Here is a 436,232-nt window from a genome sequence, read left to right as displayed (position 1 = left end):
GCGACGGGCGGGTCGGAGCAGCGATCCCCGATCCCCGGTGCGGCCGAGTATCCCCCTCGACCCTGCGACGCGACTGCGGACGCCGGGGCGATTCCCCGACCGGTCAGCCCCGGCGCCGCGATGGGATTTCACCATCGCCCCCGTTCCATCCGCTCTCGCCGCCGCAAGGTCGCAGGCCAGGCGAGCCCTCCATGCGACGAGACCGGTGCATTATGGGGGCGTTTGACCCCTTGGATGGGAGACGAGGGACATAAATCAGCAAGCGGTTGAAATCGCGGGGAATGAACCAGCGGCATTGCGATGGCTGAGCATCGTCTCCTCCCCATTCATGGGGAGGTGGCTCGAAGCGCAGCGGAGAGACGGAGGGGGCTTCGCGCATCGCGGGCGTCTGTGGGACGTCTAGAACCCCTCCACCGCTGCGCGGTCCCCCTCCCCACGCTGTGGGGAGGAGACGATTGATCTCAGCCCTTCACGCGCCAGGTAGCGCCGTCTGGGCCGTCCATGACAACGACGTTCAGGGCGTTCAGGCGGTCGCGGATGCGGTCGGCCTCGGGCCAGTCCTTTGCGGCGCGGGCGCTGGCGCGTTGGTCCAGCAGGGCCTCGACCTCGGCCTTCAGCGCGGGATCGCCGCCCTCGAACCAGGCGTCCGGCGTCAGCGACAGGACGCCGAGCAGCCCGGCCGCTTCCTTCAGGCTCCAGCGCGCCATGACGACATCGTTGATATCGGCATCAGCGTCGTTCAGCAGCTCGCGCAGGGCGGCGCCGAGCCCGAACAGCTGGGCGATGGCGCCCGGCGTGTTGAGATCGTCCTCAAGCGCGTCCAGCACCGGATCCAGGGCGTTCTCGGCCAGCTCCCGCTCAGCCTCGTCCAGCGTGGCCTCGTCGAAGTCGCCAAGGGCCGCGTCGGCGTCGCGCAGGACGCCATACAGCCGGTCCAGGTTCTTGCGGCTCTGATCCAACAGCCCCTGGTTCCAGTCCAGCGGCTGGCGGTAGTGGGCGCTGAGCAGGGCCCAGCGGACGACCTCGCCCGGCATGGCTTGGACCAGGTCGTGCAGCAGCAGGACGTTGCCGATCGACTTGGACATCTTCTCGGCGTCCACGGTCAGAAAGCCGTTGTGCATCCAGTAGCGGGCGTATTCGTCATGGGCCTGATCGCCATGGGCGTGGCCGTGGGCGCAGACACCCTGCGCGATTTCGTTCTCATGGTGGGGAAAGACCAGGTCGATGCCGCCGCCGTGAATGTCGATGGGCAGGCCCAGGGTCTTTTCGATCATGGCCGAGCATTCGATGTGCCAGCCGGGACGCCCCTCGCCCCACGGCGACGGCCAGGACGGCTCGTCTGCCTTCGACGGCTTCCACAGAACGAAATCGTGGGGGTTCTTCTTGTAGGGCGCGACCTCGACGCGGGCGCCGGCGATCATGTCGTCCAGGTTCCGGCCCGACAGGGCGCCGTAGGCCTTGTAGGACGAGACGTCGAACAGCACGTGCCCCTCGGCCGCATAGGCGCAGCCCGCATCGACGATGGCCTGGATCTGATCGACGATGGCCGGAATATAGTCAGTGACGTGGGGGGCCAGGTCGGGCGGCGACACGTTCAGCAAACCCATGTCGGCCAGATAGGCCGCCTCATAGCGGGCCGTGACCTCGCCGATCGGCACGCCCTCGCGCGCAGCCTTCTGATTGATCTTGTCGTCTACATCGGTGACGTTGCGAGCGTAGATCACCTGGTCCGCGCCATAGGTCCGGCGCAGCAGCCGCACCAGGACGTCGAACACCACCGGCGGGCGCGCATTGCCGATGTGGGCGTAGTCATAGACCGTGGGGCCGCAGACATAGAGGGTCACACGATCCTTGTTCCGGGGCTCGAACAGGCGCTTTTCACGGCGCAGGGTGTCGTGGATGTGCAGCGGCATGGATCAGTCTTCAGCGGGTTTTCTTGCGGGACGGACGGTCTGTCCCATATAGCGGCCTGATATACAGTCCCGACGGATTGTAGAAGGTAAACCGGGCGACCCGCCCGCCCCGGCCGGAAATCGAGTTCATGAGCGTCACCCCCGCCAAGCCCGTCCTCGTCAGCGACGAAACCGTGCAACGTCCGTCGCGCGAACAGGCGCTGGAGGCCGTGCGCACCCTGATCGCCTGGGCCGGCGACAATCCGAACCGTCCTGGCCTGATCGACACGCCCAAGCGGGTGGTGGACGCTTACGGCGAATGGTTCGACGGCTATGAGGCCGACGCGGGCAAGGAGCTGAGCCGCACCTTCGAGGATGTGACCGGCTACGACGACATGGTCATCCTGCGCGACATCGAGGTGGAGAGCCACTGCGAGCACCATCTGGCCCCCTTCCTGGGCAAGGCCTATGTCGCCTATCTGCCCGGCGAGAAGGTGGTCGGCATCTCCAAGCTGGCGCGGGTGGTCGAGATCTATGCGCGACGCCTGCAGAACCAGGAAACCCTGACCAACGACATCATCGACGCCATCGAATCGCACCTGCAACCGCGCGGCGTGGCGGTGCTGGTCGACGCAGAGCATCAGTGCATGACCACGCGCGGCGTGCATCATCGGCACGTTTCGACCATTACGACCCGCTTCACCGGCGCCTTCAAGGACGATCCTGCCCTGGCGGACCGTTTTTTGAAGCTGGCCAAGGCCTGAAGGCCGAACCGTCGTCCCTCTGTCGTGTATAATTGACGTTCGCGAACGGCAGATCGTTTAGAACCGCTTTACAAGCCCGCATCGGGACGCCAAGAACCGATCAAGCCTTCGGGCGATCCATAGGGAAATGTCGGCGCGGAACGCAGCCGGCGAGTAACGGAGACGAGCATGGCTGCGAAGATCGGCGGTTCCGGTGGGGACAAGCACACGATCGAACAGACGGCGGATATCAACATCACGCCGTTCATCGACATTCTGCTGGTGCTCATGATCATCTTCATGGTCGCCGCGCCGATGGCGACCGTGTCGATCCGTCTGGACCTGCCGCCCGCACAGCCGCCCACCAATCCGACCGAAGAGAAGGAGCCGGTGTACATCACCATCCAGGAAAACGGTCAGCTGTTCCTGTCGGATAAGCAAACCTCGATCGACAACCTGGCTACCGACGTCTGCACCGCCCTGGGCGGCGGCGCCTGCCAGGAAGAGCGCGTCTTCGTCCGCGCCCAGCCCGAAGTGAAATATTCGCAGTTCATGGAAGTCATGAACAAGATGCAAGAGAACGGCTTCTTCAAGGTCGGCCTGCTGAACGAAGATATCGAATAGGACCTACGTCCTTTCCAAGGATTTGGGCCGCGTTCCGAAAGGGACGCGGCCTTTTTCTTTGTCGCAAGGCTTGCCGGATCGATCGACTGCACCCTTGATGCCGCATCGGTTGTTCGAGGAGTCCGCCCATGCGTCGTCGCACCTTCCTGTCCGCCCTGCCCGCCGGCGCGCTGGCGGCGACCGCAGCCCAGGCCCGGCAGGCTTCTCCCGCCGCCAAACCAACCGAGGCGGCCCCTGCGCCGGCTCGCCCGGCCGACCCCTATGCCGGCGTCGGCATCGGCGACCGGATTTCGGGACCGAAGTTCATGGGGCGCTCGACCGTCTGGGGCGCGAACGGGGCGGCGGCGACGGCGCATCCCGCGGCCAGTCTGATCGGCATCGACACCTTAAGGCGCGGCGGATCGGCCATCGATGCGGCCATCGCCATCAATGCGGCCCTGGGCTTTCTGGAGCCTGTGGCCAACGGCATCGGCGGCGACGCCTATTGCATGCTGTGGGACCCCAAACAGAAGAAGGTCGTCGGGCTGAACGGATCGGGCGCCAGTCCGCGGGGCCTCAGCCTAGAGATCGCGCGATCCAAGGCCATCGACGGCTATCTGCCGCGTTATGGCGCGGTGACGGTGAACGTGCCGGGCACGGTGGACGCCTGGTGGAGCGCGCATCAGCGGTACGGCAAGCTGCCATGGAAAGAGGTGCTGCTGGCCGTCGCCGAACTGTGCGAACAGGGCGTGCCCGTGCCCCAGGTCATCGCCTACTATCTGGAACGCAACATGGCTTCGTTTGATCGGGGCCAAATCCCGATCGAGGAAAACGAGAACCGCAAGCGCATCTGGGCCGCCGGCGGCGCGACGCCGAAGGTGGGCGAGGTCTTCGCCAATCCCTATCTGGGCAAGACCCTGCGGATGATCGCGGAGGGCGGGCGCGACGCCTTCTACAACGGTCCCATCGCCGATCAGATCGAGGCCTATTTCAAGCGGATCGGCGGCTGGATGACCCGCGCCGACCTGGCCGCCCACCACACCGAATGGGTGGAGCCGATCCGGACCAACTATCGTGGGGTCGATGTTTTCGGCCTGGGTCCCAACACGCAGGGGCTAAGCACCAACCAGATCCTGAACATCTGCGAACAATTCGACCTGAAATCGATGGGCTTCCAGTCCGCCGCCTCGCTGCACGTTCAGGCTGAGGCCAAGCGGCTGGCGTTCGAGGACCGGGCGCGCTGGTTCGCCGACGACCGATTCTCCAAGACCCCGGTCGAATGGCTGAACTCCAAGGCCTATGCTGCCGAGCGGGCCAAGCTGATCCGGCCCGATCGGGTGATGGACCGCGTCATGCCGGGCGACGCCCCGCACCACGGCGACACCACCTATTTCAGCGTCGCCGACAGCGACGGGATGATGGTCAGCTGGATTCAGTCCAACTATCGCGGCATGGGTTCGGGCCTGGCGCCCGACAACGGCTCCGAACCGCTGGGCTTCATGTTCCAGGACCGTGGCGAGCTGTTCGCCCTGACCGACGGCCATCCCAACATCTATGCGCCGGGCAAGCGCCCTTTCCAGACGATCATCCCCGGCTTTGCGGTCAAGGACGGCGAGCCCTGGATGGCGTTCGGCGTCATGGGCGGCGCCATGCAGCCGCAGGGCCAGGCCCAGATCATCATCAATATGGTCGATTACGGGCTGGAGCCCCAGGCGGCGGGCGACGCCCCGCGCTGGCAACACTATGGCTCGTCCGAACCGACGGGCCAGCCCCAGGAAGGGACCGGCGTGCTGCATCTGGAAAGCGGCGTGCCCGAGGCGACCAAGGCCCAGCTGCGCGCGATGGGCTGGACGCTGGGCGAACCCGACGGCGGCTTCGGCGGCTATCAGAACGTCATGAAACAGATGAACCCCAGCGGACGCTGGACCTATGGCGCGGCGACCGAGATGCGCAAGGACGGGATCGCGCTGGCTTATTGAAGTTGGCCTACTGATGTTGAGCGACCGATGACCCACGACGAGGTCCGCGCCCTTCTGCTCTCGTTTCCCGGCGTGGAGGATGGCGTGTCCTATGGCGAGCCGTCGTTCAAGGTCGCGGGCAAGTTCTTCACCTGGATGCGCCCGGCGCTGGACGACAGCATCGTGGTGCATCTGGACAATTTGGATGAGCGCGAAGTGCTGATCGAGATGGACCCGGCGACCTTTCACTTCACCGACCACTATCGCGATCATCCCATAGTCCTGGCGCGCGTCGCCAGCGTCGATCCCGTCTGGCTGAGGGCGGCGCTTGAGAAGCGATGGCGTCGGATCGCGCCGAAAAAGCTGTCCAAGGCGCATCCAGACCTTATCGGAGCGGGGTCGGGCGCCTAACTACGCCCCTCAAGCGGACCCAGCCCAAGGAGCGCCCCATGGCCTATGGCGACCAACCCACGATCACCGTCGACGGTATCGAAATCCCCCTGCTCGGTTTCGGCACCTGGCAGCTGGAGCCGGACGATGCGCGGCGCATGGTCGCTGAGGCGCTGCGGATCGGATATCGCCACATCGATACGGCCTGGATCTACAAGAACGAGAAGGCGGTCGGCGAAGGCATTCGCGACTCCGGCGTGGCACGAAAGGACATCTTCCTGACCACCAAGATCTGGGTTGAGCATTTCACTCACGACGCCCTGCTGAAACAGGCCAGGGAATCGGCCGACAGCCTGGGCACGACGCCCGACCTGTTGCTGCTGCATTGGCCCAAGACGACGCCGACGTTCGAAGAGACGCTGGGCGCCCTGAACGAGGCCAAGGACCAGGGCCTGACCAAGTCGATCGGCCTGTCCAACTTCCCCTCCAAGGAATTCCGCCAGGCGCAAGGCCTGTCCAAGGCGCGTCTGCTGACCGATCAGGTCGAGCACCACCCCTATCTGGGGGTCGATCAGCTGGTGGCGACGGCGGCCGAGTTGGGGTCGTCGATCACCGCCTGGTCGCCGCTGGCGCAAGGCAAGATCGCTGACGACGCCACGATCAGCGAACTGGCCAAGGCGCATGGCAAGACCAACGGCCAGATCACCCTGCGCTGGCTGATCCAGCACGGGATCATCGCCATCCCGCGCACGACCAAGGAGAGCCGCGCGCGCGAGAACTTCGACATCTTCGACTTCGCCCTGACGGACGAGGAGATGCAGCGGATGGACGCGCTGGATCGCGGCGAACGCCTGGGCGACTGGCTGGACCCGGCGTTTGAATGGGACAAGACTGCCGCCTGACCGACAAGGGAGGCGCCGGTGTTTCGCAAGCGGGACCAGCCCAGGCTGTGGCGTGCGACGTTCGCCGTCGTGGGCTGGACCGCGCTGGCGCTTCAATATCTGCTGATGATCGCGCCGGCCCAGGGCTGGAACGTGCTGGAACGGACGATCAACTACTTCAGCTTCTTCACCATCCTGACCAACATCTTGGTCGCCCTGGCCTTTACCGGGCCGCTGCTGGGTGAAGGATCCCGACTGGCCCGCTGGTCCGCCAGCGAAGGCGTCAGGGCCGCCGTCGCCATGTACATCGTTGTGGTCGGGGTGGTGTACCACTTCCTGCTGCATCCCTACTGGAACCCGACAGGCTGGTCATTGGTGGTCAATCTGGTGCTGCACTACGTCATGCCCGCCGCCTTCGTGCTGGACTGGGTGTGGTTCACGCCAAAGGGCCGTTTGCGCTGGATCGACCCGGCGAAATGGCTGGCCTTTCCCTTGATCTATGGCGGGTGGACGCTGATCCACGGCCTGGCGACGCGCTGGTGGCCCTATGGGTTCGTCAATGTGGATCAGCTGGGACTGGTCCGGGTCGTGGTGATCTTCGGCGTGCTGCTGGTGTTTTTCCTGATCGTCGGGCTCGGCCTCGTCGGGCTGGATCGGCTGTTCGGTCGCGCGGCGCGTGACAGAGGGGCCACTCCCGCCTAAGCGTCGCGGCATGGCCTACAAATCCCTGCGTGACTTCATCGACCAGCTGGAAGCTCAGGGCGAGCTGGTGCGGGTGTCCGAACCCGTCTCCACCGTGCTGGAGATGACCGAGATTCAGACCCGGCTGCTGAGGAACGGCGGACCGGCGGTGCTGTTCGAAAAACCGGTGATGCCGGACGGCACGATCAGTCCCATCCCCTGCCTGGCCAATCTGTTCGGCACGGTGAAACGGGTCGCCATGGGGGTGACGCTGGAGGGCAAGGACCGAACCACGGCGGGCGAACTGCGCGAGGTCGGCGAACTGCTGGCCTTCCTGCGCAATCCGACGCCGCCGCGCGGTCTGGGCGACGCGATGGAGATGCTGCCGCTGATGCAGACCGTCCTGTCGATGCGGCCCAAGACGGTGAAGAAGGCGCCGGTGCAGGAGGTGGTGCTGAAAGGCGATCAGATCGACCTGACCGCCCTGCCCGTCCAGTCGTGCTGGCCCGGCGAACCGGCGCCCCTGATCACCTGGGGCCTGGTCGTGACCAAGGGGCCGTCGGACGACCGCGAGGACGACTTCAACCTGGGCATCTACCGGATGCAGGTGTTGGGCAAGGACAAGGCCATCATGCGTTGGCTCGCCCACCGCGGCGGGGCGCAACACTATGCCCGGCACAAGAAGGCGCGGCCCAAGGAGCCGCTGCCCTGCGCCGTCGTGTTGGGCGCCGATCCCGGCACGATCCTGGCGGCGGTGACGCCGGTGCCGGACACCCTGTCGGAATATCAGTTCGCGGGCCTGATGCGGGGCGCCAAGGCCGAGCTGGTCCCATGCAAGACCGTGCCGCTGATGGTGCCGGCCCAGGCCGAGATCGTGCTGGAGGGCCATGTCCTGCTGGACGAGTTCGAGGACGAGGGCCCGTACGGCGACCACACCGGCTATTACAACTCGGTCGAGAAGTTCCCGGTCTTCAAGGTCAGCGCCATCACCATGCGCCGCGACCCCATCTATCTGACCACCTTCACCGGCCGGCCGCCGGACGAGCCGAGCGTGCTGGGCGAGGCGCTGAACGAGGTGTTCATTCCCCTGCTGCGCCAGCAGTTTCCCGAGATCACGGACTTCTGGCTGCCGCCCGAGGGCTGCAGCTACCGGATCGCGGTGGTGTCGATGAAGAAGGCCTATCCGGGCCACGCCAAGCGCGTGATGCTGGGGGTCTGGAGCTATCTGCGCCAGTTCATGTACACCAAATGGGTCATCGTCGTGGACGACCACATCGACGCCCGCGACTGGAAGGACGTCATGTGGGCCATCTCGACCAAGATGGACCCGGCGCGCGACATCACCGTGATCGAGTCGACGCCCATCGACTATCTGGACTTCGCCAGCCCCGAGAGCGGCCTGGGCTCCAAGATCGGCCTGGACGCCACCGACAAATGGCCGCCCGAGACCAAGCGCGAATGGGGCGAGGGAATTCGCATGGACGAGGCGGTCGTCGAACGGGTCAACGACCTGTGGGATCGTCTCGGCCTGCCGGGTGACGGAACGCCGATCTGGAAATAAGCTTGGCTTTTGGTCACGCCGGGGGGCGATGTGAGCGCATTCGAGTTCTTCTTCAGCTTTTACGGCCTGCTGCTGGGCCTGTCGGTGGCCGAGCTGGTCGGCGGGTTCGCGCGGGTGCTGCATGAGAAGCAGCGGATCCGGTTCGGCTGGCTGACGCCGATGCTGGCCCTGTTCGTGGCGATCGACATCGCCACCTTCTGGAACCAGGCCTGGGTCATCTTCCGCGGCGCGCCGTTCAACACCTTCGTGCTGCTGGTTTCGCTGGCCATCGCCGCGACCTTCTACGTCGCCGCCAGCGTGACCTTCCCCCGCGTTTCGGCCGAGGGCGGCGATCAAAAGATCGATCTGGACGCGCATTTCTGGTCGCATCGGCGACTGGTGTTCGGCTGCATCCTGGCGGCCAATCTGATCGTGGCGGTGATCGTGATCATCCTGGCACAGCTCAATCCCGGCTTCGCCAAGATCGCCGGCTCGGTGCGTTTATGGGTCGGAGTCGCCATCTTCGTGATTGGCACGGCGACGGCGGCGTTTGCGCCATCGCGCCGGGTTGCGGTCGGCGCCCTGGTCGTCGTGCTGCTGTACAGTCTCTGGCAGATGGGCAACGCGGCGACGCTGTTGCTCAAGGCCGGCGGCTGGGCGCCCGTCCTGGGCGGCGGCGGTTGAAACCTTGTCAGGGCGGCGCAATCGGCTCACGAAAGGCCATGCAGTCCCCTCTTCTGGTTTCGGCGCTGGTCGCCGCCCTTGCCTGTAGCGTGAGCCCCGCCATGTCCCAGACGCTTCCCAACACCGCATCTTGGGATCAGGCCTTCTTGCCGCCCGCCCCCGCCTGGGACGGTGCGTCCAAGGCGCTGCTGCGCGATGCGTCTGATCCTTGGGTCACGGCGTTCGAGGCCGATCCGGGTCATGACTTCAGCCCCAACTATGTCGACACCCGCGCCTGGTTCGATCGCCTGGACGCCGCAAGCGACCTGATCCGCATCGAGCAGTTCGGCGTCTCGCCCGAGGGCCGGCCCATCTATGCGGTGATCGCGTCCAAGGATGGCGCGACGTTCGATCCAGCCAAGCCGGTGTTGATGATCCAGGCCGGCATCCACCCCGGCGAGATCGACGGCAAGGACGCGGGCATGATGCTGCTGCGCGACATCGCCTTCTATGGGAAGGACGCCCTGCTGGACCGGGTCAATCTGATCCTGATCCCCATCCTGAGCGTGGACGGCCACGAGCGTTCCGGCCCCTATTCCCGGCCTAACCAGCGGGGGCCGCGCATCCAGGGCTGGCGCAATACGGCGACCAACCAGAACCTGAACCGCGACTATCTGAAGCTGGACCAGCCCGAGATGCGGGCCGTGCGCGGCCTGATCCTGAAATACCGGCCGGACCTGTATGTGGACGTCCACGTCACCGACGGCATGGATTACCAGTACGACGTCACCTACGGCTTCAACGGCGAGGACGGGAGCTTCAGCCGTTCGCCGAACGGCTCGGCCTGGCTGGATTCGGTGTTCAAGCCGGCGATGAACGCCGCGCTGGAACGCGAAGGCCATATCCCCGGCGAACTGGTGTTCGGCATCGACGACGACGAGCCGAAGAAGGGCCTGTCGGACGGCGGCCTGGGCGAGCGGTTCTCCAACGGCTGGGGCGCGGCGGCGCATGTGCCGACGATCCTGATCGAGAACCACAGCCTGAAACCGCACGAACAGCGGGTCTTGGGCGCCTACGTCTTCATCGAGGAGGCGATGCGTCTGCTGGCCGATCAGGGCGCCGGTCTTCGCGCCGCGACCGATCAGGACAAGGCCCTGCGTCCAGCGCAGATCCCCGCCAACTTCGAGGCCGACGAGACGGCGTCGTCCACCCGCCCGTTCAAGGGCATGCTGTACGAGATGTATGACAGTCCCGCCTCGGGTCGGAAGGAAATCCGCTGGCTGGGCCAACCTGATCCCGACCTGTGGCAGATGCCCTTCTATGGCTCCAAGCCGACGCTGACACTGACGCGGCCGACGGCCTACTGGGTGCCGGGCTATCGCACCGACATCATCGAGCGGCTGAAGACGCACGGGATCGAAATGGAGACGGTCGAGGCTGCGCGCATCGTAAACCTTTCGATGCTGCGCCTGGTCGAGCCCAAGCTGGCCACCCGCGCCAACGAAGGTCACGTGCAGGCTTCGGTGAAGACGGTGGAGGTCGAGAAGCGCGACTGGACGTATCCGACCGGCTCGGTGCGGGTGCCGACGGATCAGCCGCTGGGCGACATCGTCGTGCTGCTGCTGGAGCCGCAATCCAGCGAGAGCTTCTTCGCCTGGGGCATGTTCCCCGAGGTGATGAGCCGCGTCGAATATATCGAGGCCTACGCCATCGCGCCGCTGGCGGACAAGATGATGGCGGCGGACCCGGCGTTGAAGGCCGAGTTCGAGGCCAAGGTGGCGGCCGACGCCACGTTCGCCGCCGATCCGCAGGCGCGTCTGGCCTGGTTCTATGAACGCACACCCTTCTATGACGACCACTATCTGCTGTACCCCGTCGGGCGTGAGGACTGATCGATGACCACGCCGCTGATGTACGCCGTCCAGGCCGCCGCCCTGTGGAGCGGCCTGCTGATCCTGATGATGCTGGTCTTGTCGGGCATCGTGGTCAGCGGGCGGCGCAAACACATGGTGTCGTTCGGCGACGGCGGAAACGCGGATCTGATGGCCGCCAGCCGCGCCTTCGGAAATCTGGTGGAATATGCGACGCCGGGCATGATCGCCATGCTGCTGCTGGCCGCCGTCGGCGCGCCGGCCTGGATGATCCACGGGGTCGGCGCGACGCTGTTCGTCGGCCGGGTCGCCCATGCCCTCGGCCTTTTGCTGCAGACCGGGCCGTCGCTGGGTCGTGTCGTCGGCATGCTGCTGACCTGGGTGGCGCTGCTGACGGCGGCTGTGGGGCTGATCGCCTTCGCCGTCGTCTGACGCGGTTGCGGTGCAGCGGGGCGTCCGCCATATCGGGGCATGACTGAAACCCTGGCTGCGCCCGTTTCCACCGATCTTCTCAACGACATCGTCAAGGCCGCGCTGAAGGCCGGCGCCGACGCCGCAGAGGCGGTCAGCGCCGATCGCCGATCCCTGTCGGTCGGGGTGCGGAACGGCAAGCTGGAAGACGTCGAACGCGAGGAATCGCGCGACCTGGGCCTGCGCGTGTTCGTGGGCCAAAGGCAGGCGTCGGTCTCGGCCTCGGACCTTTCGCCGGCGACCCAGCAGCGCTTGGTCGAGCGGGCGGTGGCCATGGCGCGGCTGGCGCCGGAAGACCCCTACGCCGGTTTCGCGCCCGAAGATCGGCTGGCGCGCGGCCCGTTCATCGATCTGGACCTGTTCGATCCCAGCGAACGCAGCGCCCAAACTCTGGAACAGGTCTCGGCTGAGGCCGAGGCGGCGGCCCTGGCGGTCCCCGGCGTGGCGCGATCCGAAGGCGGACACGCGGGCTGGTCATCCAGCCGCTGGCGGCTGGTGACCTCTCACGGGTTCGACGGCGCCTATCAAGGGTCGGCCTTCTCGCTGGGCGTAGGCGTCATCGCCGAAAAGGACGGCGCGATGGAGCGCGGCGGCGAGAGCCGTTCGACCCGACACCTGTCCGACCTGCCGAGCGCCGACCTGATCGGCCGCACCGCCGGCGAGCGCGCCGTGTCGCGCGTGGGGCCGCGCAAGATCGCCTCGACCACCGCGCCCGTGATCTTCGACAACCGGATGGCGGGCCAGATCGTGTCGCCAGCCATCGGCGCCATTTCCGGCCCCTCGATCGCGCGCGGCACCTCGTTCCTGAAGGACCGCATGGGTCAGCGCGTGTTCGCCGAGGGCGTCACCCTGATCGACGATCCGTTCCGCCCGCGCGGCATGGGATCGACCCCGTTCGACGACGAAGGCGTAATGGTCCACAAGCGCGCCCTGTTCGACGACGGCGTCCTCACCACCTGGTTGCTGAACAGCGCCTCGGCCCGGCAACTGGGTCTGGAAACCACCGGCCATGCTTCGCGGGGGCTGGCCGGGCCATCCGGGGTCTCGACTCACAATCTGCATATGGAACCGGGCGAGCGGGATCTGGCGGGCCTGATGGCCGACGCCGGGACCGGCCTATTGGTGACGTCGATGTTCGGCCCGTCGCTGAACGGCAACACCGGCGACTGGTCCGCCGGGGTGTCGGGCTTCTGGTTCGAGAACGGCGTGATCGCCTATCCGGTCAGCGAGGTCACGGTCGCGGGCAAGCTGACCGACCTCTATCTGCGCATCGAGCGCGGGTCGGACCTGGAGTTCCGGGGCGGGTTCAACGTGCCCAGCCTGATGTTCGACGCGGTGGCCATCGCGGGCAAATGATGGACCTGAACGCTGACCTCGACTTGATCCGCCAGGCCGCCATCGATGCGGGTTCGCTGGCCATCGCCGAGCGCGAAGCGGGGCTGAAGATCGAGTCCAAGGTCGGCGGCTCGCCCGTCACCAGCGGCGACCTGAAGGTCGACGCCATGCTGAAGGACAGGCTGCTGTCGGCGCGGCCTGATTATGGATGGCTGTCGGAAGAGACGGCGGATACGGCCGAGCGTCTGTCGAAACGACGCATCTTCGTGGTCGATCCCATCGACGGCACCGTCGCCTACATGAAGCGGACGCCGTGGTGGTGCGTGCCCATCGCTGTGGTCGAGGACGGCGAGGTCGTCGCCGCCGTTATCCATGCGCCCGAGGTGGACGAGACCTATGTGGCGACGCGCGGCGGCGGGGCGCGACGTAACGGCAAACCCATCCACGCCTCGGATGTCGATACGTTGGAGGACGCCTCGATCTTGGGCGATGCGAGACTGATCGAAGCGCCCTATTTCGACGACGAGCCGTGGCCGGCGATGCGTTTCGAGAAACGCAACGCCCTGGCCTATCGGATGGCGCTGGTCGCCGCCGGTGCCTTTGACGCCGCCCTGGCCCTGACGCCGAAATGGGACTGGGACGTCGCTGCGGGCTGGCTGATCGCGACCGAAGCCGGCGCGAGGGTCAGCGATCACCACGGGCGGCCGTGGGCCTTCAACCGGCCGGATCCGCGTCAGGCCAGCCTGGTCTGCGCGGCGCCGGTCATCCAGCCGATGATCGTGCGGCGCTGTAAAAACGTGCCGCTTTCGACCTGAAGGCGGGGACGGAAAAACCCCCGCCAACATTGATCCGAGGGCGTTCTCGGCCTATGCCGCGCGCAAACCTCCTCCCCCCAAGCCTTCCGGCCCAGCCTTCAGGATTTCCGATGACCGATCAGAATGCCGTCCCGCCGCAGCTGCTGCACATCGTGATCGGCGGCGAGCTTCGTCACCTGGGCGAGCCGACCTTCCGCGACCTGTCGCAGGTCGAGTTCGTCGGCGCCTTCGGCAGCTATGACGAAGCCAAGAAGGCCTGGAAGGCGCGCGCCCAGGCGACCGTGGACAACGCCCACATGCGCTATTTCATCCTGCACGCCCACAAGCTGATCGATCCTCGCGGCGACGCGGCCTGAGCCGAGGACTGAGTGCGACATCGAGGGGCCGAACCGGCTCCTCGATCCGACGTTTCGATCTGTAGGCGAGGACGACGATGAACCTGGAACCGCAACAGATCTTTCAACTGGTCAGCCTGCTGGCCGTGCTGGCGCTGTTCAGCTTTTCGCTGCGCGGCCACATCAACTACGCCCGCTGGTTCAAGCGGTGGGAGGCCGATCGCAAGGCCCGTCGCGACGCTGAACTGGCCGCCGTGGCCCGCGCAAACGGCGAGGCCGGCGACGAGCCGAAAACCGGCCCCTGGGGCTGAAGCCCCCTACTCCCGCTGCAGCAGCTTGTCGGTCAGCAGCGTGCCCCACCAGCCGGCCTTGAACTCGGCGCGGATGGCCTTGGGGTCGTAGTCGGGGCTGTCGACCCAATCGATGAAGCTGACGCCCTTCGGCTCGATTTCGTTGACGTATTTTTCCAGCGTATAGTCCAGCACGCCGGTCAGCCCCTCGCGCGAGTGCAGATATTTCTTCGAGAGCTGCTTCATGGCGACCGAGATCGGCTCGCCGAGGTGAAAGTGGCGATAGAAGACCGCCATCATCCCCGCCCGATCCGCGCCGGACTTGCAGTGGATCAGCACCGGATACTGGATCGTCCTGAACAGCTCGCGCGCGCGGTGGATGCGCACCGTCTCGGGCGGATCGCGCGAGTCCAGCGGCGCGTCGATCAGTGTCAGGCCCAGCCGCTCGCAAGCGTCCTTCTCCAGCCAGTAATAGCCCTCATCCCGCTCGCCGCGCAGATTGATGACCGTCTTGACGCCCTTAGACTTCCAATAAGCTAGCTGGCGCGGCGACGGCTGATTGGTGCGCACCAGATCCGGGCCCAGCCAGTGGGCGTTGGAAAACGCCACGCGCAGAAACGCGTGGTCGGCCCAGAAATAATGCCAATGCGCCCGAAAACGGCCCATCGCGGTCGAGAGGTCGAAGCGCGCCATGCCCGCCAGATAGCGATCCGACGCCGCCGCGTCATCCGATCTCGATCCTGATGCGTTGGAATGTTTGTCGAGAACAGGAGGTCCAGATGAAAACCCTCGCCATCGCAGCCGCCGTCGTGGCCAGCCTTTGGGCGGGTGCGGCCGTCGCCCAGACGCCGCCGCCCGAGGATCAGGCCCTGATCGCCTATCTGCGCGAACGGGCGAAAGAGGCGCTGGACACCACCCGATACACCGCCGCGATCACCCCCGACGGCGGCACGACCCTGGTCTATCTGACGGGTCCGAACTGGTGCGGGTCGGGCGGATGTCGGCTGCTGGTGCTGGACCGCACCGGCGCGACCTATCGCTCGGTCGGCGAGATCAGCGTCGCGCGCGCGCCGATCCGGCTGCTGGAGCGACAGACCCATGGCCGACGGGATCTGGGCGTCTATGTCGCGGGCGGCGGAATCACCGAAGGCTATGAGGTCGCCGTGCCGTTCGACGGGCGTCGATACGCGTCCAATCCGACGGTTCCGCCCGCCGTAAGGATCCAGGAAGCGCCCGGCGAAACCCTGATCCGCGCCGACGAGCCGGGCCGTGCGCTGGAACCTTCGCCGGACAAGCCTTGACTTGAACGGCGGCTCGGACGACCGAGAGCCGATGACCGTCGCCGCCTCCGAAACCATGCCGCTGCGCGCCCTGTTGGCGCGGATTTGGCGCGACTATCTGTCCAAGCACAAGGGATCGCTGATCCTGTCGGTCTTGTGCGCGGCGACGACGGGCCTGCTGACGGCGGCGCTGCTGAAGCTGCTGGAGCCGGCCGTCAACGGTCTGTTCCTTGGCGGGACCAGGCCGATCAGCCTGTTCGGCCTGGTGACCTTTCCGGCGGACAAAGCCGTCGTCTGGATCCCGGTCGCCATCCTGACCGTCGCCATTGCGCGGACCCTGGCGGCGCTGGGTCAGGCGGCTCTGGTCAACCGGCTGGGCCACACCATCGTCGGCGACATCCAGATTCGCCTGTTCGGGGCCATGATCCGCGCCGATCTGGCGCGCTTACGCAGCCAGCACTCGGGCGGCTTCGTCTCGTCGGTGCTGTTCGACGCCAATATGGTGCGCGAGGCCTTCACCTCGGGCGTGGTCAACTACACCCAGAACCTGCTGACCCTGATCGCGGTCCTGATCTACATGGGGTTCATCGACTGGCAGCTGACGATCGTCGTGCTGCTGGGTGTGCCGCTGGTGGCGCTGGTGCTGCGCCGGTTCGGGCGCAAGACGCGCAAGGCCGCCGTCGGCGCCATGGCCGAGACCGAGAACCTGTCCACCGCCCTGATGGAGAATCTGGACGGGGTTCGCCTGATCAAGATCGAGAACCGCGAGGCCGCCGAACAAGACCGCGTCGCCGAGGTGGTCGCCCGACGCCAGCGCCACGTCATCAAGGGCGCCAACGCCCGCGCCTTCGCCGGCCCGTCCAGCGATCTGGTCGCCTATATCGTCGTCGCCGCCGTCATGGCCTACGCCGGATGGCGGGCGCAGTCGGGCGACATGACCGTGGGCGGTTTCGCCGCCTTCATCGGCATGCTGCTGGCCGCCGGGCAGGCCCTGCGTCAGGTGACCAACCTGGCCACGGTGATGAGCGAGGGGTTCACCGCCGCGCGCCGCCTGTTCGGCGCCCTGGACATCCAGCCCGAAATTCGCGAGGCGGCGGACGCCGCGCCCCTGGCCGCCGGGCCGGTGGAGGTCGTGCTGAACAATGTCTCCTTCGCCTACGCGGGGACCGATGCGCCGACGCTGGACGGGGTGTCTCTGCGGGTCGCGCCGGGTGAGACGGTGGCCCTGGTCGGGCCGTCGGGCGGCGGCAAGAGCACGATCCTGAGCCTGTTGCCGCGCTTCTATGATGTGACCGGCGGGGCGGTGACGATCAACGGCGCAGACGTGCGCGCGCTTCGCATCCATGACCTGCGCGACCACATCGCCCTGGTGACGCAGGAGCCCTTCCTGTTCGACGACACCATCGCCGCCAACATCGCCTATGGACGGCCGGGCGCGACGCAGGCGCAGATCGAAAACGCCGCAAGGTCCGCCGCCGCCCATGACTTCATCACCGCCTTGCCGCAAGGTTACGACACCCGCGCGGGCGAGGCGGGCCTGCGTCTGTCCGGCGGTCAGCGCCAGCGCATCGCCATCGCCCGCGCCTTCGTCAAGGATGCGCCCATCCTGCTGCTGGACGAGGCCACCAGCGCCCTGGACACCGAGAGCGAGGCCCTGGTCCAGGCGGCGCTGGAGCGGCTGATGCAGGGGCGCGCCACCCTGATGATCGCCCACCGCCTGTCCACCGTCCGGAACGCCGACCGCATCTATGTGATCGAGGCTGGCCGCGTGGTCGAGGAAGGCGCGCACGACGCCCTGGTCGGCAGAGGAGGCCTCTATTCTCGCCTGGCGCGCCAGCAGTCGCTGGACGGCGCCGCGCCCACGGTCGAGACGGTCGCGTGAGGCCGCTGCGCATTCCGGCCGTCCAGGCCAGCCTGTCCTTCATCCTGGCGCACTGGATGCAGTTTTGCTTCGCCACCATGCGCTGGACCCATGAAAACCAGGCGGTGGCCGAGGGGGTTTGGGCCCGAGGCGGCGGGGTTTTGTGCGCCTTCTGGCATTCGCGCATCGGCCTGTCGCCGGCGTGCTGGCCGCTGAACCGCGCGCAGCCGGCCAAGGCGTTGATTTCGCTGTCGGCGGACGGTCAGTTCATCGCAAAGGCCGTGGCTCGCCAGGGCTTTCCCGCCATTCGCGGTTCGTCGTCGAACAAGGACAAGGCCGACCGGGACAAGGGCGGATCGCAGGCGCTACGGGCTGGCCTGCGTCAGTTGAAGATCGGCGCCCTGGCCATTACGCCGGACGGTCCGCGCGGACCGGCGCGGCAGATGGCCGAGGGTCTGCCGATGATGGCCAAGATCTCAAAGGCGCCGACGCTGTTCATCGGCATGTCGTGCAATCCGGCCATCCGGCTGAACAGCTGGGACCGCGCGATCCTGCCCCTGCCCTTCGCCAAAGGCGCCATCGTGTGGGACATCGCCGATTATCCGACCGGCGACGACTTGGATCACGTCCGCCAGGACTGGGCCGCGCGGCTGAACGCCGTCGAGGCGCGAGCCGATGCGATCACGGGCCTGAAACCGTGAGGATGCAGCCGTGACGCCGCTGCCGCTGATCGCCTATCGGCTGGCGACGCGCGCGCTGGAGCCGCTGGCCCCGCGCCTGCTGGATGCGCGCGCCAGGCGGGGCAAGGAAGACCCGGTGCGGGTGGACGAGCGGATGGGCTTCACCCGCACCGCGCGCCCCGAAGGTGATCTGGTCTGGCTGCACGGCGTCAGCGTGGGCGAAAGCCTGTCGCTGCTGCCCGTGGTCGAGCGGTTCGTGAAGGCGCGACCGGACCTGACCGTGCTGGTCACCTCCACCACCGTGACCTCGGCGCGCATCCTGGCCGAGCGGCTGCCTGAAGGCGTCATCCATCAGTTTGCGCCGGTCGATGCGCCGGGCGTGGTCGAGCGGTTCCTGGATCACTGGCGACCGGGCCTGGCGGTGTTCGTCGAGAGCGAGTTGTGGCCCAATCTGTTGCTAGAGGCGCAGCGGCGCGGCGTGAAACTGGGCTTGGTTAGCGCGCGGATCACCGAGAAGACCGTCGAAGGCTGGGCGCGGTTTCCCGCCTCGGCGCGGGCGCTGACCGGCGCCTTCGACCTTGTCCTGCCCCAAGATCCGGTCTCGGCCCAGCGGCTTGAGGGCATGGGGGCGCGGATCGACGGCCTGGTGAACCTGAAGCTGTCGGGCGAGCCTTTGCCGCACGACCCGGCGGCCTTTAGCCGCGTGTCCGCCGCGATCGGCGACCGGCCGGTGATCGTCGCCGCCAGCACCCATGAGGGCGAAGAGGTCGCCATCGTACGGGCGCTGGACCATTTGAACGAGCGCGTCTGCCTGATCCTGGCGCCGCGCCATCCCGAGCGGGGGCCGCACATCGCCCAGGCTCTGCAGCGCGACGGTTATGCCTTCGCCATGCGCTCGCGCGGCGAGACGATCGGGCCGGACACCGACATCTATCTGGCCGATACGCTGAACGAGATGGGCCTGTTCCTGCGGCTCGCGGACGTGGTGGTGATGGGCGGCTCGTTCGCGCCCGCCATCGGCCTGCCGCCCGTCGGCGGGCACAATCCGCTGGAGCCCGCGCGCTTGGGCAAGCCGACGATCACGGGGCCGGACGCGTCCAACTGGGCGCCGGTGACTGCGGCCCTGGTCGAGGCGGGGGGCCTGGCCCTGGTTCAGGCGCCGTCCGACCTGCCCGGCGTGATCGAGCCCCTGCTGGAAGACCTGAACGCGGCCGGGGCCATGGGCGAACGGGGGCGGCGCGCGGCTGTCGAAGCTGGAGGCGGGCTGGAGCGACTGTGGGCGCTGCTGTCGCCGCTGATGCCGCAGAGGCAGGGCCGGCGATGAAGCTGAACACGCCGCGCTGGTGGTATGTGCGCGACAGCAACCACGCCCGGATGACGCGCACGGCGTTGAAGCCGCTGGGCTGGATCTGGGCCGCCGTGACCGCGCGTCGGATGGCCAAAACGGTCCCGGCAGACCCCGGCTGCGCGGTCATCTCGGTCGGCAATCTAACGGTCGGCGGATCGGGCAAGACGCCGGTCGCGCGCGAAACCTTGCGGCTGCTGCGGGCGGCGGGGGTGGAGGCGCAAGGTCTGTCGCGCGGCTATGGCGGGCGGCTGGAAGGGCCGGTGCGCGTCGATCCTCAAATCCATACGGCCGACGATGTCGGGGACGAACCCCTGATGCTGGCGCAGGGATCGCCGGTCTGGATCGCGCGCGATCGCGCGGCGGGCGCCAAGGCCGCCGTCGCGGAGGGGGCGCAGGCTTTGGTGCTGGACGACGGCCATCAGAATCCGGCGCTGAAGAAGACCATCAGCCTGATCGTCGTGGACGGCGAGACGCGCGGCGACGAATGGCCGTTCGGAGACGGTTCGGTCTTTCCCTCGGGTCCGATGCGCGAGCCGCTGAAGGCCGGGCTGGCGCGCGCCGACGCCGTGGTGGTCATGCTGCCGACCGATGTCGAAGACGCCGATCCCGAACTGCTGGCGGTCTTCGGCGCCCTGCCCGTCTTCGTCGCGCGCCTGACGTCCGAGGGGCCCCCGCCGTCGGGGCCCCAGGTCGGCTTCGCTGGCATCGCCAAGCCCTGGAAGGTCGAGCGCTCGCTAAAGGCGGCGGGCTGCGACTTGGTCGACTTCGTCCCCTTCCCCGACCACGCGGCCTATAGCGACGCTGACATGACGTTCCTGACCGACCGGGCGGCGGTGTTCGACGCCCGCCTGGTCACGACGGAAAAGGACTGGGTCCGGCTGACGCCCGAGCAGCGCAAGGACGTCGTCGCCTGGCCGGTCGTCGCCCGGTTCGAGGACGAGGCGGCTTTCGCCGCCTTCCTGAACGACCGGATTTAGTCGGCGCGATAGACGACGCCGGACTTCATCACGAACTTCATCCGCTCCAGCTCGGTCACATCCGTCAGCGGATCGCCCGAGACGGCGACGATGTCGGCGGGCATGCCTACGGCGATCTTCCCGGCCTCATTGGCGATACGCAGGTGTTCGGCGGCGCTGACGGTGGCGGCCTGGATGGCCTCGAGCGGGCTCAGGCCGGCGCGGACCAGAAGCGCGAACTCCTGGGCGTTGTCGCCGTGGGCCGAAACGCCCGAGTCGGTGCCGAAGGCGATCTTGACCCCGCCCTCGTGCGCGCGGCGCGCCATGTTCAGCATCTTGGGACCGGCCTCCAGCGCCTTGGCCGTCTGGGCGGAGGTGAAGAAATTGTCCGGACCGGACGCGATCCGGGCCACAAAATCCCCAGCCAGCAGGGTCGGGATCAGCCAGGCGCCGTTCGACTTGAACAGGCGGATCGATTGATCGTCCAGATAGGTGCCGTGTTCGATGGAATCGCCGCCGGCCCGCAGGAAGGCGTTGATGCCGTCCACCCCGTGGGCATGCGCCGTCACCTGGCGGCCCATGCGGTGGGCGCTGCCGACGATGGCGGACAGTTCGTCGTCGCTGAACTGCTGGTTCAGGCCGGCGGCGGTGTTGGACAGAACGCCGCCCGTCGCGGTGATCTTGATGATGTCGGCGCCGGCGCGAACCTGGGTGCGGACGGCGCGCATGCAGTCCTCAGGCCCCGAGCAGATGCTCTCGGACGACAGCAGGTGCATGACGTCCTCGCGATAGCCGTTGATGTCGCCATGCCCACCGTGGATCGACACTGACGACCCCGCCGCAATGATGCGCGGTCCCGGCACGTCGCCGTTCCTGACGGCGTTCCGCAGGGCGAAGATGGCCTGGTTCGAGGCGCCCAGATCCGCCACCGTCGTAAAGCCGGCCATCAGGGTGCGACGCGCATAGCGGGCGCCGGCCATCGCCTGATCCGCGTCCGAAAGCGTCACCTCTTCAAGGCGTGCGTTCGGATTTTGCTGGCTCGTCAAATGGACGTGGCTGTCGATCAGGCCGGGCAGGACAAAGGCCTGGCGCAGGTCCACGACCTTGCCTTGAGAGGCGTCGCCGACGAAGCCGTCGCGCACTTCAACGACCTGGTTCCCTCTGATCACGAGAGTTTTATCGCGTTGCACAACGCCGTTCGACGGATCCGCAAGCAACCTTCCGGCTTCAACGAACGTTGTGTTGGGTTGCGTTGAAACGCCTGTGGCCACGGGGGTTTGCTGCGCGTGAGCGCTTACCGCCGACGCCATCAGCGCCGCCAGCGCGATTCCAAAACGTTTCATCGAACCCTCCCCGCGACGCGTCGGCCGCAAAAATGCCCCACAAGGCTCAGGTTGCCTCGCCCGTAACCAACTGAAACAAACACGCCTCAAGACCAACCGCAACGAGGGCGTCGCATGCGGCTATCGAGACGAGGACTTATTCTGGGCGGATCGGCCATGTTGGCGGGATGCGCCAGCGCGAGCGCTACGGCGCCGCTGACGACGGCTCAGAACGGAACTCCGATCGCCATGCCCCAGGTCGGTCTGCCCACGGTCCAGACCTCCGCCCTGACGCCTCCGCCGCTGGATCCGCGCGGTCACGTTCGCAAGGAACTGATGGAGCGCGCCATGACCGCGCTGGACACCCATCATCACCGCCTGCCGCTGCGTGACCGGATGTATCTGGTCGATTTCCAGAAGTTCTCGGGCGAGGAGCGGCTGTACGAAGTCGACCTGATCGCGGGTGAAGTGAAGGTGCTGCGCACCTGCCACGGTCGGGGATCGGACCCCAGCCACACCGGCTATGCCCAGCGCTTTTCCAACACGCCGGATTCCAACATGTCCTCGATCGGCGCCTATGCGACGGCCGGCGCCAACTGGGGCGCGCAGCAGGGGCCGAACGTGCTGCTCGACGGGCTGGAATACACCAACGACAAGGCGCGCGAGCGGGCCATCATCATCCACGGCGCCGACTACGCCGATCCCGACTTCCTGGCGCGCGAAGGCAAGCTGGGCCGCAGCTACGGCTGTTTCTCGGTCGCACATACCGACCTGCCGGCCTTGCGCGAGCGCATGGGCGAAGGCCGACTGCTGTTCGCGGCGGCCTAAACTGCAACGTCGCCCGCTCGCTCAAGTGGTTTGACGGCCTCGTGAAAGGTGCATAGGGTTTGCTCCTCACAGGAGCACCCCGATGTCTCTCGTCGCCGCTTTGGCCGCTCTGATGCTCATTCAAGAGCCATCAGCGGGTGCGGTCGATCAGCCCACGCGGCTGGAAGACATCGACGTGGTCGGAAGAAGCCTAAGATCGATGATCGATGACTTCGTCGGCGAAGTCGCTGCTCCGAACTCGGGTCGCGGCATCGCACGATGGGATAATGCGGTCTGCGTAGGCGTTGCCAATCTTGAACGAGAGACGGCGCAATACATCGCCGACAGGGTGTCGACAGTAGCGGAAGACATTGGTCTTTCGCCTGGCGCGCCGGGATGTAAACCGAATATATTGGTGATCGCCACTGACCAGCCGTCAGCCTTGGCGACCGAGCTTGTGCAGCGGCGCTCGAGAGCTTTTCGAATGGGTGGGTCCGGTATGGACCGAGGCGGCGCTGCTCTTCGTGCCTTTCAGTCGTCTGACAAACCTGTTCGATGGTGGCAACAGGCAATGCCCGTAGACTCTGAAACGGGGCAGCGCGCGGTACGTATTCCGGGCGAGTGTCGCAACTCTTGTACAAGCGTGAAAGACTTTGCCCCTACAATCAGCGTTTTTTCCGCATCGCGCATTTCGTCTCAAATCGTGGACAATATTTTCCGAACGATTGTAGTAGTCGATGTCAATCAAACAATGAATGTCTCCGGTCAGCAGTTGGCTGACTACATAGCCATGATTTCGTTTGCTCAGATTGACCCTGACGCTAATACGCGACCTTACGTGTCTGTGCTCAATGTCTTCGACACGCCAGACATAGCTGAAGGCCTGACCGATTGGGACGTGGCTTATCTAAAAGGCTTGTATGACGCCGAAAGAACGCGCCAAAACGGTAGAGCGGGAAAGACAGAAATCGCGGCATCAATAGAGCTCACCCACGAGAGATTGCGTTCAGCAAGCGATGCGGACGAAGCGCCTCCTCCCTGATTTTGGCTTCAACCCCGGTCCAGCGCGCGCCAGCCGATGTCGGAGCGGTTGAAGCCACCGGGCCAGTCGATCTTGCGGATGGCGGCATAGGCGCGTTCGCGGGCCTGAGCGATGTCGTTGCCCTCGGCGCAGACGTTCAGGACGCGCCCGCCCGAGGCGGCCAGCAAGCCGTCGTCGCGGCGCTTGGTTCCGGCGTGGAAGACCTGGACATGAGGGCCGAAGTCCTGATCGGCGCCACGGATGATCGAGCCTTCCAGCGGGCTGTCGGGATAGCCCTTGGCGGCCATGACCACACAGATCACCGTCTGCGGCTTGAAGGCGGGCGAAGCCAGGCCCGAAACGTCGCCGCGCGCGCAGCCCAGCAGATAGGGCACGATGTCACCCGCCATCCGCATCATCAGCACCTGGCATTCCGGGTCGCCGAAGCGAGCGTTGAACTCGACCACCTTGGGGCCGTCTTCGGTCGCCATCAGACCGGCGTAGAGGACGCCGCGATAGGGCGCGCCTTCCTCCGCCATCTTGCGGATCGTCGGCTGGACGATCAGCGCATCGGCCTGCTGCACCAGCTCGGGCGTGAAGACGGGCGCGGGCGAGTAGGCGCCCATGCCGCCGGTGTTGGGACCAAGGTCGCCGTCGAAGGCGCGCTTGTGGTCCTGGGCGCCGCCGAACAGCAGGGCGCGTTGACCGTCGCACAGGGCGAACAGCGAGCCTTCCTCGCCGTCCATGAACTCCTCGATCACGACACGGGCGCCGGCCGCGCCGAACCGACCGCCCAGCATGCGCTCGATCTCGGCCTCGGCGTCGGGGCGATCCGGGCTGATCGCCACGCCCTTGCCGGCGGCCAGGCCGTCAGCCTTGATGACATAGGGCGGCCGGAACACGTCCAGCGCCGCCTTGGCGTCCTTGACCGTGTCGTAGACGCCGTAGCCGGCGGTGGGGATTTCGTGCCGTTCAAGGAAGCCCTTCGAAAAGGCCTTCGAGGTTTCCAGCTGCGCCGCCTTGGCGGTCGGCCCGAAGCAGGGAATGCCGGCCGAAGCCAGACGGTCGGCGAGACCAGCGGCCAGCGCTACCTCTGGGCCCACAACGACCAGATCGGCCTTGATCTCTCTGGCCAGGGCGGCCAAGCCGTCGGCGTCGTCCGCCTTGACGGCGCGCAGCTCGCACAGCTTCTCGATGCCAGGGTTGCCGGGCGCCGCGACCAGGCGCGTGACCAGCGGCGACTGGGCGATCTTCCAGGCCAGGGCGTGTTCGCGGCCGCCCGATCCGACGAGAAGAATGTTCATGAGATCGGGCAATGACCGGCCGGCGCCGGCCGGTCAAGCGCCCGTCAGACTTAACGCCGCATTCAGCCTCCAATCAGCGCGCTGGCGAGGTCCAGGCCGGCAGGGCCTGAAGCTGACCGGGCGTCATATCGGTGACCAGATCCCGGTCGCCGTTGCGGTCGATCGGAGACACGTCCGCGACCGGAACCAACACCTTCATGTCGCCAGGCCCTTCCAGCTCGATCACCAGATGGGTCAGGGCGCCCGAAGCGTCCAGCACCAGGGTTTCGACATCGCCCAGATCGACGTTGGCGCGCGAATACAGGTCTGCATCCTCCAGCTGATCGCGGGTCATGTTGAAGGCCAAGGCGGCGTTCGAGGCGGCGGCATCCGCCTGTTGATCCGGCAAGGCCACGGGCGCCGCGCCCGGCGCTGGGGCCTGGACCACATCGTCGTCGCGATCCGAGCAGGCGACGACGCCGCCAGTCAGGCAAAGAATGGCGGCGAGCGGGACGAAGCGGTTCATACGGCCTCCTTGGGTGTTAGAGCAGGGCCGAGACGACATAGACGCCCAGGCCCAGCAGAATGATGCAGCCGATGATCAGCCACGGGCTCATGGCGCCGCCGCCCCCGGCGCGGCGCGACAGATCGCGCTCGTGCGGGTCACGGTCAGAAGGATCGGTTCCGGGCGGGTCGGCGGCCATGAAAGTCGAACGACAGGGCGCGCGCGGCGTTCCCGGGCGGATCGACGCAGGCTAGGATGCTTCCATGAGCGACGACTCCTACGTATTCGAAGGTCCGGCCGAGGTCCCTGCCCCGCGCGACAACAATCCGCCCCTGTCGATCTCGGAGCTGTCGTTCGCACTGAAGCGTACGCTGGAAGACCGGTTCGGCCACGTGCGGCTGCGCGGCGAGGTCTCCAAGGTCAATCGCCACGCCTCGGGCCACATCTATCTGACACTGAAGGACGACAAGTCGGCCATCGACGGCGTGGTGTGGAAGGGGTCGGTGCGCGGCCTCGGCGTCCAGCCCGAGGCGGGGCTGGAGGTCATCGTCACCGGCAAGATCACCTCCTATCCGGCGCGGTCGTCCTATCAGATCGTAATCGAGAGCATGGAAGCGGCCGGGGCGGGCGCCCTGCTGGCCCAGTTGGAACGGCTGAAGGTCCGCTTGCGTGAGGAAGGGCTGTTCGAGCCGGGGCGCAAGAAGCCCCTGCCCGCCTTTCCCGCGACCATCGGCGTGATCACCAGCCCGACCGGCGCGGTGATTCGCGACGTGCTGCACCGGATTGCCGAACGCTGGCCCTGTCGTGTCATCGTCTGGCCCGTGGTCGTTCAGGGCGAATCGGCCTGCGGTCAGGTGTCGAACGCCATTCGCGGCTTTGATGCGATGACCGCCGACGGGCCGATCCCCCGCCCCGACCTGCTGATCGTCGCGCGCGGCGGCGGGTCGGTCGAGGACCTGTGGTGCTTCAACGACGAAGGTCTGGCGCGGACCGTGGCGGCGGCGCGCATTCCCATCATCTCGGCCGTGGGGCACGAGACGGATACGACCCTGATCGACTTCGTGTCGGATCGCCGGGCGCCGACCCCGACGGGCGCGGCCGAAATGGCGACGCCGGTGCTGGCGGACCTGCGCTATACCGTCGCCGACATGGACCGGCGCATGGTGCAGGCGGGCGGACGGCTGATCGAGGATCGACGCACGCGCCTGCGGGCCGTGGCGCGCGGCCTGCCGGCGCGGCCGGAGGATCTGCTGGCCCTGGCGCAGCAACGGCTGGACCATGTGTCGAGCCGGCTGGGATCGGGCCTGCAACGCAATGTCGCCCTGCACGAGCGGCATCTGGCGGTGACGGGCGGCAAGCTGAGCCCGGGCCTGCTGCGCACCCGGATCGAGCGAGGTCAGGACCGGCTGCGCGGCGCGAGCGATCGGCTGGGCGCGGCGCTTCAGGCCGGAGTGGCGCGCGGCGAGCGGCGGCTGTTGCAGGTCTCTGGGCGGCTGTCGCCCGAACCGCTGCATCGACGGCTGGACCAGCGTCAGGCGCGGCTTGAAGCCGTCGGCGCGCGACTGGACGGGGTCATGCCCCGTCGGCTGGAGCGCGAAGCCGATCGCCTGGCGGCGCTGTCTCGCGCGCTGACGACCCTGGACCCCGGACGGCCCAAGCCCGGCTTCGCCCGCGTTGAAGATTCAGACGGCGCCTGGATCACCTCGGCCAAGGCGCTGGAGGCGGGTCAATCGGTCCGACTGGTGTTCGGCGACGGCGTTCAGCCCGCGACGATCGACGGCGGCGAATCCCGTCCGTCCCCGCTGCGGCCGGCGGCCAAGCCGAAGCCGACCGCCGCCGATCAGGGCAGCCTGTTCTGACGCCGGCGGATATGATCCGCGTTTTCCGCTTCGCCCCGGCGCCGCTTCCTGCTAACGGCGCCGCATGAAGATCACGCGCCTCGCCGTCACCGCCTATGTGTTCGCCCTCCTGATCATCGTCCTGGATCAGCTGACCAAGGCCTGGATCATCAGCGGCCTGTCGCTGCAGGAGGTCGGCCGCATCCCCGTCTTCCCGCCGATCCTGAACTTCAGCTGGGTCGAGAACACCGGCGTCAGCTTCGGCCTGTTCGGCGGCGGCGAAGCGCGCTGGGGCTTGGCCATCTTCTCCATCGTCGTCTCGGCAGGCCTGGCCTGGTGGGCGACCCAATCGAACCGTCGCCTGCTGATCACCGCCATCGGCTTCGTTATGGGCGGCGCCCTGGGCAATGTGATCGACCGGATCCGCTTCGGCTATGTGGTCGACTTCATCGACTTCTCGGGCACCGGCGTCTTTCCCTGGGTGTTCAACATCGCCGACAGCGCCATCACCATCGGCGTCGTGCTGCTGATCATCGACAGTCTGGTGTCCGACAAGCCTGTGAAGGTTGGCGCGGCCCCCGAAAAGTCGTAATCACCCCGTCTTCACTATGCCGACTGCGCCATCGCGGCGCTTCCTGCATCAGCCGACCAGAGCCTGAAACCATGCGTATCCGCAGTGTCGCCGTCCTGACCCTCGTCGCCTCCTCCGCGCTCGCCGTCTCGGCCTGCGGAAGCATCAAACAGGGCATCGGCCTGACCAAGGTCGTGCCGGACGAGTTCGTCACCGTCTCCACCGCCCCGCTCAGCATTCCGCCCGAGTACGGCCTGCGTCCGCCCGCACCGGGCCAGCCTCGCCCGCAGGAACTGGCCCCCGAAAGCGCCGCGCGTCAGATCCTGCTGGGTCAGCGCCAGGCCGTCACCCGCACGCCGGGCGAGCAGGTTCTGGTGGCCCAGGCCGGCGGCGAACAGGCCGATCCCCTGGCCCGCTACGTCGTCGACGACGAGTTCGGCGACCTGGCGCACAAGGACGAAAGCTTCGCCAACCGCCTGATGTTCTGGCGCAAGGACGACGCCTCGACCCAGGCCCCGACGGTTCGCCAGACCGCCGAAGGCCAGAAGACCATCGACGCCACGACCGAGGCGGCCCGCCTTCAGGCCCTGACCGGCGGCCAGCAGGCCATCACGATCCAGCCGCGTCGCAGCAGCGGCTTCAAACTGCCGGGCCTGTAAGGACCGATACGACGGGCGCTTGCCACGGCAGCGTCCGTCCTTATTGTAAACGGACCTGATAAGGAGCCGTTTGCATGAGCCAAAACGTGGATATCGCCGCCCTGTCCGGGATCGACCAACTGCGTCTGGGCATGACGGGCGGCTTCATCGCGCCCATCGCTCGCACAGTCGGCTTCGAACTGACCGAAGTGGAAGAAGGCCGGGTGGTGTTCGAGGCCATCCCCACCACCGCCGTCTATAATCCGCTGGGCACCGTCCATGGCGGTTGGATCGCGACGGTGCTCGACTCGGCCTGCGGCTGCGTTGTCCATTCGACGCTTCGGCCGGGCCAGACTTATACGACGCTGGAACTGAAAACGGTTTTCCATAAGGCGCTGACGGCCGGCACGCCGGTTCGGGCCGAGGGCCGGATCGTTCAGGCCGGTCGCCGGGCGGCCTTCTCGGAGGCCGATCTGCGCGGCCTGGACGGCAAGCTTTATGCAACCGCGACCTCGACTTGCCTGGTGATGGAGCGCTGAGGGCAGCAAGCGTTTGCCGCGCCTCGCTTTAGCCGCTATCAGCGGCGAGCGTTGATGATCGGCCGCCGATCGTCGTGCGCCCTCTCTCGCTGTCGGAAAAATAAGCTGATGCGTCGCGTGTTCACCGCCCTGGCCGCCCTCTCCATCGCGGCCTCCGTCCTGCCCGTCGCCGCCGAGGCCCAGACCTCCCAGCGTCAACGCGAGCGCGACGGGCAACAGCAGCAGGCCTCGGGTGAAGACGCCGCGCCTGCCCGTGCGCCGCGCATCGCCCCCTTGCGTCGCCGCGCCAACGCCGGCCCCTGCCCCTATGTGAAGATTCTCTACGACGCCGCCCGCTACGTCGAACTGGAAGGCGGTCGCGCCGCCGTGGCCAACGTCGGCTATACCGGCGAGATCGAAGGCGTCGCTTCGGACTGCGAATATCGCGAAGCCGATCCGATTCGCGTCGACATGGACGTGCTGTTCAACCTGGGGCGCGGCCCGCAGGCGACGGGCGAGCAGCGCACCTACCGCTATTGGATCGCGGTGACCGAGCGGAACAACGCCATCCTGTCCAAGGAATATTTCGATCTGCCGGTGAACTTCGAGGGCCAGCGCACCGCCTCGGTCACTGAAAAGCGCACCATCGTCATTCCGCGCGCCGGTATCGAAACCAGCGGCAGCAACTTCGAAATTCTGGTCGGTTTCGACGTGACGCCGGAAATGGCCGAATTCAACCGCTCGGGCAGCCGCTTCCGCGTCAACGCCGGCACGACACCGGCCGCCCCCACGCCTGCCTCCGCGCCGAGCCAATAATGTCTGATCTGAAGACCGTCCTCAGCGAAGCGGTCGCCGCCGCCTTCGCCGCCGAAGGCGTGGATGCGGCCCTGGCCCGCGTCACCACGTCGGACCGCCCCGACCTGGCCGATTTCCAGTCCAATGGCGCGCTCGCCGCCGCCAAGGCGTTGAAGGCCAATCCGCGCGAACTGGCCGGCAAGATCGCCGAGCGCCTGAGCGCGGATGCCCGCTTCGCCTCGGTCGAAGTCGCGGGACCGGGCTTCATCAATCTGAAGCTCTCCGACGCGCTATTGGCCGAACGCGCGACCGAGGTGGCGAACGACGCCGCCCACGCGGGCGCCGCGACCGTGGCCGAACCGCGCCAGGTAGTCATCGACTACGGCGGTCCCAACGTCGCCAAGCCGATGCACGTCGGCCATTTGCGCAGCGCCATCATCGGCGAGAGCCTGAAGCGGTTGTTCCGCTTCCGCGGCGACCACGTCACCGGCGACGCCCACTTCGGCGACTGGGGCTTCCAGATGGGCCTGCTGATCGTCGCGTGCGGCCACGAGGGCCTGGCGAATGACTTCATGGCCGAAGGCGACGGCCCCTTCCCGGCCGAAAGCCCGGTCACCCTGGCCGACCTGGACCGCCTTTATCCCCAAGCCGCCGGCAAGGCCAAGGAAGAGCCGGCGTTCCGCGATCGCGCCCGCAAGGCGACGGCTGAACTCCAGAACGGACGTCCCGGCTATCGCGCGCTCTGGCAGCATTTCGTGGCGGTCAGCCGCGAGGCGCTGAAGCGCGAATACGGCGACCTGTCGGTCGATTTCGACCTGTGGAACGGCGAAAGCGACGCCGATCCGCAAATGCCGGAAATGCTGGCGCACCTGAAAGAGACCGGCCTGCTGGTCGAGGACGACGGCGCCCAGGTGGTTCACGTCGCCAAGCCCGGCGAGACGCGCAAGAAGAAGCTGGCCGACGGCTCGGTGATTGAGGCACCCTCGCCCCCGCCCCTGCTGGTCATCAGCTCGGAAGGCTCGGCCATGTACGGCACGACCGACCTGGCCACCATCCTCGACCGCAAGAAGGCTCTGTCGCCCGACCTGGCCCTCTACGTCGTCGACGAACGCCAGGCCGAGCATTTCGAACAGGTCTTCCGCGCCGCCTATTTAGCCGGTTACGCCGAAGAGGGCGCGCTGGAGCATCTCGGCTTCGGGACCATGAACGGACAGGACGGCAAGCCTTTCAAGACCCGCGCGGGCGGCGTGCTGAAACTGCGCGACCTGATCGATCAGGCGACCGAAAAGGCGCGCGAGCGTCTTCACGAGGCCAAGCTGGGCGACGACCTGTCGCCGGAAGAGTTCGAGGCCATCGCGCACAAGGTGGCCATCGCGGCCCTGAAGTTCGCCGACCTGTCGAACGCGCGCACCACCAGCTACGTCTTCGACCTGGACCGGTTCATGAGCTTCGAAGGCAAGACCGGCCCCTATCTGCTGTACCAGTCCGTCCGCATCAAATCCCTGCTGCGCAAGGGCGCCGAACAGGGACTGACGCCCGGCGCCATCGTCATCGCCGAACCGGCGGAGCGCGATCTGGCCCTGACGCTGGACGCCTTCTCGACCGCCGTGTCGGACGCCTACGACAAGCGGATGCCGCATCTGGTGGCAGAACACGCCTATCGCGTAGCCCAGTCCTTCTCGAAGTTCTACGCCGCCTGCCCCGTGCTGATCGCGCCGGACGAAGCGACCAAGCGCTCGCGCCTGGCCCTGTCCGCCGCAGCTTTGCGCCAGCTGGAAATCGCGTTGAATCTACTGGGCATCGACACGCCGGAGCGGATGTAGGGTATAGACGGGGCGACATCCTCCCGGAGATCGCCCATGTCGCTCGACGCCTATATCGCCGGCCTGCCCAAGGCCGAACTGCACCTGCATATCGAGGGCTCGCTGGAGCCCGAGCTGATGTTTGAGCTGGCGCAGCGGAACGGCGTGTCCATACCTTACGACAGCGTCGAGGCGGTGCGGGCGGCCTATGATTTCTCGAACCTGCAGGACTTTCTGGACATCTATTATGCGGGGGCCGCCGTCCTGCTGACGCGGCAGGATTTCGAGGATCTGGCCTTCGCCTATTTCCAGCGCGCGGCGGCGGACAATGTGCGCCACGCCGAAATCTTCTTCGATCCCCAGACCCATACCGACCGGGGCGTGCCGTTCGGCGTGGTGGTCGAGGGGCTAATTTCGGGCATGGACCGGGCCAGGGCGGCGTTGGGCGTCTCCAGCGGCCTGATCCTCAGCTTCCTGCGCCACCTGACCGAGGAGGAAGCGTTCGCGACGCTGGAGGCGGCCAAACCCTATCTGCACCATTTCATCGGCGTGGGGCTGGATTCGTCGGAGGTCGGCCATCCGCCGTCCAAGTTCCAGCGCGTCTTCGCCGCCGCGCGTGAGCTGGGCCTGAAACTGTGCGCCCACGCGGGCGAGGAGGGCCCGCCCGCCTATGTGCACGAGGCGCTGGACCTGCTGAACATCGACCGGATGGACCACGGCAATCGCTCGATGGAGGACGAGGCCCTGGTCCGGCGGCTGGTCGCCGAGCAGATGACCCTGACCGTCTGCCCTCTGTCGAACCTGAAACTGTGCGTGGTCGATGACCTGAAGGACCATCCCGTCCCCGAGATGCTGCGGCGGGGCCTGCACGTCACCCTGAACTCGGACGACCCGTCCTATTTCGGGGGATATGTGAACGACAACTACAGCCGTTTGGCTGAGGCCGTCGGCCTGACACGCGATCAGGTGACGCAACTGGCGAAGAACAGCTTCGAAGGGTCATTCCTGGGCGAGCCGGAGAAGGCGGCCTACCTGGCTGAGGTTGATGCCTACGCGAAGCGATGAATACCGCTCAAGCCGTTCTGGCCATCGCTGGCTGGTTCAGTTTGGCGACAGGCATGGTCAGCAGCATGGGCGCGCATTTCGCGGCCGACCACAGAAGGCGAAACGGGCTCGTTCCCCGGAAGACCCCGGATTTCTACGACTTCTCGAAAAATGTCTTTTACTTCGGCATAGGGCCGTCGTTCAGGACGATCTTTTCCGACGCACACCGTCACTATAAGAGCCGCTTCATAACGCTTTGCGTCAAAGTCGCGCGGGTGGCTTTTGTTCTGGCCGCCGCCCTCCTCGCTGCATTCGTCATAAGCCTGGTCATCTGGTGATCGACGCCCTTTAGCTCACTTCGTGTTCCTGATATGTTCCGCCGATGGCGCGGACAGGATCACCGGTGGAAGACGAGGCGAACCTCCGTTGGTTGTTCGTTGATCTGAACGCCTTCTTCGCCAGCGTCGAACAGCAGATGAACCCGGACTGGCGGGGCAAGCCGGTCATCGTGCGGCCGGCTGAGAGCGAATACACCGGCGCCATCGCCGCCAGCTATGAGAGCAAGGCCTGGGGCGTTCATACCGGGATGCGGGTGTCCGAGGCGCGCAAACTGTGCCCCGAGCTTATCGTCGCCGAGGCGCGCCCCGACCTCTACGTTAAAATCCATCAGCAGATCATGGCCGAGATCGATCGCCATGTTCCGGTGTGGAAGGTCGGTTCGATCGACGAATGCTCGTGCGAACTGCTCGGTCCAGAACGGCTAGAGGCGAACGCCGTCGCCCTGGCCCGACGCATTCAGGCGGGCATCCTGCAAAACGTCGGCGACTGTCTGCGGTCGTCCGTCGGGCTGGCGCCGTCGCGGTTCCTGGCCAAGACCGCCTGCGGCATGCAGAAGCCCGCCGGGCTGACGGTGCTGCGCGCCAACGAGCTGCCCGGTCCCTTGCTGGACCTGCCGCTGTCGAAATATCCAGGCATCGGCTCGCGTATGCAGATCCGGTTGCAGGCGGCGGGCGTCACCGACACGGCCGGCCTTTGGAACATGAGCGCGAAACAGGCTCGGGCAGTCTGGAACAGCATCGAGGGCGAACGCATCTGGCGCGGCCTGCACGGTCTGGACAGCGAGCCGACCCCGGAAAGACCGCCCGCCTCGATCAGCCACAGCCACGTCCTGGCCCAGGCCATGCGGACCCCGGACAAGGCGCGGGCCGTTGCGCGGCGGCTGGTGGTCAAGTGCGGGGCGCGTCTGCGGCGCATGGGCCTGACCGGCGCCAGCCTGACCCTGCATCTGGACATGGGGCCGAAGGCGACGCCCCGAAGCGGCCGACGTGGCTGGGAAACGGCGGCGATGAGTTGTCCCATCGCGCCGACGCAGGACACCTTCGCCCTTCTGGCCGCGCTCGATAGTCTGTGGCGCAAGGTCGAGCCGGAGCTGGAGGCGGGACGCCTGAGCTATGTCGGGGTCGGGGTGGACGGCCTGAAATCCCGCGACGCTTTTGAGACCGACCTATTCGCCGCCGGCCCGGATCAGGATGGCGAGGCTCCGTCTCTTCGCCTGTCCCAGGCGCTGGATGCGCTGAACCGCCGCTATGGCAAGGACACCGTCAGCATCGGCCCCAAGGCCGGCCTGCCCGACTATATCGGCGCCAAGATAGCCTTCACCCGCATCCCCGAGGCCGAGGATTTTTGGGAGTGAACCAGGCTAGCTCAGCAGGGACGCCGCCGCGATCTCCGCGACGCCCAAGGCCCGGAAACTGTCTTGGGCCGCCACCTCGGTCTGCGGCGCGATGGCCCGGCTGGCGTCAGTGATCACCACGGCTTCAAACCCCTCGCGAATCGCGTCCTCGGCCGTGAAACGGACGCAGTAGTCGAAGGCCAGACCGCATAGGAAAACGCGCTTCACGCCCAGTTCGCGAAGCAGGCCGCCTAGGCCCGTCGGGGTGCGGTGATCGTTCTCGAAGAAGCCGGAATAGCTGTCGACCGCCGGATTGTAACCCTTGCGGATCACGGCCATGGCCTTGTCCACCGTCGGCGCTGCATCGGGATGAAAGTCGGCGCCAGGCGTGCCCTGAAGACAATGATCCGGCCAAAGCATCTGGCGACCGTAGGCGACCTCGATCTCGGTGAAGGGCGCCGCGCCGGGGTGGTTGGAGGCGAAAGAAATCTGGTCCGGCGTATGCCAGTCCTGGGTCACGATCACCCGGTCGAACCGAGCCGCCAGCCGGTTTATCAGCGGCATGATCCCCGCGCCGCCCGCCACCGCCAGACGGCCGCCTTCGCAGAAGTCGTTCTGCGGATCGATGACCAGAAGGGCGGCGCTCATCAGACGCCTGCGTAGGCGTCGATCTCGTTGGCCGAGCCGAGCGCGACGGGGATGCGCTGGTGCAGATGCTCGGGCTGCACGTCCAGAATGGCCTGACGACCATCCGTCGTCGCCTTGCCGCCCGCTTGCTCGACCAGGAACGCCATCGGATTGCCTTCGTACATCAGCCGCAATTTGCCCGGCTTGTTCGGCTCGCGCCGATCCCAAGGATAGAGGAAGACCCCGCCGCGCATCAGGATGCGGTGAACATCCGCCACCATGGCCGCGACCCAGCGCATGTTGAAGTTCTTGGCCCGAGGCCCCTCCTCGCCCTTCAGCAGATCGCCGACATAGGTCTGCACCGGCTCGGCCCAGTGGCGCAGGTTCGACATGTTGATGGCGAACTCCTTGGTGTCTGGAGAAATGGCGATGTCGTCGTGGGTCAGGATCCAGTCGCCGTCGTTCGACAGGGTGAACCCCTTCACGCCCGCGCCGGTCGTCAGCACCAGCATGGTTTGCGGTCCATAGACGGCGTAGAGGGCGGCGACCTGATGGCGGCCGGGCTGCATGAAATCGGCCTCGGTCGGCGTCGCGGTGGTGGACTTCAGCACCGAGACGATGGTGCCGACGGGCGCGTTGATGTCGATGTTGGACGAGCCGTCCAGTGGGTCGAACAGAACCAGATAGTCGCCGGCCGGATTGGAGGCCGGCTGGACCTCGTCCATCTCTTCCGACGCGACGCCGGCGACGGCCGGGCTGGCCAGCAGGGCCTCGGTCAGCATGTCGTTGGTCATGACGTCGAGCTTCTTCTGCTCCTCGTCCTGCACGTTGATCTGACCCGATGCGCCCAACGCTCCGGCCAGGGCGCCGCCCGCGACCACCTTGCTGATGTCCGCGCAGGTGGCGGCGACCACGGTCAGAACCGTCTTCAGCCCCTCAGGCGCATCCAGGGCGGCGATATGGGCGTCAAGGCGTGTGCGGGTCATGCGGTCGGTCCGGTTCTGGGCGTTGCGCCGTTTTGGCGGGGGACTAGCCCCAGGGCAAGGCGGCAGGGCGATGCGACAACGAAAACGCCCCGGCGAAACCGGGGCGCTTCCGTATTCATCGGCGTTGTCGATCAGATCGGCAGGATCGCCGTACCGAACGCCCGCTTCAGTTCGTGCGCGGCGAAGGTCTGGGCCGCCGTGGCATCCGGCACGACCGCCGCCATGCCGAAGAACTCGTGTGTCGAGCCGTGGAAGGTCTTGTGACGCACGTCGACGCCCGCCTGCTCCAGCTTCTCGGCCAGCAGCTCGCCCTCGGTGCGCAGCGGATCGATCTCGGCGCAGATCACCGTCGTCGAGGGCAGGCCCGACAGGTTCGCCTTCTCGACGATATTGATGCGCGGGTCCTGAGCATCGGCCTCGTTGGCGAAGATGTGCTTCACGAACCACTTCATCATCGGTTTGTTCAGCGGCTTGGCGTCGGCGTTCTCGACGTAGGACTCATTGTCCATGTCCACGCCGGAGACCGGATAGACCAGCACCTGATGTTTGGGGGCCGGTAGGCCGGCGTCGCGCGCCATCATCGACACGCCGATGGCCAGGTTGCCGCCTGCGCTTTCGCCCATGACCGCCACCTTCTGCGGGTCGCCGCGGAAGGTCTGCGCATTCTCCAGAACCCAGCGGTAAGCCGCCAGTGCGTCGTCGTGGGCGGCAGGGAAATGATGTTCCGGGGCCTGGCGATAATGGACCGAGACTACGATCACATCGGCCATCTTGGACACGCCGCGCGGGCCGCCGTCATAGACGTCCAGATCCGCGATCACGAAGCCGCCGCCGTGGAAATAGACGACGACCGGGTGCAGCTTGTCTTCGGAATGGTCGTGCGGCTTGTAGATGCGCGCCTGGATGGGGCCGGCGGCGCCGGGGATGGTGATGTCGCTGGTCTTGACGCCCATGTCGTCGGTGGGGTCCTTGCCGTCCTTGCGCAACAACGATTTCACCGCATCGGTCGGCGTCGGTTGCTGGCGGGCCTCCTCTGGCGACAGGGTCTCGATGGGCTTGCCGCCGAGGGACGCGAGTTCGTCCAGCACCTTCTGCATTGGGCCATCGGCCTTGGCGGGCGTATCGCGCGGCTTGTCGTTGTCGCCGAACAGCTTGTCTATAATGGACATTTTCGCATTCCTGGGTTTGGTTTCGGGGTTCGGAACGACAACCCGCCGCACGCATCCTTGTTCCCGGCCCGCTTGACTTGGCGCTTGAGTCGATGCCTTAGGTCGCAGGCTCTCGCGGGAGAGATCGGGCGCTGGAAACAGGGTTCGACGCCGAAGGCGCAACCGCCCCGGAAACGCTCAGGCAAACGGACCGCGAAGCACACGGACGCTGGAAAGTCGCCCATTCGGGCGCGCCGACGGAGCAAGGCGACATGATTTGGTCGCCGGAATCTCTCAGGCTTCAGGACAGCGGGGGCGCGAGGACGGCGGAGCTCCGCCACAACACGCGACCGTGAAAGCCTGAACCATGACCGATCAGACCCTGAAGACCACGCCCCTGAACGCCGCGCACCGCGCGCTGGGGGCCCGTATGGTGGGCTTCGGCGGCTATGACATGCCGGTCCAGTATGAAGGCGTTCTGGCCGAGCATCGCTGGACGCGGGAACACGCCGGTCTGTTCGACGTCTCCCACATGGGCCAGTGCAAGATCACCGGCGAGGACGCGACCGCTCAGTTCGAGCGTTTCGTGCCCGGCGACTACGCGATCCTGAAGGCCGGCAAACAGAAATATTCGCTGCTGCTCAACAAGGACGGCGGGATCATCGACGACCTGATGGCCGGCCGCCCGGATCACGACGGCCTGTTCGTCGTCGTCAACGCCGGCAACAAGGACGAGGACTTCGCCTTCTGGGAAGCGAACCTCGAAGGCGACGCCAAGTTGACGGTGCTTGACCGCGCGCTGATCGCCATCCAGGGGCCGGAAGCCGCCGAGGTCATGGCCGCGCACGAGCCGATCGTGGCCGAAATGGGCTTCATGGAATGCGCCCGCCTGATGCTGTTCGGCGCTGATTGCTATGTGTCTCGCTCGGGCTACACCGGCGAAGACGGCTATGAGATTTCGGTCCCGGCGGACCAGGCCGAGCGCATCTGGAACACGATCCTGGAAGACGCTCGCGTCAAGCCGATCGGCCTGGGCGCCCGCGACAGCTTGCGGCTGGAAGCCGGTCTGCCGCTGCACGGCCACGACATCGACCCGACCACCTCGCCGGTCGAAGGCGCCCTGACCTTCGCCCTGTCCAAGTCGCGCAAGGAACGCGGGGACTTCGCCGGCGCCGACAGAATCCTGAAGGAACTGTCCGACGGCCCCGCCCGCGTTCGCGTCGGTCTGATCATCAAGGAAGGCGCCCCGGCCCGTGAGGGCGCCGAGATCGCCGACGCCGACGGCGCCGTGATCGGCAAGGTCACCTCTGGCGGCCCCTCCCCCACCTTGGGCAAGAATATCGCCATGGGCTACGTCCCGCCGGCCCATGCCGCCCTGGGCACGGCGCTGAAGGTCATCGTGCGGGGCAAGACCGCCGCCGCCGAAGTCGTCGCCATGCCCTTCGTGGCTCAACGCTATTACCGCAAACCCAAAGCCTGAGAGATCAGACCATGAAGTTCACCAAGGATCACGAGTGGGTCAGCCTGGACGGCGACATCGCCACCGTCGGCATCTCCAAACACGCCGCCGACGCCCTGGGCGACGTGGTGTTCGTCGAAGTGCCTGAAGTCGGCAAGATCGTCTCCAAGGGCGACAGTTTCGCCGTGGTCGAGAGCGTGAAGGCGGCGTCGGACGTCTACGCCCCCGTCTCGGGCGAGGTGGTCGAGGCGAACGACGCCCTGTCGACCGCCCCGGAAACCGTCAACTCGGGCGCCGAGGCCGACGGTTGGTTCGCCAAGATCAAGGTTTCGGACGCCTCGCAGCTGGACGCCCTGATGGACCAGGCCGCCTACGACGCCTTCCTCGCCACCCTCTAAGCCCCATCGGACCCGCTGATTAGTCAGCGGGTCTTCGGCCTTTCCTGGCCCAGGACACGACCATGCGTTACCTCCCCCTGACGCCCGACGACCGCACGGCGATGCTCGCCGCCATCGGCGCGAAATCCATCGATGATCTGTTCGTGGACGTGCCCCAGGCCGCCCGTCTGGACGGCCCGGTCGATCTGCCGCGCGTCGCAGGCGAGCTGGAGGTGGAGCGCGCCCTGTCCGCCATGGCGGCCAAGAACGCCACGGCCGGCGCCGTGCCCTTCTTCTGCGGCGCAGGCGCCTACAAGCACCACGTCCCGGCGACGGTGGATCACGTGATCCAGCGCTCGGAGTTCCTGACCAGCTACACCCCCTACCAGCCGGAAATCGCGCAAGGCACGCTGCAGTATCTGTACGAGTTCCAGACCCAGGTCGCGAACCTGACCGGCATGCCGGTGGCTAACGCCAGCCTCTATGACGGCTCGACCGCCATGGCCGAAGGCGTGCTGATGGCGACCCGCGTGACCCGCCGCAACGAGGCGGTGATCTCGGGCGGCGTCCACCCCCACTACGTCAAGGCGACCGAGACCGTGGTCCACGCCGTGGGCGTCGAGACCCAGGTTCTGGCCCCAGCGTTCGACGCCGAGGCCGCCGTGATCGACCAGATCGGTCCCGACACGGCCTGCGTCGTCGTCCAGACCCCGAACGTCTTCGGCACGGCGACGGATGTGACCAAGATCGCCGAGGCCGCACACGCCGCCGGCGCCCTGCTGATCGTCGTGGTCACCGAGGCCGTTTCCATGGGCCTGCTCAAGTCGCCCGGCGAGATGGGCGCCGACATCGTCGCGGCCGAGGGCCAGTCGATCGGCAACGCCCTGAACTTCGGCGGTCCTTACGTCGGCCTGTTCGCCACGCGCGATAAGCTGATCCGCCAGATGCCCGGCCGCCTGACCGGCGAGACCGTGGACGCCGACGGCGAACGCGGCTTCGTCCTGACCCTGTCGACGCGCGAACAGCATATTCGCCGCGACAAGGCGACGTCGAACATCTGCACCAACTCGGGTCTGTGCACCCTGGCCTTCACCATCCACATGAGCCTGCTGGGCGAGACGGGGCTGCGCAAACTGGCCCTGCTGAACCACGAAAAGGCCGTCGCCACGCGCGACGCCCTGGCCGCTATCCCCGGCGTCGAAATCCTGACGGACCGCTTCTTCAACGAGTTCGCGGTGCGCCTGCCCAGGAACGCGGCCGAGGTCGTGGACGCCCTGGCCGGCCACCACATCCTGGCGGGCGTGCCCTACAGCCGCCTAGCCCCCGACGCCGGCATGGACGACGTCCTGCTGGTCGCCGCGACCGAGACGACACTGGATGCCGACATCCAGATCCTCGCCAAGTCGCTCTCCAAAGTCCTCGGCGCGTAAGGGATAACGACCATGAGCACCATGAACACCGTCGGCCGTCCGACCACCCCGAACGCAGTCCAGTCCAAGCCCGCCACCCTGACCGGCGGCCGTGGCCTGTTGCAGAACGAAGCCCTGATCTTCGAGGGCGACGGCTGGGGCAAGACCGGCGTCGATCTGCCGGAACCCAAGACGGACGGCTCCGACCTGGGCGATCTGGTCCGCAAGGATCCGATCGGCCTGCCCGGCCTGTCGGAGCCGGAAACCATGCGTCACTATGTGCGCCTGAGCCAAAAGAACCACGCCATCGACCTGGCCATCTATCCGTTGGGTTCGTGCACGATGAAGCACAACCCGCGCCTGAACGAGAAGATGGCGCGCCTGCCCGGCTTCTCGGACATCCACCCGCTGCAGCCGATCTCGACGGTCCAGGGCGCGCTGGAGCTGATGGATGCGCTGGCCCACTGGCTGAAGACCCTGACCGGCATGCCCGCCGTCGCTTTGTCGCCCAAGGCGGGCGCGCACGGCGAACTGTGCGGCCTGATGGCCATCCGCGCCGCCCACGAGGCCTCGGGCCAGCATGAGAAGCGTCGCAAGGTTCTGGTGCCCACCAGCGCCCACGGCACCAACCCGGCCACCGCCGCCTTCGTCGGCTATTCGGTGGTTGAAGTGGCCCAGACCGAGGACGGCCGCGTGGACGTCGCCGACCTGGCTTCGAAGCTGGGTGACGACGTCGCCGCCATCATGGTGACCAACCCAAACACCTGCGGCCTGTTCGAGCGCGACATCCTGGAGATCAGCCGCCTGACGCATGAGGCCGGCGCCTACTTCTATTGCGACGGGGCCAACTTCAACGCCATCGTCGGCCGGGTTCGTCCGGGCGACCTGGGCGTCGATGCGATGCACATCAACCTGCACAAGACCTTCTCGACGCCCCATGGCGGCGGCGGTCCGGGCGCGGGTCCGGTCGTCCTGTCCGAAGCCCTGGCGCCCTTCGCGCCCGCCCCCTGGGTCGTGCATGACGACGGTGGCTATCGCCTGATCGAGCGCGAGGAGGACGAGGCCGAGCAAGCCTTCGGCCGTCTGTGCGCCTTCCAGGGCCAGATGGGCATGTACACCCGCGCCCTGTCCTACATGATGTCGCACGGCGCCGACGGCCTGCGTCAGGTCGCCGAGGACGCCGTCCTGAACGCCAACTACATCAAGGCCCGGCTCGGTGATTTGATGTCGGCCGCCTTCCCCGACGGCCCCTGCATGCACGAGGCCTTGTTCGACGACGAATGGCTGAAGGGCACGGACATCACCACGCTCGACTTCGCCAAGGCGATGATCGACGAGGGTTTCCACCCGATGACCATGTATTTCCCGCTGGTCGTCCACGGCGCCATGCTGATCGAGCCGACGGAAACCGAGTCCAAGGCCGAACTGGACCGCTTCATCGAGGCGATGCGCGCCTTGGCCGGGGCAGCCAAGGCCGGCGACGTCGACCGCTTCAAGGGCGCGCCCTTCCACGCGCCGCTGAAACGTCTGGATGAAACCCGCGCCGCCCGTTCGCCGGTTCTGCGCTGGACCGCGCCGGAAGGCTCCAACAAGGCGGCCTGACCCCTTAGTCGCCCCTTCCTGCGGGAAGGGGCTGACGCGGGGCTGATCCATCGCTAGGTCATGGCCATGACCTGGACGACGAACGACATCCCCGACCTTTCCGGCCGACTGGCCATCATCACCGGAGCGACCGGCGGGCTGGGGCTGGAAACCGCCCTGGTGCTGGCCGGCAAAGGCGCCGAGGTCGTGCTGGCGGCCCGCAATCCCGCCAAGGGGGCCGAGGCCGAACGGCTGATCCGGTCTCGTCATCCGGATGCGGCCGTCCGGTTCGATCTGCTGGACCTGGCCAGCCTGGCCTCCGTCCGGGCCTTCGCCGAGCGCCATCTGGCGACGGGACGCCCCATCGACATCCTGATCGACAATGCGGGCGTCATGGCCCTGCCGACGCGCCAGACGACCGTCGACGGGTTCGAGATGCAGTTCGGGACCAACTACCTCTCCCACTTCGCCCTGGTCGGCCGTCTGCTGCCCCTGCTGACGGCTGCCCATTCCAACAGAGGAGGGGCCCGCGTGATCCAGCTGTCCAGCGTCGCCCACCGCAGCGGCCATATCCGCCTGGACGACCTGAACTATCAGACCCACTACCGTCCCTGGCCGGTCTATCAGCAGTCCAAGCTGGCCATGCTGATGTTCGCCCAGGAGCTTCAGCGCCGCAGCGACGCCAACGGCTGGGGCCTGATCAGCGTGGCGGCCCACCCCGGCTTCGCCCGCACCGACCTGATCGCCAACGGCCATGCCGGCAAGCCAGGCCTGTTCGCGCGCGGCGCCCGGCTGCTGGAGGCCGTGCTCAGCCATTCGGCCGCGGACGGCGCCCTGCCGATCCTGATGGCCGCGACCCTGCCGGACCCGACGCCCGGCGGCTATTACGGCCCCACCGGCTTTCAGGAGATGAAAGGCCCGCCCGGCGTTGCGGCGATCAAGCGCCAGGCCAAGGACGCTGATGTGGCCAGGGGTCTCTGGGCGGAATCAGAGCGTCTGACGGGCGTGACCTACGGCTGACGGCGCGGAGCGTGTCCGTCGCGACACGACGCGGAGAGATCGTCTCTTCATGACCAAAGCTTCACCCCCCGGACATCCATCCGCCATGGACGCAGGGCGTTAAGGGGTCTTGTGGCAAGGTCGTCACGGTCGCCTTTTTCCTTTCCCGACGAGGGATCGCGCGTCCGTGGCGACCGTTGTCATGACGATCCTCCTCCCCATCCGGCGTATTCGTGACCTCACTCCCCGTTCCCTTCGTCCGCCCAGACAAGCCGCGAGCCTCGACGCTGCGGGTCGTCAAGCGCTGGGCGCTGATGATCGGCGGTCTGTTCGTCGTGCTGCTGGGCATTCTGATCGCCCCCCTGCCCGGGCCCGGCGGCATTCCCGTCATCGCCGTCGGCCTGATGCTGATCCTGAAAAGCTCGTTCTGGGCCAAGCGCCAGTTCATTCGTGCCCAATATGCGCGGCCGAAATGGGTCTATCCCTTCCGTCGCCTGATGCGGAAGAAGCCGGAGTTCGCGCCCGTCTTCTGGCAGCAGGCGCTGCGGGCGGAAAAGATCGTGACCAAGCGGTCCAGCCGTCGCCTCTCGCGCGGCCGCAAGAGCGTTCGGCGCTATTTCCGCAAACTCTTCCGCTAGTTTGCGCCTGATTTCGCGGTTGCGTTGCTGCAACCGCTAACCACAGGATCGTGAACACCGCTCTCTCAAGTCAGGCGTATCCTGTCTGCGCGTTATCAGAGAACCACTTAGGCGTTGGGAGGCGCTAAGGTCATGATGTCACGCGTACAAAAAGGTCTGATCGCCGGCGTTGCGGCGACCGTGGCCGTCTCACTGCTCGAAATACCCAATATGTTCCTGAACTGGTTTGATCCCTTCCAGGGGGTCATCGCCAGCATGATCGGAATGCCCGGCAATCTGGCCGTCGGCTGGGTGGTCCATGTCATCAGCGGCGTCTTCATCCTGGGGCCGCTGTTCGCCGTCCTGTGTCCCCGCCTGCCGACGGACACGCCCGAGACCAAGGGCATCGTCTTCGCCGTCGGCGCATGGATCCTGATGATGGCCGCCATCGTGATGTTCGGCAACTACCGCACCTTCACGGCCGGCGCAGGCTTCGGCACCTTCGCTTGGCTGCTGATCACCCATGCGGTCTTCGGCATCGTGCTGGGCAACGTCTATGCCCGTCTGGTGGCGCGCGATAAACGGATGGGCGCGACCATCATCGGCGGCGCCCACGCTCACTGATCACGGCTTGCTGTCCAAAGAAAAAGGCCCCCGACGGCGACGTCGGGGGCCTTGTTTCATTCAGGATCAACCCTGATTAGTTCAGGCGATCGCCGATCTGGGCGATGGCGCTGTCGAGCAGCGGATCCTTGGCGCCGCTGGCGAGGCGCGCGGCCAGAACCTGTTCCGCCGACTTGGCGGCCAGATCGGCGGCGGCGGCCTTCACCTCGGCCGAGGCCTGGGCTTCGGCTTGGGCGATGCGGGTTTCGGCCATCTTCTGACGACGGGCCAGCGTCTCTTCCAGCTTGGCCTTGGTCTCGACTTCCAGACGACGGGCGTCGGCTTCGGCCTGAGCCATCATCTCGGCGGCTTGAGCTTCAGCCTCGGCCTTCTCCTTGCGGATCTGGGCCAGCAGGGCTTCGGCCTCGGCGCGCAGGCGAGCGGCCTCGTCCAGGTCGGCCTGGATTTTGACTGCCTTGGCGTCCAGCGCCTTGCCGGCCATCTTGGGCACGCCGGCGGCGATCAGGATGCCGAAGAAGATGATCAGGCCGATGCCGACCCAGATCTCCGCATTGGCGAAGCTCCAGATGCCGTGTTCGAAGATCAGGTTCATCAGGCGGCTCCCTTGACGGCGGCCAGCTCGGCGGCGGTCGCGGCCTTGCCGGTCAGACGTTCGACCATGGCGGCGGTCGTGTCGGAGGCGATGGTGGAGACATTGGCCATGGCGGCGTCGCGCGTCTTGCCGATCGAGGCTTCCGCCTCGGCGATGCGGGCGTTGACCACGGCTTCTTCGGCGGCCTGACGGGCGTTCGCTTCTTCGGTCACGCGCGCCTTGGCGGCGGCGGCCGTGGCGCGGGCGTCAGCGCGAGCCTTGGCGACTTCCGCCTGAGCTTGGGCGGCCTGGTCGGCGGCTTCAGCCTGAACCTGACGCGCGGTGGCGACGGCGGTGGAAATAGTGTCGGCCCGTTCGTCCATCACCTTGCGAAGGCGTGGCGCGAAGACCTTGGAAACCAGAACATACAGGATGACGAACAGGATCAGCAGATAGCCGATCTGGCCCGCCCAGTGTTCGAACTGGAATTGCGGCAGGCCGCCCGAGCCGTGCTCGGCGGTGGTCGCCGTCTCGGCGTGCAGGTCCGCTTCGACCGAAGGCGGGACCGCGTCGATGGTGTGGGTGCTGGCCATGAACCGTCTACTGCAGGATCAGATGAAGCGGCGCGCGGGCGAACCCCGCGCGCCGTAATCGACTGATATCAGCCGAAGATCATCAGGATGCCGAGCACGAAGGCCAGGATGCCCAGGGCTTCGGCAAGAGCGGCGCCGACGAACAGGTTGCCGACTTGGCCGGCGGCGGCCGACGGGTTGCGCAGGGCGCCGGCAAGGAAGTTGCCGAAGATGTTGCCCACGCCCAGGGCCGAACCGATCATGCCCAGGGTGGCGAGACCAGCGCCGATGTACTTCGCGGCTTCAGCGTCCATGATTGTATTCCTAGATTAAAGTCGTTGGTGGTTGGGGTGAAGAGACTGGTCCGGCCCTTTAGTGGGCGTGGTCCAGGTTGACCACATCGTTCAGATAGATGCAGGCCAGAACGGCGAAGACGAAGGCCTGGAGGAAGGCCACCAGGAACTCCAGAGCGGTCAGGGCGACGACCATGCCCAGCGACAGGGCCGCGACCGGGAAGGCCAGCAGACCGATGCCGCCGCCCAGGCCCAGAAGGCCCAGCGACACGACGAAGCCGGCGAAGATCTTCAGCGCGACGTGGCCGCCCAGCATGTTGCCGAACAGACGCAGCGCCAGGGTGACCGGGCGAAGCAGGAAGGACACGAACTCGATCAGGCCGACCACCGGGCGCAGCGCCAGCGGCGCACCCATCGGCCAGAACAGCTTGAAGAAGCCCAAACCGTTCTTGGCGAAGCCAACGACCAGCACCAGGCCGAAGGTGATCAGGGCGAAGGTGGCGGTGATGGCCAGTTGCGAGGTCGCCGTGAAGGTCAGGAACAGACCCAGAATGTTCATGCCCAGAATCAGGATGAACAGGGTGAAGATGAACGGGAAATACTTGCGGCCTTCGTGACCGATGATGGAATCGGCCAGATTGTCGATCAGGCCGAACAGGCCCTCTCCAGCGGCTTGCAGCCGGCCGGGCACGACCTGGGCGTTCGCGGTCACGGCGGCCAGGAAGCCGACGATCAGCACGAAGGCGACAGTCATGGCGATGTGCGAGTTGGTGATCGCCAGATCGACCGTCCCCAGCACAGGCAGGGTGACGTCGCCAAGGTCGACGACCTTCTGAATCGCAAACTGATGAATCGGATCGGCCATGAAGCCCTATCGTTCCCCGTCTTCGTCGGCCTCGACGTAGGGCTCGGCCGGAGCCGTCGTCCCTTGCGCCTTGGCCTGCGCCATCAGCCGGTTGGCTGTGCGACGCGCCATGTAAATCGACAAGGCGAAGCCCAGAAGGACTCCGCCGATCAAACCCCACGGACGGGTCCCGAGGGCCCAGTCTGCGATCGCTCCGAACGCCAGCCCCACGAAGACGCCGCCGAGAAGCTCGGCGATAATCTTGTAGGCCTGACCCGACACTTGATGGCCGGTCAGTTCGGCGGATTTCTCCGCCGTGGTCCGCGCCTCCAATGCGGATGCGCTTTCTTGGAGGCGTTTGATCGCCTCTTCGCGCGATTCCGACATGGGGGATAGGACCTGTGCGTTCGGCGTCCAGACAGTGCGTCCGGACGGGTCTGAATTCGGCGCGGAAACTAATCGTGAGCGGCCTACAGGTCAAGGCGTCGTGATCATGCGCTAACGCATTGTAGAATATCGACTTTCCATTCGTGCCCGCCCGCCGTGACGATGCGCCGCTGCTGCGGGCGCCAGAATCCGTCGCATCCGCCCTTCGGCTCCGATGGCGGTCAGCGCCGCAAACGACTAGGTTCGCCGCCATGAATGCGCATGCTCCTGTCCCCAACGCTATGCTTCGCCCGCTTTCGGTGAGGTTGGCCACCCCGCGGGGCTTTTGCGCCGGGGTCGACCGGGCGATCCAGATCGTCGAGCGCGCGATCGAAAAGTTCGGCGCCCCCGTCTACGTGCGCCACGAGATCGTCCACAACAAACATGTGGTCGAGCGACTGAAGGCCATGGGCGCCGTCTTCGTCAAGGAACTGGACGAATGCCCCGACGACCGGCCGGTCGTCTTCTCGGCCCACGGGGTGCCCAAGTCCGTGCCGGCGACGGCGCGGGCGCGCGAACTGGTCTTCCTGGACGCGACCTGCCCCCTGGTGTCCAAGGTCCACGTCGAGGCCGAACGTCATCATGCGGCCGGCCGGCACATCATCCTGATCGGCCACGCAGGCCATCCCGAGGTCGTCGGCACCCTGGGCCAGCTGCCGCCCGGCGCCATTACCCTGGTCGAGACCGAAGCCGACGCCGAATCGTTCGAACGCCCTGGCGACGCCCCCCTCGCCTATGCGACCCAGACCACCCTGTCGGTGGACGATACGGCAGGCATCCTGAAAGTGCTGAAGCGCCGCTTTCCCGAACTGCCCGATCCGCACAAGGAAGACATCTGTTACGCCACGACCAATCGCCAGGACGCCGTCAAGGCGTTGGGCGAGGGCTGCGACCTCGTGCTGGTCGTGGGGTCCAAGAACTCGTCCAATTCGGTGCGCCTGGTCGAGGTCGCGATGCGCGCCGGCGCTCCGGCCGCCTATCTGGTGGACGATGCGTCCCAGGTGGACTGGTCCTGGTTCGACGGCGTTAACACCGTCGGCGTCACCGCCGGCGCCTCGGCGCCCGAGCCGCTGATCGAGGCCCTGGTCGACGCCATCCGGGCGCGCTTCGACGCCACGGTGACCGAAGACGACGGCGCGCGCGAAACCGTCACCTTCAAACTGCCGCGCCTGCTGACGGCCTAGGCGACCGCCTTCAACGGCAAGACGACGCGGAAGGTGCTGCCGGCGCCGGGCGCTGTGACGATTTCGATCTTGCCGCCCATCAGAGCCGCCAGACCGTGCGCCGCCGTCAATCCCAGTCCCAGCCCTTCGGCCGTGCGGGTCGCGCTTTCATCGCCCTGGGTGAAGGCCTCGAAGAGACGCGCCGCCTCCGCCGGCTCCATGCCCGGCCCGGTGTCCTCGACCTCCAAGGCCAGGCCCGCGCCCACGCCCGGGCGCGCGACAGCGCGCAGCATCACGCCGCCGATGCGCGTGAACCGCACCGCATTGTCCGTCAGCGTCGCCATCAGCTTTTCGACATGAACCGGGTCGCCCAGCCACTCGCCTTCGGCCGCCTCGACCGAAATCTTCAGCCCCTTGGCCTCGGCCGCGCCCCGGAAGTCGTTGGCGACCCGCTGCAGCAGGTTGTCGGGCCGGAACGGCCGCGTCTCCAGCGCCACGGCCCCGTCGCGCAGCCGCACCACGTCAAGCAACTCCTCGACCAGCCTCAGTTGCTGACGTCCCGACGCCTTCAGGATTTCCAGCCGCTCGCGCTGCTGCGGCGTCACCAGATCGGCCCCGATGATCTCGGCCATGCCCAGAACCCCGTTCAGGGGCGTGCGCAGTTCGTGACTGACGTTGGACAAGAACCGCGTCTTGGCCCGGTTCGCCGCCTCGGCCCGCTCCAGCGCCGCGGACAGGGCGACCTCCGAGGCTCTGAGGCGCCGCACGTCGGCCGTCGTGTTCCACAGTAGCGACCCCGTGCCGATCAGCAGCACGATGAAAAGCAGCAGCAGCAGCGGCCCGGCCTTAGTCAGGATCTGATAGCCGGGCTGCTCCGGCGCCCAGACGACACGCCCCAACAGGGCACCGCCGACATCGCGAACATCGACGCCGATCATGCCCTTGGGCGGCTCTGCATCGCCGGGCTGGAAGTGAATCCGGTCCAGCGCCAGCCGCGTTCGCAAGAGATTGAGCTCGCCGGCGAACGGTTTGAACGACGCGACGACCGGATCGGATGCCGGCGTCGATCCGCCCGCCGTATGCCGCACGACCGTGGAGGCCCCCAACACATAGACGTCGTCGCCGACGCGGACGAACGCCGCCTTCAGACGCACCCCGGCATCCGCGGTGACCGATCGGTCGCGCCCGGCGGCCTCGGCCCGGAGCGCGTCGATCAGCGGCCGGGCCGCCTGGCCGAATGGTTCGCCGACCTGCGTCTCGGCCGGTCGGCCCAGCGTGCTGATGCGAAACAGCCGCCCATTCTCGTCATAACCCAGTGTAAACTGATGCTTATGCTGCGCGGCGTAGAACGCGCCGAAGTTCCGGTCGTACCAGGCTACATCGCCCGCCGTCATCCTATCGACGGCCTCGTCCCAGACCGAGGCGGTAGTCAGGTTTTCGCCGATGGTTTCCAGCGCGCGCGTCAGACGCAGCCGCACCAGACCTTCTTCCTTGCGCGCCTGGTGGGCGTCAATGCCGCGACTGACGATGGCCAGAACCCCGGCCATGCCGATGATGGACGACAGCATCAGGATCAACGCGATCCTGAACGTGCTCCACGCCCGCCAACCCGTCTTCGATGTCACGCCACTCATACGGTCTGGCTTAAGGTGCGCAGACTAAGACGTCGTGAACATCATCCAGGTCCGCCGCGTTCGCCGACGAAATCCTGGGCGAACTCGGGCGCCTCGTCGTCCAACGGCAGAGTGCCGTCCTCGTCGTTCGCCTCGGAGGCGCGGCTGGGATCCGGCACCTCGAACCCGACCGGCAGCGACAGATCCAGCAGGCCCGCCGCCTTCATTTCCTGCACGCCCGGCAGATCGTACAGGGTCGCCAGGCCGAAATGCTCCAGGAACCTGTCCGTGGTGGCATAGGTCACGGGCCGTCCCGGCGTCCGCCTGCGTCCTCGCAACCGCACGAACCCCATCTCCAGCAACAGGTCCAGCGTGCCCTTGGAGATGGTCACGCCGCGCACGCTCTCGATCTCGGCGCGGGTGACGGGCTGGTGGTAGGCGATGATGGCCAAGGTCTCCAGCGCGGCCTTGGACAGGCGGCGCGGCTCTTCGCGCTCCTGCGTCATCATGAAGGCCAGGTCCGGCGCGGTGCGGAACCGCCAGCGGTCGGCGACGCACTCCAGCTCGACCCCCCGCCCCTCATAGCGGGCGCGCAGACCCGATATGGCGCGGGCGACGTTGCAATTCTCGGGTAGGCGCGCGGCGATCTCGGCCGCCGTCAGCGGCCCGGCGGCGGCGAACAGCAGGGCCTCGACCCGCCGTTCGATTTCGGCCTCGTCGGGCTGGAACGACAGGTCGCTCACGGCGTCAGCTCCAGCGGCTGGCCCTGTCCGCGCCGCTTCAGATACAGGTCCGCGAACGCCTGCGTCTGTCGAATGTCCATCGCCCCCTCCTTCACCAGCTCCAGACTGGCCGACAGGGTCGAGGCCGTAAAGCTGGCCTGGCTGGGCCCCTCCTCGTCCTCACGATGGGGCGCCACCTGTTCCAGCGGCGTCCACTCCGCCAGCTTCGGCATGATCTCGCGCAGCCAGTCGCGGGCGGCTTCCAATGGAAAGGCCTCGACCCGCTGGCCGGGGGCGTAGCGCCGGGCCTCCTCACGCCGGCGCTGCACCACATAGGCGCTCATCAGTTCGTACAGGCTGGCGTCGATGCGATCCGACGGCACGATCACCGTCGCCTCGGGATCGCCGCGCGTGAAGACGTCGCGCTTCAACTGGGGCCGAGCCATCAACTGTTCGACCGAACGACGCATGGCCTCCAGCTTTTGCAGCCTGAACGCCAGGGCGGCGGCCATTTCCTCAGCCGGCGGTTCTTCGGCCTTGCCCTTGTCGGTGCGCGGCAGCAACAGCCGCGACTTCAGATAGGCCAGCCACGACGCCATCACCAGATAGTCCGCCGCCAGGGCGAAGTTGCGCCTGCGCGCCTCGTGCACGAAGGCCAGATACTGTTCCGCCAGCTGGGTGATCGACAGCTTCAGCAGATCGACCTTCTGGTTTCGCGCCAGGGCCAGCAGGACGTGCAGCGGTCCCTCATAGCCCTCCAGATCGACGACGAAGGCCTCGCGCTCCTCGACCTCCTCGGCGTTGAAATCCAGATTCGGCTGGAAAGACTCCGTCATAGGTCTTTAGGCCTGCGCCTCACCCACATCCGGCCCCTTGGCGGTGTCCATCCGACCGCCCATGGCCTTGAAGAAACGATCGTGCCCCGCGACGGGATCGAGCGGCTCGGGCGTCCGCACGATCCGGGCCAGAGCGGCTTCCGCCCGGCGGCGCGCCCCGCCCTTCAGCTTGCCGGTCGCCTCGGCCACGTCTTTCATTTCGGCCATGTCGCCATTGCAGTGGAGGACCACGTCGCACCCGGCCTTCAGCGACTGATGCGCCCGCTCGCTCAGAGATCCGCTCAGCGCCTGCATCGACAGGTCGTCGGTCATGATCAGGCCGGAGAAGCCCAAATGTTCACGCATCGTTTTTACGGCCTTCTTCGACTGGGTCGCCGGCCGCTTCTTGTCCAAGGCAGTGAAGACGATGTGCGCCGTCATCGCCAATGGCATATCCGAAATCGCCTTGAACGGCGCGAAGTCCCAGCTGTCCAGGGTCTCGAAATCGGCATGGACCGTCGGCAGGTCTTTGTGGCTATCGGCGAAGGCCCGGCCATGGCCCGGCATATGCTTGATGCAGGGCAGAACCCCGCCCGCAAGCAGCCCCTCGGCTGCCGCCCGGCCCAGCACGGCGACGGTCTGGGGATCGACGCCATAGGCCCGGTCGCCGATGATGTCGTGGGCGCCGGGCGCCGGCACGTCCAGCACCGGCAGCAGATCGACGGTCACCCCGACCTCGCGCAGATCGTGCGCCATCAGACGTGCGCCCAGGCGCGTCAGCTCACGCGCCTGAGCCAGCTCGTTCGTCGCCTTCAGATAGGCGTTACCCGGCGGATATTTGGGCCAGTGGGGCGGCCCCATCCGCTGGACGCGACCGCCTTCCTGGTCGATCAGGATCGGCGCCTCGGGATCGCCGATGGACGCCCGCAGTTCGTCGGTCAGGGCCCGCACCTGTTCCGGCGTGCCGATATTGCGCCGGAACAGGATGAAGCCCCAGGGTCGGACCTCGGCGAAGAAGGCCTTTTCGTCCTCCGTCAGCCGATGTCCCAGGCAGCCATAGATGGCGGCGGACGTCACCGAACGATGCAGTCCCGGCCCGCCGCCTTCAGCGCGTTGCAGAAGGCCACCGCCCGTTCGCGCGACAGGCCCGAGAAGGCCGTGCGGTACAGGGTCGATCCGCTGGACGAGGTCACTTCGGTCACCCGCTTTTCAGCACCCGAGGCGAACGAGCCGAAACGGCCGGCGACGGCGGCGTATTCACGGTCCGCGATCTCGGTCGAGGAGAAGGCGCCGATCTGGACCGAGGCCGATCCGCCGGTCGCGGCCGGAGCCTTGGTCGCCGGCGTGGCGGCGGGCGCGGGGGTCGTCGGACGCGGCGCAGGCACGGCCGGCGTGGCCGTATTGGCGGGCGGCAGGCCCTGCCCAGTCGGTGCGGCGGTCGGCGGCGCGGCCGGACGCGGCTGGGGCGCCTCGGGCGGCGGGGTGAAGGTCACGGGCGCATCGGTCGTCTCGGTCTCGTCGCGATAGACGCGCACGCCCTCGGCCGGATCAATCGGCTGGGCGTCGATGGGCGCGGCGGTCTTCATCTCGCCGACGGGCTGACCCACGGCCGGCGGCGCGTCGGTCGAGGCGCGCATGCCCGAGCGATAGAAGAAGATCACCGCCACGATCAGCAGCAGCAGGACCACCGCGCTGATGATCAGCGTCACTGGCGGCGCCTTGCCCCCGCCCGAGCCGACATTGCGGCCGCTGCGCGGATCGTAGCTGTTGCGGCGGAACGGCAGGTCGTCGTCGGTCGGCGGCGTATAGGCGCCCCGGCCGGGTTTGTTGTCGTCGTCAAAGGACATGGTCGCGCTCCGCCGTCTGTCGGCGCGAATCGGCGCGCCGAACGATCACTCTACGCCCCCGCGTGCATCTTTCGAATCACAGATCGAGGGCGAGGTCGAGGCTGAACAGCTTCTGGTGCACTTCTATGGCGTAACGGTCGGTCATGCCGGCGATATAGTCGCACACGGCGCGCGCCCGCTGCGTCTTGTCCGGGGTCATCGCCGGCTCGCCCCACTCCGGCGGCATGACCTCCGGCTCGGCCATGAACAGTTCGAACAGCTGCGACAGCACGCGCCGCGCCTGACTGCGGGTGCGGTTGACGCGGTAGTGGCGATACATCCGTTCGAACAGGAACTTCCTCAGCACCGCCAGATCGACGTGCATGGCGTGCGAGAAATCCACCATCGTGCGCCTGGCCATCCGCACGTCCTCGGTCGTGACGATCCGGTCTTCCTCCAGCCGCCGCGCCGTCTCGGCCAGCACGTCCTCGACCATGACGCCGATCATCCGCCGCACGGCCTCGATCCGCAGCATCCGGTCGTCGATCGTGGGCCAGTCGCGGCGCACCTCGGCCAACATCGGTCCAATCAGCGGCACCTGATCGAGATCGCGCAGGGTGATCAAACCCGCCTGCACCCCGTCATCCACGTCGTGGTTGTTGTAGGCGATGTCGTCGGCGATGGCCGCGCACTGGGCCTCCAGCGACGCGAACGTCCCCAGCCGCAGGTCCCACCCCGCCTCGCCACCTGACGCATAGGGGCGCACCACCGACCAGGCCGGCTCGTCCAGCCGGTGCGATACCGGGCCGTTGTGCTTGATGACGCCCTCGACCGTCTCCCAGCTGAGGTTCAGCCCGTCGAACTGCGGATAGCGGTTCTCCAGCTCGGTCACGACGCGGAAGCTCTGGACGTTGTGATCGAACCCGCCGTGATCGCGCATCTGCACCACCAGCTCGTCCTCACCGGCATGGGCGAAGGGCGGATGGCCCAGGTCGTGGGCCAGGGCGATGGTCTCGGCCAGGTCGTCGTCCAGCCTCAGCGCATGGGCCAGCGACCGTGCGATCTGCGCCACCTCCAGCGAATGGGTCAGGCGGGTTCGGTAGTGATCGCCCTCATGCGCCACGAAGACCTGGGTCTTCTCCTTTAGCCGCCGAAACGCCGTCGCATGGATGATGCGGTCACGGTCGCGGGCGAAGGCGGTGCGCGTGCGGCTGGCGGGCTCGAAAACGCGGCGCCCCTGGGTCAGGTCGGCCCGTTCGGCGTAGGAAGCGAGGTCTGGGTGGCTCAAGTCATCAACTTTGAGGCTGCTTTGATGCGGGGGGCCTTTGCGAACGGCCCTGCCCGCCTCATATAGACAGCCGTGAGCACCGTCCAATCCACAGAACCGTCCACACCCGTCTTCAGCGTCGCCTCGCGCGCGCCGGAGGGCATCGTCCTGGCCGCCAGCGCCGCCAAGCGCCTGGCCAAGCTGGGCGCGGCCGAGGGCAAGGCCCTGATGCTGCGCGTGGCGGTGGACGGCGGCGGCTGCTCGGGCTTCCAGTACCGGTTCGAGCTGGTCGAGGCGGCCGAGGACGACGATCTGCGCATCCAGGCCGACGGCCAGACCGCCTTGATCGATCCCGTCTCGGTTCCCTTCCTGAAAAACTCTGAGATCGCCTATGTCGACGAACTGGCCGGCGCCCAGTTCGTGGTCAGGAACCCCAACGCCGCCTCCAGCTGCGGCTGCGGCGTCAGCTTCTCGATCGGATAAGCGCCCAGGCCGTCACGACGACGGTCGAGGCCAGCAGGGCCGAAAACACCGCGTCCCAAATCCCCTCCTGCAACAAGGCCCCGATCAGTCCGGTCAGGCTGAAGCCGAACAGCACGATGGGAACGCGGAAGATCGCCCACAGGCTCAGGTCCTTGCGATTGTGATGACGCCGGCTCACGCCTTGCGCCTCCCCTTGCCCAGCCAGAGGTAGAGGCCGGATCCCAGGATCACGATGGTGGCGAGATCCAGCAGCGCCCAAAGGATCTTCAGCCCCAGCCCGCCGTAATCCCCGAAATGCAGCGGCTGGGACAGCGACAGGGCCTTCACATACCAGGGCATCGGCGCCACCGCCGCCAGCTCGCCCGTCCGCGCATCGATCAGGGCCGGCGTGGTCAGATGCGTCGTCAACGGCGTGTCGCCGTGGAAGAAGACGGCATAGTGGTGATCGGTCGAATAGTCGGTCCCCGGAAACGCCACGAACTGCAGCGTCTTGCCCGGCAGCGCCTCTTTCGCCCGCGCCACCGCCGCATCCAGCGACGCCCGCTGACCCGCCGGCGCAGGCGCGTCATAGGCCTGCGTCAGCTCCTTCAGCGCTGTATCCTTCCAATAGGCCAGGATCGGCGTCGCCAGGGTGTTGACCACCCCCGTCACGCCGACCACCAGCACCCAGGCCGCCGTCACCACGCCCAGCAGATTGTGATAGTCCAGCCACCGCGTCCGCGCTGCCTTCTTGACCCGCACCGTGCCGAACGGCAGTCGGCGCATGAAGGGCGCATACAGCACCACGCCCGACACCACCGCCGCGACCAGCAACAGTCCCATCGCCCCCAGGAACAACATCCCAGGCAGGCCCAGGAACATGTCGGTGTGAAGCTGCAGCAGGAACTCCATCACCGGATGGCCGGCGACCGGCGGCGCGACTTCGCCGCTGGTTCGGTCGATGGGTTCGAAACTGTATTTCCCCGCCGGGGCGTCAGGAGCGCGGCTGGTGACGTTCACCACCGGCCGTTCCTCGTCGAAGCTCATGAAGGCCGGAACCTCGCCCGGATGCAGGGCCAGCCCGGCCGCCAGCACCTGATCCAGGCTCAGTAGCGGCCCGTCCGGATTAGCGGGCTCCCACGCCTGCGGCAGCAAGACTTCCTCGATCTCGTGCGTGAACACCAGCGGCAGGCCCGTGACGCACAGCATCAGCAGGAAGACGGTCGAGATCAGGCTCGACCATTTGTGCGTCCAGGACCAGGCGCGGATGGTTCGGGCGTGCATCAGCCGGCGCGGATCAGAACTCGGCCGAGACCGACAGGCGGAACGTACGCGGCGCGCCCAGCGTCAGATAGCTGGACGTCGGGGCGTAACCGCCCACCGCCACCCACTGATCCTCGTCGGCGAGGTTCTCGATCCGTGCGCGAACCGTCAGCGGCTTGCCGCCCGCCTCGAAGGCGTAGCGCACGCCCGCATCGAAACGGGTCCAGGCGTCCAGCTCCACCGTATTGGCGGCGTTGACCGGTTGTTCGCCCGTATAGACCGCGCGGCCTTCCAACGTCAGGCCGGCGACCATCGGCACATCCCATTCCGCATTCAGATTGGCCTGGAACTCGGGCGATCCCGTGGGCCGTTTTCCGACCAGAGTGGCGTCCAGCGAACGGGTGACCTCGGCATCCAACCAGGTCGCGCCGCCGATCAGACGCACGCCCGCGACCGGTTCGCCATAGACGCCCAGTTCGACGCCGGTGTTCTGCTGCTCGCCGTCGGCGGTGTAGTTCTGGCCGTCGAAATAGGCCTGCGGGCGGTTCGCCTGGAAGACGCTCAGCGTGCCTCCGAACGTTCCGGCGTCATATTTGACGCCGACCTCATATTGCTCGGACTGGAACGGGGCCAGCACTTCGCCAGCGTTGCCGACCGGCGCGCCGCCGACCTGGGCCGGCGCCGTCGCGCCCGGCTGCAGCGCCTCGGCATAGTTGGCGTAGAGCGAAATGCGATCATTGGGCTTGAAAACAACCGCAAAGGCCGGCGTCCAGGCATCGCCCTCATAGGCCCCGTTTTCGACGCCGGTGTTGTAATCGAACGACCGCGTCTCGATCTCCTGATACCGCACCCCGACCGTGGCCAGCAGGCGACCGTCCAGCAAGGACATCATGTCGGCGAAGGCGACCGAGCGATTGTTCACACGCTCCGTCACCAGCGGATCGGACAGGTCGCCGCCGACGAAGAAGTCGGGCGTCGGCGCCGTCACGTCGACCGGGTCATACAGATTGCTGGCGAAACCGGCGAAGTTCGAAAAGGCGTAGGCGTTCCTGGACTTGGACCGCACCTGCGACGCCGAGACGACCAGCCGATGCCCGACCGGGCCCGTCGTCACGTCCGCGCGCAGGCCGACATCGCCGGCCCACACCGTGTCCTCGCGCACATTGTCGAAGCGATAGGCGCTCAGCGTCCCGTCGGCCGCGGCGTTCGGATTGGCCAGCACATTGTCCTCCTCCCCACGACGCCCGCCCACGGCCGCCCAGGCGGTGACGCGGTCGGTCAGGTCGAACTCGCCGCGCGCGGCGCCGAACAGCTGTTGGTCGTCGGTATAGGTCCAGGGCTGGGCGAAGTTGGCGTCGGCCGAGGGCGTCTCGGGCACCGCGCCGTTCGGCGTCACCTGCGGACGCGGCGCGTCGATACGGTGGTCCTGCCAGCCCAGGTCGGCCGAGAAGCGGGCGCGTTCCCCGCGACGATCAACTCCCAGGCCCAGCACGCGCAGTTCGCTGTGCTGATCCTCGACCGCGCCCTCGCCCGCACGGCTGACCAGGTTCAGGCGCGCGCCCCAGGCGTCGTCGGGACCGAACCGCCGCGCCAGATCGGCGGCGGCGTAGATCTCGTCGCCGCCTTCCCATCCGGCCGTCAGGCGGTTCAGGTCCGCGCCCGTCGCGCGCTTGGGCACCAGGTTGAAGGCGCCGCCGACCCCGCTGCCGCCCGGCGCCGCACCGTTCAGGAAGGCCGTCGCGCCGTGGAAGACCTCGACCCGCTCCAGCAGTTCCGGCGCCACATACTGGCGCGGCAGCACGCCGTACAGGCCGTTATAGGTCATGTCGTCCGAGTAAACCGGGAAGCCCCGGATCAGATAGACTTCCTGGAAATTGCCGAACCCCTTGGTCACCCGCACGGCTGGATCGTTCTGCAACACGTCGCCCACGCTGCGCGCCTGCTGATCGCGGATCAGGGTCTCGGTATAGCTGGTCACATTGAACGGCGTATCCATCGCATCCAGCGCGCCGAACAGACCGACGCGGCCGCCTGTGGCGACCTGTCCGCCGGCATAGGCGCCGGGCAAGCCGACCTGAGACCCGCCGGTGACCACGATCTCGCCCAGCTCCACGGGCTCCGACGTCGTCGACTGCGCCAAGGCGGGCGCGGCGGCGGCCAGGGCCAGGCTGCTGACGGCACAGGCGAGACTGGACGAACGGATCATGAAGTGCAACGCATTCTCAGGAACAAAGACGGCGCTCTTACTCTTCGTTGCGACTGCTTTGCAATGGCGAGTTCGCGCCTGCGACATAATGCAGTCCATCCATCCCGAGCTTGCATTTAGCCAATTTCCTAATTAGGGATATCCCTATGAACACCCTGTTCAAGGCTCTGTCGCACCCCGTGCGTCGTCGCATCATCGCCATGTTGCGCGCCGGTCCGCTGGCGTCCGGCGACATCGCCGCCGCCTTCGACATGAGCTGGCCCACCATCACCGGCCATCTCAACGCCCTGAAGGAGGCCGGCCTGGTCAGCCCGGAGCGCGAGGGCCAGACCATCCGCTATCGGCTAGAAATCTCGGCGGTCGAGGAGGCGATGGCCTTCCTGATGGACATCGTCGGAACCGGCGAAGCGACCGAAGCCCTGCCTGACGCCCACAAGGAGCCCCGTCGATGAAGGACCGCCTGTCGCTGCTGGACTATCTGACCGTCGCCGTCTTCGGCATGCAGGCGGCCTTCGCCCTGTATATCGGCGTCAACGGCCCGACGACGCCCATGCCGATGCACTGGACCGCGGACTGGCAGGTCGATCGCTGGGGCGACCGGGTGGAGTTCGCGACCTTCACGGGCGGCATGGCGGTGATCGGCTTCATCGCCGCCTCCGGCCTGGGTCTGGCCGCCTTGCGCGCCGAGGCCCAAGGCGACGCCTCGCGTCGTCGCTCGATGCGGATCGGTCAGGGACTGACCCTGTTCATCGTCGCCGCCATCGGCCTGATGATCGCCTGGGCCAGCCTGGGACATGCGACCGTCGACAGTGGCCCCGCCGTCATGACGGGCGCCCTGTCGCTGATCCTGCTGGTCGTCGGTGCCTTCCTCGGCCGGGTCGCGCCCAATCCCCTGATCGGCGTGCGCACGCCCTGGAACTACAAGAGCCGCCTGGCATGGGACCGCTCGAACCGTCTGGCCGGCCGGCTGTTCTGCCTGGTCGGTCTGGCCGGCCTGATCGCCGCGCCGATTGCGCCCTCGCCCTACGGCGTCACGGCCCTGACCGCCGCCGTCATCATCGTCGCGGGCCTTTCGATCTTCGAAAGCTGGCGCGTCTGGCGCGCCGATCCCGACCGCCAACCTTTCTGATCTCGCCGCCAAGGAGACTGCAATGCTGACGCTGACCCACGCCCTTCTCGCCGCCAGCCTGCTTGCCGGACCGGTCTCGACCGACATCGCCCTGCCCGCCCAGCCCGCGCCCCTGCATGGCACGCTGCTGACGCCCGAGGCGCCGACGGCCGTCGCCGTCATCCTGCCCGGCTCCGGCCCGACGGATCGAGACGGCAACAGCCCGATGGGCGTCGCCGCCTCCACCTATCGCCTGCTGGCCGAAGGCCTGGCGGAACAGGGCGTCGCCACCGTCCGCATCGACAAGCGCGGCATCGCGGCCAGCGCCGCCGCCGGGCTCGAGGAGACCAAGCTGCGTTTCGACGACTACGCCGCCGACGCCCGCGCCTGGGCCGCCGAGGCCGCCTCGCGCACGGATCAGCCCTGCGCCTGGTTGATCGGCCACAGCGAAGGCGCCCTGGTCGCGCTGAAGGCGGTCGAGGGCGGAGACGACAAGATTTGCGGCCTGATCCTGCTGTCCGGCGCCGGCCGTCCAGCGGGCGTAGTGATCCGCGAACAACTTCAGGCCGCCCTGCCCGAACCCCTGAAGACCCAGGCCTTCGCCGTCCTGACCGAGCTTGAGGCCGGCCGCACCGTCGCCGACACGCCGCCTGCCTTGGCAGCCCTGTTCCGCCCGTCGGTCCAGCCCTATCTGATCTCGTGGCTGCCGCTGGACCCCGCCGTCCTGCTCGCCGCCTACGACGGCCCGGTCTTCATCGGCCAGGGGACCACCGACCTGCAGATCGCCGTCACGGACGCCCAGGCTCTCGCCGCCGCCGACTCTAAGGCCACGCTGAAACTCTGGGACGGCGTCAACCACCTCCTCAAGACCGCCCCCGCCGACCGCGCCGCCAATCTGGCCACCTACGCCGACCCGGCCCTGCCGCTCGCGCCGGGCGTGGCGGAGGATGTGGGGGCGTTCATTCGGGCGCATTAATCGTCATCAACATCTGACCGGCTTGAAAAAATTATTCAGGCGACCGAGGCTCGCCTGAGCATGCGCAGGGTGATTAACGAACTTCGGGTGGTATGGACCTTTCATAATGTCGCTCTAGGTGGAGCGCTCATTGTGGCCGTATTCGCCGTCGTGATGGCGATCGTGGTAGCCTTTGTTAGCGCACCGCAATTCACCAAAGGCAAGGTGATATCGTTCGATGTCGCCGGAAGCGAACGGCGCAATGCTCCTGCGGCTATCGTTCATGTGGAAGGCCGCTTGGCCCGGATCAAAGTGTACAGACGCATCTCGTGCTTGGTCGGCGAAGAGATGGAGCTCATGCGCTATGACACGCCACTCGGATCGTTTTACGCTCTCGCTTCTGGTCCTCGCCCCTGCCATTCGCCGGAGGGCTGAATGGCGATTATGAGAACTTCGCCGTAAAGTTAGTCCACCCCTCCCCGCGCCTCATCCGCCAAAGCGAAAAACCGCTCCCTGACCTCGGCCGCGAACGGGTTGTCGCGTTCGATGGCGCGGAAGACGGCGGGGCTGTCGTGGCGGACCATGTCGACGGCCTGCATCAGCCGGTCGAAACTGGCGGTGGTCATGCGCATCGGCAGGGGCTCCATGGCCATCAGGACGCGGGCGATCAGATGGGTCAGGCCCTGCACCGTCGCGGCCTCGCGGTCGTGGTCCTCGGGGCTGACCTGAAACACCTTCAGGCGCAGCGCGCGGCGGCAGAAGGTGGCGACGCGGCGCGCGTCTTTCGCCCCCCTCACCTCGCACACGGCGATCCGCAGGCCCGCGATGCCGTCCTTGCCGCTCTGCGGTCCAAACAGGGGGTGCGTCCCGACGATCCGCACGTCGGGCGGCAGCAGGGCGTCCATCGCCTGCGCCGGCTTCACCTTCACCGACCCCACGTCGATCACCAGGGCATCGGGCGCCAGATGTGGACGGATAGCGATCAGCGTCGCCTCCAACGCCTCGACCGGCACGGCCAGCACCACCGTGGGACAGGCGGCGGCGGTCGCCAGATCGGTCAGGGTCGCGAGGCCTTCGCCATCGCTCGCCGCCGGATCATGCGCCAGGATATCGAACTCGGCCGACAGATGCCGCGCCGTCAGCCGCCCGAAGGCGCCGAAGCCGATCAGGCCGAGCGTTTCCTTCACAGCGTCTCCATGAACCGCACCGGCCGCCCGTGCGCCGATCCGATCAGTTCGCCGTCCTGCATCACCACCCGGCCGCGCACGATGGTCGCCATCGGCCAGCCGGTCGCCTCGACGCCGTCGAACGGGGTCCAGCCGCAGCGCGTCGCCTGCTGGTCATGCGTGATCGTCCGCTTCGCCTTCAGATCGACGATGGTCAGGTCGGCGTCATAGCTGACGGCCATCCGCCCCTTGTTGGCCGTGCCGAACACCCGCTGCGCCCCCGCCGAGGTCAGATCGATGAAGCGCTCCAGGCTCAACCGTCCATTGGCGACATGGGTCAGCATCAGCGGCACCAGCGTCTGCACCCCCGGCATGCCGGACGGAGAGGCCGGATAGGGTTTGGCCTTTTCTTCCTTGGTGTGCGGCGCATGGTCGGAGCCCAGCACGTCGGCCACGCCCTGCTGCATCCCCCACAACCACAGAGCGTCCACATGCGCCTGCGACCGGATCGGCGGGTTCATCTGGGCGTAGCTGCCCAGCCGCTCATAGGCCTCGGGCGCGACCAGCGTCAGATGCTGGGGCGTGATCTCGACGGTGGCGACATCCTTGTGGAAGCGCAGATATTCCATCTCGTCTTTCGTCGTGACGTGCAGCACGTGGATGCGCGCGCCCGTCTCCTTGGCCAGGCCGACAAGGCGCCGGGTCGAGCGGATCGCGCTCTCGGCGTCGCGCACCTCAGGGTGACTGGTCCAGTCGCCGGTGCGGGCCAGACCGCGACGCTCGACCAGGCGATATTCGTCCTCGGAGTGGAAGGTGGCGCGGCGGCGCACATTGGACAGGACCTTACGCACCCCCTCGTCGTCGGCGATCAGCAGGTCCCCGGTCGAGGCCCCCATGAAGACCTTGACCCCGCAGCAGCCGGGCAACCGCTCCAGCTCGCCCAGATAGTCCGCATTCTCGTGCGTGCCGCCGACGTAGAAGGCGTGGTCCGTCCACATCCGATCCTTCGCCCGCGCCAGCTTGTCGGCCATGGTGTCGGGGTCGGTGGTGTTGGGGTTGGTGTTCGGCATCTCGAACACGGCGACGACGCCGCCCAGGGCCGCGGCGCGCGAGCCCGTCTCCAGGTCTTCCTTCCACTCCAGCCCCGGCTCGCGAAAATGGACCTGGGTGTCGATGACGCCGGGCAGGACCGTGAGGCCCGTCGCGTCGAAGACTTCGCCCGCCGAGGCCTGGGTCAGGTCGCCGATGAAGGCGATCTTGCCGTCGATCACCCCGACATCCGCCAGCCCCCGCCCCGCATGGTTCGCCACCTCGCCGCCACGGACGATCAGGTCATAGGTCTGGGTCATCATCATCACCGTCACCCTCGGGCTTGTCCAGAGGGCCCATGGCGGCCGTCGCACGATCAACGAAATCGCACGCCGCGACCGACGCTTCAGGTTCGCTTATGCGGAAAAGTGGGCCCTCGGGACAAGCCCGAGGATGACGGAGTTTTGTTCAGCCCCGCCCCTTCAACGCCCGCATCGACGCCTTCAGCACACGCTCCCACGGCAGATCCATCATATGCTGGATCGCCTGGTTCAGGCGCGGATCCAGCTTCCTGAACTCGTCATAGGTGCGCGGCCCGCGCACGGCCTCGCCCTTCCAGGGTCCGCGCACGGTCTCGTCCGACGGTCCAAACACCGCCACCACCGGCGCGCCCGAGGCCACGGCCAGCTGGGTCCAGATCGAGTCCGCCCCGATGTACAGCACCGACGTTGACAGGGCCGCGACCGTCTGCAGCCGCGTCAGCCTGCCCTGGAGCTCGATCACCCGCGCGCGCGGCACGGCGTAGCGGATCGTGTGCGCCGCCTCGCGGTCGATCTCCTCGCCCACGATCATCAGCCGGCCGCCCGCCAGCGGCCCGTCGTCGGCCAGCAGCTTAGCCGCGACCTTGGCATAGCGTTCGGCGGGCCAGCGCTTGCCCATCCATTCCACGCCCGGCCCGACCGCCAGGATCGGCCCATCCCCGCCCGTCGCCGGAATTAGCGCCTCGACCTGGGCCCGCGTTTCATCCGAGACGTAGAGTTTTGGCGCCGGGATCTCATCGGGCTCCAGCTTCAGCACCGCCGCCGCCGCTTCGACCGCATGCAGGCCCGGCTGATCCTTGCCTCGCACCGCGCGTTTGTGCCGCCTCAGCTTGCCCGACAGGTCCGAGCCGCGCATGTCCACGACCAGCCCCCATTTGGTCGCCCGCACCTGGTTCCACAGGGCGATCCATTCGAAATGGCCCTCGCGCTCCAGCACGATCAGCTTCGTCAGGCGCGGCGTATCGGCGAACAGCGGCGCGCTGGCAGCCGATCCGACAATGGTGAAGGTCGCGTGCGGCAGGCTCTCGACCAGATGCGCCAGCACGCCGGAAGACAGCACGGCGTCCTCGGCGTCCGCCTCGGCGATGTACAGGATGGGAAACCGCCCGATCATCCGTCGACGGATACAGGGATTCTATCTGCGGTTCAGCGCCAAACGCGTGTTTCCACAGAAAGGCCCCATGCGCTACAGCGACGCGCATGAGCCACACGCCCGACGCCGCCCCGGATCCAGAAGCCGCCGCCCTTGAACGCTTCAAGGCCCAGCGCGTCACGGCCATCTACCGGCTGGACCTGATCGCCAAGGGCGCGACGATTTCCTACGAAGACGGCACGCCCATCGACATGGCCTCCGAAAAGACCCGGCTGGAGGCCGTCGTCGCCGACATGGATCGCCGCATCGCCCGGTTGGAGCGTTCAGCCGGGTGAGCCTGCCCCTCCTCCCCGGCCGGACCTGCGGCGGTTGCGTCGAATGCTGCCGCGTCATTCCGTTGAACCTGCCGGAACTGGCCAAGCCGACGGGCAAACTGTGCGCCTATTGCGTCGACGGCGCCGGCTGTTCGGTCCACGAGATTCGGCCGAACACCTGCCGCATCTGGTTCTGCCTGTGGCGTGTGGTCGAGCTGTCGGACGACTGGCGACCGGATCGCAGCGGCGTCATCGTGCGCCCCGACGGCGTCGAGGACGGGGTCATCACCCTGTATGTCCTGCGCCGCTCCGACTTCCTGGCCTCGCCCGACTTCTTCGTGACCGTCGCCGGCTGGGTCGCGGAAGGGATTGAGGTCGCGCTCAGCATCCCCGGCCCGGTCGGAACCTATCCGGCCCGCGCGGTCGTCACCGATTGGCTGCGTCCGGCCATCGAGGATGGCGACACTGACGCCTTCACGACCCGTGTCCTGATGTCCCTCGACACCTTGGCCGAACACGATTTCCAGCCGGACGGCGTCGTCGCACGATATGCAGTGACAACCCAGGATCGTCCGAAAGCTTAGCCGAAGCTTAAGCCCTTGGCGCTACGATAGAATCCGTAACGCCGTCGCTGGAAAGGGCACGCCGTCGATGCAGGCCTGGGACGCGCTGAAACGACCGATCTGGATGTTCGATCCGGTCGCCCTGCGCGGCGTCTACGCCAATGCGGCCGCGCTCGACCTCTGGGGCTCCGACAATCTCGACGCCCTTCTGGCGCGCGACTTCACCAATGTCTCCCCCGCCGTCCTGGCCCGGACCGAGCGTCTGGCGCGCGAGACGGCCAATGGCGAGATCCTGACCGAAGACTGGACCTTCTATCCCCACGGTCGACCGCTGACGGTGTCGGCGGTGATCTCGACCTATCGCTTGACGGACGGCACGCCGGTCCTGCTGTTTGAGGCCGCGCCCATTGCGGTCGAAAACGAGGAGCGTCGCGCGGTGGAGGCGTTGCGCCACACCTCGACGCTGATCACCCTGTTCGACAGCGAGGCCCGCCCGATCTTCTCCAATCCGTCGGCCTTCGCCGCCTACGGATCGACCGCGCACCCCTTCGAGGCCCGGTTCGCCGAACCCGAGCGCGCCCAGCCCATGCTGGCGACCGCCCTGTCGGGGTCAGCGATTTCCGACGTCTGCGAGATCATCACGCGAGAAGGCGTGCGCTGGCACCATCTCGACGTTCGTCCCGTGACGGACCCCGTCACGGGCCATCTCGGCGTCTTGCTGAACGAGATCGATGTGACCGACCGCGTCGAGGCCGAACAGGCCCGCGTCGCCGCCGAGCAGAAAACCGCGATGGCCGAGGCTCGGCAGAAGTTCCTGACGGACATGTCGCACGAACTGCGCACGCCGCTGAACGCGGTCATCGGCTTCTCCGATCTGTTGTCCAAGGCCGGCCTGCCCGACGAACAGGCTGATCAGGTCGCCCGCATCAACGGCGCGGGCCAGCGCCTGCTTTCCGTCGTCAACGACATGATCGACCTGTCGGCCGACAACGTCGTTCCCCTGGCGCCGGCAGAGACTTCGGCCGAGCCCAGCCCCCCGGCGAACGAGGACGTCCCTGCCCTGCGCGTCCTCTATGTCGACGATCACGACAGCAACCGCGCCCTGGTCATGGCGGTGTTGACGGCCCAAGGCATCGCCTGCGCCACCGCCAACGACGGCGAACAGGGCGTCGAGGCCGCCCGCACCGGCGACTGGGACGTGATCCTGATGGATATCCAGATGCCCGTAATGGACGGCGTCGAGGCGACCCGCGCCATTAGGGCTCTGCCCGGCGTGACGGGCCGCACGCCGATCCTGGCCCTGACCGCCAACACCCTGCCGGAACAGCTGACCCAGTACGAACAGGCCGGCATGGACGACTGCATCGCCAAGCCGATGAACATCGTCGATCTGGTCATGCGCGTCACCGCCTGGGGCGCCAGCGACTGGCGCTCCTTCGATCCTCGCCTTGAAGACGCGGCGGCCGCTGTCGCCTAAATTCGGCGCGGCGTCTTCTGAAGCCACGCCGTCGGCCCTATCTTCGCCCCATGCCCATCGCCCGTCTCGACAGTCGCGCCCTGATCTCGGTAACGGGCGAGGAGGCGAAACCCTTCCTGCACAATCTGTTGACCCAGGATGTAGAGACGCTGGCCGACGGGGAACTGCGCTTCGGCGCCCTGTTGTCGCCTCCGGGCCGTCTGCTCTTCGACCTGTTCCTTCTGGGACAGGCTGACGGCGTTCTGCTGGATGTGGCGACTGAGCGTCGCGACGCCCTGATCCAGCGCCTGTCGATGTACAAACTGCGCGCCAAGGTTCAGGTCGCCGCCGACGACCGCCCGGTCTTAGCCGCCTGGCCCGAGGCCCCCGCCGGCTTCAATCCCGACCCCCGCACGCCCCTGATGGGCGGCCGTCTCTATGGCGCAGCGACTGCAGACGCCGCCGAGGCCGATTACGACGCCCACCGCCTGTCGATCGGCCTGCCCGATCCGACCGCCGACGCGCCCCAGGACAAGACCTATCCGATCGAGGCCGACTTCGACCTTCTCAACGGCATCAATTTCCAGAAGGGCTGTTTCGTCGGCCAGGAGACGACCTCGCGCATGAAGCGTCGGGGTACGATCAAGAACCGGATGCTGCCGCTGGACTTCGACGGCCCGCCTCCCGTCTTCGGCGCCGAGGTGCTGAAGGGCGAACTGCGCGCAGGCGAAGTCCTCTCGGGTCAGGACGGTTCGGTCATGGCCCTGCTGCGGATTGACCGCATCGACGGCGACCTGACCGTGGACGGCCGCCCGGTGCGCTTGCGCAAACCCGCCTGGATGGGCGACGACGTCCTTCCCTCCTCCAACGCGTGAGTCCCCCATGAAGATCGCCGATCAGATCGTCCTCGTCACCGGCGGGGCGCGCGGCGTCGGCGCCGCCTGCGTCCGCGCCTTCGCCCATGAAGGCGCTCGCGTCGTCATCAACTGGAGGAACAGCGGCGAAGCGGCGAACGCCTTGGCCGCCGAGATCGGCGAGCGCGCCCTCGCCCTCCAGGCCGACGTGACCGACCGCGCCGCGGTGGACGCCATGGTCGCGGCCGCGCAAGGCCACTTCGGCGCCCCCGTCACCACCGTCGTCAACAACGCCCTGGACTACAGCTTCAATGGCGACGCCCGGTCCCAGATGACCGCCATCGGCTGGGACGAGATGGATCGTCAGTTCTCGACCGTCGTGCGCGGCGCCCTGAACCTGATCCAGGCGACCGCGCCCGGCATGGCCGCGGCCCGGTTCGGCCGCGTCGTCAACATCGGAACCAACCTGTTCCAGAACCCGGTCGTCCCCTACCACGACTACACCGCCGCCAAGGCCGCCCTGCTCAGCCTGACCCGCACCGCCGCCGGCGACCTCGGCCCTGACGGCATCACCGTCAACATGGTCTCGGGCGGTCTCCTGCGCACCACCGACGCCAGCGCCGCCACGCCCGAAGCTGTGTTCGACCTGATCGCCGGCATGACCCCGCTGCGCAGCGTCACGACCCCGCAGGAGTTCGCCGACGCCGTCCTCTTCTTCGCCTCCCCCTGGAGCCGCGCCGTGACGGGTCAGAACCTGGTCGTTGACGGCGGATTGGTGCGGGACTGAAATGACGACCGTCTCCTCCCCACTTCGTGGGGAGGTGGCGCGGCGCTCCTTAGCGCCGTGACGGAGGGGTTCTTCACCACATCACAAGCGCCCGTGGGACTTTAAGAGCCCCTCCACCGCTTCGCGGTCCCCCTCCCCATTTCATGGGGAGGAGACGGTCTCCATCCTATTTGCTCAGTACATTTCTTCAGTTTTCAGGGCCTTACTCGCCACCAGCGTCAATCGACCGACCCCTCCTCCAAACGCCCATATAATGCGCAGGTTTAGGACCGGAGGAGACGAAAACTTGGACTCGTTGGACTCGCTGGACTGTTTTTCACTGTCCAACGCCGCCCCGCCTAATTGCACTTTCTTGCACTTTGCACGCGTTTCGGAGGGTGCAGTGCAATTTCGCCGCTCCCCCAAGATCAGACAATTAGACACTTTAGACGGTGTTTTTCCGCCGCCTGCGTCTCAAATCCCGCCCTTCCCCAAAATCGACCACCCGGCCACCATCACCCCATGACCGACTCACATGCCGAAGGCCGATGCGGCTGGTGCGGGACCGACCCGCTCTATGTCGCCTATCACGACACCGAATGGGGCGTGCCCGAGCGCGATCCCCGCGCCCTGTGGGAAAAGCTGGTCCTCGACGGCTTTCAGGCCGGTCTCGCCTGGATCACCATCCTCAGAAAACGCGACGGCATCCGCGACGCCTTCGACGGCTTCGACCCCGAGATCGTCGCCCGCTATGGGGAGGCCGACATCCAGCACCTGCTGAACGATCCGCGCATCATCCGCTCGCGCGCCAAGATCAACGCCGCCATCCGGGGCGCCCAGATCTGGCTTCAGATGCGCGATGACGGCGAGGACTTCTCCGCCTGGCTTTGGTCGTTCGTCGGCGGCGAGCCGATCCAGACCCCACACGCCGACTATCGCCAGGCCCCGACCCAGACCGAACAGTCCGTCGCCATGGCCAAGGCCCTGAAGAAGCGCGGCTTCAACTTCTGCGGCCCGGTCATCGTCTATGCCTTCATGCAGGCCGTCGGCATGGTCAACGATCACCAGACGACCTGCTTCCGTCACGCCCAGGTTCGTGCGATGGCGAGCCATGGCTAAAGCCCCCGCAAATTCGAAAGCTTTCCCGACCCTCGCGCTGGAAACGGTGCTGATGCAGCGGGTCAATGGTCACGTCTGCGGCGTGGACGAGGCCGGGCGTGGTCCCTGGGCCGGGCCGGTTTCGGCGGCGGCTGTGATCCTGAACCCCGACGACCTGCCGCCCGGCATCGACGATTCCAAGGCCCTGACCGAAAAGCGCCGCGCCGCCCTGGAGCTCGAGATCAAGACCCGCGCCGTCGCCTGGGGCGTCGGCTTCGCCTCGGTGGACGAGATCGAGGAGCTGAACATCCTGCACGCCACGGGTCTGGCCATGTGCCGCGCCATCGAGGCCTTGCAGGTCCAGCCGGTCGCCGCCCTGGTCGACGGCAACTATCGCTTCAAGCTTCCCTGCGAAATCCAGACGGTCGTCGGCGGCGACGGGTTGTCGCTATCCATCGCGGCGGCGTCGATCCTGGCCAAGACGGCGCGGGACCGGTTGATGATCGATCTGGATGCCCAATACCCCGGCTACGGTTTCGCCAGTCACAAGGGCTACAACGCCCCGATCCACCAGAACGCCTTGAAAACCCTGGGCCCCTGCCCCGCCCATCGCCGCAGCTGGTCGCCGATCAGGGCGCTGTTGCAGGAGGCCTGACGCCGTCTCAGATGTGCAGGAAGCCGCCTAGCAGCGCGCCCATCAGGGCCGCCACAGCCGCCCCGGCGATCGCCATCATCCAGCGCGGCGGCGGCGCCACCTCGGGCTCGACGTCGATCTGTTCGACGGGCTGAACGGCCTCGACCGGCCGAGTGTAACGCGCGGCGTTGTGGGTAAAGGTCGCATCCGCCGCCCGCGGCGCCCAAGAGCGCGGCTCGGCCGCCGGACGCACGCGGTAGTCGTCGGGGTGATCGGTCTTGGGGGCGGTGTACGGGTGCGGTTGCATAGTCCCACAACGGCACGCAGCGATTCGCGTTCCGCCCTACCCTCCGTTGTTTTCATGGGTGTCTATGCGGCAACGGGCAGGGAGACCGGGCGCTCGGTCACCACGAACAGGTGCTCGACATTCTTGAGCCGCCCCACCTGCCCGACCTTCTCGCCCTTGGGATTATGGATCCCGATCCGGGCGCCGACATAGCGGGGATGCGCCACCTCCAGCACTTGCACATGACCCCGCGCCGACAGCATCTCGACCAGGTCGGCGCGGCTCAGATACCCCTCGTCGTTGAAGCTGACGATCAGGTTCGGCGCCTTGACCCGCTCGATCACGGTCCGCAGCGCGGGACCGATGCCGGGCCGGCTGTTGAAGGCGCTCTTGCGCGTCCTCACGTCCACCCGCTTGTTGGCGACCCCATAGGTCTCGGGCCGGTCCCACAGCACCAGGCTTTCCCAGCAGTGGTAGTTCCCGAGATAGGAATGCTGGTTGTAGGGCGGGTCCAGATAAACCAGGTCCGCCTCGACCTGTTCGGCGATCTCGACCGCATCGCCCTGCGTCGCGCGGCACGGCCCGTCCACCGCCGGAACCAGGTCCGGGGTGCGCAGCTCCAGCGTCTTCAGCGCCCTCGGCGCCCACTGCTTCATATAGGCCATCTGAACCCCGGCGGTGGAATCCACCCGATCCGCCGCCTCCATCAGGCTGACCAGGGCGATGGCCTTGAGTTCCGGTTCCAGTCCCATGGCCTCGATCCGGTCGCGCATGGCGTCGATGCGAGCACCGTTGTTCGGGTGGAAATACCGCGCGTCCTGACAAAAGGCCTGGGTGAACCAGCCCGCCTCAGACTTCACCGTCCGCAGCTCGGCCAGCACGACCTCGGCCCGCTCAACCCACCGCTCTCGATCCGCCTGAACATAGGTCGTCGCCAGAGCATGGGCGTAGGCGTTCAGGTCGTTCGACCAGACCTGAAACCCCTGCTTCTTCAGGGCGTGCCCGACCCGCGCCGTGCCCGAAAACAGATCGCACACCCGCCCGCCCTGCGGCAGCACCCCCGCCACCGCACCCGTCACATGCCCCAGCAAGGCGCGCTTGGAGCCGATATATTTGATCATGACGCGGCCCGACTCATCGCGGCAGCATAGCGGGTTGAGGCGTCGCGCGAGAGAGTGGGCGCCACTGACTTTGGGAGCCCTGCAGATCAGGGTGCATCAGCCGTCGCAAAAACGCGCAAGGCCGCCATCCGAAGGATGACGGCCTTGGCTGTGTTCATGGCTCTCGGCGGGATTCGCTCTGTCCTCGCGGATCAAGCGAAAGCGCCAATGCTCCGGGTCTTACGTCAAAAGCATTCAGGCTTCCGGGCTGACGCCCGGAAGCCTGCACGGCATCAGAAGTAGAAGCGCACGGCCGCGGTGACGGTGCGGCCCGGCAGGGCCTGTGCCAGGACCACGCCGCTGGCGGGCAGGCTGTCGGCCGACACTTCCGTCAGCGCTGTTTCGTCGAACAGGTTGTTGGCGGTCACCGACAGCACGACGCGGTCGATGGGGCGCACCTGGACGAAGGCGTTGACGGTCGCGTAGCCCGGCATCTTCAGCTGGTTGACGTCCTGCGTATAGCTCTCGGTCGTGCCGACGACGCTGGCGCCGACCGTGAACAGGTCCGTCTCGTACTGCGGCATGACCTGGAAGATCAGGTCGGCCTGACGGCGCGGCGAGTTGCCGACCAGGGCCGCATCCTCGGCCTTGGTGATCTCGGCGCTGGTGACAGTGGCGCTGCCGGTCAGGCTGAACGGACCGTGACGCACGCCGGCCTCGAACTCGGCGCCCTTGGCCTCATAGCTGCGCTGGACCAGCACCAGACGGGTGACGCCGCCGGCATCCGCACGGATCTGCTGATTGGTCTCGCTGACCTCGGCCCAGAAGCCCGTGACGTTGGCGAACAGGCCGTTGGCGCGATACTTCATGCCGATCTCGGCCTGGTTTACCGGATCATAGGCCGCGTCGGCCTGCAGCAGGTCGCCGTCGACATTGCTGATGGCCGGCGAACGCAGGATCTTGTCCGCCGCGGCGCGCGCGCCCTCGCTGTAGCGGGCGAAGGTCGAGAAGCTGTCCGACACGCGATAGTTGGCGCTGAGCGAATACGAGACATAGTCGTAGTCGTAGTCGACCGGGGTTGCGCTGGCGGCCGGCGGGAAGGCGAAGGTGCGCTCGGCTTCCGAGATGACGCCATCGTTGTCCACGTCGATGGTGCGGACGTCGGTCAGACCGTTGGCCACCGTGCGGCCGCTAACGTCGCCGCTGTCGAAACGGATCGATCCGCCCAGCGCCAGCTTGCCCAGCCGGTAGTTCAGCGAGGCATAGGGCGCCAGCACCTTGTAGGTCACATCGGTGCGCGAGTTGGACCCGGCGCCCGAGGGACCGAAGAAGTTGACGACGCCGTCCTGGGTGCGGGGCGTGCCGTTCGTATTGAAGATATCGACCAGGGCCGAGTTTCCGCCGCCCACGACATCCTGAAGGAACGGGATGTACTGGCGATCAAACTTCAGATCCTGCTGGGCCGAATAGACGCCAACGGTGGTCGTCAGGTCGCCGCCGCCGATCTTCCAGACGCGGTTGGCGCGCAGGTCGTTGGTGAAGTTGTCCAGGCTGCCGATGTCGGTGTGGACCAGGGTCGAATAGGCCAGCAGGCCGTTGCCGTTCAGGGTCGTCGGGCTGGTGATCGCCTGACCGGCGCGCGGCCCCGTGGCATAGGCCAGGGTTCCGGGACGACGACCGAACGCCAGCGGCGCCTGGGCCGCCGGCACCACGGCCAGCGGGTAGTTGAACGACTGATCACCCGATTGCTGCGCATAGCGCATGTGCTCGGAAATCGTCCAGCCGTGCAGGTTGAAGCGGGTCTGGAAGCCCAACGCGCGCACCTGAACCTGATTGCCGTCCTGCAGATTGACGCGCTTCAGGTTGTTGTCGCCGTCCAGCAGCGGGAAGACCGTGGTGTTGCGCGACGTCAGGGTGTCGCGCGTCATCGAGAAGTTGGGAACGTCGCTGTAGTTGGGATCGTCGTTCGTGCCGGACACCAGCAGAGGCGTCGGACCATAGGCGACGACGGTGTCATCCAGGATCTTGCCGTACAGACGCACGAAGCCGCCGTCGAAGGTCTTGGTGATGTTGGCCTTGATCTGGCCGCCCTTGTTGCCCGTGAAGCCGGCGTCGCGCGGGCCTTCACCCTCGCGATAGAAGCCGCCGACGTGGAAGCGCACGGTGTCGCTCAGGTGACCGCCATAGCTGAAGTCGCCGCGGTAGGTGTCGTAATCCAGGCCCGAAGACACCTGGACCGAGCCGCCTTCGACCTCACCCGTCTGCGAGATCAGGTTGATCACGCCGCCCGGCGCGTTGGAGGCGAAGGTCGAGGACGACCCGCCGCGGATGGACTCGATCTGGCCGACGTTGAAGTCGTAGCGCATGAAATAGTCGGACGTCAGCGCCAGGATGTCGCCGAACTCCAGGACCGGCAGACCGTCTTCCTGGAATTGCAGGTACTTCGCGCCGGTGCTGACCATGGGCAGGCCGCGGATCGTATAGTTGCCGTTGGTCTCGCCCGTGCTGGCCTCGGCGCGAATGCCGGGGATGGTGCGGAACAGGTCGTTGACGGAATAGGCGCCGATCTTGGCGATCTCGACATCGTTGATCGAGCTGGTCGAGGTCGCGCTGTCCAGCCTGTCGCGCGCCTTGGCCACGCCCGTCACGATCACGTCGTCATTGGCCCGCGTCCGGCTGGCCTCCCAGGCCGTCTGGCGCTGCGGCGCAGGCTGCGTCTGCGCATGAGCAGGCATGGCGAGGATAAGCGGCGCAAACGCAGCCGTGAGGTACAGGGATTTCAAGGAAGCCTCCAAGGCGTTGTCTTGCAGTGCAGAGACTGGACAACTGATTTTCGTTCGGAAATTCTTCCATGCAGTTTCTTGCATGGCTGTTATCAATAAAACACGGATGTGTTTGATGATTTATAATGCCAGACTACGGATTAATACTGACATAACGGCGCTTACAAAGATTGGATTGCTGCGCCGATTTCTTCTACACTCAACTGGCTTGATATCTTAAAACTCGTTCCAGTCGTCATCGGCCGCTTCGCTCGACAGGGCGAGCGCACCGACCGTGCGGATGACCTTGGGCGCCGGCCTCGGGGCGGACGCGGTGTCCCGGCGAGGCACCGGCGCGGCCGAGGTCGTCGTATTCAGCCGGAATCTGGAAACCAGGGTCGCCAGCTCATCGGCTTCGGTCGCCAGGATGCGCGCCGCCGCCGTCGCCTCTTCCGCCATGGCGGCGTTCTGCTGGGTCATGCGGTCCATGCTACCGACGGCGCTGTTGACCTGCTTCAGGTTCTCGGACTGGACCTGCGCTCCTTGCGCGATGTCCACGATCAGGGTGTTGGCGTCGCCGATCTTGGACACGACCCGCGCCAGCATCTCGCTCGTTTCGCCGACTCGGTCGACGCCCAGCCGCACCTCGTCCGAAGAGCGGCTGATCAGCTGCTTGATGTCCTTGGCGGCGTCGACGGTGCGTTTGGCCAGTTCGCGCACCTCGCCCGCGACCACGGCGAACCCACGCCCCGCATCGCCCGCCCGCGCGGCCTCGACGCCGGCGTTCAGGGCCAGAAGATTGGTCTGTAGGGCGATGGCGTCGATCATGTTGATGATCTCGCCGATCTCCTGCGATCCGGCCTTGATGGCGTCCATGGCGACGATCGCTTCTTCAACGATCACGCGACCGTCCGCGGCGTCGCCATTGGCCAGGGTGATGGCGTTGCGGGCGTTGGCCGCGCTGCGCGCCGTGTCGCCGACCATGTCGGTGACGTGGTTGGTGGCGGTGGTGGTTTGCTGCAGGCTGGACGCCTGCTGTTCGGTTCGCAACGACAGGGTTTCGGACGCCGAGCAGATTTGGGTGGCGCCCAGGCGAACGCTCTGTGCCGAACCGGCGACGCTGGCCAGGCTTTCTTCCAGACCCTGGACCGCCACGTTGAAGGCCGTGCGCAGGCGCTCATATTCCGGGGCGAACGGCGTGCGAATGGTGTGGGTCAAATCACCGGCGGCCAAGGCTTCCAGAGCTGTGTCGAGCTCCTCGACGACGTGACGTTGCGCGGCGTCGGCGACGATCTTCTCGCGCTCGGCGGCGTCCTTGGCCAGATCGGCGGCCGCCTTGGCCCGTTCGGCCTCGGCCTTGGCCAGAGCCGTGTCGCGGAACACCAGGACCGCGCGCGCCATGTCGCCCAGTTCGTCGGCATGGCTGGCGTCCACGACGATGTCGTTGTCGCCCTTGGCCAGCTGCCCCATGGCCTCTGTCAAGACCGTGATCGGACGCGCGATCATGCGGCTGAGCATGGCCGACAGAACCATGGCGATCGTGATCAGGGCGATGCCGCCGACGATCAGGGCGATGATCGCGGTGACGATCGCAGCCTGCTGACGTTCCAGATTTTTCTCGGTGACGGCGGCTTCGGCCTCACGCAGATCGCGCAGAGGCAGGACGGCGTCGCTGACCAGAACCTTCTTGCCCGCGTCACGGACTTCTTGCTGCGCCTGCTCGCGCTTGCCGGCGCGAACCTCGGCGATTATGCGATCGCCCCAATCGGCCCTCCAAGCCAGGGTGGCCAGGCGCGACTTTTCGAGCAGCGCCTGTTTTTCCACGTCGCCCAGCTGACCCTTCAGTTCGACGACGACCTTGTCGAACTCGTCGCGCCCTTCGTAGTAGGATTTCAGATAGGTCTCGTCGCCGGTGACCAGAAAGCCTCGAAACTGGCTGTTCTGACGCAGGATCGCGGTTTCCAGCGACATCGCCTGCGCCTCGATCGTGCGGCTGAGATTGTTGCTCTCGATGGACGCGCGGATCATCATGATCGTGGCGAAGAACACCGCCATCATGACCGCCGCCGAGACGCAGATCAGGGTGAAGGAAAGCCGCAGCTTCTTCGGAATTCGCATCTTGGACATCATGAGCTCGCCCCCGTTACGCACTTATACTTACCTAGGGGCAGCTAATTACTCAGCTGACGCCACTGCGCACCGCCCGGTCTTGGTTCGAGCTACGCAAAACACCCTGTTTTTCAGGTGACTATACACCCCTATGACGGAACGACTAAAAAGATAGTTAAGCTGGAGACGCTTGGCCGCTTACATCGACCGGACCTGAATTTCGCGAGATTCACACGCTGTTAAGCGAGGTGATCATAGGTAAGTCACCCTTCCCGTCCGCGCTTCAAGCAACGTCGGGGCGCAACCCTTGAGCGAATACTTTTCGAACTTGGGGCACACAAGTAACAGTTCGTTTTATTCGGAATGCGCGACGATGCCATTGGTGACTGGATGATCTGCCCCGTCGCCGACCGGTTCACCCAAGAACTTGCGGCCCAGGCTGACCGTTGCCGCGCCATGGGGTCGCCCTTCGTCGCCTGCGTTCTCGAAGCCGCAAGCCGGCAGCTGTCTCACGCGCCGCTGACGGCCGCACGGCTGTATGACTGGCCAGGCGATCAGGCCGCCGCCGCCTTGGCCCTGCGCTTGAACGGCGCCCTGCACGCCTTGGCGCGCGCGGGCCGGTCCTACGCCCTGACCAGCCTCTATCGTCGCGAACACACCGACTTCGACGCGGCCGTGGCCGACGCCCTGGCCCGGAACGATCGATACATCGCCGACTGGATCCTGCATCCGCCGCAAACGAACGAGGTGGCGCGCGCCGCCGCGCTGATGAGCGCGCTGATGGCCGCCCCTCTGGATCGCGCCATGCCCTTCGAGTTGCTCGAGCTCGGGTCCAGCTGCGGCCTGAACCTGAATCTGGATCGCTACGCCTATGCCCTTGGCTCAGCGTCAGCTGGCGATCCCTTCTCGGACGTGCAGATCGAGCCCCTGTGGCAGGGTGCATCGCCGAAGGTCGGCCCGGTCTCCATCGTGGCGGCGCGCGGCGTCGACCTGCATCCGCTGAACGCCGCAGACCCGGCGCATCGCGAGCGGCTGCTGGCCTTCGCCTGGGCCGACCAGCCGGCGCGCACCCGACGCCTAGAGAACGCCCTACGCATCGCCGCCGATCATCCCCCGCGCATCGATCAGGGCGACGCCGTGCCCTGGCTGGCCGACCGGCTGGCCGAGCCGCAGCCAGCCGGGCGCTGCCGCGTCGTTATGCACACCATGGTGCTGCAATATCTCAGCGACGACGACCGTCGCCAGATCACAGCGTTGCTCTCGACCGCCGGCCGCCGCGCCGACGCCGACCACCCATTGCTCTGGATCAGCTTCGAATGGACGCGCGACCGCAGCCAAGTCGAACTGCGCCTGACAGCCTGGCCTGCCGGCGAAACCCGCGTCCTGGCGCACTGCCACCCCTACGGCGACGAATTGGAGTGGTTGCTGTCATCTGCGGCGGCTCTGGCAGCGTGAGGCTAAGCCATTGTCCATATCGCGTTCCCGATCAATTTTATCGCATAGGGTGGTGGAAAACTTATTGAAGTCGGGTCGCCCCGTTCCCGCTCAATCATTGATTCAGTCAGGAATACGGGATCTGTCCGATGCGGACCGGCCAGCCGCTCCAAGTCATCGAAACGCTGCTCTTAAAAGTCTTGCGCTAGTTCGCGTGACCAATAAGCGTGGCTGTCGATGAGCTCAATCATCCGTTATCTTTGTTTCTTGCGCCTCATTCTGCGTTCAATCAGCGCCCGCGTCATGCAACAGCCTCTCTTGTGTTGGCTGGGTTTCGCGGGCGAGTTGATATGGCGAGGAACACATCATGCCCCACAGTGAAACTCACCGGGTCGATCGGATCGGCTGGCTTAGGGCGGCGGTGTTGGGGGCCAATGACGGGCTGGTGTCGACGGCCAGTCTGGTCGTTGGCGTCGCGGCGGCGGCGACCGGTCATGGCGGCATCCTGATCGCGGGCGTCGCTGGATTGGCGGCAGGCGCGATGTCGATGGCGGCGGGCGAATATGTCTCGGTCAGTTCGCAGTCCGACACCGAAAAGGCCGATCTGGCGCGCGAGGCGGTCGAACTGGCCGGCGATCATGAAGCGGAGACGCGCGAACTGGCCGGCATCTATGTCGGGCGAGGCGTCGCGCCGGATCTGGCGACCGAGGTGGCGCGTCAGATGATGGCGCATGACGCGCTGGGCGCCCATGCGCGCGATGAGCTGGGTATTTCGGAGATCACCACCGCGCGGCCGATCCAGGCGGCGCTGACCTCGGCGATCACCTTCTCGGCCGGGGCCGCCTTGCCTCTGGTCGTCGCTGCCGTCGCGCCGCTGGACACGCTGGCGATCTGGGTCGCGGTTTCCGCCCTGCTGGGCCTGGCTGTGCTCGGCGCTCTGGGCGCTCGCGCAGGCGGCGCGCCTGTCGGACGATCGGTCCTGCGCGTCGTCTTCTGGGGCGCGCTCGCCATGGCCATCACGGCGGGCGTGGGCCGGCTGTTCCACATCGCCGCCTGATCAGAAACGGGCGGTCAGGGCCAGGCGGGCGGTGAGCGGTCGTTGCGGCGTGCTGATGTCGCCCGAGGCGTAGAAGGGATTGCCGAAGGTGAAGGTGTCGTCGCTGCGGTTGAACAGATTGTCCATCGACGCCCTGATCGCCCAGCGATCGATCTCCACGCCGACGCCCAGCGAACTGGTCAGATAGCCGGCCGACGCGCCGGTCGAGGTCGGCGACAGGGCGATATCCGTCGGGCCGACATAGCCCAGGCGAAGCTCCGAACGCACCGTCGCGTGCGCCAGATGCGCCTCATGCACGAGGCCGCCCTGCACGCTGAAATCGGCGACCGCCGGCAGGCGCGTATCGGTCCCCAGCGCGAAACCGGGATCCGGTCGGGTCAACTCGGGATCATTGACGACGGCATGCGCATCCAGCGTCCATGGGCCGTCGCGCCATTCGACCTCGCCCTCGATGCCGCGATTGCGCCCGTCGCCCAGGTTGGCGGTGAAGGGCAGACCCCGGCCGTCGAACCGGTCCGACTGGATGTTGCGCCAATCGGCGACGAAGACCGCGCTTCGCCCGCGCAGTCGCCCTTCGAACAGGGTGAAGCGCGCGCCCAGCTCGCCGGCGACGATCTCGTCCGGCTTCACGCGCCGCGCGGGCTGCCGGTCGCCGCTTGGCACGGCGCCGGCGTTGAAGCCCGGCCCGCGATAACCCTCGGTCGCCAGGGCGTAGAAGACGAAGGGACCTCGGTCATATTCGATCACCAGACGCGGGGTGATATCGACCAGGGCGTCTTCTCCGGACACCTCCGTCGGAGCGCCGTCGGTTTCGCTGCGATGCTCGACCCCGATGCGGAACAGCCGAGCGCCGGCGGTGATCTTCAGGCGGTCGGTCAGCGCATAGGCGGCGTCGCCGAACAGAGCCGCCTCGTCCACATGGTCGCGCCTGTGCTGTCGATAGACCTCCAGACCGCCCTGCCCGTCGGAGATCGCGACGGTGCGGGTGTGGGTGTATTCCGAGAAGAACACCCCGGCGCTCCACTTCAGCCGTGCGCCAAAGTCGCCGTTCAACCGCACCTCATGCACCGCAGCCGACAAGTCGTCGGTCTGGTCCAGCGCCGCTGTTCCCGTAAGCCCGAACAGTCCGGCCCAAGGCGTCGCATCGTAGCGCGCATCAAGGCTGTGCGACTGAACGCTGGACGAGGCCCGCAGCCGCGCCCAGCCCAAATCCCCGTCCACCGAGGCCCAGACGCCGTCGAAATCGTTGCGGCTGGGCTCCGTCAGGCTGCGACGACGCGCATAGGGTTGGTCGGCGCCCAGGTTGGCGTACTGGCTGTCGTCGACGTCGATGGTCTGGGCCAGGAAGCCCGTCTTCAAGGTCCAGCCGTGGTTCAGACGCAGCAGCGCCGCCGCCCTCAGCCCCTGCCGATGCATGCCGCCGGTATTGCTCAGGCTAAGGGCCTCGTCATCGACGTAGCCGCCGACCGTCTCGTCATAGCCGACGACCCGGACCGCCAAGCGATCGCGAAGGATCGGGGCGTTGATCATCAGCTCGACGGCGTCGCCCGGCGCGCCGCCGGCCGTCAGCGCCCCCTCCGCCGTCACGCGCCCATAGACGCCGTCCAGGTCCGGCGCGCGACTGACCATCTGAACGACGCCGCCCATCGAGCCGGCGCCGTACAGCGCCCCCTGCGGCCCACGCAGAACCTCGACCCGTTCGATGTCGGCCAGACGCAACGCCGGATCGGGCGCGTCGTAGGTCAGGCGCACATCGTCGAGATAGAGCCCGATCAGGCTTTGCGCCTGTCCCGCAACGGGTCCGTCCGCCAGGCCGCGAATGAAGAGCTTGTCGCGTCCCGGCCCCAGGTTTGTGACCGTCAGGCCGGAGACGCGAGCAGCGACGCCGTCTAGGTCGCTGACCCCGGCCCGTTCCAGCGTCACCCCGTCCAGCGACGACAGGCCATAGGGCGCGCGCGACAGCAGCAGATTGTCCGTGCGTGACGCGGTCACCACGACTTCATCCAGGGTCGTCGGGGTGACGGGCGCGGGCGGCGCTGCGATCGTTCGCGCGACGACAGGCGGCGAGGCGGCGACCCGCACGATCCTGTAGGCGCCGTCGCCGACGCGGGTCGCAACGCAGTGTGTGCCCAGCATCAGCCTCGACAGGGCCACATCGACAGAAAGCCTCCCCCTCACCCCGCGCGTGGGGCCGCATCGATCGGTTCCGGCGGCGTCGATGCTGACGCCCGCCTGCAGGCCGAAGTCGAGAACGGCGCTCCGCAACGGCTGAGGCGAGACCGACACCTGAAGCGCGGAACGGCCTTGGGCCATGCTGATCGACGGCGTGGTCACACCGCAAACGACGACCAGGGCGCAGAGGAAGGCTCGTACCAAAAGGCGACGTCCGAAGCAGGTTCAGCGCCGTTCTAGACGAACCCCTTGCGGCCCGCGAGTGGCCTTGATCGGCAGGAACCGTTCCAGCCGGCCGATCACAGCCGCTTCGTCATCAAGCACCAGCGTGCCGGAGAAGCGCAGGTTCGCCGCATTCGGCGCCACGGTCACCGGCGTAGCGAAGGCGCGGCTGAGGTCGGCGGCGATCTCGCGCAGCGGTCGATCGTCATAGGCCCGTCGGCCCTGGGTCCAGGCGGCGGCAGTGCGGACATCGACAGGGGCCACGGTCATCCGGTCGTCGGCGTCGTCGCGCTGGACCGACTGACCGACCGTCAGACGCACCCGCCGCGCGGGCTGGTTCAGGTCGCGGACCTCGACGAGGCCCCGCAGCACCGCAACTTGGGTGTCGTCGGTGGATCTGCGGATGTTGAACGCCGTGCCGACCACACGCACCTGGCTTTCGCCGACATCGATCAGGAAGGGTCGGCCGGCGTCATGCGCCACGTCGAAGGTCGCCTCGGCCTGATCCATATGCACCAGACGCCGTCCCCGCTCCATCTTCACCGACAGGGTCGAGCCGCCGTTGATCTGAAGCCGCGATCCGTCGTCCAGCGTCACCGTCCGCGTTTCGCCGGGCGCGGTGCTGTAGACCAAGGTCGGCGCGGTTTGCAGCATCGGACCCAGGAAGATCGCCGCGGCGAGGGCCGCAGCCACCGCCGGGACCGCCACCATCCATCGCCGCCCCAGGCCCCTGCGCCGCTCGCGGTGCGCCGACAGGTCGATGACCGGCGCCGGCTGAACGTTGGCTAGGTCGTCTGAAGCTGCCCACAGCCCCTCGGCCTCGTCGAAGGCGCGCCGATAAGCCGGGTCTTGATCGAGCCAGGCCGTGGCCGCGTCGATGTCCACGATCGTCACATCATCGGCGCGCAGACGCACGACCCAGGCGGCGGCCTGGGCGGCGATCTCCTCGTCCTTGATGACGTCGTCCTGGGTCATGATCCGGTCCGGGCCCGAGCGGGCTTTGGGGGAGAGACGACGCGGTCGCGCCGCATCCTCAATGAAAAATGGCGAAATCCGGTCGTCATGGCCAACCGACCCGCAGCAGCAGTTCCTTCAGCGAGGCGGAAACGTATTTTTCGACCGCGCTGCGCGAGACGCCCATCCGTTCGGCGACCTCGGTCTGGCTGAGCCCGGCCATCTTGTGCAGACGGAAGGCCTCTGCGGCCTTGGGCGGCATCCGGTCGATCGCGGCGACCACCTTTTCCAGTTTCAGCTTGGCCCAGACAGCGTCCTCGGCCGACGGCGCATCCTGAGCTTCGGCCGCGTCATCGATAGCGGAAGCGCGCCGCCATTCCAGATCGCGCGCGCCGGCACGACGCTGCGCCTTGGACGCATCCAGGGCCAGATTGGCGGCGATGCGATAGAGGAAGGCCTGCGGGTGGCGGACCTCGGCGGCGGCCTCCTCGGTCATGGATTGCAGCCGCACCCAGACATCCTGCGCCAGATCTTCGGCCGCAGCCGACGATCCCGTGCGCGCCGTCAGAAAGCGCACCAGGGCCGGGCGGCTGTCCAGCCACGCGTCCTCCAGGGCTTGCCGCGCCGGTCGGCTTGGGTCGTGCTGAGGGGGACCGGAAGAGGCGTTCACCAGCCCATCGTGGGTTGCTGCGCCCTCTGCGGCAACCGCGATTGCGACGGCGAAAGATTTTTTTGTGGGGGTCGCCGCACCGCGTCGTCTCTGGCCCGAAGTCCCCTGGCCCGAGGCCCGCATGTTTCCAGTTCGCCTGCCCGAAGACGCCGATCCGGTTCGGCCGCGCGCGCGCCGCACGCTGTCGTCGCGCATCATCCGGTTCGACGATCCGTGCCGAGGCGAACGTCGCCGCGTGGAGCAGTTCATCGAGGCGGCCTATGCCGAGGCCTATGGCGGCCAGATCCAGGCCCATTTCCCGACCCTAATGAGTGTTCAGGACGAGGCTGGCGTCATCTACGCCGCCGTCGGCTTCCGGCACGCCGCCGCGGCGCCTCTGTATCTCGAGCAGTATCTGGACGGGTCCATCGAAACGATGCTGAGCCAGGCCATCGGCGCCGTCATCGACCGCGCGCAGGTGGTCGAGATCGGCAGCCTGGCCTCCAGCGGACGGGGCGCAACCGTCTTCCTTTTCGCCGCCATGGCCCATCATCTGCAGTCCGAAGGCCTCAGGTTCGCCGTCGCCACCGCGACCGACGAACTGCGCCGCATCTTCCACAAGGCTGGTCTGGGCGCGCTTCAACTCGCCCGCGCCGATCCGCGCCGTCTCGACGACGGCGGCGGCAGCTGGGGCGCCTACTATCAGACCGATCCGGTGGTGCTGGCCGGCTCGATCGACGCGGCGACCGCGCCGCTGGCCCACTTCTCCGAAACGGCGCCGGTCGGACGGGCCGTCCGCACCCGCCTGCACTACGAGGATCGCTCATGAGCGCCGTTCTGGACGCCCTGTCGCGTCGCGCCCGCACCACGCCTGATGATGTGGTGATCCAGCGGGCCGAGGGTTCGCTGACCGCAGCCGAACTCCTGGCGCAGGTCGGTCAGCTCGCGGCCGCCTTGGCCGACGACCGGTCTCCGGTCGGGGTCCTGCTCGACAACGGGCCGGCCTGGGTCGTCGTCGATCTGGCGTTGATCCTCGCCCAGCGGCCGAGCGTGCCGATCCCGCCCTTCTTCACGGCCGCTCAACGCGATCACGCCCTGGCCGACGCCGGCGCGGGGCTGCTGATCACGCCGGGCGCTCCGGGCGAATTGACGGCGGGCGGCTCGCCGATCCGGTTGACGCCGACAGGGCTGCCGGTGCGCGATCTGCATCCCGGCACGGCCAAGATCACCTACACCTCCGGCTCGACCGGCGCGCCCAAAGGCGTCTGTTTGTCGCAGGATCAGATGGAGGCGGTCGCCGCCTCTCTGGTTCAGGTCCTGGGCCGCGATCGCGCCGGGCTGCATCTGCCGGTGCTGCCGCTGGCGGTGCTGCTGGAGAATGTCGCCGGCCTCTATGCGACGCTTCTGGCCGGCGGCCGCTATCACGCCGCCAGCCTGGCCGAGGCGGGGATGGGCGAGGCCTTCCGCCCCGACTTTGCGCGCCTGCTGACCACCATTGTCCAGACCGGCGCCACAACCCTGATCCTGGTTCCCGAACTGCTGCGCGGCCTGATCGCCGCCCAAGGCGCGATGCGGCTGGATCATCGGCTGGAGATGATCGCGGTCGGCGGCGCACGCGTTTCCCCGGCCCTGCTGGAGGCCGCCGCCAACGCCGGCCTGCCCGTGGTCGAGGGCTATGGCCTCAGCGAATGCGCCTCGGTCGTGGCGCTCAACAGTCCGGACGACGCCCGCCCCGGCACGGTCGGCCGGCCCCTGCCTCACCTTGCGGTCCATCTGGCCGACGACGGCGAAATCCTGGTCTCGCCCCATCCCTTCCTTGGCTACGTCGGCCAGGCGCCCGCGCCGGAGCGTCTGCACACTGGCGACATCGGCCGCTTCGACGCCGATGGACGGCTCAGCATCGAAGGCCGCAAGGCCAACACCCTGATCACCGCCTTCGGCCGCAACGTCGCGCCTGAATGGGTCGAAAGCGAGCTTCTGGCCGAGCCGCAGATCCTTCAGGCCATGGTGATGGGCGAGGCGCAGGCGTCGTTGTCGGCCCTGATCGTGGCGACGCCCAACGCCGACCCGGCCCAGATCGAGGCCGCCGTCGCACGCGCCAACGCCCGCCTGCCCGACTACGCCCGCATCGGCGACTGGCGTCTGGTGCCGCCCTTCGATCCCGCCGCCGGTCAGATCACCGCCAACGGTCGTCCGCGTCGCGAGACCCTGCTGCGCACCTACGCCCCCTCCCCCTCGCAAGCCGCCTGAGAGTTCGCATGTCGTTTTTTGAAACCCTGGTCGCCGCGACCGCAACCGAGCGGGCCGCCTTCGCCGCCATCCCCCAGATCAGGGACGGTCTGGCCGGCCGCATCAGTCGCGACACCTACGTCGCCTATCTGGCCCAGGCCTATCACCACGTCCGCCACACCGTGCCGCTGATGCAGGCCGCCCGGGCGCGGCTGAGCGATGACCACGCCGTCTTCAAGGCCGCGCTCGACGACTATATCGCCGAGGAAACCGGCCACGAGCAGTGGATACTGAATGACATCCGCGCCGCCGGCGGCGACCCCGATCAGACCGTGCATGACGGCCCGAACGTCGCGACCGAACTGATGGTGGCCTACGCCTATGACACCATCCAGCGCATCAACCCGATGGCGTTCTTCGGCATGGTCTATGTGCTGGAAGGCACCAGCATCCAGCTGGCCAGCGTCGGGGCCGAGGCCGTGCAGCAAAGCCTCGGCCTGCCGCCCGCCGCCTTCACCTATCTGATCTCCCACGGGGCTCTGGATCAGGATCACATCCTTTTCCTCAAGCAACTGCTGGACGGAGTGTCTGACATCGACGACCGCGCCGCCATCGTCCACATGGCCAAGGTGATGTTCGGCCTGTTCGGCGGGGTCTTCGCCTCCATCCCCCACATCGCAGCGCGGGAGACGGTCGATGCAGTTTGAGGATCGCAACATCCTGATCACCGGCGGCTCCGGCGCCTTGGGGCGTCGCGTGGTCGAGCGGATCGAGCGGGAGGGCGGTCGGGTTACGATCGTCGCTCGCGCGCCGGTGGCGGGCCATCACACCCTGGTGGGCGATCTATCGAGCCCGCAGGGCCTCGACAGCGTCGCCGGACAGGCCGGCGTCCGCGCCTGGGACATTCTGATCAATATCGCTGGCATCCAGCATTTCGGCCCGCTGGAGCAGCAGACGCCCGAGCATCTGCTGGCGACCTATATGGTCAATCTGGTCGCGCCGGCGCGTCTGGCCCAGGCCGTCCTGCCCGGCATGAAGGCGCGCAAGCACGGCCAGATCGCCAACGTCGGCTCCATTTTCGGCTCGATCAACTTCGCCCACTTCGCCAGCTATTCCAGCGCCAAGGCTGGGATGCGGGCGCTCAGCCAATCGCTGCGCCGCGAACTGGCCGGCACGGGCGTCGGCGTCACCTATGTCGCGCCCCGCGCAGTGGCTACGCCGTTCAACTCCGCCAAGGTTGATGAATATGCGCGCCTGACCGGCATGGCCGTCGACGATCCGGACCCGATCGCAGATCGCATCGTCGCCGCCATCCGCTCAGATCGCCGCGACGTCTACCTCGGCTTCCCCGAAAGCCTGTTCGTCCGCCTCAACGCCCTGGCGCCCGGCTTGATCGACGGCGCACTGAAATCCAACGACCTGAAGGCCCGCGCCCTGTTCGCCGCCTGAACCACAGAAAAGGAGAGACACGCCATGAAAACCGCCCTGTTCGCCCTGGCCCTGATGACCGCCCCCCTGACGGTCGCCTCCATCGCCCATGCCGACGCCTGCGACGACCGCGCGCGCGGTCTCCAGCAATCGTGGGACCATGTAAACTTCGACGTTCCGCAAGGCGTTCGAATGGCGGAAATGGCGCGGCTGAACACCCAGGCCGACGCCGTCGTGGCCCAATGCCCCAACCGCGCTGAACCTCTGGTCTGGGATGCGATCATCACCGCTTCGGAAGCGGGATTGAAGGGCGGCATCGGCGCCTTGGGCCTCGTGCGTGAGGCGCGCACCGAACTGGAACAGGCCGAGCGGATCAACCCGCGCGCGCTGAACGGGTCGGTCTATGTCAGCCTCGGTTCGCTCTACGCCCAGGTGCCGGGCGCTCCGATCGGTTTCGGCAACCGCCAGCGCGCCCGCGACTACCTCCAGCGCGGTCTGGCCATGGCGCCCAACGACGTCGACGCCAACTTCTTCATGGGCGATCTGCTGGTGCGTGAACACGACTGGAACGGCGCCGCCCGCTATTTGCAAAAGGCCATCGACGCCCCCGCCCGTCCCGGTCGCGCCGTCGCCGACCGCGGTCGCAAGGCCGAGGCCCGCGCCCTGCTCGTCCGCGCCCAGCAGCACCACTGAACAGACCCGTCATGAGCCCTGTTCCCCCCGCCCTGTCTCTCGACGTCGTTCAACGCCGTCGCAAATGGTTCGCCGGCCTGGTTCTACTGGCCCTCATCGTCCTGACCGCCAGCGTTCGCTCGGTCGCCGCCCTCGACGGCGAATGGCATGAGGGCGTCGAGGCCCTGGGCCTGGCCGCCATCATCGTCGCCATCGTCGGCCGCGCCTGGTGCTCGCTTTATATCGGCGGACGCAAGAAGGCCGAGATCGTCGATCGCGGCCCTTATTCCATCACGCGCAACCCGCTGTATGTCTTCAGCTTCATCGGCGCCTTCGGCGTCGGCGCCCAGACCGGCAGCGTGACCATCGCCGCGATCTTCGCTGTGGCGACCTTCCTGGTCTTCCTGCGCACGGTCGGTCGCGAAGAGGCCTGGCTGGCCGAACATTTCGGCGCGCCCTATGCCGCCTATTGCGCTCGCACGCCGCGCTTCCTGCCCAATCCCGCCCGCTGGCGCGACGCCGACGAACTGACCATCCGTCCCGCCTTCTTCGTCCGCACCCTGCGCGACGGCCTGGTCTTCCTCGCCGCCATCCCCGTCATGGAAGGCATCGAGCACCTGCAGTCATCAGGGCTGATCGGCTTCCCGATCAGCCTGTTCTGATCGGCCGGTCCAATAAAAATCGGGTGTGCGATGTCGCAGTTGGCTAGTGGAAACTAAAATCCGATGAGTCGGACGGCCGCGCGTAGGCGGCCCAGGCGGCAGTCTCCAAAAATGCTTATTCCCACTCAATGGTCCCCGGCGGCTTGGACGTCACGTCGTAGACGACGCGGTTGACGCCGCGGACCTCGTTGATGATGCGGGTGGCGGTTTTGGAGAGGACGTCCCACGGGAACTGGTAGAAGTCGGCGGTCATGCCGTCGGTGGAGGTGACGGCGCGCAGGGCCAGGACCTTCTCGTAGGTACGGGCGTCGCCCATGACGCCGACGGTCTTCACCGGCAGCAGCACGGCGAAGGCCTGCCAGATCTTGTCGTATAGACCCGCCTTGCGGATTTCATCCAGATAGATGGCGTCGGCCTGTTGCAGGGTCTCGACGGCATCCGGCGTGATCTCGCCGGGGATGCGGATGGCCAGGCCCGGTCCGGGGAACGGATGGCGGCCGACGAAGGTGTCGCTGAGCCCCAGTTCGCGGCCCAAGGCGCGAACCTCGTCCTTGAACAGCTCGCGCAGAGGCTCGACCAGTTTGAGTTTCATATAGTCCGGCAGGCCGCCGACATTGTGGTGGCTCTTGATGACGTGGGCCTTGCCGCTGGACGAGGAGACGCTCTCGATCACGTCCGGATACAGGGTGCCCTGGGCCAGGAATTCGGCGCCCTCGATCTTGGCGGATTCGCGATCGAACACCTCGATGAACAGCCGGCCGATGGTCTTGCGCTTGGTCTCGGGGTCGGAAATCCCGGCCAGTTCGCCGAGGAATTCCTTTGATGCATCAACATGCACCAGCGGGATGTTGTAGTGTTCCCGGAACAGGGTCGTGACCTGGGTCGCCTCGTCCTTTCTCAACAGGCCGGTGTCGACGAAGACGCAGGTCAGTTGATCCCCGATGGCCTCATGGATCAGGACGGCGGCGACCGAGGAGTCCACCCCGCCCGACAGGCCGCAGATCACCTTGGCGTCGCCGACCTGTTCGCGGATTTGAGCGATCTTCTCGTCGCGATAGGCGGCCATGGTCCAGTCGCCCTTCAAGCCCGCGATGCCGTGGGTGAAGTTCTTCAGCATCTGATGGCCGCGCGGGGTGTGCATCACTTCGGGGTGGAACTGAACACCGTAGAAGCGACGAGCCTCGTCGGCGATCACCGCATAGGGCGACCCCTCGGACGAGGCGACCACGTCAAAGCCTTGCGGGATGGCGACGATCTTGTCGCCGTGGCTCATCCAGACCTCTTCGTTCTCGCCGACGGGGGCCAGGTCTGCCAGCAGGGGCGAGGTCTTCTGAACCGTGATCTCGGCGCGGCCGAACTCGCGCGTGTGCCCGCCCTCGACCTTGCCGCCCAGCTGCTCGCACATCGTCATCTCGCCGTAGCAGATGCCCAGCACCGGCACGCCCGCCTCGAACACGCCCTGCGGCGCGCGAGGACTGCCCTCTTCATGCACGCTCTCGGGACCGCCCGACAGGATGATGGCCGCCGGGTTCATGGCCTTAAGGGCCGCTTCGGCCTTCTGGAACGGATGGATCTCGCAATAGACGCTGGCCTCGCGCAGGCGGCGCGCGATCAACTGCGTCACTTGGCTGCCGAAGTCGACGATGAGGACCTTTTGGTGGTCTTGCGGCGTGGTCATGGCGTGATCGAATCCGGGGCAGGAAGATGGGCGGGGTCTTGGCCGGGCGGGGCCGATATTTCAAGGGCGGGAAACTCAAGAGCGGCGAGGCCGTCCGCCTCCAGCATGGCGGTCAGGCGATCCAGGGCTGCCGCCAGGTTCTCGTCCACATGATGCAGGGTCGAGATCCAGTCCTCCAACGCCTTCAACTCGGCGCGACCGTCCGACACGCCGCGTAAGGCGATCAGAGGCACACCGAAGATCTGGGCGGCGCGGACCAGGGCCCAGGTCTCCATGTCCACCATCTCGGCGTCGATGGCGTCATAGGCGGCGCCGGACACGACGTTCGCTCCAGTCGACAGGGTCGCCGTCGGCACGCCGGGGATCGGGCAAGGCAAAGACAGGACGGCGGGCTGGTCCAGCAACGGCGTCACGCCCTTCGGAAAACCGAGCGGGCTGGCGTCCATGTCGCGATAGGCGACGGACGAGGCCTGATAAACCGCCGCATGCTCCAACACCCGCGACCCGCACGAGCCCACCGATACGATCAGATCCGGCAGATCGTTCGCCGCTTCCAGCCGCGCCAGGGCGGCGCCCAGGCTCACGGCGGCCTCCACCGGACCGACGCCGGTCATCAGCGGCGTGATCCGGGCCTGAAGGTGCAGGCCGTATTCCGCAGGCGCGGCCATGACGTAGAGCAGCGAAACCCCGCCATGCCGCGCCAGCTTCATGCCGCGCGCTCGTAGACGGCGGCGAAGAAGCCGTCGGTGTCGGCCGAGGCCGGCGACAGCCGAAGGCGCGCCCCGGACGCCAGCTCGGCGAACTTCGCCTGAGCCGCCTGGCTCAGTTGCGGCGCCGACAGGACATCGGCGACGGCGACCGGGCGGAAGTCCGGATTGGCGGCCTCGAAGGCGTCGACACTGGCCTCGTTCTCGCGCGCCAGCATCGAACATGTGACATAGACCAGTCTGCCGCCCGGCTTCACCAGCTTGGTCACCTGGCTCAAAATACGCACCTGAAGGCCGTGCAGCTTTTCGACCTCTTCGGCGGTCAGACGCCAAGCGTCCTCGGGACGACGACGCCAGGTGCCGGACCCCGAACAGGGCGCATCGACGAAGACCAGATCGGCCTGCCCGTTCAGGTCTTCCAGGCCGCCGCCGTTCTGACCGATCAGGACCAGCTCCGCCTCGACGCCCGCGCGCTGCAGGCGAGGACGAATGTTCTCCAGCCGCTTGTTGACGACGTCCGAGGCGACCAGCTTGCCTTGCGCCTTCATCGCCTGGGCCAGACCCAGCGTCTTGCCGCCGCCGCCGGCGCAGTAATCCACCACCGTCATGCCGGGTGCGGCGCCCGCCAGCCAGCAGACGACCTGGCTGCCTTCGTCCTGGATTTCGAACCGGCCGGCCTTGAAGCCTTCCAGCGCCTGGATGTTGGGCGGCGGTTCCGACGGCACGCGCAGGCCGACGGCCGACCAGGGCGTGCGCGACACGTCCAGCCCTGCGGCCTTCAGTTCGGCCTCGACCTCATCGACCGTGGCGGCCGCATCATTGACGCGCAGGTCGATGGGCGCGCGCGGGGCCATCAGGGCGTGGGCTTCCTCGGCCCAGCGGTCGCCGAAGGTGGCCTTGAAATCCTCGACCACGAACTCGGGCAGGCCGGCGGCGACCCAGCCCGGCAGTTCGCCCTGACCGGCCGTGATGCGGCTGCGCTCCTGTTTGGACAGCGGGCGCGGACCATAGCCGTCGCCGGAATGCAGGGCCTCGATCTCTTCCAAGGACAGGCCGTCGATGGCGTGCAGCGAACCGATGACGAGGGCCCGACCGTCTTCACGCCCGCCCATGATCCACGACAGGCGGCCGCGCGCGCGCAGCACCTTATAGACCCGGTCGGCGATGGCGCGCCGGTCCTTGGACCCGGCGTAGCGGTTGGCCGTGCCCCAGGCCTTCATCACGGCCTCGGCCGGTTGGCGGCCCTGGGCGATGGAGTCCAGGACGGAGGCGGCGGCGGCGAGGCGAGCGGCTGGGGTCAATTCAGGCTTTCAAACGAAGAACAGGGACGCCAGGACCATGACCAGTCCCGCAAGCGAGACCACCCAGACCAGCGACCGGATATAGGGAACGCCGAAGGCGTAGAGCGGCACATAGACCACCCGCGCCCAGAAATAGAGCGCCGCGCCCCACACCGTCAGGGCGCTGGACGCGCCGATGACATGGGCGATCAGCACCGCGCCGATGAACAGCGGCAGGGTTTCGTACAGATTGGCCTGGGCGCGTTCGAGACGGCCGGTCAGCGGCTTCTTCGCCTGCGGCGTCTCGTCGCGCGGACCCGCATTCCATTTTGAGCCGAACTCGGCCGTCCGCGCCCCGGCGGGCAGGAAGATCTGAACCAGGGCGAGGATCAGCGTCAGGGCCAGATAGGTGAGTTCGGTCGTCATGGTCGCCTACCCCTGCCGATAGTTGGGCGCTTCACGCGTGATCATCACGTCGTGGACGTGACTTTCACGCAGACCCGCGCCGGTGATGCGCACGAAGCGGGCGCGCTCCTGGAACTCAGGAATGGTGCCGGCGCCGACATAGCCCATGGAGGCGCGAAGCCCGCCGACCATTTGGTGCAGAACCGGGCTGATCGGCCCCTTGTAGGGCGTCTGACCCTCGATGCCCTCGGGCACCAGCTTCTCGGACGAGACTTCCTTCTGGAAATACCGGTCCGCCGAGCCGCGGGCCATCGCCCCCACCGAGCCCATGCCGCGATACGACTTGTAGCTGCGGCCCTGGTACAAAAAGACCTCGCCGGGGCTTTCGTCGGTGCCGGCGAACATCGAGCCCATCATGGCCACGTTGGCGCCGGCCGCGATGGCCTTGGCCAGGTCGCCCGAATATTTGATGCCGCCATCGGCGATGACCGAGGCGCCCGTGCCCCTGGCCGCGCGCGCGGAGTCCATCACCGCCGTCAGCTGCGGCACGCCCACGCCGGCGACAATGCGCGTGGTGCAGATGGAGCCGGGACCGATGCCCACCTTCACCGCATCCGCGCCTGCGTCGATCAGGGCCCGCGTCGCATCATAGGTGGCGACATTGCCGGCGATGATCTGCAGACGGTTGTTCTCGCGCTTGATCCGCTCGACCACCTGGGCGACCGAGGCGGAGTGACCGTGGGCGGTGTCGATCACGACCACGTCGCAACCCGCTTCGGCCAGCGCCATCGCGCGCTCGTATCCGGCGTCGCCGACGGTGGAGGCTGCGCCGACCAGCAGGCGGCCCTGCTCGTCCTTGGCGGCGTTGGGGAAGGCCTGGGCCTTCTCGATGTCCTTCATGGTGATCAGGCCGACGGCCCGATAGTCCTCGTCCACCACGATGACGCGTTCGATCTTGCGGGTCTTCAGCAACTCGCGCGCTTCGTCGCGGCTGGCGCCCTCGCGGACCGTGATCAGGTCGCCGGTGGTCATCAGCGAGGCGGCCGTGACGTTCAGGTCGCTCTCGAAGCGCATGTCGCGGTGGGTCAGCATCCCGACCAGCTTGCCCGTCGCCGGATCCACGACGGGGAAGCCGGTGATCTTCTTGCGCGCCACGATCTCGCGCACTTCGCCCAGCGTCGTCTGCGGGCCGACCGTCACCGGATTGACCACCATCCCGCTCTCATAGCGTTTGACGGCGCGGACCTCGTCGGCCTGCTCCTCGATGGTCATGTTGCGGTGCAGAACGCCCAGACCGCCGGACTGGGCCATGGCGATGGCCAGACGGCTTTCCGTCACCGTGTCCATGGCGGACGACAGCAGCGGGATGTTCAGTTTGATGTCGCGCGTCAGCTGGGTCGAGACATCGACCATCGCCGGCATGAACTCGGATGCGCCGGGTTCCAGCAAAACATCGTCGAAGGTCAGTCCTTCGCGTATCTCCATAGGGAGTCTCCGTTTTGCGGGCCGCGTATAACGGGATGCGGGGGTCGGGGGCAAGGCCGATTGCGGTTATAGGCCCGATAGATTTTATTACTTTGCAACCCGCAGGGCCGCTCACCATTCTCTCCGCATGGTCGGCGTCATCCTCAGCACCGCGCGCAAACTGGCTCTGAAGATCGCCAGCTATGGCGTCATGCACCTGATCGTCGCCATCCTGGTCGCCTTCGCCATCACACGCGACTGGCGCATCGCCTTGGCCGTCGGCATGGTCGAGCCGATCTTTCAGACCATCGCCTACACCGTCCACGACCGCGTCTGGCACAAGGTCGAGCGGCGTCGCATGGCCTCCAATATCGAGGAGGCGACCGAGGCCTTCACCGCGCGCCTCGACATCATGTCGCCCGAGGAACAGCGCCGCTCCCACGACGCCCATCACGGCCACAGCCATGCCCTGCCCCGGTCGTTCAAACAGATTGCGCTGAAGACCGTCACCTATGGCGTCATGCACTTCGCCGTGGCGGTCGCCGTGGCCTACGCCCTGACCAACGACATCCGTACGGCCCTGACCATCGGCATGGTCGAGCCCTTGGTCCAGACGCTCTTCTTCGCCCTGCACGACCGCATCTGGTCCCGCCTCGAAGGTCGCAGAGCCCGCGCGAGCGCAGCCGCCGCCTGATGCGTCAGCGCTTGTTCAGCGCGACCAGAAACACCTCGGCGCTGTCCTTACGGCTCGACGCCGGCTTGACGTATTTCACCGTCTCGAACTCCTCGCGCAGCCGCGCCAGAACCCCGCCGGCGTCTCCGCCCTGGAAGTTCTTGGAGACAAAGTTGCCGCCGGGCCGCAACGTGCGGATGGCGAAGTCGGCGGCGATCTCGATCAGGGCGATGATCTTCAAATGGTCCGTCTGGCGATGCCCGACCGTATTGTGCGCCATGTCCGACAGCACCAGGTCCGGCGCCCCGCCGATGGCGTCGATCAACTGCTGGTCCACGCCCGGATGGGTGAAATCGGCCTGAAGCAGGGTCGCGCCCGGGATCGGCGCGATCATCAGCAAGTCCACCCCCGCTACCGCACCCGCACCCCGGTTCAACGCCACCTGAACCCAGCCGCCCGGCGCCGCGCCCAGGTCGATGACCTTTGACCCGCGCTTGATCAGCCGGAACTTGTCGTCGATCTCGATCAGCTTGAAGGCCGCGCGCGAGCGCCAGCCCTCGGCCCGCGCCTTCTCGGACCATTTGTCAGACAGCTGGCGCTTGATCCACTGCTGGCTGGACATCGACTTGGTGTCGGCCGTCTTCATTTTCGTGCCCATGCCGCGTCCAGCGGCGGTCCCGCCGGTGGGCGGTTTCACCATCCGGCGGCGTTCCTGGGGCTTTTCGTCTTCGCTCATCGTTCCCACATAGCCCCGACCGGCGTTGCGGGCTATGTCCCGCCTCAAATCAACCCAAAGAGGACGACCGACATGGCCGACACCCTGACCTTCACCCTGGACACCGGCGACGGCGAAGCCCGCGACGTGGTCATCAAGCTGCGCCCCGACCTGGCCCCCGGCCACGTCGAGCGCATCACCGAACTGGCCAAGGAAGGCTTCTACGACGGCGTGGTCTTCCACCGCGTGATCCCGGGCTTCATGGCCCAGGGCGGCGATCCGACCGGCACCGGCACCTCGGGCTCCAAGAAGCCGAACCTGAAGGCCGAGTTCTCGGCCGAGCCGCACGTGCGCGGCGTCTGCTCGATGGCCCGCACCTCGGACCCCAACAGCGCCAACTCTCAGTTCTTCATCGTCTTCGACGACGCCACCTTCCTGGATCGCCAGTACACAGTCTGGGGCCAGGTCGAATCGGGCATGGAACACGTCGACGCCCTGCCCAAGGGCGAGCCGCCGCGCAGCCCCGGCAAGATCGTCAAGGCGACGGTCAACTAAAGCACTCAATCTTGACGTTTCTCGATGATGGCTTTCAGTTGCAACGCTGAGCCATCGTCGGGGGACGACATTGCGCATTCTTCTGGTCATCGAGCCGTCCGGCGGCGGCTCGGGGCGTCACGTGGTCGATCTGGCCCGCGCCTTGATCGGAAGCGGCCATCAGGTGTCCCTGATCTGGTCGCCGAGCCGCGCAGAGCCTTGGTTCGAGGCCGCGGTCGCCGCCCTTCCCCTGCACGCCAGTGGACGTCTGCCGATGCGCCGCAGCGTCGGACCGTGGGACGTCGCCGCCCTTCACGCCCTGAACCGCCTGATCGCCCGCCTCGGCCCGTTCGAGATTGTTCACGGCCACAGCGCCAAGGCCGGCGCCTTGGTCCGCCTGGCCCACGCGCCCGGCGCCGCCAAGATCTACACCCCTCACGCCCTGCCGATGATGAGCCCGACCGGCTCGTCGAAGACCGTCGCCGGCATCGCGGAGTTTCTGCTGGCCCAAACGGGCGCAGCGGTGATCGCCGTCTCCGAGGAAGAGGCCGCCGTCGCACGCCGTTGGGGCCTGGCCCGACAGCAACTCCATGTCGTCCCCAACGGCCTGGCAATCATGCCCTCCACCGACCGTCAGGCGGCGCGTCTCACGATGGAGGTGCCGCACGACGCCCGCGTCATCGGCTTCGTCGGTCGACTGTGCGCACAAAAAGACCCCGTCCGTTTCGCCCGCGCCGTCCACCTCGCCCATGCGGCCGACCCGCGCGTCATCGGCATGATGATCGGCGACGGCGATCTGGCGACAGCCACAGCGGCCGAGGGCGGCGCGGCCGTCCGTCTGCTGGGCGCACGCGACGCCCGCACCCTGATGGCCGGCTTCGACCTGTTCGCCATGACCAGCCGCTATGAAGCCTGCTCCTACGCCATGATCGAGGCCGCAGCCCTGGGCCTACCCATCGTCACCACCGACGTCGGCGGGATCGACCACCTTAAACAGAACGGCGCCCGCATCGACCGCCTGCCTTCCGGCGCCTCGCCGGAACACCTGGCCCAGGCGATGTTGGCGGCCCTCGACACCAGTGTCGTCCCCCTGCCTGTCGCACACCACGCCCTGTCCGTCGCGCGCATGGCGGACCAAACGGTCGAAATCTATCGCGAGGCCTTCGCCCTGCGACGCATCGGTGGCTGAGCCCATCTTCATCAACGGCCGCTTCCTGACCCAGCCGATGAGCGGGGTGCAGCGCTACGCCCGCGAGATCGTCCGCGCCCTGGACCGCCGCCCCGGCGCCGCCGACCGCTACGTCCTGCTGACGCCGACCGGCGCCGACGATCTCACCCTGACCAACATCCCGGTCCGTACGATACCCGGTGGACGCGGCCACGTCTGGGAGCAGACCACACTCGCCTGGACCGCCCGTCGCGGCCGCCTGCTGTCGCTCTGCGGCGCAGGGCCGGTGCTGCACCCGCGACAGGTCATCGTCATCCACGACGCCGCCGTCTTCCGACATCCCGAGCATTTTCGCCCGACCTACGCCGCCTTTCACCGCAACCTCGGCCGGCTGCTGGCGAGGCGCGCCCGACTGGCGACGGTCTCCGAATTCTCGCGTCAGGAACTGGCGACCACGCTCCACCTCCCCGCATCGAACATCGTCGTCGCCCCTAACAGCGCCGATCACCTGAAAGCGGTCACGCCCGATCCCGACATCGTCGCGCGTCTGGATTTGACCCGCCGTCCCTATTTCGTGGTGCTGGGCAATCTGGCGCCGAACAAGAATATCCCTGTCACGATCCGCGCCCTTGAGCGCATTCCCAATCCGTCGGTGCGACTTGTCCTGATCGGCGGCCGCCCCGAAACGATCTTCACCGTTCCATCGCTCCAGCCCGACCCCCGCCTCGTCCTCGCCGGCCGCTGCTCGGACGCCGAGATCGCCGCCCTGCTGGCCCAGGCGCGCGGCCTCCTGTTCCCTAGCCTCTACGAAGGCTTCGGCATTCCGCCCTTGGAGGCCCTGGCCCAGGGCTGCCCGGCCGTCGTCTCGGACATACCCGCGACGCACGAGGTCTTCGCCTACGCCGCCCTCTATTTCGACCCCACCGACGCCGCCGCCCTGGCCGACCACATGACGCAGTTGCTGACCGCCCCAGACCCCGCCCGTCGCGAAGCGGGCTTTCGCCGCGCCGACCGCTACGCCTGGTCCCGCTCGGCCGAAATCCTGGAAGACCTTCTGCTCAGCACCTGACGATAGACCGCCATATGCGTCTCAGCGACCGAGGCCTCTGTCCACAGCGGCGCCCCGCCCGGCGCGAACCGCCAGCGTTCCGGTTCATCCACCGCCGCCTGCATCGCCCCCGCCAACGCCTCCACATCACCCGGCTCGACCAAGGCCACGGCCCCGCCGCCCTGCGCCGCGTCCGGCAAGCCTCCGATGCGTGAGGCGATCACGCCCCGCCCCTGCTGCACCGCCTCGACCACGACCCGCCCGAACGGCTCGGCCCACACAGACGGCGCAACCAGCACATCGACCGTCGGCCAGAAATCGACCGCCTCCACATGCCCCAGCCAGTCGATGCGCGGATCGGCATAGGCCCGCTGCAACCGCGCCAAATAGGCCACCTCGCCCCGCCCCGCGATCCTCAGCCGCCAGTCGCCCGTCAGCCTTCTGGTCGCCTCCAGCAGAACCTCGATCCCCTTTTCCGGTTCGATCCGCCCCAGATACCCGAACCGCATCGTCGGCGCCTCGGCCAGCGATGGTCTTGGCGCGATCGCCGCCGCACCTGCCGCATTGCCGATCACCGACCCCGGCGTCCGCCGAAAATAGCCCGCCGCCCGATGCGTCTCCAGCACAGGCCCGCTCAGGCCGATGACATGATCCACCCCTTGCGACCGCACCCGCTTCCCCGCTGTCAGCAGAATGCACGACCCACACCGCCGCTCGCATCGCCGCCCGCGTCGAAACAGCGACGCCCGCGCGCACAGCATCGACCAGTCCCTCAGCGTCTGCACCAGCGGCAGATCCCGCCGCGCCGCCGCGCGATAGACCGACAGCGAAAACCCCGTCGTCAAATGCAGATGGATCAGATCCGGCCGCACCCGCGCGACCGCCCGATCCACCGCCTGATCCATCAGCGGATTGGCCGCCTCCAGCCCATGCCAAACCGCTCGCCGGACCGCCGACCGCCGCGTGCCGTCATAGGGCCAGTACAGATTTTGAACCGGCAGCCGCTGCACGGGCACGCCGTCGATCCGCTCGTTCACCGTCTCGCGCCCGAGCGTCAGCGTCAGCACCGACGCCTCCACGCCCGCCCGCCTCAGCCCTTGGGCCAACTGCGCCACGCTGCGTTCCGCCCCGCCGACCTGCGCCGGCGGATACAGGGTGTTGACGATCAGCACCCTCATGGCGCCAGCGGCCTTCGCCACGCCAGGGCGCCCACCAGACAGCACAGGAAGACCATCCCAGCCCCCTGCGTCAGGTCCTCCCCGAACATCGCCGCCAGCACATAGACCGACAGCGGCGTCAGCGCGTCCAGCCGCGCCGCCGACGCCAGATGCAGCCCCAGCAGCACCAGCGCGCTCACCATGCCCACCGTCCGCGCCGTGAACAGATAGCCGTTGTGGCTGACCGACAGCGCCCGAAACGCGCCCATCTCGTCTGCCGACGACCACCCCGTCCCCATGGGGTGCTCCACGACCAGATCGACGGTCCGCCGCCAGGTCAGCATCCGTCCGGCCAGATTGTCTTGCAGCGCCGCCCTGTCGAACCGTCCCGCAAACCGGCCGCCGTCGAGGTCGAACCGCCCCGCTTGCAAAGCCACCACGCCCACCGCCAGCACGCAGACCGTCAGCGCCACGCCCAGCGGCCGAACCCGCTCGCGCCAACGCCAATCGACGACCATCCTCGCCAGCCCCGCCAGTATCGCCGCCATCATGCCGCCCCGCGACAGGGTGCTGACAAACCCCAGAACCGTGACGCCGACGCCGCCCCACGTGGTGCCGCGCCGCGCCCAGCGCCGTCCCGCCAGCATCACGCCTGCCGGAACCGCCAGTCCGATCATCACCATCGCCGCATTCGGATGCTCGGCCAGGGTCGTCAGGCGCACCTGCGCGGCCGTGGTGGTCACCATCGCGCGCGGTGACGCCAGCCCCAAGGCCTGCAAAGACTCCAGCCCGACCAGCATCGCCAGTCCGTAGGTCGCCAGGTGACACGCCGCGCCCGCCAGCACGGCCCAAAGGAAAAGCCCCCGCCGTCGCTCGTCCCTCAGGATCAGGCTCGCCGCCGCCGGCGCCGCCAGCGCTGAGGCGATCCACCGAAACCAGAAGGCCGCATCCCCGACGTTCAGCCGGTCGCCGCCTTGGGCGACCTGCACCAGCAGCGTCAGCGCCAGAAAGCCCGTCGCGACCACGCCTGCCGCTCTCAGAACCGGCGCCATGCCTCGCCACGTCGCACCCACAAGCGGCAAGGCGACAATCAGCGCCAGATCGCCCAGCCGGGGCCCGCTGACCTGCCCCGGCGTCAGAAACAGCGGCAAGGTCACGCCCAGGCCCAGCAGTCCCAAAGCCAGCCGCTCATAGGCCGCGCGAACCTGCGACCACCGCAGCATTCCGCGCCGCGATGCGCTCAGGACGGCCTGCAATGCTCGACCTCGGGATCGAACCGCGCCCCGTCCACCACGCCGGCGACCAACACCCCGGCCTTTCGCCAGCGTCCGCCCAGCGCCAGCCGACCCGCCAGCCTCAGCCGCGACGCGGCATAGCGCAGCGCCGAGCGCCTTCCCTCGTGCCGCCGCTTGGCCAGGATGACGTTGCGCGTCAGATAGCGATGCAGCCGCTCGCGCCGCGCATCCGGCTCGGTCTCGATGGTCAGCCGTCCCGGCGCCGCGCGCACATGCTCGACGCGGCTGGCCGCGACCAGATAGCCCGGCCCCTCGCGCGACAGCCGCAGCGTATATTCCGTGTCGTCGCCCCATATGAACATGGGCGCCAGCGGCAGGCCGTGCCGCATCACCGCCGCCCGACTGACCAGAACCGAGACGAAGGTCGCCTGCCGCACCGGCGCCATCCCCTGCTCCAGGCGCTCGCCCCAGGCCGGATAGCCCAACACATTCTCGCGTCGGTCGATCTCGGGCGTATTGGTCAGATGCCCCTCAGGCGATCGCACGCTGGAACACAGGAAGGCCGGAACGACGCCCTCATCCGCCAGCCCCGCTTCCGCCGCCAGCAAGGCCTCCAGCGCATCCGGCGCCGCCAGCACGTCGTCGTCCATCAGCCAGACCCGGTCGGCGCCTGCCTCGATCGCCGCGCGGATGCCGGCGTTGAAGCCGCCCGCGCCGCCGGTGTTGACCGGCATCCGCACCACCATCGCCTGACCCGCCCAGGCGTCGGCCAGCATCTCGGCGGTGCCGTCGTCGCTGGCGTTGTCGACCACTACCAAGCCGTCGCAAAGCCGCGTCTGGGCGATCAGGTGCGCCAGACATTGCTCCAGCAGAGCCCGCCGGTTCCACGTCACCACCACCGCCCAAACCGAAGAGCTCATGCCGCCATCCGGGCGATGGCCGGCGCCAGCGATTTCTCGACCAGGCTGAGCGCCCGCCCGACCGCCTGGTCCATGTTGTAGTACTGAAAATCGGCCAGCCGTCCGGCGAACCAGACCTTGCCCGACAGCGTCGCCGCCATCTCGCGATATCGCCCGGCCAACGCTCGCGACGCCTCCGTCAGGATTGGATAATAGGGGTCGTTCACGCCCGCCTCATGAGCCATCGGATATTCAGTCACCGTCGCCGTCGTCGGCCCGCGCTCGCCGGTCAGGTGGCGGAAATCGGTGATGCGCGTGAAGTCGAAGTCGTTGGGATAGTTGACTGTCCCGACCGACAGGCCGTCCTCGACATCCACGACCTGATGGTCGAACCGCACGCTGCGATAGGGCAAGGCCCCGACCGACCGGCCGAAATAGTCGTCCAGCGCGCCGCAATAGACCATCCGGTCCCACGACTCCGCCCCCACCTGATCCATCGGCGTGTTCAGCGACACTGTGATGTTCGGATGATCCAGCATCCGCTGGAACAGCGCCCCATAGCCGTCGCGCGGCATGGCCTGATGGCGGTCGACGAAATAGCGGTCGTCCCGGCTGACCGCGATCGGCACCCGCGCCGTGACCGAGGCATCCAGCGCCTCGACCGGCAGCCCCCATTGTTTGGCGGTGTATCCGGCGAACACCTTGTCGAAGACATATTCGCCCAGCCGCCTCAGATCCGGATCGTCGCCCGCCTGTCGCAGGTCATGGATGCTGGGCCGCGCCCCGAAACCAAACCGCTGGACCAGGGCGTGCGTCATCCGCTGGGCCGTTGCTGCGGGAAACAGCGTTCCGATCGAATCCAGATTGAACGGCAGCGGCACCTGTCGCCCGTCCACCCGCCCCTTGACCCGATGGGCGTATGGCCTCCATCCCGTGAACTGGCTCAGATAGTCGAAGATACGCGCACTGTTGGTGTGAAACACGTGCGGGCCGTAAGGATGGATCAGCCGCCCGCCCGCATCGCGCCGGTCGTGCGCATTGCCGCCGACATGGTCGCGCTGATCGATCACCAGCACGCTCTGATCCAGCCCGCGCGCCAGCCGTTCGGCGACCACCGCCCCGGTGAAACCGGCGCCGACGATCAGCCAGTCATATCGCCGGGACATCACGCCCCCTGCCGGTCTGGAACAGCGCGCCCCAGTGCGCCCTCAGGCCGATCAGACACGCCACGACCACCGCCGCCTCGCCGATGATCCGCGCGCCCGCCATGCCGGCCGCGCCAAGGCCGGGCGCCAGCACCACCGCCGGCCCCAGGGTTGCGACACACCCCAGCGCCACGATCAGCGCGAACCGTCCATCCATCCGCAGCGGGTTCATCAGATGCAGCCCCAGCACCTGGCTGACGGCCACCAGCGGCAGCACCCAGGCCAGAAGTCGCAACACGTCGACGGCGCCCGCCAACCCCGGCCCGAACAACAGTCTGATCAGCAGCGGCGCCGTCAGCGTCAGTCCCGCCGCCAGCAGCACGAACGCTCCCGTCGATGCCGCCAGCGTCCACCGCGCCGTGCGAAACGCCGCTGCCTGATCCTGTCCCAGCAGTCCGGCGATCCGGGGCGCAATCAGACCGGCCAGCGGCCGCATCAGCGACCCGGACGCCGCGACCAGCCGGTCCGCCGCCCCGTAAAGCGCCGCCTGCGCCGGCCCGGCCAGCGCCGCGACAGCCAGAACGCCCGCCCCCGTATAGGCGACGATCACCGCCCGACTGGCGAACAGCGGCCCGCCCTGGATCAGGAGCCTCACAAAGCCCCGCTCCGGCGCCTGAACCCTCTGCCGTCGCAACAACAGGATGCCGGTCGCGACCAAGCCGGCCCAGACGCCGCCCGCCTGGACGGCCATCACGCCGCCGACGCTCAGGCCGGGCATCGCCAGAACGACCCCCGTCGCGGCCAGGGCGAAGCCAACCTCCAGCATCGCTGCCAAACCGGGATCGCGAATGCCCTGAAAGAACCACAGCAGGCTGGCCCCCTGCCCGATCCCCAGAACGACCGCCATCGCCACGACGACGCTCGCCCCTTCCAGAACCGGATTCAAGGCCGCCAGACCTACGCCGACCGCAGCGGCGGGCAGGATCAGCACGCCGCGCATCGCCAGGGCCTGACCGACCAGGACGCCGCGCCCTTCGACGGATCCGGCGATGTCGCGCGGCCCCGAGAGCGACTGCCCGTAATCCACGACCACCGACACCACCAAGGCCAGGGCGATGGCCGAGGCGAACATCCCGAACCCTTCCAGCCCCAGTCGTCGCGTCAGAACCGGATAGAGCAGCAGCGGCGCGACATAGCGGGCGACATGCGCGCCATAGACCCAGCCCGCATCGGCCGCGCCGCGCGCCGACAGCAATCGGTGCCTGCCATCCCCCAACTGTCGCCCCCGCGATCAACCCTGGCGCGAGCTTTAGACACGCGCGGCTGCAATCGCAAGCGCGGGGCAGTCGGGCGGCCTAGCCGAAACGGCCCTCGGCCCAGCGCGCGGCGAAATAGCCGCCGGTCGCCGACAGCATCGTCAGGGTCGTGCCCCAGATCAGGTCGATGATCGTCAGCTTGGTCTGCCAGACCGCCAGGGTCGCCTGATTGGTCAGGTCGTAGGTGGCGTAGGCGACGAAGCCCAGCACCGCCCCGTTGATCGCCGCCCGCGTCCAGTTCCCCTCCTTCAGGGCCGGCGCGATCGCCAGGAACACGGTCCCGGCAATGGAGATCAGATAGAAGGCCACCGCCGCCTTCATGTCCGGCTTGTCGGCCATGATCGGCCCGATGACGGGCTTGTACAGCCGGTTGGTCATGGTGGTCAGCCAGACGAAATCGATGGCTGCAAAGGTCAGGCCGGCCCCGAGATAGGCCGCGACATATTTGATCATCCTCGTCTCCCTTAAGCCGGCTTCAGTCGATAGTGGCTGACCGCCCAGGTGCGGCCCTCGTCGTTTCCGAACAGACCGGCCGTCGCCAGATAGAAGCGCCGCCAGCGACGGGTCCAAAGTTTGGCGTCGTCGCCATAGGTCTCACGCATCAACACCGCGATCCGCGGGGCGTTCCGGTCCATGTTCGCTAGCCAGTCGTTGGCGGTCTTCGCATAGTGACCGCCGTTCCAGGTCCATTCCTGCTCGACCGCGAACAGGTCCGGAAACTGTCGGATCAGGCCGTGGCTGGGCATGACGCCGCCGGTGAAGAAATGCTGGGCGATGAAGTCGCCGCTGTCGGTATGGTCGAACCGATAGGGCGCGTCGCGGTGCGTGAAGACGTGGATGAACATCCGCCCGTCGTCCTTTAGCCAGCCCCGCGCCTTGGTCAGCAGGGCGCGCCAGTTGGCCATATGCTCGAACATCTCGACCGAGACGATGCGGTCGAAGCGCTGCTCGGTGTCGAAGGCGTTCATGTCCTGGGTGATGACCGTCAGATTGGTCAGGCCCCGCGCTGCCGCCTGGGCTTCGATATGGCCGCGCTGGCCGTGGCTGTTCGACACCGCCGTGATTTTCGAAGTGGGGTATTTCTCGGCCATCCACAGCGACAGCGAGCCCCAGCCGCAGCCCATCTCCAGAATCGTCTGACCGTCCTTCAGATCGGCATGGGCGCAGGTCTCGGCCAGCGCCGCCTCCTCCGCCTGATCCAGCGTCTCGCGGCCCGTGGGATAGAGGCAGCAGGAGTATTTCAGCCGCTTGCCCAGGCACAACTGAAAGAACTCTGGCGGCAGTTCGTAATGCTGCTGGTTCGCCGCATCCGTATGTTCGGCGATGGCGCGCTGGGCCATTTCGCGCGCAAAGGCCGCCTCGTCGTGCGGCCCGTCGCGATCCAGACGCTTCCGGGCCTCCGTCACCAGGCTGTCGATCGCCGGACGCGTCACGAAATCCGGGAACGGCGCGTCCTGAAGCTGGCGAATGGCGACATTGGTCAGGTTCATCAGGGCGTCCTTGGCGATCAGGCAGAGCTTGCAGGTGTCATCGAATACGCCGCCCCGCCTTCGGCGGATGCATCCGCCCTTGAACACGGCGCCGACGATGCCGACATCAGGTCCGAGCCTGCATGATTTCAGACGAAGTGCACACTTTGCACCCTGTTTTTTCGAAGCCGGGTCGGCATCGTTTCAGACCAATCAGACGAATTAGACTCTGTTTTTTTGCGCCGACCGTCTGAAATCGTCGCGTGGGATCGCCGCCGCGACTTGCCCCCCGCCTGCCCCCGCGTTAGGCGTGGTCAAAGCGCCGATATTCATCAGGCAATGAAAAAGGGAGAGCGATGGGAAAGATCTACGCTGACGTCACGTCCGCGCTGGAGGGGCTGACCTTCGACGGCATGACGGTCATGTCCGGGGGCTTCGGCCTGTGCGGCATCCCCGAGAACCTGATCGCCGCCCTGCGCGACAGCGGCGTCAAGGGCCTGACGGTCATCTCCAACAACGCCGGGGTCGACGGCTTCGGCCTGGGCCAACTGCTCGGCACGCGCCAGATCGCCAAGATGATCTCGTCCTATGTCGGCGAGAACAAGGAGTTCGAGCGCCAGTATCTGGCCGGCGAGCTGGAGCTGGAGTTCAACCCCCAGGGCACCCTGGCCGAGCGCATCCGCGCCGGCGGCGCCGGCATCCCCGCCTTCTTCACCGCCACCGGCGTCGGCACCCTGGTCGCCGAGGGCAAGGAGGTCCGCAACTTCGACGGCCGCGACTACGTCATGGAGACCGGCCTGATAGCCGACCTGTCCATCGTCAAGGCCTGGAAGGCCGACGAGCGCGGCAACCTGGTCTTCCGCAAGACCGCCCGCAACTTCAACCCGATGATGGCCACCGCCGGCAAGGTCACGGTCGTCGAGGTCGAGGAAATCGTCCCCGTCGGCTCGCTCGACCCCGACCACATCCATACGCCGGGCATCTACGTCGACCGCCTCGTCCAGACCGTGTCCGAAAAGCGCATCGAACAGCGCACTGTCCGCCAGAGGGAGCCGGGCTCAAGTAGCGAAGCGGTAGCCCAAGGAGGAGTGTCGTAATGCCCCGCACCCGCGAACAACTCGCCGAACGCGCCGCCCAGGAACTGCAGGACGGCTTCTACGTGAACCTGGGCATCGGCATCCCGACCCTGGTCGCCAACTACATCCCCGACGGCATGACCGTGACCCTGCAGTCCGAGAACGGCATGCTGGGCATGGGCCCCTTCCCCTATGAGGGCGACGAGGATCCCGACCTGATCAACGCCGGTAAACAGACGATCACCGAGATCCCGGAGTCGTCCTACTTCAGCAGCGCCGACAGCTTCGCCATGATCCGTGGCGGCCACATCAACCTGTCGATCCTGGGCGCGATGGAAGTGGCCCAGAACGGCGACATCGCCAACTGGATGATCCCCGGCAAGCTGGTGAAGGGCATGGGCGGCGCCATGGACCTGGTCGCGGGCGTCAAGCGCGTGGTCGTGGTCATGGAGCACGCCAACAAGCACGGCCAGTCCAAGGTGCTGAAAGCCTGCACCCTTCCCCTGACCGGCACCGGCGTCGTCAGCCGCATCATCACCGACCTGGCCACATTCGACGTCAAGCCGGACGGCGCAGGCCTCGAGCTGATCGAACTGGCCGACGGCGTCACCCTCGACGAAGTCGCCGCCAAGACCGAGGCGGCCTATTCGGTTTCTGAGGAGCTCACGAAGGCCTGACCGATGGCGGCGATGACGACGTGCCCGATGATTGCTCGACGTGAGGAGGGCACGTCGGCACGGCGTCTGCCGAAGTCTGCAATCCGCCGACCACGATCTGGATGACGGGCTCATTCCACCGTTCGTAGCTGACCATCCCCTCGGGCACAGTGCAGACTGAGGTTTCGGCAGGCCCCCGTGCCTGCCCGCCCACATATCTGACGATGAAGCCGGAATACTTCAGGCCCTCGTTCTGACTGTTCTCGACCTTCAGCACCGAACCCACATCCCGACGCGCATGCAGTCCAAACCTGATCGTTCCGGGCGCCGCCTCATTCAGCGGCCCGCGTGAACCCTCGGCGGGCGGCAGGACATCGCCAATATCGATGCGGTCGACCTTGATCAGGTCGTAGGTTCCATTTGCGTTGCGACGCAGCGTCGCCCGCTCACCTATGGCGACATTGAGCGTGCCTTGCACGAAGCCGGACCGCTGACCTTCGAACTGTTGAGGTGTGGCGGGATATGCCGGCTGGGCGTCCTGCATGAGGAACCCTGCCATCAAGGCGGCCAATAGCATAATGATCTCCAGTTGCAAGCCAGCTAGCCTGCATCGCCTCAGATCCGTCAAGCGGCAATGATTGAGAAGTTCGCGCCAATGGCCGAAGGTCGATTGGGCAGCGCCGATGAGCCTAAGCGTCTAACCGGCGATAGGCGGCGCTCACAAAGGCCATCGTCAGCGGAGCCTGCAAGGCCGTCAGCACGACGGCGAAGACGATCCAGCCCGCCGTACCCGACAGCAGCCCCGCACCCCACAGCAACACCAGCGCGATCTTCGGCGCCGCCGTAAGGACAAGCCCAACCAGCAGGGACCAGAAGCCGCCGCGCGCGATGCTCATGCTCTGCAACGACACCATCTGCCCACGCCCGATCGTCGCCGGCGCAAACAGGGACAGGCGCACCGCGAAGGCGATGACGGCGAACAGGGCGAAGGCCGTGACGACCGCCAGCAGGATCAGCTTCCACGCCGGCCCCACCGCGCTCCACTGGCGCATCTCGATGGCCTGGGCGTTTAACTCGGCCATGCCGAACACCGCCAACAGGACCAGGGCCACGACCGAAAGGATCATGGCGAGAAAGATGGCGCACAGCAGACCCGCGCCCAGCAGCCGGACCTCTGGCCTTTCGAACTGCAACCCAACCGGCCCCAGGCCCAGGCGTCGCGCCTCGACCAGATCGTCCGTGATCGCAATCCGCGCCAGAGCGCCCGCCAGCACCAGGGTCGAGGCCAGGGCGCACGCCGCCCAGATCAGGCCCGCTGCGCCCGCCGCCAGCGGCTTGAGGCTCCAGACCACGGCCGCCAGCACGATCGCGCCGCAGGCCCCGCGCCAAAGGCGAGGCAGGGCGCGGGCCGCCGCCGACAGCGTCTCGCCAAGTCGCAAAATCCGATGCTCGCTCAATCTACGCCCCCGATGACCGGCGGCGGATATAGCAGGGGGCCATGACACCGCGCCACCCGCCCGCTAGAAGGCCGCGATGAGCGCTTCCCCCTCTCCTTCCCCCATCCACGTCATCGGCGGCGGCCTGGCCGGCTCCGAGGCCGCCTGGCAGATCGCCCAGGCCGGCGTGCCCGTCGTCTTGCACGAGATGCGCGGCGTGCCCGGCGTCAAGACTGACGCCCACCAAACCGATGGCCTGGCCGAGTTGGTGTGCTCCAACTCCTTCCGCTCGGACGACTGGCAGTTCAATGCGGTCGGCCTGCTGCACGCTGAGATGCGGGCGCTGGATTCGATCATCATGGCCTGCGGCGACATCAATCAGGTGCCGGCCGGCGGCGCCCTGGCTGTGGACCGCGACGCCTTCTCCCAGGCGGTGACCGCCAAACTGACCGCCCACCCCTTGGTCACCATCGTGCGCGAAGAGATCGCGGGCCTGCCGCCGCAGGCGTGGGACAATGTCATCGTCGCCACCGGCCCCCTGACCTCGCCCGCCCTGGCCGAGGCCATCCTGAAGGCGACGGGCGAGGAAAGCCTCAGCTTCTTCGACGCCATCGCCCCCATCGTCCACGCCGACTCGATCGACTTCGACATCGCCTGGCGTCAGTCGCGCTATGACAAGGAAGGTCCGGGCGGCGACGCCGCCGCCTACGTCAACTGCCCGATGGACAAGGCCCAGTACGAGGCTTTCATCGACGCCCTGTTGAACGGCCCGAAAGCCGAGTTCAAGGAATGGGAGCACGTCCCCTATTTCGACGGCTGCCTGCCCATCGAGGTCATGGCCGAACGGGGTCGCGAGACCCTGCGCCACGGCCCGATGAAGCCGGTCGGCCTGACCAATCCGCGCGACCCGCTGGTCAAGGCCTACGCCATCGTCCAGCTTCGCCAGGACAATGCGCTGGGCACCCTGTTCAACATGGTCGGCTTCCAGACCAAGCTGAAACACGGGGCGCAGGCCGAGGTCTTCCGCATGATCCCCGGCCTGCAGAACGCCCAGTTCGCGCGCCTGGGCGGGCTGCACCGCAACACCTACCTGAACAGCCCACACCTGCTGGACCGCCAGTTGCGCCTCAAGGCCATGCCGCGTCTGCGTTTCGCCGGTCAGGTGACGGGGGTCGAGGGCTATGTCGAGAGCGCCGCCATGGGCCTGCTGACCGGCCGCCTCGCCGCCGCCCAGGCGCTGGGTCGCGACCTGTCGCCGCCGCCGCCCGAGACCGCCATGGGCGCCCTGGTCGAACACATCACCGGGGGGCATCTGGCAGGATCGAAGTTCCAGCCGATGAACATCAACTACGGCCTGCTGCCGCCGCTTGAGGCGCCCAAGGTCGACGAAGCCGGCGTCAAGATCCCGCTCAAGGAACGCGGCCGCGCCAAGAAGCGCCTGATGAGCCTCCGGGCGATGGAAAGTCTGAAGGCTTGGCGCGACGCGGGCTGATTTCTGAGGGCCGGGTCGCTCAGCGCAGCTTGGGCAACCCCGGCCGGAACCCCAGCGTCATCACCCCCAGCAGGATGACGCCCACGCCCATCAGCATCCAGGCCTGGGTCAGGTCGGCCATGTTGTCGCGCAGCAGGCCGGCGCCCAGCGGCGACAGGCTGGCGATGATGTAGCCGCCGCCCTGGACGAAGGCGAGCAGATCCCCGGAGCGCGCGGGATCGTCGATCTGGTCCATGGCCAGGATCAGGGTGAGCGGGAAGATCGCGCCGATGCCGAGGCCCAGGACGATCACGATCGGCACGGCCATGCTGAGGGGCGCGACCACGAGTCCGGCCAGACCCGCCAAGGCCAGAATCAAGGCCGTCAGGATCGGTCCGCGCCGATCCGGGAAGCGCCCGATGGTCAGCGACACCAGCAGGCCGGCCATCACCTCCGCAGCCGTCATGCCGCTGAGCAGATAGCCGGCCGTGGCCCTCGGCTCGCCCAGGTCGATGTAGAAGGGCGGCAGCCAGGCCAGCATCAATGTGTAGGCCGAGGTCCCCAGGCCCATGATCAGGATCAGCCGCCACGCCCGCCCCTGACGCCAGAAGGGCAACTCCGGGTCCGTCGCCTCGACCACCGCGGCACGATTCGGCTCCTCGGCCGCGGGGTCGCGCGACGCCGCCAGCCAGACCAATGCAGCGACGAAGGCCGGCGCGCTCCACAGGGCCAGCGTCCCGGCCCAGCCGATCGTCTCGGCCAGACCGGCCGCGGTGGCCGCCGCGACGGCGGCGCCGCCCATGATGCCGGTGGTGTAGAGCGCCATAACCGTGCCGAACTGCGCCGGAAAGGCCCGTTTGATGACGACCGGCGCCAAGGCCTGGATCAAGGCGACGCCCACACCGACGACCGCCGCGCTGGCGATCAGGCCCGCCGTATCGCTCAGCACCGCCCGCACCAGGCAGGCTGCGCCGATCAGCAGCGCGCCCAGCAAGATCCCGCGCCGCTCGCCCAACCGCCGACGCAACGGCCGGATCGACAGGGCGCCCAGACCGATCATCAGCACGGGCAAGGTGGTCAGCAGGCTGGCGGCGGTCGAACCCATGCCCGTCGCCCCCTCGATCAGGTCCAGCAGCGGCCCAACCGCCGCCATCGCCGGACGCAGGTTCAGCGCCAGGGCGACGATGGCCGCCAACAACAGCAGCGACGCGCCCCGCATCGGCGTGGCGTCAGATCGTGCGGTCACGGTGGGGACTCCGACTGAAAATCACGCTAGTCTCTCGACCTCAAGTATCTCGATGTCAAGATAACCATGCCCGATAGAGCTTCTCGCGCCGCGGCCCAATGGGCCGTGCAACGTCCCGACCTGGACATGCTGCCGATGGAGGTGCTGGGACGCCTGAACGAGGCATCGCAACTGGTGATCCGCGAGCGCCAGACGCCGCTGTTTGCGCGCTATGGTTTGCAGCACGGCGAGTTCGATGTGCTGGCGACGCTGCGCCGATCGGGCGAACGCGAGGGCCTGACGCCGACGGCGCTATTCGAGGCGGCGATGATGTCGTCTGGCGGCATGACCGCGCGGATCGACCGGCTGGAAAAGGCGGGCTGGGTCGAGCGGCGCCCGCATCCAAGCGACCGACGGGCGACCCTGGTCCGTCTGACGGAAAGGGGTTTTGACCTGATCGAGACGATCATGCCCAGCCACCAGGAGACGGCCAAAGAGGCCTTGAGCGGGCTGTCGCGAGAGGATCAGAGAACGCTGAACGCCCTGCTGACCCGCTTGATCGCCGGCCTGAACGGCTAGGTCAGATCCGGCCGCGCAGCACGGCCCAGAGCAGGCGCAGCCGCTTCAGCGGCTCCGGCTGGTCCGGATCGGTCAGGGCGGCGTGAGCCACGGCCGGGAATCCCTCGGGCGGAAGGCGTTTCAGCGCCCCATTGGCGGCGGATCTCAGGGACGCCGCCTCTTGGCGCCGGCCGGTCTGCGTCAGCCCCCAAACGCGGGCCGCATCGGCAACGGCGGCGTCATGCCCCTGCCCTGCCAGCACGCGCTTCGCGACCTGCATTGGGCCGACGTAAAAGGCGTCGAGATCATGCGGCTGTTCGCGCACCCGGCCGATGTGGGCGTCGATCAAGGCGTCGAACGGCGCACGGTCCAGGCCGTGACGCGCGACGAGATCGGTCAGGGCTTCCAGCACCGGATGGCCCTTGCGCGGCACGCCGGCGAAGACCCCGTCCATCTGTTCCGCCCACCAGGTGTAGCGCATCTCGGCCAGGAGCGGCTGGGTCACGCGCGCGGGGATGGTCATCAGCTCGGCTTCGAAAGCGTAGAGCGTGATCAGGTCGGCGCGGGCGCGGTCATCCGCAGCCAGGCGACTGGACAGCCAGCGGTCGAGGTCGGCGGTGCGGACCTGTTGGTCGAGCGTATCCGCAGTCTCGGTCAAGCGGCGCGCGACACCGCGAAATCGGCCAGGTCTTCCAGCGCGGCGCGCCAGTCGCTGGACGGCAGGACCGACAGGGCGGCCTTGGCCTGATCGGCATAGTCGCCGGCCAGGTCCAGGGTCGCGCCGATGGCGCCCGAGCCGATGATGAGTTCGCGCGCGCGGGTGAAATCTTCGGGGGTCCGCTCGCCCTTGGTCACGGTGCGTTCCCAGAAAGCTTCCTCGCGGCCGCGCGTGCGGGCGACCGCCAGAAGCAGCGGCAAGGTCGCCTTGCCCTCGTTGAAATCGTCGCCGGCGTTTTTGCCAAGGGCCTCGGCCGTCGCGCCGTAGTCCAGGGCGTCGTCGGCCAGTTGGAAGGCGATGCCCAACGCCATGCCATAGTCGCGCAGGGCTTTGATCGCTGCCGGATCGGCCCCGGCGCCCACCGCGCCCGCCTCGGCGGCGGCGGCGAAAAGTTCGGCAGTCTTGGCCGAGATGATCTGCAGATAGGTGGCCTGGTCCAGATTCAAGTCGTGGGCGCGCGTCAGCTGCAGCACCTCGCCCTCGGAGATCACCCGTGACGCCTCGGCCAGAATGCCCAGGGCGCGCATCGAATCCGTCTCGACCATCAGTTCGAAGGCGCGGGCGAACAGGAAGTCGCCGACCAGGACGCTGGTGGGGGCGCCCCAGATCAGATGGGCCGCGACCTTGCCGCGACGCAGCTCGGACGCATCGACGATGTCATCATGCAGGAGCGTGGCGGTGTGGATGAACTCGACCGCAGCGGCCAGCTTGCGCGGCGCGACGATGTCGTCTGTCGCGCCCACGGCGCGCGCCGCGGCGACGGTCATCAGGGGACGCAGACGCTTTCCGCCCGCCGAAACCAGATGTTCGGCCAGTTTCGGGATGATCGGCACGTCCGACTGCATCCGATCCAGGATCAGGGCGTCCACGGCAGCCATATCGACCTCAGCCAGCCGGACAAGGGCGTTGACGTCCCCCTTCGGGCGGTGAGCGGCGGCGATGGCGACGTCCAAACGAATACTCTTTCACTGGCGCGGCGGGCCGCGGGAATGGCTTTTTGCGGCCGGGCCGGCTTGCCCCCGCGAGTTGCGGCGCACAATGATGTTCGGCCCCTTGAGGGTCAAGGAGATTGAGGCTTGGAGCCGGTCGAAACCCTGCCGACGACGATCGTCGAGAACGGCCTGTTGAACGGCCGGGTGCGTTTGCGTCAACCCGCACGCGGCTATCGCGCCGGGATGGATGCGGCTTTGCTGGCGGCGGCGGTCCCGGCCGAGGCGGGCCAGAGCGTGACCGAGGCGGGCTGCGGGGCGGGTGCGGTCCTGATGCAGATCGCGGCGCGACGGCCCGGCGTGACCCTGACGGGCGTGGAGCGCGATCCGGTGATGGCGGCGCTGGCGACCGAGAATGCGGCGCTGAACGGCGCAGCTGGATCAGCTATGATTCGTCAGGGCGACGTGGCGGCCGGGTTTCGGGCCCTCGGCGTGGAGCCAGCCGACTGGGCCATATCCAATCCCCCCTTCTTCGATGACGCCACGGCGTTGCGCGCCCCGGCCGAGGGCAAGCGGGGCGCCTGGATGGCCGACGACGGGTTGAAGGCGTGGACCGATTTCCTGCTGAAGGCGGTGAAGGAAGGCGGACGCATCGTGGTCGTTCACCGCGCCGACCGACTGGCTGATCTGCTGGCTCTACTGGGCGAAAAGGCAGGGTCGTTCGCCGTGCGGCCCATCCATCCCTTCGCGGACGAGCCGGCCAAGCGGGTGCTGGTGCACGCCATAAAGACCGGGCGCGCGCCGCTGCGTCTGCTGCCGCCGCTGATCTTGCACAACCGCGAGAGCGGCAAACACACCCTCCAGGCCGAGGCCATCCTGCGCGGCGAGGCGTCGCTGGGATGGTGATCGGGTGGTCAATCGCGACCGGAACGCCTAAATGCCGCCTCCTGACGAAATCGAGCCCGCCCCGTGTCACCCGACGACCTTCCGCATGATCTTCAAGACGGCCTGATCGCCGTCGGCGAGGCCGCGCGCGACCTGCGCGAGCCGTGGTGGATATTCGGCGGTGCGGCCATGGCGCTCTATGGCCTGATCGATATCCATGTGCCCGACATCGACGTGTTGTGCGCGCCGCGCGATGCGCGCAGCCTGCTGGGCGCGCTGGGCGGCGTGGCGATACCCGATCCGGGCGAAGGTCTGTTCCGCTCCGCCGTCTTCGGGCGCGCGCCGGATCAGCCGATCCTGGTCGAGGTCATGGCCGATCTGGAGACACGCGACGGCGGCGACTGGACCCCGGTCGCCTTCGGCTCGCGCCGCCGCGTCTTCGTCGAGGACACGCCCCTGTTCGTCCCGGACATCCGGGACCACATCGCCCTGTACCGCCTGTTCGGCCGCCCCAAGGATCTGGCGCGCGTCGAACAGCTTGAACGACTGATCGCCTGAATGCCTTTCCCCTTCCAGATTTCCGCCACCGAGGGCCGCGCCCGCACCGGGGTGTTGAAGACCGCGCGCGGCGACATCCGCACCCCCGCCTTCATGCCGGTCGGCACCGCCGCCACGGTCAAGGCCATGACGGTGGATCAGGTCAAGGCGACCGGCGCCGACATCCTGCTGGGCAACACCTATCACCTGATGCTGCGCCCTGGGCCCGAGCGGATGGAGCGTATGGGCGGGCTTCACAAGTTCATGGGCTGGGACAAGCCGATCCTGACCGACAGCGGCGGGTTCCAGGTCATGTCCCTGGCCGGCATCTCCAAGGTGAAGGAGGAGGCCGTGACCTTCTCCAGCCACATCGACGGCTCCAAACACGTTCTGACGCCTGAGCGGTCGATCGAAATCCAGGCCGACCGGATCGGCGCCGACATCTCGATGCAGTTGGACCAGTGCGTCGCCTATCCGGCCGAGAAGGATGCAGCCAGAAAGGCGATGGAGCTGTCGATCCGCTGGGGCGCGCGGTCCAAGGCCCGTTTCGGCGAGCGTGAAAACCAGGCCCTGTTCGGCATCCAGCAGGGGTCGACCTTCGCGGACTTGCGCCGCCAGTCATCGGAGCAACTGCAAGAAATCGGTTTCGACGGCTACGCCATCGGCGGTCTGGCGGTCGGCGAAGGCCACCACGCCATGTGCGAGGTGCTGGACTATGCGCCCGAAATGCTGCCGGCCGACCGTCCGCGCTATCTGATGGGCGTGGGCAAGCCGGTCGATCTGGTCGAGGCGGTGTATCGCGGCGTGGACATGTTCGACTGCGTCCTGCCGACCCGCGCCGGCCGTCACGGTCAGGCCTGGACCTGGGATGGCCCGCTGAACCTGAAGAACGCGCGCTTCGCCGAGGATCAGGACCCGCTGGACCCGACCATCGACGGCCCGTCGTCGCAGTATTCGAAGGCCTATCTGCACCACCTGATCCGCGCCGACGAAATCCTCGGGAAGGTGCTGCTGAGCTGGCACAACATCGCCTTTTATCAGGCGCTGACGGCGGCCATGCGTGCGGCGATTTCCGAAGGTCGGTTCAAGCAGTTCAGGCGCGACTTCCACGCCCGCCACACGTCAAACGGCTGACGCCTAGGGGTGCGGTCTGAACCAGCTGGGCGCCGCCGGCGGCGCGCAGTTCCGCTGCATGCCCATGCCCTTCAGGAAGGCGCGGCGCATCCGGCCCGACTGAATGGCCGACTGAACGTGCTTTGAATGCTGTTCGGCGCCGCTTAGTCGACGAATCCAATTTCGGCCGGGAATAAAGTCGGTCGTCGTATCGCGAATGGCGTTCAGCGCCGCCTTGGCCGCCGCGTCCGCCGCCCGCTCGCTGAGATAGGAACCGTCCTGACGCGGCGGTTCGTCCGTATCGGGTCCCAGCGCTTCGTCGAGCCTTGCGACCTCTGCGCCGATGGTCGTGCATTGATTCAGATTGCGCAGGTCGTAGGGATTGGCTTCGGCTTGCAGCAGCACCGTCGGGATTATCTGACGACGCAGGTTGAAGTCCTCCAGCGGCGCCGTCGCCGCCGCCGCAAAGCCCGCCCCGACCTGTTCGGCGCCGCCCATCGCCGACCGACCGGCATTGCAACCGCAAAGCGCAACAAGACTGACTGCGAGAAGAAGGCGTTTCATGGGTTGGCTTAGACCACGCCTCGGCTGGCGATTAAAGCGTAGCGGCGGAAGCGGTCGGTAACGAAGAATTCTCTGATTTTAGGTCACTTTGACCGGTCGTTGGAGTTCGGTCGTGCCTTACATCGCCAAGAGCCTGGAAGCCCTGGACGCCCCTGCTGGTCCGTTCCAACGTCTTACGGAACTGGCCTGCACGGTTTTCGATGCGCCCGCCGCCGTCGTCACCCTGGTCAGCGGCGACAACGCCGTCCTCTGGTGCAGCGATCGTGAACTGGTTCGAAGCCTGCCGCGCGAACGCACCCTCGGCGACCGTCTGCTGCGCCGGGGCAAGGGCGCCGTCCTGGTGGTCGAAGACGGCTTGGCGGACCCCGCAGCGCGCAATCATTTCCTGGTGGCGCCCCCCTACAATCTGCGTTTCTACGCCGGCGTGACGATCTGCGGCCCGGACGGTCAGCCGTTGGGTGCGTTCGGCGTCATGGATCGCAAACCCCGCCCTCACCCCTCCGACGCCCAGATCGCGACGCTGCGAACCCTGGGCGCCATGGCCGAAGACATCATCGCGTCGCTGGAAGTCGGTCGCGTCAGCGATGAGCGCCACGGCACGCTGGAGCTGATCGAAAACATGGCCGGGGTCGGTCATTGGCGGTTGGAACTGGCCAGCGGCAAGGTCCACTGGTCCGACGAGGTGTTCCGCATCCACGGTCTGGATCGCAAAACCTTCAATCCCCAGGTCGATTCGGCCATTGACCGTTATCACCCCGACGACAGGCCCGGATTGTTGGCGGCGATCGCACACTCCGCCGAAACCGGCGATGGCTACAAAATGCGTCTTCGGCTGATCCGCGCCGATGGCGAGGAGCGTGCGGTTCTGACCCAGGCGCGCGCCGAACGTGACGACGCCGGGGTGGTGAAGGTCCTTTACGGCGTGTTTCAGGACATCACAGACCAGCAGGCCCAGATCGCCCGCGCTCAGCGTGACGAGGCGCGCTATCGGCTGTTGGCCGAAAACGTCGGCGATGTGATCACCCGCGTTCGCCCGGACGGCACCAGCAAATACATCTCTCCGGCGATCGAAAGCCTGCTCGGCTGGACCACCGAAGAGATGAACGGTCGACCCATGGACTATGTCCATCCCGACGATCGGGAAATGGTGACCAGGGCCGTACTGGGAACCATCCACACCAAGGAGCCGTGCCGGCTGGAGCACCGCGCCCTTCATCGCGACGGTTCGATCGTCTGGGTCGAATGCACCTTCCGCGCCTTGGCCGCCGAGGCGGGCAAGCCGTCGGAGGTGGTGGTGGTCATCCGTGACATGACGGATCGTAAGATCCTGGCGGACGAACTGGTCACCGCGCGCGACCGGGCCGAGGCGGCGGCGGCGGCCAAGAGCGAGTTCTTGGCGAACATGAGCCATGAACTGCGCACGCCTCTGACCAGCGTCATCGGCTTTTCCAACCTGCTGAAAGCCAGCGAGGCCTTGCCCGAAGCCGAGAAGGGCTATGTCGCGCGCATCGCCACGGCTAGCGAGGCCCTGCTGTCGGTCATCAACGACGTGCTGGACTATTCCAAGCTCGAAGCCGGCATGATCGAGTTGGAGCCCCAGCGTTTCAACCCGGCCGCCCTGGCGCACGAGACGGTCCAGATGATGGAGGCGCAGTGTCTGGCCAAGGGTCTGGCGCTGCACGTCGATCTGGCGCCGGACATGCCGGATCGCCTGATGGGCGACCAGGCCCGTCTTCGACAGGTCCTGCTGAACCTGCTGGGCAATGCGGTGAAGTTCACCCGCCAGGGCTCGGTCAGCCTGTCGATCGGCGGGGCCTTGGAGGCAAACGGCGCATGGCGTCTGACGGCCGAGGTGACCGATACCGGCATCGGCATGAGCCCCCAGACCCAGGCCCATCTGTTCGAACGTTTCTCGCAGGCGGATCGGTCGACGACCCGGCTCTACGGCGGCACCGGCCTGGGGCTGGCGATCTCGCGGCGGCTGGCGCGGGCGATGGACGGCGATATCGTCGTCACGAGCCAGCCCGGCCTGGGATCGACGTTCAAGGTCACCGTCCCGCTGCACATCGCCGAGGGCGGATCGGATGCCGAGGGACCGCGCCTCAGCGTCATGCCCGAGGGCCGCGTGCTGATCGCCGACGACGCCCCGGCCAACCGCGAACTGATCAGCGTCATCCTTGTCGGCATGGGACTGGAGGTCGCCACCGCGAGCGACGGCGCCGAGGCGGTGCATGCGGTGCAGTCCGACGTTTACGATCTCGTCCTGATGGATATGCAGATGCCGGTCATGGACGGCCTGACAGCCACGCGCGAGATTCGCCGGATTGAGCAGGGCGGCGGACGCCGACTGCCGATCATCGCCCTGTCCGCAAATGTTCAGCCGGACCAGATCCAGCTGTGTCGCGACGCCGGCATGGACGACCACCTGGCCAAGCCGCTGCAACTGCCTGCCCTGGTCGCCACCCTGTCGAAGTATCTCGACAAATCGAACGCTCCGATCGCGGCAGATACGACTGCGCCCGGTCGTTTCGCGACGCACTGAAGGCAAGGCCCAGACAGCAAAAAGCCCGCCGAAGCGGGCTTTAAATGGTACGTCCTCTCGGGCTCGAACCGAGGACCCTCTGATTAAAAGTCAGATGCTCTAACCAACTGAGCTAAGGACGCACCGCGCGACGTCCGGGCTGGCCCGAACCGTCGAAGGGCGCCTTCTGTTGTAATCCGGCCTTCCGGTCAAGACCCGGTCTGCTACTCATTGGGCATGAAACCGTTAAATGGCGTCCGCATCATCGAATTCGACGGCTTGGGGCCGGTCACCTTCGCCGGAATGATGCTGGCGGACCTGGGAGCGGAGGTGGTGCGGCTGACGCGCGACGCCTCGGCCGGACCGGCGATCTTCGACGAGGTCGGAGGCGAAGTCCTGCACCGGGGACGAGCGGCCGTTCCGGTCGATCTGAAATCACCGGCCGATCGCGAGCGCATCCTACAGCTGATCGATGGGGCCGACGCGGTGATCGAAGGTTTTCGACCCGGAGTCATGGAGCGGCTGGGCTATGGTCCCGACGTTGTCCAAGCGCGAAAGCCCGCGCTGGTGTTTGGGCGCGTGACGGGATGGGGCCAGACGGGGCCGCTGACGAACGCGGTCGGGCATGATCTGAACTACATCGGCCTGTCGGGCGTGCTGCACGCCATGGGCGAGGCGGATCGTCCGCCCTCCCCGCCGTTGAACCTGGTCGGCGATTATGGCGGCGGGGCCATGCTGTTGGTGGTCGGGGTGCTGGCCGCGCTGGTGGAGGCCAGGACGACGGACAAGGGACGCGTGGTGGACGCGGCCATGACGGACGGCGCGGCTCTGCTGGGCGGTCTGTTCCAAGCCTTGCGGGGTCGGGGACTGTGGAGCGACCGGCGCGGATCCAACCTGCTGGACGGGGGCGCGCCCTTCTATCGCTGCTACGCCTGTCGCGACGGTGGGTTCGTGGCGGTGGCGGCGCTGGAGCCGCGTTTCTACGCCGCGCTGCTGGCCGGCTTAGAGATCGATCCGGCTGATGCGGTTCAATACGACATCGCCGCCTGGCCGGCCCTACAAGCGCGGCTTGCGGCCTTGTTTGCAAGCAGAGACCGCGATGACTGGAGCGCCCATTTCGCCGGGACGGAAGCCTGCGTCACGCCCGTGCTGAGCCTGGCCGAGGCGCCGGATCATCCGCACAATCAGGCGCGTGGAACATACCACAGCGGCCTGCCGCAACCCGCGCCCCGTTTCGACGGCGTAGTTGCTGCCCCCTCCCCCAAGTCCGAACTGACCTTGGATCAAATGGTCACAAAATGGTCCGATCACGCAGGATGACCGACGCAGATTTCGGCGCTAAGGGAACAGCTTAGCGCGACAGGCGTTTGGTCGGCGGAGACCGGGGACTTTCATGACACGCTCGATTTTTGTCTTGGCCGCCGCCGCCAGCGTGCTCGCGCTGTCGGCCTGCGACGACCGTCCTTCCCGCTCGGACGACGACAATCGCGAGATGTCGGTCCAGCCGGCGCCTCCGCCGGTCAAGGAAGAAGCCCCCCCGCCTGCGCCAGAGGTGCAGGATCCGACGCCCACGCCCCCGCCGTCGACGACGCTTCCGCCTGAGGAACGCACGTCTGAACAGTCGGTCCAGCCCGAGAGCGAGACGCTGTTCTACTGACGAACAGGTTTGCCGGGGGGCGTCCTTTTGACGAAAGATCGAGTTTGACGTTCAGGCCTACCCTGCTGGTCGCCCTCGCGGCGTTTTCGGCCTGCGCCCATTCAGCGGCGGCGGAACCCCGCGCGCAAATCCGGGGCGACATGGACGGCGATCTGCGGCGGGCGCTGGAGCGGGCCGTGGGCGAGGTGGACGGCGCGCCGGCCAGCCGCTTCGAGGCGCGTCGTCGCGCCGAGAGCGCCGTGACCTCGGCGACCGCCCTGCTGCGGTCCGAAGGCTACTATCAACCGGTCGTCGAAGACATCGTCGAGGGTGAGGAGACGCCGATCGCGGTGGTCTCGGTGGAACCGGGGCGCCGTTTCCTGCTGACCGATCCGACGATCCAGTGGGCCGACCCCGCGCCTGAGGCCGAGGCGGCGGACAAGGCCAAGACTGCGATCGCGCTGAAGGCGGGCGATCCAGGTAGAGCGGCAGACGTCATATCCGGCGAAGGTCGGGCCGTGGCGGCGCTGGTGCGTGACGGCTATGCCGACGCCAAGGCCAATCCGCGCCGTGTCGTGGTGGATCATGCGGCCTTCACCGTCGCGCCGGAGTATCGCATCGCCGCCGGCGCGCTGGTGCGTCTGGACGGCGTGCGCCTGACCAGCCAGGGCCGCACCAATCCAGCCTGGGTCGCGGGCCTGGCCCCGTGGAACGAGGGCGATCGCTACGATCCCGAGATGGTCGCGGAGCTGGAACGCCGGCTGCTGGACACAGGCGTCTATGACGGCGTCAGCGTCGCGTTGTCGCCGCTGGACCAGATCACCGCCGATGGTCATCGCCCCGTGGTGGTCAGCCTGCAGGACCGCCCCCGTCGCGTGCTGGAGGCCGGCGCTACCTGGTCGACGGCGGAGGGCGCGGGCGTGGACGTGATCCAGACCCGCTACAATCGCTTCGGCCGCGCCGACACCCTGAGGCTGGAGGCGCGACTGGCCGACATCGACAGCCGGATCGGCGCCGACCTGTCCCTGCCCCACTGGCGTCGGCCCGGCCGGACGCTGAAGCTGGGCGCGGCGGTCGTCAACGAGGACACTGACGCCTATCTGCGCACCGCCGTGGTTCTGTACGCCGACCTGCAACAGCGGATCGGCAAGACCTCCTATTTCAACTACGGAATTGGGCTGGACGCCGGGCGCTACAGCGAGACCCGCTATGACTTTACCACCCTGCCCCCGCAGCGCGTGACCTTCGACCGCGATCTAGCGATCATCACCGCGCGGACCAGCGCCTACATCGACCGCTCCAACGATCCGCTTAACCCGACCAAGGGCTGGCGGGTCAATCTGGCGGTTCAGCCGACGGCGGTGACCGGCGAGAGCAACATTCTGTTCCTGCGCACCGAAACGCAAGGCACCGCCTACTTCCCCGTCGCGGGTGATCGCACCATCCTGGCCGGGCGCATGAAGATTGGCTCCATCGTCGGCGGCAGCGAGCTGAACGTGCCGGCCGACCGTCTGTTCTATTCCGGCGGCGGGGGTTCGGTGCGGGGCTATTCGTACCAGAACGTCAATCCGCAGCTGCCGGACGGCACGCCGCGGGGCGGTCTGTCGCTGTTCGAAACCTCGTTCGAGGTGCGCCAGTCGATCGGTCAGAGCTTCCAGGCCGTCGCCTTCGTCGACGCCGGTTCCGTGGGCTTCCAGGAGACGCCGAACCTGACCAACATGCGCTACGGCGCGGGTGTGGGCGTGCGCTACATGCTGCCGTTCGGACCGATCCGGGCGGATGTCGCCATGCCGCTCAACAAGCGTGAGGGCGACTCGGCCTTCCAGATCTACATCAGCATCGGGCAGGCGTTTTGACCGATACACCGCCCGAAGCCACGCCTGAAGACGCAACGACGCCGGCCAAGGCGGTGCGACCCGCAAAGCCGCGTCGCGGGCTGGTCAGGCGCATCGCCCTGGGCGTGGGTGTGGTGGTGGCCGGACTGCTGGTGCTGATCGCCGCCGCTTTGGTCGGAGGGCGTTACTACATCGCCTCGGACGGCGGTCGCGACATGGTGCTGCAACGGCTTCAGGACCTGAAGATCAGCCGTTACGGCCGGCTGAAGGTCTATGGACTGAAGGGCGATCTGCTCAGCGACTTCACCATCGATCGCATCACATTGGCCGACAGTCAGGGCATCTGGCTGGAGGCGAACAACCTCAGCATGGATTGGTCTTATCTGGCCCTGCTGGGCCGCAGTTTCCATGCGAACGACATCAAGGCCGAGACCATTCGCGTCCTGCGCCGGCCCGTGGTCGAGCCGCCCACCGGCGAACCGCCCAGCCCCCAGCCGATCTCGGTCCGCATCGACAAGTTCGCGGCCAATATCGAACTGATGGAAGGCTTCTCCAAGGAATACGGCCGTTGGAGCCTGTCTGGGAACGCCAGCCTGCCACGTACGGGCGCCAAGAGCGCGACGGTCAACGCCGACAGCCTGAACCGGCCGGGCGATTTCCTGCGTCTGGCGGCGACCTTCGGCGGCAAGCTGGAAGACACGCGCCTGAACCTGCGCGCCAATGAGGCTCAGGGCGGACCGCTGGCCGGGGCCTTGGGCTATTCGCCGGATCAGCCCTTCTCGGCGGTTGCGGTTGTGAACGCCGATGTCGTCAATGCGCGGGTCCAGACGGGACGGTTCGTCCCCCTGATCGTCCAGGGCCATTTCGGCGACAAGGGCTCTCGCGTCGCGGGCTTCGCCGACTTCAGCAACTCGGACCTGCTGGCGCCTTTCGTCACCAAGATCGGCCGCACCGCGCGGTTCGGCTTCGCCATGGTTCCGACACCGGACAAGGCCAGCCAGGGCGTGGCGTGGAAGCTGATTTCCGACAATGTCCAGTCCGAAGCGCGCGGCCTGATCCGCAACTCCGACCGCAGTTCGCCGGACGGAATCAGTCTGAATATTCAGACGGCCTCGCTGAGCCGGCTGGTTGGGTCCGATGTGGCGGGACCAGCGGCCTATTCCGGCCTGTTCAAGGGCGACGCCCAGACCTGGACGCTGGATGGCCAGGTCACCCTGCTGAACGCCAATGTCGCCAGCTATCGCGCCACGCGCATCGCCGGACCGCTGAACGTCGCGGTCAAGAACGGCCGCATCGATCTGGACGGCGACATTCGCGCCAACGGCGGATCGGGCGAAGGCATCATCGGCGGCCTCTTGGGTCCCGCCCCACGCGTGCAGATGAAGGCGGCGCGGATGAAGGACGGGGCCATCCTGCTGACCAAGGTCGATCTGCAGGGCCAAGGCCTGACGCTGAACGGCTCGGGCTCGCGCAATCTGCTGGGCGGGATGAACTTCCGCGGCGAGGCGCAACTGACCGACGCCAGGCGCGTGCTGCCCGACGCGCGCGGCGCCTTCGGCGGCCCGATCCGGGCCTCGTCGGCGCGGGCCGGCGCGCCGTGGATGCTGAACTTCGACGGACGGGGCCGCAACCTGACGGTGGGTCTGGACGAACTGGATCGCCTGCTCGGCAAGACCCCGCGCCTGCAACTGGCCGGCAAGCTGAACGGCGGACGCATCGAGGTCGAGCGCGGCGAACTGACCGGCGCGGCCGGTCGCGCGGGGGCCAAGGGCATTATCGAAACAGCTGGTAAGCTGAGGCTGGCGCTGGACTGGAACGCGCGTGGCCCGTTCGCGGCCGGGCCGGTCGAGATCGGCGGCGACATGAACGGACGCGGCGCCCTGACCGGCACACTGGCCCAGCCGCGCGTCGATCTGACCGCCGGCTTCCAGCAGGTCACGGCCGGCGCTCTGACGCTGAACAACGCCGATCTGACGCTGAGCTTCCGCAAGGGCGCAGATGCATCGGACGGCCGGATTTCGGTGGTCAGCGGCTCGAACTATGGTCCGGCGCGCGCCTCGGGCAACTTTTTCCTGGGCAGCAAGCGCATCCGATTGAGCGATCTGGACGTGGACGCCGGCGGCGTGACGGCCAGGGGCGCCATCGCCCTGTCCGACAGCATTCCCTCCAGCGCGGACCTGACCTTCTCGGCGCGGGCCGGGGCCTTCCTGGCTTCGGGCGAAGCCAACGGACGGGTGCGGCTGACCGACGGCGGCGGATCGGACAGCGCCATTCTGGACGTCAGCGGTCGCAACGTCCGGCTGGCCGGTCAGAGCTGGATCATTCGCAATCTGGATCTGGACGGACGCGGCACGTTGAACAACCTGCCCTTCACCTTGGCGCTGGACGTGGGCGGCCCCAACCCGGCCCAGTTCAACGGCACGGGCGTCTATTCCCGGCAGAACACGACGCACGGCCTGACGCTTCGCGGCGGCGGCCGGGTGCGCGAGGTGGCCTTCACGACCCGCAGTCCCGCCTCGATCACCCTGAACGGCGCCACGCGTACAGCGCATCTGGATCTGGGCGTGGGCGGCGGCGTGCTGCTGGCCGACCTGCGTCAGGATGCGCGCGGCGCCGCGATCCAGGCCGACCTGACCCGTGTGGATCTGGGCTCCATCTCGCCCGAACTGCGCGGCAGCGTGACGGGTCAGGTCGCCCTGCGCGGCGCCGGCAGCGACCTGTCAGGTACGGCCAATATCGCGCTCCAGAACGTGCGCAGCATCGACGCGCCGCGCGGCCTGGCCGTCGACGGACGCGTGGACGCCACCCTGGCGGGCGACCGGCTGAGCATCAAGGCGACGGCGGTCGACGAGGGCGCGGTTCAGGCGTCCGCCGATGTCGTCCTGCCGGTCGAGGCCTCGGCCGCGCCGTTACGCCTCGCCATCGCCCGGACGCGCGAGATGTCGGGCCGGGTGTCGATCAACGGGCAGATCCAGCCGATCTGGGACCTGTTCCTGGGCGGCGACCGCAGTCTGGCGGGCCAGGTGGCGGGTCAGGCGACGATCGGCGGGACGCTGAACGCGCCGCGCCTGAACGGCCGGTTTGATCTGAGCCAAGGCTCCTATCGCGAAAATGCGGTCGGTCTGGTGCTCAGCGATATGACGCTACGGACGCGCTTTGATGACACAGCCGCCCAGATCGAGACCTTCACGGCCAATGACGGCAAGGGCGGCATGGTGTCCGGCCAGGGCCGCATCGGCCTGCGCCAAGGCTCCGGATCGAACGCGCAACTGGTGCTGAACCGCTTCCGGGTCATCGACAACGATATCGCAGAGGCGCGCGCCTCGGGCCCGATCACCATCGTTCGCGGCGCCGACGGCAATATTCAGCTGGGCGGCCGCATCGACATCGACGAGGCCAAAATCGAACCGGAACTGCCCGGCGCCACCGGCATCGTCTCGATGGATGTGGTCGAGATCAATCGTCCCGGCGGCGATCCGGAGGAGACCGAGCAGAAGGCGCGCGGTCCGCAGATCGGCATGGACATCGTCCTGCGTTCCAGCGGCGGCAAAGTGCGGGTCAACGGTCGCGGCCTGAACGTGATCCTGGATGTGAACGCCCGGGTGCGCGGCACGATCGCCCAGCCGCAACTGACCGGCACGGCCAATGTAGTGCGCGGCGATTATGAGTTCGCGGGCAAGCGGTTCGTGTTCGACGACACCGGTCGCGTCACCTTGTCGACCGATCCCAAGCAGATCCGTCTGAACCTGGCGGCGACGCGCGAGGACGCGGCCCTGACCGCTTCGATCAACGTCACCGGAACGGCCGCCGAACCCAAGATCGCCCTGACCTCCACCCCGTCCCTGCCCCAGGACGAAATCCTGTCGCAGGTGCTGTTCGGACGCTCGGCGTCACAGCTGTCAGCCTTCGAGGCGGCGCAGTTGGCGGCCGGGGTCGCGGCCCTGGCGGGCGGCGGCGGGTTCGACGTGATCGGCAACCTGCGCGAACTGGCGGGTCTGGACCGGCTGTCGTTCGGCGGCGACGCCTCTGCGGTCACGGTTGCAGGCGGTCGCTACATTACCGACGACGTCTATCTGGAAGTCATCGGCGGCGGTCAGAATGGCGCGGCGGTAAAGGTCGAATGGCAGCCTCGGCGCAACGTCGCCATCGCCTCGCAGTTCGGCGGCCAGGGCCAGACCAGCCTGTCGATCCGCTGGCGTCACGAAAGCCGCGAGGCGGGCGACCGTCGTCCGAACCGGGGCGGCCGCAACCGCTAGGCCGCCCCATCGGATCTGTCGCTAGAGAACGTCCAGCACCCGCTCCACGGGTCGTCCGATGACCGCGCCCTTATCGGTTTCGACGATCGGACGTTCGATCAGGATCGGCTGAGCGATCGTTGCGGCCAGGATGGCTTCGTCGTCTGCACCGGCGTCCAGCAGCGCCTTGGCGTCGGCCTGCTTTTTACGCAGCAGGCCGGACAAACCGAGGCCGGTTCTGGACGCCAATCGCTCAAGCGTCTCGCGGTCCCATCCGGTCTTCAGATATTCAACCACCGTCGGTTCGACACCGCGCTCGCGCAACAGAGCCAAGGCGTTTCGCGACGTGCTGCATTTCGGATTGTGGTAGAAGACGACCAACATCACGCCTCCTGCTTCAGACGATGCAGCAGCATGGCGCCCTGCAGCGACGCGACATAGATCACGCCCGACACGATCATGGCCGGCCAGGTCGTCAGGTTGATCCACAGCGGAAGGTCCGGCGATGGCATGGTCCCCAGCAGCCGCATCCCCAGATTCGCCACCACGCTGTAGGCGATCAGCGCCAGCATGATGATCGGTATGGCGCGCGTCATCATGCGCCACTGAACCACCGCCACGACGCCATAGAACAGGACGGAGAAGATCGCGCCCGAGGCGATAGCGAACGGCCAGATGACCTTCATCATCTCCTGCTGCATGGCCAACTGATCCGCCGACAGACCCATCTTGGCGTACTCCGCGCTCATCGCCGTCTCGAACCAGCCCGAGGTGAACATCCACCAGGTCGGGATCAGGCCGACGATCAGGGCGATGACCAGGCCGATCACCATCGAGCGCGCGGAACGCTGGGCCTCGGCCATGCCGCGCGGCAGCTTTAGCGGGTTCATGGCGCGGAGCCAGAGGTCGATCTTGTTGCGTTGCATTGGGGCCCTCGTTTCGAGCGGAACCTAGCGGTGATCGGCGATGACTTACAGGCCCCGACCTTCACCTTTGGGGTCGAGGCGTCTAGGGTCCGGCCGATGCGGATTCTGACCTCGGACCAGGCCGTCCTCGACCACGTCGCCGCGCGACGCGAGACGATCATCGGCCGCACCATCGACTGGGCGAACATCAACTCCGGCAGCCGCAACGCCGCCGGGCTGAATGCTGTGCTGGATGTTCTGGAAGCGGCGGCGGGCGCCCTGCCCGCCAGTGTCGAACGCCTCCCGACACAAGGTTCGACCACCGTCGCCGACGACGGGTCGGTGCGGACCGAGGCCCATGCCGACGCGCTAAAGATTACCGCCCGGCCGGATGCGCTGATCCAGGTCGTGCTGACTGGCCACTATGACACCGTCTTCCCCGCCGACAGCCGATTCCAGACCGTGACTACGCGCGCCGACGGCGCCCTGAACGGGCCGGGCGTCGCCGACATGAAGGGCGGGATCAGCGTGCTTCTGGCCGCGCTGGAGGCGTTCGAGACCCATCCTGACAGACACGGCGTTGGCTGGACCGTGCTGCTGAGCCCCGACGAAGAAATCGGCTCGCCGGCGTCCGCTCCGCTGCTGGCCGAACTGGGTGCGCGCGGCCATGTCGGCCTGACCTATGAGCCGGCGCTGGCGGACGGCACGCTGGCGGGCGCGCGGAAGGGCAGCGGCAACTATCATCTGATCGTGACGGGTCGCGCGGCCCATGCCGGGCGGGCGTTCGATGAAGGTCGCAATGCGGTGGCCGGCGCCGCCATCATCGCCGCCGCCCTGCATGGGCTGAACGGCCAGCGCGAGGGCGTCACCGTCAATGTCGCCAAGATTTCAGGTGGGGGCGCGCTGAACGTCGTCGCCGACAACGCCGTGGTCCGGTTTAACGTGCGGGTGCCGGACAAGGCGGCGGCCGACTGGATCGACGCATCCGTACGGGCCATCGCCGCGACACCGCCATTCGAGGGCCTGACGCTGGATCTGCACGGCGGCTTCACCCGCGCGCCCAAGCCGATGGACGCCGCTCAGACCGCCCTGTTCGAGGCCGTGAAAGAAGCCGGCGCCCTGCTGGGCCAGCCCATCGCCTGGAAACCGTCGGGCGGGGTGTGCGAGGGCAACGACCTGCACGCCGCCGGCTTGCCCAATATCGACACCCTAGGCGTTCGCGGCGGCGACATCCATTCGGATCAGGAGTTCGCCTGGCCCGACAGCTTCGTCGAGCGCGCGCAGCTCAGCGCCCTGATCCTGTGCAAGATCGCGTCGGGTGAAATCGACGCCGCCAAACTGAAATCCCTGCGGATGGAAACCCTGTAGAATGCTTGTCGTCCGTCCCGCCGGCCCCGCCGATCTCGACCATCTGCTGGAACTGGCCATCCTGTCCGGCCCCGGCTTCACCAGCCTGCCCGAAGACCCCGACGCCCTGGCCGATCGGCTGGAGCTGAGCCAGGCCAGCTTCGAAGGTCGCGTGCCCTGGCAAGAGGCCTGGTACACCCTGATGCTGGAAGACGGCGACACCGGCGACATCGACGGCGTCGGCTCGGTCAAGGCGACAGTCGGACTGAGGCGACCCTTCTTCTCGTTCCGCGTCGTCAACAACACCGTCCAGTCGCCCTCGCTGGGGGTGAAGCTGGATCACCAGACGCTGGTTCTGGTCAATGAATGCACGGGTTGGACCGAGGTCGGTTCGCTGTTCCTGAAGGCGGATCGGAGAAAGGGCGGCGCGGGTCGTCTGCTCAGCCAGTCGCGATATATGCTGATCGGCGCACAGCCCGAGCTGTTCGCCGACAACGTGTTGGCGGAGTTGCGCGGCGTCTTCACGCCCGACGGCGCCTGCCCGTTCTGGGACCATGTGGCGCACAAATTCTTCCCGATGGAGTTCGACCACGCCGACCGGATGACCGGCTCGACGGACAAGCAGTTCATCCTGGACCTGGCGCCGCGCCACCCGATCTATACCGAGTTGCTGCCCGAGCCGGCCCGCGCGGTGATCGGCAAGGTCCATCCGCAAGGCGTGCCGGCCATGGCCCTGCTGGAAAGCGAGGGCTTCAGGCCCAATGGTCTGGTCGACATCTTCGACGCCGGTCCGACCGTCGCCTGCGGCCGCGACAATATCCGGACCGTGCGCGACGCCCGGCGCCTGGTGGTCCAGATCGTCGAGGGCGTTGAGGCCGAGTTGCCGGCCCTGATCTCGACCGACAGCGTCGCCGCCTTCCGCGCCGTCCGCGCCAAGGCCGACATTGATGGCGACGCCGTGCGCCTGACGGCCGAAACCGCCGCCGCGCTCAAGGTGCGCAGCGGAGACATTGTGCGAGTAAAATCATGACCCGTTTCACCTCCACCGATCCCGCCACCGAAGCGACCAACTGGGAGGGCGAGGCCGCCAGCGCGGCGCAGGTCCAGGCCGCCGTCGACGCCGCCCGCACCGCCTTCCCTGCCTGGGCCGATGCGCCGCGCGCCGACCGGATCGACGCCGTCAAACGCTATCAGGCCGTCCTGAAAGACCGCGCGCCCCAGATCGCGGAGGCCATCGCGCGCGAGACCGGCAAGCCGCTGTGGGAAACCAAGACCGAGGCCGCCGCCATGATCGGCAAGGTGGACATCTCGATCCGCGCCTATGACGAGCGCACCGGCGAACGGTCGACCGACACGGCCTTCGGTCGCGCGACCCTGCGCCACCGCCCGCACGGCGTGGCGGCGGTGCTTGGCCCGTTCAACTTCCCCGGCCATCTGCCGAACGGCCATATCGTCCCCGCCCTGCTGGCGGGCGACACCGTCGTCTTCAAGCCGTCGGAGGAAACGCCCCTGGTCGGCCAGGTGATGGCCGAAGCCTTCGCCGCCGCCGAACTGCCGACCGGCGTGGTCAATGTGGTTCAGGGCGGACGCGAGACCGGCGTGGCTTTGCTCGACGCCGGAATCGACGCCCTGATGTTCACCGGCTCGGGCGCGGCGGGCGCGCATTTCCGGCGCAAGTTCGCCGATGATCCGCACGTCATCCTGGCGCTGGAGCTGGGCGGCAATAATCCGCTAGTGGTTTGGGATGCGGCGGACGCCGAGGCCGTGGCCGGGATCGCGGTTCAGTCGGCCTTCATCACCACCGGCCAGCGCTGCTCGTGCGCACGGCGCCTGATCGTGCCCGAAGGGCCGCAGGGCGACGCCATCATCGAGGCCATCGCCGCCCTGTCCGACCGTCTGGTGTTCGGCCCGTGGGACAGCGATCCCGAACCCTATGCCGGACCGCTGATCTCGGCCCGCGCGGCCGAGGCGGCGCTGAAGGCGTTGCAGGAGAGGATCGAGATGGGGGCAAAGGTCATCCGCGCCTCGGGTCCGGTCGCCAACCTGCCCGGCGCCTTCGTCAAGCCGGCCATCATCGACGTGACCGGGATCGATGTCCCCGACGAGGAGATGTTCGCGCCCTTCCTGTCGGTGACGCGCGTCGCGACTTTCGACGCGGCGATCCAGGCGGCCAATGCGACCCGCTATGGTTTGTCGGCGGGTCTGGTCAGCGACGATCCGAAGAACTGGGACCATTTCATCCGTCGCATCCGCGCGGGCGTGGTCAACTTCAATCGCCCGACCACCGGAGCGGCAGGCGACATGCCGTTCGGCGGCCTGGGCGCCAGCGGCAACCACCGGCCCAGCGCCTACTACGCCGCCGACTACTGCGCCTATCCGGTGGCGAGCTTCGAGGCCGATGCGGTCGCGAACATCGAGAGCGAGATCAAGGGATTGAGACCATGATCCCTTCTCCCCTTGCGGGAGAAGGTGGCCCGCGCAGCGGGTCGGATGAGGGGTTTCTCCCTGCCGGCCACCTGCGTGACCCCTCACCCGTTCGCGCCAGGACGACGGCTTGCGCCGTCGTGCGCGACCTCCCTCTCCCGCAAGGGGAGAGGAAGCTGTGAGCGCCGTCGAAGCCAACGCCGACGGCCTGATCGGGCCGACCCATTCCTACGCCGGTCTGTCGCCGGGCAATCTGGCGTCCAGCCTGAATAGGGGCGAGGCGTCCAACCCGCGCGCGGCCGTGCTTCAGGGCCTCGACAAGATGAAGACCCTGGCGGATCTGGGCCTGCCCCAGTTCGTCCTCCCGCCGCACGAGCGGCCGAACATTCCCTTCCTGCGGACCCTGGGCTTCGCCGGCTCGGACGCCCAGGTGCTGGAGCGGGCCTGGCGGAGCGCGCCCTCGTTCGCCGCCGCCGCCTGCTCGGCCTCGCCCATGTGGGCCGCCAACGCCGCGACCGTGACCCCTAGCGCCGACGCCGCTGACGGCCGGGTGCATTTCACGCCGGCCAATCTGCACACCAATCTGCACCGCAGCCTGGAGCACCGGCAAACGAAGCGCGCGCTGGACGCCCTGTTTGCCGACGCCAGCCGGTTCGCCGTCCATGACGCCCTGCCCGCAGTCGCGCACCTGGCCGACGAAGGCGCCGCAAACCACGTACGTCTGTGCGCCGAACATGGCGGCCGCGGCGTCAATCTGCTGGTCTGGGGTCGCGAGGCATTCGAGCCTTGGGACGGCCCCTTCCCCGCTCGCCAAACGCGCGAAGCGTCGGAAGCCATCGTGCGCCGCCACGAAGCCGGACGGCCGGTCCCGGCCCAGCAATCCCGCGCCGCCATCGCCGGCGGCACCTTCCACAACGACGTCGTCTGCGTCGGGGCGCTGGACACCTTGTTCTTCCACGAGTTGGCGTTCGAGGACACGGCCGCGACCCAGGCCGCCATCCGCCGCGCCGCCGATGGGCTGTTCGAGCCAATCTTCGTCGAGGTCTCGTCCGCCGACCTGCCGCTGGCCGATGCGATCTCGAGCTATCTGTTCAACTCCATGCTGATCCAGGTTCCGGGCGAGGATCGGCTGACCCTGATCTGTCCGACCGAGACCCGCGACAACCCACGCAGCCATGCGGTGGCGCAAGCGCTGGCCGCCTCCAACGGTCCGATCGGCCGGGTGCAGTATGTCGACGTGCGCCAGTCGATGCGCAACGGCGGCGGACCGGCCTGCCTGCGGCTGCGTGTCGTGCTGACCGAGGCCGAACTGGCGGCGACCAACCCGGCCATGCGCGTGAGCGACGATCTGCATGCGCGTCTGTCGGACTGGGCCGGGCGCTGGTACCGCGATGAACTGCGCCCCGCCGATCTGGCCGACCCTGACCTGTTGGTCGAAAGCCGTGGCGCGCTGGACGAACTGACGACGATCCTGGGACTGGGCGGCGACTTCTATCCGTTCCAGCGCTGACCGGTCAGGCCGCGAACCGCCCGCCGCGTTGGGCATAGGCCTGGGTGCCGCGGGTGAAGACCTGGTCGGTCGGCAGGACGGTTTCGATGGCGAGGTCGTCCTTGCCTTTCAGCGCCGCATAGACCGGCCCGAAGTCCTTGAGCGTCTCGTCCTTCAGGGCTTCCAGGCTGTCGATGACGAAATAGACCTGCTGGAAGTCGTCAATCCGGTAGAGGGTCCGCATCACCCGCTCCAGCTCGAAGCCCAGGCGGTTGGGCGACGGATCGTCCAGAGCAAAGACGCTCTCCGTCGCCGAGGAGACGATGCCGGCGCCATAGATGCGAAGGCCGTCCGCCTCCTTCATCAGGCCGAACTCGACCGTATACCAGTACAGGCGCGCCAGGTTCGGCAGCATGCCCAGGCTGGCCGCCCGCTGCCCGCCCTTGCCATAGGCCTCCATATAGGCGGCGAAATCGGGGTCGGTCAGCATCGGCACGTGGCCGAAGACGTCGTGGAAGATGTCGGGCTCTTGGAGGTAGTCCAGTTGGTCCGGCTTGCGGATAAACTGGCCCGAGACGAAGCGGTGATTGGCCAAGTGATCGAAAAAGACCTCGTCCGGCACTAGGCCCGGTACGCAGACGACCGTCCAGCCCGTGAGGGCCTGAAGCTTGGGATTGATCACGTCGAAGTCGGGAATGCCGCCGGCGTTGAGGTCCAGCGCGTCCAGTCCCCGCATGAAGGCGTCGCAGGCGCGACCGGGCAGAATCTTCATCTGCCGGGCGTAAAGCGTGTCCCAGGTCTGGTGCTCGACCTCGGTGTAGGCGGCCCAGTTCTGGGGAATGGTCCAGTCGGCGGCCGCGCCCTCGGGCGGCTTTTCGAAGACGTGTTCGAAGTCGGACATGGCGTATTCCTCTTTTGCCGCCATCCTAGCCCGGAGCCGCCACGGCTTCCAACCGTCAGTGCAGACGTTCGTCCAGCGGTGCGTGGTGGCCCATGCCGTCGGTGGTGAACCACCGCTCGGCGTCGTCGGGCAGCAGCACGGAATCGCCGTCTTCCAGAGCGCCCTCGGCGGCGTAGGCGACAAAGCCGCCGTCCTCGCCCAGGGCGAAGACGCGGTAGAAGGGCTGGTCCGGCCTGACCAGGCCGCTCTCACCGGCCGGTCCCTCATAGGCGTGATCGACATCCATCACGACGCCACGAAAGGCGTCGTCGCGGTGGCGGACAATCTGGCCGATGGCGAAACGTGCGGTCTGAATGCGGGTCATCGCACTTCATACGATTCAGCGCATGACCCCAATGCCTGCCGGTCTGTTCATCTTCCTGACAGAATGGCTTGGCGCGGACGATCCTGGCGGGTTAGGCTGATCAGGACGGGCGCCGCTTTGGACCGCCCACAACGGATGACGGCCCATGCCGGAGACCCACGGCGCGCCCCGACGGCGCGACGAGCGGTCCCAGCCTTCCCGTTCGCGGGATGCGTCGGGTCGAGATGCGCCGCTGTATGGCGCGCTCGATCTGGGGACCAACAATTGCCGGCTGCTGATCGCGCGGCCGTCACGCGAAGGCTTTCGCGTGGTGGACAGCTTCAGTCGCATCGTACGGCTGGGCGAAGGGCTGTCGCGGACGGGCCTTTTGGACCCGCGCGCCATGGACCGGGCCTATGACGCCCTGGCCCTGTGCGCCGAGCGGATCGTGCGCAAGGGCGTCGATTCCGCGCGACTGAGCGCCGTCGCCACCCAGGCTTGCCGCGCGGCCGAGAACGGCGCCGACTTCATCGACCGGGTGCGCAAGGGCACGGGCCTGCGCCTGCGGATCATCGATCCCGCCGAAGAGGCGCGGCTGGCGGTCGAGGGATGCCTGAACCTGATCGACCCGAAAGCCGAGGCGGTGCTGGTCATCGATGTCGGCGGCGGCTCGACCGAGATGTCGTGGCTGATGCGCAGCGGAACCGACTGGACGACCACTGCCTGGATGTCGGCGCCGGTGGGGGTCGTGACCCTGGCCGAGCGGCATCCCGAGCCGCCGAACTCCGGCGAGGCCTGGTACGAGGCGATGGTCGCCGACATGGGGGCGGCCATTGCAGCGGGCGGGATTGTGGACGACCCGATGCTGGACCTGTTCCGGCAGAACCGGGCGCATCTGGTCGGCACCTCGGGCGCGATCACCAGCTTGGCCGGCATTCATCTGAATCTGCCGCGGTACAATCGAGACCGGGTCGATGGCTTGTGGATGACGCGCGCCGACTGCGAGGCGGCGGCGGATCGCCTGAAGGCGCTGGGCCCGGACGGCCGGGCGCGCGAGGCCTGCATCGGTCCCGATCGGGCGGACCTCGTTTTGGCGGGCGCCGCCATCCTGGAGGCCGTGCAACGCGCCTGGCCGTCGGAGCGGGTGCGGGTCGCGGATCGCGGCCTGCGCGAAGGCCTGCTTCTGCAACGGATGCGCGAAGACAAGAAGCCGCCGAGGGGACGGCGTCGTCGGCGCGGACGGGGGCGGCCGGCCCCCGCCGCCTGATCAGGCGGCGGGCGTGACGCGCACCGGCAGTTCGATATCGCAGACCGAGAAATCTGCGCCGCGCGCCTGACGCGCCTGCTGCGCAAAGGTCTGGAAGGTGGCGGAGTTGGTGTTCAGAATGGCCGCCGTCGGACGTTCGGCTGCGGGCAGATCCGACGCCACGCGAACGCGGGTCATCTGATCCGGTCCCTGGACCAGACCATCCGGCGTGTCGCTGGCCTTTAGCGATCGCACGACGTCCAGACCGGACACGACCCGGCCCCAGACGGTGTAGCGCTTGTCCAGCGCCGGATAGGCCTGACGCATAAGGAAGAACTGGCTGTTGGCGGTGTCGTTGCCCTCGTCACGCGCCATGCCCGCGACGCCCGGGCAATATAGCGCCCAACCGTGGACCTTCTTGTCGCTGGTGCCGGATATCAGGGCGTCGGGCTGGGTCTGGACCGGGATGGAATCGACAAAGCCGACCAGGGCGCCGACCGGGGCCGCCACCGGAGTGAAGGCCATGTCCGCGCCACGGCGGAAGGTGAACTCGGCCTTCAGGTCGGGATACCAGCTCTGCCCCTCGCCCGTGCCCAGCGGATCGCCGGTCTGGGCCATGAACCAGTCGATCACCCGGTGCCAGACCAGGTTGTCGAAGAAGCCGCGCGACGCGAGTAACTTGATGCGTTCGACATGGGCGGGCGCGATCTCGGGCGCCAGTTCGACCAGAACACGTCCCTTATTGGTGTCGATGACCAGCAGGTTCTCGGGCGCGATCGTGCGCCATTCGCCGGGCGGCGGCGGGGGCGCGGGAACGGCCGTCGCGTCTTGCGCCAAGACGGCGCCCGCCGTCGCGGCCAGCACGGCCGCCGCCATCGCCATCGTTCGTATCGTCATCGTCCCCTCCCCCGTCTGCGAAAGCCTCAGCCGCCCGTCACTTCGGCGACTGGTTGAACATCGCAGACGCTGAAGGCCGCGCCGCGCGCAGCACGCGCCGTGGCGATCCGTTCTGCGAAGGCGGCGCTGCCTGCGTTCAGGACGCGCACGGTCGGACGTTCGGCTTCGGGCAGGGCCGAGGCCATGCGGACGCGGGTCATGGTGTCGGGATCGGTCACCTTGCCGTCCTCGGCGTCCGAACCCTTTTTCAGCTTGCCGACCACGTCCAGGCCGGACACCACGCGGCCGAAGGCGGTGTAGATACCGTCCAGCTGTTCGCGCGCGCCCATCATCAGGAAGAACTGGCTGTTGGCGCTATCCGGCGAACCCGAGCGGGCCATGCCCAGCACGCCGGGACAGAACAGGCCGTGGGCGTCGACCTTGAAGTCGGCGGTGACCATCATCTGGGCGTCGGGTTGGGTCTGGACCGGCAGATCGCCGACCAGACCGCGCACGCCCGCGCCGACGCTGGGCACCGCGACGAAGCCGGCGTCGCGTCCACGACGGAAGCTGAACTCGGCCTTCAGGTCCGGCAGCTCGCTGCCGCCCTCGCCCGTGCCCTTAGGATCGCCGGTTTGCGCCATGAAATCAGGGATGACGCGATGAAACTTCAGACCGTCGTAAAAGCCTTGATTGGCCAGGGTGCGGATGCGTTCTGCATGGTTGGGCGCGGCGACGGGGATCAGTTCGACCAGCACCCGGCCCTTCGACGTATCGATAACGAGCAGGTTTTCCGGCGCAATGGTGCGCCAGTCGGACGCCGCCGGCGCCGTTTGCGCCACAGCGGGGGCCTGGGCCGCTCCAGCCGCGAGAAGAGCGGCGATGGTCGCTGCGATGATGGCCTTACGCATGGTCTTGTCTACCCTAACCGTTCTTGACCTTGGCCCGCACTCGCTCGGCGATGGCGGGGCTGACGAAACTGTCGATCGCGCCATCCAGCCGGGCGATCTCCTTGACGAGCCGCGAGGCGATCGCCTGATGGCGCGGATCGGCCATCAGGAATACGGTCTCGATGTCCTGATTGAGGCGTTGGTTCATGGCCGTCATCTGGAACTCGTATTCGAAGTCGGCGACGGCGCGCAGACCCCGAATGATGACGCTGGCGTCCAGCTCTTCGGCAAAATGCATCAGCAGGGTCGAGAACGGCTGGACAACGATGTCGCCGCCGAGGGGCGCCATCTCGGCCTTCAGCATCTCGACCCGTTCGGCGGTGGAGAACAGCGGCCCCTTGTCATCGTTCTGGGCCACGCCGATGACCAGCCGGTCCACCAGCTTCAGCGCGCGCTTGATGATGTCGGTATGCCCGTTCGTCACCGGGTCGAAGGTGCCCGGATAAAGTCCGATGCGCATGCGTGTCTCCCCGGCCTGTCGCGTGGCGTCAGCGTCGTTTAGCAGGTGCGAAATCAGCGGCCTAGCCGGCTGACGCCTTCGTCATCGCCATGATACTCGATGGGCTGCGGCGGCTGGGCGCTCCAGGCCGCTTCGACCTTGGTGAGTAGGGCCGGGTCATTGGCGAACGAGACGTCGTCGATGGCGATGATCGGGCATACGGGCGTGGCGCTGTTGCACAGGAAGGCGGCGTCGAAGGCGCCGATCGCGTCGAGACGGATCGGTCGCGTCTCGCTGGTCAGCCCAACCTGGGGCAGCCCGCGCGTGATCAAGGCTTGGGTCACGCCTGCCAGCATCGGGGCGTGGGGCCAGACGATCCGTTCGCCTTGGACAAAGCCGATGTTCCACAGCGTGCCTTCGGTGACCCGCCCTTCGCCATCCACAAACAGGGCGTCGTCAAACCCGGCGGCGCGCGCGGCGCGGCGCGCGCGAATCAGGCCGAAGGTGGCGAGATGCTTCAGATGCGGTGCCTCGCGCTCATAGGGCATGGCGGTGACCCGCACCTGGGTCGCCAGCGGCGGCGGCGCAGGGGAGACACTGGTCATCACCTTCGGTCGGCCGACATAGGTCGGGTTGCGATGACCGATCTCCGGCGAGAACAGGCTGACGCGCAGCCAGCAGGCGTCTCGGCCGGCGACCGCCAACGCCATCAGACGCCGAAACTCCGCCTCGCTGGGGCTTTCGCCGAACAGTTCGACGGCGGCCTGCTCCAGACGGGCGAGGTGGAGGTCGAGGCCGCGCGCGGCGCCATCCTCGACGCGGAAGGAGGTATAGGCGCCGTAGTTGACCAACGCCTGGTGCGCCAGGTCGTCAGGCGTGGCGGGAAGGCCGTCGATCAGAATCGTCGCGCTCAAACGACCCTTCCCTGCTCTGCTGCGCGGAGGCGGATCAGGCCTCGCTGCCTTCTTCTCCAGCGACATCCGCATCGTCCGCGCCGCCGCTTTCCGGCAGACGTTCAACCGAGACAACCTTTTCATCCTTGCCGGTGCGGAAGATGGTGACGCCCTGGCTGGAGCGGCCGACGATGCGGACCTGATCCATCCGCGTACGGATCATTTGCCCACCCGAGGTGACCAGCAGCAGGTCGTCGGTTTCCTCGACCGGGAAGGCCGCCGCCAGGCGCGTGCCGGCGCGACCGCCCAGGCCGTGGGCCGTCAGGCCCTGACCGCCGCGACCGGTGCGGCGATACTCGTAGGCCGAGGATCGCTTGCCGAAGCCGGTCTCGGTGACCGTCAGGATGAACTGTTCGGCGGCGCCCAGTTCGGCGATCCGCTCCACGGTCAGAGCCGCATCCGCGACCTCGTCTTCAGCCTCGACCGGAGCTGCGGCATCCTCTTCCGCATCCGCGCCGGCCAGGGCCTTACGCATGGCGTTGGCGTGTTTGACGTAGGCGGCGCGTTCTTCCGGTGTCGCGTCCACACGGCCCAGGATGGCCATGGAGATGACCTCGTCGCCGTCCTGCAGCCGCACGCCCCGGACGCCGGTCGAATCCCGTCCCTTGAACACGCGCACGTCGTCGGCCTTGAACCGGATCGCGCGGCCCAGCGCCGTCGTCAGCAGCACATCGTCGTCGGCCGTGCACAGGCCGACGCCGACCATGCGGTCAGAGCCTTCCAGCTTCATGGCGATCTTGCCGGCGCGGTTCACGGTGGCGAAGTCCGACAGCTTGTTGCGCCGCACGTCGCCGCTCGAGGTGGCGAACATGATGTCGTAGTCGCCCCAGGTCGTCTCGTCCTCGGGCAGAGGCAGGACGTTCATGATGCTGTCGCCCGGCTCGATGGGCAGCAGATTGACGAAGGCCTTGCCCCGCGATTGCGGATTGCCCAGCGGCAGACGCCAGGTTTTCAGCTTGTAGGCCTTGCCGTTGGTGGCGAAGAACAGGACCGGGGTGTGGGTCGAGGCGCTGAACACGCCGGTAATGGCGTCCTCGTCCTTCATCGACATGCCGCTGCGACCCTTGCCGCCGCGATGCTGGGTCCGATAGGCGTTCAGGGCCACGCGCTTGACGTAGCCGCCATGGGTGACGGTGACGACCATGTCCTCGCGCGGGATCAGGTCCTCATCCTCCATCTCGCCGTCGCCTTCCCCGATCAGGGTGCGGCGCGGAACGGCGAACCGATCCTTCACGTCGATCAGGTCGTCGCGGATGATGGCCAGGACGTTCTTGCGGTCCGACAGGATGGTCAGGTGGCCCTGGATGGTGTCGGCCAGGCCGTGCGCCTCGCCGAAGATGTCGTCGCGGCCCAGGCCGGTCAGACGCGACAAGGTCAGGGCCAGGATGGCGCGGGCCTGTTCGTCGGTCAGTTTCAGGCTGTCGCCATTGATCACGACGCTGCGCGGATCGGCGATCAGCTCGACCAGGGCCATCATGTCGCCGACAGGCCAGGCCTTGGCCTGCAGCCGCTCGCGCGCCTCGGTCGGATCGGCCGACGAGCGGATGATGTGGATCACCTCGTCGATATTGGCGACGGCGACGGCCAGACCGACCAGGACGTGGCCGCGATCACGGGCCTTGTTCAGCTCGAACTTGACGCGGCGAACCACGACCTCCTCGCGGAAGTCGAGGAAGATCTGCAGCAGTTGGCGCAGGCCCATCTGCTCGGGCCGGCCATGGTTCAGCGCCAGCATGTTGACGCCGAACGAGCTCTGCATCGCGGTATAGCGCCACAGCTGGTTCAGGATCACGTCGCCGGACGCGTCGCGCTTCAGCTCGATGACGATCCGCATGCCTTGGCGGTCGGATTCGTCGCGAACGTCGGAAATGCCTTCCAGCCGCTTCTCGCGCACCATTTCGGCGATGCGTTCGATCAGGGTCTGTTTGTTGACTTGATAGGGCAGTTCGGTGACGACGATGGCCTCGCGGTCCTTGCGGATCTCCTCCACCGAGGCGCGGCCGCGCACGACGACCGAGCCGCGACCGTCGCGCAGGGCGTTGCGCGGCGCAGTGCGGCCCATGATCTCGCCGCCGGTCGGGAAGTCTGGACCAGGCACGATGTCCAGCAGGGCGTCGTCGGTGACGTTCGGATCATCCAGCAGAGCCAGGGCCGCATCCACGACCTCGCCTAGATTGTGCGGCGGGATGTTGGTCGCCATGCCGACGGCGATGCCGCCCGCGCCGTTGACCAGCAGATTGGGGATCCGGCTCGGCAGAACGACCGGTTCCAGCTCCTTCTCGTCGTAGTTCGGCTGGAAATCGACCGTGTCCTTGTCGATGTCGGCCATCAGGGCGACGGCGGCCGGGGCCATCCGGGCCTCGGTGTAACGCATCGAGGCGGGCATATCGCCGTCGACCGAACCGAAGTTGCCCTGGCCGTCGACCAGCATCAGCCCCATCGAGAAAGGCTGCGCCATCCGCACCAGGGCCATATAGACCGAGGCGTCGCCGTGGGGGTGGAACCGGCCCAGCACGTCACCGACCACACGAGCGCATTTCGAATAGCTGCGCTCAGGCGTCATGTTCAGATCGTGCATCGAATACAGGATGCGACGGTGAACCGGCTTCAGCCCGTCACGGGCGTCAGGAAGCGCGCGCGAGACGATCACGCTCATGGCGTAGTCGAGGTACGAACGCTTCAGTTCGTCCTCGATCGTGATCGTGGAAATGTCGGAGCCTCCGCCTCCCGGAACGATCGGAGATGCGGCGTTTTCGTAGCTGTCGTCGGTCAATGAAGCGTGGCTTTATGCGGCCGGAATCGGAACGTGATCCGCTGTGACGATTTCTAGCATTCCAGGGCCTCGGTGGCAAAGCGACGTCGCCGTGAAAGCCCGTCTCTGAAAGGACTTTCGACATGCGCGCCACCCGCCTCGCCGCCGCCCTTCTCCTCGCCTCCCCCTTGGCCCTGACAACCGCCTGCGCCGCGACCGGAAACGCGCCCCAGGCGGCCGTCGAACGCGCGCCCGTCGGCGCGACGGGACAGGCCGTTCTGATCAACGCCTCCGGCGCCAATATCGGTCGCGTCGACCTGCGTCAGGGACCGACCGGCCTGCTGATGAAGATCGAGGCTTCAGGCCTGACGCCCGGATGGCACGGCATCCACATCCATGCGACCGGCGAATGCGCCGCGCCCTTCACCTCGTCCGGCGCCCACATCAACCACGGCGAGCCCAAGGCCCCGCACGGCCTGTTGAACGCCGCCGGTCCGGACGACGGCGACCTGCCCAACGTCTGGGCCGGTGCGGACGGTAAGGTGAACGCCGAGCTGTTCACGACCCGCGCCCGGATTTCGTCCGAAGGCCCCGGCCAATGGCTGTGGGACGCCGACGGCTCGGCCATCATCATCCACGCCAACCCCGACGACCATTCGACCCAGCCCATCGGCGGCGCCGGCGACCGGGTGGCCTGCGCGGCGCTCAGCGCAAGCTAAGCTTTTTCCGAAACGGAAGATGGCCCGCTGGACAGCATTCAGCGGGTCTCTTTTTGTGCGAGAAGACGGCGGATCATTTCGGTCTGCTCCTCCTGCCGGGCGGTCATGTGTTCGACCTTTTCCAGCAGGCCCATGATCTCGATCTCGGCCTTCAGATTGACCTGATAGTCATTGCCCGCATCCAACCGATCCTTTGACGCCTGGCGGTTCTGGCTCATCATGATAACCGGCGCCTGGATCGCCGCCAGCATCGACAGGACCAGGTTCAGAAAGATGAAGGGATAGGGGTCGAAGGCTTCCTTGCGCAGCAGCAGGTTCAGCCCGGTCCAGATCGCTAGGAAGACCCCAAACGCGATGATGAAGGGCCATGAACCGCCGAAGGCCGCCACCCGATCGGCCAGCCGCTCGCCAAAGGTTTGGCGGTCGTCGAAGGTCTCGTTGATGTCTTCGGAAACGGGGCGACGATCGGCGGTGCTCTGAACGACGACGGCTTCGTTTGCCGGAAGATCGTGCTTCGCCTTGCCCAGCCAGCGGCGGGAAACGTGGTCGGCGTCGAGGGGGGCGTGGTGCATGAGGGGCTCCTGATACGATCAGGAACAGATCAAGCCTTGGCGGCGCCGGCGCGCAAGCCCCGTTCGGCCAGGGCCACCAGGGCCACCCCGCCCATGGTGATGGCCGATCCCGTCAGAATCTGCGGCGTCAGGATGTCGCCCATGAAGCTCCAGCCGATGAACATCGACACCACCGGCGTGACCAGCAGATAGGGCGTCACCCGCCCCGCTTCGCGCCGCTGGACCAGCCAGAACAGCAGGGTGGTCGCCAGCACCGACGACACGACGCCCGCCCACAGCAAAGAGGCCCAGACCATGGGCGTGGCGCTCTTCACCGCCTCCCACTGGCCATGCTCGAACACCGCCGAGCCGAAAGACATGACGGGAAAGGCCCCCAGCGCCAGCAGACCCTGCATCTTCAGCGGCGGAATGGAGGTGGTGCGACGCGCGACCACCGTGGTCACGCCCCAGGCGGCGCCGGCCGCGATGGCGACCAGAATGGCCTTCCAGTCCTGCAACGCATGGGCGTCCAGCGTCATCCAGGCCACGCCGACGAAGGCCACGCCCATGCCGACCAAGGCCGCCTTGGACAGCCGCTCGCCCAGGATCAGAAAGGCGAACAGGGTGGTGAAGGGGATCCACAACTGGTTGGCCACCGTAACAGGGCTGACGTCCGTCGCCAGCCAGTAGGCGGTGTAGGCCAGGCCGTACTGGATCGGCCCGCCGATGATCACGATCAGCATCAGGCTCTTCCAGTCCGGGAACGGCGGCCGCACGAAAGCGATCAGACAGGCGGTGGCGATGCCGAACCGGATGGCGCCGACCAGCAGCGGCGACAAGTCCTGCGTCGCCAGCTTGGCCCCGGCGTTGTTGACGCCCCACACCACGATGATCGCCACGATGGCGGCGATCTCCAGCCCTGTCAGGGCGTGAGGCCTCTTGGGCAGAGGCACGGGCGCAGGCGCAACTTCGGAACGGACGTCAGTCATGACCGCCCTATGGCACGACGCGCCCGCCGCGTCGGCTCACTTTGGATGACCTGAGGTTTCCGCTCAGAAATGCGGCTTGGCGACCGCTCGCACCGATCGCCAAGTCAGACTGCCTCAGAACGGGATGTCGTCGTTCAGGTCGTAACTTTCCTTGGGGCCGCTCGGCTTGTTGGCGCCGCCGGTGGAGAAGCCCGAGGAATAGTCGTCATCGCCGCGACCACCGCCGCCGCCATAACCGCCGCCGGACGAGCCGCCTTCCGAACGGCCGCCCAGCATGGTCAGTTCACCCTTGAAGCGGCTGACCACGATCTCGGTCGAATATTTCTCGACACCCTGCTGGTCGGTCCATTTGCGGGTCTGGAGCGCGCCCTCGATGTAGACGGTCGAGCCCTTCTTCACATAGTTTTCGACCACCTTGACGATGTTGTCGTTGAAGATGACGACCCGGTGCCACTCGGTCTTTTCCTTGCGCTCGCCTGAGGACTTGTCGCGCCAGGTCTCCGAGGTGGCGATGGAGAGGTTGGCGATGCGGTCGCCATTAGGCATGGAGCGGATCTCGGGGTCGCGACCCAGATTGCCGACCAGAATGACCTTGTTGACGCTGCCCGCCATGGAAACTTCCTTCTTGTGTGAGGCGGCGACGACTTCACCTGCCCTGTCAATTCAGTCCGATGTCTGACTGGAGCAGCACGCCACCGCCAGCCGCTTTTGACATCCGACCCGCCAAAACGGTGGATCATTAACAAAATGTTCCACCTTTGTTCTTTTTGCGCAAGCCCTACCTGGCGGCAGGGTCGGCGGCGATGGCGATGGGACGACCCGTCTCGTCGCGCTGGATGGCGCCGGGGATGGCCAGACGACCGTCGCCTGTGCGCGCCATGGCGAAGAAGCGACTGCCGTTCAGGCTCTTGCCGATCTTGACCCCTTCGCGGTCCACGAAGATGAAGCGGCCCTGATAGGCGCCGGCGATTTCCTGGTTCGATCCTCCCATGCGCAGGAAGCGAAGGCGCATCTCCTCCAGCCGCGCGGCGCATTGTTCGAGCTGGGGCTGGTCGTCGGCGATCTTCTGCAAACGAGGCGGCGCATTGTCCGGCGTCGCCACGAAGTAGCAGGCGCCCTCGGCGAACTCATATTTGGGTTCGTTTGAGCAGGCGCCCAGCAGAGCAGTCCCGGCGATGGCGGCGAGGGCGACGAAACGCATCAGTTCATTCCCGTGAATTGGCAGTTGCGATCCTGCTCGGCCAGGGTCCTGAAACGGTTGTTGTCGTTCGACTGTTCCACCCGGCGGGGCACCAGACGCAGGGTCGTATCGCCCCAGCGGCCGTATTGGGCGTCGCCCGGCCCGACGCAGGTTCCGGCGTAAAGCGCTTGAACGCAGGCGTTCAGGCTCATGTTCGGCGACAGGGTGCGCCAGTCAGAGCCGGTGTGGCGCAGGCAGGGACTGCCGCTGGCCACGGGCGTGGGGCGCGGCGCAGGCGTCTGTTCGACGGAGGCCGGCGGGGGGGTCTGGGCCATCTCGACCGCAGGCAGTTCGGGCGGCGGGGCGAAGGCGGCGGTCGGCGCGGCGGCCAAGGCGCCCGTCGCGTCCAGCCCCACGTCTAGAGCGTCCGTCGCCAGGCCATTGCGCTGGGCGCAGACCGCCAGGGTCGCCATGCCAACGAACTGGCCATCGACGAAGCAGCGCAGTTCCCGCGTCGGTTCCAACGTGGGCGCCTCGGCCAGGTTGACGACCAGGCCGCCCTTGGATGCCGGCGGCGCTTCCGTCGTCTTGTCGCCGCCGCCCGTAAAGATCAGGGCTAGAACGACGGCGATGACGATCGCCACGCCGGCGCCGACCAACAGGATGACGCGGTTGTCTTTCGGAAGGGCCATGAACGGGCTTTCGCGGATGAGGAGGTCAATAACTCCGACCCGGCCTCGGGCGTCAACCGCCTAGACCGGTCACGACCGCGATCAAGCCGTCAGGCGGCTCAGCGCAGCCTGATAGTTGGCCAGTTGCGTCTGCTGATAGGCGGTCGAGGAGCCGTTGCCGGTCTGGGTGTTGGTTATGCCGCCGGTCGATGGCGCGAGGGCGCGATAGGAGGACCGGACCGCCGTCATCGCCTGAGCCAGCGATTCGATGGCCGCCTTTATCGAGGCGGGATCGTTCAAGTTCAGCTTGTTCGACAGATTCAGCCCATAGGTCTTGATCGCGTCCTTGTCCGGCTTCACCGGACCGACGAAACCGGGCGTCAGGCCCAGCGCGCCCAGGGCGTCCTTGCCGATCGCCCCGGCGGAGATGACGGCGCCATCCTTGTTGGCCGCCGTCTTGATTTCCAGGCGCTGGACGATGGGTTTGGCCTTCAGGTCGGTGATGACCTTGGCCTCCAACTGGCGGCCAGAGGCGGCGTTGATCTTCTTGGCCAGGCTTTCCAGCGTGTCCTTGGCGTCAATGGTCACGGTGACGGCGCGGCCGCCGGCTGCGGGGCTGATCGAAAACTGATCGCCGACGCGGGCCGAGGTGGCGACGGTCAGCAGCTTTGAATCCGCCTGCATGATCTGGCCTTGAGGAAGGCCGAGGCGGTCGAGCACGCTGGCCCCGCCCGCTGCGATGCTCAGGCTGGTCGGCTTGGCCTGATCGCCGTCCGCGCGCCAGGTTCGGTTCGATTGGACCTGGCCCGTGGCGAGATCGATCTGGGCCAGATAGCCGGACGTGGAGTCGTCCTTGCCGGCGCCTTCCGCCCGGTTCGTGCCGGTGATCCAGACCTTGCCGTCCTTGATGGCGACGTCGGCGGCGGTGTCCGCGCCCGCCCCGCCGAAATAGGTCAGTTGGTCGCTGGCCGAGACCTGAAGGTCGGTCGACAAGGTGGCGATGAAGACGTCGCTGCCGCCGGCATGGGCGTTGGTCACCGTCGCGATATCGAGGGCGGTGTTTTCAGTGTGGCCGGTCACCACGACCTTGCCGTTCTCAACCGATATGCCGGCGATCGCGCCGCTGGCGTAGCCAAGGTCACGCGTCGAAGCCAGGCTCGGCACGCCGTCGGCGTCCAGGGTGAAGCGGCGCACGACCGCCTTCCCGTTCTCGACGCCGGCCGTATAGAGGTCGTTTCCTGACACCGTCATGGCCTGAACGGAATCGTCGCCGCTGGTGCCGAACTGCACGGTCGCGACGTTCACGCCCACGTCCGGGCCGTTGATCTTTATCGGCTTTTCCTGGAAGGCCTGAAGATAGGAATCCCAGCCGCCCAGGGCCGCATTGCCCGGCATGGCCGATTTCGACCGGCCGGCGACATAGACCATGCCGTCGGCGCCGAAGCGGACCTCGGTCGCCTCATCGGCCGCCTTGGCGCCGCGCCGCTGTGTCCACAACTCCTGGCCCGAACTGTCGAACACCGAGACGAAGCTGTCGGCCACGGCCGCGTTGTCGCCGCTCTTGCCGGGTTCCAGCGCCCCGGTCACCGATCCGGCCAAGGCGACCCGGCCGTCATCGTCGATGGCGATGGAGAAGCCGTTGGCGCTAGAGGCGGCGCCGAGCAGCTTGGTCTGCATCAGATTGCCGGCGGAATCATATTTCATCAGGGCGACATCGCGCGCACCCTTGATCGGTTGACTGGCGTCGCCTGCCGTCAGTTCGGCGACGACCCAGACGGAACCGTCCGGGGCCACGGCGCTGGCCTTAACCGCAGCCACGCCGTCGGGCAGGTCGGCGTGTCCCACCCTGCCCTCGACCCAGAACGGATCATCGACGCCCTGCTGGGCGGCCGGCGCCGCGCCGCCGTCGGCCTGGAACTTCAGCAGTTGGCCCGCCGTGCCGGTCTTGCCGACCCCTTGCGTCACATAGACGGCGTCGGAGGTGTCGACGGCCTGGAAGCTGATGGCTTCGCCGGTCCCGCCATTGACCTTCAACGCCCACTGATCCGGTCCGGCCGGCAAGGTGATGGTCTTGGTTCCGCTTTTGACGGTCTTCGGCTCGGCCGGGATCAACTGAGCGCTGATGCGCGTCGCGACGCCCGCATCCTCCAGCTTGCCGTTCATATAGGCGGTGACATTGGCCAACGACCGATCGACCGCGCCCATTTCGGACAGGTCCATGGCGATCGCCTGCTCCCCGGCCGCAGTCTTGACGGTCACGGAGAACTTCACGTCGCCCTCGAACGCCTTGACCGAGGCGGTGGGATCGCCGTCGTGGATGGGGGCGGTGACGAAACTGGTCGGCGCCCGTTCCAGCGCATAGGTGCTCTTGACCGAAGTCTGGGCCACGCCCTGCACCAGCCGCATATCTTCGAAACTGGCGGTGCTCAGATACGTCGACAGTTCGGCCAGGCCCTCGCCGAACCGCTTGGACACCAAGGCCGCTTCTGACGCGCTCAGCCCCTTGACGCCAGCACGGTCGGCCAGGGCGCCCAGCGTGTTCAGGCCCTGATACAGGGCGAACATCTTGCGGTAGTCGGTAGAGGCGCCGGCCAGGTCAAGGCTGACATTGCCCTCGTCGATCAGGCGGCGACCGCCCAGGGCCGCGCGGACCAGGTCGCTGGCCTTCGCCGGTGTCGCCGTGGACGACCAGGGGGCCGTCGGTTGGGTCTTCTTGGTTTTGACGGCCGGGCTGGCGGTCGTGGCGGCGCCTGACGACGACGTCCCCGTCGTCGTTCCGAAAAGACCCAGCAGATAGCTGTTGTTGATCATTCAGACGGCTCCGACCCTATCGTGCGGCGGGCGTCGATAAGGAACCGTTAAGCTGTCCGATCAGCCCTTGAACAGCGACAGGATGACCTGCGGCGCCTGGTTGGCGATCGACAGGGCCTGCACGCCGAGCTGCTGCTGGACCTGCAGGGCCTGAAGGCGGGCGCTTTCCTTGGCCAGGTCCGCGTCCACCAGATTGCCGATGCCGGCTTCCAGCGCGTCCGACAGCTTGCCGACATAGGTGGTGTGGCGTTCGATCTGCTTGGACTGGGCGCCCAGTTCCGCCAGACGCGCGCTGCTGGTGGTGATGGCGGCGTTGACGGCGGCCAGGGCCGTGTTGGCGTTGGCCTGGCTGGTCAGGGTCGTGCCGGTCAGCGACAGGCCAGCGACGGTCAGGTTCTGACGATCCAGCGCGATGGTCTCGGCGCCGTCGGCGCTGGCCAGGAAGTTCAGCGTCGTCGTCGCCGAACCGTCCAGAATGTTGGCGCCGTCGAAGATGGCGTTGTTGGCGAACGAATCGATCGAGCTCAGCAGCGCCTGAAACTCATCATTGTAGGACGTGCGGGTGGCGGCGCTGGCGCTCGGGTCCGCCGCTGCGGTCGCCTTCTGCTTTAACTCCAGCAGGATGTCCGAGATCTGCTCGCCGGCCGCCAGCGAAACGTCGGCGATAGATGTCGCGCGGTTCAGGCTGGTGGTGACGGCTTCGAGCGATCCCCGGTCGGCGCGTTGACCTTGCGCGACCGCCCAGACCGCGGCGTTGTCGCGCGCGCCCTGAACCTTCAGCCCCGTGTTCACCCGGCTCTGCGTCGCCGCCAACTGGTCGTTGGTGCGGTTCAGATTCTGCAGGGCGATCATCGCCGAGGTGTTGGTGTGGATGCTGGTGGTCATGGCTTCAAGCCCCCGGACGTTCTGTGGGCTACAGGATTAACCATGAGTCGTAATCACATGGTTAACGCGCCGGAAACCATGATTGCGCCGTCCGGCGAGCCGGCGGCGTTAAAGAGTTTGAGCCCTGGCCTGTCTTCAGACGGCGGTATCGACCAGACGACCGCCGCGGTAGGTCGGGTCGGTGTTCAACTTCTCGACATCCTCGCGCGGCAACTGGCGGATCACCTCGCCCGTCACACGGTCCAGAACCTTGTAGACGAAACGGTTGTCGCCCATGGCCTCGATGGTCAGTCGAAAGCGGCTGGCGTCGTGGTTGTCGTTCCTGGCCGCCGGCGCCGGCGTTGCAGGCTGGATGGCGACCGGACTGACGGGAGGGATTTGAGGTACGCTTACTGATCTTGCGACATTGTCTGTCATGGCTCCACGCACAGGTCGTCCTGCGCCCTCTAGAGAAACAAACGATCAGCCGGAGCGGTCGCGAAACCGCTCCGGCCGCGCGTCTTAGCGGAACAGGCCCAGCAGGATCGAGCTGCCCTGGTTGGCGATCGACAACGCCTGCACGCCCAGCTGTTGCTTGGTTTGCAGGGCGGTCAGCTTGGCGCTTTCCTTGGCCAGATCGGCGTCCACCAGATTGCCCACGCCGGCTTCAAGAGCGTCCTGAAGCTTGTTGACGAAGGTGATCTGACGGCCCAGCGACTTGGACTGGGTGCCCAAGGTGGCCAGGGCGCTCGTCGTCGCCGAGATGGCGGCGTCGACGTTCGCCGCGGTGGCGTTAGCGGCCGTGACGCTGCCGGTGTTCACGGCGGTGATCGCCGCGTTCGAACCCAGTGCCGTCAGGCTGTTCACGCCATCGAAGGTCGCGCCGGAGATGGCCGAGGCGACTTCCAGACCCAAGGCGTTGTAGTCGGCCAGATAGGCCGTCTGCGCCGAGCCGGTCGACGAGGCGATGTTGACGGCGAGCGACTTCATCTCTTCCAGGGCGGAAGTGACGGAATCGCCGGCGGCCAGAGCCACGTCGGTGATCGACTGGGTGCGTTGCAGGCCGGCGCGAACGGCGTCCTGCGAGGCGGCGTTGGCGCGTTGCGACGTGGCGATCGCGAAGATCGCACCGTTGTCCTTCGCCGACGACACCTTCATCCCGGTGCTGATCCGGTTTTGGGTCGTGTCCAGCTGTTGGCTGGTCTTGTTCAGGCTCTGCAGAGCGACTGCGGCGCCGTAGTTCGTATTGATGCTGGGCATTTCTAGCCCTCCTTTTCACTTCGTGAGAGCCCCGGCGTTTTGCCGGGGTGAGCGTTTTGCTCGGGGTTCAAGGCCACGACCCCGCCGCCGGGACGGCGAGGTCTCCGGGCCTTAGCGGAAGAGGCTCAGCAGTATCGAGCTGCCCTGGTTGGCGATCGACAGCGCCTGCACGCCCAGCTGTTGCTTGGTTTGCAGGGCGGTCAGTCGTGCGCTTTCCTTGGCCAGATCAGCGTCCACCAGATTGCCCACGCCAGCTTCCATCGCGTCCTGAAGCTTGTTGACGAAGGTGATCTGACGCCCGACCGACTTGGACTGGGTGCCCAGGGTGGCCAGGGTGCTGGTCACGCCCGCGATCGCCAGATCGACGTTCGCGGTGGTGTAGTTGGCGACGGTCGGCGTCGCCGCCGTAAACATCGCCAGTTGGGTGTTCGCGCTGACCGCCGTGGCGGTGCCCAGGCGATAGGTGCCCGAACCCGTCTGGACGTCGGTGGTCGTGCCTGCCGCCGTGTTCAACAGGTTGACCCCGTCGAAGCTGGCGCCGGCGATCGCGTCGTTGATTTCCTTGCCCAAGGCAGTGAAGTCGGCCTCGTAGGCCGTCTTCGCCGAACCCGTGGACGAGGCGATGTTGACCGCGAGCGACTTCATCTCTTCCAGGGCGGAGGTGATGGTGTCGCCGGCCGCCAGCGCCACGTCGACGATGGACTGGCCACGTTGCAGCGAGTTGCGAACCGCGTCTTGCGAGGCGGCGTTGGCGCGCTGTTGCGTGGCGATGGCGAAGATCGCGCCATTGTCTTTGGCCGAGGAGACTTTCAGGCCGGTGCTGATCCGGTTCTGGGTCGTCTCCAGCTGGGCGCTGGTCTTGTTCAGGCTCTGCAGGGCGACTGCGGCGCCGTAGTTCGTATTGATGCTGGGCATTTCTGGCCCTCCTTGTTCACTTCGTGAGATCCCCTGGCGTTTTGCCGGGGTGAGCATTTTGCTCAGGTCCGGGCGCCGGGAACCGACGACCGATCAGATGCGGCCTTGGCCCGACCGCCTTAGCGATCGGGCCGTGGGCCTTAGCGGAACAGGCTCAGCAGGATCGAGCTGCCCTGGTTGGCGATCGACAGCGCCTGCACGCCCAGCTGTTGCTTGGTTTGCAGGGCGGTCAGCTTGGCGCTTTCCTTGGCCAAGTCTGCATCGACCAGGTTGCCGACACCGGCTTCCATCGCGTCTTGCAGCTTGTTGACGAAGGTGATCTGGCGACCCAGCGACTTGGACTGGGTGCCCAGCGTCGCCAGCGACGATGTGACCGTCGCGATGCCGGCGTCCACCGCAGCCGTCGTGGCGCCCGCACGAGCGACGGAGCCGCCCGTCAGGCCGGTCACCGAGGCGACGCCCAGAGGCGTCGTCAGGCTGTTGGCGCCATCGAACGAAGCGCCAGAGATCGCGGTGGCGATTTCCGCGCCCAAGGCGTTGAAGTCTTTCAGATAGGCCGTCTCAGCATCCGAACCGGCAACCGAAGACTGGATGCTGACAGCGAGCGACTTCATCTCTTCCAGGGCGGAGGTGATCGTGTCGCCGGCGGCCAGGGCCACGTCGGTGATCGATTGGCTGCGTTGCAGCGAGTTACGCGTCGCGTCTTGCGAAGCGGCGTTGGCGCGCTGCTGGGTGGCGATGGCGAAGATCGCGCCATTGTCCTTGGCCGAAGACACCTTCATGCCGGTGCTGATCCGGTTTTGGGTGGTTTCCAGCTGGGCGTTGGTCTTGTTCAGGCTCTGCAGGGCGACTGCGGCGCCGTAGTTCGTGTTGATGCTGGGCATTTCTGGCCCTCCTTGTTCACTTCAGTGATTTCCGGCGTCGTTTTGCCGCCGGGAGCTTTTTGCTCGGTGAGTAAGAAGCAATTGCCGGGCCATTTCTGATCCGCACAAAAGCCTACAACTAACTGATTTTACTGGTTTACCTTTGATTTACCCTCCTTCCGACCCGGCAGCTCTTGCCGGGCTGGTCCGTGCACCAGGCAAGATTTGCCGGGTGCACGTCGAGTTGGTCTGCGCCTGTGCGGGTTCACCACACGGCGAAAGGCGAAGCCTTCAGCCCAATGGCGGGCTTAGTTGCGGAAGAGGCTCAACAGGATCGAGCTGCCCTGGTTGGCGATCGACAGCGCCTGCACGCCCAGCTGTTGCTTGGTCTGCAGGGCGGTCAGCTTGGCGCTTTCCTTGGCCAGGTCTGCGTCCACCAGGTTGCCGATGCCGGCCTCGGTCGAGTCCTGCAGCTTGTTGACGAAGGTCAGTTGCCGTCCGACCGACTTGGACTGGGTGCCGATCGTGGCCAGATCCGCCGTGATCGTGGCGATGGCGGTATCGACGATGGCGGTCGTGGCGCCGGCGCGGGCGGCGGTGCCGGCGGAGACGGCCGTGATCGGGGCGGCGGCCGCCTTGTCGGTCGTTCCGAAACCGATCTGATAGGTTCCGCCGCTGACGTTGGTGGTAATGTTGGTGGCCGTGGTGGTGTTCCACAGGTTGACGCCGTCGAAGGTCGCGCCCTTCAGCGCCGCGTCGATTTCCTTACCCAAGGCGTTGAAATCGGCCAGATAAGACGTCTCGGCGGCCGAGCCGGCGACCGACGATTGAATGCTGACGGCCAGCGACTTCATCTCTTCGAGGGCGGCGGTGATGGTGTCGCCGGCGGCCAGGGCCACATCGACGATCGACTGTCCGCGCTGAAGTGAATTCCGAACCGCATCCATAGCGCCCATGTTGGCGCGCTGGGTCGTCGCGATGGCGTAGATCGCGCCGTTGTCCTTGGCCGAGCCCACCTTCAGGCCCGTCGAGACACGGTTTTGCGTGCGCTCCAACATAGCGTTGGTCGCATTGAGGTTTTGCAGCGCAACAGCGGCGCCGTAGTTCGTATTGATGCTCGTAGCCATTTTGGCTTTCCTGTTCACTTCGTGTGATGTCCGACGCCATTTTAGCGTCAGGAGCGTTTTGCTCGGTCTTCAGGAGAGCAAGGGCGGGGCCAGTCCAAAATTCGACGCCAGCCACACTCCGACATTGATTTCATTGAACTTATCTCAGCGGTTTGCGAAACGACCCGGCAAGCCTGCACACCAGGCGGCAGAAGTTGCCGAGTCGTTTTTGCAGGGCGTCAGTCGCGGCGTCGCACCTGCGCGTCCTGCATCGCGCGTTCGGCCAACAGGGTCTCGACCGCCAGCCGCCGCGCCCCGTCGCAGGTCACGATCTGGGCGCCGCGCAGCAGATAGGCCGCGTCCAGATCGCCGGCCGTCGGTTCAGCCGGCAGGGTTGCCAGCGCGCACGGGCGTGTCGCCACCTCCGGCAAGACCAGTCGCGCCGGCGCAACCGTCGAGATCGGGGGCAACGCGGCACAGTTCGCGGTCATGGTCGCGCAGGCGATCAGCGCGGCGGTTCTCCAAGGAATGGTCGGCATCGTCGGCGCTCCTGCTCTGGGCGACGGCGGCCGTGGTCGCCCGGTCCGCCGCCCCCGTCATGTGGTGATAGTGATCGACGCGCTGGGCCTGAGCCGCGGCGCCTTCGGTTTCGATGCGTCGGGCGTCAGCCTGCGCCGCCGCCACGGCAGTCGCATCCCGCGCCTGATTGCGCGCGGCCTCCAGACGCTTGTGCTGCAGGTTCAGCGGATCCCAGCGAAAGCCGAGTCCGCCCAGCAGGACGCCCCCCAGCGCCACAACCGCCGCAGCGGTCGTCAACCAGCCGAGCGGCGTCAGCGCCCGCAGTATGGATCCAACCCTCATGGAAAGGCCTTTCGATCCAGCTCGAAATGCGGACCGTCCCGCAGCGTCTTCCAGTCCCCGCCCCAGATCAGCGGCGCCTTGAGATCCCGCGCCGCCGCCTTGAACGCCTGAGCGATCCGGTCATACAGGGGCCAGTCCCAGCGCACCTGCCCTTCGACCAGCGCGGCGACATCGACAGCGTGACCCGTCAGATGACGCGAGCGCGTCGTGCGGCTGGCGCCCGCCCTGACCAGGACAGCCTGACGTTCGGTTGTGCGCAGTCCCTCGGTGATCATGAAATCCACCGGCGTGCGCGCGATCGCCGCCTCGACCACCGCAATCAGAGCCGGGTGCACACCGATCAGCCGCGCGCGCGACCGGCTGGACAGACGAAAGCTCATGGTCGGCCTCCGCTGATCCGCAGCCGGGCGGTGGCGATCAGGGTGATCAACTGCTGAGCGGTCGGCGCCACCAGATAAAGCACCAGGATCAGGGCCAGCAGACCCATCAGCCCGTCCGTGATCCTGGGCAGCATCTCCGGCGGCGTCCGCCCGACCGTGCGCATCAAAAGCACCCACAGCCCCGCGCTGACGGCGAATGCGTAGAGGCGACGAAACAGCCATCGCCCCTCCGCCAAGGGGATCGCCCCCTGCTTGTGTCGGGTCATCGTTCGTCCTCCTCGTCATAGGTTTCGACGGCGCAACGGCCGTCCCAGCCAAACTGGGCGCGCCATTCCCCGTCGCTGAGGCTGTCGGGCGCTTCCCATGCCTCGGCCTCCAGCACCTCGACCGGCTCAGCCGGATGTCCACGCCGGCTCATCCGACGACCGTGATCAGAACCGCGCCCGACGCGCCCGAACCGCCTTGCCCGCCGAAGGTCAGGCCCGCGCCGCCTCCCCCGCCCCCGGCCCCGAACAGCGCGCCTGAGCCGCCGGGACCGCCCGCTCCGCTCGCTGATGCATCGCCGCCCCCGCCGCCGCCGCCGACCATCGACAACAGCGGCTTGGGCGAGGCTTGCCCCGCAGCGCCCGAGACGCCGCCGGCCGCGCGAAGGCCCGACCAGCCGCCCACGCCGCCCTCGCCTCCGGCATAGACGACACCGTCCGCGCTCAGACCGCCGCCTGCCCCGCCTCCGCCCGGCCCGTCCGAGCAGAGGGTTTCTACGCCCGTCGCCGCCGTCGCGGTTGTCGAAGAGCTGCCGCCGGGATTGGCGAGCCGTTGGCCGATACCGCCTGCTCCACCGACGCCAGGGCCGCCTGCGGTCCCGCCCGTCGCGCGCAACAGGACCGTGTCACCCGTCGCGACCTCACTATCGCCGCCCGACACGCCGCCGATCCCGCCGGCGCCGACCGTGATCGTCAGGACGCCGTCCAGATCGTCGGCCGACCAGCGTCCTAGGCTCAGCCCGCCGGCGCCGCCTCCGCCGCCGCCGAGACGCGACGCACCAGCCGGACCCGCCAGCCCTTCGCCCCCGCCGCCACCACCGCCCACGCAGGTCGCCTCGACCCAGCGCGCCCAGGCCGGCAGGGCATAGTCGTCATCGCTGGTGAACAGCGTCGTGTCGCGCCGGATCGCGCCCTGATCGAAGGCGACACGTCCCGTCGCGCGATCGACGCGGCACACCGACCGCCATATCCCGGCGTCGTCGCAGGCCTTGAGGCTCAGGTCGTCGTCGCCGATCAGGCCCAGCTCTGCGCGGGCGGCGTATCCGCTCTGGAACAGCAGCGACAGGACATCGCCCGCCGTCGTCTTGTTCAGCGTCAGGCGCAGGTCGCCGTCGCCACCTTCCTCCTCACCGCGCGCCGTGAAGAGGGCGGCGTTGATCTTGGCCGCCAGGGGATTGGCTTCGTCGGCGGTCGTCCCGAGACCCAGCCGCGTTAGGCCCTGCACCTCGCCTAGTCGCTGCCCCAGCGTGATCCAGCCCTCATCGGCCCGCACCACCACGACGCCTTCATCCAGGACGCCGGCGATCATGCCGTCCGGCGTCGTCACGACGGTCCAGCCGCCGCGCTCGAACCGCATCAGGGCGCCGGCCGGCCGCCCGGCCCAGGCTACGCCTTCGGCCTCTTGCGGCAGGATATAGAGATCGCCATCCGACGCATCGGCCGGCTGGATGACCGTCGTGCGACTGACCACCGCCGTCTGCAACAGGGCGTCCAGCCGGGTCATGGCCGTATTCAGGGTCACATGCTTCTGCATCTGCCCCGCCGCCAGATAGGGCAGGTTCAGACGCGCGCTGAAATCGTCGCTCATTCTTCTCTCCGTTGTCGTGGAGATCAGTCTGGACGCAGCCCTTCCTCAGGCCGGAAGACGGCCGTTCATTTGGATCAGGCCGTTGATTTCAGGCAGATTCGTTGCGGAGAAAACGATGGCTAGGCCGCCTCAGCCAGCGCATCTCAATCGTGCAGATAGATGATCCGCTTCAGCGTCTTGTCGTTCTGCACGCGCGCCTCGTGCATCGCGTGGTCGCCCGTGACGCGCGCATTGGCCTCGGTGTCCTCGACCCAGTGGGTGCTTTCGATATGTTTTTGCAGCGCCCGCGCCGCCATCAGCTGTCCGGGAAAGAAGGTGTCGACGATGTCGCCTGCGATCGGCACCGTACCAGTAGCGGTGTCGATGGCCATATAGGCCCCCATCCGCGCCAGGGTCGCCGGCGTCGCCTTGGCCCGCACGGCCTGAAGCATCAGCCAGCCGCCCGTTCCGACCGTGTATGCCGTGCCGACGACCGGCACCCAGGTCAGCATGGCGTCCAGCCCCATGCCGAACGGGCCGATGCCGATGACCCGGTCCGACAGTTTCTTGACGCCCTCGACATTGGACCAGATGTTCTCGATATCCCGGATCGACCGTCTGGCCATGTCGCCCTCCAAAGCGTCGCCTTAACGCTGGGCGAGGCTTCCTGTTCAATCCGAAAGAAACGTCTTCGATGACCCTGATCAAGCTGGCGGCGAATGTGACGGCGAGCGCCCTGCTGCTGGGCTTGGCGGCTTTCGGCGCAGCGGCGCTCAGCGGCATCGGCCATCGCTGGGTGGATATCCTGGCGCAATTCACATCGCCGATGTTGCTGGCGGCCGTCGGTGTGACCGTGGTCTGTCTGCTCTTTCGCCTATGGCCGGCCTCGATCGTCGGTGGACTGGCGTGCGTGGTGCTGGCCCTGTCGGTCTGGCCGCAATGGACGCCGACGAAGGGCACCCCGGTTCCCGACCAGCCGATCGTACGGGTCTATTCGGCCAATCTGTATGTGTTCAACACCGATGTCGCAGCCATGCGCCGGTCCATCGCGGCCGCCGACGCCGACATCCTGGTGCTGGTCGAGTTGGGGCAGGCCCCGGCGTCGCGGCTGGACCAGTTGCTGCCGGACTATCCCCACCGCGTTCTGATCGGCCAGGCGCGCGCCGGCGACCACGCGCGCTCGATCATCGCCTCGCGCTATCCGATCCTGCAAGGCCTGCCCGAGCGCCCCGACGGCCTCAGCGCCGTGGGCGCGACGGTTCAGACGTCTATCGGCCCGATCAACGTCTTCGGCGTCCACCTGACCCGACCCTGGCCCTATCAATATCAGTGGGGTCAGATCAGCCAGGTCATGGCCCTGGCCGAGCGGATGAAGGCCGCGCCAGACCATCCCGTCATCGCCGCCGGGGACTTCAACAGCGTCTCCAGCGCTCGAATCGGCAAACAAATCCAGTCCGACTTGGGCCTGGTCCCCGCGCCCGGCTGGCCCGGCACCTGGCCCAGCCAGATTCCCGCCTTCGCCGGCATCACCATCGACCAGATCTATCGCTCGCCTGATCTGGCCCTGATCACGCGCCGCCTGGGCGAGCCGACAGGATCCGACCACCGCCCCGTCATCACCGAGTTCACCCGCGCTCAGCCGCCGCGATAAGAATCTTCAGCCGCGCCTCATGCCCCTCGGCAGGGAAATCGTCATCGACCCAACCGTCCTCGAACGCCTTCAACACCCGCCCTGTCTTCGGCCCCGGCTTCAGGCCCAGACGATCCAGATCGCGCCCCCCGATCGGCATCTTGGGCGGCGTCCAATCGGCGGCCAGCGCCTGCAATCGCGCGCCGACGCCCGCACCGGCCGCCTGGGCGCGCATCAGCCGATCCTCGAACGCCCTGCGTCCCAAACGATAGATCGCCGCTCGCGCCTCGGCGTCGCTCATCGTCGGCGAAACCGCAGGCCCGTCCGCGACCGCCGCCGCCAACCGATCTCGCACCGCGTTCGACAATCTCAGACCACCCGCGATCTCCGTCACACCTGCCGCATCTGCGGGCACCAAGGCCGACAGCCGCATCACAGGATCGTCGGTCAGGTCACACATCGCATCGAACAGCGCTAGCGGCTGCGCCTGCGGCAGCACTTGAGCCAGCACGCCGGTCTCGGCCATCGCCCGCACCGCCGCACGCGGGTCAGGCGCCGCCAGCAGTTTCAACATCTCCTTGGACACCCGCTCGGCCGACAGCTGCGCCATCCCGGCCTTCAGCGCCGCGCACGCCGCCAGTCCGATCGCGTCCGGCTCACCCCGCCCGTACCAGGCGTAGAACCGGAAGAAGCGCAGGATGCGTAAGTAGTCCTCGCGGATGCGCGTCTCCGCCTCTCCGACGAAAACGATGCGTCCCGCCGCCGCATCCTCCAGCCCGCCGCCCGTCGGATCGAACACCGTCCCTGCCGCATCGGCGTAAAGGGCGTTCAGCCGGAAATCCCGCCGCGCCGCATCCTCGGCCCAGTCCTCGGTGAAGGCGACCACCGCACGGCGTCCGTCCGTCTCCACATCGCGACGCAGGGTCGTGATCTCATAGGGACGCCGCTCCGACACGCCCGTCACCGTGCCGTGCTCGACGCCAGTCGGCACGGCTTTCAACCCGGCCGCCTTCAGCGCCGCCATGGTCTGTTCGGGCCGCAAGCGCGTGGCGATGTCGATGTCATCGACCGGATGCCCCAGCAGACTGTTGCGCACGCAGCCGCCGACGAACCGCGCGCAGCCCGGACCGCCCGCCGCTTCCAGCGCCCGCATCACCGCCCGCGTCGCCTGGCTTTCCAGCCAGGGCTGTCCCTTCACAGAGACGCTCATGCCGCGTCCTCGTCGGCCGCCGCTTCTGGCACAGCCTCATCCCCATAAAGCCGCACGTGCAACGCCTTCAGAATCCCCGCCGTCACGCCCCAGATGTAGCGCTCGCCCCAAGGCATGGCCCAGAACCAGCGCCGCAAGCCCTCGTCCATGTCGTAAAAGTCGCGACGATGGTTGGCGGCGTCCATCAGAAAGTCCCACGGCGTTTCGAACACCTCGGCGACCTCGTCCGGCGACGGCGTCGTGACCGGCGCCTCGCGCAGCCAGCCGATCACCGGCGTGACCAGAAATCCGGTCCCCGTCTCATAGGCATCCGACAGGCCCAGCACCTCGACCGCCGCCGGGTCCAGCGCCACCTCCTCGTCCGCCTCACGAAGCGCCGCCTGAACTGCGGTTTCGCCAGGGTCCAGCCGACCGCCCGGGAAGGCGATCTGCCCCGTGTGCCGCGCCAGGGTGTCCGCGCGCCGCGTCAACAGCACGGTCGCGCCCTCGGGCCGCGCCACGATCGGGATCAGCACCGCCGCCGGCCGAAGTTCCTTGGCCGTCCGTGTCGCTTGCGGGTTCAGGTCGAAGTCCGACCGCGCCGCGACCAGTTCAGGCCGCCACGTCTCGACCGGCGCCAGCCGATCGACCAGCCGCGCCTTCAAGGTCTCCAGGCTCACGTCACCGCGCCCAGCGAGAAGACCTGGCCGCCCGACCGAACGACCAAGCGTCCATCGACCTCTTGGGCCATTTCGACCATTTCATAGAAGACCGACCGCGCGATGCGCGCCCACAAATCGCGTCGCACATGGATGCGCGGCGCCGGCTCGCCCGTCGTGGGATCGGTTTCAACGACGATGGGATCGGCCTCGCTCGCCCTCACCTCGTCCCCGACATCGGTGGTGAAAATCAGCGCGTCGCCTTCCCGACGCATCGCGACAGCCCGGAACGGCAAATCCTCGACGGTGATCTTCAGCTTTTCGACCGGCGTGACCAGGTGATAGCCGTCCGGGTCCTTCCTCAGCACCGTCGAGAACAGCCGCACCAATTCCTTGCGGCCAATGGGCGAGCCTTCGTGCATCCAGACGCCGTCCGCCCGGATGACGATATCGATGTCGCCGCAATGCGCGGGATGCCACAGGTGGACCGGCGGCAGCCCCTTGCCGGGCGCCTGTTTGGCCGCTTCGGCGACGGCGTTCAGTCCTGACTTGGGATTATCCATCCCCCTGACTTAGGCCCCGCGAACCGTACGGGAAAGGGTCAGCCGATGCGAACCGAACCCGAAACCTGATCCACGCCGGTCGCCAGCCACAGGACGCGGCGACGATCCACGGGTCCGGGCAGGATCGCCTCGGGCGCATGGGCGAATCCGAACCGCTCGAAATAGGCCGCATCTCCAACCAGCAGCACGCCGCCGACGTCCAGCGTCCGTGCGTGATCCACGCACGCCTGAACAAGTTCGGCGCCTAGTCCGTCGCTCCGGCGGCCGGCGTCCACCGCGATCGGTCCCAAAAACAGAGCCGAGGTGTCTCCAACCACGACCGGCCATAGCCGCACCGAGCCCACCACGTCCCCGTCGCGCTTGACGACAAAGGCCGCGCTTGGCTGCGAGCCTTCACGCAGACGCTCGGCCGTCTTGGCGAACCGCCCAGGTCCGAACGCGGCTATGACCAGAGCCTCCACGCCTGCGGCATCGGCCGGGGTCTCGGCTTCGATACGGCTTAAGGCCGGAGGTATGGAAAGGGCGTGCGACATCGGCGCGCGCACCTAGAAGCAAAGCTGCGCCAAATCAAGGCAAGGCCTTCTGACGACCGCTCAACCGGCCTTCGAAAAGTCCGGCGCCCGCTTCTGCGTAAAAGCCATGAAGGCCTCCATCGCTTCGGGGCTCTTCATTTGAGAGCCAAAGGCTTCGCCCTCGCGCTGCATCAGCGCCCACAGACCTTCTGCGTCGCGCATCAGCCGCTTGGTCTTGCGGATCGAGTTGGGCGCGCGGGCCGCCACCTTGGCCGCCAGCTCCGCCGCCGTCGCCTCGACCTGATCGGCCGGAACCGCGCGATTGGCGATGCCCCAGGCCAGGGCCGTCCGGCCATCCAGCGGCTCGCCCAGCGCGAACAGTTCGAAGGCCCGCTGATGACCGATCACGGCCGGCAGCAGCAGGCTGGACGCCGCCTCCGGCGCCAGGGCCAGATTGACGAAGGGCACGGACAGCAACGCGTCCTCGGCCACCACCACCAGATCGCAGTGCAGCAGCATGGTCAGGCCGATGCCGACCGCCCGCCCCTTCACCGCCGCGACAGCCGGCTTGTCCAGGTCCGCCAGCGCCTTCAGGAAACGAAACACGGGCATGTCGCCCGGTCCCGCGCCCTGCGATCCCAAGGCGATGAAGTCCTGAATGTCGTTGCCGGCCGAGAAGCTGTCGCCCTCGGCCCGCAGCAGCAGTACGCGCACTGCATCGTCCGTGCGGGCCCGCTCCGTCGCCTCGGCCAGGGCCGAATACATGGCCTGGGTGATGGCGTTCTTCTTGTCGGCCCGGTCCAGGGTGACGGTCAGGACGCCGTCGATCAGTTCGCTGCGGATATGTTCGCTCACGTCGTTTCCTCGTCCTGTGCGACGGCGCTCCACCAGTCGACGCCGCTCTCGTCCCGCGTCCGCTGGGCGCGGCCGCGTCGTTCCAGATAGTTCAGATGCGCCTGAGCCTCGCCTGTGGCCATACCCAGCACCCCATCCCCGACCACTCGACCGAAGACGGCGGAGAAGCCGTCGACCACCCTAGACGGTTGACGCAACGTCCGCTCAAGCCGTTTCAGCGCGACCTCATGCCCTCGCTTCAGGGCATCGAGCCGCGCATGCACGCCGTAGAAGGGCTCGCCATGCGCCGGCAGGACGAACGCGCCCTCCGGCAACAGCGCCCTCAGCTTGTCCAGCGAGTCCATCCAGTCACCCAGAGGGTCGGCTTCCGGCTCCGTCGACCAGACCGAGACATTGGAGGAAATGCGCGGCAGGATCTGATCCCCGGCGATGAAGACGTCGTCCGACCGCCGCCACAGGCAGACGTGCTCCGGGCTATGGCCCGAACCGACCACCACACTCCAGTCGTCGCCGTCGATCTGAACGACATCGCCGTCGGACAGTCGCAGATAGCTGCGCGGCATCGTCGCCACGCCCTTGCCGAACCCGCCGTAGTCGGCCCGCCAGCGCGCGATCTGCTCATCGCTCCAGCCTGCGGCGCGATAGTATCGCTCGCCGTCCGCCGGCGCATCGCCTGCCTCCTCGGCCATCAGCATCCTCGCGGTCACATACTCCAGTCGCGACATCAGCAACGGCGCGCCCGACCGCTGACATAGCCAGCCCGCCAAGCCGATGTGATCGGGATGCATATGCGTGCAGACCAGCCGCGTCACGGGCCTGCCGCCCAGCGCGCCATCCAGCGCCGTCTCCCATGCAGCAACGGTCGTGGATGTCTTCAAACCCGTATCGACGACGACCCAGCCGTCGCCGTCCCGGATCGCATAGACATTCACGTGATCCAGTTGAAACGGCAGGGCGAACCGCAGCCACAGCACGCCTCGCGTCACTTCAACTGCGCTCTGTTCGGGGACATTCGCGCCCAAGGGATAATGAAGAATGGGTCGGCGTGACATCCGCTCGCGCTCATCGCTTTGTGATGTCACGCTTGTCTTGCCATTTCGCGCTAGCTTTCCAAACCCAGGTCACACTTGCTGTGCGTGGTTCTCTTGACGATTATCTTATGACAGCTCAAGGCTGAACAAAACTGGTCTTCGGAGGTCCTGCTTGTCCCATCATCGCGTCCTTGCGGCTCTTGCTAGCAGCGCATTTATCGGCCTGGCTTTGGCTGGTTCAGCCGTTGCTCAATCGGCTGGCCCTACGTCCAACCCTGAATACGGCGGCAGGGCGGCGCCAGGAAATCCGTCTGACCCTTCCCGGGCACAATCAACCCGCGAAACCTCTGCTTCGCGCCTGCGAGAGAACCGCCAGAATCGTAGACAACAAGCGCCTAGTGCAACCGCTCCCACCGCAGAGCAAGTTCTTGCATCCGCGCAAGAACAGGCAACTTTAGCGAATACGAAATGTCAGGTCACTGAGGCCAAGCTGTTGGGCCAAACGGCGGACAAAACCTCTGTTTTCGAGGTTGCATGCGGAGCAGAGGCTGGCTTCATCATTGAAGCGAAGACGCCACCTGTCGCGACAAGCTGCATCAATCTAGCCTATTCGGCGCGGATCGTACGCGAGAGAGATCCAGCGGCGGATGTCGGTATGCAATGCACGATAGCAGCGAATACGGATGTAGATCGGTTTATCCGTGCCTACGCTCAGCAAGCCAGCGTACCTTGCTCGGTTGATCAGACAAAGGTTTTGGGCCAGTCGGGCGACGGGGCTGTTGTTTATGAAATCGGTTGCGCGGACGCTGCTGGTTACTGGATTCAGAAAGAGGGCGAAGCTTGGACAAAGACACCCTGCATCCGAGTTTTGGCCGAAAGCGGAGTTTGTGAATTCACTACAGTCGCTGAAAATGCCGCATTCGTGAAAGGCCTTCTTGCAGGGTCGGATGCCGCGTCTTGTAACGTGACCGAAGCTCGGCTGATGGGCCAGAACGCCAACGGCGTTTTCTATGAAGCCAAGTGCGACGGCGCTGATGGCGTCATCGCCCGCGTGAACACTGAAAACGCGGTTCAGCAAGTCTATCCTTGCGCCACGGCACAACGCATCGGCGGCGGCTGCAAATTGACAATGGCGGCTCCGGCCGCTGCGCCAGCCCCTGCCGGCGGTCGCCCATAAACGACGACAGAGACCAGACGAAAGGGCCGTCGGAGCGATCCGGCGGCCCTTTTATTTTGCGCCCTCTTTTCCAAAACCGAGACGCAGCCTAGCGTCGTCGCCATGCGCATCGCCACCTGGAACGTGAACTCCATCAACGCCCGCCTGCCCACCGTGCTGGCGTGGCTGGAGCAGGCCGCCCCCGACGTCGCCTGTTTCCAGGAGATCAAATGCGTGGACGAGAAGTTCCCGCAGGAGGCCTTCGAGAGCCTGGGCTACAACGTCGAGACCCACGGGCAGAAGAGCTACAACGGCGTCGCACTGCTGTCGAAGTATCCGCTGTCCGACATCCGGCGCGGCCTGCCTGGCGACGAGACTGACGAACAGGCGCGCTATATCGAGGCTCTGGTCGAGGCGCCCCGGCCCATTCGCGTCGGCGCCATCTATTTGCCGAACGGCAATCCGATCGGGACCGAGAAGTTCGCCTACAAGCTGGCCTGGTTCGATCGGTTGAACCGCCATGCCCAGGATCTGCTGGCGTTCGAGGAGCCGCTGGCCCTGTGCGGCGACTACAACGTCATCCCCGAGGCCGAGGACGCCAAGAATCCGACCGCCTGGACCGACGACGCCCTGTTCCAGCCTCAGAGCCGCCAGGCTTTCCGCGCTCTGAAGAACCTGGGTCTGGCCGACGCGCACGAGATCGGCGGCGAACCGGCCGGCACCTACACCTTTTGGGACTATCAGGCCGGCGCCTGGCAGCGGGACCATGGCATCCGCATCGACTTCGCCCTGCTGTCGCCCCAGGCCGCCGACCGGTTCCGGGGAATCGAGACCCACCGCGACGCCCGCGAAATGGAAAAACCCAGCGACCACGTTCCTGTGGTGGTCGATCTCGATCTGGAGGCCTGACGACCATGGCCGACGTCTTGCGGGTGGTGTTGCTGATCGCCCTCGCGGCGGCCCTGCTGACGACCCTGGCCCTGGCGCTGTCGTGGTGGATGGAGCCGCCACGCCGTTTGCACCGCGCTATGCTGAAGACCTTGGGCGCCGCGCCGGAGGTCGAGGCCTTGTCGCCGGGCGAAGGTCGCGCCTGCGCCCTGAACTTCGACGTCGAACAGGTCGTCGTGCTGTGGGCCAACGGCGCCCATGGCTTGGTCTACGCCTTCGATGAGGTCGAGGGGGGCGAGATCATCGTGGACGGCCACGTCGTCGCCCGCATCCGTCGCGGCGAGGCGCGCAAGTCGCTGGACGTGCTGGCCCCCGACGCCGAACAGGTGGTGCTTCGGCTGATGTTCGCCGACGCCCGCCACCCGGAGTTCGAACTGGCCTTGTGGGACGCCGCCCTGCCTGTCCAGACCGGCTCACCGGGGGAAGCGCTTCGTCTCGGTCGCCGCTGGCTGTCGCATCTGGAGGCCCTGCTGAAGGGCTGAGACGCCGCATGGGCCTTTCAGTCGCCGCGATGCGGCGTTAGAAGCCCGGCTCATTCCTAACCGACACGCCTTTATCAGGGAGGCCGCCTTGGCCCGCCTTTTCGACGCCTATATCGTCGCTGACTGGACCGCCGCCGAAACCAAGAAGCTCGGCGACACCTCGCTGTGGATCGGCGTGGCCAAGCGCGACGTGCGTTTCCGCCTCTATACCGAGACGCACAATGTCGCGACCCGGGCCGAGGGCGAAGCCCTGCTGGCCTCGATCCTGGCGGACCACAGAAAGCGCGGCGACCGGGTTCTGGTCGGGCTGGACTTCAACTTCGGCTATCCCGCCGGCACGGCCGCACGGCTGAAGCTGGAGGGAACGGCGGGGCAGCCCCCCTGGCAGCTGATGTGGAAATTCATCGCCTCCAACGTCGTGGACAAACCCGACAACACCAACAACCGCTATCAGGTCGCGGCCAAGATGAACCGGCTGATGACCGATGAGGCCTGGCCTCTGTGGGGCGCGCCGGCCAAACAGGCCCAGCGCTGGTTGACCACGACGAAACCGCCCGCCGGCTCCGGCGCCGACATCCCCGAGTTCCGCGCCACAGAAAACGCGGCTCGCAAGGGCCGGCTTCAGCCCAAGAGCGTGTGGCAGATGCACGGCGCCGGCGCCGTGGGCGGCCAGACCCTGGTCGGCATCCCGGCTGTGCGGCGGCTTCTGGAAAGCCTCGGCCCGTCAGGCGCCGTCTGGCCCTTCGGCACCGGCTGGCGCGCGCTGACCCCCGATGACGTGGAACCCTTGTCGGCCCTGGTTGTCGAGGTCTGGCCGTCGATGCACGAGACCAAGCCTCAACCCGGCGAGTTCAAGGACCAGGCCCAGGTCCGCTCCACGGCCGAGGCCCTCGCCCGCATGGACGAGGCCGGCGACCTGGCCAAGGCGTTCGCCCCGCCCAAGGACGCCTCGCCCGAACTGATCGCCCAGGTCGAACAGGAAGAAGGCTGGCTCCTGGGCGTCTAGGCCGGGCTTATCAGCCGATCAAAGCCCGCGCCGCCGCGCGGGCTTCGTCGGTGATCTCAGCCCCGGACAACATGCGCGCGATCTCTTCCTGACGGCGCTGATCGTCCAGGGCGACCACGGTGGTGGTGGTCAGGCCGTCGCGGTCGGCCTTCATCACCTTCCAGTGGGCATGGCCGCGCGCGGCGACCTGGGGGCTGTGGGTCACGACCAGGACCTGGGCGCCGCTCGACAGGCGTTTCAGGCGCGACCCAACAGCCTCGGCCACCGCCCCACCGACGCCCTGATCGACCTCGTCGAAGATCATCACGGGCTGACGCATGTCCTCGCGGCTCGCAAGAGCGGCCTTCATCGCCAGGGCGAAACGCGCCAGTTCGCCGCCCGAGGCGATGGCGTCCAGCGGGCCGAAGTCGGTTCCGGCGTTGGTCGCGATCTGGAAGCGCACCGTCTCGACGCCGTCTGGCCCGCGTCGGCCTTCGATCGGTTCCAGCGCTACGCGGAACCGCGCGCGCTCCAGCTTCAGCGGGCCTAGCTCTGCCATGACGGCGGCGGTCAGGCGTTCGGCGGCGGCTTCCCGCGCCGAGGTCAGGAAAGTGGCCGCCAGATCATAGGCTTCCGCCGCCTCGGCCGCCTCGCGCCCGGCATTGGTCAGCGCCTCCTCACCATCCTCGATCAGCCGAAGCTGCTCGCGAAGCCGAATGCGCAGGGTCGGCAGGGCGTCGACCGTGGTGTGCAGCTTGCGGGCGGCGGCGCGCAGGGCGAACAACCGCTCTTCCGCCTTGTCCAGACGACCGGGCTCATAATCGAAGGCGTCGGCGGCGGCGTCCACGGCGGCAAGGGCTTCCGCCGCCTCGACCATGGTGCGGTCGATCGCCTCCACGGCGGCCGAGAGTTTGACAATGACCGGATGATCGCCCTCGGCGCCCGCTTGCCCTGCCCTCTGGCGCGCATGTTCGACGGCCCTCAACGCCGCGCCCAGCTTTTGGCTCAGCTTGTCGCCGCCTAGTTGGGTGCGCGCGTCGCCCAGATCTGCGATGGCCTTTTCGGCGGCCCCCAGCAGGGCGCGTTCGCCTGCCAGTTCCGTCTCTTCGTCGGCGCGGGGATCCAGCGCATCCAGTTCGGAGAGGGTCAGGCTGATTTCTTCGCGCCGCGCATCGGCGTCCGCCGCCTGCGCCTTCAGCTCCGCCAGCTTCGCCTCGGCGGCCTTGAGCCTCGCGGAGGCCGACGCGACCGCCGACAACTGAGGCTGCAGTCCGCCATAGGCGTCCAGTGACGCGCGATGCGTTCGCCAGTCCAGCAGGCCCACCGTCTCATGCTGTCCATGCACCTCGACCAAGGCCGCGCCGATCTCGCGCACGGCGGTCACACCGGCCGGCTGATCATTGACATAGGCCCGGCTGCGGCCATCCGCACCCAACACCCGTCGCAGGATCAAATCCTCCCCTGGCTGCACATCAAATCCCTTGTCGGCGATCAGGGCCAGCAGATCGGGATCGTCGGGGGCGGAGAAGACGGCGGTGGCCACAGCCTGTTTGGCGCCATTGCGCACCAGGCCCGCATCGCCGCGCCCGCCAAGCGCCAGGCCGAGCGCGTCCAGAATGATCGACTTGCCGGCTCCGGTCTCGCCAGTCAGCACAGTCAGGCCATTCTCGACCTCGAGATCGAGCACGTCCACCAGGACGACGTCACGAATGGAAAGGGCGGTCAGCATCGCGTCAGGCGCCGGCGGAACGAATCATGACCGACAGAATCCCGATCCCCGCCGGATTGCACAAGCCGTCGCGTGATCAGCCCGGAATGATCCGCTGCAGCCAGCTCTCGCGCTTACCCTCGGGCGCCTTGTCCGGCGCCTGGCCATTCTCGGTCAGCAGCGCATAGGCCTCGGCGTACCAGGGGCTGCCCGGATAGTTGTAGCCCAGCACGGCGCCGTTGCGCGTCGCCTCTTCCTTCAGACCCAGCTGAAGGTTGACCTCGACCAGGCGATACAGGGCTTCGGGCGTGTGCGAGGTGCGCTGGAAGTCCGGGTTGGCGATCACCGCCTTGTAACGGTTCAGGGCCGCCAGCGGTTGATTGGCGCGCTGATAATAGCGGCCGATGTTCATTTCCTTGCCGGCCAGCTGGTCGTTGACCATGTCGATCTTGACGGCGGCGTCCGACGCATAGGGCGTGCCCGGATAGCGGCGCGAGACATCCTTCAGACCCGCCAGGGCGGCGGTGGCGTAACCCTGATCGCGCCCCACATCGGTGATCTGCTCAAAGTTGCAGACCGCCTTCATGTAAAAGGCGTACGACGCCGACGGATTGCCGGGGAACAGCTGGATGAACCGGTCCGCCGCCGCGATGGCGTCGGCATAGGCGTTGTTCTGATAGTAGGCGTAGATCTGCATCAGGATCGAACGCCGCGCCCAGTCCGAATACGGATGCTGGCGTTCGACTTCCTGGAAATAGTCCACGGCGTCGGACCAGCGGCGCTGCTGCAGCCGATCATAGCCGGTGTTGTAGAGCGCCTCGACCGGACGTTCCTCATAGGCCAGCTTGGGACGCTTGGTGCCCGAGCAGCCTGAAATCGTCACTGCGGCGAGCGCCGCGGCCATCAGCACCATGCCGGAACGGAACTTAGAAGCGGACAAGGACGACCCCATGACGTGTGAAGGACGGCTCTGAAGCCGTTCCCCGGAAACCAACGCGGCGACCTCTAGCACCCGCAACCGAGCCGCGCCATGCCGAGGAAAACTCAGCATACGACTTGCCCTGCCCGGCTCCACTGGTAAAGAGCGCGCCAACCGACCGCCGTTCATGGGGGGCGGATGACGGCGAAAGGATGACCGGCCGATGAAGCTGCTCTCAGGCAACTCCAACCGCGCACTGTCCCAGGCGATCGCCGACCACCTGGATGCGCCCCTGACCAAGGCCCAGGTCAAGCGGTTCGCCGACAACGAGGTCTTCGCCATCATCGAGGAAAACGTCCGCGGCGAGGACGTCTTCATCCTGCAATCGACCTCCTATCCGGCCAACGACAACCTGATGGAGCTGCTGATCATCACCGACGCCTTGGTGCGGGCCTCGGCGAAACGGATCACGGCCGTCATCCCCTATTTCGGCTATGCGCGTCAGGACCGTAAGACCGGCGGCCGCACGCCGATCTCTGCCAAACTGGTGGCCAATCTGATCACCCGCGCCGGCGCCGACCGCGTCCTGACGATGGATCTGCACGCCGGTCAGATCCAGGGTTTCTTCGACATTCCGACCGACAATCTGGTCGCGACCCCCGTGTTGGCGCAGGACATCAAGGAAAACTACGCCCGCGGCGACGACCTGATGATCGTCTCGCCCGACGTCGGCGGCGTGGTGCGCGCGCGTTCGCTGGCCAGCCGCCTGGACGCCGATCTCGCCATCGTTGACAAGCGCCGGCCCAAGGCGGGCGAGAGCGAGGTCATGAACATCATCGGCGACGTTCAGGGTCGCCGCTGCATCCTGTTCGACGACATCGTCGATTCGGGCGGCACCCTGGTCAACGCCGCCAAGGCCCTGATCGACCAGGGCGCGACCGAGGTTTCGGCCTACATCAGCCACGGCGTCCTGTCCGGACCAGCCGTCCAGCGCATCACCGACGGCCCGCTGAAGGAGCTGGTGATCACCAACTCCATCGAGCAACCCCACGAAGTTTTGAACTGCCCAAAAATCCGAGCGGTTTCCGTGGCTCCGCTGGTCGGAGAGGCTATCCGACGGATCGCGAACGAAGAATCGGTATCGAAACTGTTCGATTAACCTTCGGATAACCATAAGGCCCGCCTTATAAGCGCCAACAGTATTGGCGCTTTTTGCGCGCGTATTCGCCTGAGGAAGTCTCCATGAAAACGGCCCTACTGAGCCGCGGTCTGTCGGCCGCCGCCCTCGCCGCCGCTGTCCTGCTCGCCAGTTGCGAGAGCGGACCCTCGAAGGCCGAGCTGGAGGCCCAGCGTCTGGCGGCCGAACTGGCCGCCCGCAAGCCGCCCCCCGTGTCCCTGAACCAAGGCGTGGCGGACGCCGCCGCCATCTATGTCGCCTTCCTGCGTGAAGCCCAGACGATCCAGCCGGGCGGATTCCCCGATGCCGAATCGATCCAAGCCGCCCTGCGCAAGGGTTCAGCCTATGACGCCGACCAGCTGTCGCGCGGCCTGATCGCTTACGGCGCCATCATCGCCCTGCAGTCGCCCGAGTTCGTCGCCGGCGTGCAGCAGTATGCGATCGATCCGGCGCAGCGTCAGCGCATGGTGGCCCAGATCGTTGCCGATCCGGCCTACGCCGCCACCCTGCCCGGCGCCGACGCCGCCGCCGGCCTGATCTCGGCGACCGTCGGCAAGGACGCCATCGCCATGCGCGCCATCGCCGAGGCGATCGAGCAGGACGCCTACACCATCCAGGGCCGCAGCGATCCCCGCCGCCGCTGGGCCATCACCCCCATTCCGAACCGCGAAGTGCGACTGGAAAGTGCAAAGACCCTGTCGGCCGTGAAGATGCTGCCGTCGCCAGAGGAATCGAGCCGCCTGTTCGCCGCCGCCAACAGCGGCACGGGTCTGGGACTGGAGCCTTCGCGCAAGGGCCCGCCCTACACCCCCGCCGTCGTCCGCTCTCTGGCCATCGCGGCTCTGGGCGCGCTCGGCGCCGGCGGCGACGAGGCCCGGGTCAATACCGAGGCCCTGACGCACGAGCCGAACAGCGAGTTCTGCATGGATATGTCCAAGCTGATGCTGTTCCAGTGCCTGGCCGCCTCGCGCCCCAGCTACGAGGACATCTTCTGCCTGGGCCGTCACATCACCCGCGACCTGGCGACCTGCACCACCGAGGCGACGCAGATCACCACCATCGTCGTCGGCGATCCTCAGGAAACCGGCGCCGCGCCAGCGCGCACGCCCATCTCGGTCACCGTCCCGCAAGCGACGCCTGTTCCGACCCCGGCGGTTGCGACCACCCAATCGCTGAACACCGGCCCGACGACGCGCTAAGCGACACTTCGAACAGAGCAAGGCCCGCTCCGAGCGATCGGAGCGGGCCTTTTTCTTGGGCCATCGGCCTATTCGTAACCGTGCGCCGCTTCGTTGATGACTTGTGACGGCATGGACGAGAAGTCCACGGCGACGGGCGTCGCGGTCTTGGATTGATAGGTCCTCAGCACGTGAGTCAGACGACGACGCACCTCACGTTCGGCCTCCGTGCCGGAGTCGAGCGCCAGGGGCGCCAGGCAGAAGTCGATGATGGATTCGGTTCGGGTCAGCGGTTCCATTTGCGGGTTCCTTTCCGGGTTAAGCCGCGTGGGTGAACTGGGCGGTCTCGGTCGAGTCCTTCAGCGCCGTCGTCGAGGACGTGCCGTTGGAGATGACCGTAGCGACCTGGTCGAAATAGCCGGTGCCGACTTCGCGCTGGTGACGCGTGGCGGTGTAGCCGATGGCCTCGTTGGCGAACTCGCGCTGTTGCAGCTCGGAATAGGCCGCCATGCCGCGATCGCGATAACCGTCCGCCAGCTCGAACATCGAGTTGTTCAGGCTGTGGAAACCGGCCAGGGTCACGAACTGGAACTTGTAGCCCATGGCGCCCAGCTCGCGCTGGAACTTGGCGATGGTGGCGTCGTCGAGCTTGGCCTTCCAGTTGAAGGACGGCGAGCAGTTGTAGGCCATCAGCTTGCCCGGATGCTTCTTCTGCACGGCTTCCGCGAACTTCTTGGCGTCGTCTAGATCCGGATGCGACGTCTCCCACCACAGCAGGTCGGCGATATTGGCGTAGGACAGGCCGCGCGCGATGCAGTGATCCAGACCCGTGCCCTCCTTCAGGCGGAAGAAGCCTTCAGGCGTGCGGTTGTCGCGATCGATAAAGGGCTGGTCCCGCTCGTCGATGTCCGAGGTGATCAGTTGCGCGCTTTCGGCGTCCGTGCGCGCGACCGTGATGGTCGGCGTGCCCATGACGTCGGCGGCCAGACGCGCGGCGACCAGATTGCGCTCATGCGCCTGGGTCGGGATCAGAACCTTGCCGCCCAGGTGGCCGCACTTCTTTTCCGACGCCAGCTGGTCCTCGAAGTGAACGCCGGCCGCGCCCGCCTCGATGAAGGCCTTCATGATCTCGAAGCTGTTCAGCGGCCCGCCGAAACCGGCTTCCGCGTCGGCGACGATGGGAACGAACCAGTCACGCTTGGCGCCGCCCTCGGCATGCTCGATCTGATCGGCGCGTTGCAGGGTGCGGTTGATGCGGCGGCACAGTTCCGGCGCGGCGTTGGCCGGGTACAGCGACTGGTCGGGGTACATGGCGCCGGCCGTATTGGCGTCCGCCGCGACCTGCCAGCCTGACAGATAGATGGCCTTCAGGCCCGCGCGGACCATCTGCATGGCCTGGTTGCCGGTCACGGCGCCCAGCGCATTGATGAAGGGCTCGTCGTGCAGCAATTGCCACAGGCGGTTGGCGCCCCGCTCGGCCAGCGTATGGGTGATCGGCACCGAGCCGCGCAGGCGCAGGACGTCCTCAGGGGTGTAGGGGCGCTCGATGCCGTCGAAACGGCCGGCGGGCGAAGGCACCAGATCGGCGAAGGTGGTCATGGTCAAACTCGGTCTCTGAAGGGCGCGGCCGCAACCGCCGTCTCGGAGACAAGAACACGCACCGGTCAAAACTGATACAGACCGAACCCCATCAACGAAGTCATCTTGTCATACTATGACTTTGCCTATTCGGTCACGTTGTGACATCGTGCGGTGATGAACACCGCCGCTGACCGCAAGCTGTTTCTGGGCGCCCGGCTCAAGCGGCTGCGGCGCGATCTGGGGCTGACCCAGACCGCCATGGCCGCCGATCTGGACGTTTCTCCAAGCTATCTCAATCACATAGAACGCAATCAGCGGCCGGTCTCAGCCCAGTTGCTGCTGCGATTGGCGGACACCTATGACGTCGATCTGCGCGCGCTGAACCAGGGTGGCGCGGCGGACGAGGCGCGTCTCACGGAAATCCTGGCCGACCCCCTGTTCAAGGACCTATCCGCGCCCCGGCACGAACTGGTGCAACTGCTGGAAGAGGCGCCCGGTGTCGCCGACGCCCTGCTGCGCCTCTATCAGGCCTTCGACGACGGCCGCACGCGCGCCCGCGCCGCCGCCGAGACAGGCGAAAGCCCGATCGAGACCAGTCCCGCCGAATGGGTGCGCGAATACATCCAGTCGCGCGGCAACCATTTTCCCGAACTGGACCAGATGGGCGAGGCCCTGTCCGACGCCCTGTCCACAGAGGCGCCCGCCCACGCCGACGGCTTCGAACCCGCCGCCCGTCATCGGCTGGCGGCCAGGCACGACCTCGGCGTCCGCACTCTGCCGGCCGAGGTCATGGTGGAATGGACCCGCCGCTACGACCTGCACCGCCGCCGTCTGCTGCTGTCGGAAACCCTGGGGCCGTCCTCGCGCGCCTTTGCCATCGCCTATCAACTGGCCCTGGCCGAGCAAGGGCCGGCGCTCAACGCGCTGGCAGAGGCCTCGAACGCCCCGGACGCGCCCACTCGATCGCTGCTGAAGGTCGCCCTGACCAACACGCTCGCCGCCGCGACCCTGATGCCCTACGCCGCCTTCCAGCGGGCGGCGGAAGAGACGCGCTATGACCTGGCTCGGCTCCAGGCCCGGTTCGGCGTCAGCTACGAACAGGCCGCGCACCGCCTGACCACCCTGTCGCGCCCCACCGCGCGCGGCGTGCCCTTCTTCCTGATGCGGGTCGATCAGGCGGGCAACATCTCCAAACGCTATGCGGCCGGCGCCTTTCCCTTCTCGCGTTTCGGCGGCGCCTGCCCGCGCTGGCGGCTGCATTCGGCCTTCCGCACGCCCGGCCGCATCGTCACCCAGATCATCGAGACTCCAGATGGCGGCCGCTGGTTCACCTTCGCCCGCACGGTCGAGCGGCAAGGCCACGACGGCTATGGCGAGCACCACGACCTCGCCGTCGGCTTGGGCTGCGAACTGCGTCATGCGCATCGTCTGGCCTACGCCCACGGCATGGACCTGCAGAACCCCGAGGTCACGCCCATCGGCCCGGCCTGCCGCCTGTGCCACCGCCACCCGTGCGCCGAACGCGCCGCCGCCCCCATCGACCGCCCGCTGGCGGTCGATGACTGGTCCAAGTCCGTCAGCCCCTATCCGTTCGGCGCGGCCTGAGGCCTAGCGCCTCTGATCGGCCGTGCGGTCGCGGATGGCGTTGAACTCGGCGGTCGGCTTCCACGCGGGCCAGCTCTCGCTGTCGGCCACCGTCAGCCCCAGCCGATACAGCAGGTCCAGGTTCTGCAAGGCGGCCGTAAAGTCATAGTCGGCCCGCCATTCGTCGGTCAGCTTGTGATAGTATTTGGCCATCGCGCCCTCGTAATAGGGCTTGCCCGCCTCGATCCCGCCCTCGACGAAATCACGGCCCGTCCACGGCATCAGGGCCGGCACCCCGCCGGCCGCGAAGTTGAAGTGGTCGGAGCGGTAGTAGAAGCCTTCTTCCGGATAGCCGTCGCCCGTCACCACCCGCCCCTGCACGGCCGCGAACCGGCCCAGGATATCCTCCAGCTCCGACTTGCCGACCCCGAACACCGCCACGTCACGCGTTGCGGGCGTAAAAGGCAGCATGTCAATGTTGATGTCCGCCGCCGTCTTGGCAAGCGGATAGACCGGATCGGCGGCATAGGCTTCCGACCCCAGCAGCCCCTGCTCCTCGGCCGTGACGTGCAAGAAGACCACGGTGCGCTTCGGCGCCGGTCCAGCCTTGAACGCCCGCGCCATCTCGATCAGACCGGCCGTCCCCGACGCATTGTCCCAAGCGCCGTTGAAGATGTCGTCGCCCTCGGCGTTCGGCGTCCGGGCCTTGCCGACGTGATCCCAGTGGGCGGAATAGAAGACGTATTCGTCAGGCCGCTCGGTGCCGGGAATCTTGGCCAGCAGGTTGTTGGAGTGGATGACTTCGGTCGTCTCGGCGATATCGACGCTGAGACGCGCGCCCAGATCCAGAACGCCCCCCAAGGCGGTCGTCTTCGCCCGCTCGACGGCGGCTTCTAGGGGCGCGCCGCCGATCGCCGTCGCCGTGGCCATGTTGATGGATCCGCTAAAACGCGGGTCCTGCGCGCCCTTGACCGTCATCTGCGGCCGGGTCGCGCCTCCCACGGCGCGACGCCAGCGGTTGTCCTGATCCTGAAGCGTAATGACGCCCACGGCTCCGCGCTTCAACGCCTCCTGGGTCTTGTGCGTGGTCGAGCCGTAGAAGTTGGGATCCTCGCCCATCACCGTCGGCTGGCCGCGCAGAATGACCACGACCTTGCCGGTCAGGTCCGCATTGCCATAGTCGTCCCAGGTCGGGCCCGAAATGCCGTAACCGGCGAAGACCAGCGGCGCCTCGGCCGTCACGACCGGTTCCGCCGACCCGGCGCGCAGGGTGATGTCCGTCCCCGAGACCAGCGGATGCGCGATGCCGTCCGCCCCTGTCCAGGACGCCGTCGGCGCCCGCTCCGGCGTGAAGCGCACCAGATCGACGGGCTGCAGCCACGATCCGTCGCGCCCGCCCGGCTCCAGCCCCATCGCCTCGTATTGCGCCTGCAGATAGGCCAGGGTCAGCCGTTCGCCGATCAGGCCGGGGAACCGTCCCTCCAACTCGTCCGACGCCAGATATTTGATGTGGTCCGACAGGCGCTGGGCGCTGAACTGAGGCGTCGCGGCCGAGGCGACGGCGAAGGCGTCCAGCTTGGGCGCCGGCGATGCGACCGGCGTCGTCGCGCAGGCGGTGAGCGCAAGCGCCGCAAGGGCGACCAGGGGTGAACGGCGATGGATCATTGAACTGACTCGACAGGCGAAATGGCAAATGGGTGGAGATTCCTCCCCGCCCCATCTTGATGTGTGAAAAGACTAGCGGCGTTCGGACGCGGTCGTGGCGCGCACCGGCGCGAACTCTGAGCCCGACTTCCACTGCGGCCAGTCGCGACCGTTCGCCAGGGCGCGACCGACATCGTAGAAGACGGTCAGGTCCTCGATCATGCCGCTGTAGTCCCAGTCGGGCGACCATTCGTCCGTCGCCTGGTGATAGCGTTTGGCGCCGTATTCCGACCGCGCCGCCTCGCGCGCGGCGATCGGCTCGTCGCGGAATTCGCCCCGGCTGCCGGCATAGGCCATCGGCACGCCGCGCTTGGCCAGCGGGAAGTGGTCCGAACGGTAATAGGTGCCGGCCGCATTCTCGTAGTCCGGGACCAGTGCTCGCCCTTGCGGCTGGGCCGCCGCCGCCAGACGCTCGTCGAAGTCCGACTGGCCATATCCGGTGACGCCCAGCCCCGTGACGCGGCCATAGACGTTCATGGAGTCCATGTTGAACCCGCCCACCGTCTTGGCCAGCGGATAGACCGGGTTCACCGCATAGTATTCCGAGCCCAGCAGGCCGCTTTCCTCGCCGGTGAAGCTGATCATCACGATCGAGCGCTCGGTGCGCGGCGCGCGACCGAACATGCGCGCCAGTTCCAGCAGCCCCGCCGTGCCCGAGGCATTGTCCACCGCCCCGTTGAAGATGCGGTCGCCGGTCGCATCCGGCTCGCCCATGCCGATGTGATCCCAGTGGGCGGTATAGAGGATCGTCTCGTCCGGATGAGTCGCGCCCGGCAGGCGGGCGATGACGTTGTGGCTGGTGACCTGATTGGTGGCCACGTCGAACTCGGTCGAGAAGGATGCGCCGGGCAAGGCGACCGGCTGGAAGTCACGGCTGCGCGCCTGGACCTTCAGCGCGTCGAAATCCAGACCCGCGCGACGGAACAGGTCGACCGCCACGTCACGCTGGATCCAGCCCTCCATCGGCACGCGCTCCGCCGCCGCATTTTGGCGCAGGATGTCGAACTGCGACACGCCCCAGGAGTTGGCGACCGTCTGCCAGCCGTAAGACGCCGGCGCCGTCTCGTGCACGATCAGCACGCCCGCCGCGCCCTGTTTGGCCGCCTCTTCGTATTTGTAGGTCCAGCGGCCGTAATAGGTCATGGCCTTACCGCCGAAGGTGTTAAGCGCCGGCTCCTCGAAGTCGGCGTCATTGACCAGCACCACCAGGATCTTGCCTCGCAGGTCCTGGCCCTTGAAGTCGTTCCACTGCCGCTCGGGCGCATTGATGCCATAGCCGACGAAGACCAGCGGGGCGTCCTTCAGGCTGACGTGTTCGGCCGGGCGACGGGTCGAGATGGCGACCTCGCGGCCTTGCGTCATCGGCAGGGTCCAGTCGCCCAGCTTCAGCGAGGCCCGCACATTGGACTGGGTAAAGCGGTTCAGGATCACGTCCTGCGTCCACTGGCCGTTCGGCCCACCCGGCTCGAACCCAGCGGCGGCGTAGCCTTCGCTCAGATACCGGATGACCTTTTCCTCGGCCGGTGTGGCGATGCCCCTGCCCTCGAAGCTGTCGTCCGACAGCGTCTTGATGTCCTGCGAGATCCGCGCCGCATCGAAAGTCGGGACGGTGTGAACCGCAGCGGGATTGGACGCCGTGGCGCAGGCGGACAAGGCGGCGCTCGCCAACAGAACGGCGGCGAAAGAAGAGACAAGACGCATGAACTGAAGGCCCCACAGCCGGAAACGATACGCGACCCTAGGGGGCGAACTTCTCCCTGTCGATGCTGCGTCCCGGACCTTTCGTCGCTAACGAAAAAGCCCGCCAAGGCGAACCTTGGCGGGCTTACGAGTTCGATCCCGCAGCGTAGCCCTTAGTGGGCGACGCCCTTCCAGATGCGGCGGTAGGCGACATAGGTGATGCCGGCGAACAGCAGCAGATAGATCATCACGCCCAGACCGGCCTGCTTGCGCTCGACCATCTTCGGCTCGGACGTCCAGGCGATGAAGGCCGCGACGTCCTTGGCGTATTGATCGACCGTCTGCGGCGAGCCGTCGTCATAGGTCACCTGACCGTTCTGAAGCGGCGGCGGCATGGCGATGAAGCCGCCGGGCGGAACGTCCTTGTGGTCGCCCGTCCAGAACGGCGTCAGGTCGCCGGCCATATAGGGGTTGTAGTGCTGACCCTCGCGGATCTGCAGGCCGGCCGGCGCGGCCTTGTAGCCCGACAGCAGCGAATAGATGTAGTTCGCGCCGTCGTGACGGGCCTTGGCCATGACCGAAAGGTCGGGCGGCGCGGCGCCGCCATTGCCCGCCGCCGCCGCCGTGGCGTTAGGATAGGGGGCGCGGAACTTGTCGGCGGGCGTGGCGTCACGCTGGATCGCCTCGCCGGTCTCGCTGTCGATGTCGCCGACCTGGTTTTCCTTGGCCAGAGCCTTCACGACGGGGTTGTCGTTCGGGTTCGGATACTTCGGATTCCAGAACGGCCCATGACGGTCGCCCAGGTTCCGATAGTGCATCAGGTTCATGCTGTGACAGGCGGCGCAGACCTCGTGATAGACCTTGTAGCCGCGTTGCAGCTGGCCCTGGTCATAGGTGCCGAACGGCCCTTCGAAGCTGAATCCGCCCGAGCGCGGATGGGCCGCAGCGCCCGCCGCCATGGCGGGAGCGGCCGCGCTCAACAGACCCAGCGCAATCGCGGCCGAGGCGATGATCGTCTTGAACGACACGGTCTTCATTCCAATCGTCATGATTTTCAGACCTTGTGCTCGACGGCGCCGGCGCCGGTCAGGACCGGCTCGGAGATCGTCGCCGGGATCGGCAGCGGCTGCTCCTTCAACCCGACCAACGGCATGATGATCAGGAAGAAGACGAAGTAGTAGAGGGTGAAGACCCGCGTCAGCCACAGGTAGGAGTTCAGGTCGCCGTCGATCAGGGTGAAGGTCTTGAACGACCCGATCACCGGCGCGTCAGGCAGCTGACCACCGCACCAGCCCAGGCCCACGCCCACCACCAGGAAGATGATGAAGAAGGTCCGCATCGTCGGGCGATAGCGCATCGAGCGCACCTTCGACGTATCCAGCCAGGGCAGGACGAACAGCACGCCGATGGCGCTGAACATCGCCACCACGCCGCCGAACTTGTCCGGGATGGCGCGCAGGATCGCGTAGAAGGGCAGCATGTACCACTCGGGCACGATGTGCGCCGGCGTCTGCAGCGGGTTGGCCGGGATGTAGTTGTCGGCGTGGCCCAGCGCGTTCGGCTGATAGAAGACGAAGATGGCGAACAGGATCAGGAACAGGATGATCGCAAAGCCGTCCTTGACAGTGAAATACGGGTGGAAGGGCAGCGTGTCCTTCTTCTCCCGATCCTTCGGGATCAGGATGCCGACCGGGTTGTTCTGACCGGCCGAGTGCAGCGCCCAAAGGTGCAGCACGACGCAGCCCAGGATCGCGAACGGCAGCAGATAGTGCAGCGAGAAGAAGCGGTTCAGCGTCGCATTGTCGATCGCCGGCCCACCGCGCAGCCAGATCAGGATCGGCTCGCCCAGCACCGGGATGGCGCCGATCAGGTTGGTGATGACTTCAGCGCCCCAGAACGACATCTGGCCCCACGGCAGGACGTAGCCCAGGAAGGCGGTGGCGATCATCAGGAAGAAGATCACGCAGCCGATGATCCAGATCATCTCGCGCGGCGCCTTGTACGAGCCGTAGTAGAGGCCGCGCAGCATGTGCAGATAGACGGCGATGAAGAACATCGACGCGCCGTTGGCGTGGACATAACGGATCAGCCAGCCGCCGTTCACGTCGCGCATGATGCGCTCGACCGAGGCGAAGGCCAGATCGACGTTCGGCGTATAGTGCATGGCCAGGACGATGCCGGTGACGATCTGCGTCATCAGGCACAGGGCCAGGATGCCGCCGAAGGTCCACCAGTAGTTCAGGTTACGCGGCGTCGGCAGGGACATGTAGTCCGCGCCGAAACGGATGATCGGCAGCCGGGTGTCCAGCCACTTCTCGACGCCCGTCTTCGGGACGTAGGTGCTCTCGTGATCGCTCATGATTCCCCCTTGGTCCTCAGCCGATCTTGACGCGGGTGTCGGACAGATAATCGTATTCCGGCACCACCAGGTTCAGAGGCGCCGGCCCCTTACGAATGCGGCCGGAAGCGTCGTAGTGCGAGCCGTGGCAGGGGCAGAACCAGCCGCCGTAATCGCCCGCGCCAAAGGTCGGCACGCAACCCAGGTGCGTACACGAACCGATGACGACCAGATATTTCTCGTGACCCGGCTTGGTGCGCTCGGCGTCGGTCTGGGGCTGTTTCAGGTCCGGAGCGTGATCGTCCGCGATGACCTTCTGCAGCTCGGCCGGGGTGCGGTAACGCACGAACACCGGCTTGCCCTGCCATTTGATGACGACCTGCTGGCCTTCCTGAACCTTGGTCAGGTCGAACTCGATCGACGCCAGCGCCAGCGTATCGGCCGCCGGATTCATCTGGTTGATCAGCGGCCAGGCGATCATGGCGCCCGCGCCGACCGCTGCGGCGCCCGCCGCAATGTAGATAAAGTCCCGACGATTGGGATCACCGCCCTCAGGGCTGTGACCGTCTTCCGTATGCACGACCGATTCGGCCACGTTTCCACCTCTCGAACGCCGCAGAAGACCCCCAAGGGCGTCCCCAGCCACGGCACGAACCAACAAAAGACGCCGGGAATCCCCGACGGCCCGTGACTTGCGCCGCGTTGGACGCAAGCTGCTGACGTTTCTTGCGAAACGCTCGCAAACAGACCGCGACAAACCCCCTCGCCGCGCGTATGTCAGGCCTTAGAATGCGTCTCGCCCTTTTTCAACCGGACATTCCTCAGAACGTCGGAGCCTGCATCCGATTGTCGGCCTGTTTCGGCGTCGATCTGCATGTGATCGAGCCGACGGGCTTCCGTTTCGACGACCGCGCCATGAAGCGCGCGGCCCTCGACTACGGCCCGCTGTCCCACATGACCCGCCACGCCGACTGGGAGGCCTTCCAGGCGGATCGTCCGGCCGGGCGGCTGGTGCTGCTTACGACCAAGGGCGCGACTCCCCTGCCCGATTTCGTCTTCCAGCCCGACGATACCCTGCTGTTCGGCAAGGAAAGCGCCGGCGCCCCCGACTATGTCCACGCCGCCGCTGACGCGCGCGTCGTCGTGCCGCTGCGTCCGGAGGCCCGCTCGCTGAACCTGTCGGTCACCGCCGGAATCGCCCTGTGGGAAGGCCTGCGCCAGACGGGCGCCGTCGGTCAGTTCTGAGCCGAAGTGGGCTCCAGCCGCGCCATCGACGGCCGCTCGCCGGCCTTTGACGCCGCGACGGTCTCGACCGCCCGCATGACCCGCAGCAGGTTCTCGCCGGCGATCTTGCGGATGTCGGCCTCGGTCCAGCCCGCCGCCATCAGGGCCGCCAGGATGCGCGGATAGGCGTCCACCCCGCCCATGCCTTCCGGCAGGCTGCCGACACCGTCGAAGTCGGCGCCCAGGCCGACGTGGTCGATGCCTGCGACCTCTCGCACATGCTGGATATGCGCCACCACGTCGGCCAGCGTCGCTTGGGGCGTCGGATTGGCGGCGGTCCAGGCGGTCAGCCCGGCCTCCACCGCGCCGGGATCGCCGGGGTTCAGGGTCTTCAGCCGCGCCTCCTCGCCCGCCTTGGCCCCGTTCCAGGCTCGCACCGCCTCGGACACGAAGCCGGGGGCCAGGTTGATCATCACGATGCCGCCGTCCTGCGGCATCATCCGCAGCACCCGATCCGGCACATTGCGCGGATGATCCGTGACCGCCCGCGCTGACGAATGGGAGAAGATCACCGGCGCATCGGACACGCGCATGGCGTCCAGCATCGTCTCCTCGGAGACGTGGCTCAGGTCGACCATCATGCCCAGCCGGTTCATCTCTTTGACCACCGCCTCGCCAAACGGGCTGAGGCCGCCCCATTTCGGCGCGTCCGTCGCGCTGTCGGCCCAGGTCGTGGTCTTGGAGTGGGTCAGCGTCATGTAGCGCGCGCCGGCCCGGTAGAACTCGCGCAGCAGGGCCAGGGAATCGTCGATCGAATAGCCGCCCTCCATCCCGATCAGGCTGGCGATACGGCCCGACTTGAACACCGCATCCACCTCGTCCGCCGTGGTCGCCAGGCCAAAGGTGTCGGGATGGGCGGCGATGATGCGTTTGGCCGTATCGATCTGCTCAAAGGTTTCCTCAACCGCCTCCAGCGGCGTCAGGCTGGCAGGCACATAGACGGACCAAAACTGCCCTCCGACGCCCCCGGCCCGCAGGCGCGCGATATCGGTATGCAGTTTGGTCGACGCCGCCAGATTCTTCGTCAGATCAACGGCGTAAACGTCATTTCCGTACTGCTGTCGCAACGCCCACGGCAGGTCGTTGTGCCCGTCGATCAGGGGCGTGGTCTTCAAAATCTCCATCACACGCGCCTCATCGGCGTCCTGAGCGTGGGCCACCCCTCCCAGCGCGAGCGATACGACGGCGACGGAAACGAGACGGCGGATCATGGGCGGGCTTCCTGAAAACGGCAGACGGCCATTAGCGCCCGCGATTCTGCTTATGACAACCTGTCCGGATGACGCCGCCGCCGCGACGTGGTTCAAGCGCGCCATGAGCGACGCCGTCTTCTCCGATCCGCTCGACCTGAAGAAGGTCGAGACCCGCGCCTGGTTCGAACATCTGCGCGACCGCATCCATGCGGCCTTCGAGGCGCTGGAGGATGCCGCCCCCGCCGACCTGTTCCCCGGCGAGCCCGGTCGCTTCGTCCGCACCGCATGGGAACGGCCCGAGGGCGGCGGCGGCGTCATGGGCATGATGCACGGTCGCCTGTTCGAAAAGGTCGGCGTCCACGTCTCGACGGTGCATGGAGCCTTTCCCCCCGACTACGCCAAGAACGTGCCCGGCGCCGACGTCGATCCGCGCTTCTTCGCGACGGGGATCAGCCTGATTTGCCACCCCGTCAGCCCGCGCATTCCGGCCGTGCATATGAACACGCGCTTCATCACCACGACAAAAAGCTGGTTCGGCGGCGGCGGCGACCTGACGCCCGTGCTGATGGCGGATCGTCGTCAGGATCACCCCGACACCGTCGCCTTCCACGCGGCCATGCAGGCCGCCTGCGACGCCCACCACCCGACCTGGCACGCCAAATACAAGGCCTGGTGCGACGAGTATTTCTACCTGCCCCACCGCAAGGAGCCGCGCGGCACAGGCGGCGTCTTCTATGACCATCACGACAGCGGCGACTATGACCGCGACTTCGCCTTCACCCGCGACATCGGCCTGGCCTTCCTGGACGTCTATCCCCGCATCGTCGCCAATCGCATGGCAGAGCCCTGGACGGCCGAGGAACGTGATGAACAGCTGATCCGCCGGGGCCGCTACGTCGAGTTCAACCTGCTCTACGACCGCGGCACCATGTTCGGGCTGAAGACGGGCGGGAACGTCGACTCGATCCTGTCGTCCATGCCGCCGGTGGTGAAGTGGCCCTAGCCCATCGCCTCGACGAACACATCGCCGGCCCGGCTGCGATACCGTTCGCGGTGTCGTAACAGGCGGAACGGTCGCTCGGGCAGGGTGAAGGGCGCCGTCACCAGCCGTCCGGCCGCCACCGACGCATAGGCAACGCTTTCCGACAGGGCCGTGGCTCCCGCCCCCGCCTCGGCCGCCGCCAGCACGGCTTCGTTCGACGGCAGGGTCATCGATACCGACAGGGTCGCGGGATCGACCCCGATGTCCCGCACCGCCGCCTCCAGCGTCGACCGCGTGCCCGAGCCTACTTCGCGCAACACCCAGGGCTGGCCCGCCAGATCCTTCGCCTCCAGCCGACGTCGCGTCGCCCACGGATGGTCCGGCGTCACCAGCACGGCTAGCCGATCCGACCCCACCTGGACCTGCGACAGGGCCGGTTCGTCCACCGCCCCCTCGACCAGACCAATCTCGGCGGCGCCGCTCAGCACCGCCTGCGCCGCCTCGCGCGTGTTTCCGATCTCGACGGCCAGTTCGACGCCGGGATAGGCCGTGTGGAAATCCACCAGCCGGCGCGGCAGCCAGTAGCTGGCGATGGTCTGACTGGCGAACACCGCCAGCCGCCCGCGCCGCAGGGCGCTCATGTCCGCCAGCGCCGCCTCGGCCGCCGCCGCTCGCGCCAGCACTGCCTTGGCCTCGGGCAGAAAGGCGCGGCCAGTCTCGTTCAGCACCACGCCACGCCCGACCCGGTCGAACAGCCGCACGTCATGCTCGGTTTCCAACGCCGCCAGGGCGTTCGACACGGCCGACTGGGTCAGGTTCAGCGCCCTTGCCGCCGCCGTCACATGGTCACGCTCGGCGACGGCGACGAAGATACGCAGGCGTTCCAAGGTCACGATTGATCTCCAAATCGGATTGAAACGACCATAACTATCCGTTGGACCGGCGTCGAGGGCAGGCGCATCACGCTTGACGATGAAGTCCGCCGCCCTGCCCGCCCCCTTCCAAACGCCCACTTTGGCGTCGGTGACGGCGTTCGGACGCACGATCCGGCCGGGCGTCATGCTGTGCCTGCTGGTCACTCTGGCCGCCATCGGTCTGACCAGCATCGAGCGCGACGTGATCGGCCATGTCTGGCTGGAGCCGCTGGTGCTGGCCATCCTGCTGGGCGCCGCCGTCCGCACCGCCTGGACGCCCGATGCGCGATTCAAGGCCGGGATCGACTTCTCGGCCAAGATGCTGCTTGAGGTGGCGGTGGTGTTGCTCGGCGCCTCGGTCAGCGCCGCCACCCTGTCGTCGTTAGGGGCCGGATTCGTCCTAGGCATCTTCGCCCTGGTCGCGCTCGCCATCATCGTCGGTTTCGGCGTCGGTCGCGCCTTGGGCCTTAACGCGCGCATGGCTCTGCTGGTCGCCTGCGGCAACGCCATCTGCGGCAACTCCGCCATCGCCGCCGTCGCCCCCGTCATCGACGCCGACGGGAAAGAGGTCGCCGCCTCCATCGCCTTCACCGCCGTGCTCGGCGTGATCGTGGTCTTGGCCTTGCCCCTGCTGGGTGGCCTGATCCATCTGAACGGCCTGCAATACGGCGCCCTGGCCGGTCTGACCGTCTATGCGGTGCCGCAGGTTCTGGCCGCCGCCGCGCCCTTCGGCGCCCTCGCCACCCAGACCGGCACGGTGGTCAAGTTGGTGCGGGTGCTGATGCTCGGTCCCGTCATCCTCGCGCTGTCGCTGATTTTCCGTGACCGCGCGCCCAGCGCCGCAAAGCCCGGCCTGTCGCGCCTGCTGCCTTGGTTCATCATCGGCTTTCTTGTCATGATCGGCCTGCGCTCGTTTGACCTGATCCCGCAGGCCGCGCTCGCGCCCATGGCCGCCGCCTCGGGCCTGCTGACCGTCGTCGCCATGGCCGCCCTGGGTCTCCAGACCGACATCCGCGCCGTTGCCCGCGCTGGCGGACGGGTCGTCGCCGCCGTCATCCTGTCGCTGGGCGCCCTGGTGGTGCTGGCGCTGGCGCTGATCCGGCTGCTGGGGCTCTAGATCCCGCTGCCGTAATCCTCGACCGGCGGCGGGGTCAGCAGCAGGAAGGCGCGGATCCAGGCGGTCAGCACCGCCCGGTCATTGGGCCGCTTCAGACTGTCGATCGCCTGATCGGCCACATCATGCGGGATGCGCGCCCCGCGCCGTCCCTCGATCAGGGCCGCCGCATAGTCAGGCTGAAACTCTGGGTGGCACTGAAACGAGATCGCATCGTCGCCCCAGGCCAGGCCGGCGTAGGGCGTGAAGCCGCTGGACGCGATCACCCGCGCATCGTCCGAAACCGCGACGACCTGATCCTGGTGCGACACGGGAATGGCGATCGTCCGCGCACGCGGATGCATCCACGGCGCATCCTCGCGCACGTCATAGCGGTGCAGACCCACGCCCCAGCCCTTGTGCGATTTCTCCACCACCCCGCCGAACGCATGGGCCAGCGCCTGATGCCCGAAACAGATGCCGACCAGCCGCGTCCGCCCCCGCGCCGCCCTCAGCCAGTCGATCAACTGCGGGATCCACGGCAGGTCGTCATAGACCCCCGCCGCCGACCCCGTGACGATGGCTCCCTGAAAGACCGACGGATCCTCAGGCAGTTGCCCCGACTGCACGTCGAACCGCGTCGTCGGCACGCCCTCGCCCAGCAGGGCCCGGAACCGCGCCGGATAGTCGTCGAAATCGTCCTTCAGATGCTCCGGTGGGTGTCCGGTTTCCAGAATGGCGATGCGCGTCATGCGATCAACCTAGTGACTGCGGTCAGAAGGTCCAGACCTCGGCCCGTCCGCCCGCCTCACCGAGCGCCCCCGCGACCCAGCCGCAGATCTCGGTCGCGGCCGCTTCCGCGCCCGCCGGCGGATTGACCACCACCAAGGCGCAGCCGTTCATCTTCATCGGATTGGTCAGCGGCCTCAGCCGCGCCTCGGCGACTAGGGTCTGCCCCGCCTTGCCCTGCAGCCGCCGGATAAAGCCGTCGAGGGTCTCCAGATCCTTCAGCGGCGTCCAGATCGCCACCGTCGCCGTCGGATCGCGCTTCACCACCGAAATCGCGGTCTCAGCCGAGCGGATATAGTCGTCGGGCTTTTCGAACGGTGGGTCGATCAGGACCAGCGGCCCGCGCACCTTCGCCGCCTCCGCGACCACCGCCGCATAGCCGTCGCCCTCGCGCGCCTCGGCGTTCGCTCGCCCCGCCAGCGCCTCGGCCAGCATGGCCCGCACCGGCGGGTTCAGCTCGAACCCGACATACCGACCGCCAGGCGTCAGCGCGTCCGCGATCAGCAACGGCGACCCCGGATAGAACCGCGACCCGCCCTCAGGATTCAGCGCCGCGACCTCGCCCGCCAGCGCATCCATCAGCGGCGTCCGCCCCTCCGCGGACATCAGCCGCGCAACGCCGGCCTCGGCCTCCTTCGACCGCGCGCCGTCGCCCGACAGATCGTACAGCCCCGCCCCCGCATGGGTGTCGAACACCGTCAGCGGCCCGGCCGCCTGCCGCGCTTTCACCAACCACAGCACCAAGGCGTGCTTGACCAGGTCGGCGAAGTTTCCGGCGTGAAAGCTGTGGCGATAGTTCATGCCGCCTCGTCTCGCGCCGCGTTCCTGTGGTCAAGCGGAACTCGCCGCCCCGGCCCCGCGTTCGTCGCTCGTCTTCGGCAAGCGGCTGAAAGACCAATGAAAGGAAAACGCGGCGGATGGCCGACGGATCGCACGCCTTCGACATCGCCGTCGAGGTTCCGCAAGGGCTCAGCTACTGCAGCGACGAGTTCGCGGGCCTGAGCCGTCGCCGAGCCGGCAAGGGCTGGTCCTATCGGGACGCCAAGGGCAAGACGATCAGCGACGCCAAGGTCCTGGCCCGCATCCGCGCCCTGGCTATCCCGCCCGCCTGGACCGACGTCTGGATCTGCCCCAAGGCCAATGGCCATATCCAGGCCACCGGCCGCGACGTGAAGGGCCGCAAACAGTATCGCTATCACAACGACTGGAGCACGGCCCGGTCCGAGAACAAGTTCGACAAACTGCCCGCCTTTTCGCGCGCCCTGCCCAAGCTGCGCGACAAGGTCGAGCACGATCTGAGCCTACGCGGCGTCTGTCGCGACAAGGTGCTGGCCACCGCCGTGCGCCTGTTGGAGATCACCCTGATCCGGGTGGGCAACTCCATCTACGCCAAGCAAAACCGCAGCTATGGCCTGACCACCCTGCACAAGCGCCATCTGGAGGTGGACGGCTCGGCACTGACGTTCGAGTTTCGCGGCAAGAGCGGCAAGGACCACAGCGTCAGCGTGAAGGACCGCCGTCTGGCCCGCGTGGTGCGCGAGCTGGAGGGCCTGCCCGGCCAGCAACTGTTCAAATACCGCACGGCGGACGGCGAACTGTGCCCCGTCGATTCCGATGACGTGAACGCCTACATCCGCGAGGCGATGGGCGAGCAGTTCTCGGCCAAGGACTTCCGCACCTGGGCCGGCACCGTCTCGGCGGCGCGGGCCTTGCGAGACACCGAAGCCCCGACCTCGCCCACCGACGCCAAGCGAAAGATCACCGTCTGCGTCAAGGCCGTGGCGGGCCTGCTGGGCAACACCCCAACCGTCTGCCGCGCCTCCTATGTCCACCCCAAGGTCTTCGCCCTGTTCGAAAGCGGCGAAATCACCGATGTCTTGCCCGGCTCGGAGACCAAGGGCTTCGAAAAGGCGTTGATCAAACAGCTGCTTGCGGTCTGATCAACGCCCAAGGCTTCAGGCGGCCTTTTCCCAGTCCAGCACGACCTTGCCCGACTGGCCCGACTTCATCGCTTCAAAGCCTTCGCGGTAGTCGGCATAGCCCAGGCGGTGGGTGATAAGCGGGCTGAGGTCCAGACCGGCCTTCAGCAGGCCCAGCATCTTGCGCCAGGTGGTGAACATCTCGCGGCCATAGACGCCCTTGATTGTCAGGGCCTTCAGGATGATCGCGCCCCAGTCGGTCTCCATCGGCTTGGACGGAATGCCCAGCATGGCCATGCCGCCGCCCATGATCAGGGTGTCGACGCACTGTTTGAAGGCGATGGGCGACCCCGACATCTCCAGCGCCACGTCGAACCCGACCTTCAGGCCCAGCTCCTTCATGACGTCGTGGATGTCTTCCTTTGTCGTATTCACGGTGCGCACGCCCGGCGCCACCTTCTGCGCCAGCTCCAGCCGGAAGTCGTTGATGTCGGTCAGGACCACGGTGCGCGCGCCCGCGTGACGGGCCACCGCGGCGGCCATCATGCCGATGGGGCCGGCGCCGGTGACCAGGACGTCCTCGCCCAGCAGGTCGAACTGCTGCGCCGTGTGCACCGCATTGCCGAACGGATCCAGGATCGAGCCGATCTCATAGGGCACGTCGTCCGGCAGTTCGATGACGTTGAAGGCCGGAGCCACGACGAACTCGGCGAAGGCGCCTTGGCGGTTGACGCCAATGCCGCGCGTCTTGGGGTCCAGGTGGAAATGACCGGCGCGGGCGGCTTCCGAGTTCAGGTCGATGACATGACCCTCTGCCGAGACACGCTGGCCGATCTTCAGCGGGCGATCGACGTCCTTGCCGATGGCGACGATCTCGCCGGCGAACTCGTGGCCGGTGATCATCGGGGTCGGGACGTTCTTCTGGGACCATTCGTCCCAGTTCCAGATGTGGATGTCGGTGCCGCAGACGGCCGTGCGATGCACCCGGATCAGCACATCCTCCGGTCCCGCCTCGGGGATCGGCGCGTCGATCAGTTCCAGGCCGACGCCGGGCGCGGTCTTGGCCAGGGCCTTCATCGTGTCGGTCATAGTCTCAACTCCCTGAAATCACGGCTCCGGGTTCATCCCGGAACCGGCGGCTGAGGCCCCACGCCTTCTCGCCGCTTGGTCTTCGTCGATGGCGGGCGAAAGGGGCTAAATGACGCCCAGTTCCCGTCCCGCCTGAGTGAACACTTCAACCGTCCGGTCGATCTGATCGAAGCTATGCGCCGCCGACATCTGTGTACGGATGCGGGCCTGACCACGCGGCACGACGGGGAACGAGAACCCGATCACATAGACGCCCAGCTCCAACGCCCGCGCCGCGAAATCCTGCGCCAGTTTGGCGTCGCCCAGCATGACAGGGATGATCGGATGCTCGCCGTCCAGCAGGGTGAAGCCTGCGTCCGACATGGCCCCGCGATAGCGATGGGCGTTGGCCGACAGACGGGTGCGCAACGCATCGCCTTCCGTCCCTTGGGCGATGCGGATGGCCTCCAGGCTGGACCCGCACACGGCCGGCGCGAGTGCATTGGAGAACAGATAGGGCCGCGCCCGCTGCTTCAGCAGTTCGACCACCGACTTCTTGGCGCAGATGAAGCCGCCCATGGCGCCGCCCAGGGCCTTGCCGAAGGTTCCGGTGACGAAATCCACCTCGACACCGTGATGGGCGAACGAGCCCCTGCCTTGCATGCCGAGGAAACCCGTGGCGTGGCAGTCGTCCACCATGATCAGGGCGTCGTATTTGTCGGCCAGCGCCCGGATCTCGTCCAGCTTGGCGATATAGCCGTCCATTGAGAAGGCGCCGTCGGTGGCGATGATGATATCGCGGGCGCCGGCCGCGCGGGCCTCCTTCAGCCGGCTTTCCAACTCGTCCATGTCGGAGTTGGCGAAGCGATAGCGTTTGGCCTTGCACAGCCGCACCCCGTCGATGATCGAGGCGTGGTTCAGGCTGTCGGAGACGATGGCGTCGTTTTCGCCCAGCAGCGGCTCGAACAGACCGCCGTTGGCGTCGAACGCGGCGGCGAACAGGATGGCGTCCTCGAAACCAAGATAGCTGGCGATGGCCGCTTCCAGTTCCTTGTGGATCTCCAGCGTGCCGCAGATGAAACGCACGGACGCGGTGCCCGCGCCCCACTTCGCTTGCGCCGCCATCCCGGCCTGGGTCACGCGCTCGTCGCCGGCCAGGCCAAGATAGTTGTTGGCGCAGAAGTTCAGCACGTCGCGTCCGGCGACCTGGATCACAGGCCCCTGGCGCGAGGCGATGATGCGTTCGGGTTTGGTCAGGCCTTGGGCGTCGATCTCGGACAATTCGCCGGCGACGCGGTCGTAGAAGCTCTGGGTCATGGGCCGCGACCTACGCCGATTTTCGATCGGTTTCCACCCGCCTCAGGTCGCCGGCGCCGGGTTGGCCTCGGCCCGGATCGGACTGACGCGGATGCGGCCGCCGCAGGGACTGAACGAGAACGGCAGGCTGACGGCGGCGGTATCGCTGGGCGCAGTGACCTTTATCGTGGCCGCGTCGGGACAGGTCTTTTGCATCGCTTCGTTGGGCACGACGCTCCAGGCCATCTCGAAATAGGCCTTGGCCCGGGGCGCCAGCTGAACCGGCGTCGGGGCCTGACCTTGGCGGAAATAGCTTCCGGGACTCTGTTCGGCGCGGATGGACGACAGGGTGCGCCCGCGCGCGTCCTGCAAGGTCACGGTGGGGTAGCCGGTCAGGCTGCAGGCCTGGCTTCCGATATTCTGAAGACTGAAGTTGGTGACCCGATTTCCGGCGCCCGCATCCCCGTCGCCCGCCGCCAGCGTCAGTTGCGGCCCCTTGCAGGGCAGCGCAGCGGGCAAGACCCCGCCGGTCGCCTCGGTCGGCGTCTGACCTGGCGTCGGCAGCGGTCCGGGCGTCGCATCCGCCCCGGGGATCGGCCGCGAGCAGCGCTCCAGCACCGCGACACCTGTGGTGCCGTCCGGACCCAGTCGGCTCAGCGTACCGCTCTCCTGTCCATCACGCGTCGCCGTCCACCATTCCGCCCCGCCGCCGACATAGCGCGCGCCGCTGGCGGCCTGCACCGAACGCAAGGCATAGGTCTGGTTCTGATGGGTCAGCATGGCGTTGTCGCTGTCGATATACTGGACCTGAAGCGTCGCGCCGCTTTCGCAGGCATAGCCGACCGAGGGCGCATTGGATGCAGGCGCGGCCGACGGTTCGACCGGGGCGGCGGGCTGTTCCGGCTCGGTGCGAGAGCAGGCTGCGGCGCCGGTCAGGGCGGCGATGGCGACGAATGCGGTCAGGCGGTGCGACATCATGTCATGTCCTCTGGTTTCGCCTTCAACGGCCCAACCTGACCAAAGGCTCCGCTTAATGCCCCGCTTTTGGCGTCTCCATCAGCTCGATCAATACGCCGCCCATGTCACGCGGATGCAGGAAGACGACCGGCGTCCCGTGCGCCCCGATGCGCGGCTCGCCCGTGCCCAGGATTGTCACGCCCTTGGCCCGCATCTCGGCGACGGCGGCATGGATGTCCGCGACCTCGAAACAGACGTGGTGCTGGCCGCCTTTCGGGTTCTTGGCCAGGAAGCCGACGATGGGACTGGTGTCGTCATAGGGTTGGATCAGCTCGATCTGAGCCGTCGGCGTATCCACGAAACAGACCTTCACGCCTTGCGCCGGCAGGTCGAAGGGTTCGCCGATTTTCGTCGCGCCGAGGATATCGCGATACAGTTTGATCGAGTCGGCGATGGATGGCGTGGCGACGCCGACGTGGTTCAGGGCGCCGATCATGACTTGTCCTTTTCAGGGGCGGGCTGGGCGTAGCCCAGACGCTGGTTCAGCTTCTCGATCAGGTCGATCGCCGTATCGGCGATGGCCGAACCGGGCGGATAGACGGCGGCCGCACCCATGTCGAGCAGAGGCTGGACGTCGGACGGCGGGATCACCCCGCCGACCACGATCGTAATGTCGGGCCGGCCCAGTTTCTCCAACTCGGCCTTCAGCTCGGGCACCAGCGTCAGGTGCCCGGCCGCCAGCGATGATGCGCCGACCGCGTGGACGCCCTTCTCCACCGCCTCTTGCGCGGCTTCTGAGGGGGTCTGGAACAGGCTGCCCGCCGTAACGTCAAAGCCCAGGTCGCCGTATCCGGTGGCGACCACCTTCTGGCCCCGGTCGTGGCCGTCCTGACCCAGTTTGGCGATCAGGATGCGCGGTGGACCGCCGTCGTTCTCGACGAAGGTCGCCACCATCTCTCGGGCGCGGGCGAAGCGAGCGTCGGTCCCCGCCTCCTTGGCGTATACGCCCGAAACGGTCTGGACCGTCGCGATGTGGCGGCCAAAGGCGGCCTCCAGCGCGTCGGAAATCTCTCCTACCGTCGCCTTGGCGCGTGCCGCCTGAACCGCAAGCTCCAACAGGTTGGCGTTCCCGAGCGCACCGTCGGTCAGGGCGTTCAGCGCCGCATCGGTCGCCGCCTGGTCCCGCTCGGCCCGCAGACGCTTCAGCTTGTCGATCTGAGCGGCCAGCACCGCCGCATTGTCGACCTTCAGCATCGGAATGTCGTCGACGACGGGGTTCAGATATTTGTTCACCCCGACCACCGTCTGCTGACCGGTGTCGATCCGGGCCTGGGTCTTGGCGGCGGATTCCTCGATCCTCAACTTGGGAATGCCCGCCTCGATGGCCTTGGCCATGCCGCCAAGAGCCTCGACCTCGGCCATATGGGCGCGCGCCCGTTCGGCCAGTTCGTGGGTCAGCCGTTCGACATAGAAACTGCCGCCCCAAGGATCGATCACCCGCGTCAGCCCCGTCTCCTGCTGCAACAGGATCTGGGTGTTGCGCGCGATCCGGGCCGAAAAGTCAGTCGGCAGGGCCAGGGCCTCGTCCAGCGCATTGGTGTGCAGGCTCTGCGTCTGGCCGCCCGCCGCCGCCATGGCCTCGACCATGGTGCGGGGCACATTGTTGAACACGTCCTGCGCCGCTAGCGACCAGCCCGATGTCTGGCAGTGGGCGCGTAAGGACAGCGACTTGGGATCGACCCCGCCTTCCTTGCGCACCGCCTCGGCCCACAGCAGGCGGCCGGCCCGCATCTTGGCCACCTCCATGAAATAGTTCATGCCGATGGCCCAGAAGAAGCTTAAGCGCGGCGCGAACCGGTCGATCGGCATCCCCGCCGCGACGCCCGCCCGCAGATATTCGATCCCGTCCGCCAGCGTATAGGCGAGCTCGATATCCGCCGACGCCCCCGCCTCCTGCATGTGATAGCCGCTGATGGAGATCGAATTGAACTTCGGCGTCTCCTGCGCCGTCCAGGCGAAGATGTCGGCGATGATCCGCATCGAGGGCTCGGGCGGATAGATGTAGGTGTTGCGGACCATGAACTCCTTCAGAATGTCGTTCTGAATGGTCCCGGTCAGGGCCGCATGCGGCACGCCCTGTTCTTCCGCCGCGACGACATAGAGGGCCAGGATCGGCAGAACCGCCCCGTTCATCGTCATCGACACCGACATCTGGTCCAGCGGGATCCCGTCGAACAGGGTCCGCATGTCGTAGATGCTGTCGATGGCCACGCCGGCCATGCCGACGTCGCCCTTCACCCGCGGGTGGTCGCTGTCATAGCCCCGGTGCGTCGCCAGGTCGAAGGCGATGCTCAACCCCTTCTGCCCCGCCGCCAGATTGCGGCGATAGAAGGCGTTGGATTCCTCAGCGGTCGAAAAGCCGGCGTATTGGCGGATGGTCCAAGGATTGCCCGCGTACATGGTCGGATAGGGACCGCGCAGGAAGGGCGCGAACCCCGGCAGGCCGTGCTGGTGATCCAGTTCGTCCAACCCCTCTGGACCATAGGCGGTCTCGACCGTCAGCCCCTCGGGCGTCAGCCAAGGCGCGCGCGTCGGCCCCTGCCCGGCCGTGTCGAGGGTCAGGGCGATCTTGCTGAAATCGGGAAAACTCATTGAGCCGCCTCCTCGAAGGCCGCGGCGAAGCGGATCGGCGTCAGGGGTTCGCATACCCGCTCCACCGCCGCAGCCGCCTCATCGCCCACCTCGACCGGCGCCGGCCGCACGTCTGCGTCCACATATTTCGTCACCCCGATGATCTGGACCGCGCCCTTCGCCAACGCCGCCTCCCGCAGGGCGCGGGCGCGGGCGATGCGGGGCTGGATCACCGAGCCCTTCAGGGCCTCGACCAGACCGCCCTCGGCCTCGATCATCTGGAACTCGGCCCAGCCGGCCTCGGCCAGATCCCGCGTGCGGGCGTCCAGATACCAGCTCCCCGCCGCCGGATCGTCGACCCGGCCCAGGTTGGCCTCTTCCATCAGCACCAGCTGGGTGTTCCTGGCCTGTCGCCTAGCGAAGGCGTTGGACCTCCCGTTCGCGCGGGTGAAGCCGTCCAGCACCACCACATCCGCGCCACCCACGGCGCCCGCAAACCCCGCCGCCGTCAGTCGCAGCAGATTGGGCCAGGGATCGCGCGCCGACAGCATCCGCCGCGACGACCGCGCCTCGATCACCGCCGGCGTCTCGACCCCAAAGGCACGCGTCAACGCCGCCCAGATCAGCCGCATGGCCCGCACCTTGGCCAGGCTGTCGAAATATTCTGCATCGACCGACAGACCGACGACCGTCCCCTTCAGCGCCGCCTCGACCGACATCCCCGCGTCCACGGCCGCCTTCACGTGGGCCACGACGCCGGCGGCCGCAAAGGCCAGTTCCTGCGCCGCCGATCCGCCCGCCTCGTGGGCTGCGCGCCCGCTGGCCAGGAAAAAGGTCGCGTCGGGATAGGCCCCCGCATGGCGCGCCGCCGTATTGGCCGCCAAGCTCAGATGCTCTTCCACAGAACGCGGCGCCCCGCCCGCCTCGGCGAAGGCCGAGACCGGGTCCATATGAAATCGCAGCTTGGCGCGCGGCGACCCCTTGGCGACGACCGCCAGGGCATTGGCTGCATCCGGCCCGTCGATCCCGGCGTCCAGCGCGACGGGCGCCAGCTCCAGCGCCACGCCTTCCAACGCCCGGCTGAGCGGAGCGGAATCCGCCAGCACCCGCCCCTTCAGCACCACCGAGGCCGCGCCGTTCTCCAAATCAGTCAGGACGGCGGCGTTGACCGCCTCGGCATCGTCGCCCTCCACCAGCGTACGCAGATCCCAGGCCCGGCCTTCGGAGTCGGACGGGCGCGGGGCGAAGATCGGCTGCACGCCCGTCGCGCCTGCGTACAGCGGCCGCGTCACCAGTTGGTCGGCGTCGAGATGCATCAGCGACTCGATTGGCCGATCCTTCAGCGCCTTCTGGGCCGCCTCGCGCCATTCCAGCGGCGTGGGCGCGGGAAAACCCGTCATCACCCGAACTCCACCAGCACGTCGTCCGCCGCCACGGGATCGCCGTCCTTGGCGCCGACGGCCTTCACCACCCCGTCGCGCTCGGCCTTCAGGATGTTCTGCATCTTCATGGCCTCGATGATGGCCACCGTCTCGCCGGTCTTCACCTCTTGGCCCACGACCACCGGGATCGAGACCACAAGACCCGGCATCGGCGACAGCACCATCTTGGAGGTGTCCGCCGCGACCTTCTCCGGCAGGCGCGCATACAGTTCGGCGACATGAGGCCGCAACACCCGCACCCGGGCGCGGGCCGCGCGGTGGCGGATATCGAAGCCGTCGGCGACGCGCTTGACCTCGGCGGTGAAGGCCTCGCCGTCCAGTTCGGCCTTGAACTGGGCCAGGCCGGGGCGCCAGTCGATGTCGGACAGGCGGATGTCGCCCCCGCCCGTCAGGGTCAGGATCATCTCCTCGTCCTCGTCATAGGACAGGCCGACGCCGTGGGGCGTCTTGTCGATCATCACGATCCAGTCGGTGCGGTCCGACGGGTCGCCGTCCTGTTCGGCGATGATCTCGTGCATAGCCAGCGCCGAGGCGATCAGGATGTGTTCCTGCTCCACCGTCGGGCGCAGGCCGTTAAAGCCGTCCGGGAATTCGTCCTTGATATAGCTGGTCGACAGATTGCCCGACTTGAACCGGTCCTGGTCCATCACCGCCGCCAGGAAGGGCACATTATGCCCCAAGCCCGACAGGTGGGTGTCCTCCAGCGCGCGGGCCATGCCCTCGACCGCCGCCTCGCGCGTCTCGCCCCAGGCGCACAGTTTGGCGATCATGGGGTCGTAGAACATGCTGATCTCGTCGCCCTCGCGGACGCCGGAATCGTTCCTGACCACATAGCCGTTATGCTCGCCCTCCTCCGGCTGCTCGTAGCGGACCAGTCGGCCGATGGACGGCAGGAAGCCGCGATACGGATCCTCGGCGTAGATCCGGCTCTCGATCGCCCAGCCGTCGATCTTCAGGTCCTTCTGTTCGAAGGCCAGCGTCTCGCCCCAGGCCGAACGGATCATCTGTTCGACCAGATCGACGCCGGTGATCAGCTCCGTCACCGGATGCTCGACCTGCAGCCGGGTGTTCATCTCCAGGAAGAAGAAGCTCTTGTCCTGACCGGCCACGAACTCGACCGTGCCGGCTGAGTCATAGTTGACCGCCTGGGCCAGGGCGACGGCCTGGGCGCCCATGGCGGCGCGGGTGGCCTCGTCCAGCAGGGGCGACGGCGCCTCCTCGATGACCTTCTGGTTGCGGCGCTGGATCGAGCATTCGCGCTCGAACAGATGGACCACATGGCCGTGCTTGTCGCCCAGCACCTGGATCTCGATGTGGCGCGGGTCGATGATGAACTTTTCCAAAAAGACCCGGTCGTCGCCGAAGGCGTTCAGCGCCTCGGCCTTCACCGCCGCAAACCCCTCGGCCATGTCGGCGTCCGAATGGGCCACGCGGATCCCCTTGCCCCCGCCGCCGGCGCTGGCCTTGATCATGATCGGATAGCCGATCTGGTTGGCGATCTTGACCGCCTCCTCCGGCGTCTCGATCAGCCCCATATGCCCCGGCACGGTCGAGACCCCCGCCTCGGCCGCCAGCTTCTTGGAGCTGATCTTGTCGCCCATGGCCTCGATGGCCTCGGGGTTCGGGCCGATGAAGGCGATCCCCTCGTCCCTCAGCCGCCGCGCGAACCCGGCGTTCTCGCTCAGGAAGCCAAAGCCCGGATGCACGGCCTGCGCGCCCGTCTGGCGCACCGCCTCGACGATCTTGTCCGCCAGCAGATACGACTGCGCCGCCGGCGCCGGCCCGATCAGCACCGCCTCGTCGGCCATCTCGACCGCCAACGACCCGGCGTCGGCCTCCGAATAGACCTGCACGGTTTTGATGCCCATGCGGCGGCAGGTCTTGATGATCCGAACCGCGATCTCGCCCCGGTTGGCGATGAGGATTTTGGAGAACATTCTTAAGCTTTCAGCTTCTGGAGCGGTATCATCGGGAAGGCCAGCGATGTGTGCGGGATCGCCGATTCGGCCGTAGTTGCGTGCCGCTTCTGTGGCACTTTCAGTGGAAGCAAAAGCGAGGCCCAAACAGCCGCCGCGACGGTGTCCACCCTGAGAACACAAACTGCCCAAGGAGCTATCGCGCAGTGGACGATCTCAACGAACTTCACCGACAGCAGGGTCGCGAACTTTTGCGACTTCAATGTCGCGCCTTGGACGCCTTGATCGAAGTGATTGCCGGACATAAGGACGCCCATAGCGACTTGGACCGGATCACCATCTGGATGCTTCAAGCTATTGGCGTCTCCGCCAACAGCATTTTGAAGCTCACCGAGACAGTCGATATGTCGATCCGAGATTGCTTTGGCATTGCGCGTTCCGCTGCCGAGACTGCAGTGAATGTTTCCTACATCGCTGTTGGCGGGCACAAACTTGCAGACTTGGCCATTCGACACCTGCGTCAAAAACGTTGGCGCGACCTCAAGCGTGTTGCTCAGATGGGCGACCAACAGATTATTGTAGAGCGTCACCTTCCTTACGGCCCAGAGAATTTCCCTGGACTTCAAGAAGCGCTGGATGAGTTCACCAGCCCCAAAGGGCAGGAAATCCGCGATTGGACTACAGACAATATTCAAAAACGTATCTCCCTTGTTGATGGGGCTTCAAAACGCTCGGCCCAGGCTCTTTCAGGTGCAGTGTTTGCTATCTATCGTCCATCGTCCGAACTTCTTCACGGAAGCTTCTACGGCGTAAACTATTTTTGGCAGGGCAGCCTCGATAGACCCGTCTTAGGTCGAGAAGAATTTGAGCAACTTTGGGTAAACGATCATTTTGTTACGCTTCTGACGTCGATCTATTTTTCCATAAGCGGGGCCGTCGAGGCGGTTGGGGTGAAACGCGGGTTGGACGGTCATCTAAAAAGGCAGAGAGAACTTGATAAGCTAATGCAAGATTTGACTAGCCGGATGTCCGCGGTAAATCCTAGCGACGACCACTCGTTCACCCCAAGACCTTAGAGCGGAATATTGTCGTGCTTCTTCCAGGGGTTCTCCTGGACCTTGTTCTTCAGCGTCCGCAGCGCCTTCACCAGCCGCCGCCGCGTCCCGTGCGGCATGATGACGTCGTCGATGTAGCCCAGCCCCGCCGCCACGAACGGATTGGCGAACCGGTCCTTGTACTCCGCCTCTCGCGCGGCCAGGGCCGCCGGGTCGCCGGCCTCCTTGCGGAAGATGATCTCGACCGCCCCCTTGGCGCCCATGACCGCGATCTCGGCGGTGGGCCAGGCGTAGTTGACGTCGCCGCGCAGGTGTTTCGAACTCATCACATCATAGGCGCCGCCATAGGCCTTGCGTGTGATCAGGGTCAGTTTCGGCACCGTCGCCTCGGCATAGGCGAACAGCAGCTTGGCCCCGTGTTTGATCAGGGCGCCATATTCCTGCTTGGTCCCCGGCATGAAGCCCGGCACGTCCACGAGGGTCACCAGCGCAATGTCGAAGGCGTCGCAGAAGCGCACGAACCGCGCGGCCTTGCGGCTTGAATCGATGTCCAGCACCCCCGCCAGCACCTGGGGCTGGTTGGCGACGATCCCGACCGTCTGGCCGTCCAGCCGGCCGAAGCCGCAGATGATGTTCTTGGCGAAGTCGGCCCCGATCTCGAAGAAGTCGGCCTCGTCGACCACCTTCAGGATCAGTTCCTTCATGTCATAGGGCTGATTGGGATTGGCCGGGATCAGGGTGTCCAGCGACGGCTCGTCCCGTTCCGGCTCGTCATAGCTGTCGCGCACCGGCGGCTTTTCGCGGTTCGACAGGGGCAAAAAGCCGATCAGGCGGCGCACCTCCGACAGGGCCTCGAGATCGTTCTCGAACGCCCCGTCCGCCACGCCCGACTTGCCGGCGTGGACGCGGGCGCCTCCCAGGTCCTCGTGGCTGACCACCTCGTTGGTGACGGTCTTCACCACGTCGGGTCCGGTCACGTACATGTAGCTCGTGTCCTTCACCATGAAGATGAAGTCGGTGATGGCCGGTGAATAGACGTCGCCGCCCGCGCACGGCCCCATGATCACGCTGATCTGGGGGATGACGCCGCTGGCCAGGGTGTTCTGCAGGAAGATGTCGGCGTAGCCGGCCAGGCTCTCGACCCCCTCTTGGATGCGCGCGCCGCCCGCGTCGAACAGGCCGATGATCGGCGCGCCGGTGGTCAGGGCCATCTTCTGCAGCTTGACGATCTTGGCCGCATGGGCGCCCGACAGGCTCCCGCCGAACACCGTGAAGTCCTTGGAGAAGACATAGACCAGCCGCCCGCCGATGGTCCCGCGCCCCGTCACCACCCCGTCGCCTGGTATGCGTTGATCTTGCATGCCGAAGTCGTGGCTGCGGTGTTCCACAAACATGTCGGTCTCCTCGAAGGAGCCCTCGTCCAGCAGAACGTCGATGCGTTCGCGCGCCGTCAGCTTGCCCTTGGCGTGCTGGGCGGCGATACGCTTTTCCCCACCGCCCAGTTTGGCGGCGGCACGGCGGCGCTCCAGTTCTTCAAGGATGGCTTGAGTCATGATCGGTTTCGGCCTCTTGTTCGAACGGCAAGGCGTGGCGCCTTCATCGCAAAATGGCAAACGCAACTTTGCAAAAGGTGCGGAACTGCGCGGACTTGCAAAGGCGGCGACGATGAACTGCAAACTTGCGAATGGCTGAGAAGCTTTTTCTGGGCGCCAAACTGCGAAAGCTGCGCGAGGCGCGCGGCTGGACGCTGGAGGCCTGCGCCGAGCGGCTGGGCCTGTCTCCGTCCTATCTGTCGCAGATCGAGACCAACCAGCGCCCGGCGACCGCGCGCGTCCTGATCGCCCTGACCCGCGCCTTTCATGTGGACGCCAGTCTGTTCGATCTGGAGGGCGACGCCCGCCTGATCGCCGACTTGCGCGAGGCCACCACCGACATCGCAGGTCAGGCCGAGCCGCCCACGGCCGCAGAGCTGAAACAGGCTGTCGCCAACACCCCGCGTCTGGCCCGTCAATTCCTGGCCCTGCACCAGACCTTCCGCCGCCTGGACGAGCGTGTGAAGGCGTTGGACGACACCCTGGGCCGGGACGAACACGGCGCCAGCGTCGCCCTGCTGCCCTACGAAGAGGTGCGCGACTTCTTCCATTATCGCGACAACTACATCGACACGCTGGACACCGCGGCCGAGGCGCTGGCGGCGACCCTGGTTCAGGACGGCCAGATTGAGCGGGCGCTGGAGTCTGCGCTGAGCCAGGCGCACGGCGTTCGCGTCGCCTATGTCGCCGGTCAGGAGGCGCTGCGTCGCTACGATCCCGCCAGCCGCGTCCTGACGCTGGACGCCTGGCAGCCGGGCGCGACGCGGTCGTTCCAGCTGGCGCACCAGCTGGCCCTGCTGTCCTTCCGCGATTTGATCGAAGCCGAACTGGATCAAGCCGCCTTCCGCACCGACGCCGCGCGGGACGTGGCCCGCGTCGGTCTGGCCAACTATGCGGCGGGCGCGTTGCTGTTGCCCTACCGCGCCTTCCTGGAGGCCGCGCGCGAGGAAAAGCACGACATCGACCGGCTGCGCACCCGTTTCCAGGTCAGTTTCGAACAGGTCTGCCACCGGCTCTCGACCTTGCAACGGCCCGGCTGGCGCGGCGTGCCCTTCTATTTCGCCCGCGTGGACATGGCCGGCAACATCACCAAGCGCCACAGCGCCACCCGCTTCCAGTTCGCCCGCTTCGGCGGCGCCTGCCCGCTGTGGAACGTCCACGAAGCCTTCGCGGCGCCCGACCGGATCGGGGTGCAGTTGGCCGAGATGCCGGACGGCTCGCGCTACATCTCCATCGCCCGCTCGGTGTCCAAGCCCAGCGGCTCCTACCTGGCCAACGACCGCCGCTACGCCCTGTCCTTGGGATGCGAGGTCGAACATGCGGGCGCCCTGGTCTATGCCGCCGGGCTCGATCTGAACGGCCCGGCCGCCCGGATCGGCGTCAGTTGCCGCATCTGCGAGCGCACCGACTGCACCCAGCGCGCCTTCCCGCCCCTCGACCGCGCCCTTCACGTGCCCGAGAACGAGCGCGGCGTGGTGCCCTATGTGCTGGATGGCCCGCGTCCCAACCGCTATTGATCGGGGCATGACCTCCAACACACCCATCGGCGTCGCCGTCGTCGGCTACGGCCTGGCGGGCCAGACCTTCCACGCCCCCCTGATCGCCGCGACCCCCGGCCTGCGCCTGACCGCCGTCGTCTCGTCCCGGCCTGAAGCGGTCCACGCCGACCTGCCCGACGTCGAGGTCCTCCCCGACCTGAACGCCGCCCTCGCCCGCGACGACATCGGCCTGATCATCGTCGCTACCCCCGACACCCTGCACGCCGAACAGTCGATCGCCGCGCTGAGGGCCGGCAAGTCGGTAGTGGTGGACAAGCCCTTCGCCGCCACTCTGGCTGACGCCGAAGCAGTCGCCTCCTTTGCAGCGTCATCGCCCGGCGTTTTCAGCGTCTTTCAGAACCGCCGCTGGGACGCCGACTTCCTGACGCTGCGTCGCCTGATTGACCAGCGCGAACTGGGCGACGTCGCCGTGTTCGAAAGCCATTACGACCGCTTCCGCCCCACCGTCACCGACCGCTGGAAGGACCAGCGCGACGGCGGCGTCTGGGCCGACCTGGGCCCGCATCTGATCGACCAGGCGGTCCGGCTGTTCGGCCCGCCGCTGGCCATCTATGCCGACCTCCAGGCCCAGCGTGTCGGCGCCACGGCCATCGACTACGCCCACGTCCTGCTGCGCTATGACCGGCTGCGGGTCATCCTGAACATGAGCCACCTCGCCGCCGAGGCCCGCCTCCGCTACGCCGTCCACGGCACGGGCGGCAGCTTCATCAAACACGGCCTCGACGCCCAGGAGGGGCAGTCCAAGGCCGGCCTGCGTCCCGGCGACGCGGACTGGGGCGTCGATCCTTCGCCCGGTGTGCTGACGAAACAGATAGACGGCGACACCGTCCGCACCACGCCGACGCCCGAACGCGGCGACTATCCCGCCTTCTACGCCGCTATGCGCGAGGCGATCCTTGGCAAGGGCCCGCCGCCCGTACCGGCCGACCAGGCCCTGACCGTCATGCGCATCCTCGACGCCGGTCTGCGCAGCGCGGCGGAGCGGCGCGAGATCGCTCTCTAGCTCTTCTTACGGCCCTTCGACGTCGCTGCCGGAGCGTGGGCCAGGCGCAGCAGATTGGCCGCGCCCGGCGCCCCAAACGGCGTGCCCGCCAGGATCAGGATGCGCTGGCCCGGCTCGGCCAGACCATATTTCACCGCGCTGTTGACGGCGTCGTCCGTCACGGCCTCCAAGGAGTCCGGCTGCTCGCCCAGACGCGGTTCTAGCCCCCAGACCAAGGCCAGCCGGCGCGCGGTGTTGGGATTGGGCGTCAGGACCAGGATCGGCTTCAGCGGCCGCTCACGCGCCATTCGCCGCGCGGTGCCGCCCAAAGTCGTGAACACAACCAGACAGCCGGTCGAGGGCGCATTCGCCGCCATCCGCGCCGCCCCGACCAAGGCGTCCACATCATGTTCGTCCATGCCGGCATGTTCGGCGCCCATCAGGCTGGGCCACATCGGATCGCGTTCGACCCGCTCGATTATACGGCTCATGATGCCGACGGACTCCAGCGGATAGTCGCCCGACGCCGTTTCGGCCGACAGCATCAGGGCGTCCGCACCCTCATAGACCGCATTGGCCACATCGGTCGCCTCGGCGCGGGTCGGGGCCGGGGCGCTCGTCATGGATTCCAGCATCTGGGTGGCGACGATCACCGGCACGCCGCGATTGCGGGCCGCGCGCACGATCTGCTTTTGCGCCACCGGCACGTCCTCGGGATCCAGTTCGACACCCAGATCGCCGCGCGCCACCATCACCCCGTCGCAATAGTCCAGGATGGCTTCCAGATCGGCCAGGGCCGCCGGCTTCTCGATCTTGGCGAGGCAGGCCGCCTGCCCGTTCACGATCCGCTTCAGCTCGGCCATGTCCTCGGGCTTCTGAACGAAGCTGAGCGCCACCCAGTCCACGCCCATGCGAAGGGCGAAGGCCAGGTCCTCACGATCTTTGGGCGTCAGGGCCGAGACCGGGATCACCGCCTCCGGCACCGCCACGCCCTTTCGGTCCGACAGCTTCGAGCCGCTCTCGACCGTCACATCGGCCCACTCGTCGGTCCGCTCGCCCACACGCAGCCGCACCCGGCCGTCGTCCAGAAGCAGCAGCATGCCCTTGCGCAGCGCCTTGAAGATTTCAGGATGCGGCATCTGCACCCGCGTTTCGTCGCCGGGCGTCGGGTCCAGATCGAAACGCATGGTGTGGCCCGGCTTGACCGAGATCTCGACGTCCTTGAACCGGCCCAGACGCAGCTTCGGTCCTTGAAGATCAGCCAACACGCCTAGCGGACGCTGCAACGCCATTTCGGCGCCGCGCACCGCCTTCAACGCGGCGGCGTGATCCTCATGCGACCCGTGGCTGAAGTTCAGGCGAAAGACATCCACCCCCGCCTGGGCCAGCGCCTTGACGGTGCTGGGCGCACGGCTTGCAGGTCCCAGGGTGGCGACGATGCGCGCGCGACGGGCTCGGTTCATGACGTTTCCTGTTGGCTCTCTCGGACGGCAAAATGGGGCCGCCTGGGCGATTTCGCCCTCTTCTGCCAACGAAACCCGCGCTGCGTAAGGCCGCCTTCCCCTCAGGAAACATGAGTTGACGGCTGGAAACAGGAGTTTATCTGACCGCCGCCCCGCAAGCCGCCACGGCAAACCCGTTCAGATCGATGCATCGGCCCTCGACCTGGGGCGTGGAGACGCCGATCACATGGGCAAGCGTGGGGGCGATATCGACGGTCCGGATCGGCAGGAACCGCTCCTCGGCCTTGGCGCCCGGCCACCAGAAGATGATCGGCACGCGACGGTCGTATTCCCAAGGCGTGCCGTGTCCGGCGAGGGTCGAACCGACGCGGCCACCCGAGGTGGTGTTCTGGGTCCAGGCGAACTGGATGTCGGGCGATCGCTCGGCGACGGTCGACAACCGCATCCGCTCGCGCACCGTCATCATCTCGGGCTGACGGCTGTCGGGCAGAGGCTCTGCCAGCAGCCGGTCGCGCGTCTCGGCGAAGGCCACGTCCGGTAGGGCGCGCAGCATCTCGACCGCCGCCTCCGCCACCTGTGTCCGCAACGGATCGGGCAGCGACCTGTGGTCCGCATCGGCGACCATCCAGCCGCTTCCGCCGGACTGCAGCGGATCGGCGCCCAGATTGAAGCGCGCCTTCAGCGCGGCGTTGACGCCCTTGATCGCATCGGTGTCGGCGCGGTGCGCCTGCGGATAGCCATGCTCATGCAGCCGCTCGACGAAGTCCGATCCGCCGTGATCGGCCGTCAGCACCACTAACGCCCCGCCCGGAACCTGGGCCAGCTTGTCCAGGAAGACGCCCAGCGCCGCGTCCAGTCGGTGCATCTGCTCGCACATCTCCGGCCCCTGTGTGCCGTACATATGGCCGATCCGGTCGGTGGCCGACAGGCTGACGCCCAGCATGTCGGTCGTCGCACCCTGCCCCAGCTTCTGGCTGTCCAGCAGATATTCGGCGGCCTTCAGGGTCTGTTCGTCCAGCAGCGGCGACGTGTCGAACTTCAGCCCCGCCGGCGGCAGCACCGAATGGAAGGTCTGGCCGCGAATGGTCCAGTCGCCCGCCAGCGCCCGGCAGTCCGTGTTCTGATAGTCCCAGGCTGTCGGCGTCTCCGCCGTCCAGGCGTTGAAGTCACGGTTGAACGCCGCGACCGGCGCCAGCTTCGCCGCGGCCGTCTGACCCGGCTCGACAAAGGTCGTCAGTCCAAACCCGTCAGTGAACCAGAAGGCCTGCCCCTGATGACCGGCCAGATTGATCGCCCCGCGATCCTTGCCGGACACCGCCATCACCTTGCTGTCCGGACTGACGGCCTTCAGCCAGTCGCCCAGCGTGGTCGCACGCAACTGGTCCGGGCCCACCGGCCCGTTGTCGGTGTCGTCGCGCCCGTGCGCCAGATGGTTCTGCGGCGCGGCCAGGCAATAGACCTCCTTGCCGGTCTTGCCGTCGATCCAGTCGTTGGCGGGGATGCCGGTCTCGGCCGGGTGCATGCCGGTCAGAACGGTGGAGTGGCCCGGGCAGGTCTCGGTCAGACCATGGGTCTGATAGCCGTTGATCGACACCAGTCCCTGGTCGGCCAACCGGCGCAGGCCGCCGCTGTAGCGGCTGCGATACTGGTTGAAGAGGTTGGCGCTGAACTGATCGACCACGATGGTCACGATCAGTTTGGGCGGCGTCAGGGCCGCAGCCGATGCCTGAGGCGCGGCGGCCTGAACCGTCGGCTGGGCGACCGGCGCGCCGGCACAGGCGGCGCCCGCGATCGACAAGACGGCCAGACACGCGGCGGCGACGTGACGCGACAGGGACATGAACAACTCCAACAACAGCCGTGCGGCCTCTAGCTGTTGCGGATGGCGCCCGCGTGACAGCCGGGCTCGCTCCTAGTGCGATTCCTCGGACCTCAGGCGTGCGACCTGATGCAGGACCAGCACCACCACCCCGCCGACGATCACCCCGATCACGGCCGAGGCCACCGCCGTCGTCAGCCAGCTCATCACGCCGGCCAACGGCCCGAACAGTTCGCCGACGGCATGCGACAGATGCTCGACCGGCACGGCCGGCCAGTGCAGCCCCAGCGTATGAGAACCGTGCAGCAGAATGCCGCCGCCGACCCACAGCATGGCCGCCGTGCCGATCGCCGACAAGGCGCTCATCACCATCGGCATGCCCTTGACCAGACCCCGTCCCAGGGCGCGCACCCCGCCGTTGGGCCGCTGGGCCAGATGCAGGCCGATGTCGTCCATCTTCACGATCAGGCCGACTGCGCCATAGACGACGACGGTCATGGCGATGCCGACCACAGCCAGCACAGCGGCCTGGGTCAGGATCGGCTGCGCCGCGACATCGGCCAGGGCGATGGCCATGATCTCGGCCGACAGGATCAGGTCGGTGCGCACCGCCCCCGACACCGTCGTCTTCTCCAGCGCCGCTGCATCGCGCGCGACCGGCGTGGCATCCTCATGCCCGCCGTGCCCCATCGCCTCCAACAGCTTTTCCGCACCCTCGAAACACAGATAGGTCCCGCCGCACATCAGGATCGGGGTGATGGCCCAGGGCGCGAAGGCGCTGAGCACCAAGGCCACCGGCAGGATGAAGATCAGCTTGTTGCGAAACGACCCGAGCGCGATCTTGCTGATGATCGGCAGCTCGCGGCTGGGCGACAGGCCCATGACATAGCGCGGCGTCACCGCCGCATCGTCCACCACCACGCCGGCGGCCTTGGTCGAGGCCTTGCCCGCCGCCGCTCCCACGTCATCCAGCGACGCGGCCGCCAGCTTTGCGATGCCGGCGACGTCGTCCAGCAGCGCGATCAGTCCAGACGGCATAGTCAGTCTTCCCGGCTGGGCGGCACATTGACGCCCTGCGATTTCAGATAGGATTTGATGTTGCGCGCGGCCTGGCGGATGCGCTGTTCGTTCTCGACCATGGCGATGCGCACGAAGCCCTCGCCGTTCTCGCCATAGCCCACGCCCGCCGCCACCGCGACCTTTGCGTGGGTCAGCAGCTGCTTGGAGAACTCCAGACTGCCCAGATGCTTCAGCGCCGGCGGCAAGGGCGCCCAGGCGAACATGGAGGCGGCCGGCTTGGGAATGTCCCAGCCCGCACGGCCGAAACTCTCGACCAGCACATCGCGCCGGCGGTGATAGAGTTTGCGGTTCTGCTCGACGATGTCCTGCGGCCCGTTCAGCGCGGCGCACGCCGCCGCCTGGATCGGCGTGAAGGCGCCGTAGTCGAGGTAGGATTTCACCCGCGTCATCGCCGCGATCAGCTTCTTGTTGCCGACCGCAAACCCCATGCGCCAGCCCGCCATGCTGTAGGTCTTGGACAGGGAGGTGAACTCGATCGCCACGTCCTTGGCGCCCGGCACCTGCAGGATCGAGACCGTCGGCTTGCCGTCGTAGTACAGCTCCGAATAGGCCAGGTCGCTGATGATCCACAGGTCGTTGGCCTTGGCGAAGTCCACGACGCGTTCGTAGAAGGCCAGATCGACCGTCTCCGCCGTCGGGTTCGACGGATAGTTCATGACCAGGATCTTGGGCCGCGGCACGGTGAAAGCCATGGCCCGCTCCAGCGCCTCGAAATACTTCTCGTCCGGCGTAGTCGGCACGCTGCGGATCGCAGCCCCAGCGATGATGAAGCCGAAGGTGTGGATCGGATAGGACGGATTGGGCGCCAGGATCACGTCGCCCGGCTCGGTGATGGCGGTGGCCAGACTGGCCAACCCCTCCTTGGAGCCCATGGTGACGATCACCTCGGTCTCGGGATCCACATCGACGCCGAAGCGGCGGCCATAATAGTTGGCCTGGGCGCGGCGCAGGCCGGGGATGCCGCGTGACGCCGAATAGCCGTGGGCGTCGGGCTTCCTGGCCACCTCGATCAGCTTGTCGATCACATGCTGCGGCGGCGGCAGGTCTGGGTTGCCCATCCCCAGGTCGATCACGTCCTCGCCTGCCGCACGGGCCGCCGCGCGCATCGCATTGGTCTCGGCGATGACATAGGGCGGCAACCGCTTCATGCGGTAGAATTCTTCGGACATGACAGGCTCGTCGTTGGGATCTGCGGCCGTGGATCGACCGCCTTTAGCGCTTAGCGCGCCAGCGGCCTCGCGCAACAGCATTGAAGGTCTTTTTCACCCGTCAGGCGGACGAAATCTGTGCGTCGCGCAAAAACCTGGTCGAGAAGACAGCCGGTCCGCGTGCTCAATAGCTCAACCGCAGACCGATGCTGAGCGTTCGCGGCGGGCCATATCCGGCAACGCCCGTGCCCGTTTCCGACACCTCGACATTCTCGTCGAACAGATTGTCCGCGGCCATCCAAAGGGTCGCGTTCCGCGTGAAGGCCCATTCCCCTCGCGCATCCAGCGTCACGGCGGCGTCCAGCACCCGGCTGTTCAGGTCGTCGTCGAACCGGCTCGATTCATAACGTGCCGCCAGCGCCAGGGTCAGTCGATCGGTCGCGCGCCAATCCAGCCCGGCCGTCGCGCTCCATTCCGGCGCCTGTGCGGGACGCAACCCGGTCAGCTGCGCGGCGGACGATCCGCCGTCGATCTCGGCGTCGGTCCAGGACGCAGCGGCGTTCAGCGACACGGCTGACGACAGGTCCAGCGCCCCCGTCAGTTCCACGCCCCAGGCGTCGATGGTCCCGGCGTTCTGGCGCTGGCGCAGCACGCCGCCCGCCGGCACGAACCCGGCGCGCGGGAAGGTCGCCGGCCCGGACCCGAGCGTCACATTGACGATGGCGTCTTCGATCTGATTCCAGAACACCGACGCACCCCAACGCATGCCCTCGCGGTCGAAGGCCAATCCCGTCTCCACGCCCTTTAGCGTTTCCGGCGTCAGGGCGGCGTTGGCCTCGGTGATGTCGTTGCCGACGCGGAACGGCCGGTGCAGTTCGTTCAGCGTCGCCGGCCGGAATCCGGAATAGGCCGCCGCCCGCGCCGCATAGCCGCCGCCCAGATCACGCCGAAGGGCCAGACGCGCGCTGACCACCTCGCCCGACCGATCCGGATCACTTTCGTTCAGCAGGACCGCGCCGGTCGCCAGCGTGTTCTCCTGACGGAATCCGCCGGCATTCTCCCACCGATCCACCCGCAGTCCGCCGGCCACCAGCCAGTCGGCCGCGGTCCAGGACGCATCGACATAGGCCCCGGCCACCGCCGTCTCCCCGCCCGCACGCCGAATGCGGGTGAAGCCGGCTCCTGTCGGATTGCTGAACAGTTCGTTGGTTTCGCCGTCGTTGAAGCGCGCATCGGCGCCCACCTCCCACTCTAGCCGTCCGCCCGCGAAATCGGTCATGCGGCGGCGCAGCGCCGCGTTCAGTCCCCATCCCGTCGCGGGGGTCTTGAACTGATCGTTGGCCGGCGTCGTGGTCGATCGATCGGCCGACACTGAGGCCGAACTGTTGGCCAGATTACTGTCGATCCGCCATGCCTGCAGCCGCCAGCCATAGCCGTCGGCCGACGGCGTCTGAGCCGCCGTGGCGCTCAGGCTGTGCCCGCTGGCGTTGGCGCGCGTTCCGGCCAGACCCGATCCGCGATCCTCCTTCCAGGTCGCCGCCCTGACCGACAGGTTCGCCTGTCCCAAGGCCGTATCGACGCGCAGCGCTGCACTTCGGCTGTCGAGATCCAGCGGCGTGTCCGCGGCGCCTGCCGCCGGCCCGCGCACCGGCACATAGCCGTCGCTGACTTCGCGCAACCCGCTCAACGTCACCGCCAGAGGTCCCAGTCGCGTGGAGGCGGACCCCGCCGCCCGCAACCCGCCGCGCTCGGACGCGGACACATCCACCGCGCCGCCTTTCGCGCGTTCACGCAGGGTGATCGTGCCCGTCAGCGCGCCCGCGCCATAGGGGCCCGAGCCCGCCCCCCGGATCACATCCAGGCTCTCCAGAGATTCCGGCGTCGCCTGGGACCAGATGACCCAGCCGCCGAACGGATCGTTCAGCGGCACGCCATCCAGCAGCACCAGCGTCCGACCTGCCCCGGACGGCGCAATGGCCCTCAACGAAATCCCTTGCGTCGTCGGGTTGGCCGCCGCGCTGCTGGTGCGTCGAAACAGCGACACCGCCGGCACGGACCGTAGCGCCTCGTCCAGACGCGACGACCGAGACAAGACCGCCTCATCGATCCGCACCACAGAAAACGCAGCATCAGCCGCCGCCGGCGGCAGACGCGCGGCGGTGACGACGATCTCGGGCAAGGCGGTGGGCGTGACGGGGGGAGGAGCGTCCTGGATCATGCGCCGTCAGTAGGCGGTCGTTTCGCCACATCAAAGCCCGGCGATCCGAAACGCCCGGAAAAGCGCGAGACAGATCGCCGCCCCCTCGATAACAACCGTATCGAACAGTCCAAGGGGAAGCACGTGGGTCTGGGAACGCTCGTCAGGGGTCTGATCTTCGGTAAGGACGCCGACCGCAGGCGACGGTCCGCCAAGGCGGCGCGAATCCGCGCCCTGCCCGACCGACAGGTGATGGCCGACAGCTATGTTCCAGCGTTGGCAGCCGACGGCGGGCGCATCCTGTGGGTCGGTTGCCGCGAGTATACTCTGGACGACTACGCCTTGCTGGAGGCGCAGGGCGGCGAGGTCTGGACCACCGACATCGATCCGGCGGCCGCACGCTGGGGCCGCGAAGGTCGCCACCGCACCGGCGACATATGCGAGGCGGATCGGCTGTTCTCGGACCTGACCTTCGACGCCGTCGTCTGCAACGGCGTGCTGGGTTATGGCGTCGACAGTCCCGACCAGCAGCAGCAGGCCTTGAAGGCTCTGGCGGCCATCCTACGCCCGGGCGGTCGCCTTCTGCTGGGCTGGAACACCGACAAGATCGCCGATCCCGTTGCCGCAGGATTGATTGATCTCTACTTCCAGGCTGCCCCCTTGGGCGACCAGCCGACGCGCGTGCGGTTCGACGCGGTCACCCACGTTTACGACAGCTTTATCCGAAGAGGCTGAAGCCTAGCCCTGAAGCCGGGTCAGCGACGCCGCCGGCCCCAACAGAGGACGCCTCCGCAGCGTCGGCTTCGGCGTGACAAACGCCTTATCGACCAAGGCCTCGCGCAAGGCATCCAACTCGGCGGCGCGCGCGGCCGGCGAATGCACCCGCTCGACATAGGCCTGCCCGCCACGCGCCAGAGCCAGACGTTCATCGGGGTTTTCGACCAGACGCATCATGGCGCTTGTCAACGAGCCGGCCTCCTCGACGTCGATATACAGCGCATATTCGCCGCTGGCTTCGCGCAAGCCGCCGCGTCCCGACGAGATCAGCGCCGCGCCCGCCGCATGGGCCTCCAGCGCGGCCAGTCCCAGGGCCTCGCGCACCCGCGACGGCGTGACCGCGATGGCGGCGCGCTGCGTCATCGCCCGCACCGCGTCCAGCGATGCTGATTTGTGGATTTCGACCCGGTCGCCGAACCGCTCCAGCATCCGCACCTGTGGCGCAGCCCAATCCTGATGCTTGTCCCAGTCGCCCAGCATCAACGCGCCGCGCCAGTCGGGGTAGCAATCCAACGTCTCGGCCAGAGCGGTGCAGAACAGGTCCAGCCCCTTGTCCTTCATCGCCCGTCCCGCAAACAGGATCAGCTTCTCGCGCTGCTCGGGCGATGCACGCCAGACGTCGCTTTCGATCGGATTGCAAACCGACGAAACGCGCCCGGCCAGACGCGGATAATCCGTCGCGAACTCTTCACCCGCCGCACGGCTGACGAACACCAGACGGTCGAACCGCGCCAGACGACGGCCATAGCGCAAGCGTTCGATCAGGTTGCGCGACGGCTTGATCCGCGTGTGGCGATAAAGAACGTGGATCGCGTCCGGCAACTGCCGCGCCAACTCCGACGCCGCTTTCAGCTGCTGATGGTATTCCACAATGTCCGGCGACAGTTTCGCCAGAACGTCCATCACCGCCGCATTTCGCGCCTTGCGGCCCAGCCCAGCCGGCACCGTCACCATCTGCACGCCTGCGGGCGTCGGCCCGCCGGCATCGGCGATCAGCGTCACCAACCGGTTCAGACGGCTGTGCGCGGACAGGGTGCGCACCACCGTCTCCATGGAGTTGGTCTTGTCCGGACAGAAGGTGCAGCCTCGCGGCAAAACGACGGCGATACGCATGGTCTAGCCTTCCTTCCGAACGGAAGCGGTCTCGAAAATCGTGGGATGGACGGCGGCGCCGGTGGCGCGGCGACCGCGCGGCCCGTTCAGGCCCAGCAGGCGACGCGCCTTGAAGCCGGCCTTCAGCCATGGCTCCGCCGACGACTGGCGGATGCCCTTCACATCGATGAAGGTGACGTCGCCGTGACCCGATAGGGTGTGAAAGCCGTCGCCATATCCGTCCAGCAGATGGCCCGGCTCAAACCGTTTCATAACCACCGCCGAAAACGCGTCCGGCGACAACACATCGATCCGCAGCAGATTAATCGCTGCGCCATAGGTCACGGCGCAGTCCTGCACCGGCAGATGAAGCGCGCCGTCGTGCACGAATGCCGCCCCGCCCGGCCGCGAGGTCTGGAAACCGCTCAGCACCGGATTACCGGCATGCGCCGTCCACGGCCCCGTCAGGCTGTCGGCCCAGGCGATGTGCAGTTCGCGCATCGCCCGGTCGTCCGGTCCGGGCAGCGCATGGAACATCCACCACCGGCCGTCGTGCTTCACCACCGTGGCGTCGACGGCTGCCGCCTCGCCGATGCGGGCCACCGCCTCCCACTGATCCGGGAAACGGACACAGCGATAGAGGATCAGCCCGCCGCTCTTGTAGCCTTCCGGCAGCATGTAGAGTTCGCCGCCGTCCTCGATCAGTGTCGGATAGGACAGGTGCCAGGGCTCGGACAGGGCCACGCCCTGCCCCACCAGCCGGTCGTCGGCGTCGAATTGACGATAGTGAATCTCGCCCCGACGCACATGATAGTCGAACGCCTCGACGAAGACGGTCAGCACCCCGTCGCGCGTGATCCCGAACGGGTCCGCGACATAGGCATGAGGCCCGCAGTCGGGCAGCCAGACGATCTCGTCCGCGCGCGGCTCATGGTCAATGAAGCTGCTTAAGGGACGGCGGATGAAGCCCGAGCGCCAGAGATCGAACACGACGACGCCCTAGCCGACCGAAAGAACCGGGGCCGTCGTGCCGTCATGTCCTGCAAACGCGCGCATCTGGGTCCTGCTCATCGCCGCGACACGGCGCCTTCATGACAAGGACGCCGCCGACCAACCCTTGCCTCATGAAAATCGTCACGGCATTGAAGGTCTTGGCCCGTTTGGCTGCACGAGAGGACTTCGCCCGTTTGACCGCGCCTTCCGCGCATCCCCTGATCGCCGCCTATCTTGAGCAGCGCGAGGATCTGGCCCGGTTCTGCCGCGCGCGGCTGGGCGGCGCGTCGGACGATGTCGATGACGTGCTGCAGGACATCTATCTGAAGGTCTCGACGCTCGATCCCGACCCGCCGCCCGACAATCCTCGCGCCTTTCTGTATCGCCTGACCTCCAACCTGCTGATGGATCGCTGGCGGTCAGGGCAGCGGTCGGCCAACCGCGACGCCCAGTGGCGTCAGCTGAACCACGAGACGGGCGCCGCCGAAGACCTGGACGCGGCCCCTTCGGCAGAGGCGGTCGTGGCCGGGCGCGAGAAACTGGCGCGCCTTCTCGCCGCCCTGGACACTTTGCCGCCCAAGACTCAGACGGTCTTTCGCCTGCACAAGTTTGAGGGGGTCAGCTATGCCGACGTCGCCGTCCAAATGGGCATTTCGCGCAGTTCGGTCGAGAAGCACATGATGGACGCGCTGCGCGTTCTTTCCCGCAAGGTTCAACCGTGATGCCGGTGCTTTTCACGCCCTGGGGGAATTTGTCTGAAGGTGAAAGCTTGGCGGCGCCGTCTTGCTATCAGGAGGCGCGTTGCACGGCGTTCCTCCAGGCTGGGATCGGATGACCGCACAAACCGACATCGAGGAAAAGGCGCTGCACTGGTTCGTCGTCCTGCGTGACGACGATGCGCCCGAATCCGCCTGGCTTGAATTCCAGGACTGGTTGGAGGCGTCGCCGACCCACGCCGCCGCCTATGACGCCGTCGAGCGCCTGTGGGTCGATCTGGACGCCCCTGCCGCACCGACAGAGACCCCGGTCATCGACCTCGCCGCTGCACGTGCACGTCGCGCCAAGACACGTTTGCCCTGGCTGGGCGCGGCGATCGGCATCGCCGCCAGCGTGACGCTGGCGGTCGGCCTGTTCCTGTGGCTGACGCCGGGCTCGCAAATCTACGCCACCACCGACGCGCCCCTGACGGTCGCGCTCGAAGATGGATCGCACGTCTATCTGAACCGCCATTCCACCTTGGACGTCCGATTCGACGGCGACAACCGCTCGGTGTCGCTGACTGAGGGCGAAGCCGCCTTCGACATCGCCCACGACCCTGCCCATCCGTTCATCGTCGCGGCCGGCGATCATCAGGTCGAGGTGCTGGGCACCGCCTTCAACGTGCTGAACCATGGCGACCGTTTCGCCGTCGCCGTGGAGCGTGGCGTCGTCGCCGTCACCCCCGTCAACGCGCCCAAGGTCCGCCTGGTCGCCGGTCAGGCGCTGGCGCAGCGCGGCGAGCAGACCCCGGCCCTGTCGCAAATGCCTCCGAACCAGACATCACCCTGGCGTCAGGGAGTTTTGGTCTATCGCAACCGTCCGATGACCGATGTCGCGGACGATCTTTCGCGTTATCTCGACAAGCCGGTCGTGCTATCGACATCGGCTCGGGCGCTGCGGTTCACCGGCGCCCTTCGCATTGGCGACGAGGCCGTGATGTTGAAGCAGTTGCAGGATTTCGCCCCCGTCCGCGTGGACGCATCTTCGCGTGAAGTCCGCGTCAACACCCGTGAGGTCGGTTAAGGGCGGGCGGCCCGAACGCCTCGGCCGGTCCAAGCCACACGCCGCCGCCCTTCTTCCCAGTCTCTTTCTGCTCGCCACGACGGCCCTGAGCACGCCGGCGCAGGCGGATGCGCGCCTGCTCGACATCTACATCCCGCGCCAGTCCGTAGACGACGCCCTGCTGGACCTGGCGCTTCAGGCCCGCGTTTCACTGGGCGGCAGCCTGACGTCGTGTGCAGGCGTCAGCCCAGCGATCAGTGGCCGGATGTCGATGGACGCGGCCCTTACGCGATTGCTGGCGGGCAGCGGATGTCGCTACGCCATCCGCCAGGACGGCGCTGTGATCATCAGCAGGCAACTAAGCGCACCGCCCGTTCCCGCTCGACCGATCGCCCCACGCCCCGATGCTGCTGTGGCGTCGCCGGAAGACGTGGCTCAAGTCAGCGAAGTCGTCGTGACCGCCCCGCGCCGACCCGAGCTGATCCAGTCTTCTTCATCCGCAATGACGGCGGTCGGCGCCGATCGCATCACCCGTGCTGGGGTCACGGGCATGCAGGGCCTGGACAGCCTCGTCTCCGGCATGACTGTGACCAATCTCGGCCCCGGCCGGAACAAGATCCTGCTGCGCGGCATATCGGACGGCGTCTTCACCGGCCTGACCCAATCCACCGTCGGCCTGTACCTCGACCTGACGCCGGTCACATACGCCGCCCCGGACCCGGATCTGAAGCTGATCGACATCGACCGGGTCGAGGTGCTGCGCGGCCCGCAAGGTACGCTGTACGGCACCGGCCCCATCGGCGGCGTCGTGCGTATCGTCACGCGGGCTCCGGCGATGGGCGAGGAATCTCTGTCGCTCTCTGCGACCCGGTCGCGCACTGACGGCGGCGGCTGGAACTCCGACTATGGCCTGGTCGCCAACCTGCCTATCGCCGGCGACCGCGCCGCGATCCGCGCAGCCCTCTATGGCGAGACCTACAGCGGCTATATCAACGACGTCGAACTGAACCTGCGGCGGGTCAATGACGGCACGCGGCGCGGCGGCCGGCTGTCCGCCGCGCTGGAGATTGCGCCCGGCTGGACGGCGCGCGCCGGCGTCGTTCACCAGTCCATCGTCACCGAGGACACCCACTACGTCTATCGCGGCCTCGGCCCTTTGAGGCGCGCCAATCTGGTTCGCGAACCGCATCAGAACCGCTTCGACCAGGGCTCGGCCTCGATCGAGGGACGTGGCGCCTGGGGCCGGCTGAACGCCTCGGTCTCGGTCGTCGAGCATGGTTTCAAGAGCCGCTATGACGCCTCCAGCGCCCTTCGTCGCTTTGGATCGGGCTGGCGCATCGGCGCGCTGGACGAAGGCAAGGATATTCACCTGGTCGTCGGCGAGGCCAACTTCGTCTCTCCCGATATCGGTCGCTGGCGCTGGTTGGCCGGCGGTCTGGTGTCGTCCAACACCACACGCACCAATCCCGTCCTGTCCGCCCTGACGCCCGAGCCTCGCGCCATCTATTCCGAGGCGCGGCGCGACCGGCTGAACGAGGCCGCCGTATATGGCGAAGCGTCGCTGGACCTGCCCCACGACCTGACCCTGACCGCCGGGGCCCGCTACTACGCCCTTGAATACGACACCACCTCCCTGGTTCGACAGTTCAGCCGCTCGCGATCGTTCGACGGACGCGGGGAATCCGCCGGCTTCACGCCCAAGATCGCCCTCGCCTGGCAGCCCAGCGATCGCCTGAACCTGTCCGCCCTCGTCAGTCGTGGGCATCGGGCCGGCGGCTTCAACACCGCCGGCGTCATCGGCCAGGACTTCAGCGGCCTGTCCGATTCACCGGCGCGCCAGTACAAGCCAGACAGCCTATGGAACGCCGAGTTGGGGGCCAAGTACCGATCGGCGGACGGCCGCGCCCGCTTCCGCGCCGCCGTCTACGCCGCACGCTGGCGCAATGTGCAGAGCGACCAATTTTTGCCCAGCGGCCTGGCCTATGTCGTCAACGTCGGCGACGGCGCGGACAAGGGCTTCGAGGTCGAGGCCAACTGGCGTCCCACCGAGACGCTTGAGCTTTTCGCCAACGGGCTTGTCGCCGACCCACGCATCACCTCGCCCAGCGCGCGGTTTGATTCCCGCCGAGACGCGAGTTTGCCGGGGGTGCCTCGGGCTTCTGCGAATGTCGGCTTCAGCTGGCGTCGTCCGCTGGGCGAGCGTTTGGCGTTGCTTGCGGACTGCGGCCTTTCCTACGTCGGCGCGTCGCGCCTGACGTTCGACGGACGCCAACAATATCGTATGGGCGATTACGGCACGGGAAGACTGGCCTTTGGCGTCGAAGCGTCGGCTTGGACCGCGACGATCTTCGTGGACAATCTGTTCGACACCGAAGCCAACACCTTCGCCTACAGCGACCCTTTCCGCCTTCCCGACGCCCAAGCCATCACGCCTCTGCGTCCTCGCACCATCGGCCTGACGCTTAGGTGGGGAGCGCCGCAGTAGACCTTTTCGGATCGCGGGAGCCTGCGGCTGGATTCCCGATCATCACACACCAAAAAGCCGCTCGGTTTTGTGCAATGGACCTTCTTGGTGTTTTTTGTCTCTTGCAACCGACCGTGGCCGCAATTGATCGACCAAGAAGTCGACGAACACCCCGAATGCGAGCGGGCACGCCGCCGCCGCCGACAAAGACGGCATGGATGGTGTCGCGGTCGCCAGGATTGAAATCTTCAAGCTGCGGCATGAGCTTACCCTTAAGCAATCGCATCGGCGACGCTGAAGTTGCCCACGCGAGTTACGCCGACGCCGGCCGGCGCAAGTCGCGTCAGGCTCTCGCCATTGTTTGCTTCCACGGGGCCGCGAACCGTCAGCGCATAGTCACGACCGTCCCGTCGAAAAGGTCACGCGGGCTCCAACCTTCGGAAGTTGAAGTTCAGAAAGTCATGTTGGCGCCCCCCTGCGGCGGTGATCCGCCGAGCCGTGTGGCTCTACTTTTGCTTCAGCCTCAGCCCAGCGCTTCCTCACCACTCGTGCCGCGATCGACAACACCTTCCACACCCAACGACATCTCATCAGCCGACCAAATCTTTGCCGCTGCTCCGCAGGGGCTCAGGCAGCGTAGCTGGCGGCCTGCGCCTGATATTTCGGCGGGTTGGGCAACGTGCATCTTGCACTTGGCAACCTGACAGCGCCGTTCAGCCCGCGCAGGTTAACCCGGCAACGTTCATGTCCGGGCTGACCGAAATAGGGTCATAACGACCGCAGCAGCAGCGAAACACGCTGCTGCTGCGACGTAAAGGCCTCGGATATCCAAGCCTACCTGTTCCAGAATGATGGCAGCGATTGGGGCCATCGCCTGGGGTAAGGCCACTGCCAGATTGTTGAGTCCCATATCCCGACCACGATTGTCTTGTGTGGGAAGTGCATCCGCCAACAATCCCATTTCCACGGATCCATAGCCCCCTTGCCCCAGGCCGTAGATTGCGAAGGCGAAAACCACGACGGTCCATGACGGCGCGATCGCCAAGGCGACGGTAGCCACACAAAGGGCCACCGCTCCCGCCAGAGCAATGGGTTGTCGCTGCACGATACGCGTCCCAAACACCGCCATTAAACTAGCAATGAATACGACACTCACGAAGGCGACGCCCGTTAGCACGGCATGGGAACGTTCCGGAGTACGACCAGGCCATCCGACTGCGTCGGTAACGAAATAAAGCAGATAAATGCTGACAAGGGCGTAGCCGGTCGCGATGAGGAGGCGACCTGTCCAGACCGTAGCGAAATTGCGCGATCGAAACGGCGCAAGCAGCGATCCGCTCCCGCCAGTCTGAGACGACGGCGCTATAGGTTGTCGTTCCGAAGACGACTCATCGAAAACGAGGAGGAAGAAAGCGGCTGCACCAAGAAGAATGCCCGCCAGAAGCGCTAATCTGCCGGGTTCGTACTGCGGACCGAGCGCCATCAGACTGGAGCCCAGAGCGACAGCGAGCGGATACGACAGTCCCAGCATCGCCGAGACAGTACTTCTCAGCGAAATCGGCACGCGATCCGCAAACACGGCTGCGAGCGGAGCCATGAGCACGTTGAACGCAAGTTGAAATCCGACCAAGGCCCATACGAACTCGCCCGGCGTCGACGACCGCCATATGCCGACATAGCTTAAAACCGTCAGCAGCGCCCCAAGCGCAATCCAAGGTCGGCGACGACCAAACCGCGAACGCGTCCGGTCGCTGATCGCGCCCATGGCGATATTGGCCACGGCGGCCGTGATCGCGCCCCAGACCATAGCCCGGCTAAGAATTTGAGTTTTACCCCCGGCGTCAAGAGCGGCGGCGTGGAGCGGAGCGACGATTTGGAACAGGGGCGCCAGACCGATGAAGGCGGCTAGGAAAAACACCAGATATGCCACCAAGACCAGGGGCGTGCGGCGGGTTTGAGAACGGCTGGAAACTTCACCCTCCTCCATCGAGCGGCCCCCGCCTCTATGGCACGTGGCTCGACACGCTTGCTAGCGCGATCATGGCGTCATCCGGTGTGAGTAGCTGCAACAAAATGCGATCGGCAAATCACTTGTGACAACGCTGTCAGATGCTAGGGTTTTCGCGAGGATCGTGCGGCACGTCGGCGTATGGGCGTCGCTCATGAAAGTACACAGGCCTTGAGGGAGGTTGGGGTGAGAAAGAGATCGAGCGCGAGCGTCGCGGCCGTGGCCCTGGCGGCCGCCTTCAATGCGGCACAGGCGGAGACGGAGACCAGCGCCGTCCGGATGAGCCAGATCGGGTTCGAAACCCAAGGGCCGAAGACGGCAACGGTCGAGGATCGGGCCACCCGCCCCCTGCCTTGGCGCGTGGTGGACCCGGCGGGCGCTAACGTGGCCCAAGGCACGTCCAAGGTCTTCGGCCAAGACGCCGCCTCGGGCCAAGCCGTGCATACGGTTGACTTCCAATCTCTGCAGACCGTTGGCGAAGGCTATCGGCTGATCGTGGGATCGCACGAAAGCCGCCCCTTCTCGATCCAGCAGCATCCTCACGCCCGGCTGAAGTACGACGCCCTGGCCTATTTCTATCAGAACCGGGCCGGCGTGCCGATCCCGGCGGATCACGTCGCGCGGCCGGATCTGGCGCGTGCAGCCGGGCACCCGCACGAAGTCGCGGCCTGCTTCTCGGGCGCCGACACGACCGGCGCGGTCTGGCCCGGGTGCGACTATACGCTGGACGTCACCGGCGGCTGGTATGACGCTGGCGACCACGGCAAATACGTCGTCAACGGCGGCATCTCGGTCTGGATGCTGTTGAATGCCTATGAACGCGCAATGGCCAGGAGCGGCCCGGGCGCAAGCGCCTTCGCAGACGGCAAAGTCGACATTCCGGAGGCCGGAAATGGCGTCAACGATCTGCTCGACGAGGCCCGGTACGAGATCGAATTCCTGCTGAAGATGCAGATCGCTGACGGCGTGAAGCTGAAGGTCCCGGTCGGCGCCCAGGCGCCGGGTCAGCCGCTGACCCTGACCGAGATCGACGCCGGCGGCATGGTCCATCACAAGGTGCATGATGCGCAGTGGACGGGCCTGCCTATGGCCCCGGCGGACGATACCCAGCCGCGCCTTCTGTATCCGCCCAGTACGGCCGCGACGCTCAATCTCGCCGCAGTCGGCGCCCAATGCGCGCGGATCTGGCGTGACATCGATCCGGCCTTCGCACGCCAATGTCTGACGGCGTCGCAGCGGGCCTTCCGCGCTGCGCTGCGCAATCGCGACATTCGGGCCGGAGAGAATTTCGCCGGCGGTGGAGCCTATGGCGACAACGACTTCTCGGATGAATTCTATTGGGCCACGGCCGAGCTTTTGGCCACGACGCGCAATCCGGCCTATCTGACCGCGCTCAAGACCTCGCCCTACTATCTGGGCGGACCCCTGTCGGGCAAAAGCGCGACTGGCGATCCGGGCTTCTCCTGGACGGCGTCGCTGGGGTCGCTGACGCTGGCGACCGTGCCTGACGTTCTGCCGCCCGAGGATCTGGTCACCGTGCGCGCCAACATCGTGGCGGCCGCCCGCGCCTACGTCGATGCCGGCTATGGTCAGGGCTACGGCCTGCCGGTCGCGGGCGAGAAGTACGAATGGGGTTCGAACGGCGCCTTGATGAGCCGGGCGGTGATCCTGGGTTCCGCCTTCGACTACACCGGCGACTGGGATTTCCGCAACGCGGTGATCTGGTCACTGGATTATGTTCTGGGCCGCAATCCGATGGATCGGTCCTATGTGACCGGCTACGGCGATCGTCCGGTCCAGAACCCGCACCATCGCTTTTGGGCGCATCAGGCCGACCCGGCCTATCCCCTACCCCCGGCGGGTGCCCTGTCGGGCGGGCCGAACAATCAGGCCATGATCGACGACGTGGCCAAGATTCTGGTCGGCAAGTGCGCGGCCCAGACCTGCTGGGCCGACGACATCAACGCCTATGCCCTGAACGAAGTGGCCATCAACTGGAACGCGCCCCTGGTCTGGGTCGCCGCCTTCATCGACGATCACTGACGCGTTGCAGACCTGGGACTTCCGCCGTTCGGAGGAACGGCGGAAGTTGGGATCTTAAATCCTTAGGCCATCTCTTCCAGTTCGCGACCGCGCGTTTCCTTCACCCAGGCCTGGACCAGGAAGAAGGAGATCAGGGCGCTGACCGCGTAGAAGCCGTAGGTGAAGACCAGCCCCAGGGTCGCCGCCATCCACGGGAAGCTGACCGAGATGGCGAAGTTGGCGATCCACTGGGCGAAGCCGGCGACGGCCAGGGCCGAACCCCGCATCTGGTTGGGGAACATCTCGCCCAGCATGACCCACATGACAGGGCCCCAGCTGAAGTTGAAGAAGACGACATAGGCGTTGGCCGCGATCAGGGCGATCAGGCCGGTGTTGTCGTCCAGATGCAGCGAACCGTCGATCAGGGCGGCCTTTGAGAAGCACCAGGCGACGGTGGCCAAGGTCACGAACATGCCCGCCGAACCGATCAGCAGCAGGGGCTTGCGACCGATCTTGTCGATGACCGAGATGGCCGCCAGACAGGCCGCGATCGACAGGACGCCGGACAGGATGTTGATCTGCAGCGCGTCATTCTCGGAGAATCCGACCGACTGCCACAGCACCGCGCCGTAGTAGAAGACGATGTTGATGCCGACCAGTTGCTGGAACACGGCCAGGATCAAGCCGGCCCAGACGATGGGGCGCACCTTCTTGGTCGCCGGGTCGAGCAGGTCCGAGAATTTCGGCTTGTGATCGGCGCTCAGCGAGGCGCGGATTTCGCCGACCTTGCGCGCGCCGGCGCCGGCTCCGAACAGCTTGGACAGCACGGCCTCGGCCTGGGCGTCCTTCTTCTTGGCGACCAGGAAGCGCGGGCTTTCCGGGATGACCAGCAGCGCCAGCAGATAGATGGCGGCCGGAACGACTTGCAGCCAGAACATCCAGCGCCAGGCGGGGAAGCCCAGCCAGAAGTCGGCGGTCGATCCGCCGGCAGTGCGCGCCAGAACGTAGTTGGCCACGAAGGCGCCGGTCAGACCCGTGATGATCATGATCTGCTGCACCGACGACAATCGGCCGCGGATCGAGGCCGGGGTCACTTCGGAGATATAGGCCGGCGACAGGACAGAGGCGGCGCCGACGCCCAGACCGCCGATGAAGCGGGCGATGATGAAGTGGGCCGAGGTGTCGGCCGCCCCCGCCCAGAAGGCCGAAACGATGAACAGGCCGGCGGCGATCTGCATCACCGTGCGACGACCGATGGCGTCCGCCAGACGCCCCGCGATGAAGGCGCCGACGGCGCAGCCCAAGAGGATGGCGCCGACGTTGAAGCCGGTGCCCAGAGCCGACAGGTTGAAGGCCGCCTCCAGCCCGTCCTGGGTGCCGTTGATGACGCCGGAATCATAGCCGAACATGAAGCCGCCGATGGTGGCGACCGCCACGATCAGGGCGATAAAGGCCATGTTGACGCGGTCGTCGCCCGCGATGTCGGGGCCTGAGCCCCCCGTCGGTCCTGCCATCTCGATATTCCCTCCGAAAGCCCGCAAAATGGTTCGGGCCTTTATTCCTAAGCCTGCTGGCGTTCCGTGATACCCGGCAATTCGGGATCGGACTCTTTCAACCCGCCCAGCTCGCCCCGCGCCCTCGCCTTCCGGCCGTAAACCCGTTCGAACAGGGGTGAGGCCATCAGGGTGGTGATGATGGCCATCAGCACCAGGATGGAGAACAGGGCCGGGCCGATGACGCCCTTTTGCAGGCCGATGTTGATGATGATCAGCTCCATCAGGCCGCGCGCGTTCATCAGGGCTCCGATGCCCATGGCCGTAGCGTTGTCCTGACCCGTCAGGCGGGCGGCGGCCCAGCAGGCGCCGCCCTTGGCCAGGATTGAGCCCAGCAGGATGACGACGGTCACAGCCAGCAGCCCCAGGCTGTTGACCATGGTCAGCTGTGTGTTCAGCCCCGAGAAGGTGAAGAACATCGGCAGCAGCACCAGCACGGCGAACGGCTCCAGCTGACGCTTGACCTCGTCGCTCAAGAGACCGCGCGGCATGGCGACGCCCAGGATGAACCCGCCGAAGACAGCATGGATGCCGACTGCGTCCATGGCCCAGGCGCTGAGCATGAACAGGATCAGCACGATCCCAAGCACGGTCGGGCTTAGCCGCCCCTCCCGCTCGACGATTCGGCCCAGCGGCGCCAGCAGCTTCGGCCCCAGCGTCAGCATGAACAGGGCGAAGGCGCCGCCCCCCGCGATGGCCGTCACCGCCAGCATCGGCCCGGCGCCAAAGCTGGCCAAAACGATGGCCAAGACGCACCAGGCGCCGGCGTCGTCGATGGCGCCGGCCGCCAGCGACAGCGAACCCAGCCGCGTGCCGCTGAGCCCCCGCTCATGAATGATGCGCGCCAGCATGGGAAAGGCCGTGATCGAGATGGCCGCGCCCATGAACAGCATGGCCTGCCAGGTCTGGATGCCCTGCCCGAACAGACCCTCAGCGACCAACCAGGGCGCAATGGCGACAGCGACCAGGAAGGGCGCCGCCATGCCCGCCAGCGACACGGCGGCCGCGCTTTTCGCATTGGCCCTGAAGTGATCGCGACGGAAGCCCAGCCCGACCAGGAACATGTAGAGGCCGACGCCCAACTGGGCGCCGACGAACAGGATCGACCGCGACTCCTTGGGGAACAGGGCCGCCTGCAGATCGGGGGCCAGCAGGCCGAACAGTGACGGGCCAAGGATCACCCCGGCGATCATCTCGCCCACCACCTGCGGCTGGCCGAGGTAGCGCTTGGCTAGCCAGCCCACGATGCGGCAGGCGGCGATGATGATCGCCATCTGCAGGAAAAAGGCCACGCTCAGTTCAGCATTGGTCATGCGGCCGGTTCCCCCCTTGGCGAGCGCCAGCCTACTGCGTCGGACAGACGGCGTCGCCCTCGTTCGACGCCAGGCGGATGTCCTCGACCGTGACCGCGAAGTCGGCGTTGGTGCGCAGGCCCCAGGGTTGATCGACGGCGGCGATGTCGGCGCCACGGTCACGCAGGCACGACAGCCGGACCTTCAGCGTGCGCCATTCGCCCACTGGAGCGGCGGCGATCAAACTGGAGATGTCGACTGAACCGGCGCCCAGGGTCAGGAACACCGGTCCCTTGGGTCGCGCATCGACGCGGTAGCGGAAGGCGATGGCCATCTCGCCGTTCGACTGGCGCGTCAGATCGACCGGCTGCGCCACGATCATCGCCTGGCCGCCGCCTTGCGAAAAGATCAGGGCGCGGGCCGACTCCTGGCCTGCGCCGTCGGTGGCGCGCGCAGACACGCCGCCGCGCGGGCTGGCGCCGCTCTTTTCAGCCCCGAGGCGGAAGTCTCCACCCGCATCGCGCAGCATCAGCGACCAGGGGGCGACGAAGCGGCCATCGACGAAGTAGCGGTCCAGGCTGCCGCCCGCGTTGGCGACGCCGCTGTCTTCCGAGAGCAGGCCGACGCGAGCGTTGCGCGCATAGGTCAGGCCGTAGCCATAGGCGAACTGCGGGTCATAGCCGGGCTGACCCACGTTCAGCGGCTCGCCCTTGGCGGTCTTTGGCCAGCTGAAGGACAGGGTTCCGGTAAAGTCGTTGCGCGGCTTGCCCGCCGCATCGCCGACCAGCACGTCGGCGACGCCCGCTCCCTCCGTGCCCGGCAGCCAGGCGGCGACGAAGGCGTCGGACGCATTGATCTCAGGATTGGTCCACATCGGCCGGCCGGACAGGAAGACCGACACCGTCGGAATGCCCGCCGCCTTCAGCCGCTTCAACGTCTCCAACGGGCCGGTGGGCTCGAAGTCCAGCGTGTCCACATCGCCTTGGAACTCGGCATAGGGGGTCTCGCCGAAGACGACGATGGCGACGTCGGGCTTCTGGGTGAAGGCCCCGTCGGCGCTGAGGGTCGCCTGACCACCGCCGGCGGCGACCGCCTCCTTGATGCCGCCCCAGATCGACTGGCCGTTGGGGAAGTCGGCGTTCGAGTTGCCCGTGCCCTGCCATGTCAGGGTCCAGCCGCCCGAGGCCTGGCCGATGTCGTCAGCGTGACCGGCGACCAGCACGCGTGCGTTCGCGCGGATCGGCAGGACGCCGTCGTTCTTCAGCAACACCAGCGACTTGCGCACCGCCTCACGCGCCAGGGCGCGGTGGGCGGGGGACCCTAGCTCATTGTAATGGCCCTCGACCGGGCGAGCTTCGTTGAACAGTCCGGTCTTGACCTTGGCGCGCAAGATGCGGCGCACCGCCTCGTCCAGGCGCGCCATCGGGATTTCGCCCGACTTCACCTGAGCCAAGGTGTTTTGATACAGCGGCTTCCAGCTGTCGGGCGCCATGAACATGTCTATGCCGGCGTTGAAGGCCAGGGCGCAGCTTTCGTTCGAACAGCCCGGCAGTTGGCCATGGGCGTTCCAATCCGACACCACGAAGCCGGCGAAGCCCAGCGGGCCGCGCAGCACGTCGGTCAGAATGGTTTCGTTGCCCGAGTGTTTGACGCCGTTCCAGCTGGAGAAGCTGGCCATGATCGACAGCACCCCGGCGTCGATGGCCTGAGGATAGCCGGACAGATGGGTGCGGATCAGCTCCTGTTCCGATCCCGCAAAATCGCCTTGGTCCTTGCCGCCCGTGGTGCCGCCGTCGGCGAGGAAGTGCTTGGCCGAGCCGGCGATATGGCCGGCCGCCAGCGGATGATCGGCCGACAGCGCGCCTTGCAGGCCGAGCGTCATCGGGCCGGCGTAGCTTTTGGCGACCTCGGGGTTCTCGGCATAGCCTTCATACGTCCGGCCCCAGCGGTCGTCTTGGGGCACGGCCAGAGTCGGGCCGAAGGTCCAGTCGGCGCCTGTCACAGCGACTTCCAGCGCCGTCGCTTCGCCGATGCGGCGGATCAGGTCGGGATCGCGCGCAGCGCCTAGGCCGATGTTGTGCGGAAAGATGGTGGCGCCGACGATGTTGTTGTGACCGTGCACGGCGTCGATGCCGTAAATCAGCGGGATCCTGGCGCCCGGACGCTGGGCCGCCGCCGCGCGGAAGGCCCGGGCCAGTTCGACCCATTTCTGTGCAGACGCGCGCTCGTCGCTGCCGGGCGACGAGTTGCCGCCCGCCAGGATCGAACCCAGCGGATAGGTCAGCAGGTCCTCAGGCTTGATCGAGCCGATGTCGGCCTGGATCGTCTGGCCGACCTTCTCCTCCAGCGTCATCCGGCTCATCAGGTCGGTGACGAACGCTTCCGTCGTCGCATCCGTCATCGCCGCCGGCGAGGCCGCGCGGGGCCAAAGCGCCGGCTGGGCGCGCGTGGCCTCAGTGACGATGGAGGCCTGGGGCGTCACGGCCTGAACGGGAACGGCCCGAGCCATGCCGGGATCGATCGCGCAGGCGCTCGACATGAGGGTGATCACCAGGGCGGTGGCGGCCATGCGCATGGAGGGAGACCTGATCGTTGCGGCCGCCACGCCGCCCAAGCCAACCCCGGAGACGCGCTTTCAGGCCGATATGGATGTCCGAAACAGCCCCGGACAAAACCCACTGTGCCAAACGTCTGACAGCGCTGTCAACAACTGCCTGAGCTTGCCTTTCAATGCTCGATGCGAGCGGTGGACTGGCGCGCGATCAGATCATGCGGAACGATGACACGCGCGGCGGCGTCGCCGTCCAAGAGACGACGCAGAGGCGGAATAAGGCGTTGCGCGGCGGCGGCGGCCATCTCCGCTACCGGCTGACGGATGGTGCTTAAATCCGGCGTGCTGAAACCCGCGCCGGGCGAATCGTCGAAACCGGCCACCGACAGGTCGCCGGGCACCGACAGTCCCAGCCTCGCCGCACATTGCAGGACGCCAAGGGCCGTATCGTCGTTACTGGCGAAGACGGCCGTGATGTCGGGCGAGGTCTCGTGCAGTTTCTCCATCGCCAGCGCCCCGGAGTTGAAGGTGAAGTCGCCCTCCACCACCCAAGCCGGCGCCACGTCCAGGCCAGCCTCGGCCATGGCGTCCGTGTAACCGGCCAGACGACGCCGGCTGGCCCCATAGGCGACAGGCCCGGTGACAAAGGCGATCCGCGTGTGGCCCAGTTCGATGAGATGGCGGGTCATCTCCAATGCGGCGCGCCGTTCGTCCATCTCGATGCAGAAGCCCCGATCAAACGCCGCTTCCGGTCCAATGCGAGCATAGGGCGTACCGGCCGCGTCGAGGGCGTCCATCACCACCGTATTGTCCGAGTTCGGCGGGGTCAGAATGACGCCCTCGGGCCGGATCGAGTTCAGCAGCGCCATGAGATCGCGTTCAAGATCGGCCGAGTTGTGATCCACCAACTCGATCATCAGATGGTAATCGACCTGGCGCGCCTCCATCAGGGCGCCGAACTCCAGACGCCCCAGATAGTCGCTTCCGCGCCCGCTCTTCCAGTGTTCGATGGTCAGATCCGCGTCCACCAGGACCGCGATCAACGACGACGACGCCCCCGCCAGACTGCGCGCCGACAGGCTGCGCCGATAGCCCAGAGACGCAGCCGCCTCCTCTACCTTCGTTCGCAGCGTCGGGCTGACGTTCGGCTCGTTGTTGAGCACGCGCGACACGGACTTGATGGACACGCCCGCCTTCGCGGCCACGTCGTAGATCGTCACCGTCGCCAAAATCCGTCCCCCTGAACGTCGCTCAGACCGCTTCTAACATCCCCGCTCGAAAAGGCGATGCCGACACCGCTTGTGGTCAGGCTTGTCCATCGCTGTCATGCCGAAAAATGGTCTGCTAGACAGTCGGCATGATGATCCAAAACGATGCCGGTCCGATCCGAAAAATCGTCATCCTGGGCGGAGGAACCGCTGGCTGGATGACGGCCGCCGCCCTGTCTCATCGTCTGGCGGGCGGCGCCGTCTCGATCGAACTGGTCGAGTCCGACGAGATCGGCATCGTCGGCGTGGGCGAGGCCACCCTGCCCCACATCCGCGCCTTCAACACGGCCATGGGCATCGACGAACAGACGTTGATCGACCAGACTCAGGCCACCTTCAAACTGGGCATCCAGTTCGTGGACTGGGGGCGGCCCGGCGACAGCTATATCCATCCCTTCGGTGCCTATGGCGAGCCGATCGAGGGGATCGATTTCCACCATGTCTGGGCCGCGCGCCGCGCCATGGGCGACGCTGCCGACATCAGCGACTACAGCTATCCGGTCAGGGCGGCCGAGGCGAACCGGTTCCAACGGCCGGTTTCCGACCCCGGCTCCATGCTGTCCACCTTCAGCTACGCCTTTCAGTTCGACGCCAGCCTCTACGCCGCCTTCCTGCGCCAAGTGTCGTGCGGACGCGGCGTGGTCCGCACCGAAGGGAGGGTCGTCGATCATGTCCTGAATGGCGCGACGGGTGATGTCGACGCCGTCGTCCTGTCGGACGGACGCCGTGTTTCGGGCGATCTGTTCGTCGATTGCTCGGGCTTTCGCGGTCGGCTGATCAATCAGGCGCTGGAGACGACGTTCGAGGACTGGAGCCATTGGCTGCCCTGCGACAGCGCCTTCGCCGTGCCGTGCCGGACGACGGCGCCGGTCGGCCCCTATACCCGCGCGACGGCCCGCGCAGCGGGGTGGCAATGGCGCATTCCGCTGCAACATCGCACCGGAAACGGCCACGTCTTCTCATCGGCTCACATTTCGGACGAGGACGCCGTGGCGACCCTGATGTCCACTCTGGAAGGTCCGGCGCTGGCCGAGCCGCGTCGGTTGAGCTTCAAGACCGGGCGACGGCACAAACTGTGGAGCCGAAACGTTGTCGCGATCGGTCTGTCCGGCGGCTTCCTTGAGCCGCTGGAGTCCACCAGCATCTACCTGATCCAGTTGGGCATCACGACCTTGCTGGATCTGTTTCCCGACAGGGTCGGGATGGCGGCGGACGCCCAAGAATACAATCGGATCATGGCGCTGGAGTTCGACCGGATTCGTGACTTCCTCGTCCTGCACTATGTCGCCAACCAGCGCGACGAGCCGTTCTGGCGCGAGATGCGAACCATGGCCTGGCCCGACAGTCTGTCGGCCAAGGTCGAGGCCTTTAAGTCGCGCGGCCTGCTGCCCGACTACGACATCGGCGTCTTCCTGCCGCCCAGCTGGCTCGCCGTACTGGTGGGGCAGAACATCGTCCCGAACGGCTGGGATCCGCGTGTCGATCGGCTGGAACCGCACGTCTTGTTTGACAAGCTGGCAGCCCTGCGCGACGACGTCAGATCGACCGTCGATCGGACGCCCGATCACATGACCTTCATCCGCCAGGCGGCCCAGCGCGCGGGGGGCGTCCGATGAGAGGGTCAGACAAGGCTTGGGTCATTCGAGGCGGCGGACTGGCGGCCTGGGCGGCGGCCGCCCTGTTGGCCAAGACGCTGCCGTCCGGTCATTCGGTCCTGATCGAAGACGCCGCTCCTCCCGCGCTTGGTGAAGAGCCCGAGGTCGTGATCGCCGATCCAGACGGTGTGCTCGTCCAATTGTCTGACGGCGCCGACCTGTTGGCTCGGGGCCACGGCGGTTTCTTCCTCGGCTCGCTGCTGCGAAACTGGCGCGACGGGCGAGACATCGCCGTCGTCGAGCAGGAGCCCCTACCTGGGATCGATGGGGTCGCGTTGGCGGATGTGGTGCTGCGCGCCGCCCGTCAATCTCCTGACGCCCCCGACTATGCCACTCTTCTGGCGCCGCTGCAGTTTCAGGCGCGCGTGATGGCGGCCGGTCGTTACGCCCATCCCAGCCCGGATCGGCAATCGCCCCGCTCTCTTCTTCGTCCCAGACTGATGCTGGACGCGCGCGTTCTGACGGCGCGACTGCGGGACATCGCCCGGCGCGCCGGCGTGCGAGAGGGTCTGGGCGACACCCGCGAGATCGCGCCCTTCATGACCGTGGACACGCGAACGACCAGAGCCTTTGACGGCGACGGCGACTGGACCGCACGCCTGGGCTACGACCGCTGTCTGACCGTGCGCTACGCGGGTGGCGATCACGCGCCGCGTCTGGATATGACCAACCTGGTCGAAGGGCTGGCCAGTCGCAGCCCCCTGCCCGGCGGCGGTTTCGCCAGCCTGCCCTACGCCGCAGATCGCACCACCGCTGACGTTGCGACGGCGGCGCTGGCGGCCTGGCTGGGTGATGTTGATGTCGCCGCCCTGTCGGAGGTCGCCCTCGCCCCCGGCTTCAGTCCGCATCCCTGGAGCGGGCCTCGTCTTGCTCTTGGTCCGGCGGCGGCGCGCTTTGGCGACGCCTTGGGCCTGGACAGCGTCTTACTGGAGCGACAGCTGACACAACTCGTCGCATCGCTGCCGAGCGCGTCCGAGCAGATTTCAGCCTGCGCGGAGGCCTATAACGAGGCCGTTGTTCGAGACATCGCGCACCGCGCGGACCGACTCCATTTGATCCTTCTATGCGGATCGCAAGGCCAACGACTAGCCCCGGCTGGCGACGACCTGGCGCGTCGCATCGCCCAGTTCACGTCTCGCAACGCCGGCGTCGGCCTGGATGGCGATCCCTACGACGCACAACACTGGACCCTGCTGATGGCCGGCCTTGGCCTGACGCCGCGCCGTTACGACATCCAGGCCGACCGTCTGGACATCAAGGGCGCCACGGCTTCGCTGGGGCGAATGGTCATGGCTTTCGACCAGACCTTGGCCGCCCTGCCCGCCCATTCTCAGTTCATCGAACGGCTGCGCGAAGGCGGCTGATCCAGCACGAAAAAAAGGGGCGTCGATCAGATCGACGCCCCAAGTCTTCGCTCAGAGAAGAAGTCTTAGAAGGTGTAGCGCAGGCTGAACGTCACGCGACGGTCGCTGCGGAAGTAGGACCGCGGGGCCAGCGGGCCGGCCTGGTTCGCGCCGTTCAGGTTATAGGACGTCTGCTGCTGCGTGACGGTGACCTCGTCCAGCAGGTTGGCGCCATACAGACCGATCTTCCAGTTGTCGTTCAGAGTGTAGAAGATCGAACCGTCAAGCTGACCCGTCGAGTCGTTGAAGATCGGCGAGAACGGGTTCACGTCGTCGCGCGGCGTCAGCAGGAAGCCGTTGCGCCAGTTGTAGGCCAGACGCGCCGAAAGACGATCCCGCTCGTAGAAGACCGAGAAGTTGTAGGTGTGCTTCGAAAGCTGCTGCAACGGCAGTTCCAGACCCACATAGCGCGGCTCGGTCACGGCGTTGGGGAAGGTCGAAGGCTCGACGTAGGTGTAGTTCGCCTCGATACCCAGCCCGCTCCACAGGCCTGGCAGGAAGCTGTAGGTCTGCTGGTAGCCGACCTCAAAGCCCTTGATCCAGCCGGAGCCGATATTGACCTGCTGGTTGACCTGAACGTCGGTCGAGACGCCCTGCGCGTTGCTGAATTGCTGGACCGTCGAGCCGCTGGCCAGGATGTCCGACAGGTCCTTGTAGAAGGCGTTGAGGGTCAGCGAGCTTCCCGGCTTGAAATACCATTCCACGCCCAGGTCGTAGTTCCACGCGCGGACGCCCGTCAGCTGCGATCCGCCGGTGAAAGTGGTCAGCAGCGGGGCGGTGTTGACGTCGCCGCCATTGTCCCGGACCTGGTTCATGTCGGTGTAGAACAGGGTAGCGGCGAAGGCCGTCACGCCGAAGTCCGGGCGCGTCATGGCGCGCGACACGGCCCCGCGGAACACCCATTCCTTGTACTTCAGATTGACGTTCAGGCTGGGCAGCCAGTCGTCATAGCTGTTGCCGCGCTCGACCTCTTGGAAGCTGCCGTCGCTGAAGGCGACCAGCTGGTTCAGACGGTCGTTCGACAGCAGGCAATAGCCCGGCGCCGACTGCCCCGGCTGGATGGCCGAGCAACGGAACTGCGCAATCGCCGCCGCATTGGCCTGGGTCACCGGAATGTTCTGACCAGGGAAGCGCGGGTCGAAACCGTTCGCATCACCGAAGTTCTGCGCGATGTTGGGGCTGGAAATGAAGCCGCGCGTCTGGAAGTCGGTCTTGGCGTAGCGAACACCCAGGTTGCCGGTGACGGCGGTGTCTGGACCGAAGACATCATCCCAGCCGAAGTCGAACCGGACATAGGCCGATGTCGTTTGTTCGGCCGAGTTGTTGATATCGCCCGGCAAGAACGGCGTGCCGGCGATAGCGCCCGGACGCTGATCCAGCGGGCGCCAGGTCGAGCCCGAGCTGCTCGCTGCAGCCAAGGCCGCTTGCAGCGTGCCGTCCCGATAGGCCGCAATCAGATCGGCTGTCGGATAGAAGCCGTTCATCGGCGTCGGATTGTGACCGCGCTGGAAGTTGGGGAAGTCGTAGGCTTCGACAGCGAGCGGACCTGTGGTCTGGAACGGCGTGACGCCGCCGGCCCAGCTCTCTGAAATCGCACCCCAGTTATAGGCGGTATAGCGACGCGTCTGTTCGCGGTCCGAATAGCGCGCGCCCATGCGAATGGCGCGCAGCGGCGAGTTGTCGAAGTCGTATTTGATGTCCGCCTTGAACGCGGTCTGATCGCCGTCGGACTGCTCGATGTGGTCCATCGCCGAACGATAGTAGAAGTTCGACGGGTCGTTTGTGCTGGCCGAAGGCTGGCCCGACGCGTCCACGAACTGGATGTCCGGTACGCCGTGACGCCCTTCGCCGATCAAGGTGTAGAGCGGCGTGATGGCGCCATAGACGCTCATGTCCAGATCGTCGGCGTTGGCCTTGCTGTACTGCGCATCCAGCCAGATCGACAGGCGATCGGTCGGATGGAATTCGGCGGCTAGAGAGAAGTCTTCGGTCAGAGTTTGCAGATCGCGCTGACGCTTGGGCAGAACCTGTAGGTTCGGCGAATTGCTGACCAGCAAACCGCTCGTGAAGACGCCGTTGGAATCATAGGTGAACGACTGGCCCGGCAAGGGAGTCGGATTGCCGCCGCTGCCCAGATCGACCTCGACCACGCGCTCGCCCCAGGCCGAGGTCGAATCGGCGCGGATGTATTCGCCAGTCAGCTTGGCTCGGCCGTCGGTGGATTCCCACTGCAGCGAACCATCCAGGGTCGAACGCGAACGGTCAAACTGCTGGGTCCGCACCGCACCACCGCGCGGCACATAGCGGCGATCGTTGCCGTTCGACAGATCGGACCGGTAGGTGAAGTCGGTGAGGTGGCTGCCGTAAGCTTCGGAATACAGGTCGGATTCGCCATAGCTCAGCAGGGCGCCGAACGAACCGTACTGCGTGTCCCAGACGTTGCTGATCAGGGACGAGAAGCCCAGGCCCGGCTTTTCACGCAAATCGCCATAAGAGCCTTCCGCCGTCGCGCCGAAGACGAACTTGCGGCTGTCGAACGGCTTGCGGGTGCGCAGATCGACCACGCCGGCGATGCCGCCCTCGATCCGGTCGGCCGTCGCGTTCTTGAAGACCTGCACGCTGGACAGCAGTTCCGGCGACACGTCGTTGAAGCCCAGGGCGCGACCCGTGTTCACGCTGAAGGCGTCGCGGCCGTTGAACTCCGAGCGGACGTAGGACAGGCCGCGAATGATGACGTTGGAGCCTTCGACCGAGAAGTGGTCGGGGTCGGTCGGGCCCTGGAAGCGGTTGATATTCACGCCGGGGATGCGCTGCAGAACCTCGTTGACCGACTTGTCCGGCAGGGCGCCGATGTCGTCAGCGGTCACGGCATCGACGAAGGTGTCGGAGTCGCGCTTGATCGCCTGCGAGGATGCGATCCGCGCGCGGATGCCGGTGACGACGACGTCGTCCACCTGCGCCGCATCGTCCGTGGCCGGGGCAGTCGTCTGCGGCGCCGGCATCGATTGCGCGTGGGCGGCAGTTGCGCCGACGACGGCGACCGTCAACGCCAAGGCGGACGCGGAACGGCGCAGCCCGCGAGCGGCGGGCGCATAGCCGGCTTGGAACATCTTTGACTTCACTTCTGATCCCCCCGAGGACGGTTCAGCCCGTCGCAATCGTTTCGGCAGCCTTGATCGACCGTCCGCGAGCGTGTTGGACTACTGATTGACAGCGATGTCAACGCCTCTCGACAAGCTTGGCGCGTTTTTGATCAGCGGGTTCAGAAGCGGCGCGCGCCCACCATTGCGAAGGACGCCAGTCTGCTGACACGGCTTTCAGGCGGCAGGCCCGGTCTCAAAACGCCTTGCGATTCATCGTCGTCGCCAGAACATCTTCGTGCGTCGGCAGGGCGTCGGCCGTGCGCCAGATGCTGTCACGGATGGCCGACAGCCGACCCAGATTGGCGTCATGACCGATGACGTCGGAAATCGGGTGACGCCCGTGTGGTGTCAGTCCCTGCCCCACCGCGACCGCCAGCCAGCTTGATTCGGAAAAGATGTCATGGTCGCGCCTGACGATCCGACCCGTATCCTCGAACAGGGCGATCTTGGCCGCCAGCCGGTCCGGGATCGGCATGTCGCGCACCTGGCTCCAGAACGATCCCGCTCGCTGATTGACCTTGTAATGCAGGATCAGGAAGTCGCGGACCGTGACGAATTCCTCCTCCATCAGCACGTTGAACTCACGGCGAAGGCCGTCGCTGTTTTTGTGCGACGGAAACAGGGTGATCAGCTTGGTGATGGCGCTCTGGATCAGGTGAATGCTGGTCGATTCAAGCGGCTCGAGGAATCCGCTCGACAGTCCGACCGCCACGCAGTTGCGCTTCCAGCAATCCTTGCGCCTGCCCGTGGCGAACCGCAGGCGACGCGGCTCGGCCAGGGCCGTGCCCTCCAACCGCGACATCAGCGCGTCCTCGGCGGCCTGATGCGAGATGTGCGCCGAGGAATAGACGTAGCCGTTGCCGACCCGGTGTTGCAGCGGGATGCGCCACTGCCATCCGGCCTCGCGCGCCGTCGACCGCGTGTAAGGAGACAACGCCCCCTCCCGTTCGCATGGGACGGCGACAGCGCTGTCACACGGAAGCCAAGAACTCCAGTCCTCGTAGCCGGACGCCAACGCCTGCTCGATCAAAAGGCCGACGAAGCCGGTGCAATCGATGAAGAAGTCGCCTTCGACGACCCGCCCGTCGTCCAGCCTGACGCCCGCGATATCACCATCCGCCGCCTGCTGGACCTCGACCACCCGCCCTTCGCACCTGACGACCCCCAGCCCCTCCGCAAAGCGGCGCAGAAAGGCCGCATAGAGCGCCGCATCGAAATGATAGGCGTACCCCAGGCTGGACAGCGGCGACTGCGGCCCGCCCTGCGGATGAAAGAAACGGCCACGGCGCGCGGCCTGCCAGGCCATGGAATAGGTTTCCAACGGCTCCGCCCCGCCTTCGGCGCAGGCCTTCAGCCAGAAATGATGAAAGGCGATGCCTTCCATATCCAGCCCAAAGGCGCCGAAGGGATGGAAATAGCGCTCGCCCTCGCGTCGCCAGCCGTCGAACTCGATCCCCAGCTTGAAGGTGGCCTTGGTCTCGCGCAGGAAGTCCGCCTCGTCGATGCCCAAGCGCGCGTTGAACTTCAGGATTTCAGGGATCGTCGCCTCGCCGACGCCGATGATGCCGATCGCCTCGGATTCGACCAGGGTCACGATCTTGCCGGCGCCCTCGAACGCATGCGCCAGCGCCGCCGCCGCCATCCACCCCGCCGTCCCGCCGCCAACGACGACGATGCGATCGATGATTGGAGATGGGTCAGACACGTTGCGCCTCGTTCAAGATTGATAGCTCGATTGCATGATCGCCACTATCGTTACCCTAATTTCGTAGCCACTGCCGCGCGGAATGGATGAGCACGCAAAATACATAAGGCTATCCTTATGTGTTTCTGCAGAGAGCCTTCCGAGGGTCGGCAAACTAGATGCAGCGTCATCAATCCTAGTACGTTCTCTACGAAACCCATGTCCGTCCCAGGCCCCCTTCCCCCGATCGTCTATCACCCGGCCTACAGCGCCGCACTGCCCTCGGGTCATCGCTTTCCGATGCAGAAATATGCGCGCCTGGTCGAGGTGCTGAGAGAAGAGGGAATTATCGGACCGGAGGGGCTGTGGGAGCCCGAACCTGCGGATTTCTCGCTGCTCGCCGCCGTGCATGATCCCAACTATGTGCGCCAGGTGCTGGACGCCCGCGTTCCGCCGAAGGTCGAACGTGTCATCGGCCTGCCCATCACGCGAAGCGTCGTCGAACGCACGCAGGCCGCCGTCGGCGGCACGCTGACAGCCGCCCGTCTCGCCCTTCGCCACGGCCTCGCCTGCAACACGGCCGGCGGGAGCCATCATGCCGGCCCGATGGGCGGCGCCGGCTTCTGCGTCTTCAACGACATCGGCGTGGCCGCGAGAGCCTTGCTCGATAATGGCGAAGTCGGCCAGGTCCTGGTGGTCGATCTGGACGTCCATCAGGGCGATGGAACCGCCTTCATCTTCGAACACGAACCTCGCGTCTTCACCTTCTCCATGCATGGCGAGAAGAATTTTCCGGTGCGTAGGGGGCCCAGCGATCTAGATATCGACCTGCTCGACGGAACAGGCGACGAGGCCTATGTCGCCCGGCTCAAAGACGTTCTGCCCGACCTGCTTCAACGCGTTGCACCGGATCTCGTCTTCTACATCGCCGGCGTCGATCCGCACGAAAGCGACCGGCTGGGGCGACTGTCGCTGAGCGACGAGGGATTGGCTGAGCGCGACGCCTATGTGCTGGAAACCTGTCTGGCGGTCGCGCCGCTCGTCGGAGTCATCGGCGGTGGATATGACCACGACATTGATCGTCTGGCGCGCCGCCATGCGACGCTCCATCGCGCGGCCGCCCACGCCTGGCGGCGCGGCTTGGCCCGGCGGGAGGCTTGATCGTGGCAGATCAGCCGCCGCTCATCATCACCGCAGCCCTGGACGACGGCGCCTTCGACTGGTTCGACGGCTTGCGCCAGGCGCACTTTCCCCGCCACCGCAACTTCATCCCAGCTCATCTAACCCTGTTCCACGCGCTCCCTGGGGCGCAGGAAGACTTCGTGTTGGAGACGCTGAAGTCGGCGTGCCGGCGGCAGACGCCCATCCGCCTCGATGTACGCGGCCCGTGGTCCTTGGGGCGTGGCGTGGCCTACCGCCTGGCGTCCGCCGATCTGGACCGACTGCGTGGACAACTCGCGGACGCTTTTTCGCCCTCGCTGACCCGCCAAGATCAGGCCCCGTTCCGGCCGCACATCACGATCCAGAACAAGGTCGAGCCCGCAGACGCCAAAACACTGCTTGAGCAGCTTCAACTTGAGTTCGAACCTTTCGACATTCTGGCTGAAGGCCTGCTCGTCTGGCGCTACTTGGGCGGCCCGTGGGAAGCGGTCGATAAGATCACGTTCGAGGGCAAGTCGACCCTCGACGTCTGAAATGCACAAACAGTGCGTGTGGGAACTTTATAATAAGGGTTCTCAAAGGCAGTTGATTTACCGCCTCCCCTGCGTCCTGCTGTCGGCTCGGAACCAACACCAGGCTGTCATTCGCCAAGAGGGCCGCTTACCGCCGAATTCAGCCATCTGCGAAGGTCTTCGAGGTGGACTTCAGAGGGGCTCACTGAACGACGCTTTGGTTAAAAGGCCGTTCTTGAAGGCGATATCGATGCGCCTTGGCCGCACATTGACAGCGGCGCTGCCGGCCAGCAGCACGTTTTGATCTTCGGCATTTAGGCATGCGGTGCGGAGAAACTAGGATAGCGACGCGGTCACGGCCGCGCCCGGACTTCGAAATCGAGCGTCCAACGGCCCTCCCCGGCTCGGCGAAAATCGGCGATACGGGCGGCGATCTGACGATCCAGGCCGTCTAGCAGGGCGGTTCCGTTGGCGACCGAGGCCACTGTTGCATTGGTCTGCCAGAATGGACCGCTTTGGCCCTTTAGCGTGAAGCGCAGATGCACCGTGTCGTTGGATTTCGGCATAGGACGCTCAGACAGGAATTTTTCTCAAACAACAGTCAGCTCCGCCGCACAAAGCGATGAGCACTCGGGGGCGGCGCGAGCCCTTAACGTCGCCGCGTCCTCGACTACACAGACAGCGCTTTTTCGACGACCTGCGCCAAACCGTCTGCGATTATGCGCACCCCTTCAGCATTGGGATGGATGCCGTCGGGCTGGTTGTAACGGCGATCCAGAGCAACCCCTTCCAGCAGGAAGGGATAGGTCGGAACATCTTCCTTGCGCGCCAGGTCCGCGAAGATGCGGTCGAACTCGGCGGCGTAGGCGCCGTACTGAGGCGGGGCCTTCATCCCTGCGAGCAGGACGGGAATATCGCGCGCCTTCAGCGAGGCGATGATCGCCTCCAGATTGGATCGGACCGTTTTGGGATCCACGCCCTGGAGCATGTCATTGCCCCCCAGGGCGACGATGCACAGGTCGGTGTCGTCCTGGACGCTGTAGCCGACCCGGGCCAGTCCGCCGCCGGTCGTGTCGCCCGACACCCCGGCGCCGCGAACCCTCACCCTGAGCCCTTTTGCCCTCAACGCCTCTTCCAGGCGCACCGGCAGAGCCTCGGCCGAAGGCAGGCCGAAGCCGGCCGTGATGGAATCGCCCAAGAGGGTCACGATTTTTTCGGGTCCGTCCGAAGGTGCAGCCGTGGGTGAAGGCGAGACCGAGGGCTTAGCCGGCGCCTCTGACGTGTCCTCTTTCGAGGCGCTGCATCCGGCAAGGACGAGCCCCACCCCTCCGGTCAAGAGCGTGCGGCGGTGGATGGGCGGCATGGGCGAAGGGGGCTTTGGAGTCATGATCTGCACACCCATATAGGGACCGGCTTTCCTCCTCCCAATCCAGCAGGCGACATATCGATGGCTTCAGCCGCTCCGCTCGTCCTCGACGGCGTCGTCCTCACCTTGCCCTCGACCGCAGGCCCAGTGGAGATTCTTCGTGGCGTGGACCTGGTCGTAGCGCCAGGCGAGACGGTCGCCATCGTCGGCCCCTCCGGATCGGGCAAGTCGTCGCTGATCTCCATCGCCGCGGGGCTGGAAACCCCGACCCGGGGCCGGGCCATGCTGTTCGGTCAGGATATGGCCGCGCTGGGCGAGGACGGCCGCGCCCGTCTGCGTCGGGGGCGCGCCACCCTGGTGTTCCAGAGCTTCCACCTGCTGCCCAATATGACGGCCGAGGAGAATGTGTCCGCGCCGCTCGAGTTGGCCCATCGGCCTGATGCGGTCGCGCAGGCGAGCAACTGGCTGGAACGGGTCGGCCTCGGCGCCCGGCGGTCGCATTATCCTCATCAGATGTCCGGCGGCGAGCAGCAGCGCGTCGCCCTGGCCCGTGCCCTGGCTGTCGGGCCCGAACTGCTGTTCGCTGACGAACCGACCGGAAATCTGGACGGAACCAACGGCGCCCTGGTCGCCGACTTGCTGTTCGACCTCTTGCGCGACAGCGGCGCGGCCCTGGTCATGGTGACCCATGACGACCGTCTCGCCGCGCGCGCAGATCGGATCGTGACGATGCGCGACGGCCGGGTCGTCGCTTCGGCCTTGGCCTCTGCATGAAACTCGCCTTCCGCTTCGCCCGCCGCGAACTCCGTTCCGGAATTGCGGGGTTTCGAATCTTTCTGGCCTGTCTGGCGCTGGGCGTGGCGGCGATCGCCGCCTCCGGATCGACTGCGGAGGCCTTCCGCCAAGGATTGGCCAGCCAAGCGCGCGAGATTCTCGGCGGCGACGTCATCTTCAGCCTCGACCAGGGCCGGTTCAGCCCTGACCAACGCGCCGCCTTCTCCGCCCTGGGGCCCGTGGCCTATTCGGTGAGGGCCAACGGCATGGCCGAAACCGGAACCGGCCAGCGTCGTCTGGTCGATATGCGCGGGGTCGACGCCGCCTATCCCTTGGTCGGCGCGGTAAAACTGTCGCGCGCCCCTGATCTGGCTACGGCCTTGCGCGTCGAGAACGGCTTAGCGGGGGCCGTCGTCGAACAGGGCCTGCTGGACCGATTGAATCTCAAGCTCGGCGACACCTTCACCGTCGGCGGCGCGCGGTTCGTCGCCCGCGCCGTCCTGTTGGCCGAACCCGACCGACTTGGCCGGGGCTTTGCGCTAGGGCCGCGCGTGGTGACGACGATTCCCGCCGTCGAACAGGCCGGCCTGCTCGCGCCCGGCGGCCTGTTTGGCGATGCGGTGCGCATCGCCCTTCCCGCCGGCGTCGATCCCAAGGCCGCCATCGCTGGCATCGAAAAGCGGTTTCCGCAAAGTCGGCTTGAAGCGCGAGATCGGTCGGAGGCCGCCGCTGGCGCCGGACGGCTGATCGATCAGCTGGAGTATTTCCTGGGTTTCATCGGTCTGGCCTCCCTGGTGGCCGGCGGACTCGGCGTCGGGGGCGCCGTCTCGGCCTATCTGGAAGGCCGGAAGCCGTCGATCGCGACGCTGAAGGCGCTGGGTGCCGAGGGCGGGCTGATCCGCAATATCTATCTGATCCAGATCGGCGTGCTGGCCGCCGTCGGGGTCTTCATCGGGCTCGTGATCGGCGCCATCGTGCCGCTCGCCATCGGCGTGCTGGCGAAGGACAGCCTGCCCATCCCCGCCCTCTTCGCTGTCTATCCAGCGCCCTTGGCCAAGGCGGGCGCGTTCGGCCTTCTGGCGGCCGCGGCCTTCGCGCTCGCGCCATTAGCCCGCGCCCGCGCCACGCCGCCTTCCGCCTTGTTCCGTCGCCAGCTCACCGACCGACCCGTCCTCGGCGTCGAACTGGTCTTCGCTGTCCTGGCCGCGATCGGGCTGGCGGGCCTGGCTCTTTGGACTGCACCGTCGAAACTTGCTGCGGTCGCCTTGATCGCCGGCACGGTCGTCGCCTTCGCCCTTCTGTGGGCGCTCGGCCGTGCGGCGGCCTTCCTGGCCGGGCGTCTGAGACGACACGCCGGCGGTGCGGTGCGCCTGGGGCTGGCCAATCTCGCCGGCCCGCGCTCGGCGGCGCGCACCGCCTCCCCCGCCATCGGCCTGGGTGTCGCGCTTCTGGCCATGGTCGTCCTGATCCAGTCCAGCCTGCTGGGCCAGATCACCGAGGTCGCACCACGATCAGCCCCATCCGTCGTCTTCACGGAAATCCCCGCCGATCGCGGCGCCGCATTCGATGCGGCGGTGGCGAAGGTGATGGCGACGCCCGGATCGGATCGCTATCGGCGCCTTCCCCTCCTGACCGGGCGCATCGTGCGGTTGAAGGGCGCGCCGGTCGATGTGGACGCCCTGCCTCAAGGCGAACGCTGGGCCTTCGATCAGGATATTCTCCTGTCCGCCCTGGCCGGCGCGCCGGACGATGCGAATGTCGTGTCCGGCAAATGGTGGGCCGCCGACTATGCCGGTCCGCCGCAAATCGCCCTCTCGCGGGATCTGGCCAAGGCCGCCGATCTCAAGGTGGGCGACAGCCTGACCCTACAACTGCTGGGCCGCGAGATGGACGTCCGCATCGCCGCCCTTCGTCGGACCGAGCCGGGCGGGTTCGGGACCAACTTCCTGCTCGTCCTCAACGCCGCCGCTATCCAAGGCGCCAATCCGCGCAGCGTCGCCATCGCCCGCGCCTCGCCCGCCGAAGAACGCGCCCTGACCCAGGCGCTGGGCGCAGACTTCCGAGAGGTGAATATCATCAGCGTTCGCGAGCAGCTCGAGGCCGCCGCCACCCTGTTCGACCGCCTCGCCCTGGCCATTCGCGGGGCCGCGGCCGTCGCCGGTCTCGCGGGCCTGCTCGTTCTTATCGGAGCTATTGCGGCGGGCGTGCGCGAGCGGGCGCGCGAGGCCGCCGTCCTCAAGGTGCTGGGCGGCTCCCACGCCCAGATCCTGACCGCCTACCTCGTTGAATACAGCCTGGTCGGCACCATTGCCGGGCTCGCCGGCCTCCTTCTCGGCGCCGCCGGCGCCTGGCCAGTCGTGACCCTCGCCTTCAAGGCGACATGGAGCGTGGACTGGACCGGCGTCGTTCTTCTTCTCACCGGCGCCACGGGCGTCGCGGCTCTAGGCGGCGGTGTGGCGGCCCTGCACGCCCTTTCGCGACGCCCGGCTCCGGTTCTTCGGTCGGATTAACTAGAGCAACACCTCATGCATCGGAAAGCCGACGTATCAGGTCGTGACCAAGCCGCATCCAAAATGCCAGCCCGATTTCTGGCAATGCCGATTAGGTGCAAGGCGCCGTCTCTTAGTAAGTCTGCAATGCGCCATGAGCGGAATTCGCCTCGGTCTCTAGGCTCGGGTTGTGGGTTTGATCCCCTCGGCGTCCGCGCGGCACGGTCAGCACTGAGCTGATCTATCAAGCCGCGGGGAAGACAGCCAGCGAGCTCGGCTCGGTAGAAGGCGAACCGCCCCTGTTGAACCGAGGACACAATGACCAAAACCACTAGCCCCACAGTTGTGGCCGTGGACACAACACCACGCATGTCGAAGCTGGACCTGCTCTCCGGGCTGCTCAAAGCCTCCGACGGCGCGACCATGAAGCAGATGATGGACGCCACGGGCTGGCAGCCGCATTCGGTGCGCGGCGCCATGGCGGGCGCACTGCGCAAACGCGGGCTCAAGACCTCCATGGGCCGGCTGACGCTCAACGTCCTGCTGTCCTTCGCCCAGTTTGAGCGTGAGGTCACCGGCGAGCGCATGCGCGACAAGATCGCCGCCTCCAAAAAGAAGGGCCTTTGGATGGGAGGTCGGCCGGTGTTTGGCTACGATCCCGACGAATGAACGCTCACGATCAATCCTGCCGAGGCGGAGGTGCGATGGATGTTCGCCCGCTACCTCGAAATCAAATCCGTCAACACGCTGGTCGCCGAGCTGAAGGCGCGCGGCGTGCTCTCAAAGCGATGGATCAACCGAGCGGCTGAAGCCCAAGGCGGCGTGCCGCTCGTTCGCGGTGTGCTCTATCAGATGCTGCGCAACCCGATCTACGTCGGCGACATCCCTCATAGGGATGCCGTGTATCCACAGCAGCACCGTGGCATCATCGACCGAGAGACGTTGGAGGCCGCCCAGGCGCTCCTGGATTTGAGCGTGCGGCGTCGGCAGCCGGGCAAGGCCCGACCACCGCATCGCGGCGCGCCCCTCACTGGCCTGGTCTACGACAGCCCGGACATTTGATGTCGCCGGTCAGCGCCTCGCGAAAGGGTGGCGCAACCTATCGCTACTACGTCTCATGCGTGGCTCAGCGGGGCAGGCCTGACGAAGCCGGCGTTCACAAGCGCGTCCCCGCTCCCGTCATCGAGACTATGGTCCGCGAGGCGGTCGCCACGCTTCTCGCCAACGCCGCCGATAGTGAAGACTGGCTCAATGTGCGGGACATGATCGATCGTGTGGAGATCCACCGGCACGAGCTGGTGGTGCGACTGGACCAGACACGTTGCGACGCGAACGTCGTCACCAGCCACGGCAAGCTCAGGCTCGGCCAGCTAGAGCGCGACGGAGATGCTCCATTCTTGCGCCTGGCGCTTCGTTCAATCGCGGTGGCGGCATCGCCATGGTGGGTCCGGGCGGCGGCGTGGCCATCACCCGCCAGTCAATCGATCCAGCCTTAGGCTCCGCGCTTGTGCGAGCAGAGGCGTGGAAGCGGCGTTTGATCGGTGGCGACGGCGCGACGCTCGAAACGATTGCGGATGAGGAGAAGCTCAATCAATCCTATGCCTCGCGCATGCTTCGGGTGGCGTTCCTGGCGCCAGATCTGAAACAGGCGGTCCTCGATGGGACTGCGCCCGAGGCCCTCTCGCTCTACGCCATCATGCATCGCGGCCTGCCACTCGACTGGGATGAACAGCGAGCGATGTTCGCCGCCTGAGGCGCTTGGCGATCCCCGATCCGGTCGATTTCATTCCCTAATCCTAAAAAGACGCTCCCTGTTCGGGGCACTTATTTTCCCTGTTATCCCTTGCGGGAATTTGATGCTGCCATACCCAATGGAGCCCGACATGCCTGGCTCCAAGGCCGTTGTGGGGTCTGAGCCGAAGAAGTGATTCTGGCCGGATTTCCCTCTATTTCCCTGTAAACAGGGAACGGCCGAAAACGGACTGGCCGCTCGAAACTGAAGACTGGCGTCAGGTTGATGCGGTTTTGAGGAGGGCTAAAGGCGCGCAGAGACGCGCTCTGGGCAACGCCCAAGCGGTAACACGCCGGAACGTCGGGGGTGTTTCCTTGCTCTCGCAGACTTGCCGTTTAGGGAGTTCGGCGTGGCGGACAGAGAGGAAGTCATTTCTTCTCCTGAATACAATGCCTTGCTACGTCTAACGGGGTGCACGGCTCATATTGAAATCCCTAGGGATTTTACCCGTTTGGCTAACCCATCGGGACGCCTCTCGGACACGAAAAACCCCGCCAGCGTTGCAGCGCTTGGCGGGGTTCGAATGGGCTTGGCACAACACTCAAGGCCGCAGGGATTCTACCCCCTCCTCCGCCCGGCCGCAACGTCGGAGGCGCGCCTATGAGCCGCCGCCTCGATCCCGAAAACTTCGTCGCCGAGAAACTAGCCTGGCATCAGCGCATCGCCAGCGATCCCACGATCAGCCTCCAGGCCAAGGCCGTAGCCGGCTTCATCCTCCACGACCTGAACCCCTGCGAGGGCGGCGCCTGGCGCGGCCAGGAGAGCATGTCGACTAGCTTGGGCGTCAGCCCTCGCCAACTGCGACGTCTGCTCGACGAACTTCAGACCGCCGACTATCTGGAGGTTGAGGTCCGGAGGGGACGCGGCCGCACCAACATCTGCCGCGCGACCGTTCCCGACGAAGCGGCCGATGCGCCGCAAAACCGGTCATCGGCGGCCGATCAAACCCACGAAAAGCGGCCACAGGCGACCGCTCAAACGCCAGAAAAGCGGACATCAGGGACACGAAAACCGGTCACCGGTGACCGACAATACCTTTATGAACCCATTAGTAACTTTCGCGCCGCCGAAAGCCGACGACACGATGTCGGCGCAGGGACGCCGGCGCGGCTCCTTCCGTTCGCCCAGGCCGACATCCGCAAGGCGGTTGTCCAGATCGCGGGGGAAGGCGCGGCCGTAAGCTATCTGGATCACGCTCGATGGGAGCCCGACGAAAGGCGCATTCTCTGCAGCAGCGCCACGGCCTTTGCTCGACTTAAGGATCTCGTCGGTCGTCCGCTGGCGACGAGAGGCGTGTCCATCGCATTGCAGCCCTGTGAACCCCGGCAACTCGCGGCCTGATCGAGATTCATGCGGCGAATACAACCGGGATTTACCGCAAAATTTACGGTGATTACCACTTGCTCTTGCGGCGAATAGCCTACACATTCACCGCAGAAAGCGCGGCAAATATGACCTACATCCACGAACTGGCCGACTGGCCCAACCTGACCTGGGACGATAGCGCCCTCGCCCAACCGCTCGCCGCTGTCCGCCATCGCCAAGGCCGCCTGATCGGACGGATGGAGGCCTTGGGCTTTCCGCTACGCGAGGAAGCCGTCCTCCGCACCCTGATTGAGGACGTGCTGAAGTCCAGCGAGATCGAGGGCGAGATCCTGGACCGAGACCAGGTCCGCTCCTCCATCGCCCGCCGCTTAGGCATGGACGTTGTCGGCCTGGTCCCGGCGGATCGCAACGTCGAGGGCGTCGTCGAAATGATGCTCGACGCCACCCAGAACTATGCCGAGCCGCTCAGCGCCGACCGCCTGTTCGGCTGGCACGCCGCCCTTTTTCCGACGAGCCGCAGCGGCATGATCAAGATCACCGTCGGAGCCTGGCGCACCCCCGACGGCGACCCGATGCAAATCGTCTCCGGCCCGGTCGGCCGCGAACGCGTCCACTACGAGGCTCCGACCGCCGACCGATTGGACGCCGAAACGACGACTTTCCTGCGTTGGTTCAAAGCCGCCGCGCCCGACCCGGTGCTGAAGGCCGGCGTCGCCCACCTGTGGTTCGTTACCAACCACCCCTTTGACGACGGCAACGGCCGCATCGCCCGCGCCATCGCCGACCTCGCCCTGGCCCGAGCCGAAGGCACGGCCCAGCGCTTCTACAGCATGTCCGCCCAGATTCACGCCGAGCGGAAAGCCTACTACGAGGCGCTGGAGGCGACGCAGAAGGGCGGCCTGGATATCACTGCTTGGCTGCTGTGGTTCATCGCCTGCCTCGACCGCGCCTTCGACGGCGCCGAGACCATCCTCGCCAACGTCATGCGCAAAGCGCACTTCTGGGAGGCCCTGTCCGACCAGCCGCTGAACGAACGCCAGAGGAAGGTGCTGAACCGCCTGCTCGACGGGTTTGATGGAAAGCTCACCAACGCCAAATGGGCGGCGCTAGCGAAGACATCATCGGATACGGCGCTCCGGGACATAAGTGACTTGGTGCAGCGCGGCTTGCTGGAGAAAGACTCGGGCGGAGGGCGAAGCACGAGCTATTCGCTCACACTCGAACCTCGGATACGCGCAAAGTGAATGTAAGGAGGTTCAGCCATGGCGATGCTACGGTTGAGACCTCGAACTCTTACGAAGCTGCCTTGCGCGCGAACACATTGACCCAACCGGTTGGCGCGCCGAACGCGGCCTCTGCGACTTGTACGGTCGTCGAGACCTCGCTCCAGGCCTCAGGGTCGTCAAAAAGCGATCTCACGCGCTCTGGCGTCATGTCCGTATAGCGCCGGCCTCGTTCGTCGATCCGTTGGCCTTGCCCGAGTTTGAAATTCGCAAACAGCCACCCTCCGGGTTTGAGCACACGCTGTAGTCGTCGAACGCTATCTGGAAGGTCTGCTTCAAGGACGTGCAGAAGCGACGCGAACGCCCAGACGCCATCGTAGCGGGCCTTCGGGCCATCATAGGTCTCAAAACGCGAGAGCTCGGTTTGACGGCCGGTCAGCCGCGAGCTCAATCTCGCGAGCGCTTCTGACGCATCGAAGGCGTCGACGTCATAGCCGGCGCCGAGGAAGGCTAAAGTGTCACGCCCGGAGCCGCTTCCGGCGTCGAGGATCGCGCCGCCTGTGGGCAAACGCGCCAAGAAGCCGGCCTGAAGATCGAGGGGATTGCGGGCCAGGGTGTCGGCAGTATAGGCGGCCGCGGTGCGATCGTACCAGCCGACCGTGTCATCAACGGGCGTCGGCGCCGCCTTGAGAGCGCGTGCGGTCATTTGCGTCCGAGCCTCGGCAGGTAAACGTAACCCAGAAACAGGGCAACCACGGCCGCCAAACAACCAATCACGCCATTACGGACGGGTTGGCCGGTGGCGCTCCAGTAAAGAACCCAGGCGGCGACGAACGACAGAAGCGCCCCGCCCAGGATGAGGGTGCAGTACATGCCGATCATTGAGTAATCGCCCAGGAAAGGCACGCGCCCCCGGCCTGTCTTGGGCCACTCGGACGCAGCGTATGCACTGAGCGGCGTCTCGTACGCGCGCATCACATCGCGCACACGAATGGCGATCAGAACTAGCATGACGTTGCACATGCAAGCGAACATCATCAGGCAAAATCGCGCGAGGCTTTCGTAGCCTGGGCCTAGGGCCCCATAGCTCTTGATCACGACCGCGATGTACCAAAACCCCCCGGTCAGGGTCACCGCGAAGGGCGGGATACGGTTGAGCTGTTCATTCAGGGTTCGATACTGGGTGAACAGCTGCTCGAACACCACCTTGTCTTTGTCGGGATCGGGGGCCGTCGTCATCGAAATCCTGCCAAGCCGAAGTCGCGCGCGTGACTCGCAGAATCGCACATGGTCGAGCCTGCGAACAGGCCGCGTTTTCTAGGCGCGTCAACGCCGCTGCGAAACCGCTTCAAAGCGCGATGCGGCGCTTGCGAAGCATCTCGCCGGCGGGCACCCGTTCGTACTCGCCTGGGAAGAAGTGAATGAGCCAGTCCTTGGTCACGCCCCACAGATCTTCGGCGCTGAAGTCGTGGTGCTCCGGCAGGCCGCGTTCGATGATTTCGATTGCACTCTGATCGGTGAGGCCTTGGGCCGTCATGCGGTCGAGCTCGCGGATCCAGCGGACCTGGCGAAGCACGGCCGCCACGAAGGCGTTGAAGCCGGGGATGGAGAGGCCTCCGGGCGGGTTGATATAGGCGATGTCGTTCCGCGCATGCCTGAGCGCATTGCTGAGCATGTGATCGCCGATGCTATCGTCATAGACGCGTGCGAGCAGGTCGGGCCGTGGGCAGGTCGGCAGCCAAAACCCGGGCGTGAAGACCGTCTGGGCCATGTCGGCCCACTCCGCGCGCGGAGGCAGGAGGGCCTTGATGACGTCTGCCGCTTCGCGAACTGCCTTTTGAATGACACGGTCGGCTTGCAGCGAGGCGGCTTGAAGCTCGACTTCAAAGGCTTGAAGCGCGTCAGAGCCGGGATCCACGGCGACCAAAAGCTCCAGATTGGGAGCTGTCGACCATCCCAGCGCAGCGCCTGTGAGATTGGCTGACCCTACGAGGGCGCACGAACCCGTTCGGTAGTATTTGGCGTGAAGATGAGGACAGAGAAGAACCCGACCGCCCGCGCGCGCCGTCACAAGGTCGAGCACTTCGAGATCTGACACGCCTGCCGCCACTTCGTCCGGCCGCCACCGCGTTACGATGTCGACGGCCACATTCGTGGGCGTCTCGTCTAGAAGACGCTTCAGCGCGGCGGCCTTGATATAGGGCGCCACGAGCAGAAGCCGGTCTTCGGCCTCGCGACAAAGGGCCGACAAAGCGTCTCCCGGCTGGCTCATCAGTCGAGGTCCTCATCAACCTGCAAGAAGACCTTCGCCATCTGCCCCCAGTCCTGACGCATGCTCTTGAGGGCGTCCTTGCGATTGTTGGACATCTCCTCGATCTCCAGGCGCGCCCAGGCGGCAAAGAGCATCCTCAAAGTCTGCGAGGCGTCGTCGAGGCGCCGCAGAAGCGCGCCCTCCCCTTGCTCTTGCAGAAACTCAGGCGAGAGCACTTCGACGACCCGCTTGTAGGCCGGGTGGGAGCTATTGAAGACGATCTCGGTAATGCCGCCGGGTTTGCTCTCGACCTTGAAGAAGGCGTAGCTCTCCCAGTCCTCGACGAGGAACAGGACCTTGCGCTTGCGGTCTTGGGCCGTCTCAGCGATTTCACGCGCGATCTCGGGCTCATAGCGCTTCTTTTCCAGGTCGATGACGAGGGCTTCCTTGGCCGCGTCGTCGAGAGTTTCGCTGTCGGACTCGATGGGGCGGTTCTCAGACCGATCGTTGAAAGCGCGCGTGGCGCGATCGTCGGTCGTGGTCTGAGGGTGCCGGGAGGACTTTCCGCCCCGTGTACCCTTGGTCTGCGCCTCAAGGCGTTTACGCACCTCGGTCAGCTGCTCGCGGATATAGTTGGTGACGCTGATCAGGTGCCCGCGAGGATCGCCGTCCTCCCGCAGCCGTTCCTGGAAGGCGATGGAGGTCTCGCCCGCCTCCGCTTCATCGGTCCAGTCGAAGCTGGCCATTCTTGCGAAGTTCACAGCGGCCTGCTTGTTGTTGGTCACGCCGAAGATCTCGTCGAGCTCGGGCGGAAACTCCACCTCGACGCCCCACCAGCGCTCGACCGGGTCGTAGGAGTTGGTCCAATTGTCGTCCAGCTCGAGCTCGCGACGCGCCCGAACGACCGAAACGCCGAGATTCTTGGCGGCGTGTTTGCCGTAAAGCGTCCCCCCGCGATTGGTGCCGTCCTGACAGACGGTGTCGGGGCGGGCCCAAGAAATGCGCACGGTGACGGGATGGGTTTGGCCATCTTCGGCGGCGACATCAAACTGATGGTCCACCTCGCCCCAGCGCTGGAACATGGGGGTGTCGCCGTAAGGCGCGGGCGTGGAGGTCGGCGCCATCAAGTAGAGCGGATCGTTGGCCTTGGCCTTTTGATCGAAGACCGTATCGCCGTCTGAGATCGCGACGAGGTGGATGTCGACTTCGCCGGCGTCGATGAACCGGCGATAGATGCGCCCTACGAGGTTCTCCGTGTTGGCCAGCGTGCTGCGGGCCGACGACCAGGTGAGACGGTGCTCGTCGAACTGCGACCAGACGATGAGGGTGCCGCTGGGCCCAAGGATGTCGGAGCGATCCACCCACTCCTGGGGCAGTTCGGCATGGGTGGGGGCCGGTACGTCTTCGACCTGGCCTGCCTCGATCTCACTGACGTCGAGATAGGAATGGATGGCGTTTTCGACGCCGTTTTGCCAGCTCCAGACATCGAGCCGCCGGCACTGGGAGATGGAGGCGTTCGGCAGGCCCATGCCGAAGCGACCGATGCCGGACCGATCTTTGAGGCGCATGCCGTTGCCGAACTGCAGGGCCTTGTCGAGCGTCTCGGCGTCCATGCCGTCGCCGTTGTCGACGACGGCGATCTGGGCGATCCGCGCGCGTTGGTATTTCTTAGCGTCTGACGGTCGTTCTTCGACGCAGATCAGCTCGATTTCGCTCGCGTCGGCCTGGACCGCGTTGTCGATCAGTTCGGCGAGCGCATAGGCTGTGCTCTTATAGCCGCTGTCGCGCATGGCGGTGACCGCCAGATGCGTAGGGATGATCCGACTGCTTCCCCGTTCGCTCACGTCAGTCATTCCAGACATCCTCCCAGTTCTTGAATGCGTCGGCCACGTCGCCGAACCCCGGCAGATCAGGATCCACGACAGTGATGATTTCGGCCTCGTCGGCTCCGCCGGCGAGGCGACCCCGCGTCGCGCGTCCCACCATCTGGCTGTAGAGCACGAGGGAGCGGGTCGGGCGAGCGATCAAGGCGGCGCTGGTCTGCGGCGCGTCGAAGCCTGTGGTGAGCACACCGTAGTTGCACATCACGATCGGCAATGGCGAAGAGCCCTTATAGCGGCGGATGGCGCGTTCGCGGGCGCGTCGCTCCATCTCTCCGGTCACGATTAAAGCTTCATGGCCGCGCGCGGTGAGCACCGCCCTAACCAAATGGGCGTGGCGAACGCTCGCGGCGAATACGACGACGCGTCTATGTCGGGTGATCAGATCTTCGACGGCGCTGACGATCTTGAGGTTGCGTTGCTCGTCGTCGGCGAGGGCCTCGAGCATCTCCTCAGGCACATCAAGGGTGTCGGCGAGATCAGCCCGATCGAAGGCGCTGAGCTTGGGTCCGGCTTCGGTGTTCAAGGTCTTGAACTTCGGGCGCGCGAGATAGCCGTTGTCCATCAGATAGGCGACGGGATCGGGGTAGCCCTCCACTTCGAGGACGACCTTACGCCCTCCAAAGAAGGCGGACAGTTCGGCGTCAGCGTCAATGTCATCCCAGGACCGCCCGGGCGTCGCGGATAGGCCCAAGAGCCGCCCTTGCGGGTGTTTATGGGCCAGGGCGTCGATGACGGTTTTATAGGTCGGGGCGATCGCCTGGTGAGCTTCATCCACCACGGTCAGCGTCGTTCTATCGCCGAGCACCATGAGCTGGTTGGGATCCCGCCGGTAGGCGGCGTGCATCTTCTGGAAGCCGGCGACGAGAAAACCGTCGCGCAGATTGCCGAGATCGGGAGCCGCGGCGCCCCAATACCGGACCACTGTAACCGGCCGATCGCCGAGCTGGCTCCAGGCTGTCTGGAACTCTTCTGCAGCCTGATCGAGAAGCTCTGGGCTATTGGCGAGCCAGATGACAAGGGTTGGGCCGAACCGACGCAGGTGATCGCACACCAGATGAAGCGCCGTCCGCGTCTTGCCGGCGCCTGTCGGCATGTGCAGCAGAACGCGTCGCGGCTGTTGATGGAGCAGACGTTCCACTTTTAGAGCGGCTCGACGCTGGTGATCGAAGAGCGGATAGGCGGCGTCCACCCTATAGAGCGCAGGCGTCTGTCGGCCGAGCGCTTCGGGCTCTCGCCCCAAGCCAAAGAATGAAAAGAGCGGCCGCAGATCGTCGGCTTGAGCGAGCGCGCTCGACAGGCGACGCGCCAGCGAGACCATCGGATCGTGGGCGACGCCAAACTCGCTCGCCAATTCCTTGAGCTTCTCCAGGCTCAGAGTGTCGATGATCGGGTCGCGGGATTGCGCGGCTTGAAGCAGAGCGATGGGATCGCCCATCTCGCGCGCTATGGCGCGCAGGCTCGCCTCGCTGGAGAGCGCGTCGTCGAGCAGGCCGATCAAAGCTACCACTGGTTCGCCGACGACCGCCCGCGCCCAAGACAAGGGGGTCCGCTCGGCCGCTAAGGCGAAGGGGTAGCCTTTACCGCGATAGTCCGTCGTCGAACTCAAGTGTGGGCCGCACGGCCGAGGCGTTGGTCTGCCATCCTGTCACTCCCCCAAGCGTCCAGCGTGTCTAAGTTGTGAGCGACGAGAGGGCTTCCATGGCGGAATCCGTCGCGCTGCGCGTCACTTATGACAGGTTATGCAGAGCTTTCCAGCGGCGCCATAGACCTCATCCAAATCAATCGGCAGGTCGTCGGCTAGGACGTTGACGGGGCGTTTGGCTTTCAGTCGTTCAACCCGGCGTTGATATTCCTTGCGGATGGCCCCCACCCGCTCTTCGCGCCCAAGCTCCTCCAAGGTTTCGCCCTGGCTCCAGCTGAAGGGCGACCCATGCTCGATGGCCGTCTTTTCGTAAAGTTTGGCCTCCTCGAACGCATCGGGGTGCTCTTCACGCAACCGCACCCATTCGATCTTCTGCTGGTAGAAGCAGAAGGTGCAACCGCTTCGCGAGCGCCAGCGGTAGTAGTCGGGCAGACCGACGCCGGCGGCCTCAAGGATCTCGGTGACCCCCGCCTTGTCGATCCCGGCCTCGCGGAAGGGCAGGTGCACCTTCAGCGCCTCCTGCCCTGAGACGTAGCCTTCGCGGTAGTCTTCATCGGAGCGGATCGCGACATAGCTGTGCACACGCTTGCCGCACTGGACCATGGGTTTGACCCATTCCTCGAACGGCTTGATCTTCAGTTGTCGGGTGCACCAGCGCGTTTGCGGTGAAGGCAGGAAGTTCTTGTATTCCTTCAGCCAAAAATCAAAATCGTAGTCAGGGTTCAGGCGCAGGATCGGCTTGCCGAGGAAGCCTTCGAGGCGGCCGAGGAACTCATGGACCTCGGGCAGCTCCTTGCCGGTGTCGGTGAAGAAATAGGTGATGTCGAGCTCAGGCCGGGTCTGTCGCATATAAACCGCCAGCGCTGCGCTATCGCGCCCGCCGGAGACCCCGAGAACGTGGATTTCGTCGGTCACGACACAGGCTCCAGCTTCATGTGATCGCTCGACAGGTGAAGGCCGACTTGCGCCAAGGCGCCCAAGGCGATTGCGCTGGACTGCGCTTCCGCATCGAGCAGGGCTCGCAGTTTCAGGGCAAGCGCGTCGGCGTGGCGGCGTTCGTCTGCGTCCAGGTCAAGCTCTGGCGCCATGGGTGCGGGGAAGCTCGGATCGCTCATATAGATGGCGAAGGCGGTCCGCCCAGCGCCTCCTGCGGCGCCGCGATTGAAGGTTTCCGTCTTTAGGAACTGCTGAGCCAGCGCCGCCAGCTCGATCCTCGCAGCGTCAACGTCGCGATCCACCCATTCGCGCGATGGCTTTGAGGCCGCCAGGCTGGCAATCCCCTCCATGTCGTCGAGGGTCCCTCTAAAGGTCTCCAACCGGGTCGCAAGCGCATTGAGGCGATAGTTGCCGCTGGCCGACTTCAGGGCCGCCGCGCGCCGCTGCAGGGCCGATAGGTCCCCGCGCGGCTCCCGCACACGCAGTTCGCTGAACAGATGCGCCATCAGCCCGTCCAACATGGCGGGATAGGCCTCCCCTAGGGTCTTCCAGGCGCTGACGATATGGTCCGCGAGCTCGACGCCGTCGAGCGTGCGAGACGGCGGACTGAACACGGGTGGGGTTTCTTGGAAGAGGAATTGGTTCGGATCGTGGGATGATTTCGCCAGATTGCGGAACGCCAGAACCTCAGGGCTGAAGGTTTGGGTCCTGAGGGCCCAGTTGGGCAGACCGCGCACGTGGCGCACCAAGGTCTTGGCCACGTCCAGTGCGGTCGGCGCGACCGGCTCTCCCAGCTCGGAGAGACGACTAGAGAGCTCGGCGACCATGGTGACATGTGTTTCGCTCATGTCGATCCAACGGAAGGCGATCGCATCGGCCTCCTGCATCAGGCGATCCACGAGGAAGGTGTCGACCTGAGGTCTGAAAACATTGTCCAGATAGACCGCCGCCCGCTCCTGTAGGCTGAGCAGGAAGGCCACCGCCAAGATCGGCATCAAGCCGTCGCGAACCCCGAAGGGCGGCGCGCGCCACAGGGCATATAGATCCGATACAGGCATCGGCTTGTCGCTGTGGCGAATGGCAGCCTCGGCGGCGTCGAAGAGAGGATTGAGGTTGGCAGGGTCGGTGCGATCCGGCCCTCCAAACACCCACCGATCGCCTTCCAATCGGTAGAGGCCTGCCGCTTCGATGAGACTGACGAATAGGCCCGCTTCCGGAGGATAGGCTTCGATGCCGAGCCGCGCCTCGCCCCTCGCCTCGACCATGGCCCGCAGCAGGGCGCGGGTGGCCGCGACGGCGTTGGACGAGGGTTTGGTGCGGTTGACCAGTTCGTTACGCAGGCGGGGCGACGACGGATAGCGCCAATCCGCCAGGTCTGAGGCCATCACGCTGAGCCCAGCCAAACCGGCTAGGCCGGCCGTCGAAAGCCCCTTGGGCGCGCCGTTCGGGGAGGCCCAGTCAGTGACATCCAAGGCGACGCTCAGCCGGTCTTCGAGGTCAGCAGACAAGCGAGCGATCTGGGCGTCGACTTCGCGGCGGCCGACGGCGTCGCCTAGAAGCTCGGCGCGGTGCGCCCTCACCTGCTCCAGCGCGGCAAGGTCGAGCGCCATGTCGCGGACACGGAAACTGTCGCGGGTCCAGCCGGCAACGACAACGGCGTCGCCTCCTACAGTGGCGGCCGCTCGGGTGATGACCTTGGCCTGGCGCTCGCTCTCGCCCTGCCCGCTTACGAGCAGCAGAAAGAGACCGGCCGACCCGGGCGCCGGCTTATAGGCACGAACGCGATCTTGCGCCTCGTGCAGCGGCGCGAGGTCCACCTCAAACCAGCGCAATGCGCCTGTGGACTCATAGTGCCGCTTGGCTAGGACAGGTTGGAGCCCCGCCTGTTTGGCGAGCCGGCGATAATCTACGGCGACCCCAGCTTGGCGCGCTTCGGCCACGGCGGAGTCGATATCGAAATCGCTGCCGGCATAGAGGGCGAAGGCCCCGATGTGACGCCGGAACACCGTGACGGACCATTTGGTCAGATCAGCCAGGATTTCGCCCAGCCCCTCGGGCTCGGGCATGGCGGAAGCGAGGACGGCTTCCGTTGCAGACAGACCGGAGCGGTCTTTGAACAGATCCAGCAGCGCCAGGGTCTTTAAAACCAGAAGATGGTCGCCGCCCCCGCCGCGGGCCTCGCAGCGCTCAACGGCGTCGAGCGCGGTGGACCAGCGATGGCCGTCGGGCGAAGCGAGGATCGCGGGCTCTAGGTTGGCGCGCAGATAGTCCCACAGCTGGTCCGGCCCATAGACCTGCCCGACCATGGCGGGGTCGCGCAGATGCGACTGCAGACCGTAGGGTTCCGCCGAGGTCAAGAAGCCGAAAATACTGCGCTGGCTCTGGCCGAACCGGCGTCGCGAGATCGAACCCAGAAGGACCGCGACCAGCGGATGCAAAGGCCAACAGGCCGCAAGCGCGGCGGCCAGGCCTTCACTGGCGAGACCGCCGCGCATCGCGGCCGCGATGGTTATGGCGGCCCGACTGGGCGCGCTCGGCTTTTCGCCTTCAATCGCTTGAGCGATGAGCAGGACCTGCTCTTCGCCGGCTAGGCTGACGGGAAGGTCGACATAGCGGCCGTGGATCTTGGCCCATTCGTCGCGCGCTTCGCGCGATAGACGATTGGCGTATTCGTCGAAGGCCTGGTGCAGGATGCCGACGACCATGAGGCGGCCGTCAGAACGCGCGCTAATCTCTGCGAGATCTTGGAATACGTGAACGTCGGCGTTTTCCTGAGCGACGAGCTCGAGGAACTTGCCCATCTCGTCGATGATCAGCGCAAGGCCTCGACCGGGATTGGCGTCGAGCGTCTCGCGCAGCCAATCGCCGAAAGAGACGCCAGGGCGCCGTTGCGGCGTCTTCCAGCCTTTTGCGCTCGATATGGCCTCAACAACGACAGCTTCGGGGTCGGCCCGGCGGCCGACGATTGGCACGATGATCCAGCGACTGACGCCGCTGAAGGCGTCAAAGAGGGGCTCGCGAACATTGTCGCCGAGACCGTCGAAGAGCGTGGAGGCTTTCGGGTCGCGGAGGAGGGCGGCGAGGGCGACGGCCAAACTCGACTTGCCGCTACCGTAAGGACCCGTCCAGGTGAACGCGGCATGTCCGGTCTCAGAGCGGTGCCGCGCCATGGCGATGAGCGCATCGGCGGCCGAGCGTGTCGCGATGAAGCCTTTGAGAGCCTCAGGATCGTTCAGATCCGCATCAACGCGAATTGAGCGGGTGAACCGCCGCGCCACATTCATCCAGGCCTGGTCGTCCATCAAGCGGCCCTCGCCTGGCGCGTTTCGAACAGACCTCGCGCGATCGCCCAACGATCAAGGTCGAGGTCATGGGCGTAGATCTGGCGCATGCCCGACGACTCGTCCCACCGCAGCGCGCCGCCTGTCTGGGCTTCCATTCGCGCCAGCCTGTCGGCGACAGCTTCCTCATCGAGGAGGAAGACCTGACCCGGCGCGCCCCGTTCGAAGGTCAGAAAATCGACCGAACAGGTGCGACGCGCCGGATGGTAGGTCGACCAGAAATCGAGAAGGGCGAATAGAAAGACTGCGTCTGGCAGGGACGCCTTGGGGCCGCGTCGGAAGCGGAACACCTCGCCAACCCCGGCTTTTTGAATGAGGCCCAGCTCGGCGAGCGGCGATTCCAGACTGTCTTCAGCGGCCTTCTTGGCATTGGCCCCTCCCGCGAAATAGGTGCGCACGAGGCATTCGATGTCCCTGCGGACGGTGACATCGCTGATCTGTCGATCACTCAAGCGGCCTGATCCGCGCAGCTCGTCGCAGCGCCGATGCAGGCGGATCCGCATTAGTTCGCGGTCAAAACTCGGCTCGTGGAATTCATTGAAGGCCCAGTGCCAGGCCGTGGCCCGACCAGGCTTGGAGGCGAGCATCCAGTGCAGAAGCCACATGGATCCTGGGTGTTCGAGGTACGGATCGCCGCCGGCGCCGAAGAGTAGATCGCCGAGACGGCCGCGGGTGAGACGCATGGCCCGATCGCCGCTGTCTTCGATGGCCAAGACGTCGGTCGCTAGGGCCCAATGCCGAATCGAGAGCACCATGTTGCGGCCAACGCCGAAGGTGGCGATGGCGCTTTCCTCGTTGAAGACGGATCCGGGGGCGATACCCGCACTTTCTTCCGCCTTTACAGCGTCATAGGCCTTTTTCAGCCAGCCATGGCGCAGCGGGAAGGTCTCGTGACCGGCAAACTGCAGGCGGGCGCGGGGATCATCGAGAAGGCTAAGAGGCATGGCATCCACTGGTGATAGGTTCCAGTGGATGGACTGCGGTCAGGGATCGTGTCAACCTACTGGCGACCCTCACCAGTGGATGACCGATGTCGACGCTTGGCTATTTCGACTATCTCGGATCGACGCCGCTCGACCCTCGCGTCAGCGCCGTCATGCTCGAGGCGTGGGCCACGCCCGGCAATGCGAGCGCGCAGGATCACGCCTTCGGATGGCGAGCGGCCGAGACGGTAAGCGCCGCGCGGCGTGAGGTGGCGCAAGGTCTTGGGGCCCTCGAAGAGGAGATCGTCTTCACCTCCGGAGCGACTGAAGCCAACAATCTGATGCTCACCGGCGCGGCGCGTGCGGCGCCGTCATCGCGCCGCCGCCTGCTTGTTAGCCCGATCGAACACAAGTCGGTGCTCGCGCCCGCGCACGGCCTCGAGGCCGAGGGGTTCAGCTGCGAGTTCGTGACGCTTGATCGTTCCGGACGGGTGGATCTCGAGGCCTTCGAAGCGCAGCTCGACGACACGGTGGCGGTGGTGTCGATCATGGCAATCAACAACGAGATTGGCGTCATTCAAGACGTCGCGGCTTTGAGCCGCCTCACGGCTCAAGTGGGCACCTTCCTGCACGTCGACGCGACGCAGGCTCCTGCCGCCATGGCGGTTGATCTGCACACTTGGGGCTGCGACGGGGCGAGCCTGTCGGCGCACAAGATCTACGGGCCGGGCGGCGTGGGCGCCGCCTATATCAGCGACGTCGCGCCGTGGCGACCGCATGCGCTTGTCACCGGCGGCGGGCAAGAGAACGGCCTGCGGGCCGGCACGGTCCCGCAGGCGCTGTGTGCGGGGTTTGCCCGCGCGGTCGGCCTTCTTCAGACGCATGGCAACGCCGATCGGCACCACGCCGCACGGCTTCGATCTGAAGTCCTCAAGGTTCTGCGCCGTCATTTCGGCGAGGTGATCGAGACGGCGGCGGACGCACCGCGACATCCCGGCTGCCTGCATGTGCGACTGAAAACCGTGGATGCGGCGGACCTGCTGCTCAGGTTGCAACCGCGGATCGCCGCCGCCATCGGCTCCGCCTGCACCTCGGGCACGATCGGACCATCCCACGTTCTGCGCGCCCTTGGCTGGACGGACGCCGCCGCCGCCGAGGTCCTGCGGTTCTCGGTTGGTCGCTTTTCAACCGATCAAGACGTCGCCCTGCTCGACGAAACGCTCTCGAGCCTCCTTGCACGAGCGGCCTGACTTATCCGTCCCTGAGGCTCGACGTGCGCTATTGCGGAGCTAAGGTTGGTCAGCGTTCTGCAACCGCTCGCTGAGAGTGGGTTTACAAATCCCGCTGCGCTTTGGAGCTGCCGATGACCAATGTTTATGCCACCCCGGAAAAGGGGTTGATCCGGCGAGGCCTCGTGCACTTCGGGGTTGAGACGTTGCGGGCTCAAGGCTATTCGGTCCGTCGCTCTCCCGGCCACGGCGCGAGACAGGTCTACGAGGCGACCAAGGACGGCAAGACCCTGTTGGCGGCCGTTCGCACCTCGCAGGACACCTGGTTTGCCTTCCCTCGCTTGGCGGACGACAGCGGGTGGCTGACTCTTGATGATGTCGACTGGGTCTTGGTCGCCTCAGTCGACACACCGCATGAACCGACCCAAGCGCATGTTCACTGGATGCCGGCGGCCGATGTCAGACTGCGCTTCGACGCCGCGTATCGCGCGCGGCTCGCGGCGGGCAATGTCGTGCCTCTGGGTCGGGGTTTGTGGCTGTCCCTCTATGACCGGAACGCCCCCTCGCCTGTCAGTCATGTGGGCGGTGGCTTTGGCCTGGATTATCCCGCCATCGCGACACAGAGCATGACCGAGATTTTGGCGGCGATGCCGGAGTTCGAAGAGGCTATGGCTCCCGAGAGCATCGAGGCCCAGACCTTCGACGAAGAGACCGACACGCCGGCTTTTGATCTGCTTGAGGCCAAGCGGATGATCGCTCGCGCGCTCAATGTCCCGATTGAGGCCGTTCGGATCATCATCGAGGTTTGATGACGGGCCTTCAGAAGCACGCTGCGCGTCAATCGCTAATCAGGCGTCTGAGGAGAACAATCATCGCTTCGGTGTCGCGCTCGCAGTAGATCTCCAGACCCGCCTTGAGTTCAGCGCGCCGCTCAGCCGAGGTTCGAGGATCGGCCGCTTCGCGCCAGGCCTCCTGGGCGGCGGTGCCGTCCTTCACGGTGAGGCCCTCATAGCTCATGTCGGAGACCGTGGGCAGGACTGCCTTGATCGACCAGCTGCCGCGCTGATCGCGGTGATAGTAGTGGTTGCGGGCGACAGCGAGCAGGTCGACGATCTTGGCGGCGATGCCATGCAGCGAGGTCGCAAGATCGGGAAAGGCCTCTGCGAGCTCGACGACGCAGCGTCTTTCAAACGAGGCGTTGTAGGCGATCACCGAACCGCAACGCTCTGCGTCCAACAGGGCGACCAGGGCCTCGGCGCAGGCGCGACGCGGATCTTCTCCATCAATCGAGAGAAAGCCGGAATGTTCAACGCCGCCATCGAGGGCTTCGATGTGGCAGGAGAACTGAAACGGCACTTGCTGGAAGGCTTTCGTGCCCACCCACAACGGCGCTGCTGGGCCGACCGTTTCAAAATCGAGATAGGCGCGTGGCCATGCCCAGCCCCTGATCGCCTCGCGCGCGCCTTGGCGATCATGATAGGCGACCCCGGTGGCCGTGACCTCACGAATGCGCTCGTGGACGGGGTTCTTCAGCTGGCCTGCTGGCAGATCCGCCAGATCGAACAGGCCTTGGGTCGCGAAGCTCTCGGCCACCGTCTTTCCGGTGCGTGGCAGGAGGGAAATGGGCCAAACAGGATCCGCAGCCTCGTCACGGGCGCAATAACTCACGAACTCGCAGGCAAAGGGGTTCGAGCAGTGATCGCCCCGACCGAGCTGTGGCTCCGGTCCCGCCAGAACCGCGCGCGCCTCCTGGATTATGCGAGGCCGGTCCGCGATACGGTCAGACAAAAGCTCTAGGCGGTCGGCGTCAGTGAACAGCCCGCGGTAGTCGCCTTCCCGCTCGAGGCGAAAGCCGCTGGTGATGTGTCGGATCACCGCGCCCGTCACCGCTACGCCCGCCTGCTAGAGGACCCAGACCTGGGTCGCTAGATCGCCGAGATGGTAGTCTTTTACGCCGGCGGAACTCTTGACCTCTGCAATCAACCAGCCGTGGGCGGTCGGCTCGAGAACATCGACACGGACCAAGACGTTGTCGTGTTCGAAAGTGGCCTCAAAGATTGGTCGTGTAGCGTCCTCTTCCATGAGCGCCCGAGTGGTCGCCACCGCGGCGGCGAGATCCGGTTCCGCCTCAACCATAACGCCTGAACCCTGAAGCCGACAGGCGATCATCCCGACGACATGACCGGCGTCAAATCTCGCCTCGGCTCCTGAATCGACTTCGGCCAGCTCGGGTCGATGACGCGAGAGCCAGAGTTTTTTCGCACATTGCTCGAAGGCGGAGATCTTGGACTTGGAGAGTCCGAAGCGTGGTCCGGCTGCGCCCGCTTGCGGAGTATCTCTCGAGACGAAAGTTTCCGACATCGATCCGGCTAATTCCCGCTGCCTATGCTTTTAGACCCTGCATTCTGCCCAGGCCCTAAGTCAATTCGGGTCGCAGTGCGAACCCGGTCGCTACGACCGTAAAGCTTGTACCGCAAAGGTACGGGCTGGCGGTCGACGATTAGCCGGTCTGCGTTTCAGCATTATGAGAGCCTCGCTTGATCGCTTGTCCGAGAGCCTACCAAAGCCCGTTTCGGAGCAGCAGATTGTCCGTCCGTGTTTTGCCAGCGAGATCTGACCTCGAGCGCGATTGCCGCCGAGCTCAGGCTCCCGGACCGTCGAAGGCGAAGGCCGCGAAGATCGAACGCTTCAGGCGGCGCTGGCCGACAGAAACTGGCCAGAAGACGGAATGTAGGCTGAAAGAGACTGCCTAGAAGACAGACTGTAGCCAGACAGAGACTGCCTAGAGGACAGACTGTAGCCAGACAGAGACTGCCTAGAAGACAGAAAGCAGCCAGACAGAGACTGCCCACAAGACAGAATGCGTCCAGACGAACACTGGTCAGAAGACAAAATGCTGGCAGACAGAAACTGGTCAGAATACAGAATATATCCAGACTGAGATCGCCTGGAAGGCAGAATGCAGCCATATGGAAACTGTCCAGACGACAGACTTAAGACAAAAATAAATTGGCCTGAATACAGCTTTTACTCAGACCGAGACTGGCTCATAAGACATATTGCAGCCTGACAGAAACCTGACAACTCTCCCCGTGACCTATGCTAATACGATATCAGTAGCACTGAGGGGCCGGCATGCTGGGATATTTACTAGAAAATCTTTATCAAATCTCGCCGCACACGTTCGGCGATTTGAGGTCGAAGAGCGGCGAGCTCGACGAAATCAACCTTCGTCGACAATGCCTCTCCAAGCTCGCGCATTATTCGGGCTTGGTCGAGAAGCGAGAACCGCAGTTCCATTTCCTCGGCAACAGTAAAGGCGACGTCAACGTCGGACTCCGGCCCAAAGTCCCCCCTTGCCACTGATCCGAAAAGATAGAGGCCGGAAATCCCTTGCGATCGGAGTTCAGCCTCGCGACTGCGTAGAAGATCAACGATCTGTTCTCTTGACTCCATTCTCGCACCCTCCACGTTGCCCAAGCGTCAATAGGTATAAGCCCGGCTTCAAACAGAGATAAGCCGAGCCATGCGAAACAGCTTCCACGGTTGCCGTGTCGATGCCCGCTCCTTTCTTGGCTGCCTTGGACAAGCATTGCTGCTCCAAATAGGAGCAATATAGGCGAACATAGGCGACATTAGGCGATAAGCTTCGAAGCGATTGATGAGTTTATTCGTTGACTAGCCAGGTCGATACGAAAACACCTGGGAAACTTCTCGTGCGCAAATAATCTAGCGTCAGATGCCGTTCAGCCACGGATAACCGTTCGGTTAGCCCATGCCGTTGTGCGACATCGCAGACACACTCGGCTAATAACATTCGTCATCAGTTCTCGCCTAATATCTCTTGGAGTTACGAGGCAGGATATGCGTTGCGGGCCTACTTTTGTTTCTTACTCGCCCACTCGACGAAAATCGGTCGTTTCGACCGCTTGAGCGGTGCTGCCGCACCTGACTAACGTTGCTCGAAAGCGACGTGAAATCGGAGGCATCGGTGGCGAAGCAGGCTATTGTTCGAAAGGCGGATCTGCGCCGGGTCATCGACACCCTGCGCGAACGCGGCGTGCCCCTGGGCTCGCTTGAAATCCTGCCTGGAGGCGAGGTCCGTCTAAACGTCGGCGCCCCCGGCCAGGCACCGGCCAATGATTTTGATACGGAGATCCGATCTTGGGACGAGGCCTTGGGTTGATCGGCTTTCCGAACGTCAACGCCTTCAAGGACCGGCACGGCAAGATCCGCTACCGCTATCGGCGTACGGGTCAGAAGGACGTCTATCTGCATGGCGTGCCCGGCTCCCCGCAGTTCGCCGCCGAATACGAGGCAGCCTGCTCGGGGCGGACGACCACGCTGACGCCCGGTGCCCACCGGACCGCGCCTGGTACCATCAACGCCCTGGCCGTCGCCATCTACGCCTCGGCCGAATGGCGGCAGCTGTCGAAGTCCACCCAGGCTACCTATCGCGGCATCATCGAGCGGCTTCGCACCGACTACGGCCACGGCTCGGTGCGGGCGCTCCAGGCGCAGCACATCCTGAAAATGCGCGACAAGAAGGCCGACGCGCCGACGGCGGCGAACAATCTGGTCAAGGTGGTGCGGTGGATGCTGGCCTTCGCGGTCGCCCGGCAATGGCGCGCGGACAATCCCGCTATCGGTATCAAGCCGCTCAAGATCGTCTCAGCAGGTTTCCCGGCCTGGACCGAGGATGACATCGCCGCCTTCGAGCAGCACTGGCCTGTGAGCTCCAGGGAGCGGCTGGCCTTTGATCTGCTCCTCTACACCGCCCAGCGGTCCGGCGACGTGCGCAAGATGGGCCGCCAGCACATCCATGGCACTGCCATCCTGGTCCGGCAGGAAAAGACCAAGGCCTTCCTCGAACTGCCGATCCACCCTCGCCTCGCCGCCTCGCTGGAGACAGTGCCGAGCGGGCAGATGCTGTTTCTCGTCACTCAGAGCGGTGCGGGCTTCACTGCGGGCGGCTTCGGCAACTGGTTCCGCGACGCCTGCCGCGAGGCAGGAATCACGGATCGCTCCGCCCACGGCCTGAGAAAATCCGCCGCGACGCGTCTGGCCGACGCTGGATGCACCGAGGCTCAGATCAAGGCGGTCACCGGTCACCAGACCTCGAAAGAAGTCGAGCGATACACCAAGGCGCGGGATCAAAAGCGGCTCGCGAAAGACGCCTTCGCCTTGATCGGCGGCACCCAAGGCGAACAAATTTTGGCTAACCCGACCGGGAAGTTAGCCAAACAGGTCAACAACTAGCTGGAATCAAAGGAGATCGTCATGCGGGTGGCGGACAGAGAGGGATTCGAACCCTCGGTAGGCTTTCACCTACACACGCTTTCCAAGCGTGCGCGATCGACCACTCCGCCACCTGTCCGTTTCACGCTGCGTCTTGCGCGCCGCCGGAGGTCGATCCGGCGGGAGGCGGGCCTGATAGAACACCCTCGCCCCCTCGGCAAGCGCCTCTCGCATCCCCATATGGACTTCAACGTCATTTTCCGATGAGGGAGCCCCAAATGCTGTTCAAGAAGACTGCCGAAATGCCCACGCCCGAGACCGCCCTGCCCGGCCGCGCCGAGCCGCTGGACACCGATGTGAACCACTATGTCAGCGGCAACCCGCTGAAAGGGCCCTATCCCGACGGTTTCCAGACCGCCATCTTCGGCATGGGCTGTTTCTGGGGCGTGGAGCGCATCTTCTGGCAGTTGCCGGGCGTCTGGGTGACCTCGGCCGGCTATTCCGGCGGCATCACGCCCAACCCGACCTATGAGGAGACCTGCACCGGCCGGACGGGTCATACCGAGGTGGTGAAGGTCGTGTTCGACCCGAGCGTCATCACCTACGCCGAACTGCTGAAGGCCTTCTGGGAGAACCACGACCCGACCCAGGGCATGCGCCAGGGCAACGACATCGGCACCACCTATCGCTCGGCCATCTACACGCTGAACGCCGATCAGCAGGCCGAAGCCGAGGCGTCACGCGACGCCTATCAGACCGCCCTGACCAAGTCGGGCCGCGGGACGATCACCACCGAGATCGAACCGGCGGGCGACTATTTCTACGCCGAGGGCTATCACCAGGGCTATCTGGCCAAGAACCCAGCCGGATACTGCGGCATCGGCGGGACCGGCGTGGTCTGCCCCATCGGGGTCGGCGTCGACGCCTGACCCCTGCGACGGCCGCCGGGTTTCAACCGGCGGCCAGTCGGCCTATGGATCGGCGAAAAATGGGAGCGCTCATGTCCGCCTTCGTCCATCCTGACGAGATCCGCAGCCGGTTTTCGGCCGCCCTGTCCGCCATGTACCGGGCCGAGGTGCCGCAATACGGCGACCTGCTGACGCTGGTGGCGGACATCAATGCGCAGACGTTAAAGGCGGATGCCGGCAGCGCCGACCGGCTGGCGGCGTCCGGCGAACTGGCGCGTCTGTCGGAGGAACGCCACGGCGCCATCCGCCTCGGCACGGCCGATGAATTGGCCACGATCGCGCGCGCCTTTGCGGTGATGGGGATGGAGCCGGTCAGCTATTACAACCTGGCCCCCGCCGGGGTGCCGGTCCATTCGACCGCCTTCCGTCCCGTCGATCCGGCGGCCCTGGCGCGCAATCCGTTCCGGGTCTTCACCTCGCTGCTGCGGCTGGAGCTGATCGAGGACGAAGCCTTGCGCGCGGAAGCGGCCGAGACGCTGGCCCGCCGCGACATCTTCACCCCCGGCGCGCGTGACCTGATCGCGACGGCGGAGACGGCCGGCGGTCTGGACGAGGCTCAGGCCGATCGTTTCGTGTCAGAGCTGCTGGAGACCTTCCGCTGGCACGCCCAGGCGACCGTCAGCGCCGAGACCTACGAACGGCTGGTCGCCGCCCACCGACTGATCGCCGATGTGGTCAGCTTCAAAGGGCCGCACATCAACCACCTGACGCCTCGCACGCTGGATATCGACGCGGCCCAGGCCGCCATGCCCGCACGCGGCATTTCACCCAAAGAAACCATCGAGGGCCCGCCCGCCCGCGCCTGTCCGATCCTGCTGCGCCAGACCAGCTTCAAGGCATTGCAGGAGGCGATCACCTTCCCCGGCGCCGACGGCCCCACGGCGGGCGCCCACACCGCCCGCTTCGGCGAGATCGAACAGCGCGGCTGCGCCCTGACCCCCGCCGGTCGCGCCCTGTATGACGAGGCCCTGGCGAAGAAGGACTTCTCGGCCCTGCCCGATGACTGGGACACGCTGCGCCGCGCAGACCTGGCCTGGTTCCGCTATCGCGCGACGCCTGAGGGGCTGGCCGTCCGCGCCGAGACTGCCGACCTGGACGCCCTGATCGCCTCGGGCCACGTGATCGCCGAACCCATCACCTACGAAGACTTCCTGCCTGTCAGCGCCGCCGGCATCTTCCAGTCCAACCTGGGATCGGAGGCCCGCGAAACCGCCTATGCCGTCGATCCCGCCAAGGCCGATTTCGAACAGGCGTTGGGCCGCTCGGTCCAAGACGAGATGGCCCTGTACCGCGCTGAACAGGACGCCTCGATCACAGCGACGCTGAAGGCCTTGGGCCTGACGGAGATGGTCTAGTCCGTTCAACCGGATGCGGGGCTGGCGGCGCCCCGCGTCCATCCGGCGTCTTGCCTGATCCGCGTCCCCGGATCATAGACGCGGCCGTGAACCCGCCCGCTTCCCAGACCCAGCGCCGTTACGATCTCGACTGGATCCGTGTCGGCGCCTTCGGCCTGTTGATCCTGTATCATGTGGGCCTGGTTTACGGGGTCTATGACTGGCACATCCACAGCGCCCACACCTTCGAGTGGATGCGCGAGGCGATCCTGGTCACCAATCCCTGGCGGCTGACCCTGCTGTTTCTGGTGTCCGGCGCCGCCCTGCGGTTCATGACGTTCCGGCGCACCCCGCGCGAGGTCGCTCGCGCCCGGTTCGAGCGGCTGGTCCCGCCCCTGATCTTCGGCGCCCTGGTTCTGGTGCCGATCCAGTCCTGGATCGAATCGATGGACAAGGGCGGCTGGCCCGGCGGCGTCGCCGGCTTCGTCGCCTGGCTGGGCCATGAGTTCAGTTGGAGCGGTCTCGCCGACGGCGTACCGGTCAACCATCTGTGGTTCATCGTCTATATCGCCGTCTACAGCCTGATCGCCGTCGTCCTGTGGCGTCAGCCCGGCCTGATCGAGCGCTTGGGCAATGGGCTGGAAAAGGCGCTGACAGGCCCGCGCCTGCTGATCCTGCCGATCCTCTATCTCTTCGCCATCCGGTGGCTGCTCTTTCCCTGGTTCGGCCTGACCAACACCCTGCACAACGACTGGTACAATCACGCCCTGTCGCTGGTCGCCTTCCTGTTCGGCTTCAGCATCGTGGGGCGTGAGAGCCTGTGGCGCACGATGGAGCGGTATCGCTGGATCGCCCTGGTCCTGGCGGCCGTCGCCCTGCCGATCATGATGGTCCAGGTCTGGCATCCCGGCGCGCGGGCCTTCTGGGGCGTGCCCAAGGCCGCCGTTTACGGCGTCGACCAATGGGCGGTGATCGTCGCCATCCTGGGCTTCGGCTATCGCCATCTGCGCGACCGGGGCGGCCCTGCGCTCAACTATCTGACGCAGGCGACCTTTCCCCTCTATCTGGCGCACCAGACGGTGCTGGTCGCGGCCGTCTGGATCATCCGCCCGGCGAACCTGCCGGCGCCGATCGAACTGCTGTCCCTGATCGCCGTCACCTTCGTAGGCAGCCTGGCGATCTATGAGGTCGTGCGGCGCATCCCGGCCATTCGCCCCTTGTGGGGGCTGAAGCCCTTAGACGGCAGGCCCTGGCCGCTGGACCTCCAGGCCCTGCTGAAACCGCAGCTTCGCTATCACCGCCGTCGTCGGCTGCTGGGCGTGGGCGTCGCCGCGCCGCTTCTGGCCCTGACGGTGGTTGCGGTGGCCATCCTCGCCTACCCCGGGTTCAACAATGCGACCCAGTATCTCAGCGAACTGGGCGGGGCGACGGCCAAGGCGCCGATCATCTTTAACGGCGGGGTCTTCGTCGCCGGCGTCATGGCCGGGCTGGCGGGAATCGGCTTTGGTCTGGCCATCTACGCCCTGACCGGCGCGCGGGTCGCGGCTTGGGTCATCGCCATCGTCTTCATCCTGGCCGGCGGCGGCATGTCGGCCTCCACCCTGTGGCCCTGGCCCGATCCGCGCCACATGGTCATCAACCTGGCCCTGGGCATTCAGCTGGCGCCGATGCTGCTGCTGTGGGGCCTGGCCAAACGCCGCGACCTGCCGCGCCTGAAGCTCTTCCTCGCCGTCACCTTCGTCGTCATGGCGATCCTGACGGTCCTGACCAAGCACCTCGTCTTCCCCGGCACGGTCAACGACGCCAACGTCGGCTGGTGGGAGCGTCTGTACGCCATCGTCCTGGTCTGCTGGGTAGGGGTTGCAGCCTGGGTGCTGGATCGTAAACTGCTGTCGGTCGCCACGGAGTCGCCGCACGGCCGCCCGGCTTCCGCCCGGTTCGACGTTCCGGCCTGACTTCACCCCCACATTTTTTGGTTTCATCAACATTGCGTGATTGAAAATCGCGCGAATGTGATCGATTATGCAGGTCGTGTTGCAGTGCAGCACTCCGCGTCGTCCCCAGCCCTCGGGACGACATCCGGTTCACTCGGGGGCGTCCAGAGCGGCATGAACAAGCTGGCGATCCGGCCTGTCGAACAGGCTGAAATCGAGACGACGATCCACGGCGCGCAAACGCCTAGCTGGTCGTGGCTGCCCGACGAGGCGCCGCTGGCCATGCCGGTCCAGTCCCTGTCCGCGCCCGACGCCGTCGCCGACGTAACGCCCGCGACCTCGCCGCGCACGGTCGCGACGCGTCGCCTGGCCCTGCTGGCCGGCACCATCGTCCTGACTGGCCTGTCGGCCATCACGCCCTTCTACCTCTATGCCCGCAAGGGTTGGGACGGCACCGAGATCCTGGCCTTCAGCCTGTTCATGGTCCTGATCACCGCCATCTCCTGCTGGTTCGTCAGCGGTCTGATGGGCCTGTTCGTCATGCTGCGCGGCAAGGATCAGGCGGACCTCGCCTTCTCGCCGCATCCGCCGATGCCACGCACCCGCACCGCCCTGCTGATGCCGCTGTACAACGAGGACGCCCGTTCGTCCTTCGCGCGCCTGTCCCAGATCGATTCCTGCCTGGCGCGTCTGGGCGCCTCGTCGGCCTTCGACATCTTCGTGCTGAGCGACTCGACCAAGGAAGACGCCGCCGCCGCCGAGCGTTCGGTGTTCCAGTCGTTCCGCATGGCCGCCAACTCCAAGGCCTTCTATCGCCGCCGCACCGACAATGCCGAGCGCAAGGCCGGCAACCTGGCCGAATGGGTCCGTCGTTTCGGCGGCGCCTATGAGAACATGATCGTTTTGGACGCCGACAGCACCATGGCCGGCGAGACCCTGCTGCGTATGGTCGACGCCATGGAGCGCAATCCCGGCGTCGGCCTGATCCAGACCGCCCCGGTCATCATCAAGGCCCGCACCATCTTCGCGCGCGTGTCGCAGTATTCGGTGCGCCTGTACGGCCGCGTCGCCGCTGCCGGACTGGCCTACTGGACTGGTTCGGAATCCAGCTACTGGGGCCACAACGCCATCATCCGCACGCGCGCCTTCGCCGCCTGCTGCGGCCTGCCGCACCTGAAGGGCAGGAAGCCCTTCGGCGGTCACATCATGAGCCATGACGTCGTCGAGGCCGCCCTGATGCGCCGCGCCGGCTGGGCCGTCCACGTCACCGCCTCGCTGGACGGATCGTGGGAAGAGACCCCGCCGTCGATCACCGACTTCATCCGCCGCGACCACCGCTGGTTCCAGGGCAACCTGCAGCACCTGGGCCTGATCACGGCCAAGGGCCTGTCGCCGATGAGCCGCCTTCAGCTGCTGATGGGCTGCATGGCCTATCTGTCGTCGCCGCTGTGGCTGGCGTCGCTGATGGTCGGACTGTTCATCCAGATGTTCTATCCGGTCGACTGGACCAGCTTCTTCTACATCCTGAACCCCCAGTTCACGCCCTTCATGCTGGCCTCCTTCCTGTCCGGCGTGCTGCTGATCGGACCCAAGTTCATGGGCGCCGCCCTGGTCCTCAGCCGTCCGGCCGAGCTGCGCGCCTTCGGCGGCCGTCGCGCCATCGCCAAGGGCATGGCGGCCGAAATCGCCCTGTCCGCGATCCTGGCCCCCATCCTGATGGTCGCCAACACCAAGGCCTTCATCCAGATCGTCTCGGGCCACGACACCGGCTGGTCGACCCAGCAGCGCGAGGCCGACGGCCTGGCCTGGTCCGACGCTTTCCGCGCCATGCGCTGGCAGATGATCGCCGGCGTCGGCTTCCTGATTCCGCTGGCGGTTCGTCCCGACCTGGCCACTTGGTTCGCCCCGATCGTCCTGCCGCTGCTGCTGGCCGCCCCGATCACCGTCTGGACCTCGCGCGTCAGCTCGGGCGATAAGCTGGCCGCCAAGGGCTATCTGGTCACCCCGGTTCAGGACGGCGTCAGCGTTTCGCCAGCCGTCCTGCACACACCGCGCTCGCCGCTGCGTGCGGTCGCCGGCGGCGTCCTGGCCCCCGTCGCTGCGCCTGCGATGGTCCCGGCACGGGCACCCGAGCGGTAATCGACCGATGCGTGGCGGCCACAGTGTCGCCACAACCGTTACAGCAACGCTCGACGTCAATCTCGATCGGCCTCACCCTAGGCTCCTGTCGTTTGCGGGAGACGTGATTCCATGGCCAAATCCACCGGTTCCGACGCCAAGCCTGACCTGCGGCTCGTCGCGGCCGAGGCCGAGATCTACGACCTGATGAAAGCGCCCGAAACCACCGCCGACCGCGTCAAACGCCTTCAGCTGGAAGCCCACGCCCTGGCGTTGGAAGAAATCGAAGGTCTGGAGCGTCTGCTGCTCGAAGCCGCCGCCAAGGCCAAGGCCATCGCCGACGGCGGCGACGCCTATCCGGTCGGCGCCCGCGAGATCGCCTCGCGTCTCGCCGCCGATCTGCCGACCAAGGCCGAGACCATCAAGACCATCGTCCACCGCGTCGGCTGAAAAAACCGAAGCTGGGCCGTCGGAACGACCCGCCCGCCCGTCCGCTTTCCTGAGGACCCCATCTTCAGGAGACGACCCCATGGACGACCGGACCCACGCGCGCGCCGAAGACATCGCCGATCAGGAACGCGCCATCCAGCGCGACATCGACGCAAAGGACAAGGCGTCCGGCGATGACAAGCCGTCCGGCGCGATGCAGGCCGGCGCCCGCCCCTACCCCGAACCGCCCTTCCCCAAACAACATCAGACCAAGCCCGGCGACGAGGCCGCGCTCGATCCCGCGCCGATGTACGACGCCCCCTTCTGGAAGGGCTCGGGCAAGCTGGACGGGTTCGCCGCCCTGATCACCGGCGCGGATTCCGGCATCGGCCGCTCGGTCGCCGTCCTGTTCGCGCGCGAAGGCTGCGACGTCGTCATCTGCCACCTGGACGAGGACGCCGACGCCGAGACCACCAAGGCCGCCGTCGAGGCCGAGGGTCGCCGCGCCGTGGTGCTGAAGGGCGACGTCTCCGACCCCGCCTTCGCCGAGATGGCGGTCAAGGCGACGCTGGACGCCTTCGGCCGCCTGGATGTCCTGGTCCCCAACGCCGCCTTCCAGGAGCACGTCCCCGCCTTCGAGGACCTGACCTACGAGCATTTCGACCGCACGCTGAAGACCAATCTCTACGGCTATTTCAACATGACCAAGGCGGCGGTCCCGCACATGAAGGCCGGCGGGGCCATCGTCATGACCGGCTCGGTCACCGGTCTGATGGGCAATAAGGACCTGCTGGACTATTCCCTGACCAAGGGCGGCATCCACGCCTTTGCCCGTTCGCTGGGCACGCATCTGGCGCCGCGCGGCATTCGCGTGAACGTCGTCGCCCCCGGCCCGGTCTGGACCCCGCTGAACCCCGCCGACAAGGATGCCGAGGCGACCTCAAAGTTCGGCGCTGACACGGTGATGAAACGCCCGGCCCAGCCCGAAGAGATCGCGCCCGCCTACGTCTTTCTGGCCTCGCCCCAGATGTCCAGCTTCATCACCGGCGAGATCCTGCCGATCATCGGCGGCTACGCCGGCGGCTGAACCGAAACCGCCGCCCTGCGGTCGCAGGGCGGCGGCATCGCCTAGGCTAGCACGTCGTCGTAATCGGGGTGCCGCTTGTGCCAGGCGACGGCGTAGCTGCAACGGGGGAATAGCTTCAGCCCCGTCTGGCGCGCATGATCGGCCAGCGACTGCATGAACCGCCCCGCCGCGCCCGATCCGCGCAGCGACGGCTCGGCCTCGACATGCAGGATGATCCGCGCATCGCCCTTCACAGCATAGTCGGCCCAGACCAAGCCCGCGCCCTTGTCGTCGTCGAACGCCTGTTCGAACCGGTTGTCGCCTTCGACGTCCTTGAACTGTCCCATCGGGTTCTCCTTTGACGGATCAACCGCCAGGGCCGCGGGGACGTTCCCTTAGCGTCAGATCGGCCCTTAGATCGGCTTGTCGTTCAGCAGGTTCAGCAGGCCGATCACGCTCTTGATCGTGAACCAGACGCTCAACAGGAACCACGCCAGCAGGAACAGCAGCAGGAAGGGAATGCCGATCAGCACGACCGAGGCCACCGCGCTGATCGCGATGCCGACCCAGGCCGCGATGGTCCACCAGAACACCGACCAGAACAGCCGGATCTGCGCCTCGATATGCTGGCGCGCCACGCCCGTCGCCGTCCCGCGCGTCACATAGGACACCACCAGCCCGACCAGCACCAGCACGTTCGCGCTGGGGATCGACAGGATGAACAGCGCCCAGGCGATCAGCGCCCCGACCTTGCCCTCGGACGGCTGTCCGGCGATGAAATTGGGTTCGTTCGTCATCGTCGATCCTTCAGAACAACAGGCTGCGGGGGTGAGGAACGGCCTGCCCGCTCTTCAGTTTCAGCACCCCGAAGGCGCCGCGCGCCAGAACCCAGATCGCCAGGGCGAACAGCACCAGCACGCCGATGTTGACCACGATCAGAAGGCCCCCCACGACCGCCGCCCCGACGGCGCCGACGATGGTGCGTTGCTGATAGACGGCGTGGCTGTGCTCCAGTTGATCCGTCGCCCCGTCGCGCCGCATCACCGCCAGCAGGGCCACCAGGCACGACACGCCCAGCGTCGGCACCGCCAACAGGATCAGCACATAGATCGCATACAGCCGCATCGGCACGACCGGTCCTTCGCGGCGCGGCGCGGCCTCGGCCGTCAGACGCTGGCGCACCGCGCGCACGGCCGGCGCCGGCTCGGCCTCGACAGGCGTCGGCTCGGAGCGGGGCGGAAACGGCGCCGTCGGCCGGGTCGTCGGGCCAGACCGGTCGAAAGGCCCCGGCTCGGGCGGGTCGAACAGGTCTGGTTCGCGCTCCTCGGCGGTAAACGGCTCCGGCTGGCGCTCACGCGCACGGCCCGCCAGCGACGCAGGCGAGACGAAGCCGACCTCGGCGTCATGATCGTGGTCGTGATCGCGGGGCGCTGCTGGGTCTTTCGGATCGCCGGGTTCGGCCATGAACAACGCTTCTGTCACGCCGGACGCCCGGCTGGAATCTGGCGACGACAATGGCGGTCGGGCCGTTCGGACGCAACCTAGCTTTCGTCATCCTCCGGGCCGCGAAGCGGAACCGGGGGACCCAGCGGCGCCGAAGGCGATCTTGCCACCGCACGATGTTAAAGCGCCTGCTTTCGCGACAGGTTCGCGCTCTCGCGCGCCGCTGGGTCCCCCGGTCTCGCTACGCTCGCCGGAGGATGACGAAAGAAAGCTGAAGACTACCGCCCCAGCACGATCTCGCAGCCCGGCGCCGCCACCGCCGCCAGGGCGCCCGGCTTTTCGATCCGCACCGTGGCGCGCTGCACCCGGCCGTCCTCCAGGCACGCCCGCGCCAGCCGTTCGGCGAAGGTCTCGACCAGCCCCACATGCCCCTCGGCGGCGATGGCGCGCGCGGCGTCCGCCACGGTCTCATAGTTGATGGTGTCGCCCAGCCGCTCGATCGGGCGCGGCGCCAGCTCCAGCGTCACATCAATCACCAGCCGCTGCAGCCGCCCCTGCTCGTGATCATAGACCCCGATCCCGGCCTCGACCTCCAGCCCGCGCACGAACACGCTCAGCCGCTCGAAACGCAGCGGATCGTCCGCCGGAGCCGGCGTCGCCAGAGGAGAGGAAACCACGCGCTACTCCTGGATGTCGGGGGTGCGCCAGGCCAGATGCTGGCCCCCGTCGACGGCGATCATCTGGCCCGTGACCATCCGGGCGTCAATCAGCCACAGCACCGCCTCGGCCACCGCCTCGGGGCTGCCGGGCGTTTCCAGCAGGGTGGCGCGCGCTTCGGCGGCGAACTCTTCGGGCGTCTGGTGGATGGACGGCAGGGTCGGCCCCGGCCCCACCCCGTTGACCCGGATGCCCGGCGCCAACGCCTGGGCCAGGGTCTGGGTCGCCCACCACAGGCCATTGCGCGACAGGCTGTAGGAGAAGAAGCGCGGATCCGGCTTCAGCACCTTCTGGTCCAGCAGATTGACGATGGCCCCCTCCACGGCTTGCGCCGCGAACGCCTCGGCCAGCACGATCGGCGCCCTCAGATTGGTGTCGAGATGCAGGTCCCAGCTGTCGCGCGTCAGCTCGCCGATCCGGTCGTCCTCGAACACCGAGGCGTTGTTGACCAGCACGCTGACCGGCCCCAGGGCCTCGACCGCCGCAGGGATCAGCGCCCGCACCCTGGCCTCGTCCGTCAGATCCGCCTGCAACAGGCACGCGCGCCGTCCCAGGCCCGCGATCTCGTCGGCCAGGGTCCGGGCGTCGTCGCCCGACGCATGATGATGGATCGCCACGTCGAACCCGGCCTGGGCCAGCTTCAGACAGATGGCCCGCCCGATCCGCCGCGCCCCGCCCGTGATCAGGGCGACGCCGCGCCCCGGATGGGACGCGGGCGTGCTCGTCTCAGTCAACCCGACCGAACTCGAACACGTTGAACGCCGCCAGAACGGCGATGAAGCCGAAGATGATGCCGAGAGCCAGCATGGAATGCTCCTGTTGTCCGTCTTCGATTAGAGCGGACCGGGACGGGGTTCAAGCGGGGACGGGTCAGGGAATTGTGCTGGTGGGATATATAAGGGCGGAAGTGACTCATAGCAGCGGTTGGGAGTGTCTGCTCTTGGAGCCAAGAGCTGGCGTGCATGGCAGAGGCGAAACAGCTGCGAGCAAAGTCGTAGGAGCGTTTTGCTATTCCGCACCAGTTTGGGGGTCGGTTGGCGGGTTCGGAACTGACTGCTGCGCTGCTTGCTCGCGGCGCATCTGCCTCATCCATCGCCGCGTCTGCCGTTGATGATGCAATCGATCCATTGCGGTGAAGACGTCGGCCTGGATTTTCTTGTTACCGCCAGCCACGCCGCGCCAGTCCTCACGAATATTTTTCACTTCGGTGGCTATCTGGGTCATCGGGTCCGCGGCGCCCAGGCTTCCTCGCCCGTCCATTTCTTTCAAATTCAACGGGTAGGTGAGCGTTTCCCTTTTTGGGTCTGTCGGTTGCCGCTTCCAACTCACCGTCACCGTGTAGCTGATATCGATGATTGGTTCGAAGCTGGACAAGAAGTTAACCAGCTTTTGGCCCGGGCGAAGTAAGCTGACGGTCTGCAGAGGGGTCGGTCGTTCTGGGGTGTCCCGCTCCCGCGGTATTTCGGGATCGAACTTCACAAGCACATCGAAAGCCGTCGCATTGCCTGTGTTTGCCACGACTATGTCAGCATAATTTATAGCCCACTGGTTAGGCTCAATGCTAACCACGACCTGTGGCTGGGCGCTCGCCTCAGCCATCCGCTTGGTCTCGATTGCTAAGGTACGCGTGACGAGCCAGAGCATGACCGTTGCCACGGCGGTAACAACAGCTCCGAGAACAGTTATTCCGCTGGGTATAGCAGTAATAAATCCAGCCCAGTTCATTCTTCGCCAGCCATCACTTCAGTTTCGCCAAATAAACTAACTCTTGGACGACAACTCGCACGTCCCCGAGTAGCTTCTCAAGGTCACCCTTTTGGGCAACGAAGCGCCTGCTGTGCGCAGACTTGTCCCCGACGTCCTTCAATCGAGGCATCGCTTGTTTGCAGTTGCGTCCAAGATTCCACGACGGCTCCTTGAGCGCGGCGTCAATCATGTCGCGCAGGTAGAAGAAGTCACCGTTGGTGTTCTGTATTGTGGCGGCCTTGTCGGCGGCTTCGAAGGACTCAATCAGCAAAGTCTCTAAGAGCCGCCGCAGCATCACAGCGCATGCGTCATACCAGCCGTTCTCGTAAGCTCCATTAGCTTGGTTGGCGATCTTCTCAATGTAACCGCGGGTGCCCTTGACCAGGGACAGCAACACCACCCCATCATTGCTAGCCCTGACTCCCTCCGCTGGAGGTCCTGCGATTGCTGCATCGGCTTGGATCGCCTTCGCCGTTAGGGCGAAGTTGCGAATGGTGTCCATCAGCTAGGCTTGCCCTTTCCGTAAAGGTGCTTGGCCATGCTCGCAAAAATTTGGTCGATCTGTTCGGGACCAGAGTCAGCAGATATGTGGATCTGGACATCAATGTGCAGCGAGGGGTTGCCTGACGTCGGCGTAGGCGCAGGGGCATTAGTCACCGGTGCGTGCAGCGCTGGCGCGCTGACCGAGGCGGCTTGAGTCACGGGCGGTGCATCCCCGAACGCCGCTTCGTCCGCGAGTTGCCTGAAAGTGCTGGCCAGTTTTCCGACGACTTCTTTGCCGCCCTTCGTGCTGGTCACGAACACGCTCTCAAGTTCCTGCCGAGTCCGCTGGTGAGCGTCGGGGTAGATGCTGTAGAGGTCGGCGTACCCGTCTTTGATAGCCGTGCCTAAAACTTCTCGGTGTTTCGGCCCGCGATACTGGTTCCAGCGATCGGTCGGCACACCGCTTTGGTCGATCAGGTTTATCTGCTTCAGGACGCCAATCAGCGACCCGTCATTGCTGGAGGTGAAGCCGATAGACTTGAGCCATTTTTGCGTGACGACTGGCGGTACACCGACTGTCTGAATCTTCTGCAGCAGCGGCTTAATCTTCCCTGGCACTGTTGTGTAGGTGTAGTCGGCCATTTCCCCCCATAAGTTAGGGCGATGTTACGGGCAGAATGCTGCGCTGTCACGCTACGGCAACTGCTGATTGGCGAAACCGCAGTTTAGGCAAGAGGTCTAGCCCTCTCTGGTCGATTTGGTGCCTCAGACGTCAGATCTGACGTCACCGAAAGGTCTGCTTGCAGGTGGAGGACCAAAGACGCTCATTGCGCAAAGCGCGCCTAGCCCAATCTGCCGTCTTGCCACTACCCTTCCCTTCCGGCCGATGAGTATGGTCGCACAGATCGTCAGCCCCTCCTCCCCGAACAAACCCATGACCTGGCGCATCCACGTCGAACACTTCACCCGCCCCCTCTTCTTCGCCTGGTCGCGCCTGACGCGCGGCAAGACGCTGGGCGTGCGGGCGGTGGCGGTGGATGCCCAGGGGCGGGTGCTGATGGTCAGGCACACCTATCTCAAGGGCTGGTGGTTGCCGGGCGGCGGAGTGGACCGGGGCGAGACGACGCAACGTGCAGTGGTGCGCGAACTGCGTGAAGAGGCCGGTCTGATCGCGCGCGGGGCGCCGCGCCTGATCTCGATCCATTCCAACGAGCGGTTCTTTCCCGGCGATCACGTCGCCGTCTTCCGCATCGACGCCTTCGATGTGGGTGAGCGCACCAGCCACGGCGAGATCGCCGCGGTCGGCTGGTTCTCCCCTTCCGCCCTGCCCGACGACGTGAACCGGGGCTGTCGCGCACGTCTGGCCGAAATCTTCGACGGCGCCCCGGTCGATCCGGACTGGTGAGAGACGTCCGCATTTGACGCAGGCGCGTGCCAGCGTCCGCCCATGACCCAAGCCGCCCCCGTCTATCGCGTGCGCTCGCAGGAGATCTGGGACATGGCCCGCGACGACTATCTGGCGGGCGAGCCGGCGCGGATCGTCTGCCGCCGCTACGACCTGGGCCTGTCGGCCTTCCGCATTCGCGCGCGCAAGGGCAAGTGGCGGCGCGGGGACCAGGACGATCCCGACCTGTACGATCCCGCGCTCGAGCTCGAGGCGGTCGAGGATATCGCCTTTTCCGACATGGCCGACACGGCGCGTCGTCGCCTGCAACTGGCCCTGATGGACGGCGAGGCGACCGAGGTCCAGCGCTGGCTCAGGATCTTCGAGACCCTGTCGTCGATGGCGTCGCAGACCAGCGATGTGCACACATTGCACCCTGAATTTTCGTCCCGACCGTCTGACCGGACCGACGCGCCCGCCCCCGCCCTCTCGACGGAAGACGCCGGGTCCGAATCGGGCGAAGTGCACCGATTGCACCCTGTTTTATCCTCGGACGATGCAAACCCGTTCCGGCACGCCCCTCAACCGGGCCGAGCGCCGCCGCCTGCGCCGCGCCCACCGCCGAACGCCGCCCTCTGCAAGCCATGAAAGCCATGCTAGCCAGGGGCCATGAACCCGTCCCTGCTCGCCATCCTCGTCGTCATCCTGGCTGGCGGCGCCACCGCGCTTCAGGCCCCAACCAACGCCAAGCTGGCCACCGCCGTCGCCTCGCCGGTGAACGCGGCCTTCATCTCCTTCGCGGTCGGCACGACGGTGCTGGGGATATTGGCGGCGATCCTGCACACCCGGCCGGACATGGCCGCGACGCGGGCCCTGCCGTGGTACGCCTGGCTGGGCGGGGCCTACGGCGCCTGTTTCGTGGTCGCCGCCGCCTGGGGCGTGCCGCGCCTGGGCGTGGCCGTGACCATCACCCTGATGGTCGGGGGCCAGCTGCTGCTCAGCCTGGCGCTGGATCATTTCGGGGCGCTGGGCGTGCCGCGCCAGCCGCTGAACATCGGTCGCGTCGCCGGGGTGGGGCTTGTTCTGGCCGGCGTCCTTCTGGTCCGGCGCTCTTGACCCTATATCGGGCGCGATGACCGAGGAGACGCCTGATTCCCAACTGAAAGCCGCCGCCCTGATCGCCGACGAGGCGCGCCGGGCGCCGGACAAGCCGGGCGTCTATCGCATGTATGGCGAGGACGGGTCGTGCCTGTACGTCGGCAAGGCCAAGTCGCTGAAGAAGCGCATCATCCAGTATGCGCAAGGGCGTTTCCACACCCAACGCATCGGCCTGATGGTGTCGCAGACCCGGTCGATGGAGTTGGTGGTCACCGCCACCGAGACCGAAGCCCTGCTGCTGGAATCCAACTTCATCAAGAAGCTGAAGCCCCGCTTCAACGTGGTGCTGCGCGACGACAAGTCCTTCGCCGAACTGATGATCCGCCGCGACCACCGCGCACCCCAGGTCAGGAAGCATCGCGGCGCCCACACGACGCCCGGCGACTATTTCGGCCCCTTCGCCTCGACCTGGGCGGTCAACCGCACGCTGAACACCCTGCAGAAGGCCTTCCTGCTGCGGTCCTGTTCCGACAGCGTCTATGAGACCCGCACCCGTCCCTGCATGTTGCATCAGATCAAGCGCTGCTCGGCCCCGTGCACCGGCCTGATCAGCCTCGAGGACTACGGCGAACTGGTCACCGAGGCCGAACAGTTCCTGCGGGGCAAGTCGCGCGCCGTCATCGGCCGCCTGTCCAAGGAGATGCAGGCGGCGTCGGACGAGATGGACTTCGAACAGGCCGCCCGCGTGCGCGACCGCATCCGCGCCCTGTCGGCCATTGCGATGGAGAACTCTGTCAGCGCCGACAGCGTGGCCGAAGGCGACGTCTTCGCCCTGCATTCCGACGGCGGACAGGCCTGCGTCCAGGTCTTCTTCTATCGCGCCGGCCAGAACTGGGGCGGCCGCGCCTATTTCCCGCGCGTGGACAAGAGCGACACCGATCCTGAGATCCTGGCCGCCTTCCTGGGCCAGTTCTATGAGGACAAGCCGATCCCGCGCCTCATCCTGTCCAACGTCCGCCCGCATGAACTGGAACTGCTGGAAGAGGCCTTTTCGATGAAGGCGGATCGCAAGGTCGAGATCGTCCGCCCGATGCGCGGCGAGAAACTGGCCTTGGTCGACCACGCCCTAACCAATGCGCGCGAGGCCTTGGGCCGCCGCCTGGCCGAAAGCTCGGCGCAGGGCAAGATCCTGGACGAGGTGTGCGAGGCCTTCGGACTGGAGAGCCGGCCCGAACGGATCGAAATCTACGACAACGCCCACATTCAAGGGACCAATGCGGTGGGCGGCATGGTCGTCGCCGGCCCCGAAGGCTTCCAGAAGTCGCAGTATCGCAAGTTCAACATCCGGGGCGAGGATCTGACGCCCGGCGACGACTACGGCATGATGCGCGAGGTGATGCGTCGTCGCTTCTCACGCCTGATCAAGGACGAGGAGGAAGGCGAGGCCAAGGGCGAAGATGTGGTGCGCCCCGACCTGCTGCTGATCGACGGCGGCGCAGGGCAGTTGGCCGAGGTGCTGGCGGTCATGGCCGACCTCGGCGGGCTGGACGACATCACCGTCGTCGGCGTCGCCAAGGGGCCCGATCGCGACGCCGGCATGGAGAAGTTTTTCATGCCCGGCAAGGCGCCGTTCATGCTGCCGCTGAAGTCGCCGGCCCTCTACTACCTGCAACGGCTGCGCGACGAGGCCCACCGCTTCGCCAACGGCGCCCACGCCAAGCGCCGCTCAATGGACATCAAGAAGAACCCGCTGGATGAGATCGAAGGCGTCGGCCCCGGCCGCAAGAAGGCCCTGCTGCACGCTTTCGGCTCGGCCAAGGGCGTCAGCCGCGCCTCACTGGCCGATCTGGTCAAGGTCGACGGCATCAACCAACCCCTCGCCAACCGCATCCACGCCTTCTTCCGTAAAAGCTGAGCCGGAGCTAAGAAACCGACCATGAGCGACATCGAAGACGAACTGACCGCCGGCTATCGCCGCTTCCGCGCCGAGCACTGGCCGACGGCCCGCGCCGAGTACGAAACCCTGGCGACCAAGGGCCAGAAGCCGCACACCCTGATCGTGGCCTGTTCCGACAGCCGCGCCGATCCGGCCCTGATCTTCGACGCCAAGCCGGGCGAACTGTTCGTCGTGCGCAACGTCGCCAACCTGGTCCCGCCCTATGAGCCGGACGGCAAGCTGCACGGCGTGTCGGCGGCGTTGGAGTTCGGGGTCAAGGTGCTGGGCGTCAAGCGGATCGTGGTCATGGGCCACGCCCACTGCGGCGGGGTCAACGCCATGATCAACGGCGCCCCAGAAATCGTCGCCGACTTCGTCGCCCCCTGGATCGCCCAAGGCGCGCCCGTCGTCCAGCATGTCGCCGAAACCGTCGCCCCCGACCAGCTGGAGCGCGCAGCCGAAGAAGCCATCGTGCGGCTGTCGATCCGGAACCTGCGCACCTTCCCGTGGATCGCCGAGCGCGAAGCCAAGGGCGAACTTCAGCTCAGCGGCCTGCATTTCGGCATCGCCGAGGGCGCGCTTACGGCCCTGACCGACAAGCCCCGGTTCGAACCGTTGGATTGAGCGGCGAACCGTGCCACACCCGGCGCGTTGCAACGGACATGACGATGACCTCCGCCCACCGCGCCAACCCCATTCCCAACATCCTGACCGGACTGCGTCTGGCGGCCGGGGTGGTGATGTTCGCCATGATGGCCGGGGCCGCCCCCGGGGCGCTTGAGGCCTGGCTGTCGCCGGAAACCCAGGGGCGGTTCAGCGTCTGGGCCTTCTGGATCTTCGTCATCGCCGCCTCGACCGACTGGGTCGACGGCTACCTCGCCCGCCGCTGGAACGCGACCACGCGATGGGGCGCCATTCTGGATCCCATCGCCGACAAGGTGTTGGTGACCGGCGCCATTCTGGGCGTCCTGGCCTCGGGATCCCTGCCCGGCATCGCCCTGCCCTGCGGCCTGATCCTGTTCCGCGAATTCGCCGTCTCCGCCCTGCGCGAGACGATGGCCGGCCGCATCGAACTGCCGGTCACCCTGGCCGCCAAGTGGAAGACCACGGTGCAGATGGTGGCGCTCGCCGCGCTTCAGCTGACCCTGCTGTGGGGCGCCCTGGGCCTGCAGAACGACGACGGATCGCCGCTGGCCTGGCAGCCGGCGTTCGAATCCTTCGCCATCTTCCTGATCTGGTTCGCCGCCATCATCACCCTGTGGACCGGCTGGCAGTATTTCAGCGAAGCCCGTCGCCAGATGCGCGACCTTTAGGGCCGTAGCGTCAGCCCGGTCGGCGTGGCGGAAAAGGCGGAAAGCCGGCCCAGATAGCTCATGCCCAGCAGGGAGTATTCCAGCCCCTGCTCCACGACCAGGGCCTCGACCCGGTCCACCCGCGCGCCCGCGACCGAGATCGTCTTCAGCTGAACCGGCGCGGCGCGTACGACGCCCGATGCGGTCTGGACCTTGCCGGTGAAGGCTTCGGGTTCGGGATCGACGCCCAGCCTCAGCGCGTCGGCGCGCGTCAGGGCGACCACGCTGGCGCCGGTGTCCACCAGCACCCGCACCGCCTTGCCGTCGATACTGGCCTCGGCCCAATAGTGGCCGTCCGCGCCCTTGACCACCTGGGCGTGGGTGCCGGAGGCGCCCACCGCCGCCTCGACGACGGGCGTCGCCGCCTGGGCCATGCCGTCGCCTTCCAGATGGCGGATCGTCAGAGCCGTGCCGAACGACGCCATGAGAGCGAAGCCGAGGACGACGACAGACTGGGTATCGATGCGAACCATGCCTCTGTCTTAGAGGCGCGGCGTTTGGATGGGGTGAAACGACGTGGCTGACGAAAGCTTAAGCCCCGAGCCGCGCTAGCCCAGCTTGGCCGGATCCACCTGACTACGGCGCGACGGCAGGTCGGCCATGACCGCCGCGCGCTCGGCGTCGCTCAGCGCCCGCCAGCCGGCGATTTCCTTCAGCGTGCGAAAACAGCCGAGGCACAGGCCGCTCTCGCCATCGACTGCGCACACCATGACGCAGGGCGTGGCGATGGCCTTGGGCGGTCCGGGCCGGCTCGGGGTCGTCGCACTCATTGTGACACAGTGGCGAAAATCACTCCGACTCCTGACGAATAAAGTTGCAAATTCATGAAACTGTCTTATATCGGCTGATGACGCGAAACGACTGACGGTGGAATCCCATTGGTACGACGCGTCTCTTTTCATCGTTCTGCGAAAGGAGACGCCAAGATGAACGATAAGGAGCGTAACCTCCAACACGCCATGATGTCCTTCGCCCTTTGGGGCGGGATGCTGGTCAACAGTCGGCATATGCCGTCGAACTCGGGCCGGGTGGTCAGCCATCCGTCCAACTTCGTACCCTATACGATCAAGAAACGCTGACGGCCCTCTCGGCCCTCTGCCTGAAGAAGCCCCGGTCTCGCCGGGGCTTTTGCAATTCCGGGCTTGCCTGACGCGGCGTTCGCGGTCGATGACGGGCGTGAAGACGGAGACGAAGCATGGGCCTGATCACCGAAGAGAAGCGGGGCGCGATCCTGATCTGGACGCTGGATCGCGAGGCGCGGCTGAACGCCCTGCCCGATCTGGGCGACGGCGACGAGGTCGCGGCGGCGTGCGAGCGGGTCAACGCCGATCCGTCGATCCGCTGCGTGGTCCTGACCGGCGCCGGGCGGGCGTTCTCGGCCGGCGGCGATCTGACGGCGATGCGGGACAGGCGCGACCTGTTCAAGGGCTCGGGCGCCGCCATCCGCGAACGTTATCGCCGGATCGTCCATCGGATCGTGCGGTCGCTGTATGGGCTCGAGGTTCCGCTGATCGCCGCCGTCAACGGGCCGGCCATGGGGCTGGGCTGCGATATCGCCGGCCTGGGCGATATCCGCATCGCGTCCGAGCGCGCCAGCTTCGGTGTGCCCTTCCTGAAGCTGGGCATCATCCCCGGCGACGGCGGGTCCTGGCTGCTGCCGCGCAACATCGGCTATGCCCGCGCCGCCGAGCTGCTGTTCACCGCCCGCTCCATCGATGCCACGACGGCCGCCGAATGGGGGCTGGTCAACCGCGTGGTCGCACACGACGACCTGATGGACGAAGCCCTGGCCGTCGCCGCCCACGTCGCGGCCCAGCCGCCCCAGGCCCTGCGCATGGCCAAGACCCTGCTGCGTCAGGGTCGCGACACGACCTTCGACCAGATGCTGGAGATGTCGGCGGCGATGCAGGCGCTGGCCCACCTGACCGAGGACCATCAGGAAGGCGTCGCCGCGGTGCTGGAAAAGCGGCCGGGCGATTTCGCCGGCCGCTGATCCGACGTTCTATTTCGTCTTCATGGCCTCGCTGGGCCCGACGCCGGCGGCGACCGCGCGTTTGGCCCCGGCGGTTTCGCCGGGCTTCATGAACTTGACCAGCACCCGCTGTCCGATCAGCAGGGGCGCATCGCCGGCCGAGGCGACCACTTCCACCACCCGCTCGTCGCTGCGCTGCGAGGGGTCGTCGGAGGCCAGTTTGCGCGCGCCGAACACGGCGGCGCGACGCATGACGGCGCCGATATAGACCTTGCTGGCGTCGCCCTCGGGGCTGATCTCGACGGCCTGGCCGTCGGTGAGGTTCGGCAGGTCGCTCTCGACCACCTCGGCGCGGACGATGCGCGGCGCATCGGGTTCCAGATCGAACATGTTGGACACGTTCAGGGTCGAGGCGCCGGCGCCAGGGTTGGCGTAGCGGCGCACGATCCGGCCGTTGGTGGGGGCGCGGATGACCGTCAGTTCCTGATTGTAGCGGGCCTGATCCAGCTGAGCGCGCGCGGTCTGGACGGCGGCGACCTGCGACCCCAGGCGGGCCTGTGCGGTGGCGATGGCGTCCTGGGCCTGGTCCATGCGCTGGGCGGCGACGAAGTTGGTGGCGACCAGTCTTTGCAGACGTTCCTGCTCGCGCTGGGCGGTGCGGATGTCCACGCGGATCTGGGCCAGTTGGCTTTCGGCCTGGCTGACGGCGGCGGCGGCAGCCTGCACCGCCAGACGCGCCTCGTCGTCTTCCTGACGGGCCAGGATCTGACCGGCGACGACGCGATCGCCTTCCTGAACCAGGACGTCACGGACGATGCCGCCGCGACGGGCCGCGATCTGGATGATGCCGCCCTCGACGTCGACCTTGCCGTTGGCGATGGCTGCATAGGGGCTGTCGACTTTCGTCGCCGCCGCCTTCTCCTGCTCGGCCTTCTTGGTCTTGGCGGCCGACTGGAACAGCATGAAGCCGACCGCCAGCACGATCACCAGCAGCAGGCCGATCCAGGTGCGTTTTTTCTTCAGAAAGCCGGGCATTGGCGTGTCGTCCTAAGGGAAATCGTCGTGTCGGTTAGTGGGACGCCAGGATGGCGTTCGGATCGGGGATGCGTCGCTGATCGTCCAGGATTTTGCCGTCCTCGATGTGGATGACCCGGTCGGCCCAGGCCTCCAGGCGCGGATCGTGGGTCACGCAGATCACGGCGGCGCCGTGTTCGGTGGCGGCGCGGCGCAGGAGCTTGATGACCACTTGGCCGTTCTCGCCGTCCAGGGCCGAGGTCGGTTCGTCCGCGAACAGGATCTTGGGATCCTTGGCCAGGGCGCGGGCGATGGCGACGCGCTGCTTTTCACCGCCCGACAAAGCCGCCGGCCGCTGGTGCAGACGGTGGCCCAGGCCGACCTCTTCGAGCGCGATCGTGGCGCGCTTCTTGGCCTGGCCCGCGGTCAGCCCCTGAAACTTCAGCACCGTCTCGACCTGCTGAAGCGCCGTCAGCGCGGGAAACAGGTTGAAGCCCTGGAAGATGAAGCCGCAATTATCCAGGCGGAATTTGTCGATCCGGCCCGAGGACAGCTTCCACAGATCATCGACGTCCAGCACGTCCACCCGGCCCTCTTCGGGCTTCAGCAGGCCCGACAGGGCTGCGATCAGGGTGGACTTGCCCGAGCCGGAGGGCCCCATGACCATGGTCAGGTCGCCATGCCGCGCATCGAAATCGACGCCCTTCAGCACCTCGACCCAGGCCTTGCCGGACTTGAACCGCTTGACCAGCGCCTTGGCCTCGATGGCGAAATCGCCGTGCTTGCCGTGAACCTTTGTATGGATGTTCATCGCAGCAGGTCCGCCGGTTGGCTGTTCTTGAGGATGCCCAGCGACAGCAGGCCGGACACCATGGCGATGGCGATCAGGCCGATGCCGACGACGATCAGCAGCGACAGCGGCAGGGCGATGATCACCGCCCCCATCATCGCCAGCAGCGAGACGAGCCAGGTCAGGACGATGGCCGCGATGACGCCGACGACGCCGACCCAGAAGCTGAGCTCGACCACGATCCGACGCAAGGACCCCATGCTGACGCCCAGGGCGCGCAGAGAGGCGAACTCCTTGATATTGGCCATGATGGCGCCGCGCAGGGTCTGCCAGGTGATGGCGACCCCGATGATGATCCCCAGGACGACGCAGCCGCCGATGATGATGACCAGAATGCCTTCCTCGAACATGGCGCCGGCGTTGGCGTCGGCCAGCTGCTGCTTGGTCCAGGCCTTCCACTGACCGTTGCCCATGGCGTTCAGCTGGGCCACCACGACGGGCGCACGGGCCGGATCACGCAGCTTGACCATCAGCGGACCCACGCGCGCGCCGGTGTCGGCCTGACCCAGCATCCGCAGGGTGTCGCGCGACATGACCACGCCCGGCTGCATCATGTTGGGATAGCCGCGCGTCACGCCGACGACGGTGACGGTCTGGCCGTTGTACAGCGCCTTGTCGCCCAGCTTGACGCCCAGGGTCGTCAGGGCCGTCTCATCGACCGCCACGGTGTAGGGTTGGCGCAACGCATCGACCAGTTCCTGCGAATAGTCGGTCGGGATGGTCACCGAGCCAGGACGAGTGTCGATGATGCTGGCCTGGACGAACTTCTGACGCGGCGCGCCCTGCGACGCATTGTCCGCCTGGCTCTTGGTCGGATCGACGTTCTTGATGTTCTGGAAGGTGCCGCCGGCGCCGTCCAGCGGCATGACCTCGACCACCTCGGGGTGGTTGTAGGCCAGGGGAATGAACCGTCGCGGCACGCCCGACGGTCCGCCCATCAGGCTCTTGGCGCCGGGCTGCATGATGAAGATGTCGGCGTTCGACCGCTCAATCGTCGCGGTGAATCCCTTGCCGATGCCGATGAAAACGCCGGTCATGGCCAGAACCAGAAGCCCCGACAGGGCCAGGGCCATGACCGCCGCCATATAGCGGCGCCACTCGAACAGCAGCGTAGATAGCGCAAGCGACATGGTCGTCGATAAACCCCCGGTACTTGCACCTATCTGACCGTGCGCCCCCTCACCGCCAAGTTAAATCGGGGTAAGGGTTCCGCCACACGGACATTGCGGGTTTGAAATCCGGGGATTAAGGGCGATGCAGCCTCTTGGCGCCCACCCTTCGTCGGCGCTAGTTACAACATAACAGATGGGACAGGCCGTCCCACGCTCCGGGAAACACGCCTTCATGTCCTTGCCCTCGCTTCGTCTCACCGCCTCGCTGGCCGCGCTCGGCGCCGCCACCGCCGTCCTGTCCGCGCCCGCGACCTCCGCGCGCGCCGACGAGGGCATGTGGACCTTCGACAACTTCCCCATCGCCACGGTGAACGAGAAGTATGGCACCAACATCGATCAGGCCTGGCTGGACCGCGTGCGCAACGCCGCCGTCCGCCTGCAAGGCTGCTCGGCCTCGCTGGTGTCGAACGAAGGCCTGGTGCTGACCAACCACCACTGCGTCGTGTCGTGCGTTCAAGACCTGTCCACGGCCCAGAACGACTACGTCAAGAACGGCTGGATGCCCGCCACCCGCGAGGAAGAGAAGAAGTGCCCCGGCCAGACGGCCGAAATCCTGACCGACATCGTCGACGTCACCGACCGCGTGACCGGCGCCGGCGCCGGCCTTGAAGGCGCCGCCTTCGTCCAGGCCCGCGCCGCCGAGATCGACAAGATCCAGAAGGAGACCTGCGGCGACGACCAAAAGCTGACCTGCCAGGTCATCAGCTTCTACCGCGGCGGCCAGTACAAGCTCTACAAGTTCCGCAAATACGATGACGTGCGCCTGGTCTTCGCGCCCGAGTTCCAGGCGGCCTTCTTCGGCGGCGACCCGGACAACTTCAATTTCCCGCGCTACGCCCTGGATGCCGGCTTCCTGCGCATCTACGAGGACGGCAAGCCGGTCGCCACGCCCAACCACCTGACCTGGAACGCCAATGCGCCCAAGGAAGGCGACGTCACCTTCGTCGCCGGCAACCCCGGCTCGACCCAGCGCCTGCTGACCGTGGCCCAGCTGGAAACCCTGCGTGACCAGCAACTGCCCATCAGCCTGATCCAGACCTCGGAACTGCGCGGTCGCCTGCTGGAATATTCGACCACCGGCGAAGAGGCCAAGCGCGTCTCGGTCGATCCGATCTTCGGCCTGGAGAACGGCTTCAAGGTCAACTACGGCCAGCAGGGCGCCCTGACCGACCCGGCCTTCATGGCCACCAAACGTCGCGAGGAGCAGGAGTTGCGCCAGCGCGTCGCCGCCGACCCGGCCCTGGCCCAACGCATCGGCGATCCGTGGGCCGATCTGGAACGCGCCTCGAGCGCCCAGCGCGACCTCTATCTGCCCTATCGCCAGCTGGAATCGGCGGCCGGTCAGCGCTCGTCGCTCTACAGCTACGCCAAGGCCATCGTCCGCGCCTCCAAGGAACGCGCCAAGCCCGTCGCTGAACGCCGCGCCGGCTATTCGGACGCCGACATCACTTCGCTGGGCCGTCGCCTGGCGACCGAAACGCCGATCTCAAACGACCTGGAGAAGATCTATCTCGACTTCTGGCTGTCCAAGACCCGCGAGTATCTGACGGTCGACAATGCGAACGTGAAGGCGCTGCTGGGCAAGGAAAGCCCCGAGCAGATCGCGGAGCGTCTGGTCGACGGCACGCGACTGGCCGATCCCGCCTTCCGCGCCCAGGCCCTGGCCATGACGCCGGAGCAGTTGGCCGCCTCGGGCGATCCTTTGATCGCCTTCGTGCTGGCCAATGACGATGCTGCCCAGGCCGTCCGCACCCAGTGGGAATCGGCCGTGTCCGGCCCGACCAGCCGCGCCGGCGAAAAGATCGCCCAGGCCCGGTTCGCGGTCTACGGCACCAATCTTTATCCCGATGCGACCTTCAGCCTGCGCCTGTCCTACGGCCAGGTGAAGGGCTGGACCTATCGCGGCGTGACGGTCGAACCCTTCACCCAGATCGGCGGCCTGTATGAGCGCAACACCGGCGCCGAGCCCTTCAACGCGGCCGAGGACTGGCTGGCGGCCGAGGGCAAGGTCAACAAGTCGACCGTCTATGACTTCGTCTCGACCAACGACATCATCGGCGGCAACTCGGGCTCGCCCGTGATCAACGCCAAGGGCGAAGTCATCGGCGCCGCCTTCGACGGCAACATCCACTCGCTGGGCGGCAGCTTCGGTTACGACCCCGAGCTGAACCGCACGGTGACGGTCTCGACCGCCGCCATCACTGAGGCCCTGCGCAACGTCTACAACCAGCCGCGCCTGCTGCGCGAACTGGGCGTGCGTCGCTAGAACGAAAACGAAGAAGTCTCCTCCCCGCTGCGCGGGGAGGGGGACCGCGAAGCGGTGGAGGGGCTCTTCACCACTACACAATCGCCTGTAAAGTGCCCAAGAACCCCTCCGTCACGACGCTGAAGAAGCGCCGCGCCACCTCCCCGCCACGCGGGGAGGAGACTTAAAGGAAACTGCACATGCGCCCTCTTCTCCTCGTCTCCGCCGCCATTCTCGCTTTCGCCGCCGCCACATCGGCCAGCGCCGAGGAAGGCATGTGGACCTACGACAACTTCCCCATCGCCCGCGCCAACCAGACGTTGGGGACCAATATCGATCAGGCGTTCCTGGATCGGGTGCGGCTGTCGTCGGTGAAGTTCGGCGGCTGTTCGGCGGGCGTGGTGTCAGGCCAGGGTCTGGTCATGACCAACAACCACTGTGTCGCCACCTGCGTCGCCAACCTGTCCACGCCGCAGCAGCAGTATGGTGAGACGGGCTTTACGCCCAAAACGCGCGAGGAAGAACGCAAATGCCCCGGCGCCACGGCCGAAATCCTGACCGACATCTCCGACGTCACCGAGCGGATGCACAAGGCCGGCGAAGGACTTGAGGGCCAGGCCTTCACCCAGGCGCGCGAGGCCGAGGCCGGGCGGATCGAAACCGAAGCCTGCGGAAACGATCCCAAGATCCGCTGCCAGGTCGTCAGCCTGTACCGGGGCGGCCAGTTCAAACTCTACAAATACCGCAAATACAGTGATGTGCGCCTGGCCTGGGCGCCGGAAGACCGCGCCGCGACCTTCGGCGGCGATCTGGACAACTTCTCGTTCCCGCGCTTCGCCATCGATGCCGCCTTCATTCGCCTGTACGAGGACGGCAAGCCGGTCGAGACGCCGATCCACTTCGTCTGGAACGCCGACAAGCCGACCGAGGGCGAGGCCGTCTTCATCACTGGCAATCCCGGCGCGACCCAGCGCCTGCTGACGATGGACCAGCTGGCGACCATCCGCGATGTGGTTCTGCCGCTGGATCAGTTGATCGCGTCGGAGCTGCGCGGCCGTCTGATCCGCTATTCCGAAGAGGGCGAGGACGAGGCCTTTATCGCCATGGACCCGATCGTGGGCGTGGAGAACACCTACAAGCGCGGCCTGGGCCGGATGCGCGCCCTGACCGACGCCCAGTTCATCCAGGCCAAAGCGGCGGCCGAGGTCGACTTCATGCAGCGCTACGCCGCCGCCAACGGAAATGGTCCAGATCCGTGGGGTGCGCTGGAAGCAGTCCAGCCCATCGCGCGCGAACTCTATGCCCCGACCGCCCTGCTGGAAGGCGGCACGGGCCTGGGCACCACCTCGGTCGCCGGCGGATCGCAGCTGTTCCAGTGGGCCAAGGCCATCGTGCGCGGCGCGCAGGAGCGGGCCAAGCCGTCGGACCAGCGTCTGGCCGAGTTCGCCGACAGCCGCCTGCCGGGCGTCGAATCCGGCCTGTTCGCCGAGCGGCCGACCTATCCCGAGCTGGAGCAGATCCGGCTGGAATGGTGGCTGTCCAAGACGCGCGAATGGCTGACGGTGGACAGCCCCTATGTGCGCACCCTGCTGGGTAAGGAAAGCCCCGAGGACCTGTCGGCCCGCGTCGTCGCCGGCACGAAACTGGCGGACCCGGCCGTGCGTCGCGCCCTGTGGACCGGCGGCCTGGCGGCGGTTCAGGCGTCGGACGACCCGATGATCCAGTACGTATTGTCGATCGACGCCGACGCCCGCGCCGTCCGCACCGAATGGGAGAACAAGGTCAAGGCCCCGACCGACCGCGCGTCGGAACAACTGGCGGCCGCCCGCTTCGCCGCCTATGGCGACGCCGTCTATCCCGACGCCACCGGTACCCTTCGCCTGACCTATGGCAAGGTCGAAGGCTCCGACGTGCCAGGTCAGCGCTTCGGCGCCTTCACCACCTTCGCCGGCCTGTGGGACCGCGCCACCGGCGCCGAACCGTTCAAGGTCGCGCCCAAGCTGATGGCCGCCAAGGACCGGATCGATCCGAACGCGGTGATGGACATGGCCGTCTCGACCGACACCATCGGCGGTTCGTCCGGCTCGCCCGCGGTAAATGCCCGGGGCGAGATCATCGGGGCCAATTTCGACTCCACCGTCCTGACCCAGCGCAACGCCTATGGCTATGACCGCAACACCAACCGCAGCGTGATCGTCACAACCCAGGCCGTCACCGTGGCCCTGCGCGACGTTTATGGGATGGATCATCTGCTGACGGAGCTGGGCGTCAGCCGGTGACGCAGATCGCCGTCAGCGTGGCGACGCCCTACGACGTCGCCGCGCTGCATCCTCTGATCGAGCGCGCCTATCGCGGCGACACCGCCAAGGCCGGCTGGACGCACGAGGCGGACCTGCTGTTCGATGATCGCACCAGCGCGACGGAGCTGTCGGCTCTGATCGCCGATCCCGACCGGGTCATCCTGCTGGCCCATCGCGACGGCGCGCTGATCGGCTGCGTCCAGGTCGCCCGCGCCGGCGACGACCTGGCCTATCTCGGCATGCTGACGGTCGAGCCGACCTTGCAGGCGACCGGCCTCGGCCGTCGTCTGCTCGCGGCCGCCGAAAACGAAGCGGTCGCGCGTTTAGGCGCGCGTCGCATGGAGATGACCGTCATCCACCGCCGGACCGAACTGATCGCCTGGTACGAACGACGCGGTTATGCCCCCACCGGCGAGACCCGCCCCTTCCCCGTCGATCCGCCCCGGCCTGAGCTGGAATTCGTGGTGCTGGAAAAAGCGCTCTAGCGCCCCCTTGCAAAACGGACAGTCGTGTCCATTTACGCGCCTCACCATGACGCGCCCTGCCGAAAAACCTGTCCGCAAGGACGCCGCTCTGAACAGGGCGGCGGTGCTGGAGGCCGCGCGCGCGGTCTTCGCCAGCCAAGGGTTGGATGCGCCCCTGGATCTGATCGCCGAACGGGCCGGGGTTGGGCGCGGCACCCTGTATCGGCACTTCTCAGACCGCACGGAACTGGCCCTGGCGGTGCTGGAGGCCGACGTCGCGGACCTGGGTCGGCGCACCGCCGATCAGGGCGATGATCCGCAGGCCTTCTTCTGGTTTCTGGACCGGCTGGCCGAGGACATGGTGCGCAATGCGGGACTGGCCGGCGTCGTGCGGAACGTGCGCTCGCCGGATGCGCTTACCCCCTTGCGGCAGAGCTTGATGGAGGCGGGCGCCGCACCGCTGAAGCGGGCCCAGGCCGCCGGCCTGGTGAGGGAGGATCTGCGGCCGATGGACATCCGTCTGATCGCCACACTGCTGGGCGCCGGTTTTCAGGGCGCGGACGAAGCCGAGCGCCAGGCCGTGTCGTTGCGCACCCGCGCGCTTGTGCTCGACGGGCTGAGACCTCGCGGGGGGCCGCGCTGATGGCCCGCAACAACTGGCATCTGCCCTGGGAACAGTATGTCGAGACGCTGAAGCCGCATGAGCGGCCGATGATGCCCGGCTCGCCCGCCACGCCCGATCACTCTTGGCCGATGCGGATACAGTACGCCCTGACCGGTCTGCTGGTCGCCATGGTCGGATCGCTGGGCAACGCCGCCGTCACCGCCAACATCCAGAACCTGCAAGGTTCGCTGGGGATCACGATCACCGAGGCCGCGTGGCTGCCGGTCGTCTTCGTCATGACCAACGCCTGCATGAACCTGATCCTCGTCAAGTTCCGAATGCAGTACGGCCTGCGCCTGTTCACGCAGATCTTCCTGGGCGCCTTCGTGCTGGTCTGCGCCGCCCACCTGTTCGTCGACAACTATCAATCGACCCTGCTGGTGCGGGCCATCGCCGGCATGGCGGGCGCGGGCCTTTCCAGCCTCGGCTTTCTTTATATCATCCAGGCCTTCCCGGCGGCGCATAGGCTCAAAGGTCTGATCATCGGCATCGGCCTGGCCAGTTTCGCCGTGCCGATTTCGCGCCTGGTCATGCCCGGCCTGCTCCAGCTGGGCGACTGGCGCGCCTTCTACATGTTCGAGCTGGGCCTGTGCCTGGTCGCCTGGGGCGCGGTGCAGGTGGTCAAGCTGCCGCCGTCCGAGCGGCTGCGGGTCTTCGACCGGCTGGACTTCCTGACCTTCGCCCTGTTTGCGCCAGGCGTGGCCCTGCTGTGCGCGGCCCTGGGTCTGGGGCGCATCGTCTGGTGGACGCAAGCCGCCTGGATCGGCTGGGCTCTGATCGGCTCCGTCATCCTGCTGACCGCCGCCTTCCTGGTCGAGCACAATCGCAAGAACCCGCTGATCAACACTCGTTGGCTGACCGGGCCCGACCTGCTGCGCCTGTTCGGGGCGATCCTGCTGATCCGCATCGTGCTGTCGGAACAGACATCCGGCGCGGTGGGCTTCCTGACCGTCGTCGGCCTGGGGCCGGATCAGCTTCACGGCCTGTTCGTCGTCATCCTGCTGTCGATGATCGCCGGCACCCTGGTCAGCGCCTTCACTCTGAATATGGAGAAGCTGAACAAGCCGATCGCCATCGCCTTGGCGCTGATCGCGGTCGGCGCCTGGATCGACAGCCATTCGACCGTGCTGACGCGCCCGGCGCAGCTGTATTTCAGCCAGGCCCTGATCGCTTTCGCCTCGGCCATGTTCATCGGCCCGGCCCTGATGATCGGCATCGTCAAGGTGCTGACCCAGGGCAAGCAGAACCTGATCAGCTTCATCGTCATGTTCAGCGTGCTTCAGAACGTCGGCGGTCTGGCGGGTTCGGCGCTGACCGGGACGCTTCAGATCATCCGCGAGAAATACCATTCCAACCAGCTGGCGGCCGGGATTTCGGCGCTGGACCCGCAGGTCGCCTTGCGGCTGCGTCAGCTGTCGGGCGCCTATGCCTCGACGATAACGGACCCCGCACTGGCGAATGCCGAAGGCGCCGTCCTGCTGGGCCGACAGGTGACGCAACAGGCCAATGTGCTGGCCTACAACGACGTCTTTCTGGTCATCGCCGTGATCGCGGCCCTGGGCTCCGCCTGGGTGACCGTCACCCACCTGCGGCCGCGCTGGAAGGCGCGCCGCGACGCCAAGAACAACAATGCAGACGCTGCGGTCCAGACTGCAGCCGTCGCCGCCGCCGACTGAACCGAGACCCACAATGACCGACGCCGCCCCGCCCGCCCCCGCCTCTTCCGCCCCTGCCGCCCCGCAAGCGCCCCCCGCTGCTGCGCCTGCGCCGAAGAAGAACGTCATGTGGACCGTCATCGCCGCCGGGGTCGCCCTGCTGGGCGTTCTGATGGTGCTGTACGCCTGGCAGTTGCCGCCCTTCCGAGGCGCGATCCAGCGTACGGACAACGCCTATGTGCGCGGCCAAGTGACGATCATCAGCCCGCAGGTGAACGGCTATGTCACGGCCGTGCCGGTCCAGGACTTCCAGACCGTCCAACAGGGGCAGTTGTTGGCCCAGGTGGATGACCGCATCTATCGCCAGCGGCTGGAGCAGGCCGAGGCCAGCCTGCATTCGGCCGAGGCGGCCCTGTCCAACTCGGCCCAGACCCAGGCGTCGGCTCGCGGATCGGTGGCCCAGCAGCGCGCATCCATCGCCGCAGCCGAAGCCACGCTGACTCGGGCCCAGGCCGACGCCAACCGCGCCCGCACCCTGAAGGCCGGCGGCTGGGTCGCCCAGGCCAATGTGGACGTCGCCGAAGCCGCCCTGCGCAGCGCCCAGGCCCAGGTCGCCCAGGCCCGCGCCGCCGAGGGCATCGCCCAGACCGGCGTCACCTCCGCCGTCGTCGGCCGCGACAGCCTGGCCGCCGCCGTCGAGAACGCCCAGGCCGCCGTGCGCCTGGCCCAGATCGACTTGGCCAACACCCGCATTGTCGCCCCCCGCGCCGGCCGTCTGGGCGAGATCGGCGTGCGTCAGGGCCAGTATGTGACGGCGGGAACCCAGCTGATGGGTCTGGTGCCGGACGTGGTCTGGGTTACGGCCAATATGAAGGAGACGCAGATGAAGAACATTCGCGTCGGCCAGCCGGTCGAGATCACCGTCGACGCCCTGGGCGGCCAGACCCTGCGCGGCCATATCGAAAGGATCGCCCCCGCCGCCGGATCGGAGTTCAGCGTCATCCGTCCCGACAACGCCACCGGCAACTTCACCAAGGTGGCCCAGCGCATCCCGGTCCGCATCCGCATCGACCCGAACCAGCCCGCCGCCGAGCGTCTGGCGCCGGGCATGTCGGTGGTGGCGAAGGTCAATACGGCCGGCTGACGGAACGCGCAGCTCCCGATCGCGCTACCTCTCCCAGCAAGGGAGAGCGCCATGGACCGCGAACAGACCAAGGGTCGTGAAGAGAACGGCGCCGATCCGGCCGGCAAGCCGGACGCCCTGACCTCCGACAAGGCGACCAAGGCGGTCGGTCAGGCCGAGCGCCAGAGCGCGGGACCGGACGGCCCGCACGCTGCTGAGATCGGCGACACCTTCAAGCGCAAGCCCTGACGCCGGATCAGGCTGATCGCTGCGACAGGCTGGCGGCGAGCAGATGCACGTCGTGCGCCCGCATCCGCTCGAAATTCCCCAGCCCCAAGGCCAAAGCGCGCATGATCTCGGTCTGGCGCGTATGTTCGGGATGGGCGGGCAAGGACGGCTCCGCCCGCGCCAGCTCCGCATCCAGTTCGGCCATCATATGGGCCAGGATTCCGTCGTTCATCTGATCCTCCATCACGCCGCCGACCGTCGCAGACGGTTAGAGCATAAATGGAACAAATGAAGAACAGGCAGGCAGTCGCCAAACTGTGGACGAACGAAAAAGGGCCGGGCGATGCATCGCCCGGCCCTCTTGTTTCAGCATCGCGACACGATCAGCTGTCGGCTTGCCAGCCGCCGGCCAAGGCGCGGAACAGGGCGATCTGATAGGTCGTGACCAAGGCGTCAGACTGGGCCAGAGCGGCGTCCGCCGCCGCTTGGGTGCGTTCGGCGTCGAGCACCAACAGGAAGCTGTCGGCGCCGGCGTTGAAGCGCAGGCGCGACAGGTCGGCGGCGCGGGCCGCCTGGTCTCTCGCCTCGGTCAGGGCCGCACGACGGTCCAGTTCGTTGGCGTAGTTGCTGAGCGCCGTCTCGGTTTCCTGAAGCGCCGTCAGCACGGTCTGGTCGAAGGTCGCCAGCGCCGCATCCGAACGGGCGTCGGCCGCCTTGATCTGAGCGCGAGCGGCGAAGACGTTGGGGAAGGACCAGCTGATCAGCGGACCGAAGCTGAAGCGGAAGTTCTGGTCGTCGCCCAGTTTATCCGAGTCCAGCGCGGTGGAGCCGAACGATCCGCCCAGGCTGATCTGCGGAAACAGGTTTGCGGTCGCCACGTTCACGCGCGCGGCGGCGGCGGCCAGCTCGGCCTCGGCCTGGCGCACATCGGGACGGCGGGCCAGAAGCGCCGCACCATCGCCGACCGGGATGGGCTGGCTGAGCTGGGGCGGACGCACGCAGGCGGCGGCGGCCTGGCTGGCCTCGGCCGGGGTGCGGCCGGTCAGGGTGGCCAGGCGGAACAGGGCCTCGTTACGGGCCGCACGCAGGGTCGGCAGGGTCGCCGCCGTCTGGGCCAGGGCCGCCCGAGCGCTGGCCACGTCCAGCCCCGTGCCCGCCCCGCCGTCGAGCAGGGTCTGGGTCAGGTTGGCGGTGTTGCGTTGCAGCTCCAGCGTCCGTTCGGCGACCGCGATCTGCGCATTGGCCGAGCAGGTGTCGGCGTAGGCGCGGGTCGTCTCGGCCGCGACCGTCACCTGGACCGTGGCCAAGGCGGCCTCGGCGGCGCGGGCGTCGGCGCGGGCGGCGCGGATGGTGGATTCCACCCGTCCGAACAGATCGACCTCATAGGCCGCCTGAATGCCGACGTCATAGGTGTCGATTTCGGGCGCATCTTGCCCTGCGGGCAGGCCCTGGACCGTGGCGGCCGAGGCGCGGCTGCGCTGGGCTTGGGCGCTGGTCGTCGTGGTCGGGAAACGGCCCACGCGGGCCTCCGACAGCGACGCCCGAACCGCGCGCAGATTGGCGAAGGCGGCTTCGAGCTGGTTATTTTCGGCGAAGGCCTGCTGGATCAGGGCGTCCAGCGTGGGGTCTTCGTACAGCCGCCACCAGTCGTCGCGCGCCGCAGCGTTCGAGACAGTGGGGCTGGCCGAGCCGACGAAGGCGCCTGTGCCGGCGACGGGCAGGTCGGCGACCGGCGCCTTGGGCCCGACCGCGCAGGCGGCCAGCAGAGCGCTGGAGGCTGCGGCGGTCAGGAAGCTGAGGGTCTTGTTGCGGGTCATCAGATGTCCCCTCCCCGGCCGGTCGCGGGCGCAGGCGCGTTCGGATCGGTCAGGTCGCTGGTTTCGTCATAACGCTCGACACGATCGGGGGTCGAGGTCGGCTTGGGCTTTTTGCCTTGCGGCAGTTTCGAGGACAGCCAGCGGCTGACCACATAGAAGACCGGGGTGAAGATCAGGCCGAAGAAGGTCACGCCCAGCATGCCCGAGAAAACGGACGTGCCCAGGGACTGACGCATCTCTGCGCCCGGCCCCGAGGCCAGCATTAGCGGCACGACGCCGAGGATGAAGGCGAAGGAGGTCATCAGGATCGGACGCAGACGGGTCTTGGCGGCGGCGACCGCAGCCTCGAACCGGTTCATGCCTTGCTCTTCCTCGGCCTGTTTGGCGAACTCGACGATCAGGATGGCGTTCTTGGCCGCCAGGGCGATCAGAACGACAAGCCCGATCTGGACCAGGATGTTGTTGTCCAGGCCACGCAGGTTCACCCCGATGATGGCCGCCAGCAGACACATCGGCACGATCAGGATGACCGCCAGCGGAAGCGTGAACGCTTCGTACTGAGCCGCCAGCACCAGGAAGACGAACACCACCGCCATCAGGAAGATGACCGTCGCGCCGGAACCCGCCGCCTTCTGCTGATAGGCCAGACCCGTCCATTCGTAGGAGAAGCCCTGCGGCAGGGTCTGGGCGGCCATGGTTTCCATGACCTGCAGCGCCTCGCCGGAAGAGACCCCTGCTGCGGCGTTGCCCTGAAGTTCGGCCGCCGGGAACAGGTTGTAGCGCACGATCCGCGCCGGGCCGGAATCGTTCACCAGATTGGCCACCGATCCGATCGGCACCATGGCGCCCGTGGACGACTTGGTCTTCAGATTGGCGATGTCGGCGATGTCGTCGCGCGCCGTTGGCTCCGCCTGCGCCGTCACCCGGAAGGTGCGGCCCAGCATGTTGAAGTCGTTGACGTAGGACGAGCCCAGGTAGACGCCCAGTGTGTCGAACACCGCGCTGGGTTGGACGCCCAGCATCAGCGCCTTGTCACGGTCGACGTCGGCGGTGATGCGCGGCGAGGCCGTGTTGTAGGTCGAGAAAACCTGACTGACCTCGGTCGGCTTCTGCGCGGCGGCGCCCATCATGGCGAAGGTCGCGCCTTCCAGCGGACGATAGCCGGCGCCTTCGCGGTCCTGGATCATCATCGAGAAGCCGTTGCCGGTGCCAAGACCCTGGACCGCCGGCGGGGCGATGACGAAGATCTGAGCGTCCTCGATCTGTCCGGTCGCCTGGGTGATGGCGCCGGCCAGGGCCGTGGCGGCCTCTTCCTTGGAGCGTTCCTCGAAGCCGTTCAGGCGCACGAAGATGGTGGCGGCGTTGGAGCCGAACGAGAAGCTGGAGCCGTCCAGACCGGCGAAGGCCACGGTGCCGTTCACCCCGGCGGTGCCTTGGATGATCTTGGTGGCGCGTTCCATCACCGCCTGCGTGCGGTCCAGAGATGCGCCGGCCGGCAGTTGGATGACGCCGATCAGGAAGCCCTGATCCTGTTCAGGGATAAAGCCCGAAGGGGTGTCCACCAGACGCCAGGCGGTGAGGCCCAGAAGACCGGCGTAGATGATCAGCACCAGACCGACCGTGCGCACCAGACGCGCCGTCAGGCGGCCGTAGCGATCCGATAGCCAGTCGAAGCCCTCGTTGAACTTCCGCCCGGCCCAGCCGCCATAATAGACGACCGTGCCCAGGACGCCCGGCTTGCGAGCGTGCTCGTGATCCTTCTTGTGCGGCTTCAGCAGCAGGGCGGCCATGGCCGGCGACAGGGTCAGGGACACGAACAGCGAGATGACCGAGGCCGAGGCGATGACGACCGCGAACTGGCGATAGAAGATGCCTGGAATGCCGGGCACGAACATCGTCGGCACGAACACCGACACCAGCACCAGGCCGATGGCGATCAGGGCGCCGGAAACCTCCTGCATCGATCGATAGGCGGCCTCCTTCGGCGTAAGGCCCTCGCTGATGGCCCGCTCCACGTTCTCGACCACGACGATGGCGTCATCGACGACGATGCCGACCGCAAGGACCAGGGCGAACAGGGACAGGGAGTTGATCGAATAGCCCAGCGCCAGCTGCACCGCGAAGGTGCCGACCAGGGCGACGGGAATGGCGACGATGGGGATGATGGCCGCGCGCCAGGTCTGCAGGAAGACCATGACCACGATGATGACCAGGATGACGGCTTCGACCAGGGTGTGCTGAACCGACTCCACCGAGGCGGCGACGAATTCGGTCGGGTTGTAGGGCACATCCACCTTCATGCCGGCGGGCACTTCGGACTTCAGGGCCTCGACCTCTTTAAGAACGCGGTCGGCGGTGCCTAGGGCGTTGGCGCCCGGCTGTTGAACGATGGCGATGCCGACGCCGCGCTGGCCGTCGAAGAAGCCGCGGATGCCGTAGTCCTGGGCGCCCAGTTCGATCCGCGCCACGTCGCGCAGATAGGTGACACGGCCCTGGGCGTCCGTCTTCAGCACGACGTTGGCGAACTCATTGGGATCGCTGAGACGACCCTGAACCTGGACCGGCAGTTGGAAGGCGGCCGCGCTGTTGGGGAACGGCGGCTGGCCGATGGAGCCGGCGGCGGCCTGAACGTTCTGGGCGCGCAAGGCGGAAACGATCTCGGGACCCGTCAGACCGCGCTCGGCCGCCTTGGCCGGGTCGATCCAGACGCGCATCGAATAGTTGCCGCCGCCGAACACCTGAACCGCGCCCACGCCCTCGATCCGCAGCAGACGGTCTCGCAGCGTGGAGTTGGCGTAGTTGCCGACATAGTCGTTATCCAGGGTTCCGTCGGGCGACGTCAGCCCCAAGATCATCAGGAAGCCGCTCTCGGCCTTGTTGACCACGACGCCCGTCTGGCGAACCGCCTCGGGAAGACGGGGCTCGGCCAGCGCCACCCGGTTCTGGACCAGCACCTGAGCGGAATCCAAATCCGTGCCGGGCTGGAAGGTCACCGTGATGGCCACCGCCCCGTCCGATGTGGACGAGGAGGAGATGTAGAGCATATTCTCGACGCCGTTCACCTCCTGCTCGATGGGAGCGGCGACGGTTTCGGCCAGGGTCTCGGCCGAGGCGCCGGGATAGGCGGCGTTGATGGTGATCGTCGGCGGCGCGATTTCCGGGTACTGCGACAGCGGCAGCAACGGATAGGCGGCGATGCCGATGATGGAGATCACCACCGCGATCACGGCCGCGAAAATCGGCCGGTCGATGAAGAAACGGGAGATGTTCATGGCTTAGCCGGCCGGCAGGCTGTTGGCGAAGGAGGCGCTGGACGCGGGCGCCGCCTGGGTGACGGGCGCCTGGGACGCATCGCCGGCGACGGGTTCGATCTTGCCGTTTTGGGGCGTGACCTTGGAGCCCGGCTGGGCGGCGCGTTGCAGACCCGCGATGATGACGCGATCGGTCGGGGCCAGGCCCGAACGGACGACGCGCAAGCCCTGCACGATCGGGCCGAGCTGAACGGCCTTGTTCGTCACGGTGCCGTCGGCGTTGACCACGGCGACGGTGCGGCGGGCCTGATCGGTGCCGATGGCCGAATCCGGGACCAGCAGAGCATCATAAGCTCCGGCGCCCGCGACCTGGGCGCTGCCGAACATGCCGGGACGCAGGAAGCCGTCGGCGTTGGGCAGGATCGCGCGCAGACGAATCACGCCCGAGGCGGTGTCCACAGCGTTGTCCGAGAAGTCCAGACGGCCGGTATGCTTGTAGGTGCTTTCGTCCTGCAGGCGCACATTGACGACTGCGCCCTGATTGGCGCCGCCCTGACGCAGGTATTTCAGCAGGACCGCTTCCGAGCCGTCGAAGACGAAGTGGATCGGGCCGCCCGAGATGATGGTGGTCAGGATGTCGCCGGCCGACGAACCGCCGGCGATGACATTGCCCGGATCGACGCGACGGTCGGACACGCGACCCGAGGTCGGCGCGGTGACGCGAGTGTATTCCAGGTTCAGACGCGCATTGCGGACGGCGGCGTTGCCGGCCGCCAGATTGGCCTGGGCCGCATCAACGGCCGCCTTGTTGGAATCATACTCGGCCTTGGACACCGCCTGCGAGGCCAGCAGGGCCTCGCTACGGGTCAGGTTGGCGCGGGCCAGCGACAGTTGCGACTGGGCCTGGGCCACCTGGGCCTGAGCCTGCGCCAGGGCGGCCTGGGCCGGGCGCGGATCCAGGGTGAACAGCAACTGGCCGCGCTGGACCATCTGGCCGTCGCGGAAGTGGACGGCCTGGATATAGCCGCCGACGCGGGCGCGCACGTCCACGCTCTCAACCGCTTCGAAGCGTCCGGTGAACTCGTCCCAGTCCCGCACCTGCTGCTTCAGCGGCACAGCCACCGTCACGGGCGGCGCGCCTTGCGCGGGCGCCTCTGCCTTTGGGGAACAACCATAAAGCGCACCCGTCACCATGACGGATACCGCCGCAATCTTCAGCCCGCGCATCTGCGCATCTCCCTGTCGGAGGTAAATCCCTGTCGTGCGGACAGAGGCCGATGGGGAGTCGGCCTTGTCAACGCGTGGTGACTTAATGGTCGGAGCCGTGGCGCTTGTCAACAGGCGTTGACAAAGCCATATGTGATCTACGGTTATTGTCTGTGGAGTGTCATCACCTTGTTATGTCCCGGCCCACGCCCGAGAAACGCCGCCGCCACGCGCACGGCCATTCTCGATGCTGCGCGCGAGAGATTCGCGGCCGAGAGCTATGACGACGTGGGCATGCGCGACATCGCCCGCGATGTCGGCGTCGATGCGGCCCTGATCAGCCGCTACTTCGGCTCCAAGGACGATCTGTTCCTGGCCGCGCTGGATAGCTGCGGCGATGGCAGCGCCCTGATGCAGGGCGAAAAGGCCGACTTCGGCCGGCGCGTGGCGCACGAGATCGTCTTTGAACCCAAGAAGGCCGAAAAGCTGAAGGGCATGTCGATCATGCTGCGCTCCATCGGCTCGGCCAAGGCGTCGGAGATGGTTCAGAACACCTGCACCCAGCGGTTCTTCGGCCCGCTGGAGGAATGGCTGAGCGGGCCGGACGCCACGGTCCGCGCGCGTCTCCTGGCCGGTTTCATCATGGGCATGTCAGTCAGTCGCGAACTGGGCGGCGGCAGCTTCAACATCGAACCCGCCCAATGCGAGGAGATGCGCGACCGCCTGGCGCCCATTCTTCAGTCGCTGATCGACGGCTGACCCCATCGCCGAAATGAAAAAAGGCGCGGAGGCTGACCTCCGCGCCCTTTATCTTGTCTGACGACCGGCTCAGTGCGAGGCGGTCGAGGTCACTTCGGTCCGCGCCTTAGTGCGGATGCAGCCGATGGCGAAGATGGTCAGGCCGACGTAGCCCAGCATCGGCACGATGAAGGCGGGCTGAAGCTTGCCGGCCGCATCGGCGATATGCGCCGCGACTTGGGGCAGCAGGGCGCCGCCGATGATGCCGAACACCAGCAGGCCCGACGTCGCCGAAGTCGGAGCGGTCGAGCGCTCCAGCGTCAAGGTGAAGATGGTGGGGAACATGATCGAGTTGAACAGGCCGATCGACAGGACTGCGTAGGCCGCCGTCGGCCCGCCGATCTGGCTGACGGTCAGGCACAGCACCGCCGCCGCGACGGTGCAGCAGGCCAGGACGAGGCCGGGGCGCACCTTGGTCAGGACAGCCGAACCGATGAAGCGGCCGACCATGGCGCCGCCCCAGTACAGGGCCACCATCTTGCCCGCCGTCTCGATGGGAGCGTTCAGGATGTCGGGGCTTTCCAGGAAGTTGGTCAGCATGCCGCCGATGGCGACTTCGGAACCGACGTAGAGGAAGATGGCCAGGGCGCCGAACACAGCCCACGGCGACGACAGGGCCTTCAGCGGCGAAACCGCATTGTGCGATTCAGGCGCCGCCGCATTGATCTTCTTGCGCGCCGTGAAGATGAAGACGGCGATCAAGGCGAAGAAGGCCCCCATGCCCAGGAAGGCCATGTCGATGCTGCGCAGCGACTGGGTGCGGGTTGCAGCGGTGACCACAGCGCCAGCGGCGAAGACGCCCCCCGTCAGCAGGACGTGCGAGCCCAGCCAGGGGCCGACGGTCGTGCCCAGCGAGTTGAAGGCCTGCGACAGGTTCAGACGGCTGGAGGCGCCCTTGGGGCTGCCCAGCTCGGCGACCAGCGGGTTGGCCGCGACCTGCAGCAGGGTCACGCCCGAGGCGATGACGAACAGCGCGATCAGGACGCCGGGATACCAGTCGGCGGCGGTCGCGGCCGGCACGATCAGACAACCCGCGACCATGACGATCAGGGCGCCGATGATCGAGCGGCTGTAGCCCAGTTTGCTGAGCACCGAGGCCGCCGGCAGCGACATCAGCCCATAGGCGATGAACCAGGCGAAGGTGGTCAGGAAGGCCTCGGCGTTGTTCAGGTCGAACACCCGCTTAACCGCCGCGATCAGCGGGTCGATCAGCGAGGTCGCAAAGCCCCAGGCGAAGAACAGCGTGGTGACATAGGCGAAGGCCAGGCCTGCGCCCTGGCGTTTTCCGGCGTCCGGAACGGTCATGAATGATCCCCCAGTGAAATCGAACGGCCGCGCTGTGGTCGCGCGGTTCTCATCCTGCTTGGTTCGGACATCGCGAAAGGCGCGTCCAGCCGAAAAGCGCGCTCTGTAACGAAACTTTTCCGTCGGGCCGGGACGCAGGCAAAGAAAAGGGCCGCCTCGCGAACGCGGCGGCCCAAGTTTGCTCAGAAGAGAGGGGAAATCAGAACTTGTAGTTCAGCCCGACCGCGAAGGTGCGGCCGTAGTGCTGATAGTCGATGGTCCGACGCTCATCGCCGTTCTCGAAGGTCTTGAACGGCTCGTCGGTCAGGTTGTTGACCTGAGCCAGAACCGACAGGCCTTCCAGCGGACCGGACTGGAACTCATAGCCGACCTGGGCGTCGACGACCGTTTCAGCCGCGACCGAACGCAAGGTGCGGCCGTTGCCGAAGCCGGCGACCTCGCCCAGGTAATCCGAGCGATAGCGGGCCGAGATCCGCGACTGGAACCCGTAGCGCTCATAGTAGAGCGAGCCATTGATCACATTTTCCGACAGACCCGGCAGTGCCGTCGGGGCCTGGGTCGGATCGGGCTGGACCTCGCTGTCCGTGGTCGAGGCGCTGAACTGGGCGCCGAAACCTTCCAGGGCCGGATGGAAGATGTCGAACGGCGCCGAGATCGACAGCTCCAGACCCTTGATCCAGCCGCCTTCGCCATTGTCAGGCGCGCCGACCAGGCCTTGGCGCAACGCTGGCTCGGGGTTGGTCGGCGAAATCACGCCGATCGGATAGCCGGTAAAGTCGAAGATCTGGTTGCGATTAAAGACGTAGCTTTCCAGATTCTTGTAGAAGGCCGCCAGCGAGATGTAGCCCTTGCGGTTGGCGAAATACTTCTCGAACGACACGTCGATCACGTCCGCGATGTACGGCCGCAGTTCCGGATTGCCGCCGCCGCCGCCCCACGGAGAACGGTTGATGTCGGTCGATTGGGCCAAGCTGGGGTTATAGCTGTAGTTCCGCGAGGCGCGCATATCGTCCATGCGCGGACGCGCTAGGGTGCGCGAAACCGCCAGACGAGTGAACATGTCCTCGCCTGTTTCCAGGATGAAGTTCGCGCTAGGCAAAATCTCCAGATATTCGTCGCCGCCCGTCACCGCGATAGTCTCGGAGACACCCGGTCCGACCTGACGAGCCGAGAAGCCGCTGGAGCTTTGATCGGTATAGACGAACTGCATGCCGACGTTGCCGGTCAGGGCGCGGCCGAACAGGTTGTGATCGATGTTGGCGCGGACGTAGGCGGTCGAGACTTTTTCCGTCACTTCCCAGTTGCCGGCGGTGACGTCGGCGTTCGGGTTGCGGACGCGGTTCAACGCGCCGCTGTTGACCAGGCCCAGAGCGTCGTAGCTCAGCACGGCGCTGATGCCGAGATAGCCAAGGTCGGTCGGGTCCAGCAGGAAGGCAGAAGGCACGGTCAAATCGCCGCCGCCGGGGACGCCGAGATAGAATTGATCGTTGACGAAGCTCTTCTGACGCTCGGTGTAGTTGGCGCCGAAGTCGATCGACTTGAACGGGCTCTGATGCAGTTCACGCGTTACGGAGAAGCGCGCAGCCTTGATCTCGTCCTCGATGGAGGGCGTGTTCATATAGCCGGCCTGACCGCCCGGAATGACGTCGCCGCCCCAGCCTTGCGGGCTGGTGATACGGATCAGGTTCGGATCGGCGTAATTCAGACGGCTGGTGAAACGAGTGACGCCGTCATCGGTCAGTTCGAAGCCCAGAGTGTCCAGCGCGCCATTGATGTTGCGGCCGGTGCCGGCGTTGGTTTCCAAGATGATGTCGTTACGCTCGACCTTCGAATAGCTGAGGTCCAGGTTCGCCGACCAGTCGTCGCTGAGCGTGAACTCGGTATTCCAGCCCAAGGCGGTGATGTTGCTGTCGCGCTTGTTCAGGTCGTTGCGGACCACGCCCTTGATGTTGTCCCAGGTGCCGCCGACGATCAGGCCGTCCTGGACCGTGTAGCCAGGACGCAGCGCGGGGCCGGGACGGCAGACCGCCGAAGGGACGTTCACGGTGCAGTCACCTGAGGAGCCACCCCAGGCCAGCGGGAATTCGATGCCGCGCAGAACCTGGGTGTTCTTGAACTCGGAATAGAAGGCGTCGATCGTGGAGTGGATGCGATCGTTCGGGCGCCATTCCAGCACACCCATATAGCCGTCGCGCTCCAGCTCCGACGACATCACATAGGGCTTCACGCCGCCGGTCAGCAGATTGCCGTCCGTGTAGTTGGGATAGCCCCAGGCGTTGAAGCGCTCGGACTGATAGGGCGAGCTCATGTGGGCGTAGCCCAGGGCCACGCCCAGCGTGCCGTCCAGGAACTGGTCGATGTAGGAGATGGTGTAACGGTCGCCGTTGTCGGTCGTGCCCGAATTCAGTGCGCCGATCTCGTTCCACTCGTGGCGATAGTTCATGGCGATGGCCTGGCGGCCATAGGCCAGCGGGCGCACGGTGCGCAGATCGACAGTGCCGCCCAGGCCTTGGCCGATCAGGGCCGCGTCCGGGGTCTTGTAGACGACGACGCTGTTCAGCAGTTCGGCGGGGAACTGGTCGAACTCGACGCCGCGGTTGTCGCCAGTGGTGACCAGTTCGCGCCCGTTCAGCAGGGCGGTGGTGAAGTCGGGACCCAAACCACGGATGGAGATCGCCTGGCTGCGGCCGTCGAGACGCTGCATCGTCACGCCCGGAAGGCGCGCCAGGGATTCAGCGATCGAGACGTCCGGCAGCTTGCCGATGTCTTCGGCCGAGATGACTTCGACGATCGAGGTGTTGCTCGCTTTAGCCGAGATCGCGGCTTCGATCGAACGGCGAATGCCGGTGACGACGATCTCATCGACCTGCGTCGCCTGATCGTCGGCCTGCGTTGTCGCGGCGGTTTGTGCGTGGGCCGAGCCGACCGCCATCAGGGCGGCTGCGCCGAAGGCGACGCCGGATAGCAGGCGCGCGCGCCGGTTGAGACGTTGGAACATGGTCATCCTCCCTGGGGCTGACCGCGATTCTGAACGTCGCGATCTGAAGCCGTCGCAAAAATATGCAAATCTTCGGGAATGTTGCAAGCAGTTAATGCGGAGGTCTGATTTCCGTCGCACTTCAAGCCCTTTCGGAGGCCGTCGGCACACGCGAACTTGCGGTTTCGCGCCATTTCCGTGACGCATTGCAGCATTTCAGCGACGCGTTGACAGTCCGGCCCATTGCTGCAAAATCTTGCAAATCGATCTGGAAGGCTTTGCACTTTCCAGACGCAAGGGAGTGAGCGTCATGGCGAGGGGAACCCGCAGAAGGGCCGGACTGCACGCGGCGATGGCGGCGGCGGCTCTGCTGAGCGGCTTCGCAACGCCGACGGCGGCGGAAACGCGCCAGGCCGAAGACGCCCTATCCGCTCTGCGTCAACGCCTTCCACAGGACGAGGTGATCTACTTCCTGCTGCCGGATCGCTTCGCCAATGGCGATGCTACGAATGACCACGGCGGTTATGCTGCCGACCGGCTGAAAAGCGGGTTCGATCCGGCCGATACCGATTTCTATCATGGCGGCGACCTGGCGGGCGTGACCCAACAGCTGGACTATATCCAGGGCCTCGGTGCGACGGCGGTATGGCTGGCGCCCGTGTTCAAGAACAAGCCGGTGCAGAGCCACGGCGACTACACCGGCGCGGCGCACCACGGCTACTGGATCACCGACTTCACCGCCGTCGATCCGCACTTCGGCGACGAGGCGGCGATGCGCGCTCTGGTTCAGGCGGCCCATGCGCGCGGGATGAAGGTCTATCTGGACATCGTCGCCAACCACACCGCCGACGTCATCCAGTATCGCGAATGCCCGGAGGGTCGCTGCGCCTATCGCAGCCGCGCCGACTATCCCTACACCCGTCGCGGCGGCGTCGACGGTGCGCCGATCAATGAGGGCTTTGACGGTCGCGACTTCTCGCGCCTGACCCAGCCCGACTACGCCTACACCCCCTATGTCCCGGCGGGCGAGGAGAACGCCAAGGTTCCGGCCTGGCTTAACGACCCGATCCACTATCATAACCGGGGCGAGAGCACCTTCACCGGCGAAAGCAGCCTGGACGGGGACTTCGCCGGGCTGGACGACCTGCTGACCGAGGACCCGGTGGTCATCCAGGGCATGATCGACATCTTCGGCGGCTGGATCGACAAATACGGGATCGACGGCTTCCGCATAGACACCGCCCGTCATGTGAACCCGGGCTTCTGGCAGGCCTTCATCCCCGCCATGATCGCCCGCGCCGAAGCCAAGGGCATTCCGAACTTCCACATCTTCGGCGAGGTCTATGATCCCGATCCGGCGGTGACGGCGCGGTTCACGCGGGTCGACGGCTATCCGGCGGTGCTGGACTTCCCGTTCCAGAAGCAGGCGACCGATGTGGCGGCCGGCAAGGTCGGGACCGACGGCCTGGCCAAGCTGTTCGACGCCGACACGATCTATGACAAGGGCGCCGAGACCGCCGCCATCCTGCCGACCTTCCTGGGCAACCATGACATGGGCCGGGTCGGCTTCTTCGTGAAACAGGCTAATCCGAACGCCGACGACGCCGAGGTGCTGGCGCGCATCAAACTGGCCCATGCCCTGATGATGTTCAGCCGGGGCGTGCCCACGCTCTATTACGGGGATGAACAGGGTTTCGCCGGCGCGGGCGGATACGGAAACTCGCGCCAGGACATGTGGCCCAGCCGCACGCCGGTCTATGCGAACGAGACGCCCGTCGGCGGTCGCCAGCCGGCCTATTCCACCGACGCTCCGCTGTATCAGGCGATCGCAGAGATGACCCGCATCCGCGCCGAAGAGCCGGCCCTGCGACGCGGTCGTCAGCTCGTGCGCGCCTATGGCGACAAGCCCGGCCTGTTCGCTCTGTCTCGCATCGGCGAGGACGGATCGGAGATCCTGGCCCTGTTCAACACCTCCACTGCGCCCGTCGCCGCTCAAGTCGAGGTGGAGCCCGGCTCGCTGCGGTGGCAAGCTCTGCGCGGCGATTGCGCACCCGAATCCTCCGCGCCCGCCAGCGTCGCCGTTCGCGTGCCCCCCCTCGATTACCTCGTCTGCAAGAGCGTGCCGTGACTGCCCTGCCCCTCGATCTTTCCGCGGCTGGCGCCGCCCCCGCATTGGCGCACGACTGGTGGCGCGGCGCGGTGCTGTATCAGATCTATCCGCGCAGCTTCGCCGACTCCAACGACGACGGCGTCGGCGATCTGAAGGGGATCACCCAGCACCTCGACCACGTCGCCTCTCTAGGCGTCGACGGCGTCTGGCTGTCGCCCTTCTTCACGTCGCCGATGAAGGACTTCGGCTACGACGTGTCGGACTACTGCGACGTCGATCCGATCTTCGGCACTTTGGCCGACTTCGACGCCCTGATCGCGCGCGCCCATGCCCTGGGGCTGAAGGTCGTCATCGATCAGGTCTTCTCACACACCTCGGACGAACATCCCTGGTTCACCGATAGCCGCGCCAGCCGCAACGGTGACCACGCCGACTGGTATGTCTGGGCCGACGCCAAGCCGGACGGCTCGCCGCCCTCGAACTGGCAGTCGGTGTTCGGCGGCCCGGCCTGGACCTGGGACGCGCGGCGCGGCCAGTACTACATGCATAATTTCCTGGCCTCCCAGCCTCAGCTGAACGTCAGGAATCCGGCAGTTCAGGACGCCCTGATCGCAGCGGCGCGGTTCTGGCTGGATCGGGGGGTGGACGGCTTCCGTCTGGATGCGATCAACTTCGCCATCCATGACCCGTCCCTGCGCGACAATCCGCCGATCCAGGACGGCAAGAAGCGCACGCGGCCGTTCGATTTCCAGGACAAGATTTACAATCAGTCCCACCCGGACATCATCGGCTTCTTGAACCGCATCCGCGCCCTGACCGACAGCTATGAAGGCCGGTTCACGGTGGCGGAGGTCGGCGGCGATCACGCCGATCGCGAGATGAAGGAATTCACCGCCGGGAACGACCGTCTGCACTCGGCCTACGGCTTCCTCTATCTCTACGCCGATACGCTGAAGAGCGAACTGATCAGCGTGGGCGATGGGATGTGGCCGGATCAGCAGGGCGAGGGCTGGCCGTCCTGGACCTTCTCCAACCACGATGCGCCGCGCGCCGTTTCGCGTTGGGCCAAGGGCCGGGACGAGAAGGCCTTCTCGGAAATGGCCCTGCTGTTGCTGATGTGCCTGCGCGGCAATGTCTTCGTCTATCAGGGCGAAGAGTTGGGCCTGCCTCAGGCCGAGGTGCCGTTCGAGCGGCTGGTCGATCCCGAGGCCATCGCCAACTGGCCTGAGACTCTGGGCCGCGACGGCGCCCGCACGCCGATCCCCTGGGTGGCCTCGGCGCCCAACGCCGGCTTCTCGACTGTGGAGCCCTGGCTGCCGGTCGATCCGCGCCATCTGTCGCTGGCCGTGGATGCGCAGGAGGCGGACCCGACCTCGATCCTGCATGCCGCGCGCCGCATCATCGCCCTGCGTCAGGCCCATCCGGCGCTGCGGACCGGCGGGTTGGAGATCGAGAGCGCGGGCGACCTGGTGGTCTTCCGCCGGTTCGAACGGGCCGAGGGCGGCGAGCGTCTGCTGTGCGTGTTCAACTTGGGCTTCGAGGCCGTGGACTGGTCTGCGCCTGCCGGCGCGCGGCGGATCGCGGGGGTCAACTGGACCGAAGCGGACGGATCGACGCTGAGGCCGCTGGCTGGCCTGATCTTCGCCGACGCCGGATGACGGGTTCAGCCGCCGCAGGTCTCGCGAACGATCAGCTCGGTCGGAACGCGCTCGGAACGGCCTGCTGCGGCGCCGCCGTGATCCAGCAGTTTGGACACCATCAACCGGCCGGCCTTCATGGTGTCCTGAGCGATGGTGCTGAGCGCCGGGCGCGAGTAGCGGCTGAACGGCACATTGTCGAAACCGATGACCGAGACCTGGCCCGGCACCTCGACGCCGGCGTGCAACAGGGCACGCACGGCGCCCAGGGCGATCTGGTCAGACGCAGCCACGACGCCATCGAAATCCAGCCCACGTCGGATCAGGGCGTCCACGGCGGCCTCGGCGGATTCGACCTCGAAATGCGCAGGCACGATGAGGTCGGCGTCCACGTCCAACGCGCTCTGGCTCATGGCGTCCAGATAGCCGCGATGACGCTGCATGGCCTCGGGCGGATCCAGATCGCCCAAGAAGACGATGCGCTTTCGCCCCAGCCGCGCCAGATGCAGGGTCGCGCGGCGCCCGCCGGAGATGTTGTCCGATCCTATGGAGCAATAGTCCTGGTCGGCCAGTTCTGCGCCCCAGACAACGAAACGATGGTCGGCGTCGACCAGACGGTTGAAAGCCGAATGCAGGCTGGATTGGCCCAGGAAGATCACGCCGTCCGCCCGGCTGGTGTTCAGCGCCGCCGACAGCTCGTCATAGTTGGCGGGCGAGATATGGCTCATCAGCAGGTCGCAGCCGCGTTCGCGCGCCGCCTCGCCCACCCCCGCCAGAAGCTCCAGGAAGAAGGGGTCGCTGAGGCGCCCTTCGCGCCCCTGTGGACGCGGCACCACCAGGGCGATGGTGCCCTGGGCGCCGATCGGGCCGGCGGGCATATGGCGGCGGAACGGATAGTCGTGTTCCTTGGCCAGCTTCCATATCGTCTGTTTGGTGCGATCGTTGACGGCGGGGCTGTCGTTCAGGGCGCGCGAGGCGGTGGCGATGGACACGCCGGCGAGGCGGGCGATGTCTTCCAGACGGGTTGTCTTGCGGCTCAAAGTCGCGGGTCCTCACAGCAGCATGGTGAAGCTGCAAAATTTTCTGCAAATATTTCAGCCACCGTTCGCGGCGGTTGGCAAGAGGCGGCGTAACGGAGTTCCCATGATGCAGCGCAGATCCTTCCTGGCCCTTGGCGGCGTGTCGATCCTGGCTCTGGGGGCGACGGGCGCGCGCGCCCAGACCGCGCCGAACCATGCCCGGGCGTCCTCGCCCGGCGGCGTGCTGACGGTCGAGGCCTTCACCGACAACGACGGGCGGCCGATGTATTCGGTGCTGCGTCAAGGCCGGGTCGTGGTGGCGCCTTCCAAGCTGGGTTTCCTGCTGACCGACGCGCCGGCCATCGAGCGCGGCCTGGCCCTGACGGCAGGGCAGCCGGTCACGGTCGACGACACCTGGAAGCAGCCGTGGGGCGAGCGGCAGTTCATCCGAAACCACTATAACGAATGGCGCGTCGCCTATGCCGAGACCGGCGGCCTGCGACGCCGCGTGGACGTGGTCTTCCGCCTTTACGACGACGGTCTGGGCTTCCGTTACGAGTTCCCGCAGCAGGCTGGCCTGACCACCGTCCGCATCGGTTCGGAAATCACCGAGTTCAATCTGGCCGAAAACGGCGAGGCTCTGTGGTGCCCGGCCTGGGAATGGAACCGCGAGGAATATCTCTACAGCCGCACGCCCATCGATGCGGTCGGCAGCGCCCAGACGCCGATAACGGTTCGGGGCCAGTCGGGCCTGCACGTCTCCATCCACGAGGCCGCCTGCATCGACTACGCAGGGATGAACCTGCGCCGGTCGGAGGAAACGAAGTTCCGCGCTCAGCTGACGCCGGGCCTGACCAATGCGGCGGTGGTGCGCGAGGCGCCGTTCAACACGCCCTGGCGGACCCTGCAAATCTCCGACAGCGCCGCGGGCCTGCTGGATTCCAGCCTGATCCTGAACCTGAACGAACCCAACAAGCTGGGCGACGTCAGTTGGTTCAAGCCGATGAAATACGTCGGCGTCTGGTGGGAGATGCACCTGGAGCTGAAGAGCTGGAACTCCGGGCCCAAGCACGGCGCCACGACCGAGAATGCGATCAAACACATCGACTTCGCCGCCAAACACGGCTTCGGCGGGGTTCTGGTCGAGGGCTGGAACAAGGGCTGGGACGGCCAGTGGTTCGCCAACGGCGCGGACTTCAGCTTCACCGAGCCCTATCCCGATTTCGACATCGAGGCGGTCTGCGCTCACGCCCGATCCAAGGGCGTGCAGTTGATCGGCCACCACGAGACCGGCGGCAACGCCTTCCACTATGAGCAGCAGCTCGAACCGGCCATGGCCCTGTATGAACGCCTCGGCGTCCATTCGGTGAAGACGGGCTATGTCGCCGACGCGCAAGGCGCCCGCGTCGCCGGGCCGGACGGACAGATGGTCATGGCCTGGCACGAGAGCCAGGCGATGGCCCAGCACCACATGCGCGTGGTCGAGGCCGGCTATCGCCACAAGGTCGCCGTCAACGCTCACGAGCCGTTCAAGGACACCGGCCTTCGCCGCACCTATCCGAACATCATCAGCCGCGAGGGCCAGCGCGGGATGGAATATTCAGCCTGGGGCAATCCCGGCAATCCGCCCGAGCATGAGCCGAACCTGGTGTTCACCCGCCTGCTGGCCGGGCCCATGGACTATACGCCCGGCATCTTCGGCATGGAGACGCGCAGCCCCGGCGGCGTGCAGACGACCTGGGCCAAGCAGCTGGCGCTCTATGTCGTGATCTACAGCCCGATCCAGATGGCGGCGGACCTGCTGGTCAACTACGAGGCCAACCCCGGCCCGTTCCAGTTCATCAAAGATGTGCCGGTCGACTGGAGCGAGAGCCGCACGCTGGACGCCGCCATGGGCGACTATGTCGTCACGGTTCGCAAGCAGCGCGGCACGGACGTCTGGGCGCTGGGCGCCGTCACCGACGAGCATCCGCGCGTGCTGAAGGCCCCGCTCGACTTCCTGGACGCCGGCCGTCGATATCGCGCCGAAATCTATCGCGACGGGCCCAACGCCGACTATCGCGGCAAGCGCGAGGACATCGTCATCGAGCAGCGCGAGGTGACTTCTGCGGACGTGCTGACCCTGGCGCTGGCCCCCGGCGGCGGTCAGGCGATCCGGTTCGTGCCGGTCGGTCGGGCGCGACGCGGATGACCCTGCTCTCGCAGCGCCCGCGCCTGTCCGGCCTGGCGATCTGGAACATGTGCGTCGGCTTTTTCGGCATCCAGATCGGCTTCGGCCTGCAGAACGCCAACACCAGCCGGATCTTCCAGACGCTGGGGGCCGAGGTCGACAGCCTGGCGATCCTGTGGATCGCCGCGCCGCTGACGGGTCTGCTGATTCAGCCGATCATCGGCCATTTCAGCGACAAGACCTGGACCCGGTTCGGCCGGCGGCGACCCTATTTCCTGGTCGGGGCCATCGCCACCACCCTGGCCTTGATCGCTATGCCCAACAGCCCCAGCCTGTGGTTCGCCGCGGCCATGCTGTGGATCATGGACGCCTCGATCAACATCACCATGGAGCCATTCCGCGCCTTCGTCGGCGATAACCTTCCGGAGAAGCAGCGCACCGCCGGCTATGCGATGCAGAGCTTCTTCATCGGCGCCGGCGCGGTCTTCGCCTCGGTCCTGCCGTGGCTTTTGTCCAACGTCTTCGACATCGCCTCGACCGCCGAGGCGGGCGTGGTGCCCCTGTCGGTCAAGATCGCCTTCTATGTCGGCGCCGCCGGCCTGTTCTCGGCCGTGCTGTGGACGGTGCTGTCGACCAAGGAATACAGCCCCGAACAGATCGCGGCCTTCGAACGCGCCCGAGACGACGCGCCGACCGCGCCCGTCGAGGCCGAAGCGCCGGCTCGCAGCGTCCAGGGCTGGATGACTTCGGGCCTGGTCTGCACCGTCCTCGGCGGGCTGGGTTTCGTGCTGATCGGCGCGCTCGATCTGGAGAAGGAGCTGCTGATCCTGGCGGGCTTCTTCGCCGGGTTCGGCCTGCTCCAGATCGCCGTCGGCATGATGCAGCGTCGCCGCATCACCAACGCCGCGACCGAAATCTTGAACGACATCTTCCGCATGCCAGAGACCATGCGCGGCCTGGCCGTTGTTCAGTTCTTCAGCTGGTTCGCCCTGTTCGCCATGTGGATCTACACCACCGCGGCCGTGACCCGCGTCCATTACGGCGCCACCGACACCACCTCGGCCGCCTATGCAGCGGGCGCGGACTGGGTGGGGGTTTTGTTCGGGGTCTATAACGGCGTGGCGGCCCTGGCGGCCTTCACCCTGCCGGTGCTGGCCAAGCGCATCGGCCGCAAAGCGACCCATGCGCTGATGCTGATGCTTGGCGCCGCCGGCCTGTTTGGCGTCTTCGCCATCCGAGAGCCGGGCCTCTTGTGGCTGCCGATGATCGGCGTCGGCTTCGCCTGGGCGTCGATCGTCTCCATGCCCTACGCCATCCTGTCGGCGGCGGTGCCGGACCGAAAAATGGGCGTCTATATGGGCGTCTTCAACATCTTCATCGTCGTGCCCCAGCTGCTGGCCGCCACGGTTCTGGGCCTGATCCTGAAGACCCTGTTCGATGGTCAGGCAATCTGGGCCCTGGTGCTCGGCGCTGTCTCCTTCGTCCTGGCCGCCGCGAGCGCGCTGATGGTCAAGGAGCATCGCGGATGAACCGTCGGGGTCTTCTGGCCCTCATGGCCGCCCTGCCCTTCTCCAGCGCGGCGCGTGCTGAGGGCGCCATCGCGGGGGGGCGGCTGGTGCTGCATGAGGCGGTCGCGTCGGCCCATGTGAAGGCGCGCAACGTCTTGGTCTGGCTGCCGCCCGGATACGAAGCGTCCGACGCCGCCTGGCCTGTCCTCTACATGCATGACGGCCAGAACCTGTTCGATCCAGCCACGGCCAACTTCGGCGAATGGGGCGTGGACGAGCATCTGACGCGGCTGATTGCGAGCGGCCAGGTGCGGACGCCGATCGTGGTGGGGATCTGGAACATCGACCTGCGGCTGAGGGAATATGTCCCCGCCGACCTGATCGCCGCCCTGCCCGCCGACATGCGCGACGAGGTCCAGGCTATCTACGGCGGTCCTTCATTGTCCGACGCCTATCTGCGGTTCCTGGTCGAGGAGTTGAAGCCCTTCATCGACGGCGCTTACCGCACCCTGACCGGCCCGCAGGACACGATGATCGCCGGCTCCAGCATGGGCGGCCTGATTTCGATGTATGCGGTGATGAAAAGGCCGCAGGTCTTTTCCGCCGCAGCCTGTCTGTCCACCCATTGGCCGCTGAAGGTCGAAGGGCTTGAGCCCGGCGCGACGCTGGACGCCTGGCGCGAACGCCTGGTCGCCGCCTGGACCGGCGTGATCGAACGCGGCCTGCCCGAAGCGGGCGACCACCGCTTCTATTTCGACCGGGGCGACGAGACGCTGGACCAGTTCTACGCCGTCTTCCAGACGCAGGTGGACCAGACCTTCCGCCGTCGCGGTTACGGCCCCGGCGATTTCCGCAGCCTGATCTTCCCCGGCGCCCAGCACAATGAAGCGTCTTGGAACCAGCGCCTGGACGTGCCTTTGACCTTCCTTCTTTCCCCCGCCCCCACGCGCAACCCGTGAGGACCACAATGCGTCAATTCCGTACCTTCTGCCTCGCCGGCGCCGCCGGCCTGGCCCTCGCTTCCGTCGCAAGCGCCCAATCGGGCGTCGCCCCCGGCGCGCCCGGCGCCCCGCCCGTCTGGTCCAGCGCGGCCAAGACCGGCGCGGGAGCCTCTTACGAGGCCTATGTCGACGGCCAGTATCGCGACGGCGGCCCGACCGGCGCAGTGTCCAAGGTCTGGTATTCCATCGCCGACGGCGTCCTGACCGAGACCATGTACGGCCTGATCCATGAGGCCCAGATCAAGGCGCTGCGCTTCGCCGGCGTGACCCAGGACGGTCTGGTCGTCGAAGGCGACGACACAACCAGCCGCACCGAATATCTGCACGTCGACGCCCAGGGGCGTCCGCTCTCGCCGGCTTATCGCGTCACGACGCAGGACAAGAACGGCCGCTTTGAGATCGAAAAGCAGATCTTCAGCGATCCCGACCGCAACGCCCTGGTGTTGCGCGTCACCATCACGGCGCTGAAAGGCGATGTGACGCCCTATCTGATGCTGGAGCCGCACATCGCCAACACCGGCGTCGACGATCGGGGCGCGGCGACGCGCGACGGTTTCCATGCCTGGGAGGGCGACACCCACCTGTTCCTGAAGCCCAGCGAGGCCTTCGAAAAGGCCAGCGTCGGCTTCGTCGGCGCTTCGGACGGTTTGACGGATCTAAAGGACGGCAAGCTGGACTGGACCTACGCCTCCACCGGCGATCAGGCCGGCAACACGATGATGACCGGGGCCCTGCCGCGCCTGCGCCAAAGCAGCCGGATCACGCGTGATTTCGTCATCGGCTTCGGCGCCAGCGAAGCTGAGGCGCGCGCCGCCGCGGACAGTTCGTTCTCGACCGGTCTGGACGAAGTGCTGGCCCGCTTCAACGGCGAGGGCGAGCGCGTGGGTTGGGAGGATTATGTCGGTTCTCTCACCGAGCTGCCGCGCATCGCCGAGCAGGCGACCGACGGCGGCAAGCTGGCCTACGCCTCGGCCCTGATGCTGAAGGTGCAGGAGGATCGCACCCATGCCGGCGCCCTGATAGCGTCCCTGTCCAACCCGTGGGGCGATACGGTGGACGCGTCCAAGTCCTCGACCGGCTACAAGGCCGTCTGGCCGCGCGACTTCTATCAGGTGGCGATGGCTCTGGCGGCGCTGGGCGACAAGGAGACGCCGCTGGCGGCCTTCAACTATCTGCCCCAGGTCCAGGTCGGCCCGAACACGCCGGGCAACACCGGCGTCGGCGGCTGGTTCCTGCAGAAGACGCACGTCGATGGCGAACTGGAGTGGGTCGCGGTCCAGTTGGACCAGACCGCCATGCCGATCATGCTGGGCTATCGTCTGTGGAAGATGGGCTGGCTGTCCGACGCCCAGATGACCGAACACTATCGGTCCATGCTGAAGCCGGCGGCCGACTTCCTGGTCGACGGCGGCAAGATCGGGCTGATGTGGAACGACGCGGAGATCAAGCCGCCCTTCACCCAGCAGGAACGCTGGGAAGAACAGCAGGGCTATTCGCCGTCCTCGACCGCCGCCGTGGTCGCGGGCCTGACAGTGGCGGCCGAAATGGCGCGCGCCTCGGGCGACGCCGCCGGCGCGACGCGCTACCAGATCGCGGCCGACGGCTATGCGTCCAAGATCGAAGAGCGGATGTTCACCACCAACGGCGACTTCGGCGACGGTCGCTACTTCATCCGCATCACGCAAAACGAGAACCCGAACGACAAGGCCCCGATCGGCGCCGCCAATGGCCAGATCGCGCCGGCGGAAGACCGTGTCGTGGACGGCGGCTTCCTGGAACTGGTGCGCTATGGGGTGCGCAAGGCCGACGATCCGCACATCCTGGCAACCCTGCCTGTCTATGACGATCAGTCGCTGGAGCCGCTCTATCGCGTTCGCTACGACTTCGGTCCCGAGAGCGACAAGACGCCGGGCTGGCGCCGTTATGGCGTCGACGGCTATGGCGAGGATCATCTGACGGGCGCCAACTATGGCGTCGGCGGGGAAATGAGCCCTGGCCAGCGCGGTCGGGTCTGGCCCTTCTTCACGGGTGAACGCGGTCACTATGAGCTGGCTCGCGTCAGCGTGAACGGCGCCCCCTCGGCCGCCGACATCGCCGCCATCCGCCAGACCTATGTGCGCGGCATGGAGCGCTTCGCCAACGGCGGACTGATGCTGGCGGAACAGGTTTGGGACGGCGTCGGAAACCCGACGGTCAAGGATTACGCCGTGGGTCAGAATACGGATTCGGCCACGCCCCTAGCCTGGACCCACGCGGAATATCTGAAGCTGCTGCGGTCGCTCGCCGACGGCAAGGTCTGGGACAGCTACGACCCCGTCCACGACCGCTACGCCCGCTGATACGAAAACAGCCCCGGAGATTGCTCTCCGGGGCCGTTCTCATTTCAAACTGACGTGGCTCAGAAGGTGAGCTTCACCGCGCCGACGATGCGGTCTTCGGCGCCGGGCACGCCGTCCACATCGGTGTCGTGATAGCGGACATCGGCGCCCACCTTGTCGGTCAGGGCATAGCCGACGCCGACGTTCCAGGTGGTGTAGTCGTCGCTGACGTCGAGCCATTGCTTGCCGAGCGCGCCCGACACCGTCCATTTGGGCGTCGGCGAGAAGGCGGCGTTGACCTCGGCATAGGTTGCTTCCTTGTCCGCACCGAAGAAGTCGGGCGAGTAATAGACGGCCGCGCCAAAGGTGGCGGGACCGACCGCGCGCGAGGCCGCAGCCTTGAACTCGGCGTAGTTATAGTCTGCGCCGTCCGGCTCCCCGACATACAGATAGCCGATCGCGCCGAAATCGAGCGCGAAACCGCCCGCCTCGGTGCGATAGCCGCCGTACACATCGACTTCCGCATCGGTGTCGTCGCCGAAATCGACGTTCGAGGCCCAGGCCCCGGCGTAGAAACTGCCCGAGGTCAGATCGACGCCGCCCTGAATGGCGGGGTCTTCACTGGTCTGGCTGAAGCCGCGGAACACATAGTCGCTGACGGCGCCCACGTTCCAGGCGACATCGACGGTGCTCTGGGCCGAGGCCGGCGCGGCGAGGCCGATCAGTCCTGCGGCGAACGTGGCGGCGGCGGCCGCGCGGATGATGGTCTTTTTCATAGTCTATCCCCTTGTTGTCGTTATTTGAGGTCGAGGCCGGGCACGGGTTCGGGAGCCGCGCCCGGTCTCAGCTCAGTGTTCCAGCGCCTCGCCATGCAGCGAGGTGTCCAGACCGGCGGCCTCTTCCGCCTCGCTCACGCGCAGTCCCGTGGTGAACTTGCAGATGAACAGGATGATCAGGGTGCCGACGGCGCTGTAGACGATGGTCCACAGCAGGCCCAGGGCCTGGGCGCCGACGTTGGCGCCTTCCGACAGGCTGTTGATCGCGGTCGTGGCGAACACGCCGGTCAACAGGGCGCCGATCAGGCCGCCCGCGCCGTGGATGCCGAAGGCGTCCAGGCTGTCGTCGTAGCGCAGCAGCTTCTTGATCCACACCGACGAGGCGTAGCAGGCCGGACCGGCGATCAGGCCGATGATGACTGCGCCCTTGGGATCGACGAAGCCGGCCGCCGGGGTGATGGCGACCAGACCGGCGACGACGCCCGATAGCATGCCGATCAGCGAGACCTTCTTCTTCTCGATATATTCGACGATTTTCCAGGTCAGGGCGGCGGCGGCGGCGGCAAGGATGGTGTTCAGCAGCGCCACGCCCATCAGATCGTTGGCGGCGCCCGCCGAGCCGGCGTTGAAGCCGATCCACCCGACCAGCAGTAGCGAGGCGCCGATCATGGTCAGGACAGGGTTGTGGGCGGTAATGACCTCTGTGCCATAACCCTTACGGCGACCCAGGAAGATGGCGCAGACCAGGCCTGCGACGCCCGAGTTGACGTGAACGACGGCGCCGCCCGCGAAGTCCAGCACGCCCGCCGAACCGAGGAAACCGCCGCCCCAGACCCAGTGGCAGATCGGCGCATAGACCAGCAGCGACCATAGGGCGGTGAACAGCAACAGCGCCGAATATTTGAACCGCTCGGCGAAGGCGCCGGTGATCAGCGCCGGTGTGATGATGGCGAAGGTCATCTGGAAAGAGATGAACAGGAACTCGGGAATGCCCGGCAGCAGGGCGTTGGCTGTCTTCAGCGACACGCCGTTCAGGAACAGCATGTCCAGGCTGCCGATGAAGGGCTGAAGGCCGGCGCTCTCGTTCTTGCCGAAGGCCAGGCTGTAGCCGGCGATGAACCATACCAGGGACACCACGGCGAAGACGCCGACGGACTGGGTGATGGTGGCGATGACGTTCTTCTTGCGCACCATGCCGCCATAGAACAGCGCCAGACCGGGGAGGGTCATCAGCAGAACCAGGGCCGTCGAGGTGCCGAGCCATGAGGCGCCGGCGCTGTCCAGCTCAAGCGCGGCTTGGTGGCCGAGCAAGGCGGGCGCGGCGTCCTGCGCGTTGGCTGCGCCAGCTGCCATCAGACAGAGTGTGGGAAGAAGGAGCGCAGCCGCTCCCGTAAGTCGTTTCGTGGTCTGCGACATGAGCTAGTACCCCCTATGCAATCTCGCAGTTGCGAAGATTTTACCGCATTTGCGATAGGCGCAAGGGGCTAGACCGTGAACGGCGCAACTTTCTTGCAACGGTCATGGAGAAAAAGAACAGGGCCGCACGATCTTGCGATACTGCGGCCCGATATCAGATTCTTTATGCCGACAAAGCCAAGCTGAGCGGCAGGATTTTCAGCTTCTGTTTAAGCCGTCAGGCCCAGTGCATCTGCACCCGATGCGCGGCCGCCCAGTGGATGGCGCGGATGGCGTCGATGACGGCTTCGGTCGCCGCACGCGTGCCCAGCGCGCCGCCCAGGTCGGCCGTCACGGCGCCGGCCGCCAGAACGGCCGCGACGGCGGCCTCGATGGAATCAGCCTCGTCCTCCAGTTTCAGGCTGTGACGCAGCAGCAGGGCCGCCGACAGGATCGTCCCGACTGGATTGGCCAGGTCCTGACCGGCGATGTCCGGCGCAGAGCCGTGGATCGGCTCGAACAGTCCCGGACCGCCCGCGCCCAGCGACGCCGAAGGCAACAGGCCGATGGAGCCGCCCAGCACCGAAATCTCGTCCGACAGGATATCGCCGAACATGTTCTCCGTCAGGATGACGTCGTATTCGCGCGGCTTGCGGATCAGGTGCATCGCCATGGAATCGACCAGGGCATGCTCCAGCTCGATCTCGGGGAATTCCTCGGCGTGGATGCGGGTGACCACCTCGCGCCACAGGCGGCTGGTCTCCATGACATTGGCCTTGTCGACCGAGGTCACCTTGCCCCGTCGCTGACGCGCGGTCTGGAAGGCGGCGCGGGTGACGCGCTCGATCTCGGGCACCGTGTATTCGCACAGGTCGGTGGCGCGGTCAGCGGTGCGGGTCTTCTCGCCGAAATAGACGCCGCCCGTCAGTTCGCGGAAGACGATCAGATCGACGCCCTCAACGATCTCCTTCTTCAGCGGCGACCGGTGGGCCAGCACCGGCGACACCTGCAACGGACGCAGGTTGGCGAACAGGCCCATCGCCTTGCGGATCGCCAGCAGACCTTCCTCGGGCCGACGCTTGCCCCCGTCCCATTTTGGCCCGCCGACCGCGCCCAGCAGCACGGCGTCGGACGCGACGCAGGCCGCGCGCGTGGCCTCGGGCAGAGGCTCGCCGGTCTCGTCGATGGCCGCGCCGCCGATCAGGTGTTCGGAGAACTGGAAATCATGGCTGTAGAAATCGCCAATGACCCGCAGCACGTCGCGCGCGGCGCGCGTCACCTCGGGTCCGACGCCGTCGCCGGGCAGCAGGACGATGTTGTAGGTCTTGGGGGCGGCGTGGGTCATCAGACGGTCTCTCTCGATCGCTCGAACGCTTCGATCTCGGGCATGTTTGCTTGCAGCCAGCCCAGGGTGTCCACCCCGTCCAGCAGGCACTGGCGCGCGAAGGATTCGACCCCGAACGGCACGGGTTCGGCATTGCCGCGCTGGATCTGATTGGCCTGGAGGTCGATCGTGACCGGCTGGTCCGGCTGCGACGCCAGATCGTCCCAGACGGCCTGGCTGACGACGATGGGCAAGAGGCCGTTTTTCAGCGCATTCGATGTAAAAATGTCAGCGATCTCGGTCGAGATCACCGCGCGGAACCCATAGTCGTACAGGGCCCAGGGGGCGTGTTCGCGCGACGAACCACAGGCGAAGTTCTTGCCCGCCAGGAGGATGCGATGCTCGGCCGGGTCGATCCGATTCAGAATCGCCTCGGGCTTTTCCGAGCCATCTTCCTCATAGCGCCAGTCATGGAAGGCGGCCTTCCCCAGACCTTCGCGCGAGGTGGTGGTCAGGAAACGCGCCGGAATGATCTGGTCGGTGTCGATATTGGCCTGGCTGAGCGTGACCGTTTTCGATGTCAGGACCTGGAACGGCTCAGACATGCTCGGCCTCCTTCAGATAGACGCGCGGATCGGTCAGCACCCCGGCCACCGCCGTCGCCGCCGCCGTCGCCGGACTGGCCAGGATGGTGCGGGCGTCCTTGCCCTGGCGGCCTTCGAAATTGCGGTTGGAGGTCGAGACGGCCAACCGACCCGGCGCAACGAAATCGCCGTTCATGGCGATACACATCGAACAGCCGGGAATGCGCCATTCGGCCCCGGCGGCGATGAAGACCTCGTGCAGGCCTTCGGCCTCGGCGTCGCGACGCACGGCCTCCGACCCCGGCACCACCAGCATGCGCAGACCCGGCTTGACCTTGCGGCCGCGCAGCACCTCGGCGGCGGCGCGCAGGTCGGGCAGGCGGCCGTTGGTGCACGAGCCGATGAAGACCACGTCCACCGGCTGGCTGGTCGTCGCCTCCCCGGCGGTGAAGCCCATATAGGCGATGGCCTTGCGGTCTGAGTCCGACTGCGGCTGGGGCACCGGCGAGCCTATGGGCGCGCCCGCGTCCGGCGTCGTGCCCCAGGTCGCCATCGGAAGGATGGCACCGCCGTCCAGCACGACCTCCTTGTCGAAGACCGCGCCCGGATCGCTGGACAGTTTCAGCCATTCGGCAGTAGCCGCCTCATAGTCGGCGGGGACATGCTTTCTGCCGCGCAGCCAGTCGATGGTCGTCTGGTCCGGGGCGATCATGCCCGCGCGGGCGCCAGCCTCGATGGACATGTTGCACAGGGTCATCCGCCCTTCCATGTCCAGCGACCGCACCGCCTCGCCCGCGTATTCGATGACATAGCCGGTGCCGCCGCCGAAACCGATGGCGGCGATGACGGCCAGGGCGACATCCTTGCCCGAGACGCCGGGTTGTAGTGCGCCGTCCACCGTCACCCGCATGGCCTTGGCCTTGCGCTGCAACAGGCACTGTGTCGCCAGCACATGGCCGACTTCCGAGGTGCCGATGCCGAAGGCCAGGGCTCCGAAGGCGCCGTGGGTGGCCGTGTGGCTGTCGCCGCAGACCACGGTCATACCCGGCTGGGTCAGGCCCAGCTCCGGCCCCATCACATGGACCACGCCGCGGTCGTCGGAGTCCCAGCCCGCCAACGGCACGCCATGGGCGGCGCAGTTGCGCTCCAGCGTATGAACCTGAGCCTCGGCCTGGGCGGTGACATAGGGTTTCAGACCATTCAGCCCCGCCGGCAGGGTCGGCGTCGAATGATCCAGCGTCGCATAGGTCCGGTCGGGACGGCGCACCTTCAGCCCGCGCGCCTGGATCTCGCTGAAGGCCTGGGGGCTGGTGACTTCGTGGACCAGATGCAGGTCGATATACAGCACTCCCGGCGTATCGGCCGTTTCCAACCGCACGACGTGGGCGTCCCACACCTTGTCGAACAGGGTCTTGGGATCAGGCATATTGGGCCACGACCTCGGACACGCCATCGACCCGGTCGATGATGGCGATCAGTTCGGCGTCGTTGATCTCGCCGATCTGATCGGCGCGCGACTTGAAGCCGGCGACCACAGCCGCCAGACGCTCGCCCTCGATGGGACGGCCGATGGTCTCGGCGCGTTTGGCGATGGCGTGACGGCCCGAATGCTTGCCCAGCACGAACCAGCTGCCCTCAAAGCCCACATCCTGGGGCCGCATGATTTCGTAGGTGCGGCTGTCGGCCAGCATGCCGTGCTGGTGGATTCCCGCCTCGTGAGCGAAGGCGTTGATGCCGACCACAGATTTATTGCGGGCGATGACCGTCTCGGTGATCTCGCACAGGATCTTGGAGGCACGCACCAGCTGGCGGCTGTCGGCGCCGGTCGTGACGCCATAGCGGTCCTCGCGGACCTTCAGCGCCATGATGATCTCTTCGATCGAGCAGTTGCCAGCCCGCTCGCCGATGCCGTTGATGGCGCCCTCGATCTGACGCGCGCCGCCCTCGACGGCGGCCAGGGAGTTGGCGACCGCCATGCCCAGGTCGTCGTGGCAGTGGGCCGAGAAGATCACGTACGGATGCCGCTTCTTGATCCGTGCGGCCAGGGCGGCGAAGCGCTCGCGAACCTCCTGCGGTGTGGCATAGCCAACAGTGTCGGGCACGTTCAGGGTGCGGGCGCCGGCGTCGGCGGCGGCCTCCAGCACATCGGCCAGAAACTCCGGCTCGGTGCGGAAGGCGTCCTCGGCCGAGAACTCGACGTCGTCGAACAGGCTGCGAGCGTATTCCACCGACCGCACGGCCTTCGACAGCACCTCATTGGTGGACATCTTCAGCTTGGCCGAGCGGTGGATCGGGCTGGTGCCGATGAAGGTGTGGCACCGACGGTGCGACTTCGGCGCCGGCGCCAGGGCGCGGAAGGTGGCGTCGATGTCCTTCTCGTTGGCGCGCGACAGGGAGCAGAAGATCGGGCCCTCGACCTCGCCGGCCACGCGACGGATGCAGTCCTCGTCGCCGGGCGAGGCGGCGGCGAAGCCGGCCTCGATAACATCGACGCCCAGGTCCCGCAGAACCTGGGCCATCTTCACCTTGGCTTGGGCGCTCATCGAGAAGCCCGGAGCCTGTTCCCCGTCCCGCATCGTCGTGTCGAAGACGATGACGCGGTTGGGATCGGCGGCGATCTCCTCGGTGCGGGATACGCCCGATACTCGTACGCTTTCGGGGGTAATCATTACGCGGCCTCGGATTGAATCATGTCGTTGCTGATGCGGCGCACGCCGAACAGCCGGTCGATCTGGCGACCCAGATTGTCCATGCAGCGGCCGGCGTCGCGACCACGCACGGTCAGGGCGATGCGCCGAAAGGCGCCCTCGTCAGCCAGGGCCATGCCGTCGATGTGGAAGCCGCGGCGCTCCACCAGGCCGATGAGACGCTGAAGCGAACCGTCCGCACGGTCGATCTGGATGTGGATCGTGTCGCTCATCTCAGGAGCCCTCCATCATTTCAGCATTGCTCTTGCCCGGCGGAACCAGCGGCCAGACATTGTCTCGGGGATCGATGACCACATGGGCCAGGCAGGGGCCGTCGGCGGCCAGCAGGTGCTGGATGCCGTCGGACACCTGATCGCGGCGATCGATGCGGAAGGCCTCGATGCCGAAGGCTTCGGCGACCTTCACGAAGTCCGGGTTGTCGGACAGGTCGATCTCGGAATAGTTCTCGGCGAAGAACAGCTCCTGCCACTGGCGCACCAAGCCCAGCGAGGAGTTGTCGATCAGCACGATCTTCAACGGGATGCTGTAACGCTTCAGCGTCGCCAGCTCCTGGATGTTCATCATGAAGCCGCCGTCGCCGGCGATGGTGACGACCGTCGCGGACGGGTCGGCCAGCTTGGCGCCGATGCCGGCAGGCAGACCAAAGCCCATCGCGCCCAGGCCGCCCGATGTGATGTGCGATTCCGGGCGGGCGAAGCGGCAATGCATGGCCGCCCACATCTGATGCTGGCCCACGTCGCAGGCGGCGACGAAATCATCGCCGGCCGCTTCCGAGATTTCCTTCAGCAGGGCCGGGGCATAGACCCCCTCGCCCGGCGCATCATAGCGGTGCGCGCCGGCCTGGGCGGCACGGGAGCAATCGTCGACCCAGGCCTGGATGTCCAGCGCCGCGCCCGACCGCATCCGCGCCGTCAGCGCCTCGAGCCCTTCGCGCAGCTCGCCGACGACGGCGACATTGGCGCTGCGCAGCTTGCCGACTTCCGAGGCGTCGATGTCGAAATGGACGATGCGGGCGTTCGGCGCGAACTCGGCCAGCTTGCCTGTCGCGCGATCGTCGAACCGGGCGCCGACGACGATCAGCAGATCGCTGTCCTGCACCGCATGGTTGGCGGCGCGCGTGCCGTGCATACCCAGCATGCCCAGCATGCCCGGCGCATCGGTCGGGATGGTGCCCAGGGCGTTCAGGGTCGAGACCTGGGGGATGCCGGTCGCGGCGACGAAGGCGCGCAGGGCCTCGGTCGCGCCGCCAATCTTCACGCCCCCGCCGATATAGACCAACGGCTTACTGGCGGCCCGGATCGCGGCCTCGGCGGCGGCGATTGCGTCGTGATCGACGCGCGACATCTCATTGGGAATCGAGAAACCGTAGTCGTCCACGGTCGTCTCGAACTGCACGTCCTTTGGCAGATCGACCAAGACCGGCCCGGGACGGCCCGAGCGAGCGATATGGAAGGCTTCCTCGATCGCGGCGGGAACCTCGGCGGCCGAGCGGACCAGGATCGAATGTTTCACGATCGGCAGGGTGACGCCCAGGATGTCGATCTCCTGAAAGGCGTCAGTGCCCATCAGGCCTTGGGCGACGTTGCCGGTGATGCAGACGATCGGCACCGAGTCCATCATCGCATTGGCGATGCCGGTGACCAGATTGGTGGCGCCGGGGCCTGACGTCGCCATGCAGACCCCGACCTTGCCGCTCTTCCTGGCATAGGCGTCGGCCGAGAAGGCCGCGCCCTGCTCATGGCGGACCAGGATGTGCTTCAGCTTCGAGCCGGCCAGGGCGTCATAGACCGGCATGATGGCGCCGCCTGGATAGCCGAACACCTCCTCCACCCCCAGCCGCTCCAGGGTGGAGACCAGCAGACGCGCACCCGACTGGGGAGCGGTCTCAGCTGAGGGTTTGAAGGCGGCGGCGGTCATCAGGGTCATCCGGTCTTTCAGGCGGCGATCAGGCCGCTTCAGCCTTGGGCGTGTTCAGCCAAGCCATGCGTTCGCGCAGACGAGCGCCGACCTGTTCGATCTGGCTCTCGCGGTCCGCCTTCAGCCAAGCCTCGTATTGCGGCTTGCCGGCCTCGTTCTCGGCGATCCAGTTGCGCGCGAAAGTGCCGTCCTGGATCTCTTCCAGAATGGTCTTCATGCGGGCCTTGGTCTCTTCGGTCACGACGCGCGGGCCGCTGGCGACGGCGCCGTACTTGGCGGTTTCCGAGATGAAGTGGTGCATCTTCGAGATGCCGCCTTCGTAGAACAGGTCCACGATCAGCTTCAGCTCGTGCAGGCATTCGAAATAGGCGATCTCGGGCTGGTAGCCGGCCTCGACCAGGGTGTTGAAGCCCTGAATGACCAGCTCCTTGGCGCCGCCGCACAGGACTGCCTGTTCGCCGAACAGATCGGTCTCGGTCTCTTCGCGGAAGGTGGTTTCCAGCAGGCCGCCGGTCGCGCCGCCATTGCCCTTGGCGTAGCCCATGGCCCGGTCGCGCGCCTTGCCGGTGACATCCTTCTCGACGGCGAACAGCGAAGGCACGCCGCGCCCGCGCTGAAACTCGCGACGGACCAGATCGCCCGGTCCTTTCGGCGCGACCAGGATCACGTCCATGTCCTCGCGCGGCGTGATGCGCTGGTAGATGATCGAGAAGCCGTGGGCGAACAGCAGGGCCGAGCCTTCCTTGGCGTTCGGCTCGATGATGTCGCGATAGACGTCGCCCTGAACCATGTCGGGCGTCAGGATGGCGATGATGTCGGCGCCCTTGACGGCCTCGGCCGGCTCTGCGGTCGGCACGCCGTCGGCGGTGGCGTGTTTCCAGCCCGTGCCGCCGTGACGGACGCCGGCGACCACGTCATGGCCGCTGTCCTTCAGGTTCTGCGCATGGGCGCGACCCTGCGAGCCGTAGCCGATGATGGCGATGCGCTGGCCGGCGATGGCGCCCGGCTTGATGTCTTCGTTGGTGTAGATGGTGATGGCCATGGGTCAGGCGTCCTGAGCAGCGTTGGTTTTGTGGCTTGCCGGGACTTGGGCCGGCGGCGGGTTGGGGATGGTGACGGCGCCCTGGGCGGCCGAGGCGACCGAGGCGCGGTATTTGGCGAAGACACCTCGCGCCGGGCGGACTACGTGGGGTGTAAAGCCCGCCCGGCGCGTCGCCAGATCGACATTGACGTCGATGCGGCGGTTGGTGACGTCGATGGTGATACGGTCACCATCGCGAATGAGGGCGATCGGGCCGCCGACGGCGGCTTCCGGCGAGACGTGTCCGGCGACGAAGCCGTAACTGGCGCCCGAGAACCGGCCGTCGGTCAGCAGGGCGACGTTGTCGATCTTGCGCCCCTTCAGGGCGGCGGTGACCTGCAGCATCTCGCGCATGCCCGGACCGCCCTTGGGCCCTTCGTAGCGGATGATGATCACGTCGCCTTCGCCGACCGATCCATCCTGAACGGCGTGGAAGGCGTCCTCTTCCGAGTCGAAGACGCAGGCCGGGCCTTCGAACGTGTCGACCTTGTGGCCCGTCAGCTTGATGACCGCGCCTTCCGGGGCGACATCGCCATAGATGACGGCGAAGCTGCCGCGATCCATCACAGGGGCGTCAAACGTCGTCACCACCACCTGGCCCGGGGTCTCCTCGGCCTCGGCGGCTTCGGCGAACAGGCTGCGGCCGGTGACGGTGGGGGTGTTCACGATCTTGCCGGCCTCGGCCATCCGCTGGGTGACCAGACGGGTGCCGCCGGCGGCGAACAGGTGCGAGGCCAGGAAGCGGCCGCCCGGCTTCAGATCGCAGATGACCGGCGCCTCGACGCAGGCCTGGTGGCAGTCCTCGACGCCGAACTCGACGCCGGCCTCCGCCGCGATGGCCGTCAGGTGCATGACCGCATTGGTCGACCCGCCCGAGGCCGAGACGGCGACGGCGGCGTTCTTCAGGCTGGCGCGGGTGATGTATTTGCGGGCCGTGTCGCCGGAGAAGACGCGCTCGATGATCAGCCGACCGCAGCGTTCGCCCTCCGCGGCCTTGTTCGGATCGACGGCGGGCACATCGTTGGCGCCCATGGGCGAGATGCCCATGACAGACAAGGCCATGGCCATGGTGTTGGCCGTGAACTGACCGCCGCAGGCCCCGGCGCCGGGGCAGACGGCCTGTTCGACCGCCTTCAGCCCTTCGTCGTCCAGGGTGCCGGCCGAATGGGCGCCGATGGCCTCGAACACCTCCTGGACCGAGACCTCTTTCGTCCCGATCACGCCCGGCATGATGGTGCCGCCGTAATAGACCAGGCCGGGGATATCCATCCGCGCCAGGGCCATGGCCGCCGCCGGGATCGTCTTGTCGCAGCCGACGATGCAGACCACGCCGTCCAGCTGGTGGCCCTCGATGGCCAGTTCGATCGAGTCGGCGACGACCTCGCGGCTGATCAGCGAGGCATTCATGCCCGCCGTGCCCATCGAGATGCCGTCGGTGACGACGATGGTGTTGAAATCGACCGGATAGCCGCCTGCCGCGATGATGCCGGCGCGCACATCCTTGGCCAGTCGGTCCAGGTGCATGTTGCACGGCGTGACCGTCGACCAGGTGTTGACGATGCCGATCATCGGCTTGTCGAAGTCGGCGTCCTGCATGCCGGCTGCGCGCAGATACGAGCGGGCGGCGGCCCGGTTCGGACCAGCCGTCACCGCCGCGCTGCGCGCATTGGGCTTTCTGGGCTGAGAGGTAGAATTTTGCGTCATCGGTCCGGTTCGTTTCGAACCGCCGCGCACTAAAAACCCCGCTTCCTTTCGGAGGCGGGGTGGTGCGAGGCGATCCTGAGTGGTTCTAAGGTCAGGTCGCGTGCATCCACGCCGCTTGCGTAAGCAGGCCGAGAAGTACGAGATTAATGAGGAATACGGGACTTCCCAGGCCGACAGGCGCCCGAACGGCTGCGACCGCCTTGGCGGTGCGTCCCTTCGTCATGTCGCGCGTCATCGTGGCCACGGGCGGCTCCCTGTTCTGACGCCAAGAAACCATAGCCGCCGGAGCCGCACAACCCCTGTCGCAATAATTTTGCGTGACAGGTCGAAAACGACTGCGTCCGGGGTGTTTCTTACCCGAAGCTGGCGCGGGTGATTTTCGAAGCGTAACCGTCCATCACATCATGTTACGCGCGCGGGGTTGAAACCCGTCCACGACCGCTCCATTGAGACGCGCACCTATATAACGCTCGTCATACCGATCACAGGAGCTCTCCATGACCGTTCGCGTCGCCATCAATGGTTTCGGCCGCATTGGCCGTCTCGTCCTTCGCTCGATCATCGAGCATGGCCGCACGGACATCGAGGTGGTGGCGATCAACGATCTGGGTCCGGTCGAGACCAACGCCCACCTGTTCCGTTACGATTCGGTCCACGGACGCTTCCCCGGCACGGTGACCTCGGGCGAGGACTGGATCGACGTCGGCACCGGCAAGATCAAGGTCACGGCCGAGCGCGATCCCGCTAATCTGCCGCACGCCGAGCTGAAGGTGGACATCGCCTTCGAATGCACCGGCATCTTCACCTCCAAGGACAAGGCCAGCGCCCACCTTAAGGCCGGCGCCAAGCGCGTCCTGGTCTCGGCGCCCGCCGACAACGCCGACAAGACCATCGTCTACAAGGTCAACCACGAGACCCTGACCGCCGACGACATCGTCGTGTCGAACGGCTCGTGCACCACCAACGCCCTGGCCCCCGTCGCCAAGGTGCTGAACGACCTGTTCGGCATCGAGCGGGGCTATATGACCACCATCCACTCCTACACCGGCGACCAGCCGACGCTGGATACGATGCATAAGGACCTGTACCGAGCCCGCGCCGCGGCCCTGTCCATGATCCCGACCTCGACCGGCGCCGCCAAGGCCCTGGGCCTGGTCCTGCCGGAGCTGAAGGGCAAGCTGGATGGCTCTTCGATCCGCGTCCCGACTCCGAACGTCTCGGTCGTCGATCTGAAGGTCGTCGCCGGTCGCGAGGTCACGGTCGAAGAGATCAACGCGGCGCTTCAGGCCGCCGCCGACGGTCCGATGAAGGGCGTCCTGTTCACGACGACCGACCCGCTGGTTTCGCACGACCTGAACCACATCGCGGCCTCTTCCACCGCCGCCCTGCCCCAGACCCAGGTCGTCGACGGCAAGCTGGCCCGCGTGTTGAGCTGGTATGATAACGAGTGGGGCTTCGCGACGCGCATGAGCGACACGGCGCTGGTGATGGCGAAGTTCCTGTAAGATCGCACCGAGAACCCCGGCATGCTTCTGTTCTCAGGACTGCCGGGGTTTTTGTTTTTCGCATGGCTTTCGCTGCCATGGTCGTTGCTCGCTATAGCCTTTTGGGGCGTTCTGGTCTGGCTGGGACTGCGAAAGATCAAGCTTGGGCCATTGGCCGACGAAGCATTCGTTATTCGAGGCTGTGCCGTCGTGTTATTGCTCACCCTAGGAACAGCCATCCCATTTGTGACTGGAAACGGGCCTGACTCAGTCTCCGCTTTTGCTTGGTTCGCGGTTCCTGTGCTTCTCGCAGGCCTCGCTATTGCGGCCTGTCGCGATCACGCCAAGAACGGCCGACATTTCATCGCAGTGGCAGCCCCGGTCATGGCACTGCAAGTTCAACTGATGATCCACGGCGCTTTGCTCTGGATCGGACACATCTTCTCTGGGGGCAGCCCGATATGACATTCCGCACTCTCGACGACGCCCAGAACCTCGCCGGCAAGACGGCTTTGGTCCGCGTGGACTTCAACGTCCCGATGGAGGGCGGCAAGGTCACGGACGACACTCGGCTGCGAGTCGCACTGCCTACGATCCAGCGCCTGCGCGACGCGGGCGCCAAGGTCGCCCTGCTGGCTCATTTCGACCGCCCCAAGGGCCAGCGCGTTCCGTCGATGAGCCTAAAGCCGATCGTCCAGCCGCTGGAAGAGCTGCTCGGCGCCCCCGTCCGCTTCGCCGACGACTGCATCGGCCCTGACGCCGTGGAGGCCATTCGCGACCTGGACGCTGGCGGCGTGGTCCTGCTGGAAAACGTACGCTTCCATGCGGCGGAAGAGGCCAATGATCCGGTCTTCGCCCAGAAGCTGGCGGATCTCGGCGACCTCTACGTCAACGACGCCTTCTCGGCCGCCCACCGCGCCCACGCCTCGACCGAAGGCGTCGCTCACCACATCCCGGCCTATGCCGGCGAATCCATGCGCCGCGAACTCGATGCGCTCGACGCCGCGCTCGGCAATCCGCAAAAGCCGGTCGTCGGCATCGTCGGCGGCTCCAAGGTCTCGACCAAGCTGGACCTGCTGAAGAACCTGGTCGGCAAGCTGGATACGCTGGCCATCGGCGGCGGCATGGCCAACACCTTCCTTTATGCGCAAGGGATCGATATCGGCGGCTCGCTGGCCGAGAAGGATATGGCGGACACGGCGCGCGAGATCCTGGCGGAAGCCGAAGCCAAGGGCTGCCACATCCTGCTGCCCGTCGATGTCGTGGTGGCGACCGAGGTCAAGCCCGGCGCCGACGCCCGCACCGTCAAGACAGGCGAAGCCCTCGCGACTGAAGACAAGATCCTGGACGCAGGCCCCGACACCGTCGCCCGCCTGAACGCCGCGATCGACGGCTCCAAGACCCTGATCTGGAACGGCCCGTTGGGCGTGTTCGAGGTGCCGCCCTTCGACGCCGCCACGGTCGCGGCCGCCAAGCACGTCGCCGAGCGCACCAAGGCCGGCGCCCTGATCGCGGTGGCGGGCGGCGGCGACACGGTCGCGGCCGTCGGTCATGCCGGCGTCGCGGCGGACCTGACCTTCGTGTCCACTGCCGGCGGCGCCTTTCTGGAATGGATGGAGGGCAAGCCCCTGCCCGGCGTCGAGGCCCTGCGCGCCTGAAGGCTCAGCGATGCAGGCGGATCACGCCTGCATCCTGTCTTCGAAATCGGCGCTGAAACGGCTGTAACACGGCGTGACTTCGCGCTGTCCGGCGTCTAATCTCTCGCGCAACCAAAAAGACTATTCGGCTCAGGAGACTACCCAATGGCGCGCATTACGCTGCGACAGCTGCTCGACCACGCGGCAGAGAACGATTACGGCCTGCCCGCCTACAACATCAATAATATGGAACAGGGTCTGGCGATCATGGAGGCGGCCCATGAGGTCAACGCCCCCGTCATCATTCAGGCCTCGCGCGGCGCCCGGAACTACGCCAACGACATCGTTCTGGCCAAGCTGATCGACGCCCTGGCCGAGCTCTATCCGCATATTCCGGTCTGCATGCACCAGGACCACGGCAACGGCCCGGCGACCTGCGCCACCGCCATCCAGTACGGATTCACCAGCGTGATGATGGACGGCTCGCTGGAGGAGGACGCCAAGACGCCCGCCTCTTACGAGTACAACGTCGATGTCACCCGTCGCGTCACCGAAATGGCCCACGCCTGCGGCGTCTCGGTCGAGGGCGAACTGGGCGTGCTGGGTTCGCTGGAAACCGGCATGGGCGAGGCCGAGGACGGCCACGGCTTCGAGGGCAAGCTGGACCATTCGCAACTGTTGACGGACCCAGATCAGGCTGTCGATTTCGTCGCCGCCACCAAGGTCGACGCCCTCGCCATCGCCATGGGCACCAGCCACGGCGCCTACAAGTTCACGCGGCAGCCGGACGGCGAGGTGCTGGCCATGAACGTGATCGAGGAAATCCACCGCCGCCTGCCCAACACCCACCTGGTGATGCACGGTTCGTCGTCGGTGCCGCAGGACCTGCAGGACATCATCAACCAGTACGGCGGCGAAATGCCCCAGACCTGGGGCGTGCCGGTCGAGGAAATCCAGCGCGGCATCAAACACGGCGTGCGCAAGGTCAACATCGACACAGACAACCGCATGGCCATCACCGGCGCCATCCGTAAGGCGCTTGCGGAAAAACCGGGCGAGTTCGATCCGCGCTTCTATCTGAAACCCGCCAAGGAGGCGATGAAGAAGCTCTGCATGGAGCGCTACGTCCAGTTCGGCTGCGAGGGCCAGGCCTCCAAGATCCGCCCCCTCTCCACCGCCCAGATGGCGAAGCGCTACGCCTCGGGCGACCTGGATCCGTCCTTCCGCGGCGCATCCGTCAAGGCCGCCTAGGACCGACGCCTAAACCGGGTAGCGGTCGCTCAGTTCGCGCCGCACCCGGCGAACGTCCCATTCCGCCTGATCCAGCGCGTCGCGTGCCTCTCGGGCATTGCGACGCGCATCCCGGATTTCGCCTCTGACCTCTTGGATGCGGTCACGAATGCGCTCCCGTTCTTCATCCGTCAGGCCCTCGCCGCGCAGTTCACGTTCCTTGGCTTCCAGATTGTCTTCACGGTTCTCGATCCGGGCCTCAGCGCTGTTCAAGGCGCTTTCCGCCGTTTCGTACGCGTCCTCGACATCATGCAGCATTCGGCCGTCACGATAGGCCGGTAGAAACGCCTGCTCCTCCTCCGGCCGGCAGACGCCATAATAGGCGTTGCCCGCCCGCCCCTCCTCCCAACCGCGCTGGAAGGTGCAATAGGTCCGCAAGCCATCCTCACGCGCCGAGCCATAGGCGGCCGGATTGGGTGCGATCTGAAACTTGGCGCAGGCATTGGCGTGGTCGTCCAGCCGCGTCATCGGATAGCCCGACGCCCCGTCCGCATAGCCCTTCTCGCCCCAGGCGCCGGCCAGGCATTCGTCCTTGCTCATGGTCGTGCAACTGCTCAGCAGCGCCGCTGCGGCGAACGCGCTCCCGGCGATCATCAACCGCTTCATCGGATGTCCCCTACGCCCCCAAGCTTGACTATCACCTCACCCGCGCCCCTCGCGCAAGCGGCCGGTCGTGCTAGGGAGACGACGTGTCCGCCCATGATCTGATCGACGAAGACGACGACACCGCGACCGGTGCCCCCGACGAGGTGCTGGAGGCCCGCATCGACGCGGCCGGCGTTCGCCTGGACAAGGCCCTGGCCGGCGCCTTCCCCACCCTGTCGCGCGCCCGGCTCCAGGCCCTGCTGGCCGAGGGCGCCGTCAGTCGCGATGGCGCGGTCCTGACCGGCGGTTCCGCCAAGGCCCAGCCCGGCCTCTATGCCGTCGCCCTGCCCCCCGTGGCGCCCGCAACGCCCCAGGCTCAGGTCATTCCCCTGACCGTCCTCTATGAGGACGCCGACCTGATCGTCATCGACAAGCCCGCAGGTATGGCCGCCCATCCGGCGCCGGGCACGCCCGACGGCACCCTGGTCAATGCGCTTCTGGCCCATTGCGGCGACAGCCTGTCGGGCATCGGCGGCGTCGCCCGCCCCGGCATCGTCCACCGGCTGGACAAGGATACCTCGGGCGTCATGGTCGCGGCCAAGACCGACCGCGCCCACGCCGGCCTCTCCGCCCTGTTCGCTGCGCACGACATCGAGCGCACCTACATCGCCCTGACGCGCGGCGCGCCGTCGCCCGCGACCGGCCGCATCCACACCCGCATCGGCCGCTCCACCGGCGACCGCAAGAAAATGGCGGTCCTGAAGGCCGGCGGTCGCGAGGCCATCACCGACTATGTCGTCCAAGCGACCTTCGGGCAGCCCGCCAAAGCCGGTGGCGCGCCCATGGCTGCGCGCGTCGCCTGCACGCTTCACACCGGCCGCACCCATCAGATCCGCGTCCACCTGTCGTCCAAAGGCGCGCCCATCCTTGGCGACGCGACCTACGGCTCGGGCAGCCCCGCCATACCCGTTCGCACCGCCATCACAGAAGCGGGCCTGATGCGTCAGGCCCTCCACGCCGCCGTTCTGGGCTTTGTCCATCCTGTCACGGGCGAGGCGCTTCGCTTCGAAACCGCGCCGCCGTCCGACATGCAGCGTCTCGAAATGCTCCTCGCCGAACTCTGAACAGCCATCCGTTCGAGCAGGTCTTGAATAGCAACTGACAAAGTTCTATATGAGACGCCGATCGGCGCGAGTGGCGCCAGGGCCAAGGTCACGCTTTCGTGTGACGATCCGCCTCTAAAAATGGCGGCAACCCATCGCTACTTCACCGGTTGAGGGGTGAGACGTCGGCGCACACAACGTGGCCGATGACGAAGAGCCCGCTCGTTCAAGACGGTCGGAGGGACCTGTATATGGCTGCCAATAGTACGCTCGCGGTGATGTCGCCTGAACAAGGCCTGTCGCGCTATCTGACGGAAATCCGCAAATTTCCGATGCTGACCAAGGATGAGGAGTTCATGCTCGCCAAGCGTTGGTCTGAGCACCAGGACCCCGAAGCCGCCCACCGTCTCGTCACCTCGCACCTTCGTCTCGTGGCCAAGATCGCCATGGGGTATCGCGGCTACGGCCTGCCGATCGGCGAAGTCATTTCCGAGGGCAACGTCGGCCTGATGCAGGCCGTCAAGAAATTCGACGCCGACAAGGGTTTCCGCCTGGCGACCTACGCCATGTGGTGGATTCGCGCCTCGATCCAGGAATACATCCTGCGCAGCTGGTCGCTTGTGAAGATGGGCACCACCGCGGCGCAGAAGAAGCTGTTCTTCAACCTGCGCAAGGCCAAGAGCCAGATTTCGGCCTTCGAGGAAGGTGATCTGCATCCTGAACACCTCGCCGCCATCGCCACCAAGCTGGGCGTCTCGGAAGAAGAGGTCACCAACATGAACCGCCGTCTCGGCGGCGACGCCTCGCTGAACGCCCCTCTGCGCGCCGACGGCGAAAGCGAATGGCAGGACTGGCTGGCGGACGATACGGCCGTCTCTCAGGAAACCCAGCTCGCTGACGACGAGGAAAAAGGCATCCGCATGAGCCTTCTGCAAGAGGCCATGGAAGAGCTGACCGACCGTGAGAAGCACATCCTTACGGAACGCCGCCTCAAGGACGACCCCGTCACTCTGGAAGAACTCGCCGGCCAGTACGGCGTGTCGCGCGAACGCGTACGTCAGATCGAGGTCCGCGCCTTCGAGAAGCTGCAAAAGGCCATGCGCGCCGCCGCCGAAGAGCGGAATCTGGTCGACGCTTGAGCAAACTCGGTCGGCTGCGCCTTCACCGGCGCAGCGGACAATCCATCATGACGCGCGCGCCACCGGCGCCGCTTCATTGGCCGCTCTCGCAGCCGTCACCACCGTGCCGATCGGCTGGGCCAGTCCCGCCTTCGTCACCTGACCGCTGGCCACGTAGGCCTGCAATGTCGCCACAGCCATCGCCAGTCGCGCGTCCGCCGTCTTGATGGCCAGACCGTTCAGCGTCTCGGCCTGTTGACGAATGGCGCGCGTCGCCTGCGATGGATCCTGCTCGAACTGCGAAATGGCCGAAACCAGGATTCGCGACGCCTGATCGCGGATTTCGGCAGGGCCGCCTCCAGCCGCACCATCGCTGCGGCGCTTGCGAGCGCCCGAATATTCACCCGAGTTGAACCGGCGACGATCCGGCCCGACGTAGCCGACGGCCTCGATCCAGGGCCGGGGCTTCAACGTCACATTCTCGACCCGCTTGAACAGGTCGCCGGTCGTGAACGGCTTTCTCAGGAACTCGTGGATGCCGGCATCGCGCGCGCCCTTGATCGCCGCGGCGGTCGCCTCGCCCGTCACCATGATGATCGGCGACATGCGGCATGACATGCTGGAGCGCCGAATGCGCCGCGCCAAAGTCTCGCCGTTCAGCCTGTCTCCGGAGCGTTCTGTGAAGATCACGCCCGGCTCGACGTCGCGCAGCAGCTCCAGCGCCCGTTCCTCGTCGCCCTCGGAATAGACCTCGCGCGCGCCCATGCCCTTCATGATGTCGGTCAGCAGTCGCGCCGACGACAGATTGGCGTCCACGATGACCACCCGACGAAGCGCAGGCTCCATGCGGCTTATGGTTCTGGCGTTTGCGGCGAACACATCGGACTCCGAAGTTGGAGCCGTTATCCTTACCGCCCACGGGTTAAGACCTGTTGAATAGGTCTTTCTGCGTAGTCCGCCGCCTCTTTAAAGGCCTCAGCCCTGGAATGGATCGCGCATCAGAATGGTGTCGTCGCGCTCGGGGCTGGTCGACAGCAGGGCCACCGGCGCGCCGATCAACTCCTCGATCCGGCGCACATATTTGATGGCGTTGGCGTTGATGTCCTTGAAGCTGCGGACACCGGCCGTGCTTTCGCTCCAGCCCTCCAACTCCTCGAACACCGGCTCGGCCGCGCCCTGGGCCTTCAGGCTCGAGGGCAGATAGTCCAGCACCTCGCCATCGACCTTATAGCCGACGCAGATCTTCAGCGTCTTCAATCCGTCCAGCACGTCCAGCTTGGTCAGGGCGATCCCGTCGATGCCGTTGATCGCCACGGACTGGCGCACCAATACGGCGTCGAACCAGCCGCAGCGGCGCGCGCGGCCGGTGTTCACCCCGACCTCGCGGCCCACGGTCGCCAGATGCGCGCCGACCTCGTCGTTCAGTTCACAGGCGAAGGGGCCTTCGCCGACGCGCGTCGTATAGGCCTTTACGATCCCCAAGACATAGCCGACGCCGCGCGGCCCGATGCCCGACCCCGCAGCCGCTTGACCGGCCACCGTGTTGGAGCTGGTGACATAGGGATAGGTGCCGTGATCCACGTCGAGGAAGGCGCCCTGCGCCCCTTCGAACAGGACGCGCTTGCCGTCCTTCTGCGCCTGGTCCAGCACGCGCCAGGCCGGTTTCACATAGGGCAGGATCTTCGGCGCGATCTCCAGCAACTGCGCCAACAGCGCGTCGGGATCGATCGGCTCCAGCCCCAGACCGGCGCGAAGCGGATCGTGGTGCGAGCGCAGCCGGTCGATCTTGACCTTCAGATCGTCTTCATTGGCCAGATCGCAGACCCGAATGGCGCGACGCCCCACCTTGTCTTCATAGGCCGGACCGATGCCGCGCCCGGTCGTGCCGATCTTGGCGCCCGGCGCGCTGGCCGCCGCCTCGCGCGCGACGTCCAGCGCAGGGTGGATGGGCAGGATCAGGCAGGCGTTGTCCGCAATGGTCAGGATTTCAGGACTGATCGTCACGCCCTGGGCGGCGATCTTTTCGATCTCGCCGACCAGATGCCAGGGATCGACGACCACGCCATTGCCGATGATCGACGGCTTGCCCTGCACGACGCCGCTGGGCAGCAGCGCCAGCTTGTAGACCTTGCCGTCCACGACCAGCGTATGGCCAGCATTGTGACCGCCCTGGAACCGCACGACCATGTCGGCGCGGTTGGACAGCCAGTCCACGATCTTGCCCTTGCCCTCGTCGCCCCACTGGGCGCCGACCACCGCTACGTTCGCCAAAACCGTCTCTCCGCACTGGAATGCGGGCGCAGCCTATAGCGAGGGAATCGTCCGATGTCGTCCCGTCAGGCGGATTTATCCGACTTCGCTGACCGCGGTCTCGAAGGCCCATTCCAGCCAAGGCGTCGCCGCGATCACATCGGCGGTCTCGACCGTGCAGCCGCACCATAGCCGAAGGCCAGGCGGCGCATTGCGGTGCGGCTCCATATCGAACACGGCCGCCTCGCCTTCCAGCAGGGCCTTGAACCGCACGACAAAGGCCTTCTGCGCCTTGTCGTCCAAAGCGGCGATCCGCGCATCGGTGAACTTCAGGCAGACCGAGGTCGTCGATCGGATCTCCGGTCGATCCGGCAGGAAGGCGATCCAGTCTGTCCGCTCCAACCATTCCGCCAACGCGGCATAGTTGGCGTCTGTCCGCCGGATCAGTTCGCTCAACCCGCCGATGTCCTTGGCCCAGCCCAGGGCGTCGATCCAGTCTTCGATTGTCAGGATCGAGAAGGTGTTGATCGCCACCCCGTCCGCCAACGCCCGATCGAACCGTCCCTTGCCGTCGGTCAGCCGCAACAGCTTGGGAATCGCCCGATCCGGTCGGAACGTGTCCAGCCGCTCGACCGCGCGCGACGACAGCACCATCACCCCGATGCCCGCCTCGCCGCCCAGCGCCTTCTGGAAGCTGAAGGTCACCACATCCAGCTTGTCCCACGGCAATGGCATGGCGAAGGCGGCGGAGGTCGCGTCGCAGATCGCCAGCCCCTCGCGATCGTCGGCGATCCAGTCGGCGTCCGGCACCCGCACGCCCGAGGTCGTGCCGTTCCACGGGAACACCACGTCCTTGGACCAGTCGGCCTGGCTTAGATCAGGCAGTTCGCCCCACGGCGCCGTCAGGGCCTCGGGCTCCAGCCCCAGATGATCCCTCACGTCCGCCAGCCAGGTCAGGCCGAAATTCTCGAACGCCACGACCTGTACCGGCCGCGCGCCCAACATCCCCCACAGCGCCGCCTCGACCGCGCCCGTGTCCGACCCCGGCGTATAGAGCATCACATGGCTGTCAGGCACTTCCAGCACCTCGCGCGTCAGCCGAAGGCCATGCGCGAACCGCTCGACCACCTCCGGTGCGCGAATGCCGCGCCCGAGCAGATCGGACGGCAATCCGCCGACCGCATAGCCCGGCCGCTTCGCCGTCGGCCCTGCCGAAAACCAAGGCCGCGCCGGCTTCACATCAGGCTTCGTGCTCATGCTCTTTTCCTTTGGCGCTACCGCGCTTCGCGCGGCTTGAGCGCGCTCACCGCCCCGGCGTATAGGGCCGCCTGGCACGCCAATCCTCGGCAAACTGGGTCAGTTCAGCGTCCGGCGCATCCGGCAGCGTCACCATCACCCGCGCCAGCAGATCGCCCCGCCTGCCTTGCGCAAACGCGCCGCGCCCCTTCAGCCTCAGCACCTTGCCCGAGTTCGATCCGGCCGGCAGCGTCATCTGCACCACGCCTTCGGGCGTCGGCACCCGCACCTTGGCGCCCAGCACCGCATCGGGGACCGACACCGGCAGGTCCATGGTCAGGTCCGCCCCGTCGCGCTTGTAGATGGGGTGCGGTTCGATCCTCAGTTCGATCAGGGCGTCGCCGTTCTCGGCCCCGCGCCCCGGCGATCCCTGGCCGCGCAGGCGGATCGTCTGGCCTTCCGACGCCCCCTTGGGAATGGTCACGTCCAGGGTGCGCCCGTCCGAAAACTGGATCCGTCGCGTCGCCCCGGCGATGGCGTCTTCCAGACTGATGTCCAGCGTCGCCTTCACGTCCTGGCCGCGTGAGGTGAAGTCCCGCGCGCCGCGCTGACGCCCGGCCCCGCCGAACATGCCGAACAGGTCGTCCAGATCGACGCCTTCGAAGTTGCCGCGACCACCCGGTCCGCCGGCGCCCGCAAAGCCGCCCCCCTGGCCGAACGGACTGCCGCCCGCACGACCGCCCCCGCCGAAGCCGCGATATTGTTCGTTGCCGTCGCCGTCGATCTGGCCCGCGTCGTATTTGGCGCGCTTTTCCTTGTCGCCCAGGATGTCGAAGGCCGCCGTCACCCGTTTGAACTTGTCCTCGGTGATCTTGTCGCCGGGGTTCTTGTCGGGATGCAGCTCCTTGGCGAGCTTGCGATACGCCTTTTTGACCTCTTCCGCGCTCGCGCCCTTCGAAACGCCCAGTTCCTTGTAGGGGTCGCCTGCCACGTCCGTTGTCGCTCCAGCTGAAAAAGGTCGAGAGGCCGTCAGTTAAGCCATGCCCCGCCCCGCGCAAAGGGCTGGACCCGCCCTATTTCGTCAGAGCCGCCGGATTTCCGCATCCACCTCCGCTTCTGGGCCCCACCCGAACCCGTCGCCCCACTGCGCCACGGCGATCCGCGCCGTCGATGTCGCGCCGTCTGGGAAGTCCGCCGCCAAGTCGGCCGTAGAATAGGATGCCGACAGCCCCTCGACCTCCATCGTCCGCACCACGACGTCATGATCAAACACGCGCAGCCGGAACCGCATCGGATCGACCGCTGTCGGTTCCCCATCCCAACTGTCGCCGAACAGCCGCACGCGCGGCGTCCATCGGATCGCCAGACCCTCGGCCGACGTCTCGACCGTCAGACCAGACGGCGACCACGGCCGATCATGCACGCCCCTCGCCACGAACAGAGCTTCGCTGAACCCCGCACCGCCCGGCGCCGCGCCAGCCGGTCCCGCGCGACAGACCAGCGGCAGTCCTCGCTCGCCCCGCCCGATCTCTGCGCGCGCCAGCCGATCGTCCAGAAACATCACGACCGTCCCCGCCCCGGCGCCTGCCCGCATCTCGACCTCGGTTCCCTGCTGCCCGCGCAACAGACCCGTCAGCCGCCACGTCCCCGGCCCGACCAGCTCCGCCGACCGATACTGCACGATCTCCCAGCCCACAGCCGTCTCGACCGCCAGCGCATTGCCGCCGCCCAGCACCGCCGCCTCCAACGCGCTCTCCGGTGCCTCGCCCTCGATCCGCATCACCAAGGCATTGGCCTCATCCCAGCGATGCCGCACACCCGGCGCTAGGGCCTGAACCAGCACCCCCACTGTCGCCGGCGTATCTACATCGGCGCGGGCCTTCAGCGTCTCGGCCGACGCTCCCGCGTGTAGCCGCATCATCCGCCACGGTTCTGCCGCCGCCACGACGACCGGCCGCGCATCGTCCTCGCGCCCCATCAGCGGCGGCAGGTCCATCACCCGCAGGAACGGCGCCCCGACCACCGCCGGCGTCTCACCCCCGCGCCAGACGCCGTCATCCTCGACTGCCCGCCGGGCCGTCACCGGCTCCAGCACCGCTGACGGCGTCTCGTCCGACGTGACCCGCGTCACCCGCCAGTCGTCCGATCGACCCTCCAGCCGCACCCCGTCACCCGGCTCCAGCCGCAAGGCCTCCAGCGGCCCCAGCGCCAGCGTCTTCGCCTCCACGCCCTCGCCATCCAGCGCCCGCTGCGCCGCCGCCTTCGCCAGTCCGCCGCCGCACACCAGCGGCAAGTCCAGATCGACCCCGCCCGCCGTCGCCGCCGCATCGTCCGACCGCACGACCACCGCACCGGTCTGATAGTCCGCCGTCTCGTCGATGAACCGCACCCGCGCCTCGCCCGCCCTGGGCTCCAGCGTCCGCGTCGCCGTTTCCGCCGCCCCGTCATGGGGCAGGGCCAGCGCCTCGCCAGCGATCTCGACCACCGTCTCCACCCGCCCCAGGACTGCGACCTTCCCGCCGCGTTCGGCCGCCACGGCGTCGAACGCGGCCAGCAGCGGCTCCAGCGCATCGCGCGTCCGCATCGGCCGGTCGATGACATAGCCGGCCGCCGCCCCCTCGACGCCCTCGATCGCCATCTCGTCAGGCGACAATCCGCCTCGCGCCAGCACCGCCTCGACCAGATCGCGCCCGTCGCCGGCCAGCCGTCCATTCAGCCAATGCCCGGCGCGCCACGCCCCTGCGTCGGCCCAGACATCGCCCCGCGCCGGAAAAGCCGGAAAAGGCCGCGCGTCCCAGCACCAGGCGTCCGCCGCCTCCAGCATTCGCCCGCCATAAACCGCGGACACCGGATTGTTCTCAGCCGTCGCATAATGCCCCAGCACCGCCTCCAGCGCCGCCCGCTGCACCGCGTCGTCACGCGCGCCGGTCGATCCCGGCGGCAGGCGGCTCTCGGTGCTCTTGGCGTCCTGAAACAGGTTCGGCGCATTGCCTCCCCGGTCCACCGCCGCACAGCCGAACTCTGACAGCCGCACCGGCTTCATCCCCGGAATCCAGGCCGTCGACACAGCGCTCCGCACCCCGCCCGGTCGGTCATGGTGCCGGTTCGACCACCAGCCTTTCAGGTCCTTGGGCCGAAATACCCAGTCCTCGCCATGCGCCCCGTCGACGATGGGCGTTCTCACCTGCCCCGCCCGATCCGCCTCGCTGGCGTAATACCAATCGAACCCGTCCCCGCCCGCGACGCCGGCCACCAGATAGGCCGAGTCCGCCGCCCCGCCGAACGTCGCCGCATCGACCCCGCCGTCGCCCGCTCGCCAGTCCGTCAGCGGCGGGTACCAGTCGATCGACACATGATCGATGTTCGCATCGGCCCACAGCGGGTCGAGGTGAAACACCACCTCCCCACCCGACTGCCGTCCTAAATATTCGCTCCAGTCCGCCGCATAGGACAGTTTCACGCCCGGCCCGACCACCGCCCGGCATTCCGCCGTCAGTGCCCGGAACTGATCGACCGCCGGAAAGCCCCCGGCCGCATCCCGCGTCCAGGTCACGCCCCGCATCTCAGACCCGATCAACAGGCCGTCCGCCCCCTCATCCGCTGCGATCCGGGCGTAGTGCAGCGCCATCCGCCGCAAGCCCCAGTCGTCCGTCCCGCCGAACAGCGCCGCGATCTCCGCCGTCGCCCCGGCCCCGTCCACGCCCGCCACACGTCCCCGCCACGGATAGCCGGGGCAATCCATGAAGACGAACGGATACAGGGTCACCTCCAGCCCCCGCGCCTTCAGCTCGCGGATCGCCTGACGCACGCTCCCATCCGACGGCGTCCCGCCATAAGCCGGCGCGCCATCCACCTGACTGACCTCATAGGCCTCATCGCGCGCGACGCCCGCCACGGACCAGACCAGCGGTTCGGTCGGCTTCTCGCGCCGCTCCACCCCCGGCCGCACGACGCAATGCCCGGCCCTCAGGTCGCTGCCGAACCACCCTACCACCAGACTGACCCGTTTCAGGTTCGGCAGCTGCGCCTGAAGTTGATCCAGCGACACGACCAGGTCCGCCCGACCCTCGCCGTTATGAACATTCTCCGCCGTCGTCCGCGTCAGCCCCTCGCGGCGCACCACCGTCTCGGTCGCCAGGGCGAACTCCCCCGCGCCGGGAATCAGGCACACCCCTTCCAGCCGGTCCTCCAGCCGCACCGTCTGTCCGCGCGGTCGCCGGAACACCTCGAAGCTCAGTTGCGGAACCCGATCCCCGAACGGCCCCAGCGACAGGTCCTCGAACACCACATAGGCCGTCCCGCGATACGCCGGCGCATCCCGTTCCACCGCCTCGATCAACGGATCCGCCCTCTGCCCGTCGCCCCCGCGATGCACCCGCATTACCACGCCGGTCGTGTCCATCAGCCGCCCGTCGGCCCAGACCCGCCCGACCCCGTCGATCTCGCCCTCGCAAAGCGCCACGGCGAAACTCAGCGAATAGACATAGTCGACCGTCTTCGGACCGCCCTTGCCCGCCCGGCCCTTGGACTTGCTTTCCAGGAACCGCGCCGCCCAGATCACCTGACCCGTCACCCGCGCCCGTCCGAAGACGCAGGCCATCGGCGACCCTTCCGCCGTGCCCTGAACCTTCAACGTCTCCAGCCTCGGCCCCACCTGCCGCGCCGGCCCCAGCGACCCGACCACCCTATTGTCGATCGCCCGCCCAAGGGTCGAGCCGATCACCCGCCCGACCGGCCCGCCGATCGACTGCCCGACCGCGCTCAAAACGACTTGCGCCATGCCTTTAAACTCCGTCATCCTCGGTCAACGAGGCGGCGCACGCCGCCAAGGCCGAACCGGGGACAGGAAACCGGAACACGGCCGCCAGCCGTCTTTGCCACCACACGCCCATCCAGCTCTCGACCACCGCTCGTCCCCAATAGGCGTGGATCATCCTCGGCTCCGGCCCGCCGACGCCGCTCAGGATGGCGCAATGCTTCACCGCCGCCCCCGGCGACATGCGAAACAGCAACACGTCGCCCGCCCGCATCTGATCGACCGCAACCGGCCGCATCCACCGCCCCGCCGCCTCCAGCAGCGTCTCGCGCCCGCCGACCTCGGCCCAGTCGGCCGAATAGGCCGGCAAGACCTCGGGCTCCTCGCCCACCACCTCGCGCCACACCCCGCGCAACAGTCCGCGCCCACACCCCTTCACGCTGGCCTGATGCCGATAGGGCGTGCCGAGCCAGGACCGGGCGGACACCACCACCGCGCTCCCCCTCACCGCCGGCTCCCGCCGTCGTTTTGCGCACTTCCGGCCGGATAGGCCGTCAGAAAATCATCCCCCGGCACATCCGGAAATCCGCGAAAGTTCGCGCCATTCCCGAACGTCCCGACGCAGGTCTCCCACCGCTTGTCGCAGACCCGCCCCGCCGGCTCCGCGACCCCGCATCTCTGGTCTCCCAGCCGCGCATCGCACATCCGCCCATAGGTCCGCCCGACCACCCGCTCCAGCTTCGACAGCGGACCCTCAAGCTCGGCGACGAAGCCTCCTGCGCTCAAGCAGCCCGCAGGGCGATAGCGCGACAAATAGCCCTGACGCCGAATCCGCACCAGCGCTCCCGACCACAACCGCACCTTCAGATCCGGCCGCGCCCAGTCCACGCGCCACAGTTCGACCGTCGCCTTGTCGAACAGACCCGCCGCCACATCCGCTTCAGCGATCGCCGCATCGTCCAGCACGCCCGCCGCCGAAACCGACCCCGCCGCCAGCCCGACCGCGCTCTCGCCCGCCCCCGCCGTCCAACCGCTCGCCGCCCGACAGACGACCCCGTCCACCATCAGGTCCCGGTCGTGATCGGTGAACCCCATCACCACGCCGTCGGCTCGCTCCAGCCGCCAGACATGGCAAAGCGTCGCCGCCCCGCTCTCGATGCGGGCGGCCATTTCGTTCGGCATGTCGCGCATGGCTCAGACCCGAACCTCGATCAGCGGAACCGCCGCCATCCGTCCGGCCTCGAAGCTCTCCAGCGTCGTCTCGATCCGATCGCTGTCGAACCGCACCGGCGTGTCGAACTGAAACCCCGCCGTCACGCTGACGCCCGCCTCCGGCGCGCGCTCCAGCGTCACCCGCCCGGTCACGAGATCGACCATAAAAGCCGTCGTCTCAACACCGCCCAGCGCCACCCGCACCGATCCCCCGACCGGCTTGGCGATCGGCCGCTCCACATCGCCGTAGCGCTTCACCAGCCCAAACGCGGTGCGCTTCCCATCCCCGACGCCCAGCACCTGATCCTCAGCCGAGACCACCCCGCCCGGCGCGCACGATTTGAAATCGGCGAAGTCCTTGAACCGGAACCCGTACAGCCGTCCCCGCCGCGCCTCGAAGAAGGCGACCAACTCGGCCATGTCGTCCAGCGACCTCAGGTTCGCCCCGATCAGATACCGCCTGCGCCCCAGCGCCCAGGGCGTCGATCGCCGCTCGAACCCCGAGGCCAGCGTCGCGATCTCCGTCCGACGCTCCACCCCGCCGGTCGAGCCGAACGCCAGCCGCGCGGGCAGGCGCACCTCATGAAAGGCCATGCGAACCTTTCCTCCCTTTCACTTGTTCACTGATCGTCGCTCGTTCATGGTCGCATTGCGGCCAGCTTCGGCCGCATGCCCAAGGGGAGCGACACGTTTGCGCGGCGAGATTCTCAGCTACGACACCACCACCGGAATCGGTCTGATCAGCGGCGACGACGGCGCCCGTTACGACTTCACCTCGGCCGCGCTGCAATCGCCGGCCGTGCCCGCCGCCGGCGTCCGCGTCGACTTCGTGCCCGAAGGCGCCGCGGCCACCCAGATCCTGATCCTGGCCGGTTCGCCCACCACCACCGGCGTCGCCGGCGGCTACGCCAGCTCGACCTCGACCGCCGTCGCCGGCTTCGACTGGCAGAAGCTATTCCTGTCCTTCGAGGGCCGCATCCGCCGTAGCCATTTCTGGATCGGCTGGCTGATCCTGCTGGGCGTCAACGTCGTCATCAGCTGGATCCCCTTCATCAATCTGCTGGGCATCGTGCTGATCTGGCCCAACCTGGCCATTTCGGTGAAGCGCCTGCACGACATGGGCAAGACCGGCTGGCTGATCGCCATCCCCTGGGTCGGCTCGGTCGTGGCCTTCTTCGCCGGCTTCGCCATGGTCGTCGCCGCCGCCGTCGCCAACGGCTATTCGGAAGACTATTACGAGGGCAACCCGGCCGCCGTCTTCGCCCTGATGGGCCCGGCCTTCGGCCTGTTCGCCATCGCCGGCCTGCTGGGCCTGGCCTTCCTGCTGTGGATCGGCATCGCCGACAGCCAGAAGGGCGAGAACCGCTTCGGCCCGAACCCGAAGGGCGAGTAAGCCTCAGAGCCCGATCACCCTCAGCGCCGCCCCGTTCTCGACGGGGCGGCGTTTCTACATCCGCCTTGCGCCCAGGCTGACAGCCCGCGCCAGCATCTGGGCGATCTGCGCCTCGGACCGCAGCAGGGCCGGCGCCCCGCCGTCCACCGCCACATTGACCGTCACGCCCCCACCGCCGACCGGCCCGATCTCGCCGCCCATCGACGGTCTAAACACCTCCGGCCCGCGCTCGCCGACCAGATAGGCTGCACCGCCCAGCACCGGCCCGCCGTCCGCCCGCGCCCCGCCGAAGCTGGACATCACCGACTGGATCGCCGCGCTCAGCCCGCCACCCTGCGATCCTGCTGCCGCATTGACCGCATTCAGCACCGCCCGCGCCAGTTCGGCCAGCGACACCTCCCCGTCCGCCGCCGCCCGCGCCAGCGATCGCGTCAGGCTGTCGCCCGCCCTCCCGAACGCCTCCTGGATGGCGTCAGCCGCATCCTGCGCCGGCGCCTTCAGCGCCTCCAGCGCCGCCCCGGCTTCGGCCGCTCTCAGCGCGACCTGATCGATCCCGTCCCGCCCGAACTCATCCGCCATCCGGCCAACCCTCCATCAATCGCGCCAGCCCGTCGCGCCCTAAAGGCGCCGTCCCCTGAGGGACTTGCGTCAACATCCGCCACTCCCTCAGCGACAGCCGCCAAAACGCCTCCGGCGCCACGCCCATAGCCGCCGCCAGCCTCAGCATCTCGCCCCAGGGCATCACCCCGTCATCCTCCGGCTTGACCGGAGGAGGCCGCCGCAAACGCCTGCGCCACCGCGACCGCCGCCTCGCGCGGATCGACCGCCGCCACGTCCGGCTCAGTCTCCCCGCCCCCGCGCAACACCGCCGCCAGCACCACCATCAGATCCCTCGCCGACAGCGTCTTCATCCGCTCCGCCACAGCCGCCAGCCCATCGACGCCCAGCCCCGTCTCGATCTCCGCCAGCGCCCCCAGCGTCAGACACACCCGCCGCCGCTCGCCGCCGATTTCAACGAGCATTTCACCCCGCACGCCGTTCATCACATCTCCGATTTCGATTTCGTGAGCGGTGAATCGTGATGCGTGATCGATGTCTCGCCTCACGATTCACGCATCACCATTCACGAGGCCTCATATCGCGCTGAACCCAATGGCCCCCGCGCTGGCCAGGCTCAGCGCAAAGGTCGCCTCCCCCTCGTGCTCGCCCGCGTATTCCAGCGCCGCCACCAGGAACGGCCCCTCCAGCACGCCGAAGTCCGGCACGATCAGCCGCCACCGCTTCGCCGCCTGATCGAAGAAGGCCTCGCGCACCAGGGCGTCCGACGCCGCATCGCGAAAGATGCCCTGTCCCGACACCGCCGCCGACTTGACGCCCGCCCCCGCCAGCAGCTCGCGCCACCGCCCGGCGCTGTCGCCGTCCGTCGCATCCACCGTCTTCGCGTTCAGCGAGATGGTCCTCGCCCTTAACCCTGCCACCGTCGTGAACACGCCCGGCGCGCCCTCGATCTTCAGCAGCATGTCCTTGCCGGCCTGTGCCGTCATCAGCCTTCTCCCACTTCCTCGGTTACCGCCCTCAGCCGCACCACCGCATAGGTCCGCCGCCCGTCGCCCGCCCGGAATACATCCGCGAACGTCGCCCTCAGCGTCGCCGTCCGCACGCCGTCGGCCTCCAGCACCGCCTCGTGCAGACACGCGCGCACCGCCGCCGCCACCGCCTTGGCCTCCTCGGACCCCGCGAACCGCGACACGCCCGTCAGCGTCAGCCTCTGCTCGACCCCGCCCCCGTCTGCCGCCACCGGCCGGCTCTCGCATCGCCCGATCAACAGATGCGGAAACTCAGCTACTTCCGGCGCCTGATCGAACACCCGTCCGTCCAACAGAGCCTGCACCGCCGCGTCGCCCTTCAGCGCCGCCACCACCGCCTTCTGCAGCGCGCTCTCGTGATCCCTCATCGCACCCGCTCCAGATCCAGCTTGGCCCGCCCCGGCCGCACATCCTGCGCCCCGACAATCCGCCAGTCCGCCCCGCCGAACCGCAGCACCCGTCCGACCGACAGCCGGGGATCCGCCCGCGCCTCCGCGCCCATCGTCTCGACCGACCGCCGCTGATCCCCCTCGCCGCGTTCGATCCGCCGACGTGCCCCGCACTTCAGCCAGGCCGACCCGACCGCCTCGAACGTCACGCTGCGCCCGCCGTAAGGCGTCTCGGCCTCGACCGCCTGAAACAGCCCCGCCAGGATCCTCACAACCTCACCACCCGATAAGGCGCGATCCAGCCCTCGACCGGCTCGACCTCGACCGTCTCGCCCCGCTCATACGCCCGCAGCACCAGCATCAGGATCGCCAGCCGCAACGGTGCCGGCGAGGTGGACGTCAGCCCCAGCCCCACATCCCCCTCGACCTTCGCCTGGGCCGCCTCGATCAAGGTCTGGATCAGCCCGTCCTCGGCCTCATGCTCGACCCTCAGAAACAGCTTCGCCTCCGCCACCGTCACCGGCTGCGCCATGGCAATCTCCATTGAAAAAAATCAGACGTCTCCCTCCCCCACGGGGGAGGGTGGTCGAGCCGCAGGCGAGACCGGGTGGGGAGGGCCACGCAATCCGAGTCCGGTCGCCCTGCCGCCCCCACCCGGCCGCTACGCGACCTGCCCTCCCCCGCAGGGGGAGGGAGAAACGAGCGCCGTCACCATCAGCTCGCGCTGAACTTCATCACCTTGCCCCTCCGCGACTACGTCGCGGAGAACTTCATCACTTTCACAGCGTCGAAGTTCTGCACCCCGCCGCCGACCCGCTTGGTCGTGTAGAACAGCACATAGGGCTTGGCCGAATAGGGATCGCGCAGCACCCGCACCCCGGCCAGGTCCACGATCAGATACCCCCGCTGGAAGTCCCCGAATGCGATCGACAGACTGTTCGCCGCCACGTCCGGCATGGTCTCGATCTCGGTCACCGGATAGCCGAGCAAGGAAGCCGTCTCGCCCAGCCGCGTCGCCGGCTGCCAGATATAGTTGCCGTCCGCGTCCTTGAACTTGCGCACGGCCGAGACCGTCTTGCGGTTCATCACGAACCGGCCGTTCGGTCTGTACTGGGCCTTGGGCGCATAGATCAGGTCGATCAGGCGATCCGCCGGACTGGTCGCCGCGAACCCGCCCGCCGCGCCCGATGCGACAGAACCGATCTGGCCCCAGGCCTGGCCCGCGTCCGCCACGGTCGGATAGGACAGCAGACCCTTGGGCTTGTTCACCCCGTCGCCGTTGATGAAGGCCTGGGTCTCCTGCGCCGCAAAGGCGTCCTCGACCTCGGCCGCCAGCCATTCGTCCAGATCGACCATGGCGTCGTCCAGCAGGGCCTGCGTCGCCGCCGGATTGGCGTAGAGATCCGCCGACGGAAACTCCAACAGGGCCAGGGTCGCCGGGTCCGTCTCGGGCCTCGCGGCCGTCTCCGCCACCCAGCCGCAGGACACGCACGCCGTCGAAACCGGCTTTCTGAACACGCCGGCCGCCACGGTGCGCACCGTCGCGATCTCGCGCATCGGACTGGCCGCCATCAGACACCGCTCGATGGCCCGCTCGGTCTCGTACGGCACGACATAGCCGCCCGAGGTCGCCCCGCCCGACAGACCCGCCTTGACCTCTAGACCGCCCGCCAGATGAGGAGACTGACCCGTCTTCAAATAGCCGTCCCACGCCGCCTTCGCCTCGGGCGCAGATGCGGGCTCCACCGGTTCGCCTCCAATCACCGGACGACGGCTCTGGCTCATCACCCGATCCAGTCGCGCCTGGGCCGAGGCCACCGCCTGGTCGATGCGCGCCACCTTCTCCTCCAGCAGCACATCGGCCGCCGCCTTCTTCTCGATCTCGCCCAGCCGGGCGTCGTTCGCCCCTTTGAACGCCTCGAACGCCGCCATCACCTCGCGCACGACATCGCGCGCCTCGGGCTGGCCCGAAGCCTGTTTGGTCTCTTTCATGATATCTCCGGTTGAAGAACCGCCTGTTGCGGTTAGGGTCGGCGAATGAGTGCTTCAGCAAAGCTCCCACGCACCGGATTGGGCCGCCTCGTTCCCTTCTCCAACTGGAGGAACGGGGCATTCTGGCTGATGATTTTGGGACTCTGCGCTTCGTCGATCAGCAATGAGATGGGATGGATAGACGACGGCGAGCGATCATTGCTGTTCTTCTCGACGTTGGCCTTTGCTTGCGTGATTTGGGCTCTCTCGCCCCATCTGCCCGCGTTGACGGTGCCGCCAAAACTTGGCCCGCTTGATCGCCTGCAGGCTCACGACGACATCTGATGTCCCACCTGACGCCCCTCGAAAGCGCCGTCATGGACGCCATGATCTGGCAGATGGGCGACAGCGTGCCGGACCTGCGCGCCCAGGTCGCTGCCAGTTCGCCGGGCCTGCGTCGCAACACCGGCGCCGGCCTCTATTCCCAGATCGTCGTCGATGCGGACCGCGCGATCGCCAACCCGGACGCCACCGGCCTGTTCGGCACGGTCCATGCGATGGTCGCCGGCCTGCCCGACCCCGTCGGCTTCCAAATCGAGCTCCGCCAGGGCCGGCTGACGGCCCTGCATGGCCAGAGCTACGGCCAGGACACCTGCGCCATCGACTTCTCCACCACCGCCTTCGAAGAGGTCTTCACCGTCGACGAAGCCGGCCGCTCGATCCTTTTCCGTCCCGCCCGGCGCGCGCCGGATCCGATCCCGCCCAGGCCCAAACCCGCCGCCCGACCCGCCGCTGCGCCCGCCGCCCAAGCCGCACCGAAAGCGCAATCCAGGCCCGCGCCCCAACCGACATCAAAGCCGTCCGATCACGCCCTGCCGTCCGCCGCCGCAGCACCGGGCGTAGCCGAGATCATCGCCGGCCTGTCGAATCCCACGGCCTCGCGCGGCGGCCAGATGGCCCTGGTCTATCTTGGCGCCTATGCGCTGGCGGCCGTCTTCATCCTGTTCGCCCACCTCGTGCTGCACGTCGGCTGGATCTTCGGCCTGGTGCTCGCCGGCTGGGTCTTGCGCTATCTCCACGGCAAGAAGGGCCGCGCCCAGATGGCCGCCCTCGCCGAAACCCTCGACCGCAACGGCGCCTTTCAGGCCCTCAAGCCAAACTGAACCGCGCCCCCGGGAGCATCGGAAACGTCACCAGCGACACTTCCCACAGCTCGACCGCGCTCAGAACGCGCAGCCGCCCCTGACGCCGGGCCCGGGCCGTGCGGTAGCCGATCGACAGCCCATCCAGCGCCCCGGCCCGGCTCAACGCCCCGGCGAACCGCGCCTCGGCCGACCAGTCCTCGATCCGGCCCCGCACGAACAGGCCGCGCGCATCCTCGACGATCTGTTCCCAGACCCCGACGGGCGCCCGCGCATCGTGCTGGTTCAGCATCCGCACCCCCTCAGCCCCCGTCTTGGCCAGACTGTCCGCAAACGCCCCCGCCTGCACCACGTCCCCGTTCAGATCCGCCACGCCCCACAGCGAGGCGTAGCCTTCGATCGCCAAGGTGCTCATTTCCTATCCAACCGCCGCTCGATCCGCTCCACCGCCGCCGCCGTCGCCTCGCCCTGGACCTCCAGCCGCGCCAACCGTTCGGCGACCAGCCTCTGCTCCCCGACCCGCTGTTCCAGCGTCGCGATCCGCGCCGCGGCGCCCCCGGCCCAGACCAGGCCGCCCACCGTCTGCACAACGACGGCGATCAGCAGCGCCGTCGGCACGCGCCGGATATGATGTTCGGTCATGCCCCCAACCCGGCCATCCGCCGACGCTCTTCGTCAGTCAGGAAGCTCGCCGCCTCCAGCCGCGCCCACAGGGCGTCCCGCTCGGGCTGCAGCGCCGAGACCGCATCCAGGTCCGCCCGGATTTCGCACCCCGCGAACCGCTCGCCCAGCCAGCCCGTCATCGCGCCCGCCGCCTTTCTCACCAGCGGGATCACCGTCTGTCGCCAGAAGGCCGCATTGGCCTCGCGATAGTTGGCGTAGGTCGCATCGCCCGGTATCCCCAGCAGCTGCGGCGGAACCCCGAAGGCCAGGGCGATCTCGCGCGCCGCCGCATGTTTGCCGGCCATGAAATCCATTTCCGCCGGCGTCAGGCTTAGCGGCTTCCAGTCCATCCCGCCCTCCAGCAAGATCGGCCGCCCGGCGTTGGTCGCCCCGGCATAGACGTTCGACAACTGATCCTTCAGCGCCTCGAACTGACCGTCCGTCAGCCGCTCGCCGTTCCTCGCCCCATAGACCAGCGCCCCCGACGGCCGCGCCGCATTGTCCAGCAGGGCCTTGTTCCAGGCGCCCGCCGCATTGTGCGCATCCACCCCTTGCGCCGCCGCCTCCAGCGGCGACAGCCCGTACCAGTCGTCCAGCGGGTGCCACAGCTTCAGGTGCATCACCGGCGCCCAGCCGTCCGCCGCCCGCCCGATCCGCACCGACCGTCCGTCTACGGAATAATCCCAGGCCTCGGGCCAGCCTGACCGGCCCGGAACCACCTTCACCCGATCCGACCGCAGCGCCCACAGCTCGTCCGGCGCCGCGTCCCCGTCCGCATCGCCGGTCGCCTCGACATAGGCGTTGCCCGACACCTGCAGCGCGCCATAGACCGCCTCCATCATCTCTGCCCCCGACTGCTCGGGATTGGGCCGACGCATCAGTTTTGCCAGCGGATGCGCATCGTCGCGCACCCCGTCCACGAACACCGCGAACGGCGCCGAAGCCGCCGCCTCGGCGATCATGCGGATACAGCGATAGGCCACGGCATTCTTCTGATACCCCTCGCGCGCCAGGCTGGCGTAGTCGTTGGGCGTCCATCGCGGCCGCCCCACTCCGGACAGGGCGATCACCCCGCCCGCCCGGCTTTCCTTGCCCTCAGGCGCGCCCATGCGCCCCGTCTGGCCGAACGGCCACCGGATCGAAACCATCGCAATCTCCTCAGATTTCTTGTCCCTTCTCCCAGTGGGAGAAGGTGGCTCGAAGAGCCGGATGAGGGTCGGCCGGCGTGCCAGTCCGCACGAGCGCGCCCCCCACCCTTTCGCGTTGACCGATCGCTACGCTCTCGGACGCTCAAGCCCTCTCCCAGCGGGAGAGGGTGTCATCACCTTCAGCAACGGCCGCTCGACCCAGACGTGGACGACCGCCCCCGCCGCCAGACTGGCGAGCACAGTCAGCCCCACCACCGCATCCCCCGGCAGGGCGACCATCCCGCTCTCGAACAGTCGCCCCAAGGCCCGGATGACCAGCACATGGACCAGATAGATGGAGTAGGACGCATCCCCCATGAAGGCCGCCGCTCGCCCCAACCGCCCCGGCGCCGCGTCAGTCCGCTCCATCCGCACCACGCCGAACACCAGCAGGGCGCTGGGCAACCCCCAGACCGCTGCCCGCCTCAACCCGTTCCAAGGATCGTTCAGCGCCCGCACATCGTCGATGCCGCCATAGCCGAAGACCAGGCCCAGCCCGAACCCGACCACCGCCAGCCCGACCGCCCACAGCGCCAACCCACGCGGCGCGAACCGCCACACCGACGCGATCCCGACGCCCAGCAGAAACTCCAGAATGATCGGCGCGCCCCAGAACCTCAGCACCGGCGCCGCTACGATCAAGCCCGCGACCAGCATCGCCGCATAGGCCCCGACCAGCCCCCAGCCGACCCGCCTACCGCCCGCTATGGCCAGGCCGAACCCGGCGTAGAACAGCATTTCGAAACACAGGGTCCACCCCGGCCCCAGCGTCGGAAACGTCATCTCCAGCCCGCTGAACGGCCAGAACAGGAACGTGGCCGCCGCCACCTCCGGGCTCAGCGTCCCGCCCCGCGCCATGCCGATCAGGATCGGCAGCGACAGCAGCCAGTAGATTGGCGCCACCCGCCGAAACCGCCGCCACAGGAAGGCCCCGGCCGCGCCCACGCCCGTCTGACCCTGCGTCGTCGTGGCGATGATGAAGCCGCTGATGACGAAGAACACGTCCACGCCCACGGCGCCGAAGTTCTCCAGCGGCCCGCCGCCCAGCGCCGTCTCCAGCCCCAGCCGCGTCCCGGCCAGATCCACGGCGTGCGTGACGACCACCGCCGTCGCCGCCGCGAACCGCAGCGCCTGCAACCCGTAGAACCGCTCCCCCATCCGCCACGGTTACCACTGCGCGAGCGCGCGCGACAACCTCAGATCATCACGCGCGCTCGTATTGCCTCGGCGATCCTCGCCTGGCCCGCCGCATTGGGATGGACGGAATCGAACATCAGCCCGCCGGCGAAACTGCCGCCGAACAGGGCCGTCCCGTCGATGGGCGCCGCCAACCCTCGCGTCGCCGCGACGTCGAAAACGGCATCTCGCAGCGCGGTTTGCGCGGCATAACTCGCCTTGCCCTGGGCCGGATCCGACGGACAGCCCGTCATCAGCAGCACGTCCCCCGTCGTCAGGCACCGATCCACCAGCGTGCCCAACCCGGCCTTGTAGGTCGCGACCGCCGTCCCCGCATTCCAGTCGTTGATCGTCAGACACACGACCGACAGATCGGGCGCCGCCGCCGGGATCGACCCATAGGCCCGGTACGGCTGGTCCGTCGTGATCCAGTCCGCGATCCTGGCCCCGCCCCATCCGGCATTGATCACCCGCGCCCGCCGCACGTCCGATCGCCACGCGACCCCGCCCGCGATGAACACCGCCCCGCCCGAGGCCCAGCGCACGCTCACCGGCCCGGTCGTCTCGGGAAAGGCCACGGTCGTGACCTCCATCGACGCCGCCTTGGTGGTGTTCACCGTCGCCCGCACTGCGCCGTCCGTCTCGACCGTCAGCACCCCCAGCGCGGTATTGGTCACGGCCCACAGGTCGAACCGATCGACCGGCCCGTCGGGCTGAAAACTCCACACGCCCGTCGACGACGCCGCACCCGAGAACAGCTTGCCGCCCATCCCGGTCAGGGCGTTTACGCCCCACCCGGCGCCCATCGTCACGCGCGGGTCATAGCTGGAATAGCCTCCGTTGGCCCCATCCGCCGCCCCGGCGCCCGCCACCGACGCCGCCGAGGCCGGCAGGCCCCGCCCGCTCATCATCCCCGCCAGCCGTTCGGGCCAGGCGCCCGCCCGACCGTTCGGCGTCCAGCCGCCGGAGACCGCGCCATAGCCTTGGGTCACGCTGTCGCCGATGCACAGCAGCCGCGCCTCGCGCCCGCCCGCCTGCATGGTCCTGACCGCCGCCGACCAGACGGGCAGGTCGGGCACGGAGAACCGCGCCCTCCCCAGCACCCCGCCCGGCGCCGCCGTCGCCGCTCCGATCTCGACCCCCGACATCAGTCGAAGGCCGCCACGATCTGCGTCGCCGTCGTCCCGGTCGCCAGCACCCGGCGCACCTGCACCGGCAGCCACCCCACCGGTTGGTTGGCGAAGGTCACGGCGTCGCCATCCTCGGCGCCGACCGTCAGCACACGGACATTGCCCGCCCCGCCGACATACAGCGCCTTGGCGTAGGTCGTCAGATCGGCCGTATCGCTGGGCGTGACCGCCGCCGCGCGCCTCGCCGGCCCGCCCGCATCGCGTCCATGGTTCAACAATCCGTCCCGCTCGGGAATGGCCGGCATATCGTCTCTCCTGTCGTTGAAATCTTGAGGCTCTAAAGCCCCCGTAATCTCGGCCCCGCCGACTGTGGCCCCAGCATCAGCCGCGTGATCGCCCACACTAGGGCGTCGGCCCGATCCGGGCTGGGTCCGCCCTCGCTGCCCAGCGCCAGCATCTCTTCCTCCAGCGCCGGGAAGGCGTCGCAGTGGACCACCCGCCCCTGTTCATAGAGCAGGGCCACCGGCTCGGCCCGCGCCGCCTTGGACCGCGAGGCGTGGACCATCTCGATCCGGCAAGGACACGCGCTGATGGCCAGGACCGAGCGCACCATGTCGCCGCCCTGATTGCTCTCGGCGACCACCTCGTGCGCGCCGAACTCGTGCGCCGCCGCGCTGACCGCCCCGCCCCAGCTCTGGGGCGAGCGCCCCTGCACCGTCCGGTCCGCCAGCACGAAGGCCTGGCGACCTTTTCGCCCCACGACCACAATGCCGCAGGCGTCGCCGGTCGCGGTCGCCGGCGGGTCGGCCGCCACGACGATCCGGTCCAGTTCGGCCGGCCGCGCACCCCTGGCCCGTTTCAGGTCCGCGATGCGGAACAGGGCGCCCTCCCCCTCCACCACCATGCCTTCCAGCTCCTGCGCCGCCAGCCGCGTCCCGCCATAAACGTCGTTCAGATGCGCCAGAAAGCCGGGCGACAGGTTCTGCGCATTCAGCGCCATCGCCGCCCGCTCCGTCACCGTCCCGGCCTCGGCCATCAACCGCCTCAGCGCCGGGATCGGCCGGGGCGTCGTGGTCACCGCCAGCAGCGGCGAGCCCCCCAGCCGCAGTCCGAACCTCAGGTTCGACAGCACCATTTCCGGCCGTCGCCAGGCGCAGAACTCGTCCGCCCAGGCCGCATGAAACTGCGGCCCCCTCAGACTGTCGGGATCCTCGGCCGAAAACGCATAGGCCGCCGACTGATTTTTCCACACCAGCCGACGCCGCCCCGCTTCCCAACGCGGCCGGTCGCCCGGCTCAGCCAGCGTCTTGATCCCCGACGCCCCCTCCACCATCACCTCGCGCACATCGTGCAGAGCGGGGCCGACCAGGGCCAGGGTGATGCCGGGCAGTTCGCGCGCCATGATGTCGATCCAGACCGACCCGGCGAAAGTCTTGCCCGACCCTCGTCCCCCCAACAGCAGCCAGGTCTTAAGGTCGAGGTCACGCGGCTTGTGTTGGTGCTCCAGCAGCCGCGCATGATTGCGCTTCAGCCTTAGCTCGCGCCCGTTCAGCGGCTTCAGCATCCTTTCTCTCGATGATGCTGTCGATCCGCTCGTATTCGACGAGCAACTCTCGTCGGATTCGCTCGTCCTCGGCGGGGTCGTAGGTTCGTCCACCCATCTCGTCCTCTTCGTTGTCGCTCAGGCACAGCAGCCGCATCGCCTCGACCGCCTTGGCCGACCGCGCGATCACGCCGATCTGGCGCGCGACCTTCTCGGCGACGGCGGCGTCCTTGACGTCCGTCTCGCAGACGCTCTTGGCCGTCTCCTCGATCTTGGCCTTCATCATCAGGAACAGGGGCTCCATCCACCCGACGCAGGACGCAGCCGTTTCGCGCGCGCCGCCGCAGCCGCCCTCTTCGTCGTCCTGATTTCCCGTCATGCCCAAACCATAGCGGACCAGCGTCCTCAGGCCGGAAGAACGCCCACATAATTCGCCAACGGCTTGTTTTCGCAGCCTTTCAACCAGCGTCATTGCGCTGGCTAGGGGGTGCTAACCTATCGCTCCCGGCCTCGCTCGACCGTCCATTCCGGCGCCTCGAAATCCAGCGCATCCTCCGGCTCGGCCAGCGACAGCTCCGAAATCGTCTGCCCCCGCACCGACACGCCCGCCGTATGGACCGTCTCGCGACTGCCCGAGATCAGATGATGCCATTTGGCCAGCGGCCGCCCCTCGTGCAGCCGGCGATAGGCGCACGACTTGGGCATCCACTCCAGCGCCTCGATGTTTCCGGGCGTCAGCTTGATGCAGTCCGGCACCTGAGCCTTGCGGTTCGCATAGTCCGAACAGGCGCAGGCCTTGGGGTCGAACAGCTTGCAATGCACCCGCGTCGGAATGACCTCGCCCGTATCCTCGTCCTCGAACCGGATCACGCAGCACAGCCCGCACCCGTCGCACAGCCCCTCCCACTCGGAAGGCGACATCTCGGCCAAGGTCTTGGTTTCCCAGTAGGGTTGCATGGCGCGCCTCATACGCGCCGCGCCGCCGCTTGTCACAGCCTCAATGCCCGACCGTCTTGGAGAACAGGTTGATCACCACCACTCCGCCGACGATCATCGCCAGCCCGACCATCGCCGGAAGGTCCAGCCGCTGGCGGAACACCACCGTCCCGATCACCGAGATTAGCACCACCCCCAGCCCGCTCCAGATCGCATAGGCGATCCCCACCGGCATCTGCCGCAAGGCGATCGACAGCAAATAGAAGGCCAGGCCGTAGCAGACCGCCATCCCCGCCGTGGGCCAGGCCCGCGTGAACTGCTGCGAGGCCTGCAACATCGTCGTGCCCGCCACCTCCAACGCGATGGCGCCCAGCAGCGCCATCCATGTCACCGGACTCATGCGTCATTCGCCGTGATGGGATGGCCGGGCGTCAGCAGCGACAGCAGCGCCCTCCTCTGCTCCGGCGATACCGCATGCGTGCCGAACAGGTCCGACATCCACAATCCGTCCGCGATCAGCCTCAGCATCAGGGCGTCGTCGGCCCCGACCGGATCGCTGGGATCGTCCACCTTCACCCTTTCGACCCAGCCATTCCAGCGTTGCGCCAACGCCGGATCAATGGCGCAGGCGGCCATGATGACCCGTCCGATGCTGACGTCCTGCGGCGTCACCGGCTCATTGACCGTCGCTCTCAGATAGGCCCGCGCATTCCGGCCATAGGGCTCTGGATCGCGCGCCGCCTCGGCCAGGATCGTGTCCGTGTGCATTCGCCCAAGATGATCGACCATCCCCTCCAACAGCGCGATCTTGCTGGGGAAATGATGCAGCAGGGCGCCCTTGCTGACGCTCGTCCGCGCCGCCACCGCATCCAGCGTAAAGCCTGACGCACCCAGCTCGGCGGCGACCTCCAGGGCCTTTTCGATGATCTCGGCGCGGGTGTCGTCGGGCGCGCGACGGCGTGTGATGCTGTCCATCTGCGCTACATACCAACCGGACGGTAACTGTCAACCAAGGCTGATCCTCCCCCGTTCACGGGGGAGGGGGACCGCGAAGCGGTGGAGGGGGCGAACACCCCACAGACCTTTCAGGTGGAATATCTGCATCACAACCCTTAGATCACACCCGTTTCCGCCCCCTCCACCGCGCCGTGCGCGGTCCCCCTCCCCCGCCCGCGGGGGAGGATCGAAAGTCACATGGCAGCCAGACCCCCTCTCGTCGCACTCAAGGACGTCCGTCTTCAGGACGGCCAGCGCCCCCTCTTCGACGGCGTCGACCTCGCGGTCGAACCGCGCAGCCGCGCCGCCCTGGTGGGGCGCAACGGCGCGGGCAAGTCCACCCTGATGAAGGTCGTCATGGGCCTGATCGAGCCCGACAGCGGCGACCGCTCCATCCAGTCCGCCGTCCGCTTCGCCTATGTGCCGCAGGAGCCGGTCATCACCGGCGAAACCCTGCTGGACTATGCGTCATCGGGCGAGGCCGAGACCTGGACGGCCGAAAGCTGGCTGGAGACCTTCGGCCTGAACCCGGCGAAGTCCACCCAAGGGTTGTCGGGCGGCGAAACCCGCCGCGCTGCCCTGGCCAAGGCCTTCGCCGAAGAACCCGACCTGCTGCTGCTGGACGAGCCGACCAACCACCTCGACATCCTGGCCATCGAACTGCTGGAGAACGAGCTGATCCAGGCCCGGTTCGCCCTCTTGGTCGTCAGCCACGATCGCGCCTTCCTGAACCGCGTCACCAACACCGTTCACTGGCTGGAAGGCCGTCGGGTCCGCACCCTGAACAAGGGCTTCGTCGAGTTCGACGAATGGTCCTCCAAGGTCTTGGAGGAAGAGGCCGAATCCCTGCGCCGCCTGACCAAGACTATCGAGCGCGAAACCGCCACCTTCTACTCCTCCATCACCGCCCGCCGCAGTCGCAACGAGGGCCGCGCCCGCTCACTTCAGGCGCTGCGCGCCCAACGCGCCGAGAAGATGAAGGACGTGCCGCGCGAACTGTATCTCGGCGTCGATTCCGGCTCGACCTCGGGCAAGCTGGTCGCCGAGATCAAGCACGTCTCAAAGGGCTTCAACGGCCGCACCCTGTTCAAGGACCTGACCACCCGCATCATCCGCGGCGACCGTCTGGGCATCGTCGGTCCCAACGGCGCGGGCAAGACCACCCTGGTCAAAACCCTGCTGGGCGAACTGGCGCCCGACGAAGGCACGGTGCGCATGGGCGCGAACCTCGAGCCGGTCTATCTAGACCAGTCGCGCGAGGGGCTGAAGTCGGACATGACCCTGTGGGACGCCCTGACGCCGGGCGGCGGCGACAGCATTCTGGTGCGCGGCGTGTCCAAACACGTCGCCGCCTACGCCAAGGACTTCCTGTTCTCCGAGGCCCAGCTGCGCCAGCCGATCTCGACCCTGTCGGGCGGCGAGCGCAACCGCCTGCTGCTGGCCCGCGCCCTGGCGAAACCCGCCAACCTGCTGATCCTCGACGAACCGACCAACGACCTGGACATGGACACGTTGGACAAGCTGGAAGAGCTGCTGGAGGGCTATGACGGCACCCTGATCCTGGTCAGCCACGACCGCGACTTCATCGACCGCCTGTCCACCTCGACCCTGGCCCTGAACGGACGGGGCGACATCGTCGAGACCCCCGGCGGCTGGACCGACTTCATCCGCCAGAACCCCGGCTTCCTTCAGCCCGGCTCCAACCCCCGTCCCCAGGACAAGGCCGCCGCCCAGCGCGCCGCCGAGGCGCCCCCGCCCGCCGTCGCCCCCAAGAAGACCGCCAAACTCTCCTTCAAGGACGCCCACCGCCTCAAGGAGCTGGAAGCCCTCATCGATGCGTTGCCCGCGACCATCGCCAAACACGACGCGACCCTGGCCGACCCCGGCCTCTACGCCCGCGACCCCAAGGCCTTCGACGCCGCCATGAAGGCCGCCGAAAAGGCACGCGCCGAGCTGGAATCCGCCGAACTGGAGTGGCTGGAGCTGGAAGAGAAGAAGGCGGCCTTGGCGGGGTAATCAGGTGGCGGCAGCGGTTTTTGCGTCGGCCCATACCTTGAACGCCTGATCGGCGGCGCTTGTCGATCCGCCCATCTGGCGACCGGCGGGATCCTGGGCGAACCATTGCTCCACGGTCCCCCCGTTTCGAAGGTGGACAGTCAACCTGACCAGGGCGGCGTGATCGCCAGTGGTCGCCTCAAGGAAGTCCAGGAAGGCCCTCACCCGCGTGTAAAAGGCGGCGGCCGCATTGATGTCGGTTCCCGTGCGACGCTGGAACTCCTCGCCGCTCATGCTGACGACGCGCGGGCCGGAACCCGTTGCCGGGCCGTCGGTCAGCGCCGTCGCAGACGCGCCGGAGGCGAAGGCGGGATGGACCTCGGCCATCAGGGCCGACACCGCCTCGGCGCGCGGATTTTCGGCCCAGACCTTATGGAAGGCCGCGCGCCGCGCCTCGGTCAGACCGTCGCGCTCCATCAGCACGGCCGCCGCTTCGTCCAGCCAGTCCGGCGCTGGGCTGCCGTAACCGTCTCCATCTTGGGCGTCTTTCCAGAAGGTCTCGATGTACCAGAGATGGCCCAACTCATGCGCCATGACGCCCGGTTGAGACGCCTTGGCCACGCTGGCCTCGATTTGCGGAGCAGCACGCTGGACTGCGGCGGCGCCCAAGGCTTCGACCTGACCGGCGGGCGCCTGACGCGTCACGGCTTCACGCACCGCCTGCTCCATCGTTCGGCGCCGCGCCGAGGTGCTTATCCAGGGCAGCACGCGCAAGGCCCCGATGGCCCGCACGTCATCGACAGGCTGCGCGACGTCCAGCACCACGGCGTAGGCGGGCGGCTCGGCGCCGAACGCAGCCGCCCATGTCGTTTCCGCCATGGCTGCTTCTTCGGCGGCCTGAACCACAGCCTGTTCGTTCGGCCCGACCACGATCCCATCGGGGGTGTCGCGACAGACAGCGGCGGTCGTCAGCGCATCACACCGAGGCTTGCGCGTCGTCCCCTCCTCGGCGCGCAGGCCGACGGGCGCCGCAGTCAGGGATAAAGTCAGGGCGAGCGCGATCATCGGCATTGTCGATCCTTGCGGTTTGACAGAGCAAAGCTTCACACAACGACCCACGCAACTTAACTTCTGGTCATGTCAGGGAGCGGGCCGACCTCTTGAAACCAAACCCGCCGCCGCACACTCAAGCTTCATGACCCTGCGCAGCCACCTCGTCGAATTCGCCCCGCCCCAGCAGGCGGCGGTGCGGCGGATCAACGCCGTCCTGGCCCGCGCGCCGCGTCTGCGCACCGACGGCTGGCGGATCGATGCGGGCCAGCGGCTGTCGCTGTGGCTGGACGCCGCCGCCGGGCGGGTCACCACGCCGCGCCTCAAAAAGCGCGGCGTCACGGTCGAGATCATCCAGACGGACGGCGACCACCCCGTTCCTTTGCGCATCCTGCATCCGACGGGCACACCGCGTGCCGTCATCCTGGATATCCACGGCGGCGGCTGGGTGCTGGGCAGCGCCGGGCTGAACGACCGGCTGAACGCTCATCTGGCGCACCACGGATTCTGCGTCGTCTCCGTGGATTATCGCCTGCTGTCCGAGCGGCGTCAGATCTATATCGACGCCGCCATCGCCGATTGCCTGGCCGCCGCCTACTGGACCGTGACCAACGTCGATCGACTGGGCGCCTCGACCCTGTTTCTGGCCGGCGAATCCGCCGGCGGGCATTTGGCCGCCCTGACCGCGGTCGCCCTGCGCGACCAGGGGCTGATCGACCTGGTGAAGGGCTGCGTATTCACCTACGGCGTCTTCGACCTGTCGGGTACCGAAAGCGTCCGCTCTGCGGGGCCAGAAACCCTGCTGTTCAACGGCCCGACGATGCAGGCCGATCTGGCCCGCCTGGCGCCGGATCGCGACGAGGCGGCCTTGCGCCAGCCCGACGTCTCGCCGCTGTATGCCGACCTGACCGGCCTGCCGCCCGCCCTGTTCCTCGCCGGCGAGCAGGATCCTCTTTTCGAGGACAGTCTGTTGATGGCCACCCGCTGGGGCGAGGCTTCGGACGCCGACCTGATCCGCGTGCCCGAGACCCCGCACGGCTTCCTGCATTTCGGCGGCCCGGCCGCGCGCGGCGCGCGCAAGGCGATCCGCACCTGGCTGAACGCCCGGCTCTAGCTCGCCTCGATCAGTTCGCGGATCCGACTGCCCAGCGCCTCCATGGCGAAGGGCTTGGTCATGACGTGCATGCCGGGATCCAGGTGCCCGTTGCCGACCACCGCATTCTCGGCATAGCCGGTGATGAACAGCACCTTCAGGTCCGGCCGATCGATCCGCGCCGCATCGGCCATCTGACGCCCGTTCATCCCGCCCGGCAGACCCACATCGGTGACCAGCAGGTCGATCCGCGCCCCCGATTGCAGCAGCTTCAGCCCCGCCACGCCGTCGGACGCCTCGATGCATTGATAGCCCAGCTCATGCAGGATTTCGGCGACCAGCATCCGCACCGTCGGCTCGTCGTCCACGACCATGACCGTCTCGCCGGCCTGGGCGCGCGGGGCCTGCTCGACCTCGGGGATCAGATCGGCGTCGTCCACCTCGCCGAAGTGGCGCGGCAGATACAGGCAGATCATCGCCCCCTCGCCCGCCTCGGAATAGATCCGCACCTGCCCGCCCGACTGGCGCACGAAGCCATAGATCATCGACAGGCCCAGCCCCGTCCCCTCGCCCAGCGGCTTGGTGGTGAAGAAGGGTTCGAACGCGCGCGCCGCCACCTCGGGGGCCATGCCCGTGCCGGTGTCGCTGACGCAGATGGAGACATATTGGCCCGGCTCCAGATCCTGGGCTTTGGCCGTGCGCGCATCGATCCAGCGATTGCCGGTCTCGATCGTCAGACGCCCGCCGCTCGGCATAGCGTCGCGCGCATTGATGCACAGGTTCAGCACCGCGTTTTCCAGCTGGTGCGCGTCGATCAACACGGGCCACAGGCCAGCGCCGGCGACCACCTCGACCTCGATGCCCGGCCCTGTCGTGCGCCGCACCAGATCCTCCATCCCGCGGATCAGGCGGTTGGGATCGGTCGGCTTGGGATCCAGGGTCTGACGCCGCGAGAAGGCCAGCAGCCGGTGCGTCAGGGCCGCCGCGCGTTTCGCCGCCCCCTGTGCCGCCACCGTGAACCGCTCCACCTCGGCATGACGCCCCTGCGCGATCCGGTTGGTGATCAGTTCCAGGCTGCCGCTGATGCCGGCCAGCAGATTGTTGAAGTCGTGGGCGATGCCGCCGGTCAGCTGTCCGACCGCCTCCATCTTCTGGCTCTGACGCAGCGCCTCCTCGGCCTGCATCAGGGCGCTGGTGCGTTCGGCGACCTGTTCTTCCAGCGTCTCATTGAACCGCGCCAGTTCGGCCGACTGGCGGCGCAGGTCCTCGATGTCGGTGTTGGAGCCGACCCAGCGCAGGATCCGCCCCTCTTCGTCATGGACGGGCTCGGCCCGCACCATGAAGGTGCGATAGACGCCGTCGTGGCGGCGGATGCGGAACTCGTTCTCATAGACCTGGCCGCTGGCCAGGGCCTGGACCCATCGCTCGGACGCCCAGTCCAGGTCGTCCGGATGAACGATCTTGCCCCACCCGGTCGTGCCGTCCAACGCGCCCTCTGCAAGGCCGGAGTAGGCATAGACCTGGGGGTTGAACCAATACAGCGACCCGTCCGCCCAACTGGCCCAGATCTGGATTGGCGTGGCCTGGGCGAAGACCCGGAACTGGGCCTCGCTGTCGCGCAGGGCCGCCTCGCTTCGGGCGCGCTCGGTCGCCGTGCGAACCCGTTCGGCCACCTCGCGCATCAGGCGCAGGTCGCTGTCGGTATAGTGACGCGCCGTCGCATGGTTGACGAACACCATCGCCACGACCCGCCCCTGTTCCATCAGCGGCATGTTGACGAACGACCCGGCGCTGATGGCCTTCAGGGCCTCGGCCGTATCAGCCGTGCGCGGATCGAGGGCGACGTCGTCGATCGCCACCGTCTCGCCGCGCTTGATGTCCTCGATATAGGACCCGTAGTCGCGGAACGACAGGACGCCGGCGATGCTGCTCACCCCCGGCTGGTTGAAGTCGCGGGCGATGGTGATGGTCTCGGCGACCGTGTCCACTGTGCCGTATCCGGCCCGGCTCACGCCCATGGTGCGGGCCAGAACCTGGGCGGAGGCCTGGGCGATGTCGCCGGCGTCGGTCAGGTCGCGGATCGCGTCGTTCAGCTCCAGCAGCGCGTTCTGACGCGTCTCGCTCTGTTTGCGCTCGGTGATGTTGTTGAACAGGATGGCGACCTGCCAGGCGCCCGGCTGGCCGATCCGCAGCGCCTGCACGTCATACCAGCGACCGAAGATATCGGCCGGATTCTCGAACCGGACCGGCTCGCCCGTGCGCACCACCCCGCCGTAGAGATCGAACCAGTGCTGCTCCAGCCCCGGCGCGATCTCGCTGACCCATTTGCCGTAAGGGTCGACCAGGCCGGTCATCTCCTCGAAGGCCTTGTTGCCCTCGACGATCCTGTAATCGACGGGCCGGTCGGCCGCGTCGAACTTCATCTCGATGACGCAGAAGCCCGTCGCCATCGCCGCGAACAGGGCGCCGTATCGCGCTTCGCTCAACGCCAGCGCCTGGTCCGCCCGGTGGCGATCCGACACGTCCATCCCCTGGATGAACACGCCCCAAACCCGACCGTCCTCCTTCAGCGGCTGGAAGACGAAATCGACGTAACGGTCCACGATCTCGCCGCCCGGCTCGGCCTGAACGGCGTACAGGGCGCTGTCGGCCCGGTGCACCTCGCCGCTGCGGTAAACTTGGTCCAGCAGATCCAGATAGCCTTGCGCCACCGCATCGGTCAGTACCTCGCCCACCGTGCGCCCGATCACCTCGCGGTGGCCGATCACCTTCTGGTAGTTGGGATTGGTCAGCTCGAACCGGTGTTCCGGCCCCGTGACCAGCGCCATGAACCCCGGCGCATGGGCGAACATCTGGGCCAGCTGGCTGCGATTGATGCCGATAGACAAGGCGTGGTCAGAGCCGGTGTTGGACAACGAATTCCCCCAAGGACTTTTGTCCGTTGATCACAGAACCCAAAGCGCGCCGCACGGTTGCAGCGCAATGTGTCCGACGCCGGACATAGGGCTCTATCGCCGCGTTTCTGTGGACAAGGCAAGACGCTGATCCGCAATCGCGAATTTGATCCGTCCACCGATGTTCACAGGCTTGTCCACCGCCGCCGGGCCAATCGTGCACACTGGGGCGAGTTCGGGCGCTTGCCTCATAGCCGGTTTCGTCCGAACGTCAACAGGCCAAGGGACACGGGGCAGCGGAAATCCAGGGAGACCTGGACCTCCAGCGAACCGGCCCGGCTCTCCGACCCGGCGCTTCGGGCGATCTTCGGATCGTAACGTGCGACAGGCGGGATCCAGGCTCCAGTCTTCGACGGTCTTTGGATCGACGGCAGACAGGAGAACCGGATCGGGATCGACGGACGACGCGGACTAAAATGCCGCGGGACGCCGAAGACCAGGAGCGCGACAGGATACAGCCGACCGCCCTTTCGGGTTCGCCCGAAACGACGCTGACGCCAAGGTCCAGACCCGAACGGCCAAGTCCAACCCGGACTTGGCGAGGGGACGAAGCTGACGGGTCCGCCCGCACGCTTCGTCCCCTCGCTCAATTGGGGCGCCGAAGACATGAAATCACGCTAGACAGCCGCCGCGCCAGATGCACCCATGAAGTGCAGACGGAGACACCCATGCGCGCGATCCTGTTCGGCCTCGGCCTTGCTCTGACGATGACGGCGCCCGGGTGGGCGCAAGCGCCGGTCGTTCGCCATCAAAGTGCGACATCGCCGGAGCAGGTCGTGTTTTTGATCCCCTCGACCGACATCCAATGTGACGGTCAGTCGGTTAAGCCGACCTTTTCCGACGATCTCCGCGTGGAAACTACTGGCCCATCTCGTGCCGACCGAACGTCCGTCTCCCTGTCTTTCAGCGTCGATGACACGGGTCGCACCTTCGACATTCGTGCGCCTCAGACTGCGACGCCCGCCAACAGCCCCATCATCATCCCGACCGGCATAGCCTCAGAGCATGAACAGGCCGCGCTCGCCGCCTGGCGCTTTGATGGTCCTCGTCGCGATTGCATCCTGACCATTCGCTACACGGCCAAGCCTCTAGTCGAGGCGACGACAGGCGATCTGCTGCGCTATTTCGCGGTCACGCGTACGCGCGGTTCCATCCGAGACGCCGTGGCCGCTCGTCTTGCCGGGCCAGACGCCAACTGCGGAGGCGAGCGCAGAGGCGGTCGCGCGCCCCGCGTCGTCAGCTATCCGGACTACAAGATCGGACAGCGTCCACCGCCAGGCGGCCGATCCTGGACGGTCGTTCGCTGGGACGTCGATGCCGATGGGCGCGCCGTCAATGTCGAGACCCTGGGTTCAGCGGGCGATACGGCCTTTGATGCTGAAACGCGACGCGCCGTGTCGGAAACCGTGGTCGAGAGCGGAGCGCCGCTGAAAGGCTGCGTCTTCAACTTCTACCGATACGGCGAAAACCTGCCCGCGCCCGTGATGCAGCAAACCAGCGACGATCCGCTGCAGAACTGCCCCCCCGAAGTCGGTGCGCGCTTCCAGGCGCGCGCGACGCCGGAAACCTACCCTCAGGCCTTTAGGGATCGCGGGATCGAGGGCTGGGCCCGCGTGCGATTCGACTTCGCCACATGGGGTCAAATCGGCAATGTAGGGGTCATCGACGCCCAGCCCGCCTCCGCGTTCGGCGAAAGCGGCGTTCGCGTGGTTCAGACCAGCCGGGCCGACTCCGGGTTCCAGGCGGGCGTTCGCTGTGTAGCGCCCGTCCGCTATGTTCTTTCCCAAAGTCCCGGCGACGGGGCCTCCCCGACATCGGACAGCGCGGCCGACTGACGCTCCGCCTTCCCAAGGCCCCTATCGCCCCGTAAGTCAGGGGCATGAGCTTGTTGGGGAATCGCCTGCTGACCCGTCGCCGTGCGCTGATCGCGGGCGGGGCGGCTGTGGCGGCGGGGGCGATCGGGCTTCGGGCCTGCGGGCGGGCCGAGGCGCCGGTCGACGAACAGGGCCGGGTGCGACTGCGGTTCGCCACCGACTGGCGCGCCCAGGCCGAACAGGGCGGCTTCTATCAGGCGCTCGCCAGCGGGGCCTATGAGAAGCGCGGGCTGAACGTCCAGATCGTCCAGGGCGGCCCCGGCGTGAACGTGCCGCAACTGCTGGCCTCGGGCGCGGTCGAACTGGGCATGGGCTCCAACAGCTTCATCCCCCTGAACCTGGTCGCGTCCGGCGCGCCGGTGAAGGCGGTCGCCGCCTTCTTCCAGAAGGATCCGCAGGTCCTGATGGCCCATCCCGACGAAGCGCTGGAGACCATAGCCGATCTGGCCGGCCGGCCCTTCCTGCTGTCCGAGGCCGGGATCAGCACCTTCTGGGTGTGGCTGAAGGCCAAATACGGCTTTACCGACGAGCAGCTGCGCCCCTTCGCCTATGACCCCGCCGCCTTCATCGCCAATGCGCGGGCGGTGCAGCAGGGCTATCTGACCAGCGATCCCTACGCCATCGAACAGACGGCCGATTTCGACCCGCGCGTCTTTCTGCTGGCCGACGAGGGCTATCCCTCCTACGCCGCCATGGTCCTGGCCCCCAATGCCTTCGCTCGGGACAATGCAACGGCCCTGCGCAGTTTCATCGCCGCCTCGGCGGAAGGGTGGCGCGACTATATCCGGGGCGACGCCACGGCCGCCGACGCCCTGATCCGCAAGGACAACCCGGACATGACCCAAGCGGTGCTGGATCAGGCCCGCGAACGCCTGCGCGACTACGCCATCGTCGATGGCGGCGACGCGGCGCTTTACGGCCTGGGCGCCCTGACCGAGGAACGCTGGCAGGCCTTCTTCGACGTGACCTCGAAAGCGGGGGTTTACGAGTCTGGTCTGAACTGGCGCGACGCCTTCACCGACAACTATCTGCCCGGTCGCGGCTGACACGCGGTCGTTGTCGAATCCTGGCTTCACATTAGCGCGGGATTAAGGGTCCGAGCGCTAGTGTGTGCGCTGGAATTCCTCTCCGGAGAGCCGCCGTGCGCCGCGCCCTCGCAGTTTCGATCGTCCTGACCGCCGTCAATCTGGCGGCCGGCGCCGCCGTGGCGCAACAGGCGCCGACCAACGCCTCCGGTCTGCGCTACCTGTCCTGGCCCGGCAAGCCGGCGGTCGCCGCCCGTGCGACGCCGACGCCCGCCGTCATCCAGGCCGAGGCGCCCGCCCCGACCGTGACCGCCGCCAACCGCACCCTGCCCGGCGCCATCCCCCTGGCCCGCCTGTCGCCCGCGCCTTCGGTCACGACGCCGCGCAGCAACGGCCTGACGCCCGCCAGCGCCTGGATGCCCCAGCGTGCCCCGACGCCGGCCGAGCCCGCGCATAGTGCACCCGTGGAGGCCGCACCCGTAGAAACCGCCCCGGCGCGGGCGACGCGCGTCGCGCCCTCGCCCTATGTTCCGGAACCGCAAGCCTCCGCGCCTCTGCCTCAGCCTGAACCTCAGACACAAGCCGAGCCTGCGCCCGTCCCCCAACAGGCCGCGCAGGCCGAGCCCCAGCCCGCGCCCCAACCGGCTCAGGCGGCCATCGCCGACCCGATGGCACCGCGCCGCGACGCCCCCATCTATCGTCTGCAACGGCCCCAGGCCGGCGCGCCGCTGGACGCCGCCGCCGTCGCCGCCAGCGGTCAAGCCGCCCAGACGCCCGTCGCCGGCGACAACAGCGCCCGCTACTATTCGGTTCACCGCCAGGCCGGCCGCCACCCCGACGCCATCCCTGCGCCGCAGCAGACCTACCTCGACGCCCTGCCCGTCCAGATGGCCCAGACGCCACAGTCCAGCGACTTGGCCCAGCCGGACGGTCCGCCTGCCCTGATCCGCAACGCCAGCGGCTCCTTACGCGCCGTGCCCCAGACTGAAGCCGACAACCTGCCATGAGCGATCGCGCCGTGATCGAACCTGCCGAGATCAAGGGCTCGCGCCTGCCCGAACTCATCGCCCTGGCCGGCGAGGAGTCGAGCGAGAAACGTCGCCTGCTGCTGCGCGAACTGACGGCCCACTTCTTTGGTGCGCCTTCGCCGAACGCCAATGAAACCGCGCTCTACGGCACGGTGTTGGCCAAGTTGTCGGCCGAGATGGAGGTCGCGGTCCGCGCCGAACTGGCCGCCCGTTTCGCCCAGGCTCCCAACGCTCCCCACAGCCTGATCCGCCGTTTCGCCGACGACGAGATCGAGGTCGCCGAACAGGTTCTGCGCGCCTCCACCGTCCTGACCGACGAGGATCTGATCCAGGTCGTGCGCAAGCGCAGCCAGGGCCACCTGCGCGCCGTCTCGGGCCGCGCGACGGTGTCCGAGGCGGTTTCCGACGTCATCGTCGAGCACGGCGACGACGACACTCTGAATACTCTGCTGCGCAACGACGGCGCCCAACTGTCGCGCGCCGCCTCCGAAACCGCCATCGAGCGCGCCAAGGCCAATCCGGCCCTTCACGCCGCCACGGTCGAGCGCCAGAGCCTGCCCGCCGACCTGCTGAACGAGATGTATTTCGTCGTCGAGGCCCGGCTGCGTCACCAGATCCTGGAACAGAACGCGCGCATGGACCCGGCCCTGCTGGAGGCGGCGCTCGCGGCCGGCCGCACCCGCGTCGCCACCGACGACGGCGCCCTGCCCGCCGACTATGCCGAGAACCTGGCCTATATCGACGAGCTTCAGGCCGCCGGCCAGCTGACGCCGCAGACCCTGATCCGCTTCCTGCGCTCCAACGGCCGCACGCCCTTCCTGATCGCCCTGTCCAAGCTGGCCGACATCGACTTCCACACCGCGCGCGGCATCGTCGAGCGCAAGGACCTGGACGCCCTGTCGGTGGTCTGCAAGGCGGCCGACATGGACCGCGCCGTCTATCTGACCTACGCCGTCGCCGTCCTGGGCGCCGAGGACAATCCGATGGGCAAGGCCGCCGCCTATGGCCGCATGTACGGCGAACTGACCCGCGACGCGGCCCTGCGTACCCTGCGCTTCTGGCGCATGCGCCGGACCGCCCAGGCGGCGTAAGCCAGACAGGCCGACGTCTCCCTCCCCCTGCAGGGGAGGGTGGTCGCGCAGCGACCGGGTGAGACCGGCCCGGCACGGGTGCACTCCTTTGACAGACCAGGTCCGTGGGACGTCGTCCGGTTGTCCCCGGCCCCTACCCTGTTTCAGAGCGGCCCAAAGCTTTCCGAAGATTCACGTGCAAACCGGTGGTCAACCTCAGAACATCCTGTGGGCGAGTCTTGGGAGAACGACCATGAGAGACAGGCACGTCGTCGCATCGGCGATTTTGATGTCGTCGCTCGTATGCGGTGCAGCGATCGCACAGACGGCGCCTGCGATCACCAGTCGTGACGTGATTGGCGAATGGTCGCTCAGGATGACGCCCGCCGAGGGCGACGGACGCACGATCACCTTCAAGTCCAAAAACGGCGGCCCACTCGTTCAACCACTCTCGATAACGGCGCGATCAGGCGATCGGCTGAACTGCACAATCGATGCCGAACCAGCCCAGTGCAGGATAAGAAACGGCAGGCTCGTAATCGCGACAGGCGCGAACGGCATGCGGATGACCTTCACACTCACAGATCGAACACGTCAGGGATTCGCCGGGGCGGTCGATCTGAGGGTCCGTCTGCTGCCCATCGGCGGGCCTATCGGCACAGTCGATATGGTGCGTCGCTAGCCGCATCCAGCGCCTCGGCCGCCTGCCCCCGAGCAACGGAAAGGCATCACACAAAGGCCCAAAAGAAAAACGCCCGCCTCCTGATGGAAGCGGGCGTCTCCAGACCGAAAACGGTTCGGCTTATTTCTTCGCGCGGGTTCCGGCGGCGCGGGCGGGCTTGCGGCCGCCCTGGCCCAGGCCCATCGACTTGGCCAGTTCCGAACGCGCCTTGGCGTAGTTCGGGGCGACCATCGGATAGTCTTTAGGCAGACCCCATTTGGCCCGGTATTCTTCGGGGCTCATGTCGTATTTGGTGCGCAGGTGGCGCTTCAACGACTTGAACTTGCGGCCGTCTTCCAGGCAGATCAGGAAATCGGGCGCGATCGACTTGCGGATCGGCACCGCCGGTTCCTTGGGTTCAGGTTCGGCCTCGACCGGACCGTTCGACACACCCGAGAGGGCGGCGTGAATATTGGCGATAAGCGCAGGCAGGGCCTCTGCCGAGACCGAGTTATTGCCGACATAGGCCGACACGATGTCTGCGGTCATCTCCAGCAGTTCGGGCTTATCTTCCATTATCGGCTTCGCTTTCCTGATTTATTGAGTTCGGCTGATTCTCCAACCGAACGACCCCAATAGCGTCATAGGGTTGTTTCGCCGCGAAAGCAAACACGCGTATAAGCGGTGCGATATGCACGTCTATGCATTCGACATTAGTGATCAGACCTATCGACCGAAGTCTTCGGCCAACACCATCATTGCCGCCCGCTCCGGCGCCGAATATTCATCGACGGCGTCATCCTCGCCGTCGCGAATGGCGCGCAACAGCGTGGGCGTCAGGGCCGAGGACAAAGACCAGTTCCAGTAACGCAGCACGGTCTGGGCGCGATCGACGGCCAGCATTTCATAGGTGATCTGCACACGCTCCCAGTCGGGATGGATCTTGCCGTCCGCCGTCGTCTCGGGCCGCCGCATCGAGCGCCACAGATTGGTCAGATCAACGCGCGACATCCCCGTCGCCTTGCACAGGATCGCCAGCGGCTCGCCGCCAGGATCGCCCAGCAGCTTGGCCCCCGTCAGCGGTTTGATCCCCGCCAGGAAGGCGATCTCGGACGCCGTCTCGCGTGTCAGGCCATCGTTGGCGGCGACCATGACGGCGTGTTCCAGGTTGTCGAACGGGCTCTTTTCGATGGCCGCGCGATTGCGCTGGCGGCGCTCGATAAACTGAAGCGCCTTGCGCGCGACAGGATCGGACCAGCTTTCGTCATTGGCGATGGCGAAGACGTCCTCGGACGCCTCCTGCATGACTTCGCGCGACACGGCGAACCGTTGCAGGATGGTGCGGCGATCCTCGGGCGCGCACCACCAGAACATGACATAGGCGCCCGACGGCCTCAGCTCGGGCCGCTTCAGCAGGGGGCTGCAAAGGCTCGGCGACTGGCGGCTCAGGCCCACTACCGTCTCGATGCCCAGCTGCGACAGGCGCGCGGTCGTGTTGCGCAGCACCGCCTCGATCACCTCCATCTCGCCGAAGGAGAACAGGGTCTCGGTCACGATCTCCGACAGGCCCCGTCGCACCGCCAGCAGCATCCGGTGTTCGAAACTGGCGTCGCGCGCACAGCCGACGATGTCCGCGTCGCTCAGCGAGGCGCATTGTTCGATCAGCAGGCCGGCGATGTCCGGATCGTCGCGCAACAGGATGCGCGCCACGCTGTTGGGCAGTTCGGCCAGCGGCGCCAGACGCGCGGCCACGCGCTTGCGCTCATCGTGCGAGGCCAGCCGCAGCATCTCGACCAGCAGGTCGCCCGTCACCGCTCGCTCGAAGGCGTTGATCCGGCTGGCGGGCAGGGACACGACGTCGGCCAGACGCTTCAGCAGCGCCCGGCGCGCACGCAGCGGCGGCGGCGTCGCCTCTTCCCCGATCATGGCTGCCAGATCGCCCATCCCCCCACCTTAGAAGCGAGCGGTTAACCGGGCGTGAGCCGGATCAAAGCCCTTCGAATAACGCCGTCGACAGATAGCGTTCGGCGAAGGACGGGATGATCACCACGATGGTCTTGCCGGCATTCTCCTCGCGCGCGGCGATGCGGAAGGCGGCGGTCAGGGCCGCGCCCGAGCTGATGCCGACCGGGATGCCCTCGACCCGCGCGGCCTTTCTGGCCATGTCGAAACTGTCGTCGTTGGAGACCTGCTCGACCCCGTCCACCACCGACGGATCATAGATGGCGGGCACGAAGCCGGCGCCGATGCCCTGGATCTTGTGCGGGCCGGGCGCGCCGCCCGACAGCACCGGAGAGGCCTCGGGCTCGACGGCGATGAACTGCACCGACGCCTTCTTGGCCTTCAGCGCCTGGCCGACGCCCGAGATGGTGCCGCCGGTGCCGACGCCGGCGACGACGATGTCCACCGCCCCGGCCGTGTCGTTCCAGATTTCCTCGGCCGTCGTGACGCGGTGAATGGCGGGGTTGGCCAGGTTCTCGAACTGCGACGGGCTGATGGAGTTCGGCGTGGTCTCCAGCAGTTCCTGCGCCCGCGCGATCGCGCCCTTCATCCCCTTTTCGGCCGGCGTCAGCTCCAGCCGCGCGCCCAGCAGCGCCAGCATCTTGCGCCGCTCGATCGACATGCTTTCAGGCATGCACAGCGTCAGCTTCAGCCCCTTGGCCGCCGCCACGAAGGCCAGGGCGATGCCGGTGTTGCCGCTGGTCGGCTCGATCAGCACCGTGTCCTGATCGATCTTGCCCGCCTCCTGCAGCGCCTCGACCATGGCCACGCCGATCCGGTCCTTGACCGAGGCGATCGGGTTGAAGAACTCCAGCTTGGCCAGAACCGTCGCCTTCGTATCGTACTCCTCCGTCAGACGCGGCAGACGCACAATGGGGGTGTCGCCAATGGTGTCGACGATCGAGTCATAGACCTTGCCCCGGCCCTTCTTCAGGTGGCGGGACGCGTCATAGCTGAAGTCGGTCATGAAAAAGGTCTCCTCGAATGCTGGCGCACAACAGATAAGGCCTTGCCGGCCCACGCAAGGGGTGACGCGCGATGATTTCTGCGAACGACCGTCAGAACCCTTGACCTAAAGCCAGCCGGCGGCCCGCAGATTGGCCACCCGCGCGCGCGACACCGGCGCCGTCAGACCACCGGTCAGGGCCAGGCGCAGGTTACGGCCGTCCTCGACGACCCCGACGATGGCCGCGCGCGCCACCCACCACGAGCGATGGGTCTGAAGCCCCTCGACGCCCTTCAACGCCGAGACGGCCTGCGACAGCGACATCAGAACAAGCTGCGACCCCCGCGTCGTGTGCACGCGCACATAATGGTCCTCCATCTGCAGGCAGATCAGGTCGCGCCCCAACCCGGCGGGCAGGGTGCGCGCAAAGCCCGGGTCGCCTTCACCCGCTCGCGTCGCCGTAGCGGACGTCCGCATCCGTAACAGGGCGTAGAGCGCTACATAGACGGCCCCGATCAGCAGTGCCTGCCCATACCATTCGACCCAGCCGACACGTTGGCGAATGCCGGGCCAAAGGACCACGGCGATGATCCGGCTGATTACGGCGGTCGGCCCGCTGGCGACGACGATCAGCATGGGCAGCCAGAACCGCATAGACACGCGTCTGCGGTGCATCCTGGGCCAGGCCCAGCGGATCGCAGCGCCGAACACCGCGCCGCTGATCACCAGAACCGCCGTCCAATAGCCGATCCGCACGGCCAGCCCGTCGTTGAAGAAGCTGCCGAAGGGACCGACCGCGCCCAACACCACCCCCGTCAGGGCGCAGGCCGCCAGATCGACGGCCCAGGCGCGCGGCGTATTCAGTCTGTCAGCGGCGTTCTGCGTCATCGTCCCTCCCCTCGTCAGCCCACTATCGTCGAACCCTTCGCCCGTCCACGCACCCATTCGCCCATTGGCGAAATGCGGCTGGCGCTTGCTCGCCGTCGGTCAGAACCCTGGCCCGTCTCGACCAAAGGAAATCGACATGACCCATCGCTCGCCGCCCCAAAATCTGACCGCCGGCGTCGGCCTGGCCCTGATCCTTCTGGCCGGCGCCGCATCGCCCGTGCAGGCGACCGCGCCACAAGCCCAAGGCGTAGTGCGCGCCCAGACCGATCCGCAGGCGCCCGACCAGGTCTTCACCTTTCCCGGCGGACCGGACGGTGCGGTCGAGGCCGGGGTTTGGCTGCCGAGCCGCCGCGCCGATGGCCGGCCCGCGCCCCTGATCGTCATCTCGCACGGCAACGGCGGCGGTTTGCGCAGCCATGCCGACACCGCCAGAGCCCTGGCCGACGCCGGCTTTGTGGTCGCCGCCCTGACCCATCCCGGCGACAACTATCGCGACATGAGCCGCTCCACCCAACTGACCAATCGCGCGCCTCAGCTCAGCCGCCTGATCGACTATATGACCGGCGACTGGCCCTCGCGGCCGGGCGGCGTCGCCGTCGATCCCAACCGCATCGGCGCCTTTGGCTTCTCGGCGGGCGGCTTCACGGTCACCTCGGCCATTGGCGGGGTCTCGGACGCGGCGGCCATCGGCGACCATTGCCAGGCCCATCCCGGTTTCTTCGCCTGCCGCCTGCTGGACGCGATGGGGATCGACCTGTCGACCTGGCGTCCGCGTGCGAAGGACGACCGGATCAAGGCCGCCGTCATCGCCGCCCCGGCCCTGGGTTTCTCGTTTACGTCCGACAGCCTCGCCGCCGTGCGCATTCCGGTTCAGCTGTGGCAGGCGGGCGCCGACGACATTCTGCCCGCGCCCTACAACGTCGAGCCGATCCGCGACCGGCTGGGCGCCGCGCCCGAATACCACCGCGTCGAAGGCGCCGGTCATTACGACTTCCTGCCGCCCTGCTCGCCGGCCCTGGCGACCGAGGCGCCGCAGATCTGCACAACGACGCCACACTTCGACCGCGCCGATTTTCACAGGGACCTCAATCGCGAGATCGTCCGCTTCTTCCAGCGAACGCTGTAGCACCCCGGGGACCGGACTGGAGGCGAAACCGATACGGATGACCATGGCTCTTGCGCCCCCACGCAAGGGGTGACGCGCGATGATTGCTGCGCAAACCTTTCAGAGCGGCTATGTCAGCCTATATGTCGCCGTCGCGCGAACCGAGATTTCCGTCCTTGCCCCACACCCGCCCGCCCTCCGACCCCGGCCTGACCCCGGAGATCGCCGAACTGGTCGCCGAGGTGTGGGCCGACACGGCCTCCCAGACCCAGATCCAGATGGACGATCCCGTCGCGCCCAAGGTCGAGGATGCGCCGACGCCCGAGACCCGTTCCATCGCCGACGAGTTGCGCTATCGTTTGAAGCAGCAGTCGCTGCTGGCGCGTTTCGGCGAGGTGGCCCTGCGCGAACGCGATCGTCAGGCCCTGCTCGACGCCGCCTGCGTGGTCTGCGCCGACGGCCTGGAGACGCCCCTGTCCAAGGTGCTGATCCACAATGAAAGCCGCGACCGGCTGGTCCTGGTCGCTGGTGTGGGCTGGAGCGGCGAGGTCGAGGGTCACGCCTCGCTGGGCGTCGAGCTGGATTCGCCGGCCGGCTACGCCTTCCAGACCGGCAAGCCGCTCATCTCCAACCATCTGGAGAACGAACAGCGCTTCCACACGCCCAAGCTTCTGGCCGACCACGGCGTGCGGCGCGCCATCAACGTCCTGATCCGGCCTGAGCTGGACGGCGAACCCTGGGGCGTGCTGGAGGTCGACAGCCCCGACGAGGGCCAGTTCGACGCCCGCGACGCACTGTTCCTGGACGCCTTCGCCGCCGTCGTCGGCGCCGCCATCGCCCGCCAGCAGACCGAGCAGCGGCTGCTCGCCGCCATCGAACATCAGGCCCTTCTGACGCGAGAGGTCAGCCACCGGGTCAAGAACAGCCTGTCCCTGGTCTCCAGCCTGCTGTCGATGCAGGCGCGCGGCGCGGCCTCCGACGAGGTGCGCGCCGCCCTGGCCACGGCCGGGTCGCGCATCCAGGCCATCAGCCAGGTCCACGACCAACTGTGGCGCGGCGCCGACGTCCAGACCGTGATCCTGTCCGACTTCCTGTGCCAGCTGTGCGAGGCCATCGACGCCGGCAGCGATCGCCATGTCGTCACCTGCGAGGCGTCCGATGCGCCCCTGGGCGCCGACATCGCCATCCCGCTCGGTCTGATCGTCAATGAGCTGGTCACCAACGCCATCAAATACGCCTATGGCCCCGAGGGCGGCGGCGTCTCGGTCACCGGCCGCATCGCCGATGGACGCCTGACCGTCACGGTGGCGGACCAGGGCAAGGGCTTCGACCTGATCGCCGCCCGCAGCGACCGCAGCCTGGGCATGCGCGTCATCGACAGCCTGGTCCGCCAGATCGGCGGCACGATCGAGAACCAAACCCAGGGCGTCGGCGCGATCCTGGTGGTCGAGGCCCCGGCGACCTAGCGCTCCAGCACCGCGCGCCCCGGATCGAAGCCGACGACCTCGCGGATGACGATCATGCTCTTGAAGCCGCGCACGCCCTTTTCGGGGATCAGTTCGCGGATGCCGAAGGCCTCGTAGTCCTGCATCGAGCGGACGGCGACGGTCAGCAGATAGTCGGTTTCACCCGTCACGTCCCAGCAGCCCTGCACCTCGGGACTGGCCTTCATGGCGCGCTGGAAGGCGTCCATCACCTTGCGGTCCTGGGTGTTCATCTCGACCTGGACATGCAGGACGATGCGCGGTTCGACCCGGGCGGGATCAATGACGGCGACGTCGGCGGCGATGACGCCCTCGGCCCGCAGGCGACGCAGGCGGCGCAGGACGGCGGATTCCGATAGACCCACCGCCTCGGCCGTCACCCGCGCCGGCTCCAGATTGTTGCGCCGGACCCGCACCAGCAGCTTATGGTCGAAATCATCAAGCGTGACGAAATTCGTCATTATGAAGCCTCCAGTGACGATTTCCGCCTCGTTAAAGCGGAAAATCGCCGGGAAGCGCAAGCGGCGTTACGCTAGCTTTACGCCATGACGTCGCTGGCCCTGAAAACCCATCTGAATTCGCCGCTGGCGGCGCGCCTGATCCCCTATCTAGCGCTGTTTGCGGGCATGGTGACGCTGGCGTGCGGCACCTCCTTCGCCAAGACGCTGTTTCCGGTGATCGGGGCGGAGGGGACCTCGGCCTATCGCGTCGGGATTTCAGCCCTTCTGCTGGTCGCCGTTTTCCGGCCCTGGCGGTTCCGGCTGACCCGCGCGGACCTGGGCGCCATTGCGCTTTATGGCGTCGTCCTGGGCGCGATGAACCTCAGCTTCTACATGGCCCTGCGCACCATTCCGCTGGGCCTGGCCATCGCCATCGAGTTCATGGGGCCCCTGACCCTGGCCCTGATCCATTCCCGAAAGCCCATCCATTTCGCCTGCATCGGTCTGGCCGTCGTGGGCTTGGGCCTGCTGCTGCCGATCAAGGCCGGCGCCGGCGCGCTGGACCCCGTCGGCATGGCGCTGGCCGCCTTCGCCGGCCTGTGCTGGGCGCTGTATATCGTCTTCGGCAAGCGGCTGTCGCACCTGCACGCCGGTCAGTCAGTGGCGTTGGGCATGAGCGTCGCCGCCATGGTCGTCGTGCCGTTCGGCGTGGCCCATGCGGGCGCCGCCCTGCTGAACCCCGCCATCATCCTGGCGGGCGTGGCGGTGGCGATCTTCTCCAGCGCCCTGCCCTATTCGCTGGAGATGGTGGCCTTGCGCAGCATCCCCAAACGCACCTTCGGCGTGGTGCTCAGCGCCGAGCCGGCGGTCGGCGCCCTGGCCGGGCTTCTGATCCTGCACGAGCATCTGACCGGCCAGCAGTGGCTCGCCATCGCCGCCATCGTCGCCGCCTCGGTCGGCGCCATCGCGACGACGCGGGAGGCGAAGATCGAGCTGGAGCCGAGCGCGCCCTAGAACTCTTCCCAGCCCGCGCTCGACGCCGCCGCCGCGGCCGCGCCGCCGCTAGCGAAGGCCCGGATGCGGGCGCGTTCGCGGGCCAGGGGGACGGGGGCGGCGGCCTGCGACAGGTCGTGGACGCGGGTCTGAGCCGGCGCCTCGCCCGTCTCGAACCGTTCGACCAGCAGGGCCAGTTGTTCGGTTTCGGACTTCAGGCTCATGGCGGCGGCTGTCGTTTGTTCGACCATGGCCGCATTCTGCTGGGTGACCTGGTCCATCTGGTTGACGGCCGTGTTGACCTGGCTCAGCCCCGTCGCCTGTTCCTGAGCCGAGGCGGCGATCTCGCTGACCAGGGCGTCCATCTCCGCCACCTTGACCGCGATCGCCGACAGAGCCGCGCCGGTCTCGTCGACCAACTTGACCCCTTGCGCCACCTCCTGGCCGGAGGTGGTGATCAGGGTCTTGATCTCCTTCGCGGCTTCCGCCGAACGCTGCGCCAGCGCCCGCACTTCCGAGGCGACGACGGCAAAGCCGCGTCCAGCTTCCCCCGCCCGCGCCGCCTCGACCCCGGCGTTCAGGGCCAACAGATTGGTCTGGAACGCGATCTCATCGATGACGCCGATGATGTCGCTGATCTGGGTCGAGCTGCGCTTGATGCCGTCCATCGCCGCGATCGCCTGGCGCACCACCTCGCCCGACCGGTCCGCCTCGGCGCGCGCGCCCAGGGCCGCAGCCGAGGCCTGTTTGGCGCCGTCCGCGCTGCGCTTCACCGTGGCGGTGATCTGGTCCAGCGCCGCGGCCGTTTCTTCCAGACTGGCGGCCTGCTGTTCGGTGCGGCGCGACAGGTCGTCGGACGCGCTGGAGATTTCGCCCACCCCGCCCCTCAGACCCGACACGGCCCGCAGCGCCTGGCCCATCGTCTGGCGCAGGCTTTCGACCGCAGCATTATAATCGTCGCGCACCCGCACATGGTCGCCCTTCACCGGCGCATCGATCCGCGCCGTCAGGTCGCCGGCCGACAGCTTGTTCAGCACCCCCGCCAGGGCGTCGACCAGCAGGGTCTGGGCGCTTTCCGCCTCGACCCGTTCGGCCTCGCGGCGCGCGGCCTCCTGCTCGTCGGCGGTGATGTCGATGGCCAGTTTGATGACCTTGGCCGGCCGCCCGTCGGGGCCGAACACCGGATTGTAGGAGGCCTGCAGCCAGACCTCGCGGCCGCCTTTGGCCAGGCGGCGGAACTTGCGCGCCAGGAACTGTCCCGCGTTCAGCTCGCGCCAGAAGGCGGCGTAGTCGGGCGAAGCCGCCTCGGCCGGGTCCATGAAGGTCCTGTGGTGGGCGCCCCGGATCTCGTCCAGACTATAGCCCATCGTGGTCAGAAGATTCTGGTTGGCGTCGATGATGGTGCCGTCCAGCTTGAACTCGATCACCGCCTGCGACCGGCCGATGGCGGCCATCTTGCCCTCCAGATCGATCAGCCGATCCTGCATGTCCGATGACTTCGGTTTACACGCGAACATAGGCCCCAACCTCTTCGCTATCGGCCGGCCCCCGCCCGCCTCGGTTGCAAGATTAACAGGCTAATTAGTTGAAAAACCGTTTCACGTTGGAGTTGCAATCGAGACGCAATAATCGCTGGCCTATCCCCCGCCTTTCGGCAGCGCTTCATCGCTCGTTAACCACGATGGCGCATCTGTTAACGCCTGTTCCTGGGGTCTGATTTTTGCGCAATCTCGTCGCCGCCGTCGAAGCGATCGATCCGCTGGTCGTGACCGGCAAGGTCGCGGGCGTGTCGGGCCTGCTGATCGAGTCGCGCGGCGGCCTGTCGCGTCTCGCCGTCGGCGCCCGGGCCGAGATCGGACGGCGCGGCCACGATCCCCTGCCCGCAGAGGTGGTCGGTTTTCGCGATTCCAAGGCCCTGCTGATGCCCTTCGGTCCGGTGGAGGGCGTGGCCCCAGGCGCCGACATCCGCATCATCGACCAGGCCGCCAGCGTGCGCCCGACGACCGCCTGGCTGGGCCGCATCATCGACGCCTTCGGCCAGCCGATCGACGGCAAGGGGCCGCTACCGCAAGGCCCCGCCCCCTATCCCTTGCGCGCCCCGCCCCCGCCCGCCCATTCGCGCGGCCGGGTCGGCGAGCGGCTGGACCTGGGCGTGCGGGCCATGGACGTCTTCACCACCACCTGCCGGGGCCAGCGCCTGGGCATCTTCGCCGGGTCGGGCGTGGGCAAGTCGGTGCTGCTGTCAATGCTGGCCAAGGAGGCGACGTGCGACGCCGTCGTCGTCGGCCTGATCGGCGAACGGGGCCGCGAGGTGCGCGAGTTCGTGGAAGAGACCCTGGGCGAAGAGGGGCTGAAACGCGCCGTCGTCGTGGTCGCCACCTCGGACGAACCGGCCCTGAAGCGCCGCCAATCGGCCTATATGACCATGGCCATCGCCGAATATCTGCGCGACCAGGATCTGGAGGTGCTGTGCCTGATGGACAGCGTCACGCGCTTTGCGATGGCCCAGCGCGAGATCGGGCTGGCGGCCGGCGAGCCCCCGACCACCAAGGGCTACACCCCCACCGTCTTCACCGAACTGCCCAAGCTGCTGGAGCGCGCTGGTCCCGGCCCGATCCGGCCCGACGGCACGACGGCGGCGCCGATCACCGCCCTGTTCACCGTCCTGGTGGACGGCGGCGACCATGACGAGCCGATCGCCGACGCCGTGCGAGGCATTCTGGACGGCCACATCGTCATGGATCGCAAGATCGCCGAGCGCGGGCGTTTCCCCGCCATCGACGTGCTGAAATCCGTCAGCCGCACCATGCCCGCCTGCCAGACCCCGCCCGAGCGCGAACTGAACAAGCGCGCCCGCCAGTGCCTGAGCGCCTATGCCAATATGGAAGAGCTGATCAAGATCGGTGCCTACCGCACCGGCGCCGATCCCATCGTGGACCGGGCCATCGCCCTGAATCCGGCGCTCGAAGATTTTCTGGGACAGGACAAGGACGATGCGACGCGTCTTTCCGATTCCTTTACCCGGCTGGAAGCAATCCTGAACCAAGGCATGATCAGGGAGTGATGATTTAGATGACCGCTTGGGCCCAATCCCTGATCCGCATCTCCAACTATGAGGTCGAGACGCTACAGAAGCGCCTGGCCGAGATCGCCGAACGCCGCGCCGGCGCCGAACTCCGCATCGCCGTGCTCGACGCCGAGGCCGAGAACGAACGCAACCGCGCCCGCATGGATGCTGAGGCTGGCATGATGCTGGGCGCCTATCTGAACGGCTGGAAATCGAGGAAGGCCGCCGCCGAAGGCGACCTGTCGGTGCTGGACGCCGAGGAAGCCGGCGCCCGCGACGCCCTGACTGGCGCCTTCGAAGAGCTGAAGAAGTTCGAGCACGTCGCCGAGACCACGCGCCTGAACCAGCTGATCGCCCTCGCCAAGCGCGAAACCGCCGCCTTCGACGAGCTGGGCCTGCGGAAGCGTGCGGTCTGACGACCCGCAGCCTTCTACGTCTGCCTTCGCTGGAGGGAGACGCATGACGCCCACCCGCCGCGCTATCCTCGCCGCCCCGCTCGCGCTCGCCGCCTGCGACCGCTTCGCCTCGGCGGAGCCGTCGCCGCCCAACGTCCCGCCGCTGAAGTCCATCGCCCAGGCTCCATTCGGCACGGCGATCAAGGCCAGCCAGATCGACGACCCCGACTGGGTCGCGCTGGCCCGCGCCAACGTTTCCCAACTCACGCCCGAGTGGGAGATGAAGATGGAGTACATTCTGGCGAACGGCCTGGACCGGCCCAACTTCGACCGGTCGGACCGCATCGCCGCCTTCGCCCGGGCCGAGGGCATGGCGATGCACGGCCACACCCTGATCTGGTATGCGCAAGGCAAGGAGGCCTTCGCCGGCCTGTCGGGCGCCGCCTTCGACCGCGCCTTCGACGGCTATATCGCCACGGTCGCCGGCCGCTATCGCGGCAAGGTCCGCAGCTGGGACGTGGTCAATGAGCCGATCCTGGACGACGGCTCGGGGATGCGCGACTGCCACTGGTCGGCGCGATACGGCCAGGACGGCTATATCCTGCGCGCCTTCGAAAAGGCCCGGATCGCGGATCCTGACGCCGTCCTGTTTCTCAACGAATACAATCAGGAAAGCGTGCCGGCCAAGGGCGCGCAGTTCCTGAAACTGGTCGAGCGGCTGCTGAAGGCCGACTGTCCGCTGCAGGGCCTGGGCCTGCAATCCCACCTGTGGATCGACATCCCCGAGGGTGTCATCGCCGCCTATATGCGCGAGATCAGCCAGTTCGGCCTGCCGATCCATGTGTCGGAACTGGACTGCACCCTGCGCACCGAAAACCGGCTGGACATGCGCAGCCAGGCCGACCGCATCGCCGCACAGGGCGCGCGCGTCACCGAATTGGCCTCGGCCTTCGCCGCCTTGCCCAGGGCCCAGCAGTTCGCCTTCACCGTCTGGGGCCTGCGCGACACCGACAGCTGGTATCGCCAGGGCGACAAGGACGATGGCCGGGACAGGCCCCTGCCCTTCGACAGCTTCGGCCGTCCCAATCCGATGGCAGCCGCCATCGCGGCAGGCTTCAAGACCCCGGCCTGACGACAGGCCTCTGAATACGGAAACGCCCGGCCGTCTTGCGACAGCCGGGCGTTCCTGTGCGAACAGGAAGGGGCGGCCGGTTTACTTCTTCTTGGCGGTCACGGTCGCCGGCGCCTGGACCGACGTCTGGGCCTGGGCTTGATGACCCCGGCGATGCGCACGCGGGGCGCGGGCCGACGGCGCAGGGGTCGTCGCCGAAGCGGTCGCGGCCGGACGGGCGGTCATGGCGGTCGAGGGCGCCGGGGTCGTGCCGGCGAAGGCGGCGCCGCTGGTCAGGGCGACGAAGGCGACGGCGGAAACGGCGGCGGCGGTGCGGAAGGATTTCATGTCGATATCTCTCGTTTGAAGGTCGAAGTCTCAGGCGTGTCGGGGGGTCCTGCCGGCCGGGGACGCCGGCAGGACCAGCAAGGCGTCGCGCCTTACTTCTTTTTGGCGGGCGTCACGGCGCGGTGGGTGCGGGCGTGGCTGACCCGATGATGCGCACGGGCGGAGGCGGCGGGGCGGGCATGAGCGCCCGACGACGGGGCCGAAGGGGTGCCGGCGAAGGCTGCGCCGCTGGTCAGGATCACCAGTGCGGCGGCGCCGAAAGCGGCGGTGGAACGGAAGGACTTCATGGTGGGTCTTTCTGTGTGTTTGGCGTCCGGCCTCGTGTCGGACAGTCACCGTTTCGGACCCGCGTCCGGCCGGTTCGGGGCCGGTCGGTGTCGCCGCGTATCCTCGGCGAAGAGAATTGTGTCCGACTGTATCCGCCGCGCTTTGGCCATGAGACAGGACGACAGATCGCGCTTCTTCCCGCTCACCGAACGCCAATGTCCCAGACCTCCGCCGCCCCCGTTCTTCTGGTCGTCGACGACGACCGCGAGATCCGAAACCTTTTGTCCGACCATCTGGAGCAGCACGGATTTCGCACGGTGAAGGCCGCCGACGGCCGCGCCATGAAGGCGGCGCTGGAGGCCGGGCCGGTCGATCTGGTGGTGCTGGACCTGAACCTGCCGGACGAGGACGGCCTGTCGCTGTGTCGCGGCATCCGGGCGGCGTCCAAGATTCCCGTCATCATCCTGACGGCGCGGGGCGATCCCATCGACCGGATCGTGGGGCTGGAGATGGGCGCCGACGACTATATGGCCAAGCCGTTCGAGCCGCGCGAGCTGGTGGCCCGCATCCGCACCGTCCTGCGCCGCACGGGCGGCGAGGCGACGACGAACGAGGGTCGACACGCCGACTTCTCCGGCTGGTCGCTGGACATCGCCGCGCGGGCGCTGACCGCGCCGGACGGGCGGCTGGCCCCGCTGTCGGGCGCCGACTTCGACCTGCTGCACGCCCTGGTCAGGAACGGCGGCAAGCCCCTGTCGCGCGAGCGAATCCGCGCCCTGTCCACCGTCGCCGACGCCGACGACCGCGCCATCGACCTGAGGGTCAGCCGCCTGCGCCAGAAGCTGGGCGACGACGCCAAGGCCCCGGCCCTGATCCGCACGGTGCGCAGCCTGGGCTATATGTTGGTCGGACCCGTCACATGGCGCGCCTGATCCCGCGCCACGGCCGGGCCGAGGCCGAGACCACGCGGCTGTTCCTGCTGCTGCTGGTCGGCGCCCTGCTGGCGGCGGGCGTGACCTTCGCCGCCCTGGGCCTGAACCATCGCCATCGCCTGTCCCAGGCCCATGACTTCACCACCGCCGAAAGGATCGTGGACCTGGCCGGCTCTAGCGACGATCCCGCCGCTGGCCTGACCGACGGCCTGCCGGACGCTGCGGGCCAGAGGCTGGGCGCGCCCGACCCGTCCCTGACCCATGCGGTCGCGGAGGCCTTGAAGCGGCGCGGTGTGGACGGCGTCTCGGTCAAGGCGTTCGAGGCCTCGGCCGGGGCGTGCGGCGCGGCGACCGATCGTGTGAGATGCCGCATCTTGGTCCTGCGGCCGGTCAATGGCGCACCTGTCCCGGTGGCGATCAGCCTGCCGCCCGCCCCGCGCCCCTGGACGCTCAGCCGCGAGGCCGCCGCCCTGCTGTTTGCCGGGCTCGCCGCCGTGCTGCTGACCGGCTGGATGGCGTCGCGTCTGGCCGCCGGGCCGCTGAACCGTCTGTCCCAGGGCGCGGTCGCCCTCAGCCACGATCTGGATCGCCCGCCCCTGGTCGAGGAGGGCGCGCGCGAGGTCCGCGAAGCCGCCGCCGCCCTGAACGCCATGCAGACCCGGCTGAAGGCCCTGATCGAGGACCGCACCCGCGTCCTGGCCGCCGTCGCCCACGACCTGCAGACGCCCCTGACCCGGATGCGCCTTCGCGTCGAAAAGATCGAGGACGAGACGCCGCGCGCCCAGTTCATCAACGACCTGGCGGGGATGCAGCATCTGGTCCGCGAAGGGCTGGACCTGGCCCGGATTGAAACCACGGTCGAGGCCGTGACCCCCGTCGATCTGGACGCGCTTCTATCCGCCATCTGCGAGGACGCGGCCGAGGCGGGCCAGCCGGTTGTCTTCACCCAAGGCTGCAACGCCGTCGTGCCGACCCGGCCCCAGGCCCTGCGCCGCTGCCTGACCAATCTGGTCGACAACGCCGTCCGCCACGGCGGCGATGCGGCCGTCTGCGCCGTGCGCGACGACCATACGGTACGCCTGATCGTGCGCGACCACGGTCCCGGCGTGGCGCCCGACCAGTTGGAGAAACTGTTCGAGCCCTTCTACCGCCTCGACCCGTCCCGCTCGCGCGACAGCGGCGGCTCCGGCCTGGGGCTGACCATCGCGCGCCGCATGGCCGAACGCGCCGTCGCCCATTTGACGCTCGCCAACGCCGACGGCGGCGGGCTGGAGGCGACCCTGACCTTTCCGCAGCCCTGACGAAAAGGACGCGGCGCCTGCATCCGAACGCCGCGCTCGCCGCCTCTCTCTGAAAGCGTTAGCGTGACGCGTTCAGGAGACCGCCCCTTGCCTCATTCGTTTCTCGCTCGCCGCCGTCCGGCCGTCCTGCTGCTGGCCACCAGCGCACTGGCCCTCACGCTCAGTCCGCTGGCCAGCCGCCCGGCCGCCGCCCAGGATGCGGCGCGCATGGACCAGGTGATCCGCGCCTCCAGCGACGCCGACGCCTTTTCCGGCGCCGTCCTGGTCGCCCGCGACGGCCGCATCCTTCTGGATCAGGGCTACGGCCTGGCCAATCGCGAGTGGAACATCCCCAACGACGGTGATGTGAAGTTCCGCCTGGGCTCGCTGTCGAAACAGTTCACCGCCGTCGCGGTCATGCTGCTGAACCAGCAGGGCAAGCTGGATCTGGACGCGCCGATCAAGACCTGGCTGCCAGACGCCCCGGCCGCCTGGGACGCCATCACCCCGCGCCATCTGCTCAGCCACACGGCGGGCGTGCCCAACTTCACCGCCTTTTCCGACTTCGAGGCCCAGAAGACCCGGCCCGCGACGCTGCCGCAGCTGATCGCCCGCTTCCGCGACCGGCCGCTGGATTTCTCGCCGGGCTCCCGGTTCGCCTATTCCAACTCGGGGTATGTGCTGCTCAGCGCCATCATCGAGGCGGCCAGCGGCCAGACCTACGCCGACTTCGTCACCGCCAATCTGTTCCAGCCGCTGGGCATGAGCGACAGCGGCTATGACCGCCACGACGTGATCCTGTCCCGCCGGGCCTCGGGCTATGCGCTGGGCGCCGACGGCGCCGTCAACGCCGGCTATGTGGACATGACCATCCCGACCGGGGCCGGCGCCCTGTATTCGACCACCCACGACCTGCTGAAGTGGGAACAGGGCCTGTTCGGCGGGCGGCTGCTGAACGCCCAGTCGATGACCGCCCTGACCACGCCGGTCCGCAACGGCTACGCCATGGGGCTGATGGTGTCAGAGGCCGACGGCAAGCGTCTGGTCTGGCACAACGGCGCCATCGAGGGCTTCAACACCTATATGGCCTATGATCCGGGCGATCGGACCGCCGTCATCGTCCTGGGCAATCTGAACGGCGAGGCGCCCGACAAGCTGGGCGCGGCGCTCGTCACGCTGGCGCGCGGCGGGACCGTCACCCTGCCAAGCGAACGCCGCGCCGTCGCCATCTCGCCCGAGGTGCTGAAGGCTTACGAGGGCGTCTATAACCTGGCCCCGACCTTCGCCCTGACGATCTCGATCGTGGACGGCAAGCTGATGGCCCAGGCCACCGGCCAGCCCGCCTTCGAACTGACGGCGGAGGCCCAGGACGCCTTCTACCTGACCGCCGTCGACGCCCAGATCACCTTCACCCGCAACGCCGACGGCGCCGTCGATGGGCTGGTCCTGCACCAGGGCGGCCGCGACATGCCGGCCAAGCGTCAGTAGGGTCTCAACGCAGAACGCCCGCCGTCACCGGCGGGCGTTTCGAAATCGCGGATCGAAGGTCGATCAGGCGGCGACGGTGACGACACCCTCGGCCGGGTCGCGCAGGACATAGCCGCGTCCCCAGACGGTTTCGATATAGTGTTTGCCGTCGGCGGCGGTGGCCAGCTTCTTGCGCAGCTTGCAGATGAACACGTCGATGATCTTCAGCTCGGGCTCGTCCATGCCGCCGTACAGGTGGTTCAGGAACATTTCCTTGGTCAGGGTCGTGCCCTTGCGGAGCGAGAGCAGCTCCAGCATCTGGTATTCCTTGCCCGTCAGGTGGACGCGGTGACCGTTCACCTCGACCGTCTTGGCGTCCAGGTTCACGGCGATCTCGCCGGTGTGGATGATCGCCTGGGCGTGACCCTTGGAGCGGCGGACCACGGCGTGGGTGCGCGCGATCAGTTCGTCCTTGTGGAAGGGCTTGGTCATATAGTCGTCGGCGCCGCCGCCGAAGGTCTTGACCTTGGTTTCGATCTCGTGGCTGCCCGACAGGATCATGACCGGGGTGTTGACCTTGCCGACGCGCAGCTGGCGCAGCACTTCCAGGCCGCTCATGTCCGGCAGGTTCAGGTCAAGAAGAATGAGGTCGTAGTCATAGATCTTGCCCAGATCGATGCCTTCCTCGCCCAGGTCCGTCGTATAGACGTTGAAGCCTTCCGACTTCAGCATCAGTTCGATGCTTTGGGCGGTTGCGTGATCGTCTTCAATCAACAGGACGCGCATACGTGCCCCTCCAGGCAAAAGCTTTGCGGTAACCACCCTGACACACGGCCGGGTAACCTTGTTCGCAAGTTAAGACGTGAAAACCTTAAGAAGGGTTAACGCCATCCAATTGAGGCGAATCTAGGCTGATTTGCGAATCGGCGTCGAGAGGCTGGAGTCAACGATTCGAAATTTATTAACCATGTTGGACCCGCGCCCCGTGTTTCGGCCGACAGACCGACCGTCCTCTCACCTCCCTCACGCACGACGTGCTGCCCGCAACCGCAAGGCGGTTAAGCCGCCACGACCGATTTTGGCGCATAGTAGGATGATATTCCTATCGCGACATCGCGGCCACCTATGATGCCGGCGTCGAGAGTTCGTGAGAGGGAGACGTTTCGTGCTGGAGGAATACAAGGTGCCGGTCACCGAGGAGGATCAGGTCAAGGCCGGGCTGGCCATTCATCTGATCGCGGCGCGCACCGGCGCCCATCCGTCGCAGATGACCGGTCGGGGTCGGATGAACCCCCGCGCGGCCCGCCCGCGCTGGCTGGCCATGTATCTGTCGCACGTCGCCTATGGCTGGACGATGGAGCGGGTCGGCCACGTCTTCGGCGTCAACCGCGCCAGCGTCGGCGCCGCCTGTCGCTGGGTCGAGGACGAGCGCGAACAGCGCACCATCGACGATCTGATGAACGACCTCGAGGGCTGCATCCATGGCCTGTATCAGTCGCCCCGCCTGGAGTTGCCGCAATGAGCCGGCTTCTGGAACGCGCGCGCGATCTGATGGCCAAGCCCGGCGCCTGGCTGTCGGCCGAGGGCGGCGCCTATGCCTTGCGTCTGTCGCCGGATCGCCGCAGCCGCATCAGCCTGACCCTGACCCTGACCGAGACCGAGTTTCGCGCCCTGATCGACCAGCCCGGCCTGCGCGTGCGGCCAGGCGGCGGCTGGTCGGGACGCGCCCAGCCGGACCCGACGCCGTCCCCTGCTCCCGGCCGTCCCGGCTTCGTGGCGGGCCAGCGCGACCTGATGCAGCCGGACGGCCGCATGGTCCGCGCGCGCGCCAATCTGGGCGAAAGCCCCATCGCCTGGCTGGCGCGGCGCAAGGATGCGTCCGGCCGCCCCTGGCTGACCCCCCCCGAAGCCGCCGCCGGCGAACGGCTGCGGCGCGAGGTGGAACAGGCTACGAAGGGCGCGTCGCTCACCATGCGCTGGGACGCCCTGCCGACCTCCGGCTCAGGAACCGCCGCGCGGATGGAGCCGACCGACCGCGCCCTGTCCGCCGCCCGCCGCGTCGAACAGGCCCTGACCGCCGTCGGCCCGCGCCTTCGCCCCATCCTGACCCGCATCTGCATCCACGGCGACAGCCTGCAACTGGCCGAAACGGGCCTGGGCTTGCGCCGTCGCCAGGGCAAGACCGTGCTGAAACAGGCGCTGCAGGCTCTGGCGGATCACTATGGGATCGGATGAAGCGCACAGATTGCACTAAATTTCTGACGCACGGTCCGGACGCGGCGAACGTCGGCTTTGGGTGGGAAGCGGACGTTCACCGACCAATGGAGTGGCTGGTGCCTGCGACGTGCAGCAGCGAGAGCATCATCACCACTCCGAAGGATGCGCACGCCAGAAGTTGGAGGATGGGCACCCCGCGCACCAGCAGCGTCACCACAACGACCTCGATGAGAAGAACCATCCGGATTGTTAGTAAAAGCGGCGATCCCGTACGGCGCCCAAAGATACCCCATTGAGGGTCCAAAACAGAGGTGAGGCGAAACTGAAACCCGTAGCCGCCCATCATCTCTTGGTTCGCAGCCTTAATACCCCTGTGGCACCTCGGATCAAAAAGCATCCGCAGAAAGAGAAGAATGGCGACCCCAGCCGCCAAGAGCGCAAGGGGACTGGCAAGCGTTGCCCGTGCCGGTTCGTATACGGCGCTGATGACCACAACCGCACCGCCGACCGACGCGAGTAGTAAGGAGGGCCAATAGATCCAGCGCGAGGACATGCATTGAACTGAGCATTGACCGGCAGCATCCGCAATGGGTCGATCTAGGTCGTGCGCTTCACCGAGACAAGCGGACGCTGGCCTAACGACCGCAAAGCGAGCGCAGTGATGATCGGTAAGGGTAGAACGCTGGCATTGTCCCAGCTAGCATAGGTCATGAGTGATGAGTCACCATCCAGCGAAGCCAGGCTACGCGATCTTACGAAAGCGATAGAAGGGTTAGAGCGAAAGACGGCGCCGATCCCGCCTCCTAGAAAACGACAAAGGGCGCCAGAGCCTGAACTTGGAACAAAGACCAAGTTTGCAGTCAAAGTGCTGGTTTGGTTCTTCCGGGTTTATTGGGTGGTTTGGTTAACTATCTCCTTGACGGTAGACCCGCCTTTGCAGCTGCAGGGTTGGCTCTACGTCCCGTTCTCGGCGCTTGTTTGCTGGCTACTTTTCCAGTTCCACAAGGCGATAACCGTCGCCGTCGCCCAAAGAATTTCCAAGTCTCGCCGCAGCTAACAATGTCCGCAATGGATCGGGAGCGGATGGTCGGGCGGTTGAATAGCGGACGAACTCAGTCGGCATCAAAGTAGACGGTTTCGCCGACGCGAGCGTCTTTCATTGCGCGTTCAACCTGTTGGACGACGTATGATCTCCAATCCGGGGAGTTGAGGCCTGCCGGAAGAAGCGAGAACTCCATGGAAGGTCTTGTCGATGTCTCTGCGATGAACAAACACTCGTAGCCATAGCGAAACGCCGGATCGGCGACCCTTCGCTTTCCGATCTCATCGACGATTTCAGCGGCAGGGATCGCGTCAGGATAGTGCTCTTTGGTCATCGAGCCATCATTCCCAGACCCGCAGGTTTGCCACAAGCGGAGCAAGCCGAGGTTCGCTAAGGGTCGATTCTTACCGTAGGCTCGGCGCTGAGGGAGGACACTGGCCTGCAGGCTGGCGGCAGCTTGTCGATGAGTGGTCGAAGCCTCAACCGTCAAACCGGACACCTTCGCTGTTCGCAATGCGGCCACGATAGAGTCTCAAAGATCGAGAAAACGAACACAGGCGGAAACGATGATGAGAGTTCTGGCGCTCGCTGCTGCATGCCTCGCCGCAAGCTGCGCGCCGGGAGAGGCCAGTCCCCCGCCGCCAGTCGATGCCGCCGATTATCTTGTGCAGATGGTATGCGTGGACGCCAATGGTCGTCCGTTGCCGGCAGATCCCGTGGCCTGCCCCGGATCGCGAAGGAAGCTGCAGGTTGGCGAGCCGCTTCCCTATCATAAGGTCGATTTCACCGAAGGGCAGATCAGCGACTCCTATCCAATCGCTGACGTGAATGGGATTTCGCGGGGGGTGCAGACCTATTTCTATGTCTCTGACCTGTCGACCAATCCGCTGTTTCCGAACATGGTGCACTTCAACCCTGAGAACGGCGGCTACAACATCCTCGGGGCTGATCGAGAGAACGTGTATTTTCGCGGCACCTTCGACCAGGGCGGCGGATGGCAACCTTGGTGGACCGGCGACTGCCGCGCCGCCGGCTGGCTACTTTTTCCAAGCGGGCAGCAAGCATTCACGCCGGGCGCAAAGCCCTCGCCAACCCAAAATGCCGCGACGTGCCGCGGACAGATAAACGCCGTCGCTTCGACGGTTGAGTGGTCCCATGATCCGCAGCATCGATATGAGAGCGGCAAGGTACTCGACACGCTGCGGGTCGCCCACTTCGCGCCCGGTCATGCATCGGCGGAGTTCAACTATTTCACCCGCGAATACGGTGTCACGCGATGGGAAGCCTGGCGTCAGGGCACAGGCGAGACATCCGAAGTCGTTCGGCTTCAATGCCCCACAGGTCCTCATGATCTCACACTGCACGGCAAGCCATTCTACATGGCGGATTGCCACGACTGGTCGGTGATCATGCCGCTGGCGACGCCGTGGGATCCTGACGGTCGGTCGCCAGTCGATGCTCGGGCGCCGACGTGGCCTGTCGATCCGCTCTACACAGGGGCCAACCGGCTTCGGAATGGCTACCTGCCGTCGCTGCCGGATGGCGAATGCAGCGCCTCGCCCTGGACCATGTCGCGGGACCTGCGCCTGACTTGGCTGGACGTGCCCCCCTGGTCGGGCAACGGCAACTGCACGGCTGTCATCTCCGCTCCATCGGAATCGGGATTGGCCGCCCTGAGCCAAGATTTTACTGCGCGCGCAGGTGACACGCGTTTGTCGTTCGGTTCACTACTTTGGGCGCCGGGCGGGACCGGTCAGGCGGCCATCGCGCTTGCTGAACTCGATGCCGACGGCCGCGAGATTGCCTCCTCGGTGATCAGGGTCAATCTCACGGCCCGCCCTCAAATGTTCACCGGGCAGCTTCGGCTCTCGGGTCGGGCGACCTCGTTGCGTTACAAGATCGTTCCGCTGACGCCGCAGACTGGCGTGGCTGTCACCGGCTCGTTCGTGAGCGTCTGAGCCGTGAGGCCGTGGGATCCGCGCGCGACATCGCCCCACGCTCTGTGGTGCAGGCGCCGGCAAGGTCCAGCGGATCGCATCAAACAGGGTCGATGGATAGGTGTCGAGGCCAGCCCAATACTCCGACGCGACTGGGCTAAAGAATGCGCTCACGGTGCGTAAGCAGCTTCAACAAGCTGTCAGCGCTAATCAGAAAAGTGACAAAGAAACTCATGGGGTGACAATGAGGTCATCCGGCCGGCGGTGTCACCATAATATTTGGAAAGCTTGGAGAAGCCCGCCCTTTCAAAAGGGCGGGCCGAAACCAAAAACCATACAAGTACAGGCTCGTCACAGCGACCAGTAGTCATGCCTCAGGTGGGACGTGTCTTCGAAGACCGAAAACGCGAGATCACTTGCGTCCACAAGTCCGGTCAGACGCGCGCTGTTGGAAGGCGTCCATGTGTCCAGTAGAAGGCGCACGCCTTCGGTTGGGGTGGCGGCTTCAAATGGCGTTGGCAGCATTGTGATATCATGGTCTGGAAGTACGAAACCATCGTCAGACGCGTGCCTGATCAGGTCAGTCGGCAAAGTCTGAGGACCATCCCAGCTCTTCATGCTGTAGGTGTCTTCGAAGTCAGCCGCCCCGCTGGTCTGAACGCGCGAAATATCCCCCGCGACCACCTTCGCGCCGCTCTGCAAAGTGGCCAAGACGACCGCCTGACCGGCGCCCGTGCCGTCGGCGTCGTAAAGCAAGCGGTTCGTGCTGGAATCCCAGATCACTTGCGCCTGGGCAGCCGTCGCTGTCGTACCGGCGACAAACCAGGCGTCGCCGGTCAGGTTAAGCCCGTGCAGCTCAAACTGATCGTTTCCGGACTCAAAATCGGTGATGAAATCACCGCCCTCCGGCGCCGCGAAATAGACAAAGGAGTCGCGTCCTAGCCCGCCGGTCAGAATGTCGACGCCCTGCCCGCCGGCGATCCGATCATTGCCTGAACCCGTGTCGATGACGTCATCGCCGCCACGACCCTCGACGACATCATCGCCATCACGCGTCAGAACGTAATCGCGATTGTTGGTTCCGAGGATGTAATCGTTGGAGTTGGACGAAACGACACGTTCGATCGACGTGTATTGATCACCGGCCGCTGTCCCTGTGTTTCGGCCAAAGGACAGCAGATCGATCAGGAGCGTGCCGCCGGCGACGCCTTCGTCGTACCAGACTGTATCAATGCCAGCACCGCCATCGATGATGTCGCCGCCGCCACGCCCCAGGAAGACGTCGTCGCCATCGCGGCCCAGGAAATAGTCTGTGCCAGCCGTTCCGCGCACGACATCCGACCCATTGGATCCAACGACGCGTTCGATAGAACTGTAGGTGTCTCCGCTCGCGGCGCCGCCATTGGCCGTCAGTCCGGCAAGATCGACGATGGCCGCGTCGTCAAACCAGATGGTGTCGAGGCCATCACCGCCCTCGATGAAGTCGCCACCGCCGCGCCCCTGGAACACGTCGTCGCCACCACGACCGACAAAATAGTCAGTTCCGGTTGTTCCACGCATGACGTCATCCCTGTTGGAGCCAACGACGCGCTCGATGCTCGCATAGATTTCGCCGGTTGCCGCTCCGCCATTGGTCGATGAGTTCAGCAGATCCACGATGGCGCTGCTCTCATACCAAACGGTGTCGATGCCGGCGCCACCGTCGATGACGTCTCCCCCTCCGCGTCCGAGAAACACATCGTTGCCGCCACGGCCTACAAAGTAGTCCCTTCCGGATGTGCCGCGAATGATGTCGTCACCATCTGACGCGACGATACGTTCGATTGAGGTGAAACCGTCACCCGCCGCCGCGCCTGAATTGCTCGACGGCGTCTGGAGGTCGACGACCGCCGCCTGATCGTACCAGACCGTGTCTAAGCCTGCGCCACCGTCGAATGTGTCGCCGCCGCCGCGGCCGAGGAAGACGTCGTTGCCTTCCTTACCGCTCAGGAAATCGGCGCCCAAGGCGCCGCGGATGATGTCGTCTCCGACCGACCCGATAACGCCTTCGATAGAGTCGTAAGTGTCGCCGGCCGCCTCGCCAGTGTTCTGCGAAACGTCAAGAAGATCAACGATCAGATACCCGCCTGCGACGCCGTTTTGATATTGGGCCAGATCGAAACCGTCTCCACCCCGTAACACGTCCGCTCCGGCGCCGCCGATCAGGATATCGTTTCCAGCGTCTCCGTTCAGGAGGTCAGCCCCATCGCCACCGTCGAGCCGGTCGTTGCCGTCGCCACCGGAGAGAACATCGGCGGCGGTATTGCCGATAAGTGTATCGTTGCCGCCTCGCCCCTCTAAGAAAGCACGCCCTGCTTGACCGAAGCTGCTCTCGGCCGTCAGGACATTGTCCCGGTCATCTCCTCGGACAGTCGCATCATATCCAGAGGACACACTGGCGGCGACGTTCTCGAAGTTGGAGATCGTAAACGTCGAGGTCCCCGCTATCGCTGTACCCGCAGCCAGATCAACTGTGAATGCGATGTTGGTCCTCAGCAGATCGGTGCCAGAACCTCCATCCGCGCGGCCCGTTCGCGCCGCTCCGCCGAATGATCCAGACAGGAAAAAGCTGTCGTCACCGTCCTCGCCGTACACAGAAGCGTCCGCCTCCATCATGACGCGGTCGTCACCGCCGCCCGCGTAGATCGAGATCCCGGAGCCGCCGGAAAGCACGTCGATCGAGTCAGCCCCAAAGCCTAGCCTGATCGTCTCGATGCTGGTGAAGTTGAAGTACTGGTTTCCAGAGCGAAACTGACGATTGTCAGCGGCGAGGATCAAAACGCTGGTTGGCGAGATCGAACGCGCGTCGATTTCGTCGACACCATCGCCGCCATCAATCGTACCCGTAGGCGGCGTGGGGAACGTGAACGAGACCGACGTGAAGCGGAAGATGTCGTTCCCGCTTCCACCGTAAAGGCGGTCTGCACCAAAGCCGCCATCAATGACATCATCGCCGTCCAGGCCGTAGATTTCATCGACTTCGGCTGTCCCGATCAGTGTGTCGCTTCCCGTCGTTCCAGTGATGACCGGCATAGTTCCTCAACCCAAAATCTTTCTGGCGCTCGGATTGGCACACGCGCCGGTAGATCGTCCAGCACATTTGGTTATTCGACAGGTCTTCCGACCGTCGAGCGCATGGCGTTCGTCATGTCCATGATGGCCTGGGGACCGGAGCGCTGGCGATACAGGTTGCGCATCGCGAGAAGCTGGCATGTCGACGGCCCATTGTGGAGCCACCGACGGAATGTCGCAGCCATTAATGACGATTGGTGATTGCTAGCTCTACAATCTCGTGACGCATTGTCTATTGGGAGATCAGCTCCCTTGGAGAAATGCGATGACTAAGACGCTTAGGACTGTAGTTGCCTCGCTGGCTCTTGTCGGGTCTTCTCTGGTAGCGCCAACTATGGCGAGCGCCACTGATGAAGGCTGTCTGCTCAGGAGCGGCTGTTTCTTCACCACTACGGACTTTGGCGGCTATTGGACGTGTGACGATCCTCAAGTCTATCAAGACTGTGTAACGCCCGCAGGTTGAGATACCGACGGCCGCCCCGGGGAACCGGGGCGGCCTTTCGAGGGCGAACTGCTTTCAGAAGTCGTTTGGCAGCATGGGGCCGCTGCCAGTGCAGACATAGATCGGCGTCGCATCATAGTAGGGCGACGGCACGTTGGCCCTCAGAACATAGACGTTGCTGCCCCAGCCGCCACATCCACGATCGGAGACTTCGCCAAGGTATGCGGTCTTTGCAGCGTCGGCGTAATAGACGTAGCTGTAGGCCGTCAGGTCGGCCTGAGCTGAGGCCGTAGTCACGCCGGCTGCAGCGATTAACGCGGCGCCGACCAGCAGGGCTTTGACGCGGATTTTCATCGTGTTCACTCCCATGTGCACGCCCTATCGCGTGCTGTTCTAGGAGCGCCGCAGGGCTGATCGGAATCAACTCACAGGCGTGTCATAAACCATGATTGTAAGCGTCACAGGGGAATCGTCGCATTGACATCACAACTCCTAGGTGCCGGTATGAGGTAGCCCCCGCTTTTGGAGAAATGGAGTATGTGATGAAGAACCCGCTACGCCTGTCCTTCATCGCCGCCGGTTCAGTGGCGATCGCCGCCCTGACCACGACGGCGCCATCCGCGCAAATATCCGGCCCTGGCGATCGGGTCGCCCTGCACGATGTCGTTTACTACAGCGACGCCTCGAAAACCGAGGAGGTCGGCCGCAACCAAGGCGTCTGTTACGGCGGCTGGGGCAGCCCGATCTGGGCGGGAAGCAGCCAGTACACCTACGGCCAGCAGACCACATTCTACAGCCAGGAGCACGTCGGCTGGTGCACTGCCAACGGCACCGAATATTTCTGAAAGGTGGAGAGCTGACATGATCACGAAGACCATTCGCACAACCATCGCCGCCGCCGCCTTCTGCGCGGCCGCCATCGCCACAACCGGCGCACAGGCCGCGCCCGGCAACTACTGTCCCTACGCTGATGGTGCTGTCTACTGTGGCACGGAGGAATTCATCTACGAGAACGATCCTCAATTCTACAATTGCCTCCAGCGCTGGCAGATCGGCGTAATGGCCTGCCCGCCTGAGGAAGGTTGAGTTTCCAAATACGTCGGCCTGCAAGGATCGAGACTATGCAAACCTTGATCTCCGACCGCGTTACTGCGGCGGATCTTTCGATAGGAACACCATCATGAAGAAGCTGGTCCATCTCGCTCTAGCGGCTGCAATGCTGAGCTCTTCCGCCGTTGGCGCGGCCACACTCGCTCCGACCCAGGCTCAGGCCGCCGAGCGCCCATGGCTGATAATCACCTATTTTCGGAACGGCCAAAACGTCGGCAATACCCAAGTGTTCTGCAATAGCCCGGATGTGAATTTCGGCGACACGACGAACTTCGACAACACCCACTACGACTACTACTTCATGTGCCCCTGACAGGCTGCGGCCATTGTTAGATGGCTAAGCGTTGAGGCCGTCATCCTACGAGGTGGCGGTCTTTCGTCTCTTGCGCCGCCTGCAGGCGCCGCGGCCGCCGCAACACCTGCTGCCAGATGCCGATTTGTCACTCAAGCCCGATCCAGCGAGCATCTAGCGTCAGCATTGGAGACGGGGAGAAGGCGTGGTCGCGACATTAGCGGCAGTTCTCATATCCAGCGAGGCCGGCAAGGGCTGAGCCAGCCTCAAGTGTTGGCCTTGGGAGACTACTTCGGCCTACGGACCGTATCGGCGGAGATCGGCGGTCAGACGGGGACCTTGGTGCTTGATACAGGCGGCGGCATATCAATCATTGGGCCATCTCTTGTGGCCGCTGCGGGCTGTAGGCCCTGGGCCAGATCACGGGTTTCCAGTTTCACGGATGAACGGCTGACGATGCCTCGCTGCGATAGCCTGCATTTCACATCTGATGGTGCCGAACTCATCTCGCCCAGGCGGGTGATTTGACTTGTCGACTCAGCTTACTACTGAAGCGCCTCAGCTCTCATCGGTAAGCAGGCGGCGCGAGCACTAGTTTGTCAGGGCCACTCAGCGGCTCAAGACCGCTTAACGGCAGTGTCGCATGCACACTCACCAGCGGAAGGTGAAACGACCCAGAGCAGCGCCCAGGACCGCGACGAGGCCCATGCCCAAGGTGTACCAGACCGCCACAAAGGCGGCCGTTTGCTCAGGGCAATGCAGGCCATAGACGGTCGCGGCCAGCCCTGCGGTCAGAAGACCGGCGGCGGCGCCGGCGGAAGCGGGCTTCACAGGGGCGAATCGACTCGCGGCGAAGAAGATGAACGGCGCCGCCAGAGCGCCGAGCGACAGTATGTTCGTCGGACAGACCCTGGCGGAGCGCCCCATCACCATGTCCATCCGCGCGTCAGGCGCAGCGCCCAGCAACTCCACGACAGCCCATCCTGCAGCGACGGCCAAAATGGCGGCTAGCAGGATTGCGGGACGGCGCGGCGAAGCGCCCGGCCGCCCCAGTCGATCCAGAAGCCAGAAGCCGGCGACGCACAGGGAGGCCGTGTAAGCCGCCTTGGCCCAGAAGGTCGGCCCGGCGACGGCCGACACCAGATCCGGTCGCAATCCCAGCCACCAAACCACACCAGCAAGCGCGACGCCCGCCGCCGGCAGCATGAACAGCAGCACACGACGGTCGACTTCGCTTCGGGACGTCGGCGGCAAGTCCAGCGCCAGGCTGGTGATCAGGTCGTCAGTCTTCATCGTTGGACCCTGCTGCTCCAGCCGCAAAGCGCGCGGTCAAAGCCTTGAAGCTGCGATGGATGCTGACCTTGGCGGCGGCGACGGAATAGCCGTGACGCTCGGCCGCCTCGGCCACGCTCAGCCCGGTGACTTTCACATCATGGATCAGGGCGCGCTGTCGCGCCGGGAGGATCGACAGGGCGCGGGTCAAATCGCGTCGCATGACCCCGTCCTCAACCGTGTGCTCGGCCAGCAGCACGCTTGCGTCGTCCAGCGACTCGGTGAGGCGTCGGCCCTGACGGCGCAGGTGGTCGATCAGCTTGTGGCGGGCGATCGTGAAGGCCCAGGCCGTGAACGACTGGTTGCGATCCCATGTGGCGCGTTTGGCGTGAATGGCGATCAGGGTCTCTTGCACGAGGTCCTCCGCGTCGCTTTCTCCGTTGAAAAGACGGCGTTTGAAAAAAGGCCGCAGGTGCGCGGCCAGGTCCGACAGCAGCACGCGCCAAGCCTGCGCGTCACCGTCCAGGCCTTTGAGCATCGAGGCTTTGAGTTGTGATTCCCGGTCAAGCACGTGCGACTGCGACCTACGCTGAGGAGACTGCGACGGTTACACGGCGTCTCGCAAAATGATGCACTAAAAATAGTTGGCTCGAAAATGTAACGCGCGGCGGGCCGTCGGCGAAAGGCGGATTCAGCGGCCACGAACGGCCGTGCTTTTCGAGAAGGACCTCTTGCATGACCCGCACAAAGATCGCCGCCGCAACCCTTGTCGCCCTGACCGCCGGCGCCGGCATGGCCCACGCCCAATCGACCAGGAACGCCGAGACCAAGCCGGCCGCCATGGAGAAATGCTACGGCATCGCTCTGGCCGGCAAGAACGACTGCGCCGCCGGCCCCGGCACGACCTGCGCCGGCACCTCGGTGCGCGACTATCAGGGTAACGCCTGGAAGCACACGCCCGCCGGCACCTGCATGAGCATCCGCACCCCGCGCGGCAACGGCTCGCTGACGCCCGTCTCGCGCTGATCGGGGCTGGACCGATGAACCATGGATCGATCGCCACGACGCCTGTCCCCACCGTGGGACTGGGCCTCAAAGCCCGCCATTACGACGAGGCTCTGGCGTCTCCGGCGGCCGGTCTGTGGTTCGAGGTCCATCCCGAGAACTATATGATCGATGGCGGCCCTCGCTTGAAATGGCTGGAGGCCATCCGCCGAGAAAAGTCTCTGTCCCTTCATGGTGTCGGGTTGTCGCTCGGCGGAGACGAGGCGCCGGACCCGGAGCATCTGGCGCGGCTCAAGACGCTCGCTGACCGGTTCGAGCCGTTTCTGATGTCCGAGCATCTGGCCTGGTCGCGGGGCGGCGGCGTCTATCATCCTGATCTGCTCCCGTTTCCGCGCACCCGACAGATGTTGAAGCGGGTCAGCGACAACGTCGGGCGCGCGCAGGACGCACTGGGCCGACGCCTGCTGATCGAGAATCCGTCCCTCTACCTTGACCTGAAAGGCCACGAGATGGGGGAGGTTGACTTCCTGGTCGAACTGGCCGCCGCGACAGGCTGTGGCCTGCTGCTCGATCTGAACAATGTGCACATCAGCGCCAACAATCTGGGCGCAGACCCGTCGGACTATCTGGCGGCCGTTCCGGCCGATCTTATCGGCGAGATTCATCTGGCCGGCTTTGCGCCCGATCCCGCCCACGCAGAGGCGCTGTTGATCGATACCCACGACGCGCCGGTCAGCGACGCCGTCTGGTCCCTCTATGCCGCGACACTCATGCGGATCGGGCCGCGTCCCACGCTGATCGAGCGCGACGACAACATCCCCGACTTCGCCGAGTTGATCGCCGAACGCGATCAAGCCGTCGCTATAATGGAGGCCTGCCATGTCCAGTGCGCCGCCTGACGATCCGATGCTGTCATTTCATGCGAGCTTCTCCCTGGCCTTACAGGGGCAAGGCTCCATGCTCACACCGTGGCTGGCGGACCCAAATGCGCCCGGACTGGCGGTTTATCGAAACACGGTGGCCAAGGGGCGTGCCGACGCCCTGGCGGGTCTCTATCCGACTGTCGAACGGTTGGTCGGTCCGGACTGGTTTCGCGACGCCGCTCTGATCTACGCCGACAGCGCGCCTCCCTCCTCCCCGGTTCTCGATGCCTATGGCGAGGGCTTCCCGGAGTGGCTGGCGACGTTTCCGCCCGCGTTTGAACTTCCGTTTCTGCCGCCTGTCGCCCGTCTTGATCGCGCATGGAGCCGCGCGCACCGCGCCGCTGACGCACCGACCCTGCGCCTTGGGACGGTCGCCGCCCTGTCGCACACTGCTCTCAACGCCGGCAGCGCGGTCCTGCATCCGTCTGCGCAAGTCTTCTGGTTCGACTGGACCGCGCCATCGATCTGGCTGGCCAATCGTCTGGCTATGCCTTCGGAAGACATGCTGTGGGACCAGTCCCCTGAGGGCCTGTTGATCGTGCGTCCGGAAATGGAGGTCCAGACCCATCGGCTGAACCGGCCCCAGTTCGCCTTCCTTGACGCCTGTCGTCACGACCGCACTGTCGGAGCGGCGGCCCTCGCCGCCCTCGCCGCCGATCCCGCAGCCAATCTGTCCGAGCTGTTCAGAGATCTGCTTCTGAGCGGCGCCTTCACCCGCATCGATACCGGAGCGCCACAATGACCGAACTGACCGCCGCATCGTCGCCGAGCCCCTTCTTGGCGGCCCTCCCACGCCTGGCCCAGGCCGCGATCCCCCTGCCGGTGCTCAGCCTGATCGCACGCGTATCAATCGCGGCGATCTTTTTTCTTTCCGGCCGGACAAAGGTGGAGGGCCTGCTGACCATCACAGACAGCACCTATGCTCTGTTCGCCGAGGAATACCGACTGCCTCTGATCCCCAGCGATATCGCCGCCCACCTGGCGACCTATTCGGAACATTTGTTCCCGATCCTGCTGGTGCTCGGCCTCGGCGCGCGCTTCGCCGCGCTCGCGCTTCTGGGCATGACCATAGTGATCGAGGTTTTCGTCTATCCCCTCGGTTGGCCGACCCACCTGCTCTGGGCGACGGTGCTGCTCTACATCATCAGGTTCGGCGCCGGGCCGATTGGTTTCGATCACTGGCTGGGCCGACGAAGCTGATCCGCCGAGCTTGTTCAGTCTGCTTTCCGGCGTCCCTATCTGCGTGCCGTCAACGCAAATCCAGAACAAACGGAGGCGCCATCACAGGCTGCATTAATCAGCAGCCGGAAAGATTACGTGCTTTTCACCTGGCGGTTGGGCCACTCTTAAGTGGCCCCGGCGCACCGGGTCGTCAGAACGCGGTCTGAGCAATCGCTTCAGCCATTGTCGTTTCCGGCGCTTTGGCAGCGGTGTTCCAGCGATAGTCGGCGGACGTCGGCGGCGTTCTGAAAGACGGCGCGGCTGATGAAGGCGCCCATGTCGCGCCAGGCGTTGGATATGGTCTGGAAGGTCTGTTCGTCGGTCTGGCTGGCGGCCAGGGCTTCGTTCCAGCGCGACGTCAGCGCGTTGATCTCGTCGAGCATCAAAAGCCGCCCGCAGGCGAGGGTCATCCGGTAGCTTGCGCTTCCTTGGCTCATTGTCAGAACTCCTCCCAGCCGGCCGTGTCCGCCTCCTCCACGACGGCCAGCGCGGCCGAGCCGGAGGATCGCAGCGCGGCCGGACGCGTAGGCCGGGGCGCGCTCGGCTTGCGCGGCGCCGGCGCGGCGAGGGCTCGGCTGCTTAGCGCGGTTTCGCGCGTCAGGCTGAAACGCTGGACCAGATCCGACAGCTGACGGCTTTCAGAGGTCAGGCTGTGGCTGGCCGCCGTCGACTGTTCGACCATGGCGGCGTTCTGCTGGGTCACCTGGTCCATCTGGTTGACGGCGGTGTTGACCTCTTCCAGCGCTGTCGACTGCTCCCGCGTCGACGCCGTGATCTCGTTCATCAGCTCGTCGATTTCGGCCACGCGCTTGACGATGGACGACAGGGCCTCGCCCGTTTCCGCGACCAGGGTGACGCCGGACTTCACCTGGACGGACGAGGTGGTGATCAGCGACTTGATCTCCTTGGCCGCCTCGGCTGAGCGCTGCGCCAGGGCCCGAACCTCGGAGGCCACCACGGCGAACCCTCGCCCCGCGTCGCCCGCGCGCGCGGCCTCGACGCCCGCGTTCAGGGCCAGAAGGTTCGTCTGGAAGGCGATTTCGTCGATGACGCCGATGATCTGGTTGATCTGCGACGACGACTGTTCGATCGCGGTCATGGCTTCGACGGCGCGGCTGACCACCTCGCGCGACTGCTCGGCGGATTGACGCGAGGTTTCCACGACCGCGGCGGCGCGACTGGCGCCTTCGGCCGCCCGCTTCACCGTGGCGGTGATCTCGTCCAGCGCGGCCGCCGTTTCCTCCAGCGTGGCCGCCTGATGCTCGGTGCGCCGCGACAGGTCGTCGGCGGCTTCGCTGATTTCGGCGGCGCCCAGCTGCATGGCGCCCGTATTGCCGGCGATCTCGGCCATGGCGTCGTCAAGGCGCTGCATGGCGGTGTTGAAGTCGGTCTTCAGGCGCGCATAGCCGCCGGTGAAGTCGGACGCGATGCGGGTGCGCAGGTCGCCCTGCGCCAGAGCCGCCAGAGCCCCCGCCGTATCCTCCACCACCCGCGTCTGTTCGGCCTCGGCCTCTGCGCGCTTCTGGTCCGCCTCCAGGCGCTTGGTCTCGGCGGCTTCCAGATACAGCGAAATGACGAAATCCATGTCGAGCATGGCGGCCTTCACGACGCTGGCCAGCGTCGCGGACAGAGCCTTGCCGTCGTCGCGCTTCGAAAACAGCGACCGCGTCTTGGCATGGGATGTGACGATCGCCTCGATCAGCCCTTCCAGGACCAGGGCGTAGCCGCCGATATACCAGCGCGGCTCCAGGCCGATCCGGGCGTGGGTCTGGCCGATGCGGCGCACGCCCTCGACATAGGCCGGATCAAAGGCGCCCGAGGCGATCAGGCCCCAGTGTCGCGCCTGGGCGTCCTTGGCCCCCGCGATCTGGCTCTCCACGCCGAAGAAGCGGGCCACGTCAGGCGTCGCGCGAACCTGGGCGTAAAAGGCTTCAAGACTGGGCTGAAGCGCCGCCTCGATGACGGGTCTGGCGTCGGCGAGCCGAGACCTTGCGGCCTTGTCCAGCTTCAAGAAGCGAAGTCTTTGATCCAGATTCATTGCGTCCGACATGACGGCCCCCTTGCATGGCGGTCAGTTGGACGAGGTTCGATCTAAAAGCCGGTTGAAGTCCCTTCAGCCTGTAGACTGTTTCACAGCGGAAGCATTGTTTGCGCCGGTCTGACGTCAGGTCGCGGCGTGACCGACGTCCTTCGCCATGGCCTGCAGCAGCGGGATCAGCTGGGCGGCGGTCTTCAGACCCTCGCTGGTCAAAAGGCCGGCCAGACGACCGTATTGCGACCGCCGATCGTCCAGAACGGCGCGGCCTGCCTCGGTGATTTCCAGCATGGTGACCCGCCGGTCGTTTGGATGGGGCGAACGCTTGACCAGGTCAGCGCGAACCAAATGATCGACCAGCCGCGATAGCGAGGCCGGCGGCGCCTGAAGCGTCGATCCCAGAGCGCATTGTTTGACGCCGCGACGGCCCTCGCCGGCGATCAGGCTCAAGGCGCGGACGGCGGCATTGCTTTGACCATCGGCGCGCAGGACGCGATCAAGCTGGCGATCAAGCTCAAGCAAGGCGGTGTCGAGCGCATACAGCGCCATGGCGGGATCATCGAACTCCCGCACGGTGAACTCGTCCATCGTCCCCCGAACACCCATAGGTCCGGTGTGACAGGATTGGCCGCAACCTGCAAGATAGACGAAGGTCAACCCTTAGGGCTACCGAACCTCTAACAGCGCATCCAGAAGGAAATCATTTCATACCGGCGCAATCCTAGATTGCCGCGCAAGCCTTTGGGAACAGAGTGGGTGAGGCAACAACCGGAAAGAGCCGATGGCGTCGGTCAGAATACATCCCGCCCACCCTTTGACAGCGACCCGATCGCTGGGGATAAGCACGGGAGGCGCGCTCGATGCTGAACTTCGAAGAGCGCTCGAAGTCGCCGCCATCCTGGTGACGACCGATCGACATGGGGTCATCACCGACTGCAACGAGAAGTTCGTCGCAGTCAGCGGTTACAGCCGAGAAGAGTTGATCGGCTCGACCCACCGGATCGTGAACTCCGGCCTGCATTCCAAGGCTTTCTTTCAGGATCTGTATCGCACGATCCGCAGCGGCAAGGTTTGGACCGGCACGTTGCGGAACCGTCGCAAGGACGGCAGCCTCTATTGGGTCGATACGACCATCGTGCCGGCGCTCAGCGGTCCCGAGGGTCCGGCGTCCTACACGGCCATCCGTTTCGAGGTGACCGAGCATGTGCTGGCTCTGGAGGCCCTTTCGGAAGCGCGGCTGGTCGCCGAACGCGCCGCGGCGCTGCGCGACACCTTCCTCGCGACCATGAGCCATGAGGTTCGCACGCCGTTGAACGGCGTCCTGGGCCTGGCGCAGTCCCTGTCAGGCGCCGACCTGCCCGACGATGCGCGTCAGAAAGTCGATCTGATCATCAAGTCCGGCGAGACGTTGAGGCGCATCCTGGACGATGTGCTGGACCTGTCCAAAATCCAGGCCGGCGAGATGAATCTGGTCAACGAACCCTTTGCGCCGTCCGACACCATCTCCGGCGCGGTCGATCTGATGCGGCCGCTGGCCAGCGAAAAGGGACTTGAGCTGATCTCCCGGTTCGACGGTCTTCCAGCCCTTCTCATGGGCGACGGGGCCCGCCTGCGTCAGATCGTGCTGAACCTGGTCTCCAACGCCATCAAGTTCACTGCGGTCGGCCAGGTGCTGGTCGATGCGCGCTACTCGACGCCGTCCGGGCGTCTTCGCATCCGCGTCGCAGATACCGGCATGGGCTTTGATCGATCGACGGCCAAACTGCTGTTCTCGCCGTTCAGCCAGGCCGACGATTCCATCTCGCGGCGGTTCGGCGGCACGGGCCTTGGCCTCTCCATCAGTCGTCGTCTGGCGGAGCTGATGAGCGGCGGCCTCAGGGTGCGTTCAAAGCCCGGTCGGGGAACGCTCTTCGTTCTCGACCTGCCGATGGATCCCAGCGGCGAAATCATCCGCGAAAGCGAGAGCCATGAGGAGGCGCTGGATCGACTCTATGGCGCGCGGATTCTCTTGGCGGAGGACAATCTCGTCAACCAGCAGGTCGTCCAGGCGCTCCTCAGCGGCTTCGGCTGTCAGATCGATGTCGCCGAAAACGGCCAGGAAGCCGTCGATCTGTGGTCGGCGCACGCCTACGACCTGATTATGATGGACATGCAGATGCCGGTCATGGACGGCGTTGAGGCCATCCGCAGCATCCGCATAGGCGAACAGCAGCGCGAGGTTAACAGGCTCCCGATCGCCATGCTGACGGCCAACGCCTCGTCCAACCATCGCGATCTGGCCTCGCGCGCCGGCGCGGACGTCGTCATCCCCAAGCCGCTGTCCGCCGATCACCTGATCTTCGAATCCGCCCGCCTCCTCAACAACGCCGCCCGCTGTCACTGGATATGAAAGCGGGGCTTCGAAACGAGGGTCACCGCACGCAGATGCGCGCGCGATCGTTGATCCAGCAGTCGCCGTCCAGGCGGACCGTTCCAAGGCGGTCGCCGGCCTTGTCGTCGTCGGGGTCGGCGTTCCAGGTGGCGTCGGCCGAGCCGTCGGCCATCAGGACGACGACGGCGAAATGGGAGTTCTTGGGCTTGCCCTCGGACCAGGCGTTCATCGTGTAGCCGCCGTCGCCGAACGGATAGACGAGGCACGGCTCATCGAGCAGAACCTTGCCGTCGACAGAGAGATAACAGGACTTGCGTGACGCCGCTGGCGTCGTGGGTTCTGACGACGAGGTGGCGGAGCCGGCGCCGTTCTTGGCCGGTTCCGGGGGCGGTGCTGTCGGCTCTGGCGCGGATGGCGCGGAGGTCTGCGTCGTGTCAGCTGGCCGAGGCGCGCCGGCGTCCTGACCACAGGCGGCTGCGGCGGCCGACAGCATCAGGGCGGCGATCAAGCTGAGCGATCGTGAAGGGGTGGATGTCACGCGAGCCTCCGTCGTTGTCTCCCAGCGCCAACACGGGGGCGTATGGAAGCGTTCCCGGCCAGGCGGCGGCGAATGACGGCCCCCTCCCCTTCGGCCGGCCGCTCGCCTATATCGCCAGCCTGTCCCGCTCCGGAGTTTCCCTCATGGCCTATGTCGCCCGCAATGATCGTCCCGCCGACAAGGCGGCGCGCTATCTGGAGGTCGAGGCGGAAGTCCTGGCCGTGCTGGACGGCGAGCCGAATGTGACGGCGCGAATGGCGACGGTGGCGTCGATGCTGGCCGATGCGTTCGAGCACTATTTCTGGACCGGCTTCTATGTCGTGGCGCCGGACAAGGCGGACGAACTGGTGGTCGGGCCTTACCAGGGGACGCTGGGGTGCCTGCGCATCGCGTTCGGGCGCGGGGTGTGCGGCGCGGCCGCAGCGACCGGCCAGACGCAGTTGGTCGAGGACGTGCACGCCTTCCCCGGCCATATCGCCTGCGACAGCCGTTCGGCCAGCGAGATCGTGGTGCCCGTGCGCGACGCTTCGGGCGCCCTGATCGCGGTGTTCGACGTGGATGCGACGACGCCGGCCGCCTTTGATACGGACGATCAGGAAGCGCTCGAGCGGTTGATGGCGAAGGTGTTCGCCGACGCTTGATCGGGGCCGGTTGATCCGGCCGCAGCCGGCTCTATGGTCCCCGGCGACATGGAGGATCGGATGATGCAGCGGACAGTCGCAATCACGGGCGGACACGGCGTCCTGGGCCGGGCGGTGCTGGAGGCGGCGCTGAAAGCCGGTTGGCAGGTCGCGGTCATCGACCATGCCTCGGGCCATGCCGTGCCCGACGGCATGCTGGAGGTCGGCGGGGTGGATCTGACGGACGCCGGCCAGGCGCAAAAGGCCGTCGACGCCGTGATCGCGCGGTTCGGGCGGCTGGACGCCCTGCTGAACATCGCCGGCGGCTTCGTCTGGCAGACGACCGACGATGCGGAACCGGCGTGGGACCGGATGCATGCGCTGAACGTCACCACCGCCGTCAACGCCAGCCGCGCGGCGCTGGATGCGTTGAAGGCCTCGCCCGAGGGTCGGATCGTCAATGTCGGCTCGGCCGCCGCGCTGAAGGCCGGGGCCGGCATGGGGGCCTATGGGGCGGCCAAGGCCGGGGTCCACGCCCTGACCCAGGCGCTGGCCGAGGAGCTGAAGACGACATCCGTCACCGTCAACGCCGTCCTGCCGTCGATCATCGACACGCCGACGAATCGTCAGGACATGCCCGACGCCGACCCGGCGGCCTGGGTCGCGCCGGCCGATCTGGCCGCGATAATCCTGTTCCTGGCCTCGCCCGAGAGCCGGGCCATGACCGGCTCCCTGGTGCCCGTTACGGGCCGCGTTTGATGCGCAGCGACCGGGTCCGCAGCGTCCTTTATCTGCCCGCCTCCAATGCACGGGCGATCGAGAAGGCGCGGACGCTGGATTGCGATGTCGCCGTGCTGGACCTGGAAGATGCTGTGGCGCCCGAGGCCAAGGCTGACGCCCGCGAAGCCGCCGTCGCGGCGGTTCGCGGCGGCGGGTTCGGGCCGCGCCTGGGCGTTCGGATCAATGGGCTGGACACCGACTGGGGGCCGGACGATCTGGCGGCGATGAAGGCGGCGGGGGCCACGCTGGTCGTCGCACCCAAGGTGGAGACGCCGCAAGCCGTGCACGCCCTGTCCGCCGGCCTGGCCGAGGGCTGCGCCCTGTGGGCCATGATCGAGACGCCGCGCGCCCTGCTGGCCCTGGCCGACATCGCAACGGCGGACGGGGCGCTGGACGGGCTGATGCTGGGGGTCAACGACCTGGCCAAGGCGCTGGGGACCGGGGCGTCGCCGGATCGCGAGCCGTTCAAGCCGTGGCTGGCGATGCTGGTCGCCGCCGCGCGGGCCAATGGCTTGCTGGCCATCGACGGGGTGTTCAACCGGATCGACGATGCCGAAGGCCTGGCGGTCGAGGCATTGCAGGGGCGATTGTATGGGTTCAACGGCAAGAGCCTGATCCACCCGTCGCAGATCGCGGCCGCCAACGCCGCCTTCTCGCCCTCCGAAGCCGAGATCGCCGATGCACGGGCGATCGTCGCCGCCTTCGACGGGCCAGACGCCGACGGGCGGGGCGCGATCCGCGTGAACGGGGCGATGGTCGAACGGCTGCATCTGGAGCAGGCGAAGGCCTTGCTGGCCCGGGCGGGCTGACCGGCTGTCTCCTCCCCACTCGTGGGGAGGGGGACCGCGAAGCGGTGGAGGGGCTCTGGAAGTCCCGCAGGCCCCCGTGATGCGGTGCAGAACCCCTCCGTCTCTCCGCTGCGCTTCGAGCCACCTCTCCATGAAATGGGGAGGAGACGGGTGCGAACCCTAGCCGCCTTTACGCAACCGCCCTAAACCTCGCGTCGAACCTCAGCGGACCCGTCTTGCCCCTACCCTCCGACACGCCTTCGAAAATCCCGGCCTGGGTCTGTGCGCCCGGCGTCCTGAAGGTCGCGTTTCTCGACGTGTTTCTGGCCGACTACGACCTGCGTCGCCTGCCGGGCGAGGACGTGCAGGCGGTGCTGGGCTGGGGGATGAAGCCGACGGCGGCGGCGGGGCGGCGGTGGGCGCAAAAGAACGGGCGGCCCTATGTGGCGCTGGAGGACGGATTCCTGCGCTCGGTCGGGATCGGCGAGGCGGGGGCGACGAGTCTCAGCCTGATCGTCGATGATGTAGGCGTCTATTACGATGCGACGCGGCCCAGCCGGCTGGAGCATCTGATCCAGACGGCCGACGACTGGTGCGACGCGGCCATGATCGCGCGGGCGCGCGGACTGATAGACCGGATCGTGGCGTCGGGCGTGTCCAAGACCAATATGGGCGGGCCGCTGGATCCCGGCCTGCTGAAGCCCGGCCGGCGCGTGCTGATCGTGGACCAGACGTTCGGCGACGCCTCAATCGCCTGTGGCCTCGCGACGGCCCAGAGCTTTGACGAGATGATCGCCGCCGCCCGCCGCGACGCGCCGGACGCCCAGTTGATCGTGAAACGCCACCCAGCCGTGGCGGCGGGCAAGAAGCGCGGCTGCGTGACCGACCTAGAAGGCGTCACCCTGGTCGATACGGACGTGCGGCCCGCCGATCTTCTGGCGGCGGTGGATGCGGTCTATTGCGTCACCTCTGCCCTGGGGTTCGAGGCTCTGTTGCGAGGGCTGCCGGTGCGGTGTTTCGGTGCGCCCTTCTATTCCGGCTGGGGCCTGACGACCGATGCGGTCCAGACCGGACGGCGCGGCGTCGCCCGCTCGATCGAACAGGTCGCCGCCGCCGCCCTGATCGCCTACAGCCGCTATGTCGATCCGATAACGGGCGAGCGATGCGAGGCCGAACAGGCGCTGGAGCGGTTGATCGCCCTGCGCGACCGGGCCGACCGACTGGCGGGTTCGTGGTCGGCGGTGGGGTTCGCGCCCGCCAAGCGGCCGCCGGTGCGCCGCCTGCTGAATTCGCCCAAGGCGTCGATGCGCTATTTCATGTCGCCGTCGCGCGCCGCCGCCCACGCCAAGGCGACCGACGGGCGGCTGATCTGGTGGGCGGGCAAGGAGAGCGAGGCGACGCGTCAGGCGGCGGCTGCATTTGACGGCCCGACCGTGCGGATGGAAGACGGCTTCATCCGTTCGCGGGGTCTGGGTTCCGATTTCGTCGGCGCCCTGTCGGTCGCCCTGGACGATCAGGGCGTCTATTACGATCCGTCGCGGCCCTCTCGGCTGGAAACCCTGATCGAGACCTCGGACCTGGCTCCGGTTCAGCTAGCGCGGGCCGCCGCCCTGCGGACGCGCGTGGTCGATGCCGGCCTGTCGAAATACAATCTGAGGGGCCAGGCGCCGACGGACTGGCCCGTTGATCGCAACATCCTGCTGGTCGTTGGTCAGGTCGAGAACGACAAGTCGATCCTGCTGGGCTGTGCGCCGGATCTGAACACCAACTCGGCCCTGGTGGAGGCGGCGCGGCGCGACCATCCGGACGCCTTTCTGGTCTATCGCAATCACCCCGACGTGCTGGCGGGCAACCGGCCCGGGCGACTGGACGCCGGGGCCATGGCCTCGGTCGATGCGGTGGGCGACGGGCTGGATATCGTCGACTGTCTGAACGCCTGTCGGCGGGTGGCGACCCTGACCTCCCTGACCGGGTTCGAGGGCCTGATGCGGGGCAAGGCGGTGTCGGTCTATGGCCGGCCCTTCTATGCCGGATGGGGGCTGACCGACGACCGGCTGACGTTCGAGCGCCGCAGCCGCCGCGCCGGCGTCGATCACCTGGTCCACGCCGCCCTGATCGCCTATCCCCTCTATGTCACGCCCGAGGGCTGGCCCTGCGAGGCCGAGGATCTGGTGGACCGGCTGATCGCCGCGCGCGACCAGCCGACCCCCAAGGCGCCGCGCGGCCAGGTCCAGCGCTGGGCCGCCGGCGTCATCGCCAGTCTCGACCGCAAGCCGCCGCCGTCCTATTGACGCGTTCTGATAGGAAACGGACTGTCCTCAAGCAGCAAGGTCCCGCGGGCCGAGCGGTAGGAACACACTCCTCAAGCAGCGAGACGCCGCGCGTCGAGCGATAGGAACAAAAAAGTGTCGAATGCAGTGATCGCCGCCACCGGCCTCTTCACCCCCGAACAGTCGGTCTCGAACGCCGAACTGGTCGACAGCTACAACGCCTGGGCCGACGGCTGGAACGCCCGCCACGCCGCCCAGATCGAGGCCGGCGAGCTGGAGGCGAAGTCGCACTCCTCGCCCGAATTCATCGAGAAGGCGTCGGGCATCAAGAGCCGGTTCGTGTTGGACAAGGCCGGAATCATCGACCCCGAGCGGATGGCGCCAAACCTGGCTGAGCGCTCCAATGACGAAATTTCGATCCTGGCCGAGATGGCGGTCAAGGCGGCGCGTCAGGCGATTGAGGCCTGGGGCAAGCCGGTCAGCGAGATCGGCGCCGTCCTGTGCGCCGCGTCGAACATGCAGCGCGCCTATCCGGCCATGGCCATCGAAGTGCAGCAGGCGCTGGGCATCGAGGGCTTCGCCTTCGACATGAATGTGGCGTGCAGCTCGGCGACCTTCGGCATCAAGACGGCGGCGGACTTCATCGCCGGCGGCTCGGTCAAGGCGGTGCTGATGGTCAATCCTGAGGTCTGTTCGGCCCACCTGAACTTCACCGATCGCGACAGCCATTTCATCTTCGGCGACGTGGCCACCGCGGTGATCGTGGAGTCGTCGGACACGGCGGGACCGGGCGGCTGGGATGTGCTGGGCACGCGTCTGAAGACCACCTTCTCGAACAATATCCGCAACAACTTCGGCTTCCTGAACCGCAATGCGCGCGACACCGCGCATCTGGACAGCCCCGAGGCCGACGACAGCGTCCAGAACGACAAGCTGTTCATCCAGCAGGGCCGCAAGGTCTTCCGCGACGTGGTGCCGATGGTGTCGGACATGATCGTGGATCACGCCGGCGAACTGGGCCTGGATCCGCACAACCTGAAGCGCCTGTGGCTGCACCAGGCCAACATCAACATGAACACGATGATCGGCAAGAAGGTGCTGGGTCGCGAGCCCTCGGCGGACGAAAACGTCATCATCCTGGACGACTACGCCAACACCTCCTCGGCCGGCTCGATCATCGCCTTCCATCTGCACAACGACGGATTCGAGGCGGGCGACGTGGGCCTGATCTGCAGCTTCGGCGCCGGCTATTCGGCCGGGACGGTCTTCGTCAGGAAGCGCGCCGCCTGAAGCCCTAAAGCCGGGGCAGGAACAGGACGAAGTCCAGGCTCCACAGCCCCGGTCCATTGGCGATCAGCCAGATCAGGATGACCATCAGCAGGGTCTCGGGCAAGTCGAAATAGCTGGAGAGGCGATAGCCGAGGCTGGTCCCCTCCACCGACTTTGACGCCACGGTCACCAGGGCGACCAGGCTGATGATCAGCAGCACCAGGGCCGCCAGGCTGGTGAACAGGCCCATGATCAGCAGGGCGCCGAAGGCGAACTCGCATACCGAGACGAACTTGGCGGTCTGGCGCGGGGCGGCGATGCCGGCCTCGACCATCGTCTTCTGCATCTTCTCGGCCTGGGCCGGGGTGAACAGCTTGTAGAAGCCGGACAGGAAGAACATTCCCCCGACCACGACCCGCGCGATCAGGGGCGCGATGTCCATCAGGGCCGGAACGCCCAGGCCGAGGCCGCGATAGAGGTCGATCATGGGGCGAAGGCTCCGCTTGGAATGGCGAAGCCTTCAATGCCCTAGGGCCGCGTCGGTTGCTCTGCCGAGGCTTGGGCGGGATGCGTCGCCTTCCATTCCATGGCGCGGCGGATGCGGTTCTCCACGCTGGGGTGATCGTAGAACAAGAACTCCTCGATCGCCGACGGCGACGGGGCGCGGTATTCGGCGGTCTTGATCAGGGCTTTGGACAGACCGTCCGGCGCATTGGCGTGAACCAGCGAAAAGTGGTCGGCGTCCTCCTCCATCGTGCGGGTCATGGTGGCGAAGACCGGGGTGCCAAGCACGCCCAGGAAAGCCAGCACCAAGGCCAGGACCGGCAGGCCCGCAGGGTCGGAGATGTCGCCCACGCGATCCGCCCTCAGCAGACGATGCGCCACCGGATACAGCCGGTCGGTCAGCCAGAAGGCCAGCACCGACAGGAGGACCAGAATGCCGACGGTCCAGAGAATGTGCGCCCGGACGTAGTGGCCCATCTCGTGGCCGACCACGCCCCGCACCTCGGCCAGATCCGCGCCCTGTTTGAACATGGTGTCGCTCATCGCCACCCGCGCCGTGCCGAACAGGCCCGAGACATTGGCGGTGTAGCGGTCGGACTGTTTGGAGCCGTTGTAGATGAAAATCTTGTCCGACGGCGTGCCGGTCTGTTTGGCCAGGGTCACGACGGCGTCGCGCACAGGCCCGTTCGGCGCGGGCGTATAGGTGTTGAAGATCGGCTCGATCAAAAGCGGCGCGAGCACCAGGCCGATGACGATGAAGGCCGCCGTCACGCCGGCCGCCCAGGCCCACCAGAACCGACGCGCGCGCCGGATCAGGGCATAGATCGCCACGAGCAGCAGCGAGGTCGCCACGACCGAAATCGCTGCGCCGATCACAGCCTCGCCCAGCCAGCCGCCCAGGGCCTGGCTGGTCAGTCCATACTGTTTCTCTCGCCACCAGCCCTGATAGATCGCCCACGGCAGGGTCAGCGCCCAACTCATGGCCGAATAGATCAGGGCGACGGCGAAACTGGCCAGGATCGGCCGACGGCGGCGACGTTCGATCCGGCTGCGGATCGCGACCAGCAGGCCGGTACGCACGATGATCCAAGCGACCAGGGCCGAGACCAGGAAGCTCCACAGGATCAGCCAATGCGAACCGTGGGTATAGGCGATGGCCCGGGCCGTTTCCTGGGGCGACAAGGTCGCCAGCCACTGGGCTGTCGCGGCCGCCGGATCGAAATTCGTCATGGTTTTCTCCCTTAAGAGAACCAAACCGCGCGACCCGCGTTATGTCAGGTTAATTCGCATCCATGATGATTCTCGCCCGGCCACGCTTGAATCTTTCACGACTTTTTGTCACGCATTCTCCTGTCGAGAACAGGGGATGTCCCAGATGGCTCACAAGACGCCCAAGCAGGTCCTGGAAAGCTTGGCTCATGATATCGCCACCGTGTTGAAGAGCATGGGTGGTTCGGCGCATCAGAACATGGTGGTCGATTGCGTGGCGGCGATGAAGCGCCAACGCGGCGAGGCGGTCAACCCGCCCGATCTTCGACAAAAGATCATCGAGACCTTTGAATACTATCGCGACTGGTTCGTCCGCCCGTTCGGCGAAGGCTCGCAGCGTTGGGCCCTGGCCGGCGACTTCGGCTGATTTCACTGTCCTGAACGAAAAAGGCGCGCTCCTTGCGGAGCGCGCCTTCGTCGTTAGGACTGATCGATCCGATCAGAAGCGACGGATGTAGCTGACCGAATAGGCGTCGGCTTCACCACCGTTGTCGCGGTAGTCGCGACGGGTCCAGTCGGCGCGCACGCCATTGACGCCGTCCAGGTAGTAGTTGGCGCCCGCGCCGTAGTTCCAGCTGTCGCCGCCCACGTCGGTGTTGGCGCCCGGGAACTCCTGTTTCAGCTCGGTGTGGCCGTAGCCGCCACGCGCAAACAGTTCCAGCTTGTCAGAGACCGGCACCTTGCCGACCACGTAACCGGCGGCGTCCCACTCATGTTTGATCGAGCCATCGACGCCGGCGACGGTGAAGTCGTCGTCCTTGACGCCGACCGAGGCTTCGGTTTCGACGGCCAAGTAACGGTTGAGGTTGACGCCCAGACGACCCGTGACGGCGCCCGTCGTTGCATTGTCGCCTTCAAGATGGGTGTAGCCCAGCGAGCCGTAACCACGCGGCTCAGGATTGGTTTGAGCAAAAGCCGGAGCGGCGATTGCGGAAACGGCGACAGCGGCGAGAAGAATGTTACGCATTGTTTCTTATTAACTCCTAGATGTGATGACCAAGCCGATCATCAGCCCCATCCAGCGAGTGCTTAAATAGGCCACAGCGTCATCTGTTCCAGAGGCGCGAAAACACGACGAATGCCTGTGGACGTCGGGACACATACAGCGTTCCATCAAGATCGGCGACTTTGTGGCGCCGCAGCAAAAAGGGCGGCCTCGACCGAGACCGCCCTTCTTCGGTTCGTCTTGCTGAGAAGGTCTAGCGGTCCTTCTCGCGCTCCACGTTCAGCGCGGCCTGGGCCGCCGCCAGACGGGCGATCGGCACGCGGTAGGGCGAGCAGGAGACGTAATCCAGCCCGGCCTGTTCGCAGAAGGCGATCGACGACGGGTCGCCGCCATGTTCGCCGCAGATGCCCAACTTGACCTCGGGCCGGACCTTTCGCCCGCGCTCGGCGGCGATCTCGATCAGGCCGCCGACGCCGTCTTGGTCCAAACGCACGAAGGGATCAGTCTCGAAGATGCCCTTGTCCAGATAGGCTTGCAGGAACCGACCGGAATCGTCGCGCGAAATGCCGAACGTCGTCTGGGTCAGATCGTTGGTGCCGAAGCTGAAGAACTGGGCGTATTCGGCCAGGTCGCCCGCCCGGATGGCGGCGCGCGGCAGTTCGATCATCGTGCCGACCAGATAGTCGATGCTCTGGCCCGTTTCCTCGAACACGGCCTTGGCGGTGCGGTCGGTCAGTTCGCGCAGGAACTTCATCTCCAGACCCAGGGCGACCAGCGGGTGCATGATCTCCGGCAGGGGCGCGGCGCCCGACTTCTGTTTGACCTCCAGCGCCGCCTCGATGATGGCGCGGACCTGCATCTCGTAGATCTCGGGATAGGCCACGCCCAGGCGACAGCCGCGGTGGCCCAGCATGGGGTTGGTCTCGTGCAGCTCCTTGGCGCGCCGCTTCAGCTTGTCGGCGTCGATACCGGACGAGGCGGCCAGGGCGTCGATGTCTTCCTCGGTATGGGGAATGAACTCGTGCAGCGGCGGGTCCAGCAGGCGCACCGTCACCGGCAGGCCGGCCATGATCTCGAACAGCTCGACGAAGTCCGACTTCTGGAACGGCGCGATCTTGGCCAAGGCCGTGCGGCGTCCGGCCTCGTCGTCGGCCAGGATCATCTCGCGCACGGCGGCGATCCGGGTGTCGTCGAAGAACATGTGCTCGGTCCGGCACAGGCCGATGCCCTCGGCGCCGAAGCCACGCGCGGTCTTGGCGTCCAGCGGGGTCTCGGCGTTGGCGCGCACCTTCAGGCGGCGCACCTTGTCGGCCCAGCCCATCAGGGTCTGGAAGTCGCCGGTCAGTTCCGGCTCGATCATCGGCACGGCGCCGTCCAGCACCTCGCCCTTGGAGCCGTCGATGGTGATGACCTCGCCGGCCTTGAAGGTGCGCCCGCGCGCGGTGAATGTGCCCTTGGCCTCGTCGATATGGATCTCGCCGGCGCCGGAGACGCAGGCCCGCCCCATGCCGCGCGCCACGACGGCGGCGTGGCTGGTCATGCCGCCGCGGGCGGTGACGATGCCGCGCGCCGCATGCATGCCGTGGATGTCTTCGGGACTGGTCTCTTCGCGCACCAGGATGACCGCTTCGCCCAGACCCGACATGCGCTCGGCCTCGTCGGCGTCGAAGACGATCTTGCCGGTCGCGGCGCCGGGCGAGGCCGGCAGGCCGGCGGCGACCACGGTGCGCGCCGCATCGGGGTCCAGCGTCGGGTGCAGCAGCTGGTCCAACGCCGACGGCTCGACCCGGCTGATGGCCTCTTCCTGAGAGATCACGCCCTCGGCGGCGAGGTCCACGGCGACCTTCAGCGCCGACTTGGCGGTGCGCTTGCCGTTGCGGGTCTGCAGCATCCACAGACGGCCCTGCTCGACCGTGAACTCGATGTCCTGCATGTCGCGGTAGTGGCTTTCCAGCTTGCCGACGACGTCGACGAACTGGGCGAACACCTCAGGCATGGCCTCTTCCATCGAGGGGGCGGTCTCGCCCATCTCCTCGCGGCCGATCTTGGTCAGGGACTGCGGCGTGCGGATGCCCGCGACCACGTCCTCGCCCTGGGCGTTGATCAGGAACTCGCCGTACAGGCGCGCCTCGCCGGTCGAGGGGTTGCGGGTGAAGGCCACGCCGGTCGCCGACGTCTCGCCCATATTGCCGAACACCATCGACTGGACGTTGACGGCAGTGCCCCAGCTTTCGGGGATGTCGTGCATACGGCGATAGAATTTCGCCCGGTCGTTCATCCAGCTTTCGAACACGGCGCCCACGGCGCCCCACAGCTGGTCCTTGGGATCCTGCGGGAAGGCGTGACCCAGTTCGCGCTCGACCACGGCCTTGTAGTCGGCGACCACCTTCTCCCAGTCGGCAGCGGTCAGGTCGGTGTCGACCGTGACGCCCAGGCGATCCTTGTGCTGGTCCAGCACCTCTTCGAAATCGTCGTGGCTGAGGCCCAGCACGACGTTGGAATACATGGTGATGAAGCGGCGATAGCTGTCGAAGGCGAAGCGACGGTCGCCCGACAGCTTGGCCAGACCCTCGACCGTCTGGTCGTTCAGGCCCAGGTTCAGCACCGTGTCCATCATGCCCGGCATCGACGCACGCGCGCCGGACCGCACCGAGACCAGCAGCGGGTTTTCGACATCGCCGAACGTCTTGCCGACCACGCCCTCGACCTTGGCCAGGGCGGCCTGGACCTGAGCGTCCAGATCGGCCGGATAGGTCTCGTTGTTGGCGTAATAGTGGGTGCAAACCTCGGTGGTGACGGTGAAGCCCGGAGGAACCGGCAGACCCAGCGACGACATTTCCGCCAGATTGGCGCCCTTGCCGCCGAGAAGGTTCTTCATCGACGCGTCGCCGTCGGCGGAGCCTCCGCCGAAGCCGTACACCCACTGAGTCATCATGCAGTCCCTGAGCTTTTCGGATCGTCCGGCGGGTTGGCCCCGCTCGCACATGCAGCATGATCTAGCGCGTGAGAGCGGCCTTGACCATTGCGGATGTAACAATGCGTGAGCGGGTGTGCGGTTTCCTTGACGCCCCCGTCTCCTCCCCATTTCATGGGAAGGTGGCTCGCAGCGCAGCGTAGAGACGGAGGGGTTCTTGACGCACGAAAGCTCCGTCTCGCGCGCCCGCATCCTGCGGCGCGCCCTGACCCCGCCCGAAGCCCGACTGTGGGTCCACCTGCGCCGCCGCGCGCTGGATGGGCTGAAATTCCGCCGTCAGCATCCGGCGGGCGTCTATGAGCTCGACTTCTATTGCGCCGAGGCAATGCTGGCCGTCGAGGTGGATGGCGAAAGCCATGAAGGCCGAGGCGAACACGACGCCCAGCGCACACGCTGGCTTGCGGCTCAGGGCATTACGGTCATTCGCGTCTCGGCTGAGCAGGTGCGGGTGGACCTGGGTGACGTGCTCGATTTCATCGCCGACAGGGCGAGAGATCGAATCCGAGGCTAAGAGCCCCTCCACCGCTACGCGGTCCCCCTCCCCACAGGTGGGGAGGAGACGATGCGGCGAAGTCCCGTCTCCTCCCCATTCCATGGGTAGGTGGCTCGGAGCGCAGCGGAGAGACGGAGGGGTTCTGTCCTACCCCGCGATCTGACCGAAGTCCGCGACCTGGCCCATCACGTCGCGGACCTGGCCCAGCAGTTTCAGGCGGTTCTCGCGTTCGGCGGGGATGTCGGAGTTGACCAGAACGTCGTCGAAGAAGCGGTCCACGGGCGCGCGCAGGCGCGCCAGGGCCGTCATTGCGGCGGCGAAGTCCTCGGTCTCCAGCGCGGCCTCGACGGCGGTGCGGGCGGCACCGACGGCGAAGGCCAGGGTGGTCTCGGCCTCGGGCTGGTTCGGCAGGCCGGTCTGGACCATGCCGGTGGGCAGGGGGCCCTTCTTCTCCTCGGCGCGCAGGATGTTGGAGGCGCGCTTAAAGCCGGCCAGCAAATTGGCCCCGTCGTCCGTGGCGAGGAAGGCGGCCAGCGCCTCCACCCGACGCACGATGCGGACGAGGTCATCGTCGCCCAGAGCGAAGACGGCGGCGACGAGGTCGTGGCGCAGGCCTTGATCGCGGAGGAGGACGGTCAGGCGGTCTGCGAAGAAGGCAAGCAACGCCCCAGCATCGACCTCTGCCGCAAGCTTCGCATCGGAAGAATGCTTTTCGAAATCGTCTTGATTGAAAGGTAGGTCGATCTTATCGACTGGAATTTCGGGGAGTCCCATTTCTTGCCGGAACTGGTGCACAGCCTTTGCCGCTCGCTCAAATGCCCCATCGCCTCCCAGCCGGAAGACGAATGCTCCGTAGGTAAAGTGAGGAAGTAGTCTGACGCGCACCCCATTCTCGAGCACTAGCCGGATCACCCCCAGCGCCGCTCGCCGCAGCGCGAAGGGGTCCTTCGACCCAGTGGGCTTCTCGTCGATGGCGAAGAAGCCGACCAGGGTGTCCAGCTTGTCGGCCAGGGCGACGGCGACCGTGACGGGTGCGGTCGGGACTGTGTCGGCGGGGCCTTGGGGCTTGTAATGGTCGCGGACCGCGTCGGCGACGGCGTCGGAATGACCGGCGAGACGGGCGTAGTAGCCGCCCATGATCCCCTGCAGTTCCGGGAATTCGCTGACCATGCCCGACAGCAGGTCGGCCTTGGACAGTTTTGCGGCGGTCTCCGCTTCCTGCGGATCGGCGCCGACCAGGGGGGCGATCTCGCGGGCCAGCGCCGCGATGCGTTCGACGCGCTCGGCCAGAGTGCCCAGTTTGGCGTGGAAGGTGACGCCGGACAGTTTGGCGTTCCAGGCGTCGAAGCCGACCTTTTGATCCTCGTCCCAGAAGAAGCGGGCGTCGTTCAGGCGGGCGGACAGGACGCGGCTGTTGCCGGCGGCCAGGGCCTTGCCGCCGTCGGTCGCCTCGACATTGGCGACGACCAGGAAGTTGGGAGCCAGGCCATCCTTGGACGGATCGCGGACGGCGAAATACTTCTGGTGGACCTTCATCGACAGACGCACGACTTCCGGCGGCAGGGCCAGGAACTGCGGGTCCATGTCGCCCAGGATCGGGGTCGGCCATTCCGCCAGGCCCGCCACCTCGTCCAGCAGGCCGTCGTCATCGACAAGGGCCAGGCCGCGCGCGGCGCAGGCGGCCTTGGCCTGTTCCAGAATGCGTAGCTTGCGATCGGCGACGTCCAGCAGGACGAAGTTCTTTTCCAGTTGGGTGCGGTAATCGACGAAGTCGCTGACGCGCAGCAGCTCGCCGGAACCCAGGAAGCGGTGGCCCTCGGTGATCGCGTCGCTCTGAATCCCGTCGATCTCGAACGGGACCACCTTGCCGTCGAAGAGGCACAGGATGCGCTTGATCGGACGCACCCAGCGCAGCGTGCCGGACCCCCAACGCATCGACTTCGGCCAGGGGAAGGTGCGGACGACCTGATCCACCGTCTCGGCGACCAGATCGGTCGTGGCGCGGCCCTTGGACGACAGGACGGCGAACAGGACGCCGTCGCGCTCGGTTAGCTGATCGCGCGTCAGGCCGGTCTTGCGCAGGAAGCCTTCCAGCGCCTGTTCGGGGGCCGAGGCGCGCGGGCCCTTGACCTCTTCCTCGCGGTCCGGCGTGGCGGCGGGCAGGCCGTCGATGACCAGCGTCAGGCGGCGCGGACCGGCATAGGTCGTCAGCGCGTCCCACGTCAGGCCGGCGGCCTTCAAACGGTCGGAAACCATCCGCTCCAGGTCGCGCGCGGCGCCCTGCTGCATCCGGGCGGGGATCTCTTCGGAGAAGATTTCGAGGAGAAGTTGGGGCATCAGGCGGTTTTCCGCTCTTGTTCGACGTAGGCGAGGGCGCAGGCTTTGCAGAGTTCGCGGATGCGGCCGATGTAACTCTGGCGTTCGGCGACGGCGATGGCGCCGCGGGCGTCCATCAGGTTGAACAGGTGGCTCGCCTTCAGAACCTGATCGTAGGCGGGCAGGACCAGCGGCTGATCCTGCGGCCCGCGCATGTCCAGCAGGCGCTGGACCTCGCCCACCATGTCCTCGAACCGGCGTTTCAGCCCGTCCACGTCATAGCCGTGGAAGTTGGCTTCCGACTGCTGCCGCTCGTTCTCCAGGAAGACCTCGCCATAGGTCAGGCCCTCCTTGGTGAACTTCAGATCATAGACGTTGTCCACGCCCTGCACATACATGGCCAGACGCTCCAGCCCGTAGGTCAGCTCGCCCGACACCACATCGACCTCGATGCCGCCGACGCCCTGGAAATAGGTGAACTGCGTCACCTCCATCCCGTCGCACCAGACCTCCCAGCCCAGACCCCAGGCGCCGACGGTCGGGTTTTCCCAGTCGTCCTCCACGAAGCGAATGTCGTGCAGTTTCGGATCGATGCCGATGGCCGCCAGCGACCCCAGGTAGAGCTCCTGAAGATTGTCCGGGTTCGGCTTCAGGATGACCTGGTATTGATAATAGTGTTGGAGCCGGTTGGGGTTCTCGCCATAGCGGCCGTCGCCGGGGCGGCGCGACGGTTGAACATAGGCGGCCTTCCAAGGCTTGGGGCCGAGCGCGCGCAGGACCGTGGCGGGGTGGAGCGTGCCGGCCCCGACCTCGATGTCATAGGGCTGAAGAATGGCGCAGCCCTGCTCGCCCCAATAGCGGTGAAGCGTCAGGATCAGGTCCTGAAACGCGAGCGGCTCGGTCGAGGTGGTCAAATCGGGCTCGTGGGGAGGGGCTGCAAAAAAGACGGCGGACCATAGGGCCCGCCGCCTTCCGCTTCAACACGCTACCGAGCGAGCGCGTGGATGACCCTGATCAGTTCGGGGTCGGCTTGGCTTCGGCCGCGCCGTCGGCGGCGGGATCAGCCGCATCGACCGGCGGAGTGGCCGGGGTGTCGACCTGACCATCGGTTGGGTTGACGACCGGCGACGAGGACGTGGTGGTCGTCATCGCGGCGGGCTGGCCGTTCGGCGCGGTCGGGGCCGGCGTCGCTTCAGCAGCCGGCGGCGCCTCAGCGGCCGGAGCGGCGGCTTCGGCGGGCGCGGCGGCCTCTTCATCGCCCATGGCGGCCATGGAATTCGCCGGGTTCAGGACCTTGTCGATCGGGAAAATGGCGCCGTTCGAGGCGTCCAATTCTGCGCTGACCACGGTCGCGCCGTCAGCCTTGATGGCCGAACCGGTGCCGTCCAGCAAAACCTGGCTCTCGGCGGCCGTCTCTACGCCGCCCTTCTTGCCCATGATCTGGTCGGGCGTCACGTCGGCGACGATGACGTGATACAGCAGCAGCTGGCGCAGTTCGGCGGCGTTGGCCGGGTCCATCAGACGCGTACGCTCGGCCTCGGGCACGGCGGCGAAGGCGGCGTCGGTCGGGGCGAAGATTGAGATGGCCGGACGGCTGGCCAGGGTGTCGGTCAGCTGGGCGGCGTCCAGCGCGGCCAGCAGGGTGGTGAATTGACCGCTGGCCTTCAGCTTGTCGACAACGGTTTCGCCGGCGACAGGCGTGGTCGCTTCTACAGTCGTGGTCGTGGTCGCGGCGGCCTCAGCCGTCGGAGCCGGCGTCTGCGGCATGGCCGGCATGGCCGGATCGGTTTGCGGCATGGTCGCCGGGGCGGGCGTCGTCGTGGTCGCCGGGGCGGTCATGTCCTGGGCGAAAGCAGGGGCAGCCATCAGGCTGACGACGGCGGTGGCGGCAAGCAATTTTGCACGAAGCATGGCGATTTCCTTTTTCCTGTTTGAGGATCGCCACGAGGGAGAAGGCGACCCGTTCCAGACATCGGAACTGCCGACTCAAATCAGAACGCCGTGATCTGGTTCCGAGATTTCGAAACAATGCGTAACGTTTGTGATGATCTGGGCGAGACCTGGGCGAAATCGCCGGTTTCGCAGCCTGACCGCCGGTATTCGGCCACAAAGCTTTAGCGTTGCTGTACGGACAGCTGCGTTGCTTTGACCCAGGCCGTGGGATGTGCGGCGGACAGTGCGCGCGCAGCAGATCGGGCCGCATCGTCGCTGGGATACAAACCGAACACCGTCGCGCCTGAGCCGGACATTCGCGTCAGGGCGATCTGGTCGGTCGCCGCCACCGCCGAGAGGGCCGCGCCGATCGCCGGCGTCAGGGCCAGCGCAGGCGCTTCAAGATCGTTGCGCTGGGCCGACAGCCATTTGATGACGGCGGCGATTGACCAGTCCTGGGGCGGCGTGGGTCTGTCGGCGGCCTGCACCGGCCCTTGATCATAGGCGCGATAGACGGCGCCGGTCGGCGATGGGACGCCGGGATTGAACAGAACGGCCGGCAGCGGCGGCAGACGGGGTTCGTCAATCAGCACATCTCCCCTCCCCTCGGCCCAGGCCGTGCGCATCCGCAGACACATCGGTCCGTCCGCGCCGACGAAGCCCGCAACCGCCTCAAGCGCGTGGTCGTCGAGATCGAACGCCAGGACGTCACGCGCCAGTTTCAGCGCCGCGCCCGCATCGGACGATCCGCCCCCCAGCCCCGCCGCGATGGGCAGATGTTTGTCCAGCGTGACCTTCAGTTTCGGCTCTCCAATGCCGCAGGCCTCGCCCAACTGACGCAGCGCGCGCAGGATCAGATTGTCGTCCGTCGCGCCCAGCCCGCCGCCGAAGGGCCCGTCGACCGTCAGCGACAGGCGATCCGCCGGCTCGACCGACACGCGATCCCCGACATCGGCGAAGGCGACCAGGCTGGACAGCGGATGATAGCCGTCAGCGTCCACCGCGCCGACGTGTAGGAACAGATTGATCTTGGCCGGCGCCAGGGCGGTCAGGGCAGGCATGACCTATTGTGCGACGCCCTGAGCGCTCGGCGCGCCGTCCAGCCCATTGGCGATCTTGCGTTCGACCTCGGCCCGACGTTCGGGTTCAGGCTCCAGCACCAGGACGCGATTCCACAGCCAGACGGCTTCGCGTTGACGGCCGACCTTCCAATAGGCGTCGCCGAGGTGATCATTGATCTCGGCGTTGGACGGTTCCTTGTCGACAGCCTCTTCCAGCGTATTGACGGCGGTTTCGTACTGGCCCTGTTTGAACTGCGCCCAGCCCAGCGAATCCTGGATGTTGCCGTTGTCGGGCTCCAGCGCATGAGCGCGGGCGATCATTTCGGCGCCTTCCTGGACGCGCAGCCCCTTATCGACCCAGAGATAGCCGAGGTAGTTCAGCATGTCGGCGTCGTTCGGCGCGGTCTGAAGCGCGGCCCACAGTTCGGCCTCGGCCTCGGGAACACGACCCAGCGCCTCATAGGCAGCGCCGCGCAGGAAGTGGACGCTGGCGCCCTGATCAGCGGTGTTCAGAAGCGGCCCGTCCAGCAGGGTCAGCGCCTCGTCATGCTGTTTTAGCTGCATCAGCTGACCGGCCAAGACCAAGGCGATCTGGCGATCGTCGGGGCTGGCGGCGGCGGCGCGGCGCAGTTCGGTGAGCGCGTCCTGCGACTGGCGGTCTTCCTCCAGCGCCACGGCCAGCTGAGCGCGGGCGGCGGCGTAGAGCTGCGGATCGGCGGTCCCGACCCGCGACAGGGCGTTGCGGGCGGCGGATTTCAGCCCGGCGCGGGAAAGCACCTGGGCCAGCTGATATTCCGTCTCGTCATCGTCGTGCAGGTTCTGGGCGAGGCGCAGATAGACGGCGGCGAACTCATTGCCGCGCTCGGCCGAAGCCTGGGCGGCGGCGGTGATCAGGCCTTGGGCGGCGCCTTCGCGGAAGTCGGGCAAGGCGGGCGGGCGCCCTCCGTCCTTCAGCCGTTGCAGCGCGCGGGCCACGCCCGGATCGACGGGTTGCACCGCCATGGCGGCTTCATACAGGGCGACGGCGTCGTCGCGGCGACCGCGCCGTTCCAGAAACTCGCCATAGGGGCGTTTGAACAGGGCGCCGACGCCGGCGACTTCGGAAGCGGTCTTCAACTCGACCTCAGCCTCGGCATAGTCGCGACGTTTTTCCAGCAGGGCGGCGCGATTGATGCGGGCGAAAGCCAGGGTCAGGGGATCGCCGGCGGTCGGGACCGGCTGAAGCGCCCGGGTCCAGTCGCCCGCCGCCGCCGCGATCCACGGCGCAACCAGCAGACCGGCGCGCGCGTGCGGGGCGCCGATGGGCTGACGGGCCAGTTCGGCGTTCGGCGTCCTGGCGTCGCCGCGCACGAAGTCCTGCACCAGACGCACCAGCCGCCCACCCTCCACAAACGCGGGAGACGCGGTCGCATCGGTCGGGGCCAGGGCGGCCGCCACATCCAAATCGCCGGTCAGCAGGGCGGAGGTAAAGGCCTGTTCGCGCACGCGCGGCTGTTCCGGCGTCAGCCTTTCCGCCTGGGCCAGATAGTCCGAGCCGGTCGCCCCCTCGCCCTGCATCAGGGCCAGCTTGCCCGCCAGGTACAGACCATAGGCGCTGCGGCCCTCGGCGTTCGTCGGGATCGGCGCCCAGACAGCCGGGATCGCCGGCGTCGCGGGCGTGTCGGTGATGATGATGTGAGGATCGGGCGCGGCCTGGGTCGGCGCCTGACTTGGTGTGCCCTTGCCCGGCGCCGTCTGACCAGGCTCCAGGATGACGGCCGGCGGATGGGTGTCCGGCGTCGGGGCGGGCGGGGTCGTGTCCTGAGCCGAGGCATGGCCGGCAAGCGCCACGGCGAGGACGGTAAGGGAGGCGGCGAACAGGCGAGAACGGGAGGCGATCATGCCCGGACCCTTCACGCTTTTGCAGCGGCGGGCAAGGGCGGAACGCCGCCCCTGCCCCGTTCCGTCACATGTTCGGATAGTTGGGACCGCCGCCGCCCTCGGGCGTTGTCCAGACGATGTTCTGCGACGGATCCTTGATGTCGCAGGTTTTGCAGTGAACGCAGTTCTGGGCGTTGATGACGAAGCGGGGATCGGCCTTGGCCGCCTCGTCGCCATAGACCACCTCGTACACGCCGGCCGGGCAGTAAAGCCGCGCCGGCTCGCCGTATTTGGGCAGGTTGACGCGGATCGGGATCGACGGATCCAGCAGCTTCAGGTGGGCCGGCTGGTCCTCGGCGTGGTTGGTGTTGGAGATGAACACCGAAGACAGCTTGTCGAACGACAGCTTGCCGTCCGGCTTGGGATACGCGATCGCCTTGTGGTCGGCGGCCAGGCCGGTCGAGGCGGCGTCGGTCTTTTCGTGCTTCAGCGTCGGGATCGGCGACAGGCCGCCCAAGAGGGTGCGGCACCACATGTCGAACATGCCCAGCGCCCCGCCCAGCGTCGTGCCGAACTTGGACAGCAGGGGCTTGGCGTTCCGGACGACCGACAGCTCCTTGTAGACCCAGCTCTTTTCGAAGGCGGTCTGGTATTCGACCAGTTCGTCGCCCGCGCGCCCGGCCTGAACGGCCTCGTAAGCGGCGTCGGCGGCCAGCATGCCGGTCTTCATGGCGTTGTGGCTGCCCTTGATGCGGGGCACGTTCACGAATCCGGCCGAACAGCCGATCAGCACGCCCCCGGGGAAGCTCAGCTTCGGGATCGACTGCAGGCCGCCTTCGGTGATGGCGCGCGCGCCGTAGGAGATGCGTGTGCCGCCCTCCAGGTGCTGAGCGATCTCGGGGTGGTGCTTGAAGCGCTGGAACTCGTCGAACGGCGACAGGAACGGGTTCTTGTAGTTCAGGTGAACCACATAGCCGACGGCCACGTAGCGATCGCCGAAGTGATACAGGAAGCTGCCGCCGCCGGTGTGTTCGTCCAGCGGCCAGCCGGTCGTGTGCTGGGCCAGGCCGGGCTGGTGCTTGTCTGCCGGCACTTGCCACAACTCTTTCAGGCCGATGCCGTATTTCTGGGGCGACTTGCCGTCCTGAAGCTTGTGCCTGGCGATGATGGTCTTGGCCAGGGAGCCGCGCACGCCCTCGGCGATGAAGACATATTTGCCGTGCAGTTCAATGCCGGGCTGGAAATCGCCGGTCGGCTTGCCCTCGCGGTCGATGCCGAAGACGCCGGCGACGACGCCCTTCACCTGACCCGTCTCTTCTTCCCAGACGACGTGGCTGGCGGCCATCCCGGGATAGACCTCGACGCCCAGTTCCTCGGCCTGCTCGCCCAGCCAGCGCGTGACGTTGCCCAACGAGGCGATGTAGCAGCCGTGATTGTGCATGAAGGGCGGCATCAGCGGCATGGGCAGCGACGCCGACCCCTGCGGGCCCAGCAGCAGGAACTTGTCCTTCGTGACCGGCGTCTCCAGCGGCGCGCCGCGTTCCTTCCAGTCGGGGAACAGCTCGTTCAGCGCCTTGGGATCGATGACCGCGCCCGACAGGATATGACCGCCGACCTCGGCCGCCTTTTCCAGAACCGCGACGGTGATTTCCTTGCCATCCTTTTCCGCGCGCTGCTTCAGGCGGATGGCCGCCGACAGGCCCGCAGGCCCGCCGCCGACGATCACGACATCATATTCCATGATCTCGCGCTCGACGCCGTTCAGCGCCTCCAGCGGCGGCAGATTGTCGATGATGGCGTCCTGACGGGCGTTTTCCGCACCGCCTTCGATGGCGTCTTCGGCCATGGTTTCCCCTGAATCCCGGTTATCTGTGTGGTTATGCCGCTTATCGGAAGGTGACGCGAGGGCGGTCAAGGCTTATCGGTGGTTCGAGACATGAACGCGCAACCCCATGACATCGCTGCAGTCGAAAGCCTGCTCGCCTTCTGGCGGGATGCGGGGGTCGACGCCTGTTATGGCGATGCGCCCGTCGATCACACCCATGTCGCCCCGCCGCCGGCCGTCAAGGCGGTGCAGAGGGCGACGGCCTCGGTCGTCATGCCCCTGGCCGGCGTCAACGCCGACGACGCCCTCGCCGAAGCGCGGCGGCTGGCCGCCGGCGCCGCGACGCTTCAAGATCTGGCGGCGGCGGTCGCGGCGTTCGAGGGCTGTCCGCTGCGCGGCATGGGCGCGACGCAATCGGTGTTCGGACGCGGCAACCCCAACGCCTCGGTTCTGATCGTCGGCGAAGGTCCCGGCGGGGACGAGGACCGGGCGGGGCAACCCTTCGTCGGCAAGGCCGGGCAGTTGCTGGACCGGATGCTGGCGGCGGCAGGCCTGACCGACAAGGTGTTCATCACCAACACGGTCTTCTGGCGCCCGCCCGGCAACCGCACCCCCAGCCCGCAGGAACAGGCGGTGTGCGCACCCTTCGTCGAGCGCGCCTTCGCCCTGCTGAAGCCCAGGGCCGTGCTGCTGCTGGGCGCAGCCTCGGCCAAGTCGGTGCTCGGCGCCGAGGAAGGCATCATGAAGCTGCGCGGCAACTGGAAGGAATGGCGCCTGCTGGAAGGGGCGGTGTCGGCGCCCGTCATGCCGACCCTGCATCCCGCCTTTCTGCTGCGTCAGCCACAAGCGAAACGACAGGTCTGGAGCGACCTGCTTTCGCTGGCCGTTCGCCTTGAAACGGACTCGGTTGAAGAACAAGGCTAATCGCGGCATGTTCGCATGCTGACGACCGATCGCCATACACGCGCCCGTAGCTGACGCGCGTCGCCAACGAGGGGGCCGCCGCTTATGTCTCTGTTCCGCCGCGCGATCCTCGCGTCGACGCTTGTCCTTGCGTTCTGCGCCGCCACGACGGCCGCGACCGCCGAGACGCCCTACGGGTCAACCGCCGAGGCCAGTGCCGGTTCCGGACGTCCCACCGCGCTGAGCTCGGCCGACAGAATCTCCTACACCACTGCCTTTGACGCCCTGCGCCGCGGCGACATCGAGACGGCCCGCATGGCGGCCCGTCAGGCGCAGGACCGCGTGCTGCTGGGTCAGGTCGAGTTCGAGAGCCTGTTTCATCCCGACCATGTCGCCACCTACGAAGAGCTGACGGCCTGGCTTGAGACCTATTCGGATCTGCCGTGCGCAGACCGAGTCTATACGCTGGCGCTGCGTCGTCGCCCCGACGGCGCGCCCGAGCCGGTGCGTCCTGGCGGCGTGCTGGGCCGCACCTGGAACAGTCTGGTCAGCGCCGTGTCCGGCGACGGCGGCGTCACCGATCCGGCCAAGGCGGCGCGCGTCGCCTACAACAACAACGACCTGACCGGCGCCTCGGCCCTGGGGCGTCAGATCGGCGACTGGTGGACGGTCGGACTGGCGGAGTGGCGTCTGGGCCAGTTCCATGAATCCTTCGCCGCCTTCGAACGCGTCGCCAACGATCCGACCGAGGACGCCTGGGTCCGCGCCGGCGCCGCCTTCTGGACCGCGCGCGCCGCCGCCCAGTCGGGTCGTCAGGATCGCGTCACCGACTATCTGCGCCTGTCGGCCCAGTGGCCCGCCACCTTCTATGGCCAGATCGCCCTGCGTCAGCTCGGAGAAGAGCCGACGATCGAGAACATGGGGCCTCGCCCCTACGAGGCCGAGCCCCGCCTGCGCCGCGCCGCCTATGTGCCCCAGAGCGCCGCCGTCGAACCGACCGCCCTGGAAGCCTTCGTCCAGGCCGACGCCCGCGCCAAACGCACCGTCGCCTTCTATGAGGTCGGTCGCAACGCTGATGCCGAGACCGAGCTGCGGTCCGGCCTGCGCACCGCCGTCGGCGATGCGGCCAAGATGTGGACCGCCCTGGCGCGCGCCATCCTGCCGGTCAACAGCGGCGACGCTACGCGGATCGATGCGACCCGCTATCCGATGCCGGACCTGGCGCCCGAAGGCGGCTTCGTCATCGAGCGGGCGCTGGTCTACGCTCTGGCGCGCAAGGAAACCGACTTCAATCCGAACGCCCGCTCCAGCGTCGGCGCCTATGGGCTGATGCAGGTCATGCCGACGACGGCGGCCGAGATGACCGGCGATCGCACCTTCGTCTCGGACCCGACCAAGCTGCTGGTCCCGGCGGTCAACATGCGTCTGGGCCAGGCCTACATCAACAAGATGCTGGCCCTACCGGCCTTCCAGGGCGACCTCCTGCGGGCCGTGGCCTCCTACAACGCCGGTCCCGGGCCGATGCTGGCGGCTGTCAGGAAGCTGGGCGCGGACGCCGATCCCCTGCTGCTGATCGAGACGATCGACGTGCCCCAGGCGCGCGACTACGTCGAAAAGGTCATGGCCAGCTACTGGATCTATCAGCGGCTGTTCGGCGGCCCGCTGAAGACCCTGGACGCCGTCGCGTCGGGCGCGCGCGCCGTTCCGATGGCGCTGGATTACGTGGCCCCGCCACTGCAGGCCGCGCCGGTCCTGATCGCCGAGACCACGCCCATCGCCGGCGCGCGCTGACCTTTTAGAAGACCGCGAACAGCAGGCTGGCCCAGAACGCCGCCCCGACCAGGGCCGCAAGCCCATAGGCCACAACCGGATTGAGGCCGCGCGCAGCGGCTTGGGTCCGAGGGCTGGGCAAGATCGGGCTCGTCATCCCCATAGAGATAACAGCGTCCGCTTAATGCTGCGTCAGCCGGGATGGTTGTCGCGCGTTAAGCCCAGCGCGTCTGCTTCCCACTCCCGGAAGTGGGGATGGGCCAGCAAGGTCTCGGCATAGGCCTGGGCCGTGCCGTCGTCTCCGTGCGCTGCAAGGTCCAGCTGGAAATGGCGGATGCGGGCGGCGACCGGCGTGAAGAAGGCGTCCGGCACGGACCAGTCGCCGAACAGATACGGCCCGCCCGCGCCAAACCGCTCACGCAGGCTACGCCATAGTTCGACGATGCGGCGCAGATCCCTGGCCAGTCCCGGATGGTTCGGTGCGGGCGCCCGGCTGGGGCCGACCATCCAGTGATCTGGACCTGTCGAACAGGCCGTGCGCAAGGCGGTGAAGCCGCCGTGCATCTCGCACGCCGCCGACCGCGCCAGCCAGCGCGCATGGGCGTCTGACGGCCAGAGGCGGGCTTCCGGGTAGCGTTCTGCCGCCCAGACGGCGATGGCCATCGAATCCCAGATCACCTCGCCCTCGACCTTCAGCACCGGCACGAGACCGGACGGCGAATGCTCGCGGATGCGCTGATCGGTGTCGGGCTGGTTCAGCGGCACGACGATCTCCTCGAAGACCGCGCCACAATGTTTCAGCACCAGCCACGGCCGCAGCGACCACGTCGAATAGGCCTTGTCGCCGATCACCAGTTCCATCACGCGTCTCCTGTCGCCGCCATCAATGGCTCGCCGCCAGCTTCAGCACAACCAGGCCCGATGCGACCAGGGCGACGCCCGCGATCCTGAGCGGCGTCAGCGGCTCGCCCAGAAAGACCGCGCCGACCACAAAGGCGCCGACCGCGCCAATGCCGGTCCAGATGGCGTAGGCCGTGCCCAGCGGGAGGGTCTTCATCGCCAGCGACAGCAGACCGAACGAACCGATCATGAAGACGATCATCCCCACGGTCGGCCACGGTCGCGTGAAGCCGGCGGAAGCCTTCATCAGAAACGCCCAGACGACTTCGAGCAGGCCGGCGAAAAGAAGGAATACCCAGGCCATGACATTCTCCCTGCATGGCGTCGGGTCGTCCCGGCGTTGGTCCCATGTGGGGAAGGTCGTCCTCCTGAAAGCGCGCTGAATCTGGGACAACGGCCGGCAAAGTCAACCTCGCCGTCCCGCAAACCTTGACTCCGCGCCCCCCACGACCGACACGACCCGCCCATGATCACGCGCTACTCCCGCCCCGTCGCCGCCGCCATCTGGTCCCAGGAAACCAAGTACAAGATCTGGTTCGAGATCGAGGCCCACGCCGCCACCAAGATGGCCGAACTGGGCGTGATCCCCAAGGAATCGGCCGACGCCATCTGGGCCAAGGGCAAGGATGCGACCTTCGACGCCGACCGCATCGACGAGATCGAACGCACCACCAAACACGACGTGATCGCCTTCCTGACGCACGTCGCCGAGATCGTCGGCGAGGAAGCGCGTTTCCTGCACCAGGGCATGACCTCTTCGGACGTGCTGGACACCTGTTTCGCGGTTCAGCTGGCCCGCTCGTCGGACCTGCTGATCGAGGGTGTCGACCGGGTGCTGGCCGCGCTGGAGACCCGCGCCAAGGAGCATAAATACACCCCCACGGTGGGCCGTTCGCACGGCATCCACGCCGAGCCCGTCACCTTCGGCCTGAAGCTGGCCGGCTATCACGCCGAGTTCCAGCGCGCCAAACGCCGCCTGATCACCGCCAAGGAAGAGATCGCCACCTGCGCCATCTCGGGCGCCGTCGGCACCTTCGCCAACGTCGATCCGGCGGTCGAGCAATATGTCGCCGACCAGATGGGCCTCACCGTCGAACCCGTCTCGACCCAAGTCATCCCGCGCGACCGCCACGCCGCCTTCTTCGCCGCCCTGGGCGTCGTCGCCAGCTCGGTCGAACGCCTCGCCGTCGAGATCCGACACCTGCAACGCACCGAAGTCCTCGAAGCAGAGGAGTTCTTCGACAAGGGTCAAAAGGGCTCGTCGGCCATGCCGCACAAGCGCAACCCAATCCTGACGGAGAATCTGACCGGCCTGGCCCGTCTGGTCCGCTCGGCCGTGACGCCCGCCATGGAGAACGTGGCCCTGTGGCATGAGCGGGACATCAGCCACTCCTCGGTCGAACGCGGGATCGGGCCGGACGCCACCATCCACCTGGACTTCGCCCTGCATCGTCTGGCCAATGTGGTCGAGCGGCTGAACGTCTACCCAGAGAACATGCAGAAGAACATCGACCGCCTGGGCGGTCTTGTGCATTCGCAGCGGGTGATGCTAGCCCTGACCCAGGCCGGCGTGTCGCGCGAAGACGCCTATGCCGCCGTTCAGGAAAACGCCATGAAGGTCTGGCGCGGCGAAGGCGCCTTCCTGGATTTCCTGAAGGCCGACGACCGCGTCACCCTGCCCGCCGACCAGCTCGAAGCCCTGTTCGACCTCGGCTACCACACCAAGAACGTGGACGTGGTGTTCAAGCGGGTGTTCGGAGACGCGTGACGGACGTCCGACGCATCGGCTTCGCACCCGTCGTCGATACGGAAACCCGATTGTTAATCCTGGGCAGCCTGCCCGGCGACGCCTCGCTGAAGGCGGCGCAATACTACGCCCATCCGCGCAACGCCTTTTGGCCGCTGATCAGCGGGATGCTGGGTGAAGACTTGGCGGTCCTGCCGTACGAGCAGCGGCTGGATCGATTGAAGGCGCGCGGCGTGGGCCTGTGGGATGTGATTGCGTCGGCGGAAAGGTCGGGCAGTCTGGATGCCGCGATCCGCTCGCCGGAGGCGGCTGATCTGCGCGGCCTGATCGGCAGCTTGCTGCAGCTGAGAGCGGTCGCCTTCAACGGCAAGCTGGCGGCCAAGTTGGGACGGCGCATTATCGGCGAGGTCGCAGGGGTTGGCCTTATCGACCTGCCTTCATCCAGCCCGGCTCATGCGATTCCACTGGCAGGCAAGGCGAACATCTGGAATTCGTTGACTGATCTGATCGAACGATAGTTCTCTTGCTGCAAAGCAGCATAGAAGTGCGCGCGAAAACTGAATGGTGAAGCTGCGATGTCTTGTCGCGCGGCATGCATCCATTGTGCGGTGTCGCGCGTAACGTTCCCGTTACCGCC

Annotated in this window: 417 protein-coding genes, 2 tRNA genes, 3 pseudogenes and 2 riboswitches; of the genes and pseudogenes, 193 read left to right on the top strand and 229 right to left on the bottom strand. The window is 66.7% G+C overall.

Translation table 11 applies throughout. The annotated features are described in order from the left end of the window. Window positions 1-461: 461 nt before the first annotated feature. Window positions 462-1,913, bottom strand: a complete 1,452-nt coding sequence (cysS, locus tag ASF31_RS03440) for a cysteine--tRNA ligase (RefSeq protein ID WP_055753312.1) — start codon at window positions 1,911-1,913, stop codon at window positions 462-464. Between the two features lie 128 nt (window positions 1,914-2,041). On the opposite strand from cysS, the gene folE reads away from it, so the two are divergent. The 14 genes from folE to ASF31_RS03370 all read left to right on the top strand — a co-directional run bounded on the left by folE (window position 2,042) and on the right by ASF31_RS03370 (window position 14,489). Further along, complete coding sequence (folE, locus tag ASF31_RS03435; protein ID WP_055753311.1) at window positions 2,042-2,656, top strand: GTP cyclohydrolase I FolE; 615 nt, start codon at window positions 2,042-2,044, stop codon at window positions 2,654-2,656. 168 nt (window positions 2,657-2,824) lie between these two features. Then, a complete protein-coding gene (locus ASF31_RS03430; protein ID WP_055753310.1) occupies window positions 2,825-3,259 on the top strand; it encodes a biopolymer transporter ExbD in 435 nt (144 codons plus the stop codon). A 128-nt stretch (window positions 3,260-3,387) separates the two neighbouring features. Next, window positions 3,388-5,217: a gamma-glutamyltransferase family protein gene (locus ASF31_RS03425; protein WP_055753309.1), complete on the top strand. Its 1,830-nt coding sequence runs from the start codon at window positions 3,388-3,390 to the stop codon at window positions 5,215-5,217. Between the two features lie 27 nt (window positions 5,218-5,244). Beyond that, entirely contained in the window at window positions 5,245-5,607 is a 363-nt protein-coding gene (locus tag ASF31_RS03420) for an MmcQ/YjbR family DNA-binding protein (RefSeq protein WP_055753308.1), read from the top strand. A 38-nt stretch (window positions 5,608-5,645) separates the two neighbouring features. Further along, window positions 5,646-6,488 carry an aldo/keto reductase gene (locus ASF31_RS03415; protein WP_055753307.1) on the top strand — a complete coding sequence of 281 codons (843 nt, stop codon included), beginning with the start codon at window positions 5,646-5,648 and terminating at the stop codon, window positions 6,486-6,488. 18 nt (window positions 6,489-6,506) lie between these two features. Continuing rightward, window positions 6,507-7,169 carry a Pr6Pr family membrane protein gene (locus ASF31_RS03410; protein WP_055753306.1) on the top strand — a complete coding sequence of 221 codons (663 nt, stop codon included), beginning with the start codon at window positions 6,507-6,509 and terminating at the stop codon, window positions 7,167-7,169. Window positions 7,170-7,179: 10 nt separating this feature from the next. Then, entirely contained in the window at window positions 7,180-8,709 is a 1,530-nt protein-coding gene (locus ASF31_RS03405) for a UbiD family decarboxylase (RefSeq protein WP_055753305.1), read from the top strand. Window positions 8,710-8,739: 30 nt separating this feature from the next. Next, entirely contained in the window at window positions 8,740-9,372 is a 633-nt protein-coding gene (locus ASF31_RS03400) for a hypothetical protein (protein ID WP_055753382.1), read from the top strand. A 101-nt stretch (window positions 9,373-9,473) separates the two neighbouring features. Further along, window positions 9,474-11,243: a M14 family metallopeptidase gene (locus ASF31_RS03395; RefSeq protein ID WP_235551231.1), complete on the top strand. Its 1,770-nt coding sequence runs from the start codon at window positions 9,474-9,476 to the stop codon at window positions 11,241-11,243. A 3-nt stretch (window positions 11,244-11,246) separates the two neighbouring features. Then, window positions 11,247-11,654 (top strand): MAPEG family protein, encoded by a 408-nt coding sequence (locus ASF31_RS03390; RefSeq protein WP_055753303.1) that lies wholly within the window; start codon window positions 11,247-11,249, stop codon window positions 11,652-11,654. Window positions 11,655-11,693: 39 nt separating this feature from the next. Further along, the gene (locus tag ASF31_RS03385; protein WP_055753302.1) at window positions 11,694-13,049 is read left to right on the top strand and encodes a TldD/PmbA family protein; all 1,356 of its coding nucleotides are present in this window, start codon (window positions 11,694-11,696) and stop codon (window positions 13,047-13,049) included. After that, window positions 13,046-13,843 (top strand): 3'(2'),5'-bisphosphate nucleotidase CysQ, encoded by a 798-nt coding sequence (locus ASF31_RS03380; RefSeq protein ID WP_088582736.1) that lies wholly within the window; start codon window positions 13,046-13,048, stop codon window positions 13,841-13,843. The genes ASF31_RS03385 and ASF31_RS03380 overlap by 4 nt, the downstream gene beginning before the upstream one ends. A gap of 110 nt (window positions 13,844-13,953) precedes the next feature. Then, window positions 13,954-14,199, top strand: a complete 246-nt coding sequence (locus tag ASF31_RS03375; protein WP_017505336.1) for a DUF4170 domain-containing protein — start codon at window positions 13,954-13,956, stop codon at window positions 14,197-14,199. A gap of 77 nt (window positions 14,200-14,276) precedes the next feature. Beyond that, complete coding sequence (locus tag ASF31_RS03370; protein WP_055753301.1) at window positions 14,277-14,489, top strand: hypothetical protein; 213 nt, start codon at window positions 14,277-14,279, stop codon at window positions 14,487-14,489. A gap of 6 nt (window positions 14,490-14,495) precedes the next feature. Here ASF31_RS03370 and ASF31_RS03365 read toward each other — a convergent pair whose 3' ends face one another. Beyond that, window positions 14,496-15,161, bottom strand: coding sequence for a tyrosine-protein phosphatase (locus tag ASF31_RS03365; protein WP_055753300.1), 666 nt, complete (start codon window positions 15,159-15,161; stop codon window positions 14,496-14,498). A gap of 86 nt (window positions 15,162-15,247) precedes the next feature. On the opposite strand from ASF31_RS03365, the gene ASF31_RS03360 reads away from it, so the two are divergent. From ASF31_RS03360 to lpxK, 5 genes are read left to right on the top strand one after another with little or no spacing between them, the layout of a single operon-like run. Then, window positions 15,248-15,769 (top strand): hypothetical protein, encoded by a 522-nt coding sequence (locus ASF31_RS03360; RefSeq protein ID WP_055753299.1) that lies wholly within the window; start codon window positions 15,248-15,250, stop codon window positions 15,767-15,769. A 31-nt stretch (window positions 15,770-15,800) separates the two neighbouring features. After that, window positions 15,801-17,630 (top strand): ABC transporter ATP-binding protein, encoded by a 1,830-nt coding sequence (locus ASF31_RS03355; RefSeq protein ID WP_055753380.1) that lies wholly within the window; start codon window positions 15,801-15,803, stop codon window positions 17,628-17,630. Beyond that, on the top strand, window positions 17,627-18,310 hold the full coding sequence (locus tag ASF31_RS03350) for a lysophospholipid acyltransferase family protein (protein ID WP_055753298.1): 684 nt from the start codon (window positions 17,627-17,629) through the stop codon (window positions 18,308-18,310). Before ASF31_RS03355 ends, ASF31_RS03350 begins: the two co-directional genes overlap by 4 nt. 10 nt (window positions 18,311-18,320) lie before the next feature. After that, complete coding sequence (locus tag ASF31_RS03345; RefSeq protein ID WP_055753297.1) at window positions 18,321-19,613, top strand: 3-deoxy-D-manno-octulosonic acid transferase; 1,293 nt, start codon at window positions 18,321-18,323, stop codon at window positions 19,611-19,613. After that, window positions 19,610-20,614: a tetraacyldisaccharide 4'-kinase gene (gene lpxK, locus ASF31_RS03340; protein WP_055753296.1), complete on the top strand. Its 1,005-nt coding sequence runs from the start codon at window positions 19,610-19,612 to the stop codon at window positions 20,612-20,614. The genes ASF31_RS03345 and lpxK overlap by 4 nt, the downstream gene beginning before the upstream one ends. Here the strand turns inward: lpxK and ASF31_RS03335 are convergent. Next, complete coding sequence (locus ASF31_RS03335) at window positions 20,611-21,936, bottom strand: amidohydrolase family protein (RefSeq protein ID WP_055753295.1); 1,326 nt, start codon at window positions 21,934-21,936, stop codon at window positions 20,611-20,613. The two genes, lpxK and ASF31_RS03335, sit on opposite strands and share 4 nt — an antisense overlap. A gap of 156 nt (window positions 21,937-22,092) precedes the next feature. Here ASF31_RS03335 and ASF31_RS03330 point away from each other — a divergent pair, with 156 nt between their 5' ends. Together ASF31_RS03330 and ASF31_RS14205 are read left to right on the top strand one after the other, a co-directional pair. Beyond that, entirely contained in the window at window positions 22,093-22,743 is a 651-nt protein-coding gene (locus ASF31_RS03330) for a murein L,D-transpeptidase catalytic domain family protein (RefSeq protein ID WP_235551230.1), read from the top strand. 82 nt (window positions 22,744-22,825) lie between these two features. Beyond that, window positions 22,826-23,764, top strand: coding sequence for a hypothetical protein (locus ASF31_RS14205; protein ID WP_082464981.1), 939 nt, complete (start codon window positions 22,826-22,828; stop codon window positions 23,762-23,764). Between the two features lie 8 nt (window positions 23,765-23,772). Here ASF31_RS14205 and purD read toward each other — a convergent pair whose 3' ends face one another. The 3 genes from purD to ASF31_RS14605 all read right to left on the bottom strand — a co-directional run bounded on the left by purD (window position 23,773) and on the right by ASF31_RS14605 (window position 25,730). Next, the gene (gene purD, locus ASF31_RS03325) at window positions 23,773-25,047 is read right to left on the bottom strand and encodes a phosphoribosylamine--glycine ligase (RefSeq protein ID WP_055753293.1); all 1,275 of its coding nucleotides are present in this window, start codon (window positions 25,045-25,047) and stop codon (window positions 23,773-23,775) included. A gap of 73 nt (window positions 25,048-25,120) precedes the next feature. Further along, complete coding sequence (locus ASF31_RS03320; protein ID WP_055753292.1) at window positions 25,121-25,552, bottom strand: PRC-barrel domain-containing protein; 432 nt, start codon at window positions 25,550-25,552, stop codon at window positions 25,121-25,123. 16 nt (window positions 25,553-25,568) lie between these two features. Further along, window positions 25,569-25,730 carry a hypothetical protein gene (locus ASF31_RS14605; protein ID WP_165115848.1) on the bottom strand — a complete coding sequence of 54 codons (162 nt, stop codon included), beginning with the start codon at window positions 25,728-25,730 and terminating at the stop codon, window positions 25,569-25,571. 64 nt (window positions 25,731-25,794) lie between these two features. Here ASF31_RS14605 and xseA point away from each other — a divergent pair, with 64 nt between their 5' ends. The 9 genes from xseA (at window position 25,795) to ASF31_RS03275 (ending at window position 34,430) form a co-directional block, all read left to right on the top strand. Then, window positions 25,795-27,390, top strand: coding sequence for an exodeoxyribonuclease VII large subunit (gene xseA / locus ASF31_RS03315; protein WP_055753291.1), 1,596 nt, complete (start codon window positions 25,795-25,797; stop codon window positions 27,388-27,390). Window positions 27,391-27,454: 64 nt separating this feature from the next. Next, window positions 27,455-27,961: a signal peptidase II gene (lspA, locus tag ASF31_RS03310; RefSeq protein ID WP_055753290.1), complete on the top strand. Its 507-nt coding sequence runs from the start codon at window positions 27,455-27,457 to the stop codon at window positions 27,959-27,961. A gap of 71 nt (window positions 27,962-28,032) precedes the next feature. Then, window positions 28,033-28,599, top strand: coding sequence for a DUF3035 domain-containing protein (locus ASF31_RS03305; protein ID WP_055753289.1), 567 nt, complete (start codon window positions 28,033-28,035; stop codon window positions 28,597-28,599). 74 nt (window positions 28,600-28,673) lie between these two features. Beyond that, window positions 28,674-29,117 carry a PaaI family thioesterase gene (locus ASF31_RS03300; protein WP_055753288.1) on the top strand — a complete coding sequence of 148 codons (444 nt, stop codon included), beginning with the start codon at window positions 28,674-28,676 and terminating at the stop codon, window positions 29,115-29,117. Window positions 29,118-29,225: 108 nt separating this feature from the next. After that, complete coding sequence (locus tag ASF31_RS03295; RefSeq protein WP_055753287.1) at window positions 29,226-29,912, top strand: hypothetical protein; 687 nt, start codon at window positions 29,226-29,228, stop codon at window positions 29,910-29,912. Continuing rightward, window positions 29,912-31,714: an arginine--tRNA ligase gene (gene argS, locus ASF31_RS03290; RefSeq protein WP_055753286.1), complete on the top strand. Its 1,803-nt coding sequence runs from the start codon at window positions 29,912-29,914 to the stop codon at window positions 31,712-31,714. The genes ASF31_RS03295 and argS overlap by 1 nt, the downstream gene beginning before the upstream one ends. A gap of 36 nt (window positions 31,715-31,750) precedes the next feature. Further along, window positions 31,751-32,758: an adenosine deaminase gene (locus tag ASF31_RS03285; protein ID WP_055753285.1), complete on the top strand. Its 1,008-nt coding sequence runs from the start codon at window positions 31,751-31,753 to the stop codon at window positions 32,756-32,758. After that, window positions 32,755-33,075, top strand: a complete 321-nt coding sequence (locus ASF31_RS03280; protein ID WP_055753284.1) for a hypothetical protein — start codon at window positions 32,755-32,757, stop codon at window positions 33,073-33,075. The genes ASF31_RS03285 and ASF31_RS03280 overlap by 4 nt, the downstream gene beginning before the upstream one ends. Before the next feature lie 92 nt (window positions 33,076-33,167). Next, a complete protein-coding gene (locus ASF31_RS03275; RefSeq protein WP_235551229.1) occupies window positions 33,168-34,430 on the top strand; it encodes a type VI secretion protein ImpB in 1,263 nt (420 codons plus the stop codon). 6 nt (window positions 34,431-34,436) lie between these two features. On the opposite strand, the gene pncA is transcribed toward ASF31_RS03275, so the two are convergent. The 3 genes from pncA to ASF31_RS03260 all read right to left on the bottom strand — a co-directional run bounded on the left by pncA (window position 34,437) and on the right by ASF31_RS03260 (window position 37,191). Beyond that, window positions 34,437-35,057, bottom strand: coding sequence for a bifunctional nicotinamidase/pyrazinamidase (gene pncA / locus ASF31_RS03270; protein ID WP_055753282.1), 621 nt, complete (start codon window positions 35,055-35,057; stop codon window positions 34,437-34,439). Continuing rightward, window positions 35,057-36,022 (bottom strand): class 1 fructose-bisphosphatase, encoded by a 966-nt coding sequence (locus ASF31_RS03265; protein WP_055753281.1) that lies wholly within the window; start codon window positions 36,020-36,022, stop codon window positions 35,057-35,059. Before ASF31_RS03265 ends, pncA begins: the two co-directional genes overlap by 1 nt. A gap of 131 nt (window positions 36,023-36,153) precedes the next feature. Next, window positions 36,154-37,191, bottom strand: coding sequence for an alpha/beta hydrolase (locus tag ASF31_RS03260; RefSeq protein ID WP_055753280.1), 1,038 nt, complete (start codon window positions 37,189-37,191; stop codon window positions 36,154-36,156). A gap of 105 nt (window positions 37,192-37,296) precedes the next feature. Then, a riboswitch (glycine riboswitch) is annotated at window positions 37,297-37,394 on the top strand. Between the two features lie 3 nt (window positions 37,395-37,397). Continuing rightward, window positions 37,398-37,482: riboswitch (glycine riboswitch) on the top strand. Between the two features lie 55 nt (window positions 37,483-37,537). Between ASF31_RS03260 and gcvT the strand changes: the two genes are divergently transcribed. The 7 genes from gcvT (at window position 37,538) to ASF31_RS03225 (ending at window position 44,236) form a co-directional block, all read left to right on the top strand. Then, window positions 37,538-38,650 carry a glycine cleavage system aminomethyltransferase GcvT gene (gene gcvT / locus ASF31_RS03255; RefSeq protein WP_055753279.1) on the top strand — a complete coding sequence of 371 codons (1,113 nt, stop codon included), beginning with the start codon at window positions 37,538-37,540 and terminating at the stop codon, window positions 38,648-38,650. A gap of 11 nt (window positions 38,651-38,661) precedes the next feature. Further along, window positions 38,662-39,027: a glycine cleavage system protein GcvH gene (gene gcvH / locus ASF31_RS03250; protein WP_055753278.1), complete on the top strand. Its 366-nt coding sequence runs from the start codon at window positions 38,662-38,664 to the stop codon at window positions 39,025-39,027. A 62-nt stretch (window positions 39,028-39,089) separates the two neighbouring features. Further along, entirely contained in the window at window positions 39,090-40,436 is a 1,347-nt protein-coding gene (gene gcvPA, locus ASF31_RS03245; protein WP_055753277.1) for an aminomethyl-transferring glycine dehydrogenase subunit GcvPA, read from the top strand. 12 nt (window positions 40,437-40,448) lie between these two features. Further along, complete coding sequence (gcvPB, locus tag ASF31_RS03240; RefSeq protein WP_055753276.1) at window positions 40,449-42,017, top strand: aminomethyl-transferring glycine dehydrogenase subunit GcvPB; 1,569 nt, start codon at window positions 40,449-40,451, stop codon at window positions 42,015-42,017. A gap of 60 nt (window positions 42,018-42,077) precedes the next feature. Beyond that, window positions 42,078-43,016, top strand: a complete 939-nt coding sequence (locus ASF31_RS03235) for an SDR family oxidoreductase (protein WP_156355842.1) — start codon at window positions 42,078-42,080, stop codon at window positions 43,014-43,016. Between the two features lie 212 nt (window positions 43,017-43,228). Beyond that, on the top strand, window positions 43,229-43,633 hold the full coding sequence (locus tag ASF31_RS03230) for a PGPGW domain-containing protein (protein ID WP_156355841.1): 405 nt from the start codon (window positions 43,229-43,231) through the stop codon (window positions 43,631-43,633). A 132-nt stretch (window positions 43,634-43,765) separates the two neighbouring features. Next, window positions 43,766-44,236, top strand: a complete 471-nt coding sequence (locus tag ASF31_RS03225; protein ID WP_055753275.1) for a DUF6789 family protein — start codon at window positions 43,766-43,768, stop codon at window positions 44,234-44,236. Between the two features lie 76 nt (window positions 44,237-44,312). Here ASF31_RS03225 and ASF31_RS03220 read toward each other — a convergent pair whose 3' ends face one another. The 5 genes from ASF31_RS03220 to ASF31_RS03200 all read right to left on the bottom strand — a co-directional run bounded on the left by ASF31_RS03220 (window position 44,313) and on the right by ASF31_RS03200 (window position 46,903). Continuing rightward, a complete protein-coding gene (locus tag ASF31_RS03220) occupies window positions 44,313-44,828 on the bottom strand; it encodes a F0F1 ATP synthase subunit B (RefSeq protein WP_017505300.1) in 516 nt (171 codons plus the stop codon). Next, window positions 44,828-45,400, bottom strand: a complete 573-nt coding sequence (locus tag ASF31_RS03215) for an ATP synthase F0 subunit B' (RefSeq protein WP_055753274.1) — start codon at window positions 45,398-45,400, stop codon at window positions 44,828-44,830. The genes ASF31_RS03220 and ASF31_RS03215 overlap by 1 nt, the downstream gene beginning before the upstream one ends. 68 nt (window positions 45,401-45,468) lie before the next feature. Continuing rightward, entirely contained in the window at window positions 45,469-45,693 is a 225-nt protein-coding gene (locus ASF31_RS03210; RefSeq protein ID WP_017505298.1) for a F0F1 ATP synthase subunit C, read from the bottom strand. 58 nt (window positions 45,694-45,751) lie between these two features. Continuing rightward, on the bottom strand, window positions 45,752-46,537 hold the full coding sequence (locus ASF31_RS03205) for a F0F1 ATP synthase subunit A (RefSeq protein WP_017505297.1): 786 nt from the start codon (window positions 46,535-46,537) through the stop codon (window positions 45,752-45,754). Between the two features lie 6 nt (window positions 46,538-46,543). Then, window positions 46,544-46,903: an AtpZ/AtpI family protein gene (locus tag ASF31_RS03200; protein WP_055753273.1), complete on the bottom strand. Its 360-nt coding sequence runs from the start codon at window positions 46,901-46,903 to the stop codon at window positions 46,544-46,546. A 251-nt stretch (window positions 46,904-47,154) separates the two neighbouring features. On the opposite strand from ASF31_RS03200, the gene ispH reads away from it, so the two are divergent. Next, on the top strand, window positions 47,155-48,126 hold the full coding sequence (ispH, locus tag ASF31_RS03195) for a 4-hydroxy-3-methylbut-2-enyl diphosphate reductase (protein WP_055753272.1): 972 nt from the start codon (window positions 47,155-47,157) through the stop codon (window positions 48,124-48,126). Here the strand turns inward: ispH and ASF31_RS03190 are convergent. From ASF31_RS03190 to ASF31_RS03165, 6 genes are all read right to left on the bottom strand, one after another. Then, window positions 48,123-49,673: an ATP-binding protein gene (locus ASF31_RS03190; RefSeq protein WP_162233928.1), complete on the bottom strand. Its 1,551-nt coding sequence runs from the start codon at window positions 49,671-49,673 to the stop codon at window positions 48,123-48,125. The two genes, ispH and ASF31_RS03190, sit on opposite strands and share 4 nt — an antisense overlap. A 107-nt stretch (window positions 49,674-49,780) precedes the next feature. Then, entirely contained in the window at window positions 49,781-50,461 is a 681-nt protein-coding gene (gene scpB / locus ASF31_RS03185) for an SMC-Scp complex subunit ScpB (RefSeq protein ID WP_055753270.1), read from the bottom strand. Continuing rightward, window positions 50,458-51,276 carry a ScpA family protein gene (locus ASF31_RS03180; protein WP_055753269.1) on the bottom strand — a complete coding sequence of 273 codons (819 nt, stop codon included), beginning with the start codon at window positions 51,274-51,276 and terminating at the stop codon, window positions 50,458-50,460. The genes scpB and ASF31_RS03180 overlap by 4 nt, the downstream gene beginning before the upstream one ends. A gap of 6 nt (window positions 51,277-51,282) precedes the next feature. Continuing rightward, window positions 51,283-52,332: a beta-N-acetylhexosaminidase gene (gene nagZ / locus ASF31_RS03175; protein WP_055753268.1), complete on the bottom strand. Its 1,050-nt coding sequence runs from the start codon at window positions 52,330-52,332 to the stop codon at window positions 51,283-51,285. Next, window positions 52,329-53,102: an SPOR domain-containing protein gene (locus ASF31_RS03170; protein ID WP_055753267.1), complete on the bottom strand. Its 774-nt coding sequence runs from the start codon at window positions 53,100-53,102 to the stop codon at window positions 52,329-52,331. Before ASF31_RS03170 ends, nagZ begins: the two co-directional genes overlap by 4 nt. 76 nt (window positions 53,103-53,178) lie before the next feature. Further along, on the bottom strand, window positions 53,179-54,369 hold the full coding sequence (locus tag ASF31_RS03165) for a deoxyguanosinetriphosphate triphosphohydrolase (protein WP_055753266.1): 1,191 nt from the start codon (window positions 54,367-54,369) through the stop codon (window positions 53,179-53,181). A gap of 141 nt (window positions 54,370-54,510) precedes the next feature. Between ASF31_RS03165 and erpA the strand changes: the two genes are divergently transcribed. Further along, entirely contained in the window at window positions 54,511-54,831 is a 321-nt protein-coding gene (erpA, locus tag ASF31_RS03160; protein ID WP_055753378.1) for an iron-sulfur cluster insertion protein ErpA, read from the top strand. Here the strand turns inward: erpA and ASF31_RS03155 are convergent. From ASF31_RS03155 to ASF31_RS03145, 3 genes and pseudogenes are all read right to left on the bottom strand, one after another. After that, the gene (locus ASF31_RS03155; protein ID WP_200918542.1) at window positions 54,812-55,009 is read right to left on the bottom strand and encodes a hypothetical protein; all 198 of its coding nucleotides are present in this window, start codon (window positions 55,007-55,009) and stop codon (window positions 54,812-54,814) included. The genes erpA and ASF31_RS03155 overlap by 20 nt on opposite strands. Next, window positions 55,006-56,201: pseudogene (locus tag ASF31_RS03150) on the bottom strand (PepSY-associated TM helix domain-containing protein). Before ASF31_RS03150 ends, ASF31_RS03155 begins: the two are co-directional and overlap by 4 nt. Further along, window positions 56,171-58,069 (bottom strand): annotated as a pseudogene (locus ASF31_RS03145) (TonB-dependent receptor); the annotation flags it as partial. The pseudogenes ASF31_RS03145 and ASF31_RS03150, both read right to left, overlap by 31 nt. 356 nt (window positions 58,070-58,425) lie before the next feature. Here ASF31_RS03145 and ASF31_RS03140 point away from each other — a divergent pair. The 4 genes from ASF31_RS03140 to ASF31_RS03125 all read left to right on the top strand — a co-directional run bounded on the left by ASF31_RS03140 (window position 58,426) and on the right by ASF31_RS03125 (window position 60,777). Then, window positions 58,426-58,731 (top strand): metalloregulator ArsR/SmtB family transcription factor, encoded by a 306-nt coding sequence (locus ASF31_RS03140; protein ID WP_055753264.1) that lies wholly within the window; start codon window positions 58,426-58,428, stop codon window positions 58,729-58,731. Beyond that, entirely contained in the window at window positions 58,728-59,408 is a 681-nt protein-coding gene (locus tag ASF31_RS03135; RefSeq protein WP_055753263.1) for an SdpI family protein, read from the top strand. Before ASF31_RS03140 ends, ASF31_RS03135 begins: the two co-directional genes overlap by 4 nt. Window positions 59,409-59,430: 22 nt before the next feature. Continuing rightward, the gene (locus ASF31_RS03130; RefSeq protein ID WP_055753262.1) at window positions 59,431-60,363 is read left to right on the top strand and encodes an alpha/beta hydrolase; all 933 of its coding nucleotides are present in this window, start codon (window positions 59,431-59,433) and stop codon (window positions 60,361-60,363) included. Between the two features lie 132 nt (window positions 60,364-60,495). After that, window positions 60,496-60,777, top strand: a complete 282-nt coding sequence (locus ASF31_RS03125) for a hypothetical protein (RefSeq protein WP_156355839.1) — start codon at window positions 60,496-60,498, stop codon at window positions 60,775-60,777. Between the two features lie 29 nt (window positions 60,778-60,806). Here the strand turns inward: ASF31_RS03125 and ASF31_RS03120 are convergent, their stop codons facing one another. From ASF31_RS03120 to ASF31_RS03110, 3 genes are all read right to left on the bottom strand, one after another. Continuing rightward, on the bottom strand, window positions 60,807-61,529 hold the full coding sequence (locus ASF31_RS03120; protein WP_055753260.1) for a prephenate dehydrogenase/arogenate dehydrogenase family protein: 723 nt from the start codon (window positions 61,527-61,529) through the stop codon (window positions 60,807-60,809). Beyond that, entirely contained in the window at window positions 61,526-62,857 is a 1,332-nt protein-coding gene (locus ASF31_RS03115; RefSeq protein WP_055753375.1) for a dihydroorotase, read from the bottom strand. The genes ASF31_RS03120 and ASF31_RS03115 overlap by 4 nt, the downstream gene beginning before the upstream one ends. Before the next feature lie 148 nt (window positions 62,858-63,005). Continuing rightward, complete coding sequence (locus ASF31_RS03110; RefSeq protein ID WP_055753259.1) at window positions 63,006-63,971, bottom strand: glycosyltransferase family 9 protein; 966 nt, start codon at window positions 63,969-63,971, stop codon at window positions 63,006-63,008. A gap of 86 nt (window positions 63,972-64,057) precedes the next feature. On the opposite strand from ASF31_RS03110, the gene ASF31_RS03105 reads away from it, so the two are divergent. From ASF31_RS03105 to ASF31_RS03075, 7 genes are all read left to right on the top strand, one after another. Further along, the gene (locus ASF31_RS03105; protein WP_055753258.1) at window positions 64,058-64,285 is read left to right on the top strand and encodes a hypothetical protein; all 228 of its coding nucleotides are present in this window, start codon (window positions 64,058-64,060) and stop codon (window positions 64,283-64,285) included. After that, window positions 64,282-64,848, top strand: coding sequence for a hypothetical protein (locus ASF31_RS03100; protein WP_055753257.1), 567 nt, complete (start codon window positions 64,282-64,284; stop codon window positions 64,846-64,848). Before ASF31_RS03105 ends, ASF31_RS03100 begins: the two co-directional genes overlap by 4 nt. A 67-nt stretch (window positions 64,849-64,915) precedes the next feature. After that, window positions 64,916-66,304 (top strand): response regulator, encoded by a 1,389-nt coding sequence (locus ASF31_RS03095; protein ID WP_055753256.1) that lies wholly within the window; start codon window positions 64,916-64,918, stop codon window positions 66,302-66,304. A gap of 50 nt (window positions 66,305-66,354) precedes the next feature. Then, complete coding sequence (locus tag ASF31_RS03090; protein ID WP_055753255.1) at window positions 66,355-67,158, top strand: folate-binding protein YgfZ; 804 nt, start codon at window positions 66,355-66,357, stop codon at window positions 67,156-67,158. A gap of 7 nt (window positions 67,159-67,165) precedes the next feature. After that, the gene (locus ASF31_RS03085; RefSeq protein ID WP_055753254.1) at window positions 67,166-67,924 is read left to right on the top strand and encodes a 3-oxoacyl-ACP reductase; all 759 of its coding nucleotides are present in this window, start codon (window positions 67,166-67,168) and stop codon (window positions 67,922-67,924) included. Between the two features lie 501 nt (window positions 67,925-68,425). Further along, window positions 68,426-69,022, top strand: a complete 597-nt coding sequence (locus tag ASF31_RS03080; protein WP_055753253.1) for a DNA-3-methyladenine glycosylase I — start codon at window positions 68,426-68,428, stop codon at window positions 69,020-69,022. Beyond that, window positions 69,015-69,656: a ribonuclease HII gene (locus ASF31_RS03075; RefSeq protein ID WP_055753252.1), complete on the top strand. Its 642-nt coding sequence runs from the start codon at window positions 69,015-69,017 to the stop codon at window positions 69,654-69,656. The genes ASF31_RS03080 and ASF31_RS03075 overlap by 8 nt, the downstream gene beginning before the upstream one ends. Before the next feature lie 7 nt (window positions 69,657-69,663). Here the strand turns inward: ASF31_RS03075 and ASF31_RS03070 are convergent, their stop codons facing one another. The 4 genes from ASF31_RS03070 to ASF31_RS03055 form a co-directional block, all read right to left on the bottom strand. After that, window positions 69,664-69,942, bottom strand: a complete 279-nt coding sequence (locus ASF31_RS03070; protein ID WP_055753251.1) for a hypothetical protein — start codon at window positions 69,940-69,942, stop codon at window positions 69,664-69,666. 62 nt (window positions 69,943-70,004) lie between these two features. Continuing rightward, complete coding sequence (locus ASF31_RS03065) at window positions 70,005-71,042, bottom strand: DNA adenine methylase (protein ID WP_055753250.1); 1,038 nt, start codon at window positions 71,040-71,042, stop codon at window positions 70,005-70,007. Window positions 71,043-71,314: 272 nt separating this feature from the next. Then, entirely contained in the window at window positions 71,315-73,756 is a 2,442-nt protein-coding gene (locus tag ASF31_RS03060) for a TonB-dependent receptor domain-containing protein (protein WP_235551227.1), read from the bottom strand. Between the two features lie 264 nt (window positions 73,757-74,020). Further along, window positions 74,021-75,913 (bottom strand): methyl-accepting chemotaxis protein, encoded by a 1,893-nt coding sequence (locus ASF31_RS03055; RefSeq protein WP_055753249.1) that lies wholly within the window; start codon window positions 75,911-75,913, stop codon window positions 74,021-74,023. 342 nt (window positions 75,914-76,255) lie between these two features. Here ASF31_RS03055 and ASF31_RS03050 point away from each other — a divergent pair, with 342 nt between their 5' ends. Both ASF31_RS03050 and ASF31_RS03045 read left to right on the top strand, forming a co-directional pair. Then, window positions 76,256-77,347 carry a DUF2332 domain-containing protein gene (locus tag ASF31_RS03050; RefSeq protein ID WP_055753248.1) on the top strand — a complete coding sequence of 364 codons (1,092 nt, stop codon included), beginning with the start codon at window positions 76,256-76,258 and terminating at the stop codon, window positions 77,345-77,347. Window positions 77,348-77,693: 346 nt separating this feature from the next. After that, window positions 77,694-78,383, top strand: coding sequence for a VIT family protein (locus ASF31_RS03045; protein WP_200918541.1), 690 nt, complete (start codon window positions 77,694-77,696; stop codon window positions 78,381-78,383). Here ASF31_RS03045 and ASF31_RS03040 read toward each other — a convergent pair whose 3' ends face one another. The 3 genes from ASF31_RS03040 to ASF31_RS03030 form a co-directional block, all read right to left on the bottom strand. Next, complete coding sequence (locus tag ASF31_RS03040) at window positions 78,384-80,696, bottom strand: TonB-dependent receptor (protein WP_055753246.1); 2,313 nt, start codon at window positions 80,694-80,696, stop codon at window positions 78,384-78,386. It abuts the gene before it with no gap. 84 nt (window positions 80,697-80,780) lie between these two features. Continuing rightward, window positions 80,781-81,752 carry a FecR domain-containing protein gene (locus tag ASF31_RS03035; RefSeq protein ID WP_055753245.1) on the bottom strand — a complete coding sequence of 324 codons (972 nt, stop codon included), beginning with the start codon at window positions 81,750-81,752 and terminating at the stop codon, window positions 80,781-80,783. A gap of 85 nt (window positions 81,753-81,837) precedes the next feature. Then, a complete protein-coding gene (locus tag ASF31_RS03030; protein ID WP_235551226.1) occupies window positions 81,838-82,401 on the bottom strand; it encodes an RNA polymerase sigma factor in 564 nt (187 codons plus the stop codon). A 121-nt stretch (window positions 82,402-82,522) separates the two neighbouring features. On the opposite strand from ASF31_RS03030, the gene ASF31_RS03025 reads away from it, so the two are divergent. Genes ASF31_RS03025 through ASF31_RS03000 form a run of 6 tightly spaced genes read left to right on the top strand, consistent with a single transcriptional unit; the run spans window position 82,523 to window position 87,371 of the window. After that, entirely contained in the window at window positions 82,523-83,209 is a 687-nt protein-coding gene (locus tag ASF31_RS03025) for a thermostable hemolysin (protein WP_156355837.1), read from the top strand. Continuing rightward, window positions 83,206-84,630, top strand: a complete 1,425-nt coding sequence (locus tag ASF31_RS03020; RefSeq protein WP_055753243.1) for an AMP-binding protein — start codon at window positions 83,206-83,208, stop codon at window positions 84,628-84,630. The genes ASF31_RS03025 and ASF31_RS03020 overlap by 4 nt, the downstream gene beginning before the upstream one ends. 8 nt (window positions 84,631-84,638) lie before the next feature. Beyond that, on the top strand, window positions 84,639-85,316 hold the full coding sequence (locus ASF31_RS03015; protein ID WP_055753242.1) for a TenA family transcriptional regulator: 678 nt from the start codon (window positions 84,639-84,641) through the stop codon (window positions 85,314-85,316). Beyond that, window positions 85,306-86,058, top strand: a complete 753-nt coding sequence (locus tag ASF31_RS03010) for an SDR family NAD(P)-dependent oxidoreductase (RefSeq protein ID WP_055753241.1) — start codon at window positions 85,306-85,308, stop codon at window positions 86,056-86,058. Before ASF31_RS03015 ends, ASF31_RS03010 begins: the two co-directional genes overlap by 11 nt. Before the next feature lie 24 nt (window positions 86,059-86,082). After that, window positions 86,083-86,730, top strand: coding sequence for a lipopolysaccharide assembly protein LapB (locus ASF31_RS03005; RefSeq protein WP_055753240.1), 648 nt, complete (start codon window positions 86,083-86,085; stop codon window positions 86,728-86,730). An 11-nt stretch (window positions 86,731-86,741) separates the two neighbouring features. Then, a complete protein-coding gene (locus ASF31_RS03000) occupies window positions 86,742-87,371 on the top strand; it encodes an isoprenylcysteine carboxylmethyltransferase family protein (protein ID WP_055753239.1) in 630 nt (209 codons plus the stop codon). Between the two features lie 115 nt (window positions 87,372-87,486). Here the strand turns inward: ASF31_RS03000 and guaA are convergent, their stop codons facing one another. From guaA to guaB, 5 genes are read right to left on the bottom strand one after another with little or no spacing between them, the layout of a single operon-like run. Next, window positions 87,487-89,049 (bottom strand): glutamine-hydrolyzing GMP synthase, encoded by a 1,563-nt coding sequence (gene guaA, locus ASF31_RS02995; protein ID WP_055753238.1) that lies wholly within the window; start codon window positions 89,047-89,049, stop codon window positions 87,487-87,489. Further along, a complete protein-coding gene (locus ASF31_RS02990) occupies window positions 89,046-89,759 on the bottom strand; it encodes a 5'-methylthioadenosine/S-adenosylhomocysteine nucleosidase (protein WP_055753237.1) in 714 nt (237 codons plus the stop codon). Before ASF31_RS02990 ends, guaA begins: the two co-directional genes overlap by 4 nt. Further along, window positions 89,756-91,057, bottom strand: coding sequence for an RsmB/NOP family class I SAM-dependent RNA methyltransferase (locus ASF31_RS02985; protein WP_055753236.1), 1,302 nt, complete (start codon window positions 91,055-91,057; stop codon window positions 89,756-89,758). The genes ASF31_RS02990 and ASF31_RS02985 overlap by 4 nt, the downstream gene beginning before the upstream one ends. A gap of 9 nt (window positions 91,058-91,066) precedes the next feature. After that, window positions 91,067-91,462, bottom strand: a complete 396-nt coding sequence (locus ASF31_RS02980) for an MAPEG family protein (RefSeq protein ID WP_055753235.1) — start codon at window positions 91,460-91,462, stop codon at window positions 91,067-91,069. A 6-nt stretch (window positions 91,463-91,468) separates the two neighbouring features. Beyond that, window positions 91,469-92,926: an IMP dehydrogenase gene (gene guaB, locus ASF31_RS02975; protein ID WP_055753234.1), complete on the bottom strand. Its 1,458-nt coding sequence runs from the start codon at window positions 92,924-92,926 to the stop codon at window positions 91,469-91,471. Between the two features lie 127 nt (window positions 92,927-93,053). Here guaB and ASF31_RS02970 point away from each other — a divergent pair, with 127 nt between their 5' ends. Beyond that, window positions 93,054-93,599 (top strand): DUF2061 domain-containing protein, encoded by a 546-nt coding sequence (locus ASF31_RS02970; RefSeq protein WP_055753233.1) that lies wholly within the window; start codon window positions 93,054-93,056, stop codon window positions 93,597-93,599. Window positions 93,600-93,603: 4 nt separating this feature from the next. On the opposite strand, the gene ASF31_RS02965 is transcribed toward ASF31_RS02970, so the two are convergent. Further along, window positions 93,604-94,314 (bottom strand): RlmE family RNA methyltransferase, encoded by a 711-nt coding sequence (locus tag ASF31_RS02965; RefSeq protein WP_055753232.1) that lies wholly within the window; start codon window positions 94,312-94,314, stop codon window positions 93,604-93,606. A gap of 72 nt (window positions 94,315-94,386) precedes the next feature. On the opposite strand from ASF31_RS02965, the gene ASF31_RS02960 reads away from it, so the two are divergent. The 3 genes from ASF31_RS02960 (at window position 94,387) to ASF31_RS02950 (ending at window position 97,064) form a co-directional block, all read left to right on the top strand. Then, entirely contained in the window at window positions 94,387-94,848 is a 462-nt protein-coding gene (locus tag ASF31_RS02960; protein WP_017504078.1) for a peptidylprolyl isomerase, read from the top strand. Window positions 94,849-94,918: 70 nt separating this feature from the next. After that, on the top strand, window positions 94,919-96,016 hold the full coding sequence (locus ASF31_RS02955; RefSeq protein WP_055753231.1) for a glycosyltransferase family 4 protein: 1,098 nt from the start codon (window positions 94,919-94,921) through the stop codon (window positions 96,014-96,016). Continuing rightward, window positions 96,009-97,064 carry a glycosyltransferase family 1 protein gene (locus ASF31_RS02950; protein WP_055753230.1) on the top strand — a complete coding sequence of 352 codons (1,056 nt, stop codon included), beginning with the start codon at window positions 96,009-96,011 and terminating at the stop codon, window positions 97,062-97,064. The genes ASF31_RS02955 and ASF31_RS02950 overlap by 8 nt, the downstream gene beginning before the upstream one ends. Here the strand turns inward: ASF31_RS02950 and ASF31_RS02945 are convergent. The 7 genes from ASF31_RS02945 to ASF31_RS02915 all read right to left on the bottom strand — a co-directional run bounded on the left by ASF31_RS02945 (window position 97,010) and on the right by ASF31_RS02915 (window position 104,285). Then, window positions 97,010-98,242, bottom strand: coding sequence for a glycosyltransferase family 4 protein (locus tag ASF31_RS02945; protein WP_055753229.1), 1,233 nt, complete (start codon window positions 98,240-98,242; stop codon window positions 97,010-97,012). The two genes, ASF31_RS02950 and ASF31_RS02945, sit on opposite strands and share 55 nt — an antisense overlap. Further along, window positions 98,218-99,423, bottom strand: a complete 1,206-nt coding sequence (locus ASF31_RS02940; RefSeq protein ID WP_055753228.1) for an O-antigen ligase — start codon at window positions 99,421-99,423, stop codon at window positions 98,218-98,220. The genes ASF31_RS02945 and ASF31_RS02940 overlap by 25 nt, the downstream gene beginning before the upstream one ends. A gap of 17 nt (window positions 99,424-99,440) precedes the next feature. Then, entirely contained in the window at window positions 99,441-100,355 is a 915-nt protein-coding gene (locus ASF31_RS02935) for a glycosyltransferase (protein WP_055753227.1), read from the bottom strand. Next, a complete protein-coding gene (gene glf, locus ASF31_RS02930) occupies window positions 100,352-101,500 on the bottom strand; it encodes a UDP-galactopyranose mutase (RefSeq protein ID WP_055753226.1) in 1,149 nt (382 codons plus the stop codon). Before glf ends, ASF31_RS02935 begins: the two co-directional genes overlap by 4 nt. Then, window positions 101,484-102,734, bottom strand: coding sequence for an oligosaccharide flippase family protein (locus ASF31_RS02925; RefSeq protein ID WP_055753225.1), 1,251 nt, complete (start codon window positions 102,732-102,734; stop codon window positions 101,484-101,486). The genes glf and ASF31_RS02925 overlap by 17 nt, the downstream gene beginning before the upstream one ends. Window positions 102,735-102,834: 100 nt before the next feature. Then, window positions 102,835-103,248 carry a DUF2177 family protein gene (locus ASF31_RS02920; protein WP_039245498.1) on the bottom strand — a complete coding sequence of 138 codons (414 nt, stop codon included), beginning with the start codon at window positions 103,246-103,248 and terminating at the stop codon, window positions 102,835-102,837. 11 nt (window positions 103,249-103,259) lie between these two features. After that, window positions 103,260-104,285: a cyclopropane-fatty-acyl-phospholipid synthase family protein gene (locus ASF31_RS02915; protein ID WP_055753372.1), complete on the bottom strand. Its 1,026-nt coding sequence runs from the start codon at window positions 104,283-104,285 to the stop codon at window positions 103,260-103,262. A gap of 335 nt (window positions 104,286-104,620) precedes the next feature. Here ASF31_RS02915 and ASF31_RS02910 point away from each other — a divergent pair, with 335 nt between their 5' ends. Both ASF31_RS02910 and ASF31_RS02905 read left to right on the top strand, forming a co-directional pair. Then, a complete protein-coding gene (locus ASF31_RS02910) occupies window positions 104,621-105,361 on the top strand; it encodes a CoA transferase subunit A (protein WP_055753224.1) in 741 nt (246 codons plus the stop codon). Then, on the top strand, window positions 105,361-106,017 hold the full coding sequence (locus tag ASF31_RS02905) for a 3-oxoacid CoA-transferase subunit B (RefSeq protein ID WP_055753223.1): 657 nt from the start codon (window positions 105,361-105,363) through the stop codon (window positions 106,015-106,017). The genes ASF31_RS02910 and ASF31_RS02905 overlap by 1 nt, the downstream gene beginning before the upstream one ends. Here the strand turns inward: ASF31_RS02905 and ASF31_RS02900 are convergent. Both ASF31_RS02900 and ASF31_RS02895 read right to left on the bottom strand, forming a co-directional pair. Beyond that, window positions 106,004-106,591 (bottom strand): hypothetical protein, encoded by a 588-nt coding sequence (locus ASF31_RS02900; protein ID WP_055753222.1) that lies wholly within the window; start codon window positions 106,589-106,591, stop codon window positions 106,004-106,006. The genes ASF31_RS02905 and ASF31_RS02900 overlap by 14 nt on opposite strands. A gap of 94 nt (window positions 106,592-106,685) precedes the next feature. Beyond that, the gene (locus ASF31_RS02895; protein WP_055753221.1) at window positions 106,686-107,453 is read right to left on the bottom strand and encodes a hypothetical protein; all 768 of its coding nucleotides are present in this window, start codon (window positions 107,451-107,453) and stop codon (window positions 106,686-106,688) included. A 76-nt stretch (window positions 107,454-107,529) separates the two neighbouring features. Between ASF31_RS02895 and trmFO the strand changes: the two genes are divergently transcribed. Further along, on the top strand, window positions 107,530-108,924 hold the full coding sequence (gene trmFO, locus ASF31_RS02890; protein ID WP_055753220.1) for a methylenetetrahydrofolate--tRNA-(uracil(54)-C(5))-methyltransferase (FADH(2)-oxidizing) TrmFO: 1,395 nt from the start codon (window positions 107,530-107,532) through the stop codon (window positions 108,922-108,924). Window positions 108,925-108,943: 19 nt separating this feature from the next. On the opposite strand, the gene ASF31_RS02885 is transcribed toward trmFO, so the two are convergent. Then, window positions 108,944-110,149 carry an MFS transporter gene (locus tag ASF31_RS02885; protein WP_200918539.1) on the bottom strand — a complete coding sequence of 402 codons (1,206 nt, stop codon included), beginning with the start codon at window positions 110,147-110,149 and terminating at the stop codon, window positions 108,944-108,946. 66 nt (window positions 110,150-110,215) lie between these two features. On the opposite strand from ASF31_RS02885, the gene ASF31_RS02880 reads away from it, so the two are divergent. Then, on the top strand, window positions 110,216-110,707 hold the full coding sequence (locus ASF31_RS02880; RefSeq protein WP_055753219.1) for a MarR family winged helix-turn-helix transcriptional regulator: 492 nt from the start codon (window positions 110,216-110,218) through the stop codon (window positions 110,705-110,707). Between the two features lies 1 nt (window position 110,708). Here ASF31_RS02880 and ASF31_RS02875 read toward each other — a convergent pair whose 3' ends face one another. Next, the gene (locus ASF31_RS02875; protein WP_055753218.1) at window positions 110,709-111,344 is read right to left on the bottom strand and encodes a squalene/phytoene synthase family protein; all 636 of its coding nucleotides are present in this window, start codon (window positions 111,342-111,344) and stop codon (window positions 110,709-110,711) included. Beyond that, window positions 111,341-112,282 carry a polyprenyl synthetase family protein gene (locus ASF31_RS02870; RefSeq protein ID WP_055753370.1) on the bottom strand — a complete coding sequence of 314 codons (942 nt, stop codon included), beginning with the start codon at window positions 112,280-112,282 and terminating at the stop codon, window positions 111,341-111,343. Before ASF31_RS02870 ends, ASF31_RS02875 begins: the two co-directional genes overlap by 4 nt. A 198-nt stretch (window positions 112,283-112,480) precedes the next feature. On the opposite strand from ASF31_RS02870, the gene ASF31_RS02865 reads away from it, so the two are divergent. The 3 genes from ASF31_RS02865 to tgt all read left to right on the top strand — a co-directional run bounded on the left by ASF31_RS02865 (window position 112,481) and on the right by tgt (window position 114,889). Further along, on the top strand, window positions 112,481-113,239 hold the full coding sequence (locus ASF31_RS02865; RefSeq protein WP_082464977.1) for a tRNA1(Val) (adenine(37)-N6)-methyltransferase: 759 nt from the start codon (window positions 112,481-112,483) through the stop codon (window positions 113,237-113,239). A gap of 63 nt (window positions 113,240-113,302) precedes the next feature. Beyond that, the gene (locus ASF31_RS02860; RefSeq protein WP_055753217.1) at window positions 113,303-113,776 is read left to right on the top strand and encodes a hypothetical protein; all 474 of its coding nucleotides are present in this window, start codon (window positions 113,303-113,305) and stop codon (window positions 113,774-113,776) included. Further along, complete coding sequence (gene tgt / locus ASF31_RS02855; protein ID WP_055753216.1) at window positions 113,777-114,889, top strand: tRNA guanosine(34) transglycosylase Tgt; 1,113 nt, start codon at window positions 113,777-113,779, stop codon at window positions 114,887-114,889. It begins immediately after the preceding gene. A gap of 3 nt (window positions 114,890-114,892) precedes the next feature. Here the strand turns inward: tgt and ASF31_RS02850 are convergent, their stop codons facing one another. After that, complete coding sequence (locus ASF31_RS02850; protein WP_055753215.1) at window positions 114,893-115,432, bottom strand: hypothetical protein; 540 nt, start codon at window positions 115,430-115,432, stop codon at window positions 114,893-114,895. 112 nt (window positions 115,433-115,544) lie between these two features. Between ASF31_RS02850 and ASF31_RS02845 the strand changes: the two genes are divergently transcribed. Next, window positions 115,545-117,974: a PAS domain-containing protein gene (locus ASF31_RS02845; protein ID WP_156355836.1), complete on the top strand. Its 2,430-nt coding sequence runs from the start codon at window positions 115,545-115,547 to the stop codon at window positions 117,972-117,974. A gap of 45 nt (window positions 117,975-118,019) precedes the next feature. Here ASF31_RS02845 and ASF31_RS02840 read toward each other — a convergent pair. After that, window positions 118,020-118,096 (bottom strand) — tRNA-Lys (locus ASF31_RS02840). Between the two features lie 88 nt (window positions 118,097-118,184). Between ASF31_RS02840 and ASF31_RS02835 the strand changes: the two genes are divergently transcribed. The 4 genes from ASF31_RS02835 (at window position 118,185) to ASF31_RS02820 (ending at window position 125,680) form a co-directional block, all read left to right on the top strand. After that, the gene (locus ASF31_RS02835; RefSeq protein ID WP_200918538.1) at window positions 118,185-119,273 is read left to right on the top strand and encodes a CaiB/BaiF CoA-transferase family protein; all 1,089 of its coding nucleotides are present in this window, start codon (window positions 118,185-118,187) and stop codon (window positions 119,271-119,273) included. A gap of 73 nt (window positions 119,274-119,346) precedes the next feature. Next, entirely contained in the window at window positions 119,347-119,610 is a 264-nt protein-coding gene (locus ASF31_RS02830) for a hypothetical protein (RefSeq protein ID WP_055753212.1), read from the top strand. A gap of 44 nt (window positions 119,611-119,654) precedes the next feature. Further along, window positions 119,655-121,445 carry an autotransporter assembly complex family protein gene (locus ASF31_RS02825; RefSeq protein ID WP_055753211.1) on the top strand — a complete coding sequence of 597 codons (1,791 nt, stop codon included), beginning with the start codon at window positions 119,655-119,657 and terminating at the stop codon, window positions 121,443-121,445. After that, window positions 121,442-125,680: a translocation/assembly module TamB domain-containing protein gene (locus tag ASF31_RS02820; protein WP_055753210.1), complete on the top strand. Its 4,239-nt coding sequence runs from the start codon at window positions 121,442-121,444 to the stop codon at window positions 125,678-125,680. The genes ASF31_RS02825 and ASF31_RS02820 overlap by 4 nt, the downstream gene beginning before the upstream one ends. A 21-nt stretch (window positions 125,681-125,701) precedes the next feature. Here the strand turns inward: ASF31_RS02820 and arsC are convergent, their stop codons facing one another. Together arsC and ASF31_RS02810 are read right to left on the bottom strand one after the other, a co-directional pair. After that, complete coding sequence (gene arsC / locus ASF31_RS02815) at window positions 125,702-126,043, bottom strand: arsenate reductase (glutaredoxin) (protein WP_055753209.1); 342 nt, start codon at window positions 126,041-126,043, stop codon at window positions 125,702-125,704. Beyond that, window positions 126,043-126,585, bottom strand: a complete 543-nt coding sequence (locus ASF31_RS02810; protein ID WP_055753208.1) for a hypothetical protein — start codon at window positions 126,583-126,585, stop codon at window positions 126,043-126,045. The genes arsC and ASF31_RS02810 overlap by 1 nt, the downstream gene beginning before the upstream one ends. A gap of 96 nt (window positions 126,586-126,681) precedes the next feature. On the opposite strand from ASF31_RS02810, the gene ASF31_RS02805 reads away from it, so the two are divergent. From ASF31_RS02805 to astD, 3 genes are read left to right on the top strand one after another with little or no spacing between them, the layout of a single operon-like run. Further along, entirely contained in the window at window positions 126,682-127,932 is a 1,251-nt protein-coding gene (locus ASF31_RS02805; protein WP_055753207.1) for a hydrolase, read from the top strand. Window position 127,933: 1 nt separating this feature from the next. Beyond that, window positions 127,934-128,941 carry an arginine N-succinyltransferase gene (locus ASF31_RS02800; protein ID WP_055753206.1) on the top strand — a complete coding sequence of 336 codons (1,008 nt, stop codon included), beginning with the start codon at window positions 127,934-127,936 and terminating at the stop codon, window positions 128,939-128,941. Next, the gene (astD, locus tag ASF31_RS02795; protein ID WP_055753205.1) at window positions 128,938-130,356 is read left to right on the top strand and encodes a succinylglutamate-semialdehyde dehydrogenase; all 1,419 of its coding nucleotides are present in this window, start codon (window positions 128,938-128,940) and stop codon (window positions 130,354-130,356) included. The genes ASF31_RS02800 and astD overlap by 4 nt, the downstream gene beginning before the upstream one ends. Here the strand turns inward: astD and ASF31_RS14905 are convergent. Then, window positions 130,337-130,447: pseudogene (locus ASF31_RS14905) on the bottom strand (hypothetical protein); the annotation flags it as partial. The gene astD and the pseudogene ASF31_RS14905 sit on opposite strands and share 20 nt — an antisense overlap. Before the next feature lie 66 nt (window positions 130,448-130,513). Here ASF31_RS14905 and astB point away from each other — a divergent pair. After that, on the top strand, window positions 130,514-131,845 hold the full coding sequence (astB, locus tag ASF31_RS02790; protein ID WP_055753204.1) for an N-succinylarginine dihydrolase: 1,332 nt from the start codon (window positions 130,514-130,516) through the stop codon (window positions 131,843-131,845). Window positions 131,846-131,849: 4 nt separating this feature from the next. Here the strand turns inward: astB and phhA are convergent, their stop codons facing one another. Together phhA and hspQ are read right to left on the bottom strand one after the other, a co-directional pair. Further along, complete coding sequence (gene phhA, locus ASF31_RS02785) at window positions 131,850-132,725, bottom strand: phenylalanine 4-monooxygenase (RefSeq protein WP_055753368.1); 876 nt, start codon at window positions 132,723-132,725, stop codon at window positions 131,850-131,852. 55 nt (window positions 132,726-132,780) lie between these two features. Further along, entirely contained in the window at window positions 132,781-133,089 is a 309-nt protein-coding gene (gene hspQ / locus ASF31_RS02780) for a heat shock protein HspQ (protein ID WP_017504111.1), read from the bottom strand. Window positions 133,090-133,234: 145 nt separating this feature from the next. On the opposite strand from hspQ, the gene ASF31_RS02775 reads away from it, so the two are divergent. Continuing rightward, complete coding sequence (locus tag ASF31_RS02775; RefSeq protein ID WP_055753203.1) at window positions 133,235-134,335, top strand: Ppx/GppA phosphatase family protein; 1,101 nt, start codon at window positions 133,235-133,237, stop codon at window positions 134,333-134,335. On the opposite strand, the gene ASF31_RS02770 is transcribed toward ASF31_RS02775, so the two are convergent. The 5 genes from ASF31_RS02770 to gyrA are packed head-to-tail and all read right to left on the bottom strand — an operon-like array spanning window position 134,336 to window position 140,305. After that, window positions 134,336-135,211 carry a peptidylprolyl isomerase gene (locus tag ASF31_RS02770; protein WP_055753202.1) on the bottom strand — a complete coding sequence of 292 codons (876 nt, stop codon included), beginning with the start codon at window positions 135,209-135,211 and terminating at the stop codon, window positions 134,336-134,338. A gap of 26 nt (window positions 135,212-135,237) precedes the next feature. Next, window positions 135,238-136,101 carry a peptidylprolyl isomerase gene (locus ASF31_RS02765; RefSeq protein ID WP_055753201.1) on the bottom strand — a complete coding sequence of 288 codons (864 nt, stop codon included), beginning with the start codon at window positions 136,099-136,101 and terminating at the stop codon, window positions 135,238-135,240. A 13-nt stretch (window positions 136,102-136,114) separates the two neighbouring features. After that, window positions 136,115-136,600, bottom strand: coding sequence for a pantetheine-phosphate adenylyltransferase (gene coaD / locus ASF31_RS02760; protein ID WP_017504115.1), 486 nt, complete (start codon window positions 136,598-136,600; stop codon window positions 136,115-136,117). A gap of 53 nt (window positions 136,601-136,653) precedes the next feature. Beyond that, window positions 136,654-137,493 carry an aminotransferase class IV gene (locus ASF31_RS02755; protein ID WP_055753200.1) on the bottom strand — a complete coding sequence of 280 codons (840 nt, stop codon included), beginning with the start codon at window positions 137,491-137,493 and terminating at the stop codon, window positions 136,654-136,656. Window positions 137,494-137,527: 34 nt separating this feature from the next. Beyond that, window positions 137,528-140,305 (bottom strand): DNA gyrase subunit A, encoded by a 2,778-nt coding sequence (gyrA, locus tag ASF31_RS02750; RefSeq protein WP_082464975.1) that lies wholly within the window; start codon window positions 140,303-140,305, stop codon window positions 137,528-137,530. 122 nt (window positions 140,306-140,427) lie between these two features. Here gyrA and ASF31_RS02745 point away from each other — a divergent pair, with 122 nt between their 5' ends. Next, on the top strand, window positions 140,428-141,003 hold the full coding sequence (locus ASF31_RS02745; protein WP_045810201.1) for a superoxide dismutase family protein: 576 nt from the start codon (window positions 140,428-140,430) through the stop codon (window positions 141,001-141,003). A 38-nt stretch (window positions 141,004-141,041) separates the two neighbouring features. Here ASF31_RS02745 and ASF31_RS02740 read toward each other — a convergent pair whose 3' ends face one another. The 19 genes from ASF31_RS02740 to ASF31_RS02655 form a co-directional block, all read right to left on the bottom strand. Beyond that, window positions 141,042-141,575 (bottom strand): DUF1003 domain-containing protein, encoded by a 534-nt coding sequence (locus tag ASF31_RS02740; RefSeq protein WP_055753199.1) that lies wholly within the window; start codon window positions 141,573-141,575, stop codon window positions 141,042-141,044. A gap of 29 nt (window positions 141,576-141,604) precedes the next feature. Next, window positions 141,605-142,543 carry a DMT family transporter gene (locus ASF31_RS02735; protein ID WP_055753198.1) on the bottom strand — a complete coding sequence of 313 codons (939 nt, stop codon included), beginning with the start codon at window positions 142,541-142,543 and terminating at the stop codon, window positions 141,605-141,607. A 114-nt stretch (window positions 142,544-142,657) separates the two neighbouring features. Beyond that, a complete protein-coding gene (ssb, locus tag ASF31_RS02730; RefSeq protein WP_017504124.1) occupies window positions 142,658-143,155 on the bottom strand; it encodes a single-stranded DNA-binding protein in 498 nt (165 codons plus the stop codon). A gap of 166 nt (window positions 143,156-143,321) precedes the next feature. Further along, window positions 143,322-143,744, bottom strand: coding sequence for a hypothetical protein (locus ASF31_RS02725; RefSeq protein ID WP_055753197.1), 423 nt, complete (start codon window positions 143,742-143,744; stop codon window positions 143,322-143,324). Further along, the gene (locus tag ASF31_RS02720; protein WP_055753196.1) at window positions 143,744-144,415 is read right to left on the bottom strand and encodes a hypothetical protein; all 672 of its coding nucleotides are present in this window, start codon (window positions 144,413-144,415) and stop codon (window positions 143,744-143,746) included. Before ASF31_RS02720 ends, ASF31_RS02725 begins: the two co-directional genes overlap by 1 nt. A gap of 81 nt (window positions 144,416-144,496) precedes the next feature. Beyond that, window positions 144,497-147,205, bottom strand: a complete 2,709-nt coding sequence (locus ASF31_RS02715) for a hypothetical protein (RefSeq protein WP_055753195.1) — start codon at window positions 147,203-147,205, stop codon at window positions 144,497-144,499. A gap of 60 nt (window positions 147,206-147,265) precedes the next feature. Then, window positions 147,266-148,090: a flagellin gene (locus ASF31_RS02710; RefSeq protein WP_055753194.1), complete on the bottom strand. Its 825-nt coding sequence runs from the start codon at window positions 148,088-148,090 to the stop codon at window positions 147,266-147,268. 135 nt (window positions 148,091-148,225) lie between these two features. Then, entirely contained in the window at window positions 148,226-148,507 is a 282-nt protein-coding gene (locus ASF31_RS14600; protein ID WP_156355835.1) for a hypothetical protein, read from the bottom strand. An 84-nt stretch (window positions 148,508-148,591) separates the two neighbouring features. Continuing rightward, window positions 148,592-149,329, bottom strand: a complete 738-nt coding sequence (locus ASF31_RS02700; RefSeq protein ID WP_055753193.1) for a flagellin — start codon at window positions 149,327-149,329, stop codon at window positions 148,592-148,594. Window positions 149,330-149,440: 111 nt separating this feature from the next. Next, window positions 149,441-150,244 (bottom strand): flagellin, encoded by an 804-nt coding sequence (locus ASF31_RS02695; protein ID WP_055753192.1) that lies wholly within the window; start codon window positions 150,242-150,244, stop codon window positions 149,441-149,443. Window positions 150,245-150,384: 140 nt separating this feature from the next. Further along, window positions 150,385-151,128, bottom strand: coding sequence for a flagellin (locus ASF31_RS02690; RefSeq protein ID WP_055753191.1), 744 nt, complete (start codon window positions 151,126-151,128; stop codon window positions 150,385-150,387). A 287-nt stretch (window positions 151,129-151,415) separates the two neighbouring features. Continuing rightward, complete coding sequence (locus tag ASF31_RS02685) at window positions 151,416-152,234, bottom strand: flagellin (protein WP_055753190.1); 819 nt, start codon at window positions 152,232-152,234, stop codon at window positions 151,416-151,418. A 218-nt stretch (window positions 152,235-152,452) separates the two neighbouring features. After that, window positions 152,453-152,635 (bottom strand): hypothetical protein, encoded by a 183-nt coding sequence (locus tag ASF31_RS02680; protein ID WP_197458562.1) that lies wholly within the window; start codon window positions 152,633-152,635, stop codon window positions 152,453-152,455. Continuing rightward, the gene (locus ASF31_RS02675) at window positions 152,595-153,074 is read right to left on the bottom strand and encodes a hypothetical protein (RefSeq protein WP_055753188.1); all 480 of its coding nucleotides are present in this window, start codon (window positions 153,072-153,074) and stop codon (window positions 152,595-152,597) included. Before ASF31_RS02675 ends, ASF31_RS02680 begins: the two co-directional genes overlap by 41 nt. Continuing rightward, window positions 153,071-153,454 (bottom strand): M15 family metallopeptidase, encoded by a 384-nt coding sequence (locus tag ASF31_RS02670; protein ID WP_055753187.1) that lies wholly within the window; start codon window positions 153,452-153,454, stop codon window positions 153,071-153,073. The genes ASF31_RS02675 and ASF31_RS02670 overlap by 4 nt, the downstream gene beginning before the upstream one ends. Continuing rightward, window positions 153,451-153,720 (bottom strand): hypothetical protein, encoded by a 270-nt coding sequence (locus ASF31_RS02665; protein WP_055753186.1) that lies wholly within the window; start codon window positions 153,718-153,720, stop codon window positions 153,451-153,453. Before ASF31_RS02665 ends, ASF31_RS02670 begins: the two co-directional genes overlap by 4 nt. Continuing rightward, window positions 153,717-153,872 carry a hypothetical protein gene (locus ASF31_RS14385; protein WP_156355834.1) on the bottom strand — a complete coding sequence of 52 codons (156 nt, stop codon included), beginning with the start codon at window positions 153,870-153,872 and terminating at the stop codon, window positions 153,717-153,719. The genes ASF31_RS02665 and ASF31_RS14385 overlap by 4 nt, the downstream gene beginning before the upstream one ends. Beyond that, complete coding sequence (locus ASF31_RS02660; protein ID WP_055753185.1) at window positions 153,869-155,305, bottom strand: DUF2793 domain-containing protein; 1,437 nt, start codon at window positions 155,303-155,305, stop codon at window positions 153,869-153,871. The genes ASF31_RS14385 and ASF31_RS02660 overlap by 4 nt, the downstream gene beginning before the upstream one ends. 143 nt (window positions 155,306-155,448) lie before the next feature. Then, window positions 155,449-155,910: a DUF4112 domain-containing protein gene (locus tag ASF31_RS02655; protein WP_055753365.1), complete on the bottom strand. Its 462-nt coding sequence runs from the start codon at window positions 155,908-155,910 to the stop codon at window positions 155,449-155,451. 68 nt (window positions 155,911-155,978) lie between these two features. On the opposite strand from ASF31_RS02655, the gene ASF31_RS02650 reads away from it, so the two are divergent. Further along, window positions 155,979-156,935, top strand: coding sequence for an endonuclease/exonuclease/phosphatase family protein (locus tag ASF31_RS02650; protein ID WP_055753184.1), 957 nt, complete (start codon window positions 155,979-155,981; stop codon window positions 156,933-156,935). Here the strand turns inward: ASF31_RS02650 and ASF31_RS02645 are convergent. Genes ASF31_RS02645 through ASF31_RS02620 form a run of 6 tightly spaced genes read right to left on the bottom strand, consistent with a single transcriptional unit; the run spans window position 156,910 to window position 161,678 of the window. Then, window positions 156,910-158,124, bottom strand: coding sequence for a CCA tRNA nucleotidyltransferase (locus ASF31_RS02645; protein WP_055753183.1), 1,215 nt, complete (start codon window positions 158,122-158,124; stop codon window positions 156,910-156,912). The two genes, ASF31_RS02650 and ASF31_RS02645, sit on opposite strands and share 26 nt — an antisense overlap. After that, entirely contained in the window at window positions 158,121-158,783 is a 663-nt protein-coding gene (locus ASF31_RS02640; RefSeq protein WP_055753182.1) for a CoA pyrophosphatase, read from the bottom strand. The genes ASF31_RS02645 and ASF31_RS02640 overlap by 4 nt, the downstream gene beginning before the upstream one ends. Then, window positions 158,780-159,325: a DUF1285 domain-containing protein gene (locus ASF31_RS02635; protein ID WP_055753181.1), complete on the bottom strand. Its 546-nt coding sequence runs from the start codon at window positions 159,323-159,325 to the stop codon at window positions 158,780-158,782. Before ASF31_RS02635 ends, ASF31_RS02640 begins: the two co-directional genes overlap by 4 nt. A gap of 38 nt (window positions 159,326-159,363) precedes the next feature. Further along, window positions 159,364-159,858 carry a GNAT family N-acetyltransferase gene (locus tag ASF31_RS02630; RefSeq protein WP_055753364.1) on the bottom strand — a complete coding sequence of 165 codons (495 nt, stop codon included), beginning with the start codon at window positions 159,856-159,858 and terminating at the stop codon, window positions 159,364-159,366. Window positions 159,859-159,918: 60 nt separating this feature from the next. Next, window positions 159,919-160,692, bottom strand: coding sequence for an enoyl-CoA hydratase (locus ASF31_RS02625; protein ID WP_055753180.1), 774 nt, complete (start codon window positions 160,690-160,692; stop codon window positions 159,919-159,921). Then, the gene (locus ASF31_RS02620; RefSeq protein WP_235551225.1) at window positions 160,689-161,678 is read right to left on the bottom strand and encodes an MBL fold metallo-hydrolase; all 990 of its coding nucleotides are present in this window, start codon (window positions 161,676-161,678) and stop codon (window positions 160,689-160,691) included. The genes ASF31_RS02625 and ASF31_RS02620 overlap by 4 nt, the downstream gene beginning before the upstream one ends. 217 nt (window positions 161,679-161,895) lie before the next feature. Here ASF31_RS02620 and ASF31_RS02615 point away from each other — a divergent pair, with 217 nt between their 5' ends. The 4 genes from ASF31_RS02615 to ASF31_RS02600 all read left to right on the top strand — a co-directional run bounded on the left by ASF31_RS02615 (window position 161,896) and on the right by ASF31_RS02600 (window position 165,315). Further along, complete coding sequence (locus tag ASF31_RS02615) at window positions 161,896-162,900, top strand: hypothetical protein (RefSeq protein ID WP_055753178.1); 1,005 nt, start codon at window positions 161,896-161,898, stop codon at window positions 162,898-162,900. Between the two features lie 102 nt (window positions 162,901-163,002). Then, window positions 163,003-163,788, top strand: coding sequence for an exodeoxyribonuclease III (gene xth / locus ASF31_RS02610; RefSeq protein WP_055753177.1), 786 nt, complete (start codon window positions 163,003-163,005; stop codon window positions 163,786-163,788). Window positions 163,789-163,793: 5 nt separating this feature from the next. Further along, complete coding sequence (locus ASF31_RS02605) at window positions 163,794-164,309, top strand: hypothetical protein (RefSeq protein ID WP_055753176.1); 516 nt, start codon at window positions 163,794-163,796, stop codon at window positions 164,307-164,309. An 88-nt stretch (window positions 164,310-164,397) separates the two neighbouring features. After that, entirely contained in the window at window positions 164,398-165,315 is a 918-nt protein-coding gene (locus tag ASF31_RS02600; protein WP_055753175.1) for a hypothetical protein, read from the top strand. Window positions 165,316-165,325: 10 nt separating this feature from the next. Here the strand turns inward: ASF31_RS02600 and recN are convergent, their stop codons facing one another. Together recN and ASF31_RS02590 are read right to left on the bottom strand one after the other, a co-directional pair. Then, window positions 165,326-167,023 (bottom strand): DNA repair protein RecN, encoded by a 1,698-nt coding sequence (gene recN, locus ASF31_RS02595; protein WP_055753174.1) that lies wholly within the window; start codon window positions 167,021-167,023, stop codon window positions 165,326-165,328. 76 nt (window positions 167,024-167,099) lie between these two features. Continuing rightward, window positions 167,100-167,954 (bottom strand): outer membrane protein assembly factor BamD, encoded by an 855-nt coding sequence (locus ASF31_RS02590; RefSeq protein WP_055753173.1) that lies wholly within the window; start codon window positions 167,952-167,954, stop codon window positions 167,100-167,102. A 190-nt stretch (window positions 167,955-168,144) separates the two neighbouring features. Here ASF31_RS02590 and ASF31_RS02585 point away from each other — a divergent pair, with 190 nt between their 5' ends. Then, the gene (locus ASF31_RS02585) at window positions 168,145-169,080 is read left to right on the top strand and encodes a ribose-phosphate pyrophosphokinase (protein ID WP_039245590.1); all 936 of its coding nucleotides are present in this window, start codon (window positions 168,145-168,147) and stop codon (window positions 169,078-169,080) included. 83 nt (window positions 169,081-169,163) lie between these two features. Then, window positions 169,164-170,297 carry a hypothetical protein gene (locus ASF31_RS02580; RefSeq protein WP_055753172.1) on the top strand — a complete coding sequence of 378 codons (1,134 nt, stop codon included), beginning with the start codon at window positions 169,164-169,166 and terminating at the stop codon, window positions 170,295-170,297. 68 nt (window positions 170,298-170,365) lie between these two features. Here ASF31_RS02580 and ASF31_RS02575 read toward each other — a convergent pair whose 3' ends face one another. Then, window positions 170,366-170,575, bottom strand: a complete 210-nt coding sequence (locus ASF31_RS02575; protein WP_055753171.1) for a hypothetical protein — start codon at window positions 170,573-170,575, stop codon at window positions 170,366-170,368. 19 nt (window positions 170,576-170,594) lie between these two features. Beyond that, window positions 170,595-171,875, bottom strand: a complete 1,281-nt coding sequence (aceA, locus tag ASF31_RS02570; RefSeq protein ID WP_055753170.1) for an isocitrate lyase — start codon at window positions 171,873-171,875, stop codon at window positions 170,595-170,597. Window positions 171,876-172,031: 156 nt separating this feature from the next. Between aceA and ASF31_RS02565 the strand changes: the two genes are divergently transcribed. After that, the gene (locus ASF31_RS02565) at window positions 172,032-173,462 is read left to right on the top strand and encodes a short-chain fatty acyl-CoA regulator family protein (RefSeq protein WP_055753169.1); all 1,431 of its coding nucleotides are present in this window, start codon (window positions 172,032-172,034) and stop codon (window positions 173,460-173,462) included. Between the two features lie 3 nt (window positions 173,463-173,465). Here the strand turns inward: ASF31_RS02565 and ASF31_RS02560 are convergent, their stop codons facing one another. The 5 genes from ASF31_RS02560 to petA all read right to left on the bottom strand — a co-directional run bounded on the left by ASF31_RS02560 (window position 173,466) and on the right by petA (window position 179,758). After that, window positions 173,466-175,106: a M28 family peptidase gene (locus tag ASF31_RS02560; RefSeq protein WP_055753168.1), complete on the bottom strand. Its 1,641-nt coding sequence runs from the start codon at window positions 175,104-175,106 to the stop codon at window positions 173,466-173,468. Between the two features lie 72 nt (window positions 175,107-175,178). Further along, a complete protein-coding gene (locus tag ASF31_RS02555) occupies window positions 175,179-176,846 on the bottom strand; it encodes a M28 family metallopeptidase (protein ID WP_055753167.1) in 1,668 nt (555 codons plus the stop codon). A gap of 152 nt (window positions 176,847-176,998) precedes the next feature. Then, window positions 176,999-177,874, bottom strand: coding sequence for a cytochrome c1 (locus ASF31_RS02550; protein ID WP_200918537.1), 876 nt, complete (start codon window positions 177,872-177,874; stop codon window positions 176,999-177,001). Window positions 177,875-177,879: 5 nt separating this feature from the next. Next, on the bottom strand, window positions 177,880-179,184 hold the full coding sequence (locus ASF31_RS02545) for a cytochrome b N-terminal domain-containing protein (RefSeq protein ID WP_039245598.1): 1,305 nt from the start codon (window positions 179,182-179,184) through the stop codon (window positions 177,880-177,882). A gap of 16 nt (window positions 179,185-179,200) precedes the next feature. Beyond that, a complete protein-coding gene (gene petA / locus ASF31_RS02540; protein ID WP_045810115.1) occupies window positions 179,201-179,758 on the bottom strand; it encodes a ubiquinol-cytochrome c reductase iron-sulfur subunit in 558 nt (185 codons plus the stop codon). Window positions 179,759-179,952: 194 nt separating this feature from the next. On the opposite strand from petA, the gene ASF31_RS02535 reads away from it, so the two are divergent. Further along, complete coding sequence (locus tag ASF31_RS02535; RefSeq protein WP_055753165.1) at window positions 179,953-180,408, top strand: tRNA (cytidine(34)-2'-O)-methyltransferase; 456 nt, start codon at window positions 179,953-179,955, stop codon at window positions 180,406-180,408. On the opposite strand, the gene ASF31_RS02530 is transcribed toward ASF31_RS02535, so the two are convergent. Next, window positions 180,399-181,658 carry a dipeptidase gene (locus tag ASF31_RS02530; protein ID WP_055753164.1) on the bottom strand — a complete coding sequence of 420 codons (1,260 nt, stop codon included), beginning with the start codon at window positions 181,656-181,658 and terminating at the stop codon, window positions 180,399-180,401. The two genes, ASF31_RS02535 and ASF31_RS02530, sit on opposite strands and share 10 nt — an antisense overlap. Window positions 181,659-181,761: 103 nt before the next feature. Here ASF31_RS02530 and hemF point away from each other — a divergent pair, with 103 nt between their 5' ends. Next, complete coding sequence (gene hemF, locus ASF31_RS02525) at window positions 181,762-182,643, top strand: oxygen-dependent coproporphyrinogen oxidase (RefSeq protein ID WP_055753363.1); 882 nt, start codon at window positions 181,762-181,764, stop codon at window positions 182,641-182,643. On the opposite strand, the gene ASF31_RS02520 is transcribed toward hemF, so the two are convergent. Continuing rightward, on the bottom strand, window positions 182,640-183,515 hold the full coding sequence (locus tag ASF31_RS02520) for a LysR family transcriptional regulator (RefSeq protein WP_055753362.1): 876 nt from the start codon (window positions 183,513-183,515) through the stop codon (window positions 182,640-182,642). The genes hemF and ASF31_RS02520 overlap by 4 nt on opposite strands. A 79-nt stretch (window positions 183,516-183,594) precedes the next feature. On the opposite strand from ASF31_RS02520, the gene ASF31_RS02515 reads away from it, so the two are divergent. Continuing rightward, window positions 183,595-184,653, top strand: coding sequence for a YeiH family protein (locus ASF31_RS02515; RefSeq protein WP_235551238.1), 1,059 nt, complete (start codon window positions 183,595-183,597; stop codon window positions 184,651-184,653). On the opposite strand, the gene ASF31_RS02510 is transcribed toward ASF31_RS02515, so the two are convergent. Then, complete coding sequence (locus ASF31_RS02510) at window positions 184,650-185,381, bottom strand: glutamine amidotransferase (protein ID WP_055753162.1); 732 nt, start codon at window positions 185,379-185,381, stop codon at window positions 184,650-184,652. The two genes, ASF31_RS02515 and ASF31_RS02510, sit on opposite strands and share 4 nt — an antisense overlap. A 22-nt stretch (window positions 185,382-185,403) precedes the next feature. After that, window positions 185,404-186,219 carry a 23S rRNA (adenine(2030)-N(6))-methyltransferase RlmJ gene (gene rlmJ, locus ASF31_RS02505; protein ID WP_055753161.1) on the bottom strand — a complete coding sequence of 272 codons (816 nt, stop codon included), beginning with the start codon at window positions 186,217-186,219 and terminating at the stop codon, window positions 185,404-185,406. A gap of 116 nt (window positions 186,220-186,335) precedes the next feature. On the opposite strand from rlmJ, the gene ASF31_RS02500 reads away from it, so the two are divergent. Continuing rightward, entirely contained in the window at window positions 186,336-187,358 is a 1,023-nt protein-coding gene (locus ASF31_RS02500; protein WP_055753160.1) for a DNA topoisomerase IB, read from the top strand. Between the two features lie 15 nt (window positions 187,359-187,373). Here the strand turns inward: ASF31_RS02500 and tdh are convergent, their stop codons facing one another. The 7 genes from tdh to ASF31_RS02465 all read right to left on the bottom strand — a co-directional run bounded on the left by tdh (window position 187,374) and on the right by ASF31_RS02465 (window position 196,668). Next, complete coding sequence (tdh, locus tag ASF31_RS02495; protein WP_200918558.1) at window positions 187,374-188,414, bottom strand: L-threonine 3-dehydrogenase; 1,041 nt, start codon at window positions 188,412-188,414, stop codon at window positions 187,374-187,376. 117 nt (window positions 188,415-188,531) lie between these two features. After that, window positions 188,532-189,722, bottom strand: coding sequence for a glycine C-acetyltransferase (locus ASF31_RS02490; protein WP_055753158.1), 1,191 nt, complete (start codon window positions 189,720-189,722; stop codon window positions 188,532-188,534). Between the two features lie 42 nt (window positions 189,723-189,764). Continuing rightward, entirely contained in the window at window positions 189,765-190,679 is a 915-nt protein-coding gene (locus tag ASF31_RS02485) for a DUF4232 domain-containing protein (RefSeq protein ID WP_055753157.1), read from the bottom strand. Window positions 190,680-190,731: 52 nt separating this feature from the next. After that, complete coding sequence (gene mce, locus ASF31_RS02480; protein ID WP_055753156.1) at window positions 190,732-191,154, bottom strand: methylmalonyl-CoA epimerase; 423 nt, start codon at window positions 191,152-191,154, stop codon at window positions 190,732-190,734. Beyond that, window positions 191,151-193,310 (bottom strand): methylmalonyl-CoA mutase, encoded by a 2,160-nt coding sequence (gene scpA / locus ASF31_RS02475; protein ID WP_055753155.1) that lies wholly within the window; start codon window positions 193,308-193,310, stop codon window positions 191,151-191,153. The genes mce and scpA overlap by 4 nt, the downstream gene beginning before the upstream one ends. After that, entirely contained in the window at window positions 193,307-194,689 is a 1,383-nt protein-coding gene (locus ASF31_RS02470; RefSeq protein WP_055753154.1) for a methylmalonyl-CoA mutase family protein, read from the bottom strand. Before ASF31_RS02470 ends, scpA begins: the two co-directional genes overlap by 4 nt. After that, window positions 194,689-196,668: an acetyl/propionyl/methylcrotonyl-CoA carboxylase subunit alpha gene (locus ASF31_RS02465; protein ID WP_055753153.1), complete on the bottom strand. Its 1,980-nt coding sequence runs from the start codon at window positions 196,666-196,668 to the stop codon at window positions 194,689-194,691. Before ASF31_RS02465 ends, ASF31_RS02470 begins: the two co-directional genes overlap by 1 nt. Before the next feature lie 185 nt (window positions 196,669-196,853). On the opposite strand from ASF31_RS02465, the gene ASF31_RS14380 reads away from it, so the two are divergent. Continuing rightward, complete coding sequence (locus ASF31_RS14380; RefSeq protein WP_156355833.1) at window positions 196,854-197,723, top strand: hypothetical protein; 870 nt, start codon at window positions 196,854-196,856, stop codon at window positions 197,721-197,723. Here the strand turns inward: ASF31_RS14380 and ASF31_RS02455 are convergent. Then, complete coding sequence (locus ASF31_RS02455; RefSeq protein WP_055753151.1) at window positions 197,720-199,255, bottom strand: acyl-CoA carboxylase subunit beta; 1,536 nt, start codon at window positions 199,253-199,255, stop codon at window positions 197,720-197,722. The two genes, ASF31_RS14380 and ASF31_RS02455, sit on opposite strands and share 4 nt — an antisense overlap. Between ASF31_RS02455 and ASF31_RS14375 the strand changes: the two genes are divergently transcribed. Genes ASF31_RS14375 through ASF31_RS02445 form a run of 3 tightly spaced genes read left to right on the top strand, consistent with a single transcriptional unit; the run spans window position 199,254 to window position 201,856 of the window. Continuing rightward, window positions 199,254-199,394: a hypothetical protein gene (locus ASF31_RS14375; protein WP_156355832.1), complete on the top strand. Its 141-nt coding sequence runs from the start codon at window positions 199,254-199,256 to the stop codon at window positions 199,392-199,394. The two genes, ASF31_RS02455 and ASF31_RS14375, sit on opposite strands and share 2 nt — an antisense overlap. Beyond that, window positions 199,387-200,811, top strand: a complete 1,425-nt coding sequence (locus ASF31_RS02450) for a short-chain fatty acyl-CoA regulator family protein (RefSeq protein ID WP_055753150.1) — start codon at window positions 199,387-199,389, stop codon at window positions 200,809-200,811. The genes ASF31_RS14375 and ASF31_RS02450 overlap by 8 nt, the downstream gene beginning before the upstream one ends. A gap of 7 nt (window positions 200,812-200,818) precedes the next feature. Next, window positions 200,819-201,856 carry an oxidoreductase gene (locus ASF31_RS02445; protein WP_055753149.1) on the top strand — a complete coding sequence of 346 codons (1,038 nt, stop codon included), beginning with the start codon at window positions 200,819-200,821 and terminating at the stop codon, window positions 201,854-201,856. On the opposite strand, the gene pyk is transcribed toward ASF31_RS02445, so the two are convergent. From pyk to ASF31_RS02420, 5 genes are all read right to left on the bottom strand, one after another. After that, entirely contained in the window at window positions 201,853-203,298 is a 1,446-nt protein-coding gene (gene pyk / locus ASF31_RS02440; RefSeq protein ID WP_055753148.1) for a pyruvate kinase, read from the bottom strand. The genes ASF31_RS02445 and pyk overlap by 4 nt on opposite strands. 136 nt (window positions 203,299-203,434) lie before the next feature. Beyond that, entirely contained in the window at window positions 203,435-205,138 is a 1,704-nt protein-coding gene (locus tag ASF31_RS02435; RefSeq protein WP_055753361.1) for an alkaline phosphatase family protein, read from the bottom strand. A gap of 72 nt (window positions 205,139-205,210) precedes the next feature. Then, complete coding sequence (locus ASF31_RS02430) at window positions 205,211-206,155, bottom strand: DUF808 domain-containing protein (protein WP_055753147.1); 945 nt, start codon at window positions 206,153-206,155, stop codon at window positions 205,211-205,213. A gap of 2 nt (window positions 206,156-206,157) precedes the next feature. After that, entirely contained in the window at window positions 206,158-207,366 is a 1,209-nt protein-coding gene (locus tag ASF31_RS02425) for an LL-diaminopimelate aminotransferase (RefSeq protein ID WP_055753360.1), read from the bottom strand. Window positions 207,367-207,529: 163 nt separating this feature from the next. Further along, window positions 207,530-209,563, bottom strand: a complete 2,034-nt coding sequence (locus ASF31_RS02420; RefSeq protein ID WP_055753146.1) for a TonB-dependent receptor — start codon at window positions 209,561-209,563, stop codon at window positions 207,530-207,532. Window positions 209,564-209,686: 123 nt separating this feature from the next. Between ASF31_RS02420 and ASF31_RS02415 the strand changes: the two genes are divergently transcribed. Continuing rightward, the gene (locus tag ASF31_RS02415; protein ID WP_082464974.1) at window positions 209,687-210,277 is read left to right on the top strand and encodes a bifunctional 2-polyprenyl-6-hydroxyphenol methylase/3-demethylubiquinol 3-O-methyltransferase UbiG; all 591 of its coding nucleotides are present in this window, start codon (window positions 209,687-209,689) and stop codon (window positions 210,275-210,277) included. 3 nt (window positions 210,278-210,280) lie between these two features. On the opposite strand, the gene ASF31_RS02410 is transcribed toward ASF31_RS02415, so the two are convergent. After that, the gene (locus ASF31_RS02410; RefSeq protein WP_055753145.1) at window positions 210,281-211,432 is read right to left on the bottom strand and encodes a glycosyltransferase family 4 protein; all 1,152 of its coding nucleotides are present in this window, start codon (window positions 211,430-211,432) and stop codon (window positions 210,281-210,283) included. A 3-nt stretch (window positions 211,433-211,435) separates the two neighbouring features. Further along, complete coding sequence (locus ASF31_RS02405; RefSeq protein ID WP_055753144.1) at window positions 211,436-212,401, bottom strand: hypothetical protein; 966 nt, start codon at window positions 212,399-212,401, stop codon at window positions 211,436-211,438. 197 nt (window positions 212,402-212,598) lie between these two features. On the opposite strand from ASF31_RS02405, the gene ASF31_RS02400 reads away from it, so the two are divergent. From ASF31_RS02400 to ASF31_RS02390, 3 genes are all read left to right on the top strand, one after another. Then, window positions 212,599-213,126 (top strand): RNA polymerase sigma factor, encoded by a 528-nt coding sequence (locus ASF31_RS02400; RefSeq protein ID WP_235551224.1) that lies wholly within the window; start codon window positions 212,599-212,601, stop codon window positions 213,124-213,126. Window positions 213,127-213,235: 109 nt separating this feature from the next. After that, window positions 213,236-214,186, top strand: a complete 951-nt coding sequence (locus ASF31_RS02395; protein WP_055753143.1) for a FecR domain-containing protein — start codon at window positions 213,236-213,238, stop codon at window positions 214,184-214,186. Next, the gene (locus tag ASF31_RS02390) at window positions 214,173-216,650 is read left to right on the top strand and encodes a TonB-dependent receptor (RefSeq protein WP_055753142.1); all 2,478 of its coding nucleotides are present in this window, start codon (window positions 214,173-214,175) and stop codon (window positions 216,648-216,650) included. The genes ASF31_RS02395 and ASF31_RS02390 overlap by 14 nt, the downstream gene beginning before the upstream one ends. A gap of 721 nt (window positions 216,651-217,371) precedes the next feature. Here the strand turns inward: ASF31_RS02390 and ASF31_RS02385 are convergent. After that, window positions 217,372-218,616 carry an MFS transporter gene (locus ASF31_RS02385; RefSeq protein WP_055753141.1) on the bottom strand — a complete coding sequence of 415 codons (1,245 nt, stop codon included), beginning with the start codon at window positions 218,614-218,616 and terminating at the stop codon, window positions 217,372-217,374. 207 nt (window positions 218,617-218,823) lie between these two features. On the opposite strand from ASF31_RS02385, the gene ASF31_RS02380 reads away from it, so the two are divergent. Continuing rightward, window positions 218,824-220,680 carry a glycoside hydrolase family 9 protein gene (locus tag ASF31_RS02380; protein ID WP_235551223.1) on the top strand — a complete coding sequence of 619 codons (1,857 nt, stop codon included), beginning with the start codon at window positions 218,824-218,826 and terminating at the stop codon, window positions 220,678-220,680. Window positions 220,681-220,742: 62 nt separating this feature from the next. Here the strand turns inward: ASF31_RS02380 and ASF31_RS02375 are convergent, their stop codons facing one another. The 4 genes from ASF31_RS02375 to ASF31_RS02360 all read right to left on the bottom strand — a co-directional run bounded on the left by ASF31_RS02375 (window position 220,743) and on the right by ASF31_RS02360 (window position 227,275). Next, entirely contained in the window at window positions 220,743-222,173 is a 1,431-nt protein-coding gene (locus ASF31_RS02375) for a sugar porter family MFS transporter (RefSeq protein WP_055753139.1), read from the bottom strand. A gap of 47 nt (window positions 222,174-222,220) precedes the next feature. Then, entirely contained in the window at window positions 222,221-223,525 is a 1,305-nt protein-coding gene (locus ASF31_RS02370; RefSeq protein ID WP_055753138.1) for a cation:proton antiporter, read from the bottom strand. Between the two features lie 31 nt (window positions 223,526-223,556). Continuing rightward, a complete protein-coding gene (locus tag ASF31_RS02365; RefSeq protein WP_055753137.1) occupies window positions 223,557-226,079 on the bottom strand; it encodes an exo 1,3/1,4-beta-D-glucan glucohydrolase in 2,523 nt (840 codons plus the stop codon). Window positions 226,080-226,231: 152 nt separating this feature from the next. Then, window positions 226,232-227,275 carry a LacI family DNA-binding transcriptional regulator gene (locus ASF31_RS02360; RefSeq protein WP_235551222.1) on the bottom strand — a complete coding sequence of 348 codons (1,044 nt, stop codon included), beginning with the start codon at window positions 227,273-227,275 and terminating at the stop codon, window positions 226,232-226,234. 137 nt (window positions 227,276-227,412) lie between these two features. Here ASF31_RS02360 and ASF31_RS02355 point away from each other — a divergent pair, with 137 nt between their 5' ends. Both ASF31_RS02355 and ASF31_RS02350 read left to right on the top strand, forming a co-directional pair. Further along, window positions 227,413-228,939, top strand: coding sequence for a tryptophan halogenase family protein (locus ASF31_RS02355; protein ID WP_055753135.1), 1,527 nt, complete (start codon window positions 227,413-227,415; stop codon window positions 228,937-228,939). After that, window positions 228,936-230,342 carry a tryptophan 7-halogenase gene (locus ASF31_RS02350; protein ID WP_055753134.1) on the top strand — a complete coding sequence of 469 codons (1,407 nt, stop codon included), beginning with the start codon at window positions 228,936-228,938 and terminating at the stop codon, window positions 230,340-230,342. The genes ASF31_RS02355 and ASF31_RS02350 overlap by 4 nt, the downstream gene beginning before the upstream one ends. A 65-nt stretch (window positions 230,343-230,407) precedes the next feature. Here ASF31_RS02350 and ASF31_RS02345 read toward each other — a convergent pair whose 3' ends face one another. Together ASF31_RS02345 and ASF31_RS02340 are read right to left on the bottom strand one after the other, a co-directional pair. Continuing rightward, complete coding sequence (locus tag ASF31_RS02345; protein ID WP_055753133.1) at window positions 230,408-233,491, bottom strand: TonB-dependent receptor; 3,084 nt, start codon at window positions 233,489-233,491, stop codon at window positions 230,408-230,410. 226 nt (window positions 233,492-233,717) lie between these two features. Continuing rightward, entirely contained in the window at window positions 233,718-235,229 is a 1,512-nt protein-coding gene (locus tag ASF31_RS02340) for a tryptophan halogenase family protein (RefSeq protein WP_082464972.1), read from the bottom strand. A 198-nt stretch (window positions 235,230-235,427) separates the two neighbouring features. On the opposite strand from ASF31_RS02340, the gene ASF31_RS02335 reads away from it, so the two are divergent. Further along, on the top strand, window positions 235,428-236,369 hold the full coding sequence (locus ASF31_RS02335; protein WP_055753131.1) for a histone deacetylase: 942 nt from the start codon (window positions 235,428-235,430) through the stop codon (window positions 236,367-236,369). Window positions 236,370-236,371: 2 nt separating this feature from the next. Further along, complete coding sequence (locus tag ASF31_RS02330) at window positions 236,372-236,902, top strand: 2'-5' RNA ligase family protein (RefSeq protein WP_082464971.1); 531 nt, start codon at window positions 236,372-236,374, stop codon at window positions 236,900-236,902. 332 nt (window positions 236,903-237,234) lie between these two features. Here the strand turns inward: ASF31_RS02330 and ASF31_RS02325 are convergent, their stop codons facing one another. Both ASF31_RS02325 and ASF31_RS02320 read right to left on the bottom strand, forming a co-directional pair. Beyond that, on the bottom strand, window positions 237,235-237,447 hold the full coding sequence (locus ASF31_RS02325) for a hypothetical protein (RefSeq protein ID WP_055753129.1): 213 nt from the start codon (window positions 237,445-237,447) through the stop codon (window positions 237,235-237,237). Between the two features lie 104 nt (window positions 237,448-237,551). Then, window positions 237,552-238,088 (bottom strand): arylesterase, encoded by a 537-nt coding sequence (locus tag ASF31_RS02320; protein ID WP_235551221.1) that lies wholly within the window; start codon window positions 238,086-238,088, stop codon window positions 237,552-237,554. Window positions 238,089-238,328: 240 nt separating this feature from the next. Here ASF31_RS02320 and ASF31_RS02315 point away from each other — a divergent pair, with 240 nt between their 5' ends. From ASF31_RS02315 to ASF31_RS02280, 8 genes are all read left to right on the top strand, one after another. Continuing rightward, window positions 238,329-239,021, top strand: a complete 693-nt coding sequence (locus ASF31_RS02315; protein ID WP_055753128.1) for an ABC transporter ATP-binding protein — start codon at window positions 238,329-238,331, stop codon at window positions 239,019-239,021. Next, complete coding sequence (locus tag ASF31_RS02310) at window positions 239,018-241,531, top strand: ABC transporter permease (protein ID WP_055753127.1); 2,514 nt, start codon at window positions 239,018-239,020, stop codon at window positions 241,529-241,531. Before ASF31_RS02315 ends, ASF31_RS02310 begins: the two co-directional genes overlap by 4 nt. A 348-nt stretch (window positions 241,532-241,879) precedes the next feature. Continuing rightward, on the top strand, window positions 241,880-242,179 hold the full coding sequence (locus ASF31_RS02305; protein WP_055753126.1) for a DUF3489 domain-containing protein: 300 nt from the start codon (window positions 241,880-241,882) through the stop codon (window positions 242,177-242,179). A 39-nt stretch (window positions 242,180-242,218) separates the two neighbouring features. After that, window positions 242,219-242,572, top strand: a complete 354-nt coding sequence (locus ASF31_RS02300; protein ID WP_055753125.1) for a recombinase family protein — start codon at window positions 242,219-242,221, stop codon at window positions 242,570-242,572. Further along, the gene (locus tag ASF31_RS02295) at window positions 242,572-243,006 is read left to right on the top strand and encodes a hypothetical protein (RefSeq protein ID WP_055753124.1); all 435 of its coding nucleotides are present in this window, start codon (window positions 242,572-242,574) and stop codon (window positions 243,004-243,006) included. The genes ASF31_RS02300 and ASF31_RS02295 overlap by 1 nt, the downstream gene beginning before the upstream one ends. Beyond that, entirely contained in the window at window positions 242,970-243,263 is a 294-nt protein-coding gene (locus ASF31_RS02290) for a hypothetical protein (protein ID WP_156355831.1), read from the top strand. Before ASF31_RS02295 ends, ASF31_RS02290 begins: the two co-directional genes overlap by 37 nt. A gap of 639 nt (window positions 243,264-243,902) precedes the next feature. Further along, window positions 243,903-244,643 carry a hypothetical protein gene (locus tag ASF31_RS02285; protein WP_055753122.1) on the top strand — a complete coding sequence of 247 codons (741 nt, stop codon included), beginning with the start codon at window positions 243,903-243,905 and terminating at the stop codon, window positions 244,641-244,643. A 110-nt stretch (window positions 244,644-244,753) separates the two neighbouring features. Beyond that, window positions 244,754-245,872 carry a Fic family protein gene (locus tag ASF31_RS02280; RefSeq protein WP_055753121.1) on the top strand — a complete coding sequence of 373 codons (1,119 nt, stop codon included), beginning with the start codon at window positions 244,754-244,756 and terminating at the stop codon, window positions 245,870-245,872. A 49-nt stretch (window positions 245,873-245,921) separates the two neighbouring features. Here the strand turns inward: ASF31_RS02280 and ASF31_RS02275 are convergent, their stop codons facing one another. The 7 genes from ASF31_RS02275 to ASF31_RS02245 form a co-directional block, all read right to left on the bottom strand. Continuing rightward, entirely contained in the window at window positions 245,922-246,557 is a 636-nt protein-coding gene (locus tag ASF31_RS02275) for a bifunctional 2-polyprenyl-6-hydroxyphenol methylase/3-demethylubiquinol 3-O-methyltransferase UbiG (protein WP_055753120.1), read from the bottom strand. Beyond that, the gene (locus tag ASF31_RS02270) at window positions 246,554-247,090 is read right to left on the bottom strand and encodes a hypothetical protein (protein ID WP_055753119.1); all 537 of its coding nucleotides are present in this window, start codon (window positions 247,088-247,090) and stop codon (window positions 246,554-246,556) included. The genes ASF31_RS02275 and ASF31_RS02270 overlap by 4 nt, the downstream gene beginning before the upstream one ends. Window positions 247,091-247,199: 109 nt before the next feature. After that, window positions 247,200-248,123, bottom strand: coding sequence for a phospholipase D family protein (locus tag ASF31_RS02265; protein WP_055753118.1), 924 nt, complete (start codon window positions 248,121-248,123; stop codon window positions 247,200-247,202). Then, on the bottom strand, window positions 248,123-249,892 hold the full coding sequence (locus ASF31_RS02260) for an ATP-binding protein (RefSeq protein WP_200918533.1): 1,770 nt from the start codon (window positions 249,890-249,892) through the stop codon (window positions 248,123-248,125). The genes ASF31_RS02265 and ASF31_RS02260 overlap by 1 nt, the downstream gene beginning before the upstream one ends. 55 nt (window positions 249,893-249,947) lie before the next feature. Next, on the bottom strand, window positions 249,948-251,483 hold the full coding sequence (locus ASF31_RS02255) for a DEAD/DEAH box helicase (protein WP_200918532.1): 1,536 nt from the start codon (window positions 251,481-251,483) through the stop codon (window positions 249,948-249,950). Window positions 251,484-251,708: 225 nt separating this feature from the next. Then, entirely contained in the window at window positions 251,709-252,542 is an 834-nt protein-coding gene (locus ASF31_RS02250; RefSeq protein ID WP_055753116.1) for a phosphoadenosine phosphosulfate reductase family protein, read from the bottom strand. Further along, entirely contained in the window at window positions 252,539-255,268 is a 2,730-nt protein-coding gene (locus tag ASF31_RS02245) for an ATP-binding protein (protein ID WP_156355829.1), read from the bottom strand. Before ASF31_RS02245 ends, ASF31_RS02250 begins: the two co-directional genes overlap by 4 nt. Between ASF31_RS02245 and ASF31_RS14370 the strand changes: the two genes are divergently transcribed. Continuing rightward, entirely contained in the window at window positions 255,248-255,820 is a 573-nt protein-coding gene (locus tag ASF31_RS14370; protein WP_156355828.1) for a hypothetical protein, read from the top strand. The genes ASF31_RS02245 and ASF31_RS14370 overlap by 21 nt on opposite strands. Window positions 255,821-255,864: 44 nt before the next feature. Here the strand turns inward: ASF31_RS14370 and ASF31_RS02240 are convergent, their stop codons facing one another. Beyond that, complete coding sequence (locus ASF31_RS02240; protein ID WP_156355827.1) at window positions 255,865-256,848, bottom strand: DUF4007 family protein; 984 nt, start codon at window positions 256,846-256,848, stop codon at window positions 255,865-255,867. A gap of 86 nt (window positions 256,849-256,934) precedes the next feature. Here ASF31_RS02240 and ASF31_RS02235 point away from each other — a divergent pair, with 86 nt between their 5' ends. Next, entirely contained in the window at window positions 256,935-258,077 is a 1,143-nt protein-coding gene (locus ASF31_RS02235) for a cysteine desulfurase family protein (protein WP_055753113.1), read from the top strand. Window positions 258,078-258,190: 113 nt separating this feature from the next. Then, window positions 258,191-258,865 carry a hypothetical protein gene (locus ASF31_RS02230; protein WP_156355826.1) on the top strand — a complete coding sequence of 225 codons (675 nt, stop codon included), beginning with the start codon at window positions 258,191-258,193 and terminating at the stop codon, window positions 258,863-258,865. A 28-nt stretch (window positions 258,866-258,893) separates the two neighbouring features. Here ASF31_RS02230 and ASF31_RS14195 read toward each other — a convergent pair whose 3' ends face one another. From ASF31_RS14195 to ASF31_RS14900, 3 genes are all read right to left on the bottom strand, one after another. Then, window positions 258,894-259,943 (bottom strand): DUF2779 domain-containing protein, encoded by a 1,050-nt coding sequence (locus tag ASF31_RS14195; RefSeq protein ID WP_200918531.1) that lies wholly within the window; start codon window positions 259,941-259,943, stop codon window positions 258,894-258,896. A 15-nt stretch (window positions 259,944-259,958) separates the two neighbouring features. After that, window positions 259,959-260,417, bottom strand: a complete 459-nt coding sequence (locus ASF31_RS14595) for a hypothetical protein (RefSeq protein WP_200918530.1) — start codon at window positions 260,415-260,417, stop codon at window positions 259,959-259,961. 789 nt (window positions 260,418-261,206) lie between these two features. Next, complete coding sequence (locus ASF31_RS14900; protein ID WP_156355825.1) at window positions 261,207-261,512, bottom strand: nucleotidyltransferase domain-containing protein; 306 nt, start codon at window positions 261,510-261,512, stop codon at window positions 261,207-261,209. A gap of 535 nt (window positions 261,513-262,047) precedes the next feature. Here ASF31_RS14900 and ASF31_RS02210 point away from each other — a divergent pair. Together ASF31_RS02210 and ASF31_RS02205 are read left to right on the top strand one after the other, a co-directional pair. Beyond that, on the top strand, window positions 262,048-262,242 hold the full coding sequence (locus ASF31_RS02210; RefSeq protein WP_156355824.1) for a hypothetical protein: 195 nt from the start codon (window positions 262,048-262,050) through the stop codon (window positions 262,240-262,242). Then, window positions 262,239-263,315, top strand: a complete 1,077-nt coding sequence (locus ASF31_RS02205; protein WP_055753108.1) for a tyrosine-type recombinase/integrase — start codon at window positions 262,239-262,241, stop codon at window positions 263,313-263,315. Before ASF31_RS02210 ends, ASF31_RS02205 begins: the two co-directional genes overlap by 4 nt. 28 nt (window positions 263,316-263,343) lie before the next feature. Here ASF31_RS02205 and ASF31_RS02200 read toward each other — a convergent pair. Further along, window positions 263,344-263,433 (bottom strand) — tRNA-Ser (locus tag ASF31_RS02200). Window positions 263,434-263,572: 139 nt separating this feature from the next. Between ASF31_RS02200 and msrA the strand changes: the two genes are divergently transcribed. The 6 genes from msrA to ASF31_RS02170 all read left to right on the top strand — a co-directional run bounded on the left by msrA (window position 263,573) and on the right by ASF31_RS02170 (window position 271,164). Further along, window positions 263,573-264,223, top strand: coding sequence for a peptide-methionine (S)-S-oxide reductase MsrA (gene msrA / locus ASF31_RS02195; protein ID WP_055753107.1), 651 nt, complete (start codon window positions 263,573-263,575; stop codon window positions 264,221-264,223). Between the two features lie 71 nt (window positions 264,224-264,294). Continuing rightward, entirely contained in the window at window positions 264,295-265,617 is a 1,323-nt protein-coding gene (locus ASF31_RS02190; protein ID WP_082464968.1) for a VOC family protein, read from the top strand. 86 nt (window positions 265,618-265,703) lie between these two features. Next, window positions 265,704-267,551 carry an acyltransferase family protein gene (locus ASF31_RS02185; RefSeq protein ID WP_235551220.1) on the top strand — a complete coding sequence of 616 codons (1,848 nt, stop codon included), beginning with the start codon at window positions 265,704-265,706 and terminating at the stop codon, window positions 267,549-267,551. Between the two features lie 153 nt (window positions 267,552-267,704). Continuing rightward, window positions 267,705-269,669 carry a glucans biosynthesis glucosyltransferase MdoH gene (mdoH, locus tag ASF31_RS02180; RefSeq protein WP_055753104.1) on the top strand — a complete coding sequence of 655 codons (1,965 nt, stop codon included), beginning with the start codon at window positions 267,705-267,707 and terminating at the stop codon, window positions 269,667-269,669. Window positions 269,670-269,780: 111 nt separating this feature from the next. Next, entirely contained in the window at window positions 269,781-270,098 is a 318-nt protein-coding gene (locus tag ASF31_RS02175) for a hypothetical protein (protein ID WP_055753103.1), read from the top strand. Between the two features lie 79 nt (window positions 270,099-270,177). Continuing rightward, entirely contained in the window at window positions 270,178-271,164 is a 987-nt protein-coding gene (locus ASF31_RS02170) for an SDR family oxidoreductase (RefSeq protein ID WP_055753102.1), read from the top strand. 41 nt (window positions 271,165-271,205) lie between these two features. Here the strand turns inward: ASF31_RS02170 and ASF31_RS02165 are convergent, their stop codons facing one another. The 8 genes from ASF31_RS02165 to ASF31_RS02130 form a co-directional block, all read right to left on the bottom strand. Continuing rightward, window positions 271,206-271,490, bottom strand: a complete 285-nt coding sequence (locus ASF31_RS02165) for a GNAT family N-acetyltransferase (RefSeq protein WP_052689639.1) — start codon at window positions 271,488-271,490, stop codon at window positions 271,206-271,208. Window positions 271,491-271,556: 66 nt separating this feature from the next. Continuing rightward, window positions 271,557-271,940, bottom strand: a complete 384-nt coding sequence (locus ASF31_RS02160; protein ID WP_055753101.1) for a hypothetical protein — start codon at window positions 271,938-271,940, stop codon at window positions 271,557-271,559. A gap of 10 nt (window positions 271,941-271,950) precedes the next feature. Next, the gene (locus tag ASF31_RS02155) at window positions 271,951-272,607 is read right to left on the bottom strand and encodes a hypothetical protein (RefSeq protein WP_055753100.1); all 657 of its coding nucleotides are present in this window, start codon (window positions 272,605-272,607) and stop codon (window positions 271,951-271,953) included. Window positions 272,608-272,864: 257 nt separating this feature from the next. Continuing rightward, window positions 272,865-273,263: a dihydroneopterin aldolase gene (folB, locus tag ASF31_RS02150; RefSeq protein ID WP_200918529.1), complete on the bottom strand. Its 399-nt coding sequence runs from the start codon at window positions 273,261-273,263 to the stop codon at window positions 272,865-272,867. A 3-nt stretch (window positions 273,264-273,266) separates the two neighbouring features. After that, window positions 273,267-274,037, bottom strand: coding sequence for an SDR family oxidoreductase (locus ASF31_RS02145; protein ID WP_055753099.1), 771 nt, complete (start codon window positions 274,035-274,037; stop codon window positions 273,267-273,269). Window positions 274,038-274,311: 274 nt separating this feature from the next. Beyond that, a complete protein-coding gene (locus tag ASF31_RS02140; protein ID WP_156355823.1) occupies window positions 274,312-275,028 on the bottom strand; it encodes a hypothetical protein in 717 nt (238 codons plus the stop codon). A 13-nt stretch (window positions 275,029-275,041) separates the two neighbouring features. Next, on the bottom strand, window positions 275,042-275,551 hold the full coding sequence (locus ASF31_RS02135; RefSeq protein ID WP_200918528.1) for a DUF4145 domain-containing protein: 510 nt from the start codon (window positions 275,549-275,551) through the stop codon (window positions 275,042-275,044). After that, window positions 275,551-276,174, bottom strand: a complete 624-nt coding sequence (locus ASF31_RS02130; protein ID WP_055753097.1) for a DUF5343 domain-containing protein — start codon at window positions 276,172-276,174, stop codon at window positions 275,551-275,553. The genes ASF31_RS02135 and ASF31_RS02130 overlap by 1 nt, the downstream gene beginning before the upstream one ends. Window positions 276,175-276,466: 292 nt before the next feature. Between ASF31_RS02130 and ASF31_RS02125 the strand changes: the two genes are divergently transcribed. The 6 genes from ASF31_RS02125 to pgsA are packed head-to-tail and all read left to right on the top strand — an operon-like array spanning window position 276,467 to window position 281,263. After that, the gene (locus ASF31_RS02125; protein WP_055753096.1) at window positions 276,467-276,937 is read left to right on the top strand and encodes an NUDIX domain-containing protein; all 471 of its coding nucleotides are present in this window, start codon (window positions 276,467-276,469) and stop codon (window positions 276,935-276,937) included. A gap of 42 nt (window positions 276,938-276,979) precedes the next feature. Continuing rightward, entirely contained in the window at window positions 276,980-277,564 is a 585-nt protein-coding gene (locus ASF31_RS02120; protein ID WP_055753095.1) for a hypothetical protein, read from the top strand. A 21-nt stretch (window positions 277,565-277,585) separates the two neighbouring features. After that, window positions 277,586-278,032, top strand: a complete 447-nt coding sequence (locus ASF31_RS02115) for a DMT family transporter (RefSeq protein WP_055753094.1) — start codon at window positions 277,586-277,588, stop codon at window positions 278,030-278,032. A gap of 16 nt (window positions 278,033-278,048) precedes the next feature. Further along, the gene (gene uvrC, locus ASF31_RS02110; protein ID WP_055753093.1) at window positions 278,049-279,929 is read left to right on the top strand and encodes an excinuclease ABC subunit UvrC; all 1,881 of its coding nucleotides are present in this window, start codon (window positions 278,049-278,051) and stop codon (window positions 279,927-279,929) included. Between the two features lie 21 nt (window positions 279,930-279,950). After that, entirely contained in the window at window positions 279,951-280,574 is a 624-nt protein-coding gene (locus tag ASF31_RS02105; RefSeq protein WP_055753092.1) for a carbonic anhydrase, read from the top strand. Between the two features lie 44 nt (window positions 280,575-280,618). Continuing rightward, a complete protein-coding gene (gene pgsA, locus ASF31_RS02100; protein ID WP_026108402.1) occupies window positions 280,619-281,263 on the top strand; it encodes a CDP-diacylglycerol--glycerol-3-phosphate 3-phosphatidyltransferase in 645 nt (214 codons plus the stop codon). Here pgsA and ASF31_RS02095 read toward each other — a convergent pair. Together ASF31_RS02095 and ASF31_RS02090 are read right to left on the bottom strand one after the other, a co-directional pair. Continuing rightward, window positions 281,260-281,775, bottom strand: coding sequence for a TIGR02281 family clan AA aspartic protease (locus ASF31_RS02095; RefSeq protein WP_055753091.1), 516 nt, complete (start codon window positions 281,773-281,775; stop codon window positions 281,260-281,262). The genes pgsA and ASF31_RS02095 overlap by 4 nt on opposite strands. Before the next feature lie 75 nt (window positions 281,776-281,850). Then, window positions 281,851-282,072 carry a DUF1289 domain-containing protein gene (locus ASF31_RS02090; RefSeq protein ID WP_055753090.1) on the bottom strand — a complete coding sequence of 74 codons (222 nt, stop codon included), beginning with the start codon at window positions 282,070-282,072 and terminating at the stop codon, window positions 281,851-281,853. Between the two features lie 156 nt (window positions 282,073-282,228). Between ASF31_RS02090 and ASF31_RS14590 the strand changes: the two genes are divergently transcribed. Together ASF31_RS14590 and ASF31_RS02085 are read left to right on the top strand one after the other, a co-directional pair. Then, window positions 282,229-282,381, top strand: a complete 153-nt coding sequence (locus ASF31_RS14590; RefSeq protein WP_017505113.1) for a hypothetical protein — start codon at window positions 282,229-282,231, stop codon at window positions 282,379-282,381. A 116-nt stretch (window positions 282,382-282,497) separates the two neighbouring features. Further along, on the top strand, window positions 282,498-283,295 hold the full coding sequence (locus tag ASF31_RS02085) for a crotonase/enoyl-CoA hydratase family protein (RefSeq protein ID WP_055753089.1): 798 nt from the start codon (window positions 282,498-282,500) through the stop codon (window positions 283,293-283,295). A 9-nt stretch (window positions 283,296-283,304) separates the two neighbouring features. On the opposite strand, the gene ASF31_RS02080 is transcribed toward ASF31_RS02085, so the two are convergent. Genes ASF31_RS02080 through ASF31_RS02070 form a run of 3 tightly spaced genes read right to left on the bottom strand, consistent with a single transcriptional unit; the run spans window position 283,305 to window position 286,268 of the window. Then, entirely contained in the window at window positions 283,305-284,309 is a 1,005-nt protein-coding gene (locus ASF31_RS02080; RefSeq protein ID WP_039248126.1) for an HlyD family secretion protein, read from the bottom strand. 34 nt (window positions 284,310-284,343) lie between these two features. After that, a complete protein-coding gene (locus tag ASF31_RS02075; protein ID WP_055753088.1) occupies window positions 284,344-285,099 on the bottom strand; it encodes an ABC transporter ATP-binding protein in 756 nt (251 codons plus the stop codon). Continuing rightward, complete coding sequence (locus ASF31_RS02070) at window positions 285,096-286,268, bottom strand: ABC transporter permease (RefSeq protein WP_055753087.1); 1,173 nt, start codon at window positions 286,266-286,268, stop codon at window positions 285,096-285,098. The genes ASF31_RS02075 and ASF31_RS02070 overlap by 4 nt, the downstream gene beginning before the upstream one ends. A gap of 214 nt (window positions 286,269-286,482) precedes the next feature. On the opposite strand from ASF31_RS02070, the gene ASF31_RS02065 reads away from it, so the two are divergent. The 7 genes from ASF31_RS02065 to ASF31_RS14585 all read left to right on the top strand — a co-directional run bounded on the left by ASF31_RS02065 (window position 286,483) and on the right by ASF31_RS14585 (window position 295,010). Further along, window positions 286,483-288,576 carry a S46 family peptidase gene (locus ASF31_RS02065; protein WP_055753086.1) on the top strand — a complete coding sequence of 698 codons (2,094 nt, stop codon included), beginning with the start codon at window positions 286,483-286,485 and terminating at the stop codon, window positions 288,574-288,576. A gap of 179 nt (window positions 288,577-288,755) precedes the next feature. After that, window positions 288,756-290,834 carry a S46 family peptidase gene (locus tag ASF31_RS02060; protein WP_055753085.1) on the top strand — a complete coding sequence of 693 codons (2,079 nt, stop codon included), beginning with the start codon at window positions 288,756-288,758 and terminating at the stop codon, window positions 290,832-290,834. Further along, window positions 290,831-291,340 carry a GNAT family N-acetyltransferase gene (locus tag ASF31_RS02055; RefSeq protein WP_055753084.1) on the top strand — a complete coding sequence of 170 codons (510 nt, stop codon included), beginning with the start codon at window positions 290,831-290,833 and terminating at the stop codon, window positions 291,338-291,340. The genes ASF31_RS02060 and ASF31_RS02055 overlap by 4 nt, the downstream gene beginning before the upstream one ends. A 46-nt stretch (window positions 291,341-291,386) precedes the next feature. Further along, window positions 291,387-291,962: a TetR/AcrR family transcriptional regulator gene (locus ASF31_RS02050; RefSeq protein WP_055753083.1), complete on the top strand. Its 576-nt coding sequence runs from the start codon at window positions 291,387-291,389 to the stop codon at window positions 291,960-291,962. After that, window positions 291,962-293,659, top strand: a complete 1,698-nt coding sequence (locus ASF31_RS02045) for an MFS transporter (protein ID WP_055753082.1) — start codon at window positions 291,962-291,964, stop codon at window positions 293,657-293,659. The genes ASF31_RS02050 and ASF31_RS02045 overlap by 1 nt, the downstream gene beginning before the upstream one ends. A 13-nt stretch (window positions 293,660-293,672) precedes the next feature. Continuing rightward, window positions 293,673-294,782, top strand: a complete 1,110-nt coding sequence (locus tag ASF31_RS02040; protein ID WP_082464966.1) for an HlyD family secretion protein — start codon at window positions 293,673-293,675, stop codon at window positions 294,780-294,782. 51 nt (window positions 294,783-294,833) lie between these two features. Then, window positions 294,834-295,010 carry a hypothetical protein gene (locus ASF31_RS14585; RefSeq protein WP_200918527.1) on the top strand — a complete coding sequence of 59 codons (177 nt, stop codon included), beginning with the start codon at window positions 294,834-294,836 and terminating at the stop codon, window positions 295,008-295,010. Window positions 295,011-295,017: 7 nt separating this feature from the next. Here ASF31_RS14585 and ASF31_RS02035 read toward each other — a convergent pair whose 3' ends face one another. The 4 genes from ASF31_RS02035 to ASF31_RS02020 form a co-directional block, all read right to left on the bottom strand. Then, window positions 295,018-295,221, bottom strand: a complete 204-nt coding sequence (locus ASF31_RS02035) for a hypothetical protein (RefSeq protein WP_235551219.1) — start codon at window positions 295,219-295,221, stop codon at window positions 295,018-295,020. A 151-nt stretch (window positions 295,222-295,372) separates the two neighbouring features. Beyond that, the gene (locus ASF31_RS02030; protein ID WP_055753079.1) at window positions 295,373-296,806 is read right to left on the bottom strand and encodes an efflux transporter outer membrane subunit; all 1,434 of its coding nucleotides are present in this window, start codon (window positions 296,804-296,806) and stop codon (window positions 295,373-295,375) included. Continuing rightward, on the bottom strand, window positions 296,806-300,078 hold the full coding sequence (locus ASF31_RS02025; protein WP_055753078.1) for an efflux RND transporter permease subunit: 3,273 nt from the start codon (window positions 300,076-300,078) through the stop codon (window positions 296,806-296,808). The genes ASF31_RS02030 and ASF31_RS02025 overlap by 1 nt, the downstream gene beginning before the upstream one ends. Before the next feature lie 3 nt (window positions 300,079-300,081). Further along, window positions 300,082-301,284 carry an efflux RND transporter periplasmic adaptor subunit gene (locus tag ASF31_RS02020; protein WP_055753077.1) on the bottom strand — a complete coding sequence of 401 codons (1,203 nt, stop codon included), beginning with the start codon at window positions 301,282-301,284 and terminating at the stop codon, window positions 300,082-300,084. Between the two features lie 132 nt (window positions 301,285-301,416). Here ASF31_RS02020 and ASF31_RS02015 point away from each other — a divergent pair, with 132 nt between their 5' ends. Next, window positions 301,417-302,022, top strand: a complete 606-nt coding sequence (locus ASF31_RS02015; RefSeq protein WP_240893620.1) for a TetR/AcrR family transcriptional regulator — start codon at window positions 301,417-301,419, stop codon at window positions 302,020-302,022. A 69-nt stretch (window positions 302,023-302,091) separates the two neighbouring features. Here the strand turns inward: ASF31_RS02015 and ASF31_RS02010 are convergent, their stop codons facing one another. Both ASF31_RS02010 and ASF31_RS02005 read right to left on the bottom strand, forming a co-directional pair. After that, window positions 302,092-303,366 (bottom strand): sugar MFS transporter, encoded by a 1,275-nt coding sequence (locus ASF31_RS02010; RefSeq protein ID WP_055753076.1) that lies wholly within the window; start codon window positions 303,364-303,366, stop codon window positions 302,092-302,094. Between the two features lie 199 nt (window positions 303,367-303,565). After that, window positions 303,566-306,364, bottom strand: coding sequence for a TonB-dependent receptor (locus tag ASF31_RS02005; RefSeq protein ID WP_200918526.1), 2,799 nt, complete (start codon window positions 306,362-306,364; stop codon window positions 303,566-303,568). A 289-nt stretch (window positions 306,365-306,653) separates the two neighbouring features. Here ASF31_RS02005 and ASF31_RS02000 point away from each other — a divergent pair, with 289 nt between their 5' ends. Together ASF31_RS02000 and ASF31_RS01995 are read left to right on the top strand one after the other, a co-directional pair. Further along, on the top strand, window positions 306,654-308,471 hold the full coding sequence (locus tag ASF31_RS02000) for an alpha-amylase family glycosyl hydrolase (RefSeq protein WP_082464965.1): 1,818 nt from the start codon (window positions 306,654-306,656) through the stop codon (window positions 308,469-308,471). Further along, window positions 308,468-310,111, top strand: coding sequence for an alpha-amylase family glycosyl hydrolase (locus ASF31_RS01995; protein ID WP_235551218.1), 1,644 nt, complete (start codon window positions 308,468-308,470; stop codon window positions 310,109-310,111). Before ASF31_RS02000 ends, ASF31_RS01995 begins: the two co-directional genes overlap by 4 nt. 5 nt (window positions 310,112-310,116) lie before the next feature. On the opposite strand, the gene ASF31_RS01990 is transcribed toward ASF31_RS01995, so the two are convergent. Then, window positions 310,117-311,130 carry a LacI family DNA-binding transcriptional regulator gene (locus ASF31_RS01990; protein ID WP_055753073.1) on the bottom strand — a complete coding sequence of 338 codons (1,014 nt, stop codon included), beginning with the start codon at window positions 311,128-311,130 and terminating at the stop codon, window positions 310,117-310,119. 106 nt (window positions 311,131-311,236) lie between these two features. Here ASF31_RS01990 and ASF31_RS01985 point away from each other — a divergent pair, with 106 nt between their 5' ends. The 4 genes from ASF31_RS01985 to ASF31_RS01970 are packed head-to-tail and all read left to right on the top strand — an operon-like array spanning window position 311,237 to window position 318,127. Then, the gene (locus ASF31_RS01985; RefSeq protein WP_055753352.1) at window positions 311,237-313,300 is read left to right on the top strand and encodes a glycoside hydrolase family 97 protein; all 2,064 of its coding nucleotides are present in this window, start codon (window positions 311,237-311,239) and stop codon (window positions 313,298-313,300) included. Then, entirely contained in the window at window positions 313,297-314,808 is a 1,512-nt protein-coding gene (locus ASF31_RS01980; protein WP_055753072.1) for an MFS transporter, read from the top strand. The genes ASF31_RS01985 and ASF31_RS01980 overlap by 4 nt, the downstream gene beginning before the upstream one ends. Then, entirely contained in the window at window positions 314,805-315,746 is a 942-nt protein-coding gene (locus ASF31_RS01975) for an alpha/beta hydrolase (RefSeq protein WP_055753071.1), read from the top strand. Before ASF31_RS01980 ends, ASF31_RS01975 begins: the two co-directional genes overlap by 4 nt. Before the next feature lie 8 nt (window positions 315,747-315,754). Further along, window positions 315,755-318,127, top strand: coding sequence for a glucan 1,4-alpha-glucosidase (locus tag ASF31_RS01970; RefSeq protein WP_055753070.1), 2,373 nt, complete (start codon window positions 315,755-315,757; stop codon window positions 318,125-318,127). Between the two features lie 59 nt (window positions 318,128-318,186). Here ASF31_RS01970 and ASF31_RS01965 read toward each other — a convergent pair whose 3' ends face one another. The 10 genes from ASF31_RS01965 to ASF31_RS01920 form a co-directional block, all read right to left on the bottom strand. After that, window positions 318,187-318,882 (bottom strand): TorF family putative porin, encoded by a 696-nt coding sequence (locus tag ASF31_RS01965; RefSeq protein ID WP_055753069.1) that lies wholly within the window; start codon window positions 318,880-318,882, stop codon window positions 318,187-318,189. Between the two features lie 72 nt (window positions 318,883-318,954). Next, window positions 318,955-320,235 carry an ammonium transporter gene (locus tag ASF31_RS01960; protein ID WP_112861447.1) on the bottom strand — a complete coding sequence of 427 codons (1,281 nt, stop codon included), beginning with the start codon at window positions 320,233-320,235 and terminating at the stop codon, window positions 318,955-318,957. 280 nt (window positions 320,236-320,515) lie between these two features. After that, window positions 320,516-321,622, bottom strand: coding sequence for a 3-isopropylmalate dehydrogenase (gene leuB, locus ASF31_RS01955; protein WP_055753067.1), 1,107 nt, complete (start codon window positions 321,620-321,622; stop codon window positions 320,516-320,518). Then, a complete protein-coding gene (gene leuD / locus ASF31_RS01950) occupies window positions 321,622-322,206 on the bottom strand; it encodes a 3-isopropylmalate dehydratase small subunit (protein WP_055753066.1) in 585 nt (194 codons plus the stop codon). Before leuD ends, leuB begins: the two co-directional genes overlap by 1 nt. Then, window positions 322,199-323,611: a 3-isopropylmalate dehydratase large subunit gene (gene leuC, locus ASF31_RS01945; protein WP_055753065.1), complete on the bottom strand. Its 1,413-nt coding sequence runs from the start codon at window positions 323,609-323,611 to the stop codon at window positions 322,199-322,201. Before leuC ends, leuD begins: the two co-directional genes overlap by 8 nt. Then, window positions 323,604-324,854 (bottom strand): 2-isopropylmalate synthase, encoded by a 1,251-nt coding sequence (locus ASF31_RS01940; RefSeq protein WP_055753064.1) that lies wholly within the window; start codon window positions 324,852-324,854, stop codon window positions 323,604-323,606. Before ASF31_RS01940 ends, leuC begins: the two co-directional genes overlap by 8 nt. Beyond that, window positions 324,854-325,105: an ACT domain-containing protein gene (locus ASF31_RS01935; protein ID WP_055753063.1), complete on the bottom strand. Its 252-nt coding sequence runs from the start codon at window positions 325,103-325,105 to the stop codon at window positions 324,854-324,856. The genes ASF31_RS01940 and ASF31_RS01935 overlap by 1 nt, the downstream gene beginning before the upstream one ends. Window position 325,106: 1 nt before the next feature. After that, on the bottom strand, window positions 325,107-326,819 hold the full coding sequence (ilvG, locus tag ASF31_RS01930) for an acetolactate synthase 2 catalytic subunit (RefSeq protein ID WP_055753062.1): 1,713 nt from the start codon (window positions 326,817-326,819) through the stop codon (window positions 325,107-325,109). 19 nt (window positions 326,820-326,838) lie between these two features. Then, complete coding sequence (gene ilvC / locus ASF31_RS01925; RefSeq protein ID WP_055753061.1) at window positions 326,839-327,852, bottom strand: ketol-acid reductoisomerase; 1,014 nt, start codon at window positions 327,850-327,852, stop codon at window positions 326,839-326,841. A gap of 3 nt (window positions 327,853-327,855) precedes the next feature. Beyond that, window positions 327,856-329,595 carry a dihydroxy-acid dehydratase gene (locus ASF31_RS01920; protein WP_055753060.1) on the bottom strand — a complete coding sequence of 580 codons (1,740 nt, stop codon included), beginning with the start codon at window positions 329,593-329,595 and terminating at the stop codon, window positions 327,856-327,858. A 497-nt stretch (window positions 329,596-330,092) separates the two neighbouring features. Between ASF31_RS01920 and gap the strand changes: the two genes are divergently transcribed. The 4 genes from gap to fba all read left to right on the top strand — a co-directional run bounded on the left by gap (window position 330,093) and on the right by fba (window position 333,967). Beyond that, window positions 330,093-331,100, top strand: coding sequence for a type I glyceraldehyde-3-phosphate dehydrogenase (gene gap / locus ASF31_RS01910; protein WP_055753058.1), 1,008 nt, complete (start codon window positions 330,093-330,095; stop codon window positions 331,098-331,100). Between the two features lie 21 nt (window positions 331,101-331,121). Continuing rightward, window positions 331,122-331,544, top strand: coding sequence for a hypothetical protein (locus ASF31_RS01905; RefSeq protein ID WP_055753057.1), 423 nt, complete (start codon window positions 331,122-331,124; stop codon window positions 331,542-331,544). Then, the gene (gene pgk, locus ASF31_RS01900) at window positions 331,541-332,737 is read left to right on the top strand and encodes a phosphoglycerate kinase (protein ID WP_055753056.1); all 1,197 of its coding nucleotides are present in this window, start codon (window positions 331,541-331,543) and stop codon (window positions 332,735-332,737) included. The genes ASF31_RS01905 and pgk overlap by 4 nt, the downstream gene beginning before the upstream one ends. A 144-nt stretch (window positions 332,738-332,881) precedes the next feature. After that, window positions 332,882-333,967, top strand: coding sequence for a class II fructose-bisphosphate aldolase (gene fba, locus ASF31_RS01895; protein ID WP_055753055.1), 1,086 nt, complete (start codon window positions 332,882-332,884; stop codon window positions 333,965-333,967). 9 nt (window positions 333,968-333,976) lie between these two features. On the opposite strand, the gene ASF31_RS01890 is transcribed toward fba, so the two are convergent. Continuing rightward, window positions 333,977-334,612, bottom strand: a complete 636-nt coding sequence (locus tag ASF31_RS01890) for a DUF2799 domain-containing protein (protein WP_055753054.1) — start codon at window positions 334,610-334,612, stop codon at window positions 333,977-333,979. 83 nt (window positions 334,613-334,695) lie between these two features. On the opposite strand from ASF31_RS01890, the gene ASF31_RS01885 reads away from it, so the two are divergent. Together ASF31_RS01885 and rpoH are read left to right on the top strand one after the other, a co-directional pair. After that, window positions 334,696-335,715: an RluA family pseudouridine synthase gene (locus ASF31_RS01885; RefSeq protein ID WP_055753053.1), complete on the top strand. Its 1,020-nt coding sequence runs from the start codon at window positions 334,696-334,698 to the stop codon at window positions 335,713-335,715. A gap of 230 nt (window positions 335,716-335,945) precedes the next feature. After that, window positions 335,946-336,833 (top strand): RNA polymerase sigma factor RpoH, encoded by an 888-nt coding sequence (gene rpoH, locus ASF31_RS01880; protein ID WP_082464963.1) that lies wholly within the window; start codon window positions 335,946-335,948, stop codon window positions 336,831-336,833. Between the two features lie 45 nt (window positions 336,834-336,878). Here rpoH and ASF31_RS01875 read toward each other — a convergent pair whose 3' ends face one another. The 8 genes from ASF31_RS01875 to ASF31_RS01840 all read right to left on the bottom strand — a co-directional run bounded on the left by ASF31_RS01875 (window position 336,879) and on the right by ASF31_RS01840 (window position 346,860). Beyond that, the gene (locus ASF31_RS01875; RefSeq protein WP_235551217.1) at window positions 336,879-337,658 is read right to left on the bottom strand and encodes a response regulator; all 780 of its coding nucleotides are present in this window, start codon (window positions 337,656-337,658) and stop codon (window positions 336,879-336,881) included. A gap of 129 nt (window positions 337,659-337,787) precedes the next feature. Beyond that, window positions 337,788-339,083, bottom strand: coding sequence for an adenylosuccinate synthase (locus ASF31_RS01870; protein WP_055753050.1), 1,296 nt, complete (start codon window positions 339,081-339,083; stop codon window positions 337,788-337,790). Between the two features lie 75 nt (window positions 339,084-339,158). Further along, on the bottom strand, window positions 339,159-340,319 hold the full coding sequence (locus tag ASF31_RS01865; RefSeq protein WP_055753049.1) for a phosphoserine transaminase: 1,161 nt from the start codon (window positions 340,317-340,319) through the stop codon (window positions 339,159-339,161). Window positions 340,320-340,365: 46 nt separating this feature from the next. Then, window positions 340,366-341,289, bottom strand: a complete 924-nt coding sequence (locus ASF31_RS01860; RefSeq protein ID WP_055753048.1) for a DnaJ C-terminal domain-containing protein — start codon at window positions 341,287-341,289, stop codon at window positions 340,366-340,368. 90 nt (window positions 341,290-341,379) lie between these two features. Beyond that, window positions 341,380-345,078 carry a glycoside hydrolase/phage tail family protein gene (locus ASF31_RS01855; protein WP_055753047.1) on the bottom strand — a complete coding sequence of 1,233 codons (3,699 nt, stop codon included), beginning with the start codon at window positions 345,076-345,078 and terminating at the stop codon, window positions 341,380-341,382. 4 nt (window positions 345,079-345,082) lie between these two features. Beyond that, entirely contained in the window at window positions 345,083-345,541 is a 459-nt protein-coding gene (locus tag ASF31_RS01850; protein ID WP_235551216.1) for an NlpC/P60 family protein, read from the bottom strand. Between the two features lie 17 nt (window positions 345,542-345,558). Then, window positions 345,559-346,245 carry a DUF2163 domain-containing protein gene (locus ASF31_RS01845; protein WP_055753045.1) on the bottom strand — a complete coding sequence of 229 codons (687 nt, stop codon included), beginning with the start codon at window positions 346,243-346,245 and terminating at the stop codon, window positions 345,559-345,561. A gap of 3 nt (window positions 346,246-346,248) precedes the next feature. Next, window positions 346,249-346,860, bottom strand: coding sequence for a DUF2460 domain-containing protein (locus ASF31_RS01840; RefSeq protein ID WP_055753044.1), 612 nt, complete (start codon window positions 346,858-346,860; stop codon window positions 346,249-346,251). A gap of 97 nt (window positions 346,861-346,957) precedes the next feature. On the opposite strand from ASF31_RS01840, the gene ASF31_RS01835 reads away from it, so the two are divergent. Beyond that, window positions 346,958-347,659, top strand: coding sequence for a DUF805 domain-containing protein (locus ASF31_RS01835; RefSeq protein ID WP_055753043.1), 702 nt, complete (start codon window positions 346,958-346,960; stop codon window positions 347,657-347,659). A 54-nt stretch (window positions 347,660-347,713) separates the two neighbouring features. On the opposite strand, the gene ASF31_RS01830 is transcribed toward ASF31_RS01835, so the two are convergent. From ASF31_RS01830 to ASF31_RS01800, 8 genes are all read right to left on the bottom strand, one after another. Next, window positions 347,714-348,238: a phage tail tape measure protein gene (locus ASF31_RS01830; RefSeq protein ID WP_055753042.1), complete on the bottom strand. Its 525-nt coding sequence runs from the start codon at window positions 348,236-348,238 to the stop codon at window positions 347,714-347,716. Continuing rightward, the gene (locus ASF31_RS14190; protein WP_369814627.1) at window positions 348,228-348,365 is read right to left on the bottom strand and encodes a phage tail assembly chaperone; all 138 of its coding nucleotides are present in this window, start codon (window positions 348,363-348,365) and stop codon (window positions 348,228-348,230) included. Before ASF31_RS14190 ends, ASF31_RS01830 begins: the two co-directional genes overlap by 11 nt. Window positions 348,366-348,408: 43 nt before the next feature. Further along, window positions 348,409-348,702 (bottom strand): GTA-gp10 family protein, encoded by a 294-nt coding sequence (locus ASF31_RS01825; protein WP_055753041.1) that lies wholly within the window; start codon window positions 348,700-348,702, stop codon window positions 348,409-348,411. 90 nt (window positions 348,703-348,792) lie between these two features. Further along, window positions 348,793-349,203 carry a phage major tail protein, TP901-1 family gene (locus ASF31_RS01820; RefSeq protein ID WP_055753040.1) on the bottom strand — a complete coding sequence of 137 codons (411 nt, stop codon included), beginning with the start codon at window positions 349,201-349,203 and terminating at the stop codon, window positions 348,793-348,795. After that, a complete protein-coding gene (locus ASF31_RS01815; protein WP_055753039.1) occupies window positions 349,203-349,613 on the bottom strand; it encodes a DUF3168 domain-containing protein in 411 nt (136 codons plus the stop codon). Before ASF31_RS01815 ends, ASF31_RS01820 begins: the two co-directional genes overlap by 1 nt. Further along, window positions 349,610-349,906, bottom strand: coding sequence for a phage head-tail adapter protein (locus ASF31_RS01810; protein ID WP_200918525.1), 297 nt, complete (start codon window positions 349,904-349,906; stop codon window positions 349,610-349,612). Before ASF31_RS01810 ends, ASF31_RS01815 begins: the two co-directional genes overlap by 4 nt. After that, a complete protein-coding gene (locus ASF31_RS01805) occupies window positions 349,903-350,166 on the bottom strand; it encodes a head-tail connector protein (RefSeq protein WP_055753350.1) in 264 nt (87 codons plus the stop codon). Before ASF31_RS01805 ends, ASF31_RS01810 begins: the two co-directional genes overlap by 4 nt. Window positions 350,167-350,387: 221 nt before the next feature. Continuing rightward, the gene (locus ASF31_RS01800; protein ID WP_055753038.1) at window positions 350,388-351,626 is read right to left on the bottom strand and encodes a phage major capsid protein; all 1,239 of its coding nucleotides are present in this window, start codon (window positions 351,624-351,626) and stop codon (window positions 350,388-350,390) included. A gap of 45 nt (window positions 351,627-351,671) precedes the next feature. Between ASF31_RS01800 and ASF31_RS01795 the strand changes: the two genes are divergently transcribed. Both ASF31_RS01795 and ASF31_RS01790 read left to right on the top strand, forming a co-directional pair. Further along, window positions 351,672-351,950 carry a hypothetical protein gene (locus tag ASF31_RS01795; RefSeq protein ID WP_156355822.1) on the top strand — a complete coding sequence of 93 codons (279 nt, stop codon included), beginning with the start codon at window positions 351,672-351,674 and terminating at the stop codon, window positions 351,948-351,950. Next, complete coding sequence (locus ASF31_RS01790; RefSeq protein WP_055753036.1) at window positions 351,950-352,768, top strand: hypothetical protein; 819 nt, start codon at window positions 351,950-351,952, stop codon at window positions 352,766-352,768. The genes ASF31_RS01795 and ASF31_RS01790 overlap by 1 nt, the downstream gene beginning before the upstream one ends. On the opposite strand, the gene ASF31_RS01785 is transcribed toward ASF31_RS01790, so the two are convergent. The 11 genes from ASF31_RS01785 to ASF31_RS01735 form a co-directional block, all read right to left on the bottom strand. Beyond that, window positions 352,755-353,162, bottom strand: coding sequence for an HK97 family phage prohead protease (locus ASF31_RS01785; protein ID WP_055753035.1), 408 nt, complete (start codon window positions 353,160-353,162; stop codon window positions 352,755-352,757). The genes ASF31_RS01790 and ASF31_RS01785 overlap by 14 nt on opposite strands. Continuing rightward, window positions 353,159-353,389, bottom strand: coding sequence for a hypothetical protein (locus ASF31_RS01780; protein WP_055753034.1), 231 nt, complete (start codon window positions 353,387-353,389; stop codon window positions 353,159-353,161). The genes ASF31_RS01785 and ASF31_RS01780 overlap by 4 nt, the downstream gene beginning before the upstream one ends. Then, the gene (locus tag ASF31_RS01775) at window positions 353,386-354,558 is read right to left on the bottom strand and encodes a phage portal protein (RefSeq protein ID WP_082464961.1); all 1,173 of its coding nucleotides are present in this window, start codon (window positions 354,556-354,558) and stop codon (window positions 353,386-353,388) included. Before ASF31_RS01775 ends, ASF31_RS01780 begins: the two co-directional genes overlap by 4 nt. 126 nt (window positions 354,559-354,684) lie before the next feature. After that, on the bottom strand, window positions 354,685-355,755 hold the full coding sequence (locus ASF31_RS01770) for an acyltransferase (protein ID WP_082464960.1): 1,071 nt from the start codon (window positions 355,753-355,755) through the stop codon (window positions 354,685-354,687). A gap of 38 nt (window positions 355,756-355,793) precedes the next feature. Then, window positions 355,794-356,921: an SGNH/GDSL hydrolase family protein gene (locus ASF31_RS01765; RefSeq protein WP_055753032.1), complete on the bottom strand. Its 1,128-nt coding sequence runs from the start codon at window positions 356,919-356,921 to the stop codon at window positions 355,794-355,796. After that, window positions 356,921-357,208, bottom strand: coding sequence for a hypothetical protein (locus ASF31_RS01760; protein WP_055753031.1), 288 nt, complete (start codon window positions 357,206-357,208; stop codon window positions 356,921-356,923). Before ASF31_RS01760 ends, ASF31_RS01765 begins: the two co-directional genes overlap by 1 nt. A gap of 32 nt (window positions 357,209-357,240) precedes the next feature. Next, a complete protein-coding gene (locus tag ASF31_RS01755) occupies window positions 357,241-358,467 on the bottom strand; it encodes a DNA-packaging protein (protein WP_082464959.1) in 1,227 nt (408 codons plus the stop codon). Continuing rightward, a complete protein-coding gene (locus tag ASF31_RS14365; protein WP_156355821.1) occupies window positions 358,385-358,825 on the bottom strand; it encodes a hypothetical protein in 441 nt (146 codons plus the stop codon). Before ASF31_RS14365 ends, ASF31_RS01755 begins: the two co-directional genes overlap by 83 nt. A gap of 116 nt (window positions 358,826-358,941) precedes the next feature. Then, the gene (locus ASF31_RS01745; RefSeq protein ID WP_082464958.1) at window positions 358,942-359,403 is read right to left on the bottom strand and encodes a YcgN family cysteine cluster protein; all 462 of its coding nucleotides are present in this window, start codon (window positions 359,401-359,403) and stop codon (window positions 358,942-358,944) included. Window positions 359,404-359,443: 40 nt separating this feature from the next. Continuing rightward, window positions 359,444-359,782, bottom strand: a complete 339-nt coding sequence (locus ASF31_RS01740; protein ID WP_055753028.1) for a multidrug efflux SMR transporter — start codon at window positions 359,780-359,782, stop codon at window positions 359,444-359,446. Next, window positions 359,779-360,357 (bottom strand): TetR/AcrR family transcriptional regulator, encoded by a 579-nt coding sequence (locus ASF31_RS01735; RefSeq protein WP_055753027.1) that lies wholly within the window; start codon window positions 360,355-360,357, stop codon window positions 359,779-359,781. The genes ASF31_RS01740 and ASF31_RS01735 overlap by 4 nt, the downstream gene beginning before the upstream one ends. 219 nt (window positions 360,358-360,576) lie before the next feature. Here ASF31_RS01735 and ASF31_RS01730 point away from each other — a divergent pair, with 219 nt between their 5' ends. Beyond that, entirely contained in the window at window positions 360,577-362,394 is a 1,818-nt protein-coding gene (locus ASF31_RS01730; RefSeq protein WP_055753026.1) for an ABC-F family ATP-binding cassette domain-containing protein, read from the top strand. Here the strand turns inward: ASF31_RS01730 and ASF31_RS01725 are convergent, their stop codons facing one another. Continuing rightward, entirely contained in the window at window positions 362,395-363,444 is a 1,050-nt protein-coding gene (locus ASF31_RS01725) for a hypothetical protein (RefSeq protein WP_156355820.1), read from the bottom strand. A gap of 124 nt (window positions 363,445-363,568) precedes the next feature. Between ASF31_RS01725 and ASF31_RS01720 the strand changes: the two genes are divergently transcribed. Next, window positions 363,569-364,537, top strand: a complete 969-nt coding sequence (locus ASF31_RS01720; RefSeq protein WP_055753024.1) for an alpha/beta hydrolase — start codon at window positions 363,569-363,571, stop codon at window positions 364,535-364,537. Here ASF31_RS01720 and ASF31_RS01715 read toward each other — a convergent pair. Next, window positions 364,534-367,404: a PAS domain S-box protein gene (locus ASF31_RS01715; RefSeq protein WP_200918524.1), complete on the bottom strand. Its 2,871-nt coding sequence runs from the start codon at window positions 367,402-367,404 to the stop codon at window positions 364,534-364,536. The two genes, ASF31_RS01720 and ASF31_RS01715, sit on opposite strands and share 4 nt — an antisense overlap. Window positions 367,405-368,138: 734 nt before the next feature. Here ASF31_RS01715 and ASF31_RS01710 point away from each other — a divergent pair. The 5 genes from ASF31_RS01710 (at window position 368,139) to ASF31_RS01690 (ending at window position 373,149) form a co-directional block, all read left to right on the top strand. Beyond that, complete coding sequence (locus ASF31_RS01710) at window positions 368,139-369,305, top strand: energy transducer TonB (protein WP_055753023.1); 1,167 nt, start codon at window positions 368,139-368,141, stop codon at window positions 369,303-369,305. Between the two features lie 44 nt (window positions 369,306-369,349). After that, a complete protein-coding gene (locus ASF31_RS01705; protein WP_055753022.1) occupies window positions 369,350-370,390 on the top strand; it encodes an ABC transporter substrate-binding protein in 1,041 nt (346 codons plus the stop codon). A 95-nt stretch (window positions 370,391-370,485) separates the two neighbouring features. Then, window positions 370,486-371,376: a hypothetical protein gene (locus ASF31_RS01700; RefSeq protein ID WP_055753021.1), complete on the top strand. Its 891-nt coding sequence runs from the start codon at window positions 370,486-370,488 to the stop codon at window positions 371,374-371,376. Then, entirely contained in the window at window positions 371,373-372,488 is a 1,116-nt protein-coding gene (locus ASF31_RS01695; protein ID WP_055753020.1) for a DUF2336 domain-containing protein, read from the top strand. Before ASF31_RS01700 ends, ASF31_RS01695 begins: the two co-directional genes overlap by 4 nt. A gap of 232 nt (window positions 372,489-372,720) precedes the next feature. Next, window positions 372,721-373,149, top strand: coding sequence for a hypothetical protein (locus ASF31_RS01690; protein ID WP_055753019.1), 429 nt, complete (start codon window positions 372,721-372,723; stop codon window positions 373,147-373,149). 120 nt (window positions 373,150-373,269) lie between these two features. Here ASF31_RS01690 and ASF31_RS01685 read toward each other — a convergent pair whose 3' ends face one another. The 4 genes from ASF31_RS01685 to ASF31_RS01670 form a co-directional block, all read right to left on the bottom strand. Then, window positions 373,270-373,704 carry a MucR family transcriptional regulator gene (locus ASF31_RS01685; protein WP_055753018.1) on the bottom strand — a complete coding sequence of 145 codons (435 nt, stop codon included), beginning with the start codon at window positions 373,702-373,704 and terminating at the stop codon, window positions 373,270-373,272. A gap of 150 nt (window positions 373,705-373,854) precedes the next feature. Then, window positions 373,855-375,072, bottom strand: coding sequence for a DUF2336 domain-containing protein (locus ASF31_RS01680; protein ID WP_055753017.1), 1,218 nt, complete (start codon window positions 375,070-375,072; stop codon window positions 373,855-373,857). Between the two features lie 43 nt (window positions 375,073-375,115). After that, window positions 375,116-376,096 (bottom strand): cysteine synthase A, encoded by a 981-nt coding sequence (gene cysK, locus ASF31_RS01675; protein ID WP_055753016.1) that lies wholly within the window; start codon window positions 376,094-376,096, stop codon window positions 375,116-375,118. A 105-nt stretch (window positions 376,097-376,201) separates the two neighbouring features. Then, window positions 376,202-376,963: a LytTR family DNA-binding domain-containing protein gene (locus tag ASF31_RS01670; RefSeq protein ID WP_055753015.1), complete on the bottom strand. Its 762-nt coding sequence runs from the start codon at window positions 376,961-376,963 to the stop codon at window positions 376,202-376,204. A 136-nt stretch (window positions 376,964-377,099) separates the two neighbouring features. Here ASF31_RS01670 and ASF31_RS01665 point away from each other — a divergent pair, with 136 nt between their 5' ends. Further along, the gene (locus ASF31_RS01665; protein WP_055753014.1) at window positions 377,100-378,089 is read left to right on the top strand and encodes a hypothetical protein; all 990 of its coding nucleotides are present in this window, start codon (window positions 377,100-377,102) and stop codon (window positions 378,087-378,089) included. 155 nt (window positions 378,090-378,244) lie between these two features. Continuing rightward, window positions 378,245-379,534 (top strand): sensor histidine kinase, encoded by a 1,290-nt coding sequence (locus ASF31_RS01660; protein WP_235551215.1) that lies wholly within the window; start codon window positions 378,245-378,247, stop codon window positions 379,532-379,534. On the opposite strand, the gene ASF31_RS01655 is transcribed toward ASF31_RS01660, so the two are convergent. Further along, the gene (locus ASF31_RS01655) at window positions 379,531-380,013 is read right to left on the bottom strand and encodes an Lrp/AsnC family transcriptional regulator (protein WP_055753013.1); all 483 of its coding nucleotides are present in this window, start codon (window positions 380,011-380,013) and stop codon (window positions 379,531-379,533) included. The two genes, ASF31_RS01660 and ASF31_RS01655, sit on opposite strands and share 4 nt — an antisense overlap. 84 nt (window positions 380,014-380,097) lie before the next feature. Here ASF31_RS01655 and ASF31_RS01650 point away from each other — a divergent pair, with 84 nt between their 5' ends. Continuing rightward, window positions 380,098-381,006 carry a DMT family transporter gene (locus ASF31_RS01650; RefSeq protein WP_055753012.1) on the top strand — a complete coding sequence of 303 codons (909 nt, stop codon included), beginning with the start codon at window positions 380,098-380,100 and terminating at the stop codon, window positions 381,004-381,006. Here the strand turns inward: ASF31_RS01650 and ASF31_RS01645 are convergent. Next, entirely contained in the window at window positions 381,003-382,472 is a 1,470-nt protein-coding gene (locus ASF31_RS01645; protein ID WP_235551214.1) for a PAS domain-containing methyl-accepting chemotaxis protein, read from the bottom strand. The genes ASF31_RS01650 and ASF31_RS01645 overlap by 4 nt on opposite strands. 233 nt (window positions 382,473-382,705) lie before the next feature. Here ASF31_RS01645 and fliI point away from each other — a divergent pair, with 233 nt between their 5' ends. Genes fliI through ASF31_RS01630 form a run of 3 tightly spaced genes read left to right on the top strand, consistent with a single transcriptional unit; the run spans window position 382,706 to window position 385,579 of the window. Beyond that, window positions 382,706-384,049 carry a flagellar protein export ATPase FliI gene (fliI, locus tag ASF31_RS01640; RefSeq protein WP_055753010.1) on the top strand — a complete coding sequence of 448 codons (1,344 nt, stop codon included), beginning with the start codon at window positions 382,706-382,708 and terminating at the stop codon, window positions 384,047-384,049. Window positions 384,050-384,057: 8 nt separating this feature from the next. After that, window positions 384,058-384,468, top strand: a complete 411-nt coding sequence (locus ASF31_RS01635) for a hypothetical protein (protein ID WP_055753009.1) — start codon at window positions 384,058-384,060, stop codon at window positions 384,466-384,468. Between the two features lie 43 nt (window positions 384,469-384,511). Continuing rightward, window positions 384,512-385,579 (top strand): endo-1,4-beta-xylanase, encoded by a 1,068-nt coding sequence (locus ASF31_RS01630; RefSeq protein ID WP_055753008.1) that lies wholly within the window; start codon window positions 384,512-384,514, stop codon window positions 385,577-385,579. Window positions 385,580-385,660: 81 nt separating this feature from the next. Here the strand turns inward: ASF31_RS01630 and ASF31_RS01625 are convergent, their stop codons facing one another. Next, window positions 385,661-385,906, bottom strand: coding sequence for a hypothetical protein (locus ASF31_RS01625; protein WP_055753007.1), 246 nt, complete (start codon window positions 385,904-385,906; stop codon window positions 385,661-385,663). A 92-nt stretch (window positions 385,907-385,998) separates the two neighbouring features. Continuing rightward, the gene (locus ASF31_RS01620) at window positions 385,999-386,193 is read right to left on the bottom strand and encodes a hypothetical protein (protein ID WP_017505846.1); all 195 of its coding nucleotides are present in this window, start codon (window positions 386,191-386,193) and stop codon (window positions 385,999-386,001) included. 195 nt (window positions 386,194-386,388) lie between these two features. Here ASF31_RS01620 and ASF31_RS01615 point away from each other — a divergent pair, with 195 nt between their 5' ends. The 3 genes from ASF31_RS01615 to ASF31_RS01605 all read left to right on the top strand — a co-directional run bounded on the left by ASF31_RS01615 (window position 386,389) and on the right by ASF31_RS01605 (window position 389,873). After that, window positions 386,389-387,105 carry a response regulator gene (locus ASF31_RS01615; protein ID WP_055753006.1) on the top strand — a complete coding sequence of 239 codons (717 nt, stop codon included), beginning with the start codon at window positions 386,389-386,391 and terminating at the stop codon, window positions 387,103-387,105. Then, on the top strand, window positions 387,093-388,406 hold the full coding sequence (locus ASF31_RS01610) for an ATP-binding protein (RefSeq protein WP_055753005.1): 1,314 nt from the start codon (window positions 387,093-387,095) through the stop codon (window positions 388,404-388,406). Before ASF31_RS01615 ends, ASF31_RS01610 begins: the two co-directional genes overlap by 13 nt. A gap of 87 nt (window positions 388,407-388,493) precedes the next feature. Beyond that, entirely contained in the window at window positions 388,494-389,873 is a 1,380-nt protein-coding gene (locus tag ASF31_RS01605) for a serine hydrolase (RefSeq protein WP_055753004.1), read from the top strand. A 63-nt stretch (window positions 389,874-389,936) separates the two neighbouring features. Here ASF31_RS01605 and ctrA read toward each other — a convergent pair whose 3' ends face one another. Then, entirely contained in the window at window positions 389,937-390,638 is a 702-nt protein-coding gene (ctrA, locus tag ASF31_RS01600) for a response regulator transcription factor CtrA (RefSeq protein WP_017505852.1), read from the bottom strand. 379 nt (window positions 390,639-391,017) lie between these two features. Here ctrA and ASF31_RS01595 point away from each other — a divergent pair, with 379 nt between their 5' ends. Further along, window positions 391,018-391,374, top strand: a complete 357-nt coding sequence (locus ASF31_RS01595) for a chromosomal replication initiator DnaA (protein ID WP_082464956.1) — start codon at window positions 391,018-391,020, stop codon at window positions 391,372-391,374. After that, window positions 391,371-392,087 (top strand): DUF6456 domain-containing protein, encoded by a 717-nt coding sequence (locus ASF31_RS01590; protein ID WP_055753003.1) that lies wholly within the window; start codon window positions 391,371-391,373, stop codon window positions 392,085-392,087. Before ASF31_RS01595 ends, ASF31_RS01590 begins: the two co-directional genes overlap by 4 nt. 76 nt (window positions 392,088-392,163) lie before the next feature. Here the strand turns inward: ASF31_RS01590 and ASF31_RS01585 are convergent, their stop codons facing one another. Then, window positions 392,164-392,622 (bottom strand): hypothetical protein, encoded by a 459-nt coding sequence (locus ASF31_RS01585; protein ID WP_055753002.1) that lies wholly within the window; start codon window positions 392,620-392,622, stop codon window positions 392,164-392,166. A 559-nt stretch (window positions 392,623-393,181) separates the two neighbouring features. After that, entirely contained in the window at window positions 393,182-393,445 is a 264-nt protein-coding gene (locus ASF31_RS01575) for a hypothetical protein (protein WP_055753000.1), read from the bottom strand. Between the two features lie 232 nt (window positions 393,446-393,677). On the opposite strand from ASF31_RS01575, the gene ASF31_RS01570 reads away from it, so the two are divergent. Beyond that, window positions 393,678-395,069: a hypothetical protein gene (locus ASF31_RS01570; protein ID WP_156355818.1), complete on the top strand. Its 1,392-nt coding sequence runs from the start codon at window positions 393,678-393,680 to the stop codon at window positions 395,067-395,069. Between the two features lie 330 nt (window positions 395,070-395,399). On the opposite strand, the gene ASF31_RS14870 is transcribed toward ASF31_RS01570, so the two are convergent. Next, window positions 395,400-398,120 carry a calcium-binding protein gene (locus tag ASF31_RS14870; protein ID WP_055752998.1) on the bottom strand — a complete coding sequence of 907 codons (2,721 nt, stop codon included), beginning with the start codon at window positions 398,118-398,120 and terminating at the stop codon, window positions 395,400-395,402. A gap of 556 nt (window positions 398,121-398,676) precedes the next feature. After that, entirely contained in the window at window positions 398,677-398,955 is a 279-nt protein-coding gene (locus ASF31_RS01560; protein WP_055753344.1) for a hypothetical protein, read from the bottom strand. 188 nt (window positions 398,956-399,143) lie between these two features. On the opposite strand from ASF31_RS01560, the gene ASF31_RS01555 reads away from it, so the two are divergent. The 3 genes from ASF31_RS01555 to ASF31_RS01545 all read left to right on the top strand — a co-directional run bounded on the left by ASF31_RS01555 (window position 399,144) and on the right by ASF31_RS01545 (window position 400,024). Next, entirely contained in the window at window positions 399,144-399,446 is a 303-nt protein-coding gene (locus ASF31_RS01555) for a hypothetical protein (protein ID WP_055752997.1), read from the top strand. A gap of 16 nt (window positions 399,447-399,462) precedes the next feature. Next, a complete protein-coding gene (locus ASF31_RS01550) occupies window positions 399,463-399,687 on the top strand; it encodes a hypothetical protein (protein WP_055752996.1) in 225 nt (74 codons plus the stop codon). Window positions 399,688-399,781: 94 nt separating this feature from the next. After that, window positions 399,782-400,024, top strand: a complete 243-nt coding sequence (locus ASF31_RS01545; RefSeq protein WP_055752995.1) for an acid shock protein — start codon at window positions 399,782-399,784, stop codon at window positions 400,022-400,024. 630 nt (window positions 400,025-400,654) lie between these two features. Here ASF31_RS01545 and ASF31_RS01540 read toward each other — a convergent pair. Continuing rightward, window positions 400,655-401,296, bottom strand: a complete 642-nt coding sequence (locus tag ASF31_RS01540) for an NrsF family protein (protein WP_055752994.1) — start codon at window positions 401,294-401,296, stop codon at window positions 400,655-400,657. Beyond that, a complete protein-coding gene (locus tag ASF31_RS01535) occupies window positions 401,286-401,846 on the bottom strand; it encodes a sigma-70 family RNA polymerase sigma factor (protein WP_055752993.1) in 561 nt (186 codons plus the stop codon). The genes ASF31_RS01540 and ASF31_RS01535 overlap by 11 nt, the downstream gene beginning before the upstream one ends. A 164-nt stretch (window positions 401,847-402,010) precedes the next feature. On the opposite strand from ASF31_RS01535, the gene ASF31_RS01530 reads away from it, so the two are divergent. Genes ASF31_RS01530 through ASF31_RS01515 form a run of 4 tightly spaced genes read left to right on the top strand, consistent with a single transcriptional unit; the run spans window position 402,011 to window position 404,403 of the window. Continuing rightward, a complete protein-coding gene (locus ASF31_RS01530; protein ID WP_055752992.1) occupies window positions 402,011-402,301 on the top strand; it encodes a DUF2282 domain-containing protein in 291 nt (96 codons plus the stop codon). Between the two features lie 14 nt (window positions 402,302-402,315). Next, window positions 402,316-403,179: a DUF692 domain-containing protein gene (locus ASF31_RS01525; RefSeq protein ID WP_055752991.1), complete on the top strand. Its 864-nt coding sequence runs from the start codon at window positions 402,316-402,318 to the stop codon at window positions 403,177-403,179. Between the two features lie 7 nt (window positions 403,180-403,186). Continuing rightward, window positions 403,187-403,945 carry a DNA-binding domain-containing protein gene (locus ASF31_RS01520; protein WP_162233927.1) on the top strand — a complete coding sequence of 253 codons (759 nt, stop codon included), beginning with the start codon at window positions 403,187-403,189 and terminating at the stop codon, window positions 403,943-403,945. Further along, window positions 403,942-404,403 carry a DoxX family protein gene (locus ASF31_RS01515; RefSeq protein ID WP_082464954.1) on the top strand — a complete coding sequence of 154 codons (462 nt, stop codon included), beginning with the start codon at window positions 403,942-403,944 and terminating at the stop codon, window positions 404,401-404,403. Before ASF31_RS01520 ends, ASF31_RS01515 begins: the two co-directional genes overlap by 4 nt. A gap of 197 nt (window positions 404,404-404,600) precedes the next feature. Here ASF31_RS01515 and ASF31_RS01510 read toward each other — a convergent pair whose 3' ends face one another. The 3 genes from ASF31_RS01510 to ASF31_RS01500 form a co-directional block, all read right to left on the bottom strand. Beyond that, on the bottom strand, window positions 404,601-404,861 hold the full coding sequence (locus ASF31_RS01510; RefSeq protein ID WP_137722168.1) for a hypothetical protein: 261 nt from the start codon (window positions 404,859-404,861) through the stop codon (window positions 404,601-404,603). Between the two features lie 2 nt (window positions 404,862-404,863). Beyond that, the gene (locus tag ASF31_RS01505) at window positions 404,864-406,474 is read right to left on the bottom strand and encodes a globin-coupled sensor protein (protein WP_055752988.1); all 1,611 of its coding nucleotides are present in this window, start codon (window positions 406,472-406,474) and stop codon (window positions 404,864-404,866) included. Between the two features lie 114 nt (window positions 406,475-406,588). Further along, window positions 406,589-407,047: a MarR family winged helix-turn-helix transcriptional regulator gene (locus ASF31_RS01500; protein ID WP_055752987.1), complete on the bottom strand. Its 459-nt coding sequence runs from the start codon at window positions 407,045-407,047 to the stop codon at window positions 406,589-406,591. 193 nt (window positions 407,048-407,240) lie between these two features. Between ASF31_RS01500 and ASF31_RS01495 the strand changes: the two genes are divergently transcribed. Beyond that, window positions 407,241-408,848: an ATP-binding protein gene (locus ASF31_RS01495; protein ID WP_082464952.1), complete on the top strand. Its 1,608-nt coding sequence runs from the start codon at window positions 407,241-407,243 to the stop codon at window positions 408,846-408,848. A 22-nt stretch (window positions 408,849-408,870) separates the two neighbouring features. Here the strand turns inward: ASF31_RS01495 and ASF31_RS01490 are convergent, their stop codons facing one another. Continuing rightward, window positions 408,871-409,368, bottom strand: a complete 498-nt coding sequence (locus ASF31_RS01490) for a hypothetical protein (protein WP_156355817.1) — start codon at window positions 409,366-409,368, stop codon at window positions 408,871-408,873. A 143-nt stretch (window positions 409,369-409,511) separates the two neighbouring features. On the opposite strand from ASF31_RS01490, the gene ASF31_RS01485 reads away from it, so the two are divergent. The 5 genes from ASF31_RS01485 to ASF31_RS01465 all read left to right on the top strand — a co-directional run bounded on the left by ASF31_RS01485 (window position 409,512) and on the right by ASF31_RS01465 (window position 415,116). After that, on the top strand, window positions 409,512-410,009 hold the full coding sequence (locus tag ASF31_RS01485) for a GAF domain-containing protein (protein ID WP_055753342.1): 498 nt from the start codon (window positions 409,512-409,514) through the stop codon (window positions 410,007-410,009). A gap of 60 nt (window positions 410,010-410,069) precedes the next feature. Next, window positions 410,070-410,747: an SDR family NAD(P)-dependent oxidoreductase gene (locus tag ASF31_RS01480; RefSeq protein ID WP_055753341.1), complete on the top strand. Its 678-nt coding sequence runs from the start codon at window positions 410,070-410,072 to the stop codon at window positions 410,745-410,747. Then, window positions 410,747-411,577: a CoA ester lyase gene (locus tag ASF31_RS01475; protein ID WP_055752984.1), complete on the top strand. Its 831-nt coding sequence runs from the start codon at window positions 410,747-410,749 to the stop codon at window positions 411,575-411,577. Before ASF31_RS01480 ends, ASF31_RS01475 begins: the two co-directional genes overlap by 1 nt. A 215-nt stretch (window positions 411,578-411,792) precedes the next feature. Continuing rightward, a complete protein-coding gene (locus ASF31_RS01470) occupies window positions 411,793-413,847 on the top strand; it encodes a capsular polysaccharide biosynthesis protein (RefSeq protein ID WP_200918522.1) in 2,055 nt (684 codons plus the stop codon). A gap of 114 nt (window positions 413,848-413,961) precedes the next feature. Then, window positions 413,962-415,116 (top strand): beta-ketoacyl-ACP synthase III, encoded by a 1,155-nt coding sequence (locus ASF31_RS01465; protein WP_055752983.1) that lies wholly within the window; start codon window positions 413,962-413,964, stop codon window positions 415,114-415,116. 4 nt (window positions 415,117-415,120) lie between these two features. Here ASF31_RS01465 and ASF31_RS01460 read toward each other — a convergent pair whose 3' ends face one another. Beyond that, on the bottom strand, window positions 415,121-415,582 hold the full coding sequence (locus ASF31_RS01460) for a DoxX family protein (protein WP_055752982.1): 462 nt from the start codon (window positions 415,580-415,582) through the stop codon (window positions 415,121-415,123). Between the two features lie 41 nt (window positions 415,583-415,623). Then, window positions 415,624-416,829, bottom strand: a complete 1,206-nt coding sequence (locus ASF31_RS01455) for a M48 family metallopeptidase (protein ID WP_055752981.1) — start codon at window positions 416,827-416,829, stop codon at window positions 415,624-415,626. Between the two features lie 136 nt (window positions 416,830-416,965). On the opposite strand from ASF31_RS01455, the gene ASF31_RS01450 reads away from it, so the two are divergent. Further along, entirely contained in the window at window positions 416,966-417,235 is a 270-nt protein-coding gene (locus ASF31_RS01450; protein WP_017504786.1) for a hypothetical protein, read from the top strand. Between the two features lie 72 nt (window positions 417,236-417,307). On the opposite strand, the gene ASF31_RS01445 is transcribed toward ASF31_RS01450, so the two are convergent. Together ASF31_RS01445 and ppdK are read right to left on the bottom strand one after the other, a co-directional pair. After that, a complete protein-coding gene (locus ASF31_RS01445; protein ID WP_055752980.1) occupies window positions 417,308-417,835 on the bottom strand; it encodes a porin family protein in 528 nt (175 codons plus the stop codon). A gap of 232 nt (window positions 417,836-418,067) precedes the next feature. Next, on the bottom strand, window positions 418,068-420,749 hold the full coding sequence (gene ppdK / locus ASF31_RS01440; RefSeq protein WP_156355816.1) for a pyruvate, phosphate dikinase: 2,682 nt from the start codon (window positions 420,747-420,749) through the stop codon (window positions 418,068-418,070). Window positions 420,750-420,945: 196 nt separating this feature from the next. Here ppdK and ASF31_RS01435 point away from each other — a divergent pair, with 196 nt between their 5' ends. After that, window positions 420,946-421,299 (top strand): endonuclease domain-containing protein, encoded by a 354-nt coding sequence (locus ASF31_RS01435; protein WP_055752979.1) that lies wholly within the window; start codon window positions 420,946-420,948, stop codon window positions 421,297-421,299. Window positions 421,300-421,428: 129 nt separating this feature from the next. Here ASF31_RS01435 and glyS read toward each other — a convergent pair whose 3' ends face one another. The 6 genes from glyS to ASF31_RS01405 form a co-directional block, all read right to left on the bottom strand. After that, window positions 421,429-423,618, bottom strand: a complete 2,190-nt coding sequence (glyS, locus tag ASF31_RS01430) for a glycine--tRNA ligase subunit beta (protein WP_055752978.1) — start codon at window positions 423,616-423,618, stop codon at window positions 421,429-421,431. Further along, the gene (locus tag ASF31_RS01425; RefSeq protein ID WP_055752977.1) at window positions 423,618-424,511 is read right to left on the bottom strand and encodes a glycine--tRNA ligase subunit alpha; all 894 of its coding nucleotides are present in this window, start codon (window positions 424,509-424,511) and stop codon (window positions 423,618-423,620) included. Before ASF31_RS01425 ends, glyS begins: the two co-directional genes overlap by 1 nt. 100 nt (window positions 424,512-424,611) lie before the next feature. Further along, on the bottom strand, window positions 424,612-425,508 hold the full coding sequence (locus ASF31_RS01420) for a fasciclin domain-containing protein (RefSeq protein WP_082464951.1): 897 nt from the start codon (window positions 425,506-425,508) through the stop codon (window positions 424,612-424,614). 203 nt (window positions 425,509-425,711) lie between these two features. Next, complete coding sequence (locus tag ASF31_RS01415) at window positions 425,712-426,590, bottom strand: 4-(cytidine 5'-diphospho)-2-C-methyl-D-erythritol kinase (protein WP_055752975.1); 879 nt, start codon at window positions 426,588-426,590, stop codon at window positions 425,712-425,714. A gap of 3 nt (window positions 426,591-426,593) precedes the next feature. Further along, window positions 426,594-428,471, bottom strand: coding sequence for a tetratricopeptide repeat protein (locus tag ASF31_RS01410; RefSeq protein ID WP_055752974.1), 1,878 nt, complete (start codon window positions 428,469-428,471; stop codon window positions 426,594-426,596). 64 nt (window positions 428,472-428,535) lie between these two features. After that, window positions 428,536-430,191, bottom strand: coding sequence for an electron transfer flavoprotein-ubiquinone oxidoreductase (locus tag ASF31_RS01405; RefSeq protein ID WP_156355846.1), 1,656 nt, complete (start codon window positions 430,189-430,191; stop codon window positions 428,536-428,538). Window positions 430,192-430,386: 195 nt separating this feature from the next. On the opposite strand from ASF31_RS01405, the gene ASF31_RS01400 reads away from it, so the two are divergent. Beyond that, window positions 430,387-431,199 carry a uracil-DNA glycosylase family protein gene (locus tag ASF31_RS01400; RefSeq protein ID WP_055752972.1) on the top strand — a complete coding sequence of 271 codons (813 nt, stop codon included), beginning with the start codon at window positions 430,387-430,389 and terminating at the stop codon, window positions 431,197-431,199. Between the two features lie 84 nt (window positions 431,200-431,283). Beyond that, entirely contained in the window at window positions 431,284-432,969 is a 1,686-nt protein-coding gene (locus ASF31_RS01395; protein ID WP_055752971.1) for a lytic transglycosylase domain-containing protein, read from the top strand. Between the two features lie 4 nt (window positions 432,970-432,973). Here ASF31_RS01395 and ASF31_RS14800 read toward each other — a convergent pair whose 3' ends face one another. Genes ASF31_RS14800 through ASF31_RS01385 form a run of 3 tightly spaced genes read right to left on the bottom strand, consistent with a single transcriptional unit; the run spans window position 432,974 to window position 434,152 of the window. Continuing rightward, window positions 432,974-433,105 (bottom strand): hypothetical protein, encoded by a 132-nt coding sequence (locus tag ASF31_RS14800; protein ID WP_255353542.1) that lies wholly within the window; start codon window positions 433,103-433,105, stop codon window positions 432,974-432,976. A gap of 35 nt (window positions 433,106-433,140) precedes the next feature. Then, window positions 433,141-433,809 carry a glutathione S-transferase family protein gene (locus ASF31_RS01390; protein ID WP_055752970.1) on the bottom strand — a complete coding sequence of 223 codons (669 nt, stop codon included), beginning with the start codon at window positions 433,807-433,809 and terminating at the stop codon, window positions 433,141-433,143. Between the two features lie 22 nt (window positions 433,810-433,831). Continuing rightward, complete coding sequence (locus ASF31_RS01385) at window positions 433,832-434,152, bottom strand: multidrug efflux SMR transporter (RefSeq protein WP_055752969.1); 321 nt, start codon at window positions 434,150-434,152, stop codon at window positions 433,832-433,834. 162 nt (window positions 434,153-434,314) lie between these two features. Here ASF31_RS01385 and purB point away from each other — a divergent pair, with 162 nt between their 5' ends. Both purB and ASF31_RS01375 read left to right on the top strand, forming a co-directional pair. After that, window positions 434,315-435,616, top strand: coding sequence for an adenylosuccinate lyase (purB, locus tag ASF31_RS01380; RefSeq protein ID WP_055752968.1), 1,302 nt, complete (start codon window positions 434,315-434,317; stop codon window positions 435,614-435,616). Continuing rightward, window positions 435,613-436,113, top strand: a complete 501-nt coding sequence (locus ASF31_RS01375; RefSeq protein ID WP_055752967.1) for a DNA-deoxyinosine glycosylase — start codon at window positions 435,613-435,615, stop codon at window positions 436,111-436,113. Before purB ends, ASF31_RS01375 begins: the two co-directional genes overlap by 4 nt. Window positions 436,114-436,232: the final 119 nt, after the last annotated feature.

It is taken from the genome of Brevundimonas sp. Leaf280, from assembly GCF_001422455.1.
In the GTDB taxonomy this organism is placed as follows: Bacteria; Pseudomonadota; Alphaproteobacteria; order Caulobacterales; family Caulobacteraceae; genus Brevundimonas.
This window is presented reverse-complemented; position numbering and strand designations above follow the sequence as displayed.

Excerpts from the sequence above, each read along its gene's own strand:
- cysS (WP_055753312.1), bottom strand. The coding sequence starts at position 1,913 with ATGCCGCTGCACATCCACGACACCCTGCGCCGTGAAAAGCGCCTGTTC.
- folE (WP_055753311.1), top strand. The coding sequence starts at position 2,042 with ATGAGCGTCACCCCCGCCAAGCCCGTCCTCGTCAGCGACGAAACCGTG.
- ASF31_RS03430 (WP_055753310.1), top strand. The coding sequence starts at position 2,825 with ATGGCTGCGAAGATCGGCGGTTCCGGTGGGGACAAGCACACGATCGAA.
- ASF31_RS03425 (WP_055753309.1), top strand. The coding sequence starts at position 3,388 with ATGCGTCGTCGCACCTTCCTGTCCGCCCTGCCCGCCGGCGCGCTGGCG.
- ASF31_RS03420 (WP_055753308.1), top strand. The coding sequence starts at position 5,245 with ATGACCCACGACGAGGTCCGCGCCCTTCTGCTCTCGTTTCCCGGCGTG.
- ASF31_RS03415 (WP_055753307.1), top strand. The coding sequence starts at position 5,646 with ATGGCCTATGGCGACCAACCCACGATCACCGTCGACGGTATCGAAATC.
- ASF31_RS03405 (WP_055753305.1), top strand. The coding sequence starts at position 7,180 with ATGGCCTACAAATCCCTGCGTGACTTCATCGACCAGCTGGAAGCTCAG.
- ASF31_RS03395 (WP_235551231.1), top strand. The coding sequence starts at position 9,474 with ATGTCCCAGACGCTTCCCAACACCGCATCTTGGGATCAGGCCTTCTTG.
- ASF31_RS03390 (WP_055753303.1), top strand. The coding sequence starts at position 11,247 with ATGACCACGCCGCTGATGTACGCCGTCCAGGCCGCCGCCCTGTGGAGC.
- ASF31_RS03385 (WP_055753302.1), top strand. The coding sequence starts at position 11,694 with ATGACTGAAACCCTGGCTGCGCCCGTTTCCACCGATCTTCTCAACGAC.
- ASF31_RS03380 (WP_088582736.1), top strand. The coding sequence starts at position 13,046 with ATGATGGACCTGAACGCTGACCTCGACTTGATCCGCCAGGCCGCCATC.
- ASF31_RS03375 (WP_017505336.1), top strand. The coding sequence starts at position 13,954 with ATGACCGATCAGAATGCCGTCCCGCCGCAGCTGCTGCACATCGTGATC.
- ASF31_RS03370 (WP_055753301.1), top strand. The coding sequence starts at position 14,277 with ATGAACCTGGAACCGCAACAGATCTTTCAACTGGTCAGCCTGCTGGCC.
- ASF31_RS03365 (WP_055753300.1), bottom strand. The coding sequence starts at position 15,161 with ATGGCGCGCTTCGACCTCTCGACCGCGATGGGCCGTTTTCGGGCGCAT.
- ASF31_RS03360 (WP_055753299.1), top strand. The coding sequence starts at position 15,248 with ATGAAAACCCTCGCCATCGCAGCCGCCGTCGTGGCCAGCCTTTGGGCG.
- ASF31_RS03355 (WP_055753380.1), top strand. The coding sequence starts at position 15,801 with ATGACCGTCGCCGCCTCCGAAACCATGCCGCTGCGCGCCCTGTTGGCG.
- lpxK (WP_055753296.1), top strand. The coding sequence starts at position 19,610 with ATGAAGCTGAACACGCCGCGCTGGTGGTATGTGCGCGACAGCAACCAC.
- ASF31_RS03335 (WP_055753295.1), bottom strand. The coding sequence starts at position 21,936 with ATGAAACGTTTTGGAATCGCGCTGGCGGCGCTGATGGCGTCGGCGGTA.
- ASF31_RS03330 (WP_235551230.1), top strand. The coding sequence starts at position 22,093 with ATGTTGGCGGGATGCGCCAGCGCGAGCGCTACGGCGCCGCTGACGACG.
- ASF31_RS14205 (WP_082464981.1), top strand. The coding sequence starts at position 22,826 with ATGTCTCTCGTCGCCGCTTTGGCCGCTCTGATGCTCATTCAAGAGCCA.
- purD (WP_055753293.1), bottom strand. The coding sequence starts at position 25,047 with ATGAACATTCTTCTCGTCGGATCGGGCGGCCGCGAACACGCCCTGGCC.
- ASF31_RS03320 (WP_055753292.1), bottom strand. The coding sequence starts at position 25,552 with ATGAACCGCTTCGTCCCGCTCGCCGCCATTCTTTGCCTGACTGGCGGC.
- ASF31_RS14605 (WP_165115848.1), bottom strand. The coding sequence starts at position 25,730 with ATGGCCGCCGACCCGCCCGGAACCGATCCTTCTGACCGTGACCCGCAC.
- xseA (WP_055753291.1), top strand. The coding sequence starts at position 25,795 with ATGAGCGACGACTCCTACGTATTCGAAGGTCCGGCCGAGGTCCCTGCC.
- lspA (WP_055753290.1), top strand. The coding sequence starts at position 27,455 with ATGAAGATCACGCGCCTCGCCGTCACCGCCTATGTGTTCGCCCTCCTG.
- ASF31_RS03305 (WP_055753289.1), top strand. The coding sequence starts at position 28,033 with ATGCGTATCCGCAGTGTCGCCGTCCTGACCCTCGTCGCCTCCTCCGCG.
- ASF31_RS03300 (WP_055753288.1), top strand. The coding sequence starts at position 28,674 with ATGAGCCAAAACGTGGATATCGCCGCCCTGTCCGGGATCGACCAACTG.
- ASF31_RS03295 (WP_055753287.1), top strand. The coding sequence starts at position 29,226 with ATGCGTCGCGTGTTCACCGCCCTGGCCGCCCTCTCCATCGCGGCCTCC.
- argS (WP_055753286.1), top strand. The coding sequence starts at position 29,912 with ATGTCTGATCTGAAGACCGTCCTCAGCGAAGCGGTCGCCGCCGCCTTC.
- ASF31_RS03285 (WP_055753285.1), top strand. The coding sequence starts at position 31,751 with ATGTCGCTCGACGCCTATATCGCCGGCCTGCCCAAGGCCGAACTGCAC.
- ASF31_RS03280 (WP_055753284.1), top strand. The coding sequence starts at position 32,755 with ATGAATACCGCTCAAGCCGTTCTGGCCATCGCTGGCTGGTTCAGTTTG.
- pncA (WP_055753282.1), bottom strand. The coding sequence starts at position 35,057 with ATGAGCGCCGCCCTTCTGGTCATCGATCCGCAGAACGACTTCTGCGAA.
- ASF31_RS03265 (WP_055753281.1), bottom strand. The coding sequence starts at position 36,022 with ATGACCCGCACACGCCTTGACGCCCATATCGCCGCCCTGGATGCGCCT.
- ASF31_RS03260 (WP_055753280.1), bottom strand. The coding sequence starts at position 37,191 with ATGTCCATTATAGACAAGCTGTTCGGCGACAACGACAAGCCGCGCGAT.
- gcvT (WP_055753279.1), top strand. The coding sequence starts at position 37,538 with ATGACCGATCAGACCCTGAAGACCACGCCCCTGAACGCCGCGCACCGC.
- gcvH (WP_055753278.1), top strand. The coding sequence starts at position 38,662 with ATGAAGTTCACCAAGGATCACGAGTGGGTCAGCCTGGACGGCGACATC.
- gcvPA (WP_055753277.1), top strand. The coding sequence starts at position 39,090 with ATGCGTTACCTCCCCCTGACGCCCGACGACCGCACGGCGATGCTCGCC.
- gcvPB (WP_055753276.1), top strand. The coding sequence starts at position 40,449 with ATGAGCACCATGAACACCGTCGGCCGTCCGACCACCCCGAACGCAGTC.
- ASF31_RS03235 (WP_156355842.1), top strand. The coding sequence starts at position 42,078 with ATGGCCATGACCTGGACGACGAACGACATCCCCGACCTTTCCGGCCGA.
- ASF31_RS03225 (WP_055753275.1), top strand. The coding sequence starts at position 43,766 with ATGATGTCACGCGTACAAAAAGGTCTGATCGCCGGCGTTGCGGCGACC.
- ASF31_RS03220 (WP_017505300.1), bottom strand. The coding sequence starts at position 44,828 with ATGAACCTGATCTTCGAACACGGCATCTGGAGCTTCGCCAATGCGGAG.
- ASF31_RS03215 (WP_055753274.1), bottom strand. The coding sequence starts at position 45,400 with ATGGCCAGCACCCACACCATCGACGCGGTCCCGCCTTCGGTCGAAGCG.
- ASF31_RS03210 (WP_017505298.1), bottom strand. The coding sequence starts at position 45,693 with ATGGACGCTGAAGCCGCGAAGTACATCGGCGCTGGTCTCGCCACCCTG.
- ASF31_RS03205 (WP_017505297.1), bottom strand. The coding sequence starts at position 46,537 with ATGGCCGATCCGATTCATCAGTTTGCGATTCAGAAGGTCGTCGACCTT.
- ASF31_RS03200 (WP_055753273.1), bottom strand. The coding sequence starts at position 46,903 with ATGTCGGAATCGCGCGAAGAGGCGATCAAACGCCTCCAAGAAAGCGCA.
- ispH (WP_055753272.1), top strand. The coding sequence starts at position 47,155 with ATGAATGCGCATGCTCCTGTCCCCAACGCTATGCTTCGCCCGCTTTCG.
- ASF31_RS03190 (WP_162233928.1), bottom strand. The coding sequence starts at position 49,673 with ATGCTGTCGTCCATCATCGGCATGGCCGGGGTTCTGGCCATCGTCAGT.
- ASF31_RS03180 (WP_055753269.1), bottom strand. The coding sequence starts at position 51,276 with ATGACGGAGTCTTTCCAGCCGAATCTGGATTTCAACGCCGAGGAGGTC.
- ASF31_RS03170 (WP_055753267.1), bottom strand. The coding sequence starts at position 53,102 with ATGTCCTTTGACGACGACAACAAACCCGGCCGGGGCGCCTATACGCCG.
- ASF31_RS03140 (WP_055753264.1), top strand. The coding sequence starts at position 58,426 with ATGAACACCCTGTTCAAGGCTCTGTCGCACCCCGTGCGTCGTCGCATC.
- ASF31_RS03135 (WP_055753263.1), top strand. The coding sequence starts at position 58,728 with ATGAAGGACCGCCTGTCGCTGCTGGACTATCTGACCGTCGCCGTCTTC.
- ASF31_RS03130 (WP_055753262.1), top strand. The coding sequence starts at position 59,431 with ATGCTGACGCTGACCCACGCCCTTCTCGCCGCCAGCCTGCTTGCCGGA.
- ASF31_RS03115 (WP_055753375.1), bottom strand. The coding sequence starts at position 62,857 with ATGACCCAGACCTATGACCTGATCGTCCGTGGCGGCGAGGTGGCGAAC.
- ASF31_RS03110 (WP_055753259.1), bottom strand. The coding sequence starts at position 63,971 with ATGATCGGGCGGTTTCCCATCCTGTACATCGCCGAGGCGGACGCCGAG.
- ASF31_RS03105 (WP_055753258.1), top strand. The coding sequence starts at position 64,058 with ATGAGCCACACGCCCGACGCCGCCCCGGATCCAGAAGCCGCCGCCCTT.
- ASF31_RS03095 (WP_055753256.1), top strand. The coding sequence starts at position 64,916 with ATGCAGGCCTGGGACGCGCTGAAACGACCGATCTGGATGTTCGATCCG.
- ASF31_RS03090 (WP_055753255.1), top strand. The coding sequence starts at position 66,355 with ATGCCCATCGCCCGTCTCGACAGTCGCGCCCTGATCTCGGTAACGGGC.
- ASF31_RS03085 (WP_055753254.1), top strand. The coding sequence starts at position 67,166 with ATGAAGATCGCCGATCAGATCGTCCTCGTCACCGGCGGGGCGCGCGGC.
- ASF31_RS03080 (WP_055753253.1), top strand. The coding sequence starts at position 68,426 with ATGACCGACTCACATGCCGAAGGCCGATGCGGCTGGTGCGGGACCGAC.
- ASF31_RS03075 (WP_055753252.1), top strand. The coding sequence starts at position 69,015 with ATGGCTAAAGCCCCCGCAAATTCGAAAGCTTTCCCGACCCTCGCGCTG.
- ASF31_RS03070 (WP_055753251.1), bottom strand. The coding sequence starts at position 69,942 with ATGCAACCGCACCCGTACACCGCCCCCAAGACCGATCACCCCGACGAC.
- ASF31_RS03065 (WP_055753250.1), bottom strand. The coding sequence starts at position 71,042 with ATGATCAAATATATCGGCTCCAAGCGCGCCTTGCTGGGGCATGTGACG.
- ASF31_RS03060 (WP_235551227.1), bottom strand. The coding sequence starts at position 73,756 with ATGCCTGCTCATGCGCAGACGCAGCCTGCGCCGCAGCGCCAGACGGCC.
- ASF31_RS03055 (WP_055753249.1), bottom strand. The coding sequence starts at position 75,913 with ATGATGTCCAAGATGCGAATTCCGAAGAAGCTGCGGCTTTCCTTCACC.
- ASF31_RS03050 (WP_055753248.1), top strand. The coding sequence starts at position 76,256 with ATGCGCGACGATGCCATTGGTGACTGGATGATCTGCCCCGTCGCCGAC.
- ASF31_RS03045 (WP_200918541.1), top strand. The coding sequence starts at position 77,694 with ATGCCCCACAGTGAAACTCACCGGGTCGATCGGATCGGCTGGCTTAGG.
- ASF31_RS03040 (WP_055753246.1), bottom strand. The coding sequence starts at position 80,696 with ATGGCCCAAGGCCGTTCCGCGCTTCAGGTGTCGGTCTCGCCTCAGCCG.
- ASF31_RS03035 (WP_055753245.1), bottom strand. The coding sequence starts at position 81,752 with ATGACCCAGGACGACGTCATCAAGGACGAGGAGATCGCCGCCCAGGCC.
- ASF31_RS03025 (WP_156355837.1), top strand. The coding sequence starts at position 82,523 with ATGTTTCCAGTTCGCCTGCCCGAAGACGCCGATCCGGTTCGGCCGCGC.
- ASF31_RS03020 (WP_055753243.1), top strand. The coding sequence starts at position 83,206 with ATGAGCGCCGTTCTGGACGCCCTGTCGCGTCGCGCCCGCACCACGCCT.
- ASF31_RS03015 (WP_055753242.1), top strand. The coding sequence starts at position 84,639 with ATGTCGTTTTTTGAAACCCTGGTCGCCGCGACCGCAACCGAGCGGGCC.
- ASF31_RS03010 (WP_055753241.1), top strand. The coding sequence starts at position 85,306 with ATGCAGTTTGAGGATCGCAACATCCTGATCACCGGCGGCTCCGGCGCC.
- ASF31_RS03005 (WP_055753240.1), top strand. The coding sequence starts at position 86,083 with ATGAAAACCGCCCTGTTCGCCCTGGCCCTGATGACCGCCCCCCTGACG.
- ASF31_RS03000 (WP_055753239.1), top strand. The coding sequence starts at position 86,742 with ATGAGCCCTGTTCCCCCCGCCCTGTCTCTCGACGTCGTTCAACGCCGT.
- guaA (WP_055753238.1), bottom strand. The coding sequence starts at position 89,049 with ATGACCACGCCGCAAGACCACCAAAAGGTCCTCATCGTCGACTTCGGC.
- ASF31_RS02990 (WP_055753237.1), bottom strand. The coding sequence starts at position 89,759 with ATGAAGCTGGCGCGGCATGGCGGGGTTTCGCTGCTCTACGTCATGGCC.
- ASF31_RS02980 (WP_055753235.1), bottom strand. The coding sequence starts at position 91,462 with ATGACGACCGAACTCACCTATCTGGCCCTGACGCTGATCCTCGCCCTG.
- guaB (WP_055753234.1), bottom strand. The coding sequence starts at position 92,926 with ATGGAGATACGCGAAGGACTGACCTTCGACGATGTTTTGCTGGAACCC.
- ASF31_RS02970 (WP_055753233.1), top strand. The coding sequence starts at position 93,054 with ATGGTCGGCGTCATCCTCAGCACCGCGCGCAAACTGGCTCTGAAGATC.
- ASF31_RS02965 (WP_055753232.1), bottom strand. The coding sequence starts at position 94,314 with ATGAGCGAAGACGAAAAGCCCCAGGAACGCCGCCGGATGGTGAAACCG.
- ASF31_RS02960 (WP_017504078.1), top strand. The coding sequence starts at position 94,387 with ATGGCCGACACCCTGACCTTCACCCTGGACACCGGCGACGGCGAAGCC.
- ASF31_RS02940 (WP_055753228.1), bottom strand. The coding sequence starts at position 99,423 with ATGCTGCGGTGGTCGCAGGTTCGCGCGGCCTATGAGCGGCTGGCTTTG.
- ASF31_RS02935 (WP_055753227.1), bottom strand. The coding sequence starts at position 100,355 with ATGAGCTCTTCGGTTTGGGCGGTGGTGGTGACGTGGAACCGGCGGGCT.
- glf (WP_055753226.1), bottom strand. The coding sequence starts at position 101,500 with ATGTCCCGGCGATATGACTGGCTGATCGTCGGCGCCGGTTTCACCGGG.
- ASF31_RS02920 (WP_039245498.1), bottom strand. The coding sequence starts at position 103,248 with ATGATCAAATATGTCGCGGCCTATCTCGGGGCCGGCCTGACCTTTGCA.
- ASF31_RS02915 (WP_055753372.1), bottom strand. The coding sequence starts at position 104,285 with ATGAACCTGACCAATGTCGCCATTCGCCAGCTTCAGGACGCGCCGTTC.
- ASF31_RS02910 (WP_055753224.1), top strand. The coding sequence starts at position 104,621 with ATGGGAAAGATCTACGCTGACGTCACGTCCGCGCTGGAGGGGCTGACC.
- ASF31_RS02905 (WP_055753223.1), top strand. The coding sequence starts at position 105,361 with ATGCCCCGCACCCGCGAACAACTCGCCGAACGCGCCGCCCAGGAACTG.
- trmFO (WP_055753220.1), top strand. The coding sequence starts at position 107,530 with ATGAGCGCTTCCCCCTCTCCTTCCCCCATCCACGTCATCGGCGGCGGC.
- ASF31_RS02880 (WP_055753219.1), top strand. The coding sequence starts at position 110,216 with ATGCCCGATAGAGCTTCTCGCGCCGCGGCCCAATGGGCCGTGCAACGT.
- ASF31_RS02870 (WP_055753370.1), bottom strand. The coding sequence starts at position 112,282 with ATGGCTGCCGTGGACGCCCTGATCCTGGATCGGATGCAGTCGGACGTG.
- tgt (WP_055753216.1), top strand. The coding sequence starts at position 113,777 with ATGCCTTTCCCCTTCCAGATTTCCGCCACCGAGGGCCGCGCCCGCACC.
- ASF31_RS02850 (WP_055753215.1), bottom strand. The coding sequence starts at position 115,432 with ATGAAACGCCTTCTTCTCGCAGTCAGTCTTGTTGCGCTTTGCGGTTGC.
- ASF31_RS02830 (WP_055753212.1), top strand. The coding sequence starts at position 119,347 with ATGACACGCTCGATTTTTGTCTTGGCCGCCGCCGCCAGCGTGCTCGCG.
- arsC (WP_055753209.1), bottom strand. The coding sequence starts at position 126,043 with ATGTTGGTCGTCTTCTACCACAATCCGAAATGCAGCACGTCGCGAAAC.
- ASF31_RS02810 (WP_055753208.1), bottom strand. The coding sequence starts at position 126,585 with ATGCAACGCAACAAGATCGACCTCTGGCTCCGCGCCATGAACCCGCTA.
- ASF31_RS02805 (WP_055753207.1), top strand. The coding sequence starts at position 126,682 with ATGCGGATTCTGACCTCGGACCAGGCCGTCCTCGACCACGTCGCCGCG.
- ASF31_RS02800 (WP_055753206.1), top strand. The coding sequence starts at position 127,934 with ATGCTTGTCGTCCGTCCCGCCGGCCCCGCCGATCTCGACCATCTGCTG.
- astD (WP_055753205.1), top strand. The coding sequence starts at position 128,938 with ATGACCCGTTTCACCTCCACCGATCCCGCCACCGAAGCGACCAACTGG.
- phhA (WP_055753368.1), bottom strand. The coding sequence starts at position 132,725 with ATGTCCGACTTCGAACACGTCTTCGAAAAGCCGCCCGAGGGCGCGGCC.
- hspQ (WP_017504111.1), bottom strand. The coding sequence starts at position 133,089 with ATGACCCGCATTCAGACCGCACGTTTCGCCATCGGCCAGATTGTCCGC.
- ASF31_RS02775 (WP_055753203.1), top strand. The coding sequence starts at position 133,235 with ATGCCGGAGACCCACGGCGCGCCCCGACGGCGCGACGAGCGGTCCCAG.
- ASF31_RS02770 (WP_055753202.1), bottom strand. The coding sequence starts at position 135,211 with ATGACGATACGAACGATGGCGATGGCGGCGGCCGTGCTGGCCGCGACG.
- ASF31_RS02765 (WP_055753201.1), bottom strand. The coding sequence starts at position 136,101 with ATGCGTAAGGCCATCATCGCAGCGACCATCGCCGCTCTTCTCGCGGCT.
- coaD (WP_017504115.1), bottom strand. The coding sequence starts at position 136,600 with ATGCGCATCGGACTTTATCCGGGCACCTTCGACCCGGTGACGAACGGG.
- ASF31_RS02745 (WP_045810201.1), top strand. The coding sequence starts at position 140,428 with ATGCGCGCCACCCGCCTCGCCGCCGCCCTTCTCCTCGCCTCCCCCTTG.
- ASF31_RS02740 (WP_055753199.1), bottom strand. The coding sequence starts at position 141,575 with ATGCACCACGCCCCCCTCGACGCCGACCACGTTTCCCGCCGCTGGCTG.
- ASF31_RS02735 (WP_055753198.1), bottom strand. The coding sequence starts at position 142,543 with ATGACTGACGTCCGTTCCGAAGTTGCGCCTGCGCCCGTGCCTCTGCCC.
- ssb (WP_017504124.1), bottom strand. The coding sequence starts at position 143,155 with ATGGCGGGCAGCGTCAACAAGGTCATTCTGGTCGGCAATCTGGGTCGC.
- ASF31_RS02725 (WP_055753197.1), bottom strand. The coding sequence starts at position 143,744 with ATGCGTTTCGTCGCCCTCGCCGCCATCGCCGGGACTGCTCTGCTGGGC.
- ASF31_RS02720 (WP_055753196.1), bottom strand. The coding sequence starts at position 144,415 with ATGGCCCTTCCGAAAGACAACCGCGTCATCCTGTTGGTCGGCGCCGGC.
- ASF31_RS02715 (WP_055753195.1), bottom strand. The coding sequence starts at position 147,205 with ATGATCAACAACAGCTATCTGCTGGGTCTTTTCGGAACGACGACGGGG.
- ASF31_RS02710 (WP_055753194.1), bottom strand. The coding sequence starts at position 148,090 with ATGACCACCAGCATCCACACCAACACCTCGGCGATGATCGCCCTGCAG.
- ASF31_RS14600 (WP_156355835.1), bottom strand. The coding sequence starts at position 148,507 with ATGACAGACAATGTCGCAAGATCAGTAAGCGTACCTCAAATCCCTCCC.
- ASF31_RS02700 (WP_055753193.1), bottom strand. The coding sequence starts at position 149,329 with ATGCCCAGCATCAATACGAACTACGGCGCCGCAGTCGCTCTGCAGAGC.
- ASF31_RS02695 (WP_055753192.1), bottom strand. The coding sequence starts at position 150,244 with ATGCCCAGCATCAATACGAACTACGGCGCCGCAGTCGCCCTGCAGAGC.
- ASF31_RS02690 (WP_055753191.1), bottom strand. The coding sequence starts at position 151,128 with ATGCCCAGCATCAACACGAACTACGGCGCCGCAGTCGCCCTGCAGAGC.
- ASF31_RS02685 (WP_055753190.1), bottom strand. The coding sequence starts at position 152,234 with ATGGCTACGAGCATCAATACGAACTACGGCGCCGCTGTTGCGCTGCAA.
- ASF31_RS02675 (WP_055753188.1), bottom strand. The coding sequence starts at position 153,074 with ATGAGGGTTGGATCCATACTGCGGGCGCTGACGCCGCTCGGCTGGTTG.
- ASF31_RS02670 (WP_055753187.1), bottom strand. The coding sequence starts at position 153,454 with ATGAGCTTTCGTCTGTCCAGCCGGTCGCGCGCGCGGCTGATCGGTGTG.
- ASF31_RS02665 (WP_055753186.1), bottom strand. The coding sequence starts at position 153,720 with ATGACCCGACACAAGCAGGGGGCGATCCCCTTGGCGGAGGGGCGATGG.
- ASF31_RS14385 (WP_156355834.1), bottom strand. The coding sequence starts at position 153,872 with ATGAGCCGGCGTGGACATCCGGCTGAGCCGGTCGAGGTGCTGGAGGCC.
- ASF31_RS02660 (WP_055753185.1), bottom strand. The coding sequence starts at position 155,305 with ATGAGCGACGATTTCAGCGCGCGTCTGAACCTGCCCTATCTGGCGGCG.
- ASF31_RS02655 (WP_055753365.1), bottom strand. The coding sequence starts at position 155,910 with ATGGCCAGACGGTCGATCCGGGATATCGAGAACATCTGGTCCAATGTC.
- ASF31_RS02650 (WP_055753184.1), top strand. The coding sequence starts at position 155,979 with ATGACCCTGATCAAGCTGGCGGCGAATGTGACGGCGAGCGCCCTGCTG.
- ASF31_RS02645 (WP_055753183.1), bottom strand. The coding sequence starts at position 158,124 with ATGAGCGTCTCTGTGAAGGGACAGCCCTGGCTGGAAAGCCAGGCGACG.
- ASF31_RS02635 (WP_055753181.1), bottom strand. The coding sequence starts at position 159,325 with ATGGATAATCCCAAGTCAGGACTGAACGCCGTCGCCGAAGCGGCCAAA.
- ASF31_RS02630 (WP_055753364.1), bottom strand. The coding sequence starts at position 159,858 with ATGTCGCACGCCCTTTCCATACCTCCGGCCTTAAGCCGTATCGAAGCC.
- xth (WP_055753177.1), top strand. The coding sequence starts at position 163,003 with ATGCGCATCGCCACCTGGAACGTGAACTCCATCAACGCCCGCCTGCCC.
- ASF31_RS02605 (WP_055753176.1), top strand. The coding sequence starts at position 163,794 with ATGGCCGACGTCTTGCGGGTGGTGTTGCTGATCGCCCTCGCGGCGGCC.
- recN (WP_055753174.1), bottom strand. The coding sequence starts at position 167,023 with ATGCTGACCGCCCTTTCCATTCGTGACGTCGTCCTGGTGGACGTGCTC.
- ASF31_RS02590 (WP_055753173.1), bottom strand. The coding sequence starts at position 167,954 with ATGGGGTCGTCCTTGTCCGCTTCTAAGTTCCGTTCCGGCATGGTGCTG.
- ASF31_RS02585 (WP_039245590.1), top strand. The coding sequence starts at position 168,145 with ATGAAGCTGCTCTCAGGCAACTCCAACCGCGCACTGTCCCAGGCGATC.
- ASF31_RS02580 (WP_055753172.1), top strand. The coding sequence starts at position 169,164 with ATGAAAACGGCCCTACTGAGCCGCGGTCTGTCGGCCGCCGCCCTCGCC.
- ASF31_RS02575 (WP_055753171.1), bottom strand. The coding sequence starts at position 170,575 with ATGGAACCGCTGACCCGAACCGAATCCATCATCGACTTCTGCCTGGCG.
- aceA (WP_055753170.1), bottom strand. The coding sequence starts at position 171,875 with ATGACCACCTTCGCCGATCTGGTGCCTTCGCCCGCCGGCCGTTTCGAC.
- ASF31_RS02565 (WP_055753169.1), top strand. The coding sequence starts at position 172,032 with ATGAACACCGCCGCTGACCGCAAGCTGTTTCTGGGCGCCCGGCTCAAG.
- ASF31_RS02560 (WP_055753168.1), bottom strand. The coding sequence starts at position 175,106 with ATGATCCATCGCCGTTCACCCCTGGTCGCCCTTGCGGCGCTTGCGCTC.
- ASF31_RS02555 (WP_055753167.1), bottom strand. The coding sequence starts at position 176,846 with ATGCGTCTTGTCTCTTCTTTCGCCGCCGTTCTGTTGGCGAGCGCCGCC.
- ASF31_RS02550 (WP_200918537.1), bottom strand. The coding sequence starts at position 177,874 with ATGACGATTGGAATGAAGACCGTGTCGTTCAAGACGATCATCGCCTCG.
- ASF31_RS02545 (WP_039245598.1), bottom strand. The coding sequence starts at position 179,184 with ATGAGCGATCACGAGAGCACCTACGTCCCGAAGACGGGCGTCGAGAAG.
- ASF31_RS02535 (WP_055753165.1), top strand. The coding sequence starts at position 179,953 with ATGCGTCTCGCCCTTTTTCAACCGGACATTCCTCAGAACGTCGGAGCC.
- ASF31_RS02530 (WP_055753164.1), bottom strand. The coding sequence starts at position 181,658 with ATGATCCGCCGTCTCGTTTCCGTCGCCGTCGTATCGCTCGCGCTGGGA.
- hemF (WP_055753363.1), top strand. The coding sequence starts at position 181,762 with ATGAGCGACGCCGTCTTCTCCGATCCGCTCGACCTGAAGAAGGTCGAG.
- ASF31_RS02515 (WP_235551238.1), top strand. The coding sequence starts at position 183,595 with ATGAAGTCCGCCGCCCTGCCCGCCCCCTTCCAAACGCCCACTTTGGCG.
- ASF31_RS02510 (WP_055753162.1), bottom strand. The coding sequence starts at position 185,381 with ATGACGCGCATCGCCATTCTGGAAACCGGACACCCACCGGAGCATCTG.
- rlmJ (WP_055753161.1), bottom strand. The coding sequence starts at position 186,219 with ATGAACTATCGCCACAGCTTTCACGCCGGAAACTTCGCCGACCTGGTC.
- ASF31_RS02500 (WP_055753160.1), top strand. The coding sequence starts at position 186,336 with ATGGCCGACGGATCGCACGCCTTCGACATCGCCGTCGAGGTTCCGCAA.
- tdh (WP_200918558.1), bottom strand. The coding sequence starts at position 188,414 with ATGAAGGCCCTGGCCAAGACCGCGCCCGGCGTCGGCCTGGAACTGATC.
- ASF31_RS02490 (WP_055753158.1), bottom strand. The coding sequence starts at position 189,722 with ATGACCCAGAGCTTCTACGACCGCGTCGCCGGCGAATTGTCCGAGATC.
- ASF31_RS02485 (WP_055753157.1), bottom strand. The coding sequence starts at position 190,679 with ATGATGTCGCACCGCCTGACCGCATTCGTCGCCATCGCCGCCCTGACC.
- mce (WP_055753156.1), bottom strand. The coding sequence starts at position 191,154 with ATGATCGGCGCCCTGAACCACGTCGGCGTCGCCACGCCATCCATCGCC.
- scpA (WP_055753155.1), bottom strand. The coding sequence starts at position 193,310 with ATGAGTTTTCCCGATTTCAGCAAGATCGCCCTGACCCTCGACACGGCC.
- ASF31_RS02470 (WP_055753154.1), bottom strand. The coding sequence starts at position 194,689 with ATGACGGGTTTTCCCGCGCCCACGCCGCTGGAATGGCGCGAGGCGGCC.
- ASF31_RS02465 (WP_055753153.1), bottom strand. The coding sequence starts at position 196,668 with ATGTTCTCCAAAATCCTCATCGCCAACCGGGGCGAGATCGCGGTTCGG.
- ASF31_RS14375 (WP_156355832.1), top strand. The coding sequence starts at position 199,254 with ATGATCGGTTTCGGCCTCTTGTTCGAACGGCAAGGCGTGGCGCCTTCA.
- ASF31_RS02455 (WP_055753151.1), bottom strand. The coding sequence starts at position 199,255 with ATGACTCAAGCCATCCTTGAAGAACTGGAGCGCCGCCGTGCCGCCGCC.
- ASF31_RS02450 (WP_055753150.1), top strand. The coding sequence starts at position 199,387 with ATGGCTGAGAAGCTTTTTCTGGGCGCCAAACTGCGAAAGCTGCGCGAG.
- ASF31_RS02445 (WP_055753149.1), top strand. The coding sequence starts at position 200,819 with ATGACCTCCAACACACCCATCGGCGTCGCCGTCGTCGGCTACGGCCTG.
- pyk (WP_055753148.1), bottom strand. The coding sequence starts at position 203,298 with ATGAACCGAGCCCGTCGCGCGCGCATCGTCGCCACCCTGGGACCTGCA.
- ASF31_RS02435 (WP_055753361.1), bottom strand. The coding sequence starts at position 205,138 with ATGTCCCTGTCGCGTCACGTCGCCGCCGCGTGTCTGGCCGTCTTGTCG.
- ASF31_RS02430 (WP_055753147.1), bottom strand. The coding sequence starts at position 206,155 with ATGCCGTCTGGACTGATCGCGCTGCTGGACGACGTCGCCGGCATCGCA.
- ASF31_RS02425 (WP_055753360.1), bottom strand. The coding sequence starts at position 207,366 with ATGTCCGAAGAATTCTACCGCATGAAGCGGTTGCCGCCCTATGTCATC.
- ASF31_RS02420 (WP_055753146.1), bottom strand. The coding sequence starts at position 209,563 with ATGATCCAGGACGCTCCTCCCCCCGTCACGCCCACCGCCTTGCCCGAG.
- ASF31_RS02410 (WP_055753145.1), bottom strand. The coding sequence starts at position 211,432 with ATGCGTATCGCCGTCGTTTTGCCGCGAGGCTGCACCTTCTGTCCGGAC.
- ASF31_RS02395 (WP_055753143.1), top strand. The coding sequence starts at position 213,236 with ATGACCGCACAAACCGACATCGAGGAAAAGGCGCTGCACTGGTTCGTC.
- ASF31_RS02385 (WP_055753141.1), bottom strand. The coding sequence starts at position 218,616 with ATGGAGGAGGGTGAAGTTTCCAGCCGTTCTCAAACCCGCCGCACGCCC.
- ASF31_RS02375 (WP_055753139.1), bottom strand. The coding sequence starts at position 222,173 with ATGGCAGGACCGACGGGGGGCTCAGGCCCCGACATCGCGGGCGACGAC.
- ASF31_RS02370 (WP_055753138.1), bottom strand. The coding sequence starts at position 223,525 with ATGACCAATGCTGAACTGAGCGTGGCCTTTTTCCTGCAGATGGCGATC.
- ASF31_RS02365 (WP_055753137.1), bottom strand. The coding sequence starts at position 226,079 with ATGCGCATGGCCGCCACCGCCCTGGTGATCACCCTCATGTCGAGCGCC.
- ASF31_RS02355 (WP_055753135.1), top strand. The coding sequence starts at position 227,413 with ATGATGATCCAAAACGATGCCGGTCCGATCCGAAAAATCGTCATCCTG.
- ASF31_RS02350 (WP_055753134.1), top strand. The coding sequence starts at position 228,936 with ATGAGAGGGTCAGACAAGGCTTGGGTCATTCGAGGCGGCGGACTGGCG.
- ASF31_RS02345 (WP_055753133.1), bottom strand. The coding sequence starts at position 233,491 with ATGTTCCAAGCCGGCTATGCGCCCGCCGCTCGCGGGCTGCGCCGTTCC.
- ASF31_RS02335 (WP_055753131.1), top strand. The coding sequence starts at position 235,428 with ATGTCCGTCCCAGGCCCCCTTCCCCCGATCGTCTATCACCCGGCCTAC.
- ASF31_RS02325 (WP_055753129.1), bottom strand. The coding sequence starts at position 237,447 with ATGCCGAAATCCAACGACACGGTGCATCTGCGCTTCACGCTAAAGGGC.
- ASF31_RS02315 (WP_055753128.1), top strand. The coding sequence starts at position 238,329 with ATGGCTTCAGCCGCTCCGCTCGTCCTCGACGGCGTCGTCCTCACCTTG.
- ASF31_RS02310 (WP_055753127.1), top strand. The coding sequence starts at position 239,018 with ATGAAACTCGCCTTCCGCTTCGCCCGCCGCGAACTCCGTTCCGGAATT.
- ASF31_RS02305 (WP_055753126.1), top strand. The coding sequence starts at position 241,880 with ATGTCGAAGCTGGACCTGCTCTCCGGGCTGCTCAAAGCCTCCGACGGC.
- ASF31_RS02300 (WP_055753125.1), top strand. The coding sequence starts at position 242,219 with ATGTTCGCCCGCTACCTCGAAATCAAATCCGTCAACACGCTGGTCGCC.
- ASF31_RS02295 (WP_055753124.1), top strand. The coding sequence starts at position 242,572 with ATGTCGCCGGTCAGCGCCTCGCGAAAGGGTGGCGCAACCTATCGCTAC.
- ASF31_RS02285 (WP_055753122.1), top strand. The coding sequence starts at position 243,903 with ATGAGCCGCCGCCTCGATCCCGAAAACTTCGTCGCCGAGAAACTAGCC.
- ASF31_RS02280 (WP_055753121.1), top strand. The coding sequence starts at position 244,754 with ATGACCTACATCCACGAACTGGCCGACTGGCCCAACCTGACCTGGGAC.
- ASF31_RS02275 (WP_055753120.1), bottom strand. The coding sequence starts at position 246,557 with ATGACCGCACGCGCTCTCAAGGCGGCGCCGACGCCCGTTGATGACACG.
- ASF31_RS02270 (WP_055753119.1), bottom strand. The coding sequence starts at position 247,090 with ATGACGACGGCCCCCGATCCCGACAAAGACAAGGTGGTGTTCGAGCAG.
- ASF31_RS02265 (WP_055753118.1), bottom strand. The coding sequence starts at position 248,123 with ATGAGCCAGCCGGGAGACGCTTTGTCGGCCCTTTGTCGCGAGGCCGAA.
- ASF31_RS02260 (WP_200918533.1), bottom strand. The coding sequence starts at position 249,892 with ATGCGCGACAGCGGCTATAAGAGCACAGCCTATGCGCTCGCCGAACTG.
- ASF31_RS02245 (WP_156355829.1), bottom strand. The coding sequence starts at position 255,268 with ATGGTCGTCGGCATCCTGCACCAGGCCTTCGACGAATACGCCAATCGT.
- ASF31_RS02240 (WP_156355827.1), bottom strand. The coding sequence starts at position 256,848 with ATGCCTCTTAGCCTTCTCGATGATCCCCGCGCCCGCCTGCAGTTTGCC.
- ASF31_RS02235 (WP_055753113.1), top strand. The coding sequence starts at position 256,935 with ATGTCGACGCTTGGCTATTTCGACTATCTCGGATCGACGCCGCTCGAC.
- ASF31_RS02230 (WP_156355826.1), top strand. The coding sequence starts at position 258,191 with ATGACCAATGTTTATGCCACCCCGGAAAAGGGGTTGATCCGGCGAGGC.
- ASF31_RS14595 (WP_200918530.1), bottom strand. The coding sequence starts at position 260,417 with ATGTCGGAAACTTTCGTCTCGAGAGATACTCCGCAAGCGGGCGCAGCC.
- ASF31_RS14900 (WP_156355825.1), bottom strand. The coding sequence starts at position 261,512 with ATGGAGTCAAGAGAACAGATCGTTGATCTTCTACGCAGTCGCGAGGCT.
- msrA (WP_055753107.1), top strand. The coding sequence starts at position 263,573 with ATGCTGTTCAAGAAGACTGCCGAAATGCCCACGCCCGAGACCGCCCTG.
- ASF31_RS02190 (WP_082464968.1), top strand. The coding sequence starts at position 264,295 with ATGTCCGCCTTCGTCCATCCTGACGAGATCCGCAGCCGGTTTTCGGCC.
- mdoH (WP_055753104.1), top strand. The coding sequence starts at position 267,705 with ATGAACAAGCTGGCGATCCGGCCTGTCGAACAGGCTGAAATCGAGACG.
- ASF31_RS02175 (WP_055753103.1), top strand. The coding sequence starts at position 269,781 with ATGGCCAAATCCACCGGTTCCGACGCCAAGCCTGACCTGCGGCTCGTC.
- ASF31_RS02170 (WP_055753102.1), top strand. The coding sequence starts at position 270,178 with ATGGACGACCGGACCCACGCGCGCGCCGAAGACATCGCCGATCAGGAA.
- ASF31_RS02165 (WP_052689639.1), bottom strand. The coding sequence starts at position 271,490 with ATGGGACAGTTCAAGGACGTCGAAGGCGACAACCGGTTCGAACAGGCG.
- ASF31_RS02160 (WP_055753101.1), bottom strand. The coding sequence starts at position 271,940 with ATGACGAACGAACCCAATTTCATCGCCGGACAGCCGTCCGAGGGCAAG.
- ASF31_RS02155 (WP_055753100.1), bottom strand. The coding sequence starts at position 272,607 with ATGGCCGAACCCGGCGATCCGAAAGACCCAGCAGCGCCCCGCGATCAC.
- ASF31_RS02140 (WP_156355823.1), bottom strand. The coding sequence starts at position 275,028 with ATGAACTGGGCTGGATTTATTACTGCTATACCCAGCGGAATAACTGTT.
- ASF31_RS02135 (WP_200918528.1), bottom strand. The coding sequence starts at position 275,551 with ATGGACACCATTCGCAACTTCGCCCTAACGGCGAAGGCGATCCAAGCC.
- ASF31_RS02130 (WP_055753097.1), bottom strand. The coding sequence starts at position 276,174 with ATGGCCGACTACACCTACACAACAGTGCCAGGGAAGATTAAGCCGCTG.
- ASF31_RS02125 (WP_055753096.1), top strand. The coding sequence starts at position 276,467 with ATGACCTGGCGCATCCACGTCGAACACTTCACCCGCCCCCTCTTCTTC.
- ASF31_RS02120 (WP_055753095.1), top strand. The coding sequence starts at position 276,980 with ATGACCCAAGCCGCCCCCGTCTATCGCGTGCGCTCGCAGGAGATCTGG.
- ASF31_RS02115 (WP_055753094.1), top strand. The coding sequence starts at position 277,586 with ATGAACCCGTCCCTGCTCGCCATCCTCGTCGTCATCCTGGCTGGCGGC.
- uvrC (WP_055753093.1), top strand. The coding sequence starts at position 278,049 with ATGACCGAGGAGACGCCTGATTCCCAACTGAAAGCCGCCGCCCTGATC.
- ASF31_RS02105 (WP_055753092.1), top strand. The coding sequence starts at position 279,951 with ATGAGCGACATCGAAGACGAACTGACCGCCGGCTATCGCCGCTTCCGC.
- pgsA (WP_026108402.1), top strand. The coding sequence starts at position 280,619 with ATGACCTCCGCCCACCGCGCCAACCCCATTCCCAACATCCTGACCGGA.
- ASF31_RS02095 (WP_055753091.1), bottom strand. The coding sequence starts at position 281,775 with ATGGTTCGCATCGATACCCAGTCTGTCGTCGTCCTCGGCTTCGCTCTC.
- ASF31_RS02090 (WP_055753090.1), bottom strand. The coding sequence starts at position 282,072 with ATGAGTGCGACGACCCCGAGCCGGCCCGGACCGCCCAAGGCCATCGCC.
- ASF31_RS14590 (WP_017505113.1), top strand. The coding sequence starts at position 282,229 with ATGAACGATAAGGAGCGTAACCTCCAACACGCCATGATGTCCTTCGCC.
- ASF31_RS02085 (WP_055753089.1), top strand. The coding sequence starts at position 282,498 with ATGGGCCTGATCACCGAAGAGAAGCGGGGCGCGATCCTGATCTGGACG.
- ASF31_RS02080 (WP_039248126.1), bottom strand. The coding sequence starts at position 284,309 with ATGCCCGGCTTTCTGAAGAAAAAACGCACCTGGATCGGCCTGCTGCTG.
- ASF31_RS02075 (WP_055753088.1), bottom strand. The coding sequence starts at position 285,099 with ATGAACATCCATACAAAGGTTCACGGCAAGCACGGCGATTTCGCCATC.
- ASF31_RS02070 (WP_055753087.1), bottom strand. The coding sequence starts at position 286,268 with ATGTCGCTTGCGCTATCTACGCTGCTGTTCGAGTGGCGCCGCTATATG.
- ASF31_RS02065 (WP_055753086.1), top strand. The coding sequence starts at position 286,483 with ATGTCCTTGCCCTCGCTTCGTCTCACCGCCTCGCTGGCCGCGCTCGGC.
- ASF31_RS02060 (WP_055753085.1), top strand. The coding sequence starts at position 288,756 with ATGCGCCCTCTTCTCCTCGTCTCCGCCGCCATTCTCGCTTTCGCCGCC.
- ASF31_RS02050 (WP_055753083.1), top strand. The coding sequence starts at position 291,387 with ATGACGCGCCCTGCCGAAAAACCTGTCCGCAAGGACGCCGCTCTGAAC.
- ASF31_RS02045 (WP_055753082.1), top strand. The coding sequence starts at position 291,962 with ATGGCCCGCAACAACTGGCATCTGCCCTGGGAACAGTATGTCGAGACG.
- ASF31_RS02040 (WP_082464966.1), top strand. The coding sequence starts at position 293,673 with ATGACCGACGCCGCCCCGCCCGCCCCCGCCTCTTCCGCCCCTGCCGCC.
- ASF31_RS14585 (WP_200918527.1), top strand. The coding sequence starts at position 294,834 with ATGGACCGCGAACAGACCAAGGGTCGTGAAGAGAACGGCGCCGATCCG.
- ASF31_RS02035 (WP_235551219.1), bottom strand. The coding sequence starts at position 295,221 with ATGAACGACGGAATCCTGGCCCATATGATGGCCGAACTGGATGCGGAG.
- ASF31_RS02030 (WP_055753079.1), bottom strand. The coding sequence starts at position 296,806 with ATGACCCGCAACAAGACCCTCAGCTTCCTGACCGCCGCAGCCTCCAGC.
- ASF31_RS02025 (WP_055753078.1), bottom strand. The coding sequence starts at position 300,078 with ATGAACATCTCCCGTTTCTTCATCGACCGGCCGATTTTCGCGGCCGTG.
- ASF31_RS02020 (WP_055753077.1), bottom strand. The coding sequence starts at position 301,284 with ATGCGCGGGCTGAAGATTGCGGCGGTATCCGTCATGGTGACGGGTGCG.
- ASF31_RS02010 (WP_055753076.1), bottom strand. The coding sequence starts at position 303,366 with ATGACCGTTCCGGACGCCGGAAAACGCCAGGGCGCAGGCCTGGCCTTC.
- ASF31_RS02005 (WP_200918526.1), bottom strand. The coding sequence starts at position 306,364 with ATGTTCCAACGTCTCAACCGGCGCGCGCGCCTGCTATCCGGCGTCGCC.
- ASF31_RS02000 (WP_082464965.1), top strand. The coding sequence starts at position 306,654 with ATGGCGAGGGGAACCCGCAGAAGGGCCGGACTGCACGCGGCGATGGCG.
- ASF31_RS01985 (WP_055753352.1), top strand. The coding sequence starts at position 311,237 with ATGCAGCGCAGATCCTTCCTGGCCCTTGGCGGCGTGTCGATCCTGGCT.
- ASF31_RS01980 (WP_055753072.1), top strand. The coding sequence starts at position 313,297 with ATGACCCTGCTCTCGCAGCGCCCGCGCCTGTCCGGCCTGGCGATCTGG.
- ASF31_RS01975 (WP_055753071.1), top strand. The coding sequence starts at position 314,805 with ATGAACCGTCGGGGTCTTCTGGCCCTCATGGCCGCCCTGCCCTTCTCC.
- ASF31_RS01970 (WP_055753070.1), top strand. The coding sequence starts at position 315,755 with ATGCGTCAATTCCGTACCTTCTGCCTCGCCGGCGCCGCCGGCCTGGCC.
- ASF31_RS01965 (WP_055753069.1), bottom strand. The coding sequence starts at position 318,882 with ATGAAAAAGACCATCATCCGCGCGGCCGCCGCCGCCACGTTCGCCGCA.
- ASF31_RS01960 (WP_112861447.1), bottom strand. The coding sequence starts at position 320,235 with ATGGCAGCTGGCGCAGCCAACGCGCAGGACGCCGCGCCCGCCTTGCTC.
- leuB (WP_055753067.1), bottom strand. The coding sequence starts at position 321,622 with ATGACCCACGCCGCCCCCAAGACCTACAACATCGTCCTGCTGCCCGGC.
- leuD (WP_055753066.1), bottom strand. The coding sequence starts at position 322,206 with ATGTCTGAGCCGTTCCAGGTCCTGACATCGAAAACGGTCACGCTCAGC.
- leuC (WP_055753065.1), bottom strand. The coding sequence starts at position 323,611 with ATGCCTGATCCCAAGACCCTGTTCGACAAGGTGTGGGACGCCCACGTC.
- ASF31_RS01940 (WP_055753064.1), bottom strand. The coding sequence starts at position 324,854 with ATGATTACCCCCGAAAGCGTACGAGTATCGGGCGTATCCCGCACCGAG.
- ASF31_RS01935 (WP_055753063.1), bottom strand. The coding sequence starts at position 325,105 with ATGAGCGACACGATCCACATCCAGATCGACCGTGCGGACGGTTCGCTT.
- ilvG (WP_055753062.1), bottom strand. The coding sequence starts at position 326,819 with ATGACCCTGATGACCGCCGCCGCCTTCAAACCCTCAGCTGAGACCGCT.
- ilvC (WP_055753061.1), bottom strand. The coding sequence starts at position 327,852 with ATGGCCATCACCATCTACACCAACGAAGACATCAAGCCGGGCGCCATC.
- ASF31_RS01920 (WP_055753060.1), bottom strand. The coding sequence starts at position 329,595 with ATGACGCAAAATTCTACCTCTCAGCCCAGAAAGCCCAATGCGCGCAGC.
- gap (WP_055753058.1), top strand. The coding sequence starts at position 330,093 with ATGACCGTTCGCGTCGCCATCAATGGTTTCGGCCGCATTGGCCGTCTC.
- ASF31_RS01905 (WP_055753057.1), top strand. The coding sequence starts at position 331,122 with ATGCTTCTGTTCTCAGGACTGCCGGGGTTTTTGTTTTTCGCATGGCTT.
- pgk (WP_055753056.1), top strand. The coding sequence starts at position 331,541 with ATGACATTCCGCACTCTCGACGACGCCCAGAACCTCGCCGGCAAGACG.
- fba (WP_055753055.1), top strand. The coding sequence starts at position 332,882 with ATGGCGCGCATTACGCTGCGACAGCTGCTCGACCACGCGGCAGAGAAC.
- ASF31_RS01890 (WP_055753054.1), bottom strand. The coding sequence starts at position 334,612 with ATGAAGCGGTTGATGATCGCCGGGAGCGCGTTCGCCGCAGCGGCGCTG.
- rpoH (WP_082464963.1), top strand. The coding sequence starts at position 335,946 with ATGGCTGCCAATAGTACGCTCGCGGTGATGTCGCCTGAACAAGGCCTG.
- ASF31_RS01875 (WP_235551217.1), bottom strand. The coding sequence starts at position 337,658 with ATGGAGCCTGCGCTTCGTCGGGTGGTCATCGTGGACGCCAATCTGTCG.
- ASF31_RS01865 (WP_055753049.1), bottom strand. The coding sequence starts at position 340,319 with ATGAGCACGAAGCCTGATGTGAAGCCGGCGCGGCCTTGGTTTTCGGCA.
- ASF31_RS01855 (WP_055753047.1), bottom strand. The coding sequence starts at position 345,078 with ATGGCGCAAGTCGTTTTGAGCGCGGTCGGGCAGTCGATCGGCGGGCCG.
- ASF31_RS01845 (WP_055753045.1), bottom strand. The coding sequence starts at position 346,245 with ATGCGCGACATGCCGAACGAAATGGCCGCCCGCATCGAGAGCGGGGCG.
- ASF31_RS01840 (WP_055753044.1), bottom strand. The coding sequence starts at position 346,860 with ATGGCCTTTCATGAGGTGCGCCTGCCCGCGCGGCTGGCGTTCGGCTCG.
- ASF31_RS01830 (WP_055753042.1), bottom strand. The coding sequence starts at position 348,238 with ATGGCGGATGAGTTCGGGCGGGACGGGATCGATCAGGTCGCGCTGAGA.
- ASF31_RS14190 (WP_369814627.1), bottom strand. The coding sequence starts at position 348,365 with ATGGGCGTGGCGCCGGAGGCGTTTTGGCGGCTGTCGCTGAGGGAGTGG.
- ASF31_RS01825 (WP_055753041.1), bottom strand. The coding sequence starts at position 348,702 with ATGAACGGCGTGCGGGGTGAAATGCTCGTTGAAATCGGCGGCGAGCGG.
- ASF31_RS01820 (WP_055753040.1), bottom strand. The coding sequence starts at position 349,203 with ATGACGGCACAGGCCGGCAAGGACATGCTGCTGAAGATCGAGGGCGCG.
- ASF31_RS01815 (WP_055753039.1), bottom strand. The coding sequence starts at position 349,613 with ATGAGGGATCACGAGAGCGCGCTGCAGAAGGCGGTGGTGGCGGCGCTG.
- ASF31_RS01805 (WP_055753350.1), bottom strand. The coding sequence starts at position 350,166 with ATGGCGCAGCCGGTGACGGTGGCGGAGGCGAAGCTGTTTCTGAGGGTC.
- ASF31_RS01800 (WP_055753038.1), bottom strand. The coding sequence starts at position 351,626 with ATGAAAGAGACCAAACAGGCTTCGGGCCAGCCCGAGGCGCGCGATGTC.
- ASF31_RS01795 (WP_156355822.1), top strand. The coding sequence starts at position 351,672 with ATGAGTGCTTCAGCAAAGCTCCCACGCACCGGATTGGGCCGCCTCGTT.
- ASF31_RS01790 (WP_055753036.1), top strand. The coding sequence starts at position 351,950 with ATGTCCCACCTGACGCCCCTCGAAAGCGCCGTCATGGACGCCATGATC.
- ASF31_RS01785 (WP_055753035.1), bottom strand. The coding sequence starts at position 353,162 with ATGAGCACCTTGGCGATCGAAGGCTACGCCTCGCTGTGGGGCGTGGCG.
- ASF31_RS01780 (WP_055753034.1), bottom strand. The coding sequence starts at position 353,389 with ATGACCGAACATCATATCCGGCGCGTGCCGACGGCGCTGCTGATCGCC.
- ASF31_RS01775 (WP_082464961.1), bottom strand. The coding sequence starts at position 354,558 with ATGGTTTCGATCCGGTGGCCGTTCGGCCAGACGGGGCGCATGGGCGCG.
- ASF31_RS01770 (WP_082464960.1), bottom strand. The coding sequence starts at position 355,755 with ATGGGGGAGCGGTTCTACGGGTTGCAGGCGCTGCGGTTCGCGGCGGCG.
- ASF31_RS01765 (WP_055753032.1), bottom strand. The coding sequence starts at position 356,921 with ATGTCGGGGGTCGAGATCGGAGCGGCGACGGCGGCGCCGGGCGGGGTG.
- ASF31_RS01760 (WP_055753031.1), bottom strand. The coding sequence starts at position 357,208 with ATGCCGGCCATTCCCGAGCGGGACGGATTGTTGAACCATGGACGCGAT.
- ASF31_RS01755 (WP_082464959.1), bottom strand. The coding sequence starts at position 358,467 with ATGCTGAAGCCGCTGAACGGGCGCGAGCTAAGGCTGAAGCGCAATCAT.
- ASF31_RS14365 (WP_156355821.1), bottom strand. The coding sequence starts at position 358,825 with ATGACGGGAAATCAGGACGACGAAGAGGGCGGCTGCGGCGGCGCGCGC.
- ASF31_RS01745 (WP_082464958.1), bottom strand. The coding sequence starts at position 359,403 with ATGCAACCCTACTGGGAAACCAAGACCTTGGCCGAGATGTCGCCTTCC.
- ASF31_RS01740 (WP_055753028.1), bottom strand. The coding sequence starts at position 359,782 with ATGAGTCCGGTGACATGGATGGCGCTGCTGGGCGCCATCGCGTTGGAG.
- ASF31_RS01735 (WP_055753027.1), bottom strand. The coding sequence starts at position 360,357 with ATGGACAGCATCACACGCCGTCGCGCGCCCGACGACACCCGCGCCGAG.
- ASF31_RS01730 (WP_055753026.1), top strand. The coding sequence starts at position 360,577 with ATGGCAGCCAGACCCCCTCTCGTCGCACTCAAGGACGTCCGTCTTCAG.
- ASF31_RS01725 (WP_156355820.1), bottom strand. The coding sequence starts at position 363,444 with ATGCCGATGATCGCGCTCGCCCTGACTTTATCCCTGACTGCGGCGCCC.
- ASF31_RS01720 (WP_055753024.1), top strand. The coding sequence starts at position 363,569 with ATGACCCTGCGCAGCCACCTCGTCGAATTCGCCCCGCCCCAGCAGGCG.
- ASF31_RS01710 (WP_055753023.1), top strand. The coding sequence starts at position 368,139 with ATGCGCGCGATCCTGTTCGGCCTCGGCCTTGCTCTGACGATGACGGCG.
- ASF31_RS01705 (WP_055753022.1), top strand. The coding sequence starts at position 369,350 with ATGAGCTTGTTGGGGAATCGCCTGCTGACCCGTCGCCGTGCGCTGATC.
- ASF31_RS01695 (WP_055753020.1), top strand. The coding sequence starts at position 371,373 with ATGAGCGATCGCGCCGTGATCGAACCTGCCGAGATCAAGGGCTCGCGC.
- ASF31_RS01690 (WP_055753019.1), top strand. The coding sequence starts at position 372,721 with ATGAGAGACAGGCACGTCGTCGCATCGGCGATTTTGATGTCGTCGCTC.
- ASF31_RS01685 (WP_055753018.1), bottom strand. The coding sequence starts at position 373,704 with ATGGAAGATAAGCCCGAACTGCTGGAGATGACCGCAGACATCGTGTCG.
- ASF31_RS01680 (WP_055753017.1), bottom strand. The coding sequence starts at position 375,072 with ATGGGCGATCTGGCAGCCATGATCGGGGAAGAGGCGACGCCGCCGCCG.
- cysK (WP_055753016.1), bottom strand. The coding sequence starts at position 376,096 with ATGACCGACTTCAGCTATGACGCGTCCCGCCACCTGAAGAAGGGCCGG.
- ASF31_RS01670 (WP_055753015.1), bottom strand. The coding sequence starts at position 376,963 with ATGACGCAGAACGCCGCTGACAGACTGAATACGCCGCGCGCCTGGGCC.
- ASF31_RS01665 (WP_055753014.1), top strand. The coding sequence starts at position 377,100 with ATGACCCATCGCTCGCCGCCCCAAAATCTGACCGCCGGCGTCGGCCTG.
- ASF31_RS01655 (WP_055753013.1), bottom strand. The coding sequence starts at position 380,013 with ATGACGAATTTCGTCACGCTTGATGATTTCGACCATAAGCTGCTGGTG.
- ASF31_RS01650 (WP_055753012.1), top strand. The coding sequence starts at position 380,098 with ATGACGTCGCTGGCCCTGAAAACCCATCTGAATTCGCCGCTGGCGGCG.
- ASF31_RS01645 (WP_235551214.1), bottom strand. The coding sequence starts at position 382,472 with ATGCAGGATCGGCTGATCGATCTGGAGGGCAAGATGGCCGCCATCGGC.
- ASF31_RS01635 (WP_055753009.1), top strand. The coding sequence starts at position 384,058 with ATGACCGCTTGGGCCCAATCCCTGATCCGCATCTCCAACTATGAGGTC.
- ASF31_RS01630 (WP_055753008.1), top strand. The coding sequence starts at position 384,512 with ATGACGCCCACCCGCCGCGCTATCCTCGCCGCCCCGCTCGCGCTCGCC.
- ASF31_RS01625 (WP_055753007.1), bottom strand. The coding sequence starts at position 385,906 with ATGAAATCCTTCCGCACCGCCGCCGCCGTTTCCGCCGTCGCCTTCGTC.
- ASF31_RS01620 (WP_017505846.1), bottom strand. The coding sequence starts at position 386,193 with ATGAAGTCCTTCCGTTCCACCGCCGCTTTCGGCGCCGCCGCACTGGTG.
- ASF31_RS01615 (WP_055753006.1), top strand. The coding sequence starts at position 386,389 with ATGTCCCAGACCTCCGCCGCCCCCGTTCTTCTGGTCGTCGACGACGAC.
- ASF31_RS01610 (WP_055753005.1), top strand. The coding sequence starts at position 387,093 with ATGGCGCGCCTGATCCCGCGCCACGGCCGGGCCGAGGCCGAGACCACG.
- ctrA (WP_017505852.1), bottom strand. The coding sequence starts at position 390,638 with ATGCGCGTCCTGTTGATTGAAGACGATCACGCAACCGCCCAAAGCATC.
- ASF31_RS01590 (WP_055753003.1), top strand. The coding sequence starts at position 391,371 with ATGAGCCGGCTTCTGGAACGCGCGCGCGATCTGATGGCCAAGCCCGGC.
- ASF31_RS01585 (WP_055753002.1), bottom strand. The coding sequence starts at position 392,622 with ATGTCCTCGCGCTGGATCTATTGGCCCTCCTTACTACTCGCGTCGGTC.
- ASF31_RS01575 (WP_055753000.1), bottom strand. The coding sequence starts at position 393,445 with ATGACCAAAGAGCACTATCCTGACGCGATCCCTGCCGCTGAAATCGTC.
- ASF31_RS01570 (WP_156355818.1), top strand. The coding sequence starts at position 393,678 with ATGATGAGAGTTCTGGCGCTCGCTGCTGCATGCCTCGCCGCAAGCTGC.
- ASF31_RS14870 (WP_055752998.1), bottom strand. The coding sequence starts at position 398,120 with ATGCCGGTCATCACTGGAACGACGGGAAGCGACACACTGATCGGGACA.
- ASF31_RS01560 (WP_055753344.1), bottom strand. The coding sequence starts at position 398,955 with ATGAAAATCCGCGTCAAAGCCCTGCTGGTCGGCGCCGCGTTAATCGCT.
- ASF31_RS01555 (WP_055752997.1), top strand. The coding sequence starts at position 399,144 with ATGAAGAACCCGCTACGCCTGTCCTTCATCGCCGCCGGTTCAGTGGCG.
- ASF31_RS01550 (WP_055752996.1), top strand. The coding sequence starts at position 399,463 with ATGATCACGAAGACCATTCGCACAACCATCGCCGCCGCCGCCTTCTGC.
- ASF31_RS01545 (WP_055752995.1), top strand. The coding sequence starts at position 399,782 with ATGAAGAAGCTGGTCCATCTCGCTCTAGCGGCTGCAATGCTGAGCTCT.
- ASF31_RS01540 (WP_055752994.1), bottom strand. The coding sequence starts at position 401,296 with ATGAAGACTGACGACCTGATCACCAGCCTGGCGCTGGACTTGCCGCCG.
- ASF31_RS01530 (WP_055752992.1), top strand. The coding sequence starts at position 402,011 with ATGACCCGCACAAAGATCGCCGCCGCAACCCTTGTCGCCCTGACCGCC.
- ASF31_RS01525 (WP_055752991.1), top strand. The coding sequence starts at position 402,316 with ATGAACCATGGATCGATCGCCACGACGCCTGTCCCCACCGTGGGACTG.
- ASF31_RS01520 (WP_162233927.1), top strand. The coding sequence starts at position 403,187 with ATGCTGTCATTTCATGCGAGCTTCTCCCTGGCCTTACAGGGGCAAGGC.
- ASF31_RS01515 (WP_082464954.1), top strand. The coding sequence starts at position 403,942 with ATGACCGAACTGACCGCCGCATCGTCGCCGAGCCCCTTCTTGGCGGCC.
- ASF31_RS01510 (WP_137722168.1), bottom strand. The coding sequence starts at position 404,861 with ATGAGCCAAGGAAGCGCAAGCTACCGGATGACCCTCGCCTGCGGGCGG.
- ASF31_RS01505 (WP_055752988.1), bottom strand. The coding sequence starts at position 406,474 with ATGTCGGACGCAATGAATCTGGATCAAAGACTTCGCTTCTTGAAGCTG.
- ASF31_RS01500 (WP_055752987.1), bottom strand. The coding sequence starts at position 407,047 with ATGGACGAGTTCACCGTGCGGGAGTTCGATGATCCCGCCATGGCGCTG.
- ASF31_RS01495 (WP_082464952.1), top strand. The coding sequence starts at position 407,241 with ATGGCGTCGGTCAGAATACATCCCGCCCACCCTTTGACAGCGACCCGA.
- ASF31_RS01485 (WP_055753342.1), top strand. The coding sequence starts at position 409,512 with ATGGCCTATGTCGCCCGCAATGATCGTCCCGCCGACAAGGCGGCGCGC.
- ASF31_RS01480 (WP_055753341.1), top strand. The coding sequence starts at position 410,070 with ATGATGCAGCGGACAGTCGCAATCACGGGCGGACACGGCGTCCTGGGC.
- ASF31_RS01475 (WP_055752984.1), top strand. The coding sequence starts at position 410,747 with ATGCGCAGCGACCGGGTCCGCAGCGTCCTTTATCTGCCCGCCTCCAAT.
- ASF31_RS01460 (WP_055752982.1), bottom strand. The coding sequence starts at position 415,582 with ATGATCGACCTCTATCGCGGCCTCGGCCTGGGCGTTCCGGCCCTGATG.
- ASF31_RS01455 (WP_055752981.1), bottom strand. The coding sequence starts at position 416,829 with ATGACGAATTTCGATCCGGCGGCCGCGACAGCCCAGTGGCTGGCGACC.
- ASF31_RS01450 (WP_017504786.1), top strand. The coding sequence starts at position 416,966 with ATGTCCCAGATGGCTCACAAGACGCCCAAGCAGGTCCTGGAAAGCTTG.
- ASF31_RS01445 (WP_055752980.1), bottom strand. The coding sequence starts at position 417,835 with ATGCGTAACATTCTTCTCGCCGCTGTCGCCGTTTCCGCAATCGCCGCT.
- ppdK (WP_156355816.1), bottom strand. The coding sequence starts at position 420,749 with ATGATGACTCAGTGGGTGTACGGCTTCGGCGGAGGCTCCGCCGACGGC.
- glyS (WP_055752978.1), bottom strand. The coding sequence starts at position 423,618 with ATGCCCCAACTTCTCCTCGAAATCTTCTCCGAAGAGATCCCCGCCCGG.
- ASF31_RS01420 (WP_082464951.1), bottom strand. The coding sequence starts at position 425,508 with ATGCTTCGTGCAAAATTGCTTGCCGCCACCGCCGTCGTCAGCCTGATG.
- ASF31_RS01415 (WP_055752975.1), bottom strand. The coding sequence starts at position 426,590 with ATGCCTGCCCTGACCGCCCTGGCGCCGGCCAAGATCAATCTGTTCCTA.
- ASF31_RS01410 (WP_055752974.1), bottom strand. The coding sequence starts at position 428,471 with ATGATCGCCTCCCGTTCTCGCCTGTTCGCCGCCTCCCTTACCGTCCTC.
- ASF31_RS01405 (WP_156355846.1), bottom strand. The coding sequence starts at position 430,191 with ATGGAATATGATGTCGTGATCGTCGGCGGCGGGCCTGCGGGCCTGTCG.
- ASF31_RS01400 (WP_055752972.1), top strand. The coding sequence starts at position 430,387 with ATGAACGCGCAACCCCATGACATCGCTGCAGTCGAAAGCCTGCTCGCC.
- ASF31_RS01395 (WP_055752971.1), top strand. The coding sequence starts at position 431,284 with ATGTCTCTGTTCCGCCGCGCGATCCTCGCGTCGACGCTTGTCCTTGCG.
- ASF31_RS14800 (WP_255353542.1), bottom strand. The coding sequence starts at position 433,105 with ATGACGAGCCCGATCTTGCCCAGCCCTCGGACCCAAGCCGCTGCGCGC.
- ASF31_RS01390 (WP_055752970.1), bottom strand. The coding sequence starts at position 433,809 with ATGGAACTGGTGATCGGCGACAAGGCCTATTCGACGTGGTCGCTGCGG.
- ASF31_RS01385 (WP_055752969.1), bottom strand. The coding sequence starts at position 434,152 with ATGGCCTGGGTATTCCTTCTTTTCGCCGGCCTGCTCGAAGTCGTCTGG.
- purB (WP_055752968.1), top strand. The coding sequence starts at position 434,315 with ATGATCACGCGCTACTCCCGCCCCGTCGCCGCCGCCATCTGGTCCCAG.